This window comes from Ralstonia sp. 22111 (assembly GCF_052045895.1).
Classification (GTDB): domain Bacteria; phylum Pseudomonadota; class Gammaproteobacteria; order Burkholderiales; family Burkholderiaceae; genus Ralstonia; species Ralstonia wenshanensis.
Map to the genome: position 1 here is coordinate 416,682 of NZ_JBQEPR010000001.1, position 452,440 is coordinate 869,121.

At 64.7% G+C, this 452,440-nt stretch carries 424 protein-coding genes, 2 tRNA genes, 1 other RNA gene, 1 pseudogene and 2 riboswitches (2 of these 430 only partly in view); of the genes and pseudogenes, 205 read left to right on the forward strand and 223 right to left on the reverse strand.

From position 1 onward, the window contains the following. The 4 genes from gcvP to ACTJK4_RS01970 form a co-directional block, all read right to left on the reverse strand. Positions 1–2,405, reverse strand: the 5' portion of a protein-coding gene (gene gcvP, locus ACTJK4_RS01955) for an aminomethyl-transferring glycine dehydrogenase (protein WP_440815656.1). The gene continues 535 nt to the left of window position 1, outside the view; only the first 2,405 of its 2,940 coding nucleotides appear in the window; it begins with the start codon at positions 2,403–2,405; its stop codon lies off the left edge, out of view. A 67-nt stretch (positions 2,406–2,472) separates the two neighbouring features. After that, on the reverse strand, positions 2,473–2,853 hold the full coding sequence (gene gcvH / locus ACTJK4_RS01960; protein ID WP_045206806.1) for a glycine cleavage system protein GcvH: 381 nt from the start codon (positions 2,851–2,853) through the stop codon (positions 2,473–2,475). Positions 2,854–2,900: 47 nt separating this feature from the next. After that, complete coding sequence (gene gcvT, locus ACTJK4_RS01965; protein WP_260803952.1) at positions 2,901–4,028, reverse strand: glycine cleavage system aminomethyltransferase GcvT; 1,128 nt, start codon at positions 4,026–4,028, stop codon at positions 2,901–2,903. A gap of 129 nt (positions 4,029–4,157) precedes the next feature. Further along, positions 4,158–4,285: riboswitch (glycine riboswitch) on the reverse strand. A 12-nt stretch (positions 4,286–4,297) separates the two neighbouring features. Next, positions 4,298–4,395, reverse strand: a riboswitch (glycine riboswitch). A gap of 405 nt (positions 4,396–4,800) precedes the next feature. Next, positions 4,801–5,127, reverse strand: a complete 327-nt coding sequence (locus ACTJK4_RS01970; protein WP_232041362.1) for a hypothetical protein — start codon at positions 5,125–5,127, stop codon at positions 4,801–4,803. Between the two features lie 278 nt (positions 5,128–5,405). Here ACTJK4_RS01970 and ACTJK4_RS01975 point away from each other — a divergent pair, with 278 nt between their 5' ends. Beyond that, positions 5,406–7,526, forward strand: a complete 2,121-nt coding sequence (locus ACTJK4_RS01975) for a UvrD-helicase domain-containing protein (protein ID WP_440815660.1) — start codon at positions 5,406–5,408, stop codon at positions 7,524–7,526. A 620-nt stretch (positions 7,527–8,146) separates the two neighbouring features. Here the strand turns inward: ACTJK4_RS01975 and ACTJK4_RS01980 are convergent. The 5 genes from ACTJK4_RS01980 to ACTJK4_RS02000 all read right to left on the reverse strand — a co-directional run bounded on the left by ACTJK4_RS01980 (position 8,147) and on the right by ACTJK4_RS02000 (position 13,048). Beyond that, positions 8,147–9,127: a DMT family transporter gene (locus ACTJK4_RS01980; RefSeq protein ID WP_440815662.1), complete on the reverse strand. Its 981-nt coding sequence runs from the start codon at positions 9,125–9,127 to the stop codon at positions 8,147–8,149. Between the two features lie 106 nt (positions 9,128–9,233). Further along, on the reverse strand, positions 9,234–9,956 hold the full coding sequence (locus ACTJK4_RS01985; protein ID WP_440815665.1) for a helix-turn-helix domain-containing protein: 723 nt from the start codon (positions 9,954–9,956) through the stop codon (positions 9,234–9,236). A 163-nt stretch (positions 9,957–10,119) separates the two neighbouring features. Then, on the reverse strand, positions 10,120–10,476 hold the full coding sequence (locus ACTJK4_RS01990; protein ID WP_316868143.1) for a DUF427 domain-containing protein: 357 nt from the start codon (positions 10,474–10,476) through the stop codon (positions 10,120–10,122). Between the two features lie 87 nt (positions 10,477–10,563). After that, the gene (locus tag ACTJK4_RS01995) at positions 10,564–11,766 is read right to left on the reverse strand and encodes an ammonium transporter (RefSeq protein WP_232041699.1); all 1,203 of its coding nucleotides are present in this window, start codon (positions 11,764–11,766) and stop codon (positions 10,564–10,566) included. A gap of 256 nt (positions 11,767–12,022) precedes the next feature. After that, on the reverse strand, positions 12,023–13,048 hold the full coding sequence (locus ACTJK4_RS02000; RefSeq protein ID WP_260804082.1) for a hypothetical protein: 1,026 nt from the start codon (positions 13,046–13,048) through the stop codon (positions 12,023–12,025). 346 nt (positions 13,049–13,394) lie between these two features. On the opposite strand from ACTJK4_RS02000, the gene icmF reads away from it, so the two are divergent. Next, a complete protein-coding gene (icmF, locus tag ACTJK4_RS02005) occupies positions 13,395–16,682 on the forward strand; it encodes a fused isobutyryl-CoA mutase/GTPase IcmF (protein WP_440815670.1) in 3,288 nt (1,095 codons plus the stop codon). 588 nt (positions 16,683–17,270) lie between these two features. Here the strand turns inward: icmF and ACTJK4_RS02010 are convergent. From ACTJK4_RS02010 to ACTJK4_RS02040, 7 genes are all read right to left on the reverse strand, one after another. Beyond that, positions 17,271–17,978, reverse strand: coding sequence for a YoaK family protein (locus ACTJK4_RS02010; protein WP_440815673.1), 708 nt, complete (start codon positions 17,976–17,978; stop codon positions 17,271–17,273). Beyond that, the gene (locus tag ACTJK4_RS02015; protein ID WP_440815675.1) at positions 17,968–19,806 is read right to left on the reverse strand and encodes an amidohydrolase; all 1,839 of its coding nucleotides are present in this window, start codon (positions 19,804–19,806) and stop codon (positions 17,968–17,970) included. The genes ACTJK4_RS02010 and ACTJK4_RS02015 overlap by 11 nt, the downstream gene beginning before the upstream one ends. A gap of 4 nt (positions 19,807–19,810) precedes the next feature. Continuing rightward, positions 19,811–20,230, reverse strand: coding sequence for a DoxX family protein (locus ACTJK4_RS02020; protein WP_316868149.1), 420 nt, complete (start codon positions 20,228–20,230; stop codon positions 19,811–19,813). A 4-nt stretch (positions 20,231–20,234) separates the two neighbouring features. Further along, complete coding sequence (locus ACTJK4_RS02025) at positions 20,235–20,543, reverse strand: XapX domain-containing protein (protein WP_232041705.1); 309 nt, start codon at positions 20,541–20,543, stop codon at positions 20,235–20,237. Between the two features lie 56 nt (positions 20,544–20,599). Next, a complete protein-coding gene (locus ACTJK4_RS02030) occupies positions 20,600–21,421 on the reverse strand; it encodes an alpha/beta fold hydrolase (protein WP_440815679.1) in 822 nt (273 codons plus the stop codon). Positions 21,422–21,530: 109 nt separating this feature from the next. Next, complete coding sequence (locus ACTJK4_RS02035; RefSeq protein WP_102064330.1) at positions 21,531–22,214, reverse strand: hydrolase; 684 nt, start codon at positions 22,212–22,214, stop codon at positions 21,531–21,533. A 243-nt stretch (positions 22,215–22,457) separates the two neighbouring features. After that, the gene (locus ACTJK4_RS02040) at positions 22,458–23,390 is read right to left on the reverse strand and encodes a LysR family transcriptional regulator (protein WP_232041708.1); all 933 of its coding nucleotides are present in this window, start codon (positions 23,388–23,390) and stop codon (positions 22,458–22,460) included. Positions 23,391–23,566: 176 nt separating this feature from the next. Between ACTJK4_RS02040 and ACTJK4_RS02045 the strand changes: the two genes are divergently transcribed. Further along, positions 23,567–24,421 carry a 3-hydroxybutyryl-CoA dehydrogenase gene (locus tag ACTJK4_RS02045; RefSeq protein WP_232041709.1) on the forward strand — a complete coding sequence of 285 codons (855 nt, stop codon included), beginning with the start codon at positions 23,567–23,569 and terminating at the stop codon, positions 24,419–24,421. 145 nt (positions 24,422–24,566) lie between these two features. Beyond that, a complete protein-coding gene (locus tag ACTJK4_RS02050; RefSeq protein WP_260804076.1) occupies positions 24,567–25,424 on the forward strand; it encodes a PhzF family phenazine biosynthesis protein in 858 nt (285 codons plus the stop codon). Here ACTJK4_RS02050 and ACTJK4_RS02055 read toward each other — a convergent pair. From ACTJK4_RS02055 to ACTJK4_RS02075, 5 genes and pseudogenes are all read right to left on the reverse strand, one after another. Beyond that, on the reverse strand, positions 25,421–25,960 hold the full coding sequence (locus tag ACTJK4_RS02055; protein WP_440815684.1) for an N-acetyltransferase family protein: 540 nt from the start codon (positions 25,958–25,960) through the stop codon (positions 25,421–25,423). The genes ACTJK4_RS02050 and ACTJK4_RS02055 overlap by 4 nt on opposite strands. Further along, the gene (locus ACTJK4_RS02060; protein WP_440815687.1) at positions 25,960–26,544 is read right to left on the reverse strand and encodes a helix-turn-helix domain-containing protein; all 585 of its coding nucleotides are present in this window, start codon (positions 26,542–26,544) and stop codon (positions 25,960–25,962) included. Before ACTJK4_RS02060 ends, ACTJK4_RS02055 begins: the two co-directional genes overlap by 1 nt. A 223-nt stretch (positions 26,545–26,767) precedes the next feature. Then, positions 26,768–28,243: a DUF1254 domain-containing protein gene (locus ACTJK4_RS02065; protein ID WP_440815690.1), complete on the reverse strand. Its 1,476-nt coding sequence runs from the start codon at positions 28,241–28,243 to the stop codon at positions 26,768–26,770. Positions 28,244–28,454: 211 nt separating this feature from the next. Further along, the gene (locus ACTJK4_RS02070) at positions 28,455–29,438 is read right to left on the reverse strand and encodes an NAD(P)H-dependent flavin oxidoreductase (protein WP_316868157.1); all 984 of its coding nucleotides are present in this window, start codon (positions 29,436–29,438) and stop codon (positions 28,455–28,457) included. Positions 29,439–29,538: 100 nt separating this feature from the next. Further along, positions 29,539–30,088, reverse strand: a pseudogene (locus tag ACTJK4_RS02075) (type 1 glutamine amidotransferase domain-containing protein). Between the two features lie 137 nt (positions 30,089–30,225). Here ACTJK4_RS02075 and ACTJK4_RS02080 point away from each other — a divergent pair. Beyond that, complete coding sequence (locus ACTJK4_RS02080; RefSeq protein WP_232041715.1) at positions 30,226–31,152, forward strand: alpha/beta fold hydrolase; 927 nt, start codon at positions 30,226–30,228, stop codon at positions 31,150–31,152. Between the two features lie 9 nt (positions 31,153–31,161). On the opposite strand, the gene ACTJK4_RS02085 is transcribed toward ACTJK4_RS02080, so the two are convergent. Genes ACTJK4_RS02085 through ACTJK4_RS02095 form a run of 3 tightly spaced genes read right to left on the reverse strand, consistent with a single transcriptional unit; the run spans position 31,162 to position 34,870 of the window. Next, positions 31,162–31,845 (reverse strand): Fe2+-dependent dioxygenase, encoded by a 684-nt coding sequence (locus ACTJK4_RS02085; RefSeq protein ID WP_440815692.1) that lies wholly within the window; start codon positions 31,843–31,845, stop codon positions 31,162–31,164. Then, positions 31,836–32,591 (reverse strand): tetratricopeptide repeat protein, encoded by a 756-nt coding sequence (locus tag ACTJK4_RS02090; protein WP_440815695.1) that lies wholly within the window; start codon positions 32,589–32,591, stop codon positions 31,836–31,838. The genes ACTJK4_RS02085 and ACTJK4_RS02090 overlap by 10 nt, the downstream gene beginning before the upstream one ends. Continuing rightward, a complete protein-coding gene (locus ACTJK4_RS02095; RefSeq protein ID WP_440815697.1) occupies positions 32,591–34,870 on the reverse strand; it encodes a TonB-dependent receptor in 2,280 nt (759 codons plus the stop codon). The genes ACTJK4_RS02090 and ACTJK4_RS02095 overlap by 1 nt, the downstream gene beginning before the upstream one ends. Before the next feature lie 268 nt (positions 34,871–35,138). Between ACTJK4_RS02095 and ACTJK4_RS02100 the strand changes: the two genes are divergently transcribed. From ACTJK4_RS02100 to ACTJK4_RS02135, 8 genes are all read left to right on the forward strand, one after another. Continuing rightward, positions 35,139–35,912, forward strand: coding sequence for an enoyl-CoA hydratase/isomerase family protein (locus ACTJK4_RS02100; protein ID WP_440815700.1), 774 nt, complete (start codon positions 35,139–35,141; stop codon positions 35,910–35,912). Between the two features lies 1 nt (position 35,913). Next, complete coding sequence (locus tag ACTJK4_RS02105) at positions 35,914–37,686, forward strand: acyclic terpene utilization AtuA family protein (protein WP_440815703.1); 1,773 nt, start codon at positions 35,914–35,916, stop codon at positions 37,684–37,686. 14 nt (positions 37,687–37,700) lie between these two features. Beyond that, positions 37,701–38,855: an acyl-CoA dehydrogenase family protein gene (locus ACTJK4_RS02110; protein ID WP_232041721.1), complete on the forward strand. Its 1,155-nt coding sequence runs from the start codon at positions 37,701–37,703 to the stop codon at positions 38,853–38,855. Between the two features lie 38 nt (positions 38,856–38,893). Continuing rightward, entirely contained in the window at positions 38,894–39,781 is an 888-nt protein-coding gene (locus ACTJK4_RS02115; RefSeq protein ID WP_440815706.1) for an SDR family oxidoreductase, read from the forward strand. After that, positions 39,768–41,387 (forward strand): acyl-CoA carboxylase subunit beta, encoded by a 1,620-nt coding sequence (locus ACTJK4_RS02120; RefSeq protein ID WP_440815709.1) that lies wholly within the window; start codon positions 39,768–39,770, stop codon positions 41,385–41,387. The genes ACTJK4_RS02115 and ACTJK4_RS02120 overlap by 14 nt, the downstream gene beginning before the upstream one ends. Before the next feature lie 60 nt (positions 41,388–41,447). Continuing rightward, positions 41,448–42,605 (forward strand): acyl-CoA dehydrogenase family protein, encoded by a 1,158-nt coding sequence (locus ACTJK4_RS02125; protein ID WP_316874984.1) that lies wholly within the window; start codon positions 41,448–41,450, stop codon positions 42,603–42,605. A gap of 3 nt (positions 42,606–42,608) precedes the next feature. After that, positions 42,609–44,603, forward strand: coding sequence for an acetyl/propionyl/methylcrotonyl-CoA carboxylase subunit alpha (locus tag ACTJK4_RS02130; protein WP_440815711.1), 1,995 nt, complete (start codon positions 42,609–42,611; stop codon positions 44,601–44,603). 84 nt (positions 44,604–44,687) lie between these two features. Further along, positions 44,688–46,274, forward strand: coding sequence for an AMP-binding protein (locus ACTJK4_RS02135; RefSeq protein WP_440815714.1), 1,587 nt, complete (start codon positions 44,688–44,690; stop codon positions 46,272–46,274). A 7-nt stretch (positions 46,275–46,281) separates the two neighbouring features. On the opposite strand, the gene ACTJK4_RS02140 is transcribed toward ACTJK4_RS02135, so the two are convergent. From ACTJK4_RS02140 to ACTJK4_RS02240, 21 genes are all read right to left on the reverse strand, one after another. Further along, positions 46,282–46,962, reverse strand: a complete 681-nt coding sequence (locus tag ACTJK4_RS02140; protein WP_440815716.1) for a TetR/AcrR family transcriptional regulator — start codon at positions 46,960–46,962, stop codon at positions 46,282–46,284. A 61-nt stretch (positions 46,963–47,023) separates the two neighbouring features. Continuing rightward, on the reverse strand, positions 47,024–47,977 hold the full coding sequence (locus ACTJK4_RS02145) for an MBL fold metallo-hydrolase (RefSeq protein WP_440815719.1): 954 nt from the start codon (positions 47,975–47,977) through the stop codon (positions 47,024–47,026). A gap of 12 nt (positions 47,978–47,989) precedes the next feature. Beyond that, positions 47,990–48,256, reverse strand: a complete 267-nt coding sequence (locus tag ACTJK4_RS02150) for a DUF1289 domain-containing protein (RefSeq protein WP_440815722.1) — start codon at positions 48,254–48,256, stop codon at positions 47,990–47,992. 10 nt (positions 48,257–48,266) lie between these two features. Continuing rightward, positions 48,267–48,767 carry a YbaK/EbsC family protein gene (locus tag ACTJK4_RS02155; RefSeq protein ID WP_027678443.1) on the reverse strand — a complete coding sequence of 167 codons (501 nt, stop codon included), beginning with the start codon at positions 48,765–48,767 and terminating at the stop codon, positions 48,267–48,269. Positions 48,768–48,789: 22 nt separating this feature from the next. Then, positions 48,790–49,719, reverse strand: a complete 930-nt coding sequence (locus tag ACTJK4_RS02160) for a hydroxymethylglutaryl-CoA lyase (RefSeq protein WP_440815725.1) — start codon at positions 49,717–49,719, stop codon at positions 48,790–48,792. A gap of 1 nt (position 49,720) precedes the next feature. Then, a complete protein-coding gene (locus tag ACTJK4_RS02165) occupies positions 49,721–50,662 on the reverse strand; it encodes a 2-hydroxyacid dehydrogenase (RefSeq protein ID WP_440076583.1) in 942 nt (313 codons plus the stop codon). A 108-nt stretch (positions 50,663–50,770) separates the two neighbouring features. Then, on the reverse strand, positions 50,771–52,795 hold the full coding sequence (locus ACTJK4_RS02170) for an acetyl/propionyl/methylcrotonyl-CoA carboxylase subunit alpha (RefSeq protein WP_433866110.1): 2,025 nt from the start codon (positions 52,793–52,795) through the stop codon (positions 50,771–50,773). A gap of 624 nt (positions 52,796–53,419) precedes the next feature. After that, entirely contained in the window at positions 53,420–54,499 is a 1,080-nt protein-coding gene (bioB, locus tag ACTJK4_RS02175) for a biotin synthase BioB (RefSeq protein WP_260804049.1), read from the reverse strand. 43 nt (positions 54,500–54,542) lie between these two features. After that, entirely contained in the window at positions 54,543–55,337 is a 795-nt protein-coding gene (locus ACTJK4_RS02180; RefSeq protein ID WP_112186157.1) for an enoyl-CoA hydratase/isomerase family protein, read from the reverse strand. Beyond that, positions 55,334–56,272: a dienelactone hydrolase family protein gene (locus ACTJK4_RS02185; RefSeq protein ID WP_440076585.1), complete on the reverse strand. Its 939-nt coding sequence runs from the start codon at positions 56,270–56,272 to the stop codon at positions 55,334–55,336. Before ACTJK4_RS02185 ends, ACTJK4_RS02180 begins: the two co-directional genes overlap by 4 nt. 30 nt (positions 56,273–56,302) lie before the next feature. Further along, on the reverse strand, positions 56,303–57,910 hold the full coding sequence (locus ACTJK4_RS02190; RefSeq protein WP_260804047.1) for a carboxyl transferase domain-containing protein: 1,608 nt from the start codon (positions 57,908–57,910) through the stop codon (positions 56,303–56,305). A gap of 28 nt (positions 57,911–57,938) precedes the next feature. After that, the gene (locus ACTJK4_RS02195; protein WP_440076586.1) at positions 57,939–58,379 is read right to left on the reverse strand and encodes a YchJ family protein; all 441 of its coding nucleotides are present in this window, start codon (positions 58,377–58,379) and stop codon (positions 57,939–57,941) included. Beyond that, the gene (locus ACTJK4_RS02200; RefSeq protein ID WP_260804045.1) at positions 58,379–59,068 is read right to left on the reverse strand and encodes an HAD family hydrolase; all 690 of its coding nucleotides are present in this window, start codon (positions 59,066–59,068) and stop codon (positions 58,379–58,381) included. The genes ACTJK4_RS02195 and ACTJK4_RS02200 overlap by 1 nt, the downstream gene beginning before the upstream one ends. 62 nt (positions 59,069–59,130) lie before the next feature. Then, the gene (locus tag ACTJK4_RS02205) at positions 59,131–59,736 is read right to left on the reverse strand and encodes a 2-hydroxychromene-2-carboxylate isomerase (protein WP_045202366.1); all 606 of its coding nucleotides are present in this window, start codon (positions 59,734–59,736) and stop codon (positions 59,131–59,133) included. Between the two features lie 40 nt (positions 59,737–59,776). Then, entirely contained in the window at positions 59,777–60,907 is a 1,131-nt protein-coding gene (locus tag ACTJK4_RS02210) for an acyl-CoA dehydrogenase family protein (RefSeq protein WP_440815732.1), read from the reverse strand. Positions 60,908–60,917: 10 nt separating this feature from the next. After that, positions 60,918–61,631, reverse strand: coding sequence for an SDR family oxidoreductase (locus ACTJK4_RS02215; RefSeq protein ID WP_322017176.1), 714 nt, complete (start codon positions 61,629–61,631; stop codon positions 60,918–60,920). A gap of 9 nt (positions 61,632–61,640) precedes the next feature. Beyond that, on the reverse strand, positions 61,641–62,822 hold the full coding sequence (locus tag ACTJK4_RS02220; RefSeq protein WP_232043083.1) for an acetyl-CoA C-acetyltransferase: 1,182 nt from the start codon (positions 62,820–62,822) through the stop codon (positions 61,641–61,643). 673 nt (positions 62,823–63,495) lie between these two features. Beyond that, a complete protein-coding gene (can, locus tag ACTJK4_RS02225) occupies positions 63,496–64,176 on the reverse strand; it encodes a carbonate dehydratase (protein ID WP_232041741.1) in 681 nt (226 codons plus the stop codon). Positions 64,177–64,198: 22 nt separating this feature from the next. Beyond that, complete coding sequence (gene aceK / locus ACTJK4_RS02230) at positions 64,199–66,037, reverse strand: bifunctional isocitrate dehydrogenase kinase/phosphatase (protein WP_232041742.1); 1,839 nt, start codon at positions 66,035–66,037, stop codon at positions 64,199–64,201. Between the two features lie 159 nt (positions 66,038–66,196). Continuing rightward, entirely contained in the window at positions 66,197–67,378 is a 1,182-nt protein-coding gene (locus ACTJK4_RS02235; protein ID WP_004633702.1) for an isovaleryl-CoA dehydrogenase, read from the reverse strand. A gap of 176 nt (positions 67,379–67,554) precedes the next feature. Next, positions 67,555–68,052, reverse strand: a complete 498-nt coding sequence (locus tag ACTJK4_RS02240; protein ID WP_414560092.1) for a MerR family transcriptional regulator — start codon at positions 68,050–68,052, stop codon at positions 67,555–67,557. A gap of 185 nt (positions 68,053–68,237) precedes the next feature. On the opposite strand from ACTJK4_RS02240, the gene ACTJK4_RS02245 reads away from it, so the two are divergent. Continuing rightward, the gene (locus tag ACTJK4_RS02245) at positions 68,238–69,317 is read left to right on the forward strand and encodes an MBL fold metallo-hydrolase (RefSeq protein ID WP_440815737.1); all 1,080 of its coding nucleotides are present in this window, start codon (positions 68,238–68,240) and stop codon (positions 69,315–69,317) included. A 34-nt stretch (positions 69,318–69,351) separates the two neighbouring features. After that, a complete protein-coding gene (locus tag ACTJK4_RS02250) occupies positions 69,352–69,738 on the forward strand; it encodes an antibiotic biosynthesis monooxygenase family protein (RefSeq protein WP_322017180.1) in 387 nt (128 codons plus the stop codon). A 72-nt stretch (positions 69,739–69,810) separates the two neighbouring features. On the opposite strand, the gene ACTJK4_RS02255 is transcribed toward ACTJK4_RS02250, so the two are convergent. The 5 genes from ACTJK4_RS02255 to argS all read right to left on the reverse strand — a co-directional run bounded on the left by ACTJK4_RS02255 (position 69,811) and on the right by argS (position 74,952). Continuing rightward, the gene (locus tag ACTJK4_RS02255; protein ID WP_322017181.1) at positions 69,811–70,656 is read right to left on the reverse strand and encodes a helical backbone metal receptor; all 846 of its coding nucleotides are present in this window, start codon (positions 70,654–70,656) and stop codon (positions 69,811–69,813) included. Next, the gene (locus tag ACTJK4_RS02260) at positions 70,653–71,453 is read right to left on the reverse strand and encodes an SDR family oxidoreductase (RefSeq protein ID WP_232041747.1); all 801 of its coding nucleotides are present in this window, start codon (positions 71,451–71,453) and stop codon (positions 70,653–70,655) included. The genes ACTJK4_RS02255 and ACTJK4_RS02260 overlap by 4 nt, the downstream gene beginning before the upstream one ends. A gap of 119 nt (positions 71,454–71,572) precedes the next feature. Then, complete coding sequence (locus ACTJK4_RS02265; RefSeq protein WP_232041748.1) at positions 71,573–72,229, reverse strand: thiol:disulfide interchange protein DsbA/DsbL; 657 nt, start codon at positions 72,227–72,229, stop codon at positions 71,573–71,575. Between the two features lie 161 nt (positions 72,230–72,390). Beyond that, positions 72,391–73,101, reverse strand: coding sequence for an SPOR domain-containing protein (locus tag ACTJK4_RS02270; RefSeq protein ID WP_232041749.1), 711 nt, complete (start codon positions 73,099–73,101; stop codon positions 72,391–72,393). 60 nt (positions 73,102–73,161) lie between these two features. Then, positions 73,162–74,952, reverse strand: a complete 1,791-nt coding sequence (gene argS, locus ACTJK4_RS02275; protein WP_440815743.1) for an arginine--tRNA ligase — start codon at positions 74,950–74,952, stop codon at positions 73,162–73,164. Between the two features lie 177 nt (positions 74,953–75,129). On the opposite strand from argS, the gene ACTJK4_RS02280 reads away from it, so the two are divergent. Further along, positions 75,130–75,453, forward strand: a complete 324-nt coding sequence (locus ACTJK4_RS02280; RefSeq protein WP_232041751.1) for a DUF1840 domain-containing protein — start codon at positions 75,130–75,132, stop codon at positions 75,451–75,453. 126 nt (positions 75,454–75,579) lie between these two features. Here the strand turns inward: ACTJK4_RS02280 and ACTJK4_RS02285 are convergent, their stop codons facing one another. From ACTJK4_RS02285 to ACTJK4_RS02295, 3 genes are all read right to left on the reverse strand, one after another. After that, positions 75,580–76,137, reverse strand: coding sequence for a ferritin-like domain-containing protein (locus tag ACTJK4_RS02285; protein ID WP_260804037.1), 558 nt, complete (start codon positions 76,135–76,137; stop codon positions 75,580–75,582). A gap of 35 nt (positions 76,138–76,172) precedes the next feature. Then, positions 76,173–76,601, reverse strand: coding sequence for a DUF883 family protein (locus tag ACTJK4_RS02290; RefSeq protein WP_232041753.1), 429 nt, complete (start codon positions 76,599–76,601; stop codon positions 76,173–76,175). A gap of 141 nt (positions 76,602–76,742) precedes the next feature. Further along, positions 76,743–76,916 (reverse strand): DUF1328 family protein, encoded by a 174-nt coding sequence (locus ACTJK4_RS02295; protein WP_004633727.1) that lies wholly within the window; start codon positions 76,914–76,916, stop codon positions 76,743–76,745. Between the two features lie 222 nt (positions 76,917–77,138). On the opposite strand from ACTJK4_RS02295, the gene ACTJK4_RS02300 reads away from it, so the two are divergent. Continuing rightward, the gene (locus ACTJK4_RS02300) at positions 77,139–78,581 is read left to right on the forward strand and encodes a sensor histidine kinase (protein ID WP_232041754.1); all 1,443 of its coding nucleotides are present in this window, start codon (positions 77,139–77,141) and stop codon (positions 78,579–78,581) included. A gap of 82 nt (positions 78,582–78,663) precedes the next feature. Here ACTJK4_RS02300 and ACTJK4_RS02305 read toward each other — a convergent pair whose 3' ends face one another. From ACTJK4_RS02305 to ACTJK4_RS02335, 7 genes are all read right to left on the reverse strand, one after another. Further along, positions 78,664–78,804 carry an entericidin A/B family lipoprotein gene (locus ACTJK4_RS02305; protein WP_232041755.1) on the reverse strand — a complete coding sequence of 47 codons (141 nt, stop codon included), beginning with the start codon at positions 78,802–78,804 and terminating at the stop codon, positions 78,664–78,666. Between the two features lie 74 nt (positions 78,805–78,878). Further along, positions 78,879–79,319: a response regulator gene (locus tag ACTJK4_RS02310; protein WP_232041756.1), complete on the reverse strand. Its 441-nt coding sequence runs from the start codon at positions 79,317–79,319 to the stop codon at positions 78,879–78,881. 102 nt (positions 79,320–79,421) lie between these two features. Continuing rightward, a complete protein-coding gene (locus ACTJK4_RS02315; RefSeq protein ID WP_009277190.1) occupies positions 79,422–80,054 on the reverse strand; it encodes a response regulator in 633 nt (210 codons plus the stop codon). A 310-nt stretch (positions 80,055–80,364) separates the two neighbouring features. Next, positions 80,365–80,790 carry a hypothetical protein gene (locus ACTJK4_RS02320; RefSeq protein WP_322017184.1) on the reverse strand — a complete coding sequence of 142 codons (426 nt, stop codon included), beginning with the start codon at positions 80,788–80,790 and terminating at the stop codon, positions 80,365–80,367. Positions 80,791–81,031: 241 nt separating this feature from the next. After that, entirely contained in the window at positions 81,032–83,770 is a 2,739-nt protein-coding gene (gene metH / locus ACTJK4_RS02325; protein ID WP_440816825.1) for a methionine synthase, read from the reverse strand. Continuing rightward, complete coding sequence (locus ACTJK4_RS02330) at positions 83,767–84,120, reverse strand: bleomycin resistance protein (protein WP_440815752.1); 354 nt, start codon at positions 84,118–84,120, stop codon at positions 83,767–83,769. The genes metH and ACTJK4_RS02330 overlap by 4 nt, the downstream gene beginning before the upstream one ends. A 1-nt stretch (position 84,121) precedes the next feature. Further along, a complete protein-coding gene (locus ACTJK4_RS02335) occupies positions 84,122–85,162 on the reverse strand; it encodes a homocysteine S-methyltransferase family protein (protein ID WP_232041760.1) in 1,041 nt (346 codons plus the stop codon). Positions 85,163–85,314: 152 nt separating this feature from the next. On the opposite strand from ACTJK4_RS02335, the gene ACTJK4_RS02340 reads away from it, so the two are divergent. Next, positions 85,315–85,707: a rhodanese-like domain-containing protein gene (locus tag ACTJK4_RS02340; protein WP_322017186.1), complete on the forward strand. Its 393-nt coding sequence runs from the start codon at positions 85,315–85,317 to the stop codon at positions 85,705–85,707. 114 nt (positions 85,708–85,821) lie between these two features. On the opposite strand, the gene ACTJK4_RS02345 is transcribed toward ACTJK4_RS02340, so the two are convergent. The 4 genes from ACTJK4_RS02345 to ACTJK4_RS02360 all read right to left on the reverse strand — a co-directional run bounded on the left by ACTJK4_RS02345 (position 85,822) and on the right by ACTJK4_RS02360 (position 89,213). Further along, positions 85,822–86,079 carry a BTH_I0359 family protein gene (locus ACTJK4_RS02345; RefSeq protein WP_012760982.1) on the reverse strand — a complete coding sequence of 86 codons (258 nt, stop codon included), beginning with the start codon at positions 86,077–86,079 and terminating at the stop codon, positions 85,822–85,824. Between the two features lie 318 nt (positions 86,080–86,397). Next, positions 86,398–87,237 (reverse strand): 3-oxoadipate enol-lactonase, encoded by an 840-nt coding sequence (gene pcaD / locus ACTJK4_RS02350; protein ID WP_440815757.1) that lies wholly within the window; start codon positions 87,235–87,237, stop codon positions 86,398–86,400. Between the two features lies 1 nt (position 87,238). Beyond that, positions 87,239–88,375: a DUF3108 domain-containing protein gene (locus ACTJK4_RS02355; protein WP_440815760.1), complete on the reverse strand. Its 1,137-nt coding sequence runs from the start codon at positions 88,373–88,375 to the stop codon at positions 87,239–87,241. Beyond that, positions 88,341–89,213, reverse strand: coding sequence for an IclR family transcriptional regulator (locus ACTJK4_RS02360; protein WP_440815763.1), 873 nt, complete (start codon positions 89,211–89,213; stop codon positions 88,341–88,343). Before ACTJK4_RS02360 ends, ACTJK4_RS02355 begins: the two co-directional genes overlap by 35 nt. Before the next feature lie 82 nt (positions 89,214–89,295). On the opposite strand from ACTJK4_RS02360, the gene ACTJK4_RS02365 reads away from it, so the two are divergent. Further along, positions 89,296–90,288 (forward strand): fumarylacetoacetate hydrolase family protein, encoded by a 993-nt coding sequence (locus ACTJK4_RS02365; protein WP_232041764.1) that lies wholly within the window; start codon positions 89,296–89,298, stop codon positions 90,286–90,288. 3 nt (positions 90,289–90,291) lie between these two features. Here the strand turns inward: ACTJK4_RS02365 and ACTJK4_RS02370 are convergent, their stop codons facing one another. Continuing rightward, positions 90,292–91,200, reverse strand: a complete 909-nt coding sequence (locus ACTJK4_RS02370; RefSeq protein ID WP_232041765.1) for an IclR family transcriptional regulator — start codon at positions 91,198–91,200, stop codon at positions 90,292–90,294. Positions 91,201–91,305: 105 nt separating this feature from the next. On the opposite strand from ACTJK4_RS02370, the gene ACTJK4_RS02375 reads away from it, so the two are divergent. The 5 genes from ACTJK4_RS02375 to ACTJK4_RS02395 all read left to right on the forward strand — a co-directional run bounded on the left by ACTJK4_RS02375 (position 91,306) and on the right by ACTJK4_RS02395 (position 96,549). Next, the gene (locus tag ACTJK4_RS02375; RefSeq protein ID WP_440815768.1) at positions 91,306–92,310 is read left to right on the forward strand and encodes an LLM class flavin-dependent oxidoreductase; all 1,005 of its coding nucleotides are present in this window, start codon (positions 91,306–91,308) and stop codon (positions 92,308–92,310) included. Positions 92,311–92,394: 84 nt separating this feature from the next. Then, complete coding sequence (locus ACTJK4_RS02380; protein ID WP_440815770.1) at positions 92,395–93,546, forward strand: ABC transporter substrate-binding protein; 1,152 nt, start codon at positions 92,395–92,397, stop codon at positions 93,544–93,546. Positions 93,547–93,614: 68 nt separating this feature from the next. Next, positions 93,615–94,433 (forward strand): enoyl-CoA hydratase/isomerase family protein, encoded by an 819-nt coding sequence (locus ACTJK4_RS02385; RefSeq protein ID WP_252691906.1) that lies wholly within the window; start codon positions 93,615–93,617, stop codon positions 94,431–94,433. Positions 94,434–94,482: 49 nt separating this feature from the next. Further along, positions 94,483–95,361, forward strand: coding sequence for a PhaM family polyhydroxyalkanoate granule multifunctional regulatory protein (locus ACTJK4_RS02390; RefSeq protein ID WP_316868215.1), 879 nt, complete (start codon positions 94,483–94,485; stop codon positions 95,359–95,361). A 3-nt stretch (positions 95,362–95,364) separates the two neighbouring features. Continuing rightward, a complete protein-coding gene (locus ACTJK4_RS02395; RefSeq protein WP_232041770.1) occupies positions 95,365–96,549 on the forward strand; it encodes a patatin-like phospholipase family protein in 1,185 nt (394 codons plus the stop codon). Here ACTJK4_RS02395 and ACTJK4_RS02400 read toward each other — a convergent pair whose 3' ends face one another. Next, entirely contained in the window at positions 96,550–97,245 is a 696-nt protein-coding gene (locus ACTJK4_RS02400) for a glutathione peroxidase (RefSeq protein ID WP_440815775.1), read from the reverse strand. It lies immediately after the preceding gene. 404 nt (positions 97,246–97,649) lie between these two features. On the opposite strand from ACTJK4_RS02400, the gene ACTJK4_RS02405 reads away from it, so the two are divergent. Both ACTJK4_RS02405 and rfaE2 read left to right on the forward strand, forming a co-directional pair. Continuing rightward, positions 97,650–98,504 carry a ferritin-like domain-containing protein gene (locus ACTJK4_RS02405; protein ID WP_260772389.1) on the forward strand — a complete coding sequence of 285 codons (855 nt, stop codon included), beginning with the start codon at positions 97,650–97,652 and terminating at the stop codon, positions 98,502–98,504. Positions 98,505–98,578: 74 nt separating this feature from the next. Beyond that, on the forward strand, positions 98,579–99,076 hold the full coding sequence (gene rfaE2, locus ACTJK4_RS02410; RefSeq protein WP_260804022.1) for a D-glycero-beta-D-manno-heptose 1-phosphate adenylyltransferase: 498 nt from the start codon (positions 98,579–98,581) through the stop codon (positions 99,074–99,076). A gap of 4 nt (positions 99,077–99,080) precedes the next feature. Here rfaE2 and ACTJK4_RS02415 read toward each other — a convergent pair whose 3' ends face one another. From ACTJK4_RS02415 to ACTJK4_RS02425, 3 genes are all read right to left on the reverse strand, one after another. Further along, entirely contained in the window at positions 99,081–99,866 is a 786-nt protein-coding gene (locus ACTJK4_RS02415) for an SPOR domain-containing protein (RefSeq protein WP_260804021.1), read from the reverse strand. Between the two features lie 101 nt (positions 99,867–99,967). Beyond that, on the reverse strand, positions 99,968–100,849 hold the full coding sequence (locus tag ACTJK4_RS02420) for a type III pantothenate kinase (protein ID WP_232041774.1): 882 nt from the start codon (positions 100,847–100,849) through the stop codon (positions 99,968–99,970). Continuing rightward, entirely contained in the window at positions 100,846–101,727 is an 882-nt protein-coding gene (locus ACTJK4_RS02425) for a biotin--[acetyl-CoA-carboxylase] ligase (RefSeq protein WP_440815780.1), read from the reverse strand. Before ACTJK4_RS02425 ends, ACTJK4_RS02420 begins: the two co-directional genes overlap by 4 nt. A gap of 187 nt (positions 101,728–101,914) precedes the next feature. Here ACTJK4_RS02425 and ACTJK4_RS02430 point away from each other — a divergent pair, with 187 nt between their 5' ends. From ACTJK4_RS02430 to ACTJK4_RS02450, 5 genes are all read left to right on the forward strand, one after another. Next, on the forward strand, positions 101,915–103,039 hold the full coding sequence (locus ACTJK4_RS02430; RefSeq protein WP_024976804.1) for an MlaE family ABC transporter permease: 1,125 nt from the start codon (positions 101,915–101,917) through the stop codon (positions 103,037–103,039). Next, a complete protein-coding gene (locus ACTJK4_RS02435; RefSeq protein ID WP_260804018.1) occupies positions 103,036–103,914 on the forward strand; it encodes an ABC transporter ATP-binding protein in 879 nt (292 codons plus the stop codon). The genes ACTJK4_RS02430 and ACTJK4_RS02435 overlap by 4 nt, the downstream gene beginning before the upstream one ends. Then, positions 103,914–104,882, forward strand: a complete 969-nt coding sequence (locus ACTJK4_RS02440; RefSeq protein WP_440815784.1) for an MlaD family protein — start codon at positions 103,914–103,916, stop codon at positions 104,880–104,882. Before ACTJK4_RS02435 ends, ACTJK4_RS02440 begins: the two co-directional genes overlap by 1 nt. Before the next feature lie 9 nt (positions 104,883–104,891). Further along, entirely contained in the window at positions 104,892–105,557 is a 666-nt protein-coding gene (locus ACTJK4_RS02445; protein ID WP_440815787.1) for an ABC-type transport auxiliary lipoprotein family protein, read from the forward strand. A gap of 113 nt (positions 105,558–105,670) precedes the next feature. Next, positions 105,671–106,861, forward strand: coding sequence for a VanZ family protein (locus tag ACTJK4_RS02450; protein WP_440815790.1), 1,191 nt, complete (start codon positions 105,671–105,673; stop codon positions 106,859–106,861). On the opposite strand, the gene ACTJK4_RS02455 is transcribed toward ACTJK4_RS02450, so the two are convergent. Both ACTJK4_RS02455 and ACTJK4_RS02460 read right to left on the reverse strand, forming a co-directional pair. Continuing rightward, a complete protein-coding gene (locus ACTJK4_RS02455; protein ID WP_440815793.1) occupies positions 106,849–108,093 on the reverse strand; it encodes a rhizoferrin export MFS transporter in 1,245 nt (414 codons plus the stop codon). The genes ACTJK4_RS02450 and ACTJK4_RS02455 overlap by 13 nt on opposite strands. Continuing rightward, positions 108,090–110,057, reverse strand: coding sequence for an NRPS-independent rhizoferrin synthetase (locus ACTJK4_RS02460; protein WP_440815796.1), 1,968 nt, complete (start codon positions 110,055–110,057; stop codon positions 108,090–108,092). The genes ACTJK4_RS02455 and ACTJK4_RS02460 overlap by 4 nt, the downstream gene beginning before the upstream one ends. A gap of 471 nt (positions 110,058–110,528) precedes the next feature. On the opposite strand from ACTJK4_RS02460, the gene ACTJK4_RS02465 reads away from it, so the two are divergent. Next, a complete protein-coding gene (locus tag ACTJK4_RS02465) occupies positions 110,529–112,631 on the forward strand; it encodes a phosphocholine-specific phospholipase C (protein ID WP_440815798.1) in 2,103 nt (700 codons plus the stop codon). A gap of 176 nt (positions 112,632–112,807) precedes the next feature. Here ACTJK4_RS02465 and ACTJK4_RS02470 read toward each other — a convergent pair whose 3' ends face one another. The 3 genes from ACTJK4_RS02470 to ACTJK4_RS02480 all read right to left on the reverse strand — a co-directional run bounded on the left by ACTJK4_RS02470 (position 112,808) and on the right by ACTJK4_RS02480 (position 115,813). After that, a complete protein-coding gene (locus ACTJK4_RS02470) occupies positions 112,808–113,110 on the reverse strand; it encodes a hypothetical protein (protein WP_440815801.1) in 303 nt (100 codons plus the stop codon). Beyond that, on the reverse strand, positions 113,107–114,177 hold the full coding sequence (locus ACTJK4_RS02475; protein WP_440815804.1) for a DMT family transporter: 1,071 nt from the start codon (positions 114,175–114,177) through the stop codon (positions 113,107–113,109). Before ACTJK4_RS02475 ends, ACTJK4_RS02470 begins: the two co-directional genes overlap by 4 nt. A 190-nt stretch (positions 114,178–114,367) precedes the next feature. Next, a complete protein-coding gene (locus ACTJK4_RS02480) occupies positions 114,368–115,813 on the reverse strand; it encodes a PAS domain-containing protein (RefSeq protein WP_440815807.1) in 1,446 nt (481 codons plus the stop codon). A gap of 267 nt (positions 115,814–116,080) precedes the next feature. Between ACTJK4_RS02480 and ACTJK4_RS02485 the strand changes: the two genes are divergently transcribed. The 5 genes from ACTJK4_RS02485 to ACTJK4_RS02505 all read left to right on the forward strand — a co-directional run bounded on the left by ACTJK4_RS02485 (position 116,081) and on the right by ACTJK4_RS02505 (position 121,227). Continuing rightward, a complete protein-coding gene (locus tag ACTJK4_RS02485) occupies positions 116,081–117,604 on the forward strand; it encodes an aldehyde dehydrogenase family protein (RefSeq protein ID WP_440815810.1) in 1,524 nt (507 codons plus the stop codon). 17 nt (positions 117,605–117,621) lie between these two features. Next, positions 117,622–119,343, forward strand: coding sequence for a choline dehydrogenase (betA, locus tag ACTJK4_RS02490; RefSeq protein WP_440815813.1), 1,722 nt, complete (start codon positions 117,622–117,624; stop codon positions 119,341–119,343). Then, complete coding sequence (locus tag ACTJK4_RS02495) at positions 119,343–120,152, forward strand: TorF family putative porin (protein WP_316881320.1); 810 nt, start codon at positions 119,343–119,345, stop codon at positions 120,150–120,152. The genes betA and ACTJK4_RS02495 overlap by 1 nt, the downstream gene beginning before the upstream one ends. A 65-nt stretch (positions 120,153–120,217) precedes the next feature. Continuing rightward, positions 120,218–120,520 carry a CBU_0592 family membrane protein gene (locus ACTJK4_RS02500; protein WP_232041789.1) on the forward strand — a complete coding sequence of 101 codons (303 nt, stop codon included), beginning with the start codon at positions 120,218–120,220 and terminating at the stop codon, positions 120,518–120,520. Between the two features lie 245 nt (positions 120,521–120,765). Beyond that, positions 120,766–121,227 carry a hypothetical protein gene (locus tag ACTJK4_RS02505; RefSeq protein ID WP_232041790.1) on the forward strand — a complete coding sequence of 154 codons (462 nt, stop codon included), beginning with the start codon at positions 120,766–120,768 and terminating at the stop codon, positions 121,225–121,227. Positions 121,228–121,302: 75 nt separating this feature from the next. Here ACTJK4_RS02505 and lipA read toward each other — a convergent pair whose 3' ends face one another. The 3 genes from lipA to ACTJK4_RS02520 form a co-directional block, all read right to left on the reverse strand. Then, positions 121,303–122,304 carry a lipoyl synthase gene (gene lipA, locus ACTJK4_RS02510; RefSeq protein WP_004633801.1) on the reverse strand — a complete coding sequence of 334 codons (1,002 nt, stop codon included), beginning with the start codon at positions 122,302–122,304 and terminating at the stop codon, positions 121,303–121,305. A 42-nt stretch (positions 122,305–122,346) separates the two neighbouring features. Next, positions 122,347–123,036 carry a lipoyl(octanoyl) transferase LipB gene (gene lipB / locus ACTJK4_RS02515; RefSeq protein WP_440815819.1) on the reverse strand — a complete coding sequence of 230 codons (690 nt, stop codon included), beginning with the start codon at positions 123,034–123,036 and terminating at the stop codon, positions 122,347–122,349. A 162-nt stretch (positions 123,037–123,198) separates the two neighbouring features. Beyond that, positions 123,199–123,558 (reverse strand): DUF2917 domain-containing protein, encoded by a 360-nt coding sequence (locus tag ACTJK4_RS02520; protein ID WP_440815822.1) that lies wholly within the window; start codon positions 123,556–123,558, stop codon positions 123,199–123,201. A gap of 150 nt (positions 123,559–123,708) precedes the next feature. Here ACTJK4_RS02520 and ACTJK4_RS02525 point away from each other — a divergent pair, with 150 nt between their 5' ends. Then, the gene (locus ACTJK4_RS02525) at positions 123,709–124,671 is read left to right on the forward strand and encodes a transcriptional regulator GcvA (RefSeq protein WP_232041793.1); all 963 of its coding nucleotides are present in this window, start codon (positions 123,709–123,711) and stop codon (positions 124,669–124,671) included. Between the two features lie 90 nt (positions 124,672–124,761). Here the strand turns inward: ACTJK4_RS02525 and ACTJK4_RS02530 are convergent, their stop codons facing one another. The 4 genes from ACTJK4_RS02530 to ACTJK4_RS02545 form a co-directional block, all read right to left on the reverse strand. Next, positions 124,762–125,061: a DUF493 family protein gene (locus ACTJK4_RS02530; RefSeq protein ID WP_232041794.1), complete on the reverse strand. Its 300-nt coding sequence runs from the start codon at positions 125,059–125,061 to the stop codon at positions 124,762–124,764. A gap of 20 nt (positions 125,062–125,081) precedes the next feature. Further along, entirely contained in the window at positions 125,082–126,284 is a 1,203-nt protein-coding gene (locus tag ACTJK4_RS02535; protein WP_232041795.1) for a D-alanyl-D-alanine carboxypeptidase family protein, read from the reverse strand. 92 nt (positions 126,285–126,376) lie between these two features. Beyond that, entirely contained in the window at positions 126,377–127,024 is a 648-nt protein-coding gene (locus ACTJK4_RS02540; RefSeq protein ID WP_232041796.1) for an alpha/beta hydrolase, read from the reverse strand. A gap of 34 nt (positions 127,025–127,058) precedes the next feature. Continuing rightward, positions 127,059–127,388, reverse strand: coding sequence for a (2Fe-2S) ferredoxin domain-containing protein (locus tag ACTJK4_RS02545; RefSeq protein WP_045202559.1), 330 nt, complete (start codon positions 127,386–127,388; stop codon positions 127,059–127,061). Positions 127,389–127,839: 451 nt separating this feature from the next. Between ACTJK4_RS02545 and ACTJK4_RS02550 the strand changes: the two genes are divergently transcribed. The 3 genes from ACTJK4_RS02550 to ACTJK4_RS02560 all read left to right on the forward strand — a co-directional run bounded on the left by ACTJK4_RS02550 (position 127,840) and on the right by ACTJK4_RS02560 (position 132,591). Beyond that, on the forward strand, positions 127,840–129,129 hold the full coding sequence (locus ACTJK4_RS02550) for a dicarboxylate/amino acid:cation symporter (RefSeq protein ID WP_232041797.1): 1,290 nt from the start codon (positions 127,840–127,842) through the stop codon (positions 129,127–129,129). A 101-nt stretch (positions 129,130–129,230) separates the two neighbouring features. Next, positions 129,231–131,249, forward strand: a complete 2,019-nt coding sequence (locus tag ACTJK4_RS02555) for a sensor histidine kinase (protein WP_433866168.1) — start codon at positions 129,231–129,233, stop codon at positions 131,247–131,249. A 25-nt stretch (positions 131,250–131,274) separates the two neighbouring features. Beyond that, on the forward strand, positions 131,275–132,591 hold the full coding sequence (locus tag ACTJK4_RS02560) for a sigma-54-dependent transcriptional regulator (RefSeq protein ID WP_232041799.1): 1,317 nt from the start codon (positions 131,275–131,277) through the stop codon (positions 132,589–132,591). Positions 132,592–132,648: 57 nt separating this feature from the next. On the opposite strand, the gene ACTJK4_RS02565 is transcribed toward ACTJK4_RS02560, so the two are convergent. The 3 genes from ACTJK4_RS02565 to ACTJK4_RS02575 form a co-directional block, all read right to left on the reverse strand. Beyond that, positions 132,649–133,386 carry a DUF2278 family protein gene (locus ACTJK4_RS02565; protein ID WP_232041800.1) on the reverse strand — a complete coding sequence of 246 codons (738 nt, stop codon included), beginning with the start codon at positions 133,384–133,386 and terminating at the stop codon, positions 132,649–132,651. A 137-nt stretch (positions 133,387–133,523) separates the two neighbouring features. Next, positions 133,524–134,090, reverse strand: a complete 567-nt coding sequence (locus ACTJK4_RS02570; RefSeq protein WP_440815830.1) for a TlpA family protein disulfide reductase — start codon at positions 134,088–134,090, stop codon at positions 133,524–133,526. A 102-nt stretch (positions 134,091–134,192) separates the two neighbouring features. Next, a complete protein-coding gene (locus tag ACTJK4_RS02575; protein WP_232041802.1) occupies positions 134,193–134,708 on the reverse strand; it encodes an O-acetyl-ADP-ribose deacetylase in 516 nt (171 codons plus the stop codon). Positions 134,709–134,789: 81 nt separating this feature from the next. Here ACTJK4_RS02575 and ACTJK4_RS02580 point away from each other — a divergent pair, with 81 nt between their 5' ends. Both ACTJK4_RS02580 and ACTJK4_RS02585 read left to right on the forward strand, forming a co-directional pair. After that, the gene (locus ACTJK4_RS02580) at positions 134,790–135,359 is read left to right on the forward strand and encodes a hypothetical protein (RefSeq protein WP_232041803.1); all 570 of its coding nucleotides are present in this window, start codon (positions 134,790–134,792) and stop codon (positions 135,357–135,359) included. A gap of 96 nt (positions 135,360–135,455) precedes the next feature. After that, complete coding sequence (locus ACTJK4_RS02585) at positions 135,456–136,097, forward strand: LysE family transporter (RefSeq protein ID WP_232041804.1); 642 nt, start codon at positions 135,456–135,458, stop codon at positions 136,095–136,097. Positions 136,098–136,160: 63 nt separating this feature from the next. On the opposite strand, the gene ACTJK4_RS02590 is transcribed toward ACTJK4_RS02585, so the two are convergent. The 3 genes from ACTJK4_RS02590 to ACTJK4_RS02600 all read right to left on the reverse strand — a co-directional run bounded on the left by ACTJK4_RS02590 (position 136,161) and on the right by ACTJK4_RS02600 (position 138,843). After that, complete coding sequence (locus ACTJK4_RS02590) at positions 136,161–137,693, reverse strand: YifB family Mg chelatase-like AAA ATPase (protein WP_260803996.1); 1,533 nt, start codon at positions 137,691–137,693, stop codon at positions 136,161–136,163. A gap of 211 nt (positions 137,694–137,904) precedes the next feature. Beyond that, positions 137,905–138,417: a DUF1269 domain-containing protein gene (locus ACTJK4_RS02595; RefSeq protein ID WP_440815835.1), complete on the reverse strand. Its 513-nt coding sequence runs from the start codon at positions 138,415–138,417 to the stop codon at positions 137,905–137,907. Between the two features lie 168 nt (positions 138,418–138,585). Next, a complete protein-coding gene (locus tag ACTJK4_RS02600) occupies positions 138,586–138,843 on the reverse strand; it encodes an accessory factor UbiK family protein (RefSeq protein WP_004637064.1) in 258 nt (85 codons plus the stop codon). 534 nt (positions 138,844–139,377) lie between these two features. Here ACTJK4_RS02600 and ACTJK4_RS02605 point away from each other — a divergent pair. From ACTJK4_RS02605 to bfr, 10 genes are all read left to right on the forward strand, one after another. Next, on the forward strand, positions 139,378–140,193 hold the full coding sequence (locus ACTJK4_RS02605) for a TorF family putative porin (RefSeq protein ID WP_440815838.1): 816 nt from the start codon (positions 139,378–139,380) through the stop codon (positions 140,191–140,193). A gap of 46 nt (positions 140,194–140,239) precedes the next feature. Then, entirely contained in the window at positions 140,240–140,578 is a 339-nt protein-coding gene (locus tag ACTJK4_RS02610) for a P-II family nitrogen regulator (RefSeq protein WP_027678364.1), read from the forward strand. Between the two features lie 30 nt (positions 140,579–140,608). Then, a complete protein-coding gene (locus tag ACTJK4_RS02615; RefSeq protein ID WP_343618390.1) occupies positions 140,609–142,156 on the forward strand; it encodes an ammonium transporter in 1,548 nt (515 codons plus the stop codon). 368 nt (positions 142,157–142,524) lie between these two features. Next, positions 142,525–143,820 carry a glutamate--cysteine ligase gene (gshA, locus tag ACTJK4_RS02620; RefSeq protein ID WP_232041838.1) on the forward strand — a complete coding sequence of 432 codons (1,296 nt, stop codon included), beginning with the start codon at positions 142,525–142,527 and terminating at the stop codon, positions 143,818–143,820. Positions 143,821–143,851: 31 nt separating this feature from the next. Next, complete coding sequence (gene gshB / locus ACTJK4_RS02625) at positions 143,852–144,823, forward strand: glutathione synthase (protein ID WP_260803994.1); 972 nt, start codon at positions 143,852–143,854, stop codon at positions 144,821–144,823. Positions 144,824–144,942: 119 nt separating this feature from the next. Further along, entirely contained in the window at positions 144,943–145,398 is a 456-nt protein-coding gene (locus tag ACTJK4_RS02630; protein WP_232041839.1) for a PTS sugar transporter subunit IIA, read from the forward strand. After that, positions 145,367–145,636, forward strand: a complete 270-nt coding sequence (locus ACTJK4_RS02635; protein ID WP_004637085.1) for an HPr family phosphocarrier protein — start codon at positions 145,367–145,369, stop codon at positions 145,634–145,636. Before ACTJK4_RS02630 ends, ACTJK4_RS02635 begins: the two co-directional genes overlap by 32 nt. A gap of 44 nt (positions 145,637–145,680) precedes the next feature. Next, a complete protein-coding gene (ptsP, locus tag ACTJK4_RS02640; RefSeq protein ID WP_232041840.1) occupies positions 145,681–147,432 on the forward strand; it encodes a phosphoenolpyruvate--protein phosphotransferase in 1,752 nt (583 codons plus the stop codon). Between the two features lie 230 nt (positions 147,433–147,662). Further along, positions 147,663–147,938, forward strand: coding sequence for a (2Fe-2S)-binding protein (locus tag ACTJK4_RS02645; protein WP_024976763.1), 276 nt, complete (start codon positions 147,663–147,665; stop codon positions 147,936–147,938). Positions 147,939–148,085: 147 nt separating this feature from the next. After that, entirely contained in the window at positions 148,086–148,565 is a 480-nt protein-coding gene (gene bfr, locus ACTJK4_RS02650) for a bacterioferritin (protein ID WP_004637092.1), read from the forward strand. A 65-nt stretch (positions 148,566–148,630) separates the two neighbouring features. Here bfr and ACTJK4_RS02655 read toward each other — a convergent pair whose 3' ends face one another. The 3 genes from ACTJK4_RS02655 to gpmA form a co-directional block, all read right to left on the reverse strand. Then, a complete protein-coding gene (locus tag ACTJK4_RS02655; RefSeq protein ID WP_440815846.1) occupies positions 148,631–149,380 on the reverse strand; it encodes a HesA/MoeB/ThiF family protein in 750 nt (249 codons plus the stop codon). A gap of 69 nt (positions 149,381–149,449) precedes the next feature. Next, entirely contained in the window at positions 149,450–151,066 is a 1,617-nt protein-coding gene (locus tag ACTJK4_RS02660; protein WP_440815849.1) for a S41 family peptidase, read from the reverse strand. A 118-nt stretch (positions 151,067–151,184) separates the two neighbouring features. Continuing rightward, entirely contained in the window at positions 151,185–151,931 is a 747-nt protein-coding gene (gpmA, locus tag ACTJK4_RS02665) for a 2,3-diphosphoglycerate-dependent phosphoglycerate mutase (RefSeq protein ID WP_232041843.1), read from the reverse strand. A 179-nt stretch (positions 151,932–152,110) separates the two neighbouring features. Between gpmA and ACTJK4_RS02670 the strand changes: the two genes are divergently transcribed. The 4 genes from ACTJK4_RS02670 (at position 152,111) to ACTJK4_RS02685 (ending at position 154,627) form a co-directional block, all read left to right on the forward strand. Continuing rightward, complete coding sequence (locus ACTJK4_RS02670; RefSeq protein WP_232041844.1) at positions 152,111–152,533, forward strand: rhodanese-like domain-containing protein; 423 nt, start codon at positions 152,111–152,113, stop codon at positions 152,531–152,533. A gap of 18 nt (positions 152,534–152,551) precedes the next feature. Further along, complete coding sequence (grxC, locus tag ACTJK4_RS02675) at positions 152,552–152,809, forward strand: glutaredoxin 3 (RefSeq protein WP_004633497.1); 258 nt, start codon at positions 152,552–152,554, stop codon at positions 152,807–152,809. A 174-nt stretch (positions 152,810–152,983) separates the two neighbouring features. Beyond that, positions 152,984–153,502, forward strand: a complete 519-nt coding sequence (gene secB / locus ACTJK4_RS02680; protein WP_024973710.1) for a protein-export chaperone SecB — start codon at positions 152,984–152,986, stop codon at positions 153,500–153,502. A 108-nt stretch (positions 153,503–153,610) separates the two neighbouring features. After that, positions 153,611–154,627 (forward strand): NAD(P)H-dependent glycerol-3-phosphate dehydrogenase, encoded by a 1,017-nt coding sequence (locus ACTJK4_RS02685; protein ID WP_440815854.1) that lies wholly within the window; start codon positions 153,611–153,613, stop codon positions 154,625–154,627. 26 nt (positions 154,628–154,653) lie between these two features. Here the strand turns inward: ACTJK4_RS02685 and trmL are convergent, their stop codons facing one another. Beyond that, on the reverse strand, positions 154,654–155,124 hold the full coding sequence (gene trmL / locus ACTJK4_RS02690; protein WP_092973485.1) for a tRNA (uridine(34)/cytosine(34)/5-carboxymethylaminomethyluridine(34)-2'-O)-methyltransferase TrmL: 471 nt from the start codon (positions 155,122–155,124) through the stop codon (positions 154,654–154,656). Positions 155,125–155,235: 111 nt separating this feature from the next. Next, positions 155,236–155,958: a ComF family protein gene (locus ACTJK4_RS02695; protein WP_440815858.1), complete on the reverse strand. Its 723-nt coding sequence runs from the start codon at positions 155,956–155,958 to the stop codon at positions 155,236–155,238. A gap of 108 nt (positions 155,959–156,066) precedes the next feature. On the opposite strand from ACTJK4_RS02695, the gene ACTJK4_RS02700 reads away from it, so the two are divergent. The 8 genes from ACTJK4_RS02700 (at position 156,067) to ACTJK4_RS02735 (ending at position 162,550) form a co-directional block, all read left to right on the forward strand. Continuing rightward, positions 156,067–157,008: a methyltransferase domain-containing protein gene (locus ACTJK4_RS02700; RefSeq protein WP_260803989.1), complete on the forward strand. Its 942-nt coding sequence runs from the start codon at positions 156,067–156,069 to the stop codon at positions 157,006–157,008. A gap of 192 nt (positions 157,009–157,200) precedes the next feature. After that, positions 157,201–157,386, forward strand: a complete 186-nt coding sequence (locus ACTJK4_RS02705) for a hypothetical protein (RefSeq protein WP_260803988.1) — start codon at positions 157,201–157,203, stop codon at positions 157,384–157,386. A gap of 246 nt (positions 157,387–157,632) precedes the next feature. Continuing rightward, positions 157,633–158,889 (forward strand): cytochrome c oxidase subunit II, encoded by a 1,257-nt coding sequence (gene coxB, locus ACTJK4_RS02710; protein WP_260803987.1) that lies wholly within the window; start codon positions 157,633–157,635, stop codon positions 158,887–158,889. Between the two features lie 41 nt (positions 158,890–158,930). Beyond that, a complete protein-coding gene (gene ctaD / locus ACTJK4_RS02715; protein WP_232041849.1) occupies positions 158,931–160,535 on the forward strand; it encodes a cytochrome c oxidase subunit I in 1,605 nt (534 codons plus the stop codon). Positions 160,536–160,596: 61 nt separating this feature from the next. Next, positions 160,597–160,725, forward strand: coding sequence for a cytochrome oxidase small assembly protein (locus tag ACTJK4_RS02720; RefSeq protein ID WP_232041850.1), 129 nt, complete (start codon positions 160,597–160,599; stop codon positions 160,723–160,725). Positions 160,726–160,774: 49 nt separating this feature from the next. Further along, positions 160,775–161,383, forward strand: coding sequence for a cytochrome c oxidase assembly protein (locus ACTJK4_RS02725; RefSeq protein WP_232041851.1), 609 nt, complete (start codon positions 160,775–160,777; stop codon positions 161,381–161,383). Between the two features lie 4 nt (positions 161,384–161,387). After that, positions 161,388–161,600, forward strand: coding sequence for a DUF2970 domain-containing protein (locus ACTJK4_RS02730; RefSeq protein WP_232041852.1), 213 nt, complete (start codon positions 161,388–161,390; stop codon positions 161,598–161,600). 89 nt (positions 161,601–161,689) lie between these two features. Further along, entirely contained in the window at positions 161,690–162,550 is an 861-nt protein-coding gene (locus ACTJK4_RS02735) for a cytochrome c oxidase subunit 3 (RefSeq protein ID WP_024976748.1), read from the forward strand. 126 nt (positions 162,551–162,676) lie between these two features. On the opposite strand, the gene ACTJK4_RS02740 is transcribed toward ACTJK4_RS02735, so the two are convergent. Further along, positions 162,677–162,886, reverse strand: a complete 210-nt coding sequence (locus ACTJK4_RS02740; RefSeq protein ID WP_024976747.1) for a twin transmembrane helix small protein — start codon at positions 162,884–162,886, stop codon at positions 162,677–162,679. Between the two features lie 69 nt (positions 162,887–162,955). Between ACTJK4_RS02740 and ACTJK4_RS02745 the strand changes: the two genes are divergently transcribed. The 5 genes from ACTJK4_RS02745 (at position 162,956) to ACTJK4_RS02765 (ending at position 167,167) form a co-directional block, all read left to right on the forward strand. Continuing rightward, positions 162,956–163,726 (forward strand): SURF1 family protein, encoded by a 771-nt coding sequence (locus ACTJK4_RS02745; RefSeq protein ID WP_440815864.1) that lies wholly within the window; start codon positions 162,956–162,958, stop codon positions 163,724–163,726. A 52-nt stretch (positions 163,727–163,778) separates the two neighbouring features. After that, complete coding sequence (locus ACTJK4_RS02750) at positions 163,779–164,435, forward strand: SCO family protein (RefSeq protein WP_440815867.1); 657 nt, start codon at positions 163,779–163,781, stop codon at positions 164,433–164,435. Positions 164,436–164,438: 3 nt separating this feature from the next. Beyond that, positions 164,439–165,530 (forward strand): COX15/CtaA family protein, encoded by a 1,092-nt coding sequence (locus ACTJK4_RS02755; RefSeq protein WP_232041855.1) that lies wholly within the window; start codon positions 164,439–164,441, stop codon positions 165,528–165,530. Positions 165,531–165,550: 20 nt separating this feature from the next. Further along, positions 165,551–166,492 (forward strand): heme o synthase, encoded by a 942-nt coding sequence (gene cyoE, locus ACTJK4_RS02760; protein WP_027678338.1) that lies wholly within the window; start codon positions 165,551–165,553, stop codon positions 166,490–166,492. Between the two features lie 69 nt (positions 166,493–166,561). Next, entirely contained in the window at positions 166,562–167,167 is a 606-nt protein-coding gene (locus tag ACTJK4_RS02765; protein WP_232041856.1) for an SCO family protein, read from the forward strand. Positions 167,168–167,233: 66 nt separating this feature from the next. Here the strand turns inward: ACTJK4_RS02765 and rpoH are convergent, their stop codons facing one another. Continuing rightward, the gene (gene rpoH / locus ACTJK4_RS02770) at positions 167,234–168,127 is read right to left on the reverse strand and encodes an RNA polymerase sigma factor RpoH (RefSeq protein ID WP_373407674.1); all 894 of its coding nucleotides are present in this window, start codon (positions 168,125–168,127) and stop codon (positions 167,234–167,236) included. Between the two features lie 233 nt (positions 168,128–168,360). Next, positions 168,361–171,279, reverse strand: coding sequence for a diguanylate cyclase domain-containing protein (locus ACTJK4_RS02775; RefSeq protein WP_440815872.1), 2,919 nt, complete (start codon positions 171,277–171,279; stop codon positions 168,361–168,363). Positions 171,280–171,519: 240 nt separating this feature from the next. Here ACTJK4_RS02775 and ACTJK4_RS02780 point away from each other — a divergent pair, with 240 nt between their 5' ends. Together ACTJK4_RS02780 and ACTJK4_RS02785 are read left to right on the forward strand one after the other, a co-directional pair. After that, positions 171,520–171,924, forward strand: coding sequence for an OsmC family protein (locus ACTJK4_RS02780; RefSeq protein ID WP_232041859.1), 405 nt, complete (start codon positions 171,520–171,522; stop codon positions 171,922–171,924). A gap of 13 nt (positions 171,925–171,937) precedes the next feature. Then, positions 171,938–172,807, forward strand: coding sequence for a pirin family protein (locus tag ACTJK4_RS02785; protein ID WP_440815876.1), 870 nt, complete (start codon positions 171,938–171,940; stop codon positions 172,805–172,807). A gap of 14 nt (positions 172,808–172,821) precedes the next feature. Here ACTJK4_RS02785 and ybiB read toward each other — a convergent pair whose 3' ends face one another. From ybiB to ACTJK4_RS02810, 5 genes are all read right to left on the reverse strand, one after another. Beyond that, positions 172,822–173,832 carry a DNA-binding protein YbiB gene (ybiB, locus tag ACTJK4_RS02790; RefSeq protein ID WP_440815879.1) on the reverse strand — a complete coding sequence of 337 codons (1,011 nt, stop codon included), beginning with the start codon at positions 173,830–173,832 and terminating at the stop codon, positions 172,822–172,824. A gap of 751 nt (positions 173,833–174,583) precedes the next feature. Then, positions 174,584–175,387 carry an ABC transporter ATP-binding protein gene (locus ACTJK4_RS02795; RefSeq protein ID WP_102064436.1) on the reverse strand — a complete coding sequence of 268 codons (804 nt, stop codon included), beginning with the start codon at positions 175,385–175,387 and terminating at the stop codon, positions 174,584–174,586. Between the two features lie 18 nt (positions 175,388–175,405). Continuing rightward, positions 175,406–176,257 (reverse strand): nitrate ABC transporter permease, encoded by an 852-nt coding sequence (gene ntrB / locus ACTJK4_RS02800; protein ID WP_440815882.1) that lies wholly within the window; start codon positions 176,255–176,257, stop codon positions 175,406–175,408. Between the two features lie 63 nt (positions 176,258–176,320). Continuing rightward, entirely contained in the window at positions 176,321–177,601 is a 1,281-nt protein-coding gene (locus tag ACTJK4_RS02805; RefSeq protein WP_232041864.1) for a CmpA/NrtA family ABC transporter substrate-binding protein, read from the reverse strand. 531 nt (positions 177,602–178,132) lie between these two features. Then, the gene (locus ACTJK4_RS02810; RefSeq protein WP_232041865.1) at positions 178,133–178,771 is read right to left on the reverse strand and encodes an ANTAR domain-containing response regulator; all 639 of its coding nucleotides are present in this window, start codon (positions 178,769–178,771) and stop codon (positions 178,133–178,135) included. 148 nt (positions 178,772–178,919) lie between these two features. Here ACTJK4_RS02810 and ACTJK4_RS02815 point away from each other — a divergent pair, with 148 nt between their 5' ends. Continuing rightward, on the forward strand, positions 178,920–179,621 hold the full coding sequence (locus ACTJK4_RS02815) for a fumarylacetoacetate hydrolase family protein (protein WP_260803977.1): 702 nt from the start codon (positions 178,920–178,922) through the stop codon (positions 179,619–179,621). A gap of 26 nt (positions 179,622–179,647) precedes the next feature. Then, complete coding sequence (maiA, locus tag ACTJK4_RS02820) at positions 179,648–180,298, forward strand: maleylacetoacetate isomerase (protein WP_440476067.1); 651 nt, start codon at positions 179,648–179,650, stop codon at positions 180,296–180,298. 81 nt (positions 180,299–180,379) lie between these two features. On the opposite strand, the gene ftsY is transcribed toward maiA, so the two are convergent. Continuing rightward, positions 180,380–181,582, reverse strand: a complete 1,203-nt coding sequence (ftsY, locus tag ACTJK4_RS02825; protein WP_440815886.1) for a signal recognition particle-docking protein FtsY — start codon at positions 181,580–181,582, stop codon at positions 180,380–180,382. Positions 181,583–181,642: 60 nt separating this feature from the next. Here ftsY and ACTJK4_RS02830 point away from each other — a divergent pair, with 60 nt between their 5' ends. The 5 genes from ACTJK4_RS02830 (at position 181,643) to ACTJK4_RS02850 (ending at position 186,248) form a co-directional block, all read left to right on the forward strand. Next, positions 181,643–183,139: a M16 family metallopeptidase gene (locus ACTJK4_RS02830; protein WP_232041872.1), complete on the forward strand. Its 1,497-nt coding sequence runs from the start codon at positions 181,643–181,645 to the stop codon at positions 183,137–183,139. Further along, positions 183,139–184,491 (forward strand): M16 family metallopeptidase, encoded by a 1,353-nt coding sequence (locus tag ACTJK4_RS02835; RefSeq protein ID WP_440815890.1) that lies wholly within the window; start codon positions 183,139–183,141, stop codon positions 184,489–184,491. The genes ACTJK4_RS02830 and ACTJK4_RS02835 overlap by 1 nt, the downstream gene beginning before the upstream one ends. 94 nt (positions 184,492–184,585) lie before the next feature. After that, positions 184,586–185,242 carry a 16S rRNA (guanine(966)-N(2))-methyltransferase RsmD gene (rsmD, locus tag ACTJK4_RS02840; RefSeq protein ID WP_440815892.1) on the forward strand — a complete coding sequence of 219 codons (657 nt, stop codon included), beginning with the start codon at positions 184,586–184,588 and terminating at the stop codon, positions 185,240–185,242. Between the two features lie 197 nt (positions 185,243–185,439). After that, positions 185,440–185,943 (forward strand): pantetheine-phosphate adenylyltransferase, encoded by a 504-nt coding sequence (gene coaD / locus ACTJK4_RS02845; RefSeq protein ID WP_004633426.1) that lies wholly within the window; start codon positions 185,440–185,442, stop codon positions 185,941–185,943. 41 nt (positions 185,944–185,984) lie between these two features. Next, complete coding sequence (locus tag ACTJK4_RS02850; protein ID WP_440815896.1) at positions 185,985–186,248, forward strand: YfhL family 4Fe-4S dicluster ferredoxin; 264 nt, start codon at positions 185,985–185,987, stop codon at positions 186,246–186,248. 66 nt (positions 186,249–186,314) lie between these two features. Here ACTJK4_RS02850 and ACTJK4_RS02855 read toward each other — a convergent pair whose 3' ends face one another. From ACTJK4_RS02855 to ACTJK4_RS02890, 8 genes are all read right to left on the reverse strand, one after another. After that, positions 186,315–186,962, reverse strand: a complete 648-nt coding sequence (locus ACTJK4_RS02855) for a DUF4124 domain-containing protein (protein WP_440815898.1) — start codon at positions 186,960–186,962, stop codon at positions 186,315–186,317. 24 nt (positions 186,963–186,986) lie between these two features. Further along, positions 186,987–187,589 (reverse strand): aminoacyl-tRNA hydrolase, encoded by a 603-nt coding sequence (gene pth, locus ACTJK4_RS02860; RefSeq protein WP_232041876.1) that lies wholly within the window; start codon positions 187,587–187,589, stop codon positions 186,987–186,989. Positions 187,590–187,757: 168 nt separating this feature from the next. Continuing rightward, on the reverse strand, positions 187,758–188,384 hold the full coding sequence (locus tag ACTJK4_RS02865) for a 50S ribosomal protein L25/general stress protein Ctc (protein ID WP_232041877.1): 627 nt from the start codon (positions 188,382–188,384) through the stop codon (positions 187,758–187,760). A gap of 152 nt (positions 188,385–188,536) precedes the next feature. Beyond that, a complete protein-coding gene (locus ACTJK4_RS02870; RefSeq protein ID WP_004633415.1) occupies positions 188,537–189,487 on the reverse strand; it encodes a ribose-phosphate pyrophosphokinase in 951 nt (316 codons plus the stop codon). Positions 189,488–189,569: 82 nt separating this feature from the next. Beyond that, a tRNA-Gln gene (locus tag ACTJK4_RS02875) sits at positions 189,570–189,646 on the reverse strand. A 50-nt stretch (positions 189,647–189,696) separates the two neighbouring features. Continuing rightward, positions 189,697–190,566, reverse strand: coding sequence for a 4-(cytidine 5'-diphospho)-2-C-methyl-D-erythritol kinase (ispE, locus tag ACTJK4_RS02880; protein WP_440815902.1), 870 nt, complete (start codon positions 190,564–190,566; stop codon positions 189,697–189,699). A gap of 14 nt (positions 190,567–190,580) precedes the next feature. Then, positions 190,581–191,204, reverse strand: coding sequence for a lipoprotein insertase outer membrane protein LolB (gene lolB, locus ACTJK4_RS02885; RefSeq protein WP_440815905.1), 624 nt, complete (start codon positions 191,202–191,204; stop codon positions 190,581–190,583). Then, a complete protein-coding gene (locus ACTJK4_RS02890; RefSeq protein ID WP_440815907.1) occupies positions 191,204–193,141 on the reverse strand; it encodes a tetratricopeptide repeat protein in 1,938 nt (645 codons plus the stop codon). The genes lolB and ACTJK4_RS02890 overlap by 1 nt, the downstream gene beginning before the upstream one ends. 101 nt (positions 193,142–193,242) lie before the next feature. Here ACTJK4_RS02890 and mutM point away from each other — a divergent pair, with 101 nt between their 5' ends. The 3 genes from mutM (at position 193,243) to mutY (ending at position 197,603) form a co-directional block, all read left to right on the forward strand. Next, on the forward strand, positions 193,243–194,118 hold the full coding sequence (gene mutM / locus ACTJK4_RS02895; RefSeq protein WP_440815910.1) for a bifunctional DNA-formamidopyrimidine glycosylase/DNA-(apurinic or apyrimidinic site) lyase: 876 nt from the start codon (positions 193,243–193,245) through the stop codon (positions 194,116–194,118). A gap of 289 nt (positions 194,119–194,407) precedes the next feature. Next, a complete protein-coding gene (locus ACTJK4_RS02900) occupies positions 194,408–196,351 on the forward strand; it encodes a dynamin-like GTPase family protein (RefSeq protein WP_232041882.1) in 1,944 nt (647 codons plus the stop codon). A gap of 103 nt (positions 196,352–196,454) precedes the next feature. Beyond that, a complete protein-coding gene (mutY, locus tag ACTJK4_RS02905) occupies positions 196,455–197,603 on the forward strand; it encodes an A/G-specific adenine glycosylase (RefSeq protein WP_440815913.1) in 1,149 nt (382 codons plus the stop codon). Positions 197,604–197,633: 30 nt separating this feature from the next. Here mutY and ACTJK4_RS02910 read toward each other — a convergent pair whose 3' ends face one another. The 12 genes from ACTJK4_RS02910 to ACTJK4_RS02965 all read right to left on the reverse strand — a co-directional run bounded on the left by ACTJK4_RS02910 (position 197,634) and on the right by ACTJK4_RS02965 (position 207,470). Next, positions 197,634–198,287: an LON peptidase substrate-binding domain-containing protein gene (locus tag ACTJK4_RS02910; protein ID WP_232041884.1), complete on the reverse strand. Its 654-nt coding sequence runs from the start codon at positions 198,285–198,287 to the stop codon at positions 197,634–197,636. Positions 198,288–198,390: 103 nt separating this feature from the next. Then, a complete protein-coding gene (gene rapZ / locus ACTJK4_RS02915; protein WP_232041885.1) occupies positions 198,391–199,284 on the reverse strand; it encodes an RNase adapter RapZ in 894 nt (297 codons plus the stop codon). 94 nt (positions 199,285–199,378) lie between these two features. Then, entirely contained in the window at positions 199,379–199,720 is a 342-nt protein-coding gene (locus tag ACTJK4_RS02920) for a PsiF family protein (protein ID WP_260803113.1), read from the reverse strand. Positions 199,721–199,907: 187 nt separating this feature from the next. After that, entirely contained in the window at positions 199,908–200,882 is a 975-nt protein-coding gene (hprK, locus tag ACTJK4_RS02925; protein WP_004633393.1) for an HPr(Ser) kinase/phosphatase, read from the reverse strand. A gap of 73 nt (positions 200,883–200,955) precedes the next feature. Next, positions 200,956–201,411: a PTS IIA-like nitrogen regulatory protein PtsN gene (gene ptsN / locus ACTJK4_RS02930; RefSeq protein ID WP_012761097.1), complete on the reverse strand. Its 456-nt coding sequence runs from the start codon at positions 201,409–201,411 to the stop codon at positions 200,956–200,958. 347 nt (positions 201,412–201,758) lie between these two features. Further along, entirely contained in the window at positions 201,759–202,112 is a 354-nt protein-coding gene (hpf, locus tag ACTJK4_RS02935; protein WP_004633388.1) for a ribosome hibernation-promoting factor, HPF/YfiA family, read from the reverse strand. A 50-nt stretch (positions 202,113–202,162) separates the two neighbouring features. Further along, positions 202,163–203,671: an RNA polymerase factor sigma-54 gene (locus tag ACTJK4_RS02940; protein ID WP_232041887.1), complete on the reverse strand. Its 1,509-nt coding sequence runs from the start codon at positions 203,669–203,671 to the stop codon at positions 202,163–202,165. A 96-nt stretch (positions 203,672–203,767) separates the two neighbouring features. Next, positions 203,768–204,556, reverse strand: coding sequence for an LPS export ABC transporter ATP-binding protein (lptB, locus tag ACTJK4_RS02945; protein ID WP_440476092.1), 789 nt, complete (start codon positions 204,554–204,556; stop codon positions 203,768–203,770). A 30-nt stretch (positions 204,557–204,586) separates the two neighbouring features. Further along, positions 204,587–205,177 (reverse strand): lipopolysaccharide transport periplasmic protein LptA, encoded by a 591-nt coding sequence (gene lptA, locus ACTJK4_RS02950; protein ID WP_260803112.1) that lies wholly within the window; start codon positions 205,175–205,177, stop codon positions 204,587–204,589. 59 nt (positions 205,178–205,236) lie between these two features. After that, complete coding sequence (gene lptC, locus ACTJK4_RS02955) at positions 205,237–205,869, reverse strand: LPS export ABC transporter periplasmic protein LptC (protein ID WP_045202514.1); 633 nt, start codon at positions 205,867–205,869, stop codon at positions 205,237–205,239. A 4-nt stretch (positions 205,870–205,873) separates the two neighbouring features. Further along, a complete protein-coding gene (locus ACTJK4_RS02960) occupies positions 205,874–206,470 on the reverse strand; it encodes a KdsC family phosphatase (protein WP_440815920.1) in 597 nt (198 codons plus the stop codon). 16 nt (positions 206,471–206,486) lie between these two features. Next, the gene (locus ACTJK4_RS02965; protein ID WP_260803110.1) at positions 206,487–207,470 is read right to left on the reverse strand and encodes a KpsF/GutQ family sugar-phosphate isomerase; all 984 of its coding nucleotides are present in this window, start codon (positions 207,468–207,470) and stop codon (positions 206,487–206,489) included. Between the two features lie 311 nt (positions 207,471–207,781). Here ACTJK4_RS02965 and ACTJK4_RS02970 point away from each other — a divergent pair, with 311 nt between their 5' ends. Beyond that, positions 207,782–209,761 (forward strand): monovalent cation:proton antiporter family protein, encoded by a 1,980-nt coding sequence (locus tag ACTJK4_RS02970; RefSeq protein ID WP_232041891.1) that lies wholly within the window; start codon positions 207,782–207,784, stop codon positions 209,759–209,761. A 9-nt stretch (positions 209,762–209,770) separates the two neighbouring features. On the opposite strand, the gene ACTJK4_RS02975 is transcribed toward ACTJK4_RS02970, so the two are convergent. Continuing rightward, positions 209,771–210,175 carry a ribbon-helix-helix domain-containing protein gene (locus tag ACTJK4_RS02975; protein WP_232041892.1) on the reverse strand — a complete coding sequence of 135 codons (405 nt, stop codon included), beginning with the start codon at positions 210,173–210,175 and terminating at the stop codon, positions 209,771–209,773. 40 nt (positions 210,176–210,215) lie between these two features. After that, positions 210,216–210,794 carry a DJ-1/PfpI family protein gene (locus ACTJK4_RS02980; RefSeq protein ID WP_440815924.1) on the reverse strand — a complete coding sequence of 193 codons (579 nt, stop codon included), beginning with the start codon at positions 210,792–210,794 and terminating at the stop codon, positions 210,216–210,218. A 107-nt stretch (positions 210,795–210,901) separates the two neighbouring features. Between ACTJK4_RS02980 and ACTJK4_RS02985 the strand changes: the two genes are divergently transcribed. The 3 genes from ACTJK4_RS02985 (at position 210,902) to ACTJK4_RS02995 (ending at position 213,953) form a co-directional block, all read left to right on the forward strand. After that, positions 210,902–211,510 (forward strand): adenine phosphoribosyltransferase, encoded by a 609-nt coding sequence (locus tag ACTJK4_RS02985; protein ID WP_045202521.1) that lies wholly within the window; start codon positions 210,902–210,904, stop codon positions 211,508–211,510. Between the two features lie 126 nt (positions 211,511–211,636). Then, positions 211,637–212,257 carry a LysE family translocator gene (locus ACTJK4_RS02990; RefSeq protein ID WP_322017769.1) on the forward strand — a complete coding sequence of 207 codons (621 nt, stop codon included), beginning with the start codon at positions 211,637–211,639 and terminating at the stop codon, positions 212,255–212,257. A gap of 19 nt (positions 212,258–212,276) precedes the next feature. Further along, positions 212,277–213,953, forward strand: coding sequence for a Na/Pi cotransporter family protein (locus ACTJK4_RS02995; RefSeq protein ID WP_232041895.1), 1,677 nt, complete (start codon positions 212,277–212,279; stop codon positions 213,951–213,953). Positions 213,954–214,017: 64 nt separating this feature from the next. Here the strand turns inward: ACTJK4_RS02995 and uvrA are convergent, their stop codons facing one another. Continuing rightward, positions 214,018–216,882, reverse strand: coding sequence for an excinuclease ABC subunit UvrA (uvrA, locus tag ACTJK4_RS03000; protein WP_232041896.1), 2,865 nt, complete (start codon positions 216,880–216,882; stop codon positions 214,018–214,020). 198 nt (positions 216,883–217,080) lie between these two features. Between uvrA and ACTJK4_RS03005 the strand changes: the two genes are divergently transcribed. Next, positions 217,081–218,286 (forward strand): MFS transporter, encoded by a 1,206-nt coding sequence (locus ACTJK4_RS03005; RefSeq protein WP_232041897.1) that lies wholly within the window; start codon positions 217,081–217,083, stop codon positions 218,284–218,286. 173 nt (positions 218,287–218,459) lie between these two features. Then, the gene (locus ACTJK4_RS03010; protein ID WP_316878489.1) at positions 218,460–219,014 is read left to right on the forward strand and encodes a single-stranded DNA-binding protein; all 555 of its coding nucleotides are present in this window, start codon (positions 218,460–218,462) and stop codon (positions 219,012–219,014) included. An 88-nt stretch (positions 219,015–219,102) separates the two neighbouring features. Here ACTJK4_RS03010 and ACTJK4_RS03015 read toward each other — a convergent pair whose 3' ends face one another. The 10 genes from ACTJK4_RS03015 to ACTJK4_RS03060 all read right to left on the reverse strand — a co-directional run bounded on the left by ACTJK4_RS03015 (position 219,103) and on the right by ACTJK4_RS03060 (position 229,180). Continuing rightward, positions 219,103–219,363, reverse strand: a complete 261-nt coding sequence (locus ACTJK4_RS03015; RefSeq protein WP_232043086.1) for a hypothetical protein — start codon at positions 219,361–219,363, stop codon at positions 219,103–219,105. 23 nt (positions 219,364–219,386) lie between these two features. Next, complete coding sequence (locus ACTJK4_RS03020; RefSeq protein WP_322017767.1) at positions 219,387–219,848, reverse strand: hotdog family protein; 462 nt, start codon at positions 219,846–219,848, stop codon at positions 219,387–219,389. Next, positions 219,845–220,648 carry a beta-ketoacyl synthase chain length factor gene (locus tag ACTJK4_RS03025; RefSeq protein ID WP_343619014.1) on the reverse strand — a complete coding sequence of 268 codons (804 nt, stop codon included), beginning with the start codon at positions 220,646–220,648 and terminating at the stop codon, positions 219,845–219,847. Before ACTJK4_RS03025 ends, ACTJK4_RS03020 begins: the two co-directional genes overlap by 4 nt. Further along, on the reverse strand, positions 220,645–221,862 hold the full coding sequence (locus ACTJK4_RS03030; RefSeq protein WP_440815931.1) for a beta-ketoacyl-[acyl-carrier-protein] synthase family protein: 1,218 nt from the start codon (positions 221,860–221,862) through the stop codon (positions 220,645–220,647). Before ACTJK4_RS03030 ends, ACTJK4_RS03025 begins: the two co-directional genes overlap by 4 nt. Before the next feature lie 73 nt (positions 221,863–221,935). Continuing rightward, positions 221,936–222,799 carry a polysaccharide deacetylase family protein gene (locus ACTJK4_RS03035; RefSeq protein ID WP_440815934.1) on the reverse strand — a complete coding sequence of 288 codons (864 nt, stop codon included), beginning with the start codon at positions 222,797–222,799 and terminating at the stop codon, positions 221,936–221,938. Continuing rightward, positions 222,796–225,216: an MMPL family transporter gene (locus ACTJK4_RS03040; RefSeq protein ID WP_440815937.1), complete on the reverse strand. Its 2,421-nt coding sequence runs from the start codon at positions 225,214–225,216 to the stop codon at positions 222,796–222,798. Before ACTJK4_RS03040 ends, ACTJK4_RS03035 begins: the two co-directional genes overlap by 4 nt. A gap of 13 nt (positions 225,217–225,229) precedes the next feature. Next, on the reverse strand, positions 225,230–225,826 hold the full coding sequence (locus ACTJK4_RS03045; protein ID WP_316868282.1) for an outer membrane lipoprotein carrier protein LolA: 597 nt from the start codon (positions 225,824–225,826) through the stop codon (positions 225,230–225,232). Continuing rightward, entirely contained in the window at positions 225,823–226,785 is a 963-nt protein-coding gene (locus ACTJK4_RS03050; RefSeq protein ID WP_433866247.1) for an LpxL/LpxP family acyltransferase, read from the reverse strand. Before ACTJK4_RS03050 ends, ACTJK4_RS03045 begins: the two co-directional genes overlap by 4 nt. After that, complete coding sequence (locus ACTJK4_RS03055) at positions 226,782–228,479, reverse strand: AMP-binding protein (protein WP_440815941.1); 1,698 nt, start codon at positions 228,477–228,479, stop codon at positions 226,782–226,784. Before ACTJK4_RS03055 ends, ACTJK4_RS03050 begins: the two co-directional genes overlap by 4 nt. A 26-nt stretch (positions 228,480–228,505) precedes the next feature. Continuing rightward, positions 228,506–229,180 carry a hypothetical protein gene (locus tag ACTJK4_RS03060; RefSeq protein WP_440815944.1) on the reverse strand — a complete coding sequence of 225 codons (675 nt, stop codon included), beginning with the start codon at positions 229,178–229,180 and terminating at the stop codon, positions 228,506–228,508. A gap of 412 nt (positions 229,181–229,592) precedes the next feature. On the opposite strand from ACTJK4_RS03060, the gene ACTJK4_RS03065 reads away from it, so the two are divergent. After that, positions 229,593–229,853, forward strand: a complete 261-nt coding sequence (locus tag ACTJK4_RS03065) for a phosphopantetheine-binding protein (RefSeq protein WP_004633317.1) — start codon at positions 229,593–229,595, stop codon at positions 229,851–229,853. Between the two features lie 54 nt (positions 229,854–229,907). Continuing rightward, the gene (locus tag ACTJK4_RS03070; protein WP_045203803.1) at positions 229,908–230,678 is read left to right on the forward strand and encodes a glycosyltransferase family 2 protein; all 771 of its coding nucleotides are present in this window, start codon (positions 229,908–229,910) and stop codon (positions 230,676–230,678) included. 16 nt (positions 230,679–230,694) lie between these two features. On the opposite strand, the gene ACTJK4_RS03075 is transcribed toward ACTJK4_RS03070, so the two are convergent. Continuing rightward, positions 230,695–231,273 carry a TetR/AcrR family transcriptional regulator gene (locus ACTJK4_RS03075; protein ID WP_232041909.1) on the reverse strand — a complete coding sequence of 193 codons (579 nt, stop codon included), beginning with the start codon at positions 231,271–231,273 and terminating at the stop codon, positions 230,695–230,697. Between the two features lie 330 nt (positions 231,274–231,603). Between ACTJK4_RS03075 and ACTJK4_RS03080 the strand changes: the two genes are divergently transcribed. From ACTJK4_RS03080 to ACTJK4_RS03095, 4 genes are all read left to right on the forward strand, one after another. Then, positions 231,604–232,185, forward strand: coding sequence for a tetratricopeptide repeat protein (locus ACTJK4_RS03080; protein WP_232041910.1), 582 nt, complete (start codon positions 231,604–231,606; stop codon positions 232,183–232,185). Between the two features lie 152 nt (positions 232,186–232,337). Beyond that, positions 232,338–233,171, forward strand: a complete 834-nt coding sequence (locus tag ACTJK4_RS03085) for a hypothetical protein (RefSeq protein WP_045203800.1) — start codon at positions 232,338–232,340, stop codon at positions 233,169–233,171. 274 nt (positions 233,172–233,445) lie between these two features. After that, positions 233,446–234,417: an alpha/beta hydrolase gene (locus ACTJK4_RS03090; protein ID WP_232041911.1), complete on the forward strand. Its 972-nt coding sequence runs from the start codon at positions 233,446–233,448 to the stop codon at positions 234,415–234,417. Positions 234,418–234,474: 57 nt separating this feature from the next. After that, on the forward strand, positions 234,475–235,269 hold the full coding sequence (locus ACTJK4_RS03095) for a hypothetical protein (RefSeq protein WP_232041912.1): 795 nt from the start codon (positions 234,475–234,477) through the stop codon (positions 235,267–235,269). Between the two features lie 16 nt (positions 235,270–235,285). On the opposite strand, the gene ACTJK4_RS03100 is transcribed toward ACTJK4_RS03095, so the two are convergent. Further along, positions 235,286–235,795 carry a gluconokinase gene (locus ACTJK4_RS03100; protein ID WP_232043087.1) on the reverse strand — a complete coding sequence of 170 codons (510 nt, stop codon included), beginning with the start codon at positions 235,793–235,795 and terminating at the stop codon, positions 235,286–235,288. Positions 235,796–236,027: 232 nt separating this feature from the next. Here ACTJK4_RS03100 and ACTJK4_RS03105 point away from each other — a divergent pair, with 232 nt between their 5' ends. The 5 genes from ACTJK4_RS03105 to ACTJK4_RS03125 all read left to right on the forward strand — a co-directional run bounded on the left by ACTJK4_RS03105 (position 236,028) and on the right by ACTJK4_RS03125 (position 241,580). Continuing rightward, positions 236,028–237,743, forward strand: coding sequence for an AMP-binding protein (locus ACTJK4_RS03105; protein WP_440815950.1), 1,716 nt, complete (start codon positions 236,028–236,030; stop codon positions 237,741–237,743). A 705-nt stretch (positions 237,744–238,448) separates the two neighbouring features. Continuing rightward, complete coding sequence (locus ACTJK4_RS03110; RefSeq protein WP_440815952.1) at positions 238,449–239,741, forward strand: hypothetical protein; 1,293 nt, start codon at positions 238,449–238,451, stop codon at positions 239,739–239,741. Between the two features lie 124 nt (positions 239,742–239,865). Further along, a complete protein-coding gene (locus ACTJK4_RS03115) occupies positions 239,866–240,300 on the forward strand; it encodes a hypothetical protein (RefSeq protein WP_260803090.1) in 435 nt (144 codons plus the stop codon). A gap of 22 nt (positions 240,301–240,322) precedes the next feature. Next, complete coding sequence (locus ACTJK4_RS03120; protein WP_343618895.1) at positions 240,323–241,003, forward strand: C39 family peptidase; 681 nt, start codon at positions 240,323–240,325, stop codon at positions 241,001–241,003. A 43-nt stretch (positions 241,004–241,046) separates the two neighbouring features. After that, positions 241,047–241,580 (forward strand): hypothetical protein, encoded by a 534-nt coding sequence (locus ACTJK4_RS03125; RefSeq protein ID WP_316868292.1) that lies wholly within the window; start codon positions 241,047–241,049, stop codon positions 241,578–241,580. A gap of 1 nt (position 241,581) precedes the next feature. On the opposite strand, the gene ACTJK4_RS03130 is transcribed toward ACTJK4_RS03125, so the two are convergent. From ACTJK4_RS03130 to ilvA, 3 genes are all read right to left on the reverse strand, one after another. Further along, positions 241,582–242,892, reverse strand: coding sequence for a transporter (locus tag ACTJK4_RS03130; RefSeq protein WP_232041917.1), 1,311 nt, complete (start codon positions 242,890–242,892; stop codon positions 241,582–241,584). Between the two features lie 224 nt (positions 242,893–243,116). Then, positions 243,117–243,953, reverse strand: coding sequence for an NADPH-dependent 7-cyano-7-deazaguanine reductase QueF (gene queF, locus ACTJK4_RS03135; RefSeq protein ID WP_232041918.1), 837 nt, complete (start codon positions 243,951–243,953; stop codon positions 243,117–243,119). Then, positions 243,953–245,473 carry a threonine ammonia-lyase, biosynthetic gene (gene ilvA, locus ACTJK4_RS03140; RefSeq protein WP_232041919.1) on the reverse strand — a complete coding sequence of 507 codons (1,521 nt, stop codon included), beginning with the start codon at positions 245,471–245,473 and terminating at the stop codon, positions 243,953–243,955. The genes queF and ilvA overlap by 1 nt, the downstream gene beginning before the upstream one ends. A 142-nt stretch (positions 245,474–245,615) precedes the next feature. Here ilvA and ACTJK4_RS03145 point away from each other — a divergent pair, with 142 nt between their 5' ends. The 27 genes from ACTJK4_RS03145 to ACTJK4_RS03275 all read left to right on the forward strand — a co-directional run bounded on the left by ACTJK4_RS03145 (position 245,616) and on the right by ACTJK4_RS03275 (position 279,536). After that, positions 245,616–246,533 (forward strand): ion channel, encoded by a 918-nt coding sequence (locus ACTJK4_RS03145; protein WP_260803086.1) that lies wholly within the window; start codon positions 245,616–245,618, stop codon positions 246,531–246,533. 31 nt (positions 246,534–246,564) lie between these two features. After that, on the forward strand, positions 246,565–247,812 hold the full coding sequence (locus tag ACTJK4_RS03150; RefSeq protein WP_232041922.1) for a nucleoside recognition domain-containing protein: 1,248 nt from the start codon (positions 246,565–246,567) through the stop codon (positions 247,810–247,812). Between the two features lie 57 nt (positions 247,813–247,869). After that, a complete protein-coding gene (locus tag ACTJK4_RS03155) occupies positions 247,870–248,451 on the forward strand; it encodes a YqaA family protein (protein ID WP_232041923.1) in 582 nt (193 codons plus the stop codon). A 201-nt stretch (positions 248,452–248,652) separates the two neighbouring features. Then, the gene (locus ACTJK4_RS03160; RefSeq protein ID WP_440815958.1) at positions 248,653–252,687 is read left to right on the forward strand and encodes a DUF3683 domain-containing protein; all 4,035 of its coding nucleotides are present in this window, start codon (positions 248,653–248,655) and stop codon (positions 252,685–252,687) included. After that, positions 252,684–253,127, forward strand: coding sequence for an HIT family protein (locus ACTJK4_RS03165; RefSeq protein WP_440815961.1), 444 nt, complete (start codon positions 252,684–252,686; stop codon positions 253,125–253,127). The genes ACTJK4_RS03160 and ACTJK4_RS03165 overlap by 4 nt, the downstream gene beginning before the upstream one ends. 114 nt (positions 253,128–253,241) lie before the next feature. Beyond that, positions 253,242–255,086: an ABC transporter ATP-binding protein/permease gene (locus ACTJK4_RS03170; RefSeq protein WP_440815964.1), complete on the forward strand. Its 1,845-nt coding sequence runs from the start codon at positions 253,242–253,244 to the stop codon at positions 255,084–255,086. Between the two features lie 33 nt (positions 255,087–255,119). After that, positions 255,120–255,536, forward strand: a complete 417-nt coding sequence (locus ACTJK4_RS03175) for a gamma-butyrobetaine hydroxylase-like domain-containing protein (protein ID WP_232041927.1) — start codon at positions 255,120–255,122, stop codon at positions 255,534–255,536. Between the two features lie 52 nt (positions 255,537–255,588). Beyond that, the gene (gene ubiE / locus ACTJK4_RS03180; RefSeq protein ID WP_232041928.1) at positions 255,589–256,320 is read left to right on the forward strand and encodes a bifunctional demethylmenaquinone methyltransferase/2-methoxy-6-polyprenyl-1,4-benzoquinol methylase UbiE; all 732 of its coding nucleotides are present in this window, start codon (positions 255,589–255,591) and stop codon (positions 256,318–256,320) included. Positions 256,321–256,447: 127 nt separating this feature from the next. Further along, a complete protein-coding gene (locus ACTJK4_RS03185) occupies positions 256,448–257,497 on the forward strand; it encodes a Tim44 domain-containing protein (protein ID WP_440815968.1) in 1,050 nt (349 codons plus the stop codon). Between the two features lie 146 nt (positions 257,498–257,643). Next, entirely contained in the window at positions 257,644–258,300 is a 657-nt protein-coding gene (locus ACTJK4_RS03190; RefSeq protein WP_440815970.1) for a ubiquinone biosynthesis accessory factor UbiJ, read from the forward strand. Next, the gene (gene ubiB, locus ACTJK4_RS03195; RefSeq protein ID WP_440815973.1) at positions 258,297–259,874 is read left to right on the forward strand and encodes a ubiquinone biosynthesis regulatory protein kinase UbiB; all 1,578 of its coding nucleotides are present in this window, start codon (positions 258,297–258,299) and stop codon (positions 259,872–259,874) included. Before ACTJK4_RS03190 ends, ubiB begins: the two co-directional genes overlap by 4 nt. 23 nt (positions 259,875–259,897) lie before the next feature. After that, positions 259,898–260,527 carry an SAM-dependent methyltransferase gene (locus ACTJK4_RS03200; RefSeq protein ID WP_440815976.1) on the forward strand — a complete coding sequence of 210 codons (630 nt, stop codon included), beginning with the start codon at positions 259,898–259,900 and terminating at the stop codon, positions 260,525–260,527. 230 nt (positions 260,528–260,757) lie between these two features. Further along, on the forward strand, positions 260,758–262,197 hold the full coding sequence (locus ACTJK4_RS03205) for a sodium:solute symporter family protein (protein WP_232041933.1): 1,440 nt from the start codon (positions 260,758–260,760) through the stop codon (positions 262,195–262,197). Positions 262,198–262,442: 245 nt separating this feature from the next. After that, positions 262,443–262,787, forward strand: a complete 345-nt coding sequence (locus ACTJK4_RS03210) for an FmdB family zinc ribbon protein (protein WP_232041934.1) — start codon at positions 262,443–262,445, stop codon at positions 262,785–262,787. A 31-nt stretch (positions 262,788–262,818) separates the two neighbouring features. Continuing rightward, positions 262,819–263,556: a DUF502 domain-containing protein gene (locus ACTJK4_RS03215; RefSeq protein WP_232041935.1), complete on the forward strand. Its 738-nt coding sequence runs from the start codon at positions 262,819–262,821 to the stop codon at positions 263,554–263,556. Positions 263,557–263,652: 96 nt separating this feature from the next. Next, positions 263,653–265,479 carry an aspartate--tRNA ligase gene (gene aspS, locus ACTJK4_RS03220; RefSeq protein ID WP_232041936.1) on the forward strand — a complete coding sequence of 609 codons (1,827 nt, stop codon included), beginning with the start codon at positions 263,653–263,655 and terminating at the stop codon, positions 265,477–265,479. 163 nt (positions 265,480–265,642) lie between these two features. Further along, positions 265,643–266,503 carry a hypothetical protein gene (locus ACTJK4_RS03225; RefSeq protein ID WP_440815980.1) on the forward strand — a complete coding sequence of 287 codons (861 nt, stop codon included), beginning with the start codon at positions 265,643–265,645 and terminating at the stop codon, positions 266,501–266,503. Between the two features lie 116 nt (positions 266,504–266,619). Then, positions 266,620–267,105, forward strand: coding sequence for a dihydroneopterin triphosphate diphosphatase (gene nudB, locus ACTJK4_RS03230; RefSeq protein ID WP_433866271.1), 486 nt, complete (start codon positions 266,620–266,622; stop codon positions 267,103–267,105). A gap of 1 nt (position 267,106) precedes the next feature. After that, on the forward strand, positions 267,107–267,853 hold the full coding sequence (locus ACTJK4_RS03235; RefSeq protein WP_440815982.1) for an endonuclease/exonuclease/phosphatase family protein: 747 nt from the start codon (positions 267,107–267,109) through the stop codon (positions 267,851–267,853). Further along, entirely contained in the window at positions 267,850–269,118 is a 1,269-nt protein-coding gene (clsB, locus tag ACTJK4_RS03240; RefSeq protein WP_260803079.1) for a cardiolipin synthase ClsB, read from the forward strand. The genes ACTJK4_RS03235 and clsB overlap by 4 nt, the downstream gene beginning before the upstream one ends. Positions 269,119–269,159: 41 nt before the next feature. After that, the gene (locus tag ACTJK4_RS03245) at positions 269,160–270,824 is read left to right on the forward strand and encodes an acyl CoA:acetate/3-ketoacid CoA transferase (RefSeq protein ID WP_440815985.1); all 1,665 of its coding nucleotides are present in this window, start codon (positions 269,160–269,162) and stop codon (positions 270,822–270,824) included. A gap of 404 nt (positions 270,825–271,228) precedes the next feature. Continuing rightward, positions 271,229–271,819, forward strand: a complete 591-nt coding sequence (locus ACTJK4_RS03250; RefSeq protein WP_021196492.1) for a TetR/AcrR family transcriptional regulator — start codon at positions 271,229–271,231, stop codon at positions 271,817–271,819. Between the two features lie 51 nt (positions 271,820–271,870). Continuing rightward, positions 271,871–273,658: an acyl-CoA dehydrogenase C-terminal domain-containing protein gene (locus ACTJK4_RS03255; RefSeq protein WP_260803077.1), complete on the forward strand. Its 1,788-nt coding sequence runs from the start codon at positions 271,871–271,873 to the stop codon at positions 273,656–273,658. A gap of 190 nt (positions 273,659–273,848) precedes the next feature. Further along, positions 273,849–276,329 carry a 3-hydroxyacyl-CoA dehydrogenase/enoyl-CoA hydratase family protein gene (locus tag ACTJK4_RS03260; protein ID WP_440815988.1) on the forward strand — a complete coding sequence of 827 codons (2,481 nt, stop codon included), beginning with the start codon at positions 273,849–273,851 and terminating at the stop codon, positions 276,327–276,329. A gap of 33 nt (positions 276,330–276,362) precedes the next feature. Next, positions 276,363–277,562: an acetyl-CoA C-acyltransferase gene (locus ACTJK4_RS03265; protein WP_092973292.1), complete on the forward strand. Its 1,200-nt coding sequence runs from the start codon at positions 276,363–276,365 to the stop codon at positions 277,560–277,562. A 217-nt stretch (positions 277,563–277,779) separates the two neighbouring features. After that, positions 277,780–278,745: a DegV family protein gene (locus ACTJK4_RS03270; RefSeq protein ID WP_232041945.1), complete on the forward strand. Its 966-nt coding sequence runs from the start codon at positions 277,780–277,782 to the stop codon at positions 278,743–278,745. Between the two features lie 26 nt (positions 278,746–278,771). Next, positions 278,772–279,536, forward strand: a complete 765-nt coding sequence (locus ACTJK4_RS03275; RefSeq protein WP_440815992.1) for an enoyl-CoA hydratase — start codon at positions 278,772–278,774, stop codon at positions 279,534–279,536. A 66-nt stretch (positions 279,537–279,602) separates the two neighbouring features. On the opposite strand, the gene ACTJK4_RS03280 is transcribed toward ACTJK4_RS03275, so the two are convergent. Then, the gene (locus tag ACTJK4_RS03280) at positions 279,603–280,040 is read right to left on the reverse strand and encodes an acyl-CoA thioesterase (protein ID WP_092973286.1); all 438 of its coding nucleotides are present in this window, start codon (positions 280,038–280,040) and stop codon (positions 279,603–279,605) included. Positions 280,041–280,130: 90 nt separating this feature from the next. Here ACTJK4_RS03280 and ACTJK4_RS03285 point away from each other — a divergent pair, with 90 nt between their 5' ends. The 7 genes from ACTJK4_RS03285 (at position 280,131) to ACTJK4_RS03315 (ending at position 288,072) form a co-directional block, all read left to right on the forward strand. Further along, positions 280,131–281,969: an ABCB family ABC transporter ATP-binding protein/permease gene (locus ACTJK4_RS03285; protein WP_440815995.1), complete on the forward strand. Its 1,839-nt coding sequence runs from the start codon at positions 280,131–280,133 to the stop codon at positions 281,967–281,969. A 15-nt stretch (positions 281,970–281,984) separates the two neighbouring features. Further along, entirely contained in the window at positions 281,985–282,929 is a 945-nt protein-coding gene (locus ACTJK4_RS03290) for a LysR substrate-binding domain-containing protein (RefSeq protein WP_232041947.1), read from the forward strand. A 152-nt stretch (positions 282,930–283,081) separates the two neighbouring features. After that, the gene (locus ACTJK4_RS03295) at positions 283,082–284,383 is read left to right on the forward strand and encodes a Glu/Leu/Phe/Val family dehydrogenase (protein ID WP_092973282.1); all 1,302 of its coding nucleotides are present in this window, start codon (positions 283,082–283,084) and stop codon (positions 284,381–284,383) included. Positions 284,384–284,903: 520 nt separating this feature from the next. Beyond that, positions 284,904–285,812, forward strand: a complete 909-nt coding sequence (locus tag ACTJK4_RS03300) for a glutamate/aspartate ABC transporter substrate-binding protein (protein ID WP_232041949.1) — start codon at positions 284,904–284,906, stop codon at positions 285,810–285,812. A 99-nt stretch (positions 285,813–285,911) separates the two neighbouring features. Continuing rightward, positions 285,912–286,640 (forward strand): amino acid ABC transporter permease, encoded by a 729-nt coding sequence (locus ACTJK4_RS03305; RefSeq protein ID WP_232041950.1) that lies wholly within the window; start codon positions 285,912–285,914, stop codon positions 286,638–286,640. Positions 286,641–286,657: 17 nt separating this feature from the next. After that, the gene (gltK, locus tag ACTJK4_RS03310; RefSeq protein ID WP_232041951.1) at positions 286,658–287,341 is read left to right on the forward strand and encodes a glutamate/aspartate ABC transporter permease GltK; all 684 of its coding nucleotides are present in this window, start codon (positions 286,658–286,660) and stop codon (positions 287,339–287,341) included. Next, positions 287,338–288,072 carry an amino acid ABC transporter ATP-binding protein gene (locus ACTJK4_RS03315; RefSeq protein WP_004633206.1) on the forward strand — a complete coding sequence of 245 codons (735 nt, stop codon included), beginning with the start codon at positions 287,338–287,340 and terminating at the stop codon, positions 288,070–288,072. Before gltK ends, ACTJK4_RS03315 begins: the two co-directional genes overlap by 4 nt. A gap of 188 nt (positions 288,073–288,260) precedes the next feature. Here ACTJK4_RS03315 and ACTJK4_RS03320 read toward each other — a convergent pair whose 3' ends face one another. Then, on the reverse strand, positions 288,261–289,091 hold the full coding sequence (locus ACTJK4_RS03320; protein WP_024976643.1) for a class II glutamine amidotransferase: 831 nt from the start codon (positions 289,089–289,091) through the stop codon (positions 288,261–288,263). Positions 289,092–289,249: 158 nt separating this feature from the next. Here ACTJK4_RS03320 and ACTJK4_RS03325 point away from each other — a divergent pair, with 158 nt between their 5' ends. The 4 genes from ACTJK4_RS03325 to rnpB all read left to right on the forward strand — a co-directional run bounded on the left by ACTJK4_RS03325 (position 289,250) and on the right by rnpB (position 292,780). Next, entirely contained in the window at positions 289,250–290,548 is a 1,299-nt protein-coding gene (locus tag ACTJK4_RS03325) for a glycerate kinase type-2 family protein (protein ID WP_260803073.1), read from the forward strand. A gap of 33 nt (positions 290,549–290,581) precedes the next feature. Beyond that, complete coding sequence (gene pyrC / locus ACTJK4_RS03330) at positions 290,582–291,616, forward strand: dihydroorotase (protein ID WP_004633200.1); 1,035 nt, start codon at positions 290,582–290,584, stop codon at positions 291,614–291,616. Positions 291,617–291,621: 5 nt separating this feature from the next. Then, the gene (locus ACTJK4_RS03335; RefSeq protein ID WP_260803072.1) at positions 291,622–292,425 is read left to right on the forward strand and encodes a DUF3025 domain-containing protein; all 804 of its coding nucleotides are present in this window, start codon (positions 291,622–291,624) and stop codon (positions 292,423–292,425) included. 13 nt (positions 292,426–292,438) lie between these two features. Beyond that, positions 292,439–292,780: RNase P RNA component class A (gene rnpB, locus ACTJK4_RS03340), an RNA gene on the forward strand. A 1-nt stretch (position 292,781) separates the two neighbouring features. Here rnpB and ACTJK4_RS03345 read toward each other — a convergent pair. Continuing rightward, positions 292,782–293,228, reverse strand: coding sequence for an OsmC family protein (locus ACTJK4_RS03345; RefSeq protein ID WP_232041954.1), 447 nt, complete (start codon positions 293,226–293,228; stop codon positions 292,782–292,784). Positions 293,229–293,925: 697 nt separating this feature from the next. Here ACTJK4_RS03345 and rplM point away from each other — a divergent pair. The 5 genes from rplM to erpA all read left to right on the forward strand — a co-directional run bounded on the left by rplM (position 293,926) and on the right by erpA (position 296,695). Next, on the forward strand, positions 293,926–294,354 hold the full coding sequence (rplM, locus tag ACTJK4_RS03350; protein ID WP_009239122.1) for a 50S ribosomal protein L13: 429 nt from the start codon (positions 293,926–293,928) through the stop codon (positions 294,352–294,354). A gap of 12 nt (positions 294,355–294,366) precedes the next feature. After that, positions 294,367–294,759 carry a 30S ribosomal protein S9 gene (gene rpsI / locus ACTJK4_RS03355; protein WP_004633190.1) on the forward strand — a complete coding sequence of 131 codons (393 nt, stop codon included), beginning with the start codon at positions 294,367–294,369 and terminating at the stop codon, positions 294,757–294,759. 231 nt (positions 294,760–294,990) lie between these two features. Further along, the gene (locus ACTJK4_RS03360; RefSeq protein WP_232041955.1) at positions 294,991–295,746 is read left to right on the forward strand and encodes a DUF6776 family protein; all 756 of its coding nucleotides are present in this window, start codon (positions 294,991–294,993) and stop codon (positions 295,744–295,746) included. A gap of 43 nt (positions 295,747–295,789) precedes the next feature. Continuing rightward, positions 295,790–296,194 carry a bactofilin family protein gene (locus ACTJK4_RS03365; protein ID WP_012761179.1) on the forward strand — a complete coding sequence of 135 codons (405 nt, stop codon included), beginning with the start codon at positions 295,790–295,792 and terminating at the stop codon, positions 296,192–296,194. A gap of 126 nt (positions 296,195–296,320) precedes the next feature. Further along, positions 296,321–296,695 (forward strand): iron-sulfur cluster insertion protein ErpA, encoded by a 375-nt coding sequence (gene erpA, locus ACTJK4_RS03370; RefSeq protein WP_004633183.1) that lies wholly within the window; start codon positions 296,321–296,323, stop codon positions 296,693–296,695. Positions 296,696–296,761: 66 nt separating this feature from the next. On the opposite strand, the gene ACTJK4_RS03375 is transcribed toward erpA, so the two are convergent. Continuing rightward, the gene (locus ACTJK4_RS03375; protein ID WP_440816005.1) at positions 296,762–297,916 is read right to left on the reverse strand and encodes an anhydro-N-acetylmuramic acid kinase; all 1,155 of its coding nucleotides are present in this window, start codon (positions 297,914–297,916) and stop codon (positions 296,762–296,764) included. 173 nt (positions 297,917–298,089) lie between these two features. Here ACTJK4_RS03375 and tyrS point away from each other — a divergent pair, with 173 nt between their 5' ends. The 3 genes from tyrS to ACTJK4_RS03390 are packed head-to-tail and all read left to right on the forward strand — an operon-like array spanning position 298,090 to position 300,563. After that, the gene (gene tyrS, locus ACTJK4_RS03380; RefSeq protein ID WP_440816008.1) at positions 298,090–299,355 is read left to right on the forward strand and encodes a tyrosine--tRNA ligase; all 1,266 of its coding nucleotides are present in this window, start codon (positions 298,090–298,092) and stop codon (positions 299,353–299,355) included. Further along, positions 299,352–299,864 carry a D-aminoacyl-tRNA deacylase gene (gene dtd / locus ACTJK4_RS03385; RefSeq protein WP_322017740.1) on the forward strand — a complete coding sequence of 171 codons (513 nt, stop codon included), beginning with the start codon at positions 299,352–299,354 and terminating at the stop codon, positions 299,862–299,864. Before tyrS ends, dtd begins: the two co-directional genes overlap by 4 nt. An 18-nt stretch (positions 299,865–299,882) precedes the next feature. Then, positions 299,883–300,563, forward strand: a complete 681-nt coding sequence (locus tag ACTJK4_RS03390) for a histidine phosphatase family protein (RefSeq protein ID WP_322017739.1) — start codon at positions 299,883–299,885, stop codon at positions 300,561–300,563. On the opposite strand, the gene ACTJK4_RS03395 is transcribed toward ACTJK4_RS03390, so the two are convergent. The 11 genes from ACTJK4_RS03395 to ACTJK4_RS03445 all read right to left on the reverse strand — a co-directional run bounded on the left by ACTJK4_RS03395 (position 300,560) and on the right by ACTJK4_RS03445 (position 312,033). Further along, positions 300,560–301,276, reverse strand: a complete 717-nt coding sequence (locus ACTJK4_RS03395; RefSeq protein ID WP_232041960.1) for a queuosine precursor transporter — start codon at positions 301,274–301,276, stop codon at positions 300,560–300,562. The genes ACTJK4_RS03390 and ACTJK4_RS03395 overlap by 4 nt on opposite strands. Before the next feature lie 19 nt (positions 301,277–301,295). Beyond that, positions 301,296–302,369, reverse strand: a complete 1,074-nt coding sequence (ruvB, locus tag ACTJK4_RS03400) for a Holliday junction branch migration DNA helicase RuvB (RefSeq protein WP_232041961.1) — start codon at positions 302,367–302,369, stop codon at positions 301,296–301,298. Between the two features lie 64 nt (positions 302,370–302,433). After that, positions 302,434–303,015 carry a Holliday junction branch migration protein RuvA gene (gene ruvA / locus ACTJK4_RS03405; protein WP_004635578.1) on the reverse strand — a complete coding sequence of 194 codons (582 nt, stop codon included), beginning with the start codon at positions 303,013–303,015 and terminating at the stop codon, positions 302,434–302,436. A gap of 99 nt (positions 303,016–303,114) precedes the next feature. Beyond that, complete coding sequence (locus tag ACTJK4_RS03410) at positions 303,115–304,254, reverse strand: glycerophosphodiester phosphodiesterase (protein WP_440816013.1); 1,140 nt, start codon at positions 304,252–304,254, stop codon at positions 303,115–303,117. Between the two features lie 78 nt (positions 304,255–304,332). Continuing rightward, positions 304,333–304,878: a crossover junction endodeoxyribonuclease RuvC gene (gene ruvC / locus ACTJK4_RS03415; protein ID WP_316878437.1), complete on the reverse strand. Its 546-nt coding sequence runs from the start codon at positions 304,876–304,878 to the stop codon at positions 304,333–304,335. A gap of 83 nt (positions 304,879–304,961) precedes the next feature. Continuing rightward, positions 304,962–306,536, reverse strand: a complete 1,575-nt coding sequence (purH, locus tag ACTJK4_RS03420) for a bifunctional phosphoribosylaminoimidazolecarboxamide formyltransferase/IMP cyclohydrolase (protein WP_232041963.1) — start codon at positions 306,534–306,536, stop codon at positions 304,962–304,964. A gap of 96 nt (positions 306,537–306,632) precedes the next feature. Further along, a complete protein-coding gene (locus tag ACTJK4_RS03425) occupies positions 306,633–306,866 on the reverse strand; it encodes a Fis family transcriptional regulator (RefSeq protein WP_004635563.1) in 234 nt (77 codons plus the stop codon). Next, on the reverse strand, positions 306,863–307,930 hold the full coding sequence (dusB, locus tag ACTJK4_RS03430) for a tRNA dihydrouridine synthase DusB (protein WP_440816016.1): 1,068 nt from the start codon (positions 307,928–307,930) through the stop codon (positions 306,863–306,865). Before dusB ends, ACTJK4_RS03425 begins: the two co-directional genes overlap by 4 nt. 195 nt (positions 307,931–308,125) lie before the next feature. Next, the gene (locus ACTJK4_RS03435; RefSeq protein WP_440816018.1) at positions 308,126–309,409 is read right to left on the reverse strand and encodes an NAD(P)/FAD-dependent oxidoreductase; all 1,284 of its coding nucleotides are present in this window, start codon (positions 309,407–309,409) and stop codon (positions 308,126–308,128) included. Between the two features lie 3 nt (positions 309,410–309,412). Then, positions 309,413–310,648, reverse strand: coding sequence for a UbiH/UbiF/VisC/COQ6 family ubiquinone biosynthesis hydroxylase (locus ACTJK4_RS03440; protein ID WP_440816021.1), 1,236 nt, complete (start codon positions 310,646–310,648; stop codon positions 309,413–309,415). Then, a complete protein-coding gene (locus ACTJK4_RS03445) occupies positions 310,645–312,033 on the reverse strand; it encodes an aminopeptidase P N-terminal domain-containing protein (protein WP_440475979.1) in 1,389 nt (462 codons plus the stop codon). The genes ACTJK4_RS03440 and ACTJK4_RS03445 overlap by 4 nt, the downstream gene beginning before the upstream one ends. A 227-nt stretch (positions 312,034–312,260) precedes the next feature. Between ACTJK4_RS03445 and ACTJK4_RS03450 the strand changes: the two genes are divergently transcribed. After that, positions 312,261–314,318, forward strand: a complete 2,058-nt coding sequence (locus ACTJK4_RS03450) for a putative bifunctional diguanylate cyclase/phosphodiesterase (RefSeq protein ID WP_440816025.1) — start codon at positions 312,261–312,263, stop codon at positions 314,316–314,318. 4 nt (positions 314,319–314,322) lie between these two features. Here the strand turns inward: ACTJK4_RS03450 and murU are convergent, their stop codons facing one another. The 4 genes from murU to ACTJK4_RS03470 are packed head-to-tail and all read right to left on the reverse strand — an operon-like array spanning position 314,323 to position 317,157. Next, positions 314,323–315,015 (reverse strand): N-acetylmuramate alpha-1-phosphate uridylyltransferase MurU, encoded by a 693-nt coding sequence (murU, locus tag ACTJK4_RS03455; protein ID WP_232042968.1) that lies wholly within the window; start codon positions 315,013–315,015, stop codon positions 314,323–314,325. 17 nt (positions 315,016–315,032) lie between these two features. After that, the gene (locus ACTJK4_RS03460) at positions 315,033–315,359 is read right to left on the reverse strand and encodes an AzlD domain-containing protein (protein WP_440816030.1); all 327 of its coding nucleotides are present in this window, start codon (positions 315,357–315,359) and stop codon (positions 315,033–315,035) included. After that, positions 315,356–316,084, reverse strand: coding sequence for an AzlC family ABC transporter permease (locus tag ACTJK4_RS03465; RefSeq protein WP_260803059.1), 729 nt, complete (start codon positions 316,082–316,084; stop codon positions 315,356–315,358). The genes ACTJK4_RS03460 and ACTJK4_RS03465 overlap by 4 nt, the downstream gene beginning before the upstream one ends. Further along, complete coding sequence (locus ACTJK4_RS03470; protein ID WP_440816033.1) at positions 316,084–317,157, reverse strand: aminoglycoside phosphotransferase family protein; 1,074 nt, start codon at positions 317,155–317,157, stop codon at positions 316,084–316,086. The genes ACTJK4_RS03465 and ACTJK4_RS03470 overlap by 1 nt, the downstream gene beginning before the upstream one ends. A 176-nt stretch (positions 317,158–317,333) precedes the next feature. On the opposite strand from ACTJK4_RS03470, the gene ACTJK4_RS03475 reads away from it, so the two are divergent. From ACTJK4_RS03475 to rsmA, 4 genes are all read left to right on the forward strand, one after another. Then, complete coding sequence (locus ACTJK4_RS03475) at positions 317,334–319,763, forward strand: LPS-assembly protein LptD (protein ID WP_440816036.1); 2,430 nt, start codon at positions 317,334–317,336, stop codon at positions 319,761–319,763. After that, positions 319,756–321,258: a peptidylprolyl isomerase gene (locus ACTJK4_RS03480; protein WP_440816038.1), complete on the forward strand. Its 1,503-nt coding sequence runs from the start codon at positions 319,756–319,758 to the stop codon at positions 321,256–321,258. The genes ACTJK4_RS03475 and ACTJK4_RS03480 overlap by 8 nt, the downstream gene beginning before the upstream one ends. Positions 321,259–321,346: 88 nt before the next feature. After that, positions 321,347–322,363: a 4-hydroxythreonine-4-phosphate dehydrogenase PdxA gene (gene pdxA / locus ACTJK4_RS03485; RefSeq protein WP_440816041.1), complete on the forward strand. Its 1,017-nt coding sequence runs from the start codon at positions 321,347–321,349 to the stop codon at positions 322,361–322,363. Between the two features lie 31 nt (positions 322,364–322,394). Next, entirely contained in the window at positions 322,395–323,240 is an 846-nt protein-coding gene (gene rsmA, locus ACTJK4_RS03490; RefSeq protein WP_232041976.1) for a 16S rRNA (adenine(1518)-N(6)/adenine(1519)-N(6))-dimethyltransferase RsmA, read from the forward strand. Here rsmA and ACTJK4_RS03495 read toward each other — a convergent pair. The 26 genes from ACTJK4_RS03495 to ACTJK4_RS03620 all read right to left on the reverse strand — a co-directional run bounded on the left by ACTJK4_RS03495 (position 323,227) and on the right by ACTJK4_RS03620 (position 354,092). Further along, positions 323,227–324,132, reverse strand: coding sequence for a DMT family transporter (locus tag ACTJK4_RS03495; protein ID WP_232041977.1), 906 nt, complete (start codon positions 324,130–324,132; stop codon positions 323,227–323,229). The two genes, rsmA and ACTJK4_RS03495, sit on opposite strands and share 14 nt — an antisense overlap. Then, the gene (gene gloA, locus ACTJK4_RS03500) at positions 324,116–324,523 is read right to left on the reverse strand and encodes a lactoylglutathione lyase (RefSeq protein ID WP_024976612.1); all 408 of its coding nucleotides are present in this window, start codon (positions 324,521–324,523) and stop codon (positions 324,116–324,118) included. The genes ACTJK4_RS03495 and gloA overlap by 17 nt, the downstream gene beginning before the upstream one ends. Before the next feature lie 121 nt (positions 324,524–324,644). Further along, positions 324,645–325,523: a M48 family metallopeptidase gene (locus ACTJK4_RS03505; RefSeq protein ID WP_260803053.1), complete on the reverse strand. Its 879-nt coding sequence runs from the start codon at positions 325,521–325,523 to the stop codon at positions 324,645–324,647. Next, positions 325,520–326,272 (reverse strand): lysophospholipid acyltransferase family protein, encoded by a 753-nt coding sequence (locus ACTJK4_RS03510; RefSeq protein WP_232041979.1) that lies wholly within the window; start codon positions 326,270–326,272, stop codon positions 325,520–325,522. The genes ACTJK4_RS03505 and ACTJK4_RS03510 overlap by 4 nt, the downstream gene beginning before the upstream one ends. Positions 326,273–326,294: 22 nt before the next feature. After that, positions 326,295–326,873 (reverse strand): D-glycero-beta-D-manno-heptose 1,7-bisphosphate 7-phosphatase, encoded by a 579-nt coding sequence (gene gmhB / locus ACTJK4_RS03515; RefSeq protein ID WP_440816046.1) that lies wholly within the window; start codon positions 326,871–326,873, stop codon positions 326,295–326,297. 31 nt (positions 326,874–326,904) lie between these two features. After that, entirely contained in the window at positions 326,905–328,998 is a 2,094-nt protein-coding gene (gene glyS, locus ACTJK4_RS03520) for a glycine--tRNA ligase subunit beta (protein WP_440816049.1), read from the reverse strand. Between the two features lie 93 nt (positions 328,999–329,091). Then, the gene (locus ACTJK4_RS03525) at positions 329,092–329,751 is read right to left on the reverse strand and encodes a hypothetical protein (protein WP_232041981.1); all 660 of its coding nucleotides are present in this window, start codon (positions 329,749–329,751) and stop codon (positions 329,092–329,094) included. Continuing rightward, positions 329,748–330,734, reverse strand: coding sequence for a glycine--tRNA ligase subunit alpha (gene glyQ, locus ACTJK4_RS03530; protein WP_027678179.1), 987 nt, complete (start codon positions 330,732–330,734; stop codon positions 329,748–329,750). Before glyQ ends, ACTJK4_RS03525 begins: the two co-directional genes overlap by 4 nt. 175 nt (positions 330,735–330,909) lie before the next feature. Further along, on the reverse strand, positions 330,910–332,421 hold the full coding sequence (gene lnt, locus ACTJK4_RS03535; RefSeq protein WP_414561384.1) for an apolipoprotein N-acyltransferase: 1,512 nt from the start codon (positions 332,419–332,421) through the stop codon (positions 330,910–330,912). A 64-nt stretch (positions 332,422–332,485) separates the two neighbouring features. Next, complete coding sequence (locus ACTJK4_RS03540; protein ID WP_232041983.1) at positions 332,486–333,379, reverse strand: HlyC/CorC family transporter; 894 nt, start codon at positions 333,377–333,379, stop codon at positions 332,486–332,488. Between the two features lie 163 nt (positions 333,380–333,542). Continuing rightward, a complete protein-coding gene (locus ACTJK4_RS03545; RefSeq protein WP_440816052.1) occupies positions 333,543–334,919 on the reverse strand; it encodes a hypothetical protein in 1,377 nt (458 codons plus the stop codon). Between the two features lie 371 nt (positions 334,920–335,290). Next, entirely contained in the window at positions 335,291–336,076 is a 786-nt protein-coding gene (ybeY, locus tag ACTJK4_RS03550) for an rRNA maturation RNase YbeY (RefSeq protein WP_232041985.1), read from the reverse strand. A 2-nt stretch (positions 336,077–336,078) separates the two neighbouring features. Further along, a complete protein-coding gene (locus tag ACTJK4_RS03555) occupies positions 336,079–337,071 on the reverse strand; it encodes a PhoH family protein (protein WP_440816054.1) in 993 nt (330 codons plus the stop codon). Between the two features lie 21 nt (positions 337,072–337,092). Next, positions 337,093–338,463, reverse strand: a complete 1,371-nt coding sequence (miaB, locus tag ACTJK4_RS03560) for a tRNA (N6-isopentenyl adenosine(37)-C2)-methylthiotransferase MiaB (RefSeq protein WP_260803049.1) — start codon at positions 338,461–338,463, stop codon at positions 337,093–337,095. Between the two features lie 52 nt (positions 338,464–338,515). Further along, positions 338,516–338,929 carry a hypothetical protein gene (locus tag ACTJK4_RS03565; RefSeq protein ID WP_343619332.1) on the reverse strand — a complete coding sequence of 138 codons (414 nt, stop codon included), beginning with the start codon at positions 338,927–338,929 and terminating at the stop codon, positions 338,516–338,518. A 90-nt stretch (positions 338,930–339,019) separates the two neighbouring features. Further along, positions 339,020–340,018, reverse strand: a complete 999-nt coding sequence (locus ACTJK4_RS03570) for an NAD(P)/FAD-dependent oxidoreductase (RefSeq protein WP_260803048.1) — start codon at positions 340,016–340,018, stop codon at positions 339,020–339,022. 139 nt (positions 340,019–340,157) lie between these two features. Further along, positions 340,158–341,087 carry an OmpW/AlkL family protein gene (locus tag ACTJK4_RS03575; protein WP_232041990.1) on the reverse strand — a complete coding sequence of 310 codons (930 nt, stop codon included), beginning with the start codon at positions 341,085–341,087 and terminating at the stop codon, positions 340,158–340,160. A 211-nt stretch (positions 341,088–341,298) separates the two neighbouring features. Next, positions 341,299–342,204 (reverse strand): DUF1571 domain-containing protein, encoded by a 906-nt coding sequence (locus ACTJK4_RS03580; protein ID WP_343619335.1) that lies wholly within the window; start codon positions 342,202–342,204, stop codon positions 341,299–341,301. Positions 342,205–342,224: 20 nt separating this feature from the next. Next, on the reverse strand, positions 342,225–343,964 hold the full coding sequence (locus tag ACTJK4_RS03585; RefSeq protein ID WP_440816059.1) for an AMP-binding protein: 1,740 nt from the start codon (positions 343,962–343,964) through the stop codon (positions 342,225–342,227). Between the two features lie 103 nt (positions 343,965–344,067). Beyond that, positions 344,068–345,387, reverse strand: coding sequence for an acetyl-CoA C-acetyltransferase (locus tag ACTJK4_RS03590; protein WP_232041993.1), 1,320 nt, complete (start codon positions 345,385–345,387; stop codon positions 344,068–344,070). A 4-nt stretch (positions 345,388–345,391) separates the two neighbouring features. Further along, complete coding sequence (locus tag ACTJK4_RS03595; RefSeq protein WP_440816062.1) at positions 345,392–346,285, reverse strand: MaoC family dehydratase; 894 nt, start codon at positions 346,283–346,285, stop codon at positions 345,392–345,394. A 34-nt stretch (positions 346,286–346,319) separates the two neighbouring features. Continuing rightward, positions 346,320–347,732: a 3-oxoacyl-ACP reductase gene (locus tag ACTJK4_RS03600; protein ID WP_440816064.1), complete on the reverse strand. Its 1,413-nt coding sequence runs from the start codon at positions 347,730–347,732 to the stop codon at positions 346,320–346,322. 34 nt (positions 347,733–347,766) lie between these two features. Further along, positions 347,767–350,277: an acyl-CoA dehydrogenase gene (locus ACTJK4_RS03605; RefSeq protein ID WP_440816067.1), complete on the reverse strand. Its 2,511-nt coding sequence runs from the start codon at positions 350,275–350,277 to the stop codon at positions 347,767–347,769. Between the two features lie 116 nt (positions 350,278–350,393). Then, on the reverse strand, positions 350,394–351,458 hold the full coding sequence (locus ACTJK4_RS03610) for a TetR/AcrR family transcriptional regulator (RefSeq protein ID WP_260803040.1): 1,065 nt from the start codon (positions 351,456–351,458) through the stop codon (positions 350,394–350,396). Positions 351,459–351,724: 266 nt separating this feature from the next. Beyond that, positions 351,725–352,759, reverse strand: coding sequence for a histone deacetylase family protein (locus tag ACTJK4_RS03615; protein WP_440816069.1), 1,035 nt, complete (start codon positions 352,757–352,759; stop codon positions 351,725–351,727). Between the two features lie 25 nt (positions 352,760–352,784). Continuing rightward, positions 352,785–354,092 (reverse strand): MFS transporter, encoded by a 1,308-nt coding sequence (locus ACTJK4_RS03620; protein WP_440816072.1) that lies wholly within the window; start codon positions 354,090–354,092, stop codon positions 352,785–352,787. 129 nt (positions 354,093–354,221) lie between these two features. Between ACTJK4_RS03620 and ACTJK4_RS03625 the strand changes: the two genes are divergently transcribed. From ACTJK4_RS03625 to ACTJK4_RS03635, 3 genes are all read left to right on the forward strand, one after another. Further along, complete coding sequence (locus tag ACTJK4_RS03625; protein WP_232042000.1) at positions 354,222–355,226, forward strand: LysR family transcriptional regulator; 1,005 nt, start codon at positions 354,222–354,224, stop codon at positions 355,224–355,226. Between the two features lie 131 nt (positions 355,227–355,357). Further along, positions 355,358–357,028, forward strand: coding sequence for a DEAD/DEAH box helicase (locus tag ACTJK4_RS03630; protein WP_316868347.1), 1,671 nt, complete (start codon positions 355,358–355,360; stop codon positions 357,026–357,028). 5 nt (positions 357,029–357,033) lie between these two features. Further along, on the forward strand, positions 357,034–358,068 hold the full coding sequence (locus tag ACTJK4_RS03635) for a serine/threonine protein kinase (RefSeq protein ID WP_232042002.1): 1,035 nt from the start codon (positions 357,034–357,036) through the stop codon (positions 358,066–358,068). 33 nt (positions 358,069–358,101) lie between these two features. On the opposite strand, the gene ACTJK4_RS03640 is transcribed toward ACTJK4_RS03635, so the two are convergent. Beyond that, complete coding sequence (locus tag ACTJK4_RS03640) at positions 358,102–359,007, reverse strand: pirin family protein (protein ID WP_316868350.1); 906 nt, start codon at positions 359,005–359,007, stop codon at positions 358,102–358,104. Positions 359,008–359,157: 150 nt separating this feature from the next. On the opposite strand from ACTJK4_RS03640, the gene ACTJK4_RS03645 reads away from it, so the two are divergent. From ACTJK4_RS03645 to ACTJK4_RS03655, 3 genes are all read left to right on the forward strand, one after another. Then, positions 359,158–360,075, forward strand: a complete 918-nt coding sequence (locus tag ACTJK4_RS03645) for a LysR family transcriptional regulator (protein ID WP_260803034.1) — start codon at positions 359,158–359,160, stop codon at positions 360,073–360,075. A gap of 460 nt (positions 360,076–360,535) precedes the next feature. Beyond that, the gene (locus ACTJK4_RS03650) at positions 360,536–361,276 is read left to right on the forward strand and encodes a response regulator transcription factor (RefSeq protein ID WP_232042005.1); all 741 of its coding nucleotides are present in this window, start codon (positions 360,536–360,538) and stop codon (positions 361,274–361,276) included. A 79-nt stretch (positions 361,277–361,355) separates the two neighbouring features. Then, the gene (locus ACTJK4_RS03655) at positions 361,356–361,688 is read left to right on the forward strand and encodes a cupin domain-containing protein (RefSeq protein ID WP_316868352.1); all 333 of its coding nucleotides are present in this window, start codon (positions 361,356–361,358) and stop codon (positions 361,686–361,688) included. Here ACTJK4_RS03655 and ACTJK4_RS03660 read toward each other — a convergent pair. Then, the gene (locus ACTJK4_RS03660) at positions 361,672–362,247 is read right to left on the reverse strand and encodes a hypothetical protein (RefSeq protein WP_440816079.1); all 576 of its coding nucleotides are present in this window, start codon (positions 362,245–362,247) and stop codon (positions 361,672–361,674) included. The genes ACTJK4_RS03655 and ACTJK4_RS03660 overlap by 17 nt on opposite strands. Before the next feature lie 19 nt (positions 362,248–362,266). Beyond that, positions 362,267–363,475, reverse strand: a complete 1,209-nt coding sequence (locus ACTJK4_RS03665) for an FAD-dependent oxidoreductase (protein WP_440816081.1) — start codon at positions 363,473–363,475, stop codon at positions 362,267–362,269. Positions 363,476–363,594: 119 nt separating this feature from the next. On the opposite strand from ACTJK4_RS03665, the gene ACTJK4_RS03670 reads away from it, so the two are divergent. From ACTJK4_RS03670 to ACTJK4_RS03680, 3 genes are all read left to right on the forward strand, one after another. After that, positions 363,595–364,518 (forward strand): LysR family transcriptional regulator, encoded by a 924-nt coding sequence (locus tag ACTJK4_RS03670; RefSeq protein WP_440816084.1) that lies wholly within the window; start codon positions 363,595–363,597, stop codon positions 364,516–364,518. Positions 364,519–364,657: 139 nt separating this feature from the next. Then, a complete protein-coding gene (locus ACTJK4_RS03675) occupies positions 364,658–365,992 on the forward strand; it encodes an MFS transporter (protein WP_440816087.1) in 1,335 nt (444 codons plus the stop codon). Positions 365,993–366,023: 31 nt separating this feature from the next. Continuing rightward, complete coding sequence (locus ACTJK4_RS03680) at positions 366,024–367,010, forward strand: M14 family metallopeptidase (protein ID WP_440816090.1); 987 nt, start codon at positions 366,024–366,026, stop codon at positions 367,008–367,010. Here the strand turns inward: ACTJK4_RS03680 and ACTJK4_RS03685 are convergent. Next, on the reverse strand, positions 367,007–367,675 hold the full coding sequence (locus ACTJK4_RS03685; protein ID WP_440816093.1) for a TetR/AcrR family transcriptional regulator: 669 nt from the start codon (positions 367,673–367,675) through the stop codon (positions 367,007–367,009). The two genes, ACTJK4_RS03680 and ACTJK4_RS03685, sit on opposite strands and share 4 nt — an antisense overlap. A gap of 119 nt (positions 367,676–367,794) precedes the next feature. On the opposite strand from ACTJK4_RS03685, the gene ACTJK4_RS03690 reads away from it, so the two are divergent. Together ACTJK4_RS03690 and ACTJK4_RS03695 are read left to right on the forward strand one after the other, a co-directional pair. After that, positions 367,795–369,333: a flavin-containing monooxygenase gene (locus ACTJK4_RS03690; RefSeq protein ID WP_316868962.1), complete on the forward strand. Its 1,539-nt coding sequence runs from the start codon at positions 367,795–367,797 to the stop codon at positions 369,331–369,333. A gap of 23 nt (positions 369,334–369,356) precedes the next feature. Continuing rightward, entirely contained in the window at positions 369,357–370,313 is a 957-nt protein-coding gene (locus tag ACTJK4_RS03695; RefSeq protein WP_316868366.1) for an alpha/beta fold hydrolase, read from the forward strand. Between the two features lie 82 nt (positions 370,314–370,395). Here the strand turns inward: ACTJK4_RS03695 and ACTJK4_RS03700 are convergent. Both ACTJK4_RS03700 and ACTJK4_RS03705 read right to left on the reverse strand, forming a co-directional pair. Next, positions 370,396–370,472 (reverse strand) — tRNA-Met (locus ACTJK4_RS03700). Between the two features lie 48 nt (positions 370,473–370,520). Further along, complete coding sequence (locus ACTJK4_RS03705; RefSeq protein ID WP_232042038.1) at positions 370,521–372,224, reverse strand: MFS transporter; 1,704 nt, start codon at positions 372,222–372,224, stop codon at positions 370,521–370,523. Between the two features lie 502 nt (positions 372,225–372,726). Here ACTJK4_RS03705 and ACTJK4_RS03710 point away from each other — a divergent pair. The 4 genes from ACTJK4_RS03710 (at position 372,727) to ACTJK4_RS03725 (ending at position 377,321) form a co-directional block, all read left to right on the forward strand. Beyond that, on the forward strand, positions 372,727–373,035 hold the full coding sequence (locus ACTJK4_RS03710) for a DUF485 domain-containing protein (protein ID WP_232042039.1): 309 nt from the start codon (positions 372,727–372,729) through the stop codon (positions 373,033–373,035). Continuing rightward, on the forward strand, positions 373,032–374,762 hold the full coding sequence (locus ACTJK4_RS03715) for a cation acetate symporter (RefSeq protein ID WP_316868369.1): 1,731 nt from the start codon (positions 373,032–373,034) through the stop codon (positions 374,760–374,762). The genes ACTJK4_RS03710 and ACTJK4_RS03715 overlap by 4 nt, the downstream gene beginning before the upstream one ends. 65 nt (positions 374,763–374,827) lie before the next feature. Further along, on the forward strand, positions 374,828–376,654 hold the full coding sequence (locus ACTJK4_RS03720) for a DUF294 nucleotidyltransferase-like domain-containing protein (RefSeq protein ID WP_440816098.1): 1,827 nt from the start codon (positions 374,828–374,830) through the stop codon (positions 376,652–376,654). Positions 376,655–376,670: 16 nt separating this feature from the next. Next, positions 376,671–377,321 carry a 3'-5' exonuclease gene (locus ACTJK4_RS03725; RefSeq protein WP_440816100.1) on the forward strand — a complete coding sequence of 217 codons (651 nt, stop codon included), beginning with the start codon at positions 376,671–376,673 and terminating at the stop codon, positions 377,319–377,321. Positions 377,322–377,329: 8 nt separating this feature from the next. On the opposite strand, the gene ACTJK4_RS03730 is transcribed toward ACTJK4_RS03725, so the two are convergent. Genes ACTJK4_RS03730 through ACTJK4_RS03740 form a run of 3 tightly spaced genes read right to left on the reverse strand, consistent with a single transcriptional unit; the run spans position 377,330 to position 379,912 of the window. After that, complete coding sequence (locus tag ACTJK4_RS03730) at positions 377,330–377,641, reverse strand: sodium/substrate symporter small subunit (protein ID WP_232042043.1); 312 nt, start codon at positions 377,639–377,641, stop codon at positions 377,330–377,332. Further along, positions 377,638–379,206, reverse strand: a complete 1,569-nt coding sequence (locus tag ACTJK4_RS03735) for a sensor histidine kinase (RefSeq protein ID WP_232042044.1) — start codon at positions 379,204–379,206, stop codon at positions 377,638–377,640. The genes ACTJK4_RS03730 and ACTJK4_RS03735 overlap by 4 nt, the downstream gene beginning before the upstream one ends. Beyond that, positions 379,199–379,912 (reverse strand): response regulator, encoded by a 714-nt coding sequence (locus ACTJK4_RS03740; protein ID WP_232042045.1) that lies wholly within the window; start codon positions 379,910–379,912, stop codon positions 379,199–379,201. The genes ACTJK4_RS03735 and ACTJK4_RS03740 overlap by 8 nt, the downstream gene beginning before the upstream one ends. 265 nt (positions 379,913–380,177) lie before the next feature. Here ACTJK4_RS03740 and recA point away from each other — a divergent pair, with 265 nt between their 5' ends. The 10 genes from recA to ACTJK4_RS03790 all read left to right on the forward strand — a co-directional run bounded on the left by recA (position 380,178) and on the right by ACTJK4_RS03790 (position 389,971). Further along, complete coding sequence (gene recA / locus ACTJK4_RS03745) at positions 380,178–381,236, forward strand: recombinase RecA (protein WP_232042046.1); 1,059 nt, start codon at positions 380,178–380,180, stop codon at positions 381,234–381,236. Between the two features lie 96 nt (positions 381,237–381,332). Beyond that, on the forward strand, positions 381,333–381,812 hold the full coding sequence (gene recX / locus ACTJK4_RS03750; RefSeq protein WP_260803021.1) for a recombination regulator RecX: 480 nt from the start codon (positions 381,333–381,335) through the stop codon (positions 381,810–381,812). A gap of 286 nt (positions 381,813–382,098) precedes the next feature. Beyond that, positions 382,099–382,725, forward strand: a complete 627-nt coding sequence (locus ACTJK4_RS03755) for a DUF2889 domain-containing protein (protein WP_232042048.1) — start codon at positions 382,099–382,101, stop codon at positions 382,723–382,725. Between the two features lie 66 nt (positions 382,726–382,791). Continuing rightward, positions 382,792–383,958 carry an ADP-forming succinate--CoA ligase subunit beta gene (gene sucC / locus ACTJK4_RS03760; protein WP_092973140.1) on the forward strand — a complete coding sequence of 389 codons (1,167 nt, stop codon included), beginning with the start codon at positions 382,792–382,794 and terminating at the stop codon, positions 383,956–383,958. Positions 383,959–384,046: 88 nt separating this feature from the next. Beyond that, on the forward strand, positions 384,047–384,928 hold the full coding sequence (sucD, locus tag ACTJK4_RS03765; protein ID WP_116575903.1) for a succinate--CoA ligase subunit alpha: 882 nt from the start codon (positions 384,047–384,049) through the stop codon (positions 384,926–384,928). Positions 384,929–385,088: 160 nt separating this feature from the next. After that, a complete protein-coding gene (locus ACTJK4_RS03770) occupies positions 385,089–385,784 on the forward strand; it encodes a TerC family protein (protein WP_440816832.1) in 696 nt (231 codons plus the stop codon). Between the two features lie 180 nt (positions 385,785–385,964). After that, the gene (locus ACTJK4_RS03775) at positions 385,965–386,564 is read left to right on the forward strand and encodes a pilin (protein ID WP_440816107.1); all 600 of its coding nucleotides are present in this window, start codon (positions 385,965–385,967) and stop codon (positions 386,562–386,564) included. Between the two features lie 92 nt (positions 386,565–386,656). After that, complete coding sequence (locus ACTJK4_RS03780) at positions 386,657–387,466, forward strand: TfpX/TfpZ family type IV pilin accessory protein (RefSeq protein WP_440816109.1); 810 nt, start codon at positions 386,657–386,659, stop codon at positions 387,464–387,466. Positions 387,467–387,582: 116 nt separating this feature from the next. Next, positions 387,583–389,319, forward strand: a complete 1,737-nt coding sequence (locus ACTJK4_RS03785; RefSeq protein WP_440816112.1) for a Wzy polymerase domain-containing protein — start codon at positions 387,583–387,585, stop codon at positions 389,317–389,319. A 169-nt stretch (positions 389,320–389,488) separates the two neighbouring features. Beyond that, positions 389,489–389,971, forward strand: coding sequence for a pilin (locus tag ACTJK4_RS03790; RefSeq protein ID WP_440816114.1), 483 nt, complete (start codon positions 389,489–389,491; stop codon positions 389,969–389,971). A 42-nt stretch (positions 389,972–390,013) separates the two neighbouring features. Here the strand turns inward: ACTJK4_RS03790 and moaC are convergent, their stop codons facing one another. Next, on the reverse strand, positions 390,014–390,490 hold the full coding sequence (gene moaC / locus ACTJK4_RS03795) for a cyclic pyranopterin monophosphate synthase MoaC (protein WP_440816117.1): 477 nt from the start codon (positions 390,488–390,490) through the stop codon (positions 390,014–390,016). 105 nt (positions 390,491–390,595) lie between these two features. Between moaC and ACTJK4_RS03800 the strand changes: the two genes are divergently transcribed. Then, on the forward strand, positions 390,596–392,299 hold the full coding sequence (locus ACTJK4_RS03800; protein WP_440816120.1) for a beta-barrel assembly-enhancing protease: 1,704 nt from the start codon (positions 390,596–390,598) through the stop codon (positions 392,297–392,299). A 15-nt stretch (positions 392,300–392,314) separates the two neighbouring features. On the opposite strand, the gene ACTJK4_RS03805 is transcribed toward ACTJK4_RS03800, so the two are convergent. The 5 genes from ACTJK4_RS03805 to ACTJK4_RS03825 are packed head-to-tail and all read right to left on the reverse strand — an operon-like array spanning position 392,315 to position 395,738. After that, positions 392,315–392,896, reverse strand: coding sequence for a DUF2946 family protein (locus tag ACTJK4_RS03805; RefSeq protein ID WP_440816123.1), 582 nt, complete (start codon positions 392,894–392,896; stop codon positions 392,315–392,317). Continuing rightward, complete coding sequence (locus ACTJK4_RS03810; protein ID WP_440816126.1) at positions 392,889–393,965, reverse strand: YheT family hydrolase; 1,077 nt, start codon at positions 393,963–393,965, stop codon at positions 392,889–392,891. The genes ACTJK4_RS03805 and ACTJK4_RS03810 overlap by 8 nt, the downstream gene beginning before the upstream one ends. A gap of 34 nt (positions 393,966–393,999) precedes the next feature. Beyond that, positions 394,000–394,440: a YybH family protein gene (locus ACTJK4_RS03815; protein ID WP_009239042.1), complete on the reverse strand. Its 441-nt coding sequence runs from the start codon at positions 394,438–394,440 to the stop codon at positions 394,000–394,002. A gap of 25 nt (positions 394,441–394,465) precedes the next feature. Then, the gene (gene waaF / locus ACTJK4_RS03820; protein ID WP_027678124.1) at positions 394,466–395,491 is read right to left on the reverse strand and encodes a lipopolysaccharide heptosyltransferase II; all 1,026 of its coding nucleotides are present in this window, start codon (positions 395,489–395,491) and stop codon (positions 394,466–394,468) included. Positions 395,492–395,540: 49 nt separating this feature from the next. Then, positions 395,541–395,738, reverse strand: coding sequence for a zinc-finger domain-containing protein (locus ACTJK4_RS03825; RefSeq protein WP_232042057.1), 198 nt, complete (start codon positions 395,736–395,738; stop codon positions 395,541–395,543). A gap of 328 nt (positions 395,739–396,066) precedes the next feature. Between ACTJK4_RS03825 and ACTJK4_RS03830 the strand changes: the two genes are divergently transcribed. From ACTJK4_RS03830 to ACTJK4_RS03880, 11 genes are all read left to right on the forward strand, one after another. Then, positions 396,067–396,861, forward strand: coding sequence for an AzlC family ABC transporter permease (locus ACTJK4_RS03830; protein WP_232042058.1), 795 nt, complete (start codon positions 396,067–396,069; stop codon positions 396,859–396,861). After that, entirely contained in the window at positions 396,858–397,181 is a 324-nt protein-coding gene (locus ACTJK4_RS03835; RefSeq protein WP_232042059.1) for an AzlD domain-containing protein, read from the forward strand. Before ACTJK4_RS03830 ends, ACTJK4_RS03835 begins: the two co-directional genes overlap by 4 nt. Before the next feature lie 2 nt (positions 397,182–397,183). Further along, positions 397,184–398,080, forward strand: coding sequence for an EamA family transporter RarD (gene rarD, locus ACTJK4_RS03840; protein WP_232042060.1), 897 nt, complete (start codon positions 397,184–397,186; stop codon positions 398,078–398,080). Between the two features lie 118 nt (positions 398,081–398,198). Beyond that, a complete protein-coding gene (locus tag ACTJK4_RS03845) occupies positions 398,199–399,410 on the forward strand; it encodes a phosphoglycerate kinase (RefSeq protein WP_316868387.1) in 1,212 nt (403 codons plus the stop codon). A gap of 49 nt (positions 399,411–399,459) precedes the next feature. Further along, the gene (pyk, locus tag ACTJK4_RS03850; RefSeq protein ID WP_232042062.1) at positions 399,460–400,899 is read left to right on the forward strand and encodes a pyruvate kinase; all 1,440 of its coding nucleotides are present in this window, start codon (positions 399,460–399,462) and stop codon (positions 400,897–400,899) included. Between the two features lie 90 nt (positions 400,900–400,989). Next, complete coding sequence (gene fba, locus ACTJK4_RS03855; protein WP_004636117.1) at positions 400,990–402,054, forward strand: class II fructose-bisphosphate aldolase; 1,065 nt, start codon at positions 400,990–400,992, stop codon at positions 402,052–402,054. A 137-nt stretch (positions 402,055–402,191) separates the two neighbouring features. Continuing rightward, entirely contained in the window at positions 402,192–403,115 is a 924-nt protein-coding gene (locus ACTJK4_RS03860) for a phosphoribosylaminoimidazolesuccinocarboxamide synthase (RefSeq protein ID WP_232042063.1), read from the forward strand. Positions 403,116–403,130: 15 nt separating this feature from the next. Next, positions 403,131–403,640, forward strand: a complete 510-nt coding sequence (gene purE / locus ACTJK4_RS03865; RefSeq protein ID WP_232042064.1) for a 5-(carboxyamino)imidazole ribonucleotide mutase — start codon at positions 403,131–403,133, stop codon at positions 403,638–403,640. Positions 403,641–403,659: 19 nt separating this feature from the next. Beyond that, a complete protein-coding gene (locus ACTJK4_RS03870; protein ID WP_260803006.1) occupies positions 403,660–404,895 on the forward strand; it encodes a 5-(carboxyamino)imidazole ribonucleotide synthase in 1,236 nt (411 codons plus the stop codon). Positions 404,896–404,908: 13 nt separating this feature from the next. After that, positions 404,909–405,922, forward strand: a complete 1,014-nt coding sequence (locus ACTJK4_RS03875) for an L-threonylcarbamoyladenylate synthase (protein ID WP_232042066.1) — start codon at positions 404,909–404,911, stop codon at positions 405,920–405,922. 145 nt (positions 405,923–406,067) lie between these two features. Further along, entirely contained in the window at positions 406,068–407,114 is a 1,047-nt protein-coding gene (locus ACTJK4_RS03880) for an SGNH/GDSL hydrolase family protein (RefSeq protein ID WP_440816133.1), read from the forward strand. 67 nt (positions 407,115–407,181) lie between these two features. Here ACTJK4_RS03880 and ACTJK4_RS03885 read toward each other — a convergent pair whose 3' ends face one another. The 5 genes from ACTJK4_RS03885 to ku form a co-directional block, all read right to left on the reverse strand. Continuing rightward, a complete protein-coding gene (locus ACTJK4_RS03885) occupies positions 407,182–408,354 on the reverse strand; it encodes a tetratricopeptide repeat protein (RefSeq protein ID WP_440816134.1) in 1,173 nt (390 codons plus the stop codon). A gap of 77 nt (positions 408,355–408,431) precedes the next feature. After that, complete coding sequence (gene mobB / locus ACTJK4_RS03890; RefSeq protein ID WP_260803003.1) at positions 408,432–408,959, reverse strand: molybdopterin-guanine dinucleotide biosynthesis protein B; 528 nt, start codon at positions 408,957–408,959, stop codon at positions 408,432–408,434. Continuing rightward, positions 408,956–410,494: a D-alanyl-D-alanine carboxypeptidase/D-alanyl-D-alanine endopeptidase gene (dacB, locus tag ACTJK4_RS03895; protein ID WP_343618054.1), complete on the reverse strand. Its 1,539-nt coding sequence runs from the start codon at positions 410,492–410,494 to the stop codon at positions 408,956–408,958. Before dacB ends, mobB begins: the two co-directional genes overlap by 4 nt. A gap of 137 nt (positions 410,495–410,631) precedes the next feature. Beyond that, positions 410,632–413,235, reverse strand: a complete 2,604-nt coding sequence (ligD, locus tag ACTJK4_RS03900) for a DNA ligase D (protein WP_440816139.1) — start codon at positions 413,233–413,235, stop codon at positions 410,632–410,634. Between the two features lie 18 nt (positions 413,236–413,253). Further along, the gene (gene ku, locus ACTJK4_RS03905) at positions 413,254–414,168 is read right to left on the reverse strand and encodes a non-homologous end joining protein Ku (protein WP_414560225.1); all 915 of its coding nucleotides are present in this window, start codon (positions 414,166–414,168) and stop codon (positions 413,254–413,256) included. Between the two features lie 156 nt (positions 414,169–414,324). Between ku and ACTJK4_RS03910 the strand changes: the two genes are divergently transcribed. The 3 genes from ACTJK4_RS03910 (at position 414,325) to ACTJK4_RS03920 (ending at position 416,939) form a co-directional block, all read left to right on the forward strand. After that, entirely contained in the window at positions 414,325–415,509 is a 1,185-nt protein-coding gene (locus ACTJK4_RS03910; RefSeq protein WP_260802998.1) for an MFS transporter, read from the forward strand. 205 nt (positions 415,510–415,714) lie between these two features. Then, positions 415,715–416,104: a hypothetical protein gene (locus tag ACTJK4_RS03915; RefSeq protein WP_232042074.1), complete on the forward strand. Its 390-nt coding sequence runs from the start codon at positions 415,715–415,717 to the stop codon at positions 416,102–416,104. Positions 416,105–416,123: 19 nt separating this feature from the next. Further along, a complete protein-coding gene (locus ACTJK4_RS03920) occupies positions 416,124–416,939 on the forward strand; it encodes a hypothetical protein (protein WP_232042075.1) in 816 nt (271 codons plus the stop codon). Here the strand turns inward: ACTJK4_RS03920 and ACTJK4_RS03925 are convergent. Both ACTJK4_RS03925 and ACTJK4_RS03930 read right to left on the reverse strand, forming a co-directional pair. Further along, entirely contained in the window at positions 416,929–417,717 is a 789-nt protein-coding gene (locus ACTJK4_RS03925) for a DUF1045 domain-containing protein (RefSeq protein WP_440816143.1), read from the reverse strand. The genes ACTJK4_RS03920 and ACTJK4_RS03925 overlap by 11 nt on opposite strands. Before the next feature lie 8 nt (positions 417,718–417,725). Next, on the reverse strand, positions 417,726–418,901 hold the full coding sequence (locus ACTJK4_RS03930) for an alpha-D-ribose 1-methylphosphonate 5-triphosphate diphosphatase (protein ID WP_440816146.1): 1,176 nt from the start codon (positions 418,899–418,901) through the stop codon (positions 417,726–417,728). 169 nt (positions 418,902–419,070) lie between these two features. Here ACTJK4_RS03930 and ACTJK4_RS03935 point away from each other — a divergent pair, with 169 nt between their 5' ends. Together ACTJK4_RS03935 and ACTJK4_RS03940 are read left to right on the forward strand one after the other, a co-directional pair. Then, positions 419,071–421,794 (forward strand): sensor domain-containing protein, encoded by a 2,724-nt coding sequence (locus ACTJK4_RS03935; protein ID WP_316868394.1) that lies wholly within the window; start codon positions 419,071–419,073, stop codon positions 421,792–421,794. Positions 421,795–421,944: 150 nt separating this feature from the next. After that, a complete protein-coding gene (locus ACTJK4_RS03940; protein ID WP_440816150.1) occupies positions 421,945–423,357 on the forward strand; it encodes a methyl-accepting chemotaxis protein in 1,413 nt (470 codons plus the stop codon). 546 nt (positions 423,358–423,903) lie between these two features. On the opposite strand, the gene ACTJK4_RS03945 is transcribed toward ACTJK4_RS03940, so the two are convergent. The 4 genes from ACTJK4_RS03945 to ACTJK4_RS03960 all read right to left on the reverse strand — a co-directional run bounded on the left by ACTJK4_RS03945 (position 423,904) and on the right by ACTJK4_RS03960 (position 428,229). Continuing rightward, on the reverse strand, positions 423,904–425,226 hold the full coding sequence (locus tag ACTJK4_RS03945) for an MFS transporter (RefSeq protein ID WP_440816153.1): 1,323 nt from the start codon (positions 425,224–425,226) through the stop codon (positions 423,904–423,906). 169 nt (positions 425,227–425,395) lie between these two features. After that, the gene (locus ACTJK4_RS03950; protein WP_440816156.1) at positions 425,396–426,754 is read right to left on the reverse strand and encodes an amidase; all 1,359 of its coding nucleotides are present in this window, start codon (positions 426,752–426,754) and stop codon (positions 425,396–425,398) included. 29 nt (positions 426,755–426,783) lie between these two features. Then, entirely contained in the window at positions 426,784–427,461 is a 678-nt protein-coding gene (locus ACTJK4_RS03955; protein WP_440816158.1) for a DUF2848 domain-containing protein, read from the reverse strand. Between the two features lie 45 nt (positions 427,462–427,506). Then, the gene (locus ACTJK4_RS03960; RefSeq protein WP_147216420.1) at positions 427,507–428,229 is read right to left on the reverse strand and encodes a GntR family transcriptional regulator; all 723 of its coding nucleotides are present in this window, start codon (positions 428,227–428,229) and stop codon (positions 427,507–427,509) included. A gap of 176 nt (positions 428,230–428,405) precedes the next feature. Here ACTJK4_RS03960 and ACTJK4_RS03965 point away from each other — a divergent pair, with 176 nt between their 5' ends. From ACTJK4_RS03965 to ACTJK4_RS03975, 3 genes are all read left to right on the forward strand, one after another. Then, positions 428,406–429,671: a flavin-dependent oxidoreductase gene (locus ACTJK4_RS03965; RefSeq protein WP_440816161.1), complete on the forward strand. Its 1,266-nt coding sequence runs from the start codon at positions 428,406–428,408 to the stop codon at positions 429,669–429,671. A gap of 48 nt (positions 429,672–429,719) precedes the next feature. Then, positions 429,720–430,853 carry an ABC transporter substrate-binding protein gene (locus tag ACTJK4_RS03970; protein ID WP_440816164.1) on the forward strand — a complete coding sequence of 378 codons (1,134 nt, stop codon included), beginning with the start codon at positions 429,720–429,722 and terminating at the stop codon, positions 430,851–430,853. 73 nt (positions 430,854–430,926) lie between these two features. Beyond that, positions 430,927–431,442: a MarR family winged helix-turn-helix transcriptional regulator gene (locus tag ACTJK4_RS03975; protein ID WP_260802986.1), complete on the forward strand. Its 516-nt coding sequence runs from the start codon at positions 430,927–430,929 to the stop codon at positions 431,440–431,442. 73 nt (positions 431,443–431,515) lie between these two features. Here ACTJK4_RS03975 and ACTJK4_RS03980 read toward each other — a convergent pair whose 3' ends face one another. Next, entirely contained in the window at positions 431,516–431,857 is a 342-nt protein-coding gene (locus tag ACTJK4_RS03980) for a hypothetical protein (RefSeq protein WP_147216428.1), read from the reverse strand. 343 nt (positions 431,858–432,200) lie between these two features. On the opposite strand from ACTJK4_RS03980, the gene ACTJK4_RS03985 reads away from it, so the two are divergent. Further along, positions 432,201–433,415 (forward strand): HD-GYP domain-containing protein, encoded by a 1,215-nt coding sequence (locus ACTJK4_RS03985; protein WP_440816167.1) that lies wholly within the window; start codon positions 432,201–432,203, stop codon positions 433,413–433,415. A gap of 15 nt (positions 433,416–433,430) precedes the next feature. On the opposite strand, the gene ACTJK4_RS03990 is transcribed toward ACTJK4_RS03985, so the two are convergent. Further along, positions 433,431–433,592, reverse strand: coding sequence for a hypothetical protein (locus ACTJK4_RS03990; protein ID WP_260802985.1), 162 nt, complete (start codon positions 433,590–433,592; stop codon positions 433,431–433,433). A 229-nt stretch (positions 433,593–433,821) separates the two neighbouring features. Here ACTJK4_RS03990 and ACTJK4_RS03995 point away from each other — a divergent pair, with 229 nt between their 5' ends. The 3 genes from ACTJK4_RS03995 (at position 433,822) to ACTJK4_RS04005 (ending at position 437,621) form a co-directional block, all read left to right on the forward strand. Beyond that, the gene (locus ACTJK4_RS03995; RefSeq protein WP_232042087.1) at positions 433,822–434,808 is read left to right on the forward strand and encodes a DUF6685 family protein; all 987 of its coding nucleotides are present in this window, start codon (positions 433,822–433,824) and stop codon (positions 434,806–434,808) included. 105 nt (positions 434,809–434,913) lie between these two features. Then, complete coding sequence (locus ACTJK4_RS04000) at positions 434,914–435,330, forward strand: hypothetical protein (protein WP_440816170.1); 417 nt, start codon at positions 434,914–434,916, stop codon at positions 435,328–435,330. Positions 435,331–435,416: 86 nt separating this feature from the next. After that, positions 435,417–437,621, forward strand: coding sequence for a TonB-dependent receptor (locus tag ACTJK4_RS04005; RefSeq protein ID WP_260802984.1), 2,205 nt, complete (start codon positions 435,417–435,419; stop codon positions 437,619–437,621). Between the two features lie 54 nt (positions 437,622–437,675). Here the strand turns inward: ACTJK4_RS04005 and ACTJK4_RS04010 are convergent, their stop codons facing one another. Together ACTJK4_RS04010 and ACTJK4_RS04015 are read right to left on the reverse strand one after the other, a co-directional pair. Further along, complete coding sequence (locus ACTJK4_RS04010; protein ID WP_322017674.1) at positions 437,676–438,308, reverse strand: hypothetical protein; 633 nt, start codon at positions 438,306–438,308, stop codon at positions 437,676–437,678. Between the two features lie 134 nt (positions 438,309–438,442). Next, positions 438,443–439,030, reverse strand: a complete 588-nt coding sequence (locus tag ACTJK4_RS04015; protein WP_440476231.1) for a hypothetical protein — start codon at positions 439,028–439,030, stop codon at positions 438,443–438,445. A 173-nt stretch (positions 439,031–439,203) separates the two neighbouring features. Between ACTJK4_RS04015 and ACTJK4_RS04020 the strand changes: the two genes are divergently transcribed. After that, on the forward strand, positions 439,204–439,509 hold the full coding sequence (locus tag ACTJK4_RS04020; protein ID WP_343618083.1) for a hypothetical protein: 306 nt from the start codon (positions 439,204–439,206) through the stop codon (positions 439,507–439,509). Beyond that, a complete protein-coding gene (locus ACTJK4_RS04025) occupies positions 439,506–439,706 on the forward strand; it encodes a hypothetical protein (protein ID WP_232042093.1) in 201 nt (66 codons plus the stop codon). Before ACTJK4_RS04020 ends, ACTJK4_RS04025 begins: the two co-directional genes overlap by 4 nt. A 17-nt stretch (positions 439,707–439,723) precedes the next feature. On the opposite strand, the gene ACTJK4_RS04030 is transcribed toward ACTJK4_RS04025, so the two are convergent. Then, the gene (locus ACTJK4_RS04030) at positions 439,724–440,065 is read right to left on the reverse strand and encodes a hypothetical protein (protein ID WP_322017673.1); all 342 of its coding nucleotides are present in this window, start codon (positions 440,063–440,065) and stop codon (positions 439,724–439,726) included. Positions 440,066–440,284: 219 nt separating this feature from the next. On the opposite strand from ACTJK4_RS04030, the gene ACTJK4_RS04035 reads away from it, so the two are divergent. Continuing rightward, positions 440,285–441,748, forward strand: a complete 1,464-nt coding sequence (locus ACTJK4_RS04035) for an aminotransferase-like domain-containing protein (protein ID WP_232042973.1) — start codon at positions 440,285–440,287, stop codon at positions 441,746–441,748. 9 nt (positions 441,749–441,757) lie between these two features. Here the strand turns inward: ACTJK4_RS04035 and ACTJK4_RS04040 are convergent, their stop codons facing one another. The 4 genes from ACTJK4_RS04040 to ACTJK4_RS04055 are packed head-to-tail and all read right to left on the reverse strand — an operon-like array spanning position 441,758 to position 445,618. Continuing rightward, a complete protein-coding gene (locus ACTJK4_RS04040) occupies positions 441,758–442,426 on the reverse strand; it encodes a PqiC family protein (protein ID WP_316868406.1) in 669 nt (222 codons plus the stop codon). Further along, the gene (locus ACTJK4_RS04045; RefSeq protein ID WP_316868407.1) at positions 442,423–444,066 is read right to left on the reverse strand and encodes a PqiB family protein; all 1,644 of its coding nucleotides are present in this window, start codon (positions 444,064–444,066) and stop codon (positions 442,423–442,425) included. Before ACTJK4_RS04045 ends, ACTJK4_RS04040 begins: the two co-directional genes overlap by 4 nt. Continuing rightward, entirely contained in the window at positions 444,063–444,800 is a 738-nt protein-coding gene (locus ACTJK4_RS04050) for a paraquat-inducible protein A (RefSeq protein ID WP_316868409.1), read from the reverse strand. The genes ACTJK4_RS04045 and ACTJK4_RS04050 overlap by 4 nt, the downstream gene beginning before the upstream one ends. Further along, positions 444,797–445,618 (reverse strand): paraquat-inducible protein A, encoded by an 822-nt coding sequence (locus ACTJK4_RS04055; RefSeq protein WP_394372361.1) that lies wholly within the window; start codon positions 445,616–445,618, stop codon positions 444,797–444,799. Before ACTJK4_RS04055 ends, ACTJK4_RS04050 begins: the two co-directional genes overlap by 4 nt. A gap of 194 nt (positions 445,619–445,812) precedes the next feature. Between ACTJK4_RS04055 and ACTJK4_RS04060 the strand changes: the two genes are divergently transcribed. Further along, positions 445,813–446,307 (forward strand): hypothetical protein, encoded by a 495-nt coding sequence (locus ACTJK4_RS04060; protein ID WP_316868410.1) that lies wholly within the window; start codon positions 445,813–445,815, stop codon positions 446,305–446,307. Positions 446,308–446,330: 23 nt separating this feature from the next. Here ACTJK4_RS04060 and fghA read toward each other — a convergent pair whose 3' ends face one another. Together fghA and ACTJK4_RS04070 are read right to left on the reverse strand one after the other, a co-directional pair. Next, positions 446,331–447,194 carry an S-formylglutathione hydrolase gene (gene fghA, locus ACTJK4_RS04065; protein WP_316868411.1) on the reverse strand — a complete coding sequence of 288 codons (864 nt, stop codon included), beginning with the start codon at positions 447,192–447,194 and terminating at the stop codon, positions 446,331–446,333. Between the two features lie 22 nt (positions 447,195–447,216). After that, positions 447,217–448,323, reverse strand: a complete 1,107-nt coding sequence (locus ACTJK4_RS04070; protein WP_440816178.1) for an S-(hydroxymethyl)glutathione dehydrogenase/class III alcohol dehydrogenase — start codon at positions 448,321–448,323, stop codon at positions 447,217–447,219. Positions 448,324–448,555: 232 nt separating this feature from the next. On the opposite strand from ACTJK4_RS04070, the gene ACTJK4_RS04075 reads away from it, so the two are divergent. Next, on the forward strand, positions 448,556–450,358 hold the full coding sequence (locus tag ACTJK4_RS04075) for a methyl-accepting chemotaxis protein (protein ID WP_232042101.1): 1,803 nt from the start codon (positions 448,556–448,558) through the stop codon (positions 450,356–450,358). Positions 450,359–450,365: 7 nt separating this feature from the next. On the opposite strand, the gene ACTJK4_RS04080 is transcribed toward ACTJK4_RS04075, so the two are convergent. Next, positions 450,366–451,034: a glutathione S-transferase family protein gene (locus ACTJK4_RS04080; RefSeq protein WP_440816182.1), complete on the reverse strand. Its 669-nt coding sequence runs from the start codon at positions 451,032–451,034 to the stop codon at positions 450,366–450,368. A gap of 130 nt (positions 451,035–451,164) precedes the next feature. Between ACTJK4_RS04080 and ACTJK4_RS04085 the strand changes: the two genes are divergently transcribed. Further along, positions 451,165–451,977 (forward strand): AraC family transcriptional regulator, encoded by an 813-nt coding sequence (locus ACTJK4_RS04085; protein ID WP_440816185.1) that lies wholly within the window; start codon positions 451,165–451,167, stop codon positions 451,975–451,977. Positions 451,978–451,990: 13 nt separating this feature from the next. Here ACTJK4_RS04085 and ACTJK4_RS04090 read toward each other — a convergent pair whose 3' ends face one another. After that, positions 451,991–452,440, reverse strand: the 3' portion of a protein-coding gene (locus ACTJK4_RS04090; RefSeq protein WP_440816836.1) for a GGDEF domain-containing protein. It continues 1,308 nt past the right edge of the window; the window shows 450 of its 1,758 coding nt (coding positions 1,309–1,758); the start codon falls outside the window, past its right edge; it ends in the stop codon at positions 451,991–451,993.

Genomic DNA, 452,440 nt, shown 5'->3' on the forward strand with positions numbered 1-452,440 from the left:
GCCGTCTCGGTGGCGGCGGTCAGGCCCGCTGCGCCCATCATCGCGATGTACATCCACGAGATCGGCAGGATCGACGCCGAGCCGAATGCCGCAGCCGACACGTTGCCGATGTTCTGACTGGCGTCTTCACCCGAAGCCGCGCGCCCCGGGAGGAACGGTGCGAGGTGCGCGCCCACGGCCACCGGGCCCACGCCCGGACCGCCGCCGCCGTGCGGAATGCAGAACGTCTTGTGCAGGTTCAGGTGTGAGACGTCGCCGCCGAAGTGGCCCGGTGCGGCCGTGCCGACCATGGCGTTCATGTTGGCGCCGTCCACGTACACCTGACCGCCGTGGCTGTGCACGATTTCGCAGACACGCTTCACGCCTTCCTCGAACACGCCGTGCGTGGACGGGTAGGTGATCATGATCGCCGCCAGGTTCTTGCTGTGCTCGGCGGCCTTCTTCTCAAGATCGGCCAGGTCGACGTTGCCGCGCTCATCGCACGCCACGACGACGACCTGCATGCCGGCCATCTGCGCCGATGCCGGGTTCGTGCCGTGCGCCGACGACGGGATCAGGCAGACATTCCGGTGCGCCTCGCCACGGCTGGCGTGGTAGGCGTGGATGATCAGCAGGCCAGCGTATTCACCTTGCGAGCCGGCATTCGGCTGCAGGCTCACGGCGGCGTAGCCGGTGGCGGCGCACAGCATCTGTTCGAGCTGATCGATCATCTCGCGGTAGCCGACGGTCTGGTCGGCCGGTGCGAACGGGTGGATGTTCGAGAACTCGGGCCACGTCACCGGCAGCATTTCTGCGGTGGCGTTGAGCTTCATCGTGCAAGAGCCCAGCGGGATCATCGTGCGGTCGAGCGCAAGGTCCTTGTCGGCCAAGCTGCGCAGGTAGCGCAGCATTTCGTGCTCGGAGTGGTGTGCGTTGAACACCGGGTGCGTCAGGTACGCGCTCTGGCGCACCAGCGATGCCGGATACGCATCGGCCACGCCCGCTTCGGTCTGGTCGAAGTCCGGCGCGGCGGCGTGGGCGGCGTGCGCGAAGACTTCCCACAGCGCCACGACATCGGCGCGCGTGACCGTCTCGTCCAGCGAGATGCCCAGGCGGGTGTCGTCGATCTGGCGCAGGTTGATGCCGTGCGCCTGCGCAGCGATGTGCAGGTTGGCGGTGCGCGCGCCGGTGGCGACGGTCAGCGTGTCGAAGAAGGCGTCGGATTCCAGCGTGTAGCCGATCGCGCGCAGGCCGGCGGCCAGCGTGGCGGTCAGGCGGTGCACGCGCTGCGCGATGCGCTTCAGGCCTTGCGGGCCGTGGTAGACGGCGTACATCGATGCCATCACGCCCAGCAGCACCTGCGCGGTACAGATGTTCGAGGTGGCCTTCTCGCGGCGGATGTGCTGCTCGCGCGTCTGCAGCGCGAGACGGTAGGCCGGGTTGCCTTGCGCATCGATCGTCACGCCGACCAGGCGGCCCGGCATCGAGCGCTTGAACGCGTCGCGCACGGCCATGTAACCGGCGTGCGGGCCGCCGAAGCCAAACGGCACGCCAAAGCGCTGCGTGTTGCCGATCACCACGTCGGCGCCCCATTCGCCCGGCGCAGCCAGCAGCGTGAGCGCCAGCAGGTCGGCGGCGGCCACGACCAGACCGCCGGCGGCGTGCACGGCATCGGTCAGCGCCTGGTACGTCGCCAGATCGCCCAGGAGCGCACCGTTGGCGCCCGGGTATTGCAGCAGCACGCCGAACGCGTCGTGCTTGGCAGCGTCGGCCGCCGGGCCGGTCACCACCTGCACGCCGATCGGCTCGGCGCGCGTGCGAATGACTTCCAGCGTTTGCGGCAGCACGTCGTCGGCCACGAAGAACACGGTCGATTTCGACTTGCCGATGCGCTGCAGCAGCGTCATGGCTTCAGCAGCGGCGGTCGCTTCGTCCAGCATCGACGCATTGGCGATGTCCATGGCCGTCAGGTCGATCACCATCTGCTGGAAATTCAGCATCGCTTCCAGGCGGCCTTGCGAGATTTCCGGCTGATACGGCGTGTAGGCCGTGTACCAAGCCGGGTTCTCGAGGATGTTGCGCAGGATGACGCCCGGCGTATGCGTGCCGTAGTAGCCCTGGCCGATCAGGCTCTTGACCACGCGGTTCTGCCCGGCGATGCCGCGCAGCTTGGCGAGCGCCGCTTCTTCGGTCAGCGGCTGCGTGAATTCACCCAGCGGCACGCCGTCCTGGCGGCGGATGGCGGGCGGGATCACGGCGTCGATCAGCTTGGCGCGGCTATCAAAACCAAGTGCAGCAAGCATCTGCGCTTGCTCTTCCGGCGACGGGCCGATGTGGCGGTGCGCGAAGGCGTCGCACGCCTCCAGGGCGGCGAGGGTGGGGCGTTCGGCAGCAAGCGCCGAGGAAGCGGGGTGCGGAGCGTTCATGGCAAGGGCTCGAAATTCAGGCAAAGCGCCGATGTGCGGGTCAGGCACATCGGCTTCGGTGACCGGCTTAGCCGATCTTGGCGGCGTACTGCTCGGCCGACATCAGCGCGTTCACATCGTCGGCGTTGGTCGGCTTGATCTTGAACAGCCAGGCCTCGTAGGCGCCGGCGTTGACCGACTCGGGCGCACCCGCGGCGTCGGCGTTGTTGGCGATGATCTCGCCCGAGACCGGGGCGTAGATGTCGGAGGCGGCCTTGACCGATTCGACCACGGCAATCGCCTCGTCCTTGGCGACTGCGCGACCAGCGTCCGGCAGTTCCAGGAAGACGATGTCGCCCAGCGCGTCCTGCGCGAAGTCGGTGATGCCGATGGTCAGCGTGCCGTCGGCTTCAACGCGGATCCACTCGTCGTGTTCGGTGTACTTCAGATCGGCGGGGACGTTGCTCATGAAAGGTTTCTCCGGAAGATGGGTATTGGGGAATGCAGATTCGGTGTTCAGCTGACCAGCGCCTTGCCATTGCGCACGAACGGCAGTTTAACCACAGTCGCGGTCAACTTGCGGTCGCGAATTTCGACCTGCACGTCGGTGCCGATGGCCACGTCCTTGGGCAGGCGCGCCAGTGCGATGGAGAGCGACAGGCTCGGGCTGAACGTGCCGCTGGTGATCTCGCCGTCACCGGCAGCGGTGATGACCTTCTGGTGGGCGCGCAGCACGCCGCCCTTGTCGCGCAGGATCAGGCCGACGAACTGTTCGCGCTGGCCGCCGGCTTGCAGCGCGGCCTTGCCGGTGAAGTCGCGTTCGCTTTGCAGGTCGACCGTCCAGGCGAGGCCGGCGTCGAGCGGCGACACGTGCTCGTCCATGTCCTGGCCGTAGAGGTTCATGCCGGCTTCCAGGCGCAGCGTGTCGCGCGCGCCCAGGCCCGCCGGGCGCACGCCGGCCTGCAGCAGGCGCTCCCAGACGCCGGCGATCTGCGAGGCCGGGACGACGAGTTCAAAACCGTCTTCACCGGTGTAGCCGGTGCGGGCCACCATGATCTCGCCCACGTTTTCCACGGTGACGAAGCCCGCGTTGAACGGCTTGAGCGCATCGCCCACGGCCTGCGTGCCGGGCAGCGCGGCGTAGGTCTTGGCACGCGCGTTCGGGCCCTGCACGGCCAGGATGCCCAGCGGCTCGGCGCCAGCGTTGTTGTCGGAGCGGCGCGGCGTGATGGTCACGTCGGTGCCGGCGGCCGCGTTCTGCGCGACGATCCATTCCAGATCCGTCGGAGCAGTGCCGGCGTTGACCACCAGGCGGAACCAGTCTTCGCGGAAGAAGTAGACGATCAGGTCGTCGATCACGCCGCCCTTGGGGTTCAGCATGCAGCTGTAGAGCGCCTTGCCGGGCGTCTGCAGCTTGTCGACGTTGTTGGCGAGCAGCCCACGCAGGAAGTCGCGCACGCGCGCGCCGGTGAGGTCGACCACGCACATGTGCGAGACGTCGAAGATGCCGGCGTCTTGGCGCACGGCGTGGTGCTCTTCGATCTGGGAGCCGTAGTTGACGGGCATGTCCCAGCCGCCAAAGTCGACCATGCGGGCGCCCAGCGAGCGGTGGATGGCATTGAGCGGCGTGTGTTGGAGCGTCATGGAATCTCTCGGCTGAGCGCGCCGCCGTGGCTTGGGCGCGGCGCATGGATCGGGAACCAGAAAAGCAAAAAGGCCACCCGCGCAGCCTGATCCCTCATGGTGACGCCATGAAGATCAACAAGCTGCGCAGATGGCCCCTCTGTCCTTGGTACCTGAGAGATTGCGAAGCGGGGCGCATAGCGGTGCGCGCCGTTCGTGAGCCCCTTCGGTGGGCGCCCGCAGTGGTCGTGCGGCGCCAGCTCTCCAGAGTGCGGTCGGACGCATGTCCGCCGATCCGCCCGGTCCTGGATGCCTGAGAGTTTTCGGGTGCTACCCCTTCGGCGGCGCCTTGCCGTATACGGCGGGCACGCTCTCCCGGATGGATGGCGCGAATGTACGGAAGGGGGATGGGATTGTCAATTGGGGGGGGATTCGACGGTTTTTGAGAGGAGGGCCGGTTTTATGCTTTGGGTCCATCCCCCTTTCGTTCCCTGCCGGGACCGACTCACTTTTCTTTGTCTTGCCAAAGAAAAGTAAGCAAAAGAAAGGCGCGCCCGAGATGGCGAAAGCCTCCTCGAATTTTCGTAACCGGGCGGCGGCGGGGAAAACTCGCTGCGCTCAGACAGTTCCCCGCCTTTTTTCCGCCCGCTTACGAAAATTCAAGGCGCCATCAAGGGCAGGTACGTCAAAGGCCAAATGCCAAAGACAACGGCCACACCCTCGGGGCGCTGGCGGGATCGCCAAGCTCCAGGGGTGTGGCCGGAGTGCGGGTGTTGGCGGGTCGTGCTCTGGCTTACTTGCCGATCTGGCGGCTGACCTGGTTTTCCTGCTGGTTCAGCGTCCGCTGCTCCTGCTTGGTGATGCCGCCGCCATTCTGAGCCGCCATGTCGCGCTCTTCCTGGCGAATCTGGTGGTCTTCCCGGTGCAGCTGGCGCGCCTGGCCCTTGGTGATCTCGCCTTCCTTCACTTCGTTGTGGATGCGCCTGTTCTGGTTGGCAAGGCGGTGGTTGACCTCGGCGCGGCGCGGGTGGTCTTTTTGCCACTGCGTTTGGGCGAAGGCGCCGGTGGTGGCAGACAGGGCGACGGCGGTAACGGCCAGGGCTTTAACAATGCGGTGCATGGTGGTTTCTCCGGTGGGCGGCCGACCGATTCAGCCGCTGTCCCGTCCATAACGGCGTGCCGCGCCCGGCCGCTTACGGGGTTCGTGTAACGGCGCGTAAGCGGTGTAACGCCGGTGCGAAANGGGGGGGGGGGGCGCAAACGCATTCGGTGCAGTGTCGAGCACGTCCGTGGGGCCCCACGCGGGTGGCGCGGCACCGGCCCGATCGATGCAAAGACGCCGTGCTACCATCGCCCTCCGCTGTCGTTCCCGCCTGCTTTTTCTTCTGCCTGTTCCCCATGTCTTCCGGTCTCGCCCACGGGCTCAATGCTGCCCAATCCGAAGGTGTGCATTACCTCGACGGCCCCTGCCTGGTGCTTGCCGGGGCAGGCTCGGGCAAGACGCGCGTGATCACGCAGAAGATCGCGCACCTGATCCTGGACAAGGGCTTCGAGCCCAAGCACATCGCCGCCGTTACGTTTACCAACAAGGCGGCCAAGGAAATGCAGGAGCGTGTGGCCAAGCTGATGGACGGCAAGACACGCGAAGACGGCAAGCGCATTCCCATCAAGCAGTTGACGGTCTGTACCTTCCACTCGCTGGGCGTGCAGATCTTGCGGGCTGAGGCCGAGCATGTGGGCCTCAAGCCGCGCTTCTCGATCATGGATTCGGACGATTGCTTCGGGATGATCCAGGAGCAACTCGCGACCACCGACAAGCAGTTGATCCGCCGCGTGCAGAGCACGATCTCGCTGTGGAAGAACGGTCTCGTCGACCCGGACACCGCGATTGCCGAGGCGCTCGCCAACAACAACGTCGATGACCACCAGGCGGCGCTCGTCTACCGCAATTACGTTGCGACGCTGCACGCGTATCAGGCGGTGGACTTTGACGACCTGATCCGCATTCCTGCCGAGCTGTTCGCTCGCAATGAAGAGGTGCGGCTGAAGTGGCAGAACCGCCTGCGCTACTTCCTCGTCGATGAATATCAGGACACCAACGCCTGCCAGTACCAGCTGCTGAAGCTGCTGGCGGGCGGTTCGCACCTGCGGGCGCCGGCCTTCACGGCGGTGGGCGACGACGACCAGGCCATCTACGGCTGGCGCGGCGCCACGCTCGACAACCTCAAGCTGCTGCAGACGGATTTTCCGAACCTGAAGGTCATCAAGCTGGAGCAGAACTACCGCTCCACGGTGCGCATCCTGAACGCGGCCAACGCCGTGATCGCGCAGAACCCGAAGCTGTTCGAGAAGACGCTGTGGAGCGAGCACGGGATGGGCGACGCCATCAACGTGACGAGCGCCAATGACGAAGAGCACGAAGCCGAGAGCGTGGTCTTCAAACTCTCTGCCCACAAGTTCGAGCGTCGCGCGCAGTTTCGCGATTACGCGATCCTGTATCGCGGCAACTTCCAGGCGCGCCTGTTCGAGCAGATCCTGCGCCGCGAGCGCATTCCGTATGTGCTCTCGGGCGGGCAGAGCTTTTTCGACAAGGCCGAGATCAAGGACCTGTGCGCCTACCTGCGGCTGATTGCCAATGCGGATGACGATCCTGCGTTCATCCGCGCCATCACCACGCCCAAGCGCGGCGTGGGCAACGCGACGCTGGAAGTGCTGGGTTCGTTCGCGGGGCAGGCCAAGGTGTCGCTGTTCGAGGCGGCGATGATGGGCGGTATCGAAGCGCAACTCGCGCCGCGCCAGCTGGAGCCGCTGCGGGTGTTCTGCGAATTCATCGTGCGCTTGTCCGACCGCGCTGCGAAGGAGCCGGCCGCCACGCTGCTCGACGAGATGATGGAAGGCATCCACTACGAGGCCTACCTGTACGACACCTACGACGAGCGCCAGGCGCAGAACAAGTGGACCAACGTGCTGGAGTTCCTCGACTGGCTCAAGCGCAAGGGCACCAAGCCCGAGAAGGATGACGACGAAGAGGCCACCGGTTTCGACAAAGCCGATGGCCTGATGGACGCCGACAAAAACCTGCTGGAGCTCACGCAGACCATCGCGCTGATCAGCATGCTCGAAGGCAAGGAAGAAGACCCGGATGCGGTGCGCCTGTCCACGCTGCATGCGAGCAAGGGGTTGGAGTATCCGCACGTGTTCCTGGTGGGCGTGGAGGAAGGCATCCTCCCGCATTGCCGCGAAGACGACGACCTGACCGACGAGAAGATCGAAGAAGAGCGGCGGCTGATGTATGTGGGCATTACGCGGGCACAGCGCAGCCTGCATATCAGCTGGTGCAAGAAGCGCAAGCGTGCGCGCGAGACGGTGGTGTGCGAGCCGTCGCGCTATATCGCCGAGATGAAGCTTGGCGAAGACGCGGGGCCGACACCAGAGGACACCATGCCAGCGATGTCGCCGAAGGACCGGCTGGGGGCGTTGAAAGGGTTGCTGGCGGCTAAGAAGCCGGTGGTTTCGTGATTGGGTTTTTGGTTTTTGGTTTTTGGTTTTTGGTTTTTGGTTTTTGGTTTTTGGTTTTTGGTTTTTGGTTTTTGCGTTGGTGGTCCATCCCCCTTTCGTTCCCTGCCGGGACCGACTCACTTTTCTTTGTCTTGCCAAAGAAAAGTAAGCAAAAGAAAGGCGCGCCCGAGATGGCGAAAGACTCCTTGAATTTGCGTAACCGGGCGGAGGTGGGGAAAACTCGCTGCGCTCAGACAGTTCCCCACCTTTTTTCCGCCCGCTTACGAAAATTCAAGGCGCCATCTAGGGCTCAACGTCAAAAGAAAAAGGCCAACCCATCGTGCGGTTGGCCTTTGTCGTTTGAGCTTGCACCCAGATGGTGTGCCTTTTGCCTTTGACTTTCCCTGCCCTAGATGGCGCCTTGAATTTCTGTTGCAGGGAGGAAAAAGAGGGGAGGCTGTCTGAGCGCAGCGAGTTTGCCTCCCCTCCCTCCCTGCGACATAAATTCAAGGGGAAGTCGCCATCTCGGGCGCGCATTTCTTTGCTTACTTTCTTTGGGCAAGACCAAAGAAAGTGAGTCAGCCCCGGCAGGGGATGAAACAAGGGATGCACCACCAAGGCAAAAAACAACCAAAAAAAACCTACCCATGTCGCCGCGCCGCCAACCCCACCCCACTCACCAACAAAACCGCTGCAGCCACTTCAAGCCCATGAGGCAACCGAGCCTCATAGATAAACCCATACAAAAGCGCAAACACCGTCTCAAACACAATCAACTGCCCCGACAGTGTCAACGGCAACTTGCGGCTGGCCGCATTCCACAGGCTGTTGCCCAGCACAGACGCCCCCAGCGCCACGCCCATATTCACCAGCCAGAATATCCCCCACGCCGATGCGGGCTGCGCAGACGCCGTTGCCATGCCGGGCAGCAAAAACGCCGGCACGGCCAGTGCCAGTGACAGCACCCCGGTCGCGACGCCCGTCAACAGCGACCATTCGCGGCTCGTGAACTGCGGCCGCGCACGCAGGTACCGCGCATTGCACACCGCATACACCGTCCAGCACGCCAGCGCGCCCGCTGCCATCAAGAGCCCGATGAAATAGGTTCTGCCGCCGGCATCCGAATGCACATCGGGCGCATCCAGGTAAATGCACAGCACGCCCGCAACCGCCATCAGCAACGGCAAGGCCAGCTGACGCAACGGCAAGCTGCCGCGTTCGGCCGAGCCCGCGAGCGTGACCGTCACCGGCAACAGCCCGACGATGAGCGAGACCGGCGCCACGCCCGCGCGCTGCACGCCCCCCGCTACGCACAGGTAGTAAAGAATGTTGCCCGGCAGCGATAACAGCAGCAGCGCCACCCAGTCGCGCCGAGTCGTCTTGCGCCACAGCGTGCGCCACTCGGGCAGCGCCAGCACCAGCGAGAGCACGCCGTACAGCACATACCGCGCGGCCGACAGCGCCAGCGGTGAAAACTGCGGCAGCATCTTCGGCGCGACGAAGATGATGCCCCACAGCGCGCCGGCCGCAACGCCGTAACCGATGCCCGTGAGGTGGTCGCGCCGCGCGTCGTGCTGCCCGTGATGAAGCTGCGTTGCAGTGGAGGTGTCGCCAACAGCCATGGAGCGCCTGTCCGAAAAGATCAATTGAACCGGCACTCTGCGCGTGCGCGCGCCGCGCGTCTTGGTGAAGACGGCTGCGCTTTGGCAAAAACGGAAATGGGTCGGGCTAGCGGCGCACCGCTGCGGGCGTGATGCCGTGGGCCGCCTTGAGGTGGCGGGTGAGGGCGCTTTGGTCGTAGTAGCCGGTGCGCGCGGCAATCTCGGCGATGGGCAGGGCGGTGGTTTCCAGCAGCGTCAATGCATGCCGCAGCCGCACCTGCGCCAGATGCGCATGCAGCGTGGTGCCGTATGCAGCACGGAACAGCGTGGCGAGGCGACGCGCGCTCACGCCCGCTTCTGCGGCAAGCGCATCGACGGAGAGCGGCTCCGCGTAGCGGTGCTCGATGGCGTGCCATGCGCGCTCGGCACGCGCGTCGGGGCGTGCGCGGATCTGCGTGGATTGGTTGGCCGGATGCGCGGCCAGCGTCGCCAGCGCGAGCGATGACCACGCATTCGCCAGCGCCGTGTCGACGATGGGCGCGTCTTGCAGCCAGGTTGTCAGGGCGCGCAGGCCGGGCGTAAGCGGAAAGAACACGCGATCGGCCAAGCCGCCCAGGCTCGGGGCATCCACGGTTTGGCCGGGGATGTCGAAGACGATGAAACGGTTCGCGCCGGTGGCTTCAAACGCATGCGTGGCGCCCGCCGGGATGAGCGCGGCGTGGTGCGTGTCGACGCGGCCGCCGCGGCCGTCCACGTCCATCTCGAGGATGCCGCGTGCGGGCATCACGACCTGCATGAAGTCGTGCGAGTGCGGGGGCGCGGCCAGGCCGTAAGTGCGGAAGTCCAACATGGTGCCGCCGAGAATAGCACCGGCATCCGCCCAAAAAAATACCCGGCCACAGATCGTCTGCGCCGGGTCTCGGAACTTTCACGGAAAGAGGATCCGTGAGAAGAGGAACAGCCGCATCGTGCGCTGTCTGCATGACAGCGTCATGTCAGCTGCGCCTGCGCGCTCATTCCTCCTGGATCGTCACCTTGTTCGGATAGAACGCCAGATAGCCCGCCACTTCACGCGCGACGGGCTTGGGTTGTTCGTACGTCCAGACGGCGTTTTCAGCGCGCACGTCGCCAGCCACGATCGTGTAGTACGACGCATCGCCCTTGTACGGGCAATGGGTGTGATGCTGCGTGCGCTCGAGCAGGTTCATCTGCACATCGTCGCGCGGGATGTACTGCACGGGCGGGTACGACGCCTCGCGCAGCGTGCGGGCCAAATGCGTGCTGGCGATGGTGAAACCGTTGAGCGTCACCGTCACGCGGCGCGGGTTCGACTCGACGGTGATCGGGTGATTCGGATCGATATCGGGCATGCGGCACTCCTGCAGTTGGGCAAGGGAAGACGCTTCCACTGTAGCAAGCGCCGCGCGCGCCTTCCCGCCTCCCGCCACATCCCAGGCTTACCAGTGCGTTTCCGATTCCGGCGTGGACGAGACGCGATGGATCGCCAGGTCGGCACCCATGAATTCGGCCTCACGGTCCAATCGCAGCCCCACGACTTTGCGCAGGGTGCCGTACACCACCGTGCCGCCGATCAGCGCAATCACAATGCCGCCCGCCGTGCCCGCCACCTGCGCCCAGAACGACACGCCGCCCAGCCCGCCCAGCGCCTTCAGGCCGAAGATGCCGGCCGCGATGCCGCCCCATGCGCCACACAGGCCGTGCAGCGGCCACACGCCGAGCACGTCGTCGATGCGCCAGACGTTCTGCACGCGCGTGAACATCCAGACAAACAGCACGCCCGCAATGCCGCCAACAGCCAGCGCGCCCAGCGGGTGCATCACATCGGAGCCGGCGCACACGGCCACCAGGCCGGCCAGCGGCCCGTTGTACGAGAAGCCCGGATCGTTCTTGCCCATCCACCACGCGGTGAGCGTGCCGCCCACCATGGCCATCAGCGAGTTGATGGCAACGAGGCCGCTCATCTTGTCGAGCGTCTGCGCACTCATGACGTTGAAGCCGAACCAGCCGACCGCCAGCACCCACGCGCCAGCCGCCAGGAACGGGATGTTTGACGGCGGATGCGCGGCGATGCGGCCGTCGTCCTTGTAGCGGCCGTGGCGGGCGCCGAGCAGCAGCACCGCCGGCAGCGCGATCCAGCCGCCCACGGCATGCACGACCACCGAGCCGGCAAAATCGTGGAACTCCGCGCCCGTCACGCTCTGCAGCCAGTGCTGGATGCCGAAGCGCTCGTTCCAGGCGATGCCTTCAAAGAACGGGTAGACGAAGCCCACCAGCACGAAGGTTGCCGCCAGTTGGGGCTCAAAGCGCGAGCGCTCGGCAATCCCGCCCGAGATGATGGCCGGGATGGCCGCCGCGAAGGTCAGCAGGAAGAAGAACTTCACCAGCTCGTAGCCGTTCTGCTGGGCGAGCACGTCGGCGCCGGTAAAGAAGTTGACGCCGTACGCGACCGAATAGCCGATGAAGAAGTACGCGATGGTCGACACGGCAAAGTCGACCAGGATTTTGACCAGTGCATTGACCTGGTTCTTCTTACGGACAGTGCCCAGCTCAAGGAACGCGAAGCCGGCATGCATGGCCAGCACCATGATCGCGCCCAGCAGGATGAAGAGCGCGTCGCCCCCGGTTTTGATGGAGTTCATTGCAGTTGTCGTGCGGGTTGAGGGTCAGCGCCATCCGGGTGCAGTGCATGCCCACAAATGACGCAAAAGCCGCCGACTGATGCAATTCTTGTTCCAACGGTGTGCAAAAAGGTGACATGGCGCACCATGGCCGTGCGCGCGAGGCAGGGGTCGGGCTGCGCGTGGAGATTGGCCCGAAATCGGTGCGTGATTGCCTTGAATTGGTGCGGGCGGTGTGGCAAATGCGCCGTCGTGGTGCGTTCTGCCGTGGGGAGGGTTACGGCTTGGCGCTGGCGACGCTGAAGGATGCCGCTACGGCATTCCACAGAGGCTCGTACCGCAAGCGCACGGTGCTGGCCTGTTCGGGCGATGTGGCGGGAGACTGCATGTGCAGCATCAGCAGCGCGCCGTCGGTCGGCACCATGAAGACGCGGCCGACCAGCGTATTGCCCGTGGCGCGCGGGATATGCGGGCCGGGCGATTCGCCGATGTAGCTGGCCCACACGCCTGGGCGCCCGCCGAACGATTGCGTGCCCCACCCGAGCAGCTTGCACGGGCCGGCCACGGCTTGCTTGACGGCGTCGCGCATCCAGCGCGGTTCGCGGTTGTCCGGCACGGCTTCAAGATCGCCCTCTGTCGGGCGCACGATCATTTCAAGGCGCGACAGCCCCGAGCCGCCCTGATTGGCCCACGCGCCGATCGCCACCCGCGCGGGGTCGGGCTTGCGCGGCGCTGTCGGGGGCACGCGCTCCCAGGAAAACGGCAGCCTGAGGCTCAGGCTCGCGCCGCGCGCATTCGGCCAGTCAGACAACGTTACGGCCTGGGTAAAGCGGCTGCTCAACTCATCGGCGGGGCGGTCGTCGTAGACCACCGCCAACAGCGTCTGCAGCGTGGCGCGGTCTTGGCTGCCCTGTGCGCGCTCAACAACGCGTCCGGCCAGGGCGTGGGCGGTCTGGGCCGTCTGGGTGGCAACGCCCACGCTCGGTTGGTGAATGTCCAGCGCGCGCTCGATCAGCAGCTGGCGCTCGTCGTCGGATAGCGGAATGCCGGCGATCAGGCGGCGCGTGCGGGCCAGCGCCTGCGGGAACGCGTTGTCGAACTGCGTACGGGCGCGGATCAGCTCTTCACGCTGACCGGGAAAGCGCTGGATGGCGCGGTCCAGCGCCTGGGATTGCACGGTCAGGAAACCAAGCACGCTGATCAGCCCCGGGATGGCGCCGGGCGTGTAGTCCCACGCCAGGGCGTGACCGGACCACGCCAGCAAGGCGGTCAGACACCAGCGCATCGTTGCGCGGCTTGGCATTGGAAGTTCCCCCTGTGGCCGGACCCGTTTCCGACCAAAATCCGACTCTAACGATTTGTATCGATTGTGTGCAAGCTGGGTGTTGCACCAAGATTGGACCGCTCCAGCCGCCCGCAATTTGCGCAAAACGCTCCGGATGCCGGCGTGCTGATTTAAGGGAATGGCGCGCAGGCCATCATCAAGCCCCGGGGGCGCAGAAGAGCAGAAAGGTCCTCGCCCGTGCCGCCGGTTGACGTGTGCGTCAACCCCGAAAATACTGTCTGTTCGACCCGCCGACCGGCACGCTTCGCCTTGTGCGTCGTACGACACATCCAACGCCGGCGCCCCACTTATCGAAGGTGGAGACATGACCGATCTTTCCGCTGCCCGCGCGGCCGATCCCACGCCTGCCAGCGAAGCCGCGCCGGTGCGCAACAAGGTGCGCTTCGTGACGGCCGCGTCGTTGTTCGATGGGCATGACGCGTCGATCAACATCATGCGGCGCATCCTGCAGTCGATGGGCTGCGAGGTGATCCACCTCGGGCACAACCGCTCGGTGGATGAGGTGGTCAACGCTGCGCTGCAGGAAGACGTGCAGGGCATTGCCGTGTCCAGCTACCAGGGCGGCCACGTCGAATACTTCAAGTACATGATCGACGCGCTGCGCGCACGCGGCGGCCAGCACATCCAGGTGTTCGGCGGCGGCGGCGGGGTGATCGTGCCGGCGGAGATCCGCGAGCTGCAGGACTACGGCGTCGCGCGCATCTACAGCCCAGAAGACGGCCAGCGCATGGGTCTGGCCGGCATGATTGCCGACATGGTGCAGCGCTGCGATATCGATCTCTCCGTCTACGCGCCGGCTACGCTGGAGCCCGTTGCCAACGGCGATCGCCGCGCTCTGGCGCAACTGATCACCGCGCTGGAATCGGGCCGCGTCGATCCGGCGTTGCGCGAGGCCGTCCACGCGGCTGCGATGGCCGCGCCGACGCCTGTGCTTGGCATCACGGGCACGGGCGGTGCGGGCAAGTCGTCGCTCACCGACGAGCTGATCCGCCGCTTCCGGCTCGACCAGCAGGACGCGCTGCGCATTGCGGTCATCTCGATCGATCCGTCGCGGCGCAAGTCGGGCGGCGCGCTGCTGGGCGATCGCATTCGCATGAACGCGATCAACCATCCGAACATCTTCGTGCGCTCGCTGGCCACGCGCGAGGCGAGCCGCGAGATTTCCGACGCGCTGCCCGACGTGATTGCCGCCTGCCGCGCTGCCGGGTTCGATTTCATCATTGTCGAGACCTCCGGCATCGGGCAGGGCGATGCGGCCATCGTGCCGCATGTCGATCTGTCGCTGTATGTGATGACGCCCGAGTTTGGCGCCGCCAGCCAGTTGGAGAAGATCGACATGCTGGACTTTGCCGATCTGGTGGCGATCAACAAGTTCGACCGAAAGGGCGCGCAGGATGCATGGCGCGACGTCGCCAAGCAGGTGCAGCGCAACCGCGAGCAATGGCACGCCCGGCCCGAAGACATGCCGGTGTTCGGCACGCAGGCCTCGCATTTCAATGACGACGGCGTGACGGCGCTGTATCACGCGCTGGCCGATCGGCTGACCGAGCGCGGCATGGCGCTGGCCGAACGCACGTTGCCGCGCCCAGCCGGCAAATGCTCCACCAGCCACGATGCCATCGTGCCGCCCGCGCGCGTGCGCTACCTGGCGGAGCTGGCCGATACGGTGCGCGGCTACCACCGCCGAGTTGATGCGCAAAGCCGCCTCGCGCGGGAACGTCAGCAATTGCAGGCCAGCCACCGCATGCTGGAGCAGGCCGGTGCCACGGTGCAGACGCTGTCCGCGCTCGACAAGCAGGCGGCCGAGCGCGACGCACAACTCGGCGCTGCCGAGCGCAAGCTGCTCGCCATGTGGCCCGACCTGCGCCGTGCGTATTCCGGCGACGAATACGTCGTGAAGATTCGCGACAAGGAAATCCGCACGCAGCTCACGCACACCACGCTTTCGGGCACCACGATCCGCAAGGTCGTACTGCCGCCGTATGAAGATGACGGCGAAGTGCTGCGCTGGCTGATGCGCGAAAACGTGCCGGGCAGCTTCCCGTACACCGCCGGTGTGTTCGCCTTCAAGCGCGAGAACGAAGACCCGACGCGCATGTTCGCGGGCGAGGGCGATGCCTTCCGCACCAACCGGCGCTTCAAGCTCGTCTCCGAAGGCATGGACGCCAAGCGGCTTTCCACAGCGTTTGACTCCGTCACGCTGTACGGCGAAGACCCGGCCCTGCGCCCCGACATCTACGGCAAGGTCGGCAACTCCGGTGTGTCGATCGCCACGCTCGACGACATGGAAGTGCTGTACGACGGCTTTGACCTGACCAGCCCTGCCACGTCGGTTTCCATGACGATCAACGGGCCTGCGCCGACGATCCTGGCGATGTTCATGAACACCGCCATCGACCAGAACCTGGCCCGGTTCCGCGCCGACAACGGGCGAGAGCCGACGCAAGACGAAGAGGCGAAGATCCGCGCGTGGGTGCTGCAGAACGTGCGCGGCACGGTGCAGGCCGACATCCTCAAGGAAGACCAGGGGCAGAACACCTGCATCTTCTCGACCGAGTTTTCGCTCAAGGTGATGGGCGATATCCAGGAATATTTCGTGCACCACCAGGTGCGCAATTTCTATTCGGTGTCGATCTCGGGCTACCACATTGCCGAGGCGGGCGCGAACCCGATCTCGCAGCTCGCCTTCACGCTCGCCAACGGTTTCACGTATGTGGAGGCGTACCTCGCGCGCGGCATGCATATCGATGACTTTGCGCCGAACCTGTCGTTCTTCTTCTCCAATGGCATGGACCCGGAGTACAGCGTGCTCGGCCGCGTCGCGCGTCGCATCTGGGCGGTGACGCTGCGAGACAAGTACGGCGCAAACGAGCGCAGCCAGAAGCTCAAGTACCACGTGCAAACATCAGGCCGGTCATTGCACGCGCAGGAAATCGCCTTCAACGACATCCGCACGACGCTGCAGGCGCTGATCGCCATCTACGACAACTGCAACAGCCTGCACACGAATGCCTACGACGAGGCCATCACCACGCCGACGGCCGAGTCGGTCCGGCGCGCGCTGGCCATCCAGCTCATCATCAACCGCGAGTGGGGCCTGGCCAAGTGCGAGAACCCGAACCAGGGCAGCTTCATCATCGATGAGCTGACGGACCTCGTGGAAGAAGCGGTGCTGCAGGAGTTCGAACGCATTGCCGAGCGCGGCGGCGTGCTGGGTGCCATGGAAACCGGCTATCAGCGCGGCAAGATCCAGGAGGAGTCGATGCTGTATGAGCAGCGCAAGCACGATGGCTCGCTGCCGATCATCGGCGTGAATACGTTCCGCAATCCCGACGCCGAGAGCGTGGTGCCCCCGCATATTGAACTGGCGCGGTCCAGCGAGGAGGAGAAGCAGAGCCAACTCGCGCGGCTGCAGGATTTTCACGCGCGGCATGCGGGGGAAGCCCCGGCCAAGCTGCAGCGCCTGCAGCGAGCGGTGATTGAAGATCAGAACGTGTTTGCGGTGCTGATGGACGCGGTGCGGGTCTGCTCGCTCGGGCAGATTACGCATGCGTTGTTTGAGGTGGGGGGGGAGTATCGGCGGAATATGTAGGGGTTCTTTTTTGGTTGTTTTTGCCTTGGCGGTGCATCCCTTGTTTCATCCCCTGCCGGGGCTGACTCACTTTCTTTGGTCTTGCCAAAGAAAGTAAGCAAAGAAAGGCGCGCCCGAGATGGCGAAAGATTCCTTCAATTTTCGTAACCGGAGGCGGGGAAAACTCGCTGCGCTCAAACAGTTCCCCGCCTTTTTTCCGCCCGCTTACAAAAATTGAAGGCGCCATCAAGGGCAGGAAAGTCAAAGGACAAAACCCAAACCACCGGGGCGCCAGCCCCAACGACAAAGGCCCACTCGCGATGGGTTGGCCTTTTCTTTTGACGTTGAGCCCTTGATGGCGCCTTGAATTTTTGTGAGCGGGCGGATCAAGGAAGGAGGCTGTCTGAGCGCAGCGAGTTTGCCTCCTTCCCCGCACGGTCACACAAATTCAAGGGGATGTCGCCATCTCGGGCGCGCCTTTCTTTTGCTTACTTTTCTTTGGCAAGACAAAGAAAAGTGAGTCGTGCCCGGCAGGGTACGAAACAGGGATGGACCACCCGCCGTTCCGCCAGTAACAAGACATCATCCACCACTATCCAGAAACAAAACCTACCGCTGCATCACAGCCAGTGCCACCAAGATGCCCACCGGCGGCAACACGCACCAGAACGACAGCGTCGCAAACGCCGCCGCCCCCAGCACCGCCCCGATGGCAAAGCCGGCAAGCGGCGGCACCATCTTGCGCAACCGCGTGCGCGCAACATCCTTCTGCGTAGCGCCGGGCGACAGCAGCTCCACCACGTCGATCACGATCTGCGTGGTGTTGCCCGTCATGATCGTCGTGGGGGCGTGTTCCGACAGCACGATGCGCGCCTTGGCGTTCTGCACGCCCATCGCTGCGACACCAATCAGACCGACAACGATCGTGGCCGGCGCATCGGGGGACTGAATCGGCAGCGCCAGCAGCCCCGCCGCCATGAAGGCCAGCAGCAGAACGGCCTGCGCAAGCAGCAGCGGCCGCAGCGGCGCCACACCGCGCCGCGTGAGCGCCGTCACGGCGAGCTTGGTCGCCGCAACGGCCACCACGAACATCGGCAGCGCCAGCAGCTTGGCGAGCACGCCTTGGCCGGAGCCCGCCAGCTCCAGGCCGATCATCACGAAGTTGCCGGTCACATGCGCCGTGAACAGCCCAAACAACGCTGCAAAGCCGACCACATCCACATAGCCCGCGACGAACGCCAGCAGCGTTCCCTGGGCGATCAGGAAACGCGCTGACGCCGGTGTGGCCGTTGCAGACGACGCCGCTTCAGAAGGCAAAGCACGAACACCCGAAGGCGCCCCAGAAGCTGCGGAAGTCGGTGGTCGGCACATTGGCCGTGCGCGCTTTCTGATGCGCATGGCCGTGCACCGAACACGAGCCAACGCACTGATGCACCTGCTGCTGCATCGGCGCAGCCGGCCGCCAGTGTCCCGGCACGCGCGCCACGGGCGACCACTCCGGCAGCACCGGAATCGGCGGCGGGCCAAATTCGGCAAACTCCGCCGCGCCGTAGACGATGCGACCGCCCACCACCGTCAGCACCGATTCGATGGTCTTGATATCGGACTCGGGCACGCTGAAGAAATCCGCCGACAACGCTGCCAGATCGGCGAGTTGCCCGACCTTGATCTGCCCCTTGTTGCCCTGGTCTGCGGAGAACCACGCGCTGCCGTGCGTATACAGCTCGAGCGCCACTTCGCGCGGCAGTCCTTCCGGATACAGCGCCATGCCGCCCACGGTGCGCCCGCTCGCCAGCCAGTACAGCGACGTCCACGGGTTGTAGCTCGACACGCGCGTGGCATCGGTGCCAGCGCCCACCGCCACGCCTTCGGCCAGCATGCGCTTGATGGGCGGCGTTTGCTCGGCAGCGGCTGCGCCGTAACGGTCGACAAAGTATTCGCCCTGGAAGGCCATGCGGTCCTGGATGGCGATGCCGCCGCCCAGCGCGCGCACGCGTTCGATGTTCTTCGGCGAGATCGTCTCCGCGTGGTCGAAGAACCACGGCAGGCCGTTGAAGGGAATGTCGCGGTTCACGCGCTCGAACACGTCGAGCATGCGCGAGATCGATTCGTCGTAGGTGGCGTGCAGCCGGAACGGCCAGCGCTGCGCGACGAGGTGGCGCACCACGGTTTCCAGCTCCTGCTCCATCGTCTCGGGCAGGTCGGGGCGCGGTTGCAGGAAGTCTTCGAAGTCGGCCGCGGAGAAGACCAGCATTTCGCCCGCGCCGTTGTGGCGGAAGAAATCATCGCCTTGGCGGTATTGCACGCTGCCGGTCCAGTTCTTGAAGTCGGCCAGCTCCTCTTTCGGCTTCTGCGTGAAGAGGTTGTAGGCGATGCGGATGGTGAGCTGGTTCTGCGCCGACAGTTCGCGGATGACCTCGTAGTCTTCCGGGTAGTTCTGGAAGCCGCCGCCCGCGTCGATGGCGCTCGTCACGCCCAGGCGGTTCAGCTCGCGCATGAACTGGCGTGTGGAGTTGACCTGGTATTCCGGCGGCAGCTTCGGCCCCTTGGCGAGCGTCGCGTAGAGGATCATCGCGTTGGGTTTGGCGATCAACATGCCGGTGGGCTCGCCGGAGGCGTCGCGCTGGATCTCGCCGCCCGGCGGGTTCGGCGTGTCCTTGGTGTAGCCGACCTGGCGCAGCGCCGCGCGGTTGAGCAGCGCGCGGTCGTACAAATGCAGCACGAACACGGGCGTATCGGGCGCGGCCTGGTTCAGCTCTTCGAGGGTGGGCATGCGGCGCTCGGCAAACTGGAATTCCGTCCAGCCGCCGACCACGCGCACCCATTGCGGCGATGGCGTGCGCGCGGCCTGCTCCTTGAGCATGCGCATCGCGTCGGCCAGGGAGGGCACGCCTTCCCAGCGCAGCTCCAGGTTGTAGTTCAGCCCGCCCCGGATCAGGTGCAGGTGCGAATCGTTCAGGCCGGGAATGACGGTGCGCCCGCGCAGGTCGATGACCTGGGTGGAGGCGCCGCGCTGGGCCATCACGGTGGCATCGTCGCCCACGGCAACAAAGCGGCCGTCACGCACGGCAACGGCGCTGGCGGAGGGGCGTTCGCGGTCGACCGTGTGGATGCGGCCGTTGTGCAGGATGAGGTCGGCGGTCATTGCGTCAGTATTTGGGAAAGATCGAAAAGCGTCCGGGCCCGGCAATCAGGACGGTGGTGAAGATGATCAGCAGCATCCATCCGAACTGTCCATCGGCAAGCGACCAGTCAGGATGCACTACCAGCATGGCCACCAGCAACGTGGCGATGATGGGCAGGCACGCCAGGCGCGTGAGCACGCCAAGCGCAATCAGCAGCGGACACAGCGTTTCTGACAGGATGGCGAGCAGCAGCGTGGGCGCGGCGCCCATGTGGAACGGGTCTTCAATGCGCGTGAGTTCCTGGCTGTAGTGCAGCACCTTGGGCAGCCCATGCACGGTAATCAGCAGGGCGCTGCCGGTCAGGCGCAGGAACAGCAGGCCAACATGCAGGGCGGTATCGGCAGGGGCCGCAGCGTGCGAGGGGTCGAGCGACAGGCGTGTCATGGCGTCAGCTTGGATTGCGCGGCTTGGTGCTGCCGGGCTCACCGCTGGCAGCAAGGTTTGTCGGCGGTGCCTCGGGTGCCGCCTGGGCCGGCGCGCCCGTGATCTTCGGCACGCACTCGTGGCGGAACCACGCCATGGTGATCGGCTCGCCGGCCAGCAGGCGCTGCGCGGCCGGCACGATCTGTTCGCCGATCAGCATGCCCAACAGCCCGACCAGTGCGATCGCCGGTGGCGCCGGTGAGCGGACGTGCAACAACGCATAGATGACGCCGACCAGCATGCCGACGCCGATGGAGATGAGATAGGGCTTCACGAGGAGGGCTCCAGGATGCCAAGGGCGGCGCGCGCAAACGGCGCCGCCCGTGCCGATCAGGTGCTGAGGAAGGCCAGCAGGTCCGCGTTGACCTTGTCCGCCTCGGTCACGCACATGCCGTGCGGGCCGCCCGGATAGACCTTCAGCGTCCCGTTCTTCACCAGCTCCACGCCCAGCCTGGCCGAATTGTCGATCGGCACGATCTGGTCGTCGTCGCCATGCAGAAACAGCACCGGCACGTCGATCTTCTTCAGGTCTTCGGTGTAGTCGACCTCCGAGAATTCCTTGATGCACAGGTACTGGCCGTGAATGCCGCCGGTCATGCCCTGCGCCCAGAACGCATCGATGGTGCCCTGCGAAACCTTCGCACCCGGCCGGTTGAAGCCGAAGAACGGCGTGGCGAGATCGCGGTAGAACTGCGAGCGGTTCTCCGCCACACCCTTGCGGATGCCGTCGAACACGTCCATCGGCAAGCCCTTCGGGTTGGCGGCCGTCTTGAGCATGATGGGCGGCACCGCGCCGATCAGCACGGCGCGGGCGACGCGCTTGGTGCCATGGCGGCCGATGTAGTGCGCGACTTCGCCGCCGCCGGTGGAATGGCCGACCAGCGTGGCCCTCTGGATGTCGAGCGCATCGAGCAGCGCTGCGAGGTCGTCGGCATAGGTGTCCATGTCGTTGCCCTGCGACGGCTGGTCGGAACGGCCATGGCCGCGCCGGTCATGCGCGATGACACGAAAGCCCTTCTGCACGAGGAACAGCATCTGCGCGTCCCACGCGTCAGCATTGAGCGGCCAGCCGTGCGAGAAGACGACGGGCTTGCCGCTGCCCCAGTCCTTGTAAAAGATGCGCGTACCGTCTTGGGTGGTAATCGTTTGCATGGGAATGAGAGAGAGGGGGATGGCTGATGGAAGGGGCAGCCGGGCGACGCATGCGGTTGCNTGCGTCGCCCGGCCGGTGCAGCGTCTTCTTTTCTATGGGGCCGCGCGATCAGTTGGCGGCCACTGCAGCCAGCGCCTCGTGCGGGGTCGCGGTGCGTTGCGGGGCCTTGTGCACCATCGTGTAGGCGTAGTCGACGCCCATGCCGTAGGCGCCGGAGTGTTCCTTCACCAGCTTCATGACGGCGTCATACGTGTCGCGGTGGGCCCAGTCACGCTGCCATTCCAGCAGCACCTGTTGCCACGTCACGGGCACCACGCCGGCCTGGACCATGCGCTGCATGGCGTAGTCGTGCGCGTCCTTCGACGTGCCGCCCGAGGCGTCGGCGACCATGTAGATCTCGTAGTCGGCATCGTGCATGGCCGACAGCGCGAAGGTGCAGTTGCACACCTCCGTCCACAGGCCCGAGACGACCACTTTCTTGCGGCCGTTCTTTGCCAGGGCATCGCGCACCTTCTGGTCGTCCCAGGAGTTCATCGAGGTGCGTTCGAGCAGTGGCTGATCCGGAAACACGTCGAGCAGCTCCGGGTAGGTATAGCCGGAGAAGCTTTGCGACTCGACGGTCGTAATGGTGGTGGGGATGTTGAAGATCTTCGCGGCCTTGGCAAGGCCAACGGTGTTGTTCTTCAGGACCTGGCGATCGATCGACTGCACGCCGAAGGCCATTTGCGGCTGGTGGTCGATGAAGATCAGTTGACAGTTCTGGGGGGTGAGGACTTCCAGCTTGGGATTCATGGCCGTATCCAGTTTCCGATAGGAGATGCGAGGGGGGGATGCTGCAGACCTGGCGCCGCATCGGCGCGGCGCGATCAACGGCCCATCCATCATAGGAAGTTGCGTTCCGGGCGCAACGCCCCAATCGGCGAGTGCAGTTTTTGCGATTGCCGAACAATCGTCGCGACTTCCCGAAACATTCCGTCGGTACCCTGGACACGCGCGCCGGTCGTGGGATTCGACGCGCGTGGCGGTCAGCGGACGTCAGCGGACCCAGCCGCGCTCGAGCAAGGGCTTGTCCCAAGCCAGCTCGCCGGCGTGGTGGCTGGCAAGGCAATCGATCAGTGCGCACACCTTGACTGCCTGGCGCTGCGTTGCCGGATACACGGCCGAGAAGTGCAGCGGTGTGAGGTCGTAGTCGGCCAGCACCGGCACGAGGCGGCCCGCAACCAGATCGTCGCTGATGACGAGGGTCGGCAGGCACGCAATGCCGGCGCTGGTGAGAGCGTAGTCGCGCAGCAGATGCACGGAGTTGGAGCGCACCTGCTCGGGCAGGTCCATCGCAGGAAGGGTTTCGCCGTTGCGCGAGAACTCCCAGCGTTTGCGCGTCGGGTAACCGGAGTACAGCGCCAGCGAATGCTGCAGCAGATCGGCCGGTTGCTGCGGCATGCCGTATTCCTCCACGTACGCGGGTGTGGCGCAGAACATGCGCCGCAGCGGAAACAGGCGCCGCTCGATCAGCGAATCGTTGATGGGCGGGAAAATCTGGAACACCACGTCGAACCCTTCGGCAATCGGGTCGACCACGCTGTCGTCCACCACCACGTCGAGCTGGATATCGGGGTACTGCGCACCGAACCTCGCCAGCGGCTCGGCGAAATGGCTGAGCGCGTATCCGGGCAGCATGCGGATGCGCAATTTGCCGGCGGGCGTGGCGCGCAGGCCGCGCATCTGGTCGGTGAGGTCCGTCAGCATGCAGACGGCTTCGGCGCATTGCTTGTAGTAGGTCTCGCCCACTTCGGACAAGCGCACGTGCCGCGTGCTGCGGTGAAACAGCGGCGCTTCAATAAAGCGCTCCAGTTGCTGCACGCGGTTGGTGACCACCGAGTTCGTCACGCCCAACTGGCGGGCGGCCTCGGCAAAGCTGCGCGTTTCCGCCACGCGCACGAAGGCTTCAATACTGAGAAAACGGTCCATTTCCGGCGTCCTTGCGCCTGAGAGGAAAGAGCGGCGCGACGCCGGCCATCATACGGCGATCCGGTGGAATGTGACGCGAGCGTTGGCAAGGCTTTTCTGCGCATCGTCGCGTCGTTTATCCTTTGCAATCTGTTTCATTTCCATCTCTCATTCCAATACCAAGCGAGGAGCAGTTCATGGCAATTCAAGTCGTCGGCATCGTCGGTGCCGGAACAATGGGCAACGGCATTGCGCAAGCGTGCGCCGTCGTCGGGCTGGATGTGGTGATGGTGGACATCAGCGATGCCGCCGTGCAGAAAGGCATTGCTACCGTGGCCGGCAGCCTCGACCGCCTCATCAAGAAGGAAAAGCTGACCGAAGCTGACAAGGCCGCAGCGCTTGCACGCATTCAGGGCTCGACTTCGTACGACGACCTCAAGCGCGCCGACCTCGTCATCGAGGCCGCCACCGAGAACTTCGACCTGAAGGTGAAGATCCTCAAGCAGCTCGAGGCTGCCGCAGCGCCGCACGCAATCGTGGCGTCGAACACCTCGTCGATCTCGATCACCAAGCTGGCTGCCGTGCTGCAAGACGCGAGCCGCTTCATCGGCATGCACTTTTTCAACCCGGTGCCGATGATGGCGTTGGTGGAAGTCATCCGCGGCCTGCAGACAAGCGATGCCACGCATGCGGCGGTGGAAGCGCTGGCCAAGCAACTGGGCAAGACGCCGATCACGGTCAAGAACAGCCCGGGCTTTGTCGTCAACCGCATCCTGTGCCCGATGATCAACGAGGCGTTCTGCGTGCTGGGCGAGGGCCTGGCCTCGCCGGAGGAAATCGACGAAGGCATGAAGCTTGGCTGCAACCACCCGATCGGGCCGCTGGCGCTGGCCGACATGATCGGCCTGGACACCATGCTCGCCGTGATGGAAGTGCTGTACACCGAGTTTGCCGACCCGAAATACCGCCCGGCCATGCTGATGCGCGAAATGGTGGCCGCCGGCTACCTGGGCCGCAAGACCGGCCGCGGCGTGTACGACTATCGGAAGTAAGCCCCTGACGTTCGCGCTGTCCGCCAACTGTCAGGCCGGATTCGCGCAAAGTGTCTGCAAGTGTGCATGGAGGCGGTGTGGTGGTGCGTTGATGATGACGCATCGCCACACCGTTTTTTTCTTCGCCAACACTTCGGACGCCACCATGTCGCGCTACGCCTTCCGCCTGCTCAACGTCTTTGCCGAATCCACGTTCGGCGGCAACCAGCTCGCCGTCTTCGAAGACGGACGGGGCCTGGACGACGCCACCATGCAGGCCATCGGACGCCAGTTCAACCTGTCCGAGATCACGTTCATTTTTCCCGACGACACGGATGGCGCCACGGCGCGTTTCCGCATCTTCACGCCCGATTACGAGATGCCGTTTGCCGGCCACCCGTCGCTGGGCACCGCGCAAGTGGTGCGCGAGCTGTATGGCCCGGGCAATGAACTGACGCTGCGTTGCCAGTCGGGCATCGTGTCATTGACGGCGCAGGACGAGGGGTGGTCGCTAGTGCCGCCGCGCTCCGGCGCGCTGAATACGCGCGAAGCCGATCCGGCCATCGCCCAGATGCTCGGGTTGGACGCCGATGCGCTGGCTGGGCCGCCGCTGTGGGTTGATGCAGGGATCGAGCAACTGATGGTGCCGGTCAAGACGCGCGCCGATGTGGAGCGCGCCCGGCCTGACCCGTCTGCCTTCGATGCGTGGCCGCGCAGCCGCAACGACGGGCGCAACGCGTACGTCTTCACCATGCCGGCGCCTGGTAGCAACGATCCGGTGGTCTCGCGTTTCTTCTTCGAATACGGCACCGGCCTGTGGGAAGACCCGGGCACCGGCTCGGCGTGTGCCAACCTGGGCGGCTGGCTGCGGTCGACCGGCCATGCTTTGCCGGCAAGCTACCGCATCGAGCAGGGCGCTGCAGTGGGACGACCCTGCCACCTCACGCTGCGAGTGGATGCCGACGGCACGATCCACGTGGGTGGCCGCGTGATCGAAATCGGCCGCGGCACGTTGACGATTTAATCCGCGGCGCCCAACTGCTTGCAGAAGAACGTCGTCCCGCAGAGCGCGCCGTCGGGCATCAGCGCGTAGTTGGGTACCACACCCACGCGCTGCCAGCCGGCGCGTGAGTACAGCCGCTCGGCATCGCCGCCCGTCACCGTGTCGAGCACGAGCACCGTCTTGCCTTCGGCGCGCGCTTCGTCTTCGATGGCCGCCATCAACCGCTGCGCCAGGCCTTGCCGACGGGCGCGGCGGTGTACGAGCATCTTGGCGACGTCGGCGCGGTGCGGCTGGTTTTCCGGTTGCGCCAACACCAACTGCACGGTGCCGAGGATGGCGCCGGCCGCATCTTCGGCAATCAGCAGCGCGCGCTCGCCCCGGGCCACGCCTTCGGCCACCCCGCGCCAGAATGACCGCGCCTTGTCTTGCGACAGCGGCGCCATGAAGCTGACGGACGCGCCGCCCTCCACGCAATCGATGAGCACATCGGCCAAGGCATCGACGCACGCGCTTGCCTCGTTGGCGCCCACGCGCCGAATGGTCAGGGTGTCGATCATCAGGGCCTCCAGTGGGCAGCGGATACGGTTGTCAGCGCGACGAGGTAGCGGGCCGGCCGCCGCGTGGGGTTGTGATAGACGATCGGGCAGTCCAGCCGCATGGTCAGGCAATCGCCGGCATTGATGCGCCAGTGTGTGTCGCCCACGGTCATTTCCATCGTGCCTTCGACGATCCACACCTGCTGGTGGATTTCGGCGTCGCGCGCGCCGGTGTCGTAGGCCACGCGCTCGCCGGGCGGAAAGTGCACCTCGACGAGCTGCAAGGGCGAACGCGCCGCCGGCGACAGGTTGCGGCGCACGTAGCCGGAGGCGGGGTCGGTCCACTCAGGCTGATCTGCCGCGCGTGATACCGGCGAAGGCTCCACGGCCGGCGCTGCACTGTCTTCGAACAGCGAGGCAAGCGTCACGCCCAGCGCGGAGCTGAGCCGATCCAGCACCGCTGCGGTCGGGCTGCTCTGGCCGCGCTCGATGAGGGAGATGGCCGATCGGCTGACCTGGCTGCGTTCTGCCAGCGCGTCGAGCGAGAGCCCCTGGGCGTCGCGCAGTTCGCGCAAGCGCTGGGCGATACGTTGGTGGATGTCCATGGCATCCAGTTTAATGGAAATTTACCTCTAGTAAACTGGAAGTTGAGGCGTGGCCCGAAGAGCCTTGCTCTGGGCCGTGCCATGCCCAGACGACAGAGACCATCGCGTTGACGCGGGGCTGGAGAACGCCCCAGCCGCGTTCATCGGCCTGCTCGAAGGACGCAACTTCGGCAAGCTCGTGGTGCGTGTGGCCGAGGCCGGGTCGCGCGATCGGGCGCGGCGGTTATTGGGGTGGGGCGTCCCGCCGCTGCACGGCGGGCGGCAGCCACGATGCATCGAGCGCCGCTTCCTTCGGCCAGGTCAGTTGCAGGCGTAGCAGGAACGGGCCGGTGGGCGGCAGCAGCCAATTGTTGCGCATACCCTTGGGTGGCGCGCGCTGGATCAGGATGTCGAGCGAGCCATCGCGGTTCAGGCGCGGGCGATCCGCTTCGCTCAGCACGCTGCGCAGGCCCCGGCCTTCGGACGCATGGCGGGGCTGCCCGACAGTCGACAGGGCGGCGACAGCCCAGCCGGCATTTTCGGGCGGGAGCTGGTTGCGCTCGAAATGCAGTACGTAGCGGTGCGTGCTGTCCAGCGCCATGCCGTTGGCGTCGGTCGTGGCGGTGGCGATGAGCATGTCCTGCGGCAGATCGGTGCCGCCGCCGTTCCACGCCACGATGGCACGCTGGGCGTAATCCAGCCCGTAGGCGCCGACCATGCGCGGGATGAACCAGCCGTTCTGCGTGACGGGCGGCTGCTTGACGGCGAGCGCCAGCGTCTCGCGTGCGGCTGCCACGCCGGCGTCCATCACCTTCAGGTTGGCGGCGCTTACAGCTTTGGCGTCGAACGGCGCACCGGGCACGATGCCCAGATCACGCAACGATTGCAGCATCGCCGAATCGGCCGCGTGCGGCCGATTGTCCTTCAGCAGCTCGGCAAAGCGCGTGAAGTAGCTGTTGGCGTCCAGCGCGGTGACGCGGCGGCGCGCGGCATCCAGGCTGACGTCGAGGTCGGTGGCCTTGTCCGCGTTCACCTTTGCCCCGGCTTCGGCCTCGCGCGGGGTGGTCTTGCCGAAGGCCTCCAGCGGGGTGATGCGGTAGCGGTCCTGTATGCGGCGTGCGGCGCTCAGGTCGCGCGGTCCGGCCACTGGCGTCCGTGCCACCACCCAGACGAGGCTGGTCGGCGCGGCAATCTGCTTGACGCCCGTGGGCAGCGTGCCGTCCCAACCCGGCGGCGTGATGGCGTAGTGCGCGGCACGCGCCCCGGTGGTGCGGTTGCCGAGCGATTCGAACACGTCGTTCCACCCGTCGTGCAGTGCCACCCAGACGTGCCGGCGCCCGGCGTCGGGCAGGCTCAGGACGACCGGGCCGTTCCGCAAATCAATGAAGGCGCTGCTGGCGAGTACGTCCACGCGGGCGCGCACGCCGGTGGGCAGGGCTTCGTCTTCCAGCGTGCGCTGGTGCATGAACGTGCCGGCAGGCGCCAGCGCAGACGTCGTCTGCAGCAGCGCGTCGGTCATCATCAACGGAAACGCGTAGACATAGGCCGAGCGCACGAGCGCTTCGTTCGGTTGCGGCAGACGTTGTTCGATCGGTGCCGTGGTCGCGGCGTTTTGGGTGGAGCAGCCGGTCAGGCCCAGGGTAAGCGCCGAGGCCGCCACGCTCAGCGCCACAGCCGCCAGCTTGGTAAGCGGGCGCGCGGGCGCAGGGCAGTGCGTCATCTTGTTCTCCTTTTGTCGTCGGTGCGCGCAACAGGAAAGCAGACGCCTGTCGAACATCCCCCCAAGGATGCTTGCGCATACGGTTGCGCGGTGGCCGATCCCGCAGCCCCACGCATATCGTGTCTTGAATCTTTGGAATGTAGAAGCGCCGCCAGCGCAAGTCAATTCAAGTGCGGTGGGGCATGCACGCATGGCCGGGCGCAGGCAGTTTCTAGAGGCGAAGGTGCAGCGCGAGGCGCAACTTTGCCGCGTCGTATTCGGCCTTCAGGCGCGCCACGATTTCGGCGGCGGGCGGCAGATCGGCGATCTGCCCGACACCCTGACCTGCGCCCCAGATGTCTTTCCAAGCCTTGGCGCGCGAGCTGCCGTCGCCAAAGTTCATCTTCGATTTGTCGGCCTCCGGCAGGGCGGCGGGGTCCAGGCCCGCCAGTTCAATGCTCTCGCGGATGTAGTTGCCGTGCACGCCGGTAAAAAGGTTGGTGTAGACGATGTCCGATGCGGCGGCGCGCAGGATCGCTTGCTTGTAGCTTTCGGCCGCGTGGGCCTCCTGGCTGGCGATGAAGCGCGTGCCGATATAGGCGAGGTCGGCGCCCATGGCCTGCGCGGCCAGGATGGCATCGCCCGTGGCAATGGCGCCCGACAGCGCGATCGGTCCGTCGAAGATGCGCCGCACCTCGCCCACCAGCGCAAAGGGCGACAGCGTGCCGGCATGCCCGCCCGCACCCGCGGCCACCAGGATCAGCCCGTCGACGCCGGCTTCCAGTGCCTTTTCGGCATGGCGCAGGTTGATCACGTCGTGCAGGACGATGCCGCCATAGCTATGCACGGCATCCAGGATCTCCTTGACCGGCGCGCGCAACGAGGTGATGAAGATCGGCACCTTGTGCTTGACGCACGTGGCCACGTCCTGCTCCAGCCGCGCGTTTGAGTGGTGCACGATCTGATTGACGGCGATCGGTCCGACCACCTCGTGCGGATGCGCCGTGCGGTATGCCGCCAGTTCCTCGTTCATCTGCGTGAGCCAGTCGTCCAGCACTTCGGCCGGGCGCGCGTTGAGCGCAGGAAACGCCCCCACGATGCCGGCCTTGCATTGCGCCAGCACCAGTTCCGGATAGCTGACGATGAACATCGGCGAACCGATCACGGGCAGCGTCAGGTGCTGCAGCACGGGCGGCAGGTGCTTGGCGGCGGGCATGGCGTCTCCTGGTTTGGCAAACCGGCACAACAGGGCAGAGCATGTCGTTCGATTATAGGAACGATCCGGCACCCCGCCGTACGCGGTCTACCCGCCGGTCTCAGACGTGGGCGTGCTGCGTCAGCAGTTCAATGAAGGCGCGGTTGAAGGCGGGCAGGTCATCGGGTTTGCGGCTGCTGACCCAGTTGCGGTCGGCCACCACTTCGCGGTCCACCCACATGCCGCCGGCATTGCGAATGTCGTCCTGCAGCGTCGGCCAGCTCGTCAGCGTGCGCCCGCGCACCAAGCCCGCAGACACCAACAGCCACGGCCCGTGGCAGATCACGGCGATCGGCTTTTGCGCGCGCTCGAACGCTTTCACGAAGGCCTGTGCGGCCGGCACGACGCGCAACGCATCAGCGTTGAAGACGCCGCCCGGCAGCACTAGGCCATCGAAGTCGTCGGCCTTGGCCTGGTCCAGCGTCAGGTGCACCTTGAAGGTGTCGCCCTTGGTTGCATGGTGCAGACCCGTCACGCTTGGGCGCCTTCGGCGCGACGATGCTGACGTTGGCACCGGCGTCTTCCAGCGCCTGCTTGGGGCTGACCAGCTCGGCCTGCTCGAACAAATCGTCGACGAGGATGGCGATGCGCAAGTCTTGCAATGGGGTCATGGCGAACTCCTTATCAGGGGAAAGCGAAAGAAGGGAACGGCAGTGGACGGTGCCGCAACGCGCGTGCCCGCTCTGCGCTAGCATGCGGAGCATTCGCCACGCATTGCTTCCCCCACGACTGATCACCGGAGACTTGCATGACCACGCCGCTTTCCATCGATGCCGCCACCGCTGCTGCAGACGCCGCGCTGTTTCCCGGCTTTCGTCCGTTCCGCCAAATGGTCAACGGGGTGGAGATCGCGGGGGTGATCGGCGGCAGCGGTCCGCCGCTGCTGTTGCTGCATGGCCATCCGCAAAGCCATGTGATCTGGCACAAGGTCGCGCATGAGTTGGCGCACGATTACACCGTCGTTGCGACCGATCTGCGCGGCTATGGCGCCTCGTCCAAGCCGGCCGGCAGCGCCCGGCACGCGGAATACAGCAAGCGCACCATGGCGCAGGACCAGGTGGAGGTCATGCGCGCACTCGGCTTCGGCCGCTTCCGGCTGTGCGCGCATGACCGCGGGGCGCGCGTGGCGCATCGCCTGTGTGTCGATCACCCCTTGCACGTCGAGCGCGCCATGCTGCTCGACATCGCCCCCACGCTGGCGATGTACGAGCACACTGACATGGCGTTTGCAACTGCTTACTGGCATTGGTTCTTCCTGATCCAGCCCGCGCCGTTTCCCGAGACGCTCATCAACGCCACGCCCGATTTCTACATCGGCAAGCTGATGGGCCTGCGCCACGCGGGGCTCGAACCGTTCGCCCCGGAAGCAATGGCGACCTACGCCGCAGCCATGCGCGAACCCGCCTGCGTGCACGCCATGTGCGAGGACTACCGCGCCGCCGCCACCATCGACCTCGAACATGATCGCGCCGACCGCGACGCCGGCAAGCGCGTGAGCGTGCCGCTGCGCGTGCTATGGGGCGAGCACGGCGTGATCCAACGCTGCTTCAAGCCGTTGGAGCTGTGGAGTGCCGTGGCCGAGGACGTGAGCGGCGGCACGGTGCCATGCGGCCACTACGTGCCGGAAGAGGCACCGGAGGCGTTGCTCAAGGAGATGCGGGCGTACTTTGCCTGAGGCGGGCGTCTACGCTTCGGCCCACTCGCGCAGCAGGTTGTGATACGTCCCCGTCAACGCGATAACCGATGCGTCGTCCTGCCCCAGCAGCCCCATCAGCCGCTGCAGTTCCGTGTCCATCTGGAACAGCAGCGTGCGATGCGCGTCGCTGCGCACCATGCTCTGCAGCCAGAAGAACGAGCAGACGCGTGCGCCGCGTGTAACGGGCGTGACGCGGTGCAGGCTGCTGCTGGGGTAGAGCACCATGTCGCCCGCCGCAAGCCTGACGCGGTGCTCGCCGAAGGTGTCGTCGATGACGAGTTCGCCGCCGTCGTAGTCTTCAGGCTCGGTCAGGAACAGCGTGCAGGAGAGGTCGCTGCGGATGCGGAAATCGGTGCCACGCAGGTGGCGCACGGCGTTGTCGACGTGGTTGCCGAAGGTCTGCCCGCCCGCGTAGCGATTGAACAGCGGCGGAAACAACTTAAGCGGCAACGCGGCGGAGAAGAACAACGTATTGGCCGAAAGTGCATCCTGAATCAAGCTGCCGACCTCGCGCGCAGCGGGCGAGCCCTCGGGCAGCTGCATGTTCTGCTTCACCTGGCCCGACTGCGCGCCGGCCGTGACCTTGCCGTCCACCCACTCGGCAGCGTCTATGGTGGCGCGGCACTGCGCGACCTGTTCCTTGGTGAGGACGGCGGGAATCTTCAGCAACATGGCGATGGGATGGTCAGCGCGCGGGCCAGCGCACGCAAACGCGCATCGGGATGGCTTGCAAGAAAGTCATGCGCCTTCGCGAGGAAGGCGGGCGTAGCGGTGCGCGGCACGGCCTGCATCCAGGTGAGGGCGTCGTCTGCGCGGTCGGCGAGTGCGAGCAGGCGTGCAGCGTTGAACTGGCCGCGGAAGTCGCCGCCCTCTGCGGCACGCAGGTAGCAGCGCAGGGCCATTGCCGTGTCAGTCTCGACTTCCCAGCCGTCTTCATAGAAGCCGCCGAGCACGTTGATCGACTTGGCGTGTCCTTGTGCAGCCGCAGCCTGGAAGAGCGCGAAGGCGCGAGCGCGGTTCGCCGGGATGCCGCGTCCGAGCTGCAGGCTTGTCGCGTAGTTGTACTGGCCCCAATCGAGACCGGCATCGGCGGCGCGGGCGTACCAATGTGTGGCGGTTCTGTCGCAGGCGGGCGCGCCCCAACCGTGCTCATAGCAGCGGCCCAGCATGTTGGCAGCCATCGCGTGGCCCGACAGCGCGGCGGTCTTGAACCAGAACAGTGCTTCGCCCGGGTTGCGTTCGACGCCGCGCCCATCGAGCAGCCATTGGCCGAGGATCGCCTGCGCTTCCGTGTGCCCGCGCTGGGCGGCACCAGCCAGCCAGCGCGCGGCGCGATCAGCGGGGCCGGTTAGCACGGCGTGGATGGCATCGACCACCGCCGGGTCGGCAGCGGCGGCGGTTGCTGCGTGCGTCGGCATCAGTAGCGGATGCCCAGCGTCAGGATGGCCGTGCGGCCCGGCGCCAGCGATGCGTAGTGCGATGCATACGCCTGGTTGAAGTACACCTTGTCGAACACGTTCTGCACGTTCAGCTGCAGGGTGGTGTGTTTGTCGATGCGGTATGCGGCCATGGCATCAAAGCGCCAGTACGCCGGCACCCACTTCGGGTTGGCGGGGTTGGTGCTACCCCACACCTTCGAGACGTAATAAGCGCCGCCGCCGAGCGTGAGTTTCGGCATCGGCTGATACGTCGTCCACAGGCTGAAGCTGTTCTTCGGCGTGTTGGGGAAGGCCGTGCCATTGGTGCCACCGAAAGCTGCGCCCGCGCCGCCGTTGTTGCGCAGCTCGCTCTTCAGATACGTGTAACCGCCGAACACTTGCCAGCGGTTGGTCAGCGCGCCCGACCACCCCAGCTCGAAGCCATCGACGCGCTTGTTGCCGGCCATGGCGGCGGTGCCGTCCTGCTGCACGATGCGGGCGTTGGTCGTCTCGATGCGGAAGATCGCAGCCGTCAGCGCAAGCTTGCTGTCGAGCACGTTCCACTTGGTGCCGAGTTCGTAGGCGCGGTTCCTTTCCGGAGCGAGCACGTCGCCGCGATTGCCCGAGCGGTCCGGCGTGAGCGCGCTGGTATCGGCGCCCTGGCCCGCCACCGAGCCCGACGGTGTCGACGATGTGCCATACGCCACATAGATGCTGCCGTTCTGCACAGGCTTGAACACCAGGCCGAGCTGGTAGTTCAGCAGGTTGTCGTCACGCGAGAAGGTCGAACGCACGCCCTGCGCATTGGCCGACGTGGTGGCCGATGCCGAATAGCGATCAAAGCGCAGCCCGCCGTTGACCTGCCAGCGCGGCGACAGCTCGATCGTGTCAAATACGTAGGCCGACTGGGTGCGCACCGTCGTCTCTGCCGGATTGTTGTTGAGCTTGATGCTGCCCGCCCACGGGTCGTTCGGGTTTGGATTGAACAGATCCGTGCAGTTGTAGCCGCCCGCCGCGCCGACGCCGTTCGGGCAGCGGTTGCTGCCGGTGGCCACCGCGTATGTGTCATTGCGGCTGCGCTCGCGCGAGAACTCCAGGCCCGCCGCGTAGCTGTGCTTGAGGCCGCCGGTGTCGAACTTGCCGGTTGCTTCCGTCTGGTTGGCGACGGTATTGGCCACCGAGTATCGCGAATTGGTGCGGCGCCAGACCATGCCGTAGTAGATGTTGCCCTGGCTGTCGTCGGGCTGCGTCCAGATGGTGTCCTGGCTGGTGCGGGCGATGCGCGTGGTGTTGCGCAGCTTCAACGCGGTCGACACATCGTGCTCCAGCGTGAAGGTGCCCATGTCAGCGCGGTCGCGGCGGAAGTCGCGCGACAGGCCGTAGTAGACGTTGCGGTCGACATTCACGGGCGCGCCGTCGCCGGGGGCGAACAGCTGCGGGCGGCCGTCGGTGCGGCGGTTGAACGTGCCGTTGTTGTACGGAATGCCGGTGTCCGGCGTGTCGTTCGATTGCAGGTGGTAGTACGACAGCGTGGCGCGCGTGGGCGTACCCAGCCCAAAAGCGATGGACGGCGCGATGCCCCAGCGGCTGAAGCTCGTCACGTCGCGGCCGGCAACGGCGGCGTCGTGCGCCATCGCGTTCAGGCGGAACGCGGCGTGCTCGCCGATCTGGTAATTGCCGTCGGCCGTGGCACGTTTGTACGCCGCGTTGCCGACCGACAGCGTGCCCTCGGTAAAGTGCTCAAGCTTTGGCGTCTTTGTGACGATGTTGACCGCCCCGCCGGCCGAGCCCCGGCCTTCATACGCGCCCGACGGCCCCTTGATGACTTCCACCGATTCCACGTTGAACATCTCGCGCGATTGCGCCCCGATGTCACGTAGCCCGTCGAGGAAGGTGCTGGCCTGCGCGTCGTAGCCGCGGATGAACGGGCGATCGCCCACGGGGTTGCCGCCTTCGCCGGCGCCAAACGCGATGCCCGGCACCGTGCGCAGCGCCTCGGTGAGCGTGACGGAGCCGGTGCCCTGCAACACCTCTGCGGGGATCACCGTGACGGACTTGGGCGTATCAAGCAGCGGCGCAGTGAATTTGGCGCCTGACGCGGTATCCGTCTTGAAGCCGTTGGTGCCGGTCACGGTCTGCTCGGGCAGGGTGGCGGATACGGCGTCTTTCTTCGTGTCGGCCAGCGCCGGCGCTGAAGCCACGGCGAAGCTCATCGCGCCGGTCAGGTAGCCCACCACCGAATGTTCGGTGCGCTTGCGTTCGATCTGTGCTGCGGACATGACGTGGTGACATTCCCCTGAAAGTTGTTGTCACATGTTTGTTGTAAATGAGAATTGTTATCGTTTACATGTGAGCGAGTCAACGCGCCGGCTGGCGAATTGCTTACGGTCGCAGTGGGACCGCCATATAAATCAGGGAGTTAGGACGCTCCGGCTCCGCTGTAGAAAATTGTTGAGCGCTACGGCACCCGAACGCTTCCATTTTTTCAAGCAAATGATTTAGTATTGCCGGGCAGGCTGTCCAACCGAATCCCTTTTCAAGGCGAGCATGGACCCGGAACTCCTCATCGAGCGGCGCGGCCAAGCGCTGTGGTTGACCATTCAGCGCGAAGACCGCCGCAACGCGATCAACGCGTCCGTGCTCGAAGCGCTGACTGCCGCGCTGGCCAACGCCGGTCGTGACGCCGACGTGCGCGCCGTGGTGTTGACCGGCACCGGCACGCGTGCCTTCTGTGCCGGCGCCGATTTGCAAACCGGCCAATCCTTTCGCTTCGACTATTCCCAGCCGCATCAGGCCCTGGCGGATCTGTTTCGCCAGGCGCGTCGCTGCACTGTGCCGCTCATCGCCCGCGTGAACGGCGCCTGCATGGCGGGCGGTATGGGTTTGCTGGCGATGTGCGATCTGGCAGTGGCCAGCCGCAGCGCCACGTTCGGATTGCCGGAGGTCAAGGTCGGCCTGTTTCCGGCGCAGGTGCTGGCGGTGCTGCAGCACCAGTTGCCGCGTCGCGTGCTCAACGAGCTATGCCTGACAGGCGAACCGATCAGCGCAGACCGCGCGCTCGCCGCCGGCCTCGTCAACGAAGTCGCTGAGCCAGAAGCGCTTGATGCGGCGGTCGATGCATTGCTTGCGCGGCTGGTCGACAAATCGCCGTCGGCCATCCGGCGCGGCCTGTACACGCTCAAGCAAGTGGAATCGCTCAGCTTCGAGCAGGCCATGGCCTTTACCGAAAGCCAGATCGGCCTGTTTGCCTTGACCGAAGACGCACAGGAAGGCCAAGCCGCCTTTCGCGAAAAGCGCGCCCCCAACTGGACGGGGCGCTGACATGCGCAAGGACACCGTTTCCATCGGCGGAGCCAGCGGTTTCTGGGGCGACAGCATCACGGGCCCGATGCAACTGGTCGCCTCGGGCCGCCTCGACTTTCTCGTCTTCGATTACCTGGCCGAGCTGACCATGTCGCTGCTGGCCAGCGCGCGCATGAAAAACCCTGAGTTGGGTTACGCCACCGACTTTGTGAGCGTGGCGATGCGCGCGGTGCTCAAGGATGCGCTGGCGCAGAACATCCGCATCATCGCCAACGCGGGCGGCGTGAATCCGCGCGGATGCGCAACGGCGCTGCAGGCGCTGGCCGATGAACTGGGTGTGAGCGTGCGCATTGCGGTGGTGGAAGGCGACGACGTCATGCCGCTGTTGCCTGCTCTGCGCGATGAAGGTGTGCGCGAATTGCAGAGCGGCCGCCCCTTGCCCGACAAGGTGGTCAGCGCCAATGCGTACCTCGGCGCGTTGCCGATCAAGGCGGCACTCGATGCGGGCGCGCAGGTTGTCATTACGGGGCGATGCGTCGATAGCGCCGTCACGCTCGGCGCGTTGATGCACCACTTCGACTGGGCCACCGACGACTACGATCGGCTCGCCGCCGGCAGCCTCGCCGGGCACATCCTTGAATGCGGCTGCCAGGGGGCGGGCGGACTGCACACCGATTGGGAAGCCGTGCCCGACTGGGCACACAGCGGCTACCCGATTGCCGAATGCCGGGCCGACGGCAGCTTCATCGTCACCAAGCCCGACGGCACGGGCGGGCTGGTGATGCCTGCGACGGTGGGCGAACAACTGCTCTACGAAATCGGTGACCCGGCGCGCTACGTGCTGCCCGATGTGGTGTGCGACTTCACGCAGGTGACGATGACGCAGGCGGCCGAGCATCGCGTCGAAGTGCGCGGCGCACGCGGCCTCGCGCCCACGCCCGACTACAAGGTGAGCGCAACGTATGCCGACGGCTATCGCGCGACGGGTCAGCTCACCGTCGTCGGCATCGACGCCGATCGCAAGGCGCGCCGCACCGCCGAGGCGATTCTGGAGCGCACGCGCGGCCTGTTCCGCCAACTCGGTCTGCCGGATTACAGCGCAACGCATATCGAGACGCTCGGTTCGGCGTATCTGTTCGGGCCGCATCAGCCGAACGTGCCGCGATTTGAATCGGTGATGTGGCTGGCGGTGACGCATCCAAACAAGCAGGCGTTGGAACTGTTCGCGCGCGAAATCGCCCCGGCCGGCACGTCGTGGGCACCGGGCACGACAGGCGCAGGTGGGCGGCCAAGCGTGGTGCCTGCCATCAAGCAATACGCTTTTCTGATCGACAAGGCGCGCGTGCAGGCGCGCGTGACGCTGCTGGGTGGCGACAGCATCGACATCGCCGTGCCGACGGGTGGCGCCGCGCTTGAACCGTCCGCTGCGGCGCAGGCCTCCGTTGCATTGCCCCCTGGCCCAACGCGCGAAGTGCCCCTCATCGACCTCGCCTACGCGCGCAGCGGCGACAAGGGCGACACGTCCAATATCGGCGTCATCGCGCGTCGGCCTGAAGACCTGCCGCTGCTGCGCGCGCAATTGACGGAAGACGCCGTCGCCGCGTACCTTGCCCACGTCGTGAAGGGGCGTGTAACGCGCTACGACCTGCCCGGCATCCACGCCCTCAATTTTGTGTGCGAGCAGGCGCTGGGCGGTGGCGGCATGGCGTCGCTGCGCAACGACCCGCTCGGCAAGGGCATGGCGCAGGTGCTGCTGACGATGCCGGTGCGTGTGCCGGTCGACCATTCTTGATTGACGAGGCGATCATGCTCTCAGGTCTGCTGCCGTCTGCCCGCTTCGACGCCGATCACGAAACGTTTCGTGAGACCGTTCGTCGCTTTGTCGACAAGGCCGTGATGCCAAACATCGACGCGTGGGAAGAGGCCGAGACGTTTCCGCGTGCGCTGTACCGCGAAGCGGCCGACCTTGGCTTGCTCGGCATCGGTTTCCCCGAGGAGCACGGCGGCACGCCGGGCGATTTGTTTCTGGAACTGGCGATGATCGAAGAGCTGACGCGAGCGGCCAGCGGCGGTCTGCTCGCATCGCTGTTCAGCCACACGATCGGCGCGCCGCCCATCGTGGCTGGCGGATCGGCAGAATTGAAGGCGCGTGTGCTGCCCGAAATCCTGGCGGGCGAGAAGATCAGCGCGCTCGCCATCACCGAGCCCTCGGGCGGCTCGGACGTCGCCAACCTCACCACACGCGCGGTGCGCGACGGCGATCACTACATCGTCAACGGCAGCAAGACCTTCATCACCTCCGGCATGCGGGCGGATTACATCACCGTGGCGGTGCGCACAGGCGGTGCGGGCGCGGGCGGCATCTCCGTGCTGCTGGTGGAGGGCGATACGCCGGGCCTGTCCCGCACACCGCTCAAGAAGATGGGCTGGTGGTGCTCCGACACCGCGCAACTGCACTTCGACAACTGCCGCGTGCCGGCCCGCAACCTGCTCGGCGCGGAAAACCGCGGCTTCGAGCTGGTGATGCGCAATTTCAACCACGAGCGCCTTGCGCTGGCGATGCAGGCCTACGGCCTGGCGCGCACGTGCCTGACCGAAGCCGTGGAATGGGCCACCCAGCGAGAGACCTTCGGCAAGCGCCTGGTGCAGCATCAAGTCGTGCGGCAGAAACTGGTGGCGATGGCCACGCGTATCGAAGCGACGCGCGCCTTGCTTGAAGACCTGATGCGGCGCATGCAAGCCGGCGATGCACCCGTCGCGCAGCTGTGCATGCTGAAGAACTTCGCCACGCAGAGCCTGCAGTTCTGCGCCGACACGGCCGTGCAATTGCTTGGCGGCATGGGCTTCATGCGCGGCACGAAGTCGGAGCGCATCTATCGTGAAGTGAAGGTCTACATGATCGGCGGCGGCGCGGAGGAAGTCCTCAACGACCTTGCTGCGCGACAGCTCGGCTGGGCCTAAGGGCCTAACGCGCGCATTCAGCATTCAGGGAGAGAACCATGTATCGCTCAGTCTTTCGACCGGGGCTGTTCCAGGGGCAGGTGGCCGTGGTGACGGGCGGCGGCAGCGGCATCGGCCGGTGCACGGCGCATGAGCTGGCGTCGCTCGGCGCGGCCGTTGCGCTGGTGGGGCGCAATGCAGAGAAGCTCGCCGCGGTGCGCACGGAGATCGTCGAAGCCGGCGGCACCGCGCACGCCTACGTCTGCAACATCCGCGACGAGGCCGCCGTGCAAGCGACCGTTGCGCAAATCTACGGCGAGCACGGCCGCATCGACGCGCTGGTCAACAACGCGGGCGGCCAGTTTCCGGCGCCGCTCAAGGACATCTCCGCCAAGGGCTGGGAAGCGGTGGTGCAGACGAACCTGACGGGCGGCTTCCTCATGGCGCGCGAATGCCTGAACCAGGCGATGCAGCAGCGCGGCGGCGCCATCGTCAACATCGTGGCCGACATGTGGGGCGGCATGCCGAACATGGGCCACTCGGGCGCAGCACGCGCCGGCATGGTCAACTTGACGGAGACGGCCGCCTTCGAATGGGCGCAGTACGGCGTGCGCGTGAACGCGGTGGCGCCGGGCTACGTGGCGTCGTCGGGCATGGACGCGTATCCGCCGTGGATGGCCGACACCATTCGCAGCATGCCGTCGACGGTGCCGCTCGGGCGCTTTGCCACCGAGGCGGAAGTGTCGTCGGCGATCGTGTATCTGCTCTCGGAAGCGGCGGGCTTCATTACCGGCACGACGTTGCGCGTGGATGGCGGCCGGCCGAACGTGCGGCCCGGGGCGCCGATGCCGGCACCGCGCCATGGTGCCGCGCCGTTCAACGGCTTTCACCTGGCCGTGACGCCCAAGGTGCTGCAAGACAAGGAGGACCGCAATGCCGGCACTTGAGTCGCGCATCGTGCCGCAGAGCGACGCGTATCAGCAGAACCATGCCGCGCTCACGGAGCGCGTCGGGCAGTTGCGCACGCTGGAAAACCGCACGCGCGACAAGTCCGAAGCCTCGCGCGCGCGCTTTGAGCAACGCGGGCAACTGCTGCCGCGTGACCGGCTTGGCCGCCTGCTCGACGCCGGTGCGCCGTTTCTTGAGCTGTCGACGCTGGCGGGCTTTTGCCTCGATCACGCCGACCCGGCGCGGTCCATTCCTGGCGGCGGCTTCATCGCTGGGATCGGCTGGGTGAGAGGCGTGCGCGCCATGATCATCGTTGACGACGCGGGCATCGACGCAGGTGCCGTGCAGCCGATGGGCATCGAGAAGTTCCAGCGCGCGCAGGCCATTGCGCTGGAGCAGAAGCTGCCGTTCATCCATCTCGTCGAATCGGCTGGCGCCAACCTGCTGACGTATCGCGTGGAGACCTTCATCCACGGCGGCAGCGGCTTCTACTGGCTCGCGCGGCTCTCGGCGGCGGGCATTCCGGTGATCAGCGTGGTGCATGGGTCGAGCACGGCGGGCGGCGCCTACATGCCGGGCCTGTCGGACTACGTGGTGATGGTGCGCGACCGCGCGCGCGCGTTCCTCGCCGGCCCGCCGTTGCTGAAGGCAGCCACGGGCGAGATCGCCACCGAAGAGGAACTGGGCGGCGCGGAAATGCACGCCACCACTTCGGGCCTGGCCGAATACCTGGCCGAAGACGATGCGGATGCGCTGCGCATCGTGCGCGAACTTGTTGCCGCGCTCGACTGGAACCGCGATGTGCCTGCAGCGAATCGGCCCTATGCGCCGCCGCGCTTCGATGCCGAAGAACTGCTTGGCATTGCGCTGGCCGATCACCGCAAACCGCTCGACATGCGCGAGGTGATTGCCCGCATTGCCGATGGATCAGATTTCCTGGAGTTCAAGCCCGACTACGGCCCAGGCACCGTCACCGGGCACGCGGCGATCTGCGGCATGCGCGTTGGCGTCATCACGAACAACGGGCCGCTGGACCCGGCGGGCGCCACCAAGGTGGTGCACTTCATCCAGGCGTGCTGCCAGTCCGATACGCCGCTGCTGTACCTGCAAAACACCACCGGCTTCATCGTCGGCAAGGCGTCGGAGCAGGCCGGCATGATCAAGCACGGCTCGAAGATGATCCAGGCCATGGCTAACGCTACCGTGCCGCGCATCACGGTGCATTGCGGTGCGTCGTTCGGGGCGGGCAACTACGGCATGTCGGGGCGCGGTTTCTTTCCGGATTTCTGCTTCAGTTGGCCCAACGCCAAGACGGCCGTGATGGGCGCCGAGCAGGCCGCCGGCACCATGGCGACCGTCATGGCCGCCAGCATGCAACGCAAGACGCAGACCGTCGACCACGACGCCATCGAAGCGATGCGCGCCAAGGTGATCGACACGTTCGAGCGGCAGTCCGACGCGTTCACCATTTCGGGCCGGCTGCTGGACGACGGCGTGATCGACCCGCGCGACACGCGCAAGGTGCTCGCCTGCGTGCTGTCCGTCTGCGACGAGGCGCGCAGGCGAACGCTGCATCCCATCCAGTTTGGCGTTGCGCGCCCGTAACGCCATCCCGAAATCCATACACGAACTGCCGAGCACAACAGGACAACGGAGCGAGACACCATGCACTTCACCCACGAACACCAGGAACTGCAGCGCAACCTGAAACGCTTCATCGACAGCGACATCAACCCGTACGTGGATGAATGGGAAGCGGCGGAGATGTTTCCCGCCAAGCAGCTCTTCAAGAAGATGGGCGAGTTGGGCTTTCTCGGTATCGCCAAGCCGACTGAATTCGGCGGGCTGGGGCTCGACTATTCGTATGCGATGGCGATGGCCGAGACGCTTGGCCACATCCACTGCGGCGGCGTGCCGATGGCGATTGGCGTGCAGACCGACATGGCGACGCCCGCGCTCGCACGCTTCGGTTCGGATGAACTGCGCGCACAGTTTCTCGCCCCCGCCATCAGCGGCGATGCGGTGGCCTGCGTGGGCGTATCGGAGCCGAGCGCCGGCTCCGACGTGGCGAGCATCAAGACCACCGCGCGCAAGGACGGCGACGACTACATCATCAACGGCAGCAAGATGTGGATCACCAACAGCCTGCAGGCCGACTGGATGTGCCTGCTGGCCAACACGTCCGATGACCCGGCCCACCGCAACAAGTCGCTCATCATCGTGCCGATGAACACGAAGGGCGTGTCGGTCGGCAAGAAGATCCGCAAGATCGGCATGAACTCGTCGGACACGGGCCTCATCTACTTTGACGACGTGCGCGTGCCGCAGCGCTACCGCATCGGCGAGGAAGGCAAGGGCTTCACGTACCAGATGCTGCAGTTCCAGGAGGAGCGCCTGTGGGCCGCGGCCAGCAGCCTGGCGACGATGACGATGTGCATCGAGACCACCGCCGAGTACGCACGCGAGCGCAAGCTCTTCGGCGCCAGCCTGCTCGACAACCAGTGGGTGCACTTCAAGCTGGCCGAGCTGAAGACGGAAGTGGAAGCGCTGCGTGCGCTCACATATCGCGCGTGCGACTTGTACATCCACGGGCAGGACGTGACGGAGCTGGCATCGATGGCCAAGCTCAAGGCTGGGCGGCTCGCGCGCATCGTGCCCGATGCCTGCCTGCAGTTCTGGGGCGGCATGGGCTTCACGTGGGACAACCCGGTCTCGCGCTATTACCGCGATGGGCGCCTGGGCTCGATTGGAGGCGGCGCGGACGAGGTGATGCTCGGCATCATCTGCAAATACATGAACACGCTGCCCGGCAAGAAGGGCTGAACGATGGCCGCCCCGCATGCTGCCTTCCGCTCCGTGTTCATTGCCAACCGGGGCGAGATCGCCTTGCGCATCATGCGCACGGCGCGTCGCCTTGGCATGCGCACCGTTGCCGTGTATTCCGACGCTGACCGCGATGCGCCGCATTTCCGCGCGGCCGATCTGGCGTTGCCGATTGGCGCATCGCAACCGCAGGCGTCGTACCTGAACATTGCGGCGTTGCTGGAGGCGGCGCGCAAGTCGGGTGCGCAGGCGGTCCATCCGGGCTACGGCTTCCTCGCGGAGAGCGACGCCTTTGCCAACGCGTGTGCAGACGCGGGCCTCGTCTTCATCGGGCCGCCCGCAGGTGCCATCCACGCAATGGGCAACAAGGCCGGTGCCAAGCGCCTCATGGAAGCCGCCGGCGTGCCCTGCGTGCCGGGCTACCAGGGCGAAGATCAATCCGCCGAGCGCATGGCGGAGGAAGCCGCACGGATTGGCTATCCGGTGATGATTAAGGCGGCGGCCGGTGGCGGTGGGCGCGGCATGCGGCGCGTCGAGCGGGCGGACGAGTTTGCGGCGGCGCTGCAGTCTGCGCGTTCCGAAGCGGAGAACGCGTTTGGCTCGGGCGAGTTGATCCTCGAAAAAGCCATCGTCGAGCCGCGCCATATCGAGATTCAGGTGTTTGCCGATACGCATGGCAACGTGGTCCACCTCGGGGAGCGCGATTGCTCCGTGCAGCGTCGGCATCAGAAGCTGATCGAAGAATCGCCGTCACCCGCGGTGTCGCCCGAGGTGCGCGCGCGCATGGGTGCGGTGTCGGTGGCGGCGGCGCGTGCCATCGGCTACGTGGGCGCGGGCACGCTGGAATTCCTGCTCGCCCCGGACGGCGCGTTCTACTTCATGGAGATGAACACGCGGCTGCAGGTCGAGCATGCCGTGACCGAAGCGATCATCGGCGTCGATCTGGTCGAGTGGCAGTTGCGCGTGTCGCTGGGCGAGCCTTTGCCGCTGGCGCAAGGCGCCATCGATGCACGCCGTGCACAAGGCGGCCACGCCATCGAAGTGCGGTTGTGCGCAGAAGACCCGCAGCAGAATTTCCTGCCGCAGACCGGCACCGTCGCCCGCTGGCGTGCGCCGCAGGATGTCCGCACGGACCATGCATTGGCCGATGGGCTCGTCGTTTCGCCGTACTACGACTCGATGCTCGCCAAGATCGTCGCGCATGGCACCGACCGCGCTGACGCATGCCGGCGTCTTGCGCACGCCTTGGACGATTGCCTGCTGCTTGGCTTGCCAACCAACCGGGCGTTTCTGCGCGATTGCGTGGTGCATCCGGCGTTCCTTGCCGGCGATGTGTCCACCGTGTTCATCGAGCGGCATTTCCCGGCCCCGACGCGCCAGTCTGCCGTACCCGATGCAGCGGTCTGCCAGGCGGCCGCCGTGCTGCTCACGCACTTGCGCGAAGGCGCCGCACGCCGCTATCCCGCAGAACTACGCGGCTGGGCCAGCAGCCGCACATACCCGACGCTGTGCCGTTTCACGCTCGACGGTGAAGCCATCGACATGCGCCTGCGTGCGCTCGGTGCGCAGCAATGGGAACTGACCTGGGACGGCGGTGCCGCGCAGGCTGCGCTTGTGTCTGAGGGCGACGGTCACCTCACGCTCGCGCTGGGTGACACATGCCACGCGGTGGACTACGCCCTCACCCCGGCTGCGTGCCACTTCGTGCTGAATGGCATCGAACACACCGCCGTCGACACCACCTACGCCAAGGCGGAGCGCAGCGGCGCACAAGCGGGCAGCGGCCGCATCAGCGCACCGATGAACGGTCGCGTCGTTGCCGTGCATGTGGCCGAAGGGGAGGCCGTCTGCGCCGGTCAGGTGCTGCTGGTGGTGGAGGCGATGAAGATGGAGCACAGCATTGCCGCGCCGCTCGCAGGCGAGGTGAGGGGGCTGTTCACCCAGGTCGGGGCGCAGGTTGCGCCCGGTGGGTTGCTGATGGAGATTGCCGCGGCCTGACGGCTGCGTTGCCGTTCCTGTTCATCGTTTCGTCGTGCAATTCGTGCGGTCAATGCGGTCAATGCAGTCCACAGGAGACGTCCCATGTCCGAAGCCACGCCAGACACCACGCTTGAAGCCAACCTGCCGAACCGGGTGACGCTGGGCGATACGTTGCATCGCAGTGCACGCAAGTTCGGCGCGAAAGTCGCGCTGGTCGATGGCCCGCGTCGCATGACGCATGCCGAGCTCAACGCAGACAGCAATCGCTATGCGCACGCGCTGCTTGCAAGCGGCCTCATGCCTGGCGACAAGGTGGCGATGCTCTGCGGCAACTCGGCGCAGTTTCTGGTGGCCGCGTACGGCATTCTCAAGGCGGGGCTGGTGTGGGTGCCGATCAACGCGATGCTTGGACCGGATGACGTGCGCTACATCCTCGAACATGCCGAGGCGCGGCACGTGGTGATCGACGCGGCGCTGTACCCGGCGCTGCGCGACACGCTGAATGCGCTGGGGCTCCCGGCGCACCAATGCTTCGGTGAACCGGTTGCCGACGGCCCGCAAACCGTGGAGCAGGCGCTGCAAGGCCACGCCGATACGCTGCCCGACGTGGTGATCGACGATCGCGATCTCGCGCTCATCATGTACACCAGCGGCACGACCGGCCGGCCAAAGGGCGCAATGCACTCGCACCGCTCGGTGCATGCCGCGCTGATGTCCAACATCGCCGGCCTGAACCTGAACGAGACCGACGTGTTCTCGTGCCTGCTGCCGATGTTCCACTGCGCGCAGTTTGCGACGGCTGCATCCGCGATGATGGTGGGCGCCACGCTCGTCATCCAGCGCGGCTTTGATCCGGCGGCGCTGCTCGACGCGATTGCCGGCGAGCGCATCACGCAACTGTTCGGCCTGCCGCTCATGTACGCCGCGCTGCTGCACCATCCGCTGCGTGCGCAGCGGGATATCTCCAGCCTGCGCCTGTGCCTGTATGCGATGGCGCCGATGGCCAAGCCGCTGCTCGAACGCCTGATTGCCGAGGTGTGCCCGAACTTTGCCCTCGGCTCCGGGCAGACCGAGATCTTCCCGATGACGATGTACTTCGCGCCCGACCAGCAACTGCAGCGCACCGGCAACTATTGGGGCCAGCCGTGCATGGTGAACGAGGCCGCGGTGATGGACGATCAAGGCAATCTGCTCGGCCCCAACCAACTGGGCGAGATCGTGCACCGCGGCCCCAACGTCATGCTCGGCTACTTCAAGGACCCGCAGGCCACCGCCAACGCACGCCGCTTCGGCTGGCACCACACAGGCGACCTCGGCATGTGGGATGCCGACGGCCAGCTTCAGTTCAAGGACCGCATCAAGGACATGATCAAGACCGGCGGTGAGAACGTGCCTTCGGTCAAGGTGGAAGAAGTGTTGCTACGGCACGCGGCCGTGGCGAATGCCGCAGTGGTCGGCTTGCCGCACGCGCACTGGGTGGAAGCCGTGGCCGCGTTCGTCTGCCTCAAGCCCGATGCACACGCCGATGCGGCCGCGCTGCAGGCGCATTGTCGGGCGCATCTCGGCAGCTTTGAGGTGCCCAAGCACATCGCCGTGGTCGACAAGCTGCCCATGACGGCGACGGGCAAGATCCAGAAGCATGTGCTGCGCAGCGCCAATCAGACGCTGTTCGAGGGCGATGCGCGCTAAGGAAGCGCTAGGCGGCAGGCTGCTGCGGCGGCGTACGCAGGATGAACAGCACCGCCTGATCGGCGAGCGCGTCGATGCTGATGCCGGCACCAGCCTGGTACCACTGTGCCGTCCAGTTCAGCGCACCGAACATCAGCAGCCGATCGACGGGCGTCGGGTGGGCCCATTCGCCGGAGGCACGCAGGCGCTCGATCACGCGCGTCCAGATGTCTTCGTACCGGTCCTTGAGCGCGATGATGCGTTCCTGCGCCTGCGCATCGAGCGAGCGCCATTCGTACAGCATCACCGGAATGAAATCCTGGTGGGGCGCAAGGATCGTGTAGAGGTGCGCGCGCACCAGCTGGCGCATCGCCTCGCGCGGCGGCAGGTGGTCGATATCGATGGCCTCGATGTCGGCCAGCGCCACGGTCAGGCCGTGTTCGATCACGGCCTGCAGGATGTCCTGCTTGGTCTTGAAGTAATAGAACCAACTGCCCGCATGCACGCCCGTGGCAGCGGCAATGTCGCGCACCGTGGTGTTGCCGTAGCCCTTCTCGCGGAACAGCCTGGCCGACTGCTCGATCAGCGCGCGGCGCAAGCCCTCGTTGGCATCCTGCGCGGGGCGGCCGCGCTTGCGTCGCGGTGCTTCGGCTTCAGTGGCGGCTTGGGTGGCGGCTTCGGCCGGGTTGGATGTGGCAGGTTTCGGCATGCCCTGGGGAGAAGAAGAGGCGTCGCCGCATTGTAGCGGGGCATCGCCACCGCGCGGCACGTCAATCGCGGTTCAGGATGCGGCCGTGTTCGACGGTGGCGGCGCCAGCCTTAACCAGCGCCGCAATCGCGGCATCCAGCAATGTCTCCATCGATTGGCTCGCGAAGAAGCGCGCTTGCAAGCGTGGCATCAATGTGGTTTGCGTGAACCACGTGAAAAGCGCGTCGTGCGACAACGCCTGCTGCTCGAGCAGCTTGAACTTCACCAACACGCGAATGGCGTGCAGTGCGTTGCGCTCGGGGTCAGCACGCAGATACGCAAGCCGCCCCAGCGATGCGTCAATCGCAGCATTGACGGCGGTGAACGGCCGGCCGTGTCCGGGTATCACCACGCGCGCGTCGAGTTGCGCAATGCGCTCAAGAATGGCCTGCTGCTCGGCAAAACCGCTTTCGCCTTCCAGCTCGGGAAAGATCACGCCAAAGCCGCGTTCCCACAGCGCGTCGGCAGAGATCAGCACGCGTGTGTCGGGGTTGAAGAGGATGACCGCGTGCGGATCGTGCCCCGGCGCGCTAATGACCTGCCAGTCGAAGCCGCCCAGACGCAGCGTCATGCCGTCGGCGAGGCCCGCGTCGGCATCGCTTTTGGGCAACGTGAAGCGCGCGCACTCCTGGCCTGTGGGGCCGTAGCTGAGGGCGTCGATGTCCCAGCGGCGCACGTCGTCGATCTGAGCGGCGGGCACGCGTGTGTGACTGCCGTAGATGGCCTGCAGCGCCGCATTGCCGCCGCAGTGGTCGGAGTGCAGGTGCGTATTCAGCAGGCGGCGCAGCGGCCGGCCTTGCAGTGCGTGCCGCACCAGCGCCACCGTTTGTGGGGCGTGCGTGAGATAGCCCGTGTCTACCAGCGCGCAGCCACCGTGCGCTTCGTCATCAAAGAAAAGGATGTTGTTGGACGACAGCCAACCGCGCTCGAACACGCGCATCGAATCAGGCAGGGTGACGATGTCGTGTTCGGCCATGGTGATGGGCGCTCAGGCGCAGGGCGCGTCGTTGAGCCAGGCGCAGGCGCGCTCGGGCAAGGTTTTCCACACGGCCAGACGAGCCGCATCGCTCATGGTCGACCACGCGGCAATTTCGTCGATCGTGCGCATGCAGCCGATACACAGGCCGCGCGCATCGTCCATCTTGCAGACGCTGATGCACGGAGACGACACCGGCTGCGTACGCTCCGCCTGCTGGCGGCCGTTGCGCAACTTGCCCAGCGATAGCTTCAGTTGCGCGCGGGTGCAGGCGTCCATGCGTGTGCGATCAGTCGCGCTGGGCAATGTCGGCGACGGGCGCGCCGGTCATCGCTTCCAGTTCGGCAGGCGTCAGGTTGAACACCGCATGCGGGTGGCCGGCCGCAGCCCACACGCTGTCGTACTGGAACAGGTCTTGGTCGAGCAGCATCACGGGCTTGACCGCATGGCCGACTGGACATACGCCGCCGATGGCGTAACCGGTTTTCTCGCGCACGAACTTCGCATCGGCCTTGGCCAGCGCGCCCACGTGCGCGGAAACCTTTGCCTCGTCGACACGATTGGTGCCGCTGGCGATCACCAGCACCGGCACGTCGTCTTCAGCACGACGGAAGATGATCGACTTGGCAATCTCCGCCACCGAGCAGCCGAGGCCGGCAGCCGCTTCGGCAGAGGTCTTGCCGGTGGCCGGCAGCATCACGATGGCTTTTTCGTAGCCGAGCGTGCGGAGGTGGTCGGCCACGCGTTGAGCGGATTCAGGCAGCGGCGCGTTCGTATCGGTAGCGGTCATCGTCGTTGTTCTTGGTGGGGTTTCAGATGCAGGCCTGGGCGATCTGGTCCTGCAGCTTGAGCAGCAGCGCGCGGCCTGCACGTGACGCCGTGGGGCGGCCGATGGCTTGCGAGATGAAGTCGCCCGCCAGCACCACCTTGTCCAGGTCGATGCCGGTGCGGATGCCCAGGCCGTGCAGCAGGTACAGCACGTCTTCGGTGGCAACGTTGCCGGTCGCGCCCTTGGCATACGGGCAGCCGCCCAGCCCTGCCACCGATGCGTGGAAGATGGCGATACCGACTTCCAGGCTGGCGAGGATGTTGGCCAGTGCCTGGCCGTACGTGTCGTGGAAATGGCCCGAGAGGCGGTCGATCGGGAACGTCGCCGCGGCGGCTTCCATCACGGTTTTCACCTGCCCGGCGGTACCCACGCCGATCGTGTCGGCAATGTCGATCTCGTCGCAGCCCAGGTCGGCCATGCGCTTGATGACATCCACCACCGACGACACCGGCACCTCGCCCTGATACGGGCAGCCCAGCGAACACGAGATCGACCCGCGCACGCGAATGCCCGCATCCTTGGCCGCCTTGGCCACCGGCACAAAGCGTTCGATCGACTCCGCAATCGAGCAATTGATGTTCTTCTGCGCAAAGGCCTCGCTGGCGGCGCTGAAGATCACGATCTCATCCGCGCCCGCTGCTGCCGCGCCTTCGAAGCCCTTCATGTTGGGCGTGAGCACGGAGTACAGCGTGCCCGGCCGGCGCTGGATGCGGGCCATCACGTCGGCGCCATCGGCCATTGCCGGCACCCATTTGGGCGACACGAACGACGCGGCTTCCACATTCACGAAGCCCGCCTCGGACAGCCGGTTCACCAGTTCGACCTTGGTGTCGGTGGAAACCGGCGCCTTTTCGTTCTGAAGACCATCGCGCGGGCCGACCTCGACCACCTTCACGAAATGCGGGAATGACATGTCAGTAACCTCGTTGCAGATCGACGATGCCGGCAATCGGCTCGCCTGCTTCCAGCGCGCGGATCTTGCGCGCGATCTGGGCAATGCTGACCTCGCGCAGCGTCAACGCCGAAATGTGCGGCGTGATATGGATGCGCGGTTCGGTCCAGAAAGGGTGGTCGGCCGGCAGCGGCTCGGTCCGGAACACGTCGAGCGCAGCGCCGGCAACATGCCCGCTGCGCACGGCGGCCAGCAGGTCGTCTTCCACCAGATGCTTGCCGCGTGCCACGTTGACGACGAACGCGCCGGGTGCGAGTTGCGCGAGCAGCTTTGCGTCGATCACGTTTTCCGTGTCGGCGGTCAGCGGCAGCACGTTTACCAGCACGCGCGTGCCCGCCAGGAAGCCCGGCAGTGCGTCGCTACCGGCCCGGCAATCGACGCCATCGACGTGCTTGGCAGAACGGCTCCAGCCGCGCACCGGAAAGCCGAAGCCTGCCAGCGTCTTGGCGATGTGCGTGCCGAGCACGCCCATGCCGAGCACGCCGACGACGAATTCGTCGCGGTTGAACGGCTTGAGGAAGCGCCACATCTTCGCTTGCTGCTGGCGCTCGTATTCATCGAGCCGGCGGAAGAAGCGCAGCACGGCATGCGTGACGTATTCGCCCATCTGCGCGGCCATGCCGGCGTCGTCCAGCCGCACGATCGGCAGGCCTTCGGGAATCGCATCGGGCGATTGCGCGCGCAGGCCCAGGATGGCATCGACGCCCGCGCCGAGGTTGAACACCGCGCGCAAATCCGTGCGGCCGCGCAGCATATCGGCGGGCGGTTGCCACACCACGGCGTAGTCAGCATCCTGCGCCGCACCTTGCTCCCACACCGACAGCCGCGCCTCGGGCAGTGCCTGCGCAAAACCATCGAGCCAGGGTTGGGGCTTGCCGTCGGGCGTGTAGATCTGGATGTGCATGTGGGGCGACTTCAGTGCAGGTAATTGACGTATACGTCAAGCAGTGTAGCAGGGGCCGCCAAGGCGTGTGGCGGCCCCGTTGAGCGTCATTCGGGTGTCATTCCGATGTCACTCCGCCGGCTTGAACGCCAGCAACTGCACACCCTCCGTCACCTGATCGCCCACGCCATACAGCACCGATTCGACAACGCCGTCGGCGGGTGCGGTGAGCGTGTGCTCCATCTTCATGGCTTCCATGACGACCAGCGGCGCGCCCTTGGTGACGGTCTGCCCCGGCGCGGCCAGCACGGCGATGACCTTGCCGGGCATCGGCGCGGTCAGCTTGCCGCCTTCGTCGTCGGCTTCGCCAGCATGGGCGAGCGGGTCGTGACGCTCGAGCGTCCAGTGCGCGCCGCCGGTGAAGACGTGGAACGTGTCGCCGTCGAGATGCACCTGGCCGGTCGCCTTGTGCGAGCCCAGCGTGACGGTGAAGGTGTCGGCGTGGCGCTGCGAAGTGAAGGGCGCTTCATGGCCGTTTGCTTTCAGCCGCGAGCCGTCGCGGCCGTAGACGAGCGTGGCGTCGACGGCCTGGTCACCGTGCGAGAAGCGCAGCGTGCGCTCAGCCGCGCCGTTCAGGCGCCAGCCGCTGCCGCGCGCCCACGGCGAATGCGGATCGCGCGTGTCGGTGCGCAGGCTGCGCGCCTCGCGGGCGAGCAGCGCAGCCACGGCCAGGGCGATGGCGTCTTGCGGCACGTCCGGCGCTGCCGGGAACAGCGTGTTGTGATTGCGGGCGATCAGGCCGGTATCCAGATCGGCGGTCGCAAACGGCTTCGATGCGACAAGGCGGCGCAGGAAGGCCACGTTGGACGACAGCCCCACCAGGTGGAAGCTGCCCAGTGCCTGCAGCATGCGCGCGAGCGCTTCGTCACGGTCACGGCCCCAGACGATGAGCTTGGCGATCATCGGGTCGTAGTAAGGGCTGATGGCGTCGCCCTCGCGCACACCCGCGTCGATGCGCACAGCGGCGGGTTCGCCATTGGCTTGCGCGCCCACGGTGAATTCCACCGCAGCCGGCGTACGCAGCACCTTCAGCGTGCCGATGGAGGGCAGGAAATCGCGGTCGGGGTTTTCAGCGTAGATGCGTGCTTCGAGCGCGTGACCGTGAATGTGCAGTTCGTCCTGCGTGCGCGGCAGCGGCTCGCCGGAGGCGACGCGCAATTGCCATTCGACGAGGTCTTCGCCCGTGATCATTTCGGTGACCGGGTGCTCGACCTGCAGGCGCGTGTTCATCTCCATGAAGTAGAACGTGCCATCTTCGTCGACGATGAACTCGACCGTGCCGGCACCCACGTAGCCCACGGCGCGTGCGGCAGCGACGGCGGCTTCGCCCATCGCGCGGCGGCGGTCCAGCGTCATGCCGGGGGCGGGGGCTTCTTCCAGCACCTTCTGGTGGCGGCGCTGCACGGAGCAGTCGCGCTCGAACAGGTAGACGGCGCCGCCGAAGCTGTCTGCGAAGACCTGGATTTCGATGTGGCGCGGCCGCGTGAGGTACTTCTCGATCAGCACGCGGTCGTCGCCAAAGCTCGATGAGGCCTCACGCTTGACCGAGGCCAGCGAGGCTTCGAACGCATCGCCCGATTCCACCACGCGCATGCCCTTGCCACCGCCGCCGGCGCTCGCCTTGATGAGGACGGGGTAGCCGATGCGATCGGCCTGCGTACGCAGGAAGGCGGCGTCCTGGTTGTCACCGTGGTAGCCGGGCACGAGCGGCACACCCGCCGTTTCCATCAGCGCCTTGGCCGCGCTCTTGCTGCCCATCGCTTCGATGGCCGAGGCCGGCGGGCCGACGAAGATGATGCCTGCGTCTGCGCAGGCCTTGGCGAAGGCTTCGTTCTCCGAGAGGAAGCCGTAACCGGGATGGACGGCCTGGGCACCCGTGGCGCGCGCGGCTTCGAGGATGCGATCGGCGCGCAGGTAGCTGTCGCGGGCGGCGGGCTCACCGATGTGGATGGCTTCGTCGCAGGCCGCGACGTGGCGGGCGTTGGCGTCGGCATCGGAGTAGACCGCGACCGTGCGGATGCCGAGCTTGCGGCAGGTGGCGGCGACCCGGCAGGCGATTTCGCCTCGGTTGGCGATGAGGAGCTTGGTGATCATGGTGTTGTTACGTCTCCTGGTTTTGGTTTTGCACTTGTGGTGCATCCTTTGTTTCATCCCCTGCCGGGGCTGAGTCACTTTCTTTGTCTTGCCAAAGAAAGTAACCAAAGAAAGGCGCGCCCGAGATGGCGACACCCTCCTTGAATTTTCGTAACCGGGCGGAGACGGGAAAAACTCGCTGCGCTCAAACAGTTTCCCGTCTTGTTTCCGCCCGCTTACGAAAATTCAAGGCGCCATCTAGGGCAGGAACGTCAACGGCCAAACCGTTGGTGTGCATGCTCTGTCAGGCCCGTGTTTGTTGCTGTATTGCCGTTTGCTTCGCTCCGCGTCTTGCCGCGTATTCACTACTGCGTTTGTGCTCCGATGGTGTGGCGGTTGGAGCCCTAGATGGCGCCTTGAATTTCTGTTGCAGAGAGGAAAAAGAGGGGAGGCCTGTCTGAGCGAAGCGAGTTTGCCTCCCCTCCCTCTCTGCAACAGAAATTCAAGGGGAAGTCGCCATCTCGGGCGCGCCTTTCTTTGCTTACTTTCTTTGGCAAGACAAAGAAAGTGAGTCGGCCCCGGCAGGGGACGAAAGGGAGGCAGACCACCAACACAAAAAACAAAAACCACCTCCCATCAAAAGCATCAGTCCGCCGGCGTAATGTCGATATGACAATGCGAAGACTGCGCCCCCGCATGCGATTCATGGTGCATGTGATCCTGCACCTCCACCCGCATCCCCAACCGCGCCAGCAGCTTGCGGTCAGCATCCGCCTCCGGGTTATCCGTCGTCAGCAGTTTCTCGCCATAGAAGATCGAGTTGGCTCCCGCCATGAAGCACAGCGCCTGCAGCGCGTCGTCCATCGCCTCACGGCCAGCGGAGAGCCGCACCATCGCCTTGGGCATCGTGATGCGCGCCACGGCAATCGTGCGCACGAAATCAAACGGATCCAGTTCTTCGTTGCCCGCCAGCGGCGTACCTTCGACCTTCACGAGATTGTTGATGGGCACCGAGTCCGGATACGGCTCCATGTTCGCCAGCTCGGCAATCAGGCCCGCACGCTCGTGCACCGATTCCCCCAGGCCGACGATGCCGCCGCAGCACACGTTGATGCCGGCGTCACGCACATGCTCGAGCGTGTCGAGCCGGTCCTGGTACGTGCGCGTGGTGATGATCTCGCCGTAGAACTCGGGCGCGGTGTCGAGGTTGTGGTTGTAGTAATCCAGGCCCGCTTCCTTCAACTGCGCGGCCTGTTCCTGCTTGAGCATGCCGAGCGTCACGCAGGTCTCCAGTCCCATCGCCTTCACGCCGCGCACCATGTCGGCCACGGCGTCGAGCTGATGCGGCTTCGGGTTGCGCCACGCGGCGCCCATGCAGAAGCGGCTTGCGCCGTTTTGCTTGGCGCGCGATGCGGCTTCCAGCACTTCGTCGATCGGCATCAGTTTTTCAGCCTCGACACCGGTGTCGTAGCGCGCCGATTGCGGGCAATACGAGCAGTCCTCCGGGCAGCCGCCGGTCTTGATGGACAGCAGCGTCGAGAGCTGCACCGCATTCGCATCAAAGTTGGCGCGGTGCACCTGCTGCGCCTGGAACAGCAGGTCGTTGAACGGCAGCGCGAACAGCGCTTCGATGGCTTCGCGGCTCCAGCGCGCGTCGGGCGCCTGGCCCGGTGTGACGGGCGCCTTGGCGGCGTTCGGAACGAAGTTGAGCGGAGTGGATTGCATGAGGACTTCCTTCAAGTGATGCGTGGTGTCGTTGTTATGCGGATCAGGCCGGCAGCAGCCAGTTCGGCTTGCGCTTGCCCAGGAAACTCTGCACGCCTTCGCGGCCTTCTTCCGAGGCGCGGATGGCGGCGATGCGTTCAGCGGTGTCGGCCAGCAGTGCGTCATTGACCGCAGCGCCAGACACCTCGCGCACGAGCCGCTTGCTCTCGCGCACGGCGTTCGGGCTGTTGGCGACGAGCGCGGCCGTGATGTCGGCCACCTTGGCGTCGAGGGCGTCTGCGCTCACCAGCTCATGCACGAGGCCGAGGCGATGCGCCTCTGCGGCGGAGAAACGCTCGGCAGTGATGAAGTAGCGGCGCGATGCCTGCTCGCCCAGCGCGCGGATCACGTATGGGCTGATGGTGGCCGGAATCAGTCCGAGCTTCGCTTCCGACAGGCAGAAGTTGGCCGTGTCGACGGCGACGACGATGTCGCACGCGGCGACCAGGCCGACGCCGCCGGCATAGGTGTCGCCCTGCACGCGCGCGATCACGGGCTTGGGGCAGGTGTAGATGGCGCGCAGCATTTCGGCCAGGCGCAGGGCGTCGGCGCGGTTCTCGTCATCGGAGTAGCCGGCCATCTTCTTCATCCAGTTCAGGTCGGCGCCCGCGCAGAACGCAGGGCCGTTGCCCGACAGGACGATGGCGCGCACGCTCGGCTCATTGGCCAGCGCGCGGAACGCACCGGTCAGCTCGGCGATGACCGTTTCGTTGAAGGCGTTGCGCACGTCGGGCCGGTTCAGCGTGAGCGTGGCGACGGCGCCGTGCTGGGCGAAGGCGAGGGTCTCGAAAGCGTTCATTCGGGGTCCTTGTTGGTGTCGGACTTGGGGTCGTCTGCGCCGGAGGCTTCAGCGTTGCTGCCCGGCGCCGCCGCTTGCACCGGGCCTGCCGGCAGACCGAGTTCGCGCAGGAAGGCATCCACCTGCGGCAGCCAGATGGCAAGCCCCGCATGGCTTGCAAACATGCCGTGCGAGTCGCTCTTGAAGTTGCCGAAATCCACCAGCCGGCCTTTGCCGCCGGCACTGGTGTAGGCGGCGAACATCCTGTCGGGCATCGGCTTGGGCCAGTAGCTGTCGTTGTCGCCGTAGAACCAGAGCGAGGGGTAGCGTGACTGGCGGCCGTACGTCTCGAATGCGCGCACGAGGTTGCCTTCCCAGTCGGCACAGGTGTCGTTGCGCAGGCCGCCGGCAAAGTTCACCAGCCCGCGTACGCCGGGGTACGCGATGGTGCCAAAGGCCAGCGTCGTCAGGCCGCCATGCGACTGGCCCATGACGACGATGCGGTTGCGGTCGACGTACGGCTGCGCGGTCATGTAGTCGAGCGCGGCCACCACGTCTTCGGCCTGGATGATGCCGTTGGCTTCCACGTTGCAGCCGCTGCCGATATACGCGCCGCCGGATTTGGAAAACCCCTGCCGCATCGGGATGGCCACCACGTAGCCGCGCGCCACCAGCGCCGCTGCCTGCTCGCTGTAACGGGCACGCGCCTGGAATGCCGCCTTGCCGCGCGCCTTGCCGTGATTGAGCACGATGAGCGGGAAGGGGCCATCGCCGGCCGGTTTGTAAATGGTCGTCTCCAGCTTGAGCGTGAAGATGCCCGCAGACTTGGGCACCTCTACGATGGTCTCGCTGATGCCGGCCGGCGCGGTCTCGCTCGCATGCGCAGCCGCAAGCAGCAGCGCGCAGCCAACGGCTGCCCAGGCGCTGCGCCACGTTCGCGCGGTGTTGCTGTTCACTGCAAATGTCCTGTTCGGTTGGCGGGCCGCTTACATGCGGAACACGCCGAAGTTCATGTCGCCGATCGGCGCGTTCAGGCTGGCCGACAGCCCGAGGCCCAGCACGCTGCGCGTGTCGGCGGGGTCGATCACGCCATCGTCCCACAGGCGTGCGCTGGCGTAGTACGGATGGCCCTGGCGCTCATATTGGTCGCGGATCGGCGCCTTGAACGCGGCTTCTTCATCCGCGCTCCACTGGCCGCCCTTGGCTTCGATGCCGTCGCGGCGAACGGTGGCGAGCACGCTGGCAGCTTGCTCACCGCCCATCACCGAGATGCGCGCGTTTGGCCACATCCAAAGGAAGCGCGGCGAATACGCCCGCCCGCACATGCCGTAGTTGCCCGCGCCAAACGAGCCGCCGATGATGACCGTGAACTTCGGCACCTGCGCCGTCGCCACCGCCGTCACCATCTTCGCGCCGTTCTTGGCGATGCCTTCGTTCTCGTACTTGCGGCCGACCATGAAGCCCGTGATGTTCTGCAGGAATACCAGCGGGATCTTGCGCTGGCAGCACAGCTCGATGAAGTGCGCGCCCTTGAGCGCGGCCTCCGAAAACAGGATGCCGTTGTTGGCGATGATGCCGACGGGGTAACCCCAGATGCGCGCAAAGCCGCAGACCAGCGTCGTGCCGTAGCGCGCCTTGAATTCGTCAAAGGCGGAATCGTCGACGATGCGTGCGATGACTTCACGCACGTCGAACGGCTTGCGCGTATCGGTCGGGATCACGCCGTAGAGTTCTTCGGCGGCGTAACGCGGTTCGACCGGCGCATGAATCTGCACTTGATCCGGCTTGCGGCGGTTCAGGTGCGCGACGATGCTGCGCGCTTGCGCCAGCGCGTGCGAGTCGTTGTTGGCGAAGTAATCCGCCACGCCGGACAGCCGCGTGTGCACATCGGCGCCGCCGAGGTCTTCGGCGCTCACCACTTCACCGGTGGCCGCCTTCACCAGCGGCGGGCCCGCCAGGAAGATCGTGCCCTGTTCCTTGACGATGATCGATTCGTCGCTCATGGCCGGCACATACGCGCCGCCGGCTGTGCACGAACCCATCACCACCGCGATCTGCGGAATGCCCTTGGCTGACAGGTTGGCCTGGTTGTAGAAGATGCGGCCGAAGTGGTCCCGGTCGGGAAACACGTCGTCCTGGTTCGGCAGGTTGGCGCCGCCCGAATCGACGAGGTACACGCAGGGCAGGTGGTTCTGCTCGGCGATCTCCTGCGCGCGCAGGTGCTTCTTCACCGTCATCGGGTAATACGTGCCGCCCTTGACCGTGGCGTCGTTGCAGACGATCACGCATTCCTGCCCCGAGATGCGGCCGATGCCGGTGATGATGCCGGCGCCCGGCGCGGCGTCGTCGTACATGCCGTACGCCGCCATCTGAGAGAACTCCAGGAACGGCGTGCCGGGGTCGAGCAGTTGCTGCACGCGGTCGCGCGGCAGCAGCTTGCCGCGGGCGAGGTGCTTGGCGCGGGCGTCTTCACCGCCGCCCTGGGCGATGCGCGCCACCTTGTCGCGCAAGTCGGCGACGAGCGCGCGCATGGCATCGGCGTTGGCCTTGAAGTCTTCGGCGCGGGGGTTCAGCTTGGTCTCTAGCGTCGGCATGGCAGCAGTGCAAGAAGGTCGGTGCGGTTCAGTCAGGGAAGGTGCCGTCGACGTACAGCCAACGGCCTTCGGCGGATTCAGCGCCGCTGGCGTCCAGGCGGACGAAGCGGCTGGTTTCATGCAGGCGATGCGCGCGGCCGCCCACCTTGTAGCGCGCGACGAACTCCACCGTCGCGTGCGTGGCGTCTTGGGGCGTGTGGCGCTTGACGTCCAGGCCGAGCCAGCGTGTGGCGGCGGCCTCTGCTTCACTGGTTTCCAGGTCGACAGGGCAGGTGGACGGATGCCACGTGCGGCGCAGGTACGCCGTGTCGCCCAGCACATAAGCGCTGTAGCGCGAGCGCATGAGTTGCTCGGCCGTGGCCGGCGCGGCGTCGCCCGCGTGGAAGGGGCCGCAGCAGCGCGCATAGGCGCCGTTGCCGCAGGGGCAGGCGTCGGCCGGCCCGATGGGCTTGGGTTGTGCGGCAGGCATCAGGCCAGCAGCTCCGGCAGTTCGCGCATGTCGGTAAACGTGCGGGTGGCTCCCGCGGCGATCAGCGGGCCCGGCGCATTGCGGCCGGCGTATGCCAGCACCGTCATGCCGGCAGCGTGCCCGGCGGTGACGCCCGTGGGGCTGTCTTCGATCACCAGGCAACGCGACGGCGATACCCCCAGGCTGCTCGCGGCCAGCAGGTACACGTCGGGCGCGGGCTTGCTGCGCGCGACTTCGGTGGCCGAAAAGATGCGCACGTCCGTGGGCTGGAAGTGCTCGATCAATCCGGTGCGGTTGAGCTGCAATTCAACCTTCGTGCGATCGGCGCCCGAGGCCACGGCCATCGGCAGGCCCAGCCTGGAGAGCACATCGATGGCGTGCGCGATATGCGGTACGGCCTCCACCTCGGCTTCGAGCAGCGCGTTGCGGCGCGCGTGGAAGGTGGACAGCCAGTTCGGCGGCAGCGGCGCGCCGCGCATCTCGGCAATGGCATCCAGCTCTTCGCGGATGGCCTTGCCCAGGAAGCGCTTGATGGAATCTTCCGGGCTGATGCTGATACCAAGCTCGGTCAGCATCTCCCAGATCAGGCGGTTGACGAGGGGTTCGCTGTCGACCAGCACGCCGTCGCAATCGAAGAGGATTGCGTCAAAGCGGGGGTGGTTCGAAACGGGGGAGGTCACTGCAGTCATGCGTTCTTAGTAAGGGGTTCGTCGGCGGCGGCTGGTACATCCGCCGCTTTCGTGGAGGTCGTTTATATGCGTCCGTCGCGCAGCAGCGCTTCAATCTGGTCAAAGCGGTCGAAGCCCCAGAATGCTTCGCCGTCGACGATCACGTAGGGCGAGCCGAACACGCCGCGCGACATGGCCAGGTCGATCTCGGCCTTGAGCTGATCCTTGATCTGCTGGCTGCTTGCGCCGGCATTGAGCGCGGCACCGTCGATGCCCATTGCGTCGGCAATCTTCATCACCTCCGCTGGTTCGCCAATGTTGATGTCGTCGACAAACAGCGCGCGGTAAAGCGCACGCGCAAAGTCGATGGCGCGGTCGCCGCCGTGGTGGTCGTGTACCCACAGCGTGGCGCGCGCTGCGTATTGCGTGGGCAGTGGGAAGTGCGTCGGCTTGCGGTATTCAATGCCGTTGAAGCGTGCCGTGCGCTCGAAATCGCGCCATGCGTAATCGCCCTTGAGCGGCACCTGTGGCAGCGGGGAGCCGCCGGTCGTTTTGAACACGACCCCCAGCAGGATCGGATGCCATGCCGTCGCCCGGTTGTACCGCTGCGCGAGTTCTTCCACGCGCGTGCTGGCGAAGTAGCCGTACGGCGATGAGAAGTCGAAGTAGAAATCGATGGCCCCGTTCATGATGTGCTCCCCTGTTGTGCTGCGCCTTCCCCGAAAATGCCTACGCCAGTGCGCGGGCGATCAAGATCTTCTGGATATCGCTCGTGCCTTCGTAGATCTGACACACGCGCACGTCGCGGTAGATGCGCTCCACCGGGAAGTCGTTCACGTAGCCGTAGCCGCCGAAGACCTGGATGGCATCGGAGCAGACGCGCTCGGCCATCTCGCTGGCATTGAGCTTGGCCATGGCGGCCTCTTTCAGGCACGGCAGCCCGGCGTCTTTCAGGCTGGCGGCATGCCAGACCATCTGTCGTGCTACGTCCACGCGTGTGGCCATCTCGGCCAGGCGGAACTGCACCGCCTGGTGCGCGAACAGCGGCTGACCGAAGCTTTCGCGCTCCTTGGCATACGCCAGCGCGGCTTCAAAGGCCGCACGCGCCATGCCAACGCTCTGCGCGGCAATGCCGATGCGTCCGCCTTCCAGCCCGGACAGCGCCATCTTGTAGCCCGCGCCTTCTTCGCCCAGCAGGCAATCGGCGGGGATGCGGCAATCTTCAAACACGATCTGTGCCGTGTCTGACGAGTGCTGGCCGAGCTTGTCCTCCAGCCGCGCGACGATGTAGCCCGGTGTGTTGGTCGGCATCAGGAATGCGCTGATGCCGCGCTTGCCTGCGGCCTTGTCGGTCACGGCCATGACGATCGCCACGTCGGCATGCTTGCCGCTGGTGATGAACTGCTTGACGCCGTTCAGGACCCAGTGGTCGCCATCGCGCACGGCCGTGGTGCGCAGCGCCGATGCGTCGGAGCCGACATGCGGCTCGGTCAGGCAGAACGCGCCGAGCATCTCGCCGCGCGCCAGCGGCACGAGCCACTGCTGCTTCTGCGCGTCGTTCGCAAACGCCATCAGCATGCTGCACACGGGGCAGTTGTTCACGCTGATGACGGTGGAGGTGCCGCCGTCGCCGGCAGCAATTTCTTCCAGGATCAACGCCAGCGACAGGTAGTCGAGTCCCGCGCCCCCGAGTTCTTCCGGCACGGCCACGCCATAGGCGCCCAGTTCGCCCAGTTGGCGGTGCACGTCTTTCGGGAACGTCGCATCGCGGTCCCATGCGGCCGCGTGCGGGGTGATCGCCTCGCGCACGAAGGTGCGGATGGCGTCGCGAATCATCTCTTGCTCTTGGGTCAGCAGCATCGTTCCGGCCTCACCATTCAATGACGCTGCCGTCGTAGTTGCGGAACCCGCCGTTGTCGGCACGCGTGGCGCCGGCAATCACGCGGCGGATACCGGCCACGCTTTCCTGCGCCGTGATGGCCGCACCCGCGCCGCCCATGTCGGTCTGTACCCAGCCGGGGTGGAAGGTCAGGCACGTGGCGTTCTTGGCGTTGATCGACACCCCGCGCAGCACCGCGTTCACCGCCGCCTTGCTGGCGCGATACAGCCAGCCGCCGTTGCCTGTCATGTCGCCAATGCTGCCCATGCGGCTGGAGATGACGGCGAGCACGCCGCCAGGTTCGTCCGCACCATTGCGTCCGGCTTCCACCATCGGCAGCACCGCAGGCAGCACGCCCATCGGCGCCCACACGTTGGTGTGCATCACGGCATCGAAATCTGCCTGGCTGACGGGCGTGGCGCCCTGCGTGCGCGGGCCGTAGATGCCCGCCACGTAGATCGCCACGTCCAGCGCTTCGCCGTCGAGCTTCCACGCCAGGCCGGCGACGGCGTTGGCGTCGGTCAGGTCCAGCACGTGGGTCTCGGCGCCCAGAGCCTGCAGCGCCTGGGCGGCCTCTTGCGTGCGCACGGTGGCAATCACGCGCCAGCCATCCGCACGGTATTGCTTGACCGTTTCCAGGCCGATGCCGCGCGACGCGCCCAGGATGAGCGCGGTGCGCGTGCGGCGCGACGTTGCGTTCGTCATGCGCGTGCCTTAGTAGAGTTCGATGCCGACAGCCGTGGCTTCACCGCCGCCGATGCACAGGCTTGCCACGCCGCGCTTGCCGCCGCGGTGTCGCAGCGCGCCCAGCAGCGTCGCGATCAAGCGTGCGCCCGATGCGCCGATCGGATGGCCCAGCGCGCACGCGCCGCCGTTCACGTTCACTTTTTCGTGCGGGATGCGCAGGTCGTGCATGGCGGCCATCGGCACCACGGCAAACGCCTCGTTGATCTCGAACAGGTCAACGTTGCCTGAGTTCCAGGCGAGCTTCTTGAACAGCTTGTCGATGGCCGTGACCGGCGCCGTGGTGAACCAGCTCGGCTCTTGCGCGTGCGTGGTGTGGCCCAGCATCACCGCCAGCGGCGTGATGCCGAGTTGCTTGGCAGTCGACTCGCGCATCATCACCAGCGCAGCTGCGCCATCGTTGATCGACGAAGACGACGCGGCCGTCACCGTGCCGTCTTTCTTGAAGGCGGGCTTGAGCGAGGGGATCTTGTCGACCTTGATGCGGCGCGGGCCTTCATCGGTGTCGATGACGGTGTCGCCGGCTTTGCTCGACACCGTGACGGGCGTGATCTCCCAACGGAATGCGCCGGATTCGGTGGCCTCCTGCGCGCGGCGCACGGATGTCATCGCGAAGTGGTCCTGGGCCTCGCGCGTGAAGCCGTATTTCTCGGCGCAGTCCTCGCCGAAGGTGCCCATCGCGCGGCCCTTGTCATAAGCGTCTTCCAGGCCGTCGAGCATCATGTGGTCATAGATCATGCCATGGCCGATTCGGTAGCCACCGCGGCCTTTCGGGATCAGGTACGGCGCATTCGTCATGCTTTCCATGCCGCCCGCAACCACAACGTCCAGCGACCCTGCGAGCAGCGCGTCGTACGCATTCATGGCGGCGCGCATGCCCGAACCACACATCTTGTTGACGGTGGTGCAGCCGACTGACAGCGGCAGGCCCGCGCCCAGTGCGGCCTGACGTGCCGGCGCTTGCCCCTGCCCCGCAGGCAGGACGCAGCCCATGATGACTTCTTCAATCTGTTCCGGTTTCAAGCCCGCACGCTCGACTGCCGCGCGGATGGCAGCGGCGCCGAGTTGTGGGGCAGTGAGGCTGGCGAGTTCGCCCTGGAAGGCGCCCATCGGGGTACGGGCGGCGGAGGCGATGACGATGCGGTCGGACATTGCTGCAATCTCCTGGAACTGTGCTTTGGACATGGTTCTGCACTTGTGGTGCAGGGTTTATGTGTCTCTCGCTGGTGGGCGGGCCTTGTTGGTCCATCTCCGTTTCGTGCCCTGCCGGGCCCGACTCACTTTCTTTGTCTTGCCAAAGAAAGTAAGCAAAGAAAGGCGCGCCCAAGATGGCGACCCCCTCCTTGAATTTTCGTAACCGGGCGGAGACGGGAAAAACTCGCTTCGCTCAAACAGTTTCCCGTCTTGTTTCCGCCCGCTTACAAAAATTCAAGGCGCCATCTAGGGCGGGAACGTCAACGGCCGAACCGTTGGTGTGCGGGCCCTAGTGGCTCTTGTTTGTTGCCGTGTTGCTCGCTTTGCTTTGCGTTGTGCTGTTGGTTCCCGCCGCACTTGTGGTCGATGGTTTGGCCGTTGACTTTGTTGCCCTAGATGGCGCCTTGAATTTCTGTTGCAGGGAGGAAAGAGGAAGGGAAACTGTCTGAGCGAAGCGAGTTTTTCCCTTCCCCTCCCTGCGACATAAATTCAAGGAATCCTTCGCCATCTCGGGCGCGCCTTTCTTTGCTTACTTTCTTTGGCAAGACAAAGAAAGTGAGTCAGCCCCGGCAGGGGATGAAACAAGGGATGAACCACCAACATCAAATCCAGCCCTCAAAAAAGCAAAAACTTAAAACCCCACCGGACTAGGCGTACTCCCTTCCTTCCCATAATTCAGCCAAGCCTCACCAAGCTGAGCATGCAGTTCCTCATTGGAGCTCGCCGCCATCCCCAGGTTGCGCAACATCCCGTCCTTCACGCCGTAAATCCAACCGTGAACGGTCAGCGGCTGCCCGCGATCCCAAGCGTCCTGCACGATCGTCGTCAGGCACACGTTATTCACCTGGTGGATCACGTTCAGCTCACACAGCCGGTCATGCTGATCCTGCTCGCGGACCACCGTGCCGAGATACGTTTCATGCTGCTCGGCCACGTCACGCACGTGACGAATCCAGTTGTCGGCCAGTCCGAAACGTTGCTTTGTCAGGGCGGCCTTCACACCGGAGCAGCCGTAGTGGCCCACCACCGTGATGTGGCGGATCTTCAGCACTTCCACCGCAAACTGCAGCACCGACAGGCAGTTCAGGTCCGAGTGCACCACCACGTTGGCGATGTTGCGGTGGACGAACACCTCGCCCGGCGGCAGACCGATGATCTGGTTGGCAGGCACGCGCGAATCCGAGCAGCCGATCCAGAGGTATTCCGGGTTCTGCTGGTTGGCCAGATTGGAGAAGAAAGCCGGGTCTTCAGCGTGGACGCGCTCGACCCACTTCCGGTTGTTCTCGAACAGCTCTTTGATGCGATGTGGCATGGTTTCCCGTCGTGTTAAAGGGTTAAGCGGCGGCGCGCTGCGGCAGCGTCGTGTTGTCTTGGGCTGCGTTGTCGGGCGCGCTCGCGCCGTAGCGATTGACGAAGCGTTCGGCTGCGTCATACGCGTAGAAATCGTGCATCTGCCCGGAGAGCAGGCGCTCCTTGTACCCCTGCCACATGGAGGCTTCGAAAAAGTCTGCGTGGTGCTTGAGGAAGGCTTCGCGCACGCGCGGGTCGCCAAGCAGGAACGTGCGATACGTCTCCGGAAAAATATCGTGCGGGCCGACGCTGTACCAGACCTCGCCGGACATTTCTTCTTCTTCGGTCCGCGGCTGGGGAACGGTGCGGATGTTGCAGTCGGTGAGGTATTCGATCTCGTCGTAGTCGTAGAAGACCACGCGGCCGTGGCGTGTCACGCCAAAGTTCTTGTACAGCATGTCGCCGGGGAAGATGTTGGCGGCGATGAGTTCCTTGATGGCATTGCCGTATTCGATGATGCCGTGCTCGACCTGCGCATCGGTGCCTTCGTGCAGCCAGATGTTCAGCGGTGTCATGCGGCGCTCGATGTAGACATGGCGGATGACGATCTCCTCACCGCCGTCATCGCTGCGCTGGTATTCGACCATTGACGGCGCGTGCTTCTCCAGCTCCTTGATGAGGTCCTCATCAAAGCGCGAGAGCGGGAAGGCCACGTCGGAATACTCCAGCGTATCGGCCATGCGCCCCACGCGGTCGTGGCGCTTCACAAGCTGGTACTTGCTCTTGATCAGCTCGCGCGTGGTTTCCTTGGGCGGCGGGAAGTAATCTTTGATGACCTTGAATACGTACGGGTACGAGGGCAGCGTGAACACCAGCATCACCAGGCCCCGGATGCCGGGCGCGATGATGAACTTGTCCGATGAATGCTGCAGGTGGTGCAGGAAGTCGCGATAGAACAGGTTCTTGCCCTGCTTCTGCAAGCCGAGCGAGGTATAGATTTCGGCGCGCGGCTTGCGCGGCATCAGGTCACGCAGGAAGGTCACGTAGGCAGACGGAATCTCCATGTCCACCATGAAATACGAGTGCGTGAACGAGAACAGGATGAGCAACTGTTCTTGCCGCAGCAGCACTGTGTCGAGCGAGAGCTGGCCCGCGGCATTGCGCAGGATTGGCACGGCCAGCGGGAACGTCTTGTCGCCGTTGATCACGCGCCCGATGATGTACGCCGCCTTGTTGCGGAAGAACAGCGACGACAGCACATGGATCTGGAAATTCGGTGCGATGCGGAAGTCGCCGAAATGCTCGCCCACCGCGCGCACGATGTAGCCAATGTCGCGCTCCAGATCTTCAAACGGCGCGTTGAGCTGGAAGTTGTGCACGATACGCTCGAAGCAGGCGCCCAGGCCATCGCGCGTGCCGGGGTAATAGGCGCGGTACGTCGGCTTGGTGGGCGACTCTTCGTTCTCGATGTATTCCGTCGAGATGGCCGGGCGCACGAAGATGAAATCGTTGTTGAAGTACGAGCGATGCAGGATGCGCGTACACACCGAGTTGAAGAAAGTCTCGGCGCACTCGGGCTGGTGATGGTTGGTCAACAGGCCGATGAAATGCAGCTTGATCTGGCGCCAGATCTCGTCGTCGATGTTCTCGGCGTCGTATTCGTCTTCGAGGATGACCGACGCTTCGCGCACGCGTTCGTCGTAGTAGGCGATGCGGTCGCGCTGCAGTTGCTGCAGGCCCGCCCAGTCCCCGGTCTCGAACGCAGTCTTGGCCTGTACGCTCACCTCGCGGAACAAGCGATAGTGCTTGTCGAAGCCGTCGAGCATCGTACGGGCGACGTCAAAGGCGATCTGCGACGAGAGGAGCTTTGGGAAATGGGACATGGCGTGTGCGCGGGGAGGGGCAGGGAAGCGGCGAAACCAGCAAACCAGGCAGACCTAGATTGTAGGGTCTTCGGTGCCGTGTTCGCGTCCTGAAACCGTTGCGCCTCCTTATCCGTTTGGCTGATGGCCCCGTGCCGCCAGCCCGCCTGATCCCGCCCGTTACATCGTCTCTGCGTACAGCTCCCGGCCGATCAGCATGCGGCGGATTTCCGACGTGCCGGCGCCAATTTCGTACAGCTTGGCGTCGCGCCACAGGCGGCCGACCGGGAATTCGTTGATGTAGCCGTTGCCGCCCAGGATCTGGATGGCTTCGCCGGCCATCCACGTGGCCTTCTCGGCGGTGTAGAGGATCACGCCCGCGCAGTCCTTGCGCACCTGGCGCACGTGGTCGCGCCCCAAAGAGTCGAGGTTCTTGCCGACCGTGTACAGATAGGCGCGGCAGGCCTGCAGCGTGGTGTACATGTCGGCCATCTTGCCCTGGATGAGCTGGAACTCGCCAATGCTCTGGCCGAACTGCTTGCGATCGTGGATGTACGGCGTGACCACGTCCATGCAGGCCTGCATGATGCCGATCGGGCCACCGGAGAGCACCGCGCGCTCGTAATCCAGGCCGCTCATCAGCACCTTGGTACCGCCGTTTTCCTGGCCGAGGATGTTCTCCACCGGCACTTCCACGTTCTCGAACACCAGCTCGCCCGTGTGCGAGCCGCGCATGCCGAGCTTGTCCAGCTTCTGCGCAACAGAGAAACCCTTCATGCCCTTCTCGACGATGAACGCCGTCATGCCGCGCGCGCCCAGTTCGGGCTCGGTCTTGGCGTAGACGACCAGCACGTCGCAGTCGGGGCCATTGGTGATCCACATCTTGGTGCCGTTGAGCACGTAGCGGTCGCCTTTCAGTTCCGCACGCAGCTTCATGCTGACGACATCCGACCCGGCATTCGGCTCGCTCATCGCCAGGGCGCCCACCCACTCGCCGGAAACCAGCTTGGGCAGGTACTTGGCCTTCTGGGCCGCCGTGCCGTTGCGGTGGATCTGGTTTACGCACAGGTTCGAGTGTGCGCCGTACGACAGGCCGACCGACGCTGAGGCGCGGCTGATTTCTTCCATGGCGATCATGTGCGCCAGGTAGCCCATGTTGGCACCGCCGTACTCCTCTGCCACCGTGATGCCGAGCACGCCCAACTCGCCCATCTTGCGCCACGCGTCCATCGGGAACTGGTCGGTGCGGTCGATTTCGCCGGCACGCGGTGCCAGCTCGCCCTGCGCCCAATCGCGCACGGCCGAGCGCAGCATCTCGATGTCTTCGCCCAAGTCGAATTTCAGGCCGGGCAGATCAATCATGGTGGTCTCCTTGGGCGCGGTTCAAGCCGCGTTGTCTCGGGTAAGTGGTCTGGCGCAGTGCGGTGCACGCCGCTTGTGGCGGACGCACCGGTGCCGGGAGGGTATTGCCAAGTGTTGCGTATTGTATTGACGTTTACGTAAACGTCAATGATCGGCCGTTACGTAGATTTGCGGAATCAGGCGGCTTTGCGTCGCTTGGGCGGCTTGCCCGTGCCGCCCTGCGCATCTTCCAGCAAGCGGCGGCACTGGCGCTCGTGCTGGTCGATCTCGGCCAGTTGGGCGTTCAGATCTTCCAATTGCTGCGTGAGCACCGCGCGGTGCTGCGCCAGCGACGCCAGGAAGCGTTCCAGCTGCGGCACCGTATCGCGCGGCGACTCGTACAGATCCAGGATCTCCTTGATCTCGCCCAGCGACAGGCCGAGCCGCTTGCCGCGCAGGGTCAGCTTCAGGCGCGTGCGCTCGCCGGCCGAATACACCCGGCGACGCCCGCCCGGGCCTTGGCGATCCGGCGCCAGCAGTCCCTGGTCTTCATAGAAGCGAATGGCGCGCGGCGTGATGTCGAACTCGCGGGCAAGGTCGGTAATGGTGAAGCTTGCGTCGGCAAGCGCGCTGGCATCGCCCGATTCAAGATCGGCGGCGAGCGCAGCAGCGGCAGACGGAGTGGAGGCAGACATACGGCGAGGAACGGAGTAACGGCAGAGGTGTGATGGCGCATGCACGCCGGGCGGCGACATTAAGTTTTCGCTTAAGATGGATGACCGGCGGCGAATTGACGTTTACGTTAGCGTCAATGGCGCCAAACCGCAATCGCAAAGACCGCCCCGGAGCACCCAAGGGCGGCGACCGAGACCCCATCCACATGAACGCGCTCGAACACCAACTCGACTATCCCTTTGGCGACACGCTTCCCGAAGGCGGCACGCGGTTTGAAGTCGCCCCCGGCGTCTACTGGCTGCGCATGCCGCTGCCGTTTGCGCTCGATCACATCAATCTCTGGCTGCTGCGCGATCGGCAGGACGGGCAGGACGGCTGGACAATCATCGATTGCGGCATCAACCACGAAGCGATTCGCGGGTACTGGGAAACGATCTTCGCGAACCACCTCGACGGCCTGCCGGTGCTGCGCGTGCTGGTCACGCACTGCCACCCGGACCACGTCGGCCTGTCGAACTGGCTGTGCGAGGGCGGCGATCAAAAACGCTGGAATGTGCGTCTGTGGATGAGCCTGGGCGACTACGCCTTCGCGCGCATGCTGGTGGGTGGCACCGGCGCGTCGAACGCCGGCGGCGAATTTGCCGCGCGTCATTTCGAGCGCCACGGTTTGACGGACCCAACCTCCATCGAAGGCATCCGCAACCGCAAGGATTACTACAGCACGCTCGTGCCGGGCGTACCCAGCCAGTACCGCCGCCTGATGGACGGCAACGTCGTCGCCATCGGTACGCACACATGGCGTGTCATCACAGGCTTCGGCCATGCGCCCGAGCACGTCGCGCTCTACAGCGAAGACGCCAACGTGCTGATTTCCGGCGACATGGTCCTGCCGCGCATTTCCACCAACGTGAGCGTGTTCGATCTGGAACCCGAGGCGGATTCGCTCACGCTGTATCTGGATTCGCTGGGCAAATACGAGCCGCTGCCGCCGGATGTGCTGATCCTCCCGTCGCACGGGCGGCCGTTCCGCGGGTTGCATACGCGCATTCGGCAACTGCGCGATCACCATGCGGATCGCCTGGCCGAAACGTTGGCTGCGTGCAAGGCCGCACCGCAATCGGCACGCGACATCGTCAACGTCATCTTCAAGCGTCAGTTTGACGTGCACCAGATGACCTTTGCGATGGGCGAGGCGCTTGCCCACCTGCATGCGTTGTGGCATCAAGGCGAACTGGTGCGCGAAACCGGCGCTGACGGTATCGTTCGATTCCACGTAGCTGCATAAACTCAACAACCCGTGCCCTTCACCGGAGCCGACCATGGCTGACCAGCATGACGTTCTCGACGACAGCGCCGTCGTCCTGCCGTTTCCCGCGCAAACGCCGACTGCGCCCTATTACGCCGTGATCTTCGCTTCCACCCGCACCGACGGCGACAACGGCTACGGCGCGATGGCCGACCGCATGGTAGAACTGGCGCGCAGCATGCCGGGCTTTCTCGGCATTGAATCCGTGCGTGATGAACTGGCCGGCGACCAGGGGCGGCCGGGCATCACCGTGTCGTACTGGTCGTCGCTGGAGGCCATTCGCGAGTGGAAGAACCAGAGTGAGCACCTTGCCGCGCAGAAGCTGGGGCGTGACCAATGGTATGCGTCGTACCACCTGCGCATTGCCAAGGTGGAGTACGACTATGGGTTTGTGCGATAACGTGTCGCTCCGGCCAACGAAAAACCCGCCAACTGGCGGGTTCTTTTTTGGCTGCGGCCGGATGATTCAACCCTAACGCAGGGTCTTCGCAAATTGCCCCAGGTATCGCACACCCTCGATTGCGCGGCTGCCGTACCACGACACCATCTCGCCATCGACGAGATAAACCGGCTTGCCGATCTGCTTTTCCAGCGCGTCGACATGCTCTTCGGTAAAGCTGTAAGGCTCGGTGGAGAGCAGCACGCAGTCGATGTTGCGCACCACCTCATCGCTCCAGCGGAACGTCGGGTAGCGCGTGTCGGGCCGGTTGGGACGGGCGCAATCACCGCTTTTGTCGGTGCCACATTGCACGGGCGCCGGGTCGTCGGGCCATGTATGGCAGTTGACGAGCTTGAGCATGCGCGAGATGTACGTATCGCGCGACACCGTCATCCACGGGTCTTGCCAGATGGCATACAGCACGCGGTGCGGCAGGAAGTGGCGGCTGCGCACCGCCTCCAGCTCCTGCGTGAGCGCATCCGACAACGTCTGCGCCTGCGCTTCGCGGCGAAAGATACCGCCCAGCAGCTGGTATAGCGCGAGGTTGTCTTCCGGCGAACAAGGATGCGTGACGATGATGTGTGGGATGAACTCGCGCAGCTTGTCGACGGTCGGGCGCGTGTTCTCGTCAATGTTGACGATGACGTGCGTGGGGGCCAGCTCGCGCAGCTTGTCGAGTTTGACGGTCTTGGTGCCACCCACCTTCGGTACGTTGCGCACCGCTTCGCGTGGGTGGATGCAGAAGCCGGTGCGGGCGACGAGCTGATCGCCCAGGTCGAGCGAGAACAGCAGATCGGTAATCGAAGGGACCAGGCTGGCGATACGCGGTGTGGTGTCGACGGGCGCGTGTGCGATGCCAGCCGCATCGGTGTAAGTCATGACGAAATCTCGGGGTTGCGGGGTTTGCGCCCGGCGCGCGCAAACGCAAAGTCATAGAGCACGCGCGGCAGCACGTGCAGCAGCTTGGCGACGATGCCCATCTGCCATGGCAGCACCGTGAAGCGCACGCCGCGATGGATCGCATTCACGGCTTTCTGTGCAAAGCGGTCCACCGGCATCAGGAAGGGCATCGGATACGGATTGTGTTCGGTCATCGGCGTCTGGATGTAGCCGGGGGCGATCGTCACCACGCGCAGGCCAAGCGGGCGGAACTCCACGCGCAGGCTCTCCATCAGCTTGATCACCGCCGATTTGGACGCGCTGTACGCGGCAGCACCCGGCAGCCCGCGCACGCCTGCAACGCTGGCAATGCCGACCAGCGTCCCGCCAGGCTGCCCAGGCTTGGCGCGTGCCAGCATCGGCGTGACGAATGGCTGGAACGTGTTGAGCACGCCCATCCAGTTGGTGTCCATCACGGCGGCAAAGGCTTTCAGGTCGCCGGGTTCGCGCAAGTCCGTGCCGACCGAGATGCCGGCGTTGGCGATCACGACATCGGGCAGCCCCACTGTGGCGATAAAGGCGTTGGCCACGTCGCGCATTGAATCGGCGCTGCGCACGTCGGCCGCGTAGCAATGGCAGCGGCCCTGGAGACCGGCGGGCAGCGTCTGCACAAACGCATGGAGCGCGTCGACCCGCCGTGCGACCAGCCCGATCTTGGCGCCCTGCGCTGCGTACTGCCGTGCCAGTGCCTGCCCGATCCCGCTGGAAGCGCCCGTGATGAAGACGATCTCGCTCATGTCGATGTCCTGTTGGTGTGAAGATGTGAAGAAGGCCGACGCACAAAAAACGCCCGCACAGGGGCGGGCGTCGATGGCGGTGTCACGCCCGGGCAGAGGCCCGGAAACGCGGCAACCCGTCACATCTTGCGGTTGCGCACCTGGTCGACGAGATAGTCGAGCGTTTGGGCCGCGCCCACGTTGCTGCCTGCATCTGCCGGCGAGGTGGTGTACTTGCCCTGCACGACCACGGTCGGCACGCCTTCGATCTTGTACTGATCGGCCAGTTGCGCAGCGCGTTTGGTATTGGCGTTCACACTGAACGAGTTGTAGGTGTCGCGGAATTGCTTCTCATCGACGCCGTTGGCGGCCATGAACTTGGCGATGTCGTCCAGCTCGGACATCGAGCGGTAGTTCTTGTGCAGCTGGTCGAACACGCGGTCATGAAGCGTCTTGCCGCTGGCGTCCTTGGCGTCGAGCTTGCCCAGCGCTTCCAGCGTGTAATAGATGCGGGTATGCGGCTCCAGCTTGGCATTGAAAGCCACGGGCACGCGCTTGATCACCACGTCCTTGCCTTGCTTGGCGACCCACGCCGTCCAGGTGTTTTCAAAGTCGTAGCAGTGCGGGCAGCCGTACCAGAAGAACTCCGTCACTTCGATCTTGCCTGCGGGCACGGGCTGCGGCGTTTGCAGCACTTTGTATTCCTTGCCGGCGGTCGGCGCGGCGTTGGCCGGTGCGGTCATCAGGAGGCCGGCGCCGGTAGCGAGGGCGATCAGGAAAGCAGCGAGTTTTTTCATGGTGAATGGACGACGGATTAGACGACGAACTGGACAAAGCAACGGAAAAACCAGCGAATTCGCGTGCGGAACCGCTCGACGCGGCTGTCAGCGTAACTGAATCTCAGGTTTCTGACCGATCACAGCCCGCGGGGTTCAAAGCGGGCTGCACAGACTTCACGTTACTGGCGGGCGAAGCGGATGACCGACGATTCCACGCCCGTCGATTGCAGGCGGCTGCGCACGGCGGTCATCTCGTCGAGCGAGTTGAACGGCCCCAGGCGCACGCGATACATCGTGGCGCCGTTCACCTCGCGCTGCGTCACCTTGGCTTCAAAGCCTTGCATGGCCAGGTTGCCCTTCTGGCGCTCAGCGTCTTCGGCGGATTTGTAAGCGCCAACTTGCAGGAAATAGCCGGTCTTGGCGGCATCCTGGCGAGCAATCTCGGCAATCGGGTCCGTCACCGGCTTCTCGTTGGAGGCGGTGACCGGCGGCTTGGGCGGCTTGGCGCCCGGTGCGCTTGCCACCTGCGGGGTCGAGCCCGGCTGGGCCGGGTGAATGGTGATGCCCGGCGGCGGGTTGTTCTGCTCGGCGGTCTGATCGACCGGCTTGGCCGGCACGCGGCTCCACAGCGGCGCGTTCGGGTCCGCCGCCTGCGGGGCGCTGGCCTGAGGCGCGGGTTGCACCGGCGCCGGAAGCGTGTTGACCACGTTGCCCGCTTCGCTCGGCTTGGGCTGCGCGCCGCCACGCGACACGAACGGTACCGGGGCCTTGGTGATGTACACCGCCACCACCACGGCGATCGCCAAACCGACGATCAAGCCCAGCACCAGACCCAGAAACGTGCCGCCCCGTTGCGAGCGGGCACGGGAAGATTGCGTATTGCGTGCCATGTCGATCCTTCTAGAAGCGCCCGATTATAAGAGCGCCGTGTGATGCCAAATCGTGCGCGTTTACATCTTTTGCGGCGCGGAAACGCCGATCACCGCCAACCCGTTGCGCAGCACCTGACGCGTGGCGGCCAGGAGCGCCAGACGGGCACGCTTGACAGCCTCGTCGTCAACCAGCACGCGATCGGCGTTGTAGAACGCGTGGAAATCGCCTGCCAGGTCGCGCAGGTAGAAGGCTACGGCGTGCGGGGCCAGCTCACGTGCGGCGTCGGCCAACATGTCGGGGAATGCGGCCAGGCGTTGCACCAGGGCTGTCGCCTGCGGGCTGACGTCCGGGCCCGTCACCGCAGCCAGATCAGCGTTGGTGAGCGAGGCAGGATCAACGCCGGCGCGTTCGAACACCGAGCAGATGCGCGCGTGGGCGTATTGCACGTAGTACACCGGGTTCTCATCGCTCTGCTTGAGCGCGAGGTCAACGTCGAAGACGAATTCGGTATCGGCCTTGCGCGACAGCAGGAAGAAGCGCACGGCGTCGCGGCCACGCGTGAAGCGCGCGGGCCAGTTCGGCTCACCGGCGTCCACGCAGGCGCGGATGGTGTCGACGCCGGCTTCGCTCTCGGCGTCACCGTTGGACCATTCGATCAGGTCGCGCACGGTCACGTACGAGCCGGCGCGCTTGGAAATCTTGACCTCGGCGCCGTCCTTCATCACCGTGACCATCTTGTGCAGGACGTAGTCCGGATAGCCCTTCGGGATGCCGATGTTCAGGCCCTGCAGGCCGGCGCGCACGCGGGCGATGGTGCCGTGGTGGTCGCTGCCCTGGACGTTGATGACCTGCGTGAAGCCACGGCCCCACTTGGTCGTGTGGTACGCAACGTCGGGCACGAAGTACGTGTAGGCGCCGTCGGACTTGCGCATGACGCGGTCCTTGTCGTCGCCGTCGTCGGTCGTGCGCAGCCACAGCGCGCCTTCCTGCTCGTACGTCTTGCCGGCAGCGACGAGTGCGTCCACCGTCTGCTGAACCTTGCCTTCGGTGTAGAGCGACGACTCCAGGTAGTAACGGTCGAACTTCACGCCGAACGCTTGCAGGTCGATGTCCTGCTCGTTGCGCAGATACGTGACGGCAAAGCGGCGGATGGCTTCGATGTTCTCCACATCGCGCTCGCCCGTCACGGGTTCGCCATCGGAGGCGCGTACGGTCCTACCGGCGAGGTAATCCGCGGCGATGTCGGCAATGTAGTCGCCGTTGTAGGCGGCCTCGGGCCAGTTGGCGTCGCCCGGTTTGAAGCCGCGCGCGCGGGCCTGGACGGAGACGGCCAGGTTATGGATCTGGACGCCGGCGTCGTTGTAATAGAACTCGCGGTGGACCTTGTGGCCCTGCCAGTCGAGCAGGCTCGCCAGCGCATCGCCCAGCGCGGCCTGGCGGCCGTGGCCGACGTGCAGCGGGCCGGTCGGGTTGGCCGAGACGAACTCCACCAGCACGGGCGCGCCGTCATGCGTGTTGGCGGCGCCATAGCGGTCGCCTTCGGCAAACACGGCGGCAATCACGTCGGCACGCGCAGCGGCCGACAGGCGCAGGTTGATGAAGCCGGGGCCGGCGATTTCCACGGCCGAGACCAGGCGCTGGCCGCGGGCATCGGCGCGGATGGCGTCGGCGATCTTGCCGGCCAACTCGCGCGGGTTGGTGCCCAGCGGCTTGGCGAGCTGCAGCGCGACGTTGCAGGCGATGTCGCCATGCGCGGCTTGCTTGGGGCGCTCCAGGACGATCTCCGGTCGGGCTTGGCCTTCGGGCAGCAGGGAGCCGACGGCGTCGGACAACAATTGGGCGATCGTCTGTTTGTGGGAGGGCAGCATAAAGAAACCATGACGCCGGCAGTGCTGAAATGGATTGAAATCCAGTTCCGGCGCCGCCAGTTGCGTTGTTCGGGGAAAAGTACGAAATTTTATCAGGTGAGCCGCGGTCTCAGAGGTATCCGCCCCCAGTCATGGCAATCTGCGGCTCCCCCACCCAACCAAGGGAAACAAGAAATCATGATCACCTTTACTTCGCACGCTTCGCAAAAATTCTCGATGCAGAAGGATCTCGCCATGGTGCTGCTCGGCGTGATCGGCAAGACGCTGGGCGAGCGCGGTGTCATCACGCCCGAAGAAATGCCCCACGCCATCGATCGCCTCAAGCGCGCCATCAAGGATGACACGCACCAGGCACATATCAAGGTGGCCGAACTGTCGGCGACGGACCTGGACGAAAACGGCGAAGAAGAGCCGCCGCACCTCGGCCAGCGCGCCTATCCGTTGCTTCACATGCTGGAAGAATCGCTGGTCGAGAAGTCCAGCGTGCTCTGGGGCGTCTGAGCTTCGGCGCAGGCCAAAAAAATGCCCGGCCGCCAAACGGGGCGGTCCGGGCATCCGGCCACAGCGGGCCGGGAGCGGGGGAGGGGGCTGGCGCGTTGGCCGGTATCTCGTCTTACTGCATTCGCGTTATTGGTCGTGAAGCATGTCGGACAGTTCGTCCGCGTGTTCTTCCTCAACGGCCAGAATCTGTTCCAGCACGCGCCGCGTGGTGGGGTCTCGGTCCCCGATGTAACGGATCATCTCCAGGTAGCTGTCGATCGCGATCCGCTCGGCCACCAGGTTTTCCTTGATCATGTCGACTAGGCCATCGGCTTCCACGTATTCAGAATGGCTTCGCGTGGACAGGCCTTCCGGATTGAAGTTGGGCTCGCCGCCCAGTTGCACGATGCGCGTGGCAATGCTGTCGGCGTGCGCCTGTTCCTCGTTGGCGTGCACGAGAAATTCTGCGGCGATCGGTTCTGCATTGATGCCCTTGGCCATGAAGTGGTGGCGCCGGTAGCGCAGCACGCAGATCAGTTCCGTGGCCAGCGCCTCGTTCAGCAGCCGCAGCACGGTTTCCCGATCGGCTTTGTAGTCTTCGGTCACCGCGCCTTCCTCGATGTGCTTGCGGGCACGTTCGCGCAAGGTCTTGATGTCGGTGAGGAAGCCGCTTTCCGAGGGGGCGGCGACGTTGGTCCGGCTCATGGGTTTGCTCCTGCGGGGTGATTGGCGAGGTGGGTTTATTCGTTGGCGTCGCGCCGGCTGCTGCCGCCGGCCAGCGCCACGACCAGCCCGATCGCCGCGCCAATCGCCACGGCTACACCCACTGACTTGAACGGCGCCGCAGTAATGGTTTCTTCGGTGCGATCGAGTGCCCAGTCCATGCGTTCGCGGGCTTGATGGGCGCGGTCGTTGGCGGCTTGGCGCAGTTGGTCGGCGCGCGCATGCAGCGTCCGGCGGGCCCGGCTGGCCTCGGCACTGCCTTCGTCGGTCAGTGTATGGATGGCATTTTCAAGGGAGCGCAGCAGGCTTTGCACGTCTTCCACGGCGGGGCGAGCGGCGTACCGGGCGTGGTCCACGGCGTCGCTGGCGCTGTTCATGGCGCGGTGGGCCCGATCATTGACGTCATCGATTCGGCTGCGGACGCGTTGGCTGGCAAAGAGTGACATGGTGAAGCTCCTCATCGTGGCGCCGCGGGAGACACACCGGCGGCGCGGTTGGTTCGGGTGCAATTTCGGCGCTTGCGAAAGCGGGCCGCATGTCAATGGCTTAGCAAGACACGGGCCGCGCCTGCGCCTGGGCTGTCTGCGCTAATCGACGGCCTTGAAGACCGTGACGCCCAACACCAGAAACAGCACGAACAGCACCACGAAGATGAAGAACAGGACCTTGGCGATACTCGCCGCGCCTGCGGCAATGCCGGTAAAGCCCAGCACGCCGGCCACCAGGGAAATGATGGCGAAGATGAGTGCCCATTTCAGCATGTTGTCGTCTCCGATTCGGATGGATGGGATGCAGGGCAGCGGCGAAATTGCGTGAGGCCGGCGCCCTGTGGCGTACTCCCACGCACATCGCGTGCCTGACCGGGGTGCGCCCGAAGTGTCGCCCGGGGCGCCCACGCGGTATCATCCGAATTGCCAAAAAAACACAAACGCAACGCGCGCCGCGTCGGGCGGTTTGACGCGTTTCCTATGGGTCTGCATGCCATGCGGTCATCCTTGCGCTCCACTCTGCTGCTCGCCGGCGGCATTCTGCTGACGCTCGGGGTGCTGATTGCCTCAGAGACGGGCAACATCCGCCTGAGCCAGGGCTATCGGCAGGTGATTCAGTCGCAGCAGGCTGAAACCGCCATCAACGAACTGCTTGCCGAACTGGTGAACGCCGAGGCTGGGCAGCGCGGTTTCCTGCTCACGGGCAAGGACGAATACCTCGATCCGTACAACAAGGCCATTCCGCATATTCATGCGTTGATGGCAGAAATCCGTGATCACTACGCCAACGATCCGGATGCGCTCAAGCTGTTCTCGGAGACAGCGCTCCAGGTTAGCCGCAAGCTCACCGAGATGGAACTCACGCTGATCTACGGCAAGCGTGACCTTGAAGTGGCGCTCGATCTCGTGCGCACCGATTTCGGCAAGGCGTCGATGGAAGCGGTGCGGCAGGGTCTGGACCGGCTCCGCCAGCGCGAGATTGCCACCGTGGCCCGCAGCCTTGAGCACGCCGAGCGCGATCTGGCGCTGTCGCGTTACGGCATTGCGCTCATCACGGCGGTCAACATCATCCTGCTGGTAGTGCTGGGCTTGCAGCACGCCAAGCGCCTCGCCCTGACCGAGCGCGAGCGCGACATGGCTGAAGAGGAAAGCCAGAAACTCGACCGCATGGTGCGCGAGCGCACACGGCAACTGTCCGATCTGGCCGCGCACTTGCAGCGTGTGACCGAAGACGAGAAGACGCGGCTCGCCCGCGAGCTGCACGACGAACTGGGCGCCATCCTCACCGCCACCAAGATGGACCTGCACTGGCTGCGCTCACGCATTCACGCCAGCGAGCCCGCGGTGAGCGAAAAGATCACGCGTGTGATGGCCCATGTGGATCAGGGCATCCAGATCAAGCGCCGCCTGATCGAAGACCTGCGCCCGACGATTCTCCTGAACTTGGGTCTGGTAGAGGCGCTCTCGCAATTGACGGAGGACGTCGGCACGCGCAACGGCTGGCATACGGAGGTGAGCCTGCCCGACGACATGCCCAAGCTGACCGACGATGCGGCCATCGCGCTGTATCGCATCGTGCAGGAATCGCTCACCAACGCGTCGAAATACGCGCATGCGACCACGGTGTCGGTGGCGCTCGACGTGGACGACGAGGGCGTGCGCTTGCGCGTGCGCGACAACGGCCGTGGCTTTCCCGCCGACATCGAGCGGCGCCGCATGGTCGGCCATCACGGCTTGCTGGGGATGGAGCAGCGCGCCATTGCGCTGGGCGGCACGCTCGTCATCGATTCAATGCCAGGCGGTGGTGTGACGATCATCGTTGAACTGCCCCCCACCGATGCCGTGTTCGACCGAGGGGCAGCCAACGAACCGTCTGGCATGCAGGCGCTGACTGGCGGTATTGCGCCCGCGCCGGGCCACGGTGGCGCGACGGTGTAAGACGCCCAGCGCGATGCAAACGCCCAAACAAAAAGCCCCATCACGGGGCTTTTTGTTTTTGATGCCGGTGTAGCAGACGGCGTTACATCTTTTGCTTGGCGTTGTCGGCCGAGTTCTCCAGTTTCTGACCACCGGTCTGGATGTCCTTGCCGGCACCGGCCATGGTGTTGCAGCCGGCCAGGAACACACACGTCAGTGCAAGTGCGGCACACAAGGTCTTCATCGAACGCTCCTTGGGGGGTGAGAAATGGCGTTGAGCGCGCGCCACGACAGCCGACGCGGCGGGCACGAAGAATCTCAGGGATGAAAATGCTGCGCGGGCTGCTGGCGGGGGCGGCCGACACCGGCACGCTCTTCGATCACTTCGAACACCTTGTCGAGTTCGAGCGATTTGTCGAAGAAATAGTTGGCGCCGGCTTCAAAGCACCGCTGCCGATAGGTCGGCACTTGCGCGTGATTGGTGTAGACGATGCGCACGCTGGGCGACGCTTGATCGCGCAGCGTTTGGAGGACCTTGAAGCCATTGCCCTGCCGCAATTGCAGGTCAACGATCACGACGTCATAGTGGCCCTGCCCGAGAAGGCCCAGCGCCAAGTCTTCGGTGTCTGCCCACTCGACCGTTGCCACGAAGGCGGAGGCCTTGAGGTATTCCAGCACCATGCCGCGAAGCACCGGGGAGTCCTCGATCAGGAGGACGCGCAGGCCACGGGTGGAGAGGGTGACGGCTTGATCCAGCATGGGTTGATGTTAGCCAGCGGGTTGCCGAGGTGGTATCAGGCGTTGTCCTACATGCCAGTTGGGTTTGCGGCGCGCAGAGGGGTTTTGGCGCCCAACCGGGTGCTACTCGACCAAGCCGTTCTTGATGGCGTAATACGTCAGATCGGCATTGGATTTCATGCCCATCTTTTCCAGAATCCGCGTGCGGTACGTGCTGACCGTCTTGACGCTCAGGAATAGCTCTTCGGCGATGATCGACACCGATTGCCCGCGCGCCAGCTTGCAGAAGATCTGGAATTCGCGCTTGGAGAGCGTCTGGTGCAGCGGCTGGTCGGTCGGCTTTTCCAGGCCGCCAATCAGTAGCTCCGCCACGGTGGGGCTCACATAGCGACGACCTTGCGACACGGTGCGAATGGCCTTGACCAGCTCATCCGGTGCGCTTTCCTTGGTCAGATAGCCCGATGCGCCTGCGCGGATCAGGTTGATGGCGTACTGGTCTTCCGGGAACGTCGACAGGATCAGCACCGGTAGATCAGGGTGGCGCTGGCGCGCCAGCTTGAGGGTGTCGATGCCGTTGCGATCGGGCATGGAAATGTCGAGCACCACGACGTCGAAGGCGCCGGTGCGGAGTTGCTCCATCACCTCTTCCCCGCTGGCCGCTTCCCCCGCGACTTCGATGTCCCGCTCTTCGGACAGGAACTGCCGAAGGCCGGCACGGACGATCTCGTGGTCGTCCGCAATCAGGACGCGAATCATGCTGCTCCTTATGAGCGCGCTGGGCGGGCTCCCCGGCTCTGCGCGCTGCGCTTGTTGGTTCGATACGACAGCAATTGTATCGGACTGTTGCGCCGAAACGGGGCCCCTCTTATTGGCGCGGTCGGGGGGAGTTGTCAGCGTTTCCATAAAAACCCTCAGGAATGTGCATGAATCGCAACATATCAGTGCCTGCCATTGAGCAATCCGCGTGCCTGATCCCGTGCGCCCAAAGAAAACGGGGCGGAAGAGTTCCGCCCCGGCGTCGCCAGGATGCGTCGGGCGATGCCCGGCTTTCCTGTGTAGTGACGTGTTACTTGGTCTGGGTAGTGGCCGTAGCGTTCGCGCCAGCGTCGGCGCTCAGGCCGGCGGCGGTGTCAGCCTTTGCGGCCTTCCCCGACTTTTCTGCCGATTTTTCCGTCTTGCTGACCGACTTGCCGACCTTGTCTGCGGTCTTGTCGACGCCGGCTTGCGTCTTGGCCTTGTGCTCGTGCGCGGCCTTGGCGCCGTGCTCGGCCTTGGTGTTCAGTTGGCTCTTGGCGGACTCGGTGTCCAGCTTGGCGCCGCCGTCCGACTTCACATCGGCCTTCAGGCCTGCGCCCGTGTTGACTTGCGCCGGGGCCACGGCAGCCGTGCCGTTGGTTTGCAGCGATGCGCCGGCCGACGGGGTTTGCGCGTTGGCGTAAGCCGAAGCAGCAGCGATGGCGATGGCGGACAGGGAGATCAGCAGCTTGTTCATGGAAGAGACTCCTTTCGTTCTGAACGGCCACGCGAAGGATTCGTCGCGGCATCACTCTGTGTGTGTTGAGTGAATGGGTTCAGTCTATGGAGCCCTTCCGGTTACGACTGTTAGGGGGTGTAAGCCTTTGTAATGTAAGGCGCACCCCTCTTGAAGCGTCGACAAAGCCAATGCCGGCAAGGGTTTGCAGGCGTAAGACACAGTGCGGATCGCGCCATGTCTTAAACGTCTTGTCACAGAATCAGAGATTCGGCGCGAGGGCGCGCTCCACAAACGCGCGATCTTCGCCGCTGCGGGCGATCATGTCGTCCACCTGATCCTGGCCGATCTTGCCCAGCGTGAAGTACGTGCTGTCCGGGTGCGACAGATAGAAGCCTGATACCGATGCGGCGGGTGTCATCGCCAGCGCTTCGGTCAGGTTCATGCCGATCTCCTGCGCGTCGAGCACGCGGAACATGTCGCGCTTGACGGTGTGCTCCGGGCAGGCCGGGTAGCCAGGGGCGGGGCGGATGCCCTTGTACTCCTCACGGATCAGCGCGTCGTTGTCGAGCGTTTCGTCCGGCGCGTAGCCCCACAGGTCGCGCCGCACGCGGGCGTGCAGGCATTCTGCAAACGCCTCGGCAAAGCGATCGGCCAGGGCCTTGAGCATGATCGCGCTGTAGTCGTCGTTGTCGGCTTCGAACTGCTTCTCGCGCTTTTCCACCCCGATGCCGCCGGTGACGGCAAATAGGCCGATGTAGTCGGCAATGCCGGTGCTCTTGGGCGCGATAAAATCGGCCAGGCAGCGGTTCGGGCGCATCACGCCGTCGATGATCGGGCGCTCGCTCTGCTGGCGGATGTTGCGCCAGGTGAGCGCGACTTCCGAGCGCGATTCGTCGGTGTAGATCTCGATGTCGTCGTCGTTGACGGTGTTGGCGGGCAGCAGCGCGATCACGCCATTGGCCGTGAGCCAGCGCCCGGCGATCAGGCGCGCGAGCATGCTCTTGCCGTCGGAGAACACGCGGCGGGCCGATTCGCCGACGATCTCGTCATTGAGGATGTCCGGGAATTTGCCGGCCAGGTCCCACGTCTGGAAGAACGGGCCCCAGTCGATGTACTGCGCGAGTTCGTTCAGGTCGTAGTTGCGGAACACGCGGCGGCCGATGAACTTGGGCTTGGGCGGCGTGTAGTGGCTCCAGTCGATCTTGGTCTTGTTGGCGCGCGCGGCGGCCAGCGACACCATCGGCGTGGCCTTCTTGTTGGCGTGCTGGGTGCGGATGCGGTCGTAGTCGGCGTGCAGCTCTTCGACGTAGCGCGCGGCGCCTTCGTCGGACAGCAGGCTCGATGCCACGCTCACCGAGCGTGAAGCGTCCGGCACGTAGACCACCGGCCCTTCGTAATTCGGGGCGATCTTCACGGCGGTGTGCACGCGGCTCGTCGTCGCGCCGCCGATCAGCAGCGGGATCTTCTTCACGCGGAAATACTCGTCGCGCTGCATTTCCGAGGCCACGTAGGCCATCTCTTCCAGCGAAGGCGTAATCAGGCCCGACAGCCCGATGATGTCCGCGCCTTCCACCTTCGCCTTTGCCAGGATGTCGTTGCACGGGACCATCACGCCCATGTTCACGACCTCGAAGTTGTTGCACTGGAGCACGACGGTGACGATGTTCTTGCCGATATCGTGCACATCGCCCTTGACCGTGGCGATGACGATCTTGCCGCGCGAGCGCACGTCGCCGCCCGCCGCCGCAATCTGACGCTTTTCTTCTTCGATGAACGGAATCAGGTGCGCCACCGCCTGCTTCATCACGCGGGCGGATTTGACCACCTGCGGCAGGAACATCTTCCCCGCGCCGAAGAGGTCGCCCACGATGTTCATGCCGTCCATCAGCGGGCCTTCGATCACCTGGATCGGACGGCCGCCGGCGGCAAAGATCTTCTGACGGACTTCTTCGGTGTCTTCGACCACGTAGTCGGTGATGCCATGCACCAGCGCGTGGGCAAGGCGTTTTTCCACCGGCTCCTGGCGCCAGGCCAGATTCTCTTCGCGCTTGGTGCCGCCGCCCTTGTAGCGGTCTGCGATTTCCAGCAGGCGGTCGGTCGCATCCGGGCGGCGGTTCAGCACCACGTCTTCCACGCGGTCGCGCAGCTCGGGGTCGAGGTTCTCGTACACGCCCAACTGGCCCGCGTTGACGATGCCCATGTCCATGCCCGCCTGAATCGCGTAGTACAGGAACACGGTGTGGATCGCCTCGCGCACCACGTCGTTGCCGCGGAACGAGAACGACACGTTCGACACGCCGCCGCTCACCTTCGCGTACGGCAGGTTCTGCTTGATCCAGCGCGTGGCTTCGATGAAGTCCACGGCGTAGTTGTTGTGTTCTTCGATGCCGGTGGCCACCGCAAAGATGTTCGGGTCGAAGATGATGTCTTCCGGGTCAAAGCCGACCTGGTTCACCAGGAAGTCGTAGCTGCGCTTGCAGATCTCGGTCTTGCGCGCGTATGTGTCAGCCTGGCCTTGCTCGTCAAACGCCATCACCACGGCGGCCGCACCGTAGCGCTTGATGAGCTTGGCGTGGTGCGCGAACTGTTCTTCGCCTTCCTTGAGCGAGATCGAATTGACGATCGCCTTGCCCTGTACGCACTTCAGGCCCGCCTCGATCACCTCCCACTTGGACGAGTCGATCATGATCGGCACGCGCGCGATGTCGGGCTCCGAGGCGATCAGATTCAGGAAGCGCACCATCGCCGCCTTGGAATCGAGCATCGCCTCGTCCATGTTGATGTCGATGACCTGCGCGCCGTTTTCGACCTGCTGGCGCGCCACGGCCAGCGCCTCGTCGAACTGGCTGTTCAGGATCATGCGCGCGAACGCCTTGGACCCGGTGACATTGGTGCGCTCGCCGACGTTGACGAAGAGCGTGCTCTCGCCGATGTTGAACGGTTCGAGGCCGGAGAGGCGCATGGGATGGTCGGTCATGATGGTGCGGGGTTCGGTCAGGCGGGGGCGTGTTCGCCCAGCTTCAACAGGTTGCCATGCGGGTCGATCACGTAGAGCTCTTTCATGCGCCACGGACGCACCGCCGGCGGCACGAGCTCCAGCCCGCGCGCGGTGAATTCTTCAAACAGGGCCTGCGTGCTGGGCACACGCAGGTAGCACGAGGTGTGCTCGGCAAGGCGGCGGTCGTCGCACAGCCAGAAATGGATTTCGGCGCCATCGCGGCTGACGATCAGGTAGTCGTCTGCAATCAGCTCCTGCGTGAAGCCAAGCCGCTCCGTATAGAAGCGGGCTGACTCCGCCAGGTCCAGCGAGGCCAGCACGGGGATCGTGCTGTCGATGCGTGCGTTCATGTCAGGCGGCTTCAAGATACTGGCCCGGCCATGCGCGCGGCTTGCGGTTGGCCACGCGCTCGGCAATCGCCTTGATGTGCTCGGGCGTCGTGCCGCAGCAACCGCCCACCAAGTTCACAAGGCCGGCCGAGGCAAATTCGTCGACCAGGTTGGACGTGACGTCAGGCGTTTCATCGAAGCCTGTGTCGCTCATCGGGTTGGGCAGGCCGGCATTCGGGTAGCACGAGACGGCCGTGTCGCAAATCTTCGCCAGCTCGGCAATGTACGGGCGCATCAGCGCAGCACCCAGCGCGCAGTTCAGGCCGAAGGTGATCGGCTTGGCGTGGCGCAGGCTGTTCCAGAAGGCCTCGACGGTCTGGCCCGAGAGAATGCGGCCCGAGGCGTCGGTCACCGTGCCGGAGATCATCACGGGCACGCGCTCGCCGGTGTCTTCAAAGAGCTGATCGATGGCAAACAGCGCCGCCTTGGCGTTGAGCGTGTCGAAGATGGTTTCGACCAGGAACACGTCCGCGCCGCCTTCGAGCAGCGCCTTGCCCTGCTCGTAATACGCGTCGCGCAGTTGGTCGAAGCTGACGTTGCGGGCGCCCGGGTCGTTCACGTCGGGCGAGATGCTGGCGGTCTTGGGCGTCGGCCCAAAGGCGCCGGCCACAAAGCGCGGCTTGTCGGGCGTGCTGTATTTGTCGCAGGCTTCACGTGCCAGGCGGGCGGCCACGACGTTCATCTCGTAGGCCAGGTCCGCCATCTTGTAGTCTTCCTGCGCGATGGTCGTCGCACCGAAGGTGTTCGTTTCGATCAGGTCCGCGCCGGCCGCCAGGTATTGCTCGTGGATTTCGCGGATGACGTCGGGGCGCGTGAGCAGCAGCAGCTCGTTGTTGCCCTTCACGTCGATCGGGTGGTTGGCAAAGCGCTCGCCGCGGTATTGCGCCTCGGTCAGCTTGTAGCGCTGGATCATGGTGCCCATCGCGCCGTCCAGGATCAGGATGCGCTCGCGCAGCAGCGCGGGCAGGTTGGCGGCACGGGTGTAGGGCAGGGGCGCGGTCATGGGGAGGGACTCCGAGGTGCTGCGGCCGGTCAAATATTCAGAATTTGCGGCCAAAGGTGAATTTTACCAGTCGCATCAATGACTTGCCGCTGTTGTGGGCAATCGCGCTCCTATAATCCATATCACGCCATTTGCCCGCCCTGCCGCCCGCCATGCAATTGCTCGATCCCGCAGACGCCCACGTCTTCCTGGAGCGCACGCCCGCCGCGCTTTTTGTCGACTGCCGCAGTGAAATGGAACACCTGTTCGTGGGTCATCCAGCCGGCGCCCATCACGTTGCATGGAACGACGGCCCGCATTGGGAAGTGAACCCCGAGTTCGTGCCAACCGTGCGCAAACTGACCGGCCACGGCGTGGAGCGCCCCGTCGTGCTGATCTGCCGCAGCGGCAATCGCTCAGCCGCTGCGGCGCACGCACTGGAAGAAGCGGGTTTCCGTGATGTCTATGTCGTGCGCCACGGCTTCGAGGGGGATCTGGACAGCACGCGCCATCGCAACACGCTTAACGGCTGGCGTCATGCTGGCCTGCCGTGGGAGCAATGCTAGAAAGACGCTATCGATCCGATAGTCGAGCGACACACACGAAAAAACGCCCGGCAGCGCCATGCTCCGGGCGTTTTTTGTCGATCCGTCTGGCGGGCGGCTTGCCCGCGCGGTACCTCAGTGCATCGTCACCGGCTGCGTCATCACCGTGTCGAATTTGCCGAGAAAATCGTCGACTTCTTCAACGGTAGGCTCGCTGGCGATCAGCTTTTTCACATCCTCGCGGAAATGCTCGGCCAACTCACCGCCGAGGAAAATTTCACGTTTGAGGTTCTTGTCGACGATCTCGTAGCCACCCGCTGCCAGCATGGCGTGTTGGCCGTCTACACCGAACTCAACAACACAGTAGTTGTCGCTGTTGTAGATCATCTGCATGGTGCACCTCCGAGGCGTCAATCGTCTTGCTGTTGTGGGGACTGCTCTACTGCTGCACCGGGTAGATGGGGCCCACCATCATGACTTCAAGGGCCGATCAACTCCCGCCTCATGACCGTTTTTTCCATTTACCCCTTGGGCTTCATGATCGGTCACAAAGTTCGCGAATGCGAGGCGAAATGTGTGACGTGCGTTGTGTTCGCGTAACAAGACCTTTCCGTTCCTGCATCGAAAGAAGCAAGCCGTCTTCCGCCATTCGGCGGGTAGACGACGGGCCGTGTGCGGGGCGCCTGCAACTATCGGCAAGGCAAGCAAGCCTTATGGCGTGTCGCATTGGCTCCCGCATCCTGCGTGCCCGAAGAACTCATCCAGATCGGCGAGAAAGGCCTCCTCCTGTTCGATAGGGGCCAAGTGCGCAGCGTCGGAGATCACTTTCAAACGGGCGTCGGGAATGTGCGAGGCGATCTCGCGCGCCGCTTCCACTGGCGCACCGGTGTCCTGCTCGCCTGTTATGACCAATGTTGGGCAAGCGATGCGCGCCAGAGAGCTGCGTGTGTCCAGCGCCTTGATGGCCAGGCATGTACCGACATAGCCGTGGGGTGGCGTGGCGCGCAGCAAGCTGCGGATGCGCTCAACAACGTCGGGATGGGCCTCACGAAACGGCGTGGTCAGCCAGCGCTGTATCGTGGCTTCGACTATGCCGCTCATGCCGTGCGCTTCGACCTGGCCGATGCGCTCGTCCCACATGGCATGCGCCGACACCGGCGTGTAGGAAACGGTGTCACATAGCGTGAGCGACAGCAGCCGATGTGGGTGCCGCACGCCCAGGACCTGCCCAACCATGCCGCCCATCGACAGGCCAACGAAATGCGCCTGTTCAATCGACAGTGCATCGAGCAGGCCAGCTACATCGTCCGCCAGCTGGAACAGCGTGTAGGCGCCGTGCGGGGCGCTGGTCTTGCCGTGGCCGCGTGCGTCGTAGCGCAGCACGCGATGGCGGCTGGCCAAGCGTTGGGCGATGCTGTCCCACAACTGGTGGTCCACGCCCAGCGCATGGGCAAGCACGACCCACGGGCCATCTGTGCCGTCGGTGCGGTAGTGGATGTCGATGCCGTTGGCGTGCACCGTGCCGGCGTTGGAGAGGGCGTTGGCGTTCATATCAGCCTCCTTCCTGGGACTGGTAGACCAGATCGAATTGCATGCCGTTGGGCTCGGTCTGGCGCAGGCGGACCGGCAGCCAGCCGTGGTCGGCAGACAGCCAGATCTCTACACGCCGTTTGTCCTCTGCGCGGCGCGGCAGCCGTATGAAGTGCTGCGCACGAATCGTGCCGTTCGGGGTGTCGATGGTGTCCTCGCCGACGTGCTGGACGCGGGCCACCTCTACGCTGTCGGTATCGGCGATCGGGAATTCCAGCGTGAGGCCCGGGCTGGCGATGCGCTCAGGGCCACCGCGCGCCAGTCCGGTCAACTGAAGGAAGACGCTGAAGCGATCTTGCGTGCCCTCGGGCAGCGGCAGCACGGCGGGCGTGCGGGTGAAAGTGACCGTGGGTGCGCCCTGCGCGCCAGATGCCGGCGTGGGGTCGGCTGCGTAGTGGAACGTTGTGAGGTCGGGTTGTCGGCGCCCGCGCACTTCTTCGTAGCGCGCGGGGGTCAGGCCATACGGGCCGACGGTGCCCGCGCTGCGAAACGCGAGTTTGCCGAAGAAGAGTGGCAACGGAATTTCCACGGCAAGCGTGTAAGTTTTTCCATCGGTGGCCCAGCGGATCACACCATCTTCGTTGCGCACGCCGTTGACGTAAGTGGCGTACCGCAGCGTAGCCGAGGGCGGCAGCGAGAAAGCGTCCCCGGGCGGCGCGGGTGGCCCGCCCGGGCCTTCGCCGCTGAGATCGGTGACCACGCCGGTATCGCCCGAGGCTTGAGCGCCAGCGCTGGTGAACTCGGATGGGTCCATGCTTGCCAGATCGGGCGCGGACGGCGTGGGTGTCGGCGCCGGAGCGGGTGCTGCCTGGGGGTGCGGACGGCTCGGAGCGGGGCGGGGCTTGGGCGCAGCCGGGGGCTGTGGCGGCTGCACCGGCTCGGGATGCAGCAACAGCGCGGGGATGATCTGCTCTGGCGCGGGCGGCCACGTCACCTGACGACTTCGCGCGATCCACACGACGGCAATCACGTGCAGCACGAGCACGGCCAGCAGCACGAGCCCGAACCGGCCGAGCCGATGGAAGCGACGCCTGCGGGTTTGCACGCGGTCGGTATTCAGTTCGTCAGGATTGCGGGGCGTTGGGTGCAACGTATCCAAGATCGGCGGAAAGCTGTTGTGCGGCCAGCCGCAAGCGCCGCTCCAGCGGGCTGCTCCAGGTGGTGTCGAAGGTGCTTTGTGCGCCCAACGCGATCAGCACCAGACACAATTGGCCGTTGGCGTCGAACACCGGCAGCGACATCGCGTTGATGCCGGGCAGCACGCCGCCATGAATGCGGGAGGCGCCATGAACACGCACGTCGGCGCAGATGGCGTCGTAGGCTTCGAGCGTTTGCGGCAGCTCGGGGTTCTCGGTGCTCGGGGTATTCCCTGCTGCCGCAATGCGGTCGAGTTCGCGCTGGATGAACGCGCGCGTCTGCGCGCGGGGCAAGTAGGCGCCGAACACGCGTCCGGTGGCCGAGTTCAGCATCGGCATGACGTCGCCCAGGCGCAGGCTGACCGTCACCGGATGGCTGGCCTCTTCCCAGTGGACGATGGCCGGGCCCTGGTTGCCCCACACGGCCAGGCCGATGGTGTGATCGATCTCGTCGCGCAGGGCGGCGGCTGCGGGCCGGGCGCGGCGCATCGGGTTTTGCCGGTTCAGGCTCACCAACCCCATTTCCAGCGCGAACGGGCCCAGGTCGTAACGGCCTTCGGGCGTTTGCGTGACCAGCCCCAGGCGCGCAAAGCTCACCAGATAACGGTGTGCCTTGGCGGGGTTCATGGGGGCGGCACGCGCGAGATCGCGCAGCATCATCGGGCCATCGGTGTGCGTGAGCACTTCCAGCAGCCTGAAGCCGACTTCGATGGACTGGATGCCCGAGCGCGCGGGCGCATCCAGCTCGCCATCGGCATCAGGCTCCAGGTCGAGATCGGTGTCGGCGGGCAGCGGTGACATGGCGAGGGGTGATGGATCGGTTCGGGCCAGTTTAGCCGATGCTCGGTGTACCATCCGCGCAGCCTTTCTCCATACAACGCTCATGAAACTCGCCACCCTCAAGGATGGCTCGCGCGACGGCCAACTGGCCGTGGTCTCGCGGGACCTGAAGACCGCTCACTTCGCCACGCACATCGCCGGCACGCTGCAGCGCGCGCTGGACGACTGGGCCTTTCATGCACCGCAGTTGCAGGATCTGTACGACCAGCTCAACGCGGGCCGCGCACGCCACCCGTTTGCGTTCGACGCCGCCAATTGCATGGCGCCGCTGCCGCGTGCGTACCAATGGGCGGACGGCTCGGCCTATGTGAACCACGTTGAACTGGTGCGCAAGGCGCGCGGCGCCGAGATGCCCCCCGAGTTCTGGACCGACCCGCTGATGTACCAGGGCGGCTCAGACGATCTGGCCGGCGCGCATGATCCCATCGTCTGCCGCAGCGAAGCGTTCGGCATCGATTTCGAGGCGGAGGTCGCCGTCATCACCGGTGACGTGCCGATGGGCACTGAACCGGCTGCCGCTGCCGAGAGCATCCGCCTGATCATGCTGGCCAACGATGTGTCGCTGCGCAACCTGATTCCGGCGGAGCTGGGCAAGGGTTTCGGCTTCTTCCAGAGCAAGCCCGCGACGGCGTTCTCGCCCGTGGCCGTCACGCCCGATGAATTGGGCGAGGCCTGGCGCGAGCGCAAGGTGCATCTGCCGATGACGGTGCGCTGGAACAACAAGAAGGTTGGCCAGCCCGAGTGCGGCACCGACATGGTGTTCGACTTCGGCCAGCTGATCGCGCATATCTGCAAGACGCGCAACGTGCGGGCAGGCAGCATTGTCGGCTCCGGCACGATTTCGAACGTGGACCGCAGCAAGGGGTACGCGTGCATTGCGGAGAAACGCATGCTGGAAACCATCGAATCCGGCGCGCCCGTCACCGAATACATGCGCTACGGCGACACCGTGAAGATCGAGATGTTCGACGCCAATGGCGTGTCCATTTTCGGGGCGATCGACCAGGAAGTCATCGCGCCGGGCACGCAGGCGTAAGACTTAGGCGGATTCCGGTGCTGCCTTCGGACGGCGCCCCCGCTTGGGCGCCGCGGCACCGGCTGTCAGCGCCTGCCCGTGATACCCCAGACGAAGGGATAGCGTCCGCCCCGCCTCGCGCAACAGCCGCGCGGCGGGCCCCTCGAGGCTGGAATCGAACACGCTGGACAAGCCTAGCGCCGTGATCGCCCCGGCCAGCTTGCCCTGCGAATCGAGCACCGGCACGGCCACCGAATCGATGCCGTGCACCAATGTCCCGCCGATGCGGGCCACGCCTTCCTGCCGCACCGCCTGCCAGCGCGCGCGGCAGTTCAGCCAATCAGTCAGGCCGGCCTTGCCAGCGCCGGGGCCGCGAAGTTCTCGGTCGATGAGCGAGACGATCTGGATTTCCGGCATCCACGCGGCGCATGCCTGGCCCGTGGCGGAGTTTAGCAGCGGCATGACCGAGCCGACCCGCACATTGACCGCCACCGGGCGGCCGCTGTCTTCCCAGCGCACGATGACGGGGCCGCGCGCGGTCCAGATCGACAGAAACACGCTTTCGTTCAGCCGCTCAGCCAGCTTGGGCAGCAGGTTGCTGCCCTCACGCACGAAATCCACGTCGGACAGCGCCGACAGCCCCACCTGCAACGCCTGCGTGCCCAGCCGGTAGCGGGCGGAGGCGGGGTCCTGCTCCACAAAACCCATGCGCTCCAGCGACACCAGGTAGCGGTGAACCTTTGCGCGCGGCATGCCAAGCTGCCGGCCCAGTTCGGAGACGGCGTGGGCGCCCCCGGCATGCGCCATCGCCGAAAGCACGCTCAGCGCGATCTCGGCGGACTGGATGCCGGCGCTGGTGCGTTCCGGCGCGGCGTCTTCTGTGGGCAATTCGTCGCGCGAGGCATCTGGCGGCAGCGGGTCGTCGATGGGCATCTTGAAGTCTCGGGTGTCGCTTTATAAGATACGCGTTACGTAAAAAGATACAACCGGCGCGGCGGCCTGCGCGCTGGAAAAGACCTCGAGAACCCGGGAGACGCCATGAAGCTGTCGATCTTTTCCGTGCAGGACCATTACCCCGACCGGCCCCGCAGTCTGCCGCAACTCTACGCAGACGTCATCGCCCAGGCGCGCCACGCCGAAGCGCTCGGCTACGACACCTTCTGGGTGGCCGAGCATCACTTTCACGAGTACGGCGCCGTCCCCAACCCGGCGGTCTTTCTCTCGCATCTGGCCGCGCAGACCCAACGGCTGCGGCTGGGCACGGCCATCTCGATCCTGACCTTCCATCATCCGGCCACGGTGGCCGAGAACTACGCGATGGTCGATGCGCTCTCGGGCGGGCGGCTGTCGCTGGGCGTGGGCTCCGGCTACCTCAAGCACGAGTTCGAAGGCTACGACGTCGACCCCGCCATCAAGCGCGAGCGCTTTGACGAAGCGCTGATGCTCGTCGAGCGCTTGCTCGCCGGTGAGCGCGTGCACCACGCGGGCCAGTTCCACACGCTGCGCGACGTGCGCCTCAACGTTCTGCCCGTGCAGGCCCGCGTGCCGATCCACGTGGCGATCCTGCGGCGCGAGGCCGCGTATCACATTGGCCGGCAAGGGCGGCGCATGCTGTTCGTGCCGTATGCCTCGGTCGAGCGCTTCGACGACATCCGCACGTTGATGGACGATTACCAGCGCGGCCTGGCCGAAGCGGGCATTGCGGACACGCGCGGCATGGCGGCTGTCGCGCTGCACACGCACGTGGGCTCGACCGAAGCCGCCGTGCGCGCGACGGCCGCCGACGCGTTCGATCTGTACGTCGCCACGCGGCTCTACGCGCGCCGCCAGACGTACGACGATGTGCTGGCCAGCGGCCTGTCGCTGTTCGGCACGCCCGATGCGGTGGCCGAGAAGCTCGCGCGGCTGTCCGACATGGGCGTCGATCATGTGATGGCCCTGCACAACTTCGGGCTGATGCCGCAATCTGCGGTGCTCGAATCGATGCGTGCGTTGATGGAGGATGCGCTGCCGCGCGCCGGCATCACTGCGCTCGCTGCCTGAAGCTGTCTAGCCTGGGCGACTCCGCATCGCCAAACCGCCGCAAAACCGCTACGCTCTTTGCCAAACCACGGGAGGAGACCCGCAATGCAGCGACATGCTGGCGTACTGGTTGGTTTGGCTTTGCTGTCTTCCGCCGCGCTGGCGGACATCCGCATCGGCGTCACGGTGTCGGCCACGGGGCCGCAGGCCTCGCTGGGGCAGCCGGAGAAGAACGCCACCACGCTGTGGCCGCGCGAGATCGGCGGTGAGAAAGTCGACGTGATCGTGCTTGACGATGCGTCGGACACCACGCGCGCGGTCACCAACACGCGCAAGCTGATGAGCGAGTCGAACGTGGACGTGATCGTGGGCTCGTCCACGACACCAAATACGCTGGCGATGATCGACGCGGCGGCCGAGGGCAAGACGCCCGTGATCTCGCTGGCCTCGTCCGCCCGGTTGATCGAGCCGATGGATGCCAAGCGGCGCTGGATCTTCAAGACGCCGCATTCGGACTCGCACATGGCATCGCTCATTGCCGAGCACGCTGCAGCGCACGGCGTGAAGACCATCGCCTACATCGGTTTTGCCAACGCGCTGGGCGAGGCGTTTCTGGCCGAGGTGCAGCGCTTTGCCGATCTGAAGCACATGCGGATCACCGATACCGAGCGTTTTTCGCCTACCGACAACAGCGTGACCGCGCAGGTGCTGCATCTGCTGGCCAACAAGCCCGACGCGGTGGTGATCGGCGGCTCCGGAACGCCTGCCGCGCTGCCGGCCCGCGCGCTGGCCGAGCGCGGCTACACCGGCAAGATCTACTTCAATCACGGCGTTTCCAATAACGATTTCGTCAGGCTGTGCGGCAAGGACTGCGAAGGCGCCTACGTGCCGACTGGCCCCGTCATGGTCGCCGCCGAACTGCCCGACACCCACCCCGCCAAGAAGCAGGCGCTGGATTTTGCGCGCCGCTACGAGGCGGCCTTTGGCAAGGGTAGCGTGTCGATCTTTGCCGCCTACACGGGCGACATCGGCTTGCTGTTGCAGCATGCGGTGCCGGTGGCGCTCAAGCGGGCCAAGCCCGGCACGCCGGCCTTCCGGGAGGCGCTGCGCGACGCACTGGAGCAGGTGCGCAACCTGCCCACCAGCACTGGCGTGGTCAACATGAGCCCGCAAGACCACGTGGGCCTGGACCAGCGCGCCCGCGTGATGGCGCAGATCCGCCGCGGACAATGGCGCCTGGCCGACACCGCGAAGTGATGACGGCGCACATCCCGCGTTGCACGCGCAGTCTCATCCGCTATGCTTGATCCATTACCTCGGACACCATGACTTCGCTCGCTCCCCGCTTTGCCCGCTACCAGGCGCTGACGCTCGTCCAGCACGGCCCGATCCTCGAAATCGTGATGGGTGCGGCGCAGTCGGCCAACCGCAAGCTGTCCACTGCAGATGCCGGCCTGCACCGCGAGCTGGCGGAGATCTGGCGCGATGTATCCGCAGAGCCTTCGGTGCGCGTCGCACTCATCCGCGGCGAGGGCAAGGGCTTTTCTGCTGGCGGCGATCTGCACCTTGTCGAGCAGATGGCCGAAGACTTCGACGTGCGCACCCGCGTCTGGCACGAGGCACGCGACCTCGTCTACAACGTCATCAACTGCGACAAGCCCATTGTCAGCGCCATGCACGGCCCGGCTGTGGGGGCAGGGCTGGTCGCCGGATTGCTGGCCGATATTTCGATCGCCGCCAAAGACGCCCGCATCGTCGATGGCCACACGCGCCTGGGGGTGGCGGCGGGCGACCATGCAGCGATTGTCTGGCCGTTGTTGTGCGGCATGGCCAAGGCCAAGTACTACCTGTTGCTGTGCGAGTCCATGACAGGCGAAGAGGCCGAGCGCATTGGGCTGGTTTCGCTGGCCGTGCCCGAAGCAGACCTCGTCAACCGCGCATTCGAAATCGCCGAACGCTTGGCGGCGGGTTCGCAGACGGCCATCCGCTGGACCAAGTACGCGCTGAACAACTGGTTGCGCATGGCGGGCCCGAGTTTTGATACATCGCTGGCGCTTGAATTCATGGGTTTTGCGGGCCCCGACGTGCGCGAGGGTATTGCGAGCCTGCGTCAGAAGCGCCCGCCCACGTTTGATGGCGCCTGATGAGAAACACGCCCGCACGTCCGACCCCGACCGATTTGTAGGAGACACCATGTTCACCCAGATGCCCAATTTTGCCGAAGGCGGTTTTGAGTTCCTGCGCAAGTTGTGGGGCGGCGGCTTTGCCGGGATGGCAGGTGGCGGCATGCCCAACATGGCCAGCTTTGCCGCGCCGCCGATGGATCTCGAGGAAATCGACAAGCGCATCCATGACCTGCGCGCCGTTGAGAGCTGGCTGCAACTGAACGCCAGCCTGCTGCGCACGGCAATCCAGGGCCTGGAAGTGCAGCGCGCCACGCTGGTGGCCTTGCAGACCTTCGGCTCCGCGCTGTCGCCAGATGCCATGAAGTCTGCGTTCGACGGCCTGACGCCGGGTGCGTCCTCGACTGACGAAGAATCCAAGCCCGCGTGGCCGCACACGGCCGCCACAGCCAAGCCGGCCGAAGACGAACCGCCACCCGAAGACGACGCAGAGGCGGACGAAGACACCGACGACGACCAAGCCGAAGCCCGCGCCGAAAACGCCCAGGCTCAGGCCCACGCCGCCGCGCAGGCGCAAGCTGCCGCGCGCGCTGCCGCGGCCGCGCTGGACCCCTCGCCGTGGTGGAACATGCTGCAGCAGCAGTTCAACCAGATCGCCAGCTCCGCAGCGGCGGCCATGCCGATGCCGCAAAACCTGATGCCGGGTTTCCCGGGAGGCTTCCCCGGGTTTGCCGGTGCGCCGGGCGCGGAAGGGTTGGATGCGGCGCCGGAAGACATCGAAGAGAAGACGGCGCCGGCCAAGCCCAAGCGTGCTGCCGCCAAGCCGGCGCAGAAGCCGGCCGCCAAGGCGCCTGCGGGCAACCCGGCCAAGCCAGCCACCAAGAAGGCCACTGCCAAGAAAACGCCAGCGAAATCTGCGCCGCGCAAGTCCACCAACGACACGCCCTGATCGATGTCGCCAGACTGCACTGCGCTCTTGATGATGGGCGGCGGCGCGCGCGCCGCCTATCAGGTTGGTGTGCTGCGCGGCATCGCGGGGTTGGCGCAGGAGTATGCGCCGGGTGTGGCACGCACGCCGTTCGACGTCATTTGCGGCACGTCGGCGGGCGCGATCAACAGTCTGGGCCTCGCACGCGGCGCGCAGGATTTCACGCTCGCCACCGAGGCGCTCACCCAGCTCTGGGGCAGCCTGCATGCCGATCGTGTCTATCGTACGGATGTCGGCCGCGTGGGCTCCAGCGGTGCCCGGTGGCTGACCGCACTGGCATTCGGCTGGATGACCGGCCGCACGCCGCGCGCGCTGTTCGACAATACGCCGCTGCGTGAACTGCTTGAGTCGCAACACGACGGTCAGCAGGTGCAGGCCGCATTCGACGCCGGAGCGCTGCGCGCGCTGGCCATCACCGCGCTGTCATACACCACTGGGCGCCACGTCACGTTCTATCAATCGCCGCACGTGGTGTTGCCGTGGCGGCGTTCGCAGCGGATTGCGGTGGCAGACCAGATCGGCGTGGCGCACATGCTCGCCTCGTCGAGCATCCCCTTCATCTTCCCCGCCGAGCCGGTGCCGCTCGAAGGCAACGACGAATGGTTCGGCGACGGCACGATGCGCCAGATGTCGCCGTTGAGCCCGGCCATTCATCTGGGCGCGAATCGCATTCTGGTGGTGGGCGCCGCGTCTCGCTCGCAGCCGGGCTGGTACGACACGGTGCCGGCGTCCGGCTATCCGTCGCTCGCGCAGATTGCGGGGCAGGCGCTGGCGAGCATCTTTCTCGACGGGCTTTCCGCCGATATCGAGCGGCTCCAGCACGTCAATGCCATGGTGGCGCGCAACCCCGAGATTGCCGACGCGCGCGACGGCTGGCGCAAGATCGAAGTGCTGGTGATGGCGCCGTCCGAGCGCATCGAACTGATTGCCTCGCGCCACGTGCAGCGCCTGCCAGGTACGGTGCGCGCGCTGCTCAAGCCGTTGGGCGGCACCGAAGCGCGCGGCGCGGCATTTGCGAGCTATCTGCTCTTCGAGCCGGAATTCACTCAGGAACTGATCGACCTGGGCGAACGCGATGTGCAGGCACGCCGCGACGAACTGGCCGCGTTTCTGTATGGCGCCATTCCGGACACGATGCGCGCAGCGTGATCAGCGCGACGAGCGTGTCGACGGTTCAGCCAGCAGCGCATCGATGCGCTTCATGAGCGCGGGGTCGCTCGGCTCGACGCTGCTCGAGAACACCGCCGCGACGCGGCCGGTGCGGTCCAGCAGGTATTTGTGGAAGTTCCACTTGGGCGGCTGGCCTGTCTGCGTCGCGAGCCACGCATACAGCGGCGACGCACCCGGGCCAACCACCGCCGTCTTCGAGAACATCGGGAATTTCACGCCGTACGTGTTGTAGCAAAAGTCGGCGATCTGCTTGCTGTTGCCGGGTTCCTGCTGAAAGTCGTTCGATGGGAAACCCAGCACCGTCAGGCCCTTGTCGCGATACTTCGCGTACAGCGCTTCGAGCCCTTCGTACTGGTGCGTGTAGCCGCAATAGCTGGCGGTGTTGACCACCAGCACGACACGACCTGCGTACTGGCAAAGATCTTGCGGCGCATCGTCCTGCAAGCGTTTGACGCGAAAGTTCAGGCTGGTAGGGCATGCGCCTGCGGCAACCGGCGCTTGCACGGTCGGTGCGACGCCAGCCGTGGCGGCATGCCCTGTGCGTGGCAGCAGCAATGCAATGATGGCAATGGCAATCGCAATGACGATCATCAGCACATGGTGCCGACGCAGCACCCCCGACGCATGCAGTTGCAGGCGCGGGCGTCGCCCGGAAACGGTGGCGGAAAACAACATGGCGAATCTCCAAAAGCGGACGCTCAGCCGACGGGCCGAAGTTTGTCTTTAGTCTAGGGTATAACGCCCTGGGATCGCACCGGTGAAATGTGCGTTATGCGCCGCGCGCCATTCGCCCCACGGATTGCAGCGCTTTCTATACTGAAGGCCTTGCCGGGCGGCGGCCCGGTCCGACACAAAAGACGACGGCCAGCGTGCTGTCGATCACATCGCGGTGTACCGCGAGACAACGTGCGGCCGCATCGCGCGCCAGGGGGTCGCCAAGCCACGTTGCGGTTGTGGCGTCGGCGGGCCTGTTGTCACGAGGAAACGGGCAGACACAGAACTTTGCTCCGGCAACCCCGAAAATCGGGGGTTGGTCAAGCATGTCTGCTAGAATCCGCCTGCAAATTCAAAGGCTTACCATGCTCTATCCCGAATTGTTCAAGTCGTTGGAAGCGGTCCGCTGGAATATGGAAAAGGATATTCCGTGGGACACGTTCGATGTGTCGCTGTTGACGGACGCGCAAGCGCAGACCATCAAGATGAATGCCATCACCGAGTGGTCAGCCCTGCCTGCCACCGAGATGTTCCTGCGTGACAATCGCCACGATTCCGATTTTTCGGCGTTCATGAGCGTGTGGTTCTTTGAAGAGCAGAAGCACTCGCTGGTGCTGATGGAATATCTGCGCCGCTTCCGTCCGGACCTCGTGCCGACCGAAGAAGAGCTGCACAACGTGCGCTTCGAGTTCGATCCGGCCCCGCCGCTGGAAACGCTGATGCTGCATTTCTGCGGCGAGATTCGCCTGAATCACTGGTACCGCCGGGCCTCCGAATGGCACACCGAGCCGGTCATCAAGGCGATCTACAAGCATCTGTCGCAGGATGAAGCTCGCCACGGCGGCGCTTACCTGCGCTACATGAAGAAATACCTCGGCCAGTTCGGCGACAGCGCGCGCAGCGCATTCGCCAAGATCGGTGTGCTGATGGCCTCGGCCCGCCGTACCGAAAAGCCGCTCCACCCCACCAACCTGCACGTGAACAAGGCGTTGTTCCCGCAAGACACGGTGCAATCGCGCCTGCCGAACCCGGACTGGCTGGAGCACTGGCTCGACGAGCAGATCAAGTTCGATGCCGGCTGGGAAAAGAAGGTCATCGAGCGCATCCTGCACAACATGGGTCTGCTGTTCGAGCGCACCTTCGAAACCGTGCAAGACCTGAATCGCTACCGCAAGGAACTCAACGCACGTCTGCTCGGCTCGGCCGAACAAGCTGCCTGATCCTTGCCAGTGGCAGTGAGCGGCCCATCGATTCGATGGGCCGTTTTGTTTTTCACCCCGATTTCGTTTTCGCCATGACCGCTCGCCAGCCCGCGCCCGCCTTTGAACAGAAGATCTGCGACTCCGCCGACGTGGAGGCCCGCGTGCGCGCCTTGCCGCGCCCAGTGGTCTTCACCAACGGCGTGTTCGACATCCTGCATCGCGGGCACGCTACGTATCTGGCGCAGGCACGTGCGTTGGGCGCGTCGCTGGTGGTGGGCGTGAATACCGATGCCTCGGTGCGGATGCTGGGTAAGGGCGATGACCGCCCGCTCAACACCCAGGACGATCGCCTGGCCGTGCTGGCTGCGCTGGAAGCGGTGAGTCTGGTGGTGTTGTTTGCCGAGCGCACCCCGGTCGAACTCATCCAGCGCGTGCGTCCCGACATCTACGTCAAGGGGGGTGATTACGACATCGATGCGCTGGAAGAAACGCGCGTGGTGCGTAGCTGGGGCGGTACGGCCCTGGCGATTCCGTTCGAGCATGACCGCTCGACGACGGCCCTGCTCAAGCGCGTGCGCGCGACGTCCTGAGCGTTTAGCGCGATGCCGTGACCGCCGCGCACGCGTGCAGGTCTTCGGCGCCAAGGTTTTTCTTGAGGGCGGCCAGTTGGGCCGCGACGCCCGACGCCGCATCGGCGGTGGTCGTCACACGCAGCGAGGTCTGTGAGCCGAGCCGACGCGTTTGCGTGACCACGGCGGTTCGCACGTCCTTGGCGCGCAGCTCGTCCAGACGCTGCTGAGCGCGCTCCTTGTCGCGGAACAGGCCCAGCGACACCACAAACGTATTGCCTTCCTGCACGATGGCTGAATCCGCCACGTTGCGACGCTTGAGTTCGGCCACCTTGCGATCGGCATCGTCGCGCGTGTCGCGGGCCGGCATGTGGACCCACCAGCGGTTGTCTTCCTGGCGCGTGACGCGCTCAACCTGCACACCCGCCAGTTGCTTGAGCTGATCGATGCCGCGCGTGGCCTGTGCTTCGGTCAGGCCGCCGAGCTCGGTGCAACTGCCGCTGCTGTCAGCGGCGGTAGCGGTGGTCAGAGCCGTACGCTCGATGCTGGCTTGCGGGCCCGATGCGGCAGGCGTGGAAGCCGCCGGCTGAGAGCCTGGCGCCGATTTGGGTACGGCGGCGGCCGGTGCCGAAGCGGGTGCCGGTTCGAGAATACGGATCTCTTCGGTGCGGATCTGGCGGCGCATGCGATCGGGCTCGCGCTCGCTTTCGAACCACGCCTTGGACACTTCTGGCCCGAACACGCCGGTATTGGCCGCGAGCAGAACGCCGTTGACGAGCAGCAGGAGCAGCAGGGCGAGGCGAAGCGTCATGGTGCGAACGGACGTGGATTCGGACGGTGGCTCGGAATGCAGGAACACAGCAGCAACAACGATAAGACGTCAGACGAAAACAGCAGCCCGGCCGACCGAGGCTAGGCCAGCGTCGCGGCGCCTTCCCGGCGCGCGCGCGCCAGTACCTGCAGGCCGAGCAACACGAGATTATCGTGCATCTGGAACGGCATGCGCAGATGCGGCCCCAGCGCGGCGCGTGCTCCGCCGCTCAGCACGCAGCGTGCCGGGCCGGGGTATTGCTTCTGCAGTGCCATCCACGTCTGCGCAATTGCACCCGCCTGGGCGATGACGCAGCCCAGCGCGATGGCGTCCTGCGTATTGTCGGCCCAGGGCGGCGCAACCACGTCGCCCGCACTCAGGTAGCTGACATCCACTTCGGGCAACTGCGCTGTGTTGCGTGACAGCGCGCGCATCATCAACGTGAGGCCGGGCAGTATCAGGCCGCCCGCAAACAGCCCGTCGGGCGTGACGATATCGAGGGTGGTGGCTGTACCTGCCGTCACCAGCAGCAGGGCCGTGTCGGGCCACAAGTGGCGTGCGCCGACGGCGCCGATCCACCGGTCAGTGCCAAGCTGCGTTGGGTCGCGATACCCGTTGCGCAGGCCGGCGGTGGCGTCTTCCGACGCGGCAATGCGCACGCGCGCCCCGTCGAATACGCGGGCGATGCGCGCGGTGAGTGCATCGCGCAGTGCCGGGCCGGCCACCGCGCTGATCCATACCTCGGGTGGGGCAACGCCCGCGGCGTGGCAATCGCGCCAGTCTTCCACCAGTTCAGCCAATCGATCGTGTGCGCGGGCGCCGGCATGCTGCCACGGCGTGCCACCCGGTTCTTCGGGCAGGGCGAGTTCGGCGTCGGCGCCGCCGGCAATCCACGCCCACTTGATGCGCGTGTTCCCTGCGTCGATCAGCAACAGCGGACGGGCGGGAGCGGCGTGCGTGGCAGAGACCTTCAGGCGCGTCATGGCTGCTCCGCGTCTGCGCTGCGCAAGGAGACCTCGCCGCTGTGGACCCACTGCACCCGTCCGCCCGATTCGATCGCCAGGCGGCCTTGCGCGTCGATGCCATGCGCCACGCCCTCGAGTACCACGGTGCCGTCCTGCCACAGGCGCACCCGCTCGCCGGCAAAGGCATCGCGGGCGGCAAACGGCGCAACGAACGGCGCCAGGCCCTGTGCGCCGAAGCGCTGCAGATGTTCACCCAGCGACGTGAGCAGCGCCGAAAACACGGCATTCGGCTCCGGCGCATCCACCAGTTCTTCCACGCCCGACAGGCCGCGGCCCAGCGTGGCTTCCAGCACGCGCGGCCGTTCCAGGTTCAGGCCGATGCCGATGACGGCCCAGGTCCGGCCCGGCTCGGTTCGCACGGTCTCGACCAGGATGCCGGCCAGCTTGCGCCCCGCAATTTGCACATCATTGGGCCATTTCAGGGCGAGCGCCTGTCCGCTGCCGCCCCGGGCGTCCGCGTACCCAGCCACGGCGTCGGCGACGGCCACGCCCACGGCCAGGCTCAGGCCGCCGAGCTGTGCGGGCTCGCCCGCAAAGGCGCACGCGATGGAAAACGTCAGACCGTGGTCACCACCCCACGGGCGGCCCTGGCGGCCGCGTCCGGCGGTCTGGCGCTGCGCGGCCAGCACGCGTGCGCCCAGCAGCGGGGCGGCGCCGGCATGGGCCGGAATCGGCGTGCCGGCAGGCCACGCGGCATCACGCACTGCGGCCATCAGATCGGCGCTGGTGGAGCCGGTGGCTTCAACCACATCGATGGGCCAGCCGGCGGCCGGGCCACTGGGCTGGATGCGCTCGCGCGCAAGGCGCCACCGCACGGAGGGTTGGGCAAGAGACATAAAAAAACGGGCGATCAAGTTCGCGCTAAGAATGCGCGCATTGTACGAGCGGCCATCCAAACAGGGGCGTGGCGCTTGCTTCAAGCGACGAAAAGGCCTCACAGTGTGGCAGCCAGTGTGACAGCCTTTGGCGGCGCCTTGGCTACAATTCGACCGATATCCGGCATCACTGCTTACGGAGAACCGTTTGATCACCTGCCGTACACCGCAGCTTGAGGTGCGCGTTGTCGATGGGCGCTCCGTCGCCTTTCTCTCCGGCGACTGGACCACGCTCGCGCTGGCCGAGCGCGCCGGCGTGCGCAGCGCGCGTCAGCAGATCCGCGCCGGGCTGGACAACGCCAACGCGTGGTGCCTGACCGAGGTGGGCCGTATCGACCACTTTGGCGCGCAACTGCTGTGGCGCGCATGGGGCAACCAGTGGCCCGAACACCTGGATGCCCGGCCCGACCAGCGCCGCATGCTCGATCGGGTTGCCAAGCTCGACCCGGGCGGCTGGAAGCAGCGCCTGGCGCCGCGCATGAACCCGGTGGCGATCCTCGGTGAGGGCATGCTCGACTTTTTCGATCACGCCCGTAACGGCATCGCCATGGTCGGTCAGTTGATGTTCGACTTCGGCAGGTTCGTGCGCGCGCCGCATCGCGGCCCGTGGCGCGAGATCTCCGCCAACATCTACAGCACTGGCTACAAGGCGCTGGGCATTACGGCGCTGGTGGGCTTTCTCATCGGCATCGTGCTGAGTTATTTGTCGGCCAACCAGCTGCGCGTGTTCGGGGCCAGCATTTTCATCGTCAACATTTTGGGGATGGCCATCATTCGCGAGCTCGGGCCGGTGCTGGCGGCGATTCTGGTGGCAGGGCGATCCGGCTCGGCCATCACGGCGCAGATCGGCGTGATGCGGGTGACCGAAGAGCTCGATGCGATGCGCGTGATGGGCATCTCCCACGGCTTCCGGCTGATTCTGCCCAAGGTGATTGCGCTGGCAATTGCCATGCCGCTGCTGGTGGCGTGGACGGATCTGCTGGCGCTGGCGGGCGGCATTCTTGCGGCCAAGTTCCAGCTCGATATCAGCCCGACATATTTCATCACCTCGCTGCCCGATGCGGTGCCGGTGGCCAACCTGTGGCTCGGCATCGGCAAGGGCGTGGTGTTCGGCATGCTGATTGCGCTGGTGGCGTGCCACTTTGGTTTGCGCATCCAGCCCAACACGCAGAGCCTGGGCGAGGGCACGACCACGTCGGTGGTGGTGTCGATCACCATCGTCATCCTCGCCGATGCCGTGTTCGCCATCCTCTTCAAGGACGTCGGGATATGACGCGGCCCCGCCATCCGCATATCGAGCATGCCGGAGCGCCGCCGGCGATCACGCCCGCGCGCGAACGCGTGATCGAGGTGCGCAGCGTCACCAAGCGCTACGGCAAGGTGACCGTGCTCGACAACATCGATCTGGACGTGTTTCGCGGCGAGGTGCTTTCCATCGTCGGCGGCTCGGGTAGCGGCAAGACGACGCTGCTGCGCCAGGTGGTGGGGCTGGAAAAACCCACCTCGGGCACGATCCACATTTTTGGCGAAGAACTGACCTGCCAGGTGGGCAACGAACTGCAGTCGATGCGCAACCGCTGGGGCATGCAGTTCCAGCACGGCGCATTGTTCTCGGCGCTGTCCGTGATCGACAACGTGGCGTTGCCGATGCGGGAATTGCGCACACTGCCCGACGCGTTCGTCCAGCGCGTGGCGATGCTCAAGCTGCAGATGGTGGGGCTCAAATCCACCGATGCCGACAAGATGCCGTCGGACCTGTCGGGCGGCATGATCAAGCGCGTGGCGCTGGCGCGCGCGTTGTCGCTGGAGCCGGAACTGGTATTTCTGGATGAGCCGACCGCGGGGCTGGACCCGCGCGCGTCGGACGATTACGTCGCGCTCATCCGCGAGTTGCGCCAGGAACTGGGCCTGACCGTGGTGATGGTGACGCACGATCTCGACACCCTGGTGGCGCTGTCCGACCGCATTGCCGTGCTGGCGGATCGCAAAGTGGTGGCGGCCAAGCCGCTGGAGCAGATCATTCAGATTGATCATCCGTTCATCAAGGAATACTTCCTGGGTGAGCGGGGCAAACGGGCCCTGATGGCGCTGGGCCCGCAGATGACGGAGGCGGTGGCTGCAGCCTCGCTTTCGACGCAGGAGGATTGATGGAAAACAAGGCCCACGCATTCCTGGCCGGGCTGTTCACGATCGGGCTGGTCATCTTCATCGGGCTGGCTGTCATGTGGTTCAACCGCGACCAGACCGTACGCGTGCCGTACGACGTGGTCACGCGCTCAACCGTCAACGGGCTGAACCCACAGGCTTCCGTGAAATATCGCGGCCTGGACGTCGGCAAGGTCGACAGCATCCGCTTTGACGACAAGGTGCCGGGGCAGATCGTCGTGCGCGTGCTGGTCGACAAGGATGCGCCCATCACCACCACGACATATGGCCGCTTGGCGTACCAGGGCGTGACGGGTCTGGCCTACGTGCAGCTCGACGACCGCGGCTTCGACAACAGCCAGCACGCGCCCAGCCCGGTGCGCCTGGCCACATCTCAGAAGGACCCCGCTCGCATTCGCATGGAAGCCGGCTTCCTCGACGAACTGGACAAGCGCGGCGACCAGATGCTCTCCAAGCTCGATCAGACGCTGAACTCGCTGTCGATCATGTTTGACGACGAGCACCGCCAGCAGGTCACGGCGTCGCTGCAATCGTTCCAGAAAACGATGGACGCCTACAGCACGCTCGCGCAGCAGGCGGAACCGACCATGCGCCGCTTGCCCAAGATTGCTGACAACCTCGATTCCACGCTGGTGGCCACGCGCAAGCTCACGCAGTCGCTGTCCGACCCGAAGGGGCCCTTGATGACGACGCTTTCCGGCGCCGGGACCGATCTGACGGCGGCTACGCAATCGATGCAATCTGCCGCCAACGTGCTGACCTATGAAACGCTGCCGCAGCTCAACGGGTTTGCGCGTGAGGCCCGCCAGGCCGTGCGCGGCTTCGACCACGCCGTGACGGACTTCAACGCACGGCCGCAGAGCGTGCTGTTTGGCCCCGCGCCCGGCGTGCCCGGCCCCGGTGAGACCGGCTTCACCGCGCCCGCCGCCCGCGCTCCGGCCCAGCCCTGAGGAGATTCCATGCCGATGTTGTCTGCTGTGTTCCGCCGCGCGCACGCGCTGCCTGCTTTGATGGCGCTGTCGCTTCTGGCGGGCTGCTCCAGCACGCCCGTGGCGCCCGCCGCCCTGTATGACTTTGGACTCGCGCCAGCCACCAGCGCAGGCGCACGCCTGCCCACCGCCTTGCGCGTGGCCGATGTGGCCGGCCCCGGCTGGATGGATGGCAACGCCATCTACTACCGCCTCGCCTATGCACAAAGCCAGCGCACCGACGCCTACGCCAACAGCCGCTGGGTGGAGTCGCCCGTGAACCTGTTCGACGCGCGTTTGCGCAACGCGGCGGCCGCGCGCGGCCATGTGGTCGGCTATCCCACGACCGATGTGCCGAGCTTGCGCGTCGAGCTGGTCGACTTCTCACAGGTGTTCGACAGGCCCGAAGCCAGCCGCGGCGTGGTGCGCCTGCGGGCAACGGTGTCGCTGGCGCGCGGCGTGATCGACCAGCGCGTGGTGCAGGCTGATGCGCCCGCGCCCAGCCCTGACGCAGCGGGTGGGGTGACGGCGCTCACGCAGGCGTCAGACAAGGCCATCGGCGAGGTGCTCGACTGGGTGGCGAGTTTGCCGCTGGCGGCGTCAACTACGGCCGCCCCTGCAACACCCGGGGCCGCATTTGGTACGCGCCGGCGCTGATACCTCAACCTCTCAACCGGATGGAGGAACCATCCGTGAAGAGCGGCATCGGACGCTATCATGGGCGGTTTCTTCCGGGCACGTCCGCTCCTCTTCCTAGATAGCTTCTTCCGGTGACGGACTTCCACTCTCAACCCGCCGCACCCACTCCGCATCGCCACTCGCCGCTTGCACGCGCCGGGCTGGGGTGGTTCGTGCTGCTGGTTGTCTACGCCAGCCTGTATCCGTTTGCCGGCTGGACAGACACCGGCGTCTCGCCGTTTGCCTTTCTGAGCGCGCCGCTGCCGCGCTACAACACCGGCTTCGACCTGCTCACCAACGTGTGGGGCTACATGCCGCTGGGCATGCTGACGGTGCTGGCGCTGCATCCACGCTTCACCGGCTGGCGCGCGGTGCTGCTGTCGCTGCTGGCCGGGCTGTTGCTCTCGGGCGCCATGGAGGCGATCCAGACCTATCTGCCCACGCGCGTGTCGTCCAACGTCGATCTGGCGACGAATACGCTGGGCGCCTTGCTGGGCGGCATCGTGATGCTGCCGTTTGCAGCGCGGCTCATCGATCGGGGTGGGCTGCGCCGGCTGCGCCGCCGTTGGTTCGAGCCGCATGCGACCTTTGCGATCCTGCTGATGCTGGTGTGGCCGTTCGCACAGATTTTTCCCCAGGAATTCCTCTTCAGCATGGGCGGGGTGATCCGCAGCATCCTGCTCGATCCATCGCCGGATGCGTTTGTCGTCAATTTCCTCAACGGGTGGTTTCCGGAGCTGTTCGACTGGCAGGACAAGCTGACGGCGCACCCGGAAGCACTGCAGCGTCAGGAGCTGCTGGAAGCGCTCATCACCGCTTGCAGCTGGATCGGCTCGGGGCTGCTGGCCAGCGTGGCCATGCGCCGTGGGGCGCCCATGCTGCGCCTGCTGGCTGCGTTGCTGGCCGGCGCGCTGCTGGTGAAGGCGGGGGCGACGGTGTTGCAGTTTCCGCTGGGCGGCGCGTGGGATTGGCTCTCATCCGGCGCGCGTTTCGGGCTGGTCGTCGGCTCGCTGGTGCTGGTGCTGCTGGTGCGCCTGCCGCGTTGGCTGCGCGGTGCGCTGGCCATGGCCTTGCTGATCGCGCTGATCATCCTGTCCAACGTGTTGCCGCCGAGCCCGTATTCGTGGGTGTCGGCACAAAGCTGGCGGCTGGGGCGTTTCGTCCACTTCAACAGCCTGTCGCAATGGATCGGCTGGCTGTGGCCGTTTCTCGGCCTCGGTTACCTCGCCTGGCGCGCCGAGCAGACGCAGCTGCAGCGGCGCGCCGGACGTCAGGCGCGTTGAGCGCGCGCCGCAGCCGATGCTGCATGTGGTGAGGCTGCGCGGCGTATTACCAGCAGGACAAGCAGTGCCCCCAGGTACATGGCGGTCATGGCGACAAAGCCCGCACGCCACCCAAACAGACCCGTCAACAACGCCGCCACGCCCAAGCCGATGAGCGCACCGCCCTTGGCTGCGCTGCTGCACAACCCCAGGGCAAAGCCTTGACGATCTTCCGGGCTGCCTTCTGCCACCAGGCTATTGAGGACCGGTAGCAGCCCGCCCAGACAGAGGCCCCACGCCAGGCGCGCAGCGAGGAACGCGGCTTCCCCTTGCGCGACGCCCTGCCAGAGCGCAGTAAGGCCGCAGGCGGCGGTCAAGACACAGACGCGCCCCAGCGTGACATGTGTGGGCAGACCCGCAAAGCGCTTTGCCCACCAGCGCGCAGACAGCGCCAGTGTCGCGGCCGTGGCGCTGTACGCCAGACCTGCCAGCATCACCGACCCATGCAGCGTCTCGGTGATATACGGCGCGAGGAAGCTTTGCGGCATGACGCGCGCGGCCTGCACTGCCACCATGCCGAGCAGCAGGCCGATCACCAAACCGCCCAGCGGCGCGCGACGTGCCTGGCGAGCATCGGTGTCCCGCTCGGTTTCGGATCTCGGAGCGGGCTTGATCGCGGGCAGGCAGAACATCGCCAGCGGAATGCACGCCAGGATCACGACCGCCCCCGCCGTGTTGGCCATCCGGAAGCCCATCAACCCCACGAGCCACGCGCCGACCGGCGGCGCCATGAAGCTGCCACACGCCGTGACGGTCTGCAGATCGGCGAACACGCGTCGGCGCATGTCAGGCGGCGCCACGCGCATCGCGTAGATCTGTGCGGCCGCCAGGAAGCCGGCGAGGCCACCTTGCACCGTGCGCGCCAACAGCACGCTCGCCGCCGAGTCTGCATAGACCGACCACAGCTGTGACGCCGCCAGCGCGACCAGCGCCCGCAGGATCATCGGCTTGGGCCCGACACGGTCGGCCAGGCGCCCCCACCATGGCGCGGTGACGAGCGTGGCGGCCATCGGTGCAAAGTACGCTGCGCTCGCCACCCACGCGAACGGCACGTGCGGCACCGGTGACAGCTCGCGCAGGAACAGCGGCCAGAACGGCCCCGTCATTTCCATTGCGCCCATTGAAAGGGCCTGGATGACGAGGAGCCACCGGATGGCCCCCCGCCACGCGTCCACAGTCGTTGCCGGATTCATGCGCGAGCTGCTGCAGCCAACGGATTGGGCAACGCGGCATGCATGTCGTCGGACTGGTCGCGCAGGCGCATGCGGACGAACGTCTTGAACGTCCATGGCGCTTCGAGCAGCGCGTGGCGCTCGTGCGCCCAGGTGTCGGCATCCAGCGCCGGGCGGTTCGCATCGAACACGGCCTGCATGGCCTCATGCCATTGGCGCAGCCCGACCGTGCTGCCGTGGTCCGGGAACAGCGCCAGCGCCAGTTCACCGATGTGGCAAAGCAGGAAGGCGTGGATGAGCTTCTTGCGGGGGATGTCCCGATCGGGATACGTCGTGTGGCCGGCGCGGAACGGTTCGATCGAGAAGCCCTGTGCCTGCAGCGTCGGCAGCGCAATCTTCACGTCGCCAAAGTCACGCACCACCAGCCGCTCCGGCATGCCGGCCTCGCTGATGACGACGAAGGTGTTCTGCTGATGCGCTTCCAACGCAATGCCGTAACGTAGATAGAGGCCGACGATGGCCGGAATGGCGACGCGCAGATAGGCGTTGAAGAAACGTGCGGCCCGCTCGGTGCGGGTGCCATCGGCCTGGCGCGCCAGCACGGTGTCGAGCAGCAGGGGCGCCGCAGCCTGCGTCATGTCTGCGGTGAAATCCGGCGTGAAGAGGGCGCCGACCGGCAGCAACCGCGCGTTGCTGGCAATGCGCGTGGTGGGGTTGTCGCGCACGATCATCGACAGATGCCGGGCGCGATCATCGTCTGTGCCGGCCACGTGGATGCCGTGACGTTCGGGCACGATCGACAGGACGCTCGCCAATCCTGCGTCGGTCGCGAGGATGCGTTCCAGCAGGGCGCTCACGCGTGGGCCCATCACGGCCGACTTGGGGGATACGGTGCGCTCAACGCTGGTCAGCCGCATGCTGACCGGCAGCTTGAGCATCGGGCCGCCCGGCGCGTCGGTCGCGGCCACGGTGCGGAATGACATTGTCGGGCGGGCGGCAATGCTGATGCCCGGCAGGTTGATCAATTCGCCTGCGGCAAATTCAGCGGCGAAGGTCTCGCCGAGCGTCGTGTCGCGCTGCCATGGGTGGACGGGCAGCGGCAGCCACGCTTCGGGCGCGAGCTGGCGTGCCAGCAAGGCTTTGCGAAACGCCGCCATGGCCTCGGGGAAGGTCGCCGCGAACCAGTGGGCGTACGGCTGCACACCCTCCATCGTGGTGACCTGCAGGCGATGGGCCGCCACGGCCACCACGCCGATGGACACCTGCGCCTCGAACTCCGGCGAGAGTGCGATCACCTGCTCGGGCGCGAGCCCCAGCCGCGTCTTGTAGGCCGGATGCCACGGATGCCCGCCGGTGCCCCACTGCTCGGTACGCGCCAGGGCGTGCGGCGTGCCGTCGCCGCAGAGCAGGGCGAGCGCGTCTTGCGACGCCGCAACGCGATGCTCGGCGGCGAGACGCTCACCCCAGACCAGTCGATAGGCCTGGCACAGCGTGTCGTTGTCCTGGCTGTTGTCCAGTTCCGTCGCGAGCCGGGCGATGGCGGCCAGGCGGTGGGCGTCGGTGGCATCGCCAATATCCAGCATGGGCGTGATCCAGTTGAGCAGGGCGGATGGACGCTCAATGGGCGTCGGCGGGCGGTCGTGCGCCAGCACAGCGACGTCGCCCGTCAATGTCCAGCTCCCGAGCGCGCCTGGCCGCAAACCGGTGAAGCGCAACAGCACGCGCTGCTGCCAGATCGGCAACAGCGTCACATCGGCGCGTGTATCGGCGATGAGCTGGTCTGCGTTGAGCAGCGCTTCACGAAACAGCGCCTGGAGCAGGCGCGACAGCACCCGCCGCCGTGCCAGTTGTTGTGCCGCTGACCAATGTTCGGCCTGCACGCCCACTTCGAGCAGCGCGGGAATGGATTCAGGGCGGAAGTTGCCGGCCGCGGCGGCAGCGGATGCGGTTTGAGTCTTGGCGGCGGTATCAGATCGACGTTGCACGAGGGCTCCTACGGGACATGAGCGTGTGCAGGCGAGCGGGGGCTCGGCCCTGCAGCACAGGGGGTCCAGATGTAGGGGCCGCTTCTGAGGCAGGCGGGGCATGCAGCGACCCGGTGGGCGCTGCAAGGGGTTATCCGTCTAGGTATGTGCGCCAAGGCGCCATTTGGTGCGCTGCAGTGTAGGTGAGAATGATTCGCAGTTGCAACAAAATTTGATGACTTTGAGGGGGGCGGGTGACGAAGCCGGCGCGTGAGTCATCTTCACGCAACCGACATGAATCCTTTCTACCTTAGCGCCTGGTGAGTAGACGGCCGCGCCGCACGGTTCGGCCCGCTGAAGTCATCAGGAGGTCATCTGCGGGTGCCTCCCGTGATCCACACCGTCGACTGATCTCGTTGTGTGCGCTCAGTCAGTCGCTGCCCCGTGTTGTCCCCCCACCCCCCCAAAAAACACAGACATCAGGACGAGAACATGACCTCCAACAGTCGCCGTGGTTTTCTCCGTTCCGCCGCCCAGTTGGCTGCTGCATCCGCAGCCATGGGCGCGGTGCCCGAAGGCATTCGCCAGGCGCTGGCGATTCCCGCCCATAACGCGCACCGCAATATCGAAGACGTGCAGCACATCGTGATCCTCATGCAGGAGAACCGATCATTCGACCATTACTTCGGCACGCTCAAGGGCGTGCGCGGGTACGGTGATACGCGCACCGTCACGCTGCCCAACGGCAAGAGCGTGTGGCACCAGCCGATGGCCGGGGGCATGGGCGAAGTGCTGCCGTTCCGCCCGAGCGCGCCCGATCTGGGCCTGCAGTTCCTGCAAGACCTGCCGCACGGCTGGAACGATACGCACCTTGCCGTCAACGGCGGGCGTTACGACGGCTGGGTTCCGCACAAGGGCACCACGACGATGGCCTATCTGACGCGCCAGGACATTCCGTTCCACTACGCGCTGGCCGATGCGTTCACCATCTGCGACGCCTACCACTGCGCGACGCCCACGTCGACCGACCCGAACCGCTACTACATGTGGACGGGCTATGTCGGCAACGACAACGTCGGCGGCGGCCCTGTCATTGACAACGCGGAAGCGGGCTACGGCTGGTCGACATATCCGGAAGTGCTCGAAGCCGCCGGCATCTCGTGGAAGATCTATCAGGACATCGGCACCGGGCTGGACGCCGCAGGCTCCTGGGGCTGGACGAGCGACGCCTACATCGGCAACTACGGCGACAACGCGCTGCTGTACTTCAAGCAATACCAAAATGCACAGCCCGGCAGCCCGCTGTACGACAAGGCACGCACCGGCACCAACGCCGCGGCCGGCGACGGTTACTTCGACATCCTCAAGCGCGACGTGCAGAACGGCACGCTGCCGCAGGTGTCGTGGATTGCCGCGCCGGAAGCGTTCTCCGAGCACCCGAACTGGCCGGCCAACTATGGCGCCTGGTACATCGACCAGGTCCTGCAGATCCTGACCTCCAACCCCGAGGTGTGGAGCAAGACGGCGGTGTTCGTCACCTACGACGAGAACGACGGCTTCTTCGACCACCTCGTCCCGCCGTTTGCATCGTCGGGCAGCAACGGCCTGTCGACGGTCGACACCACGGGCGAATACTTTCCGGGCAACAGCACGTACGGCGCCGGCAGCTACGGCCTGGGCCAGCGCGTGCCGATGCTCGTGGTGTCGCCATGGTCCAAGGGCGGCTACGTGTGCTCGGAAACGTTCGACCACACGTCGATCATCCGTTTCATCGAACAGCGCTTCAAGCGCACGCACAACGTGCGCTCGCCCAACATCTCGAAGTGGCGTCGCGCTGTGTGCGGCGATCTGACGTCGGCGTTCAACTTCGCCACGCCCAACGAGGTGGTGCCCACGCTGCCGAGCACCGCCGCCTATGTGCCGAAAGACAAGTTGCGCCACGCCAGCTACATGCCGCTGCCCCCGCTGGTGCAGGCCTTGCCGAAGCAGGAAGCCGGCCTGCGCCCATCGCGTGCGCTGCCGTACGAGCTGTTCGTGCGCGGCCGCCAGGATGAAGCCGCCGGCAAGTTCCAACTGGAATTCGTGAACACCGGCGACGTGGGCGCCGCCTTCCTCGTCTACACAGTCGGCAGCCCGGACGCGCCGCGCACCTACACGGTGGAAGCAGGCAAGCGCCTGTCGGACAAGCTGGCCGTGAACGCGGGCGGCGCCTACGACTTCACGGTGCACGGCCCGAACGGCTTCCTGCGCCGCTTCGTCGGCAAGCTCACGCTGTCGGGCCTGCTGCGCCCGCATGGCCGCGCGTTGGAGGTGAAGGAAGGCTACGATGTGGCCAACGGCAACCTGCAACTTCGCCTCATCAATCATGGCCGCGCGCCTACCGTCTTCACCATCAAGAGCGCGTACACGGGCGAGAGCGTGCAGCGGGAAGTGCGCGGCGGTGACGATGCGTCGGTGTACCTAGACCTGCGCAGCCAGCACGCCTGGTACGACCTGACCGTCACGGCCAGCACCGATGCCGGTTTCGCGCGTCGCCTTGCCGGTCACGTTGAAACCGGCCGCGTCAGCGCGTCTGATCCGGCGCTGAGCGCATAAGCGGTATCCAAGCAAAAACGGCCCGCCGGCGTGGTCTGCCGGCGGGCCGCTTTTTTCGTCGCTTCTGCGTCAGAGCTGCTTCGTGTATGTGCGTGCCTGATACAGCGCCAGCGCGCTCAGCCCGACGATCAACGAGATCGCCAGCACATCGGCAAACGGATAGCCCCAATACTGCGTCATTGCGTGGTCTCCTTCGGTTCGATGTCCAGCAGGCCGGTATCGGTCATGCGTTGACGGCCAAACTCGGTGATGGCGTAGCGGAAGTGCACCTTGCCGGTGGCTTCGTCCAACGTGTCTTCAGCCGCTTGCACCAGGCCGCCGGAGTAGAGATCCGCGAGGATGGCGCGAATGCTGCCCGTCCAGTATTCGTCTTCGGGCTTGCCGTATTCGATGCAAGTGCGATGGGCGATTTCGCTGTCCCACAGCGTGTCGCTACTCGCGAGCAGTTGCAGGATGTAGCCCTTCATGTGCAATTTCATGCGTGCGTCTCCGTGGTTGCAGGTGCTACACCGCCGCGGATCACTTCCAGGTTTTCCGAGCTTTCCGACACCATCACGAAGCCGCCAAAGATCACCAGCGCCAGCCCGATCAGGAAATACCACTCCGGAAACTGCAGCGTGAAGATGGCCGTGAAGAGGGTGGCGAACATTGCGTAGAACGCGCCCAGCGCCTGCCCGCGCCCCACGCCGATCAGCGGAAACGACTTGTACCAGGCCACCGCGCAGAACGAGAAGGTGACGCCGCCCACGACCAGCCACAGCAGCGCCTTGCTGTGGACAATGCCCGAGGCAATCTCCGTAACGGGCACAGGCACATGCGCAAACAGCGCGATGGCCGGCAGGATGAGGACGACCCAGTAGATGGCCTCGGCGGTATAGCGGATGGAGACGCCGCAGTCGGGGTCGGTCACGTCCATCGCGCGGCCGACGATCGCGCCTTCCAAGCCCCAACCGATCGCCGCCATGGCGCCGCCCAGGTAGCCGATCCACTGATGGCTGCCGCTGTGCGATTCGGCCATCAGTGCCGGGCCGTAAATCGCCACGCCGCCCAGGATGATGATGGCGATGCCCACCGCTGCCCGCGCGCTGATGCGCTCGTTGTACCAAAGCTTGGCTACCGTCGCGCCCACCACCGGATACAGCAGCCCGGCCACGGCCGCGAACACGGCACCGACATAGCCCATCGCCAGATACGAACCGAAGTTGGCCATCAGCCCGCCGACGACTGCCGCAATGAAGTACCAGCGCGAGATCTTGCGAAACTGGCCGAGGGTGCGGAAGTAGTCGCTCAGCTTGCCGAGGGAGCCGAGCCACACCCACTGGAAGATCATCACCATGACGCTATGGAACGCCGTGATAACAGCCGCGCAGACCAGGAAGACGCGCGGGTCCGAAAGGTCCATCCCGGCAAACGGGGATTCATGCCAGACAGCCGTGCCGGGCACATACCAGGCACCCCATAAGACCGCGGCCCAGAGCGCCCAGCGGTAGCCCCACTGCAGCGTGCGTCGATGATGTGCCGCGCGGGCGGCGGAGGAAGAAGCCAAAGCCGATCTCCTTGTTCTGTAAGCGCCAACTCCGAAAAAGCGGGGATGACGCTTGAGTTACTGGAGGTTCATAAATGAACTGATAGTTTTCTAGAGTCTATGCCGGCCCTCCAGGCATGCCGGAAAAAGTCGCACTGAGCGACCGGGGTTGTGGGTAGGCGACGTCTGTGACGTCAGGGCGGGGCCGGGGCTACGACGCGCCCGTCTCGGGCACCGTGTCGACCACGGTGATCAGATGCAGGGGCGTGTCTGTAGCCGGATCGCGCGCCAAGGACGTGGTGATGCGCACCGGCACGGCGGAGCCATCCCCACGTACCAATTGCAGCGATAGCGCATACGTGCGTACCGTACCGGCGAGCAATTCGCCGTATTGGCGCAAATGGCGGGCGAGGTCGTTGCGGTGCGTGAGGTCGAGCAGCGTGCGCTGCTGCAATGCCGTTTCGGGCTGGCCCAGCAGCGTGCACAGCCACGGGTTGGCGCGCAGGCAGCGGCCTTCCAGGCTGACCTGCGCGATGCCGACCGGCGCCTGCTCGAACAACGTCCGCAGCTTGGCCTCGCTGTCGCGGAAGGCGGCTTGCGCTTCCACCTCGGCGGTAATGTCCTGTGCCGCACCGATCATCGTGGGCGTGGCTGCCGACGGGTCCTGCGCTTCGCCTTCTTCACGAAGATGGCGAAGCGAGCCGCCGGGCAGGGTGATGGTGTATTCGACGCGATACGGTTGGCGCGAGGCCACGGCGCGGTCCAGCACGGCCTGCACGCGGGCACGGTCTGCGGGAACGATGGCGTCCAGGTAGCGCGCCATCGTCACCGGCGTGGCTTGCGGGACCCAGCCGAAGATCCGGTAGGCCTCATCTGTCCAACGGCACGCGTCGCTGCCGGGTTCCCAGATCCAGCTGCCGAGATGGGCGATTTGCTGTGCCTTGGCCAGCAGCGCCTCCGAATCGCGCAAGGCCGCTTCGGCGGTGTGGCGCTCGGTGGTGTCCAGGCTCAGGCCGATCATCTTGATTGGCCGGTCCTGCGCGTCGCGCACCAGCGTCGCTCGCGAAACGATCCAGCGGACCACGTCCGGCGCCGGCGCAATGCGAAATTCATGCTCGTAGACGCCGCCCGCACTCAGGTTCTGCGAGACCGCAGCCTGCACTCCGGGCACGTCTTCAGGGAGCACGCATTGCCAAAAATCTTCCAGCGTGCGGATCGGCCGACCAAACAGGCGTGCGACATTGGGTGAATACGCCACCGCATCCGTCAGCAGGTTCCACTCCCACGTGACCACGCCGGAGATCTCCTGCGCGAAGGTCATGCGTGCCTCGCTTTCCATGATCGCGGCGATGTGCTTTTGGCGGCCCTCGCGGGCGCGGGCGTCGGTGGCCAGGCTGGCCTCCAGATCGGCGAGCGCGCGATCGCCGTAGCGCAGCCAAAGCCAGTTCACGTTCAGGAAGCGGGCCAACGCGAGCAGGTTGGCGTATTCGATCTCGCCGCCGCGCGTCCATTTGTGGACAGCGGAGGGCGACACCCCCAACGCTGCCGCCACTTGCTTGAGCTGGATGCGGCCGCGCGTCAGCACGCCTTTGAGGCGGCCGGCAAAGCTGTCGTCATCGAGCGGGCCGTCTGGAGGCGGAAGTGCTGCGGCGGTCATGAGGCGGATTTACTGGAAGTGATTCGCGAAAGTATAGCGCGCTGCCTATAGGAAAAATTTATAGCTATGTGATGTTGTTAGGCCATAACGATTGGCCTGAAGCAACTAATTTTTCCTAGACTAGTCCAAAATTCTCCAAAGGTAAATAAAAACACCAATAGTGAATTTCAGGGTCGCCGCATCGGATCGCCGTCTGACAGGACGCCCGGTGCCGGCATTTCAGGCGCCGACTTCTTTGCGCGCCAACCATCCTCATGGGTACTGGATATGACGCAAGCTTCCCTTTCCACCGATTTCCGTTCCGCCGCGCTGGCGCCCCGTCTTGATCTCTATATCGACGGCCAGTGGGTCCAGCCCGAAGGCGGCGTGTACCGCGATATCGTTGATCCCGCCACCGAAGGCGTTCTGACGCAGGCGGCGGATGCCTCAGTGGCCGATGTGCAGCGTGCCATTGCCGCTGCCCGCCGCGCGTTTGACGAAGGCCCGTGGCGCCAGACCGGCACGCGTGAGCGCGCCCGCCTGCTCAACCGCATTGCCGACGCCATCGACGCCGACGCAGAGAACCTCGCCACGCTCGAATCGCTCAACACCGGCAAGACCATCACCGAAAGCCGCTGGGACATGGACGGCATTGCGGCGACCTTCCGCTATTTCGCGGGCCTGGTCGCCACAGAGTCCGGTCTCATCAACGAGGCACCGGGCACCGTCATCAGCCGCACGCTGCGCGAGCCGGTGGGCGTGTGCGGCCTCATCACGCCGTGGAACTACCCGCTGCTGCAGGCCGCCTGGAAGATCGCACCGGCGCTGGGCGCGGGCAACACCGTCGTCGTCAAGCCGAGCAACCTGACGCCGCTCACCACGCACCGCTTTACCGAGCTGCTGATTGAAGTCGGCGTGCCGGCGGGCGTGTTCAATCTTGTCACCGGTGCGGGCGAGGCCGGGGCCGAGCTGTCGCGCAACCTGGACGTGGATCTCGTTTCGTTCACGGGCGGAGCGGTTGCCGGTGCGGCGGTCATGAACGCGGCCGTCGGCAACTTCAAGAAGATTGCCTTGGAGCTGGGCGGCAAGAACCCGAACATCATCTTCGACGACGCGGATTTCGATACCGCTGTCGACTACGCGGTCAACGCGGCGTTCTTCCACGCGGGCCAGGTGTGCTCGGCCGGATCGCGCCTGATGCTGCAAGACGGTATCCACGACCGCTTTGTCGATGCGCTGGTCGAGCGCGTTAAACGCATCCGCGTGGGCAATGGCTTCGCTAATGGCACGGAGATGGGCCCGGTGCAATCCGCATTCCAGCGCCAGAAGATCATCAACATGATCCAGGCCGGCGTGCAGGAAGGTGCCGTGCTGCGCTGTGGCGGCAAGGCGCCGGAAGGCGAAGCATTCGAGCGCGGCTTCTGGCTGGAGCCGACCGTGCTCGCCAACGTGCGCGACGACATGAAGATCGCCACCGAAGAAATCTTCGGCCCGGCGCTGACCGTCGAACGTTTTTCCACCGAAGAAGAAGCCGTGCGCCGTGCCAACGCCACGCCGTTCGGTCTGGCCGGCGCGGTGTGGACGGCCGACCTGAACCGCGCCAACCGCGTGACCCGCGCACTACGTTTCGGCACCGTTTGGGCCAACGACTATCACCCGTACTTTCCTGAAGCGCCGTGGGGCGGTTACAAGGCCAGCGGCATTGGCCGCGAACTGGGTCGCGGCGGCCTGGACGAGTACACCGAACTCAAGCACAGCTACATCAACCTCGCTCCGCAGCCGATGGGCTGGTTCGGCGCGGACGCTGCGTAAGAACGGGAGGGCATCTTTTGACCACAACCACCGTACAGGAATACGACTACATCATCGTGGGGGCCGGCTCTGCCGGCTGTGTGCTGGCTGCGCGCCTGACCGAAGACCCCGACGTGACCGTTCTGCTGCTCGAGGCCGGCGGCCCAGACCACCGCTGGGATTTCCGCACGCAGATGCCGGCGGCGCTGGCGTATCCGCTGCAAGGCACCACGTACAACTGGGCCTACGAAACCGAGCCCGAGCCGCACATGAACAACCGCCGCATGGCGCAGGGCCGCGGCAAGGGGTTGGGCGGGTCGTCGCTCATCAATGGCATGTGTTTCATTCGCGGCAACGCGATGGATTACGAGCGCTGGGCAAGCGATTTCAACTTGCCCGACTGGACGTATGCCGACTGCCTGCCGTATTTCCGCAAGTCGGAAACGTATGACAAGGGCGCCAACGACTGGCACGGCGATTCCGGCCCGCTGCAGGTCACCACGCCCAAGCAGGACAACAGCCTGCTGTTCCACGCCTTTATCGAAGCCGGTGAGCAAGCCGGCATTCCCGCCACGGACGACCTGAACGGCTATCGCCAGGAAGGCCTGGGCCCGATGGACCGCACCGTGACCGCCAAGGGCCGCCGTGCCAGCACATCGCTCTGCTACCTCGACGATGCACGCAAGCGATCCACGCTGACGGTGCTGCCGCGCGTGCTGGCCGATCGCGTGATCTTCGATGGCACGCGTGCCGTGGGCGTCGAGGCGCTGATGGACGGCAACCGCGAAACATGGCGTGCGCGCCGCGAGGTAATCGTCACCAGCGGCGCCATCGCTTCGCCGCAGTTGCTGCAGCGCTCAGGCGTGGGCAATGCGGACGAGCTGCGTGCGCTGGGTATCCACTCGGTCGCACATCTGCCCGGTGTGGGCGAGAACCTGCAGGACCACCTGGAGATGTACATCCAGTACGAGTGTTTGCGCCCGGTGTCCATCTACGAAAACACGCTTTGGTACAACAAGCCGAAGGTCGGGCTGGAGTGGTACATGCACGGCACTGGTCCCGGCGCCAGCAACCACTTCGAAGCGGGCGGGTTCATCCGCAGCGACGACAGCTTCGAATGGCCAAACATCCAGTACCACTTCCTGCCGCTGGCCGTGAACTACGACGGCAGCAACCCGGTGAAGATGCATGGGTTCCAGTGCCACGTGGGCTCGATGCGCTCGCCATCGAGAGGCTACGTGAAGCTCGCTTCGCGCGACCCGCGTGACAAGCCGCGCATCCTCTTCAACTACATGGCGCATGACGTGGATTGGCGTGAGTTCCGCGCTGGTGTGCGGATCACGCGCGACATCATCGCGCAGCGCGCGTTCGACCAATACCGCGGTCGCGAAATCAGCCCAGGCCCGAGCGTACAGACCGACGCCGAGATCGACGCCTTCGTGCGGCAACACGCCGAGACCGCGCTGCATCCGTCCTGCACCTGCAAGATGGGTTCGGCGGACGATCCGATGGCCGTGGTCGACAACGAAGGCCGCGTGCATGGCTTGCAGGGACTGCGCGTGGTCGATGCGTCGATCATGCCGCGCATCGTCACCGGCAACCTGAATGCGCCGACGATCATGATCGCCGAGAAGATCGCCGACCGGATTCGCGGTGTGGCGCCGCTCGCGCGATCGGATGCGGCGTTCTATGTGCATGGCAAATCGCCGCTGCAGGCGCCGGCCAAACCGCTGGTCGCCAGTGAACTGGTGGTGGCCTGATGCGCTGGCGGAAAGTCGTGACGATGCTGGGTGGTGCGGCGGCGTGTGCTGCCCCGCTGCCCGCACTGGCGGATGATGTTCCGGCTGGCGAGGACAAGCGCTGGTCGGCCAATGCATCCGTTGTCTCGCAATATGTGTCGCGCGGCCTGCGCCAGACATGGGGAAAGCCTGCCCTGCAAGCCGGCATCGATTACACCGCGCCGAGCGGCTTCTACGCCGGCGTGTGGGGTTCCCAAGTTAGCGATCACGTCATCGCAGGCGCGCATGCCGAGATCGATACCTACCTCGGCTATGCCACGACCGTTGCGCATGGCGTGGAGTTGACCACCGGGCTCTACCGCTACTGGTATCCCGGTGCCCGCTACGACAAGGCCGCTGGCGGCGGCCCCGCCACCGGCTACGACTACACGGAATGGATGGTCGGCGCGGGCTGGCGCGGCGTGTCGGTCAAGTTATGGACGACGCTGTCGAACTACTTCGGCTTCGATGGCAATTCGCTGGCGGACGGCATCGATCGCGGCAGCCGCGGTTCCACCTACGCCGAAGCCAACTGGGCCGTGCCCTTGCCGAACAACTTCACGCTCGGACTGCACGTCGGCCACGAACACGTGCGTAACCACAGCGCATTCAGTTTTACCGACTACCGTATTGAACTCTCGCGGCCCATCAACAAGTTCTTGACGCTGTCTGCTGCTTTGACCGGCGCGGACGCACCTGCCTATGCCCATCAATTCTCAGCCCGCAACGGCACGGATCGCATGACGCTCGGCCGACGCACGGTCGCACTCAAGCTGACGGCGACGTACTGAGCGGCGGGCGACGGCGCTTTACCTGCAACCCTTTCTCTTCAACCTCTGCTTTCAAAGCACACACCATGGCCTCCCTGGGTTTTACCGACGTTGTCGGTCTGGTCGGCGTCGCCGCTTATGTTTCTGCGCACTTTGGCGTACAGGTCCTGCATAAGCCGCCGACCGGCGCATTTGCCGTTCGCCTCAACCTGCTTGGACCGATTTGCATCCTGATTTCGCTGATGGGGTCGTTCAATCTTGCGTCGTTTCTCACCCAGTTTTTCTGGCTGGCATTGACGCTGATGGGTTGGTGGCGCAATAAGCAGGCGGGGCGCCCGGTAGTGGAACCCGCTGGCGCGCCGCGCCCGGGGCATCCAGCGCAGCAGTAGGTTCGCCGCTCACAGTCAAAACCGCGTCGACGTACGCGGTTTTCCTTGCATGGCAGCTAGAAGAATGTGGTGTGAATGTGACTCAGGAGTCTCTAGATTAATAGCGGGCTCTGATCAATTGTTGATTTATGAAGAACAGTCTTTTCTTCGATCCACCATTTATCCATAGAGGGCAACGATCTATTCTGACCACAAGCGCAACGAACTGAGCGCAACCGAATATCCAGACAGATCAGGAGCCCATCATGAACACCCGTCTCGCAACCGCCTTCTCCCGTAACGCTTTGCTGGCCCTGGTGGCCACGGTCTCGGCTTCCGCCGCTCTTCTGACAGCGCAGCCGGCCGCCGCTGCTGTCCAAAGCAATGCTGATCCGTACACGCAAGGTGCTGTCGCCAAGGCTGATCCGTACACACAGGGCGCTGCCGGCAAGTACGACGTCTATACCCAAGGTGCCGACCGCCAAGCTGATACCTACGGCTACCTGTCGTGGAAGAACGATCGCTTCGACCCGTACACCCAAGGTGCCGTCGGCAAGGCTGACCCGTACACCGATGGTGCAATCGCCAAGGCCGATCCGTACACCGACGGCGCTGCCGCCAAGTACGACGTCTACACGCAGGGCGCCGATCGTCAGGCCGACACCTACGGCTATCTGTCGTGGAACGGCGATGCCTCGTATCCGAAGGACGCCGCTTCGCAAGCCTGATCGAGCCGCACCAAAGCAAAAGGGCCTTGGGTTTTACCCCAAGGCCCTTTTTGTTTCTGCAGCGTTCCGGCTTGATCAGACCACGCCGGCTTCGTGTGCCTGCTGATCCGCGTGGTATGAACTGCGCACCATTGCACCAACCGCAGCGTGCGTGAAGCCCATCTCGTACGCCTTCTCTTCGAACATCTTGAAGGTGTCCGGGTGCACGTAGCGCAGCACCGGCAAATGGTGGCCCGACGGCGCCAGATACTGGCCGATGGTCAGCATATCGATGTCGTGCTCGCGCATGTCGCGCATGACTTCGAGGATTTCTTCATCGGTCTCGCCCAGGCCGACCATCAGGCCGGACTTGGTCGGCACGTTCGGGTTGCGGGCCTTGAAGTCCTTCAGCAGCTTGAGCGAGTGCGCGTAGTCCGCCCCCGGGCGCGCCTGCTTGTACAGGCGGGGCACCGTTTCGAGGTTGTGGTTCATCACGTCGGGCGGGCATTCCTGGAGGATGTCCAGCGCCTTCTCCAGGCGGCCGCGGAAGTCCGGCACCAGCACTTCGATGCGCGTGGCCGGCGACAGGGCGCGCGTGCGCGAGATGCAGTCGACGTAATGCTGGGCACCGCCGTCACGCAGGTCGTCGCGGTCGACGCTGGTGATGACGACGTAGTTGAGCTTGAGCTCGGCGATCGTCTTGGCCAGGTTTTCCGGCTCGTTCACGTCGAGCGGGTCCGGGCGGCCGTGTCCGACGTCGCAGAACGGGCAGCGGCGCGTGCACTTGTCGCCCATGATCATGAACGTGGCCGTGCCCTTGCCGAAGCACTCGCCGATGTTCGGGCAACTCGCCTCTTCGCACACCGTCACGAGGTTGTTGGCGCGCAGGATGTCCTTGATTTCGTAGAAGCGCGAGTTGCCGGTGGCGGCGCGCACGCGAATCCAATCCGGCTTCTTGAGCTTCTCAGCTGGCACGATCTTGATGGGAATGCGTGCGGTCTTGTCGAGCGACTTCTGCTTGGCCGTCGCGTCGTACGGCTTGTTCGACGGGGTGGCAGGGGTGGCGACTTCAGTGGCGCCGGCGGCGGAATCGGTCATCGTGTTCTCCGCACGGGCTTGCGGCTCGTGCATTTCCGGGCGCTAAGCGGTAGCGGCCTCGGCGGGGTGCGCTTGCGCGCGTTGCTGCAATTGGGCGACCAGCGCATTGGCCAGGTCGCGGGAAACGGTTTGCCAGTCGTTCGCATCGACGGCGCGTCCGGACGCATCGCGGGCGCCGGCGGTCACCATATCGACGGTTTCCAGGCCGGCATAGCCGCACGGGTTGATCTGCGTGAAGGGCGACAGGTCCATCGCCAGGTTCAGGCTCACGCCGTGGTAGCTGCAGCCGTTGCGGATCTTCAGGCCCAGCGCGGCGATCTTGGCGCCAGCATGCGGCCCGCCCGACAGGTAGATGCCGGGGGCGCCAGCCTTGCGTTCGGAGGCGACATTATACGTGGCGAGCGTCTCGATAACGGCCGCCTCAATGGCATCAACCAGCGCCTTCACGAACAGCCCGCGGCGGCGCAGATCCAGCAAAAGGTAAGCGACGACTTGGCCCGGGCCGTGGTAAGTGATCTGGCCGCCACGATCAACTTTCACCAGCGGGATGTTGCCGGGAGCCAACAGATGCGCCGGATCGCCGGCCAGGCCGAGCGTGAACACCGGCGGGTGTTCAACCAGCCAGATCGTGTCGGGCGTATCGGGGCCCCGCTGCGCGGTGAATGTCTGCATTTCGTCGAAGCAGGCGGCGTAGTCCTGCAAGCCGCGCTTGACGATGTCAATCGGAATCATGCCCGCGAGTGTAGCGCAGGGCAGGTTCGGGCGCCCTGCGCCTTTGTCCGCTTCGCCTGCAGGGTTGAGCCAAAAAAGATGCCGACGCGATGGGAGGCATCGGCGCCGGCACCGGCTTTTGCGGTATCTGCCGCAAAAGGAGACTCAAAACAGATTGCCGGCTCAGGCGGCCACGACGGGCGCCTCGGCGTGCTCGTTCCAGCCCAGCGCGGCGAGCGTGTGGCGCCACCCATTCGTGACGTGCCATGGCTGGCGCGGCATGTGGCCATCAGTCGCTTCGACTGCCAGTGCCACGGGGCCGAGGGCTTTCGGGTCTACCGAGACGACGATTTCTTCACCGCGCTTCACGGCAACGCTGCCGCCTGCGTGCAGCCATTCGTCGCCGGCTTTGTTCTCATGTGTGACCCATACGTCGCGCCCGTAGGCTTCTTCGACGCGCAGATTCTGGTTGGCCGGCATGCGCAATGCCACCACTTCGCCGGGCTGCAGAGTGAATACAATTTTTGTTAGTACAGCTTTCATGATCGGCTCCTTCACGGCAGTGCGATGGGGCCTTGCCGTTGAAGGAAGTCTAGGCGCTTGGTTGCCTTGTACCAAACGATATATATTGCGTTTCTTGATAGTGCAGCTCACATAAAAACCCTGCAGCGCTACGAAAATCCGGAGGGAAAGATGACCGAAATCCGCGAACCGATGCGCTTGCCGTCACTTGGCGCGCTCCGGGTGTTCGAGGCGGCGGCCCGCTATGAGAGTTTTTCGCGTGCGGCAACGGAGTTGTTCGTTACGCACGGTGCCGTCAGCCATCAGATGCGCACCCTGGAAGACGAGTTGGGCGTGCCGCTGTTCGAGCGGCGCGGCAAGCGCGTCATGCTCACGCATGCGGGCCGCGCCTATGCCGACCGGGTGCGCGAGGCGCTCGACCAGATCGCCCAGGCCACGCACCAATTGCGCGCCGGCAACCGCGACAACCGCCTGGCCATCAGCACGATGCCGTCGTTTGCAGCGCGCTGGCTGACGCCGCATATCGGCACCTTCATTGAGCGCCATCCCGAGTTGGAGGTGGAGCTGTTCTCCAGCCCCGCGCTGGTCGACTTCGCGCGCGAAGAGGTGGACGTGGCGTTGCGCATGGGTTCGGGCAACTATCCGGGCCTGTACGTGGAAAAGCTGCTCGACGATGTGTTCTTCCCGATCTGCAGCCCTGCGTTCAACGGTGGTCGTCTGCCACGCACGCTGGCCGAGATGGCGAGCATGACCCTGCTGCGCAGCGAAGGCGAGGCATGGAAACCGTGGTTCGATGCGGCCGGCGTGGAGGGCTTTGTGGAGCCGCGTGGCGGGTTGATGTTCCAGGATTCGTCATTACTGCTGCAGGCCGCGGCAGCGGGGCAGGGGATTGCGCTGATCCGCCCGACGCTGGCCTTCAATGACCTGCTGACCGGCCGTGTGGTGCGCCTGTTCGAGACGACGATCCCGTGTCCGTGGAACTACTACTTCGTGTGCCCGCACAGCGCGCTGCAGACGCCCAAGATGCAGGCGTTCCGCACGTGGCTGCTGCCGGAGATTGCTGCGTTCAAGCTCAAGCTGGCGGGGCTGATGAACGACAACGCGGTCTGCCTGGGGCACGTGCCCAAGGGCTGAGGCCCGGGCGTCCAAAAAACGCGCTGACACAGCAAAACGCCCCGGCATGACCGGGGCGTTTTGCATTCTGCCGGGTGGCGCAGAGGTGCGTTACAGCACGATTTTCACCATCGGATGGCTTGTCAGCGCCTGGTACAGCGCGTCGAGCTGTTCGCGGCTCGTCGCACGCACGATCACCGTCAGCCCCAGGTAGTTGCCGCTCGAAGACGGGCGTTTTTCCAGGCGCCCTTCGTGAAACTCCGGATCGTGCAGGCGGACGACCTCGACGATGGTCGCGGCAAAGTCCTCATGCATCGGCCCCATCACCTTGATGGGGAAATCGCTCGGGTACTCGATGAGCGACTGTTCGGGCGGAATGTGGCCCGGCGGGGGAGTGTGAGAGGAGGTCATGTCGAAGTAAGTGGGGACGATTACTTCTTTTTAAACCACAGCTTGACCGCGTCGATCGTACGGCCGACGAAGCCTGCTTCCGGCACCGCTTCCAGTGCCACGACCGGGAACTCCGACACCACGGTCGAGCCGTCCATCACCTTGACCGTGCCCAGTTGCTGGCCCTGGGCGATCGGGGCGATCAGAGGGTCCTTGCGCTCGAGCACCGGCTTCAGGCGCGCGCCTGCGCCCTTGGGCACGGTGATCCACTTGTCCTCCGACACACCCAGCTTCACGCTCTTGGCCTGGCCCTTGTACACGTCCGGCGTCTGCAGCGCTTCCTTGGCCTTGTACAGGCGCACGGTGTCGAAGAACTGATAGCCGTAGTTCAGGACCTTCAGGCTCTCCTGTGTGCGGATCGCGTCGCTCTTGGTGCCGACGATGACGGACAGCAGACGACGGTTCGCGCCCGGCACGTCCGGCAGCGGACGGTTGGCCGAGGTGACGAGGCAGTAGCCGGCCGATTTGGTGTGGCCCGTCTTGCCGCCGTCGACGGTCGGATCAAGCCACAGCAGGCGGTTGCGGTTGGACTGCTTGATGTTGTTATAGGTGAAATCCTTCTGCGAGTAGAACTTGTAGTCCTGCGGGAAATCCTTGATCAGCGCCGATGTCAGGATCGAAAGATCACGTGCGGTGGAGTAGTGATTCGGATCGGGCAGGCCCGCGGCGTTCGCGAAATGCGTGTTCTTCATGCCGAGGCGCTCGGCTTCGCGATTCATCAGCATCACGAAGTTGGTCTCGGTGCCGCCCACGGCCTCGGCCAGCACCAGGGCCGCATCGTTGCCCGACTGGATGATCAGACCTTGCGTCAGCTCACGCACAGAGACGGGTTTGCCGGCCTGCAGGAACATGCGTGATTCGTCGGTCTTGACGGTGCGCACGGTCTCGGTGGGCGTGATCATCTGGTCGTATTTCAGCTTGCCGTCGCGCACGGCTTCGAAGACCAGGTAGGCCGTCATCAGCTTGGTGAGCGAGGCGGGCTCGATGCGTTCGTCCATGTTCGCGCCGCCGAGCACCTGGCCGCTGGTCACGTCGGTCAGCATCCACGAGCGGGCCGCCACTTGCGGGGCCGGCACCGGCTGCGCCATGGCGGGCAGGGCGGTGACCAGCACGGCGGCCGCCACAGCGGTTGCGGCGGCGGAATGGAGGGCGAGGGGCGTGAAATGGGCGAAGCGGGTCTGCATGTCGGGTCCTGCGGTCTGCTTGGAGTTCAAGGGCGCCGCCTGCCAGAAAAAACGGGGGGAGGCGCGGCGTCCGGAAAGTCAACGGGTGAGTGTTACGGTTTTGGCGCCCAGGCGCCGGTAATGAGCTGCCGGATCAAATGCAGCTTGCGGTGGAAGAAATGATCGGCGCCCGGGATGACGATCACGGGCAGTTCCTGAGGTCGCGCCCAGTTGAGCACGTCGATCAGCGGCACGGTGTCGTCCTGTTCGCCGTGGATGACGATGGTGTCTGCCGGCACTGGCGCGACATCCCAGCGCGAGGTGGCGGTGCCGACCAGCGCCAGGCGCTCGGCGGGCGTGCCGGCTTCGGCCAGGCGGCGAGCGACCTGCGACACGACAAAGCTGCCAAACGAGAAGCCGCCCAGCGCCAGCGGCAGCGTGGCCACGTCGGCGGACCATTCGGTTTGCGTACGCATCCAGTCGAGCACGGCGAGCATGTCGTCCTGCTCCCCGATACCGTTGTCGTGCGTGCCCTCGGTCTTGCCCACGCCGCGAAAGTTCAGGCGCACCGTCACATAGCCCAAGCCGACGAAGGTGCGAGCCAGGGTCTGCGCGACCTTGTTGTCCTTGGTGCCGCCGAACAGCGGATGCGGGTGGCCGATCAGCGCCAGGCCGCGCGGTGCGGTGTCCGGCTGGTCGATCGACAGGTCGATCTGCCCGACGGGGCCGGGAATCAGGCGTTCTTCGGTATGAACGTTCATGGAGAAGGGAAAAACAGGTGCAGTAAAGCCGGGCTCACGCGTTGGCGGGGCGGTCGACCATCAGCCGTTCGACCGGTTTGCCTTCAACCAGATGGCTCTGGATGATCTCGTCGATGTCTTCCTTGTCGACGAAGGTGTACCAGACGGCCTCGGGGTAGACCACCATGACGGGGCCGAGTTCGCAGCGGTCCAGGCAGCCGGCCTTGTTGATGCGCACGCGGCCTTCGCCGTTGATGCCGAGTTCCTTGCAGCGCTTCTTGGCGTATTCCTGCATGGCCTTGGCGCCAAAGTCGGCGCAGCAGCGCGAGCCGTCCTCGCGTTCGTTCAGGCAGAAGAAAACGTGGTGCTTGTAATGGCTGCTCATGGGCGGACCGAGAAGACTGGGAGGGCTGTGTGACGGTGCGCGCGGCAGGATGCAAATGGCTTCCTGGCGTGGCGCACCCATGTGGATTTGCGTAACGAGCCGGCATTATACGGCCCCGATGTCACCGTTCCGCCAGGATCCGCGTGCGACGCGACGCTGCGATGCTGCGTTGCAATATGTTTTCCGGATGTCTGGACGCCCTCCGTGCGCGGATTCCGGGATTGACGACGGCTGAGGCGGGTGCCATCGTAGTCACACCAAGCTGGTACAAGGGCTGGCGGGCAGCCGGCCCTTGAAATTGACGTTGGCATAGCCCTTGCAATAAAGAGCGACCTGCTGCGGGAGGCGCCGGAAACATCGGCGTATCGAGGCAGGAGAGAGACCACACCAGGGCGGGTCGGACCGGGCGAGCAACTGAGCGCACGGCCGGTCTGTGACACTCGAGGAAGACATGAAAAAACCGTTCTATAAAATCCTGTACGTACAGGTGCTGGCGGCTATCGTCATCGGCGTTCTGCTAGGCCATTTTTCGCCCGCACTTGCCGTCAAGATGAAGCCGCTGGGCGATGGCTTCATCCAACTGATCAAGATGGTGATCGGGCCGATCATCTTCTGTACGGTCGTCTCCGGCATTGCCGGCATGCGTGACATGAAGAAGGTGGGCCGCGTTGGCGGCAAGGCGCTGATCTACTTTGAGGTCGTCTCGACCTTCGCGCTGGTGATTGGCCTCGCTGCTGGCCACATCTTCAACCCGGGCGCGGGCTTCAACGTTGATGTGAACACCATCGACGCCAAGGCCGTTGCCCAGTACGCCGCCAAGGCGCATTCGGCCAGCACGGTCGACTTCCTGCTCAACATCATCCCGAGCACGGTGGTCGATGCCTTTGCCAAGGGCGACATCCTGCAGATCCTGCTGATCGCGCTGCTGTTTGGCGGGGCGCTGTCGGCCATCGGCGACCGCGCCCAGGTGGTGACGGACTTCATCGATCAGATCTCGCACGTGTTCTTCCGCATCGTGCACATCATCACGCGCGTGGCCCCGCTCGGTGCCTTTGGCGCCATGGCCTTCACCATCGGCAAGTACGGCGTGATCTCGCTGGTGCCGCTGCTGAAGCTGGTCGGTACGTTCTACCTGACGGCCATCATCTTCGTGGTGGTGGTGCTGGGCATCATTGCGCGGCTGGTCGGCTTCAACATCTTCCGCTTTGTGTCGTACATCAAGGAAGAACTGCTGATCGTGCTGGGTACCAGCTCGTCGGAATCGGCGCTGCCGCACCTGATGGAGAAGATGGAGAAGCTGGGCTGCTCGAAGTCGGTGGTGGGCCTCGTGGTTCCGACCGGTTACTCGTTCAACCTGGACGGCACCAACATCTACATGACGATGGCGGTGATCTTCATCTCGCAGGCGCTGAACATCGAGCTGACCTGGACGCAGCAACTGACCATCCTGGCCGTTGCCATGCTGACCTCGAAGGGCGCTTCGGGCATCACCGGCGCCGGCTTCATCACGCTGGCCGCAACGCTGGCCGTGGTGCCGGATATTCCGGTGGCGGGCATGGTGCTGATTCTCGGTATCGACCGCTTCATGAGCGAATGCCGTGCCCTGACCAACATCACCGGCAACGGCGTGGCCTGCGTGGTGATCTCGGCCTGGGAACGTGAACTGGATCGCGCCAAGCTGGCTCGCGTGCTGTCGGGCGACCGTAGCGATGAGCGCGTGCCGGCCACCCCGGCAGTTTGAGCGATCCAATCCGGCTGGCGCCTGCGGGCGCCGGCTACTGAAAGCGCAAAGCGTATGATTGCGGGGCCTGTCCTTCCAGACGGCCCCGCTTCTTTTTTGGAATGCACCTCGTGAAGCACCTCGGCGACATGCCGACTTCGGGCATGGCTTTGGAAGGCACGGCAACACTCTCTGCCGCCGACCTCCAGCCGATGTCCGATCCCGATTTCTCCTTCACCAGCGCCTCCGGCTCGCGACGCGGCTTCTGGTGGCTGGTGGCGCTCGGGCTCGTGGTGGTGATGGCCGTGGTGTGCGCGACCACGTTTGTGGTGGCGTGGAACCGGGGCCTCGCGCAGGCCCAGCAGGCCGCCGGTGGGCGGGTCGATCGCTATGCGGCCAACCTCAAGAGCACGCTCGACCGCTACGAATACCTGCCGGCGCTGGTGGCGCTGCATCCGTTCATCCACGATCTGCTCGCCAATCCGACGCCTGCCAATGTCGACCGCGCGAACCGCTATCTGCGCGAAGTCAACGATCGGGCGCACGCCACTGCGACCTACGTGATCTCCCCCAGCGGCAAGGCGCTGGCCGCATCCAACTACAACCAGCCTGACAGCTTCGTCGGCGCTGAATATCTGTTTCGGCCGTATTTCCAGCAGGCGGCGGAAGGCCACGTCGGGCGCTTTTACGGCATTGGCATCACGCGAGAAGAGCCGGGCTATTACATCTCGCAGCCCGTCATGCAGGACGGCCGCGTGATCGGCGTGACGGTCGTCAAGCTCAACCTCGAATGGTTCGGCCGCGCCAGCCACGACGCGTCGGAACCCGTGATGGTGGCGGACGAGAACGGCGTGATCTTCCTGTCCTCCGTGCCGGCGTGGCAGTACCGCACGGTCGAACCCCTCACGTCGAAACTGCAGGCGCAGTTGGAAGCGACGCGCCAGTATTACCGCAAGCAGATCACGCCACTGCCGCTGCAACCCGAGGCGCCGGCCTTCCTGCGATTGACCGGACGCTTGCCGGAAGGCGCAGAACTGATTCGCGTTGGCGGGCGTACGAACGCCACGCGCTATCTGCAGGTTTCGCGCGACCTGGTCGAGCCCGACTGGACGCTGATGTACCTCACACCGGTGGACCCGGTGATGAGCGCCGCGCGTAGCGCGACCGTGGCGGCGGCGTTTGCCTTTGCGTTTGCGTGTTTGCTGCTGTTCTATTGGCGCCAGCGCCGCCTGCGCATGATGGAGATGCTGCGTAGCCGCCGCCTCCTCGAAGCCGCATATGACCAGCTCGAACGCCGTGTGGAAGACCGCACGGCCGACCTGATGGCCACCAACGAACAACTGCAACACGAGATCGTCGATCGCACCCGCGCCGAGGCCGAACTCCGCGCCACGCAGGACGAACTCGTGCAGGCCAGCAAGCTCGCCGCCTTGGGCCAGATGGCCGCCGGCATCACGCACGAACTCAACCAGCCGCTGGCCGCGCTGCGCACGTTCTCCGACAACACGCGCATCCTGCTTGAGCGCGGCCAGCACGGCGCCGCCACGGACAACCTGCAGGCGATCGCCGACCTGACCGAGCGCATGGGCAAGATCACCGCGCAGCTCAAGCTGTTTGCGGGGCGCTCGCGGCGCAAGGTGGTGGATGTGCAGGTGCGCGTGGCGCTCGATCACACGCTCGCGCTGCTGCGTCCGCGCCTGGGCGACGTGGCACTCGAACTGCACTGGCATATCCCCGAAGCAGATGCCGTCGTTCGCGCGGATGAACTGAAGCTGGAGCAAGTGCTGATCAACCTGATTGGCAACGCGCTCGATGCGATCAACGCCAATGAACCCGCGCGCGCCGGACGCATCGACATCAACATCGGCCTCGCCGAGGGCGCGGCGTCGCAGTCGAACCAACTGACCATCGCCGTGCGCGACAACGGCCCTGGCATTCCGCCCGACGCCATGCCGCACCTGTTCGAGCCGTTCTTCACCACCAAGGAGATCGGCCAGGGGCTCGGCCTTGGGCTGGCGATCTCCACCAGCATCGCGCGCGATTTTGGCGGCTCCCTATCGGCCGCGAACATGCCCGGCGGCGGCGCGCAGTTTACGCTGACGCTGGTACGCGCCGACGTCTCCTCCGCGGCGTCCACCTGATCCGTTTTCCATACAGATACGAACCATGTCCGAAGGCTTGAACGTTCTCTTCATCGAAGACGACCCGCCTGTGCGCCAGGCCACCGCGCAGAGCCTGGAACTGGCCGGCTTCAACGTGCAGGCGTTTGGCAGCGCCGAAGAGGCCGTCGGCAAGATCGACGCGAATTTCCCGGGTGTGGTCGTGAGCGACCTGCGCTTGCCCGGCGCAAGCGGCCTGGACGTGCTCGCGCACTGCCAGTCGTTCGGCACGGGGATTCCCGTGGTGCTCGTCACCGGCCACGGCGACATCACGATGGCCGTGCAGGCGATGCGCGAAGGCGCGTTCGACTTTATCGAGAAGCCGTTTCCCGCCGAACGTCTGACCGAGACCGTGCGCCGCGCGGTCGAACGCCGCGCGCTGGAGCTGGAAAACCGCGCACTGCGCCGTGAACTGGCGGGCCCGGCGGCCGGCACGCGCATCATCGGGCGCTCGCCTGCGATGGGCGCTGTGCGCGCGCTGATCGAGAACGTTGCGACCACCGATGCGCCGGTGCTCATCAACGGCGAGACGGGCACGGGCAAGGAGCTGGTCGCGCGCAGTCTGCACATGCTCTCGCCGCGTCACGACAAGCCGTTCATTGCGCTGAACTGCGGCGCCGTGCCCGAACAGATTTTCGAGAGCGAGATGTTCGGCCACGAAGCCGGTGCCTTCACCGGTGCGGGCAAGCGGCGCATCGGCAAGCTCGAGCATGCCTCGGGCGGCACGCTGTTCCTCGACGAGATCGAGAGCATGCCGATCGCGCTGCAGGTCAAGCTGCTGCGCGTGCTGCAGGAGGGCGCGCTGGAGCGGCTGGGCTCGAATGCCTCGGTGCGCATCGACGTGCGGATTGTTGCGGCCGCCAAGGGCGATATGGAAGCGCTGATTGAAGCGGGTGGTTTCCGGCGCGATCTGTACTATCGCCTGAACGTTGTCGTCATCGATTTGCCCCCGCTGCGTGAACGCCGCGAAGATATCATCCCGCTATTCGAACATTTCCTGCTCGAAGCCGCCGTACGCTATCAGCGACCGCTGCCGATGCTGGCTGAACGCCAGCGCCACGAGCTGATGCAATCGAACTGGCCCGGCAACGTGCGCGAACTGCGCAACGCGGCCGATCGTCTTGTGCTGGGCGTCGGCCGCACGCCGGTCGTGCCGGATGCATCGGAAGACGGCATGCCGCTCAAGGAGCGCGTCGAACGCTACGAGCGCACAGTCATTGCCGAAACGCTGGCGCGCACGGGCGGTTCGGTGCACCAGGCGGCGGATATTCTGCAGGTTGGCCGTGCGACGCTGTATGACAAGATCAAGCGATACGGCCTTTAACTTTGCACGTCCGCAAACAACAACGCCCGGCACAGACCGGGCGTTTTCTTTTCGCGCTCAGCCAAGAATCGGATGCGCATCCGCCACCGGATATCCACGGTCGTCCGTCGGAATCCGCTGCGTCTGAAAGGCGATCAGCAGTGCCTGAAACTTGCCGTCGATTTCCACGATGACAGCACCGTCTTGCTGTGTACCGTTCTCACGCGAATGGTCCTTCACACCCGGCGTATGCACGACCGGGTTGCCCTGGTTCATGTGGGTTTCGTGCAGGCCGTTGTGCTGCGGCTCGAACAGGAAGCCAAAGCCGTAAACCATCACGTCGGTGCGCGGTGGCCAGCCTTTGCGGTCGTCGTCGCCCGAGCTCCCGTGGTAGATGTAATCGATCGGCGTGGCGGTGCGGTCCAGCATCAGCATGTCGTCAACGAGCGCGTTGATGTCGTTGCGCTCGGTCTCGGTATCCAGCGCGATTGGCCGCATGTTCGGAAAGTCGACCAGCCCGGCGTCGCGCACGTAGTCCAGGCGCGGGAAGCCGTTCTCGTGCAGCCCGGGGGCCAGCGCAGCCAGGTCGGCGATGATGGGCAACTGCAGATCGGCCGTCCACTGATACAGCACGTGATAACCGGCGGCCCCGGCGCCCGGCATGCTCGAGTCGGACTTCACGTTGGCAAGCACCACGAACTCCGAGCCATCCGGTGCTTCTACCACGATCGCGTAATGCGGATTACCGTTGTAGCCCTCCAGATACGGCACGCCGAATTTCAGCTTGCCCTTGAACATGCAGTAGTGATTGGCCATGCGCACTCCATCGAACCAGACATTGACGGACCGCCATTGCAGCAGGCACGCGTGAACCTAGTGTGGAACCTGTGTCGCCCGAAAACAAAAACGCCCGGCATCAACCGGGCGTTTCGTTTGGATCGGGGATGGCGTGCTCAGGCCTGCTTGCCCAGCGTCTGCTTGAGCAGCGCGTCGAACGACGACCATTCCGGTTCGCCCACGTAGCGCTTGAGGATGCGGCCATCGCGGTCGACCAGGAACGTGGTCGGCGTGAGTTGCACGTCGCCGAAGGCCTTGGCGGCGGAGCCGTCGGCGTCCATTGCGACCTTGAAGGGCAACTGGCGCGTCTGACTGAAGTTCATCACATACATCGGCGCGTCGTAGTTCATCGCCACGGCCACGTATTCCAGACCTTCGCCCTTGTACTTGTTGTACGTCTGGATCATGTTGGGCATTTCCTTGATGCACGTAGCGCAGCTCGTAGCCCAGAAGTTGACGAGATAGACCTTGCCCTTCAGGTCTTGCGTCGAAAGCTTTTTCCCATCCAGCAGCGTGAAGGTGGCGGCGGGCACCTGCTGCGACGGCGAGAACGCACGCCAGCCGAACCAGCCGGCCACTGCCAGCACCAGCACCAGCACGATCACGGGGAGCAACCAACGGCGACCGCCTGACGTGGCGGGAGCTGGCGCTGGGGTTGCGGAGGAAGTCAGGGTCGAGGCCATGGCGGCAACGGGTCCGGAAGGAAAATCAAGCATCTATTGTAGGCCCGCCGTGCCAGCGCCGCATGTCGGCCGCGACAATCCGTCCGCGATGGGATTTTTGCATCACTTTTCCTCGGTGAGGGCCGCTTCGTATAAGGCAAGGTCCGTTGAAGAAAAGCAGCAAAAGGTGATCACGTCCAGACCGGTGCCGTGTTCTCGCGCGGCGCGTACGGCAATCGATGCCGCCAATTGCGGCGGGAAGCCGTACACGCCGGTGCTGATGCACGGGAATGCGATGCTGCGTACGTCGTGCCTGCGCGCCAGTTCCAGGCTGTTGCGGTAGCACGCGGCCAGCAATCCCGCCTCGTCTTGCTGGCCGCCGCGCCAGATGGGCCCGACGGTGTGGATAACGTAGCGGGCGCGCAGCCGAAAACCAGGCGTGAGCTTCGCTTCACCGGTGCGGCAACCGTGGAGCGCGCGGCATGCCTCCAGCAGTTCCGGTCCGGCCGCGCGATGGATAGCGCCGTCCACGCCGCCTCCGCCGAGCAGCGAGCTATTCGCCGCATTGACGACGGCATCGCAGTCAAGCGAGGTGATGTCGGCGCGCAGGGCGCGCAGGGCGACGAGCGGGGCTGGCATGGCGGTCCTTCGCGGAGGAGGCTGGTCACTCTGTCCGATAATAGGCGGCTTGGAGTTGGACAAAAACCTACAGGAGGCGACGTGGCAGTCACAGCAGGGGCAGGCTGGCGGATCGGGTTGGGCGCGGTGGCCTGTGCGCTGCTGATGGCCTGTTCGCCCAAGTACGACTGGCGCACGGTTCATTCCAACGAAGGGGCCTACGCCGTGGATTACCCCGCCAAGCCCACCGCAGAAGCCAGGCCTATCGCCATCAACGGCCAACGCATGCCGATGACGATGCAGGCCGCCAGCGTTGACGGCACGCTGTACGCCGTCGGCGTGGTGGAACTGCCCGCGGATGACCCGGTCTGGCGCCAGCGCGCGGTGGAAGCGCTGCGCAATGGCTTGTCCGCCAATCTGAAGGGCCGTGTGACCGAGCGCGACATCGCCGTGCAGACCGCCGCACAGCCGCCGTTGTCATTGCCGGCGGTGGAATTGATCGCCCAGGGGGCGGGCGGGGACGATCCCGCGCCGCGCCGGCTGACCGCGCGCGTAGTCGCGACGGGCAAGCGCGCATACCAAGCTGTCGTGCTGGAATCGGGTGATGCCGCACGCGATGCCCGCCAGCAGGAACAGGTCGACCAGTTTCTCTCCAGCTTCCATCCGTACTAGATCCTGGGCGCGCCCGAGCGAACTCGCCGCAGCCGGTGCACAATCGGCGTCTTATGCTTTACCGCAACACAATTCACGACATCACGGGGAACCATCATGACGTTGCAAGTCTGGCTGGCTTTTTTTCTGGCCGCCTGGGTGATCGCCATCTCGCCGGGGTCGGGCGCCATCCTGTGCATGAGCCACGGCCTGACGCATGGAGTGCGCCGGACGTCGGTCACGATTGCGGGACTGGAACTGGGCATTGTGGTGATTCTGTTCATTGCGGGGGCCGGGCTGGGCGCGCTGCTGATTGCGTCGGAGCACGCCTTTACGGCCATCAAGATCATCGGCGCGATGTACCTGATCTATCTCGGCATCGTGCAATGGCGCACGCCCATTCAGATCGCCAAGCCGGCTGACGGCGAGCCCGTGAAGGTTTCGGGCAGTGGCGCGCGCCGCCGCTTCCTGGTGGGACTGCTGACCAATCTGACGAACCCGAAGGGCATTCTGTTCATGGTGGCCGTGCTGCCGCAGTTCATCGATCCGGCCAAGCCGCTGCTTTGGCAGCTCGGCATCCTGGCGGCGACGATGGTGTTCGTCGACCTGATTGTCATGCACGGTTATGCGCTGCTTGCCTCGCGGGCGCAGCGACTGTTCCGCAATCCGCGCGCGCTGCGTTGGCAGAGCCGCTTCTTCGGCGGCATGCTGATGAGCATTGGCGCAGCGCTGTTTTTCGTGAAGCGGCAGACTGCCTGAGTTTCAAACGCCGCCCCCGGGCGACCCGCCAAGTGGGTTCAAGGCGCAGTGCGTGGATGAAGGCTAGTCTGCCTTCACCCCGCGCCGATACTGAATTGCCTCGCCCACATGCGCTGCATCGATCTGCTCGTCGCCTGCCAGGTCGGCAATCGTGCGCGCAAGCTTGAGCACGCGGGCATACGCGCGGGCCGACCACGAAAAGCGCGTCATCGCGTGACGCAGCAAGCCATCGGCCGCATCGGTGCGGCTGCAATGCAGATCGATTTCGTGACCACCCAGCAAGGCGTTGCGTTTGCCTTGCCGTGCAAGCTGTCGCGCGTACGCGGCAGAAACCCGCTCGGCCACGTTGAGCGTCGGTTCGCCAGGCGGGCCATCGAGCAACTCTTCTTGCGAGGGCGTGGGCACCTCGATCTGCACATCGATACGATCAAGCAGCGGCCCCGAGATGCGCGCCTGGTATCGCTCCACCTGATCCGGCGTGCAGCGGCACGCCCGCAGCGGATGCCCGCGATAGCCGCACGGACACGGGTTCATTGCGGCAATCAGCTGGAAGCTGGCAGGGAAGTCCGTCTGATGCGCGGCGCGTGAGATGGTGATGTGGCCGGTCTCCAGCGGCTCGCGCAGGACTTCGAGCACGCGGCGCTCGAACTCTGGAAGTTCGTCGAGGAAGAGCACGCCCTGATGCGCCAGCGAGATTTCGCCAGGCCGTGGCGTATTGCCCCCGCCCACCATCGCCACCGCAGATGCCGTGTGGTGCGGCGAACGGAACGGCCGCACCTTCCAACGCCGCGCGTCGAAGCCGCGCGTGGTCAGGCTCATCACGGCGGCGGCAGAGAGCGCCTCGTCATCGCTCATGTCCGGCAGCAAGCCGGGAAACCGTTGCGCGAGCATCGACTTGCCGGTGCCGGGCGGCCCGATCATCAGCATGGAATGTCCACCGGCGGCGGCCACTTCCAGCGCGCGCCGCGCTTGCGGTTGGCCCCGTACGTCGGCCAAGTCGGGATAGTGAATGTCCGCGTCGACCGGGGCCGGCAACGCAGGTGCGAGCTTGCGGTCTGGCGCGCTCAGGTGGTCGCACACCTCGATCAGCGTGCGTGCAGGCAGGACTTTGGTGCCGCTTACGAGCGCGGCTTCGGCGGCGTTCTCGGCGGGCAGCACGAAGGCGCGGGCAAGCGGTGCATCGCCATCGGCAGGGACGGGGTTGCGCGATAGCGCGTACGCCATCGCCAGTGCACCGCGAATCGGCCGCAAATCGCCGGAGAGCGACAATTCACCCGCAAACTCATGTGCGTCCAGATGCGTGTGCGGAATCTGGCGGCTCGCGGCGAGAATCCCCAGTGCAATTGCCAGATCGAACCGTCCCGATTCTTTCGGGAGATCCGCCGGTGCCAGGTTGACGGTGATGCGCCGTGCCGGAAATTCAAAGCGGCTGTTCTGGATCGCCGCGCGTACGCGATCCTTGCTCTCCTTCACCTCGGTGTCGGGCAGACCGACGATGGTGAACGATGGCAGGCCATTCGCCAGATGGACCTCAACGGAGACGGCTGGCGCATCGATGCCCGAGAGCGCGCGCGAACGCAGTACGGCGAGGCTCATTGCGCGGCCCTCCGAGGGATCTCACTGGCGAGGCGGAGGGCGTGGCATCGGTGCATGGCGTGGCGGAGCGTGACGGTTGCGGAACCCTCCACTGTGCCAGCCGCGTTGCGCCGCCATGTTCGCCGGCATCCAAATTTGACGATCGCCGTCGATATGAAAAGCGGAAAAAAACCGGAGCACTCGGCTCCGGCTTCGTTGTCGGCAGATCAACTCAGGGGAAGGCCGGCATGGCCGTGTCTTCGCCGCTGAAGTGGCCTTCGGGATGCGTCTTCTGCAGCAGCGCGCGTACCTCTTTCACGCGCGAGCGCGGCACATCGACCATCAGCAGGATCTGCCCTTCCTCCACTGCCTGCTTGAACGGTTTCAGGCGGCTGTTCGGCACCGAGCTGCCGATCATGCTCGAAGCCCACGCGCCAAACAGCGCGCCAACCACCGTGGTAATGCCGACCATGCCCCACTGCGGCCCATCGCCGACGATCGGAAAGATGGCCGCCACGATGCCCGCCAGCACGCCCGCACCCCCGCCGATCACCAAGCCGTTCTGGGTGGCGTGGACGATGTCGGAAGTCTGGAGGATGTTGGCTTCGTGCAGGCCGGTGAGATCGACGCCGGGCTTTGAAACAAAGTGGATGTGGCGCTCGGTGATGCGCGCCAGCAGGAGGTCGTTCATCACGCGCCGGGCGCTGACGACGTCCGGCATCAGGAAGTAGAGGCGATGTTGCATGATCTTCTCCTCAAGCGCGGTACGCGCGCGTCTTAAGGACGTTCTAGATCAGTTCGCCAGCTGCAACAAGGCGGCGCATCGATCTTTTCGCTGTGCGTCGCATCATGGGTGCCGCGGCCGGCACAGCGATCATGCAGATGCGCACCCGGGGCTACACCGGGCGTCGGATTATTGATCTGCGGGCGCGGCGGACTTGAGTTGCGCTTCCAGCGCGGCCACGCGCGTTTCGAGTTCTTCCAGTCGCGCACGCGTACGCGCCAGCACTTGCGATTGCACGTCGAATTCCTCCCGCGTGACCAGATCGAGCTTGGAGAAGCCCTGCGTCATCATCGCGCGGACGTTCTTCTCGATGTCGGCCGCCGGCGAGTTGCGCAGCGCTTCGCTTACGCGATTTTGGAAGTCGGAAAAGAGATCGGTCGGTTTCATGTTGTTTGCTCCGTGGGTCATGCTGTCTGCGCCAAGCCGGTGCATGCACCGCAACTGTGCGAGGAAATTGCTGTGCCGTGGTGCGAAGGCCTGCGTTTGGCGCGTGGTTTCGGTGCTGCCGGCCGCGATGGTACCGGCTGAGCGCTTCGAACGGCACACCTTGCGTCAAATCTCGCTGCGATGCGACATTGGCGGCGCCACAAAAACGGGGACAGAACGACGGGTCGCAGTTTCCGGTCCCGGCCGTGCAGGCCACTGCATAAGGCTGAAATCACTCTATCACATGGTTTTTATCGCGCCATGGCGGTGTAGGCCACCATGGCGGAAAGCCGCCTCTAGCAACCTTTGGCGGGCCACTGTTGCCACCCGGCGCGACCCGTCCCCAATTCCTTACGCTTTCCGCTGCCGGGGCAGCGTGTCGCTGTAACCGAAGACGCCCTCCAATCCGACGACATCAACATGGCATGACAGTTGCAGAACTGGTGCGATTTTTTTTCCATTGCCGTTGCGACTTTCTAAAGGGGGAGAGCCGTTATGAAGAAGTTCGCGTATGCAGCCAGCCTTGTACTGTTGACCGGTGCCGTTGCCGGTGTGAGCCAATCCGCCATCGCGCAGTCCGCACCTGCGGCTGATGCGCCGGCCGCCGCGCCCGCGCCAGCACCTGCCGCGCTCACGGCCAACGTCACGCTGGCCAGCCAATACCGCTATCGCGGCATCATGCAGACCAACAACAAGCCGGCCATCCAGGGCGGCTTTGACTACGCCATTCCGGGCGGTGTGTTGCCCGAAGGCTTCTACATCGGTAACTGGAACTCGTCGATCAGCTGGTTGAGCGATTCGAACTCGAACGTCTCCGCGCCGATCGAGATGGACTTTTACGGCGGCTACAAGACCGAGATCGTCAAGGACGTGCCGATCGACGTGGGCGTGCTGCAGTACTACTACCCGGGCAGCTATCCCGATGGCTTCACGCGTCCGCACACGACCGAAGGCTATGCGCAGATCGGCTACGGCCCGGTCACGTTCAAGTACTCGCACGCGTTTTCGAACCTGTTCGGCACGCCCGATTCGCATCACAGCCAGTACTTCGACCTGTCGGGCAACTTCGACACCGGCTTCTGGGGCCTGACGCTGAACCTGCATGCCGGCTACCAGCAAGTGCCGCACCAGGCCGTGCGCGCCTCGTATGCCGACTGGAAGGTCGGTGTGACGAAAGACTTCGGCAACGGCTGGGCGGCGTCGCTGGCCTATATCGATACGAACGCTTCGCGCGCCTTCTACACGAACACGCGCGGCAACTACATGGGCAAGGCCACGGCCCTGCTGTCGATCACCAAGACTTTCCAATAACGATGCGCGGCGGTGCTCCGGTGCCGCCGACCGAGGAGGAACCAGCATGAAACTCATCATGGCCATCATCAAGCCGTTCAAGCTCGACGAGGTCCGCGAGGCATTGTCCGAAGTGGGTGTGTCGGGCATTACCGTCACGGAAGTCAAGGGCTTCGGACGCCAGAAGGGTCATACCGAGCTTTACCGCGGCGCGGAGTACATCGTCGACTTCCTGCCTAAAGTAAAGATCGAGGTGGCCGTGCCCGACGACGTGGTCGAGCGCGCCGTCGAGGCCATCGAAAAATCTGCGCGCACCGGCAAGATCGGCGACGGCAAGATCTTCGTGGCCGAGGTCGAACAAGTCATCCGCATCCGCACCGGTGAGACCGGCGGCGACGCCCTATAAGCCCCAATCCGCCAAGGAAGAGGTCAAAACATGAAAACCTGGTTCACACGATTCCTGACGGCTGGGGCCGTCGTTGCCGTGCTCGCAGGCGCCGTGATGTCGGCGCCGGCCGTGGCACAGGACAAGCCGGCGGCTGACGCTTCGGCGCCGGCCGCCGCGGCCGCAGCCTCCGAGCCGGCCGCTGCTGCACCGGCTGCAGCGCCCGCCGCCGCGGCTGCTCCGGCCGCCGCAGCTGCTGCGCCTGCTGCACCCGCCGCCGCTACGCCTGTTCCCAACAAGGGCGACACGGCGTGGTTGCTGATCTCCACCGCCTTCGTCATCCTGATGACGCTGCCGGGTCTGGCGCTGTTCTACGGCGGCCTGGTGCGCAAGAAGAACATGCTGTCCGTGCTGATGCAGTGCATGGGCATCTTCTCGCTCATCATCATCCTATGGGCCGTCTACGGCTACAGCTTCGCGTTCACCGAGGGCAACGCGTTCTTCGGCGGGCTGGATCGTCTGTTCCTGAAGGGCCTGACGCCGGATTCGGTGGCAGCCACCTTCAGCAAGGGCGTGGTGGTGCCGGAATACGCGTACTTCGCCTTCCAGGGCGCGTTTGCGGCGATTACCTGCGCGCTGATCATCGGCGCCTTCGCCGAGCGTGCGAAGTTCTCGGCTGTCCTGCTGTTCGTGGTGCTGTGGTTCACCTTCAGCTACCTGCCGATCGCACACATGGTCTGGTTCTGGCCGGGTCCGGACGGCTTTACCGACGCCAAGGCGGCCGAGGTGATGACGGCCAAGTCGGGCTGGCTGTTCCAGAAGGGCGCGCTGGACTTTGCCGGCGGCACCGTGGTGCACATCAACGCCGCAGTGGCGGGTCTGGTGGGCGCCTTCCTGTTCGGCAAGCGCATCGGCTTCGGCCGTGAGGCGCTCAAGCCGCACAGCCTGACGCTGACGATGGTCGGTGCCTCGCTGCTGTGGTTCGGCTGGTTCGGCTTCAACGCCGGCTCGGCCCTGGAAGCCAACGGCAGCGCCGCACTGGCCTTCGTCAACACGCTGCTCGCAACCGCCGCAGCCGTGCTCTCGTGGAGCTTCGGCGAGTGGTTCGGCAAGAGCAAGCCGTCGATGCTGGGTGCTGCATCGGGCGCTGTGGCCGGCTTGGTTGCCATCACGCCGGCTGCCGGCTTTGTCGGCCCGATGGGTTCGATCGCGCTCGGCATCATCGCCGGCCTGCTGTGCCTGTGGGGTGTGAATGGCCTCAAGCGCATGCTGGGCATGGACGACACGCTCGACGTGTTCGGTGTGCACGGCGTGGGCGGTATCCTCGGTGCGCTGCTGACCGGCGTGTTCGCGGCACCGAGCCTCGGCGGCACCGGCATCTACGACTATGTCGCCAACAAGGTTGCCGACGATTACTCGATCGCGGGCCAGCTGTGGATCCAGTTCCAGGGCGTGGCGACCACGGTCATCTGGTCCGCAGTGGTGGCGTTCATCTCGTACAAGATCGTCGACGCCATCGTCGGCCTGCGCGTGCCGGAAGAAGAGGAGCGCGAGGGTCTGGACATCACGTCCCACGGCGAAACTGCCTACGAAGACTGATCCGCTTACTCATCCTGCAAAAGACCCGGCTGCGCGCCGGGTTTTTTGTTGTGCCAGCCCTGAGCCGGACGTCCTTAAGTCCGATGTAAAAAACCTTCAATTGCCTCTCGTTATGCGGGCGCTTACATTGCAGACGTGGTTTCCTCCACCTGCAGAACGCTCCCCGTATCTGTCAGGCTATTCCCCAAGCGCGGCAGCCCCGCGCTTTTTTTTGTCCGCTTTTTTTGTGTGGCCTGCTGCACTGCCGCACTGCGCCTCTTGCGAATCCTCGCTCCTGACCGCATATCGATAGCCCGCTGTCGTCTGCAAGCTATTGCCTGTTCCTCTACAATCGGAGTGGGCGATAAATAACATCAATAGGAAAGGGTATGGTTCCGCACTTGATCACCGCGCTGAACGGGCCGCTGCTTGAGCTCGAGCAGAAGATTCTTGACGCCACGCCCGCCATCGAACGCTGGTTCCGCCTGGAATGGCAGGAACACACGCCGCCGTTCTACTGTTCCGTCGATTTGCGCAACGCCGGCTTCAAGCTGGCCCCGGTCGACACGAACCTGTTCCCGGGCGGCTTCAACAACCTTGCGCCCGAGATGCTGCCGCTGGCCGTGCAGGCCGCCATGGCCGCCATCGAGAAGATCTGCCCGGACGCCAAGAACCTGCTGCTGATTCCCGAGCGCCACACGCGCAATATGTTCTACCTGCAGAACGTCGCGCGTCTGTCGCAAATCATGCGACAAGCGGGGCTCAATGTGCGCCTCGGCTCGCTTTCCGAGGACATCACCGAGCCGACCCCGATCGACTTGCCCGATGGGCAGCGCCTGGTGGTCGAACCGATCAAGCGTATCGGTACCAAGGGCCGTCGCGTGGGCATGGAGGACTTCGATCCGTGCTCGATCCTGCTGAACAACGATCTGTCGGCTGGCGTGCCGCCCATCCTCGAGAACATCCACGAGCAATATCTGCTGCCGCCGCTCCATGCCGGCTGGTCGCAGCGTCGCAAGACCAACCACTTTGCCGCCTACGACGAAGTGGCCAAGAAGTTCGCCAAGCTGATCGACATCGACCCGTGGATGGTCAACCCGTACTTCACCAAATGCAGCGGGCTGGACTTCCATGAGCGTGCCGGCGAGGAAGAGCTGGCTCACGCCGTGGAGACGGTGCTCAAGAAGACGGCCAAGAAGTACAAGGAATACGGCGTGACCGAGACCCCCTACGTGGTGGTCAAGGCCGACGCCGGCACCTATGGCATGGGTGTGATGACCGTGCGTGATCCTTCCGAGGTCAAGGGCCTCAACCGGAAGGAGCGCAACAAGATGAGCGTGGTCAAGGAAGGCCTTGAGGTCTCCGAGGTGATCGTGCAGGAAGGCGTGCACACCTTCGAGAAGATCAACGAAGCGGTGGCCGAGCCCGTCGTCTACATGATCGACCGCTATGTGGTGGGCGGTTTCTACCGGGTTCACACGGGCCGCGGCGTGGACGAGAATCTCAACGCGCCGGGCATGCATTTCGTGCCACTGCCGTTTGCGTCGAATTCGCTGCCGGACAGCCATGCAAAGCCTGGCGCCGGCGAGCCGAACCGCTTCTATATGTACGGTGTGGTGGCGCGCCTGGCGCTGCTGGCTGCCTCGCTCGAGCTTGAGAAGACCGACCCCAACCCGCTGATCTGATCGGCCGTACCCCGCTGCAGAAGGAACTGCCATGCGCATCCTGTTCATCGTCGATCCACTGTCGACGTTCAAGACCTACAAGGATTCCACCTTCGCGATGATGCGCGAGGCGGCGGCGCGCGGCTACGCCATCTACACGTGCCTGCAGTCGCAGCTCACGCTCGCGAACAACGTGGTCGAAACCGTGGCCACGCCCATCGCCCTGACCGGCGACGAGCACGACTGGTATCGCGCCGGTGATGCGCGCCTGCTGCCGCTGACGGGCTTTGACGCGGTGCTGATGCGCAAAGACCCGCCGTTCGACATGGAGTACGTCACCAGCACGTGGCTGTTGGAGATTGCCGAACGTCAGGGCGCGCGCGTGTTCAACAAGCCGCAGGCGATTCGTGATCATTCGGAGAAGCTCGCCATCGCGCAGTTCCGAGAGTTCACCGTGCCGACCGTCGTGTCGCGCGATGCCAAGCGCTTGCGCGAATTCCACGCCGAGCAGGGCGACGTCATTTTCAAGCCGCTCGACGGCATGGGCGGTGCGGGCATCTTCCGCGTGGGGCCCGATGGCCTGAACCTTGGGGCGGTCATCGAATCGCTCACCGACAACGGCGCGCGCACGATCATGGCTCAGCAGTACATTCCTGCGATCCGTGAGGGCGACAAGCGCATTCTCTTGATCGGCGGTTCGCCGGTGCCGCATTCGTTGGCGCGCGTGCCGATGGCCGGTGAAGTCCGCGGCAATCTGGCTGCGGGTGGTACCGGCAAGGCGCAGCCGCTGTCCGAGCGTGATCAAGTGATTGCGCATGCACTTGCGCCCGTGCTCTGGCAGCGTGGACTGCTGCTCGTCGGCCTGGACGTCATTGGGGATTACCTCACCGAGGTCAACGTCACCAGCCCAACCTGCTTCCAGGAAATCACTCAGCAGACGGGCTTCAATGTGGCCGGAATGTTCATCGATGCACTGGAGCGCGCCGCGGGCAAGAGCAGCGGATTGGCGCGCAAGCCTGCCTGAAATGGCGGCATGGCCCCTCCGCCGAGGGTCCTCCACAAGGGGGAGGTCCGGTACAAGGCCGCTCAATTGCGCCAAATGGCCCTGATACAATCGGCGTTATACCGATTCGCTTTTCGATCATGGCAGGGATTCTGATCATCGCTCATGCGCCGCTGGCAAGCGCACTGCGCGATTGCGCTGCACACGTCTATTGCGGTCAGCCCGAGCGGCTGGGCGCAATCGATGTCCTGCCCGATGCCGAGCCGGCTGCTGTGCTGGCTCAGGCGCGCGACAAGCTCGCCGAACTCGTTGAGGCCAACGGCGCGCTGGTGCTGACCGACATCTTTGGGGCCACGCCCGCCAATATCGCTTCGCGCCTTGCCGATCCGGGCCGCGTGCGCGTGCTGGCTGGCGTGAATCTGCCGATGCTCGTGCGCGCTATCTGCTATCGCTCCGAAAAACTCGAACAACTTGCCGCCAAGGCCCTGGCCGGTGGCGCGCAAGGCGTACTGCAGGTCGGCTCGACAGCCGTTCAGAACCAGGTTGCCAACCATCCGGACAAATATGCTGCAGAGGGATATCACCATCATCAATAAGCTCGGGCTGCATGCCCGCGCCTCCGCCAAACTCACGCAGCTCGCCAGCAAGTTCGACAGCCAGATCAAGATGTCGCGCAACGGCCGTCAGGTCGACGCCAAGAGCATCATGGGCGTGATGATGTTGGCGGCCGGCATCGGCTCCACCGTCACCCTGGAGATCGACGGCCCCGACGAGCACGACGCCATGGATGGTCTCGTCGCGCTCATCAACGATCGCTTCGGCGAAGGCGAATAACTCGCCCGCCGCATTCCACTTCAACGTCGCTCTGGCCAGCGTCTATGCCTTTTACCCTGCACGGTATTCCGGTCTCGCGTGGCATCTCCATCGGCCGCGCCCACATGCTGGCGCGTGCGGCGCTTGATGTGTCGCACTATCTGGTCGACGAAGACAAGGTCGACGCCGAGGTCGAGCGCTTGCGCAGTGCCCGCGCCACCGTGCGCACCGAATTGGCAGCGCTCAAGCGCGATCTGCCCACCGATGTGCCCGAAGAGATGGGCGCCTTCCTCGATGTGCACGCGATGATTCTGGATGACGCGTTGCTCTCGCAGGTGCCCGAGACCTTGATTCGCCAGCGACGCTACAACGCAGAGTGGGCGCTTACAACGCAACTTGAAGAACTGATCCGCCAGTTCGGTGAAATCGAGGACGAATACCTGCGCGAACGCAAAGCCGACATCGAGCAGGTGGTCGAACGGATTCTGAAGGTGCTGGCCGGCGCACCCGCGCTGGCACCCGCGCCAGTGGCGGTTGGCTGCGATCCGGATGCCGGCATGATCGTCGTCGCGCACGATATTGCGCCGGCCGACATGCTGCAGTTCCGCGGCCAGACCTTCGCCGGTTTCGTGACCGATCTCGGCGGCCGCACCTCGCACACCGCCATCGTGGCGCGCAGCCTCGATATTCCGGCGGCCGTGGGTGTGCATAACGCGAGCACGCTGATTCGCCAGGACGACATCGTCGTCATCGACGGTGACAACGGCATCGTCATCGTCGATCCGAACACGTCCATCCTCGAGGAATACCGCCATCGCCGCAGCGAAGGCGAATTGCAGAAGAAGCGTCTCGAACGCTTGCGCCATACACCCACCGTCACGCTCGACGGTACGCAAATCGATCTGCAGGCGAACATCGAAATGCCGGAGGATGCGGCCGCTGCCGTCAAAGCGGGCGCCGTGGGCGTGGGCCTGTTCCGCTCCGAGTTCCTCTTTATGAACCGTCGTGGCGCGCTGCCCGACGAGGAAGAGCAGTTCCGCGCCTACCGCACCGCCGTTGAATCGATGATGGGCCTGCCTGTCACGATCCGCACCATCGACATCGGTGCCGACAAGCCTCTGGACATCCGCGACGACGTGTTCGAGACCGCGCCCAATCCGGCGCTCGGTTTGCGTGCGATCCGCTGGTCGCTGTCGGAGCCGGCGATGTTCCTGACGCAGTTGCGCGCGCTGTTGCGGGCGTCTGCGTTCGGGCCCATCAAGATTCTTGTGCCGATGTTGGCGCACGCTCGCGAGATCGACCAGACGCTGGAATTGCTGGCACGCGCCAAGGCTTCGCTCGACGCCGACGGCCTGGCCTATGATCCGGGCATCAAAGTCGGCGCCATGATCGAGATTCCGGCCGCCGTGCTCATCCTGCCGGTGTTTTTGCGCCGCATGGACTTCCTCTCGATCGGCACGAACGACCTGATCCAGTACACGCTCGCCATTGACCGTGCCGACAACGCGGTTGCGCATCTGTATGACCCGCTGCATCCGGCGGTGCTGCAATTGATCGCGCGCACCATTCGCGAGGCCCATCAGGCGGGCAAGCCGGTTTCGGTGTGTGGCGAGATGGCCGGCGACGCCACCATGACGCGCCTGCTGCTGGGCATGGGCCTGACCGAATTTTCGATGCATCCGTCGCAACTGCTGAGCGTCAAGCAGCAGATCCTGCGCGCGGACCGCCCCCGCCTGATGCGCGAGGCGGACCGCCTGCTGCACGCCTGCGAACCCGCCGAAATCGAAGAGGCGCTGGGCGCGCTGGCGCGGGCCTGACACGCGGTTCTCTCAAGCGCCGGCTGCACCTAGTGTCGCGCCGGCGCATCGCGCTCACGGGGCGCCGTCCTCTGCAAGTGATTGAAATTGCACGTCTTTCTCTCAAAAGACGGCTTGCCTGCACCTGCATGACCCTCCGCGCAGAATGGGGTCGAACAAGAATTGTTCTCATTTCGATTCTCTGTTATTCTGGTTTTACAGCGCGTTCTGAGCGCTGCGGAGGAACCCCCGTGTACGTCTGTATCTGCAACCAAGTGACCGACCGCGAAATCCATGGCGCCGCCCGTCTCGGCGTGTCGACGATGGACGAACTCGCTGAAACGCTCGGCGTGGGTACGTGCTGCGGACAATGCCGGGACTGCGCCAAGCAGGTGCTTGCCGAAGCGGTGAGCTGTGTCCCTGTCGATCAGATTTTGGGCCGTGCAAGCACGCATGCCATAATCGAACGTCGCGACGAGCCCGTTGCCAATGATCAGGCCCTCGTGCCCGGTGCATTGGCTGCCTGATTTCCTGTCTTTTTTCTGTCGCCGCGAATTGCCGCCCAGGCGTTGAGCCTCGGTGGCATTTGTTGCTTGCTGGTCAGGCACAGGGCTCGCCTTGAACGGACGCGTGCGCGTTCATCACCGCAGTTGCACTTTGCTGGAGCCCCAAGAATGAAAGGCGATAAGAAGGTCATCCAATATCTGAACGCCCAGCTCAAGAACGAGCTGACCGCCATCAACCAGTATTTCCTCCACGCGCGCATGTACGGCCACTGGGGGCTCAAGCGCATTGGGGACCACGAGTACAAGGAATCGATTGGCGAGATGAAGCATGCTGATCGCCTGATCGAGCGCATCCTGATGCTCGACGGCCTGCCCAACCTGCAGGACCTCGGCAAGATCTTCATTGGCCAAGACACGAAAGAGATCATCGAGTGCGACCTGAAGCTGGAGCGTGCCGCACACGGCACCGTGGTCGAGGGCATCGCTTACTGCGAGTCGGTGAAGGACTACGTCAGCCGCGAAATTCTGGTCGACATCCTGGACGACACTGAAGAGCACATCGACTGGCTGGAAACGCAGCTCGAACTGATCGACAAGGTCGGCATCCAGAACTACCTGCAATCGCAGATGGAGCCCGAGGGCGAGTAAGCCTCGTCGGCGGCAAAAAAAGAAGGAGGCCTCGGCCTCCTTTTTTGTTGTGCGGGTTCGCCGCCTCAGTGTGTGCCACCGCAGACGGGGCATGACGGCTGGCGCGCGATCCGCATCGTCGTCCACTCCATCGATAGACCGTCGAGCATCAGCAGACGACCGGCAAGCGGACGGCCGATACCGGCGATCAGCTTGAGTGCCTCCGCGGCCTGTACCGTACCGACCATGCCCACCAGCGGCGAGAACACGCCCATCGTTGCACACGCTACTTCGGGTGCAGGCTCGTCGGGCGGGAACAGGCAGGCGTAGCAGGGGCCGCCGGCACGGCTGTCGAATACGCTGATCTGACCGTCAAAGCGGATGGCGGCGCCCGATACCAGCGGCACGCCAGCCTGCACGCAGGCCAGGTTGGCGGCCTGGCGAGTGCCGAAGTTATCGGAGCAATCCAGTACCACGTTCACGCCATCTAGGCGTGCAACGATTGCATCCGCATCGAGCCGGCGCTGCACGGCATTCACGCGAACGTCCGGGTTCAGCCGGGCGATGGCCGCCTGCGCGGATGCCACCTTCGGTTGCCCGACCGATTCGGTTGTGTGGATGATTTGCCGCTGCAGATTGGTCAAGTCCACCGTATCGTCGTCGACGATGGTGAGCGTGCCCACGCCTGCCGCCGCCAGATAGGGCAGGGCCGCAGCACCCAGCCCGCCCGCACCGATGACGAGCGCGTGGCTCTCAAGCAGGCGCGTCTGTCCCTCGATGCCGATTTCGTCGAGCAGGATATGGCGCGAGTAGCGCAGCAGTTGATCGTCGTTCATGGTGGTGCAATGAAAAAGGCCGTGCAGTGCACGGCCTCGTAAGTTTGCCAGTGTTTGCCGGCCGGTGTCTTAACGGGCGCCGGTGGGCTCCGGTGCGGGCTGCACGCCGCTAGCGGGAACATTCGGCTTCGGTGCGGCCGGCTCGGAAGCCGGCGCCGCCTTGCCCTTGGGCAGCTTGGCCGGCGCGCTCGATTCCTTGGCCGCCGGCGATTTCACCGCCTTGTCCGGCACCGCAGCCGCCGCCGCTTCCAGCACCGACTTCGAGCGCTTGACCGGCTGACCCTTCAGGTCGGCAACCGCTTGTTGCAGCATGAAGTCTTCTGCTGAACCGAACTCGATCGGCTTCTTGTTACGCTCCTTCTCGCGCTGCTCGGGCGTCTTCTTGGCGTTTTCCTCTTCCAGTCGACGCAGTTCTTCGATGCGGCGCTTTTCGCGCTCGGTCATCTCGGCTTCTTCCGATTCCTGCTTGTTGTGCAGGTGGCGTTCGGTGTCGATTTCGCGCGTGATCAGCGCATCGTCCGGGTCACCGTCCGGGTTCTGGTCAACCGGAATATCCGGGCGGATGCCCTTGGCCTGGATCGACTTGCCCGACGGCGTGTAGTAGTACGCGATGGTCAGCTTGATGCCGGTGTCGTTCGACAACGGACGCACCGTCTGCACCGAGCCCTTGCCGAATGTCGTCTTGCCCATCGTCTTGGCACGGTGATGATCCTGCAGCGCGCCGGCCACGATTTCGGAGGCCGAGGCCGTGTACGCGTTGGTCAGCACGATGATTGGCACCGTCTTGAACTCGGGGTCCAAACCGACCAGCGGATCGGAATCAAAGTTGCTCAGGCGGTAGTTGGCGAAGGTCGCCTTGTACGTACGCTTGGCATCCGGCACCTGGCCGTTGGTCGACACCACCGTCACGTCCGGCGGCAGGAAGGCAGCCGACACGCCAACTGCAGCCTGCAGCACGCCGCCGCCGTTGTTGCGCAGATCCAGGATCAGGCCCTTGAGGTGGGCGTCTTGTTTGGCCAAGTCGTTGAGCTTCTTGGCCAGGTCCGGCACGGTGCGTTCCTGGAAGCTGGTGATGCGCACCCAAGCGATGCCGTTGTCCAGCATCTTGGCCTTGACCGACTGCACCTGGATCTCGGCGCGGGTGATGGTCAGCGGGAACGTGCGCTCTTCCTTCTTGCGGTAAATCGTGAGCGTGACCTTGGTGCCCGGCGCGCCGCGCATGCGCTTGACGGCTTGCTCCAGCGGCATGCCGCGCACGGGCTTGTCGTCGATGCGGGTAATCAGGTCACCCGGCTGCACGCCAGCGCGGAAGGCGGGGGTGTCTTCAATCGGGTTGATGACCTTGACCAGGCCTTCTTCCTGCGAGATCTCGATACCCAGCCCGGCGAAGCGGCCCTGAGTCCCTTCCTGCAGCTCCTGGAAGTCCTTCTTGTCCAGATAGGCCGAATGCGGGTCGAGGCTGGCGACCATGCCCTTGATCGCTTCGGTCAGCAGCTTGTCGTCGTCCACGGGCTCGACATACTCGCGCTTGATCTGGCCGAAGATGTCCGCCATGAGCCTGAGTTTCTCCAGCGGAAGCGGCCCGACCGTCGCGTTTTGCGCAGTGGCGGAGAGCTGGAGCGTCGCCAGCACCCCTGTGACGAGGCCGATGGCGATCAAGCTGATGTTCTTGAGCGAAGTTCGCATGTGTCGAGCGTGGACGTGGGAACAGTAGATAAACATGGCCCGGGACGGCTCGCGCACATCCCGGGCTACAGGCTTCGACAGTATAAAGGCGTTGGAGTGCCGTAGCGTCCGTTACGGATTATTTCGACTTGCCCTGGCTGGCCACTGCGGCAAGCGATGCGGCAATCGCTTCCTGGTCGCCCAGGTAGTAATGGCGGATCGGCTTGAGGTTGGCGTCCAGCTCATACACAAGCGGCGTGCCGTTGGGGATATTGAGGCCGACGATGTCTGCGTCGGAAATGCCGTCCAGGTACTTCACCAGCGCGCGGATGCTGTTGCCGTGCGCGGCGATCACCACGCGCTTGCCGCTCTTGATGGCCGGTGCAATCGATTCATCCCACAGCGGCAGCACGCGGGCGACGGTGTCCTTGAGGCATTCGGTCAGGGGCACCTGTTCGCGCGTCAGGCCCGCGTAGCGCGGATTGCCGAAGACGTCGTTCGTTGCGCCGGGCTCGAGGGCGGGCGGCGGCGTATCGTAGCTGCGGCGCCAGATCAGGACCTGCTCGTCGCCATATTGCGCGGCAGTTTCGGCCTTGTTCAGGCCCGACAGCGCGCCGTAGTGGCGCTCGTTCAGGCGCCATTCATTACGGGTCGGGATCCACATCAGATCCATTTCATCCTGCACGTGCCACAGCGTGCGGATCGCGCGCTTGAGCACCGAGGTGTAGGCCAGGTCGAACGTGAAGCCGGCTTCACGCAGCAGTTTGCCGCCTTGGCGGGCCTGGGCGATGCCTGTGTCGGTCAGGTCGACGTCGACCCAGCCGGTGAAGCGGTTCTCCAGATTCCACGTCGATTCGCCGTGGCGGATGAGGACGAGCTTGTGCATGACTGCCATGATGAGAAGTGAGAAAACCTGCGTGTGGCTAGCTGCGGCGACGTATCGTACGTCATCGTGCAGCCGCCGAAACCGACTATTTTATAATGCCGCGGGCATTGGGCTCCCGAATCGTTCGGCTGATGTTTGCCCACTAGACTTGCCCCGACCCATCCCAGGAAACCGATACCGTGAAGTTCTTCGCCGATTACAACAACCTCGCACTGCTTGCCGTCGCCATCGTTTCCGGTCTGCTGCTGCTCTGGGCGCCCATCCAGCGCCGTATCGCGGGCGGTGGCGGCGCCAAGGTGAGTGCTCCGGTGGCCACCCAGCTCATCAACCGCCGCAATGCAGTGGTGGTGGATGTGCGCGAAAGCGGTGAGTACGCAGCCGGCCATCTGCCGCAAGCCAAGCACGCGCCGCTCGGGGAGCTTGAGGGCAAGGCTTCCGGGCTTGCAAAGAACAAAGAGACCCCCATCATCCTCGTATGCCAGACCGGCCAGCGTGCTGGCCGGGCGCAAGCAGTCCTGAAGCAAGCCGGTTACAGTGAGGTGTATTCGCTCGAGGGCGGATTGGCCGCTTGGCAGCAAGCGGGCCTTCCGGTTGTGAAATAAAGATACGAGGTTGAAGTTATGGCGCACGTGGTCATGTACAGCACCACCGTCTGCCCCTATTGCGTGGCAGCGGAACGACTCCTGAAACAGCGTGGTGTCGAGCAGATTGAAAAGATTCTCATCGATCGCGAGCCCGGCAAGCGCGAGGAGATGATGACGCGCACGAACCGCCGCACGGTTCCGCAGATTTATATCGACGAGCGCCACATCGGCGGCTTCGATGATCTGTCTGCGCTGGACCGCGAAGGTGGCTTGGTTCCGTTGCTGGCTGCCTGATTCGGCGCCGCCGATCCGGCGAGCTGCACACCACACAAAAACGCCCGGCTTTGACCGGGCGTTGTAGTTTTAGGCCGGCTCTCATAGCGGGCTCCATTTGGTCATGTACCATACGCGTCTTGCGCGGCGGACGCTTCCGCCAAGCACTGACCACATTCCATTTGAAGGCGAGTCATGAGCGACCAGCAACAGCAGCAACCGGGCCAGGATGGCCAGCCGTTCTTCAACATCCAGCGCGTCTATCTGAAGGACCTGTCGCTGGAACAACCGAACTCGCCGCACATCTTCCTCGAGCAGGAACAGCCGTCTGTGGAAGTGCAGGTCGACGTCGCCGCTTCGCAGCTGGCTGAAGGCGTGTTCGAAGTGACCGTCATCGGTACGGTGACGACCAAGGTGCAAGAGAAGGTTGCGTTCCTGGTGGAAGCCAAGCAAGCGGGCATCTTCGATATCCGCAACGTGCCGGCCGAACAGATGGACCCGCTGCTGGGCATCGCCTGCCCGACCATCGTGTACCCGTACCTGCGCTCGAACATTGCCGACACCATCGGCCGCGCCGGCTTCCAGCCGATCCACCTGGCCGAGATCAACTTCCAGGCGCTGTACGAACAGCGCCTCGCCGCTGCCATGGAGCAGCAAGGCCAAGCCGGCGGCGCTGGTCTGGTGATGCCGGACGGCTCGAAGGCCACCCACTAAGTACGAGGCGCACTGCGCCAGAGGCCCGCGCCAGCCGCACGCTTGCGCGGGCTTTTTTTTTGCCCGACCTGTTGCTCGACCTTTGCCTGACCGATGTTGAACACGCGCATGCGAATTTCCGTTTTGGGTGCCGGTGCCTGGGGCACTGCCCTGGCCAGCCACGCCGCGCAATCGCACGATGTCGTGCTGTGGGGGCGTGACGCGAACCTCGTCGCGCAAATGGCCGCCACGCACATCAACGCGACGTATTTGCCGGGCATGACACTGCAGGCGTCGTTGCATTTTTCTGCTGACTTGCAAGCCGCGCTCGATCATGCGGCAGGCCACGACGGACTCGCCGTTATCGCTTCACCTGTTGCCGGGCTGGCTGACCTGGCGCGCACGATCGCCGCGCACGGCGGTGTGCACAACGTGATCTGGCTATGCAAGGGTTTCGACCCCGAGACCAGCGCACTGCCGCACGCCATCGTCGCCGACGTGCTGAAGGCGTCGGGCCGTACCGACCTTGCTGTCGGTGTGCTGTCGGGGCCGAGTTTCGCCAAGGAAGTCGCGCAGGGTTTGCCGTGCGCCATGACCGTCGCCTCGACCAGCCAGGCACTGTGCAAGCTCACGCAGCGCGGCTTTCATCATCACGCGATGCGCGTGTACGCAAGCGACGACCTCGTCGGCGTGGAAGTGGGCGGTGCCGTCAAGAACGTGCTGGCCATTGCGACAGGCGCCGCAGACGGCCTGGGCCTGGGGCTGAACGCACGCGCCGCACTGGTCACGCGCGGGCTGGCCGAGATGACGCGCCTGGGCTTGGCGCTGGGCGGCCGGCCAGAAACATTTATGGGGCTGACCGGCATGGGCGATCTGCTGCTGACCGCCACCGGCGATCTGTCACGCAACCGCACGGTCGGGATGCAGCTCGCGCAGGGCCGCTCCTTAGACGACATCCTCCACAGCCTCGGTCACGTTGCGGAAGGCGTGCGCTGTGCACGGGCCGTGGCCGCCCTGGCACGCGCCAAGGGCGTGGACATGCCGATCACCTTCACCGTCTGTGAAGTCCTGTTCGAGGGGCTGTCCGCCGCGAAAGCTGTCGAGCGCCTGCTCCAGCGTGACGCCAAATCCGAATCGGAACGCTAATCACACTTCAATAAGGGGGCGCTCGCTCAGGCGCCGCCCGCGAACCCGTTTTGCCGCCACGCCTCGAACACCACCACCGCCACGGTGTTCGACAGGTTCAGGCTGCGGTTGTCTGGCCGCATTGGCAGGCGAATCCGCTGGGAAGCGGGAAACCACTCGCGCCGCTCCTCCGACAATCCGCGCGTTTCCGACCCGAAGACAAACCAGTCGCCCGGCTGGAACGCCATGCTGGCAAACGGCGTTGAGCCGCGCGTGGTGAGCGCGAACATGCGCGTGGGATCGGGCTGCGCATCGCGCAGAAAGGCGTCCCAATCAGCGTGCACGCGCATCGTCGCGTACTCGTGATAGTCCAGCCCCGCGCGGCGCATGCGGGCATCTTCGAGCGGAAAACCCAGCGGTTCAATCAGATGCAGCTGCGCGCCCGTGTTGGCGCACAGGCGGATCACATTGCCCGTATTGGGCGGGATTTCGGGCTCGACAAGGACGACGTTGAACATGATGGGGCGGCAGGAGGCATTTCGGCGGCGAGCTTATCCACATTGGGAAGGGTTGTCACCTCGCCACAGCTTGGCACAGCTGGCGCGACACAATGTCGCATAAGCACGTAATCAGGGCGTGCGCAAGGCGACAACGTTGGTGACGCGGCTGGCGCCGGCACGTTTGAGTTGCGTGGCGATCTCGCCCAGGGTCGTGCCGGTGGTCATCACATCATCAACGACGCCGATGTGGTGCCCCACGATGCGCGCTGGTTCGGCGACAACGAATGCACCGAGCAGGTTTGTCAGCCGCTCGGCACGGTCCAGCGTGGCCTGTGCGGGGTTGTCGCGCACACGGTGCAGGGCGTTGGCGTGGGCAGGAATGTTCAATTGGTGCGCCAGCCTGCGGGCAATCTCCCACGCCTGGTTGTAGCCGCGCGAGTGCAGGCGTGCAGGCGAGAGCGGCACCGGCAGCAGTACGTCCGGCAAGTCGCCCGGCGCAGCGGCGAGTGCGTTGCCCAATTGGCCGGCCAGCCAAGCCGCCAGCGGCAACTGCGCGCGAAACTTCAAACCGGTGACGAGGTGGTCAAGCGGCCAGTCGTAGTCTGCAATGACGACAGTTGCGTCAAAGTCGGGCGCGCCGGCCAAACAGGCGTGGCAATGTCGAGCGGCGTGCCGCGACTCCAGCGCAATGGCACATTGGATGCAGCGCCGCCTGTGCAACTGCGGTGCCAGATCGCCTATGCAGCCGCTGCACACCAGGCCACCCTGAACCGCGCCGCAAAGCGCGCAGGCGCACGGCAACAGATGACGCAGGCCGGTGCGAAACCATGCCGATAACGCGTGTTTATGCATACAAAAAGCCGCTATCCAAGCCGATTTGCGGCCACAGCGCTATCGGACGGCGCCTCAAACTGCGGGCCGGTATACTTGGTGACCGCAGTATCCCGCCCCGTCTTGCTGATGTCTGATCCCGCTCTGTCCCGTCCAGCCGCTTTGCGGCGCGCCTTCGATCGCCGCGCCGCGCGTTTTGCCGACGTGGATTTCCTGCTGCGCGAAGTGGGCAGTCGCATGCAGGACCGGCTGTCCTATATCAAGGCCACGCCCGCGCGTGCGCTGGATTTGGGCTGCGGCCTGGGGCAAGGCTTGGCGGTACTGCGTGCGCAATATCCAGACGCACAGATCTGCGGGGTCGACTGGTCTTCCGCGATGCTGGCGCAGGCGCAGAAACTCGACCCACAGCGCAACGATGCCGGGTGGCTCGGCCGGCTGCTGAAGAAGCGGCCAGTCTTTGACTTTGCCCAGGCGGACTTCCGCGCGCTGCCGTTTGCCGGGGCGTCGTTTGACCTGCTGTGGTCAAACCTGGCGCTGCACTGGGATCCGGCGCCGCACGCGATCTTTCCGGAATGGCACCGCGTCACCACGGAAGGCGGCCTGCTGATGTTCAGCCTGTTCGGTCCCGATACCTTACGCGAGCTGCGCAGCGCCCTGGCTGGCATCGACGCGGGCGTCCACACGCTGCGCTTTGTCGATATGCACGACATTGGCGACATGCTGGTGCATAGCCGCTGGTCCACGCCCGTCATGGACATGGAGCAGCTGACGATTACCTACGAAACGCCGCAGGCGCTGCTGGCCGACGTGCACTTGCTTGGCGGCATGGCCGGCTTGACCGACGAAGCGGGCCGCGGCCTTGCTGGCGCCGGTCTGCACACGCCGCGCTGGCGCCAGCGGCTATTCGACGCGCTCGATGCGCAACGCAATCCCGATGGGCTGATTCCGCTCACCTTCGAAATCGTTTACGGCCACGCTTGGAAGCTTGCGCCGACCCAGCGGCAGGCGTTGGACGAGCAGGGCAGGGCGATGATTCCAATCGATCAGATCGGTCGCAAACCGCGCGCCTGAAACGGTTTTAATGCGGAAACGGCATTGACCGCACGTTGTCAAGCCGGGACTTGCATAAAGGCGCTTTACCTTGTTTGGGGTCAATCGCGGCCATATAATGCGCCAGTTTGTCGCAGCAGTCCCCCAAAGGCCTATCCCGTTTTTTGCCACGGGCGAACCGTTCGGGTATGCATCCGAGGCAGGAGTGGTTCAATGCACGACATTGAAACCGCGCTCCACCCAGCATGCGGCGCCTCCACCATCTCGGAATCGCCGCGCAAGAACTGGCTCATGAAGCGAAACTGCTCGCTTTCGACCTGCCAGATCGGCTGGTTCACCCCCTTGGTCGTCATTCCCCTGTTCGTAATCGCTTGGTTTTTTGTCTGGCAACGCGCGTGACTGGTGTCGCCTGATGCGGGGCTGGAGGTCGCGATTCTCGGATGGGCATTGCTGTACTATGCCCGCCACGCCTCCGATTATGGGCAAGTCAAGCTGGAGATGGCCGGCCCGTGATCTAGCAGGTGAGCGTCAGGCGGCGCAAGCTTGCGGACGAGCTTTCCCGGTGTTGGGACACGGGCAACCAACCCAGGTCTCATGAGCCGCGCACCGGGGCAGAGTGGAATCTGTCAATTGGGTAGATAAAAAATGAAAATGTTGAATAAGACATTGGCAAGTTTGCTGGCGGCAGGCTCCCTCCTCGCCCTCAGTCAAACGGCCCTGGCACTGGAAGACATGCCGGGCGGCCCCGCAGTGCGGCAACTCAATCTCGCGCCTCCGGTCACCAAGATCGCTGCCGAGATCCATTGGCTGCACTGGATGATGCTGATCATCTGTATCGTGATCTTCATCGGTGTATTCGGGGTGATGTTCTACTCCATTTTCAAGCACCGTAAGTCGGTGGGCCACAAGCCGGCGACGTTCCACGAAAGCACCACGGTTGAAATCATCTGGACCATCGTGCCGTTCCTGATCGTGATCGGGATGGCGCTGCCGGCCACCAAGGCCGTGGTCGCAATGAAGGACACCACCAATTCCGACCTCACCATCAAGGCTACGGGCTACCAGTGGAAGTGGGGTTACGACTACCTGAAGGGCGAAGGCGAGGGCATTTCGTTCCTCTCCACGCTCACCACCCCGCGTGACCAGATCAACAACCAGGCGCCCAAGTCGAACACATACCTGATCGAGGTCGACAACGAACTAGTCGTGCCGGTCAATCGCAAGGTGCGCATCGTCACCACCGCCAACGACGTGATCCACTCGTGGATGATCCCGGCGTTTGGCGTCAAGCAGGACGCGATCCCGGGCTTCGTGCGCGACACATGGTTCAAGGCTGAGAAGGTCGGCGTGTATCGCGGCCAGTGCGCTGAACTGTGCGGCAAGGAACATGCGTTCATGCCGATCGTGGTGCGCGTGCTTTCGCAGGACGACTACACCAAGTGGGTCGACGGCAAGAAGAAGGAAATGGCCGCCAAGGCCGATGACCCGACCAAGACCTACACGCTGGAAGAGCTGAAGTCGCGCGGCGAGAAGGTCTACACCGCCAACTGCGCGGTCTGTCATCAGCCCAACGGCAAGGGCGGCGGTCCGTTCCCGGCGCTCGATGGTTCGAAGATCGCGAATGGTCCGCTGGCTGACCACGTGAATATCGTCCTGCATGGCAAGAATGCGATGCCGCCCTGGGCTTCGGCACTCAACGATGTGGAAATTGCCTCCGTCATCACCTACGAGCGCAACAACTGGGGCAACCACACGGGTGACCTGCTGCAGCCGACGCAAGTGAAGGACGCGCGCGGCGGCAAGATGCCCGAAGGCGGTGGCGCCAAGACCGCCGCAACTGAATCCGCCGGCAAGGTGGCGTCCCAACAAGCGAACGCGGCTGAAGACCGCAACGCTGGCTGATTGATCGTCTGCGTGACGAACCGAACCCTAGGAGTTCCTCGATGAGCACCGCTGTTACGCACCCGCAAGATCACGCGCACGGTCATGGAGACGACCACGCGCACGACCATCCGCATGGCTGGCGCCGTTGGCTGTTTGCGACCAACCACAAGGACATCGGTACGCTGTACCTGCTGTTCTCCTTCATGATGCTGCTCTCGGGCGGCACGCTGGCCTTGCTGATCCGCCTTGAGCTGTTCCAGCCCGGCCTGCAGTTCTTCCACCCGGAGCTGTTCAACCAGTTCACCACGCTGCACGGCTTGATCATGGTGTTCGGCGCGATCATGCCGGCCTTCGTGGGCTTTGCGAACTGGATGATCCCGTTGCAGGTTGGCGCGTCCGACATGGCGTTTGCGCGGATGAACAACTTCAGCTTCTGGCTGCTGCCGCCTGCGGCAATGCTGCTGGTGGGCTCGTTCTTCGCACCGGGTGGCGCCACCGCTGCCGGCTGGACCCTCTATGCACCGCTGTCGGTGCAAATGGGCCCGGGTATGGACATGGCGATTTTCGCGATCCACATCATGGGCGCATCGTCGATCATGGGCGCGATCAACATCATCGTGACCATCCTGAACATGCGTGCTCCCGGCATGACGCTGATGAAGATGCCGATGTTCTGCTGGACGTGGCTGATCACGGCGTACCTGCTGATTGCTGTGATGCCGGTGCTGGCGGGGGCAATCACCATGGTGCTGACCGACCGCCACTTCGGCACGAGCTTCTTCTCGGCTGCCGGCGGCGGTGACCCGGTGATGTACCAGCACATCTTCTGGTTCTTCGGGCACCCCGAGGTGTACATCATGATCTTGCCGGCGTTCGGCATCATCAGCCAGATCGTGCCGGCCTTCGCGCGCAAGCCGCTGTTCGGCTACAGCTCGATGGTGTATGCCACGGCGTCGATCGCCATCCTGTCGTTCATCGTGTGGGCCCACCACATGTTTACGACCGGCATGCCCGTGACCGGCCAGCTGTTCTTCATGTACGCGACGATGCTGATTGCGGTGCCGACCGGCGTGAAGATCTTCAACTGGGTGGCGACGATGTGGCGCGGCTCGATGACGTTCGAGACGCCCATGCTGTTCGCAATCGGCTTCATCTTCGTGTTTACGGTGGGCGGCTTCACGGGGCTGATCCTGGCCGTGGCCCCGATCGACATCCAGCTGCAGGACACGTATTACGTGGTGGCGCACTTCCACTACGTGCTGGTGGCCGGTTCGCTGTTCGCACTGTTCGCAGGCTTCTACTACTGGGGTCCGAAGTGGTCGGGCTACATGTACAGCGAGACGCGCGGCAAGATCCACTTCTGGGGTTCGATGATCACCTTCAACCTCACGTTCTTCCCGATGCACTTCCTGGGCCTGGCTGGCATGCCGCGCCGCTATGCTGACTACCCGCAGCAGTTCGCCGACTTCAACGCCGTGGCGTCGATCGGAGCCCTGGGCTTCGGCCTGATGCAGGTGTATTTCTTCTTCTTCGTGGTGCTGCCGTCGTACCGCGGTGGCGAGAAGGCTGCCGACAAGCCGTGGGATGGCGCGGAAGGCCTGGAGTGGACCGTGCCGTCGCCGGCGCCGTTCCACACCTTTGAAGAACCGCCCCACGTCAAGTAATGCAGGTGTCGCGGGGTGGCTTGCCAATACTGGTGCCGGCCCCGCGATCCTCCGGACAACGATGTCGAATCCAGAAAAAAGCCCAACACCCGAGCAACGCGCAGCCAATCGTCGCCTGGGGCTCATCCTCGGCACGATCGCGTTGGTTTTCTTTCTGGGTGTGATTTTCAAGCGCGTGGTGTTCGGCTAGCCCGACAGGCGACGCGCCGATCGCTGGACCGAGATTTCGCGAGACCCCTATGAGCCAGACACCGGCGCAGCCGGACCCGACCCAAAACGACAAAGCCCTCGAGCGCGGCCTGAACAGGTCCATGCTCGGCAAGCTGGCCGTTGTGGTCGTGATCATGTTCGGCTTCGGTTACGCGATGGTGCCGCTGTACAAGAAGATCTGCGAGCTTACGAACATCAACGTGTTGAACACACGTGATGAAGATGGCGGCGCGCTGCGCAACTCGCAGATCGACAAGACGCGCACGATCACGGTGGAATTCGATTCGAACAGCCAAGGGCCGTTCCGCTTCCGCCCCGTCAAGAACAGCATGGATGTGCACCCCGGCGAGATCAACCAGATCGTCTACGAGGTGGTGAACAAGGAGGGGCGCACGGTCGAGGCGCAGGCCATCCCGAGTTACGCGCCCAAGCAGGCAACCGAGTTCTTCAAGAAGATCGAGTGTTTTTGTTTCAAGCAGCAGACGCTGAAGGCCAACGAGTCACGCGAGATGCCGGTGGTGTTTGTGATTGATCCGGATCTTCCCAAGGACGTGAAGACGATCACCTTGTCCTACACTTTCTTTGAAATCCACGCGCCGTCGGCCATTGCGCCGGCGATGCCGAACAAGGGAACGTGAGGACATGGACGAACTGAAGGAAGCGACCAAGCGACGCGCGTCATTCGCACAGACGATGAAGGCGGTGTTCTGGTCCTTCTTCGGTGTGCGCAAGGGCCGCGATCATGACCGCGACATGGCGCAGTTGAATCCCGTGCACGTGATCATCGCGGGCATTCTGGCGGCGGTCATGTTTGTCGTTGTGCTGCTGTTGATCGTGCGGGCAGTTGTCGGTTGAGGATTGAGAAGGTTGAGGAGACGGCCCTCGCAGCATGGGCTGGGCAACATCAAGTGGATTCCTAAAAAAATAGAGCTGGAGAAAAAGAGATGAGTGCGAATCGAGCAAACGCTCCGTACTACTTCGTGCCCGGGCCGTCGCGGCATCCGATTACGGCAAGCCTCGGCCTGCTGATCGTGCTGTTGAGCTCCGCTGCGTGGGTGAATGCTCAGCCCTGGGCCCCGTGGACGTTCCTGATCGGCCTGCTGTGGTTCCTCTTTGTGCTGCGTGCGTGGTTTGCCGACGCCATCTCCGAATCCGAGACCGGCAAGTACGGCGACCGCGTGGATGCCTCGTTCCGCTGGTCGATGAGCTGGTTCATCTTCTCGGAAGTGATGTTCTTCGCGGCATTCTTCGGCGCGCTGTTCTATGCCCGCACGATTGCCATGCCGTGGCTCGGCGATCTGAACAACAAGCTGCTGTGGCCTGACTTCAACGCGCTGTGGCCGAACGCTGGCCCGGCCGGCACGGTTACGCCGTTCACGACGATGGGTCCGTGGCCGATTCCGACCATCAACACGGCGCTGCTGCTGACTTCCGGCGTGACGCTCACGTGGGCGCACCATGCGTTGCGTGAAGGCAAGCGCGCCCAGGTCATCCAGGGCCTGCTGCTGACGATCCTCCTGGGCTTCACGTTCATGGGCTTCCAGGCGTTCGAGTACATCCACGCCTATCACGAACTGAACCTGAAGCTGACCTCGGGCATCTATGGTTCGACGTTCTTCTTGCTGACGGGCTTTCACGGCTTCCACGTGACGATGGGTGCGATCATGCTGTCGGTGGTGCTGGGCCGTGTAATCAAGGGGCACTTCACGCCAGAGCATCACTTCGCGTTCGAAGGTGCCGCGTGGTACTGGCACTTTGTGGACGTGGTGTGGCTGGGTCTGTACGTGGTGGTGTACTGGCTGTAAGGCAGTATGGGATTGGGGTGGCGCTGCGCCGCCTCGTAACCCTGCCCACGACAGGCGAAGACAATGCCGCAGACGGGACACCGCTGCGGCGTTTTCGTTTTTCTGGCGTGAGCGATTTGCTCGCGGCTATTGGCCGAAGCGGATGCCGGTGCTGTGAATCCACCCCAGCCGGTTCGCGACCAGGATGAAGATGAATAGCGCGATCGAGAAACCGACGCGGAACATCAAGGAGCGAACGGTGCGGTTGCTGTGGCCCTTATCGCGCATCAGGAAGAACAGTGCGGAGGCAAGGCTGCCGAGGATCAGCAGAAACGCAATGGCAACGACGATGCGCATGGAGGGTTACGGGTTGGGCGATGAGGGGGTGGAAATGGCTGCCAAGCATTATCTCACCGAGGCTACGCAATGACCGTGCGCGTGCCGATGCGGCGTTGGTTTGCGCCCGTGCCGATGCTGGCGGGTGTGGCGCTGATCGCGCTCACGTGCTCGCTCGGCCGTTGGCAGCTTTCGCGTGCGCACGAGCGCATTGAGCGGCAGGCCCGTATCGTGGCGCTGGAAAATGCGCCCGCGCAGCGCATCACCGCTCAGCCTGTGACGGCGGATTCAGTGATGTACCGACCGGTGCTGCTGCGCGGAACGTTCGACGTGGCGCACACGGTGCTGCTGGAAAATCGCCCCCACGTCACCAACGACGTATCGCGCCCCGGCTTCGAAGTGCTCATCCCGCTCAGGCTGGAAGGGGCGGGCGGGCGGGCGGTGTTGGTCAACCGGGGCTGGTTGCCGCGCGATCCGGCCGACCGCACGCGCATCGCGCCGTACACCACGCCAGCGGGCGAAGTGCAGGTCGAAGGGATGGCGGTGCCACATGCCAGCCGGGTCTTCAGTCTGGGCCGTAAAGACGGCTCGGATGAAGTTGGCCAGCGACTTAGGCAAAATATCGACCTCGACGCTTTCTCGCGCGAAATCGGTGTGCCGCTCCAGCCGTTTGTGGTGCAGCAGCAATCCGACGCGCAGGACGGCCTGTTGCGCGATTGGCCGCGCGCAGACCTGGGCGCCGACCGCAATTACGGCTACGCATTCCAGTGGTTCGCAATGGCAGCGGCGGTACTTGGGTTAATGGTCTTCTACAGCGTGCGGCGTTATCGCCGCTTGGCGGGCACATCTGAGCCCGCTTGAACACGAACTCGCGTTGCGGCTTAGTGCCGCAGCTGAATGTATTGGGAATCACATGGTGAATCAGGAATCCGCACCCGGCGCGCCCGGCACACTTGGCGCGTCCGAAGACCCGCGCATCGACGCGCGCACGCGTCGCGGCCGCTTGATGATGCTGTTCCTGCTGCTGGTGTGTGCCTCTCCAGTGATCGCCTCGTACCTTGCGTATTACGTCTTCACTCCGGCCGGCGGCAAGGCCGCGTACGGCGCGCTGGTCGATCCGCAGCGCCCCATTCCGAGCGGCCTCATGGTGCAGGACGAGCATGGCGCTGAAGTGCCGCTCGCGAGCCTCAAGGGCAAATGGCTGATGGTGTCGGTGGATCGCAGCGCCTGCGATGACAACTGCGCGCGCAAGCTTTTCACCATGCGCCAACTGCGCATCGGCCAAGGCCCGGACCGCGACCGCATCGTCCCCGTCTGGCTGGTGACCGACCGCGGCGACATCGACCCCCGCCTGATCAAGGCCTACAACGACGATTACGGCGCCGTGCGCTTCCTGCGTGCGCCCGAACTGCCGAAGAACTGGCTGGGCGATGGCAAGACGTCGCCCACGGACCACCTCTTCCTGGTCGATCCGCTTGGCAACCTGATGATGCAGTTTCCGAAAGATCCGGACCCGAAGAAGGTGCGCGGCGACATGACGCGGCTCTTGAAATACTCGCGCATCGGATAAGCCATGCTGTTGCAACTTGCTTCCATCGGCATTCTGATCGCGCTGATCCCGCTGTGCTACGTGCTGGTCAAAGGGGATCGCAACAAGTACCGCAAGCTGGTGTGGATCACCGCTTTCCTGACGCTGGACCTCATCATGTTCGGCAGCTTCACGCGTCTGACCGATTCGGGGCTGGGCTGTCCGGATTGGCCGGGCTGCTACGGCACGTCCAACCCGTTCCATGCACGTGACGACATCCATGCCGCGCAGGCCGCCATGCCGAGCGGCCCGGTCACGTGGATGAAGGCGTGGATCGAGATGACGCATCGCTACTTCGCGCTTGCGTTGGGCGTTCTGATCATCACGCTGGTGGTGCTCGCGTGGGTCAAGCGCAAGGAGCTGAAGCAATCTCCGTGGTATGCGACGGCCGTGCTGGCGTTGGTATGCGTGCAGGGCGCCTTTGGCGCCTGGACGGTCACGCTCAAGCTGCAGCCTGCCATCGTGGTGACGCACTTGCTGCTGGGCATGTCGCTGCTGGCCGCGCTGATCTGGCTCGGCTGCAAGAACGATGCACCCCGGGTGGTGGATGAGCGTGGCGCTTCGTTGCGCACGGCAGCGGCCATCGGGCTGGTGCTGCTCGTTGTGCAGATTGCGCTGGGCGGCTGGGTCAGCACGAACTACGCTGTGCTGGCCTGTACCGATTTTCCGCTGTGCAACGGCCAGTGGGTTCCGCCGATGGACTTTGCGCACGGCTTCACGTTCTGGCGCCAGCTCGGCAAGACTGCCGGCGGCGATTTCATCTCGCACGATGCGCTGGTCGCCATCCATTGGACGCACCGCGTGTTTGCAGTCGTCGTGCTGAGCTATCTGGCGTGGCTTGGCCTCCGCGCACGTCGCATTGGCGGCATTGGCCGTGTGGCAACGGTGCTGCTGGTCGTGCTGGCCGTGCAATTGGCGACCGGTCTCTCAAACATCGTGCTGGGGTGGCCGCTGCTGGCCGCCGTGGCGCACAACGGCGGCGCGGCCGTGCTGCTGTTGCTGATGGTGCGTCTGCATTACCTGATCGGGCTCGCGCAAGCGCGGGCGCCGGTGCCTGTGGCGGCTGCCGTCGTCTGAACGCTGTCTGACCGTTTTTTATGAATACCGTGGCAACCCCAACAACTTCCACTCAACTTCCTGGCTGGCGAACGACCGCATCGCAGTATGCGGCGCTCACCAAGCCGCGCGTCACGCAGCTTGCTGTGTTCTGCGCCGTGATCGGCATGTTCCTGGCCACGCCGGGCATGGTGCCGTGGCCGGTGCTGATCGGCGGCGCGGTCGGCATCTGGCTGTTTGCCGGCGCTGCCTTCGCCATCAACTGCCTGGTCGAACGCAAGATCGACGCGATGATGCGTCGCACGGCTTGGCGCCCGTCGGCCAGCGGTGAGTTGGGCACGCGGCAGATCCTGGTGTTCTCGGTGGTGCTCGGCGGTGCGGGCATGTGGACGCTGCACGTGTTCGCCAACGACCTGACGATGTGGCTGACTTTTGCCACCTTCATCGGCTACGCGATCATCTACACGCTGCTGCTCAAGCCGGCCACACCGCAGAACATCGTGATCGGCGGCCTCTCGGGGGCGATGCCGCCGGCGCTGGGCTGGGCGGCCGTCGCCAACAGCGTGCCGGCCGAGGCGTGGATCCTGGTACTGATCATCTTTACCTGGACGCCGCCGCACTTCTGGGCGCTCGCGCTGTACCGCCGCGCTGACTATGCCAAGTCGGGCCTGCCGATGCTGCCGATCACGCACGGCGAGAAATACACGCTGCTGCACATCCTGCTGTACACGCTCATCATGATCGCGGCGACCATCCTGCCGTTCGTCTACGGCATGAGCGGCTACATCTACCTGGCGACAGCCCTGGTGCTGGGCTTCGGCTTCCTCTCGTATGCGTGGCGCATGTACCGCAAGTATTCCGACGCGCTGGCGCAGAAGACTTTCCGCTACTCGATCATCTATCTATCGATCCTGTTTGCCGCGCTGCTGGTCGACCACTACTTCAAGTTCGGCCCGGCGCTCACGCAAAGCGCGGCGCTGTGACGCACAGGGACGCCAGCAGGCATGTGCCGTTGGCGCTACGCTAGCCGGTCCGCTTCCAACACGATGACCATGCTCTCTTTCCGACACCTCCGCGCCGCGCTGTTCGCCATGCTGGCGGTTGCCGTGCTGGCGCTCACGGCGTGCAGCGACAAGCCCGCCTTCAAGAATCTCGACATCACCGGATCCAAGAGCTTCGGCACCGATTTCTCGCTGACCGACCACACCGGCAAGCGCCGCACGCTCGAAGATTTCCGCGGCAAGGTCGTCGTCATGTTCTTCGGCTACACGCATTGCCCCGATGTCTGCCCGACCACGTTGGCTGAGTTGCGCGCCGTGATGGACACCCTCGGCAAAGACGCGGACCGCGTCCAGGTGCTGTTCGTCACCGTCGACCCCGAGCGCGATACGCAAGACCTGCTGGCCAAGTACGTGCCCGCGTTCGACCCGCGCTTCATCGGCCTGCGTCCGGCCAACGAGACCGAGCTGAAGAAGGTCGCGTCCGACTTCAAGGTCTTCTACAGCAAGGTGCCGGGCAGTTCGCCTGACAACTACACCATGGATCACACGGCCGGCAGCTACATGTTTGATCCGAAAGGCAACCTGCGCCTGTTCATCAAGCACGGTCAGGGCCCCGAGCCGATCGCGCATGACATCAAGCAACTGCTGGCCGACTGATCTGCTGCCAGCGCCCAAAGAAAAAGCCCGCCAATTGGCGGGCTTTTTTATGGCGCGGCGGGCAGCTTAGGCGAAGGCCTGCAGGGCACCCTTCATCTTCTTCATCGCGGCCGATTCGATCTGGCGAATGCGTTCTGCCGACACACCAAACTCGTCAGCCAGGTCGTGCAGCGTCGAGCCGCCCGATCCGTCGTCGTTCACGTTCAGCCAACGGGCTTCGATGATGCGGCGGCTGCGGTCGTCCAGCTTGGCGAGGGCGGCTTCGATGCCTTCGCTTTGCATGCGGTCGTTGCTCCGCGCTTCGATCACGCGGGTCGGCTCGTTGTGCGTGTCGGCCAGGTAGGCGATCGGGGCGAAGGACTCTTCGCCGTCGTCCATCTGGCCTTCAAGCGCGATGTCGCCGCCCGAGAGGCGCGTTTCCATCTCGCGCACTTCGGCGCCCTTGACGTTCAGTTCGGCGGCCACGGCGTCGATCTCATCCGACGTGAAGGTCGCTTGCGCATCCTGCTTGTGGCTGCGCAGGTTGAAGAACAGCTTGCGCTGGGCCTTGGTGGTAGCCACCTTCACCATGCGCCAGTTCTTCAGGATGTACTCGTGCATCTCGGCTTTGATCCAGTGCATCGCGTACGAGACGAGGCGCACACCCTGATCCGGATCGAAGCGCTTGACGGCCTTCATCAGGCCGATATTGCCTTCCTGGATCAAGTCGGCATGCGGCAGGCCGTAGCCGAGATAGCCGCGGGCGATCGACACCACCAGGCGCAGGTGCGAGAGCACCAGGCGGCGGGCGGCATCGAGATTGTCGTTGTCGCGGTATTCGCGGGCCAGACGCTGTTCTTCTTCAGCCGACAGCATCGGCACACGGTTGACGCTCTGGATGTAGGCGTCGATGTTGCCCAGGTTGCCGGGGAACGCCAGCGCCCATCCATTGCCGGCGTTGCCGGACGGCTGGGTGGCGATTGCGGAAACGGTATTCACGGGGATGACTGCGTTCACTCAGGACTCCTGTCGAAATCCAGTGGAGGTTTGGAGAGGCATCTTAGCACTCCAACCGGATGAGTGCTAATAAGACATTCTTGTCCGGTTAATAGTTCCCGTAAATCAGGGTGTCTTCATCAATAGTATGATGTTTGCGCCGCAACAAAAGCGCGTCATACCACTCATAGACCGAGGCGGGCGGCATCGGTTCTCGACTATGCCGCCGTGTTGCGGCCGCGTGACTTCGCCCAATAAAGTGCTCGATCGGCTTCGCGCAGGGCGGCGTCTGGGTCGCGTATTTCCGGGCCCGGGCAGGCGACGCCGATGCTCGTGGTGACGTGCAGCACCGTGCCATCAGGCAGGTGGATGGGCGGACGGATCGCTCCGACGATCTTCTGCGCCGTGTGCAGCGCATCATCCGGAGCGTCAATCGGGTCGAGCAGGATGATGAATTCGTCACCTGCGAGCCGGGCGACGGTGTCGGTGCGGCGCACGGCACGTTGCAGGCGGTGCGCGACCTCCACCAGCACAGCATCGCCGGCGGCGTGGCCGTAGGTGTCGTTGATGTGCTTGAAGTGATCCACGTCCAGATACAGCACGCCCAGCGGCGCGGGCAGACGCTGACGACGTTCCAGCGCAGCGCGCAGGCGCTCGTAGAGTTCGTAGCGGTTTGGCAGGCCCGTGAGCGCATCAAAGCGCGCCATGCGCGACAGCTCCATCTCGCTGCGCTTGGCTTCGGTCACGTCCTGCACGAAGGCGTAGAGACCGCAGCGGCCGTCGCGGGCTTCACCGGCATCGGGCACGAGCTGGCCGCGAAAATGCCGGGTGCGGCTGCGCGGGCCGTTGGCGCGGGGCTTTTCGTACCATGGCGCGGTGATCTCGAATTGGACGGATTCTCCGCGCTGGGCGCGCACCAGATACGGTGCCAGCAAGGCGTACGTGCCCGGCGTGAACACCCGTTCCGGTGTCTGGCCGCAGACCTCCTCGGGCGTGCGCTGCAGCCAGCGCGCATGCGTGACGTTGCAGAAGGTGAAGACACCGTCGGGGTCGATGTGCGACACCAGCAGCGGCGCGTTGTCGAGCACGAGCTTGAGCGCGCGTTCGCTGCGCCCCAGGGCCAGCTCGGCACTCGTGCGGGCCGTCAGATCCTGCAGTACCGAGAAATAGCCGCGCAGCGTGCCGCGATCATCGTAGTCGGGAAAGTAGTGGCCGCTCAGGTAGCGGGGCACGCCGGTGCGCATGGACTGGATCTCGAATTGCACCGGGTAACCGGCCAGCACCTCAGTCATGTAGGGCAGCAGCGTGCGGTAATCCTCGGGGGTGTAGATGTCGCGCACGTGGCGGTCGAGCATCTCGTCTTCACTGCGGCCGAAGGCTTCGAGCAGCGTGCGGCTGGCAAAGCGCACGATGCCGTCCGAGTCGACGTAGCTGAGCTGCGCGGGCACGTTGTCGGCCACCAGGCGCAGTTGTTCGCGGCTGGCGCGCAGGGCGGCTCGGCGGCGTTCCAGGCTTTCGTTGGCGGTGCGCAGTGCGCGCTCGGACGCGGCCAGCCGGTTGGCAAACGGCCGCACCGTCAAACGGATGGCCAGCACGCTGCCGATCATCAGGCACAGCATGAAGGCCGCAAGCCGCTCGAACTGCACGCGCATCGGGGCGTAAAGCTCCGCACTGGCGATCTTGCTGATCAGTGCCAGACCCGTGTGGCCGATGGGCGTGTAGCTGAACGACGTCGGCATGCCATGGATGTCCTGCCACTGGCCGTAGCCGGCCTCGCCCGCCAGCGCCAGGCGTGATGGCAGCGGGCGGTGGTCGACCGTAAGCGGCGGCAGCTCGAACACATAGGCGTCGAAGCGCTGCGGAAACGACATGGCGCGGCCGCGCGCATCAAAGCCCGACATCGCCAGCGTTTCCGTCATCCCCGTACCGCGTTGGCTGTTGTAGCGGCCTGTCATGTGGGCGAGCGGTTGCTCGGCGACCAGCCAGCCGATTTGCGTGCCGTCTGCCATGACCGGCGTTTCGGTACGCATGGCAAAACCGTGTACCCATTGCAGCGTGACACGCTCGGGCGCGAGGCCGGCGTGCAGCCGAATCGACAGCTCGGGTTCAAGCGTCTGCGTCCCCAGGCTGACGATGCCCTCGCCCGCGAGCGTGCGCAGTTGCAGGTACGAGTAGCCTTGCTCGCGATACGCCTGCAACGCACTCTCGCTGCGCAGACGCGCTGCGTTGTCTGCCGGATGGCGCAGCACTTCCTGGATGTGCGTGGCGGCGGCCACCAGGCGGGGGCTTTCCGCACGCATGGCCAGCAGTCGGTCGAACTCTTCGGCGTAGCTGGACAGGGCTTGCGCCCGTGTGGTGCCGAAAGTCAGCGTGGCGCTGTCCACCTGGATGATGAACGCCGTGATTGTGGCCGCCAGCCCTGCCAGCACCACGCAGCCGCCGCTGATCCACACGATGGTGTCTTCCGGCGACAAGCGCAGGCGCAACAGGCCGGGGTACCGGGCTACTGCGGCGCACAGTGTGCCCGTGAGCACCAGCAGCGAGCAGACAGCAGCCGCGTCCGGGGCACGCCACCGCAGCCACGCCGGGTACAGATACTCAAGTGCCATGGCGCGGCCGAGGAGGTCGCCAGCGCAAAGCAGCATCGCGAAGCCCAGAAGGCCCCAGAACCATTGCGCGCGATGCGGTTTGCGCAAGGTGGGCACGAGGCTCAGTGCGGTTGCCGAGGCGGCCATCGCCAGCGCGTGGCTGGGGTGCATGCCGCCAATCCACCCGGTCACCCATTGGCGATCGAACCAGGCGTGCAGGCCAGGAAAATCCAGTCCGATCGGTCGGCCCGTGATCATCTCGGCCAGCCGCAGCGTGGACAGCAACGCCACCGCGCCGCTCAGCCCGCGTGCTGTCGGATCTGCCCAGCGGGCGTTTGGTCGCACCACCCCAACGAGCAGCGCCCCCAGACCAGCGCCCAGCAGCGTCAGGTTGATCCCCGTGGCAAACACGATCAGCAGGCGGTCCGTGCCGAGCTTCACCGCCCATGGCCAATGCTGCAGCCAGCCGACCATCACGATCAGCCCAATCAGGACGAGGAGAAAGCCGATGCCGCCGGCAATGGCGACAAGCGGCCGGCGAGGAACCATGCAGGTGACGCGTGAGCGGGGCGGTTTCAGGGCGGATGTCTTCTAACCGGAAGATCGGCGGAAAACCGCGCCGCTTGAGCGTTTCCACCCAAAAGGGTGGGCTGAATTGCCATGTCTGCAATGTTGAGTGATCGATGCGCAAATGAATGCGATGCACTCGGCACATCGCGTCACCTCGCGTGCCGTCACGCAAGTTAGCTACACTGCCCGGACATCGCAGACACCGTTACAGGAGCCGTCATGACCATCGTCGTCAGCAAGGACACCGAAGGCCTTTTCCGCCACAAAGTCACCTTCCCTGAAGGCGTGACTTACACCGACGTGCCCAAGCCGGCGGGCGAAGGCAGTGCGCCCGATCCGCACGCCTACTTCGATGCGGCCTTGGCCAGTTGCAAGGCGCTGACCGTCTCGCTGTATGCGCGCCAGCGCAAGTACCCGCTCGACTCGATCGACGTGGCTGTCGAGCACGACGGCAGCCAGGAGCGCCAGGGCCGTTACAAGCTGCGTACCGTGCTGACCCTGCACGGCGATCTGAGCGACGAGCAACGCGCCGACCTGCTGCGCGTGGCCGGCAAATGCCCCGTTCACAAGCTGATGACCGAGGTGGAGATCAGCGTCGACACCGAACTCGCCGAGCGCGCTTGAGGAGCCTCCCGCCATGACTTCCATTCAGCACATCATCGGCCCGCACGTGCGCGACCTGGGCGGTTTCTCGGTCAAGCGGGTGCTGCCATCGGCGGCGCGCCAGACGGTGGGGCCGTTCATCTTCTTCGATCACATGGGCCCCGTCGATTTCGCCCCCGGCGAAGGCATCGACGTGCGTCCGCACCCGCACATCGGGCTGGCCACCGTTACGTATCTGTTCGACGGCAGCATGGTCCACCGCGACAGCCTCGGCAGCGTGCAGACCATCACGCCTGGCGACGTGAACTGGATGACGGCCGGCAACGGCATCGTCCACTCCGAGCGTTCCTCGCCCGAGGGGCGCGAAAAAGGCGCGCGCGTGCATGGCATCCAAACCTGGGTGGCGCTGCCGAAGGATCAGGAAAAGGTGGGCGCCAGCTTCGCCCATCACGCCGCCGACACGCTGCCCAAGCTCGAATGCCCGGGCGTGCAGGGCGTGGTCATCGCGGGGGATGCATTCGGGCTGACGTCGCCGGTGAAGGTGAGTTCGCGCACGCTGTATGTGGCTCTGGAGCTGGCGGCCGGTGCATCGCTGGTGATTCCGCCCGAGCATGCAGACCGTGGGCTGTATCTCGTCGACGGCGCCGTCACCATCGACGGCGAGACGCTCGACCCGCACCACCTTGCCGTGCTGGAACCCGGCGGCGACGTGACGCTTACCGCGCAGGCATCGTCACGCGTGATGCTGCTGGGCGGTGACCCGACCGACGGCCACCGCCACATCTACTGGAACTTCGTCGCCAGCGACAGGGCCGACATTGAAGACGCCAAGCAGCGGTGGGAGGCCGACGCCTTCGCCCACGTGCCGGGCGAGACGGAGCGGATTCCGCTGCCGTCCAAATAAGACCAATCGATCAATCAGGCAGCCTGCGCCGGTCGTGCACAGCGCACGATCGCGCGGACCTGCTTGGCGATCGGCTCCGGCACCGGTTGCGTGCCGTCGAGCACCGCTTCAATCCACCGCGCTGTAGCTGCCACGTCCGTCCCTACAGGCAATTCAGGCGGCGTATCGCTCGATCCTTCCACCGCTTCGATCACCGTTTCGTGCGCCCCATCGTGCAGCCACTCCACCGCGCTGCCACGCCGCGCATCGGCCACCGCCTCGCCTTCGGTGCCGCGCGCGAGCAGCACATTGGCCGGATGGCGCAGGAAGTAATCGGTGAGCGTGTCGCGGTATTCCGGGTGCGTGTAGCTGACCAGCCGTAGCGCTTCGCGCGGCGCGTGCCCGCCGATGGGCTGCAGCATCTTCACCACCGTATGGGCCGAATTGCGTAGGCCGACGATCTCGCGCTTGTCCAGCAGCGACGCCAGCTCGGGCGAGAGCACGTCGATCGGCACGAACGCCAGGCGGTCGCTCTCCAACCGCTCGCGGGCGTCGTCCATGTGTTCGCAGACGGGCCAGCCGAGCGCTTCGAACAGCGCGGCCGTGGTGATGCGGCCGTCGAAGCGGCGAATGCCATGCACCAGCACCGGCACACCTTCGCGCGCCAGCAGCTTGGCCAGCAGCGGCACGAGGTTCGGCTGCCGGCGGGCGCCGTTGTAGCTCGGGATAACGACCGGCAGCGCGTGCTCGGGCGTGTCCGGTGCCGGAAGCGGCCGGCAGTGCGCGTGCGTGGCTTCCAGCATTCCGTCGAGTTCTTCCGGGGTCTCGCCTTTGATGCGGTAGGCCATGAGGATGGCGCCGAGCTGCACGTCGGCGATGCGGCCTTCCAGCATGGCAGTGAAGAGCGCGCGGGCATCGTGCTTGACCAGCGCGCGGGCGCCGTCTGCGCCGCGGCCGATCTCCTTGATGAAGCGGGCGGCGGGGAAGGGGCCGTTTGCGAGGGCGTCTTCAGTGACGGTGTCGGGGAGGATGGGGGGAGCGGGCATTGTTCATGGCGCGGGTGATTGGCTTGGGGTTGATCATAGCGCTGTGGGTTGTGTGCTGGCGCCATGGGTCGGTGCTTTTTTGGGACTGGTGGTGCATCCCTTGTTTCATCCCCTGCCGGGGCGGGCGGTTGTGGTCCATCCCTTTTTCGTACCCTGCCGGGCACGACCTACTTTTCTTTGTCTTGCCAAAGAAAAGTAGGCAAAAGAAAGGCGCGCCCAAGATGGCGACCCCTTCCTTGAATTTGTGTAACCGGGCGGAGGCGGGGAAAACTCGCTGCGCTCAGACAGTTCCCCGCCTTTTTTCCGCCCGCTTACAAAAATTCAAGGCGCCATCAAGGGCAGGAACGTCAACGGCCAAACCGTTTGTCTGCGTGTCCTGTCGGGGTCCCGTTTGTTGCTCTGTGCTGCTTCGCTTCGCTCGCACTCCACCGCTGTTTTTTGCTGGCTTCGCTTCGAGTCTTGCCGTGCAAGCGCGACTGCGGTTGTACTTCGATGGTGTGGCCGTACCTTGCCCTAGATGGCGCCTTGAATTTCTGTTGCAGGGAGGAAAAAGGAAGGGGAACTGTCTGAGCGCAGCGAGTTTTCCCCTTCCCCTCCCTGCGACATAAATTCAAGGGGAAGTCGCCATCTCGGGCGCGCCTTTCTTTGCTTACTTTCTTTGGCAAGACAAAGAAAGTGAGTCAGCCCCGGCAGGGGATGAAACAGGGGATGGACCACCAAGTTAAAACAACAAAGCCATCCCCAAAGCAAATCAAGCAGCCTCCGCCACCGGATGCCTCTGCTTCCGATACAGAAAATCCAACACCGCCGTCCGACAAGCGTGATAAGTCGCATCCTCCGCCAACGCCATCCGATCCCGCGGCCGCGGCAAATCCACCGTCAACACCTCACCAATCGTCGCAGCCGGCCCATTCGTCATCATGACGATGCGATCCGCCAGCAGCACCGCCTCATCCACATCGTGGGTCACCATCACCACCGTGCTGCCGGTCGCCGCCACGATCTTCAGCAGCTCATCCTGCAGATGCGCCCGCGTGAGCGCATCCAGCGCCCCAAACGGCTCATCCATCAGCAAGACCTTCGGCTCCATGGACAACGCCCGCGCAATCCCCACCCGTTGCTTCATCCCGCCAGAAATTTCATGCGGATGCTTCTGCTCGGCATGCGACAAGCCCACTAACGCCAGCGCCGCATGTGTGCGCTCACGCAGTTGCGCCTTGGTCTCGGTCTTGCCGAAGACGCGTTCGACGGCCAGATACACGTTGTCAAAGCACGTGAGCCACGGCAGCAGCGAGTGGTTCTGAAACACCACCGCGCGATCCGGCCCCGGCCCGGCAATCTCGCGCTCGGCCAGGATCAACCCACCCGTGGTCGGCCGCGTGAGCCCGGCAATCAGGTTAAGCAACGTCGACTTACCGCACCCCGAGTGCCCGATGAGCGCGATGCACTCACCGCGCGCCACCGTCAGGTCGATGTCGCGCAGGGCGACGAACGGGCCGCGCTTGGTCTTGAACGTCTGCCCGACGTTTTCAATGCGCAGGAATTTGTCTGTCATGGCGCTCCCCCTGTTTCCTCAAACCGTGTCGTACGAGAAGCGCCGCGCAATCGCCAGCAGCGCGTGCTCCAGCAGCAGCCCCACCACACCAATCACGAAGATCGCGATGACGATGTGCTCGACCTTCAGGTTGTTCCATTCGTCCCACAGCCAGAAGCCGATGCCGACACCGCCGGTGAGCATCTCCGCCGCCACGATGACCAGCCATGCGGTGCCGATGGACAACCGCACGCCCGTCAGCATGTACGGCAGCACCGCCGGAAACAGCACGCGCGTGAACACCTTCCACTCCGACAGGTTCAGCACGCGCGCCACGTTCAGGTAGTCCTGCGGCACGCGCGTCACACCCACGGCGGTGTTGATGACCATCGGCCAGATCGAGCAGATGAAGATCGCCCAGATGGCCGCCGGGTTGGCCGACTTGAACAGCAGCAGCCCGATTGGCAGCCACGCCAGCGGCGACACCGGCCGCAGCAGGCTGATGATGGGCGAGGCCATCGCATTCAAAAACGCAAAGCGCCCGATGAGGAAGCCCGCCGGAATGCCGATGACCGCCGCCATGCCAAAGCCCGCGCCCACGCGCGCCAGCGAGGCCAGTACGTTCCAGCCCACGCCCTGGTCATTGGGGCCATTGCGATAGAACGGATCGGCAAACAGCGCGACCGCCGCTTTCCACGTCACCGCCGGTGTCGGCAGTGCGGGGATGGCCGTGGCGATGCCCTGCCATGCCAGCACAAACAGCACAAAGCCCAGCACGGGCGGAAAGCCGCGCACCACGGCGGCGACAAACCAGTCGCGCGCAACAAACCGGCGACGTTCAGGGGCGGCATCGGACTGCACGCCGGACAACGTTTTGACGAGCGTGTTCATGTCGGACTCCATCGACGTGAGGAACCGCAATCAGAAATTCGGAAGTTCAGGAGGGCAGCAACGTCAGGCTTTCAGCTTGAAGCCGTCGGCATAAGCGGCGGGGTTCTTCGCATCCCACACCACGCCGTCGATCAGCTTGGCCGTGCGCATGTCGCTCTTAGGCAGTGGCGTGCCGGTGGCGGCTGCCGCCTGCTTGTAGATGTCGATGCGGTTGATCTGCTTGGCCACGGCCAGGTAATCCGGATGCGCCTTCAGCAGGCCCCAGCGCTTGTGCTGCGTGAGGAACCACATGCCGTCCGACAGGTACGGGAAGTTGACCGCGCCATCGTGATAGAAACGCATCGGGTCCGGGTCGTCCCAGGTCTTGCCCAGGCCATTCGAGTAACGGCCCAGCATGCGGTCGAGAATGATGTCCATGTCGGTGTTGACGTAGGACTTGGCGGCGATGGTCTCGGCGGTCTTGCGGCGGTTCGATGCTGACGCATCGATGAACTTGCTCGCCTCCAGCACCGCAGCGGTGAGCGCACGCGCCGTGTTCGGATACTTCTGCACAAACTCCGCCGTGGTGCCGAGCACCTTCTCGGGGTGGTCTTTCCAGATGGCCTGTGTGGTCTCGGCGGTAAAGCCGATGTTGTCTGCAATCGCGCGCGCGCCCCACGGCTCGCCCACGCAGAAGCCATCCATGTTGCCCACGCGCATGTTGGCCACCATCTGCGGCGGCGGCACGGTGATCGCCTTCGCATCCTGCAGCGGGTGGATGCCGTGCGCGGCCAGCCAGTAGTACAGCCACATCGCGTGCGTGCCGGTCGGGAAGGTCTGCGCGAAGACGTATTCGCGCTTCTCCTTGGTCATGACCGCACGCAGCGATGCGCCGTCCTTGACGCCTGCTGCCTTGAGCTTGTTCGATAGCGTGATCGCCTGGCCGTTGTTGTTGAGCGTCATCAGCACGGCCATGTCTTTCTTCGGGCCGCCAATGCCGAGTTGCACGCCGTAGATCAGGCCGTAGAGCACGTGCGCCGCATCCAGGTCGCCCGACGCCAGCTTGTCGCGCACGCCCGCCCATGAGGCTTCTTTCGACGGCGTGATCTTGATGCCGTACTTCTTGTCGATGCCGAGCGTGGACGCCATGACCACCGAGGCACAGTCCGTGAGCGGGATGAAGCCGACCTTCAGCTCCGTCTTCTCGGGCGCATCAGAGCCCGCGGCCCAGGCGCCGGCGCGCACCAGCGGATCGATCAATGCCACGGCACTGCCTCCTGCAATCGTCGCCGCGGCTTTCATGATGCTGCGGCGCTTCGGGTTGATCGGGTTGACGAGAGCGTCGGTCTTGTCTGGCGCGGCCATCCATGGCTCCAAAGAAAAGGCGTCCCGACGCGCGCCATCGCCCCATCGCCAAGGAAGGGTCGCAGAGCCGTGCGTCGGGACGCCGTTGTCCCTTGCCGATACCCACGTTGGCACCGGCTTCGCAGCGACACTTGCAAGGGGTATGCCAACGTTGAGCAATGGGTTTCGGCGATCCGGGTTCAGAACGCCACGCGCCGAGCATTTTTCTCGGTGTTCCGAGCTCGGAGCTCGGCGTGCGAGGCTTTTTGCTCGGCGGATGGAGCTCGGAGCTCGGCACGCGAGGCTTTTAGCTCGGCGGTTGAGGCTCAGAGCTCGGCGCGTGAGGCTTTTAGCTCGGCGGTTGAGGTTCGGAACTCGGCGTCTGAGGCTTTTGGCTCGGCGATTGAGGTTCGGAACTCGGCGTGCGAAGCTTTTTGCTCGGCGGTTGAGGTTCGGAACGTCGCGTGTGAGGTCCGGAACACCGCGCGCGACTGGTGCGTTTCCGGCGCCGGAGTTGTGCGGCGCACCAAAAATGGGCGGTGGCCCGGCCGCTCAACTGGCCATCACATCGATCACGCGTTGCGCGGCTTCCACCAGCTTGATGTTGCGGTCCATCGCCATCTTGCGCAGGCGTTTGAAGGCATCGTCTTCCGACAGGTTCATCTGCTTCATCAGCAGGCCCTTGGCGCGCTCCAGCACCTTGCGTTCGGCCAGTTGCGTCTTGGCGGTGTCCAGCTCTGCGCGCAACGCACTTTCGTGCTCGAAGCGAGCGTAGGCGACATCCAGTACCGCCTTGACGCGCGTGGGCTTGATGCCGTCGACGATGTAGGCCGTGATGCCGGCGGCAAACGCCGTCTTGATGCGCGTGGCGTCGTCGTTGTCGGTGAACAGCACGATCGGGCGCGGCGCATGCTGTGTGGCCACGCAGACGTGCTCGATGGTGTCCCGCGCCGCCGATTCGGACGCGACGATGACCATGTCGGGCTGTGTCTCGGCGATGCGCTCCGGTAGCGTCAGGTCGGCATCGGCCAGGCCCACGTCAACGAAGCCGGCCTCGGCCAGCCCTGCGCGGATCAGCTCCAGGTTGATCTGTTCGGCATCGAGCGGATCGCGCACCAGCAGCACGCGCATCGGCGCGGCCGGGTGCGGGGCGGCGGGCGGGGCAGATGGGGCGGGCGGTTTCGTTTGCATGGTGCAAAGTGGGGCAGTGTGCACGCCACTCATGCAAGAACCGCGCCGGGCCGGTGCGGGTGTATTCTCGCAAACTCGTCGGTCGCCGGGGGGCGGTGGCCGCAGTGTCCCCACCTGTTCCAATCCAGCTTAGCTTCAGGAGACCCGCATGACCGAGTTCGTCGTCACCCCGCCCGCCGTCAACGGAATTCCCGTCCGTGGTGGGCAGGGCCAGTTTCCGGTGCGCCGTGTGTACTGCGTCGGCCGCAACTACGCCGCCCACGCCCGCGAGATGGGCTCCGACCCCGACCGCGAGCCGCCGTTCTTCTTCTGCAAGCCGGCCGACGCCGTGCGCTACATCCCCGACGGCGAGACCGGCCAGTTCGTCTACCCGACTGAAACCAAGGATTGCCACTACGAGATCGAACTCGTGGTCGCCATCGGCACGGGCGGCCGCGATATCTCCGTGGAAACCGCTGCCAACCATATCTACGGTTACGCCGTCGGCCTGGACATGACGCGCCGCGATTTGCAGAACGCCGCCAAGAAGGGCGGCCGCCCGTGGGAAACCGGCAAGGCGTTCGACGGCTCCGCACCCATTGGCCCGATCGTGCCGGCAAAGGATGTCGCCCACGCAGATAAGGGCGCCGTCACGCTGTCGGTCAACGGGCGGGAACACCAGCGCGGTGATTTGTCTGACCTGATCTGGTCGGTGCCGGAAACCATTGCGTATCTGTCGCGCCTGTTCGAACTGCGCCCCGGCGACCTGATCTACACCGGCACGCCCGAAGGCGTCGGCCCGGTGGTCGTCGGCGACCTGATGGTCGGCAAGATCGACGGCGTGGGTGAGCTGCACGTGAAGGTCATTTGATAGACCCGACAGAAGAGTCAGAAGCCATGTCGATCAAGCTGTACAACTATTTCCGCAGTTCGGCGTCGTTCCGCGTGCGCATCGCACTGGAGGTCAAGGGCCTGTCGTACGACTATGCGCCGGTGCACCTGCTCAAGGGCGAGCAGATGGCGCCCGACTTCGTCAAGCTGAACCCCGATGCGCTGGTGCCCGTCCTGTGCGACGGCAACGACGTGCTGAACCAGTCCTTGGCGATCGTCGAATACCTGGAAGAGACGCACCCCGAGCCCACGCTGCTTCCGGGCTCGCCGAGCAACCGCGCGCACATTCGCGCGATTGCATTGGCGATTGCGTGCGAGATCCACCCGCTCAACAATCCGCGCGTGCTCAAGTATCTGAAGAACACGTTCAACGTGGAAGAAGAGGCGCGCAACGACTGGTATCGCTACTGGGTGAAGCTGGGGTTTGCGGCACTGGAGACGCGGCTGTCACAGTCGCCACTGACGGGCGCTTACTGTGTTGGCGACACGCCGACGCTGGCCGACGTGTGCCTGGTCCCGCAGGTGTTCAACGGCAAGCGATTTGATGTGGCGGTGGAGGATTACCCGACGCTTGCGCGCATCTTTGAGCACTGTATGGCGCAGGAGGCGTTTCAGAGGGCTGCGCCTGGGGCGCAGCCGGATGCGGCTTCCGCGTAATCTGCAGCGTTACTGCGCAAAACAAAAACGCCCTGATCAAATCAGGGCGTTTCTACATTGAAGCGTTGCGCGCGAGGGGGGTCAACCCAACAGCGCATCCGCAAATTCGCGCGCAGAAAACGGCTGCAGGTCTTCCACCTGTTCACCCACGCCGATGAAGTACACCGGCACCGGCCGCTGCCGTGCGATGGCGGCCAGGATGCCGCCCTTGGCAGTGCCATCCAGCTTGGTGACGATCAGGCCCGTGAGGCCCAGCGCTTCGTCAAAGGCTTTGACTTGCGCGAGGGCGTTCTGCCCCGTGTTGCCGTCGATCACCAGCAGCGTTTCATGCGGCGCTGTGGCCATGGCCTTGGCGGTCACGCGGCGCACTTTCTTGAGCTCTTCCATCAGGTGCAGCTGCGTCGGCAGGCGGCCGGCGGTATCGGCCATGACGATGTCGATGCCGCGTGCGCGTGCGGCGTTCACTGCATCGAAGATCACCGCAGCCGGGTCGCCCGATTCCTGAGCCACGACCGTGACGTTGTTGCGCTGTCCCCAGACCACGAGTTGCTCTCGCGCGGCGGCGCGGAACGTGTCGCCCGCGGCCAGCAGCACCGACTGGCCGTAGGTCTGGAAGTGCTTGCACAGCTTGCCGATGCTGGTCGTCTTGCCGGCGCCGTTGACGCCCGCGATCATGATGACCATCGGCTGTTCGCGGCCAAGCACCATGGTTTTTTCCAGGGGGTGCAGCAGCTCGACCAGCAGGTCGCGCAGGGCGGTTTTCACGCCTTCGGCGGTTTCAATGCGCTGGGCCTTGATGCGGCGGCGGAGTTCCCCCAGCAGGTATTCGGTGGCGTCGACACCGGCATCGGCCATCAGCAGCGCGGTCTCCAGCTCTTCGAAGAGCGCTTCGTCGACCTTCACGCCGACGAACAGCGTGGTCAGGCCCTTGCTCGTCTTCGACAGGCCGGAGCGCAGGCGCGACATCCAGCCCTTGCGGGCTTGTTCGATGACGGCGGGCGTGGGCACGGTCTCGACGTCGTCGGCTTGCACGTCGAGCGCAGGCTGCTCGGCAGGTGCGTCAGGCATGGCCACGTGGGCCGGCGCGGCGACAGGTGCGGCTATTGGTGCAGGTGCAGGTGCAGGTGCAGCGACGGGCTGGGGTGCTGCAACCGGTGCGGGTGCGGGAGCGACGGCAGGGATGGCAGCCGGGGCAGGCGCCTGCGCGGCTTCGGGCGCCGCGGCGGGCGTGGGTTCGGCGGCCGGTTGGGGCTCTGCCTTGCGCTTCTTCCAGAAACTAAACATCGTAAAAGGCAGTCTATTTCGCCGTTAGAATCAAGCGTCGAATTTTATCAGACAGCCCATATGCGCTCTTCCATGCGAATCGTTTCAAACCGGGCCCGGTTGCGAGCCTGGCAATTGGCCGCGACGGCCCTGGCGGCGGGCCTGCTGGCCGGCCATGTTGGCGCGCAGGAGTTGGCAGCCGCACCGGGGCGCCCAGTTGCCACCGCCAGCGTTGCCAAGGTGGGCGCCAGCCAGTCCGACACGCACGAATACAAGCTGCCGAACGGCCTGCAACTGATCGTCAAGGAAGACCACCGCGCCCCCACCGTGGCGCACATGGTCTGGTATCACGCCGGCAGCATCGACGAGCACAACGGCACCACAGGCGTCGCCCACATGCTCGAGCACATGATGTTCAAGGGCACCAAGGCTGTTGGCCCCGGCGAGTTCTCCCGCCGCGTGGCGGCCATGGGCGGCCGCGAAAACGCCATGACCACGCGCGATTTCACGATGTACTTCCAGCAGATCGAGAAGTCGCATCTTGGCGACGTGATGGCCCTTGAGGCGGACCGCATGGCCAATCTCCAGCTGACCGACAAGGAGTTCAAGCCGGAGATGAACGTGGTGAAGGAGGAGCGCCGCATGCGCATCGACGACTCCGCCCGTTCCACCGTCTACGAACAGATGCTCGCCACGCTGTTCAACGCCGCGCCGTACCGCAACCCGACCATCGGCTGGCCGGGCGATCTCGACACGATGACGGTGCAGGACGCGCAGAACTGGTACCACGCCTGGTACACGCCCAACAACGTCACCGTGATCGTCGCGGGCGATGTGAAGCCCGACGAAGTCTTCCGCCTGGCGCAGCGCACCTACGGCAAGCTTAAGCCGCATGCATTGCCGCGCCGCTATGCGCAGGAGGAGCCCAAGCAGATCGGCGTGAAGCGTATCTGGGTGAAGGCGCCGGCCGAGAACCCGTACGTTGTGCTGGCGTACAAGGTGCCGCGCCTGAGCGATGTGGAGAAGGACGTTGACCCGTACGCGCTGGAAGTCCTGTCGGCCGTGCTCGATGGCTATGACAATGCGCGCCTGTCGAGCCAGCTTGTCAAGGGCGAAAAGCGCATTGCCGACGATGTCAACGCCGGCTACGACGGCCTGAACCGCGGCCCGTCGATCTTCCTGATGGACGGCACGCCCGCCGACGGCCACACCACCGCCGAGATCGAACAGGCCCTGCGCGCGCAGATCGAGCGCATCGCCAAGGAAGGCGTGACGGATGCCGAACTGAAGCGCGTGAAGGCGCAAGTCGTGGCCGCGCAGATCTACAAGCGCGACTCGGTGTTCGGCCAGGGCATGGAGATCGGCATGAACGAGATGAGCGGTCTGTCGTGGCGGTCCATCGATCGCCAGCTTGAAAAGATCAAGGCCGTGACATCGGCGCAGATTCAGCACGTTGCGCAGACGTACTTCAGCGAAGACAACCTCGTCGTCGCCACGCTGCTGCCGCAACCGATCGATCCCAACAAACCGGCGCGCAAGCCTGTTCCGGGCATGCGCGAAGAAGGAGGGCTGCGTTGATGCGCGCCATGTCCCTGACCCTCAAGACGGCGCTGGTCGCCATTGTTGCAGCGGCGGCGCAGAGTGCCCTGGCCGCGCTGCCCATTGAACACTGGACGGCGCCGACCGGCGCGCGCGTGTTCTTCGTGCCGAGCCCGTCGATCCCGATGCTCGACATCAATCTCGACGTGGACGCGGGTTCGCGCTATGAGCCAGCTGCGAAGGTGGGCCTCGCCTCGCTCACGGCCGGCATGCTCGACAAGGGCGTGGCCGCGCAGGGCAATGCACCCGCGCGCGATGAAGCGGCGATTGCCGATGCGTTTGCCGACGTGGGTGCGAGCTTTGGCGGCGGCGCTGGTGGCGATCGCACGAGCCTGCGCCTGCGCACGCTGTCCGACCCCGTCGAGCGCGGCCCGGCCATCGCGCTGATGACACAGATTGTCTCGGCGCCGACTTTCCCCGACTCGGTGCTCGCGCGGGACAAGCAGCGCTTGGTGGCCGCCATCCGCGAATCGCTGACCAAGCCGTCGGTGCTGGCCGAGCGCGCGTTCGGCAAGGCCATCTACGGCACGCATCCGTACGGGCAGACCGCTTCGCCGGAAACGGTGGAGAGCATCACGCGCGACGACATCGTGCGCTACTACCATGCCAACTACACGGCCAAGCGCGCGGTCGTGACGCTGATCGGAGCGATCAGCCGCCAGGAAGCCGAGGCCATCGCCGAGCAGATCACGCGCGGCTTGCCCGCTGACGGCGCCACGCCGCCGGCGCTGCCCGACGTGAAGATGCCGCTGGCGAAGGCGGAGACGATCCGCATTCCGCATCCGGCGCAGCAGGCGACCATCATCCTCGGGCAACCGGGCATCGCGCGCGGCGACAAGGATTACTTCCCGCTGCTGGTTGGCAATTACGTGCTGGGTGGGGGTGGATTCAGCGCGCGCCTGACCAACGAGGTGCGCGAGAAGCGTGGCCTGACGTACAGCATCGGCAGCTACTTCGCGCCCGCTGCGCAGCCCGGTCCGTTCGAGCTGGCGCTGCAGACGCGCAAGGACCAGACCGAAGAAGCGTTGGGCGTGGTGCGTGACACCGTTGCCAAGTTCGTCGCCGACGGCCCAACCGACGCGGAACTGAAGGCCGCCAAGGACAACCTCGTCAACGGTTTCCCGCTGCGCCTGGACAGCAACCGCAAGCTGCTGGACAACGTGGCCAACATCGGCTGGTACAACCTGCCGCTCGACTACCTCGACACGTGGACGCAGCGCATCGCGGCGGTCACGCGTGACCAGGTGCGCACGGCATTCCAGCGCGCGCTGCAGCCGCAGACCATGGCGACGATCGTGGTGGGCGGTCCGGATAAGGCCGCCACTAACTGACGCACGGCGGCTGTATCCGAAAAAACCGGCGGCATCCCCCGCCGGTTTTTGTTTGCGCTCGTTTTATGAGGCAACAGCCCCTAAAATCGCGCCCATGGCACCTCGTACCCCCAGCTCCAAAGGCCCCAAGGCCAAGACCGCCACGTCGCATGCGCGCGCACCGCAGCAGGTTCGCATCATCGGCGGGCAATACAAGCGCACGCCGCTCCCCGTCGTCAACGCCGAGGGTCTGCGCCCGACCAGCGACCGCGTCCGCGAGACCGTCTTCAACTGGCTCGGCCAGGACCTGACCGGCTGGCGTTGCGCCGACATCTTTGCCGGTACCGGTGCCCTTGGCTTTGAGGCGGCTTCGCGCGGCGCCGCGCACGTGACACTCGTCGAAAACCACGCCCCGGCCGTGCGCGCGTTGCAGGCCATCCGTGACAAGCTTGGCGCGAGCATGGTCGACATCGTTTCGGGCGACGCCTTTGCCTGGCTCGCTCGCCAGCCCGATGCTGGGCTCGATGCGGTGTTCATCGATCCGCCGTTTGCACAGGATTGGGCACTGCGTGCGTTGGAGGCTGCGGCGCGGGTGGTCAAGCCAGGAGGCGTGATCTACGTTGAAGCCGCGCAGCCGTTGGTGGATGTGAGTACTGATTCACATGGCGACCAGCCGGCCGCTAGTGTCGCGCTGCCGGCCGATCTGGTGCTCCATAAACACCTGCGCGCCGGTGCGGTGCATGCACATTTGCTGCTCCGCAAAAACGGTTAAACTACGCCGCTCGCAACCGATGCATGAGCATCGGGCGGCACCTGCAAGGCGGGTGCCCTCGGTGGGTATCGGTGGCACAGGTGGCAGGCTCGGGATCTGCCGCGCTCGATAACGCAACGGTGTCCGAACGCAGTACCGGCGCGGCCATGTCCCACGCCGACGCTTGCGGATGCTCTTTTCCCCTTGGTGGAGGAACCATGGTGATCGCGGTTTATCCCGGCACTTTCGATCCGTTCACGCGCGGCCACGAAGACCTCGTGCGGCGTGCGTCCAACATCTTCGACGAGCTGATTGTCGGGGTGGCGCAGAGTCCGAACAAGCGGCCGTTCTTCGCGCTGGAAGAGCGCATCGAGATCGCCCGTGAAGTGCTCGGCCATTACCCGAACGTGCGGGTGGAAGGGTTTTCCGGCCTTTTGAAGGACTTCGTGCGCAAGAACGGCGCGCGCGTCATCGTGCGGGGCCTGCGTGCCGTGTCGGACTTCGAGTACGAATTCCAGATGGCCGGCATGAACCGTTACTTGCTGCCGGACGTGGAAACCATGTTCCTCACGCCGTCGGATCAATACCAGTTCATTTCGGGCACGTTCGTGCGAGAAATCGCCGTGCTTGGCGGCGATGTGAGCAAGTTCGTGTTCCCGTCGGTCGAAAAGTGGCTCAAGGAAAAGACCGGCAAGACGGAAGGGTCGGGCAAATCGGAATAAAATGACGCTTTGGCGNCGCCGGCCATTTCAAGGAAGGCATCATGGCGCTCATAATCACCGATGAGTGCATCAATTGCGACGTATGCGAGCCTGAGTGCCCCAACGGCGCGATTTCGATGGGCCCGGAGATCTACGTGATCGACTCGGGCAAATGTACCGAATGCGTCGGCCACTTTGACGAGCCTCAGTGCCAGCAGGTCTGTCCGGTGGATTGCATCCCCAAAGACCCGGCCCATGAGGAAACGCACGAGCAGTTGATGCAGAAGTACACCCAGCTCACCTCGGCACCACCACGCGCGGCGTGAGCACAAAAAAGAGACGGCTTTGGCCGTCTCTTTTCATTGGTGCCTGCCGTTTTGTTGGCAGCACGTCTATTGGATCGGCAGCAGATCTTCCGGTCCTTCGTACGCATAGCCCGGTTCGCAGACGATGCGGTAGTGCGGGTAATGCGGATGCGGTGGGCGCGGCACGATCGGTGTGGGCGCCACCGGCGCTTGTGCAAACGGCTTCGGGCCATTGCCAGGTTGGCGCAGCGCACCCGCAATCGGCGCGGGAGGTTGGCGAATTACCGGCATCGGCGTCGGATAGGGTTGCGGATATGGCACCGGGTACGGCAACGGCCCCACGTAGACGCGATGGCAGTATCGAACGCCTTCCTGAGCAACCACCACTTTCTGCCGTTGCTGGCTGCGTGCCTGTTCTGCCGCCTGCGCGGCCATCTGGGCTTGGCGAGCGTCTTCCGCAGCCTGCGCTTTGCGGCGCGCGGTTTCCATCTGCTGCACTTCGGCGGCTTCGGCGCTGGCGCGTTCGCGGGCAGCCTTTTGATCGGCGGCGCTGGGTGTGTTGTCGATCATCGGCACGGGCTGTGCACGTGTACCGCAGGGATGGTCGGAATAGGTCGTCTGGCCGTTCTCGCTACAGCGATACACCTGCGATTGCGCCGGCAGGCTAGCCGCCAGGGCGAGCGCCAGACCCGCCAGCACGGCGGCGCGTGAGATCAGTTTGGCAAACGGTGTCATGGCGGTGTCCTCGGTGTAGGCGGATCAGCGCGCGGTGTGCAGGCGCATCATGGCCTTCTCAGCGTTGCCGGCAATCAGTTCGGGCAGCGCGTCCAGGCTCTGATCGATGGCGCGGTCGATGAGGTCCTGCTCTTCCTTGCGAGGTGCTTTGAGCACGAAGTTGGCGACATCATGCTGACCGGACGGCGCCGTGCCGGGCGGCAACAAGTTGCGCGGGTGGCCGATGCCCAGCCGCAGCCGCCAGAACTGTTGCGTGGTCAGGTGTGCGGCAATGTCCTTCAGGCCGTTATGCCCGCCGGAACCGCCACCGAGCTTGAGTTTGACAGCGCCAGGCGGCAGATCCAGTTCGTCATGCACGACCAGGATTTCATCGGGCATGACCTTGTAGAAGCGGGCCAATGCCACGGTGGCCAGGCCCGAACGGTTCATGAAGGTTTGCGGCTGCAGCAGCCACACTTCATTGCCCCAAAGGTTGGCGCGCGCGGCATAGCCGTGAAAGCGCGTCTCGTTGCGCAGCGTCACGTTGCCCATGCGCGCGAGTTGGTCGACCAGCCAGAAGCCAGCGTTGTGTCGCGTCGCCGCATATTCGGCGCCCGGATTGCCGAGCCCGACGATGAGTTTGATCATGCGATTCGTATCAGGTTGGGGTGCAGGAAGCGCCCCTTGATCGTACAAGCATAGCTGCTTTCCGCAGCCTGAAAGCGGTGTGGCTCGCCCCGCTCAGGCAGAAAAAAAGCCCGGCGAGACGGGCTCGGCGGGCTTTTTCGCTCGCACCGAAGTGCGAGGTGCGGCAACTTAGGCTGCCGGCTTGTCTTCGCCTGCAGCAGCAGCGCCTTCTTCGGCGGCGGCGGACTTCTCGCCAGCCGGCACGCTGATGTTGGCAACAGCCGGGTTCTCATCGCCACCGTGGGTGAGGATGGTCACGCCCTTCGGCAGCTTCAGGTCAGCGATGTGCAGGGTCTGGCCGATTTCCAGCGTACCCAGATCCACTTCGATGAACTCCGGCAGGTCGGCCGGCAGGCACGACACTTCAACGTCGTTCAGGATGTGGTTCACGATGCCGTGGCCCAGCTTCACGCCCGGTGCGGTTTCCTGGTTCAGGAAGTGCAGCGGCACCTTGACGTGGATCTTTTCCTTGGCCGACACGCGTTGGAAGTCGACGTGCAGAACCAGTTGCTTGAACGGGTGCAGTTGGAAGTCGCGCAGCAGCGCCTTTTCCACCTTGCCAGCCACTTCGATGTCGAGGATCGACGAGTGGAAGGCTTCCTTCTTCAGTGCGTGGTACAGCGCGTTGTGATCGAGTTCGATCAGCTTCGGCTCGGTGCCAGCACCGTAAATGATGGCCGGGGTCTTGCCGGAATTGCGCAGGCGGCGGCTCGCACCAGTGCCCTGAACGCTACGCTCGAAAGCGACAACTTTCATGATTGCTCCAAACGAAAAAGACGACTCGCGACCAAGCCGTCTGGTGAACGGGGCGCCATATTGCGCCCCGCAGACACCGCAGAAGTGCCGTCTAATCGACGTTTTCTGCAGTAAAGCCTTGAATTATAACAGTAAGCCGCCTGGCTGCCGAATTATTCAGCAAACAGCGACATGATCGAGTCACCGCGCACGATGCGGGTGAACGTCTCGGCCAGCAGCGGCGCCGTCGAGAGCTGGCGGATCTTGCCGCACTTGATGGCGTCTTCGCGCAGCGGGATGGTGTCGGTCACGACCACTTCGTCGAGCGCCGAGTCTGCAATGCGGGCAGCCGCGCCGCCCGACAGCACCGGATGCGTGCAATACGAAAACACTTGTTTGGCACCGCGCTCCTTGAGCACCTGCGCGGCTTTGCACAGCGTGCCGCCGGTGTCGATCATGTCATCCATGATCACGCAGTTGCGGCCGTCGACTTCACCGATGATGTTCATCACCTCGGCTACGTTGGCCTTCGGGCGACGCTTGTCGATGATCGCCAGATCCACGCCGAGTTGCTTGGCGAGGGCACGTGCGCGCACCACGCCGCCGACGTCAGGCGACACCACCAGCAGATCTTCGTAGTTCTTCTTGCGCAGGTCTTCGAGCAGGATCGGCGACGCGTAGATGTTGTCGACCGGGATATCGAAGAAGCCTTGGATTTGGTCAGCGTGGAGGTCCATCGTCAGCACGCGCTCGACGCCTGCGACTTCCAGCATGTTGGCCACGACCTTGGCGGTGATTGCCACACGCGCCGAACGCGGGCGACGGTCTTGGCGGGCGTAGCCGAAGTAGGGGATGGCGGCCGTGATGCGGCGGGCAGACGCGCGCTTGAGCGCATCGACCATCACCATCAGTTCCATCAGGTTGTCATTGGTCGGGGCGCAGGTGGATTGCAGGATGAACACGTGCTTGCCGCGCACGTTCTCCTGGATCTCAACCTGGACTTCACCATCGGAGAATCGGCCGACGAGGGCCTTGCCTAGGGGAATGCCTAGGTGCTTGACGACAGCTTCGGCGAGTTTCGGGTTGGCGTTGCCGGTAAAAACCATCAAGCCTTCGCTGCTCATCGGGGCACCTGTTTTTCGACTTCAGACGCGCCGGTCAGTTAAAGCACCAACCGGGCTATTGCTGGGAACATGAGGAAGAAAATGGCAGGGGCGGAAGGATTCGAACCTACGCATGCCGGAATCAAAATCCGGTGCCTTAACCAGCTTGGCGACGCCCCTACACAACCTATCGGTTACCGCCTCCATTGCAGAAGCGATAACTGCAAACCTTACACAGCAAATCTTGCGAGCGGGTGATGCGTCAGACCTGCCGCACACCGACCTTCCCATTCGGAAGGCACCTGATCCGCTACCGCTTGCGCATGCTCGATGCTGTCGAACGGAGCAAACACGCAGGCACCGGATCCGGTCATTCTTGCCAGAGGGCTGAATTGACGCAGCCAGGCAAGTGCTCGGGCGATTTCGCCGTATTTCCTTTCCGCCACTGCTTGCAGATCGTTGCGACCGTAAGCGAAAACAATTTGTTGGTCAGGAAAGTCCGTAATTATGGTGAGTGGTGTATCGCGTGTCAACCCTTCATCGGAAAAAATTGCGGGGGTGGGTACATGCACGCGTGGGTGAATCACCACGAAGGCGGCCGGCGGCAGCGTGACAGGTGTGAGTTTTTCACCGATTCCCTCGGCGAAGGCGTTCTGGCCGAACACGAAGAAGGGCACGTCGGCGCCGAGCTTGAGGCCGATCTTCATCAGTTGTGTGCGCGGCAGGTCGAGGCCCCAGAGACGATTGAGCGCAAGCAGCGTGGTGGCGGCATCAGACGAGCCACCGCCAATGCCACCGCCCATCGGCAGGCGTTTCTCGATGGCGATGTCGACGCCGTAGGTGCAGCCGGTTTCCACTTGCAGCAGGCGCGCGGCCCGGATCACGAGGTCGTCATCGGCGGGCACGCCCGGGATATCGGTGATGCGCACGAGACGGCCGTCGGTGCGGCGCGCGAAATGCAGCGTGTCGCTCCAGTCAATCAGCTGGAAGACGGTTTGCAGCAGATGGTAGCCATCGGGCCGGCGGCCGACCACGTGCAGGAAGAGGTTGAGCTTGGCGGGCGCTGGGCAATCACGCAGCTCGACGGGTGCGGAAGACATGATGAAGCGAGGCGTTACCGGTCGAGCACGAGCCGCACCGAGAGCGGGCCATTGGTGCCCTGCGGGCGGTCAAGATCGAGCCGGCGGATGCTGGCCTTGGCGCCGTCGGCATTATTGCCGTCGTCAGTCCAGGCGACGTAGTGGACGGTCCAGCCGTTCTGCTCGATGGTTTCGGGGCGCGATTGCGCGTCACGCGCCACGCGTGCCGGTGTACCGGGAGCGGGGCGGGCGCGCAACCAGTCCCGCAGGCCGGAGACCGGCAGCGAAAAGCCGAGCGCATCCTGCATCAGCGTGTCGACTTCGGGGGCGCGGCGCGGCGGCTGGTTCGGCAGTTCGAGCGTGGCGCCCTGGTTGCTCTGGCTGACGATGGCCAGCGTCTGGCCCAGTGGCGACATCAGCTCAAGCTGCACATCGGGTCCGCGCTCACGCCAGAGGAAGCTGCCGACGGCGCTTTGCTCGGCATTGTTCTGCGTGTAATGGGCTGAGAAGCGACCCTGATAGCGCGTGATGGTGGCATCGGCGTCTTGCGCGCCGGCGAAGGGATCGTTGGCCGGCCGCAAGGTTGTGCAGCCGTTGAACAGCGCGCAGCCAGCGCCAAGCATCAGCGCGCCAAGCGCGCGCGTGAACCGCATCGCCATCAATTTGCACTCACGGGAACATTGGGCACCGGCTGGCCGAAGCGGCGCAGCGTGTCGCGCAGCGTGGAATCGTTCACGTCCAGCTTGGACGCTTCGGTCCAGATCTGGCGCGCGTCGTCCTGCTTGCCCGATTGCCACAGCACTTCGCCCAGGTGTGCGCCGATTTCGGCTTGCGGGGCGGCAGCCCACGCCTTGCGCAGGATGTCGGTGGCGGCGGGCAGATCGCCGCGACGGTATTTGACCCAGCCGAGGCTGTCGGCGATGTAGGGATCGTCCGGCGCCAGCGACACCGCTTTCTCCAGCAGCTCCTGCGCTTCCTGCAGGCGCACGTTTCGATCGGCCAGCGAGTAGCCGAGCGCGTTGTAGCCGATGGCCTGGCCGGGGCGCAGGTCAATCACCTTGCGCAACAGCGTTTCCATGTTGTCGTAGTGGCCGTCGTGCTCTTCGAGCATCGCCAGTTGGTACGTGTATTCGACGTTGTCCGGATCGGTCTTGAGCAGCTCGTTGACGCGGGCGCGGGCGCGGCCGTAGGCCTTGGCGTCCATCAGCATGCCGATTTCTGCCTGGCGGATGCCGTCCATCAGTGCCTGGCGGCGCGGGCCGTCGGGCACGTCCTCGGAATCGGCGACGAGCTCGTCGAAGGTCTGCTGTGCCTCGTCGATACGGCGCAGCTTGCCGAGGAGCTGGCCGCGCTTGATGCCCGCTGCCAGTGCGGTCTGGCCATCGGCGTCGCCGTTGGCGGAACCGGTGATCTTGTCGACCCAGCCCAGCGCGGCGGCGTAGTCGCGCTTTTCTTCAGCCAGTTGGGCGAGGCCCTGGTAGCCAGGTTCGGGGCTCAGCGTGGGCGACTTGGCGGTGGCGACGACGTATTCCTTTAGGTAACGCTCGGCGTCGTCGTACTGGCGCTGTTGCAGGTTCAGCAGGCCCAGGGCAAGCGTGATGCGCGCATCGTTGGGCGCGATCTTCTTGAGTGCTTCGAATTCAGCGCGCGCCTTGTCTTGCTGATTGCGCATGAGGTACAGGCGGGCGAGCGTCAGATGGCCGTCGATGGAGGCTGGTGCTGCTTTCAGGAAGCTGCGCAGGCCAGCGATGGCGGCATCGGGATCGCCATCGGCACGCAGTTCGGCGGCGAGGATGGCGGCGTCTTCATAACCGGGGCGCAGCTTGAGCGCGGCGTCCAATTCCGTCAGCGCGCCGGGGACATCCTTGGCGGCAACCTTCGCTCGTGCCAGGGCCAGATGCGTTTCGGGGCGCTGCATGTCATGCGAGGCGATACGCTGCAGCGCGCCTACGGCACCCGCCGGATCGCTGCTCTTGGACATCTGCTGCTGCAATTGCAGCAGGGCATCGGCACGCTGGCCGGGCGAGACCTTGTTCAACTGCGCCTGCAGCATCGGTTCGACTTCCGACCACTGGCCCGTGGCCACCAGCAGGAGCTGCTGCACCTGGCGTGCCGGCATGGACGTCGGTGATAGCTCCACCCACAGGCGCGCGGCGGTCAGGGCTTGCGCGGGGGAGCGTGTCAGAAATGCGATTTCCGTGGCGCGCTGGGCAAAGCGGGGGTCGCGCGTCTCCTGTGCGAGTGCGAGGTAGGTGCGGTACGCCGGTTCGACCAGCCCGCGCTGCAGTGACACCTCCGATGCCAGCACGCGGTACATGATGTCTTCAGTGAGCGCGACACGCGGCAGATCTGTGCGCTCCGAACTCAGCAGACCAGTACGCGGGCGCGAGCGCTCAATTTGGATGGCTGCGCGGCCGCCTGCGCCGCTTTCCTGCGCCGCTTGGGCAACGAGTGGTGCGCCGGCAGCCGACTGCGACGACCAGGCCGGCAGGCTCATCAGCCCTCCCGCCACCAGCGCGGCCAGGAGGGCCGTTCGGCTGCGCGGAAATCGCTGCGGGCGTTGCATCGCAGGCGAACGTGAGAGGGCGTGAGGCATGGTCTCGAAGCTCCGGATAAGGGTTCAGGGCATTGTAGCCTGACCGCTACAATCGCCCGCATCGTAAAAAAGGTTGGAGCAGCACATGGGATGGAGGTTCGATGCCTGAGTTGCCGGAGGTCGAGGTCACTCGCCTGGGTTTGCTACCCCATATTACGGGGCGACGTATCGTGCGCGCCGTGGTGCGCCATCACGGCTTGCGCTGGCCGATCGATCCTGCGCTGCCGGAATTGCTCGCGGGCCTGACTGTTACGCGCTTGCTGCGCCGGGGTAAATACCTGCTCATCGAATGCATGCCCGCGGTAAGCCAATCCGCAAGCCATGCTGATGCCGCAGGTGGCTGGCTGCTGATTCACCTGGGCATGACCGGCACGTTGCGCGTGCTGGAGGCGCCCGTGCCGCCCGGCACACACGATCACGTCGACATCGACCTGGCCGACGCAACTGGCGTACTCATCACACTGCGCTATCGAGACCCGCGCCGCTTTGGTGCCGTGCTCTGGCACGCCGGGGACGAAGCCGGCTTGGCTGAACATCCGCTGCTGCGCAATCTGGGCATTGAGCCGTTCGATGCGCGATTCGACGGCGACTGGATGTTTGCCCGCACGCGCGGGCGCCGGGTTGCCATCAAGTCGGCGCTGTTGGCAGGCGACATCGTGGTCGGCGTGGGCAATATCTATTGTTCGGAGAGCTTGTTCCGCGCCGGTATCCGGCCGACCACGGCGGCGGGCCGCATCAGCCGGCCGCGCTATGCGGCGCTGGCCGAGGCCATTCGCGTCACGCTGGCCGATGCCATCGCACGGGGCGGCAGCACGCTGCGCGATTTTGTCGGGTCAGACGGACAGAGCGGCTACTTCCAACTCGAAGCCTTCGTCTACGACCGCGCCGGTCTGCCGTGCCGCGTGTGCGGCACGCCGATCCGCCAGATTGTCCAGGGGCAGCGCTCCACGTTCTATTGCCCGACCTGCCAGCGCTGATCGGTCTGCCAAGGGCATCGAAAGCCGCCTGAAAACGTGGTGCTGGAGCGATCCGACTGCCTTTTCGCAAGGTTTTTGAAGTGGGGTGTCCGGCCGCCGATGGCATCCCGCAACACTTGTCTGCCCGGGCTGGAGAACCTTGCGGAAAGTTCGCCCGGAAGCTGGCGGTTCGCTGTATCGTTCCACCTAAATTTGTGCATTTCTGTGCCGTAATTGGGCGGAACAGCGATGTCGAGGGGCGCGTGCATTTTTCTTTGCGGTCGGGTCGCGCACACAATAAGACAGAACGATGAACAACACACTGAGCACACAGTTCGAGCAGTACAGCGCCTGGCGCGCTTCGGTACTGCAGTCGGTGGGGGAATTCCAGGACTGGCTGCAAGCCCAGGAGCTGTACGACGCCCAGGCTGACATGCGCGCGCAGCGCATTCGCGGTGTCCTGCGCAGCGACAAACTGAAGGTTGCCTTTATTGCCGAGTTCTCGCGCGGCAAGAGCGAGCTGATCAACGCCATCTTCTTTGCGGATTTTGGCCGCCGCATTTTGCCGTCGTCGGCGGGCCGGACCACGATGTGTCCGACCGAGCTGATGTACGACGAAAGCTATCCGCCGTCGATCCGCCTGCTGCCGATCGAGACGCGTCTGCATGATGCATCGACCGCCGATTTTCGCGATGCGGGCAGCCACTGGCTGTCCGTGCCGCTCGATCCGTCGTCGCCCGAGGGCATGCTCGAAGCGTTCCGCCACGTGGTGGAAACCGTGCGCGTGCCCAAGGAAGAAGCCGAGCAGCTGGGCCTCTATAACGACGCGGATCCGGATGCCGCGTTCTCGGTGGATGCCGCTGGTACGGTCGAAGTGTCGAAGTGGCGTCACGCGATCATCAATTTCCCGCACCCGATGCTCAAGCAGGGCTTGGTGATTCTGGATACGCCGGGCCTGAACGCCATTGGTACCGAGCCGGAGCTGACGCTGCGCCTGATTCCGGATGCGCACGTCGTTGTGTTCGTGCTGGCGGCGGATGCCGGCGTGACCAAGAGTGACCTGGAACTCTGGCGCTCGCATGTGGGCGGTGGTCAGCGCAAAGGCTGCATCGCGGTGCTCAACAAGGTCGATGGCCTGTGGGATCCGCTCAAGTCCGAAGAGGAAGTCGAGAGCGAAGTCAGCCGCCAGATCATGACGACGGCGCAGGTGCTCGATATCGATGTCGAGCGCGTGTATCCGGTGTCGGCACAGAAGGGCCTGGTCGCCAAGGTCAGCCATGACCATGAACTGCTGGCCAAGAGCCGGCTGCCGGAGCTGGAGTCGGTGCTGTCGGATCAGTTGATTCCGCAGCGTCGCGAGATCGTCACCGAGCAGGTTCAACTGGCGGTGAAGGACATGGCCACCGGCGCGCAGCAACTGCTGCAGATGCGCCGCCGCGACATCGTCGAGCAGTTGTTCGAACTGCGCGGCCTGCGCGGCAAGAACCATACGATGGTCAAGCACATGCTGATGCGCGTGCAGGGCGAGAAGGAAGAGTTCGAGCAGAGCATCGCCAAGTTCCAGGCGCTGCGTACGGTGTTCGGCCGCCACAGCGCAGAGATCATCAAGAGTGTGCAGCTCAAGCAGATCCGCTCGACCATGCGCGAGGCGCGCGAGAAGATGAAGGAGCGCGTGTTCTCCCGCGGCCTGCGTGACGACATGGACAAGCTGTTCGGCCACCTGACCGGTCTCGTGCGCGATGCAGCCAATCGCATCGACCAACTGCACCAGATGGTCGATGGCATGTACAAGAAGTTCAATGCCGAGCACGGCTTCACGCTGTCGCCGCCGCTGCGCTTTTTGGGTACGCGCTACGATGCCGATCTGAAAGAAACGCTGATGCTTGCGCACAACCACTTCGGCGCATTCAGCTTCTTGACGCGCCCGAAGCCGCAGCTTGTGCACGGCGCGTTCTCGACGGTGGCCAGCCGCGTGCTGGATACCTTCCAGGACATGAACCGCGATATCGAGATCTGGCTGAAGTCGGTCATGACGCCGCTCGAAGCGCAGGTGCGCGATCACCAGAAGCAACTGCGCAAGCGCGTGGATTCGATCGAGCGCATTCACGAGGCCACCGATACGCTGGAAGCGCGCATCACCGAACTCGAAGCGCTGCTCAATACGCTGGATGAGCGTAGCGGCACGATCGCCCAGTACACCGATCGCATTCTTGCGGCCGGAACGATTCTGGAGCGGCAGTCGGTCGCGGCCTGACGCGCACCGTCGGTTACGGAGAAGGCGCCTGCGGGCGCCTTTTTTGTTCTGGTAGGATCGCCGCCAGCGCGCATCTTCTGCTCGCCGCTTCCCCATCACACGCATGACCGCCACCCCTCGCCGCACGCGCCGCGCCGCACAACCTGCTGCCGTTTTGCCTTCGCTTCCCGATGATTTCGCCGTGCGCGTGATCGCGTGGCAGCAGCGTCATGGTCGCCACCACTTGCCATGGCAGAACACCGGCGACGCGTATCGCACGTGGCTGTCAGAGATCATGCTGCAGCAGACGCAGGTGAGCGCGGTGCTGGGCTACTATGCACGCTTCATCGAGCGCTTCCCGACCGTGCAGGCTCTGGCCGCTGCGCCGGCAGACGACGTCATGGCTGCTTGGGCCGGCCTGGGCTATTACACACGCGCGCGCAACCTGCATCGCTGCGCGCAGATCGTGGTGGCGGAGCACGGCGGCATCTTCCCGCGCGATCCCGGCGTGCTGGCGACGTTGCCGGGCATCGGCCGCTCGACCGCCGCGGCCATTGCCGCGTTTTCGTATGGCGTGCGTGCGGCCATTCTCGATGGCAACGTCAAGCGCGTCTTCGCGCGCGTGTTCGGCATCGACGGCTTTCCTGGCGACAAGCGCGTCGAAGACACCATGTGGCGTATCGCCGAAGCCGTGCTGCCGCCGGCAGACGGCATTCAACCGTACACGCAGGGTTTGATGGATCTTGGGGCCACGGTGTGCACGCGCGGCAAGCCGGCATGCTTGACCGGCGAACGCGCCTGTCCGCTCGAATCGCTATGCGAAGCGCGCAGTACCGATCGCGTGACGGAGTTGCCCGTGCCGCGCCCGCGCAAGGCGATACCCGAGCGTGCCGCGACACTCGTCATCGCGCTGCACGAGGATGCGGTGCTGTTGCAGCGTCGTCCGCAACGCGGCATCTGGGGTGGATTGTGGTCCTTGCCGCTGGTGGGCGAGATGGACGACGCGCTCGATGCGCATCCGTTGGACGCGGGCGCCGTACGTCGTGCTGCGCAGGCATACGGCGCTGTCTCGACCGTGGAGACGGCCGGCGCGCTCACGCACACCTTCACGCACTTCCGTCTGCATATGCATCTGCTGCGCGCGGACGTCACCATGCCCGCTCCGCTCGCCGAGGACTGGCGCTGGGTACCGCTCGCGCAACTCAATTCGGTGGGATTGCCGGCGCCGGTGAAGTTGGCGCTGGAGACGCTGGTGCAGCCAAGCCTGATCTAGCCAGTTCGGCCGGGCTTGGCTGATAAGGCATCACAGAATGTGATGCTGCTTCATGTAGCGATGGACGATCTCGATGCGCATCCCGGCGTCCATCAGTTCCATCAGCTTCTGCTTGGCCTTGAGCGGCACCGGCAGCAGTTCGCACAGCCGATTCGCGACCCAGCTCGGACTGGTCCACTCGTAGGGCTCCGCCATCGGGACGTTGCCGTCTTCGCGTGAGCCGAGTGTGGTAATGATGCGGCGCAGGGCGCCCACACAGTCGTCGAACAGTTCGCCCTTGCAGTCTTCCACGTCGGTGCCGATGGGCTCCACGGTGCCGCGCATGAGGCCGTTTGGCGTGGTCTCGAACGTCAGCACCTTGAAGCGCTGCGTCCCGCGTACCTTGATCATTAGCAGGCCGAGCTGCTCCATGTCGCATTCGACGATATGGGCGATGCAGCCAACGTCGACCGGTACGGTCGGGCCGTCTATGGTGGCGACTTCATTGCCGCGCTCGATCAGGCAGACGCCGAACGGCGTCTTGTCGCGCAGGCACGTGCGCACCATGTCCATGTAGCGGGCTTCGAAAATGCGCAGCGGGAGAAGGCCGCCCGGAAACAGCACCGTGTGCAACGGAAAGAGCGGCAGCTCGGTGGGCAGCGGCGGCAGCGGCGAGAACGGCGAGAGAGCGATGTCTTCTTGCATGGACGGGCTTTCAGCAGGCGGCGGCAAGACCTTCGCGGGCGCCGCGCAACAAGCCGCATCCAAATGAAGCTGACCGACGCGCGGAGTGTGTCCGGCGCGCAGTTCAGCCGTCTACGGCCAATTCGCGGTGGCGGACCAACACATTACCATGCGCGCGGAAGTACGTGGCAAGCCGTTCCGCGATGTACACGGAACGATGCTGGCCGCCGGTGCAGCCGATCGCCACGGTCAGGTAGCTGCGGTTGTCGGCGATGAAACTCGGCAGCCACTTTTCCACGTAGGCGCGGATGTCCTCTGCCATCGCAAGCACCATCGGCTGGCTTTGCAGGAAATCGACGACGGGCTGGTCGCGCCCCGTGAGTGGGCGCAGTTGCGTGTCGTAGTATGGGTTGGGCAGCGAACGCACGTCGAAGACGAGATCGGCGTCGGTCGGTACGCCATGCTTGAAGCCAAACGATTCGAACATCAACGTGATGTCGTGCGGCTCGTCGCTGATGAATTCCTTGATGTACGCGCGCAGGGCGTTTGTGCGCAGCGTGCTCGTGTCGATGCGATGGGCCGGATCAGCAAGCGGGCTCAGCAGCTCGCGCTCCATTTCGATCGCTTCGATAAGCGAGGTGTCCAGGCCCTTGGTGGCCGCTTGCACGTTGGCGGCGGTATCGGGGCGGCCGTTACGGATCGACAGCGGATGCCGGCGGCGCGTCTCGGAATAGCGCTGCACCAGCGCGTTCGTGCTCGCAGTCAGGAACAGCATGCGCACGTCGTGTTCCTTGCGCAGCACGGTGACCGTCTCGGGCACCTTGCGTAGCGATTCACGGCTGCGGATGTCAGTGGCCACGCCCAGATGCGTATAACCCTGGTCCGCCAGATAGCGCGCCAGTTCGGGGATGAACTGCGCGGGCAGGTTGTCGACACAGTAATAACCTGCGTCTTCGAGCACGTTCAGGGCGACCGATTTCCCTGAACCCGACATACCGGTGATGAGAATGATCCGCATGCCGCGAGGATAGCATCCCTGTGTTGCAAAGCAGCGACCAGTAAAAAAGGCGACCGATCTGGCCGCCTTTTTTGAAGCGAAGCTAACGCAATACTCAGCCCTTCGAGAGGCACTCTTTTTGGGCTTTCTTGTACTCGTCGCCCTTCTTGCCCTTGTTGGCCTTGGAGCAGGCTGCCATCTTTTCCTGCTGCGTCATCGGCTTGGCGGCCGCAGCCGGCTTGTCAGACAGGCAGCCTTTCATGAACGCCTTGCGCTCGTCGCCCTTCTTGCCGGCGGCGTCCATGTTGCATTGCTTCATCTTGTCTTGCTGCGAATTCTTGGCTGCCGGAGCGGCAGCAGGTGCGGCCGGCGCGGCTGCCGGTGCGCTACCTTGGGCGAATGCCTGGCCAGCCAGGAACGGGAGCGCCAGGGCGCAAGCGGCAATCAGTTGTTTCATCGTCGTGTTCTCCTTGGGTACCGTCAGAAGAGCGGGCAGAGACAGGCCGCCGCGCTCGCGATGAACGCCGCCGCGTGCGTGCTCGGCGCATTCCCTCCCACAACGGAGAGGCCGCATGACGGGTTGACGTTTCCCACCAAAAACTAGGGTAAAACCGGCCCGATCGCGAAACTTTGTGGCGACTTTGTTAAAGCAGGCGACCCTGAGGCGAGTGCGAGGCAGCTTCGGCCTGCATGGCGGCGCGCTGGCGGTCCATGAAGTCGCGCAACGTATCGATGCCGCGCAGGCGCAGGATCGTGTTGCGCACGGCGGCTTCGACCAGCACGGCCAAGTTGCGGCCGGCTGCCACCTGGATCTTCACCATGTGGATCGGCAAGCCGAGCACATCGAGGTACTGCGAATCGAGCGGCAGGCGCTCGAACTCTCCATCGTTGCGGCGCACGAGCTGCACGATGAGCTTGATCTTCATCTTCCGGCGCACCGCCGTCTCACCGAAGATCGTCTTGATGTCGAGCAGACCCAGACCGCGCACTTCCAGCAGATTCTGCAGCAGCGGCGGGCAGCGGCCTTCGATAAAGTCCGGCCCGAGGCGAACGAAATCGACTGCGTCATCGGCTACCAGACCATGACCGCGTGAGATCAGCTCCAGGCCCAATTCGCTTTTGCCCAGGCCGGAGTCGCCCATGATCAGCACGCCCATGCCGAGGATGTCGAGAAACACCCCGTGCATCGTCACGCGCGGTGCCGAGATGCGCGACAGATACAGACGCAGATGATCAATGACCGCGGCAGACGAAATCGGCGACGTGAACAGCGGCGTGGAAGAGCGCGTGCAGCGCAGTTCCAGATCGGGCGGCGGATCCACGCCATCGGCCACGACCAGGAAGGGCGGTTCCAGCAGGATCAGCTCGCCCATCTGCCGCTTGCGGTTTTCTTCCGATAAGCGCTGGTAATAGGTGATCTCGGGCTTGCCGAGCACCTGGATGCGATTCGGGTGGATGAGGTTCAAGTGCCCGACCAGATCCGCCGCAGACGTCGCTTCCTTGGCGAAATCCACGTCGAACGCGCGGTCCGCGCCCTCCAGGCCGGCGACCCACGACAGCTTCAAATCAGCTGCGTTGTCGTCAAAGATCGATTGGGCGATGACGCCGGTCAGTTCCATAGCAGGGCACAGTGGTGCCGACGGGGCATAGCGCGTTCGCAATCGGTTGCGCTTGCCACCGATTGCGCTGCGATCAGGGCCGCCAGTCGGTCAGTAGCTGGTGAATCGCCTCGGGCGACGGCAGGGTGGCGAGGCCTTCGCGCATGTCTCGGTCGGACAGCAGTTGGGCGATTTCAGAGAGGATTTCCAGATGTTGCTGGGTCGCCTGTTCGGGCACCAGCAAAAAGATCAGCAACGAGACGGGTTTGCCGTCCGGTGACTCAAAAGGCACCGGCTCGGACAGGCGCATGAATGCAGCCAGCGGTTGCTTGAGCCCTTTGATACGGCCATGCGGAATGGCCACGCCGGCTCCCAGGCCCGTGGATCCAAGTGACTCGCGCGCAAACAGGTTGTCTGTGACGACTGCGCGCGTCACGCCGTGGTTGTTCTCGAACAGCAGGCCGGCCTGTTCAAATACCCGCTTTTTGCTGGTTACGCTGACGTCGAGGGCAATGTTCCCGGGCGGCAGCAGTTTGGCCAAGCGATTCATGTGCAATGCGTGAAATGAGCGGCGTCCTTCTGCACCAAGATGGCGCGCGGACAATGGGGTCATTATAGACCACGTGCCGCGCGGCTTTGTGCGGCGCACCAGTGGTGCACCGCGCAGGGCAGAGAAGCGAATCCCCCAGGGGCTGCGATCAGTCGGTGCCGGCAATCTGCGCGCGGCATCGACCCTGTTTTTGCCAGCATCGCGCCAAAAACCGCGCCACGCCAGCATTCATACTTTCGTCAGATTTTAGCCCGACTTAAATCCGTTGCAATCGGATTCGTCACGAATGCACCACGGCATAAAAAAACCGCGCCAACTCGGGGCGCGGTTTTTGCGGTGCCGTCCTGCTATTGCTGCATCTGCACGGCCTGGAAGGCTTGGTGCTTCATGCTGTCACGATCGTGCCCCTGCACGCGGTCCTTGTACTTGATCACTTGCCTGTCCAGTTTATCGACGAGTAGGTCGATGGCCGCATAAAGATCTTCATGGTGTGATTCGACGAAGACGTCCTTACCCTTGAGGTGCAAGTTGATTTCCGCGTACTGACGCCGATCCTTCTCCTTGTGGTTATCGACCGATAGCAACACGCTGACGCCAATCACCTGATCGAAGTGCCTGATCACACGCTCCAGTTTCGTTTCCACGTACTCACGCAAAGCGGGCGTGATGTCCAGGTGGTGTCCACTGAGTTTGAAGTTCATAGCGGTTCTCCTTCTCAAGATGAGCCGCACCGGAACTGCCCGCGATGCGGCTATAAAGACTTGCGCAAATTCACTGCAGGGATCTTGAGGGCTTCGCGGTATTTGGCCACCGTCCGACGGGCCACCACGAATCCTTGTTCGCCTAACAGCTCGGCAATTCTGCTATCGGACAGAGGATTCTTCGGGTCTTCGGCTCCTACAAGTTGCTTGATGAGCGCGCGTATCGCAGTGGATGACGCAGCCCCGCCGGTTTCCGTCGATACATGGCTGCCGAAGAAATACTTCAACTCGAACGTCCCCATCGGGGTCGCCATGTATTTGTTGGTTGTCACACGGGAGATTGTGGACTCGTGTAGACCCAGTGTATCGGCTATTTCCCGCAAAACCAAGGGGCGCATGGCGATTTCACCGTGCGTGAAGAAGCTCTTTTGACGCTCGACAATGGCTTGCGAGACACGCAGGATCGTATCGAAGCGCTGCTGGATGTTCTTGATCAGCCAGCGTGCTTCCTGCAGCTTCTGCTGTAGATTGGCGGCGCCCGATTCACCGCGGCTGCTGCGCAGGATCTGCGCGTACATGTCGTTGATGCGCAGGCGCGGCATCACATCGGGATTCAGTTGCGCCATCCAGCCTGCGCTCGTCTTGCGCACGATCACGTCAGGCACCACGAAATCCGCCTCGGCGCGACCGAACGCATGACCGGGGAACGGTGCCAGTGAACGGATCAGCTCATGCGCTGCTTTCAGTGCGGGTTCGTCGACGGACAGTGCCTTCTTCAGGCGCGTGTAGTCACGCGCAGCCAGCAGTTCGAGATGCTGATTGACGATGATGAGCGCCAGCGCCTTCGCGGGCGAATCGAGCCGGTGCAATTGCAGTGACAGGCACTCGGCGGCTGAGCGTGCGCCAATGCCAGGCGGATCAAAACTCTGCAGCATGCGTAGCGCGGCTTGCAGTTCGTCGAGTTCGACTTCGAGTTCGGCAGGCAGATCCGCGAGGATTTCGTCGAGTGTGCCTGCCAGATAGCCTTCGTCGTCGAGCGACTCGATCAGGAAAATGACGAGGCCCTTGTCGCGCATCGACAGCTTGAGCGGTGCGAGCTGTTCCATGAGGAATTCGCGCAGGCTTTGTTCGGCCTCCCGCAATTGCAGCGGGGCGCGGTCGTCTTCGTCGGATTGCGGTTTGCGGGCGAAGTCGTCAAGGCTCCAGTCGGAGCGGTCGGAGCCGTAATCGCTGTCGAAATCGGCGCCGTTGTCGTGACTGTTTTCGTAGCTGTCGGGGGTGTCGCTGCTGTCGCCACCGTTGGGTGCGGGCGGAGGCGATTCGGTGGGCAGGGGCGTGGCACTGTTGCTTTGCAACGCGTTCACGGAGCCGTCCGCGCCGATGCGTGCGGAGGTGTCGAGCCACTCGTTTTCCCGCTCCAGCAGCGGGTTTTCAGTCAGGGCCTGCTCAACTTCCTGCTGCAGTTCGATGGTCGACAACTGCAGCAATCGGATCGATTGCTGCAACTGCGGCGTGAGCGCGAGATGCTGGGAGAGACGGAGCTGGAGCGACTGTTTCATGCGGGCTATTCTATGCCCAACACTCGGTCGATGGAACGGATTTTGCTTTAAGGTGCGGCTTTGCCACGTCCTTAAGGCGTAAGCGTGCAGCGTGGCTTACATCCGGAAGTTATCGCCCAGATAGACCTTGCGTACATCCTCGTTTTCGATGATCTGTTCCGGCACGCCTGCAGCCAGCACGGTCCCTTCGCTGATGATGTACGCGTGATCGCAGATGCCCAGCGTTTCGCGCACGTTGTGATCGGTGATCAGCACGCCGATGTTGCGGTCTTTCAGGAAGCTGACGATGCGTTGAATCTCGCCCACCGCGATCGGGTCGACGCCGGCAAACGGTTCATCGAGCAGGATGAAACGCGGCGACGAGGCCAGAGCGCGCGCAATTTCCACGCGGCGGCGCTCACCGCCCGAAAGCGACAGCGCGGGGTTGTCGCGCAGGTGAGCGATCTGCAAGTCGTCGAGCAGGCCGTCGAGGCGGCGGTTGACTTCGTCTTGCGAGAGCTTCTTGCCGTTCTGCTCCTGCAGCTCGAGCACCGCGCGGATGTTTTCCTGCACGTTGAGCTTGCGAAACACCGACGCTTCCTGCGGCAAATACGACAGGCCCATGCGCGCACGCTGGTGGATCGGCAGGCGGCTGATGTGTTCGCCGTCGAGCACGATGTCGCCGGCGTCGAGCGCCACCAGGCCGACGATCATGTAGAACGAGGTCGTCTTACCTGCACCGTTGGGGCCCAGCAGGCCGACCACCTCGCCACTTTTCACGTCAAGCGACACGTCCTTGACCACGGTGCGCGTGCCGTAGCGCTTCTTCAGATGGCGGACGACCAGCGTGCTGGAAGTCGTGGCCTGCGGCGCTGCAGTTTTGGGGGCGAGGGTGGTGGCAGACATAAGCGGAACAAAAAAGACTGGCGGTGCGGATCAGGGCTTGGCAGCCGGGCTGGATGCCGCCGGCGTGCCAGGCGTGCTCGTGCGCGGTGCTAGAACGGCGCGCACGCGGCCCGACGGATTGGCGGAGGTGGCGTTTTCCGCGCCGCCCGAGGCCGTGTAGAACTCCTTCTGGCCGTCGTATGTGATCACGGCGCCGCGGATCTCGTCGAGCTGCGTAGCGCCTTGCAGGCGCTCCATGCGCGCCCGGGTGATCAGCTTGGAAATCTCTTGCTTGCCGTCGTATTCGATGCGCTCGCCCCAACCCTGGATGTATTCGTCGACGTTGTCCCGCTTCTGGCGAATGAAGGCCAGGTTGCCGGGCTTGGACGTGGCGACGGCGTAGTTGTAGCCCTCCGGATCGGTTCGCAGATCGGCCTCGTCGGAGCGAAGCACCATGGTGCCCTTGGTCAGCACTACGTTGCCGGTCAAGTGATAGACCTGCTTCAGATCGTCGTAGCTGGCGTTGTCGGCTTCGAGCACGAGCGGCTTGTCGCGGTCGGCACGCTCGGCGTGTGCGGGCAGGGCCGGTAGCAGCAGCGCAGCGACGATGGCGAGGCCGGCAGCACGGAGGGAATCAGTCATGGGGATCACGTCGGAGAAGGGCGCGGTCGGTGGGCGTTGTCAGGTGTCGGGGGCAGAGTTTACTGCTTCGGCGCCCCCAGCCCTTCGATTCGGCCGCGCACGTTGCCCAGCAATTGTACTTGGCGCGTCACGTTGTTGAAGGTGAGGCCGTTGGCGTTCATGATCGACGGCCCCCGGTGCAACTCGACCGGCTTGTCGGTGCGCACGATGTCGTCGTTGAGCAGTACCTGGAAGTACGTCGAATCGGCCGTCATCAGCGGGTCCTGGCGGGCGTCGGGGCCCTGCGCGCGGATGACCTTGGCATTGTTGTACAGATCGATGATGGTGCCGTCGCCGTTCATCTTGCCGAGGTCTGCGCGGGCGGTGACCTGCGGGCGGTCGGGCGCATACACGCGCAGTGCGGGATACGTGACGTCGTAGGTCAGGTCGTCCTCATAGTGGTTCATGTGGACGCCGGTGAAGCGGTATTTGGTCGTGCCGGTCTCGTCCAGCGCGGTGGCCGAGATGCCGTCCATGGTGTAGTCGGCGATGTGGCGCTTGGGCTGGGTGGCCGCTTCATCCGTTTGCGGGGTGTTGACCTGCACAAGCAGGAACGTGACGCCGCAGACGATTGCCATCAGCAGGATCGGCAGCCCGCGCAGCATGACCTGCAGCACGGTGGAGACGAGGCGTTGGGAGCGTTCGCTGGCCATGGAGTCAGAAGGATTGCGGGGCCTGCAGCAGTTGCGCAAGCAGGTCGTCGTAGGCACCTTGGGCCTTGAGGATCAGGTCGGCGACTTCGCGCACTGCGCCGCGTCCGCCCCTGGCCTGGGCCACATAGTGGGCGCGGCTGCGCAGTTCGGCATGGGCCTGGGCGGGGCAGGCGGTAAAGCCCACCATCGTCATCACCGGCAGGTCGGGCCAGTCGTCGCCCATGTAGCCGGCGTCGGTGGCCTGAAGTTGCGTGGCGGCCAACAGGTGGGCAAATGCCTCGCGCTTGTCGGCTACGCCTTGGTACAGATGTTCGATGCCGAGTTCCCCGGCGCGCCAGGCCACGATTTCGGATTGCCGTCCGCTGATGATGGCCGGCATGACGCCGGCCTGTGCCAGCAGCTTGATGCCGTGGCCGTCCAGCGTGTCGAACGCCTTGCTGATTTCACCCTCAGGACCGACCAGCAGGCGGCCGTCGGTCAGCACGCCATCCACATCGAACACCATCAGACGCACGCGCGCGGCGCGTTCCATTGCCTGCGGAAAGCGTGCGTCGATGTTGCTGTGGACGCTGTCGGTGGGAAACGGGGCCGGGGTGGTCATCAGCGGCGTGGGCGGGTCAGATGACCTTGGCCCGCGTCAGGTCGTGGATGTGCAGCGCGCCGACCAGCAGGCCGGCGGCATCGACCACCAGCAACTGGTTGATACGGTGCGTTTCCATGACTTCGACGGCTTCAACGGCGAGCTGGTCGGGGCCGACCGAGCGCGGGTTGCTGTGCATGACCTCGTGGATAGGCACGGTGCGCCAGTCGCGCGGAGTTTCGAGCAGGCGGCGCAGGTCGCCGTCGGTGAACACGCCCACGGCGCGGCCTTGCGCATCGACCACGGCGGTCATCGCCATGCCCTTGCGGGTGATTTCCATCAGCGCCTGCGACAGCGGCGTGTCTTCGTTCACGCGCGGGATGGCGTCGCCGGCGCGCATGACGTCACGCACGTGCGTCAGCAGCTTGCGGCCGAGCGATCCGCCCGGATGCGAGCGTGCGAAGTCTTCGGCACCGAAGCCGCGCGCGTCGAGCACGGCCACGGCCAACGCATCGCCCAGCGCAATCTGCGCGGTGGTGCTGGCGGTAGGGGCAAGATTCAGCGGGCAGGCTTCGACATCGACGTGGGAGTTGAGCACCACGTCGGCGTGCTTGCCGAGCGAGGACTCCGGGTTCCCCGTGACGGCAATCAGCTTGGCGCCCAGCCGCTTGACCAGCGGCAGGATGACGTTCAGCTCCGACACTTCGCCGGAATTGGAAAAGCCGATGAAAACGTCGTCGCGGGTGACCATGCCGAGGTCGCCATGGCTGGCTTCGGCCGGGTGCACAAAGAAGGCTGGCGTGCCGGTGGAGGCCAGCGTGGCGGCAATCTTGCGCGCCACGTGGCCCGATTTGCCCATGCCGGACACGACGACGCGGCCTGTGCAGCCGAGCACCATTTCGACCGCGCGCGCAAAGTCGGCGGACACCTGGGTTTTGAGACCGAGGACGGCTTGCGCTTCGATGTCGAAGGTTTGCTGCGCCAGCGCAAGCGCTCGATCCGGATTGAAATTCGCTATCATGGCGGCGAAGTATAACAACGATTGACATTGTCCTCGGCCGCTGGCGGCGCGTTGGGACTTGGCTTGCGGGGAGGTTGGCGGAGCGTGCGGGCGCTTCGTTTTGCTGCGCCGCGGCATTCAGCTTGCAAATCACTTTTCTGCCCGTCGCCACGCCGTCATTTTTTGCTCTGCGGCGTCTCGCGTAGCACGTTCTTCGTTTATATCCTGGCATCGGTCTTGCAACGCCTACGTGCTCGCTTGCGCACGCACCGTCCTGATGCGCGGGCGCTGGCCCTCCTGTCCAACTCCTTTCGATTGGTTTTTCGCGTCGCATGCATTCGCCGCTGGAACTCACCCTCGTGTTGCTGGCCGCCGCCGTGATCGGCGTGGTGTTGTTCCGGATGCTGCAATTGCCGCCGATGCTGGCGTACCTCGTGGTGGGCGTCCTCATCGGGCCGAAGGCGACCGGGCTGGAATCCGATACGGCGCAGACGCGCTACCTGGCGGAATTCGGGGTGGTCTTCCTGATGTTCTCGATCGGGCTGGAGTTCAACCTCTCCAAGCTGCGTTCGATGCGGCGGCTGGTGCTGGGGCTCGGGGCGTCGCAGGTGGGGCTGACCATCCTGCTCACGATTCCGGTTTCGATGGTGCTGTCCCACTGGTATCCGCTGTCGTGGCAGGCAGGACTGGCGCTGGGCGGCGCGTTGGCCATGTCGTCCACGGCCATCGTCTCAAAAATGCTGGCCGAGCGTCTGCAGCTCGAGACCGAGCACGGCCGCAACATCATCAGCGTATTGCTGTTCCAGGATCTGGCGGTCGTGCTGCTGCTGATCGTGGTGCCGTCATTGGGCAAGAACCCGACCGACCTCGTGCTCGCGCTGTCCATTGCCGCGCTCAAGATTACCGTCGCGCTGGTGCTGATCCTGTTCCTGGGGCAGAAGCTGCTCTCGCGCTGGTTCCACCTGGTGGCGGCTCGGCGCTCGCAGGAGCTGTTCATGCTGAACCTGCTGCTGGTCACGCTGGGCATGGCCGCGCTGACCGAGCGGCTGGGCTTGTCGATGGCGCTGGGCGCGTTCCTGGCCGGCATGCTGGTGTCGGAAACGCCGTACAAGCTGCAGGTGGAAGAAGACATCAAGCCGTTCCGGGATGTGCTGCTGGGGCTCTTCTTCGTGACGGTCGGCATGCTGCTGGACCCGCGCGTGGTCTTCGAGCACTGGGCGCTGGTGCTGGGCCTGGTGATGGCGCCGGTGCTGTTCAAGTTTGTGCTGATTGCGCTGCTGGCACGTGCCTTCGGTTCGGGAGGGGGCGCGGCGATCCGTACGGCGCTGGGGCTGGCGCAGGCCGGTGAGTTCGGCTTCGTGCTGCTCAACCAGATCGACGGCATGAGACTGATCGACCCACTGCTCGGCCAGGCGATCCTGGCGGCGATGCTGCTGTCGATGCTGCTGGCGCCGTTCCTGATCCAGTACAGCGACGTGATCGCCATGCGGCTGTCGCGCACGGACTGGCTGATGCAATCGCTGGCGATGACCAAGATTGCCGCGCAGAGCATCGCCACGGAGCGGCACGTCATCATCTGCGGCTACGGACGCAGCGGCCAGAACCTGGCGCACATGGTGGAGCAGGAGGGCATCGGCTATGTCGCGCTCGATCTGGACCCCGACCGGGTGCGCGAAGCCGCAGCCGCGGGCGAGCATGTCGTCTACGGCGATGCCGCCCGGCGCGAGTCACTGGTGGCCGCCGGTATCCACCGCGCAGCGGCGGTCGCCGTTACGTATGCCGATACGGCGTCCGCATTGAAGGTGCTGCACCACGTGCAGGCGCTGGAGCCGACCCTGCCCGTGATCGTACGCACCATCGACGATGCCGACCTGGATCGGCTGCAGCAGGCTGGCGCCACCGAGGTCGTGCCCGAAATCATCGAAGGGAGCCTGATGCTGGCCTCACACGCGCTGGTGCTGCTGGGCGTGCCGCTGCGCCGCGTGGTGCGGCGTGCTCAGGAGATGCGTGATGCACGTTACAGCTTGCTGCGCGGCTACTTCCATGGCCAGGATGACGAGGAAGACATGCTCGAGCGCGACGCCGTGCGCCTGCATTCTGTGCCGCTGGCAAAGGGCTCGCCGGCCATCGGCCATAAGCTTGGCACGATGGGGCTGGAGACGTTCAAGACGTCGGTCACGGCGATCCGGCGCCAGGGCATTCGCGCACTCGATCCCGATCCAGACACGGTGCTGGAGCTGGGCGATATCGTTGTGCTGCGCGGCACACCCGAGGGGCTGCAGATGGCCGAGGAGCGGCTCTCGCCGCGTTGATGCCAGCGCTTACTTGATGAACGCTTCCAGCAGCGGCCCGCGCGAGCGGCGCGGTGGCGGGGCATCCGCCATGTTGGCCGGCAGGCCGTCCAGCACCGCCGCGGCATCGAGCGAACTGATCGACACCCGCGTATCGGCCGGAATGCGCCCCTCCTGCTTCAGCATCAGATAGCGCAGGCAGCAGACGCGCAGGAATGACGCGAAGTTCGCCACCTCGCCGCGACGCTCGAACAACTCGTCATAGAGCTTGCTGATGAGCTGGTTGACCGTCAGGCCGTCGCGCTGGCCGATCTCTTCGAGCACCTCCCAGAACAGGCACTCCAGCCGCACGCTGGTCGCCACGCCGTGCAGGCGTAGCGAACGCGCGAGGCTGTCGTACGAATGGGGATTGGCGCGGATGAAGATTTCGCACATGGCCGGGGCTCCTGGGGCGCCCGGCGTGCGGGCAACCGGATCAGTGTAGAACCCGCGTGCCCAGGACTTCAAGAAACTGTGCCAACCATGCCGGATGTGCCGGCCACGCGGGCGCCGTGACCAGCTTGCCGTCGGTGTGGGCCTGGTCGACGGGGATGTCCTGGAACGTGCCGCCTGCCGCCGTGACTTCCGGGCCACATGCCGGATATGCCGAGCACGCCTTGCCTTCCAGCACACCCGCCGCCGAGAGCAACTGCGCACCGTGGCAGATGGCCGCGATGGGCTTGTCCGCATGGGCGAAGTGCCGAACGATATCCAGCACGCGGGCGTTCAGCCGCAGGTATTCGGGCGCGCGGCCGCCGGGCACGACAAGTGCGTCATACGTTGCCGGGTCGACGTCGGCGAAGGTGGCGTTGACCGTGAACCGATGGCCGGGTTTTTCGGAGTACGTCTGCGCGCCTTCGAAATCGTGAACGGCGGTCGCGACGGAATCGCCAGCGCGCTTGTCCGGGCAGACGGCGTGCACCGTGTGGCCGACCATCTGCAGCGCTTGGAAGGGGACCATGACCTCGTAGTCCTCCACATAGTCGCCGACCAGCATCAGAATTTTCTTTGCCATTGCCGTGTCTCCTGTATGGTTGGGGTTTGCCCATTGTGGTTCGGCGCCATTCGGCCCGGGTGGTAACCCATTACCGCAGACCACGTTTCCTGCTTTCCGTTTTTGCCATGAACCAGGTTCCCCCTCACCAGGCGGCGCTGCTCACGCCGTCATCCATTCCCGCTTCCACCGAATTGGGCGATGTATCGCGCTACCTGCGCGACCGCATCCGCACGGTGCCGGACTGGCCGCAGGCCGGGGTGATGTTTCGCGATATCACGCCGCTGCTGCAGGACCCGAAGAGCCTGCGCGTGCTGGTGGACGTATTCGTCCATCGCTACATGGGGCAGGGGCTGAACCTGGTGGCAGGCATCGATGCGCGCGGATTCATCCTCGGTTCGATCGTGGCATATGAGCTGAACCTGGGCTTCGTGCCGATCCGCAAGAAAGGCAAGCTGCCGTTCAACACGGTGGCCGAGGAATACATGCTCGAATACGGCAGCGCGACGGTGGAAATCCACGCCGATGCCTGCAAGCCTGGCGATCGCGTTCTCTTGATCGATGACCTGATCGCCACCGGCGGCACCATGATGGCCGGCAAGCGCTTGCTTGAGCGGCTGGGCGCCACAGTGGTGGAGGGCGCGGCGATTGTCGACCTGCCCGAATTGGGCGGCTCGCAACTGCTGATCGACGGCGGGCTTCCGCTCTTCACGGTCTGCCGGTTTGATGGGCACTGAGCGGCCACCCGCTGCCTTTGCGTGATGCGCCAGCCCCATACGCTCATGTGACAAAAATATGACGTTCTGCTGCAGCGCGCAGTAGCATGATCGTTTCCATTTTCCCTGCGCCCCCGGGAGACGTCGATGCCCCACGTATTGCTGTTCCTGCTGACCTCGATCGCCATCACGGTGATGCCGGGGCCGGACAACCTGCAAGTGATCGCGCGCGGCGCGAGCCAGGGCCGGAGGGCGGGTCTGTCGGCGGCGGCGGGGTTCGCGTCGGGCTGCCTCTTTCATACGACGCTGGCGGCGCTCGGGCTGGCAGCCGTGCTGCAATCGTCCCCTGTGGCCTTCCAGGCGATTCGTTGGCTGGGCGCGGCGTATCTGATCTGGCTGGGCATCCAGGCCCTGCGCAGCAAGGGCAGCATCGGCCCGAATCATGCTGGAGCGCAGGCGGCGCCAGACCTCTGGCAGGTGTATCGCCAGAGCGTCTTTGCCAATTTGCTCAACCCGAAGGTGACGTTGTTCTTCGTGGTATTCCTGCCGCAGTTCGTCGATGCGCAGGCCGGCCATGCTGCGTTGCAGATGTTGCTGCTGGGCGGGGTGTTCATGGCGCAGACCATCGTTGTGTTCGGCGTCTACGGTTGGTGCGCGGCCGCGCTGGGCGGTTGGATGCGCCGTACACCGCGCGCCTCGCTATGGCTCGACCGGGCGAGCGGTTGTATTTTCATCGGGCTGGGGCTGCGGGTTGCCCTGACCAAATAAGCACGACTGCACGGCATCAATGATCACCCTGCTTAAGCTGCTTTCCGGCGTCGCCCTGTTGGTATGGGGCACGCAGACCGTCAAGGTCGGCATGTTGCGCCTGTACGGCGCGGACTTGCGCCGCCTGTTGTCGCGCAGCGTATCGAACCGGTTCTCTGCACTGCTGGCCGGCATTGGCGTGACATGCCTGGTGCAGAGCAGTAACGCCACGGCCACCATCGTCGGGGCGTTCGTCGCGCAAGGGCTGATGGGCGTGTCGTCGGCACTGGCGATTCTGCTGGGTGCCAACGTGGGCACGGCCATCATGGCGCAGGTATTTGCGCTGGACTTGTCGTGGCTGTCACCGCTGCTGATCTTCTTTGGCGTGATCCTGCATCTGTCGCGCAAGGGCAGTGCCGTGGGGCACTTCGGCCGAGTCCTGATCGGCCTGGGGCTCATCATGATGGCGCTGGAGCTGATCTCGGTCGCGTCGAGCCCGATGGTGGAAGCCAATGCGCTGCGCGTGCTGCTGAGCTCCTTCTCGTCGGACACCGGCCTGAACATGCTGATTGGCGCGGTGCTCACGCTGCTGTGCTATTCGAGCCTCGCTGTGGTGCTGTTCTGCGCGACGCTGGCGACGTCGGCCGCGGTGTCGGTCAAGGTGGCCTTCGCGATTGTGCTGGGCGCAAATATTGGGAGCGCCGTGGCTGCGTTGGCGACCACGCCGTCGTCGAGCCAAGCCGCACGCCGCGCAACGCTGGGCAACCTGCTCTCGCGCATGCTGGGCGCCGCGCTGGCACTGCCTTTCCTTGGCAAGCTGGCCGAGTGGGCGCCGCACGCGGGCGTCGCGCCACAGCACGTGGTCGTGGCGTTTCATGTGGTGTTCAACGTGGCGCTGGCTGTGCTGCTGATCGGCTTCACCGATACGATGGCGCGGCTGTGCGCACGCATCCTGCCGGGCGGCGCGCATATCGACGATCTCGTTGCGCCGCGCTATCTCGATCCTTCTGCGCTGGCCACGCCAACGTTGGCGCTGGGCAACGCGGCGCGCGAGGTGTTGCGCATCGGCGATCGCGTTGAGCACATGCTCGACAACACCCTGCGCGTGCTCAAGACCAACGACGTGCGCCTGCTGCAAACCACTCGCGCCATCGACGACGAGGTGGATGCGCTCTACACCGCCATCAAGCTCTACCTCACGCAACTGAGCCACGAAGCGCTGGACGCGCGCGAGGGCAAGCGCTGGGCCGACATCATCTCGCTCACCATCAACCTGGAGCACGCTGGCGACATTCTCGACCGCCTGCTCCAGGACGTGCGCGAGAAGAAGATTGCGCACAAGCTGGCCTTTTCCGAGGCCGGCATGGAAGAGCTGGAAGACATGCACGCGCGCCTCGTCACGAACTTGAAGCTGGCACTGTCGGTGTTCCTGACGGGCGACCTGCGCAGCGCGCAGAAGCTGATGCTGGAAAAGGCCCACTTCCGCGATCTGGAGAAACGCTACTCGCGCAGCCACCTCACGCGAGTGTCGGCCCAGACAGCCGAGAGCATCGAGACCAGCTCATTGCATCTGGACATCATCAGCGATTTCAAGCGGTTGAATTCGTTGTTCTGCGCGGCCGCGTATTCCGTGCTGGATGAAGCCGGGGCGCTGAACCGCAGCCGCATGAAAGACGCGGACGAGGTAGAGACCGAGACGGCGCCAGCCAGCCACTGACGCCTGCATGCTCAAAAAAAAAACGCAGCCGAAGCTGCGCTTTTTTGTTGCCGGATGACCGCGCTCACTTCCGCTTGAGCAGCGGCGCGAGGTACTTGCCGGTAAAGCTCGCCTTGCTCTTGGCCACATCCTCGGGCGTGCCCTTGGCGATGATCTGCCCACCCCCCGCCCCACCTTCGGGGCCCAGATCGAGCAGCCAGTCCGCCGTTTTGATCACGTCGAGGTTGTGCTCGATGATCACGATCGTATTGCCGTGATCGCGCAGCTTGTAAATGACCTTGAGCAGCAACTCGATATCGTGGAAGTGCAGGCCGGTGGTCGGCTCATCCAGGATGTAGAGCGTGCGGCCCGTGTCGCGCTTCGATAGCTCCAGCGACAGCTTCACGCGCTGCGCCTCGCCGCCCGATAGCGTCGTCGCCGATTGACCCAGGCGGATGTAGCCCAGCCCCACATCCAGCAGCGTTTGCAGCTTGCGGCGCACCACGGGAACGGGCGCAAAGAATTCGTGCGCCTGCTCCACCGTCATCTCCAGCACTTCGGTGATGTTCTTGCCCTTGTAGAGCACTTCGAGCGTTTCGCGGTTGTAGCGCTTCCCGTGGCACACGTCGCAGGGCACGTACACGTCAGGCAGGAAGTGCATCTCGACCTTGAGCACCCCGTCGCCCTGGCACGCCTCGCAGCGCCCACCCTTGACGTTGAACGAGAAGCGGCCCGGGTCATACCCGCGCTCCTTGGCCGACGGCACGCCCGCAAACAGCTCGCGGATCGGCGTGAACAGGCCCGTGTAAGTGGCCGGATTCGAGCGCGGCGTGCGGCCAATCGGCGATTGGTCGACGTTGATGACCTTGTCGAAATGCTCCAGCCCGTCGATGCGGTCGTGGGCTGCCGGCTCCGGTGTCGAGCCATACAGATGGCGCGCCACCGCGTGGTACAGCGTGTCGTTAATCAGCGTCGACTTGCCGGAGCCCGACACGCCCGTGATGCACGTTAGCAGCCCGACCGGAATATCGGCCGACACGTTCTTCAGGTTGTTGCCGCTGGCGTTGATGATGCGCAGCCAGCGCTCTTCATCGGGCGCCGTGCGCTGCTTGGGCACCTCGATGCGACGCTTGCCCGACAAGTAGTCGCCCGTCAGCGACGCCGGCGATTGCTCGACTTGCTCGGGCGTGCCCTCGGCGATGATCTGACCGCCGTGCACGCCGGCACCGGGGCCGATGTCGACTACGTAGTCCGACGCGCGAATCATGTCTTCATCGTGCTCGACCACCAGCACCGAGTTGCCGAGATCGCGCAGGTGCTTGAGCGTCCCGATCAGTCGATCGTTGTCGCGCTGGTGCAGGCCGATGGACGGCTCGTCCAGCACGTACATCACGCCGGTCAGCCCCGAGCCGATCTGCGACGCGAGGCGGATGCGCTGTGCTTCGCCGCCCGACAGCGTATCGGCACTGCGCTCCAGCGACAGGTAATCGAGCCCGACGTTGTTCAGGAAGTTCAGCCGCGCGGTGATCTCCTTGACGATCTTGTCGGCAATCTCGCGCTTGGCGCCGTGCATGTTCAGCGTCAGGAAATACGTGAGCGCATCGCGCAGCGGCCAGCCGTTGATCTCGTAGATGCCGCGTGCCTGGTCGGCCTCGCCGATCTTGACGAAGCGGGCCTCGCGCCGCAGGCGGGTGCCGTGGCATTCCGGGCACGGCTGGTTGTTCTGGTACTTGGCCAGCTCCTCGCGCACGGCGATGGAATCGGTCTCTTTGTAGCGCCGCTCCAGGTTGGGGATGATCCCCTCGAACGCGTGCTCGCGCACCGTAGTCTTGCCGCGCTCGTTGATATACGTAAACGGTATCTGCTGCTTGCCCGAGCCGTGCAGCACGATCTGCTGGGTCTCGGCCGGCAGGTCTTCAAACGCAACATCGATGTCGACGTCGTAGAACGCCGCCAGGCTCTGCAGCATCTGGAAGTAAAACTGGTTGCGCCGGTCCCAACCCTTGATGGCACCAGACGCCAGCGACAGATTCGGAAAGGCCACCACGCGTTTCGGATCGAAGAAGGTGATCTGGCCCAGGCCGTCGCAGTGCGGGCAGGCGCCCATCGGGTTGTTGAACGAGAACAGCCGCGGCTCCAGCTCCTGCAGCGAATACGAGCAGATCGGGCAGGCGAACTTGGAGCTGAAGCCGTGCTCCTTGCCTGTGTCCATTTCCAGCGCGATGGCGCGGCCGTCTGCCAGGCGCAGCGCAGTTTCGAACGATTCGGCCAGGCGCTGCTTGAGTTCCGGGTTGACCTTCACGCGGTCGACGACGACCTCGATCGAATGTTTGTCGTTTTTCTTGAGCTTGGGCAGGTTGTCGACTTCGTAGACCTTGGCTTCGGCTTCGTGCGCGGTACCGCCGCCCGAGCGGATGCGAAAACGCACGAAACCCTGTGCCTGCATCGCTTCAAACAGGTCGACGTGCTCGCCCTTGCGGTTGGCCACCACCGGCGCCAGGATCATCAGCTTGGTGTCCGCCGGCAGCGCCAGCACCGCATCGACCATTTGCGACACGCTTTGCGCTTCCAGCGGCTGGCCGTGGTCGGGGCAGTAGGGCGTGCCGGCGCGCGCATACAGCAGACGCAGGTAGTCGTGGATCTCGGTAACGGTGCCGACTGTGGAGCGTGGGTTGTGGCTGGTGGCCTTCTGTTCGATGGAAATGGCCGGCGACAGACCTTCGATCAGGTCAACGTCGGGTTTTTCCATCAGCTGCAGAAATTGCCGGGCGTACGCCGACAGCGATTCCACGTAGCGCCGCTGCCCCTCCGCATACAGCGTGTCGAACGCGAGCGACGACTTGCCCGACCCCGAAAGCCCGGTGATCACGATCAACTGGTTGCGCGGTAGATCGAGGTTGATGTTCTTCAGGTTGTGGGTGCGGGCCCCACGAATCTTGATTTCGTCCATGTGCGGCTGAATGCTGCTGAATGCGGCGTCGGAGTGCAGACCGCCTGCGGCAATCGGCGGGAGGCGTGGAAAAGGGTAAGCCTGCTAATATACCGAACTTCGGTTTTGCTGGTATCTGCTCCCAGATGGGGCAAGCCGTGAAACCGTTCAAGTGTCCTTGTCGCCGCTTTTTCTGGTTTTCGCGGCGGTTTTCGCACCATGTCCTCCGCCTCCCCATCCATGACTTCCGCTTCCGGCCGCATGAACGGCCTTGAGCTGCGCGCGGCCGCTTCGCTGGCCGGCATCTTCGCGCTGCGCATGTTGGGTTTGTTCATGATCATGCCGGTCTTCGCGGTGTTCGCGAAAACGCTGCCCGACGGCAACAACACCCAACTCGTCGCCTTCGCCATCGGCGTGTATGGCCTCACGCAGGCGGTGCTCTATATCCCCTACGGCTGGCTATCGGATCGCTTCGGACGCAAGCCCGTCATCGTCACAGGGTTGGTCATCTTTGCGGTGGGCAGCTTGGTGGCCGCGTTTTCGCACAGCGTCGCCGGCATCGCCGTGGGGCGCGCCATCCAGGGCGCGGGCGCGATCTCGTCGGCGGTGATCGCCTTCGTGGCCGACCTCACGCGCGAGGAGCACCGCACCAAGGCCATGGCCATGATTGGCGGCAGCATCGGCCTATCGTTTGCCGTGGCCATCGTGAGTGCGCCGATCATCTTCCGCTGGGTCGGCATGCCAGGCATGTTCACGGCGATTGGCGTGCTGGCCATCGTCGCCATCGGCGTGGTGGTGTGGGTGGTGCCCAACCCGCCGCGTCCGCCCGAGCATGTGAAAGCGCCCTTCCGCGAAGTTTTGCGCAACCCTGAACTGCTGCGCCTGAACTTTGGCGTGTTCGCCCTGCATGCCACGCAGACGGCGTTGTTCGTCGTGCTGCCGCACATGCTGGAAGCCGCCGGCCTGCCGGTTGATTCGCACTGGAAGATCTACCTGCCGGTGATGGGCGTGTCGTTCGTGCTCATGGTGCCGGCCATCATTGCCGCCGAGAAGCGCGGCAAGATGAAGATCGTGCTGCTGTCGGCCGTGGCGCTGGTGATGGTGGCGCAAGTGGCTCTGGGCGAGGTCAATCCGACGCTCGCCGCACTGGCGATTGCGCTTCTGGTCTACTTCCTCGGTTTCAACGTGCTGGAGGCGTCGCAGCCGTCGCTGGTGTCGAAGTACGCGCCGGGCGTGCGCAAGGGCGCGGCCATGGGCGTGTACAACACGACGCAGGCGCTGGGCTTGTTTGCGGGCGGGGCTGGCGGTGGTTGGATTCTGCTGCACGCGGGGCAGCATGCGGTATTCCTAAGCTGCGCCGCACTGGTTTTTGCCTGGCTTATAATTGCGAGCCCCATGCAAATGCCGGCGCTGCGCCGACACTGAAAACCAGTTCACGATCCTGCTGCGCAGTCCGATCTTGGCTCTGCGATGCTCACCGTACTCATGTATGGCTGCGCTTCTCAAACCAACCTCGGACCGCTCGCTACGGATCGTGAACCGGTTTTAACCACCGGGCCCAACGGCGGCATCACTTCAATTACCTTCGGAAACTCATCATGGCGTCCGTCAACAAAGTCATCATCGTCGGCAATCTCGGCGCCGATCCTGAAACGCGTTACATGCCCAGCGGCGACGCTGTCACCAACATTCGGGTGGCAACTACCGACCGCTACAAGGACAAGGCCAGCGGCGAAATGAAGGAAGCCACCGAATGGCACCGCATTGCCTTCTTCGGTCGCCTGGCTGAAATCGCCGGCGAATACCTGAAGAAGGGCTCGTCGGTCTACATCGAAGGCCGACTCAAGACCCGCCAGTGGGAAAAGGACGGCCAGAAGCAATACAGCACCGAGATCGTCGCAGACCAAATGCAGATGCTCGGCGGCCGCGGTGGTGAGGGCGGCGGTGGCGGTGGCGGCGGTGCCGGCTACTCGCGCGGCGGTGAAGGTGGCGGTGGCGGTTACGGCGGTGGCCGCAGCCAAGGTGGTCAGGGCCAAAGCCAAGGCGGTGGCTACTCCCGCGGCGGTGAAGGTGGCGGTCAGGGTGGCGGTGCACGTCGTCAACCGGCACCGTCGAACGGCTTTGAGGATATGGACGACGACATTCCTTTTTAAGTCCGTCTCGCCAGAAAACAAAAAACCCGGCAGTCCGCCAAGGATGCCGGGTTTTTTGTTGCCTTAGGCGCACAGGCCCGCAGCCGTTCTAGTCGCTCTCACAAGGCTTCTTGAAGAGATGTTTCACGCCGCATTTCGTGGCATGCGCCGCATTCTTAACGCCGTGGCCGACCGCGCGTGCGGCGTTGGCCGTCGCATGCCCGGCTTCCTTCGCCGCATGGCCGGTCTTGCGGGCCGCTTCCTTCGTGTCCTGCTTGATGTTCTCCTTGGTCTCGGACAAATCGGCATGGGCAAGGGGGCTGAGCAGCGCCAGCAGCAGCGCAGGGATCAAAAGCAGACGACCTTTCACGGCGGAAATCCTCACAAACAGGTTCATGCAACGGACGCGTCGAGCACCACAGCGGCGCGGCCGGTCAACAGGATGCGTGCGCCGCTGCGCACGGTGAATCGGTACAACACGTTGTTGCCGTCGCCACCGACGCGTTCGGCTTCGATGTCGAGCGGCGAATCGATGGTGTCGAGGCGCGGCACGTGCGCTTCAACGCTGCGCACGCTGGCGAGAAAGCCGGCGCGCGGGCGTGCTTGCGCAGCATCGCACAGGGCGCCATGCACGGCCATCGCCTGAGCGGCGTACTCGATGCCGCAGACGGCAGCCAACTGGCCGTGCGAGCGCAACGGGTTGGCGGCGTCACGATGGCTGGTGGCGTTGCAATGGATGTGTGCGTCGTCCCAGGCGACGACGGTGTCGAGCAGGCACATCGCGCCACTGTGCGGAATGCGCGCGGCGATCCAGTGGCGGTCGAGCGGCGGAGATGGCTGCGCGCTTGACGTCATGGCGTGCCGAAGGTGATGTCGACCCGCACGCGGGTATCGGGCAGATAGTCGAGCACGACGTTGGCTGCGCGCCGTGCCGCCAACGCTTCCAGCAGTGGCAGCGCGCGGGCCGCGGCGTTGCCGTGCCACAGCGCTTCCAGCTCGGGTTGCGCCAGCGCTGTTGATGCCGCGTCGGTTAGCGCGACATCAATGCGCGCGAGCGTGCGCGGGCCTGCTTCGGGCGCGAGCACCAGCGCCACCGCAAACGTATCGGGCACGGGCCGCACCGCGTTCAACGGTTCGGGGTAGTCGCCGTCATACGCGATCAGCAGGGTGGGTGTGGCGTCAATCGCGACTTGGCAGAGGCTGTCCAGCAGGCCGGCGGCAAAGCTGCCGTCGTATGCGCACAGCACATTGGACGGCGCCATCGCGTGCGTGGCGATGCTCCAGTAGCCGGCCGGCGCGTTGTGCACGGAGTTGTGGAAGCGCGTGGGCGAGAGCTTGCGATCGTCGCCCGCCAGGGTTTCGCAGATGGCGTGGCAGTTATGGCCGTCGCCGCCGGACGAGCTGAAGACGGTGGCCAGCGAGGCGGCATCGCGTCCGCTGGCTGCGACGGCCTCGTGGCCGACCGCGAGCGCGAGCTTGACCACGGGCCCTGTGCGGCGGCGTTCGACCGATGGCAGGCCGGCGGGGGGCGGCAACTCGGTCGGTGCGTGTGCGTAGGGCGCACGCCCTGCGAGCACGTCGGCCGTGTGCGGCCAATCCCGCAGGCCGGGGCCCAGCACGCCGATGCTTTCGATAAAGGCGCTCAGTCGGGTCATGATGACAGGCCCACGTGGTCTGCACGACCGAAGACCAGGCTGCAATTTGTGCCGCCAAATCCAAAGGCGTTGCTGAGCGCCGCGCGAACACCTGCGTGACGGCTCGTCGTCAGGTAGTTCACGGCCAAGGCCGGATCGCACTGCGCGGTGTTGATGCCGGCCGGCAGCAATTGATGGCGCAGCGCCAGCGCTGTGATCACCGCTTCCAACGCACCTGCCGCGCCCAGCGTGTGGCCGGTCGCGCCCTTGGTCGAGCTGCACGCCGTGCCGTCGAACATCGCTTGGATGGCGCGCGCCTCCGCTGCGTCATTGCTGGGCGTGCCGGTGCCGTGCAGGTTGATGTAATCGATGTCTGTTGCGGCCAGGCCGCTTGTGGCCAGCGCTTGCGCCATGGCAGCGCGGGCGCCCAATCCTTCGGGATGCGGCGACGACATGTGATGCGCATCGCTCGATTCGCCAATGCCGAGCAGCAAGATCGTATCGTCGTCCAGCGCGCCCTTCGTTTCAGGGGCGCGCTCCAGCAGCGCAAAGGCTGCCGCCTCTCCGATGGAGATGCCATCGCGCGCCGCATCGTACGGCCGGCACGGTTGGCGCGACAGCAGCTCCAGCGAGTTGAACCCGTACAGCGCGGTCAGGCATAGCGAATCGACACCGCCCACGACCGCCGCATCGATCAGGCCCGCAGCCAGCATGCGCCGCGCCGAGGCAAACACCTTGGCCCCCGACGAACATGCCGACGAGACCACCATGGCCGGCCCGCTCAATCCAAAGTAGGCCCGCACAAACGCTGCGGGCGAATAGATGTTGTGCGTCTGCGCGTAGTGAAAGCTCGCCGGCAGCGCGCCCGTTTGCGGATCGCGCTGCTGGTAGGCGCGTTCGGTTTCGAGAATGCCCGACGTGCTGGTGCCGATGAACACGCCGACGCGCGCGGCGCCATGGCGAGCCTTGGCGGCTTCAACGGCGTCGGCAAAACCGTCCTGCGTGAGGCCGATCTGGGCGAGCCGGTTGTTACGGCAGTCGAAATCAGCCAGACCCGCGCGCACGGGCGTCGCGTCGGCGCCAGGCACTTCGCCGATCCACGTGTCGAGATCGGCGCGTGGGAAATTGCACGGCGTGAGCCCGCCACGTTGCCCGCGCAACGCGTCGAGCGTGGCGTCAAGGCCACGTCCGAGGCAGCTCGTGGCGGTGAAATGCGTGAGCAGGACGGGCTTCACTGGGGATGATGTCGCGGCAATTGTGGGGTGGGACGGTTCGGCAGACTGGTGTGCCGATCGTCAACAAATTTTATCAAATGGTCATTTGCGGGCGGGTGGTCTGCGCGGGCTGAGCCGGGAGGGCAGCGCGCAACGTCGTCCACTGCAATTGCGCGTGCGCGGCGGCTTCAAGCACCCTCGGCAACACGGCCAGCAAAACGGGCGAGCCGTGTGCGTCGCGCGCCGCGTGGCCATCGTGAAGCAGCAGGATGTCTTGCGGCGCCAGACCGTGCAGCAGGCGGTGGGCAATGGCTTCGGCGTTGCCGGAGCGGGTGTCGAAGCCGCGGCGCGTCCAGCTCGCCAGCTGCAGACCAAGCTGACACAGCACGGGCTCCAGAAACGGATTGCGCAGTCCGGCCGGCGCGCGGAAGAACAGCGGGCGCGTGCCGGTGATCTGCGTGAGCGTGTCTTGCGCGGCAGCAATCTCGCGCCGCAACGCGCCCGGCCCCTGCAGCGAAAACGTATGCCGGTGGCGCTGACTGTGGTTTTCCACCGCGTGCCCGCGCGCCACGATGGCCTCGACGCAGTGGGGGTGCCGCTGCGCCAATTCGCCGATGCAGAAGAAGGTGGCCTTGGCGCCGTACTGGTCGAGCATGTCCAGCACGCGCGGCGTGACATCGGGGTCGGGCCCGTCGTCGATGGTCAACGCAATCTGCTGGCCGGCCGTGGCGGGCAGATGCGTCCAGTTCGGGCCGAGCCAGTTGCTGCGTGGCCACAGACCGCCGGCCATCAGCACGAGATGCGAAGCGATGACGCTGCCGCCGGCCCACGGCCATGTCGATGGGGCGGTCGCAACGGCAACCGCCGCGCCCGCGTGCAGCGCCAGCGCGCCGTTGATCAGCGGGGTCGGCTTCCAGCGGCGGGCCGCGCCAAGCGATGTGGTGATCGGTGAGTTCATGCGGCGGCGTGCTGATCGTGATGGGCGCGCGGCGCGAGGATGGCGGCAAACACCAGCGCGAGCATGGCGCCCGGGCCGACGGTCAGCCCGAATGTTTCCAGCATCGGCACCCGGGAAAACGCCAGCAGGCCGAAGCCGGCCACGGTTGCCAGGTTGGCTACCAGCAGTGACACCAGCGTCTGGGGCGCAATGGCCTGCGTGCGTTGATTGAAGAACAGCGCGTAGTTCGATCCCACGGCCACGATCAACAGCATGCCAACCAGATGCAGGATGGTCAGCGGCACGCGCGCCACCGCAAAGCCGGCCGTCACCACCAGCACCGCCGCCACCAGGGGCGCCAACGCGCGCAGTGTCCGCTGCGGTGAGCGCAGCGCCACGAGCAGCAGCAACGCGATCGCCGCAAAACCGGCGAGCGACAGGCGAAGGTCTTCCCGCACGTAGTTCACGTACAGCCGATCGGCCTCGGCCTTCATGTCGACGAAGAGCGCGCCCGGCACATCCGCATGCTCCACGGCGGTGCGAATCGGCGCGGCATCCAGGCTGGATGCGTTGAATGCGCTCTTCAAAGTGGCCGGCGCGGCTGATGGTGCGCGCAACGGCAGCATGGCGCTCCATTGGCCGGCGCGTTCTGTCAGCAGTGCGTCCACCGCCAATGCCATCGATGTGCCCTTCAGGTCCGCGCGCCGTAAAAGTGGTTGCGCGCGCGCTGCATCTACATCGGCGACAAACGGGGCGAAGAGACCAGGCTTCACGCGGATCGGCTGATCTTCAACGGCACCGCGCATGCGTGCCGTCAGCGTGTCAGCGGGGGGCAGGCTTGCGAGGCGCGCGCGCTGCGTGGCATCGCTCGGCAGATAGCGCGCGGGGTTCTCGAAGCCGGCGAGCACGCCGTTGTCCACCAGCGGTTGCAGTTGTGCGGCCACTTTTTCGGCACCTTCAAGCGCGGCCTGCTCGGTCGTGGCGGGAATCACCACCAGATAGCGCACGTCGGGCGCCCCCACATCTGCGCGCAGGCTGGCGTCGAGCGCCTGGCCCTTCGCAGGTACGGGGCTCAGCGCAGCGAGTTCGCGGCTCCACAGGCCATCGCGATGCAGCACCAGCGCCGCACATGCAACCCCGAGCACCACCGCCAACACCCAGCGCAGGCGGGGCGCGGCAGACGTCGCCCGTGCCAGACAGGCGCCCACGCGCGATACATCCCGCGTCGCCACGTCTGCACCACGCAGATGCGGCAGCACGTAGCGCGTGACAAGCGCAGCCGTCACCAACCCGACAATCGAATACAGCCCCAACTGCACGAGCCCCGGAAAGCCCGAGAACAGCATCGACGCAAAGCCGCACACCGAGGTCAGCACACCCAGGCGGATGGTCGGCCAGTACGTGGCAATCCATGCACGCAAGCTGTCGTTGGGGGCGGCGCCACGCAGGCGGGCCGATTGCACGAAGAGGTAGATCGAATAGTCGACCGCCTCGCCGATGAGCGTCGTGCCGAACCCGAGCGTGAGCCCGTGCACCGCGCCAAACGTAAGACTGACCGCCGCTACGCCTGCCGCCACGCCAGACAGCACCGGCAGCAAGCCCAACGCTACCGTGCGAGGCGATCGGTACACCATAAGCAGCAGCGCCACCACCAGCACGAGGCTGACGGTGGAAAGCCGCTCGACGTCGTGCTTGATGGTGTCGCGCGATTCAACGGAGAACACGCCCGGGCCGGTCATCAAAATGCGCGCTGAGGCAGCGTTCGGCACCCTGCGTGCAACCGCATCGAAGGCGCGGCGTACGGTATCGATGGCAAGCGCCTGGGCATCGGTGTCGGAGCCGGCGGCCGTTGTCTGCACGACCAGCACGGCACGCTGGCCATCGCGCGACGCCCACACGCCGTGCATTGACGACGGCAGCGCGGTGTTGTCGAGTTGGCTGACAAGCGCCGCCACCTCGCCGGTCGGGTCGCGCGGCAGCATGTTCTTGGCAAACAGTCCGGCTGACGAACTGAGCAGGTCTAGACTCTCGCCCAGCGCCGCATGCAGCCCTTCAGCGGAAAAGCGTTGCGGCGTGACAGCTGGGCTGAGCACGTAGCGGTGGTCGAAGATGAACTGGCGGTCGCGCGCCTCGCTCACGGGCTCACCATTGTTGACGGCGCTGAACTGAGGGTCGGCGCGCAGCGATGCGGCGAGCTGCTTCGACAGCGTTGCGCGGGTGGCCGCGTCACTGCCCTCGATGCCGACGAGGATGAGTCGTGACACCAGCCCCTCGCGCAACTGCTCGACCAGGACGCGCTGCTCCGCACTCGGCGAGCGCGGCAGAAACGCCGACAGGTCCGCCGTAAAGCTCGTCCGCCCGATCACGACCGCGCACAGCAGCAGGCCGGTCAACCAGACCAGCACGGCGGGCCGCTGCAGGGTGTGCATGCGATTCATCTGCGCGGCGTCCTTAATTGCCCGGCACGCGTTGCAGGCGCATCAGCGAATGATCGCCGTCGGCCTGGCGGATGGCGACGCTGCGCAGCACATCGCGCGTGCCCTCCAGCGTGATGGTGCTGACCACCTGCCGCATGCGTGCGTCGAGCGGCGAGAGGGTGAGCGTCCAGTCGTCGCCGTGGCCGGCGATGGCGACCTTGTAGATCGCTTCGAGCGCATAGCGGTTACCGGCCAGCGTGGCGCGGATGCTCTCTATAAAAGCGCCCAGCTCGGGGTACTGCGACAGCGGCATCGTGAACTTGCGCTGGTTGCGCTCCACGGTCAGCTTGTCGCCGTCAATCACGAGGTGTTCGGGCTTGGGGGCCAGCGTGTGCTTTTCCAGATGATCGGGCGCCACGAACACCAGCTCGCCGGAGGATTCAATGGGTTGTTGCGCAATCGACAGCGTCTTTGTTTCTGTAAACGTGGCGCGCCCCGACTTGTTGCGTGCAAGCGTGGACATGAGGCGGTCGAGCGTCCAGGCGGTATCCGCTGCGTGGGCGGCCGTTGCCAACATGCTGGCCGCGAGCATGGCCAGAAGGGCGCGGAGGAATGGGCGCGTTGCAGTCATGGCGTTTGGGTGGTCTGGCGCTCGGCCGGGGTGGCATTCTGCGCGTCGGCTGCGTCGGCATCCTGCCAGAAGTCGAAGTAATTGAACCAGTTGTACGGCGCTGCGCGGCAGTAATGTTCAACGCGCTCAACGTAGCGGCCGAGCGCGGCCTGCACGGCGGCTGCGCGATCTTCGCGGCGCACGTCGGTGAAGTCCGCCAACGGATCGAAATGCACGGCGTAGCGATTGCCGCCCAAGTGCAGCCCTGTCATGAACAGCACGGGGCGCTTGAGCATGGCGGCCATGTGCAGTGGCCCCAGCGGAAACGCTGCCGCGCTACCGAGAAAATCCAGCCGCTGGACGGATGGCCCAGCATCGCGCAGCAGCGTGCGATCGGCCAGCATGCCGACGAGCCGGTTGTCGTCCAGCGCCTCGCGCACGTGCAGCATGGCGTCTACGCGCCCCAGCGGAATGACCTCCGGCGCCGCCGCCGGGTTGATGGCGGCAACCGCGGCGTTGATGTTGCGTGCGTTCTCTTCATACATGGCGACGGCCACGCGCAGATCGGGCACGGTGCGGCCGAGCGCGCGCACCACCTCGAAGCTGCCCAGGTGCGCGCCCAGCAGGAATGCACCGCGCCCCTGCGCCAGCACGTCGTGTATGTGCTGCTGGCCCTGCAACCGGATGTCGAACAGGTCGAAGCGCCCGCTGATCAGGTAGATGCGGTCATGGATGGTCGTGCCGAAGGTGAACATGTGGCAGAACACGTCGCGCAGCGTGGCTGGCCGGCCGAGGGCGCGGCGCAGATAGTCACGCGAAGCACGTCGCGCCTCCGGAGAGGCCGCCACGAAGTACACCGCAATCAGCCACAGCAGGACCCGGCCGAGCGGCCGCCCAAGCCGCAGCGAGAGCCACGTCATCGCGCGCAGCAGCGCGAGGTTGCTGCGCTCCGGACGCTCGGCCCAGTCGGTGCGCTTCATGCCGCAACGCCCTCCGGCGCCGATGCGGACAGCACGCCGCTGGCCACGTCGCGCTCGCCCGCGCGGATGGTGAAGCGGACGGCGTTGCTCGCCGTCGTCTCGAACGCGAGGTCGAGCAACTCCCCGGGTGTCGCAGGACTGAGAAACTTGGCCGAGCTGATCTTGCACGCATCGAGCGAGCGGCCCAGCGCCGCACCAATCGTGTGGAGCGCATGGTCGAGCAGCACCACACCCGGCACGATCGGGTGGCCTGGAAAATGCCCGGGCAACGCCGGGTGATCTGCGGGAATGGTGAAGCGCATGGCGGGCTTGTCTGCGTTGCGGTGCGAATGCTGTGCGACCAGCGCGGCCAGCACATCGCGCGCCAGTTTGCCGGTTTCGTTGCGGGGCAGCGCGTCAACCAGCAGCAGCGGGCGCGGCAGGAATGCTGCATCGATGCGGTCATGCAGGGCGCGCAGCACGTCCGCCGCGCTCAGGCCCGGCGCCACGACCAGTGCCACCAGGCGCGTAACTGCGGCGCTGCCGTGCGTGTGCGGGGCGGTGGACGCATCGTCCGGCATGTAGAACACGCCGTCTTGCACGCCGGCAATCGCGTTGAGCTGATGATTCAGATACGCCAGCGACGAGCGCTTGCCGGCGATGTTGATCAGATCGGTCTTGCGGCCGTGCAGGAGAAAGTGCGTGTCGTCGATCAGCTCAATCACATCGCCCATCGGCACAGGGGTTTCGACGTGGCCGCCATCGGCCCACACCATTGGGCCATCGTCTTCCGGCGTGCCGGCGCGGGATTCCATGCGGACGCCGGGGTACAGATGCCACGCGGTGTCTTGCGCGGTACGGCGCGTTGCGACCTGACCGGTTTCGGTGCTGCCGTAGATTTCCAGGAGCGGCGCAGACAGGCGCGTCTCGGCCTCCCGCGCCAGCGCCTGCGACAGCGGCGCAGTGGCCGAGAGTACGAGCGATGCGCTCGGCAACGCGGCGTCCGATGCCAGCAGCGCCCGCAGATGCACCGGCGAGGTCACCAGCACGCGTGGTTGCGGTACGGCCTCAAGCGCCTCGCGAATGTCCGCCGGATAGAACGGCTGCCGGTTGCTGAACGCCAGGCCGCCCTGCAGCGCCAGCAGCACCGTCACCTCAAACCCGTACATATGCTGCGCTGGCACGGTGCCGACCAGCGTGAAGGCGCGCCCGTCGTCCAGGCCAAGGTGCGCGACTGCCGTGCGCATGCAACGCACCAGCGCGCCCCATGTCTTGCGATGCGGCACCGGCGTGCCGGTGGATCCCGACGTGAACAACACCGCCATGACTTGCGACGCGTCGATCTGCGGCACGTCAACGAGCGTTGCTTCGGCCGTCAACGCATCGGGATAACGAAAGCCCGGGAGGTCGACCGGGCAGGCGGGCGCATCGTGCAGGCAAAACACGTCGGGCGCGAACGCCGAAAGCTGACGCACCATCTGGGGCGTCTGCATGGGGGGCAACAGGCTGACTTTTCCGGTCACCAGGGTCGCACACAGCCCGACGGCAAAGCGGTAACGGTCTGCGCAGGCGTTGAACACGTGGCCGCCCCGCGGCAGCGTCGCGGCCAGCGCCATCACATCGGCCACGAACGCACGTGCGGAGACGGGCGCGCCGTCACGCCAGGCCAGCGTGTGTTCGAGTGTTGGATGGGAGACCAGCGGGTAAGTCGGCATGAAGCGAATCTTGAGGGCGTGTGGGTTCAGCGGGAGCGCTCTGTGGCGACGGGTGTGGCGTGCCCGGATTGCTGCGATTGTCGATAGGCGCGTACCGCATCGAACAGACTGGAGTGTGGCTCGCCGCGCAGCACGATGCGGCGGCACAGGTATTCCGCCACGAACATCGCGCCCACCAGCGGCAACGACAGGTAGTTCGCAAACGTGGACCACGTTACGGTCGAGGCCGCGGCAAATAGCAGCGTGGACACGGCGGCGGTTGCCAGGAAGAACAGCGTCCATGCGAGCGTGACCCGCCGCGAGTAGCGCGCGATGCGAGGCGTGAGCGTGCCGTGCACCATGTGGGCAAAGCGCGTGCACAGCGGCTCGCTTCCTGCCACCAGCGTGCGGCCGAAAACGTAGGCCATCATCAGGTTGAAGCTTGCATGTTCTGCGTACAGGCCCCAGTCAAAATGCGCTGCCAGCGGCGCGCGGGCCGCCCACAGCATTCCGCAGACGAGCAGCCACAGCGGCAACACCCATGCCCGATGCGTGGAACGTGTGGCTGCGACCAAGGCAATTGCCAACGGCGGCACGAGCGCCATCGCCAGGCCGATGCCATGCGCGCCAGGCGTAGCCGCTGCGTAATGCGCACCGGCCTGATACGCCACGACCGCGCCCACGCCTGCTGCGCCCCGCGCAAAGCGGGTCAGTCGCGGCATGGCAGGGCAAGGTGGGAGGAGCGGCGCTGCATGGTGATCGTCGGTGGGTGCGGCAGTTTCATCGTAGGGCGGAGCACATTCTAGGGCCCCGGGCCGGTCTCGCCCGAACCGGCGGCGGCGTGTTTGTAACCGGATGTACGGCGGCCGGCCGGCCCTGCCGTCGCGTCCCTTGCCGCTTTGCGGCGCCCCGCAAGCCGTTGAATCGTTTGCGTCACTTCGGGCAGGCGCCGCCATCTGCGGTCTTTGTCACGGTTTCGCGCTATACGGGGTGTGACCCTTCGTCTAGAATCCGCGTAGCTTAAACGACCCCCTTTCACAGGCTGGGCTGGACAAGGCAGGGGCTTCGGGCAAGGAGATCGTCGCGGGCTCTGGCCGTAATCCCCGCTGCACGCCGCCTGTGGTTGCAAGACCGATGAACGACCTGGAAAAAGAGCTCGCCGCGCTCATGATCGGCGAACTGAATCTCGAAGACATTCAACTCGATGCCCTGACCGCCGACACACCGTTGTATGGCGAAGGGTTCGGGCTCGATTCCATCGATATCCTCGAAGTGGCGCTGCTGATCTCGAAGAAATACGGCTTTGAGCTGCGCTCGGGCGATCCCGATAACCAGAAAATCTTCGCCTCGCTGGGCTCGCTCGCGGCCTACGTGGCAGAACACCGCACGCGATAGGCTCGCGCCAGCGCCCGACGCATTCCGTTTTCAACGTTTGGCCGGACCGACGCCATGCCGATGACCGGCGCTTCCACTTCGCACCTCGTTCTGATTCCAAGCTACAACCCAGGCCCCAAGGTTGACGACACCGTGCGCAGTGCGCGCGCGCAGTGGAACCCGGTCTGGGTGGTGGACGACGGCAGCACCGACGGCAGCACCGAACGTCTGCAGGCGATGGCCGCGCAAGACCCGGGGCTGCGCGTGATTGTGCTGCCGCGCAATCGCGGCAAGGGCGTGGCCGTACTGGCCGGGCTGGAAGCCGCCGCCGCGGCGGGCTTTACCTACGTGCTGACCATGGACGCCGACGGGCAGCATCCCGCCAACCTGATCCCCGAATTCATGGCTGCCTCGCAGGCGGCGCCCGACGCGATGATCCTCGGCCAGCCGGTGTTCGACGCAACGGCGCCGCAGATACGTGTGCACGGCCGGCGCCTCTCCAATGGCTGCGCAGACATCGAGACCCTGTGGGCCGGTATTGGCGATACGTTGTTCGGCTTTCGCGTCTATCCGATTGCACCGCTGGCCGAGATCATGCGCCGGCATATATGGATGCGCGGTTTCGATTTCGACCCGGAAGCGGCGGTGCGCCTGTGCTGGGCGGGCGTGCGTCCTGTCCGGCTGGCGGCACCGGTGCGCTACTTTCGCGCACACGAGGGCGGTGTGTCGCATTTCCGGTACCTGCGCGACAACATCCTGCTGGTCGGGATGCATCTACGCCTGGCGGCTGAGGGCATGCTGCGCTTGCCCTCGATGATTGCGCGACGGGTGCAGCGCGGCTGGTAGCCTGCGGCGGCCGGGTTTAGACCGCTTCGGTGGTCGCCCTGGCCTGGTTCAGAAGGGTTTCTGCGGCCTGCCAGGCCTGTGAAGCGGCGGACGGATCGCCAATCGCGCGGGCGTCGGCCGTGGCGCCTGACAGCAGCATCACATACACGCCCGCGAGCTGTCGCGCCGCATTGGCGGGCACCACATCTTTGAGCAGCGTTTCCATCATTGCCAGCAGATCGTCGCGGTAGCGCACTGCCACGTCGGTCACCTTGGGGCAGGTGGCGCCAAACTCCGCCAGTGCGCGCTCGAACAGGCACCCTGCAAACTCGGGGGTGCGGAACCATGTGCCGTACCAATCGAAGATGCCCTTGAGGCGGGCAGTGGCGTCGGGCATGGGGCTGAGCGTCTCGGCAATGCTGCCCATGACGAAGGTATAGCGCTGCTCCAGCACTTCCTTGATCAGATCTTCCTTGCCGGCAAAGTGCCGGTACAGCGTCATCCGAGCGACGCCGGACTCGTCGATGATCCAATCGACGCCCACGGGGTGAAAGCCGTGCTTGGAAAACAGCTCGCCGGCCTTGTCCACCACCTGTTGGCGCTTACTTGCGCGCATTGCTACCTCTCTTGATTGCCGAGCCGCATCTTAGCATCGGCCCCTTGTTGCGACCTTGGCGGCTTGCCCCGAAAACGGTCGGCTGCAGCGTGTTGTTGCTTCGTCAGCTTTACGCTTTGATAACACAACGGCACACGCTTCACGCTAAAGTAGACCGATCTATATCATGTGCCCGCAAATCCTGCGGGGGCGCGGAAGAGAAAGCGTTGCGCAGCCGATCTGGCGGCTGCCGGTTTTGCGAACGGGATCGCAAAAACGACCGGCACTCGCCAGGCTCTCAACGGAGTTTCTCTCCAATCAACAGCAACAATAAAAATGAGGGTCAGGCGAATGCGGAATCGTTTGCTGATGTTGGGGGTCGTGTCACTGCTGGCAGCGTGTGCCCAGCCGCAGCCGCCCAGCGATGTGGTGCGGGTGTGCGATGACCGCGGCTGTGCCGATCGGCCGAAAGCCCAGGTGGCGTTTGATCAGGCAAATATCCCCGACGAAGATCCGCGCATTGCCGCACTCAAGGAAGTTGCCAAGCGGGAGCCCAAGGCCGCGTACGACCTGGGCCTGCGCTATTTCCGCGGCGACGGCGTCCGCCAGGACAGCTACCAGGCGCTGAACTGGATGCGCGAGGCTGCCGAGCACGGCAACCTGCAGGCGCAAAAGGCGCTCGGCGCGTTCTACCTGTTCGGGCTGGAAGAGATGGGCTCCGACCCGCGCGAAGCTGAAAAATGGCTGTCGATTGCCGTGAGCCGCGGCGACAAGGAATCGAAGAAGCTGCTTGAGCAGGCACGCGCGGCCAAGAAATCCGACGAAGACGACTACAAGTGGCGCACGCAATGGCGCAGCACTTACTACGGCTATTGGTATTCGGGTTATCCGTACCTCGGCGTCTGGCGCCAGACGAGCTGGTACTGGTACTGAGCAGACGCCGCAGTCATCCGTTTCAAAGCGTTTCAAGGCCGTTCGGGGAGGGGGAAAGCCTGTTGCACACCCCGTACGCCTGATCAAGGGGGGCTTATTGAGTCGCAGGACGCATAAGCCGAACATCGACTCAATGTGAGCCACACAACAATATGAAAACCAATCTTCTCAGCCGCACTGCCAAGGCCGCAGGCGTAGCACTGATCATCTCTTCCCTGGCTGCGTGCGCAGGCGGCGGCATGGTGACGCCGGGCGGTCAGAACGCCGGCGTGAGCGGCGCCGCGGCCGGCGGCTCCAGCGTGGGTGCAGACCCGACGCTCGAGCGCTGCGCCTCGCCGCTGGGCACCATTGCCATGGATGATGGTCGCAATGCCGACTGGTACGGCCAGTTCGGCAGCGCCACCAAGGTGACGACCATCGACCCGCTGCTGCGCATGGCCGTGCAGCAATCGAACTGCTTCGTGATCACGTCGATCGGCAACCAGAAGACCGACGCACGCCTGTCGCGCATCACCGATCTGCAGCGCAACTCCGGTGAATACCGTGCCGGCTCCAAGCAGCAGAAGGGCCAGCGCGTGGCGGCTGACTACTACATGGAGCCGCAGATCATCATCAACGACTCGCCGATCGGCGGTGTGGCGGGCGCCGTGGGCGGCCTGCTGGGCAACAGCGCCATCGCCGCGCTGGCCGGCAGCGTGAGGTCGAAGGCTTCGGTCGTGACGCTGACGCTGTTTGACGTGCGCTCGGCCGTGCAGATCGCAGCTGCGGAAGGCAGCTCGACGGCGACGAACTATGGCGCCGTGCTGGCCGGCTTCGGCGGCGGCGTGGGCGGCGGTCTGGCCGGCTTCTCCAGCACGCCGGAAGGCAAGGCCACGGTGGTCGCCTTTATCGACGCGTGGAACAAGATGGTCGTCGCGTTGCGCAGTTACAAGGCGCAGGACGTCAAGGGTGGCCTGGGCCGCGGCGGTCAGCTCAAGGTCAACTGATCGGGCTCAACGGGGCCGGCACTGAAAGGGGACTTCAGCGCCCCAAGGTGCGAAAGCAAAAAGCCTGCGGCGGTTGCGTCGCAGGCTTTTTGCTTTTGAGGCGGGGATGCGCTCAGCGCGCGTCTTTCGGCTTGTCGCCCTTGGGCAGGCTTGCTGCTACGGCTTGAGAGACGGCGTTGCCCCGTGGGGACACTCGCGTCCAAGCAGGGTGGGAACCGATTGTCTGGGCAGCGCTTCCTCGCTAGCCTGAAACTTTGCAGCGGAGGGTTGCGCGATGAGCTGGCAGAACTGGGTCGTCTCAAGGATGGTGCGCAACCAGGTCAAGAAGCCGACCGAGCGGGAACCCTTCGACCCCATTGCGACCCGCCTGCACGCTGAAAAGCGCAAGATGCCCGTACCGGTCGAGCTGCCGCCGGACTGGCGCATCGTGCCGGCCCATGGCGCCGGCGGCGACGGCCTCACCGGCGAATGGATCGAGCCCGCTGATCCCGACCTGCATGCCGATGCGCCCGTCGTCCTTTATCTGCATGGCGGCGGCTATTTTTTCTGCAGCCCGCGCACACATCGCCCGATCACCATTGGCCTCGCCACGCATGCGCGGGCCCGCGTGTGCGTCCCGGACTATCGACTGGCACCCGAACATCCGTTTCCAGCACCGGTGGAAGATGCGCTCTTCACGTATCGCACGCTGCTTGCGCAGGGCGTGGCGCCATCGCGCATTGTGGTGGCCGGCGATTCCGCGGGCGGCGGGCTGGCGTTGGCGCTGCTGGTGGCCTTGCGCGATGCGGCTGACCCGCTGCCCGCCGGCGCGGTGCTGTATTCGCCGTGGACGGACCTGGCAGCCACCGGCCAGAGCCTGATCGACAACGATGAATCCGACGTGATGTTTCGCGGTGCCTGGATGGCGCACGGTGCGGCGCTGTACCTGGGCGATTCGGGCGCGCCGACGGACCATCCGCTCGCCTCGCCGCTGTATGCCGATTTCACGGGCCTGCCCACGCTGCACTGCTATGTCAGCACCAGCGAAGTGCTGCGCGATGACACCCTCCGAATGGCCGAGCGCGCGAGGGCTGCCGGGGTATCCGTTTCGGTAGAAATGGGGCGGCGGCTTCCGCACGTGTGGCCGATCTTCTATCCTTTCCTTCCAGAGGCGCGCGCAGCGCTCAAACGATCGGGCGAGCAGATCAGGCGATTGGTCGCCGCCCAGCATGAGAACCGAGAACCGGTGGAACTGACACCGGCATGACCCAACCGATGGCGCCCCTGCGTAGCCCGGTCGGGATGCGCAAACGGGGAGCCCAGCATGCGTCGGGTGGTGGTATTGGGATTAGTGCTGGCCGCGGCGGCCGGCGCCTGGCAATGGAGTCGGCTGCATCGGCTGAGGCTGGCGGATGTGCGTTTTGCGCCGATCGAAAACGTCGCCGCCGCGACAGGCACTGCGGGCGGCCCCGCCTTCAATGCCAACAAATCGCACTGGCTCAAGGCGTGCGACCAGGCGCTCGGCCCGATGCGCGTGGAGGTGCGCGCCACTGAAACGCCGCTGTCTTTCTCCAACGACCGCTCGGTCGATCAACTCACCGCCGAAGCGCCGCCGTACGACCGCTCAGCGCGCGTGCTGGGTAAGACGTACGCGACGCTGGTCGCACGCTTCGACGTCAACAGCCGCTACATGGCCATCGCCACACAGCCGGCTACGACCTGCCTGCGGCCGTCCATCTCGGTGGAGCTTGTACTGAACAACTTCCGGGTGACGGTGGCGCGCGAATTTGCGCCGGGCACTTGCGCGTACAACGCCATCCGCGAGCATGAGTTGCGGCATGTGGCCGTCAACCGAGCGGTGCTGCCGCACGCCGCCGAGGTGATCCGCAAGGAGATCGAGAGCGAATACGGCGGCCGGCTCTATTTTGGAGACCCAGACCGCATTGCCGCAGATCTGCAGGCAGCGCTCACGCGCCATTGGCTGCCGCGCGTGCAATCGCTGATCGAACTGGGGCTGCAGGCGCACGAGCAGATCGATACGCCGCGTGAGCAGGAGCGCATGAGCCGCGTGTGCAACGGCGAGGTGCAAGCCGTGTTGCAACAACTCAGGCGCGGCTAGCGCTGATCGGGCAGGTTCAGGCGGCCGGGCGGTGCGCGGCGCGAGCCTGCAGTTGCGTGACAGCCTGGTCGACGATGGCTTCGGGCGGCAGCGCGATGTCGACGATGACCGCGTCGGTGGGCTCTTCCAGTGCCTCGAACTGGCTGCGCAGCAGGTTCGGGTTGAAGAAGTGGTCTTTCCGTGCAGCCAGGCGGCTTTGCAGCAGATCGAAGTCGCCCTTCAGATAGACGAACTCGGCATTGCCGGCGGGGCCGCGCAGCACGTCGCGGTAGCGTTGCTTGAGCGCGGAGCAGGCAACCACCAGCGATTGTCCGGAGCTGGTCTTCTCATCCATGTAGGCGCGGATGGATTCGAGCCAGGGTTTGCGGTCGTCATCGTTCAGAGGGATGCCGGCGTGCATCTTGGCGCGGTTGGCCTCGGAGTGGAATTCGTCGCCATCACGGAAAGCACAGCCGAGCCGCTCGGCAATCTTCTGGCCCACCGTGGATTTGCCGCAACCCGAAACACCCATCACTACTACGATCATCGTCATTCCCTACGTGCAAGAAAGCGCAAAACGTCAGGCCGGCATGTTAGCGCGTTGATGGCGGCATCCACCGATTTTTGCTGCTGCAGCGCAGCAATTGTTCCGGGTCATTGTTCGTCCGGCAACGGATTGCCAAATACGTCAAGCTGCGTCAAATTGCGGTGGAAGCATTGGTTACAAATCATTCAGAACAAGGCCCCAAAAAGGCCAACGTTGATTGGAGGAGACATCCATGGCTGGTGAGGTTTTCGACGCGCGACCGCGCAACGGTGTGTCGTATGTCGTGGGCGATACGGCGGTGCCGCTGGCGCACGTGACGGTCTCGGCGTTGCTGGCGGAAACAGTACGCCGCTGCCCCGATGACGAGGCGGTTGTGTTCCGCGAACAGAACGTGCGCTGGACGTGGCGTGCCTTTGCCGAACAGGTCGATGCGTTGGCCGCCGGCCTGCACGCGCTGGGGCTCGAACGGGGAGACCGCATCGGCATCTGGTCGCCCAACCGCGTCGAATGGGTGCTCACGCAGTTCGCGACAGCGCGCCTGGGGCTCATCCTCGTCAACATCAACCCGGCATATCGGCTATCGGAGCTGGAGTACGCGCTCAACAAGGTCGGCTGCAAGGCCATCGTGGCGGCCGAGGCGTTCAAGACCTCCCGCTATCTCGAAATGCTGCAGACGCTCGCGCCCGAACTGGCGACCGCGCAGCCCGGCGCGTTGAATGCCGCCAAGCTGCCGGCGTTACGCTGGGTCATCCGGATGGGCGAGGCGGAAACCCCCGGCATGCTGAACTTTGCCGACGTCGTTGCGCGCGGAAAAAGCGTACCCGTTGATGCGCTGGATGCCATCACGACCAGGCTGTCGCCTGACGACGCCATCAATATCCAGTTCACCAGCGGCACGACCGGCGCGCCCAAGGGCGCCACGCTCACGCATGTCAACGTGGTGAACAACGCGCGCTTTGTTGCCATGGCGATGAACCTGCAAGAGGGCGATCGGCTGTGCATTCCCGTGCCGCTGTATCACTGCTTCGGCATGGTCATGTCGGTGCTCACCTGCACGGCCACGGGCGCGTGCATGGTGTTTCCGGGCGAGGCGTTCGATCCGCTGGCCACACTGCGCACGGTGGCGGAAGAACGCTGCACGCAACTGCACGGCGTGCCGACGATGTTCATCGCGCAGCTCGATCATCCGGATTTCAAGAGCTTTGACGTATCGACGCTGCGCGGCGGCATCATGGCCGGATCGCCTTGCCCTATCGAGGTGATGAAACGCGTGGTGTCGGAGCTGAACCTGCGTGAAGTCACCATCGCGTACGGCATGACGGAGACGAGCCCGGTGTCATTCCAGAGCGCCGTAACGGACCCGCTCGACAAGCGCGTGACCACTGTCGGCCGTATCCAGCCGCATCTGCAGGTCAAGCTGGTGGATGGCGCGGGCGAGGTCGTGCCCGTGGGCGAAAAGGGCGAGCTGTGCACGAAGGGCTATTCGGTCATGCTCGGCTACTGGGACGACGAGGCCAAGACCGCCGAATCCATCCACGACGGCTGGATGCGCACGGGCGATCTGGCAACGTTCGATGCCGAGGGCTACTGCAACATCGTCGGCCGCGTGAAGGACATGCTCATCCGCGGCGGCGAGAATGTGTATCCGCGCGAGATCGAAGAATTCCTCTTCCGGCATCCGAAGGTGCAGGCCGTCAACGTGTTTGGCGTGCCCGACCCGAAGTACGGCGAAGAGGTCTGCGCGTGGATCGTGCTCAAGCCCGGCCAGCAGGCCACGGAAGAAGAGATTCGCACGTTCTGTCAGGGCCAGATCGCGCACTACAAAATCCCGCGTTATATCCGCTTCGTCACCGAGATGCCGATGACGGTGACGGGCAAGGTGCAGAAGTTCGTCATGCGCGACCGCATGATCGAAGAACTCAAGCTGACGGTGGCCGCCACGGCCTAAAACCGGAGCTTGCGGTTTCGCCGCTGAAATGCCAACCGGTTGCGCGCGGCTTTTCGTTGCCTTGACGATGCTTGTCGCGCGCAGCTTTGTTCGCCTGCCTGGGCAACGCCCGGGGTAAAAACCGAGACACGTTTCCCGCGTGCGTCTTGCTGATAGGGGGCACTCGCAGTCAAACGGCCACATAAGGCCGCGTGTTCGCGATGTGCATGCCATCGAGGCGCGCAACACGACGCGACGTGCGCCACGGCATGCTCACCCGCCGGCGACCCACCGCTCACGCAATGTGAACGACGAGGCGGCGGTGTATCACGCCTGAAACACCCACCCAATCGTCCGTCTCAAACATCTTCGCTGCGCGCATGCGTGCGTGTGGTTTGCGTCTTCGCGCGAAGGTCATGCAGGCCATGGCTGCCATGCGTGACACGACGGTGTATCGGTGCCGCAACCGAAAAGGCGCCAACAGCCCCCCAAAAGTTGCATGTGTCGACACGATTGCGTGGCACGGCGCGCGCCCATGTATGCGCGTGCCGGTGAAACTTTTGCGTTTTCAAACGCTTAGAACAGCCGTGTGGGGTGGGCCGGGAAGTTGGCACCGATTATGCAAACGAGCCGCCCCGGGGTGGGTCATGTTTTTCCCACAGGCAGAGCGCGCCGGCCTCACTGGCTGCGTTTCCAGCCGTCCCTCTCACCTTTATGGAGTGCGTTATGAAGAAGACCTTACTGGCCACCGCGATCGCCATGGGATTGGGGGTCTCTGGCGTTGCATTGGCCGACATCGGGAACACGGCGTCCGGCGCGGGTGACAAGACCCAAACCAATACGTCAACCATCAACAGAACCAACACCAGCACAGACACGACGACGAACACCGCAACCACCACAACCACCACGGCAACCGATAACTCGAATCAGCACAACAACCAAAGCCAGGGCAGCAACCGCGACAACAGCGGCTGGGCCAATGCAGACGGCTATGGCACCGCCGCCGCCAACAACGGCGGCGTGGCAACGGCAACATTCACCAACGCCTTTAACACAAGCAAGGCGATTGCCGTCTCCAAGCTGGATGGCACCGTCACCAACATCAGCGTTTCGGGCATCGGCAACGTCGCCACCAACAATGGCGGCTCGGCCAATGGCGGTGCGGGCGGGCGTGGCGGATACGGCTACGGCGGCACAGGCGCTGGCGGCAATGGTGGCGCTGGCGGTGCAGGCGGCAGCGGTGGCGCGGGCGGCAGCTCGGGCAGTGTCACGCACGGCAGTGCGACCAACGGCGGCGCAGTGGCCGGCAACGGTGGCAATGGCGGTGGCGCTGCAGGCAACGCAGGCGGCGGTGGTAGCGGCGGCAGTTCCGGCACGCTGTCGGCGAGCTTGGGCGCGGGCCTGGGTGGCTTGGCAGGCAGCGCTAGTGCGGCGGGCGGTGGCGCTGGAGGCAGCGGCGGCGGTGCCGGTGGCTCCAATGGCGGTGACGCCAATCACCATCATGGCTCAGGCTCAGCAACGGGCGGCGCTGCAGCCGCGGCCGGCGGAAACGGCGCGGCGGGCGGTAACGGCACCAGTGGCAGCTCTACAGCGTCTGGTGGCGCAGGCACTGGCACGAGCGCGGCCACCGGCACCAGCACGGGCGGCGCAGCAGGTGCGGGCGGTGCAGCTACCAACGTGGCCGGCAATGGCGGCGCAGGCGGCAGCGCGACCAACGGCAGCGCAACCAACGGCGCGGCATCGTCCACTGCGGGCAATGGCGCTGTGGGTGCAGTCGGTGCGGCCGGCGGTGCAGGCGGCGTGGGCAATGGCGGTGTCGGCAACGGTGCGGTGGGTGGCACCGGCGGTGCAGGCGGCACGGTCATGGTGGACGCAGGCACGTTCAACATGTCCAACGCCATGACCAGTGTCGGCCAGTCCGCTGCCGGGGTGATGATTGCGAACCAGAACAGCGGCTTTGCATCTCTCGTCCAGCAAAGCGTCAACGTGCAGGCCAACCTGAATGTCGGCCATTGAGTCGACATCGGGTGTGAGCGGGGAAGTGCCGCTGCGCGTGCGTTGATGTTGCGCGCATGGCGGTGGACAGGGCCGGACCGCATCCGTGGTCCGGCCCGCAGTTGGAGCGTATAGGAGACATTCGATGCGATCCGACAGAAGAACCACAGCAGGATGGGCAGCATGGTGGTTGGCATGCGGCCTGGCAGGGTGGCCAGCGGCAGCGGCGATGGCGGCGGACGATGCGTCCATCGCAGACGGTGCTCAGACAGCCAATACGGAAGCGGTGCGTCCCCCGGTCGCCGCGGCCGTGTCGGTGCCTGGGTTCGGTCATGCGGTGGGTGCAGATCGGCTCGACAGCTATCGCGGCGGCACGCAGGATCTCTACCAGACCGTCAATGACGCGCGCCTGTCGGGCACCGTGAGCGACAACGCCGCCGTGAACGTGGCGACGGGGTCGAACATCGTGCGCGACGGCTCGTTTGCCAACGCCAGCGGGATCCCCACGGTCATCCAGAACAGCGGAGCGAACGTGCTGATCCAGAACGCCACCATCGTCAACGTGCAGTTCCGGCCTTGAGTTCGTTGTGAAGGACGGAACGATGCGCAAGGCGTGCGGTGCAGTGCTGATGGCACTAATGTGCGGGCCCGCGTTGGCGGGCGCGATCGACATGCTCGGCACGGGAGGCGGCACGTATGCCGTGCCCGTGACGAGCATGAAGGCCGCGCGCTATCTGCGCACCGTGCATCAGCGCTTCGACTTCAGTTGCGGGTCGGCCGCAGTGGCGACGCTGCTCACGTATCAGTACGGCTATCCGGTGAGCGAGCAGGCTGTGTTCCAGGCCATGTACGAGCATGGCAACCAGGAGAAGATCCGGCGAGAAGGCTTTTCGCTGCTCGACATCAAACGCTATCTGCAGTCTGTGGGCTTTGAGGCCGATGGTTTCGAGCAGCCGCTGGATGCATTGAAGGACGCCCACTTGCCGGCCATCGTGCTGTTGACCGAAAACGGCTATCACCACTTCGTGGTGGTCAAGGGCGTGCAGGAAGGGCGCGTGCTGGTGGGCGATCCGGCCATGGGCACACGCGCGATCCCGCGTGCGAGTTTCGAGAGCATGTGGGACAACCATTTGCTGTTCGTCGTCCACAACCGCGAGGCGGGGGCGACGTTCAATGCCGCATCGGATTGGCGCGTGGCACCCCGTGCGCCGCTGGAGGAGGGCATGGACCGCAGTGGCCTGGGAAACATCGTCGTTCCCAAGCACGGTCCTTCCGACTTCTGAGCATCGTCTGCATGGCAGTCCGGTCGTCCGGCAGGAGGGCATCATGAAGCGGTTTGGCAAGATGGCGTGGGCCGGCTGGTTTGCGCTGGCTGCGGCCGGGCATGCGTTTGCTGCCGGCATGGATGGCATGGATGACAATCCCGTCCATGCCTGGCACGCCGTGTCCGAAGACAAGCTCGACGACATGCGCGGTGGGTTTGATGTGCCCTCGCTCGCAGGGCTGCGCATCTCGTTCGGCATCGACCGGGCGGTCTACGTCAACGGCGATCTGGTGGCGAGCGCATCGGTCAACATCCCCGATGTGGCACGCATGACGGCCACCCAGGCGCAGCAATTGGCCTCGGTGGTCAACACGGTCAACCTCGTGCAGAACGGGCCAAACAATGTCGCGCCGCCAGACGTGAACGCAGGTGCGGCAGCGGCGGCCACGGTCATCCAGAACAGCCTGAACAACCAGACACTGCAGGCGGTGACGACCATCAATGCGGCGGTCAACAGCCTGCCGCAATTCCGTCAGATGAATCTCGCCAACGTGCTGCAAGGCGCGTTGGCCAACGTCGCCACCACTCTGCACTGAGTTAGAACTGGATCGGCAGGCGAAGCGTGACGGTCAGGTCCGGCGTGTCGCGCGTCAGGCCTGCCCCCACCGACAGATTCAGCGACATCTTGGGCGAGAGGCGGTACGAATATCCGACCAGCAACGTTCCCAGAATTGTCCGCACCGAGCCCGGCACACGCTGGCCGTTCTGCTTGGTCGGCGCGATGATGCTCTGGTCGTAGCCAATCGAGAACGATGCCTTTTCGTTCAGCGCCAGCCCCATGCCGAAGTTCAGGCCGATGATGTCGCCGGCTTTCACGTTGCCCAGGAACTGCTGTGAGCCGTCCACCAGGTTCAGGCTCACGTCCTTGCGCTCGAAGTTGTGCAGGTAGCTGATGCTGCCGAAGAAAACCGCCGGGTCTGTCGGGAACAGCCACGTCAGCCCCGGCTGAACGGCGAAGAAGCCCGAGCCCGTGGGCTGCTGCAGAGGCAGGCCGGTGCCCGTGGTGTTGCTCACGCAGCGCGTCACGCAATCGGTGGTGACTTCAAACGGATCCTTGCCGGTGCGTGTCTTGAAGCGCAGCCAGCCGATGTAGAACGGCTTGTCGACGCCGCCCGCATTGATCTGGTAGCGCGCGGTCAGTTCCACATCGCCAATGCCGCGCCCATGCGAGCTGAAGGCGTTGTCTGTCGCGGTGCCGGTGAACAGTTCGCGGCTGACGGTGTCGCTGGCGCTGTACACATAGGGCACGCGCGCTTCCAGTTCCCAGCGCCGTGCCAGGCCGTAACGCAACGCAACCGTGCCCGTGAGCGTGGTGGTCTTCACCTGCCGTACGTCGATCAGCCCAATCAGCAGCGCGGGGATGATGGTGTAGCCCACCAGCGCCACGCGGTCGGACGACGAATACGCCATCTGCAATGACGGCTCGACGACGACCTTGCCCGGCGGTGTAAGCGCACTGGGCTCATCGAAGATCTGCGCGATGCGTGGCGGCCGGTCAGGCGGCTCCGGCGGTTTGCCGACAGGCGTGGTGCCGGGCTGGTCGTTCTGCGCAATTTGCGATGCGTCGCCTGCCGCGCCAGGGGCACCGGCACCGCGCACGGTGTCGAGGCGGCCATCGCTCATGCCGAGCGCGCGCCGCATGCGCCGCAAGTGCGTTTCCTGTTGCTGGATCGAGCGCTTGAGTTCCTGCAGGCGCGCCTGCGTATCGGCAAGCTCGCGCTGCAGCGCTTCCAGGCTAGGTGGCTTGTCGTCCACCGGCTCGTTGGTCTGTGCAAGTGCCGACCTGCCGCACAGCAGCAGGCATGCGCACGCAACCGCGCGAAGCGGCCCCCATGGTGCGTTCTTCATGGCAATGTCCCCGTCGAGAGCGCCCTGTCCACGAAATGCGGATGGGCCCTTCACGATTTCCCCCGGGTGGCGTACTGCGGATACCACTATAGGCGAGCGGTCGTGAAACGACAGGGCGGAGCCGTCCACAAAATGGACGAGGCCGAACTGCCCGTTTGGCGGATCGCTCAGGCGAGAAAAAAGGCGCCCGAAGGCGCCTCGCGTGTCTTGCGTAGCGTCAGCGCTTACTGACGTGCATTGCGCAGGTTATCCGGCCACGGCGTGTTGTAGTTTGTGCGGAACGGGTTGATGTCCAGCCCGCCGCGCCGCGTGTAGCGCGCATACACGGCCAGCTTGACGGGCCGGCACTGGCGCAGGATGTCGGTAAAGATCCGCTCCACGCATTGCTCGTGAAACTCGTTGTGCTCGCGGAACGAAATCAGGTACTTGAGCAGCCCTTCCTGGTTGATCGGCGCACCCACATAGCGGATTTGCACGCTGCCCCAGTCCGGCTGGCCCGTTACAAGGCAATTGGACTTCAGCAGGTGCGACACCAGCGTTTCTTCGACCGGGCTTTCTTCCTCATCGGCATGCAGCAGCTCGGGCGTGGGCTGGTAGACATCCGTTTCGATGTCCAGGCGGTCGAGCAGCAGGCCATCGAGCTCGCCCATCTTCTGCCGGGCAAATTCCTCCTGCGGCACGATGCGCACTTGCACCGGCGCGCCGCACGCCTCCGACAGATCATGGTGGATCAACTGCTGCAGCGCTTCGTGCGACGCCACCTTCGTCTGGTTGAACGAATTCAGATACAGCTTGAACGACTTCGATTCAACGATGTTGGGCGAGTCCGCCGGCACGATCACTGTACCGACAGCCACCTGCGGCTTGCCGCGCAGGTTCAGCCACGACAGCTCGTACAGGTTCCAGAGATCCACGCCGAAGAAGGGCAGGGGCGTGCCGGCGGCGAGGCCGATCTCGTCGCGCTTGCCCTGGCGCGGAATCGGAAACAGCAGGCTCGGGTCGTACTCCGTCTTGTAGGCGGAGGTCTTGCCCAGCGGCGAATGTTCGGGTTGGTTGCTCATCACAAAAACAGGCTGTAGACGGGGTTCTCGCTTTCGTCCCAATAGGTATAGCCCAGCGTGGCGAGGAACGCCTTGAACTCGCGCTTCTCGTTCTTCGGTACCTGGATGCCGACGAGGATGTTGCTCGAATCCGCGCCCTGATTGCGGTAGTGAAACAGGCTGATGTTCCAGTTCGGGCTCATGCTCGAGAGGAACTTCATCAGCGCGCCGGGCCGCTCGGGAAACTCGAACCGGTAGAGATGCTCGTTTTCCGCCAGCGGCGAACGCCCGCCCACCATGTAGCGGATGTGCTGCTTGGCCAGTTCGTCGTTGGACAGGTCCAGCGTCGGGAAACCGTGCTTGCGGAAGTTCTCGGCAATCTTGTCGCCCTCTGCGCGCGACGCAATTTGCACGCCCACGAAGATATGCGCGGCGTCCTTGCTGGCGATGCGGTAGTTGAACTCCGTCACGTTGCGCGACCAGCCGACCAGCTCGCAGAAGCGCTTGAAGCTGCCGCGCTCTTCGGGAATCGTCACGGCAAACACGGCTTCGCGCGCCTCGCCCACTTCTGCGCGCTCGGCCACGAAGCGCAGGCGGTCGAAGTTCATGTTGGCGCCGCTGGCCACGGCCACGAGTGATTCGTTCTTCAGCTTGTGCGTCTCGGCATACTGCTTGAGGCCCGCCAGCGCCAGCGCGCCGGAAGGTTCCAGCAGGCTGCGCGTGTCCTGGAACACGTCCTTGAGCGCCGCGCAGATGGCATCCGTATCCACGGTGATGATCTCGTCGACCAGCTCCCGCGTGATGCGGAAGGTTTCCTTGCCCACCAGCTTGACCGCGGTGCCGTCGGCAAACAGGCCGACGTCTTTCAATTCGACGCGCTTGCCGGCTGCCACCGAACGCGCCATCGCGTCGGAATCCACGCTCTGCACGCCGATCACCTTGACGTCCGGCCGTACGGCCTTCACGTAGGCCGCTACGCCCGAGATCAGACCGCCACCGCCGATCGAGCAGAAGATGGCGTGAAGGGGCTGCGGATGCTGGCGCAGGATTTCCATGGCGATCGTGCCTTGGCCGGCAATCACGTCGGGATCGTCGAACGGGTGCACGAAGGTATAGCCGTGTTTTTCCTGCAGCTTGGCGGCGTGGTTGTAGGCGTCGGAATAGCTTTCACCGTGGAGCACGACCTCGACCCACTCGCCGCCGCGCGAGCGCACGCCGTCGATCTTCAACTGCGGCGTCGTCACCGGCATGCAGATCACGGCCTTGCATTCCATCCGGGCCGCGCTGAAGGCTACGCCCTGCGCGTGGTTGCCCGCCGACGCCGTAATCACCCCGCGCTTGCGCTCGGCCGGCGTGAGCGAGGCCATCTTGTTGTAGGCGCCGCGCAGCTTGAACGAGAACACCGGCTGGTCATCCTCGCGCTTGAGGTAGACACGGTTGCCAGTGCGCGCCGACAGGTTGGGCGCGAACTTCAGCTCGGTTTCCACCGCGACGTCATAGACCTTCGCAGTCAGGATTTTCTTCAGGTAATCGATGGCCATGGTGCGGACCGGGTTGGACGTGAACAGAGCCCGTAAGCCTATCACGCGGCGTCTTGTGCGCCTTGTCGGACCGGCGTGCCGGTCGGTACACTGCCTCGGCCGCGTCCGGGCGGGCGCGGCGCATCATCGGCGAGAGGCCTCCATGAACACCCCGTCGTCTTCCTCGGAGCGTGCCGGGCGCGCACGCCGCGGTCGCAAAGTCTGGTCTGGCACGCAGCACGTCATTGCCTACGGCATGCCTCCGCTGGGCTGGCGTGACCTTTATCACCACGCGCTTGAAGTCAACTGGCCGACCTTTTTCGCGCTGCTGGCGACGATGTTCCTGGCGCTGAATGCGGTATTCGCGGGGCTGTATTCGCTGGGTGACGGCGCGATCGCGAACCAGTCGCCGCCCGGCTTCGTCGGGGCCTTCTTCTTCAGCGTCGAGACGCTGGCCACGGTGGGCTATGGCGACATGCACCCGCAAACGCTCTATGCCCACGTCATCGCCACGCTGGAGATCTTCATCGGCATGTCGGGCATCGCCATGGCGACGGGGCTGGTATTTGCGCGGTTCTCGCGCCCGCGCGCCAAGATCATGTTTGCCCGCAACGTTGTCGTGCGGCCGCTCAACGGCAGGTCAACGCTGATGCTGCGGGCAGCCAATGCGCGCCAGAACGTCATCGCGGAGGCCACCGCCCGGCTGCGCCTGATGCAGGACGAGGTCTCGCCCGAGGGCTACTCGATCTACAAGATCCACGACCTGAAGCTGGAGCGCAGCGAGCATCCGATCTTCCTGCTGGGCTGGGTGATGATGCATGTCATCGACGAAACCAGCCCGCTGCATGGCGCCACCGCAGAATCGCTCGCCGCCGGTGACGCCTTGCTGCTGCTCACCATCGAGGGCGCCGACGAGACCGCCGCGCAAAACGTGCAGGCGCGCTATTCCTGGCGGCATGACGAGATCCGCTGGAACTATCGATATGCCGACCTCATCCGCGACGAGGGTGGCGTCACGTCGGTCGACTACGACAACTTCCACCTGATCCATCCGATCGAGACGCCCCCGCAGGCACAATGAGCGGCTTGTCCGATTCCAACGCGCAAACCCCGTGGCCCTGAACCTCGTCTGGCTCGCCTTCTTCCTCGTTGCCTTCGTAACCGCATGCGTTCAGGTGGTGCAGGGCGACATGGAAGTCTTCTCCCGCATGCTGACCGGCATGTTCGATGCCGCGCGCACCGGTTTCGAAATTGCGATCGGCCTGACCGGCATGATGGCGCTGTGGCTGGGCATCATGCGCGTGGGCGAGCGCGCTGGCGTAGTCGATCTGTTCGCGCGGCTCGTGAACCCGCTGATGCGGCACCTGTTTCCCTCCGTGCCAGCCGGCCATCCCGCCAACGGCGCGATGATGATGAATGTCTCGGCCAACGTGCTCGGGCTGGATAACGCCGCCACGCCGCTTGGTCTGCAGGCCATGCGCGAGTTGCAGCAGATCAACCCGCAGCCGCAGCGTGCCAGCGATGCGCAGTTGATGTTCGTGGTGCTCAACACGGCTGGCGTGACGCTGGTGCCGACGTCCGTGATCGCCATCCGCCAGGCCATGGCGGTCAAGCAGGGGCTGGTCGGCTTTAACGCGGCAGACATCTTCCTGCCGACCTTGCTGTCCACGTTCATCGGCTTCTGCGCGGGCATTGCGGCGGTGGCGTGGTACCAGCGCATCAACCTGTTCAAGCCTGCGCTGCTGGCGTATTTCGGCGGCTTTGTCGCGGCGATGGGGCTGCTGTTTGCATGGCTGCGCCAGTTTCCGCCGCAGCAGATGGCGGCGTGGATCGGACTGATCGGCGCGGGCGCCATCCTCACCATCGTCGTGGCGTTCCTGGTCTGTGGGGCAATTCGTCGCATCAACGTGTACGAAACGTTCGTCGATGGCGCCAAGGATGGCTTTCAGGTGGCGATCGGCATCGTCCCTTATCTGGTGGCGGTGCTGGTGGGCATTGCCGTGTTTCGCGCGGCGGGGTGCATGGATTTCCTGATGCAAGGGCTTTCCGCGCTATTCGCGCACCTGGGCATCGACACGCGTTTTGTGCCCGCGCTGCCCGTGGGGCTGATGAAGACGTTGTCCGGCGCCGGTGCGCGCGGCCTGATGGTCGACGTGATGACCACGTACGGCGTCGATTCCTTCCAGGGCAAGCTGGCCGCCATCATCCAGGGCTCGACCGAGACCACGTTCTACGTGCTGGCGGTGTACTTCGGCAGCGTCGGCATCAAGGACACGCGTTATGCATTGGCGTGTGGCCTGTGGGCCGACCTGATCGGGTTGATCGGCGCCGTGCTGGTCGCCTATCTGTTCTTCGCCTGAGCGGCTAGGGCGGCCCCCAAGCGACGCCGCGACCGCCCGCCCTCTACAATCGACCGCATGGAACAGTGGATCGACACGCTTTTTGCCACACTCGCCCTGCCCAAGGTCGGGCTGCCTGCCATCTTCGTCGTCAGTTTCATCTCGGCGACCCTCCTGCCGCTGGGCTCAGAGCCGGCGGTTTTTGCTTACATCAAGCTCAATCCGGACATGTTCTGGCCGGCCATCGTCGTGGCCACGCTCGGCAACACGCTGGGCGGTGTGGTCGATTGGTGGATGGGCTACGCGGCCAAGCTGGCGTTGGTGCGCTACCACCTTGCGCGCCGCCGCCGTCAGCACAACACCGAGCACGCCCAGCACGTGCCGCACCCCAAGCGCCACCGCGAGCCTCCGCTCGATAAAAAATACTTCCGCTGGATGCGCCGCATTGGGCCGGCGTCCCTGTTGGTGTCTTGGCTGCCCGGCATTGGCGACCCGCTCTGCACGCTGGCCGGCTGGCTGCGCCTGAAGTTCTGGCCCAGCGTCATGTACATGGCCATCGGCAAATTCCTGCGCTATCTGGCCATGACTGCGGCCTTGATGACCCTCCCCGACGGCTTCTGGCACGGCATCCTCGGTTGGATCAAGAGCGTGATGATGTGACGTTTGCGTGGTGCATGCGGCACTTTGGCGACCTTCCGCTTTTCGCAAGCCATTGAAAACGCGGCGGTTTTGCCGCCCATGTCACCGGCAGGGATACCGTTGCTGCGACGCATCAACGGCGCACGTTGCAGTACAATCGCCCTTTAAAGACCGCGCGGCTTGGGCCCTCTTTGCCGCGCCCTCCCTCCCCAGCGGCACGCCATGAATGCCCCACTTCTGATCGACGCCAAACTCACGGCGCAGGACGCTGCGCCCCGGCTGCGCGAGATTCCCTACAACTACACCTCGTTCTCGGATCGGGAAATCGTCATCCGTCTTCTGGGCGAGTCTGCGTGGCAAATCCTGGACGAACTGCGCGCCGAGCGCCGCACCGGCCGATCGGCACGCATGCTGTACGAAGTGTTGGGCGACGTTTGGGTGGTGCGCCGCAACCCCTATCTGCAGGACGACCTGCTCGACAACCCGAAGCGCCGGCAGATGCTGATCGACGCACTCAATCACCGCTTGGCGGAGATCGAGAAGCGCCGCGTGGCCGACCACGATTCGCACCACGACCCCGTGGGCGACGAGCGTGCCAGCAAGGTCGAGCAACTGGTCGTGCATGCACGCCGCGCCGTCAAGGCATTCCAGGAAGAATTCGCCCAGGTGTACGACCTGCGCCGTCGCGCACAGAAGGTGCTCGGCCGCGTCACCGCGAAGGACAACATCAAGTTCGACGGCCTGTCGCGCGTGTCGCATGTGACCGACGCTACCGACTGGCGGGTCGAATATCCGTTCGTGGTGCTCACGCCCGATACGGAAGAAGAGATTGCCGGGATCGTCAAGGGCTGCTTCGAGCTGGGTCTGACCATCATCCCGCGCGGAGGCGGTACCGGCTACACCGGCGGCGCCGTGCCGCTCACACCGTTCTCGGCTGTCATCAATACGGAAAAGCTGGAGCGGCTGGATGCGGTCGAGATGACGGACCTGCCGGGCGTCGACCATCCCGTGGCGACCATCTACTCGGGCGCCGGCGTGGTCACGCGTCGCGTGGCAGATGCGGCTGACAAGGCTGGCCTCGTCTTCGCCGTGGACCCGACTTCGATCGACGCGTCGTGCATTGGCGGCAACGTCGCCATGAACGCGGGCGGCAAGAAGGCCGTGCTGTGGGGCACCGCGCTGGACAACCTCGCCTGGTGGCGCATGGTTGACCCGGATGGCAACTGGCTCGAAGTCCAGCGCCTCAATCACAACCTCGGCAAGATTCACGACGCGCCGGTCGTCACGTTCGAGCTGAAGTGGTTCGACGGCAACGCGCCGGTCGGCGCCAAGCTGCTGCGCACCGAAACGCTCACCATCGAAGGCCGCAAGTTCCGCAAGGAAGGGCTCGGCAAGGACGTCACCGACAAGTTCCTGGCCGGCCTGCCCGGCGTGCAGAAGGAAGGCTGCGACGGCATCATCACGAGCGCGCGCTGGATCCTGCATCGCATGCCCAAGTCGATCCGCACCGTGTGCCTGGAGTTCTTCGGCCAGGCGCGCGACGCGATCCCGAGCATCGTCGAGATCAAGGACTACCTCGACGCCGAGACCAAGAAGCCCGGCGGCGCGATCCTCGCCGGTCTGGAGCACCTGGACGAGCGCTACCTGCGCGCGGTCGGCTACGCCACCAAGAGCAAGCGCAACGCGTTTCCGAAGATGGTGCTGATCGGCGACATTGTTGGCGACGACGATGATGCCGTGGCGCGCGCCACCTCGGAAGTGATTCGCCTGGCCAACGGCAAGAGCGGCGAGGGCTTCGTGGCCGTGAGCCCCGAAGCACGCAAGAAGTTCTGGCTCGACCGCTCGCGCACGGCCGCGATTGCGAAGCACACCAACGCCTTCAAGATCAACGAAGACGTGGTGATCCCGCTCAATCGCATGGGCGAGTACACCGACGGCATCGAGCGCATCAACATCGAACTGTCGATCAAGAGCAAGCTCAAGCTGACCGACGCGCTGCTCGACTTTTTTGCCGGCAGCAACCTGCCGCTGGGCCGTACCGACGACGCCAACGAGATCCCCAGCGCAGAACTGCTGGAAGACCGCGTGCAACAGGCGCAGCAACTGCTGCGTGCCACGCGTGCACGCTGGCAATACCTGCTCGATCATCTCGACACGCCGGTCACCACGGCGCGCGCAAGCCTCATCGGCCTTGGCCTGGGCTACCTTGCGCAGACCATCGACGACCGTCTGGTGAATCAGCCCGACGCGAACCTGTTCCATCTGCTGCAGGATCGGACGATCCGCGTGTCGTGGAAGGCGGAGATTCGCGCAGAGCTGCGCAAGATCTTCAACGGCGGCGAGTTCAAGCCGATCCTCGACGAGGCCCAGGCGATCCACAAGAAGGTGCTGCGCGGCCGCGTGTTCGTGGCGCTGCACATGCATGCCGGCGACGGCAACGTGCACACCAACATCCCCGTCAACTCGGATGACTACGACATGCTGCAGGACGCCCACAAGGCGGTGGCCCGCATCATGACGCTCGCGCGTTCGCTGGACGGCGTGATCTCGGGCGAGCACGGCATCGGCATCACCAAGCTGGAATTCCTCACCGACGACGAGATCGCCGACTTCGCTGCCTACAAGCGCCGCGTCGATCCGAACGGCCGCTTCAACAAGGGCAAGCTGCTGCGCGACATCAACGACCCGCAAGGTCTGGCTGCTGATCTGCGCAACGCCTATACGCCGTCGTTCGGCCTGATGGGGCACGAGTCGATCATCATGCAGCAGAGCGACATCGGCGCCATCTCGGAGTCGATCAAGGACTGCTTGCGCTGCGGCAAGTGCAAGCCGGTGTGCGCCACGCACGTGCCGCGCGCCAACCTGCTGTACAGCCCGCGCAACAAGATTCTTGCCACGTCGCTGCTCATCGAGGCCTTCCTGTACGAAGAGCAGACGCGCCGCGGCGTGTCGGTCAAGCACTGGGAAGAGTTTGCCGACGTGGGCGACCACTGCACGGTGTGCCACAAGTGCGTGACGCCGTGCCCGGTCAAGATCGACTTCGGCGATGTGTCGATGAACATGCGCAACCTGCTGCGCAAGATGGGGCAGAAGAAGTTCAACCCCGGCACCGCAGCAGCGATGTTCTACCTGAACGCGACCAATCCCGAGACGATCAACTTCACGCGCAAGGTGATGTTCGACTGGGGCTACAAGGCGCAGCGTCTGGGCAACGACATCCTGAAGAAGTTCGCCAAGAAGCAGACCGCTCGTCCGCCCGCCACGGTGGGCAAGCCGCCGGTGCGCGAGCAGGTGATTCACTTCATCAACAAGAAGATGCCGGGCAACCTGCCCAAGAAGACCGCGCGCGCCTTGCTGGACATCGAGGACAACGAGATCGTCCCGATCATCCGCAACCCGAAGGCGACCACGCCGGACAGCGAGGCGGTCTTCTACTTCCCGGGCTGCGGCTCGGAGCGCCTCTTCTCGCAGGTGGGTCTGGCCACGCAGGCAATGCTGTGGCACGCCGGCGTGCAAACGGTGCTGCCGCCGGGCTACCTGTGCTGCGGTTATCCGCAGCGGGGCACCGGCCAGTTCGACAAGGCCGAGAAGATCGTCACCGATAACCGCGTGCTGTTCCACCGCGTGGCCAACACGCTCAATTACCTCGACATCAAGACGGTAGTGGTGAGCTGTGGCACCTGCTACGACCAGCTGGCCGGGTATGAATTCGACAAGATCTTCCCGGGCTGCCGGATCATCGACATTCACGAATACCTGCTGGAGAAGGGCGTGAAGATCGACGGTGTGCAGGGCACGCGGTACATGTATCACGACCCTTGTCACACCCCGATCAAGACCATGGACCCGACCAAGCTGGTCAACCAACTGATGGGCGGCAACATCGGCGCCGACGGCCAGACCCGCGCGATCGAGAAGAATGACCGCTGCTGCGGGGAGTCGGGCACGCTGGCGATTTCGCGCCCCGACATTTCCACGCAGGTCCGCTTCCGCAAGGAAGAGGAGATGCAGAAGGGCGCCGACAAGCTGCGCAGCCTTGGCCAGACCAACGGCCAGGGCGAGGCGTTCAACGGCGACGTGAAGATCCTCACGAGCTGCCCGGCATGTCTGCAGGGTCTGTCGCGCTACACCGAAGATGTCTCGGTGCAGGCCGACTACATCGTGGTCGAGATGGCGCGTCATGTGCTCGGCGAGACCTGGCTGCAGGACTACGTTGCGCAGGCCAACGCCGGCGGCATCGAGCGCGTGCTGGTGTGACGACGATCGAGCGGACGCCAGGCTGCGCGCTGTGCGAGGCGGATGGCGGCGAGCCCGTCTGGCGTAATGCCAAGGCGCGCGTGGTGCTGGTCGAGCACGCGCGCTTTCCGGGCTTCTGCCGTGTCATCTGGAACGACCATGCGGCCGAGCAGACCGATTTGTCCGATGCCGATCGCCACTGGCTGATGGAAGTCGTCGCCCGGGTCGAGCGCGTGCTGCGCGCCGAACTGGCGCCGGACAAGATCAACCTCGCCAGCTTCGGAAACTTCGTGCCGCATCTGCATTGGCATGTCATTCCGCGCTATCGGTGGGATACGCATTTTCCGGAAGCCGTGTGGGGCCCCGAGCAGCGCGCGCCCGATACCGCGCGCATGGCCGAGATCACGGCCATGCTGCCGGCGCTGTCGTACGCGCTGCAAGCGGCGCTGGCCGACGCTTGAGCCCCTCGGCGATAGCGTCGGGTAGCGCCTGGTAACGCATCGCCACGTCGTGCGCGGAACCCCTGTGGCGCGCACAACGTCTGACTCTCTTTCTGTTGCGCCAACGCCCTCGCCATGACGACTCCGCGCACCGCCGCCACGCCCGATTCCCACAAGGATTCCATCTCCGAACTGACCGTCCATCATGGGCGGCTCAATCTCTCGGAGACCTGGCAACTGATTCGTCCGTACTGGTTTTCGGATGATCGCCACAAGGCGTGGGGTCTGCTTGCCCTGGTGATCGGTCTGAACCTGTTCCTGGTCTACATGAACGTGCTGTTCACCGATTGGAACCGGCTTTTCTACAATGCGCTCGAGCAGAAGAACTACGGCGAGTTCTGGGCGCAGCTGCTGCGTTTCTCATGGATTGCCGCGCTGCTGATCATTGGCTCGATCATGCGGCTGTACTACTCGATGATGTTGCAGATGCGCTGGCGGACGTGGATTACCGGCAGCTTCCTCGACGACTGGCTCGGCAAGCAGGCGTTCTACCGCCTCGAGCAGACGCGCAGCGCCGACAACCCCGACCAGCGGATTGCCGACGACCTGCGCACCTTCACCGATGCAACGCTCACCTTGGCGCTGGGGTTCCTGAATTCGGCTGTGACGCTGGTGTCGTTCTTCGGCATCCTGTGGGCAGTGTCGGGGCCGCTGGCGTTCAGCCTGGGTGGCCACGACTTCGTGATTCCCGGCTACATGGTGTGGTTTGCGCTGCTGTACTCGATCGTGGGCTCGGTCATCATCCATTTCGTGGGGCGGCCGCTGATCGGGCTGTCGTTCCAGCAGGAACGTTACGAGGCGTACTTCCGTTTCCTGCTCGTGCGCGTGCGCGAGAACAGCGAGAGCATTGCCCTGTACCGCGGTGAGCCTACCGAGAAAGCCATCCTGAGCGGCCGTTTCGAACGCATCCGCACCAACTGGAATCAGTTGATGGACTACACGCGGCGCCTGACTTTCGCCAGTTCCGGCTATGCGCAGTTCGCTATCATCTTTCCATTTCTGGTGTCGGCGCCACGCTACTTTGGCGGCACGCTCACGCTGGGCGGGATGATGCAGGTCGCCACCGCGTTCGGGCAGGTACAGGACGCGATGTCGTGGTTTGTCACGAACTACCGCACGCTGGTCACCTGGAAAGCTTCCACCAACCGGCTGATCGAATTCCAGCGCGCCATCCGCGCCGCCGAGCGTGAGGAAGAGCACCGCGCCGGCGTGCGCGACGTCGAGGTCGAGATCGCAGCCGTACCCGCCATCGAAGCCCGCGCCCTTGCGCTGAACCTCCCCAACCGCAAGCCCGAAGATTTGCTGGTCGAGCCCTTCGACATGACGCTCGCACGCGGTGAGCGTGTACTCGTCAATGGCCCGTCGGGCTGCGGCAAAAGCACGCTGGTGCGCGCCGTGGCAGGCATCTGGCCGTATGGCAGCGGCCACATCGAGGTGCCGGACGATGCCCGCGTCCTGTTCCTGCCGCAGCGCAGCTATCTACCCTCCGGCACGCTCGCCGACGCGCTTTCGTATCCGGATTTGGCCACCCAATACACCGCTGAGCGTCTGACCCAGGTGCTGAACGCGTGCCGGTTGCCGGCACTGACCGGCCTCTTGGACGAGGTGAGCAACTGGAGCCTGCGCCTGTCGCCCGGCGAGCAGCAGCGCCTGGCTTTTGCCCGGGCTTTGCTGCAGCGCCCCGATTACCTCTTCCTCGACGAGGCTACCAGCGCACTCGACGAAGACACCGAGGCGTTCATGTACAGCCTGATGCTCGAATCGATGCCTGATGTGACCATCGTCAGCGTGGCGCACCGCAGCACCGTGGCACGATTCCACCATCGCCGCCTGCGGTACATCCCCGAGGGCGATCCGTTGACTGCGGTAAGCTATCGGGTGGTAGAAGAGCCTGCGCACATGGCGCTGGCGGCTTCCTGAAACGCAGTTTTTTGACTCGACGAGACGTTTTCCATGGCCGGACTTTCCGCCGACACTCCGCATCCGACCGGCATCACCGTGCATACGCAATCACGTGTGCTGGAGATCGCCTTTGCCGATGGCAAGCAGTTCAGCCTGCCGTTCGAATACTTGCGCGTGCTGTCGCCGTCGGCCGAAGTGCAGGGGCATGGGCCCGGTCAGGAGGTTCTGCAGACCGGCAAGCGCGAGGTGGGCATTGTCGGCGTCGAGCCGGTGGGCAACTACGCGATCCGGCCGCTGTTCTCCGACGGCCACGATTCCGGCATCTTCGATTGGGCTTACCTGTACCGCCTCGGCATCGAGCACGACATGCTGTGGCAGGCCTATCTCGATCGCCTGGCCGCTGCCGGCGTCGACCGTGACGCCCCGATGGCCGAGAACGCCGGTCACGCCTGCGGCCACAGCCACTGATTTCCGATTCACTTCGCAGCGCCTGCGCGCTGCATCCGTATCCCTTTCTGTCATGAGCCAAACCCACTTCGGATTCCAGCAGGTCGAAGAGCAGGAGAAGGCCGGCAAGGTTGCCGGCGTGTTCCATTCCGTCGCGAGCAAGTACGACGTGATGAACGACCTGATGTCCGGCGGCCTGCACCGCGTGTGGAAGATGTTCACCATCGCCCAGGCAGCGGTGCGCCCCGGCTACAAGGTGCTCGACATCGCTGGCGGCACGGGTGACCTGGCGAAGGCCTTCGCCCGCCAGGCCGGCCCCACCGGCGAGGTGTGGCTGACAGACATCAACGAGTCCATGCTGCGCGTCGGCCGGGACCGCTTGCTCGATGCCGGCGTGCTGACCCCCACCGCACTGTGCGACGCCGAGCACATTCCCTTTCCGAATGCTTACTTCGATGTGGTGACAGTGGCATTCGGCTTGCGCAACATGACGCACAAGGATCGCGCGCTCGCAGAAATGCGTCGCGTGGTGAAGCCAGGCGGCAAGGTCATGGTGCTGGAGTTCTCCAAGGTGTGGCAGCCGCTGGAGAAGGCCTACGACCTGTACTCGTTCAAGGTGCTGCCGTGGTTGGGCAGCAAAGTGGCGGGCGACCCCGAGAGCTACCGCTACCTGGCCGAGTCCATCCGCATGCACCCGGATCAGGAAACGCTCAAGCAGATGATGGAACAGGCCGGATTGGACTCGGTCGAATACTTCAATCTGACAGCGGGGGTCGTGGCGCTGCACGTCGGCCGTCGCCTCTAAGTGTTTCCGTCGTTCCACCAGATGGGCGATGTAGCGCGCTGCGGCGATATGCCACGATCCTTCACATTGAATTTCGGCATTGACGTCTTCATCTAACGGCGTCACTGCCATTGGAGAGAAGACAGCGATGAGTTTGCACTGGGGTGGAAAATTGATGGCGGGCGCGCTGGTCGCGACGCTCGCACTGGGCACGGCAATCGACGCCAACGCCAAGCGCATGGGCGGCAGCCGCAGCATCGGCAAGCAGTCGTCCACCGTGACGCAACGCCAACAGACGCCGCCGGCCACAACGCCGTCGCCGACACAGCAGGCCGCACCCGCCGCGCAACCCTCGCCGGCTGCACCGGCTCCGACGGCGCCGGCCGCAAAGCCCGGACGTAACTGGGGCGGCATGCTGGGTGGCTTGGCAGCCGGTCTGGGTATCGGTTATCTGCTGTCGAAGTTCGGTCTGGGCGCGGGCCTTGCCTCGTTGTTGTCGAACCTGATCCTGATCGCGCTCGTCGCGTTCGTGGTGATGTGGATCATCCGCAAGGTGCGCGGCAGCCGTCCGCAAGGTCCGGCCTACGCCACGGGTGGCCCGTCGCTTGGCGGTGACCGTGAGCCGTACGTGCCGCAACCTGCCGCTCCGGCCCCGCAGGCTTCTGCACCGGCAGCCGCATCGCTGAACACCGGCAATACGTCGGGCCTGGGCGCTGGCGCGGCAACCGCTGCGCAGTCGTGGAACCTGGGCGGTCCGGCGGCTTCCAGCGCGCAGGCCATCAACGCGCAGCCTGCTGCGGCCGCACCGCAGCAGCCGTGGGGCGTGCCGGCAGATTTCGACACGCAAGCCTTCCTGCGCAACGCCAAGGTCTACTTCATCCGCCTGCAGGCGGCTTGGGATGCCGGCAATCTCAATGACATCCGCGAGTTCACCACGCCGGAGATGTTTGCCGAGATCAAGATGGACCTGGCTGACCGCGGCACGTCGCCCAACAAGACCGACGTGGTCTCGGTCGAAGCCGAAATGCTGGGCATCGAAACGCAAGCCGCCGAGTACCTCGCGAGCGTGCGCTTCTCGGGCATGATCCGCGAAGAAGCCAATGCGCCGGCGCAGCCGTTTGCCGAGGTATGGAACCTGACCAAGCCGACGCAGGGTGCGGGTGGCTGGGTGTTGGCGGGTATCCAGCAGCTGCAGTGATGCTGTAACAACTTGAAGCGCCGCAAAACGGCCGTTTCAACATTCCCCGTAAAATAGGGCCCGACCATCTGGTTCGGGCCTTTTTTTGTTGCCCCCGCCAGCCCGCTTCTTGCTGCTTTCTTGCTGTTTTTGCGCACCATCACCGCATGTCTTCGACAGCCACTTCGTCTCCGTTTCCGCTTGTGCTGATGCAGCCGCTGCTGCTCGCGCTCAACCATCTGCTGCGCCAGGAGCCCTGGGCCCAGGAGACACTGCGGCCGTTCGCGGGTCGCGTCGCGCGCTTTAACCTGGCGCCCATGTCGATGACCTTGCAGGTGGATGCCACCGGCTTGGTGGCCGCTCCCGACCCTGACGTTGAACCGGCCGTGACGGTTGTCGTACCGCTCGCGGCCGCTGCGGGCGATTACGCCACGGGCGGGCAGGCCGCCGTGCTCAAGCACGTGCGTATCGACGGCGAGGCCGAATTTGCCAACGTGCTGTCCACGCTGCTGCGCAATCTGCGCTGGGATGCGGCGGAAGATCTCTCGCGCGTGTTTGGCGACGTGATCGCGCAGCGTATGGTGAGCGGCGCGCAGGCCGCCCGCACCGAGGCCACGCGCGTCAGCCGTTCGCTGGCGGAATCGGTGGCGTCGTACCTGACCGATGAGCAACCGACGCTCGTGCGCCATGCGCGCCTCGCGCAGTTCGCCGCCGACGTGGCGGCACTGCGTGATGCCGAAGCGCGTCTGGTCAAGCGGCTGGAGCGGCTCGAAAAGCTCCCGCGACCTGCTGCCCGGACCGCTCGTCAGGGTGAATCGGCATGACGCGCTTCTTCCGGCTGGGCAAGATTGTTTTCGTCATCCTGTATTACGGGCTGGATCAGCTCGCGTTGTCGGGCTTCAAGAGCCGCCGCATTCGCGCGCTCGTCTGGCTGCTGACGCTGGGTCGCAAGCCCAAGCTGCCCCGCGGGGTGCGCCTGCGCCTCGCGCTGGAGCAGCTTGGACCCATCTTCGTGAAGTTCGGACAGGTGCTGTCGACGCGCCGCGATCTGCTGCCGCCCGATGTGGCCGACGAACTCGCCAAGCTGCAGGACCGCGTGCCGCCGTTCGATCCGAAGGTGGCGGCGGCCATCGTGGAGAAGTCGCTCGGTAAGCCGCTTTCGGCGCTGTTCCATCGTTTCGATCATCACCCCGTGGCGAGCGCGTCGATCGCGCAGGTGCATTTCGCCACGCTGCGCGGCGGCCCGGACGACGGCCGCGAGGTGGCGGTCAAGGTGCTGCGCCCGGGCATGCTGCCCGTGATCGACAGCGACCTCGCGCTCATGCGGGACCTCGCTACCTGGATGGAAAAACTGTGGGCCGATGCCAAGCGCCTGAAGCCGCGCGAGGTGGTCGCCGAGTTTGACAAATACCTGCACGACGAGCTTGACCTGATGCGCGAGGCGGCCAACGCCAGCCAGTTGCGCCGCAATTTTGCCAAGTCCGACCTGTTGCTGGTGCCGGAGGTCTTTTGGGATTGGTGCACGTCTGAAGTGTTCGTGATGGAGCGCATGCACGGTATGCGAATCTCGCACACCGAAGAGCTGCGCGCCGCCGGCGTCGACATGCACAAGCTCGCGCGCGACGGCGTGGAGATTTTCTTCACACAGGTCTTCCGTGACGGCTTTTTCCATGCCGACATGCACCCCGGCAACATCCTGGTGAGCGTGGCGCCCGAGACGCTGGGCCGCTATATCGCGCTGGATTTCGGTATCGTCGGGGCGCTGTCGGAGTTCGACAAGAACTACCTCGCGCAGAACTTCCTGGCGTTTTTCCAGCGCGATTACCACCGCGTGGCCGTGCTGCACATCGAGTCCGGCTGGGCGCCGGAAGAGACGCGCGTGGAAGAACTCGAAGGGGCCATCCGCGCATGCTGCGAGCCGTATTTCGATCGGCCGCTGGGTGAAATTTCGCTGGGTCTGGTGCTGATGCGGCTGTTCCAGACCTCGCGCCGCTTCAACGTGGAAGTGCAGCCGCAGCTCGTGCTGCTGCAGAAGACCCTGCTCAACGTCGAGGGCCTTGGCCGCCAGCTCGATCCGGATCTGGACCTGTGGAAGACGGCCAAGCCATTCCTCGAACGCTGGATGCACGAGCAGATCGGCTGGCGCGGCTTTGTCGAGCGCCTGAAGGTCGAGGCGCCGCAGTGGGCCAACAAGCTGCCCGACTTCCCGCGGCTGGTGTACCAGATTCTGGATCGCCGCTCCCGCGAGGATGGCAACGCGCAGACCGCGGCGCTCACAGCGCTGCTTGCCGAGCACAAGCGCACGAACCGGCTGTTGTCCGCGGCCTTGCTGTTCGTCGGCGGCTTCGCGGTCGGCATCATTGCGACGCACGTGCTGGCCTGGATGGGCCGTTACTGAACCGCTGTCAACTTTCGAGCGCCATGGCCCAACCGCCCGTCTTCCAGTCTCGTGACGCCGCCGATCCCGCTTTCTGGGACGAACGCTTCAGCCGCGAGCACACGCCCTGGGACGCCGCCGGTGTGCCCGCCGCGTTCCGGCAATTCTGCGAAGCGCAGCCCGCGCCGCTTTCCACGCTGATTCCCGGTTGCGGCAACGCCTACGAAGCCGGCTGGCTGGCGGACCGCGGTTGGCCGGTCACGGCCATCGACTTTGCGCCGAGTGCCGTGGCATCGGCCAAGGCCGTGCTGGGTCCGCACGCCGACGTGGTCGAGTTGGCGGACTTCTTCCGCTTTTCGCCGCCTCGTCCGGTGCAATGGATCTACGAACGCGCTTTCCTGTGCGCCATGCCGCGTCGTCTGTGGCCAGATTACGCCGCGCAGGTGGCAAAACTGCTCCCGCCTGGCGGGTTGCTGGCCGGCTTCTTTGCCGTGGTGGAAGGCCGAGAGGCGGCGCCCAAGGGGCCGCCGTTCGAGACCACGCAACCCGAGCTGGATGCGCTGTTGTCGCCGGCGTTCGAGCGCATCAGCGATATGCCCATCGCCGAGGCCGATTCCATTCCGGTGTTTGCCGGGCGTGAGCGCTGGCAAGTCTGGCGCCGCCGCGCCGATTGATGCGTTTTCCCGGTCAGTGTTGGTGCAAAGCAACATGGGCCGTGGTCAACAAAAAGCCTGCCGACGCCCGTTGCGGGCGGGTGCCTGGAAATCGGGCAAACGGGGCGGCGTTCGTGGTCGCGCCGATGCCCCGGCACCCGGTCCCATCGCTATAATCCGGCCACTTTGCCCGCGCCCAGGGGCCCAAAACCTGGCCGCCATGGGGTTTTCCAGCTTCTTTCCGCGCTGCCATGCTGATCTGGTTTGTCATTATTTACTGGGTAATTTCGGTCGGTATCGGCCTATGGGCTGCACTGCGGGTGCGCAATACCGCCGACTTCGCCGTGGCTGGCCGCAGCCTGCCGTTCTACGTCGTGACGGCAACGGTGTTCGCCACGTGGTTTGGCTCCGAGGCGGTGCTCGGGATTCCCGCAGAATTTCTCAAGGATGGCCTGCACGGTGTGGTGGCCGATCCGTTTGGCTCGTCGCTGTGCCTGATCTTGGTGGGTTTGTTCTTCGCCAAGCCGCTGTACCGGATGAACCTGCTCACCATTGGTGACTTCTATCGCAACCGCTTTGGCCGCGTGGCCGAAACGCTGACCACCTTGTGCATCGTCGTGTCGTACCTGGGCTGGGTGGCGGCGCAGATCAAGGCGCTGGGCCTGGTGTTCTACACCGTGTCTGACGGCGCGGTCTCGCAAGACCTCGGGATGATGATTGGCGCGGGCAGCGTGCTCGTCTACACGCTGTTCGGCGGCATGTGGTCGGTGGCGGTGACGGATTTCATCCAGATGATCATCATCGTGATCGGCATGCTGTACATCGGCTGGGAGGTGTCGGGGCAGGCTGGTGGCGTGGGCACGGTGGTGGCGCACGCGGCGGCTTCGGGCAAGTTCTCGTTTTGGCCGGCGTTCAACCCGATCGAGGTCATCGGCTTCGTGACGGCGTGGATCACCATGATGCTCGGCTCGATCCCGCAGCAGGACGTGTTCCAGCGGGTGACATCGTCGCGCACCGAGCGCATCGCCGGCACGGCGTCGGTGCTGGGCGGCGTGCTGTACTTCATGTTTGCGTTCGTGCCGATGTTCCTGGCGTATTCCGCCACGCTCATTGACCCGGAGATGGTCGCAAAGTACATCGACACCGATTCGCAGATGATTTTGCCGAACCTGGTGCTGCAGCATGCGCCGATCTTCGCGCAGGTGATGTTCTTCGGCGCGCTGCTCTCAGCCATCAAGAGCTGCGCGAGTGCGACGCTGCTGGCGCCGTCCGTGACGTTTGCCGAAAACGTGCTGCGCCCGCTGTTGCCCAACATGGACGACAAGCGCTTTTTGCGCGTGATGCAGGCGGTGGTGCTGACCTTCACGGTGCTGGTGACGTTGTTCGCGCTGAACTCGCATCTGTCAATCTTCCACATGGTCGAAAGTGCTTACAAGGTAACGCTCGTGGCTGCTTTCGTACCGCTGGCCTTCGGTCTGTTCTGGAAGCGTGCGACCAAGCAGGGCGGTCTGCTGGCCATCATCCTGGGCCTCGCGGCATGGATCTGGTGCGAAGTGTTCCTGCCCGATGCGATGCTTCCGCCACAATTGGTTGGCCTCCTGGCCAGCTTTGGGGCGATGGTCCTGGGCTCGCTCGGACCGCAGTGGATCGCGAACCGCGCGCCGACCACCAAGGCGGCCACGCAGGCCTGAGCGCCTTGCTGCAGGCGTGCGCGGTGTGCCACTTTGTCGCGCATCGCCATCGCCCGATCCGAATCTACGGTCGGGAATTCCCGCAAAAGGGTTTATAATTCAAGGCTTTGCGCGCCAGCACTTGTATGGCGCGCAGTTGCCCCAATCTTTCGCAAGCCCGTGCGTATTTCCCGCACTGCGTTCGCGGTCTGGGCGGGCAATCCAATCGCTTACTTGTCATTTGTTTGTTCCAGGGTGAGGACACCATGCCGATCTATGCTTATCGATGCGACGCCTGCGGCCACGCCAAAGATGTGCTGCAGAAGATGAGCGACGCGCCGCTGACGGATTGCCCCGCATGCGGCGCGCCGGCGTTCAAGAAGCAGCTCACTGCTGCCGGCTTCCAGCTCAAGGGCTCGGGCTGGTATGTGACGGACTTCCGCGGCGGTTCGGGCGGTGCATCGGCTGCGGCGCCCGCGACCGGTACGGCGGCCAAGGCGGATGCCGCTGCGCCCGCCGCCGCACCGGCCGCGTCGTCGGACAGCGCGTCGTCCAGTGCGAGCACGCCGGCTGCGTCCGGTGGTTGCGGCACGTCGTGCGCCTGCCACTGATCGCATCGCTCACCTTTCGGTCCATCGCTCCATGAAACAGAAAACCAGCGCACTCAAGACATGGTTCCTGACCGGTCTTCTGGTGCTTGTCCCGCTTGCGATCACGCTGTGGGTGCTGTCGCTCATCATCGGCACGATGGACCAGAGCCTGGCGCTGCTGCCGTCGGCATGGCAGCCCGATCAGCTATTTGGCCGGCGCATTCCTGGCGTGGGCGCGATTCTCACGCTGGCGTTCATCCTGATCGTGGGCGTGCTGGCGCACAACTTCATCGGCCAGAAGCTGGTGCTGTGGTGGGAAGCGCTCGTGGGCCGCATTCCCGTGGTCGGCCCGATCTATTCGAGCGTGAAGCAGGTGTCGGACACGCTGCTTTCGTCCAACGGCAATGCGTTCCGCAAGGCCCTGTTGGTGCAATACCCGCGCGAAGGCTCATGGACGATCGCGTTCCTGACTGGCCGCCCCGGCGGTGATGTCGAGAACCACCTGCAGGGCGAGTACGTCAGCGTGTACGTGCCGACTACGCCCAACCCGACATCGGGCTTCTTCCTGATGATGCCCAAGGCTGACACCATCGAGCTGGACATGACGGTGGATGCGGCGCTCAAGTACATCGTGTCGATGGGGGTCGTGGCGCCCGAAGCGCTGCCGCGCCGCATGGACCCGCCCGATGCCTCGCCACAGACGGAGGACCGGTCGCCGGCTCAAGAGCCGCGCGACCCTTCGAATCCGACCGCGCTGCCCGCAGAGGGCGGCGCCATCGCGGCACCCTGAGCCGGCGATACGAACGAAGTCGAATCGACCCCGGCCCCCCGATCAACTTTCACGCGCGACGCTTTCTTGGCGGCGCGCTTCGCGGAAAAACACAACATGCAAATGCGTACTCAATACTGCGGTCAGGTCACCGAACAACTGCTCGGCCAGAGCGTCACGCTGTCGGGCTGGGCCCATCGTCGTCGTGACCACGGCGGCGTGATCTTCATCGACCTGCGCGACCGTGAAGGCCTGGTGCAGGTCGTGTGCGACCCGGACCGCCCGGAGATGTTCAAGGTCGCCGAAGGTGTGCGCAATGAGTTCTGCCTGCAGGTGAAGGGCGTCGTGCGCGCCCGCCCGGAAGGCACTACCAACGCCAACCTGACCAGCGGCAAGGTCGAAGTGCTGTGCCACGAGCTGACGGTGCTCAACGCTTCCGTCACGCCCCCGTTCCAACTGGACGACGACAACCTGTCCGAAACCACGCGCCTGACGCACCGCGTGCTGGACCTGCGCCGCCCGCAGATGCAGTACAACCTGCGCCTGCGCTACAAGGTCGCGATGGAAGTGCGCAAGTACCTGGACGACAAGGGCTTCATCGACATCGAAACGCCGATGCTGACCAAGAGCACGCCGGAAGGCGCACGCGACTACCTCGTGCCCTCGCGCGTGAACGCCGGCCAGTTCTTTGCGCTGCCGCAATCGCCGCAGCTCTTCAAGCAGATGCTGATGGTGTCGGGCTTCGACCGCTACTACCAGATCACCAAGTGCTTCCGCGACGAAGACCTGCGCGCTGACCGCCAGCCCGAATTCACCCAGATCGACTGCGAAACGTCGTTCCTGACCGAGCAGGAAATCCGCGACCTGTTTGAAGAGATGATCCGCACGGTGTTCAAGAACACCATGTCGGTCGAGCTGGACGCCAAGTTCCCGGTGATGGAGTTCCGCGAGGCGATGGCCCGCTTCGGTTCGGACAAGCCGGACCTGCGCGTCAAGCTGGAATTCACCGAACTGACCGACGCCATGAAGGACGTCGACTTCAAGGTGTTCTCGGGCCCGGCCAACGCCGAAGGCGGCCGTGTCGTGGCACTGCGCGTACCGGGCGGTGCTTCCCTGTCGCGTGGCGATATCGACGCCTACACCAAGTTCGTCGAAATCTACGGCGCCAAGGGCCTGGCCTGGATCAAGGTCAACGAAGTGGCCAAGGGCCGTGACGGCCTGCAATCGCCGATCGTGAAGAACCTGCACGACGCGGCGATCGCCGAGATCCTCAAGCGCAGCGGCGCACAGGATGGCGACATCCTGTTCTTCGGTGCTGACCGCGCGAAGGTCGTCAACGACGCGATGGGTGCGCTGCGCCTGAAGGTAGGCCATTCGGACTTCGCCAAGAGCAACGGGCTGTTCGAAGACGCCTGGAAGCCGCTGTGGGTGATCGACTTCCCGATGTTCGAGTACGACGAGGATGACGCGCGCTGGGTTGCCATGCACCACCCGTTCACGAGCCCGAAGGACGAGCACCTGGAATACCTGGAAACCGATCCGGGCAAGTGCATCGCCAAGGCTTACGACATGGTGCTCAACGGCTGGGAAATCGGCGGCGGCTCGGTGCGGATCTATCGCGAAGAAGTGCAGAGCAAGGTGTTCCGCGCGCTGAAGATCAACGATGAAGAAGCACGTGCCAAGTTCGGCTTCCTGCTGGACGCACTGCAATACGGTGCGCCCCCGCACGGCGGTATCGCGTTCGGCCTTGACCGCGTCGTCACGATGATGGCCGGCGCGGACTCGATCCGCGACGTGATCGCCTTCCCGAAGACGCAGCGTGCGCAGGATCTGCTCACGCAGGCCCCGAGCCCGGTCGACGAAAAGCAATTGCGCGAATTGCACATCCGCCTGCGCGCCGCCGAGGCCAAGGTGGCTGCACCGACGGCCGCAACGACTGCCTAAGCGCCCGCGCTGACGCTCCACAACGAACCGCGCCGCCTGACAAGGGCGGCGCGGTTTGTTTTTGGGCGCCTGCCAGGCAACGCGCAGCAATCGGGAACATTGCGTGCTAAACCGAATCTTTCGTTTCTGTCACGTTGGGTGACAACGAAGGAGGAGTGTTTAGATGGACTACATCGACTTTGCGCGCACATGGGTCGTCGCCCACGCGGAGTTCCTGCTCACCTGGCTAATCGCCGCGCTGGTGGTGATGCTGCTGGCCTGGATCGAAATCCGCCGCGCCACCCGGCGCGCCGCCGTGGCGATGGCCGAGGCTGTGGCCACCACGGTGGCGGCCTGCGTGCCAGAAATCGCGGCAGCGGCGCAGAGCGCACATCCCGGCGTACCTGTATCGGCGACGTCTCCGGGTCTGACGGAGGCGATGCGCGCGCTGGGTCACCTTGCGGCAGAGCGGATGCGGTGGCTGCACGCGGTCGCCAACCTGCGTTTGCCCGAAACGGCGTTGCCTCCCGCCGCACCAAGCATGCCGGTGCATCCGCTTGTCTACGACACGCCGCGCCCCCTGGCCGAAGCTCACTTGGCGGCAGAACTCCGCTTTGCCGACCACGCGCGTGTTCTGCAGGCCGAACGCCGCGCCCTGCAAGCGCTGGAGACCGCTGAACGTGAGGGCACCAGCGAATTGCATCGCATCGAGCGCGAGACCTCGGCCATCGTTGAACGCTTCGATCAGGCCAACGCTCAATCGGAGCAGACGGATGTGCAGCGCTTCCTCATTCAGAAATTCAACACGCTGGGCAATCGCGAACGCGAGTTGACCGCACAGCTCGCTGCGCTGCGCCAACAAATCGGCGAACGTACAGAAGCGTTGTGGGCGCAATCACAGCGCGCGGCCGAGGACTATGCTGCGATGCTCGATCCGCTGCTGGCCGCGGCCCGCCGCGAGTTGGGTCACGAAACGGCGGCGGATGAGACGGCGCTGTGGCTTGCCCGCACGCGCACGGGCCAAGGGCCGCTGCGGGCTGCCTGATTGTTGCCACGGCATGGCGGCACGCTGAACGTCACGGTGGCACGCTTCTGGCTGCGGTAAGCTATTGCCTTGCAGCGCGATCGCGCCGCCCATCGAAGCACGCAGCAACCGCACCCATGTCGCACAAGATTCCCGTTTCCGTTCTCGTCGTCATTCACACGCCCGATCTGCATGTGTTGGTGATGGAGCGGGCAGATCGTCCGGGCTTCTGGCAATCCGTGACGGGCAGTTGCGATGCGCTCGACGAACCCCTGTCTGATACCGCCCGCCGCGAGGTGTTCGAAGAAACCGGTATCGACTCGGCCCAGCATCATCTGATCGATTGGGGCCACCACATCGAATACGAGATCTACCCGCATTGGCGGCACCGTTACGCACCGGGCATCACGCGCAACACCGAGCATTGGTTCGGTTTGCTGGTGAGCGGCAAGGTGCCGGTGCGGATGTCCCCACGCGAGCATGTGCAGGCCGAATGGCTGCCCTACCAGGATGCCGCCGCGCGGTGCTTCTCCCGCAGCAACGCCGAGGCCATTTTGCAGTTGCCCGAACGCCTTGCTGCCTATCACGCGCGTCAGGCCGCACTGACAAAGGACCGAGCCTGACATGCTCCGTTTGCGCGTTGCCACCTACAACATCCACAAAGGCGTGACAGGCATCGCGCGGCGCGTGCGCGTGCATGACGTGCGGCAGGGCCTGCATACGATGGACGCCGACATCGTCTTCCTGCAGGAAGTACAGGACCGCAACGACCGCCTGGTTGCCGCCGAGCTGTTCGATCCGAACTACACGCAGCTGCGCTATCTTGCGACCGACGTCTATCCGCACTCGGTCTATGGCCGCAACGCCGTCTACGAGCATGGCCACCACGGCAACGCCATCCTCTCGCGGTTCCCGATCCTGCTGTCGGAAAACCTCGATATCTCCGACCACCGTTTCGAGCAGCGCGGCCTGCTGCACGCCGTGACCGATCTCGGCTTCGGCGAGGTGCATCTGCTGTGCGCGCACTTCGGCCTGTTTGCCCGCAGCCGGCAGCGGCAGGCAGAGGCACTCGTCGATCGAGTGCGTTCCGTCGTGCCACCGAATGCGCCGCTCGTAGTGGCGGGCGATTTCAACGATTGGAATAACCGGCTGGATCGCATGATCTGCCAGGCGCTGGGTGCGACCGAAGTCGCCGACAAGGCCGCCGATGCGCGCCCGGTGCGCACTTTCCCGAGCCACATGCCCTGGTTGCGGCTGGACCGCATTTACGTGCGCGGGTTTGAGATCGAACGTGCGCATGCGTTGACGGGCCGCGAATGGGCGCAGCGCTCTGATCACGTGCCCCTGCTGGCGGAACTGGCACATTCATGAGGGTCGTTCGCGATGCAGGGCCCCTGCGCTCGGAGTGGCGGCGGGGTAAGCCCCTGCCGGGCAACGACGTCGACCTGCTGTGCGGCGGTGCCGAGTTCTTCCCAGCCTTGATCGAGGCAATCGACGCCGCGCAACGCCGCGTTGCGCTCGAAACCTACATCTACAGCGACGACGCCACCGCCCACAGCGTGACAGAAGCGCTCGCCCGCGCGGCGCGCCGCGGCGTGGATGTCAACCTGACCATCGACGGCTTCGGCACCGGGCTGCTGCCCGACAGCATCGGCGCAATGCTCGAAGCGGCGGGCGTGAGCTTGCGCATCTATCGTCCGGTGCGCGGCTTTCGCCTGCAGCGCCGCTACTTGCGACGGCTGCATCGGAAGATCGTCGTCATCGATGACGACGTGGCGTTCGTGGGCGGCATCAACATCATCGACGACCTGAATCACGCGCCATTTCACGACGCTGCGCTGGGGCCGCGTTACGACTTTGCAGTGCGGGTACGCGGGCCGCTGGTCGCGCAGATTGCGCTGACCGTCGACCGGCTCTGGTGGCAGATGGGCGTACGCGCTGGCATGCGGGAGGTCGGTGTAACGGGCGTCGCCGCCGAGTTTCCGGTGATGACGGATACGCCGCGACCACGGCATCGCGGAGCATCCGGACGGGAAAGTGAGCGCGCACCGGGCACCGTGTTGGCTTCGCTGGTGCTGCGTGACAACGTCCGTAACCGGCGTGCGATCGAACGCGAGTATCTGCGCGCGCTGGGTGTGGCGCGGCACGAGGTGATCATTGCCAACGCGTACTTCCTGCCGGGCGTGCGTTTCATGCGCGCGCTGGCTGCATGCCGACGGCGCGGTGTGCGCGTGCGGCTGTTGCTGCAGGGGCAGGTCGAATATCGGTTGCAGCACTACGCGACGCGCTCGCTGTATCACATGCTGTTGCGCGACAACGTTGAGATCCACGAATACACGTCCAGCTTCCTGCATGCCAAGGTAGCCGTGGTGGACGATCGATGGGCCACGATCGGCTCCAGCAACATTGACCCGTTCAGCCTGCTGCTGGCACGCGAAGCCAACGTCGTCGCGTGGGATGCGACCGTGGCCAACGAATTGCGCGGCGCGCTTGAAGACGCGATCACCCATCACGCACGCCGCGTCCTGGCTGATGAGCACGCAGCGCGCCGCTGGTGGTGGCGCCTGGCAGATTGGTGCGCCTACCGGCTCGTGCGCCTTGGCGTCGTCATCAGCGGGCGCGCAGCACAGTATTAGCGGTGCAGGCATCTGCAAATACATAACAAGACGGAGGAGACATGCAAGTCATCACAGCCGATGAGGCGGCGCGGTTGGTACAGCCGGAGTGGACGGTCGCATGCGCCGGATTTGTCGGCGCGGGCCATGCAGAGGCCGTCACGCACGCGCTGGAGCGGCGCTTTCTGGCCACCGGCGAGCCGCGCGATCTCACACTGGTCTACTCCGCCGGACAAGGCGATCGTGCCACGCGCGGCGTCAACCACTTCGGCAATCCCGGGATGACGCGCTGTGTGGTCGGCGGGCATTGGCGCTCCGCCACACGACTGGCGGACTTGGCGCTTGCCGAGCAATGCGATGCGTTCAACCTGCCCCAGGGCGTGCTCACGCATCTGTACCGCGCCATCGCGGGTGGCAAGCCCGGCGTGCTGACCAAGATGGGTCTGCACACCTTCGTCGACCCACGCACGGAGCTTGACGCGCGTTACCACGGCGGCGCCATCAACGCCCGCGCCAAGGCAGCACGCGCTGCTGGCACAGCCTCGTGGGTTGAGTACGAGCGCTTTCGCGGCGAAGACTATCTCTTCTACCCCAGCTTTCCGCTGCACTGTGTCTTTCTGCGGGGCACGGCCGCCGACCCGCGCGGCAATATCAGCACGCACGAAGAAGCCTTTCACCACGAACTGCTGGCCATGGCGCAGGCCGCACGCAACTCGGGTGGCATCGTCATCGCGCAAGTGCGTCGGCTCGTCGATCGGCACGACAACCTGCAGGCGATCCACGTGCCGGGCATCCTCGTCGATTACGTGGTCGTCGCCGACGATGAAACAGAACACCAGATGACCTTCGGAGAGGCGTTCAACCCGACCTATATCCGCCCCTGGCAAGGTGTGGCGATCCAACTCAAGGAAGACGCCATCGAAGCGAGCGAGGCGCTGGAGACAAGCCAGCACGGCGCGCTCGATGCCCGCACGCTGGTGCAACGCCGTGCCGTGCTGGAACTGATGGCGCAGCAACCGCGCGTCGTGAACCTGGGCGTCGGCATGCCCGCAGCTGTCGGCGCACTGGCTGAACAGGAGGGCGCGCGTGGCTTTACGCTCACCGTGGAGGCCGGCCCAATCGGCGGCACGCCGGCAGATGGCCTCAGCTTCGGCGCCTCGGCCTATCCTGAAGCCGTGGTGGACCAGCCTGCGCAGTTCGACTTCTACGAAGGTGGCGGCATCGATCTCGCCATCCTCGGGCTGGCAGAGTTGGACGGTGCCGGCAACGTCAACGTCAGCCTGTTTGGTGAGGGCGGTGACACCGTCGTCGCAGGTGTCGGCGGCTTCATCAACATCACGCAGAGCGCGCGCTCGGTCGTGTTCATGGGCACGCTCACCGCTGGCGGCCTTCAAGTCGAAGCCGAGGACGGCAAACTGCGCATCGTGCGGGAAGGACGGCTCAAGAAGATCGTGCCTGCCGTCTCGCATCTGACCTTCAACGGTGAATATGCGGCGCAATCAGGCATTCCCGTGCGCTACGTGACCGAACGCGCCGTCTTCGAGATGCGCGACGATGGCCACGGCACACGGCGCCTTACACTGACCGAAATCGCTCCCGGCATCGATCTGCAGCGCGACGTGTTAGACCAGTGCGCTGCGGAGGTTGCCGTGGCAACTGATCTGCGTGAAATGGACGCCCGCATCTTCCGCCGTGGCGCCATGTGCGCAGGCATCACGCCGGGCTGAATTTCCGCCAGTTTATTTACTGATGAGTAGCACTAGAAAATTCATCAATTATGCTGCGCCGCTCGCGTTTTCTGCGTGCGGCGCACATCCTGTAAAGCCTTTCAAATAAAGGGTTTACACGATCTGCGCTGCACTGCGAAAGATGGCGATTCCGTATTGCCATTTAGATGCCGCTTTCTAATAAAACACTTGCCGCTCCAAGGGCCCCTGTAAATAATTGAACGACCGTTCGATTTTGGGCTAGAGTGTTTGCGCAGGCTGGTTTACAGTCCTGCCCGGCATGCGAAAGGCGCCCCGCAAGAAGCCATTTATTTCGCGTGTCACGCCCCAGAAAAGAACGGAGAGAAATCATCATGCGTCACCCGACCGCTCGTCTCGAATCGAATCACGCAGCAGCCACGCCGATGCGCAAGGGCGAGCTGACGCGTGCAGCGATTCTCGATGCCGCGCTGGAATTGGCCTCGCGCGACGGACTGGAAGGATTGACGATCGGTGTGCTCGCGGAGCGCATGCAGATGAGCAAGAGCGGGGTGTTCGCGCACTTCGGCTCGCGTGAGGATCTGCAGGTGGAAGTGGTTCGCGAGTATCACAAACGGTTCGAGCAGGAAGTCTTCTACCCGAGCTTGACGGAACCGCGCGGTCTGCCGCGCCTGTGGAGCATGGTGCGACGCTGGATGGAGCGCCGCATTCAGGAAGTGACCACGGGCTGCATCTACATCAGCGGCGCGGTGGAGTACGACGATCGTGCCGAAAGTCCGGTGCGCGACGAACTCGTCAAGAGCGTGACGATCTGGCGTGCAGCATTGGCCCGCGCGATCGCACAGGCAAAGGAAGAGGGCCACCTGCGTGCAGAAGCGGACCCGCAATTGATGCTCTTCGAGATGTACAGCCTGGAGTTGGGTCTGCATCACGATGCGCGTTTCCTGCGGTTGCCGAACAGCGCCGAGCTGGCCATGGTGGCGCTCAACAAACTCATTCAGTCTTACCGAACCTGACGCGGCATCGCACACCTAGCGGTCGCGCAGTACACACCAAGGAGTTGCAAGATGGGTCAATACACCGCACCGCTGCGTGACATGCAGTTTGTTCTCCACGAGCTTCTCGGCGTGGAGGACCACCTGAAGCAAATGCCGCAGCACGCGGAGATCGATGCCGACACCATCAATCAGGTGATCGAGGAAGCCGGCAAGTTCTGCTCCGAAGTCATCTTCCCGCTCAATCAGTCCGGCGATCGCGAAGGCTGCACATACCACGGCGACGGCGTGGTGACTGCTCCGAAGGGCTTCAAGGAAGCGTATCAACAGTACGTCGAGGCCGGCTGGCCCTCGCTGGGCTGCGATCCGGAATACGGCGGTCAGGGCTTGCCCATTCTGATCAACAACGCGCTGTACGAGATGCTGAATTCGGCCAACCAGGCCTGGACGATGTATCCCGGCCTCTCGCATGGCGCGTACGAAGCGCTGCACGCGCACGGTACCGACGAACTCAAACAGCGCTACCTGCCGAAGCTGGTGTCGGGCGTGTGGACCGGCACGATGTGTCTGACCGAGCCGCATTGCGGCACCGACCTCGGCATTCTGCGCACCAAGGCCGAGCCGATGGCCGATGGCTCGTATGCCATTACCGGCACGAAGATCTTCATCTCGGCGGGCGAGCACGACCTGGCCGAAAACATCATCCACCTGGTGCTGGCACGCCTGCCGGATGCGCCGGGCGGCACGAAGGGCATCTCGTTGTTCGTAGTGCCGAAGTTCATCCCCGATGCCAACGGCAACCCGGGCGAGCGCAACGGCGTGAAGTGCGGCTCCATCGAACACAAGATGGGCATCCACGGCAACGCCACCTGCGTGATCAACCTGGATGGTGCCAAGGGCTGGATGGTCGGCGAACCGAACAAGGGCCTGAACGCCATGTTTGTGATGATGAACGCCGCCCGCCTGGGCGTCGGCATGCAGAGCCTGGGCCTGACCGAAGTGGCTTACCAGAACTCGGCTGCCTACGCCAAAGAACGCCTGCAGATGCGCAGCCTGTCGGGCCCGAAGGCACCGGACAAGCCGGCCGACCCGATCATCGTGCACCCGGACGTGCGCCGCATGCTGCTGACCCAGCGTGCGTTTGCCGAAGGTGGCCGCGCATTCAGCTACTGGATCGCCCTGCAGATCGACCGCGAGCTGTCGCACGAAGACGAATCCGTGCGCAAGGACGCGGCTGACCTGGTCGCGCTGCTGACCCCGATCGCCAAGGCCTTCCTGAGTGACAACGCATTCATCTCCACCAACGAAGGCATGCAGGTCTTCGGTGGCCACGGCTACATCGCCGAGTGGGGCATGGAGCAGTACGTGCGCGACGCCCGCATCAACATGATCTACGAAGGCACGAACACCGTGCAGTCGCTGGACCTGCTGGGCCGCAAGATCCTCGGCGACATGGGCGCCAAGATGAAGAAGTTCGGCAAGCTGGTGCAGGACTTTGTGGAAGCCGAAGGCACCAACGAAGCGATGCAGGAATTCATCAACCCGCTGGCCGACATCGGCGACAAGGTCCAGAAGCTGACCATGGAAATCGGCATGAAGGCCATGGCCAATCCGGACGAAGTGGGCGCAGCTGCTGTGCCGTACCTGCGCGTGGTCGGCCATCTGGTGTTCTCGTACTTCTGGGCCCGTATGGCCAAGATCGCTCTGGAAAAGCAAGACAGCGGCGACACCTTCTACAAGGTCAAGCTGGCAACGGCGCGCTTCTACTTCGCCAAGCTGCTGCCCGAAACGGCTTCGCAGATTCGTATGGCACGTGCCGGCGGCGCCACGCTGATGGCACTCGAAGCCGACCTGTTCTAAGGAAACCAGCCCACGATCCGACTGCGCGGCGCGATCTTGGCCTTGTGATGCTCGCCGTACCCATGTACGGCTGCGCTTCTCAGGCCAACCTCGAGCCGCTCGCTATGGATCGTGAACAGGTTTCAACGCCTCTTTGTGTCGCTCCCGCTTGTGCGGGGGTGATAACTCCTCTTCTTTCCGCGAGGACACCATGACCCGCACTGAACTCTCCACCAGCGCGCAGCCGCAGGCCGGCCAGCGCTCCAACTTCCTCGTCCGGCGCGTTGCTGTGCTGGGCGCCGGCGTGATGGGCGCGCAGATTGCTGCGCACCTGGTCAACGCCAAGGTTCCCGTCACGCTGTTCGATCTTCCGGCCAAGGAAGGCCCGAAGAGCGGCATCGCGCTCAAGGCCATTGAAAACCTGAAGAAGCTGTCGCCGGCGCCGCTGGGCATCAAGGACGACGCCAACCTCATCCAGGCTGCCAACTACGAAGACGACATCGAGAAGCTGCGCGACTGCGACCTCGTCATCGAGGCCATTGCCGAACGCATGGACTGGAAGCACGACCTGTACAAGAAGGTCGCGCCGCACATCGCCCCGCACGCGATCTTCGCGTCGAACACGTCGGGCCTGTCGATTACCGAACTGTCGGATGGTTTCGATGCCGAGCTGAAGTCGCGCTTCTGCGGCGTGCACTTCTTCAACCCGCCGCGCTACATGCACCTGGTCGAGCTGATCCCGACTGCCCACACGCGCGGCGACATTCTCGACAAGCTGGAAACGTTCCTCACCTCCGCGCTCGGCAAGGGCGTGGTGCGCGCGAAGGACACGCCCAACTTCATCGCCAACCGCGTCGGCATCTTCTCGATCCTGGCGGTGTTTGCAGAATCGGCCAAGTACGGCATTCCGTTTGACGTGGTGGACGACCTCACGGGCTCGAAGCTGGGCCGCGCCAAGTCGGCGACGTTCCGCACGGCGGACGTGGTGGGTCTGGACACGATGGCCCACGTCATCAAGACAATGCAGGACAACCTGAAGGACGATCCGTTCGCCCCGGTCTACGCCACGCCGCCCGTGCTGGCCAAGCTGGTCGAGGCGGGCGCCCTGGGCCAGAAGGCCGGCGCCGGTTTCTACAAGAAGGAAGGCAAGGAAATCAAGGTGCTGGACCCGCAAAGCGGCCAGTACGGCCCGAGCGGCAAGAAGGCAGATGACATCGTTGTGCGCATCCTGAAAAAGGAGCCCGCCGAACGCCTGAAGCTGCTGCGCGAATCGACCAACCCGCAGGCGCAGTTCCTGTGGGCAGTCTTCCGCGACGTGTTCCATTACATCGCTGTGTATCTGGAGCAGATTGCGGATTCGGCTGCGGAAGTCGATCTGGCGATCCGCTGGGGCTTCGGCTGGAACAGCGGCCCGTTTGAAGACTGGCAAGAGGCGGGCTGGAAGCAAGTGGCCGAGTGGGTGAAGGAAGACATCGAAGCCGGCAAGGCGCTGTCGAACGCAGCGCTGCCGCAATGGGTGTTCTCCGGCCCCGTGGCGGACAACGGCGGTGTGCATTCGTCACAGGGTTCGTGGTCTGCGAATCAGAGCGCGTTCCTGTCGCGCAGCACGCTGCCGGTGTATGGCCGTCAGGTGTTCCGTGCACCGATCAAGGGTGCGACGACGGTCAACCCGCTCACGTATGGCAAGACCATCGAAGAGACCGATGCCGTGCGCATCTGGGTGGACGACGCGGCAGGCCAGGACGACGTGCTGATCGTCTCGTTCAAGAGCAAGATGAACACGATCGGACCGAGCGTCATCGACGGTCTGACGCGTGCCGTTGATCTGGCTGAAGCCGGCTACAAGGGTCTGGTGGTGTGGCAGCCGACGTCGCTCAAGCTGGGTGCGCCGGGCGGTCCGTTCTCTGCCGGTGCCAACCTCGAAGAGGCCATGCCGGCCTTCATGATGGGCGGCGCCAAGGGCATCGAGCCGTTCGTCAAGAAGTTCCAGGACGGCATGATGCGCGTGAAGTACGCCGGTGTGCCGGTCGTGTCGGCCGCATCGGGCATCGCACTGGGCGGTGGCTGCGAACTGCTGCTGCACTCGGCCAAGCGTGTGGCTGCACTGGAAACGTACATCGGTCTGGTGGAAGTGGGCGTGGGCCTCGTGCCGGCAGGTGGTGGCCTGAAGGAAGCTGCGCTGGCCGCTGCCAAGGCGGCACAGGCAGCAGGCAGCACGAACATCCTGCAGTTCCTGACCAACCGCTTCCAGGCCGCGGCCATGGCCAAGGTGTCGTCTTCCGCGCTGGACGCGCAGAAGATCGGCTACCTGCAGCCGACCGACACCATCGTCTTCAACGTGCACGAACTGCTGCATGTTGCGCGCAACGAAGTGCGTGCGCTGTCCGATTCGGGCTACCGCGCGCCGCTGCGTCCGGTCGGCATTCCGGTGGCAGGCCGGTCGGGCATCGCCACGATCAAGGCGTCGCTGGTGAACATGCGTGATGGCGGCTTCATCTCGCAGCACGACTTCACGATCGCCTCGCGCATTGCTGAAGCCGTGTGCGGCGGCGACGTTGAAGCCGGCGCGCTGGTGGATGAAGACTGGCTGCTGGCGCTGGAGCGCAAGGCCTTCGTGGATCTGCTCGGCAGCTCCAAGACCCAGGAACGCATCATGGGCATGCTGCAGACCGGCAAGCCGGTGCGCAACTAATTGCCGCGACGACAGAGAAACAGGAGTTTCATCATGACCAAGCAACTGCAAGACGCCTACATCGTCGCCGCGACGCGTTCCCCGATCGGCAAGGCGCCGAAGGGCACGCTCAAGAACCTGCGCCCGGACGATCTGCTGGCGACCATCCTCAAGAGCGCCGTCGCCCAGGTGCCGAACCTGGACCCGGCGCTGATCGAAGACGCCATCGTCGGCTGCGCGATTCCGGAAGCGCAGCAGGGCCTGAACGTTGCGCGTATCGGCGCGCTGCTGGCCGGCCTGCCGAACACGGTGGGCGGCGTGACCGTCAACCGTTTCTGTGCCTCGGGCCTGACCGCCGTGGCGATGGCGGCCGACCGCATCCGCGTGGGTGAATCCGACGTGATGATTGCCGCGGGTGTGGAATCGATGAGCATGGTGCCGATGATGGGCAACTCGCCGTCGATGTCGCCCGAGATCTTCACGCGCGACGAGAACGTGGGCATTGCCTACGGCATGGGCCTGACAGCCGAGAAGGTCGCCCAGCAATGGAAGATCTCACGCGAGGCGCAGGACGCGTTCTCGCTGGCGTCGCATCAGAAGGCGCTGGCCGCGCAGCAAGCCGGCGAGTTCAAGGACGAGATCACCCCGATCGAGATCATCGAGAAGTTCCCGAACCTGGGCACGGGCGCCATCGACATCAAGACGCGCACGATGTCGCTGGATGAAGGCCCGCGTGCCGATACGTCGGTTGAAGGCCTCGGCAAGCTTCGCGCCGTGTTCGCCAACAAGGGCAGCGTGACCGCCGGCAACAGCTCGCAGACCTCGGATGGTTCGGGCGCGCTGATCCTGGTGTCGGAAAAGATCCTGAAGCAGTTCAATCTGGTGCCGCTCGCGCGCTTCGTATCGTTTGCGGTGCGCGGTGTGCCGCCGGAAATCATGGGGATCGGCCCGAAGGAAGCGATTCCTGCCGCGCTGAAGGCGGGCGGCCTGACGCAAGATCAGATCGACTGGATCGAGCTGAATGAAGCATTTGCCGCGCAGTCGTTGGCCGTGATCCAGGACCTGGGCCTGGACACCAGCAAGATCAACCCGCTGGGCGGCGCGATCGCGCTGGGCCACCCGCTGGGCGCGACCGGCGCCATTCGTGCGGCCACGGTGGTGCACGGCCTGCGCCGCCGCAACCAGAAGTACGGCATGGTGACGATGTGCGTCGGCACCGGCATGGGTGCCGCAGGCATTTTCGAACGCATGTGACCCCACGCAAGGGGGAAGGATTAAGGCCTTCCCCCTGCTTGCTAATCGCCCGTCTCACCACGCATGATTGCGCAGGCGCGCGCAGCATTACATAACAAGCGCGCCGAAGAATGCGGCCGGCTCCAAGCCGGTATCGCAATAGAAGCGGAGCCACGACTCCGCAACAGAGGAGACACACCACCGGGTCACCGGCGGTGCATCAAGAGGAGGGCGCGCGATGGGCAACACTGTCGGCGACACAATCGTATTGACCGATGCGGCATGCGATATGCCGCGCTCGATGATCGATCAGCTGGGGTTGGGCGTGGTGCCGTTCCGCATTCGTGCGGGCGAATTGTTCGTAGAAGACCGCCGCGACGAGGCGGCGCTGCCGCAGCTCTATCGCAAGTACCTCGTCGACAAGCAAGATCACTATGCCGAATCGATTCCGCTGCTCGAACGCGAGATCGAAGACTACCTGCTCAAGCACGTGGTCACGCAGCACGACCGTGCCTTGCTGCTGACGATTGCCAGCTCGCGCAGCCATTTCTACAGCCACGCAACCGGCGCGGTGGTGGGCACCACGGCCAAGAGCTTCAAGCCACGCAAGGATGCCGGCCGCTCGGGCCTGTTCGAGTTGACGGTGGTGGACACGGGCGCCATAGGCCCCGGCCAGGCTCTGATGGTGCACGAAGCCGCGCGCATGCTGCGCGAAGGCGCGGAGGTGCGTGACGTGGTGCACGTGATCGAAAATCGCCTGCGCGATGCCTCGCACGTCTACCTCGTGCCCGATGAGTTGCTGTACATGTACACCCGCGCCAAGCAGAAGGGCGAGAAGAGCATCACCTGGGGCCGCTACATGATGGGCACGGCGTTCAACGTGCGCCCGCTCATTCATATGCACCGGGGCGAGACGGAGGCCATCGCCAAGGTGCGCGGTTCCGATGAAGGCATCCGCCGTCTGATGGCGCATACCGAAACCATGATCGCCGAGGAGCGTCTGGCCACGCCGGTGGTGGCGATCACGTATTCCGGTTCGCTCGACACCGTGCGCCGCATGGAGCCGGTGCAAGCGTTGATGCGAACCGCACAGGACCACGGCGTGGAAGTGCTGCTCGCGCCGATGAGCCTGACCGTGGCGTTGAACGTGGGGGCGAACGCGTTCTCCGTCGGTTATCTGTCTGATTCTCCTGTGCCGATTTAGCGGCGCAGGTTTCACCTGGAGTTTTCATGTCGATTCGTACCGAGACCGCAGACGGCGTCCTGACGCTCACCTTTGACCGCCTGGACCGCAAGAACGCCATCACGGCCGCGATGTATCAAACGCTGGCCGATGCCCTGGTGGCCGCCGAGACCGATCCCGCCATCCGCGTGATCGTGCTGGCGGGCCATGAGAGCGTGTTCACGGCGGGCAACGATCTCGAAGACTTCATGAAGAACCCGCCCAAGGACGAGAGCGCCCCCGTGCACCAGTTCCTGAAGGCGATCAGCAGGGCGACCAAGCCGCTGATCGCCTCTGTGAGCGGCGCGGCTGTCGGCGTGGGCACGACGATGCTGCTGCATTGCGATCTCGTCTACGCATCCGAGACGGCCAAGTTGTCGATGCCGTTCGCGCAGCTGGGCCTCTGCCCGGAAGCCGCATCAAGCCTGCTGCTGCCGCAACTGGCTGGCTATCACCGCGCGGCGGACAAGCTGCTTTTCGGTGAGCCTTTTGACGCGAACGAAGCGCGCGAGCTGGGCTTGGTCAATCGCGTGCTACCGGCAGGCGAGCTGGATGCCTTCGTGCGCACGCAGGCGCGCAAGCTGACGCTGCTGCCGCCCGCATCGCTGCGCGCCACCAAGCGCCTGATGAAGGAAGGCGCCACGCCGCAGATTGCCGAGCGTATGTCGGTGGAAGGCAAGCAGTTTGGCGAGATGCTGCGCGCGCCGGAAGCGCGCGAGGCGTTCACGGCGTTCTTCGAAAAGCGCCGCCCGGATTTCTCCAAGTTCAGTTGAGCGAATCGCTCACCCGCAAAAAGAAAACCCGGCGCGAAGCCGGGTTTTCTTGTTGGGCGTTGCCGTTCAGAGCGGCGGCAGCACGCGCGGCTTGCGCGTCTCGTCGGTGGCCACGTAAGTGAGGGTGGCTTCCGTGACCTTGACGGTGGCGTGGCTGCCGTTGGCGTGCATGCGCTGCGCATAGACCTCCACGTCCACGGTGATTGATGTGCGCCCCGTCTTGACCACGTTGGCGTAGAAACTCACCAGATCGCCCACGTACACGGGCTGCTTGAAGACGAACGAGTTGACGGCGATCGTGGCGACACGGCCGTTGGCGCGCACCACGGCGGGGATCGACCCGGCAATGTCCACCTGCGACATGATCCAGCCGCCAAATACATCGCCGTGGACGTTGGCGTCGGACGGCATGGGCATCACCCGCACGGCGGGCTGCTTGTCGGCGGGCAGCGTGACGGTTTCAGTGGTGGCTTGGGTATCGGACATGATGATGCAGGGCAGCATTGAAGCGGAGGGAGGGCCCACCAGCGGGCCCAGGGCGCGCGCAGGTGATCGGTGGGAGAATACACAATCCGCCATTTTATTGCACCGCACATGCGCCGCTTTCCCGCTTCTTCCGAACCGCCTCCGCCGGGGGCTGCCCGCGGCGACTGGCGCACCATCAAGAGCCTGTTGCCGTATCTGATGGCCTACAAATGGCGTGTGGCGCTGGCGCTGTCGTTCCTGATCGCGGCCAAGGTGGCAAACCTGGGTGTACCGATGGTCATGAAGCGGCTGATCGATTCGATGAACGTCCCGCCGTCCGACCCGCGCGCGCTGCTGGTGGTGCCGGTGGGCGTCATCATCGGATACGGCCTGCTGCGGCTGTCGACGTCGCTGTTCTCTGAGCTGCGCGAAATCCTGTTCGCGAAGGTGACGGAGAGTTCGGTGCGCACGCTCGCACTTCAGGTGTTCCGCCATCTGCATGCGCTGTCACTGCGCTTTCATCTGGAGCGCCAGACCGGCGGCATGAGCCGCGACATCGAGCGCGGCACACGCGGCATCCAGTCGCTCATCTCGTATTCGCTGTACAGCATCCTGCCGACGCTGGTGGAAGTCGGCCTCGTCATCACGTATTTCTTCGTGAAGTACGACGTGTGGTTCGCCCTCATCACGTTCTGCGCGCTGGTCAGCTACATCGTCTTTACGGTGACGGTGACGAACTGGCGCACGCACTTCCGCCGCAAGATGAACGAGCTGGATTCGCGCGCCAACCAGAAGGCGATCGATTCGCTGCTCAACTTCGAGACGGTCAAATACTTCGGCAACGAAGACTACGAAGCGCGTCGCTACGACGAGAACCTGAAGCACTACCGTGCCGCGGCCATCCGCTCGCAGAACTCGTTGTCGGTGCTCAACTTCGGCCAGCAGTTCATTGTGGCCACCGCGCTCATCCTGATTCTGTATCGCGCCACGCAAGGGGTGGCTGCGGGGCACATGACGCTGGGCGACCTCGTGCTCGTCAACACGCTGATGCTGCAGATCTACATTCCGCTCAACTTCCTGGGCGTGATCTACCGCGAGCTGAAGCAGGCCGTGACCGACATGGACCGGATGTTCAACCTGCTGCAGACCAACCGCGAGGTTGCGGACAAGCCTGACGCCCCACCGCTGGCGGTGCATGCGGGCGAAGTCCGCTTCGCGCATGTCGACTTCAGCTACGAGGCCAAGCGCCAGATCCTGTTCGATGTGGATTTCACAATTCCTGCCGGCACGACCACGGCGGTGGTTGGGCAGAGCGGTTCGGGCAAGTCGACGCTCGCGCGCTTGCTGTTCCGCTTCTATGACGTGAAGTCCGGCGCCATCCAGATCGATGGCCAAGACCTGCGCGACGTCACGCAATCCAGCGTGCGTGCGGCCATCGGCATCGTTCCGCAAGACACGGTGCTCTTTAACGACAGCATCTACTACAACATCGCCTACGGCCGCCCCGATGCGAGCCGCGAAGAGGTAATTGAAGCCGCCCGCGCGGCGCAGATCCACCACTTTGTCGAATCGCTGCCTGATGGCTACGAGACGCAAGTCGGCGAGCGCGGCCTCAAACTCTCCGGCGGTGAGAAGCAGCGCGTAGCGATTGCGCGCACGCTGCTCAAGCGTCCGCCGATTCTCGTCTTCGATGAAGCGACGTCTGCGCTCGACTCGCGTACCGAGCACGCCATCCAGGAAGAGCTGATGCGCCTGGCGCAGAACCACACCACGCTGGTCATCGCACACCGCTTGTCGACCATCGTCCGTGCGCACCAAATCCTGGTGATGGAGCATGGCCGCATCATTGAGCGCGGCACGCACGAATCGTTGTTGCGTGCGGAAGGTCGCTACGCGCAGATGTGGCGCATGCAGGCACGCGAGCCCGAACGCGTGGCCGAAGAAACAGAAGACACCCGAGTTGGCTGAGGGAGAGACAACGCGATGGAACTCAAATGGCTGGAAGACTTCATCAGCCTGGCGGAGACGCGCAGCTTTTCGCGCTCGGCCGAATTGCGGCACGTGACGCAGCCGGCGTTTTCGCGGCGCATTCAATCCCTTGAGGCGTGGCTCGGCAATGAGCTGATCGATCGGTCAAGCTACCCCACACGCCTGACGCCCGCCGGAGAGGTCTTCTACGAACAGGCGTTGGCGATGCTCGCCCAGGTGAGTGAGACGCGGGCCCTGATGCGCGGCCAGCGTCCGGCCAGCGCGTCGACGATCGACTTTGCCGTGCCGCATACGCTGTCGCTCACGTTTTTCCCCGGCTGGCTTGCCCAGGTGGAAGAGAAGATCGGCAAGCTGCAATGCCGGCTGCGCGCGCTCAATGTGCACGATGCAGTAATGACGCTGGTGGAGGGCGGCTGCGATCTCGTGATGGTCTATCACCACGCGCGGCAAATGATCCAACTCGACCCCACGCGCTACGACATGCTGGTGCTGGGCACCGAGCGGCTCTCGCCGTTCTCCAAGCCCGATGCAAGCGGACGGCCGATCTATCGGCTCGTTCCCACCGCGCGCAAGCCGATCGCCTACCTGAGCTATACGCCCAATGCCTTTCTGGGGCGCATGGTGGATGTGCTGCTGGAAAACTCGCCGGTGGCGCCGCTGCTCGACAAGTGTTACGAAACCGACATGGCCGAGGCGCTCAAGGTGATGGCGCTGGCGGGACACGGCGTGGCGTTCCTGCCCGAGAGCGCAGTACGGGACGAAGTGGCAGCCGGGCGGTTGGTACGCGCCGAAGGCAAGGGGGGCGGCACCTTGTCGATCGAGATGGAGATCCGGCTGTACCGCGAGCACCCGCAGAACGGCACGCACGATCGTCGGCACCCCCAATCCAAGCGCAAGCGCGAGCTGATCGACCAGCTTTGGAGCGTATTGTCGGCGTGATCGCGCTACTTGATATACCTGCGATGGTTATGCGTTGGATGCATAACCCGATGTAAAAACGGCATTGGATTTCGTTCTGGGCGATCCCTAAGCTGGCGGGCATTTTGTGGGACTTGAAGGGCCTTACCGAGGCCCAAAAAAGGAAGACAGCCATGTCCAATGTCGCATCTCCGTCGACACTCCAGCACGCCATCCCGTCCTATCTGCCGGCCGACAATCTCGGCCCGTGGGGCATCTACCTGCAGCAGGTCGATCGGGTCACCCCCTATCTTGGCTCGCTCGCTCGTTGGGTTGAAACGCTCAAGCGCCCCAAGCGCGCGCTGATCGTCGACGTGCCCATCCAGATGGACGACGGCCGCATTGCCCACTTCGAGGGCTATCGCGTGCAGCACAACACCTCGCGCGGCCCGGGCAAGGGCGGCGTGCGTTTCCACCAGGACGTGACGCTGTCGGAAGTGATGGCGTTGTCTGCGTGGATGTCGGTGAAGAACGCGGCCGTGAACGTGCCGTACGGCGGTGCCAAGGGCGGTATCCGCGTCGACCCGCGCAAGCTGTCTTCCGGTGAACTCGAGCGCCTGACCCGCCGCTACACCAGCGAGATCGGCATCATCATCGGCCCGAACAAGGACATTCCGGCGCCGGACGTGAACACCAACGCGCAGATCATGGCGTGGATGATGGACACGTATTCCATGAACGAAGGCTCCACCGCCACCGGCGTGGTGACCGGCAAGCCGATCGCACTGGGCGGCAGCCTGGGCCGTCGTGAAGCCACTGGCCGCGGCGTGTTCGTGGTGGGCAGCGAAGCCGCACGCAACCTTGGCATCGACGTCAAGGGCGCGCGCGTGGTGGTGCAAGGCTTCGGTAACGTGGGCAGCGTGGCCGCCAAGCTGTTCCACGACGCCGGCGCCAAGGTCATTGCTGTGCAAGACCACAAGGGCATCGTGTTCAACGGCAACGGCCTCGATGTCGACGCGCTCATCAAGCACGTTGACCACAACGGCAGCGTGGCCGGCTTTGCCGCAGAGACCGTCTCGCAAGACGACTTCTGGGCACTGGACTGCGAATTCCTGATCCCGGCCGCGCTGGAAGGCCAGATCACCGCGAAGAACGCGCCCCATATCAAGGCAAAGATTGTCGTGGAAGGTGCAAACGGCCCCACGACGCCCGAGGCCGACGACATCCTGCGCGACCGGGGCATCCTGGTCTGCCCGGACGTGATTGCCAACGCCGGCGGTGTGACGGTCAGCTATTTCGAATGGGTGCAGGATTTCTCGAGCTTCTTCTGGACCGAAGACGAGATCAACCAGCGCCTGGTACGGATCATGCAAGATGCCTTCCGTGGCGTCTGGCAAGTGGCGCAGGACAACAAGGTTACTCTGCGTACGGCGGCGTTCATCATCGCCTGTACGCGGATTCTGCAGGCCCGCCAAGAGCGCGGTCTGTACCCCTGATCGGCAACGCGCTGGTCAATACCGGCGCGGTGCCCCAACAGGGCGCTGCACTGGTCTATCGCGTTGCTGCCGATCAGGCGGCCATGCGCGACGGTTGAAGAAAGCCGGTGCTCATGGGACGAACCATAACGTTCCAAAGCACCGCACCATGAGAAGGGCGATGGCACCATCGTCGTCCTTCCCATCCTCAAGTCGGGTTCGTTAAGCGACAGAGAGCGCACATCGGGCGGGCTTTATTTCCCCTTGTTTTCCTTAGCAATTGGCGGTGATCCGCTCAAGCATCGGGCCTGCGTGCCGATGTTGCAGAGCGTTGCCGTGTTTGGCGCTGCGCGTCTTTTCCGGATTTTCGGAAAAGCACAACGTAAGGTATCCGGTTGCCTGGAAAACGCGGTTGCGGCAGGGTCCGCGCCAGAGGAAAAACTCCGTTGGATTCAACGATTTAGTGGCAACACCAATACTGTCGCCAAACGTTTTTTGGTACAGTCCCGTCTTTCTCTTTCATGGTCAAAAGGAGACTTTCATGAACCTCGCCAAGCTGGCAACCGTGGTTGCAGCCGTTGGTGTTGCCGTTGGTACATTCGGCAGCGCTGCCCACGCAGAAGAGCTGACTGGTACGCTCAAGAAGATCAAAGACACCGGCACCATCACGCTGGGCGTGCGCGATTCGTCGATTCCGTTCAGCTACAACGTCGGCGGTGTCCGCACGATCGGTTATTCGTACGACGTCGCCACCAAGATTGCCGAGGACGTGAAGAAGCAACTCGGCATGAAGGATCTGAAGATCAACGAGATCCCGGTCACTTCGCAAAACCGCATCACGCTGCTGCAGAACGGCACCATCGATCTGGAGTGCGGCTCGACCACGAACAACCTCGAGCGCCAGAAGCAGGCATCGTTCACGAACACCATCTTCATCATCGGCACGCGCATCATGGTGAAGAAGGATTCGGGCATCACCGACTGGGCACAGCTCAAGGGCAAGAACGTCGTGACCACCGCCGGCACGACGTCGGAACGCCTGCTGCGCAAGATGAACGATGAAAAGCAGATGGGCATGAACATCATCAGCACGAAGGACCACGGCCAGTCGTTCCTGACGCTGGAATCGGGCCGCGCTGTTGCGTTCATGATGGACGACGCCCTCCTGTATGGCGAGCGCGCCAAGGCCAAGAACCCGGCTGACTGGGTGGTCGTGGCCAAGCCGCAATCGCGCGAAGCCTACGGCTGCATGGTTCGCAAGGACGACAAGCCGTTCAAGACTTTGGCTGACAAGACCATCGCCGGCATGATGAAGGACGGCTCGATCGCCGCCGAGTACAAGAAATGGTTCGAGCAGCCGGTTCCGCCCAAGGGCGTGAACATGGAGTTCCCGCTGTCGGACGACATGAAGGCGCTGATCAAGAACCCGAACGACAAGGCTCTTGACTGATCGGCTCCCTCAACGGGCCTGATACAAGCGTCACCGAAACGGAAGGCAAAGGCCGGTTAACAGGTCTTCACCCTTCCGTTTCTTTTTGAGGGAACCATCATGAATTACCACTGGAACTGGGGTGTCTTCTTTACGGAAGCCGCCCAGAATCAGACCTATCTCGACTGGCTGCTGGCGGGGTTGAAGACGACCGTCGTACTCGGCCTGTCTTCCTGGATCATCGCGCTCGTCATCGGCTCCGTGCTGGGCGTGCTGCGTACGGTGCCGAACAAGTGGCTGTCGGGCCTTGCCGCCGCGTACGTTGAGCTGTTCCGCAACATTCCGCTGATCGTGCAGCTCTTCATCTGGTACTTCGTCATGCCCGAACTCGTGCCGGGTGGCGACTACATCAAGCAGATGAACCCCAATACGGCGATGTTCCTGTGCGCGATGCTGTGTCTCGGTACCTTTACCGCGGCGCGTGTCTGCGAGCAGGTGCGCTCCGGTATCAATTCGCTTCCGCGCGGTCAACGCAACGCCGGCTTGGCCATGGGGTTCACGCTGGCGCAGACGTATCGCTACGTGATGCTGCCGATGTCGTTCCGGATCATCGTGCCGCCGCTCACGTCGGAGTTCCTGAACATCTTCAAGAACTCGGCCGTGGCATCGACCATCGGTTTGCTTGAGCTTGCCGCACAAGGCCGCCAACTGGTTGACTACACCGCGCAGCCGTACGAATCGTTCATCGCCGTGACGCTGATGTACATGCTGATCAACCTGACCGTAATGGGCCTGATGCGCTGGGTGGAAGCACGTTCCCGGCTGCCTGGCTTCATCGGTGGCAAGTAATCGGGCGAGGACTCTTCATGGCTTATCAATTCGATTTCTCGTCCATCAACGCCGACAACATGCGCGTGCTCGGCGAGGGGATGGTCCTCTCGCTCCAGATTACGGGCACGGCCATCCTGGTCGGCATCGTCTGGGGCACGCTGCTGGCGATGATGCGCCTCTCCGGCATCAAGCCGCTGCAGTGGTTCGGGCAGGCGTACGTGAACCTTTTCCGGTCCATCCCGCTGGTGATGGTGCTGTTGTGGTTTTTCCTGATCGTGCCGCAGTTGCTGCAGAAGATCTTTGATCTGTCGCCGGCAACCGACATGCGCATGACCTCCGCGCTGGTCGCTTTCGCGCTATTTGAAGCAGCGTATTACTCGGAGATCATCCGCGCCGGTATCCAGAGCGTGTCACGCGGGCAGATGTTCGCGGCCTATGCGATGGGCATGACGTACGGCCAGGCCATGCGTCTGGTGATCCTGCCGCAGGCATTCCGCAACATGATTCCGCTGCTGCTCACGCAGGCCATCGTCCTGTTCCAGGATACGTCGCTGGTGTATGTGAGCGCGCTGTCGGACTTCTTTACGCAGGCATACAACATCGGTGAGCGCGACGGCCGTATCGTCGAACTGCTGCTGTTTGCCGGCTTGTGCTATTTCGTGATCTGCTTCGGCGCCTCCGTGCTGGTGAAGCGACTTCAGAAGAAGGTGACCCAATGATCGAGATCAAGAACGTTTCCAAGTGGTACGGCAGCTTCCAGGTGCTGACCGACTGCACCACCAGTGTGAAGAAGAGCGAGGTGGTGGTGGTGTGCGGCCCGTCGGGTTCGGGCAAATCCACGCTCATCAAGACCGTCAATGCGCTGGAGCCGTTCCAGAAGGGCGAGATCTTCGTTGACGGCACTTCGGTGGGCGCCAAGGGTACGAACCTGCCGAAGCTGCGCTCGCGCGTGGGCATGGTGTTCCAGAACTTCGAGCTGTTTCCGCATCTGTCGATTACCGAGAATCTGACGATCGCGCAGCAAAAGGTGCTGGGCCGCTCGAAAGAGGAAGCCATGGCCAAGGGGCTGAAGTATCTGGATCGGGTGGGCCTGAAGGCGCACGCAGCCAAGTACCCCGGGCAACTGTCGGGCGGTCAGCAGCAGCGCGTGGCCATCGCGCGTGCGCTGTCGATGGACCCGATCTGCATGCTGTTCGACGAGCCGACCTCGGCACTGGACCCGGAAATGGTCAACGAAGTGCTCGACGTGATGGTAGAACTGGCCAAGGAAGGCATGACCATGATGTGCGTGACCCACGAAATGGGCTTCGCTCGCAAGGTCGCCAACCGCGTGATCTTCATGGACCAGGGCCGCATCGTTGAAGACTGCGAGAAGGAAGAGTTCTTCGGCAACATCGACGCTCGTTCCGACCGTGCCAAGCAGTTCTTGTCGAAGATCCTGTCGCATTGAAAATCGCTTCACGATCCTACTGCGCGCCCCGATCTTGGCCCTGCGATGCTCGCCGTACCCATGTACGGCTGCGCTTCTCGGACCAACCTTGGGCCGCTCGCTACGGATCGTGAACCGATTTAAGCGCCGGGTTGGAGGCAACAAAAAGCCGCTCTCTCAAGAGCGGCTTTTTTACGGGCACTGCGATGTCAGGTGCAGGCGGTGTTGGCTGCGTTGGCGATCTGCACGGCTTCTGGAATCGGCACCTTGGTCGCCATCGTGGCCTGGCCCGATTCGAACATCAGCAGCTCGCCCGGCACGAATTGCGTCCAGACTTCGTTGTCGGTGAGCGGCGCGGTCGCGATGACGGCCACGCGGTCGGCAGGTGTCGTGTATTTGGCGAAGTCGATCGTCATGTCGGCGTCGATCAAGTGCGCCGTCGAGAACGGCCACTGCCGCACGATGTAATACAGCCGCGTCGAGCAATGCGCAAACTGCGCCTGCCCGTTGCACAGCAGGAAATTGAACACGCCGTAGCGGGTGATTTCCTTGGTGATGTCAGACAGCGCGTAGAACAGTTCGTTGAGCGGCGGCTGTGAACCCGGAAAGCGCTTGCGCAGCGCCTGCATGATGAAGCAGAAGGCCAGTTCGCTGTCGGTATCCCCCACGGGCTGGTAGACGCCCGAGAGGAACGGCGAGAAGTTCTTCAGGTCGCCGTTGTGGGCAAAGATCCAGTGCCGGCCCCACAGCTCGCGCATGAAGGGGTGGCAGTTTTCCAGCCGCACCGTGCCCTGCGTCGCCTTGCGGATGTGCGAGATGACGTTCTTGGACTTGATCGGATAGCGCTTGACCAGCTCCGCCACCGGCGAGGTGCCGGCCGACTGGTTGTCGATGAACAGGCGGCAGGCCTTGTCTTCGAAGAAGGCGACGCCGAAGCCGTCGGCATGGTGGTCGGTCACGCCACCGCGCGCGGCGAACCCGGTGAACGAGAACGTCACATCGGTTGGTTCGGCGCAGTTCATGCCCAGCAGCTGGCACATGGTGGGGGAAAAGTCGGATGCAATAAAATAGCCATTATCCTGCCGGCCGCCGGGGGTGCCAAGCGCCTTCGTCTTCACGGCGCCGCGCCTGGCTGCCGGGCGTTGCGCACATGCCGCAACCCACCCGCACCCGACTGCCTTAACCGGAAGCCATTCCCATGAAGCTCGACCGCACCGCCGCCCGCGCCCTCCTGCTGGAGAGCTACGCCGCCGCCGTGGGCGCGGCCGATCCGCTCAAGATCGTCGCAAACTTCCTCCCGCCACCGCATGTCGGCGGCAAGACGCTGGTGGTTGGCGCCGGCAAGGCGGCTGCCTCGATGGCGCTGGCTGTCGAGCAGGCCTATGCCGGCCGCGCACAGATCGAAGGCGTGGTCGTCACGCGCTATGCGCATGGGCTGCCGACCGAGCACATCCGCGTCATCGAAGCCGGGCACCCGGTGCCGGACGAAGCCGGCGAGCAGGCGGCGCAGGAAATCCTGGATCGCGTCTGCGCGCTTACCGAGAACGACCGCCTGATCGTGCTGGTCTCCGGCGGCGGCTCCAGCCTGCTGTCCCTGCCAGCCGAGGGCATCCCGATGGGCGATCTGAGGGCCGTGACACGCGAACTTCTGCGCTGCGGCGCGCCAATCACCGACATGAACATCGTGCGCAAGCACCTGTCGCGTATTCAGGGCGGGCGGCTAGCCGCTGCATCCCGGGCGCCGGTCACGACGCTGATCGTCTCCGACGTGGCGGGCGACGATCCGAGCGCCATTGCCAGCGGCCCGACTGTGCCGGATGCAAGCACCTACGCCGATGCGCTTGCCATCATCAAGCGTTGGGGCGCACAGATGCCCGATACCGTGCGCGCGCACCTTCAACGTGGAGCACGCGGCGAGATTGCCGAAACGCCCAAGCCCGGCGACGCCTGCTTTGCACGCGTGACCAATCACGTCATCGCCACCGCGCAACAGAGCCTCCAAGCCGGCGCGCAGGTGTTTGCGGCGCGCGGTATCCACACGGCCATCCTTGGCGACACGGTGACCGGCGAGGCTCGCGAGGTCGCCCAGGTATACGGGGCGCTGGCGCGCCAGGTGCGCCAGCACGGCACGCCGTTTGCGGCGCCGGTAGCACTGATCTCCGGCGGCGAATGCACGGTGACGATTCCGCCGGGCTTGACGGGCGGTCGCGGCGGGCGCTGCGCGGAGTTCCTGCTCTCGCTCGGCGTCACGCTCGAAGACATGGGCGACGTCTATGCCCTCGCCGCCGATACAGACGGCATCGACGGATCGGAGGACAATGCGGGGGCGCTGCTCGACCCCGACTCCATCGCCCGCGCGGCCGCCAAGGGCGTCGCCGCCCGCGCCGCGCTCGACGCACATGACGCCTACGGTTTCTTTGCCGCCGCCGATGACCTGATTGTCACCGGCCCGACGCGCACCAACGTCAACGACTACCGCGTCATCCTCATTCTCTGATTCACGTTTTTGCTGACCGCTTCCGCACGCACCATGACCGACACTCTTACGATCGTCCGCCCCGATGACTGGCACCTGCACCTGCGCGATGGCGATGCCCTCGCCGATGTGGTGGGCGACACTGCGCGCCAGTTCGGCCGGGCGATCATCATGCCGAACCTCAAGCCGCCCGTGACCACCACCGCGCAGGCGCGCGCCTACCGCGAGCGCATTCTCGCCGCGTTGCCCGCAGGCACGCAGTTCGAGCCGCTGATGACGCTGTACCTGACCGACAACACCTCGCCTGAGGTGATCCGGGAAGCCCGCGCCAGCGGTTTCATCCACGGCGTGAAGCTGTATCCGGCCGGCGCCACCACCAACAGCGACGCTGGCGTGACGGATTTGCGCCGCTGCGCCAAGACGCTCGAAGCCATGCAGGAAGTCGGTATGCCGTTGCTCGTGCACGGCGAGGTGACCGACCCGACCGTCGACATCTTCGATCGCGAGGCGGTCTTCATCGACACGGTGATGCTGCCGTTGCGCCGCGATTTCCCCGCGCTGAAAGTCGTGTTCGAGCACATCACCACCAAGCACGCTGCCGAATACGTGCGCGATGCGGAGGGCCCGGTTGGCGCGACCATCACTGCGCATCACCTGCTGTACAACCGCAATGCACTGTTTGTCGGCGGCATCCGCCCGCATTACTACTGCCTGCCGGTGCTCAAGCGCGAAACACACCGTCTGGCACTGGTGGCCGCGGCCACCTCGGGCCACCCCCGCTTCTTCCTCGGTACCGACAGCGCGCCGCATGCCAAGGGTGTAAAGGAACACGCCTGCGGTTGCGCCGGCTGCTACACCGCGCTGCACGCCATGGAGCTGTACGCCGAGGCCTTTGAAGACGCCAACGCACTCGACAAGCTCGAAGGCTTCGCAAGCCTCCATGGGCCGGACTTCTATGGCCTGCCACGCAACGCCGGTACGCTCACGCTCACCCGCTCGCAGTGGCAGCTTCCCGCCGAAGTCCCGTTCGGCGAGCAGACGCTGGTTCCGTTGCGCGGCGGCGAGATGCTACGCTGGAAGTCTGTCTGACTGACTTGGCGATTGACTGCCTACGTGCGATCGACTGGAGCCATCCGGCGTTCGCACCGCTCGCGGCGGTCGGCGTCCCAATTGCACGCGCGATTGAGGAAGGCGCCGATCTTCGAGACGCACTGAACGCACATTCGGCCGCGCAGGTAATCCGCACCGCTGGAGGCCATGCCCTGCGCTTCGTCCCGCAAGATGCCTTGCCGGCCGACACCGCTTACGAAGCACACATCGCCGCCACCGGCGGGGTGCCGACGCGGGACAACCTCCACGATTTCTTCAACGCGCTCATCTGGCTGCATTGGCCGCGTGCCAAGGCGGCACTCAACGCACGCCAGGCGCGGGCGATTGCGCAGGATGGGATTGGCGCGGCACGCGGCGCCGTCCGCGATGCCGCCACGTTGCTCGACGAAAACGCCCTGATCTTCCTGCACACCGAAGACGCACCGGAGCGAAGCCTGACCGGCTTCGATTGGCGCGGCTTGTTCGTGGAGGGCAGGGCAGCATGGGGCGCCACCTGCGCCGTTCTGCCGTTCGGGCATGCGCTTCTGGAAAAGCTGGTCGCGCCGTACAAGTCGATCACCGCACATGCGTGGCCGCTCCACGTGGCTGCGTTGCCGGCAGATTGCCCGTCACTCGACGCAGCGCTGGCCGAGACGCTGCTGCACGCCGATCTCGCGCCCCGCCATTTCCGCCCGTTGCCCGTCATGGGGATTCCGGGCTGGTGCGATGCCAATGTCGACGCCGGCTTCTATCTGGATACGACGGTCTTTCGGCCAGGCCGTCGGCGCTTCGTACCTGAACAGTGCTAGACTCGCGCCTCGCGAAGCGGACCAGACAACCGCTGCTTTCGCCGCCTCGTGCGACGGAAGGGGAGGAAAGTCCGGACTCCATAGAGCAGGGTGATGGCTAACGACCATCCACGGTGACGTGCGGAATAGGGCCACAGAGACGAGTCTTCGCCCCAGGCTTCGGCCAGGGCGAAGGGTGAAACGCGGTAACCTCCACCCGGAGCAATCCCAAGTAAGCAGGCGATGAAGCGGCTCGCTGAGTCTGCGGGTAGGGAGCTTGAGCCGGCTGGCAACAGCCGGCCTAGAGGAATGGTTGTCACGCCGCTGGTTTCGGCCACGCGGCGCACAGAATCCGGCTTATCGGTCCGCTTCGCTTCTTATTCCGATGCCGTCGGCTGGCTGGCCAAGTCCACCAGTTCCAATGAGTGCGTGATCTCGGCCGTCTTGGCCAGCATGATCGACGCTGAGCAGTACTTCTCGTGCGAAAGCTGCACGGCGCGTTCCACCGTTTCCCGCTTCAGGTTTCGCCCCGTCACCGTGAAGGTGAAGTGGATGCGCGTGAAGACCTTCGGGTCGGTCTCGGCGCGATCGGCATGCAGCTTGACGCTGCAGCCTTGCACGTCCTGCCGGCCTCGCTTGAGGATCAGCACGACGTCATAGGCGGTGCAGCCGCCGGTGCCCAGCAGGACCATTTCCATCGGGCGCGGTGCGAGGTTGCGGCCGCCCCCGTCGGGCGCACCATCCATCGTGACGAGATGGCCACTGCCGGTTTCCGCCAAAAAGGCCATGCCATCCGGGCCGGTCCAGCTCACAGTGCAATCCATGTCCAATCCTTGTGCAGAGGGTCGGCCAGCGCCGACGAAAAGCCACATTGTAGCCATCGGCCCGCCATGCGTTGCCAGCCTAGGGTGAACGCGGCTTGACAGTGATACCTGCGCAAAAAGGTGCAACCCGTCTTCTGTGCACCCAAATCGCGCCAGAATTCGAGGGATATCTCTAGTGCGCACCAGATCGGAAGATCTGAAAGTTTCGCAAGATATTGATTTTGAAAGGAAATTTTGACATGTTGCCGATGAAATTTGCATTCCGTATTACGAAATGCAATTTCGTAGTGCAAATTCCCTTGCGCGTGCCCCAGAAATGGGTATAATTTGCACCATTGGATCGGCTGATGCGGTGCAACCCACCAAGTCAACGATCAGCAGGTGTCTCCTCCACCCTCCTCCTTTGGTGGATTCAAACCCAAGCTCAATGGCTTGGGTTTTTTTTGCCTTCAGGATTTGCGCGCACCTTTTCCTTGTGTCAAGGAGACCGTGCACGGTACAATCGAAATCTTTTCCGGATTGCCCGCGGAAAAGAAATTCAGAGAGCCCGCACCAACAAGCGGGAAGGCGGGCCGGCGATGACCTCGCATGAGGTTGCGCAGGCGTCCGCAAGACGATCCGTTCGTGAGCAGTCTGAACGTAAGTTCTCAGCGCGATACGGGTCCACTCGGGCACTGACTCAATATTTGGAAAAATCATGAAGACCTTTTCCGCAAAGCCCCATGAGGTGAAGCGCGATTGGTACGTGATTGACGCGACGGACAAGGTCCTCGGGCGTGTCGCCAGCGAAGTGGCACACCGACTGCGCGGCAAGCACAAGCCCGAATTCACTCCGCACGTCGATACCGGCGATTTCATCATCGTCATCAACGCAGCCAAGCTGCGTGTGACGGGCGCCAAGACGACCGACAAGAAGTACTATCGCCACTCGGGTTACCCGGGCGGTATCTACGAAACGACGTTTGGCAAGATGCAGCAGCGTTTCCCGGGCCGCGCCCTGGAGAAGGCTGTGAAGGGCATGCTGCCGAAGGGTCCGCTGGGCTACGCGATGATCAAGAAGCTGAAGGTTTACGCCGAAGGCTCGCATCCGCACGAAGCTCAGCAGCCGAAAGCGCTGGAAATCTAAGGGGCCTAATCCATGATCGGAAACTGGAACTATGGCACCGGCCGCCGCAAGAGCGCTGTGGCACGTGTCTTCATCAAGTCCGGCAAGGGCGACATCATTGTCAACGGCAAGGCCATCAACGAGTACTTCGCTCGTGAAACCTCGCTGATGATCGTGCGTCAGCCGCTGGAACTGACCAACCACGCAGCTACGTTCGACATCAAGGTGAACGTGGTCGGCGGCGGGGAAACCGGCCAAGCCGGTGCGGTGCGCCACGGCATCACCCGCGCCCTGATCGACTACGATGCAACGCTCAAGCCCGCCCTGTCGAAGGCCGGTCTGGTGACGCGCGATGCGCGCGAAGTCGAGCGTAAGAAGGTTGGTCTGCGCAAGGCCCGCCGCGCCAAGCAGTTCTCGAAGCGTTAATCCGCTTCCTGCTGCTTCAGCAAAAAACCACACCCTCGGGTGTGGTTTTTTGTTTTTGAGGATTCGAACCAAACGGTGTGATCTTTGCAGCGCCTTGCTTACCCTTTGCAACAGCTCCGACATGTCCACGGGACTACAATCCACATTTCGTTAGCGTTCGGCCCGTATGATGCAATCCGCTGTTTCTCCTAATCCGATTCTGATCTGCAAGGCGGGTCAGGAGACGTGCGCATGAAGGCGCGTCGCTTGCTGCGTCGCGCTTCCGTGCTCGCGCCGAACGTCACGGTACGTTCGCGCTTGCCTTGGCCTGTAACGGTGTTGTTGATTGCGGTGGTACTTGGGCTTGCGGCCGCGGCAGCGCTGTGGGCGTTCGAAGAAGGGCGCCGCCTGACCGGTCCGCACGATGCTGATTTGCGTGCAATGAACCGCGAGCTGACCGCCAAGCTGGCTGCCGTGCAGGCCGAACGAGACAAGCTTTCTGCATCCGCCGGCACCGTGGACGCACGTCTGGGGATCGCCGAAGGTGCACAGGCGCAAATGGCGGAGCAACTCAAGGCGCTGGAAACCGAAAACGCGCAGTTGAAGGAGGATCTGGCTTTCTTTGACAGCTTATTGCCGGCGCCCACCAATTCCGCCGGTATCTACGTGCGCAGCTTCCGCATCGCGCCGGACGAGGCACAGCCGACGCGCATGCGCTTCCGGGTTCTGCTGATGCAGGGAGGCGGAAAGGCGTTCGCGCCGGTCTCCGAATTCGAGGGGCAATTGGCGCTCACGCTGAACGTCGTGCAGGGCGGCAAAGCTGCTACGATCGATTTCCCAGGCACGGTGGCCAGCGGATCGCCCGCCACCAGCGCCCGCGTCAAGCTCACGCACTACCAGCGCCTCGAGGGCTGGGTGGATGTGCCCCCTGGCACCACGGTGCAATCGGTGATGGTGAAAGTGCTGCAGAACGGCAAGATCAAAGCGAGCCAGAGTTTTTCCATCTGACAGGCATTGTCCTGTCGAGGATCCGTACACAGAGGAGTCGACGATGCTGTTTGGCAAAAAGAAAGGGCTGGCGATCGAAACGCTACTGGGGGCCCGTACCAAGCTGGAGGGGGATCTGCGCTTCTCGGGCGGTCTGCGAATCGACGGCGAAATCAAGGGCAACATCTATGGCGATCCTGACAAGCCCAGTATGTTGGTCATTACTGACAGCGCACGCGTTGAGGGCGAAGTGCACGTCGGCCATCTGATCCTGAACGGCACAGTGGTCGGCCCCGTGCATGTGGCAGAGCTGCTGGAGCTGCAGCCGAAGGCACGCATCGAAGGCAACGTGCAATATGCGGCGCTGGAGATGCACCAAGGCGCCGTCGTCATGGGCACGTTGACGCACGCGGCACCCGGCGATGTGAAGTTGCTGCCCAATCTGAAGCTGGCGTCCAATCAGGATTGATCACATCTCGCGCTAGCCGTTGCTGGCGCACCGCACAATGCCCACTTGAAACGCAAGGCTTCGGCACGATTTGCAGCTTGCGCTTAAAATACAAGCAAGTTTCAGACGTTCCCACAGGAGATTTTCATGAACGCAGTCGCGCAGGCAGCCACGCCCGATGTGAACGAGGTTCCGGCTCCGCTGGTCTTTACGGACAGCGCTGCGGACAAGGTCAAGCAACTGATTGAAGAAGAAGGCAACCCGGAGTTGAAGCTGCGCGTGTTCGTGCAAGGCGGCGGGTGCTCGGGCTTCCAGTACGGCTTCACCTTTGACGAAGAGACCAACGAGGACGATACGACCATGACCAAGAATGGCGTGTCGCTCTTGATCGACTCGATGAGCTACCAATACCTGGTGGGCGCCGAGATCGACTACAAGGAAGACATCAACGGCGCGCAGTTCGTCATCAAGAACCCGAATGCTTCGACCACATGTGGTTGCGGCTCGTCGTTCTCGGTCTGACGCCACATCGCTGTAAAGGAAAAAGCGCACTTCGGTGCGCTTTTTTGTTGCCTGCAGACAGGGCGCTCAGGCCGGGTAGATTGCGCCGAGGATGCGACCGCCCGATGCGCCGGTCGCCGTGTGCAGGTTGCCGTGGGCGCGGAGCACGCACTGTCGCGCGAGCCACGCAAAGGCCAATGCCTCCACCTGATGCGCGGGCACACCGAACGCATCGGTCGGCGCGACTCGCACGCCCGGCAATCGCTGCGCGATCCGTGCCATGAGCGCGCCATTGCGGGCGCCACCACCGCAGACCAGCAGTGACGCAGCCCGCGGAGCATGGGCACACACGGCATCGGTGATGGTGTCGGCCGTGAGGGCGAGTAGCGTCGCTTGAACATCTTCAGGGCGAACAATGTTCAGCGCATCGCCGAGGGTTTGCTGCAGCCACGCCGGGTTGAACAGGTCGCGGCCGGTGCTCTTGGGCGGCGGGGCTGAGAAGAACGGCTCGGCTTTCAGACGCGCGAGGAGCGTTTCGTCGATGCGTCCGGTGCGGGCCCAGGCGCCGTCGGCGTCGTAGCGGCTGTCGCGGTGCGTATGGACCCAGTAGTCCATCAGCGCGTTGCCGGGGCCGCAGTCGAAGCCGAGTACGGCGTCGCGCGCGTCCGAACCCTGCGGCGGCAAGACGGTGAGGTTGGCGATGCCCCCGATGTTGCATACCAGGCGCCAAGCATCGGGCAGGCCGAACAGCGCGCGATGCAGCGCTGGTACGAGCGGGGCGCCTTGACCGCCGGCAGCGATATCGCGGCTGCGAAAATCGGCAACAACGTCGATGCCGGTGCGTTCAGCCAGCACCGCAGGGTGCTGGCTCTGGCGCGTATAGCCGGTGCCATCATGCGCGCCGGGCTGATGACGAATCGTCTGCCCATGGGCGCCGATGGCCTGTACGTCGTGCGCGGCCAGACCCGTACCGGCAAGCAGCCGGGCGACGCATTCGGCGTAGACCATGGCCAGTGCGTTGGCGGCCAATGCTTCGCGATGGATCTCGTCGTGGCCTGCATGTTGCAGGTCCAGAAAGCGCTGGCGCAGCTCGGGCGAGAAAGGCACGTAGGCGTCGGCGAGGACGGCTGGGTGTTCGCCGGAAAAGTCCGCCAGCACGCCATCGACGCCGTCCAGGCTGGTGCCCGACATCAAGCCGATGTAGCGGTTGCTGGGAAGTGCGATGTGGTTGGGATGGCTCATGCGCGACAGCTTACCAGCGCAATGGCGGGCCAAACGGACACATCACGGTAAAATCCAGGGATTGCGCGGCCGGCACTTCAATTGATGTCGGCCATCGTTCACGCCCCGTTTCCCTAATTGTTGATCCGTTCGCGCCGTTTTCCATGTGCGGCGCGGTGACCTCTCTTTTTGCCATGACTGCATCTGACACTTCCGCCGTTTCCGACAACACCACGCCGGCCAAACCCAAGTACCCGGTGACCCCGGAGGTGGCGCACGCGATGGAAGTGTCGCTGCGCGGCTGCGACGAATTGCTGATCGCTGCCGAGTGGGAGCAGAAGCTGGCCAAGAGCGCCGCCACCGGCGTGCCGCTGCGCATCAAGCTGGGCCTGGACCCGACGGCGCCCGATATCCACATCGGCCACACCGTGGTGCTCAACAAGATGCGCCAGCTGCAGGATTTGGGGCATCAGGTGATCTTCCTGATTGGCGATTTCACGTCGACGATCGGTGATCCGTCCGGCCGCAACGCCACGCGCCCGCCGCTCACGCGCGAGCAGATCGAGGCCAACGCGCAGACGTACTACCGTCAGGCCAGCATGGTGCTGGATCCGAGCAAGACGGAAATTCGCTACAACAGCGAATGGTGCGACCCGCTGGGTGCGCGCGGCATCATCCAGCTTGCCGCCAAGTACACCGTCGCCCGCATGATGGAACGCGACGATTTCACCAAGCGCTACAAGGCGGGTGTGCCGATTTCGGTGCACGAATTCCTTTACCCGCTGATGCAGGGCTACGACTCGGTCGCGCTCAAGTCCGACTTGGAGTTGGGCGGCACCGACCAGAAGTTCAACTTGCTGGTCGGTCGAGAATTGCAGAAGGAATACGGCCAGGAGCCGCAGTGCATCTTGACGATGCCGTTGCTGGTAGGCCTGGACGGCGTCGAGAAGATGTCCAAGTCCAAGGGCAACTACGTCGGTATCAGCGAGGCGCCGAACGAGATGTTTGGCAAGCTGATGAGCATTTCCGACGACCTGATGTGGACGTACTACACGCTGCTGTCGTTCCGCCCGCTGGCCGAGATCGACATGATGAAGGCGGAGATCGCGCTGGGCCGCAACCCGCGCGATTGCAAGGTGCTGCTGGCCCAGGAGATCGTTGCCCGCTTCCATAGCCAGGCCGATGCCGAGCGCGCGCTGGAAGACTTCAACCACCGCGCACGCGGCGGCGTGCCGGACGATATTCCGCAGATCGAGCTGGCAGGCGCGCCGCTGGGCATTGCGCAACTGCTCAAGCAGGCTGGCCTCTGCCCGTCCACGTCGGACGCCAACCGCAATATCGAGCAGGGCGGCGTGAAGATCGACGGCGCCCTCGTCAGCGACAAGGGCCTGAAGGTGGAAGCCGGCACCTTCGTGATGCAGGTCGGCAAGCGTCGCTTTGCGCGCGTGGTGCTGAAGTGATTGGGCTGATTCAGCGGGTGTCTGAAGCGGCGGTCCGTGTGGATGGCCGCGTTGTCGGCGAGATCGGCCCGGGACTGCTGGCGCTAGTCTGTGCCGAACGCGGGGACACCGCCGCCGAGGCCGATCGCCTGCTGGAGAAGCTGCTGAACTATCGCGTGTTCGCCGACGCGCAGGGCAAGATGAACCTGCCCGTGCGCAACATCGACGGCAACGGGCAGGCAGGCGGCCTGCTGGTGGTTTCGCAGTTCACGCTGGCAGCCGATACCAAGTCCGGCACGCGGCCGAGCTTTACGCCCGCTGCCGCGCCGGAAGATGGCCGCCGCCTGTACGAACACTTCGTGGCGCGCGCCCGTGCGCAGCATCCCATCGTGGCCACCGGCGAGTTTGGCGCAGACATGAAGGTGTCGCTCGTCAACGATGGCCCGGTCACGTTCTGGCTGCAGGTGGCGCCGCAAGTCGCTCCGTCCGCCGCAAAAGCGGCCGCGCCGGAAGCGGCCAAATCTGTCTGATTCGTTCGGGAACCTGTGATGCCACGCGCCGCCGCCATTCCTCTGCCGATGCCGCAGATCACCCACATCGTGCTCATCCGCCACGGCGAGACCGACTGGAACCGCGAACGCCGCCTGCAAGGCCAGCTCGACGTGCCGCTGAACACGCAAGGGTTGGAGCAGGCTGCGCAGCTCGGCAAGGCGTTGGCGCGCGAGCGGTTCGATGCGGTCTACGCGAGCGATCTGTCGCGGGCCAAGCAGACGGCGCAGGCCCTGGCAGATGAAGTGGGTGTGACCGTGCGCGACGACGCCGGTTTGCGCGAGCGCTGCTACGGCCAGTTCGAAGGTCTGACCTACGCTGAAGTCGCCGCGCAGCATCCAGCCGACTTTGATGCCTGGCAAAATCGCGTGCCCGAGTTCGCCCCGCCTGGCGGCGAGACGCTGACTGAATTCCACGAACGTGCGGTCGAGACAGCGCTTCGCTTGATCCGTCGTCACCCCGGCGAGCGCATCGCGCTGGTTAGCCACGGCGGCGTGCTCGATTGCCTGTACCGCCACGCCAACGCCATGACGCTCACCGAGCCGCGCCAGCATGAGCTGCGCAACGCGAGCATCAACCGGCTTTCATCCGATGGTCATCAACTGACCGTGCTGCAATGGGGGGATGTCGCGCACCTGGATTTGCTGGTGCTCGACGAGGTGGACCGCCGCGTTCCTTAAACCTTCAGCCGGAACGGCGTGAAGTCGGTGTCGCGGTCGTAGTAGTCTTCGTGCTCGACGCGTTTGAGGAAGGCGACGACCCGGTACGTGAGGGGCGTCGCCACGACCTCCCAGCCGGTCTTGAGGATGTATTGCGCGATGGCCACGCGAAGCACCTGCTGGTGGGGCCAGATCCCGTAGAAGGCGATGACGTAGAACAGCGAAGAATCCACTGCCTCGCCCACCACCGTAGACCCAATGAGCCGGGTCCACAGCCATTTTCCCTCGGTAGCGATCTTCATCTTCGCCAGCGTATAGCTGTTGGCAAAGCTGCCGCACCAGAACGCGATGAGCGACCCGGCGACGATGCGGGGCGTGTTGCCGAACACGTCGTTCAGGCTCTTCTGGTAGTCCGCCATGAAGGGCGCTACCGGTAGCGCCAGCACGACCAGCGACATGAACGACGCGAAGATCAGTGCGCCAAAGCCCGCCCACACCACGCGCCGGTCGCGCCCGTAGCCGTACACCTCGGTAAGGATGTCGCCAAAGATGTACGAGATCGGGAAGAACAGCACGCCGGCGCCAAACGTCACCGGCCCGACGATCGGCAGTGTGACCTGCGCCGCCTTGGCCGCGCCGATCAAGTTTGAGCACAGCAGCACCGTGACAAAGGCTGCCATGACGAAGTCGTAGTAGCGGAACGTGCGGTTTGGGTGGTGCGGGGCGGCGGACATGTCGGGGGCGGGCGGAGGTTTATTCGTTGTCGTCCCAGAGTTCACGAACTGGGCCGCTCTTGGGGGCGCCCAGCCCGAAATGCTGGTACGCCGATGCGGTGGCGACGCGCCCGCGCGGCGTGCGTTGCAGGTAGCCCTGCTGGATCAGGTAGGGCTCAAGCACGTCCTCGATCGTGTCGCGCTCCTCGCCGATGGCGGCCGCCAGGTTGTCGATGCCGACCGGGCCACCGTTGAACTTGTGCAGGATCGCTTCGAGCAGCTTGCGATCCATCAGGTCGAAGCCGACCGCATCCACATCAAGCATCGCCAGCGCGGCATCGGCCACTTCGCGGGTGATGATGCCATCGGCCTTGACCTCCGCATAGTCGCGCACGCGGCGCAGCAGGCGGTTGGCGATACGCGGCGTGCCGCGCGAGCGCTTGGCAATCTCCAGCGCGCCTTCGTCCACGATGTGGGCGTTCAGCAGGCCCGATGAACGCGTGACGATCTTCGCCAGTTCGGCAGGCGTATAAAACTCAAGCCGCGCGACGATGCCGAAGCGGTCGCGCAGCGGGTTGGTCAGCATGCCGGCGCGCGTGGTGGCGCCCACGAGCGTGAACGGCTGCAGATCCAGCTTGACCGAGCGGGCCGCCGGGCCCTCGCCGATCATGATGTCGATCTGGTAGTCCTCGAGCGCCGGGTACAGGATTTCCTCTACCACGGGCGAGAGCCGATGTATTTCGTCGATGAAGAGGACGTCGTTGGCTTCGAGGTTCGTGAGCAGTGCGGCCAGGTCGCCCGGGCGCTCTAGCACGGGGCCGGAGGTCTGGCGCAGGTTGACACCCATCTCGCGCGCAATGATGTGCGCCAGCGTCGTCTTGCCCAAGCCCGGCGGCCCGAACAACAGCACGTGGTCCAGCGCCTCGCTGCGGTTCTTGGCTGCGGTCATGAAGATGTCGAGCTGGCCGCGCACCTTTTCCTGGCCGACGTATTCGTCGAGCAGCTTGGGGCGCAGCGCGCGCTCGAACGCCTCCTCGTTGGGGGAGGCGGGGGAGGCTGAGATGATGCGCTCAGCAGAAACAGCCTTGGCGGCGAGCTTATCGGTTTCGATCATGACGGGCAGACGGCGCCGGGACGGCGCGAGCAGGCCATTCTACCGTTTCGCCGCGCCTCGGGCGTCAGCCCTTGGAGAGCGCCTTGAGCGCCAGCTTGATGCCTTCGGAGACGCCCGTACCGGCCGGCACTTGCTTGATGGCGAGCGCCGCTTCCTTGTCGGAATACCCCAGCGCCAGCAAGGCGTTGAGCACGTCGACCGCGTCGTCCGAGACGGCCGGGCCGCCGGGTACTGTACCCAAGTCGGCGCCCAGCTTGCCTTTAAGCTCCAGCAGCAGGCGCTCGGCCGTCTTCTTGCCGATCCCCGGGATGCGCGTCAGCCGCCCGGCTTCCTGAAGCGTGACGGCCTGCGCGAGTTCGGCCACCGACATGCCCGACAGCACCGCCAGCGCAATGCGCGCGCCGATGCCGGAAATCTTGATGAGCTGGCGAAAGGTTTCGCGCTCGGCGGCGGTGCCGAAACCGTAGAGCAGGTGCGCGTCCTCTCGCACGATCTGCTGCGTCAGCAGCACGACCTTCTCGCCGGTGGCGGGGAGGTTGTAGAACGTGCTCATCGGCACGTCGATCTCGTAGCCGACGCCGTGGCAATCGACCAGCAGGTGCGGCGGGTTCTTTTCGATCAGCGTCCCGGCGATGCGTCCGATCATGGGTGGGGTTCCTCGTCCAAAACGGGACGCAGTGTAGCCCAAACCTTCTGCGAGACCCGATCCGGGGTCGGCCGCTCGCTACAGTTTGATGCGCGAAAACTAACGCTGGAAGGTCGACACGGCTTGCCGCCCGACAGCCGGGTCATCGGTGAAGAAGCCGTCGACGCCCGCGCGCAGGAAGGCTTGGATCTCCGTAATCGAGCCGTTGACGTTGCGCGTGTTGTCCGCGCCGCTGCGCAGCGACGGCGGCAAGAAGGTGTTCTCGGGGCGGAATGTGTACGGGTGGACGATCAGCCCGGCGTTGTGCGCGTTGCGGATCAGGTCGGTCGGGTCAGTGAGTCGGCCGTTGGCATCCAGGCCCATGATGCTGCTCTTGTCAGGGCCGACACCATTGGCATACGCGGCGATGTCGCGCATGCCTTGGCTGGTCATCATGTCGCCGAAGGTGCGGCTGTCTTTGGCGACCACAAAATCGTAGGGCTGCCGGCTGGATGTGCCCATCAGTTGCACGAGCTTCCAGTTGGGTTGGCTGCTGCCGATCTTGTTGCGAATCGCCTTGAGGTTGGCGACTTCGAACGACTGGATGTAGACCGTGGTGCGGCTGGCCGTAAAGGCGTCGCGGCGCAGGCCGTCGATCAACCTGTCTTCCAGCAGCAGGCCGATCGACTGGAAATACGTCGGGTGTTTCGTTTCCGGATAGATGCCGATGTTGCGGCCGAGCCTGGCGGATTGGTCCCGCGCCAGCGCGATGATCTCGTCGAGCGTGGGGATGTCGAACTGGTCGTTGTAGGCGACGTTGTCGGGGCGGATGCTCGGGATGCGCTCGCGTGCGCGCAGCGTTTTCAGTTCACCCAGCGTGAAGTCTTCGGTGAACCAGCCGGTGACACTCTGGCCGTCGATCGTCTTGGTGGTCTTGCGGCCGGCAAACGCTGCCACGTCGGCCACGTTGGTCGTGCCGGAGATTTCGTTCTCGTGGCGCGCAACGAGCACGCCGTCCTTGGTGGAGACGAGATCGGGCTCGATGATGTCGGCGCCATCGTCGATGGCCTTCTGGTACGAGGCCAGCGTGTGCTCGGGCCGCAACGCAGGCGCACCGCGATGGCCGATCACCTGGACGGTGGCGATGGGCGTGGTGTTGCCCCCGCCGCCGCCGCCGTGGTTGTATTCCAGCCGGCAGGCCGACAAGGCCAGGGAGGCGCTCAAGACGAACGGGCTCAGCAGGATGAGACGGCGCAGCATCGGAGGCTCCTGAAGACGGATACCCGCATGGTAGTCGCCGTGTGTGCGTGCAGCTACCTGCCGTCTTTAAGAATCCTGTCAGCCGACGAGGCGCCCGCGCCGCACGCGCAGGCCTTTTTGCGCAAGCTGCGGCGCCAGCCCGGCCATGGCGGCCAGTGTCTCGCCGCCGTGCGCATGACAAATGGCCACGCCCAGCGCGTCAGATGCATCCGCGCCGGGTTTGCCTTCGAGGTTGAGCAAGCGTACGACCATCGCCTGCACCTGATCCTTATTGGCGCGGCCGTAGCCAACCACGGCCTGCTTCAGTTGCAGCGCGGTGTATTCGAACACCGGCAGGTTGCCGCTCATCAGGCCACAGATCACCGCGCCGCGCGCCTGACCCAGCAGCAGCGTCGATTGCGGGTTGACGTTGACGAACACCTTTTCGATGGAAGCGCAGTCCGGCCGGTAGGTGCTCACCAGTTCAGAGACCCCGTCGTACAGCGTCTTCAGGCGGCTGGGCAGGTCGGCATTGCCGTTGCTCTTGATCGTGCCCGAGGCCACGTAGACGAGCTTGTGGCCGTGCCGTTCAAGCACGCCGAAACCCGTGGTGCGAAGGCCGGGGTCGATGCCGAGGATGCGCATGAAATGGAGCGGAGCAGAAAAGAAAAACGGGGCAGGCGCCAGTCTACGCCTTGCCCCGCTGATCGGTCGAACGACCGTGCCGTTTAGTGGCGGAAGTGGCGCGTGCCCGTGAAGATCATTGCCACGTTGCGCTCATCGGCGGCGGCGATCACTTCATCGTCGCGCACCGAGCCGCCCGGCTGGATCACGCACGAGGCGCCTGCATCGACCACCACATCCAGACCGTCGCGGAACGGGAAGAACGCATCCGACGCCACGGCCGAACCGGCCAGCGTCAGGCCCGCGTTCTGCGCCTTGATGCTCGCGATGCGGGCGGAGTCGACACGGCTCATCTGGCCGGCGCCCACGCCCAGCGTCATGCCGCCGCCGCAGAACACGATGGCGTTCGACTTGACGAACTTGGCGACGCGCCAGGCGAACATCAGGTCGTCCATTTCCTTCGGCGTCGGGTGGCGCTTGGTCACCACGCGCAGCTCGCTCGGTTGCACGTTCTTGGCATCCGGGCTCTGCACCAGCAGACCGCCACCGACGCGCTTGAAGTCGTACGCGTTCACGCCCTTGCCAAGGGGGATCTCCAACACGCGCACGTTCTGCTTGGCCGCGAACACCGCACGCGCGCCTTCCGAGAAGCCCGGAGCGATCAGCACTTCCACGAATTGCTTGGCCACCACCTGTGCGGCTGCTTCATCCAGCGGCACGTTGAAGGCGATGATGCCACCGAAGGCCGAGGTCGAATCGGTCTTGAAGGCCTTCTCATACGCTTCCTGTGCGGTGCCGCCGATGGCCACGCCGCACGGGTTGGCGTGCTTGATGATGACGCACGCGGCGCCCTTGGCCGGGTCGAACGACTTCACGCATTCCCACGCAGCATCGGCGTCGGCGATGTTGTTGTACGACAGCTCCTTGCCCTGCAGTTGCGTGTAGTTGGCGAGCGCGCCGTCCACGACCTTCAGGTCACGGTAGAAGGCGGCGGACTGGTGCGGGTTCTCGCCGTAGCGCATTTCCTGCACCTTGTCGAAGGCCAGGTTCAGCGTTTGCGGATAGGCGCTGCGCGTGCTGTGCGACTTGTCGGCGCCAAGGCTCGTCAGGTAATTCGTGATCGCACCGTCGTACTGCGCGGTGTGCGCGAACACCTTCTTGGCCAGCATGAAGTTGGTCTCGTAGCCAACCGTATTGTTGTTGGCCTGCATCTCGGCCAGCACGGTGGCGTAGTCGGCTGGGTCAACGATGACCGTCACATCACGGTGGTTCTTGGCCGCCGAGCGCAGCATGGTCGGGCCGCCGATGTCGATGTTCTCGATCGCGTCGGCCAGCGAGCATTCGTCCTTGGCCACCGTCTGCTGGAACGGGTACAGGTTCACCACCAGCAGGTCGATGGTCGGGATGCTGTGCTCGGACAGCGCGGCCATGTGCTCGGGCAGGTCGCGGCGGGCCAGGATGCCGCCGTGCACCTTCGGGTGCAGCGTCTTCACGCGGCCGTCGAGCATTTCCGGAAAGCCGGTGTAGTCCGCCACTTCCGTCACGGGCAGGCCGGACTCGGCGAGCAGCTTGGCGGTGCCGCCGGTGGAGAGGAGCTTGACGCCGCGCTCGTGCAGGGCACGGGCAAAGTCGACGATGCCGGTCTTGTCGGAAACGGAAAGCAGGGCTTGCTGGATCATGGTGGAAACGCCGGTGGGCGGGTGTGGCGCTGGGTTTGCCGAACTGGCAGGAGGCGCCGTCAGAAAGGAAATCGGTTCAAAGGCCGGCCCGCAACCTCAGATGAGGCCGTGCTGCTGCAACTTCTTGCGCAGCGTGTTGCGGTTGATGCCGAGGTAGTCGGCCGCCTGCGACTGGTTGTTGGAAGCCCATTCCATCACGGTTTCCAGCAGCGGCCGTTCAATGGCCTGCAGCACCATGTCGTAGACGTTGGACGGGTTCTCGCCGTCCAGGTCACGGTAATACGCATCCAGGCTGTCGCGGATGCAACGTTCGATCGGGTTGCGGCTCATGCGGCAAGCAGTTCCTTGTTGTTGTCGTTGTTGCCCGTCGTGGGGTGGCCGCCACCGGTGGTCTGGTCTTCGTAGACCAGACGGTCGGACAGCGCACGCTGCTCGTCGAAGAACGCGTTGACGGCCGCCAGCTGGGCCGCGGTGTCTTCGATGGTGTTCATGCGGTGGCGGAACAGGTTGGCCCCCGCCAACCCGCGCGTGTACCAGGCGATGTGCTTGCGTGCGGTGCGCACGCCGGTGTATTCGCCATAGAACGCGTAGTGCTCTTCCAGATGCGCATTCATGATGCCGCGAATCTCTTCCACTTCCGGCGCGGGCAGCAGCGTGCCGGTCTGCAGGAAGTGGGAAATCTCGCGGAATAGCCACGGGCGCCCCTGCGCCGCGCGGCCGATCATGATGGCGTCGGCGCCGGTCACGGCAAGCACGTGCTTGGCCTTGGCCGGCGTGGTGATATCGCCGTTGGCGACCACCGGAATGCCCACCGACGCCTTGACCGCGGCGATGGTGTCGTATTCAGCATCACCGTGATACAGATCGGCGCGCGTGCGACCGTGCACGGTCAGCATGCTGATGCCGGCGTCCTGTGCAATGCGCGCCACGCTCAATGCGTTGCGGTGTTCGCGGTCCCAACCGGTGCGGATTTTAAGCGTCACCGGCACACGATCGCCCACCGCACCCACCACCGCCTCGACAATGCGCTGGACCAGCGGCTCGTTCTGCAGCAGCGCAGAACCGGCGGCTACGTTGCACACCTTCTTGGCCGGGCAGCCCATGTTGATGTCGATGATCTGCGCGCCGCGATCGACGTTGTAGCGCGCGGCTTCGGCCATCATCATCGGCTCGGCGCCGGCGATCTGCACGGCGATCGGCTCGACCTCGCCCGTGTGGTTGGCGCGCCGCATCGTCTTCTCGCTTTTCCACAATTGCGCGTTGGACGCGACCATTTCCGACACCGCATAGCCCGCGCCCAGCCGTTTGCACAGCTGGCGGAACGGGCGGTCCGTCACACCCGCCATGGGCGCGACGAACAGGTTGTTGCGGAGGGTATGCGGTCCGATCTGCAAGGCTGACGAGAAAGACGCGGCTGAAAGAAACGAAAAATCACCCCTTCCGCCCAGAGTCGAACGACGATCGGGCGGAGCGACGGGAGTGAAAAATGCGAGGACGGGATTTTACCGCCAAACCGCCGGATTGCCTAAATGTTGTGCACAAACTATGCGGCAGTGCGGTCGGCGGCCGGGTTCTTGCCTTGGCTGGTGCTAGCGGAACCGTTGCAGGCCGTAGGCGTGGGCGTCGATGAAGGATTTGCGCTCGCTGACCAGATCGGCGATGAGTCGGGCGGTGCCCGGCGCGCCCGTCATACCCAGGTGGCCATGCCCGAACGCGAAGAACACGTTGCGGTAGCGCTCCGAACGGTCGATCACGGGCAGGCTGTCGGGCAGGGAGGGTCGATGGCCCATCCATTGGCTGTCATCCGAGAATCTGAGGCCCGGAAAGAGCTGCTGGCCCTGCTGCATGAGGATGCGGGCGCGGCGGTAATCGGGCGCCGCGTCCAACCCGCCGATCTCCACGGTGCCGGCAATGCGCAAGCCGCCTTCCATGGGCGTGGCGATGAACTTGCGCTCGCAATCCATGATCGGCCGCGAAGGCTGCACGGTGGGGGCGGCCAGCGTGGCGTGATAGCCGCGTTCGGTGTCGAGCGGAATGCGGATGCTGGTGAGCTTAGCCCCCAGCCGCATCGACCATGCGCCTGCGCACAACACAAGCTTCGACACAGGCAGCGTGCCGCAATCGGTGTGCAGCCGCGTCGGGCCGCCGTAGTCGCTTCGGCCGAATTCCACGTCCAGCACCTTGCGGCGCAGGAAGGTGCCGCCAGCCGCCATGAAATTGGCTGCCAGCGTCTTGACGAGCCGTTCCGGGTTGATCGTGAAGCCGTTGTCCGGCAGCAGCAGACCAGATTGGATGTCGGCGGCCAGTGCGGGCTCGAGTTCGCGCGCTTCACCGGCGCTCAGGGCTTGCGAGCGCACGCCCGTGGCATCGCGAATGGACTGCGCCAGCACATCGCCCGACGAACGCGCCAGCGTGCGCCACACATACAGGTGGCCACTCTGGCGGATCAGGCCGTCGTATTGCGCGGCGTCGAGCAGGTTTCGATAACCGGGGAACGTCGCGCTGAAAAGACTCGCCAGCGGCTGCGCAGTCGCGCGGGCTTGCGCCTCGTTGCCTGCGAGCACCCATTGCAGCAGCCAGGGCAACGCGCGCGGCAGATAGGGCCAACGCACCGTCAGCGGACCCATCGGATCGGCCAGCCATTTGGGCACCTGCTTGAGCATGCCCGGCAGCGCCATCGGCACGACCGACGCCACGCTCAAGCAGCCGGCGTTGCCGAACGAGCAGCCTTCACCAATGCCAGCCTGATCGAGCAGCGTGACCTGGTGGCCCTCCCCCTGCAGCTGCAGCGCGCATGCCGTGCCGACAATGCCGGCGCCCACCACGGTGATCTGCTGGCGATCGGCCGCAGTGCTGACCTCGGGAGTCGCCACGCGCTAGCCCCGCTGCCCGAACATCATCTGCCGTGCCAGCCCGTGCTTGAGCGGCGGCAGGCATTCCAGCAGCGTAAGCGCGGCGCCGCGCAGGTGGCCAAACGGCCGGCCCGGCACGGCAAACGCGCGCGGCAGCAAATCGGTCAGGCCGATAGTGACAGCGCGGTCGAACGCGCGTTCGCGCGCGAAACGGGCGAGCGTGGCTGCCGTTGCCCCATCCCGAAGCGCACGCGCCATTTCGAACGCATCGCGCAGGCCAAGGTTGAAGCCTTGGCCCGCCACGGGGTGGATCGTCTGCGCAGCATTGCCAATTGCCGCCACGCGGCGGTCGACCGGAATGCGCTGCGCGTGCAGCCCGAGCGCGAATGTGTGGCGCGGGCTGGCGTGCGTGAAGCGGCCCATGCGCTCGCCAAAGGCAGCGCCCAGTTCAACGAGAAAGGCGTCGTCGGGCAACGCTGCGCGTCGGCGTGCTTCGTCGGGCGCGCAGCACCAGACGAGCGCGTAGCCAGGGCCTTGCGCGTCATCCTGCGGCAGCAATGCGAGTGGGCCTTCGGGTGTGAAGCGCTCCCACGCCCAGCCTTCCAGCGGCGCGCTGCAGCGCACGTGCGCAACGATGGCGGTCTGGCCGTAATCGCGGCGCCGTGCGTGGCCGATACCGCCTTGCTGCTTGCGTGCGTCGTCGAACAAGCCGCCTTCGGCCTGGATGACGACTTCGGGTTCGATGGCCAGCGGATGACGCCCTTCGCGTAGCGCCCGCACGCGTGCCGGGGCGACGGTGCCGTCTGCACGCGGCAGTTGTTCGACGCGCTCCACGGGCGTGTGGTCGTAGCGGGTGAGGCGGTTTGGGTGGCGCTCGATCTGCGTGCCAAGTGCGGCGTTGAGCGCGGCGCTCAGGTCGCCGTATTGCACGACGTGGCCGAGCGCCGGGACGTCGTAGTCTTCATGGCGGATATGCGCTTGCCCGAAGTGGCCGCGTTGCGAGACGTGGATGTGCGTAATGGGCGTGGCGCGCTTGGGCCACCCGCCAATCTCCTGCAGCAGCACGCGCGAGCCATGCGAGAGCGCCAACGAGCGCGGGTCTCGCGCGGCGGCTTCAGCATCGCGCGCATCGAACAGGGCGATGCGCCAGTCGGTGTCGCGCAGCAACCAGTTGGCCAGCGCCAGCCCGACGGGCCCGGCGCCGACGATGGCGACGTCGAAATCCGGCACCGCGCTGCTTGCTGTGATGCTGTCGGTCATGCCTGGCTCCGCATCACCAGTTCGATTTCGTCCGGGGCCACGGGCACGTCGCGCGTGATGATTTCGCAGCCTTCGGGCGTGACGATGGCGTCGTCTTCAATGCGGATGCCGATGTGCCAGTACTGTTCCGGCACGCCGGGCGCGGGGCGCACGTAGATGCCGGGTTCGACGGTCAGCACCATGCCGGCTTCCAGCGGGCGCCACGGGCGTTCGCCTTCTGCAGGCGCGGCGGTGCCGGGTGTGCGGTATTCGCCCACGTCGTGCACGTCCATACCGAGCCAGTGGCCAGTGCGGTGCATGTAGAACTGGCGGTATTGGCCACCGGCGATCACGTCGTCAAGCGTGCCGACCGTGTTGCGGTCAAGCAGGCCGGTGTCGAGCATGCCTTGCGCCAGCACGCGCGTGGCGGCATCGTGCGGCACGTTATACGGCACGCCCGGGCGCGTTTCGGCCAGGGCGGCTTCCTGCGCGGCAACCACAAGCGCATACAGCTCGCGTTGCGGGCCCGTGAAGCGGCCGTTCACCGGGAACGTGCGCGTGATGTCCGATGCGTAGCCGTCCAGCTCGCAGCCGGCGTCGATCAGGCAGAGATCGCCGTCGCGCAGTTCGGCGTCGCCGGCGCGGTAGTGCAGCACGCAAGCGTTGGGGCCAGTGGCAACGATGGAGTTGTAGGCGACGCTTTGCGCACCGTGGCGGCGGAATTCGTAGAGCAACTCGGCTTCGAGATGATATTCACGCAGGCCGGCACGTGAAGCCTGCATGGCGCGCACATGCGCTCCCGCGGAGATGCGGCCGGCACGACGCATGATGTCGAGCTCGCTCGGGTCTTTGAACAGGCGCAGCTCGTCGAGGATGGCGCGCACGTCCAGCGCCTGGTGTGGCGACGACACACCTGCGCGGCCTTGCATGCGCACCGCGTCGAGCCAGCGGCGCATGCGGCGGTCGAACATGCCGCTTTCAGCCAGCGGATAAGCGACGGCCGCAGCGTTGGCGAGCAGCTTGGGCAGCGTTGCGTCGATCTCTTCCACCGAGTGCGCCTCATCCAGGCCGAAGGCTTCCTTGGCGGCTTCGGGGCCGAAGCGGAAGCCGTCCCAGATTTCGCGCTCTTCATGCTTGGGGCGGCAGAACAGCACGCTGCGCGCGGGGGCGCTGCCAGCGGGGACCACGATGGCAAGCACCGCTTCGGGCTCGGTAAAGCCGGTCAGGTAATAGAAGTAGCTGTCGTGCCGGTAGGGGTAGTCGCTGTCGCGGTTGCGCATCGCTTCGGGTGCGGTCGGCACGATGGCGACGCCGCCATTGCCACCCGATGCCGCGCGCAGCCACTGCACGACGCGCTCCCGGCGCTGGCGATAGGTCTGGAGGAAAGCGAGTTCGGTGGCGGACATAGCGTGTTTTCCGGCAGCAGAAAGGATGCGTCGATTGTAACGCCGCGCCCGGCGGGCATTCGGAGGAGGGGCATTGCCACACCCGAAAGGAGACTTGTGCGCTGCGGACGGCCTCTCCTAAAGTCTCGGGCGGCCGCCGCCGTTAATACTGACCTGTTTTGCATCCCGGTTGCGACCTCCGCCTGCAGTGGACTGGCCGCATTGGATCGGCCTGCCCAGGAGAACCGATGCTCGCCAGCAGTTACAACCCTCTTCTTGTCCTGCTTTCCCTCTTCGTGGCCATCCTGGCGTCATATACGGCGCTGGATATGGCAGGACGTGTCGTCACGGCGCAAGGCCGCGCAGCGTCGTGGTGGCTCATCGGCGGTGCATCGGCAATGGGGCTGGGTATCTGGTCGATGCACTTTGTCGGCATGCTGGCGCTGAACCTGCCGATCCCCGTTGGATATGACGTTGGCATCACGCTGACCTCGCTCGCTATCGGCATTGGGGCGTCGATGTTTGCGTTGTGGCTGGTGAGCCGGCGTGAATTGCCTTGGCCGCGCCTAGCGGGCGGTGCGCTGCTCATGGGCGCGGGTGTCGCGGGCATGCACTACACCGGCATGGCCGCGCTGCGCATGAACCCCGGCATTCAATACAACCCCGCGAGGTTTGCGCTGTCGATCGTGATTGCGGTGCTGGCCTCGGGCGTGGCGCTGTGGATCGCGTTCCGCCTGCGGCGGCAGGCGCGGCGCGTTCGTGCACTGCGTGCCGGTTCGGCGGTGGTGATGGGCGTGGCCATCGTCGGCATGCACTACATGGGCATGTCGGCGGCCGCGTTTCCATTCGGCAGTGTGTGCGGCGCTGCGCACACCGGGGCGAGTGCCGAATGGCTGGCGCTGGTCATCATCATCGTGACGCTGGCGGTGCTGGCCATCGCGCTCATCATCTCGGTGCTCGACTTGCGCATGGAAGCGCGCACCGCCTTGCTGGCGAACTCGCTGGCCGCGGCCAACAAGGAGCTGGCCTACCTTGCGCTGCACGACAACCTGACCAAGCTTTCCAACCGCGTGCTGCTGGAAGACCGCCTGACCCAGGCGATCCGCACGGCTGAACGCGAGAAGCGCCGCTTCGCGCTCATGTTCATGGACCTGGATGGCTTCAAGTCCGTCAACGATGTCTATGGCCACCACGTGGGCGATCTGTTGCTGATCGATGTGGCGCAGCGCATCGGCGCGCGGGTGCGGCAGCAGGACACCGTCGCGCGCGTGGGCGGCGACGAATTCGTCGTGCTCGCCTATGTGGACGATCCGGAAGACGCTGGCACCCTGGCCGGAGCGCTGCTGGAAGTGGTGCGCGAGCCCTTCATGGCGGGCGGTCACGAGTTGCGTGTTTCCACCAGCATCGGCATTGCGATCTATCCGGGCGACGGCGGCAACCAGCACGATCTCCTGACCAATGCCGATGCGGCGATGTACCACGCGAAGGGCCTGGGCCGGAACGCCTACAGTTTCTTCGAGCCGTCGATGAACGCCGACGTGCATCAGCAGTTGCAGCTCGTGCAGGACCTGCGCCGCGCGGTCGAGCGGCACGAACTCGTGCTGCATTACCAGCCCAAGTTCAACGCGCCCAACGGGCCGATCATGGGCGTGGAGGCGCTGGTGCGCTGGCAGCATCCGCAGCGCGGCCTGGTGCCCGCCGACGAGTTCATCCCGCTGGCCGAGAAGACCGGGCTGATCGTGCCGCTGGGCGCATGGGTGCTGGACGAAGCCTGCCGCCAGATGGCGCAATGGCACCGCGAGGGGCGCACCGGCTGGACCGTCGCCGTGAATCTCTCTGCGTTGCAGTTTGGCCATGTCGCGCTCATCGACACCGTGCGCGACACGCTCGCGCGCCATGCGCTGGACCCGCGCAGCCTGACGCTGGAGATTACGGAATCGACCGCCATGCGCGACGTCGATGCGAGTCTGCAGATCCTGCAGCAGCTCGATGCGATGGGTGTGCGGATTTCGATCGACGATTTCGGCACCGGCTATTCGAGTCTGCTGTATCTCAAGCGCTTGCCTGCCAGCGAGCTGAAAATTGATCGTGGCTTTGTGCGCGACCTGGCGCACGACACGGAAGACGCGGCCATCGTCTCGGCGATCGTGGCGCTGGGCCAGACGCTGAACCTGCGCATCGTCGCAGAAGGTGTGGAGACGGCCGAGCAGCAGGCGTTTCTGACGCGGCTCGGTTGTCACTCGCTGCAGGGCTACTTGTTGGGCCGCCCGATGACGGCGGAATCGCTGAGCGCCGCGATGGCGTAAGTGCTTAGCGCGACGCGACTTCCGCGTCGAGCGCGGCCAGTTGCGCTGGCGTCCCGACGTTTTCCCAGCGCCCGTCGAAGCGCTCGCCGGTGGCGCGGCCTTCGGCGATGGCCTGGTGGTACAGCGGCGTCATCGCCAGCCGCGTACCGGGCGCGATGCCGGCAAACAGGCGCGTGTCGTACAAGCCGATGTTGCCGAACGTGAGACGCTCGGGGCCTTCGGCGTGGAGTGTGCCTTGGTCATCCAGGGCGAAATCGCCGCGCAGGTGATAGGGCGGATTGGGCACCATCACCAAATGCATGCTGGGTGCCGCTTGCGCCGCCATTGCGGGCGCACGGTCGCATAGCACGGTGTAGTCGTAATCGCAGAACACATCGCCGCTGACAGCAATGAATACGCTGTGCCCATCGCCGGCATGCAGCAGCGGCATCGCCTGGGCGACGCCGCCTGCCGTTTCCAGCGCTTGCCCTTCCGGTGAATACGCGAGGCGCACGCCCCACGCGCTGCCATCTCCGAGCGCGGCTTCGATCTGCACGCCGAGCCACGCGTGGTTGATGACAATGTCGCGCACGCCGGCTGCAGCCAGGCGCTCGATCTGCCAGACGATCAGTGGTTTGCCGCCCACGTTGAGCAGGGGCTTGGGCGTGTGGTCGGTCAGCGGACGCATGCGGTCGCCACGGCCCGCTGCAAAAATCATGGCGCGCGTCGTCGAATTCAAGCCATCACCTTCATGAGAATCAGCAGCACAGCCATGCCGCCGACGATGGTCCACATCGCGCTCTTCGTCACCCGTGCGATGACGATGGCGACGAGGCCGGCAAGCAGGCGCGGGTTGTCGACCGACACCGCGAGCGCGCCGTCGCGCATCAGCAGATCGGGCGCGATCAGCGCGGTCAACATCGCGGCCGGCACGTAGGGCAGGGCGCTGCGGAACCACATCGGCAGGGTCATGCGCCCTTCCAGCGCGATGAACGATAGGCGGATCAGGTAGGTGGCCGCGCCGGAAATCAGTAACACGCCTAAGAGGATGAGGGCTTTCATGCGGTGGCCCCCTTGTCGGACGGTCGGGCGAGCAAGCGCTCAACCAGCGCGCCGACGGCGATGCCCACACATGCCGCGCTCATCAGCCCCAGCTTGTGCGGCCAGCCCGTCCAGGCCACGGCCAGCGCGGCGCCGGTCACGGCAGCGGCCAGCTGGGCACGCGTGCGCAGCGCCGGCACCACGATGGCGATGAACGTGAGCGGCAGGAAGAAATCAAGCGGCCACGAGGTCGGCACCTGCGCGCCCAGCACCACGCCGACGATCGTCGACGCCTGCCAGCTCGACCACAGCGCCACGCCAGCGCCAAGGAAGTACCAGTGGCGGTAAGCGGCTTCCTCGCTGCCAGGCTGCGCGGTGACAACGCGGCGGTTCATGGCGGCGAACGCCTCGTCGGTCAGCAGATAGGCGATCAGCCATTTCCAGCGGCGTGGCAGATGCGCGAGCGCCGGCGCGATGCTGGCCGAATACAGCGCATGCCGCAGATTCACCATCGAGACTGTCGCCGCAATCACCAGCGCGGGCGCGCCACCGGCCCACAACTGCACGAGGATCATCTGCGAGGCGCCACCGAAAACGATGGCGCTCATCACCACGGCAAGCCACGCGGGCATGCCGGCGGACGTGGCCAGCACGCCGTAGATCAGGCCGAACGGCACCACACCCAGCAACATGGGCGCGAGTGCCAGCATGCCGGCGCGAAACTCGACGGCGCGGGAGGAGGCCATCAGAACGTATAGCCGATCTGCTGCGCGCGATCTTCGAGTTGATCGAGCAGGCGGGCCAGCGGCGCCAGCGCGTTGTAGCGGCTGCATACACGGCGCAGGTAGGCGATGAAGCGCGGAGTGTCTTCTACGTAGCCGGTCTTGCCGTCGCGGTAGCGCAGGCGCGCGAAGATGCCGGCTACCTTCAGATGGCGTTGCGCGCCCATCCATTCGAGCGCGCGGTAGAACTCGCCGAAGTCGTCGTCCACGGGCAGCTTGGCGGCGCGGGCCGCTTCCCAGTAGCGCACGGCCCAATCGAGCTCCTGCTCTTCGTCCCACGACAGGAAGGCGTCGCGCAGCAGCGAGGCGGCGTCGTAGGTGATCGGGCCGTAGACGGCATCCTGGAAGTCCAGCACGCCCGGCTGCGACGGGTCGGCCGCGTTGATCATCAGGTTGCGCGGCATGTAGTCACGGTGGACGTACACGCGCGGCTGGGCCAAGGCGCTGGCGACCAGCAGCTTGAACACCTTGTCGAGCGATTCGCGCTGCGCGGCGTCCAGCGGGCGTTGCAGGTGGCGCTCGACATACCAGTCGGGAAACAGCGACAGCTCGCGGCGCAGCAGCACTTCGTCATACGGGGGAAGCTCCCCCTCGCGTGAGGCCAATTGCCAGCGCACCAGGGTATGGATGGCCGGGCGGAACAGCGTGTTGGCGTAGGCGAGGTCGAAATTGCGCTCGCGCAGCGATTGCAGATACGTTTGCGGGCCCAGATCGGTTAGCAGCAGGAAGCCCTGCGCGAGATCCTGCTCCAGCACCTGAGGTGCATGCACGCCGGCCTCATTCAGCAGGCCCGCCACGTGGACAAACGGGCGGCAATCTTCCTGCGGCGGCGGGGCGTCCATGACGACCAGCGTGCCGGGTTTGCCACTGACTGCGCTGTCCAGGCGGAAATAGCGGCGGAAGCTGGCATCGGCCGAAGCGGGTTGCAGCGTGTCGATGCGCAAGCCGTGGGCGGCGGGCAATGTGCCGAGCCAGTCGCGCAGTTGGTCAAGGCGTGCGTCGGTTGCGCCTGCTGCGGCGCCAGGGGTCGAAGCCATGCTGAGAGAATGCTGGAATGAGGCTGGAAGGAAGCCCCGTATAATACCCGACCGAGTTTCGCCGCGAGCGAGCGCCGGCCCTGTCCAGGCCGCGTCCGGCGGCGGGATTGATCGCAGTACTGACTGATTTTGTGCCTGTGCGTGCCGTTGCGCGCGCGGCCCTGTTCCCGATCTGCATGACCGAACCGAACCGAGCCAGGAAAAACCGGCAGCGCGCTGCTGTTGCCGCGCCCGATCAGCGGCCCGCCAACCGGCGTGGCACGCTGGCATTGCGCCCGCTGGTATTTGCGGTGGCCGGTGTCTGGACAGCGACGTCCGCGGCGCAGAGCGCGGACACCACGCAAGCGACGGCGCCTGCTGTCACCCCGGCCTCGTCGGTTACAGCCTTGGCCACGTCCGGCCCGACCACGCCCGGCGGCAGCCCGCTGGTGCCCAAGATGGCCGAGCCTGTCCAGCGCCCGGACAACACCGTCCCCACATTTACCGCGGCCGACAAGATGGACGGCCGCACCAACGAAGACATCCACCTGCGCGGCCATGGCGAACTGCGCCGCAACGGTTCGGTGCTCAAGGGCGACACGCTCGACTACAACCAGGACACCGACGTTGCCACCGCCACCGGCAACGTGCGCCTGTTCAAGGGCGGCACGCTCGTCACCGGCCCGGACGCCAAGCTCAAGGTCACGGCCAACGAAGGCACCATCAGCACGCCCACGTACGAGTTCCACACGACCGGCGGGCACGGCACCGCAGACCGCATCGATTTCATCGACAAGGACAACAGCCGCATCACGCGCGGTACGTACACTACGTGCTCGCCTGACAACGTCGACTGGTACTTCAGCGCAAGCCGCATCGACATCGACAGCGACCGCCAGGTCGGCACTGGCCGCAACGGCGTGCTGCACTTCTTCGGCGTGCCGGTGTTTGCCGCGCCGATCATGGACTTCCCGCTCAATGACGACCGGCGCAGCGGCTTCCTCGCCCCGGTGTTCGGCTACAACAGCCGCAGCGGGACAGACATCACGCTGCCGTACTACTTCAACATCGCGCCGAACCGTGATCTGACGTTGTACCCGCGTCTGCTGAGCCAGCGTGGCCTGCAGCTTGGCGCCGAGTACCGTTATCTCGGTACGTCGTACAACGGCGTCCTGCGCGGCGAATTCCTGCCCGATGATCGTGAGGCGGGTCGCAATCGTTGGTCGATTTCGGCATTGCACACCCAGCGCCTGGCGCCTGGCCTGACCGGCTACATCAACTACAACAAGGTCTCCGATAACACCTACCCGGATGACCTGGGCCGCAGCATCGTCACGGCGACGCAGCGTCAGTACACCCAGGAAGGCGGGGTGATTTACTCGTTCGGCGACTGGGTTGCGACGGCGCGTGTGCAGAAGTTCCAGACGCTGTCGACCGCCACAACGCCACTGGCAGCACCGTATGAGCGACTGCCGCAGCTGAGCCTGACCTATAACAAGTACGACCTTGGCGGCTTTGACGTTAATTTCCTGACCGATTACACCCGGTTCTCGATCCCAACGGCCAATACTGTCCAGGGCGAGCGGCTGTTCATGCAGCCGACGATCAGCTACCCGATCATCCGTCCGGGCTGGTACGTCACGCCGAAGTTCATTCTGAACACCACCGCATACCGCCTGGATCGTCCCGCAGGCGATACGCAGGACACGCAGATCAATCGCACGCTGCCCACGTTCTCGCTCGATTCGGGCATGACCTTTGAGCGCGATGCGCCGCTGGTCACCAAGCTGTTTGGCGTCAACTACATCCAGACGCTGGAGCCGCGCGTGTTCTATGTGTACACGCCGTATCGCGATCAGTCGCAGATTCCGTTGTTCGATACCGGTCAGTCGGACTACAACCTCGGCCAGATCTTTACGGAGAACCCGTACACCGGCTATGACCGCATTGCCGACAACAACAAACTGACGGCGGGCGTGACCACGCGCTTCATTGAGGCGGAGTCAGGCATTGAGCGCTTGCGGGCCACGATCGCGCAACGCATCGATTTTGAAGGACAGCGCGTGACGCTGGCGGGGGCGGCGCCGACGTCGGTGCGCCGCTATTCGGACCTTCTGGGCGCGACCACGATCCAGATGTTCCGCGGCATCTTTTTCGATACGAACCTTCAGTACAATCAGGACATCGACCGCATCATGCGCTCGACGGTCGCGTTCAGCTGGAAGCCGGAAGCCAACAAGGTGATCAACCTGGGCTACCGCTATTACCGGCAAGATGCCAATACCGGCCAACTGCCTCTGGAACAGGCCGATATCTCAACGCAGTGGCCGATCACACGGCGCCTGTACGGTCTGGGCCGCATCGGTTACGACCTGGATGCGCGCAAGCCGTCGGATATGCTGCTTGGCCTCGAGTATGTGGCGGACTGCTGGGTCGGCCGACTGGCGGTACAGCGCTACAGCAATGCGGTTTCGGGCTATACGACGCATATCTTTGCCCAGATCGAATTCAAGGGTTTGTCGAAGGTGGGGAACAATCCGATCGACGTGATTCGTCTGAACGTGCCCGGCTACCAGCCGGTGACCGCGCAGCCGATCACGCCGTCCGTGCTGGATCAATATGAATAACGACATCATGGCTTTCCAATCGACCGCTTTCGCCACGCGTGTGGCTCCTCTGGGCCGCTTGCGGGTTGCTACCGGCGTGCTGGTCGCGCTGATGGCGGGGACCACGCTGTCGCCAGCCGTCCACGCGCAGCAGGCGCAATCGGCAAAGAAGAGTGCACCGGTGCGCGGCATCTTCGCCAACCCGGGCTCGTCGCCAAGCCAGCCGCTGCTGCAGGGCACGCTGCCCGAGCCGACGGTTCCGGGTGCGCCGCGCAGCCAACTGGTCGACGAAGTGGTGGCCGTGGTCAACACCGACGTCATCACGCGTCGCGAACTGCTGAACCGCGCGGATCTGGTGGAGCGCACGTTCCGCGCACAGAACCGTCCGCTGCCGCCGCGCGCCGATATGCTCGGTGAAGTGCTTGAGCAACTGATCCTGGAGCGCGTGCAGGCGCAGAGCGCCAAGGAAAGCGGCATCCGCGTGTCCGACGCCGATGTGGATCGTGCCGTGGAAAGCGTGGCCCAGCGCAACAACCTGTCCGTGCCGCAGCTCAAGAGCAAGCTGAAGGATGCCGGCATGACGTACGACAAGTACCGCGACGACCTGCGTCAGGAAATCCTGTTGGCGCGCCTGCGCGAGCGCGAGGTCGACTCCAAGGTGCAGGTCTACGACGGCGAGATCGACAACTATCTGGCGCAGCAGGGCGGCGGAACGGCCCTGGCTGGCGAGCAGCAATACAACGTCGCGCAGATTCTCGTGCCGGTCGCGGAAGGCGCCACGGATGCGGAGAAGGCTGCAGCGCGCACCAAGGCCGAAAGCCTGCTCAAGCAGGCGCAGGGCGGCGCGGATTTCGCCAAGCTCGCGCGTGACAATTCGGGTGCGCAGGATGCATCGCAAGGCGGCGAGCTTGGGCTGCGTCCGATCGGTCGCCTGCCGGCTGTGTTTGCCAACGCCGTGGTCGACATGAAGGCGGGCCAAGTGGCGAGCCAAGTGGTCGAAAGCCCGGCCGGCTATCACGTGATCAAGCTGTTGGAGAAGCGCGCACCGAGCACCGCAATTGCCGCCAAGGTGCAGCAGACGCAAGTGCGCCACATCCTGATCAAGACCGGTCCGACGATGTCTGCGGACGACGCGCGCCGCCAGTTGGCAGGCCTGCGTGACCGCATCGTCCACGGCTATGACTTTGGCGATGCGGCGCGCCGGTATTCGCAGGACGGTTCGGCCGGTGCAGGTGGCGAGCTGGGCTGGGTGTCGCCGGGCCAGCTGGTGCCGGAGTTCGAGCAGGCGATGAACCAGCTCAAGCCGGGTGAGGTGTCGCAGCCGGTGCAGAGCCAGTTCGGTGTGCACCTGATCCAGGTGGAAGGCCGCCGCGAGGCAGAAGTGTCGGGAGACCGCGAGCGCGACTACGCACGCTCGGTGATCCGCGAGAAGAAGGTGCAGGCCGCCTATGAGGATTGGCTGCGTGAGCTGCGCGACTCAGCGCACGTGGAATACCGCGTGAACCGCCAGCAGTAAGCTACGGATATCCGCATCGCTCACGGCCGCCTGCGGGCGGCCGTGGCGTTTCTAGATCGACCGGAAAACCATCGCAGGAAAGCGCTGCATGTTGAACATTGCCATCACCACCGGCGAGCCCGCCGGTATCGGTCCCGACATCACCGTGGCTGCGTTGCTGCACCTGGCGCGGCAGGCCTCGCCGCGTTACGCCGATGTGCAGTGGCATGTGATTGGCGATGCGGCATTGCTGCAGACGCGCGCTGACGCGATCGGGCAGGGCGATTTCTGGCGCGTTGCGTCCACGGCGCTGACCATTGTGGAGCGCCCGCTGGGTGCGCCGGTGCGCGCTGGCGTGCTCGATGCCGCCAACGGCCGCTATGTGCTGAACCTGCTCGATGCCGCCATCGACGGCTCCCAGATTGGCACGGTGGACGGCGTCCGCTACGACGCGATTGTCACGGCGCCGGTGCAGAAGAGCACGATCAACGACGCAGGGGTGCCGTTTACCGGCCATACCGAATACCTGGCGGAGCGCAGCCACACGCCGCGCGTGGTGATGATGCTCGCTGGCCCGCAGCCGGCGCACGATAACGCAATGCTGCGTGTGGCACTGGCGACGACACACTTGCCGCTGCGCGAGGTGCCGGACGCCATCACGCCCACGGTGCTTGATGAAACGCTGGACATCGTGCAGCGTGATCTGCATACGCGCTTCGGCTTGGCCGCACCGCGCATCCTCGTCACGGGGTTGAATCCGCATGCGGGTGAATCAGGCCACCTCGGCCGCGAAGAGATCGAGGTGATCGAGCCGGCCATCGCGCGTGCGCGTGCGCGCGGAATCGACGCGCGCGGTCCGTATCCTGCCGATACGCTGTTCCAGCCGCGCCTTCTGGCTGACGCCGATTGCGTGCTGGCGATGTACCACGACCAAGGCTTGGCGCCGCTCAAGTACGGCACCTTTGGGCACGGCGTGAACATCACGCTGGGCCTGCCGTTCGTGCGCACGTCGGTAGACCACGGCACGGCGCTGGACTTGGCAGGCACGGGCCGCGCCGAGTTCGGCAGCATGATTGAGGCGATCGATACCGCCATCGCCATGGCGCGGCACACGGCGCGTTCCTGAGTTTCTTCACCTTTTCGATTTCGAGTTCGCAATGGCACGATCCACGACCGGCGTTCACCAGGGGCACCAGGCCCGCAAGCGCTTCGGCCAGAACTTCCTGGTCGATGACGGCGTGATCCACGCCATCGTTGCCGCCATCGATCCCAAGCCCGACGATGTGCTCGTCGAAATCGGCCCGGGCCTGGGCGCACTCACCGTGCCGCTCATGGAGCGTGTGCGCACGCTGCAGGTGGTCGAGCTGGACCGCGATCTGGTTGCGCGCTTGCAGAAGCGTTTCGGCGATCGGCTGATCGTGCATGCAGGTGATGCACTCGCGTTTGATTTCGGATCGCTGGTGGAGGCGGGCCGGCCGCTGCGCATCGTCGGCAACCTGCCGTACAACATCTCGAGCCCGCTGCTGTTCCATCTGGCCACGTTTGCCGACCGCGTGCGCGATCAGCATTTCATGCTGCAGAAAGAGGTGGTCGACCGCATGGTGGCCGCGCCGGGTAGCAAGGCGTTCAGCCGGCTTTCGGTGATGCTGCAGGTGCGGTACTACATGGAGCTGGTGCTGGATGTGCCGCCGGGTTCGTTCAACCCGCCGCCCAAGGTGGATTCGGCGGTGGTGCGGATGATTCCCTGGCCGGCCGATAAATCGCCGTATGCGCCGGTCGATATGCGCGCGCTAGGCACGGTGGTGACGATGGCGTTTTCGCAGCGGCGCAAGGTGTTGCGCAACACGCTGGGCGCGCTGCGCGACGTGATCGATTTCGAAGCGCTTGGCTTTGACCTGGGCCGTCGCGCGGAAGAAGTGCCGGTGGAAGACTTCGTGGCGGTGGCGAACGCGCTGCCGGCCAACCGAATCGCCGGCAGCGTTTCCGAGCTTAGCGAAGATTGACGAGCAGGATGCCCGACAGCACGAGCGCCGCGGCCAGCGCAAACCGCAGGCCCACCGGTTCGTGCAACAGCAGCACACCAAACGCCACGCCAAACAGCGGCGTCAGGAACGAGAACACTGATAGCCGCGACGCCAGGTAGCGGCGCAGTAGCCAGAACCACGTCAGGTAACTGGCGAATGCGATCAGCACAGACTGGTAAGCGAGGCTCGCCAGCGCCGTGGGCGTGAGGTTCGCGGTAAAGACCTGCCCGGTGCCGGCGGCCATCAACAGCAGCAACACGGCGGAAACAGCCAATTGGTACAGCAGCGTCTTCGCCGCCGGGGCTTCGGAGAGCTTGCTTGCGCGCACGACGATGGTCGTCGCGCCCCATAACGCGCCTGCTGCCACGCCCAGCGCGTCACCCAATGAGGTTGATGGCCCGGCTGCCGGGTGCAGGACGCCGTCGGCAAACGCCAGCACGATCCCCCCAAACGCAATGCCGATGCCGGTCCACTGGCGCGGGCGCAGGTGCTCGCCCGGGACAAAGAAGTGCAGGCCGAGCGCGGTGAAGATTGGTGCGGTGTAGAGGAACACCGCCATGCGCGAGGCAGTCGTGTAGCCCAGACCGATGAAGATGCACAGGAACTCGACGCCGAAGAGCACACCGGCCATCAGGCCGCCGGCCAGCGTGCCGTCACGCAACGAGAGGCACGTGCCGCGCCACAGCGCAAATGCGAATACCAGGACCGACGCGATGGCCGAGCGCACGCCGGCTTGCATGACGGGGCCCACGTCATGCGCAGCCACCTTGATGGCGACCTGCTGAAAGCCCCAGCACATGCACAACACCACCATCAGGCCGATGGCGGTGCCGTCCAGCGGCCGGCGGATGGCGTCAGTGGCGGTTGCCATCGGGCATCGAGCGCGCCTGGATCAGCTCGATCTTGTAGCCGTCCGGATCTTCCACAAACGCGATGATGGTGCTGCCGCCCTTGACCGGGCCGGCTTCGCGCGTGACCTTGCCGCCCGCGTTGCGGATCTGGTCGCAGGCTTGCGCGGCATTGTCGACCTCGATTGCCAGGTGGCCGAACGCCGAGCCCAGATCGTATTCGCTGACGCCGTAGTTGTAGGTCAGCTCGATGACCGTGTTACCGGCCTCCGGGCCGTAGCCGACGAACGCGAGGGAGTATTTGTATTCCGGGTTATCACTGGTGCGCAGCAGCTGCATGCCGAGCACCTTGGTGTAGAAGTCGATCGATCGCTGCATGTCGCCGACGCGCAGCATGGTGTGGAGCATTCGCATGAGATTTCCTTCCTGGGGGACTGCGGAAGGCCATATTGTAGGAGGGTGTGGCGGAGCCTGCAGGCGAGGATTTTTATGCAGCCGCATCCCTCACACGCCGTTGCGGCGTGGGCGAGGCGAATCAGAACGCCGGCAAGTATTCCGGCGGATGCGAGCGCAGTTGCTCCCGGGCCTCACGAAACTCAGGAAAGATCGACTCCACCGTATCCCAGAAGCGCGGGCTGTGGTTCATTTCCTTGAGGTGCGCGAGCTCATGCGCAACCACGTAGTCGATCAAGCTCAGCGGGAAATGCACCAGGCGCCAGTTCAGACGGATCTTGCCGTCGGCGGTGCAGCTTCCCCACCGCGTCGCAGCTGAAGACAACGCATACGCGCTGTGCCGCACACCCAGGCGCTCGGCATACACCTCAAGTCGTTCGCCGAAGAGGCGTCGCGCCTGCGTCTGCAGCCAGCCTTGTACGCGGTCCTTGATCTGCTGCTCGGTGGTGCTGGGCGGCAGGCCCAGGTGCAGCATGCTGGTGTCGGCATCGAACATCAACGCGCCGATCGGCGACTCCAGCTTGAGCGTGATCGTTTTGCCGAGGAAGGGCAGCCCAGCGCCGTCCTGCCACTCCATGGGCGGCAGCATGCGGCGTGCGGCGTTCGCGCGCCATTCGGCCAGCTTGGCGAAGATCCACTTCTGCTTTTCGGCGATGGCGTGTTCGATCTCGGCGAGTGTGACCCAGCGCGGTGCCGTGATCGACAAGCCGCGATCATCGATGACAAAGCCGATGGTGCGCCGCGACGAACGCTTGAGGTTATAGATCAGCGCACGCTCGCCCAGCGTCAGGCGGCGCTGATTGGGGCCGAGCGGTGCGGTGGAAAAGTCGAGTGCGGGCGGTGCGAGGAGGGATGCGTCTGGCGACTGCGATGGCGACGGGGCTTCGGGCGCGAGCAGCGGCAGCTCGAGCTGGACGCTGTCGGCGGTGGTGGGCGAAGTCGGTGGGCGCAGCAGTTTCATGCGTGCTCGCGGTAGCTATCGGCGTCGATTCTACGCATTTCTGCTTCGATCCACGCTTCGACTTCGCGGTTGAGTTCATCGCTGGTCTTGCCGGCGCTCGATATGGCTGGCCCGACCGACAGCGTGATCAAGCCCGGGTGCTTCAAGAACGAATTGCGCGGCCACACGCGGCCGGAGTTGTGCGCGATGGGGATGACCCATGCGCCGGTATCCACGGCAAAGCGCGCACCGCCGCTCTTGTAGCGCGGCTTCGGGTCGCCGGAGCGTGTGCGCGTGCCTTCGGGAAACATGATCACCCATGCGCCATCGGCAAGGCGCTCCTTACCCTGGCGCGCGACGGAAGCGAACGCATTGGCGCCGTCCTTGCGGTTGATGTGCACCATCTTGAGCATGCCGAGTGCCCATCCGAAGAACGGCACATACAGCAGCTCGCGCTTGAACACGTAGCACAGCGGGCGCGGCATGGTCGCAACATAGGCCATGGTTTCCCACGCCGACTGATGCTTGGAAAGCAGCACCACCTGCTTGTTGGTGGCGACGGCTTCCTCGATGTTCTCCCAGCCCTGGTATTGCCAGCGGATGCCGAGCAGCCCGCGCGCCATCCAGATGGCGGACTTCGTCCAGCCGGACACCATCCAGAAACGGCGGTGCGGGTTCATGAACGGAAAGACGATGAAGCAGGCCACCGCGTAAATCGGTGTCCAGACGATCAAGAAGACCAGGTACAGCAGCGAACGGATAAAAGTCATCGGGGGCGCATTGGGGGCGAATTCAAGGGGCGCGTGTGGGCGTGCCCTGGGGCGCAGGGGACAGCAGCGCACGCGCAAACGCACGCAGGTCCTCATGAATCTGGGTGCCCGGGGGCAGGTCTCCGGCATCGCGGGTCTTGGCGCCCTTGCCGGTCAGTACGAGGTGAGGAGCGGCGCCGACTTCGACGCCGGCTTGCAGGTCACGCAGCGAGTCACCGACCACCGGCACGCCCGTGAGGTCCATGTCGAACCGGCGAGCGATCTCGCGAAGCATGCCGGACTTGGGCTTGCGGCACTCGCACGCATCGGCGGCGGTGTGCGGGCAGAAGAAGACGGCATCGACGCGCCCGCCGTAGGTGGCGAGCGCCTTGTACATCTTCTCGTGCATGGCGTTGAGCGCGGCGGCCTCGAACAGGCCGCGCCCGATGCCCGACTGGTTGGTTGCCACCACCACCTGGTAGCCGGCCTGGTTGAGCTCGGCAATGGCTTCCAGGCTACCGTCGAGGGCAATCCATTCGTCTGGCGACTTGATGAACTGGTCGCTGTCGCGGTTGATGACGCCATCGCGGTCGAGGATCACCAGTTTGGGAACATGGGGCATGGTGGGCTCCGAACGGTGCTTGGGGTGCCGATCAGGCGGCCAGCTTGGAGATGTCCGCGACGCGGTTCATCAAGCCGTGCAGTTCACCCAGCAGCGCGAGGCGGTTGTCGCGCAGCGCGGTGTCCTCGGCCATCACCATCACGCCGTCAAAGAAGGTGTCGACTGCTTCGCGCAGGCCAGCCAGCGTCTTGAGCGCGGTGGTGAAGTCGCCGCGTGCGAAGGCATCGTGTACCTGCGGCTCCGACGAGGCCACGGCCTGATGCAGCGCGCGCTCGGCGTCTTCCTTGAGCAGTTGCGGCTGCACTGCGCCAATGGCCACGTCCGTCTTCTTCAGGATGTTGGTGATGCGCTTGTTGGCGGCGGCCAGCGCTTCGGCCTGCGGCAGGGCAGCAAAGGCGCGCACGGCTTCGAGGCGCGCGACGATGTCGTCCAGGCGCTGCGGGCGCTGGCTGACGACGGCTTCCACCTCGTTGGTGCTGTAGCCCTTGTCCTTCAGGTAGCCACGCAGACGGTCGTAGAGGAAGTCCGTGATGGCGGCCAGGTCCGGCTTGACGGCGGCGATGCCGTCGAAGCTGGCAGCGGCAATCTGCAGCGCATCGTCAATCGTGAGCGTGAGCGGCTTTTCGATCAGCATGCGCAGGATACCGAGGGCGTGGCGGCGTAGTGCGAACGGGTCTTTCTCGCCCGTGGGCTGCAGGCCGATGCCCCAGATGCCGACCAGCGTTTCCAGCTTGTCGGCCAGCGCCACCACGGTCCCGGTGGCGGTGCTGGGCAGCGCGTCGCCGGCAAAGCGCGGTTGGTAGTGTTCTGAGCAGGCCAGCGCCACGTCGTCGGGTTCGCCATCGTGGCGGGCGTAGTACGTGCCCATCGTGCCCTGCAGCTCGGGGAACTCGCCCACCATGTCGGTCAGCAGATCGGCCTTGGCCAGCAATGCGCCGCGCGAGGCGTGTGCGACATCCGCGCCAAGCTTCTCGGCCAGTTGGCCCGCGATGGCCTGCAGGCGCGATACACGCTCAAGCTGCGTGCCGATCTTGTTGTGATAGACCACGCGCGAGAGCAGCGGTACGCGGTCGGCCAGCGGCTTCTTCTTGTCCTGCTCGAAGAAGAAGCGGGCGTCGGCCAGGCGCGGACGCACCACGCGCTCGTTGCCTTGAATGATGGCCTCGGGCGTGCCCGTGGCGATGTTCGAGACGATCAGGAAGCGGTTGCGCAGATGGCCCTGTGCATCGGTCAGCGCAAAGTACTTCTGGTTAGTCTGCATGGTCAGGATCAGGCACTCCTGCGGCACGGCGAGGAAGGCCTCCTCGAAGTGGCAGGGGTAGACCACGGGCCATTCGACCAGCGCGTTCACTTCATCCAGCAGCGCTTCGGGCATGACCACCGTGTCGGCGCCGGCGGTCTTGAGCAGTTCGGCGCGGATGGCTTCCTTGCGCTTGCCGTAGCCGGCGATGACTTTGCCCTGCGATTCCAGCGTGCTCGCATATGCCGTAGCGTCTTGGATGACGATCTCGCCGGCCGACAGGAAACGGTGGCCCAGCGTCACGTTGCCCGATTGCAGGCCGAATGCGCTGACGGGGATGATTTCGCTGTCGAGCAGTGCGATCAGCTTGTGGGCCGGGCGCACGAACTGAACGTTCTCGCCGTTCGGGCGCTGATACGTCATCACCTTCGGGATCGGCAGGTTGGCGATGGTCTGCGACAGTGCCGTCTGCAGGCCGTCGGCCAGCACGGCGCCGCGCGCGGTATAGCGATAGAACAGCGCTTCGGCCTTGCCGTCAGGCGCGCGTTCGAGCGATTCGGGCGCGATGGCGTCCACGCCCACGGTCTTGGCCAGCGCAGCCAGCTTCTTGACGAGCGGCGCGGCGGGCTTGCCCTCGGCATCGAAGGCGATGGTCACAGGCAGCACCTTCTCGCGCAATTCGCGATCAGGCGCGGTGCGGCGCACGCCGGTGATCGATGCGGCCAGGCGGCGCGGCGTGGCAAAACCTTCCACGGCGGCGCCCTCTTCGAGCAGGCCTTGCGCCGACAGACCGTCAAACAGGCCGCGCGCAAACGCCTCGCCCAGGCGGGCCAGCGCCTTGGGCGGCAGTTCTTCGGTCAGCAGTTCGATCAGGAGGGTGGACATAGCGTTTGAATCGGTGACGTCGTTGTTCTGCGCCGCTTGGTGTTCAGATCAGTTGCGGCGGTACGTTGTGTTGTTCAGCTCAGTATTCAGTGATCAGCAGGGCGAGCCGGGCACGGGTTCCACGCCCGAGAGCAGCCACACGCCGTTCTGCTGCTGGAACTGCAATTGCGTGCCGGCGCACTGGCCCGGCGGCGGTGGCGGTGCAATCGGCGCGGGCGTGGTGCCGGGCGCGGCAGCATCGCGGCGCAGGAAGCGGGCTGACAGCAAGCCGCGTCGCGCGTCGTAACGCACCTCTTGCAGCGTGCCGGACACGTTGAATTCCAGACGACTCGGCAATTGCCCCGCCGAGCGGAACACGCGCGCACGGCGCTGTGCCTTCACGCCCGAGCCTTGCCACTCCACCCACGTGAGCGGGAAGCGCAGGGCCGTTGCATACGTGCGCAGCGGCACGCGATGCCAGCCGAGGTCACGCGCGCCGGACAGGTCGCAGGCCATCGTGCGCACCAGGCTCGTCCACTGATCGAGCGACGGCGGAGGCGGTGTCCAGGCCGTGCTCAGCGCTTGCTGCAGCGGCTTGGAATCGGCCACGCAAAGCTGCGTCAAAGTGTTGGGCACGACGAAAACCTTCTCCGTCGATGCCGCCTTGGACGTGCGATGCCGTGCCGCTTGTGCAACGCTCGCCGGTAGCGCCAGCGCGGCTATGGACACTGCGGTCAGCAGCGCCAAGCCACGCCGTGCTCGGTTGGCCGTCATGCGGCCTCCGTGGTCTTGGCGGCGGCAGCGGCCGTGCCGCACATCGGGAAACCCAGGCGTTCGCGTGAGTCGTAGTAAGCCTGCGCGACCAGACGCGACAGGTTGCGGATGCGGCCGATGTAGGCTGCGCGCTCCGTCACCGAAATCGCGCCGCGCGCGTCCAGCAGGTTGAAGGTGTGGCCGGCCTTGAGCACTTGCTCGTAGGCGGGCAGGGCCAGCTGCACGACAGGTGCGTCGCCCTCGGCAGCAGCTTCGCCTTCTGCGCGCACGCCCATCAGGCGCTTGGCTTCGGCTTCGTGCTCGGCAAAGCGGCGGAACAGCACGGTCGTGTCGGCCTGTTCGAAGTTGTAGGTCGATTGCTCGACCTCGTTCTGGTGATAGACGTCGCCGTAGGTCAGGCGGCGCTTCACGGGGCCGTTCGGGCCCGGCTCTTCCCACTCCGTCCAGACCAGGTCGTAGATGTTCTCGACCTGCTGCAGGTACATCGCCAGACGCTCGATGCCGTAGGTGATCTCACCGGTCACGGGCTTGCAGTCAAGGCCGCCGACTTGCTGGAAGTACGTGAACTGCGTGACTTCCATGCCGTTGAGCCACACCTCCCAGCCCAGGCCCCAGGCGCCGAGCGTGGGGTTTTCCCAGTCATCTTCGACAAAGCGGACGTCGTTCTGCTTCAGGTCCAGCCCCAGCGCTTCCAGCGAACCGAGGTACAGGTCGAGGATGTTTTCCGGCGCCGGCTTGAGCACTACCTGGTACTGGTAGTAATGCTGCAGGCGGTTTGGGTTCTCGCCGTAGCGGCCGTCCTTGGGGCGGCGTGACGGTTGCACGTAGGCGGCACGCCAAGGCTCCGGGCCGATCGCGCGCAGGAAGGTGTGCACGTGCGACGTACCGGCGCCGACTTCGAGGTCGATCGGCTGCAGCAGGGCGCAGCCCTGGGCGTCCCAGTACGACTGCAGCTTGAGGATGAGTTGCTGGAAGGTGAGCATGGTGGAACCCGTTGGTCCGCGGCGGCACGGAACGTGCGTTGCACCGCGCGACGGTGGAATGCAGCGGCGGGCACGAGAAGCGCCTGGCTCCGTGCCCGCCGTAAAACGTTGAATTTTAGCGTTTTTTGTCAGCGACTCCGGAAAGTGGCTCGAAAGCCCTCCGGACGCTGAACGATCAATCTGCCGATGCCCGGCGGCGGCGCACAAATGCCACCAGCAGAACCAGCGCACCCAGGCACAGCGCAGGCGCGTTGCCGGCCCGCACGAATGGCGTCAAGCCCTGCATGCCTTGCACGTCGGTCTGCAGTGTGCCAAGCGTGAAGACGGGCAGGCGCGCCTGCACGCTGCCGTCCGGTCGCACCACGGCGGTCGCGCCCGTGTTGGTGGCGCGCAGCATCGGACGGCCCGTTTCCAGCGCGCGCATGCGCGAGATCTGCAGGTGCTGGTCCAGCGCGATCGTGTCGCCAAACCACGCAAGGTTCGTCACGTTCGCGAGCATCGTGGCGGGCTGGTCCGCATGCCGCAGCGAAGCGGCAATCTCCTCGCCAAACAAATCCTCGTAGCAGATGTTGGGCGCGACGCGCTGATCGGCCACCGCCATTGGCGGCTGCACGGGCAGGCCGCGCCGGAAGTCGCCCAGCGGCATGTTCATCATGTTGACGAACCAGTGGAAACCGAAGGGGATGAACTCGCCGAAGGGCACGAGGTGGTGCTTGTTGTAGCGGTACACGCCCTGGAATTGCGGGCCGATGCCGAACACGCTGTTGGTGTAATCGACGCGCGAGTCCTCGCTGGCGGCACCAAAGAGCACGCTGGAGCCGGTGGTATCCACATAGGTGCGAATGGCCAAGGCGATGTCCTGCGGCATCTCCTGGATCATGATCGGGAAGGCCGTCTCGGGCGTGACCACGAGTTGCGCGGGCTTCTCGGTGACCATCTTGGTGTACAGCTCCAGCGAGCGCTCGATGCCGGTCTGCTGGAACTTCACGTCTTGCGGCACGTTGCCCTGCAAAAGACGTACGGAAATGGGCTTGCCCACCGGCTGCGTCCACGCAACGCTGTGCAGCGGCCAGCCGGCCACCAGCACGAGCGCGCCCGCAATGCCCGCCAGCCAATGCAGGCGGCGTTCGGCCGCGACACACAGCAGGCCGGCCAGCACGGCGGCGATCAGCACGATGCCGTAGACGCCTACCAGCGGCGCATAGCCGGCCAACGGGCCATCGGTGTGCGCGTAGCCGCCGTTGATCCAGGGGAAGCCGGTCCAGACCGTGCCGCGCAGCCACTCCGTGACGGCCCATGCCGCGCCAAACACCAGCGCGGATGCGGCGCCGGACCACCGCCCGCGTCGCGTCATCCACTGCCACGCCCACACCGCCAGCGCCGGATGCAGCGCCAGATAGCCAGCAAACAGGAGCACTGCCAGCGCGGCCATCCATGCCGGCATGTCGCCGTAGACGTGCATGCTGATATAGAGCCACCACACGCCCGACAGGAACCAGCCGAGCCCGAAGGCATAGCCAACCGATGCCGCGTCACGCAAGCGCGGCGCGCGCTGCACCAGCGCGGCAAGCCCCGTCAGCGAGAGGATCTGCAGCCACCACCAGTGGTTCGGCGCGAACGACAGCGTATGCATGACGCCAAGCAGCGCTGCCATTGGCATCGCAAAACGTAGCCGCGCGAGCGGCACAGCTGGGGCGTCCTGCCGACGGGACGGTGCGGCAGGGGAAGAGAACTGAGCGGGCACGGAGGGATCAGGCGGGGTGGGAACCAGAGGTGTCGGCCGTGGCATTGCCGCCGGCCGGCGCGGTGAGGCGGCGCACGAGCAGCACCTGCACTTGGCGCGCATCGGCGCGCAGCACGTCGAACTGCAGCGTGCCCATGACGATCTTCTCGCCGCGGTGTGGCACGCGGCCCAGGTGATTGGACAGCAGCCCGCCCACGGTATCGACGTCTTCGTCGGAGAAATGCGTGCCGAAGGCTTCGTTGAACTGGCTGATTTCGGTCAGCCCGCGCACCCGCATGTGGCCATCGGCGGTCGGCAGGATGTTGTCTTCTTCCTGGTCGAAGTCGTATTCGTCTTCGATGTCGCCGACGATCTGCTCGAGCACATCTTCGATGGTGATGAGGCCGGCCACGCCGCCGTATTCATCGACGACGATGGCGATGTGGTTACGGTTGACGCGGAAGTCGCGCAACAGCACGTTCAGTCGCTTGGATTCGGGGATGAACACGGCCGGGCGCAGCATGTCGCGCACATCGAAGCCTTCGTCCGTATAGAAGCGCAGCAGGTCTTTGGCGAGCAGGATACCGATGATGTTGTCGCGGCTGCCCTCGTAGACGGGGAAGCGCGAATGGGCGGCTTCCTGCACGAACGGGATGAATTCGGACGGCGCGTCGGCAATGTTCAGCGCGTCCATCTGTGCGCGCGGAATCATGATGTCGCGCGCACACAGGTCTGAGACCTGGAAGACGCCTTCGATCATCGACAGGGAGTCGGCGTCGATCAGGCTGCGCGCATGGGCGTCTTGGAGGATTTCGAGCAGCTCGGCCCGCGATTCGGGCTCGGGCGAGATGAGGTCGGTCAGGCGTTCCAGCAGCGTACGGGGTTTGTCGGCTGGCTTCGGACTGGGATACGGATCATTCATGGCGCGGTCGCGCGTCGTTAAACATCGGCCCAGCATACACCAAAAGCCCTGCCGTCCCGATGACGCGGGGTGGCCGCCCGACCTCCGGAAGTGCCTTTTATTTCACATCCGGAGGCCGGGTTCGGGCGCGTTAAGGACGGACCTTCTGCCGAAGGGGGAGCGGTCAGTCGCGTCCGCCGTCGCCGCCGCGTTGCTGGCCGTTGCCGTGCGTGTTGCTGCCATCGTTGCCTTGATGATTGTCGTTCTGGCCCGGGCCGCCGTCGCCCTGACCATGATGCTGGCTGTGCCCGCCGGAGTCGTCGCGTTCGCCGCCGCGATCGTGGTCACCGCTGCGGTTGCCGTCGCCGCCATGATCGTGGTCACCGCTGTGGTTGCCATCGCTGCCATGGCCGTGATCGCCACCGTGGTTGCCGTCGCCGCCATGATCGTGGTCACCGCCGTGGTTGCCGTTGCCGCCATGATCGTGGTCACCGCCGTGGTTGCCGTTGCCGCCATGGTCGTGGTCACCGCCGTGGTTGCCGTTGCCGCCATGGTCGTGATCGCCACCGTGGTGTCCGTCGCCGCCATGGTCGTGGCTGCCACCGTGATTGCCATCGCCGCCATGGTCGTGATCGCCGCCGTGATGACCGCCGTGGTCATGATCGTGGTCGTGATCATGGTGGTGCCCGGGATGGTGATCGCCTCCGTGGCAGCTTCCGCACGGCGATGGGACTGGCGATGGGCTCGGCGTTGGCGTTGGGACTGGCGTCGGCGTCGGCGTTGGTGCAGGTGTGGGCGTCGGCGTCGGCGTCGGCGTTGGTGCAGGTGTGGGCGTCGGTGTCGGTGTCGGTGTCGGTGTCGGTGTGGGTGTGGGACTCGGTGTCGGCGACGGTGTCGGTGTGGGACTCGGTGTCGGCGACGGACTCGGCCCGGGGCTGGGTGTTGGGGCCGGAGTGGGGCTGGGGCTGGGCGATGCGCCAGGTGCCGGTGCCGGTGCCGGTGCCGGTGTGGGACTGGGCTTGGACGGCGGCGTGTTGTTGCCGTTGGGTGGTGGCGCGTCGTTGTTGCTCGTCGGCGCGGTTGCGGCAGGTGCCGGGTCCGCAGGATGCGAATTGCTGTGATACCGGCCCAGGGTGCTCGCGCCGCCGTAGGCCGTCCAGCGTCCGGCGATTTCCATGTCGACGCCCGCGAGCCAATGGTCGCCTGTGGCACCGACGCCCACCAGTGCCTTGCTGCTCGCAAAGTCGTAGCCGCCGCCAATGAGCGCCTGCACGCTCGTGCTGCCCACCACCGCCTGCACGCGCGGCCGGATGGTGCCTTGCGCGACCATCAGGTTCACCTCTGCGCCGACCACGTTGTTGCTGTCCGAAATGTTGACCGTACGGCAGCCGACCACCGCGCCCGGATGCCACGCGCCGTCAAAGACGACGACGATGCCCGCATAGCACGATTGCTTGTGATCAGCGTGTGCGATGCGCGGCGTGACCGCGAGCGCCGTGCCGACACCCACGCCAACCAGCAGCGTGGCCCACGGAATGCTGTCCATGAAGCGTTGACGCATGATGACCTCCCCGCGTGGCCTTGCCCGTCTGTGCGCGGGCTGGCCGATGGCGCTCGTTTGCGCCGAATTCGTGAAGCGCGCTCGAGCGGCGGCTTATGCGTGGAGGATAGAAATCGCTACGGCAAAACCCATGCGCCATACGGAGAGCGGCGAGGGTCCCGGATGGCCGACGGCCTGTGCGATGTGTATGCGCGATTCGAACGGCGCAAGCCTGCGCCGAATGGCGGAGGAAAACCCGTAAACCGTTGTCAGGACTGGTTTTTTCTTAATGCGGGTTGATTCAGTGTTGAAACGGCATGCTGCAAGAAAGGAACATCCAAAAGCAAAACGCCGGCGCGAGGCCGGCGTCTGAACATCAAGCGTGTGGCGCTTTAACGATCTGCGTACGGATCGGCAAAACCCAGGTCGCGGAGAATCTGCGTTTCGATGCCTTCCATTTCCTTTGCATCGGCGGCGTCTTCGTGGTCGTAGCCCTGGGCGTGCAGCGCACCGTGCACGATCAGATGCGCGTAATGCGCGAGCAGCGGCTTCTTCTGTTCCTTCGCTTCCTTTTCCACCACCGTGCAGCACAGCACGATGTCGGCGGAGACCGGGTCTTCGGCGCTCTCTGCGTAAGAGAAGGTCAGTACGTTGGTGGCGTAGTCCTTGCCACGGTAGGTGCGGTTGAGCGTGCGGCCTTCTTCTTCGCCGACAAAGCGCACGTTGAGCTGCGCATCGGCAAACAGTGCGGGGGCGATCCACGCCTCGATGTCCTGCTCTTTGGGCAGCGCCTTGCGTGCGGCGGCCTTGAGTTCGTCGCCGTACTGCACGGTCAGGTCGAGCGTGAGCATTTGAGCGCCGTCGAACGTGTCGTCGAGGTCTTCGGTTCGCTCGGTTTGTACCGGTTCTGCTTCAACGCGAAGCGTGATGCTGTCATGGTGCTCGGGACGCAGCGACAGCATGGCATTCGTGTTGGTGTCCGAATGCTCCGCGACGAGCGTGATGGCCCCATCGGCAGTGTCGGGCACGCTGATGATCAGGCTGCGGCCGTCGGCGAAGGCGATGCGCAGGGCGCTGGCATCCAACGTCTTGGGTTTGCCCTTGGCGTCGAACACGTCGACACGCGGGCCGGTGGCTTCGGGTTGGATCTTCTTGGTTTTGGTTTTAGCTTTGGCCACGGTCAGGCGTCCTTGTGCTGTGCATGGAATTCGTCATAGGCCTCGACGATGCGGGCCACCAGCGGGTGCCGCACCACGTCGACGCTGGTAAAGCGCGTCATCGCTACGCCGCGCACGTCACGCAGCACGTGCTGCGCTTCGATCAGGCCGCTCTTCTGGCCGCGCGGCAGATCGATCTGCGTGGTGTCGCCGGTGATCACCGCCTTGGAGCCGAAGCCGATCCGCGTGAGGAACATCTTCATCTGTTCCGGCGTGGTGTTCTGGGCTTCGTCCAGGATGATGAAGGCATGATTGAGCGTGCGCCCGCGCATGTAGGCCAGCGGTGCGATCTCGATCATCTGGCGCTCGAACATCTTCTGCGTCTTGTCGAAGCCGAGCAGGTCATACAGCGCGTCGTATAGCGGGCGCAGGTACGGGTCAACCTTTTGCGCGAGATCGCCCGGCAGGAAGCCCAGGCGTTCGCCGGCTTCCACCGCCGGGCGCGTCAGCACGATGCGCTTGATGGCGTCGCGCTCCAGCGCATCCACCGCGCAGGCCACGGCCAGATACGTCTTGCCCGTACCTGCCGGGCCGATGCCGAACGACAGGTCGTGCGAGAGGATGCTGCGCAGGTACGCACGCTGCATCGGGGTACGGCCATGCAGATCGGTGCGCCGCGTGTGCAGCACCGGCGACAAATCATTGCCGTCCGGCTCGTCGGCGCTCGATTCCGGCAGGTAAGCACCATGTGCGGCGACCTGGCGGGTTTCCACCAGGCCAAGCTGGATGTCGTCCACCGACAGCGGTTCGCGCGTGGCGTTGTAGAACGTCTCCAGCGCGTTGGCCGCGCCTTGTGCGTTGGCGCCGCGCACGGTGAACTTGCTGCCGCGCCGGTTGATGGTCACGTCCAGCGCCTGCTCGATCTGACGCAGGTTTTCGTCCAGCGGCCCGCACAGGTTCTGCAGGCGCGTGTTGTCGTTCTTGGGCGCTGTGAATTCTGCGATGGTGGGTTTCATCAAGTCGGGTCGTGTTGATGATCAGTGAGTTGCGCTGGCCATACGCTGTTCCGCCACTTCGCCACGCAGCGAATGCGGGAAGGCGTGCACGATGCGTACGTCGAGCATCTGGCCGATCAGCTGCTCGCGGCGCGCCTGCGGTAGGTCGGGCAGCGCAAAGTTGACGACGCGGTTGTTCTCGGTGCGGCCGTGCAGTTCGGTCGGATCCTTGCGCGACGGGCCTTCCACCAGAATGCGCTGCACGCTGCCGACCATGCCTTGGCTGATGCGCGCTACGTTTGCTTCGATGGTCGCCTGCAGATGTTTCAGGCGTTCGAGCTTGACGGCCTGCGGCGTATCGTCGTGCAGGTTGGCGGCCGGTGTGCCTGGGCGCGGGCTGTAGATGAAACTGAACGAGGTGTCGTAGCCGATCTCGTGAATCAGGTCCATCGTCTTGGCGAAATCCGCATCCGTCTCGCCCGGAAAGCCGACGATGAAGTCGGTGGCGATCGAGATGTTCGGCCGGATCGCGCGCAGCTTGCGGATGCTGCTCTTGTATTCGAGCACCGTGTAGCCGCGCTTCATCGCCATCAGGATGCGGTCTGAACCGTGCTGCACGGGCAGGTGCAGGTGGTCGACAAGCTTCGGGTTAGTGGCATAGGCCTCGATCAGGCGCGAGGAGAATTCCTTCGGGTGGCTGGTCGTGTAGCGGATGCGCTCGATGCCCGGAATCTCGGCTACGTATTCGAGCAGCAGCGCAAAATCCGCCCGCTCGCTCGTGTCCCCCATCTTGCCGATGTACGCGTTCACGTTCTGGCCGAGCAGCGTGACTTCGCGCACGCCCTGCTCGGCCAGGCCGGCCACTTCGGCCAGCACATCATCGAACGGGCGCGAGACTTCTTCGCCGCGCGTGTACGGCACCACGCAGTAGCTGCAGTATTTCGAGCAGCCTTCCATGATCGACACGAAGGCGCTGGCGCCATCCACGCGCGCGGGCGGCAGGTGGTCGAACTTTTCGATTTCGGGGAACGACACATCGATCTGCGACCGGCCCGTGCGGCGGCGCGCTGCGATCAGGTCGGGCAGGCGGTGCAGCGTCTGCGGACCGAACACCACGTCTACGTAAGGAGCGCGCGCCACGATGGACGCGCCTTCCTGGCTGGCCACGCAGCCGCCCACGCCGACCACGAGGTCCGGCTTGAGCGCCTTGAGCGCCTTGACGCGGCCGAGTTCGGAGAACACCTTCTCCTGCGCCTTTTCGCGCACGGAGCAGGTATTGAAGAGGATTACGTCCGCATCTTCGGGCGTGTCGGTGGGGACGAGACCTTCAGCCGCGTTGAGCACGTCGGACATCTTGTCCGAGTCGTACTCGTTCATCTGGCAGCCGTAGGTTTTGATGAAGACTTTTTTCATGTGCCGTTCACAGTGGTTGACCTGGGGGCACGTGCTTCGTGGGGTGTTCTGACTACTGGGACTGCGTTTGCGCCTGACTTTGCGCAGCCACCGCAGCCTTGTAATCGTCATCGCTGACAACCCAGGCGGTCAGCAACTGCTGATACAGGTCGAGCTGATAGCGCACCTTGAACGTCTGGCCGACCACCGAACCCGGCGGCAGCAGGCGCCCATCCAACGACAGAATCCGCACGCCCGGGGCGAAGCGGACGTCGGCGCTGCTACTCCCAAAGCCCAACAGCAGGATGCGGACGATGCCGGTGCTGCCGGTACTCAGCGTGCCGGCGTTGGCCGAATTGACGGTCAACTGGGCCGCCGGAGCCGTCGCCGGAATGTTGCGCAGCACCTGCGCATGAGACAGCAACGGCGCCGATGCCGCAGCAAGGGCAGCAAAGGCGAGGGCGAGGACTTGGCGTCGGGTGCGCATGGCGTCATCAGGAGAAAGCCACCGCCGGGTGAGCGACCCGGCACACGAAACACGAGACAACCAGATATTGTAGCGTTCCGGGCCGAACTCTTATAGCGCTTCGGCAATCTTGGCGGCCAGCGCGACACCGCTCAGGAACGCGGCCTCCACGCGTGGGCCTTCGCACCAGTCACCGCAGGCACCGAGGCGCGCGGCGGCGTCCCAGTGGCAGGGCATGCCGGCAGACTGCTCGACCAGCGCGTGCGGCCACAGGTGCGCGGCCATCAAATCGGGTTCCGGCGTACCCGGGAAGGCTTCGGCAAAGCGGGCGTGCATGGCGTGCAGCACCTGCTCCGGTGTGTCCAGGGCATGCGCAGCCGACCAGCCCGGCGACGCATGCACCACCCAGGATTCATCGACCATGACGCGCCCCGGCTTGGTGTTGTCGCGGGCGGCCCAGGCCAGCATGTCGTCGTCGATGCGGATGCCGTCATATGGCAAATCCAGCGGTTGCGCAAAGCCCATCATCAGCGCCCAGCATGGGGCGTAGTGCACCGGGGCGATGGCTTCCTGCAGCGACGCCGGCGTGGCGCCATGAAACAGCGCCGGTAGTTCGGGCGCGGGCAGGGCCAGCGCGATGATGTCGGCGTGGGTGGCGTCCGTGCCGTTGCGCTCGATCGTCCAGCGCCGGCCATCGTGCGCCACACGCGTGACGGCGTGGCCGAAGCGCACATCCAGCGGCGCGGCTAGGCTGCGCACCAGCGCGCCCATGCCGGGCAAGCCGACGTAGCGGGCTTCGTCGCGTGAATCGGCTTGCAGGGCGTCGGCCGTGCGATGGCCCCAGCGCGCGGGCCAAGGCAGCACCGAGCCCTGACGGCCAGCGGCATCCACCGCGCGGCGGAAGGCCTCGCTGCGCACGTTGAACGACTGCGCTCCGTGATCGAACGCATACGCGGGGGCGGACTCGGGCAGCACCGTGGTGGCCAGCCGGCCCCCGACCCCGCCCGAGCGCTCATAAACCGTGGTGGCAATGCCTTCCGCGGCAAGCGCGTTGGCACAGGCAACACCGGCAATGCCGGCTCCGACGATGGCGATGGAAGGCTGGCTCATGGATGTGACGTAGGTGCGGGGCGGGGAATCCGGGAATCGGCGCGCAAATCGGCGCGTAACAGTCCGCCATGATATCGGGTGTCGCCCCAATGAAAAACGCCACCCGGAGGTGGCGTTTGCGATGTAGCAATTCTGCGGCTTAGAACTTGTAACCCACCGCCAGCCCGAACACGATCGGGTCGACCTTGATGTCGGTCTTGTTGACCGCCAGCACCTGGCCTTGCTGGCTGCGGATCGTGATGGTGGAGGTCGTCTTCAGCGGCAGGTACGACACCGTGCCGATGGCGGTCCAGTTCTTGGCGAACTCATACGACACGCCCACGTTGGCGACCGGCGTCCAGGAGCTGGACGTTTCTGCCGTCACCTTGGCCGGGCCCGTCGGAACCTGGCCCATGCCAAGCTGCAGCACCTGCCCCAGGTTCTGCAGGCCGTTGACGAAGTTCTGGTTCAGCCTCAGGTTGGTGAAGAAGTTGTAGCTGACACCCGCGCCGACGAAGGGGCGCAGCTTGCTTTCCTTGGTGCCGAAGTAGTACTGCGCGACGATCGCCGGGCTCCATTCGCGCACGGTGGCGACCGGGTTGTTCTGCGGCAGGCCCAGGTTGATCAGCGTCAGCGGCCCCACCACCGGCACCGGCGCGATCACATTGCCGCTGCCATACAGGTTGAACTTGGGCGGCACGCCACCCACGAAGGTACCGGCGATGTTGTCGGTAAAGAAGTGCGTGAACGTGAGCGACAGCGTATTCGCGTTACTGACTTTCACGTCAGTTCCTGGCGACTGGTAGGTACCGAGGCCAAGCGCGCTGGTGGTGGTGGTCAGGGGCGTGGCCGAATCCATCGGACGGATGTAGAACCAGCCCAGTGCCATGACGTTGCGGCCCCAGACGTAGTTGTCCATGAAACCGCTGAAGCCGCCACCACTGCTGCTGATGGCACTGCCGCTACCGCTGCTGGCGCTTGCAGCCACGTTGGCCTCTGCGGTGGATTGGGCGTGAGCCAGGGGGGCGGCAAGGGTGCTGGCGGCAGCGCAGGCAAGGGCTGCAGCAAGGCGACGGGCGGTGCGGTTCATGTGGTTGTCTCTCTGGATTGGATTGTTATCACGCCTTGGTGTGGCGATTTGTGTTTCCGCAGCATAACGCAGCGCTTTTGTTCGGTTGCGCTGCGATGATCGAAGTTTTCCTCTAGCGTGTACGCACGCAACAAGGGGTTTCCCCTAGTCTCGTTTCATACTCTCCACCGGTCGGCGGAGCCTTGGCCCACAACGGTCTCCGGGCTGCTGTCTAAAATTTGTATTCCGGATTTTTAGGGTTGAAAGTCTGGTCGTTCCAGGTCTTGCGCGTCACGCTCTCAATGACGATTTTCTCGAGCTGATTGCCCGATTCATCCCACGCTTCTTCAATGCGCACCCACGGGTTTTTGAGGTCAAAGTACAGGCGCACGCGCTTGGCGTAGAACGTGGGCGGTCCGCTTGGCGCATCCCAGGTCAGCCGCAGCATGCGCTCACCGTCTTCGGTCACCATTTTGGCTTCACTGAACTTGCCGCTGCCGCCGGCTGCCACGTGGGCACGTCCGTCGCGTTCGAGCGTATCGACGATGAACTGCAGCCCAAGCTCCCGCGCCGTGTGGTTCGACTGTGATCTGGCCAGCGAGCCATCCAGCGCACTCCAGATCGACACGAAACCGACGAGCCCGCCCAGGTGGCCGTACATCTCGTCCTTGCGCACGGTTTCGTCGTAGATGATCTCCTGACCGGCGTGCGCCCCGCCCTTGAGCCAGCGCGCGTAGACCTGGCGCGGTGCGTTGCGGTAACGGATGAGCATGAGTGCCGGCTGGCTCTGCCACTGGTCTTTTACGCGTTCCTGGCGGCGCATGCGGTATTCATATTCGGGCAGCTTGGCCACTTCGCCCTTGAGCCAGCGCACCAGCGTTTCGGGCTTCATGGCTTGCGCCATCGCGAGGACGTCTTCGTCAGACCAGCCCGCGAACGCGTTGGCGTGGACCTGGCTGCCGAGCCAAGCCGTCTGCCTGGCGATGTCCATGGCGGCAAAGCTGCCAATGGCCGCCGATTGCGATGTAGCCGTTGGTGCGGCTGCCGCAGGTGGGGAAGCATCCGACGTGGCAGGCTGGGCCCAGGCGTGTGCGGAGCCTGCCAGCACCGCAGCCAGGGCGAGGGTACGCAAGCGCATATGAGTCTCCGGTGTTGTTGCTATTGCTGCGCTTGCGCGCGGGCGCGCTTGATGTCCGGATCGGCATCGCGCAGCTCGCGGCGCAGGATCTTGCCTACCGTCGACTTGGGCAACTCTTCGTGGCGGAACTCGACGATGCGCGGCATCTTGTAGCCGGTCAGATGGGCGCGGCAGTGTTCGAGCAGCGCGGGCTCGGTCAGTGCGCCGGTGCGCGGCACCACGATGATCTTCACGCGTTCGCCGGCCACCGGGTCGGGCACGCCAATCGCCGCCACCTCCAGTACTTCGGGGTGCAGCGCCACCACGTCTTCGATCTCGTTCGGGTACACGTTGAAACCCGAGACCAGGATCATGTCCTTCTTGCGGTCGATCAGGCGGATGTAGCCGTTGGCGTCCATCACGCCGATGTCGCCGGTCGAGAACCAGCCTTCAGCGTCGATGTACTTGGCGGTTTCTTCCGGGCGTTGCCAGTAGCCGCGCATGACTTGGGGCCCACGCACCTGCAGTTCGCCGGGCTCACCCAGCGGCGCGATCGTGCCGTCGTCGCGCTTGAAGCGCACTTCGGTGGATGGCGCGGGCAGCCCGATCGTGCCGCTGAATTCGGTCACGTGCGGTGGGTTCATCGACACGACCGGCGAGCACTCCGTCAGCCCGTAGCCTTCAACGATGGTATGGCCTGTCACCTCTTTCCAGCGCTGCGCAATCGCGCGCTGCACTGCCATGCCACCACCGATGGTGATCTTCATGGCCGAGAAATCGCGCTTGGCAAAGTCGGGGTCTTCCAGCAGCGCATTGAACAGCGTATTCACACCGGCAATGCCCGAGAAGCGCTCGTTGCGCAGGATGAAGATCACGCGCTTGGTGTCACGCGGATTGGCGATCAGGATATTGCGCCCGCCCAGCGTCATGAACATCAGCAGGTTCACCGTGAGCGAGAAGATGTGATACAGCGGCAGCAGCGTGACGTTGGTTTCCACGCCGCCGTTGAGCATGCTCTTGGACCACTCTTCCGCCTGCAGCAGGTTGGCGATGATGTTGCGGTGCGTGAGCATCGCGCCCTTGGCCACGCCCGTGGTGCCGCCGGTGTATTGCAGGAAGGCGATGTCTTCCGGCGCCAGTTGCACCGGTTGCATCGCGCGTGAGGCGCCTCCGGCCAGCGCATCGCGCAGCCAGACCGGCGAGGGCAGCTTGTACGGCGGAACCTGCTTCTGCACGTGGCGCATCACGAAGTTCAGCGCGCGGCCCTTGAGGTTGAGCGCACCACCCATCAGGTCGCCAATGCCGGTGATGACGATGTTGCGGATCTGGCTGCCGGGCAGCGCCTGTTCCAGCGTGCGCGCGAAGTTCTCCAGCACGACGATTGTCTGCGCGCCGGAATCGCGCAACTGGTGCGCCAGCTCCGGCACCGTGTACAGCGGGTTGACGTTGACGACGATGGCGCCGGCCAGCAGCGTGCCGAACAGGCACACGGGGTACTGCAGGCTGTTGGGTAGCATGATCGCCACGCGGTCGCCCTTCTTCACGCCGCGCGATTGCAGCCATGCCGCAAACTGCTTGGCCTGGCGTTCGCATTCGTCGTAGGTCATCTCGGTGCCGACACTCACGTAGGCGACGCGCGTGCGGTACTTCTCCACCGATTCACGAAACACCTCGGCCAGCGAGTGATAGCGATCAGGGTTGATTTCGGCGGGCACGCCCTCGGGGTAAGACTTCAGCCAGATGCGGTCGGTAAGGCTGTTGCGGTCGGCAACGGTGTTCATGGTGTCTCCGTCCATGGAAGACGCGGCGTGGTTTTGTTATGTGCCGCGCGGGTTTTGGAATCTTGCTAGACCCAGGCCGTTCCCGTTATTCGGCCCGAGCGGTTTAGTGCGACATCGTTTCGGGGCGCTCCAGAATGGCAACGACGCCTTGTCCGCCCGCAGCACAGATCGACACCAGCCCGCGTCCGCTGCCGCGCTGCGCCAGCATTTTGGCCAGCGTCGCGACAATGCGCCCGCCCGTGGCGGCAAAGGGATGGCCCGTGCCGAGCGAGCTGCCATTCACGTTCAGCTTGCTGCGGTCGATGCTGCCCATCGGGGCGCTGCGGCCCAGTTTTTCGCGGCAGTATTCGGGCGATTCCCAGGCCGCAAGCGTGCACAGGACTTGCGCGGCAAAGGCTTCGTGGATCTCGTAGTAATCGAAATCCTGCAGCGTGAGACCCGCGCGTTGCAGCATGCGCGAGACGGCATAGGCAGGCGCCATCAAGAGCCCTTCGTTCTGCTCCGGCGTGCCGCTGAAGAAATCGACGGCAGCCGTATCCGCGCAGGTCATGTAGGCGAGCACGGGCAGGTTGTGCGCGCGTGCCCAGTCTTCGCTGGCAAGCAGCACGCACGATGCGCCATCGGTGAGCGGCGTGGAATTGCCGGCGGTCATGGTGCCGGCCGCGCTGCGGTCGAACACCGGCTGCAGCTTCGCCAGTTGCTCGAGGGTCAGGTTGCTGCGCAGGTTGTTATCGCGATCGAGCCCCAGGTGCGCGGTCATCAGGTCGGTGAAGAAACCGCGCTCGTAGGCGGCCGTGAGGTTGTGGTGGCTGCGCAGGGCCAGCGCATCCTGGTCTTCGCGGCGGATGCCCCAGCGCTTGGCCATCAGTTCGCAATGTTCGCCCATCGACAGGCCGGTGCGCGGCTCGCTGTTGCGCGGCAACAGGGGGCGCACGAACATTGATGGCCGCAGGCCGGCCAGCGCTTTGACGCGCGCGCCGGTGGACTTGGCGCGATTGGCCTCCAGCAGGATCTTGCGCATTTTCTCGTTGAGGCCGACGGGCGCATCGGAAGTGGTGTCCGTGCCGCCCGCAATGCCCACATCGATCTGCCCCAGCGCGATCTTGTTGGCGACGAGGATGGCGGCTTCCAGCCCCGTGCCGCATGCCTGCTGGATGTCGTAGGCGGGCGTCTGCTTGGCGAGCGTGGTGGAGAGCACCGTTTCGCGCGTCAGGTTGAAATCGCGCGCATGCTTGATGACCGCGCCGGCCACGACTTCGTCCAGGCGCTGGCCGTGGAGGTTGAAGCGGTCGATCAGGCCCTGCAGCGCGGCGGTCAGCATCTGCTGGTTCGACGCCGTGGCGTACGCCGTATTCGAACGGGCGAACGGAATGCGGTTACCCCCGAGGATGGCGACGCGGCGCACCTGCGCGTTGACGAGCATGGATTCAGTCTCCCGTGTGTTCTTGTTGTGCTTGCGGCAGCGTCAGCATGCCGCGCAGATAGGGTTTGTCGCCTGCGGCGTTGCGCACTTCAAATGCGCGGCCCGGTGTGGCTGAGGGGGCTTGCCACAACGTCGCCTCTCCCGGCAGCGACAGCGGTGCCTTGAATTCGGCCACCACTTCGCCTTGCGTGAGCGGCGCGGCCGGCAGCAGCGTGGCCAGCGCTCGGGCCTTCGTCCACATGCCGTGGGCAATGGGGTGCGCGAAGCCGAACAGCTTTGCGCCGATGTTGGATACGTGGATGGGGTTCCAGTCGCCCGACACGCCGGCATAGCGTCGGCCGGAGTCGGCAGGCACATCCCAGCGGCCAATGGGCGACAGGTCCTGTGCCGTGGGCAGCGCAATCAACGGCGCGCCCTGCGGAGAAGACACGCCCACGCGCAGATAGGTGGAAAGCGATTCCCACACCACCGCACTGCCTCTGATGATGGCCGTTTCAATGGCGAACGCCTGCCCGCGCGCATGGTGGAACAACCGGCGCGGACGCACTTCCACGCGCACGCGTTCCCCAGCTCGTAGTCGCTCGTGCTGGCGGATCGTGTTGCACAGGTGAACCAGGCCGATCACCGGGTACGGAAACGCCGATTCCGTCATCAGCATGAGCTGCAACGGAAAGCCCAGCAGATGCGGATACGTCATTGGCACGCCATGCGCCGAGGCGAAGCCGCACACCGCTGCGTACTGCGCGATGTGTTCGGCGTCGAGCGGCACTTCCTGGCGCACCAGCGTGTGGCGCGGCAGCGGCCCGCCGCGCTTGCCCTTGCGTTGCGATAGCAGCGCGCGCCAGGCCAATGCCCCTGCCGACGGCGGCTCGGTCACCAGCGTCTGGGTCGCGATCATTGGGGAGGGCAGGGCCAGCGAGCGCATGGTCGCGTCAGGCCCCGAGCAGGCTTTGCCCGCACACGCGCACGATGTTGCCTGTTACGCCATTCGACGCAGGGTTGGCGAACCAGGCAATTGTCTCGGCCACGTCGACGGGCTGACCACCCTGGCTCATCGCATTCATCCGCCGGCCGGCTTCACGGATGGCGAATGGCACGGCCGCTGTCATCTGCGTTTCGATAAAGCCCGGCGCAACGGCGTTGATGGTGATGCCCCGCTCTGCCAGCAGCGGCGCGCCAGCCTGCACGAGGCCAATCACACCGGCCTTGGACGTCGCGTAGTTGGTCTGCCCCAGGTTGCCCGCAATACCGCTGATGGACGACACGCACACGATGGCCCCGCCTGCATGCAGCGCATTGGCCGCAAGCAGCGCGTCGTTGATGCGCAATTGCGCAGTCAGGTTGATGTCGAGCACGCTGCGCCACGCGGGTTCGGTCATGCGGGCGATGGTCTTGTCGCGCGTGATGCCCGCGTTGTGCACCAGGATGTCGATGCCGCCCAATGCGGCAAGTTGCTGGGCGAGCAGGGCGGGTGTTTCCGGTGCGGCGATGTCGTAGGTCAGTGCTTCACCGCCGATTTCCTGGGCAACGGCGTTCAGCGCTTCCTGTGCGGCGGGCACATCCAGGCACAGCACGCGTGCGCCATCACGCGCCAACACATGCGCAATGGCCGCACCGATGCCGCGCGAGGCGCCTGTCACCAGCGCGGTGCGCCCGGCCAACGGTTTCTGCCAATCCACCGGCACCGCTACGGCGCGATGCACGCGCACCACTTGCCCCGATACATACGCCGAGCGCGCCGACAGCAGAAAACGCAGCGTCGATGCGGCTACGTTTTCCGCACCCTCTGCCACGTAGACGAGCTGCGCCGTGCAGCCGCGCCTGACTTCCTTGCCCAGCGAGCGCGTGAGCCCTTCCAGTGCGCGCTGCGCGATCGCTGCCTCCGGCGTCTTGCAGTCTTCCGGCGGACGGCCAATCACGACGACGCGCCCACAACGGCCGATGGCCCGGACGCCATCGTGGAACACGTGATACAGCGCATCGAGCCCGTCGACCGTCGCAATGCCCGTGGAATCGAAGACGATGCCGCCAATGCGGTCAAACGCGTCGCCTTCTTTGCCTGTGGGCGCGACAAAGCGGCCCGTGATCTGCCCGTGCCGGTTGGCGGCGCCGAGCCATTCCGGATCGCTTTCATGAAAACGCGTGGGTACGCCGGTCTCGGCAAACAGCGCGGCGAGCGTCTCGCGCATGGAGCCGCCCGGCGCCGCGCCCATCAGGAACGGCCCGACAAATTCCGGTTCCCCCGGCACATAACGGCGCAACGGCACCGGCTGCGGCAGGCCAAGGTTGGCCGACAGCCACTTGCCGAAACCGGAACCGACGAAATCGAGGTACTTGTCTTGCATCGTTGTTGTTGTCGTTTGTCAGGCCCCTGGGCCATCAGGCTGCGCGGCGCTCGGCGGCCTGCAGCGCATCGAGCGCATCCTTGCGGCGCTGCAGGTCGGCCATCAGGTTGAAGTCGGGCGGGAAGTCGTCCACGGCGACCGCGTGTTCGCCATAGCGCGCGTAGTCGCACAGTTGCTTGCGTTCGCCTTCGTCGATGAGGTTCTGTGCGACGGCTTGCGCGGTCCAGGCTTCGAAGTCGGGCAGGCTTTGTGGCACCGGCGGCAGCTTGCCAGCGCGGATGGCCGGTTTCAAGCGCTGCTCGATCGCGTCCACCGCGGGTTGCAGGCGGAACGCCGCTTCGCCATAGGCGATCGGGTCGACTTCGGGCGTTGGGCAGTATGAGTCGGCCAACAGGCGATCGCGCACGGCGCCCGGCGTTTGCATCAACTCGGCGACCTGCGCGGCCAGCGCATCCGACGGCTTGCGATACGGCGTCCCGAACGGGAAGATCAGCGCACGCAGCAGCGGTGCGATGCCCGCGTTCGGAAAGTTGGCCAGCACGCCATCTAGCGCATCGTGCGCCTTCACCAGCGCGTCCTGCACCGACCAATGCACGAGCGGCGCGTCCTCGGCGGGGCGGCCTTCATCCTCAAAGCGCTTGAGCGTGGAAGAGATCAGGTACATCTGCGAGAGGATGTCGCCCAACCGCCCCGTGATGCTCTCGCGGCGCTTGAGCGTGCCGCCCAGCGTGAACATCGACACATCGGAGAGCAGCGCCAACGCAGTCGAGAAGCGGTTGACGGCGCGGTAATAGCGCTGCATTTCCGGCGCCGCATTGTCCGGCGCGCTTGCCACGCGGCCGCCCGTGAGCGCATGCAGAAGCGAGCGCACCAGGTTGCCCGCGATGAACGCACCATGGCCGAACAGCGCCGTGTCGAACGCACGCAGGGTCTCGGGGGAATCGCTGCCTTGCGCGGCCGTCATCTCGCGCAGCACATACGGGTGGCAACGAATCACGCCCTGCCCGAAGATGATCAGGCAGCGCGTCATGATGTTCGCGCCTTCCACCGTGATGGCGATCGGCACCTGCTGATACGCACGCGCCAGGAAGTTGTTCGGCCCCATGCAGATGCCTTTGCCGCCGACGATGTCCATCGCGTCGGTCACCACATCGCGCGCACGTTCGGTGACGTGGTACTTGGCAATGGCGGAGATGACCGATGGCTTCTCGCCCAGGTCAACGGCGAGCGCGGACAGGCGCCGAGCCGCATCCATCATGTACAGGTTGCCGCCCATGCGGCCGAGCGCTTCCTGGATGCCTTCGAACTTGCCGATGGGCGTACGGAACTGGCGGCGCACGGCGGCATACGCGCCGGTGCTGCGCACAGCCAGCTTGGCCATACCCACGTTGGACGACGGCAGCGAGATCGCACGGCCCGCTGCCAGGCATTCCATCAGCATGCGCCAGCCGCGGCCGACCTGCGCCTGCCCGCCGATGACCCAGTCGATGGGAATGAACACATCCTTGCCCCAGTTGGGGCCGTTCTGGAACACCGCGTTGAGCGGCCAATGGCGACGCCCGATGTTCACGCCCGGATGCTTCGTCGGGATGAGCGCGCAGGTAATGCCGGGCTCCTTGTCGCCGCCGAGCAAGCCATCCGGATCGACCGCGCGGAAGGCCAGCCCCAACACCGTGGCGATGGGGCCGAGCGTGATGTAGCGCTTACTCCACGTCACGCGAAAGCCCAGCGTCTCGCGGCCTTCGTGCATGCCGCGGCAGACCACGCCCACATCGGGAATGGCCGCGGCATCGGAGCCGGCATACGCGTTGGTCAGCGCAAAGCAGGGAATTTCTTCGCCGCGTGCGAGGCGCGGCAGGTAGTGGTTTTTCTGCGCTTCGGTGCCGTAGTGCAGCAGCAGCTCGGCCGGGCCGAGCGAGTTGGGCACCATGACCGACACGGCTGCGGCAGAGCAGCGCGTCGACAGCTTCATGATGACCTGTGAATGCGCGTATGCCGAGAAGCCTTTGCCGCCGTATTCCTTCGGGATGATCATGCCGAGGAAGCCGGCACGCTTCGCGTAGGCCCACGCCTCGGGCGACAGGTCCTGCCAGATCTGCGTGCTTTCCCAATCGTTGGCCAAGTCGCAGAGCTTTTCGGTCTCGACGTCGAGGAAAGATTGCTCTTCCGCCGACAGGCCCGGCGGCGGCGAATACAGCAATCGCGACCAGTTGGGCCGGCCGGAAAACAGTTCGGCATCCCACCAGACGGTGCCCGCTTCAATGGCGTCGCGCTCCGTTTGCGACATCTCCGGCATGATCTTGCGGAACATCGCCAGCACGGGACGTGTGATGAGCGCGCGGCGAAGCGGCTTGAGCGCGAGCACCAGCGCCGGCAGCACAAAGACGATGGCGAGTACCGTGGTCATCACGGGGCCGACCAGGCCCAGCCAGGCTCCCGCCACCAGCCACACAGCGGTTGCGACCAGCCAGGCGAATGCCGAGGCTTCGATGCTGGCCAGCCCGAGCACGCCGATGCAAAGCAGGACGATCCAGATCGTCGTCATGAGGGTCTCCATTCGATGCGTCTATGTGCCGGATGTCTTGAACATGGGCGGCACCTGCCGAATGCCCGAGCGACTCCCGTGCCCGCACACGGGAGATCGGGGCCGGGCCTGGGTTGTCAGGCGTTAGGGCTGCGCCACGGGCGCATCGGATTGGCCGGGAAGATTGCGCGAGCCGCATTGCTGCGGCGAACGGCCAATGCCCGGGTGCGCGCGGAGGGCGCGGGGCCATCGCCATCGCTGTCATCGCCGTGATGATCGTCGTGTGCATCGGCGCCGAGATCGTCGTGGTCGTCTGTGGCGTCGTCGGCGCTTGCGCGAGCGGCGGGTGTGCGGCCGAACAGGTCACCGGCAAAGGGTGAGGCAGTGGTGTGCGTCGGGCTGCGTTCTGCGCTGCGGCCGTTGCCGTGCCCGGCGTGGCGCCCTGAACCGCCGTTGCCGCTGTCGTTGCCATTGGCGGCATCGTCCGCTTGCGCGACGGGCGTGGGCACCTGGGCTTCGGCCAGTTCGACCACCTGATCGAGCGCACCGGCCTCGCCGGGCAGGGGAGCGTTGAGCGTGGCCACCACCAGCGCCGTCAGGCGTGCCAGCAGCGAGGCATCGTTCATCGTTTTGCCCTGCGTGAACAGCGGCAGCAGGTTGTTGAGGTCGTCGCCGGCCAGCACCCCGGCAAGCGCCTTGAGCGCAAAGTGCAGGCGCCAGCCCAGTTCTGCGCGCGGCAGGTGCGGCAGCGCACGCGAGAAGGCTTCGAAGAAGCGATCGAACACCAGCGCGTAGTGACCGAGCAGGTAGTTCTGCACGAACGGTGAGGTGTCGGAATACACGCGCCCCATCAGGCGCAGGAACGCAGGGCCGCCGGTGTCGGGGTTGCGCGCCATCTGCAGCGCCGGCACAAACAGCGCGCCGAGCACGTGGTCGCAGGTCAGTTGTTCCTTGGTCCAGCGTTCTTCGCACGCGGTCAGCAGCGCTAGCCGACGCGTGTTGAGCGGGTCAAGCCGGCGCCCCAGCACCGACTGCATCAACGCTTCCTTGCTGCCGAAGTGATAGTTGACTGCGGCCAGATTGACCTTGGCGCGCGCCGTGATCTGCCGCAACGACATCGCCTCGTAGCCGAACTCGATGAACAGCAGTTCGGTGGCTTCCAGAATGCGGCCCTTGGTGTCTCCTGCTCCAGGACGTCCCATGTCTCCTACCTCGTTTTTTAGGCCTGATATCGGGCTCGATTGCTGCAGTGCAGCGCTCGAACGTACGATTCAAACATGTGTATGGGGTTGCCCGGGCATGTTAGGAACAGACGTTTGAAAACGCCAAGCGCCCAATTCGAGCGGGCACTCTAGAGCGGAGACGGTGGCCAAGCCAACGTATGAAACACGTGGCTTTAAAAGTGAGTGGGCGCAAACATCGAAAAACTGGAGCGAGGTTTGCGCCCCCCTGTGGTGACCTGGGCGGGTCAGCCGGCTGGCCGATGGAGCGATGTCAGGCCGCCGAAGAATGCGGCGGCGTTCTGTGCAAGGGTAGGCAGGTGATAGCCGCCTTCCTGGACGACCAGCGTCGGCAGCCCGATCGCGCCGACGGCCTGGCCAAGCCGGCCGAACCCCTGCGTCGAAACATCCACCTGCGATTGCGGGTCTTCGCGATAGATGTCGAAGCCGAGCGAGAGCACCAGCGCATCGGGCTGGAAGCGCTCGAGTGCGGCAATCGCATCCCCTAGCTTGTCGAAGAACACCGATTCCGGCGAGCGATGCGGCATCGGCAGGTTCACGTTCAGGCCCAGGCCTTCGCCTGTGCCGCGCTCGTCATCAAAGCCGGCGACGACCGGGTAGAAATTGGTCGGATCGCCATGAATGGAGACGTACAGCACGTCGGCACGGTCGTAGAAAATCTCCTGGATGCCCTGGCCGTGATGCATGTCGGTGTCGAGGATGGCGACGCGCTTGAATTTGCCGCGTAGCGCCTGTGCGGCAATTGCGGCGTTGTTCAGGTAGCAGAAGCCGCCGGCTGCTTCGCGGCGCGCGTGGTGGCCGGGCGGGCGGCACAGCGCGTAGGCCGTGCGCTCGCCATGGAGGATGGCTTGCGCGCCGGCTGCTGCGCTCTGTGCCGACCAATACGCCGATCGCCATGTGCTCTTGCCGACTGGGCAACTGCCGTCTGCCAGATAGCGCGCGGCCTGGGCCAGCACGCCGCGCAGCGCATTGGGTTCGCGCACGAAGATGTTGGACATGACCTCGTCGCCCCAGTCTTCGGGCAGGCGCAGCCAGTCGGCATGGGCGTCCTGCAGGAAGCGCAGATAAGGCTCGCCATGCACGGCGGTGAGCGGCGCGATGCCGTGGTCTTCGGGGCGCGCAATGGTAAAGCCGAGGTCGCGCGCCGCCTGCAGCAGATTCAGCGCGCGCTCCGGCACTTCCTGCGGCGTGCGCATCTTGCCGCGCGAGTAGTAGCTCTGCGGATGGTGCAGAAGCTGTTCAGGGTGAAAGAACGTCAGCATGGGTGAAACAAGGGTGGGGAGACTGTTATGCGCCGACTGCCTCGCCGGCAGTTGCACGACCGCGCTGGCGCACATCGATGGCGGCAATGCACACCAGTGAGATGCCAGCGAGCAGCGTGTAGAACACCGCCAGCGGCCACCATTCGCCATGGAAGCGCTGCGCGAGGACGGTGCCTACCAGCGGCGTGAGCCCGCCCGCCACCGCGCCGCACACCTGGTATGACAGCGAGATCGCCGAATACCGCACGCGCGTTTCGAACACGCCCGACACGAAGCTTGCAATGACCGAGTAGAAGCTCGCCATGCACACCACGGCCAGCGCAATGCCCAGCACCATCAGCGGCGCCTGGCGCGTCTGCACCAGCAGGAACATTGGATACGGCGATGCCATTGCCAGCAGCGCCATCAGCTTGAGAAAGCGTGCGCTGCCAAGCTTCTCCGCCAGCCATGCCGCCAGCGGCTGCGCGAGAAACTGGATGAACGCCACCACGAAGAGGCAATCGAGAATCAGCGTTTTCGACAGCGACAGATACTGCGTCGTGTACGCGATCATGAACGTGTTGGTGAAGTACACACCCGCAATGCCGATGGTGTTGGCGCCAATGCAAAGCAGCACCGGCACTCGAGCCGTGCGCCAGACTTCGGCGATTGGCAGCTTGGCCGTCTTGCGCTGCGCCTGCACCTGCGCAAACTCGGGCGACTCGTTCACGCCCAGGCGGATCGCCACGCCCACGAGCAGCAGCACCGCGCTGGCGAGGAATGGCAGACGCCAGCCCCAGTCCATGAACGCTTCCTTGTCCATCGACGTGACAAGGCGGAAAGCCAGCAGCGAGAGAATCAGTCCGGCCGGGCTGCCGAGCTGTGCAAACGATGCGAAGAATGTGCGGCGGCCCTTGGGCGCGTGTTCGCCCGCCATCAGCACCGCGCCGCCCCATTCGCCACCGACCGCAATGCCCTGCACCACGCGCAGCAGCACCAGCAGCACCGGCGCAAGCGCGCCAGCGGTGGCATGTGTCGGCAGCAGCCCGATACCGATGGTCGCCAGGCCCATCATCGTGAGCGTGATCATCAGCGCTTTCTTGCGGCCGATGCGGTCGCCCCAGTGGCCGAACACGATGCCGCCCAGGGGCCGTGCGAAAAAGCCCACGGCAAACGTGCCGAACGAAGCGAGCGTGCTCAGGAACGGGTCGCCACCCGGAAAGAACAGCGGCCCAAACACGAGCGCAGCAGCGGTGGCGTAGATGTAGAAGTCGTACCACTCGATCATGGTGCCGACAAAGGCGGCGGTGGCCGCGCGCGCAGGCTGGCGCCCGCCGGGTTGAGACGGTTGCATGGTGTAGCTCCTCACAGATTTTTTAGCCCGCCGCTTCAAGGCGACGATGCGTGTTTATTGCCGCTTGACGGGTATTAGTCAAATTCTGAATACTTATTGTTTGTATAAATTCAACTCATATTCGCCGCCATGGATCCGTCCGCCCTTGATCCCGCCCTGGTCAGCGACCGGCTTGACTGGAACCTGCTGCGCACTTTTCTCACCATCGTCCACGAGCGGAGCATCAGTCGCGCGGCGGTGCGGCTGCACATCACGCAGCCGGCGGTCAGCCTCGCGCTGCGGCGTCTCGAAGACCAGCTCGGCCACACGTTGATTGAGCGGCGCGGCTCGCACTTTCGCCTCACGCGCGTTGGCGAAGACGTGTTGCGCATCGCCACCGATGTCTACGGCAATGTGTCGCGGCTCGGCTCAGAGCTGGGTGAACCGCAAGACGATGTGAGTGGCGTGCTGCATCTGCTGACGGTCAGCCGCATCCAGTCGGGCGTGTACGACGAATGCCTAGCGGCATTCCATCGCCATCACCCGCGCGTGGATCTGCAGGTGGAAGTGATGCGCAGTACGGACATCCTCGATGCGCTTGCGCAGAAGCGCGCGGGCATTGGGCTGAGCCTGTGCCGCACGCCCGTCGAAAAGCTTGAGCGGCAACTGTTCCTGCGCCAGCGCTATGCCGTGTTCTGCGGGCGGCATCACCGGTTGTTCGGGCGGACGGGCTTGTCGATCAGCGATCTGCTCGGCGAAAACTTTGTCTCGTTCATGAGCGACCAATTGGGCGATGCGCTATCGCCGCTGGCGGTGTTTCGGGATCAGCAGGGATTCACCGGCCGCATCGTCGCCACGTCACCGAGCCTGGACGAGATCAAGCGGCTGGTGTTTGCGGGGTATGGGATCGGCTGCCTGCCCGAGCACATCGTGGCGGACGATGTGGCGCAGCAGCGTTTGTGGCGGCTGCCGCCTGAAGAGGGCGTTGCCGACATCGATCTGTACCTGATGTGGCACAAGGAGCGGCGTCTGGCGCCAGCCGAAGACGCGTTCCTAGCGCATTTCCGGCGGTATATGGCGCGGTATTCGTTGGCCGAGCGGCTCGGGGATGTGGTGAATGCGCCGTTGGCGGCATTGCGGGCGCCGGTGGGGTAAACACCATCACCTGTTAAACTAGCGCCCTTCATGCAGTCCCCGGGGTCCAGTCGCCCCGTCACCTACCCAGGCTTTGTCCACGATTGGCGCACGAACGAATGCGCGGGACACGCCGGTCCAATCGCTTTTCCATGTCGTTTTCCGAACTCGGCTTGTCAGACAAGCTGGTACGCGCCGTGGCCGAACTCGGCTACGCAGAACCCACTCCGATTCAACGCCAGGCCATCCCCGCTATTCTCAAGGGCGGTGACCTGCTCGCCGGTGCACAGACCGGCACCGGCAAGACCGCCGGTTTCACGCTGCCGCTGCTGCACCGCCTGTCTGCCTCGCAGCCCAACAAGGTGCAGACGCCGCAGGGCATGCGCTTTCCGATCCGCGCGCTGGTGCTGACGCCCACGCGTGAGCTTGCCGCGCAGGTCGAAGAAAGCGTGCGCGCCTATGGCAAATACCTGCCGCTGAAGTCGATGGTGATGTTCGGCGGCGTCGGCATCAACCCGCAGATCGATGCGCTCAAGCGCGGTGTCGATATCGTCGTGGCCACGCCGGGCCGCCTGCTGGACCACGTCGGCCAGCGCACCATCGATCTGTCGCACATTGAACTGCTGGTGCTGGACGAAGCCGATCGCATGCTCGACATGGGCTTCATCCACGACATCCGCAAGATCCTCAACATCCTGCCGCCCAAGCGCCAGAACCTGCTGTTCTCGGCCACGTTCTCCGACGACATCCGCGAATTGGCCGATCGCCTGCTCGACAAGCCGGCGCTGATCGAAGTCGCGCGCCGCAACACGACAGCCGAAACAGTCGAACAACGCATCTACCCGGTCGACCGCGAGCGCAAGCGCGAATTGCTGGCCAAGCTTGTGCGCGACAACGACTGGCACCAGGTGCTCGTCTTCACGCGCACCAAGCACGGCGCCAACCGCCTGGCCGAGCAGCTCACGCGCGACGGCATTCCGGCGCTGGCGATCCACGGCAACAAGAGCCAGGCGGCACGCACGCGTGCGCTGTCGGAGTTCAAGGCTGGGACGCTGCGCGTGCTGGTTGCCACCGATATCGCCGCGCGCGGTATCGACATCGACCAACTGCCGCACGTGGTGAACTTCGACTTGCCGAACGTGCCCGAGGACTACGTACACCGTATCGGCCGCACCGGACGCGCGGGTGCACAAGGCGAGGCGATCTCGTTGGTCTGCGTGGACGAGCACGGCTTGCTGCGCGACATTGAGCGCCTCATCAAGCGCGAACTGCCGCGTACCGTGCTGGAAGGTTTCGAGCCGGACCCGACCATCGCGGCCGAGCCGATTCCGAACGGGCGCAACTCGGCAGGCCGTGGCGGCAACGCGCGCGGTGGTCGTTCGGGCGGTGGGCGCAGCCAGCAGCCTCGCCAGGCCAGCGGCAACGCTACGCCGCGCGAGCCGCGGGCTCCGCATGAGCCTCGCGAACCGCGTCGCGAGTCGAGCGGTAACAGCCAGGGCCAGGGCCAGGGCCAGAATCAAGGCCAAGGCCAGGGTCGCAATGGTGCCGGCAGCCGCCAACGCCAGGCGCAAGGTCAGCCCAGTCAACGTGACGGCCAAGCTGCGCCGAAGCCGCGCAATGGTCAATCGCAAGCACGCGGCCAACGTCAGGGTAATGGCCAAGGCCAAGGCCAGGGCGGTGGGCAAGGCGGGCAGGGTGGACAACAACGCCGGGCATCGAACACGCAAGCCGCGCAGCCAGCCCACAAGGGACAGCCGGCCAAGCAGCCGTTCAACGGTTTGTTTGCCAAGGCGGCTGCGTTGCTCGGCGGCCGTAAAGCCTGACGTTCATGCACGACGACGGCCAACCGGCATCCGCTGAAGCGCCCTACGATGGCCTGACGCCCGACAGCATCCTCGATGCGTTGGCGCAGGTCGGGCTGATGCCGGACGGCCGCATGTTCGCGCTCAACAGTTACGAAAACCGCGTCTACCAGGCCGGCGTGGAAGACAGCGCGCCAGTGGTGGTCAAGTTCTACCGCCCGGGCCGCTGGACTGAAGCGCAGATCGTCGAAGAGCATGCCTTCACGGCAGAACTCGCGGCGGCGGAAATCCCCGTGATCGCGCCGCTGGAAATCGACGGCCGCACGCTGCACACGTTCGAGCGCTGGCACTTCGCCGTCTTCCCGCGCTGTGCCGGACGCGTGCCGGCCATCGACCGCGACGACACGCTGGAATGGATGGGCCGTTTCCTCGGTCGCATTCACGCCATCGGCGCGCAGCGGCCGTTCCTGGCCCGGCCCGCACTCGACATCGACACCTTCGGCGTGCAATCGCGCGACTGGCTGCTCAAACACGATTTCATCCCGCCCGATTTGTTGCCGGCCTGGCGCAGTGTGGCCGACGCCGCACTCGACGGCGTGCGCCGCTGCTACGACCGCGCGGGCGACGTTTCGCTGCTGCGCCTGCACGGCGATTGCCACGCTTCAAACGTCCTCTGGATCGAAGAAGCCGACGCCAAGCAGGGTGATCCGCTGCGCAGCGCGGGCCCGCATTTCGTCGATTTTGACGACAGCCGCACCGGCCCCGCCGTGCAGGACTTGTGGATGCTGCTCTCGGGCGATCGCGCGTCGATGCAATCGCAGCTCGCCAGCCTGCTTGCCGGCTATGAAGACTTCTGCGAATTCGACACGCGCGAGCTGTATCTGGTGGAAGCGCTGCGCACGCTGCGCTTGCTGCATTACAGCGCATGGTTGGCGCGTCGCTGGAATGATCCGGCGTTTCCTGCCGCGTTTCCGTGGTTCAACACGCAACGCTACTGGCAGGACCGGGTGTTGGAATTGCGCGAGCAGATCGCGCTGTTGGACGAACCGCCGCTCTGGTGAAACCGAGCGGCGGTTTTTCTTTGGGGCTTGGGCTTAGGCGAACTTGCCGGCCTGGAAGTCTCGAACAGCCTGGAAGATCTCTTCCTGCGTGTTCATCACAAACGGGCCGTATTGGGCAATCGACTCGTTCAGCGGCTTGCCAGCCACCAGCAGTACGCGCGCCTCAGCATCTCCCGCACGGATGACCACGCCATCGGCGCCTTCCGTATTAGCGAGGATGGCCATCTGCTTGTCTTCCACGCGCTGCAGCCCAGCGTTGCCAGATGCTTCGGCATCGCCCACCAGCGCGCTGCCACGGAACACGTAGACGAACGCGTTGTGCCCGGCCGGCAGCGGCTGCGCAAACGACGCACCCGCTGGCAGCGTGATGTCCAGATACAGCGGCTGTGTCGCTTCACGCGTCATCGCACCTTGCACGCCTTGCGATTCGCCAGCGATGACACGCACGGCCACGCCGTCTTCCGTCGTGAACTCGGGAATCTCGTTCGACGGAATGTCCCGGTACCACGGCGTCGTCATCTTGTCGCGGGCAGGCAGGTTCAGCCACAGCTGGAAGCCTTCCATCACGCCATCTTCCTGTTCCGGCATTTCAGAGTGCACGACACCGCTGCCGGCGGTCATCCATTGCACGCCGCCGTGTTGCAGCAGGCCTTCGTGGCCGGCGCTGTCGCGGTGGCGCATGCGGCCCGCGATCATGTACGTCACCGTTTCAAAGCCACGGTGCGGGTGGTCGGGAAAGCCGGCCAGATAGTCGTTCGGGTCGTCACTGCGAAACGCGTCCAGCATCAGGAACGGGTCCAGCCGGCGTTGCAGGTTGTTCGTCAGCACGCGTGTGAGCTTGACGCCCGCGCCGTCGGAGGTGGGGCGGCCCGTGATGATGCGCTCTACGCGGCGGCCACGTTGCATTTGCTGCACTTGCGGTTGCACGAGGGTTTCCATGTTGTTCTCCTGAAATCGGGCATTTGTCATATGCCAAATGTAGGGTGGTTGCCCGGTTTGCACTAGTCGGTTATTGTGGGAAAAAATGTTGCTCCCGGCGAGACAATCATAATCCCAGGCCGGCGCGCATCACGATAAGAGGAGGAAACCATGGATCTGAACCAATTGGCGCTATTCGTGCGCGTGGTTGAAGCGGGGAGCTTCACGGCAGCGGCAACGCGGCTCGATTTGCCCAAATCGTCCGTCAGCCGGGGCATCGCGGCGCTTGAACAGGATTTGAACGTACGACTGTTACAGCGCACCACGCGCACGCTGCATTTGACCGACGCCGGCCAGAGTTTGTATCAGGTTGCGTCGCATGCACTGGAAGACATCGAACGCGCCACGACCTGCGCCGGCGAACTGCAAGACCTGCCGCGCGGCAAGGTGCGGATCACGTCTTCGGAAGACGTCGGCCGCCTGCTGGTGGCGCCCGTGGCGGCGCGCTTCATGCAGCAGTACCCGGACATCGATCTGGACGTCGTACTGACGCCGCGCAATGTCGATCTCGTGCAGGAAGGGTTTGACCTTGCCGTCCGCGTCGGGCGCTTGGCCGACAGTTCGCTCGTGGCGCGGTCGCTTGGCGTATTGCGCATCGGCTTGTTCGCCTCGCCCGATTACCTGCAGCGTCGCGGGGCTCCGGACACCGTGCAAGGGCTGGCCGACCATTGCTGCCTGGATTTTCGCGGCACGGGCCGCGGCGAAACGCAATGGCGCCTCGTCGGCCCCGATGGCCTGAAAACCGTGGCCGTGCGCGCGCGTCTGAATTCAGACAGCCTCATCTATCTGGAAACGTTGATTGCGTCGGGCGCCGGCATTGGCCCTCTGCCGCTGTACGCAAGTGCCGTGGCGCGCGCCAACGCGCCGCTGCCGCGCCTCGTGCGCGTGCTGCCCGACTACGCAACCAGCGGCGAGCCGATCAACCTCGTCACGCCATCCGCGCGGTTCGTTCCCAAACGCGTTCGGTTGCTGATCGACATGCTGACCGAGTCGATTCGGCAAGAGCTGGAAAACGCTGATCCCACCTGAGGTGTCGCGGCCCGGAAGCCGGGCGCGTCAAATGTTGTCACGAGTGCTCCGCATACGCATATCGCACGGCATCATGCGCTTCGCATGTGCGGACCAGTACGTCGGACCCTCCTTGACGTCACCCCCCGTAAGCGTCCCAGTGTTTCCCCCCGGTGCACTGCGATGTGTCCGGCACATGCGACCCTTGGGTGTTTCCGATCCCGTCACGTCGTGGGAAGCACCGCCGCCCGGACCTCGTCGTCCGGGCATTTTTTTGTCCACATTCCGCGGAGTGGATACGGCATTGCGTGGCTCCAGGGGTCTTCACAAATTAGGACTCTTCTCATGGTTCGTAGCAAACCTCGCCATGAAAATTGCAGACACGTAACACATGCAACGGATCGTGCTGAACGCGACTGTTCGGGCGCAATCACGCCCGCACCCTCCAGCGCGCATGTGCGTCATTTCCACGGAGCAGAACATGCGTATCGCCTTGCTTGAAGACGATCCCTTCCAAAGCGAAGTCATCGTCCAGATCCTGTCCCAGTCGGGCCACGACGTGGTGACCTACAGCGATGGCGCGACGTTGCTGCGCATGCTGGGACGCTCGTCGTACGACATGCTGATTCTCGACTGGCACACGCCGGGCATGCTCGGTATCGACGTGCTGAGCGTGGTGCGCAGCCGCCACAGAGAGGTCCTGCCGATCCTGTTCGTCACGGCCGAAGAAGGTGAAAAGAGCCTCGTGCGCGCACTCACGCACGGCGCCGACGACTACATCGCCAAGCCGTTCCGTATTGCCGAGCTGCGTGCGCGTGTCGATGCGCTACTGCGCCGTGCGTATCCGATTCCGTATGGCCGCCTGCCGTTCGCGGTGGGGCCATACCACTTCAATCCACAGCGCCAGCAGGTCACGCTGCACGGCGAGCGCGTTGCGCTGACGGCGATTGAGTTTCAGTTGGCATTGCTGCTGTTCTCGAACGTGGGCCGCACGCTGTCGCGCGACCACATCTTCGGGCAGGTGTGGGGCCGCAACTCGTCGGAGTACACGCGCACGATCGATAGCCACGTGTCGCGCATCCGTATGAAGCTGAATATCGAACCGGAAAACGAGGTGCGCTTGGTGGCGGTGTACAAGCACGGTTATCGGGTGGATCACCTGAAGCCGGCGGACGACATGAATGGGCTGTCGGACATGGAGGTCGCGTCGTACGGCGTCTAAGGGCAGGCCGATCGCGCAACCCAGGCTGGGCGCTACCGCTGAAACGCGGCGGCGCCCAATTTGTTTTCTATCGGCTGGTATGCTCGATGCCTCTCATTATTTGAGCGAGGCCAGTGTGCCGCTTGTGAATCTCAATGCAGAGGCCGACGCGCTGCCGCACGCATGGTCCTCTTGCGTGCTGGAGCGCTTTGGCGGTGGCAATTTCAAGGTGCTGCGCATGGACGGCACGCCGTATCCCGACGAAGTGCACAACTATGCAGAAGGTCTGCTTGTGATCGATGGCGAGCTGCGCCTGCGCATCGACGGCGATGCGGTGACGGTCTCGCGCGGCGAGCTGTACGTCGTGCCCGCCGGCGTGCCGCACAGCGTGGATCCTGGCAGCGCGGGTACGTTGGTCATTCTGGACGTATAAGCGGGGCGTCGCGTGCCTCCGCGAGTTGCTTGATCCGCTGCAGCATCATCCGGCGGATCAGTCCGCTCGGGATGCGGATCAGCACCCAGTAAGGCGTGAAGCGGCGGCGTGCCGGTGTGTCCGAGCAATGCACGCACGTGCGCGTGGTCAGCAGCGTGTCGGCGCCGTCGGGTTCGGCGACGAACGTCATGACCAGCTTGGCGATGTTTGGCTCCGAGAACGTGCGAAATGCGCTGGCTTCAATGCGGACGAGCCCTCCGGCAGCTTCCCAGAAGCGACCGACCAGGCCCAGCGCGAATTCGCGATCTCCATCGCGGCCAAGTACCGTGAAATCGTGCAGGCCGAATCCGGCATCGATACGTCGCGCATTGGGCCTGCCCATCGCGGCGGCGATGCGCGCCGGGATGGCGCGCAAGTGCAGGAACATTCGGGCCAGCGGGAAATCGGTAACGTCAAGTTGCGAAACCATGTCGAGCACGCGCGCTGGTGCTGCATTGACGCGTATGCGGTGTTGCTCGCTGAACTGATGCTCTGGAAGGAAGGTGTGCAGCAGGCTCATGGTGATCGACGGCGTGGTGTCATGCCTGTGATTTTTCGCTGGCAGTCGTGGAAGCGGCGGCCGGGGCGAATGCGGCGTCGCGAGCGGGCGGTTCGGCCAGGCTGCGTTTCATCAGCCATGCAACACCCGGGATGCGCAAACCGGTTGCGAACACCACGTCTCGCATCCAGCCTCCATATTGAGACTGGAAGCATGGCGTAAGCGCACGGCTCAGCGTCTGATAGGCCTGCACGGTACGCAGACGACGGGCGTGATAGGCGAGGGCGCCATCGGTGGCGCCATGCGCGTGCACGCACGCTGCGATTGCCAGGGCATCTTGCGCGGCTAGCGTGGTTCCCAGACCGAGCTGCGGGCTCATGGCATGCGCGGCATCGCCGATCACGCAGTAGGGCGGTTTGGCCAGCGCGCGCGGCCATGTGTGGCGATAGACGGCAAAAGGCATGTCGTCGTGTGAGCCAATCTGCTCGACCATGGGCGCGGCTTGCGGCCACAGGCTCAGCACATGCGCCTTCCACTGCGTGATGTCGGTCTGGCGCCAGGCGTTGACGGCATCGCCGGGCAGGCTCCAGAACATCGACAGGCGCGTGCGGCTGCCATCCACGTCAGTGGGCAGCAGGCCCATCATCTCGCGCGTGCCGCGAAAGCGCTGCTGCAGCACGCGCGGGTTCCAGCCGTCCACCCATCCTTGGAACCACAGCGTGCCCCATCGGTAGGTGCTCGACGGGCCGGCCAGGCCTGCAGGTTCACGCAGCGCAGACGCCGCGCCATCGGCAATCACAAACAGGTCGAAGACCGATTCGCCCTGGTCGTGCATGACCCGCGCCCGTGGGCCATCAAAAAGCAACTGCTGGATCGCGCAACCAAAGTGGAATGATGCGCCTGCGTGCAAGGCGGCGTCATAGAGCATGGATGACAGCGCGTGCCGCGTGACGGCGCGGCCGGGTGCATCGGCGTAGTCAATGTCGAGCAGCCGCCAGCCGCGATGGCTCAGACCGATCAGTCGGTCGATCGGCGCGCCGATACCCTCAAGCTCGCGGCCCACGCCGAGTGCCTCCAGCGCGCGGATGCCCTGCGGCTGGATCAGCAGGCCCGCGCCCATGGCGGTCAACTGCGGATGCTTTTCGAAGACGTGCACGTCGTGCCCGTGACGGGCAAACGCGATGGCGGCGGCGAGGCCGGCGTTACCGGCGCCGGCAATGCCGATGGTCAGCGGGCGGGGTGCGGTCATGAAGCGTGGCAGATCGTTTGCTCAGGATGATAACGATACGGCACGCACGTTAAGGCTGTTCGTGCACGCTGCGGAGATAATGCGCAGACCTCACGCCCACCACACAAACCGGACGCGCCATGCAGATCAAATGGCTGGAAGACTTCAAGGAACTGGCCAAGACCCGCAGCTTCAGCCGCGCGGCCGAGAACCGCAACGTCACGCACCCCGCATTCGGCCGACGGATCAAGGCGCTGGAAGAATGGGTGGGCACCGCGCTGGTCGAGCGCAGCGAGCATCCGGTCACGCTCACGGCGGCGGGGCGCTTGTTTCTGGATGCGGCGGCCAATGCCGTCGACGGCCTGAACGATGCGCGCTTGCTGCTGCGCGAGGCGCAATTGCCCGTGGCGCTCAAGATCGGCACGGGGCGTACGCTGGCGCGCACCTTCGTCCCGGGCTGGTATGAAGCGCTGGCACGCCAACGCGGCGTGTTTCCGCTCAGCGTGACGACGGGCGGCACACAGGAAGGCGTCCTGGCTCTTGCCGATGGCACCGTCGATCTGCTCATCGCCTACGCCAGCCCGCAGGCCGATGCGCTGCTCGATCCGCGCAAGTACGACCATTGCACGCTGGGCAGCGAGACGCTCGTGCCGGTGAGCGCGCCTGACAAGCGCGGCCGCCCGCGCTTCACGCTGCCCGGTTCGGCCGCCGCGCCGCTGCCGTGGCTGGCCTTTGCGCGGGGGCTGACGTTGCGGCAGATGCTCGACAGCCATCTGGCTGCCGCCGATCGCAAGGCGCATCTGCAGCCCGTGTTTCAGGCCGATTTTTACGAGGCCGTGGAAGAGATGGCCCTGCGTGGATTCGGCATGGCTTGGCTGCCGTATCGCCTGGCCAAGCCGCACCTGAATGCGGGTGAACTCCGCCCCGCCGGCGATGATGCCTGGCACATCCACGTCAACATCCGCATGATGCGCGTGCGCAGCAACCAGAGCGCGCTGCTTGACGAGGTATGGCAACTGGCCGTTGACAACGCCAACAACAACGCCCGCACCGACCTCCCCTGAGGCGCATCGCAAAAAGCCCAACCTTGTGCCGAAACGGCACAAGCCGCATCGGCGCGGCACCTAGACTCCTCCGCAACCTTCGCCCGCCAGCGCAATCCAGCAAAACAGGCGGACCGGCACAGACCACGGGGAGACAACCATGCCAGCGCACACCCTCAATGCGAGCGGCGCATCCACACGCGCCACCGACACCCATCGACATCCCGCGCCCTGGCGTGCCGTACTGGCAGCCAGCGTTGGCAACGCGCTCGAATACTACGATCTGCTGATCTATGGCTATTTCGCCATCACCATCGGCAAGCTGTTTTTCCCGACGGGCGATGCGTGGAGCTCGCTGATGCTCTCGGTCGGCACGTTTGGCGTGTCGTTCATCATGCGGCCGCTCGGTTCGATGGTGCTTGGCAGCTATGCAGACCGCGTGGGCCGCAAGGCCGCGCTGACGTGGTCGATCCTCCTAATGATGCTGGGCACGGCGATGATCGCGTTTGCACCGACGTATGCGTCGATCGGGCTGTGGTCGCCGGCCATCGTGATCGTGGCGCGCCTGCTGCAGGGTTTTTCGGCCGGCGGAGAATTCGGTTCGGCCACGGCGTTCATGATCGAGCACGCCAACGGCAAGCGCATGGGCTACAACGCGAGCTGGCAGGCCGCCACGCAGGGCCTTGCCACATTGCTGGCGGCAGGCTTGAGCGCATGGCTGACTTATGCGCTGACCACCGCCCAGGTGGAGTCATGGGGCTGGCGCGTGGCGTTTCTGTTCGGCTTGCTGATCGGCCCCATTGGCGTCTACATCCGCCGTCATACGCCGGAAACGCCGGAGTTCATGGCCATGCAGGCGGAAGCGTCGGCAGCGCTGCAGGAGCGCTCGCCGCTGCGCGACACGCTCACGCAGGGTCTGCCCGGACTGCTGCTGGGCGCGGGCGTGGTGGTGGCCGTCACCGCATTCAATTACGTGCAGAAGGTCTACATGCCGACCTATGCCATCAATCAACTCCACATTGCGACCAGTGCCTCGCTGGTCTGCACGATGATCACCGGCGCGATGCTGATGGTGATGGCGCCGGCGTTCGGGTTGCTGGCGGATCGTTTCGGCAGCATCCGCGTGGTGTCGATTGCGATGGTGGTGATTGCGCTGTCGACGTATCCCATGTTTGCCACGCTGGTCGCGCAACCGACGTTCTGGACGCTGCTGATCATGCAGGCGATTGTGGGCGTGCTGTTGGCCGCCATCCTGGCGCCGCTGCCTGCGCTCCTTGCCGACATCTTCCCGACGCGTACGCGCGGCACGGGGCTGGCGCTGAGCTACAACCTCTCGGTAACGATCTTCGGCGGGTTCTCACCGCTGATCGTTACGTGGCTGATTGGTGTTACGCACATCAAGACGTCGCCAAGTTTTTATGTGTTTGCGACCACGCTGATCAGCCTGACCTCGCTGTGGATGCTGCGCGGGAGCGCTCCTGCGCACCGAACCTGAACAGACTTCTCGTCACACCGAAGGATTTCGCATGATGACCCTGGAGGCGCTGCGCGCCACGCTGCCGGTCTACCCGATCGAGTTGCACAAGCCTGATATCCGCCGTTGGAAAGCCGGCACGCACGGCATTGATTACGTACATACGTTCGACAGCGGGATGTCTGGCCCGCACGTGATGATCAACGCGCTCACGCATGGCAATGAGCTGTGCGGGGCGATTGCGGTAGATGCGCTGCTGACGGCCGGCGTGCGGCCGGCGCGTGGCCGCCTCACGCTGTCTTTCGCCAATGTGGAGGCGTACGAGCGTTTCGATATCAACGATCCGGATGCCACGCGATTTATCGACGAAGACCTGAACCGCGTGTGGTCTGCCGACAAGCTCGACGGCCCCGGCAACACGCTGGAACTGCGTCGCGCGCGTGAGTTGCGCCCGGTGATCGACACGGTCGACTATCTGCTCGATATTCACTCGATGCACGAAAAGGCGGAACCGCTGATGCTGACTGGTCCGCATGCGAAAAGCGTCGCGTTGGGCCGGCAGGTCGGTGCGCCTTCGCACCTTATGATCGATGCCGGCCATGCTGCGGGCCGACGCCTGCGCGATTACGGCGGCTTTGGGGATGCCGCCAGCCCGAAGAACGCGCTGCTGATCGAATGCGGCCAGCACTTTGAATGCGCGAGCCGCGATGTGGCACTGGACGCGTGCGCGCGTTTCCTGGTAGCGCTCGGCACCGTCGACCCATCGACGGTATCGGATTGGCTGGGGATTGCGCCCGCGCTGGATGTGCGTTGCATTCGTGTGACGGATCCGGTGGTCGCCAAATCCACGGCCTTCCGCTTTGCCGACGACTATCGCGGTATGGAAACCGTTGAGCGCGCGGGCACCGTCATCGCCACCGATGGAGAACTGCAGATCATTACGCCGTACGATAACTGCGTGCTGCTGCAGCCGTCGCTGCGGCATCTGGCGCCCGGCGTCACCGTGGTCCGGCTGGGCAAGCCGGAAGGCACGGCTTAAGCGCCCAGCATGGCGCGCAACGTGCCGAGCACAACCTGCCGGCAGTTGCGCACCATCTTGTCTTCGGGATCGCGATAGCCTGTCAGAAGCCATGCTGCACCGACGTTGGTCAGGGCACCCACGAGCGCCAGGCCGATGATGCGTTGATCGGCGCGCAGCCCGGCATCGTCGTCATTGTGGGTGCCGGGCAGTTGGGCATTCGCCATGATTTGCTTGCCGAACTCCAGCAGGTTGCGCTGGTAGGTCGCGTCCGTTTCCGGGCTCACGCCCATTACTTCCAACAGCAGCACGCGCGCCGCGCAAGGGTCACGCAAGAAGGCGAAAAACGCGTGCAGGCCGGCGTCGATACGAGCTTCCAGCGTGCCTTGCGCAGCGGCGGTGGCTTCTGACACCTGCGCGCGCAGGTCTTCGGCATGTTGTTGGTAGGTCGCGCGCAGCAGCGCTTCGGTGCTGTCGAATGCGGCGTAAAAGTACCGGTCATTGAGCCTCGCTTCCTGGCAGATCGCCCGCACGGTGGCCTTCCGAAAACCCACCGTGCCGAAGACGCGCGTGCCGGCGCGGATTAACGCATCCCGGCGTTCTGCAGCACGTGCTTCTGGCGCCACACCGCCATACGGGCGGCCTTTCTTGGCGGGTGCGTCGGCCGTTTCAAGTGTTTTCTCCATTTCGCTATTTGACGTCAGGACGGCCAAAAATTAAAGTGGTGACGAATCACACCACATTTAGTACGAAATTTGCCACGCCTGCCCCACGGCTGCAAACAGGAGACCGCATGGATACGACGATGGAGCGAAGCGCCAGCCCGGGCGCGCCCCGCAATCGGGCAACCGCACCCGATACAGACCTCGACGTGCTCATCGTCGGCGCGGGCCTCTCGGGCATCGGCGCGGCGTATCACCTGCGCGAGCGCTGCCCGTCGGCACGCTTCGCCATCCTTGAAGGGCGCGAAACCATCGGTGGCACGTGGGATCTGTTCCGCTATCCCGGCATCCGATCCGACTCAGACATGTTCACGCTCGGCTACAGCTTCCGGCCGTGGCATAGCAGCAAAGCCATTTCCGACGGCCAGACGATCCTCGATTACATCCGCGACACCGCACGCGTGTTCGGCATCGACAAATCGATCCGCTTCCGCCACAAGGTGACGGGTGCGAGTTGGGATTCCACCGCCGCGCGCTGGACCGTGCAAGCCAAGCGCAGCGATGGCGCCCGCGAGGAACCGGTGCAGTTCACCTGCAAGTTCCTCTACATGTGCAGCGGCTACTACGACTACGAAGAGGGTTACGCCCCGACGTGGCCCGAGATGGACGCGTTCCAGGGCCGAATCGTCCATCCGCAGCATTGGCCGAACGATCTGTCGTATGCCGGCAAGCGTGTGGTGGTGATCGGCAGCGGCGCCACGGCCGTCACGCTTGTGCCCGCGATGGCCGGCAGCGCGCAGCACGTGACGATGCTGCAGCGCTCGCCTACGTACATCGTCTCGCGGCCCGAGCAGGATGCCGTGGCCAACACGTTGCGTCGCTGGCTGCCGTCGGGCCTTGCTCACCGGCTGGTGCGCACGAAGAACGTGCTGCTGACGATGTACTTCTACAGCCTCGCCCGCCGCAAGCCCAAGGCATTCAAAGACTTCATCATCCGCATGGCCGGTAAGCAGATCGGCCCCGGCTTCGACGTGCGCAAACACCTCACCCCGCGCTACAACCCGTGGGACCAGCGTCTGTGCCTCGTGCCCGACGGCGATCTGTTCAAGACGATCCGCGCGGGCAAGGCGTCGATTGCGACCGACGAAATCGCGCGCTTCACGCCGACCGGCTTGCAGCTCAAGGGCGGCGAGCATCTGGATGCGGACGTAATCGTGACCGCCACAGGGCTCAAGCTGAAGGTGCTGGGCGGTGCGGCCATCACCGTCGACGGGCGTGCTGTGAATTTGGCCGAGACGGTGTCGTACAAGGGCATGATGTACAGCGGCGTGCCGAACCTGGCGTCGTCGTTCGGCTATACGAATGCGTCGTGGACGTTGAAGGCAGAGTTGATCGCGCAGTACGTTTGCAGGCTGCTCAACCACATGCAGTCCAACGGGTTTGATACCTGCGTGCCGCGTCTGGACGACGAAGCCATGAGCCGCGAGCCCGCCGTCGATCTGACGTCCGGCTACATCCAGCGCGCCGCGGCCATCCTGCCCAAACAGGGTGACAAGCAGCCGTGGAAGTCGTATCAGAACTACGCGCGCGATCTGATGATGCTGAAGTTCGGCACACTGGCCGACAGCGCCATGCAGTTTGAACGCCGCGCCCATCCGATCGGCGCGGCACAGCCCGCTTAACCGCCTGCCGCATCGGGGACACAATGACCAGCACCATTCTTGGCGTCATCGCATTTGCACTCCTGGCGCCTATTACGTTCACTTTCTTTATCGCGCGCCGCGTCACAAAAGGGTTTCCGCCTGAAGGCAAGTTCATTGATGTCGGGGCAGACCGCGTGCATTACACCGATCGTGGCCAAGGCCCCGCCATCGTGTTCGTGCATGGCTTGTGCGGCAACCTGCGCAACTTTGCGTATCTGGATATGGATCGGCTGGCGCGTTCGCATCGCGTGATCGTGATCGATCGGCCGGGGGCAGGGCGGTCCGTGCGCGGGGCGGAATCGCCGGCCAACATCTACGCGCAGGCGCGCATGGTCGCGCAGTGCATCGAGAAGCTTGGACTCGACAAGCCCGTGCTGGCGGGGCATTCGCTTGGTGGGGCAATTTCACTGGCGGTGGGGTTGAACCATCCGCACGTCGTTCGCCGGCTCGCGTTGATCGCGCCTCTCACGCACGCTGAGAGCGCGCCGCCCGGTGCGTTCGGGGGCTTGGTGTTGCCGTCGCCGCTGGTGCGCAGGCTGGTGTCATGGACGCTTGCGATTCCCCTGTCGATCATCAGTTCTCGCAAGGCGATCGCCGCGGTGTTCGCGCCTGAAACCATGCCGAGGGATTTCCCGTTCAAGGGCGGCGGCTTGCTGGGGCTGCGTCCGCACGTGTTCTATGCGGCATCGTCGGATCTCGTTTCTGCGCCGGAAGATCTGCCCGACATGGAACGCCGCTATGCCTCGATGACCGTGCCGGTTGACGTGCTGTACGGTCGCGGTGATCGCATCCTCAACGTCAAACGCCAGGGCGAAGCGCTCAAGCAGAAGCTCGATCGCGTGAACCTGCGCATCATTGACGGCGGCCATATGCTGCCCGTGACGCAGCCGGCGTTGACGACGGATTGGGTGTTGGCGGTTGCCGCTGCGGCGCCTGCGTACGCCGAGGCGCTTGCGTAGCCTGGCCCCCTATGCGGGGCTAGGGACGCACGGAAGCAGCAGAAAAGCAAAAAGCCCTGCCGAAGCAGGGCTTTTTGGTGTTTGGTGGCGAATCAGGGACTCGAACCCCGGACCTGCGGATTATGATTCCGTCGCTCTAACCGACTGAGCTAATTCGCCGAAGAAGCGGGATTCTACCGTCTTCGGCGAATATGTCAACCCCCTGCGTCAGTCGTTGCGATAAATATCCACATCCTTGGTTTCACGCACGAACAGCACACCGATCACGAAGGTGATGGCCGCGATCCAGATCGGGTACCACAAACCGTGATAGATATTGCCGTTCTGGGCCACCAGGGCGAACGAGATGGTCGGCAGCAGGCCCCCGAACCAGCCGTTGCCGATGTGATACGGCAGCGACATCGACGAGTACCGGATGCGTGTGGGGAACATCTCCACCAGCATCGCCGCGATCGGGCCATAGACCATGGTCACATAGATCACCAGGATCACCAGGATCACCAGCACCATGATCGTGTTCATCTGGGCGGGATCGGCCTTGGCCGGATAGTTGGCTGCCTTGAGCGATTCGCTCACCTGCTTCTTGAAGTCGGCGATCTTGGCCTTGCTGTCGGCGTCGAAGTTCTGGCCGTCTGCCGTGCGCGTGGCGTTGAGCGAGGTGATCTGCTTACCCGCGATCGAGACCGAAGCGACCGTGCCGGCTGGGCCTTCGACCGTCTCGTAGCTGGCCGACGACTGGGCCAGCGTGCGCTTGGCGATGTCGCACGACGAGCGGAAGTCCACCTCGCGGGCGATCGGGCTGCCCTGGAATGAGCACTCCTTCGGGTCGACCGTGATGGTGATCTGCGCAGTCTGCTGGGCGCGCTCCAGCGCCGGGTTGGCGTAGTGCGTGAGCGCCTTGAACAGCGGGAAGTAGGTCAGCACCGCCAGCAGGCAGCCGGCCATGATGATCTTCTTGCGGCCGATGCGGTCAGACAGCGACCCGAAGAACACGAAGAACGGCGTGCCGATGGCAAGCGCCACGGCAATCAGCACGTTGGCCGTGAAGGCGTCGACCTTCAACACCTGCGTGAGGAAGAACAGCGCGTAGAACTGGCCCGTGTACCACACCACCGCCTGGCCGGCGGTCAGGCCGAGCAGCGCCAGGATCACGATCTTCAGGTTGCGCCATTGGCCGAAAGCTTCCGTCAGCGGGGCTTTGGAGGTCTTGCCCTCGGCCTTCATCTTCTGGAACGCGGGCGACTCGCTCATCGACAGACGGATGTACACCGACGTTGCCAGCAGCAGGATCGAAACCAGGAACGGGATGCGCCAGCCCCAGTCGTCGAACGCCTTGCCGGTCAGTTCACGCACGGCCAGGATGACGACCAGCGAGAGGAACAGGCCCAGCGTAGCCGTCGTCTGGATCCACGACGTGTAGGCACCGCGACGCCCGTGCGGCGCATGCTCGGCGACATACGTGGCAGCGCCACCGTACTCACCGCCCAGCGCCAGACCTTGCAGCATGCGCAGCGCGATCAGAATGACCGGTGCGGCAACGCCAATCGTGCCGTACGACGGAAGCAGACCGACGACGAATGTCGACGTACCCATGATGACGATGGTCACCAGGAACGTGTACTTGCGCCCGATCATGTCGCCCAGGCGGCCGAACACCAGCGCGCCGAACGGGCGCACCAGGAAGCCGGCGGCAAACGCCAGCAGTGCAAAGATGAAGCCCGCCGTGGGGTCCAGGCCCGAGAAGAACTGCTTGGCGATGATGGCCGCCAACGAGCCGTAGAGATAAAAGTCGTACCACTCGAACACCGTCCCCAGCGACGAAGCGAAGATGACCTTCTTCTCCTCCTTTGTCATGGGCGCGGGCTGTACACGCCCAGCGGGCGCGTTCGGTGCACTTTGCACGGTTGCCATGTTGTCTCCTGTTTTTTTCGTAGGTCGTCCCGCTGGGCACGGACATGACAACGCAAACGCTTTTCGCCCGCGGAAGTGTCAACGATTGTGGGAGCCGAAACTTACGGCGTTCTGACAGGCATGTGCTTTTCAATGCACGCGATCGGTGGCCGAGATTTCAAGAAAATCAAGCACTTGGACTCGCCTCGATCCTTCAGTGGGATGCGTGCGCTGCATCATCCGGGAGCCGCCTTGTGCCCGCAGTGCCAGCCGGTATGTGCGCCTCCTGCGAATGTGCATACGCACAAGATGCACGCGCGTTGCCACCGTCGTTTGGGGCGAAGGGACCCGGCCCGCGGCCCATTTGCTGCTGGACGTTGCGCACTGTTTCTTACGTTGTTTTGCGGCGCTAGGGAAAACCACTATCGCAGGAAACCGCCACCGGCGGCGTGAGTAAGAGTTCAGTCAGTTTCGCTATCCAGAATCGCCGCACACATTCCAAAAGCAAACCAGGAGACAGGCGATGCAGGATGGATTGGTAGGAAAAATCGAGGCGCATCCGAAATACGCGCAGCTCAAACAGCGGCGCAACAAGCTCGGAATCGTTCTGACAGTGCTGATGCTGGCTGTGTACTACGGCTACATCGCGCTGATCGCGTTCGATAAGGCGTTTCTCGCCAAGCCCGTGGGCACGGGCGTGATGAGCGTGGGCGTGCCCGTCGGTATGGCGGTCATCGTCTTCACCATCGTCATTACCGGCATCTACGTGCGCCGGGCCAACAGCGAATACGACCAACTGACGCAGGACATCTTGAAGGACGTCGCCAAATGAAGAAGATGCTTTCGATTCTGCTGGTGGCGCTGCTGGCCGCTGGCGCCTGCGGAGCAGCTCTGGCTGCCGGCGGCGATGTCGGACAGACCGCCAAGCAGGAAACCAACACCACGGCCATCGTGCTGTTCGCAGTGTTCGTGGCCGGCACGCTATGGATCACGAAGTGGGCAGCCAAGCGTACGCGCTCCGCGGCAGATTTCTATACGGCGGGCGGTGGTATCACCGGTTTCCAGAATGGCCTGGCCATCTCGGGCGACTACATGTCGGCAGCGTCCTTCCTGGGCATTTCGGCGGCCGTGATGACCTCCGGCTACGATGGCCTGATCTATTCCATCGGTTTTCTGGTCGGCTGGCCGATCATCACGTTCCTGATGGCCGAGCGGCTGCGCAACCTCGGCAAGTTCACCTTTGCGGACGTGGCGGGCTACCGGTTTGAGCAAGGCCCCATCCGCAGCTTTGCCGCAGTTGGCACGCTGGTGGTGGTGGCGTTCTATCTGATCGCTCAGATGGTCGGTGCAGGCCAGCTCATCAAGCTGCTGTTCGGGCTGGATTACTGGATCGCGGTGGTCATCGTGGGCGCGTTGATGATGGTCTACGTGCTTTTTGGCGGTATGACCGCAACCACCTGGGTGCAGATCATCAAGGCGTGCATGCTGCTTGCCGGCGTGACCTTTATGGCGATCATGGTGATGGCGCAGTACGGCTTCAGCCTGGAAGCGCTGTTCGCCAAGGCCGTGCAGGTCAAGACGGCCATTGCAGCCAATGCCGGCAAATCGCCCGATGAGGCAGCCAAGATCGGTCTGTCTGTGATGGCGCCGGGGGGCTTCATCAAGGATCCGATCTCGGCCATCTCGTTCGGCATGGCGCTGATGTTTGGCACCGCTGGTCTGCCGCACATCCTGATGCGTTTCTTCACGGTGCCCGATGCCAAGGAAGCACGCAAATCGGTCTTCTGGGCAACCACCTGGATCGGCTACTTCTACATCCTGATCTTCATCATCGGCTTTGGTGCGATCACGCTGGTCTTGACGAACCCGGAACTGTCGGACGTGGCCAAGGGCGTCATCAAGGGCGGCGCGGGCACGGCCAACATGGCAGCCGTGCTGGTGGCCAAGACGGTCGGCGGCGATGTGTTCTACGGCTTCATTTCGGCCGTGGCATTTGCAACGATCCTTGCGGTGGTGGCGGGTCTCACGCTGTCGGGCGCTTCGGCGGTGTCGCATGATCTCTACGCCACGGTCTTCAAGCACGGCAAGGCCAACAGCGCAGATGAACTGAGGGTGTCGCGCATCACCACCCTGGTGCTCGGCGTGATTGCCGTGTTGCTCGGGATCGCTTTCGAGAAGCAGAACATCGCGTTCATGGTGTCGCTGGCGTTTGCGGTGGCGGCGTCGGCCAACTTCCCGGTGTTGTTCCTCTCGATGCTGTGGAAGGGCTGCACCACGCGCGGTGCGGTCATTGGCGGGTTCCTGGGGCTGATCTCGTCGGTGGGTTTGACGATCGTTTCGCCGTCGGTGTGGGAAGCCACGCTCGGTTATCCGAAGGGCTCGGCGTGGTTCCCGTACACGTCGCCCGCGCTGTTCTCGATGACGATCGGCTTCGTGGGCGTGTGGCTGTTCTCGGTGCTCGATAGCAGCGTTCGCGCCAAGAACGAGAAGGCGTCGTTCGCCGCGCAGCAGGTTCGCTCTGAAACGGGCCTCGGTGCGGCTGGCGCATCGGGCCACTGATCGGCAATTCGCCACGCTGATGGGAGGCGGGTGACGCGATTGCATCGCCCGCCTTCAAGGCGACCATGCCCAGCGCTTTCAACTTCAACGTCTGGCCGTTCGACTGCCTCAACCAGGACGAGCAGCGCCTGGTGCGCGATGCCGTCGACATCGGCTACTACCCGCAAGGGCAGATCATCCTCGATACGGGTGCCGCACCGCTGCACCTGTTCTTGATCATCAAAGGCCACGTCGCCCAGTACGACGGCGACGAGCTGATCGCCACCTATGGCCCCGACGATTGCTTTGACGGCCGGGCGCTGGTGGCCGGCAAGGCGAGCAGCCGCTTCGTCGCGGCTGAAGAAGTCGTCGTCTATCAGGTTGCGCGCCAGGCGATGCGTGACCTCATTGCGGCCAACGCCACCTTTGGCGCGCTGCTGTTCTCGGACCTTGGCAGTAAGCTCAGTGCCATTGCCCAGCGGCAAAGCATGGAGACGATGCAGTCGCTGGCCGTCTCGCGCGTGAGCGATGCCTTCATCCGGCCTGCCCATTTCGTTGATGCCGCCACCGACGTGGTCTCCGTGGTCAAGCTGTTCCAGGCACACAACACTTCCAACGTGCTCGTGCGTGATGGCACCAGCAGCCCGCCGCGCATGGGCATCTTCACACGCAGTTCTTTGCAGCGCGCCGTCCTGCAAGGCACACCGCTGGATCGTCTGCCGGTAGGCCAGATGAGCCAGTTCTCGCTCATTACCGTGCCGGCCTCCGCGCAGATCGGCGACGCCCTGACGCTGATGCTGCGCCATCGCGTTCACCGGCTCGTCGTCACGCAGGGGGACGACATTCTCGGTTTGCTCGAATCACTGGATGTGTTCAGCTTCCTGGCCAATCACTCGTATCTGCTGACGGTGCAGATCAACCTCGCCCAGGACTTGGACGCACTCGCGCAGGTGGCCGCGCAGATCACGCGGATGGTCGCGCTGCTCACCCGTGGCGGCTCGCGCATTGACCACGTTGCCAGCCTCGTGCGCGAAATCAACGCGCGGCTGTTTGAGCGGGCCTGGCAGATGATCGCCCCCCGGGAACTGGTGGAAAACAGTTGCCTGTTCGTCATGGGCAGCGAGGGGCGCGGCGAGCAACTGCTCAAGACCGATCAGGACAACGCGCTGGTGCTGCGCGATGGCTACGTGCCTCCCGCTGATCTGCAGCGCATCGTCACGCGCTTCTCCGATGCGCTGGCCGCGTTCGGCTATCCGCCTTGCCCGGGCGGCATCATGCTCAGCCGGCCCGAGTGGTGCATGAGCGCGAGCGACTTTGCGCGACGCATTCGCGAATGGCTGATCCTTCCGAGCCCCGAGGGATTGATGCATCTGGCCATCTTTTTCGATGCGCATGCGGTGTGCGGCGATGCCGCCTTGCTCAAACAACTGCGGCGGACGCTGCTGGAACTGACGATCGACAATGACGCGGTACTTGGCCGCTTTGCCGCTGCCGTTGAAGCCTTCAGTGCCGCGCCAGGCTGGCGGGATCGCCTGCTCGGGTTTGGCGATTCCGACCCAGTGCTCGACGTGAAGAAGGAGGGCATCTTCCCGATTGTCCACGGGGTGCGCAGCCTTGCGCTGGCCCACCGCATACTCGACGAGACCGGCACTGTGCCGCGCCTGGATGCATTGGTGCGCGCCGAGGCCCTCGACGCGCACATGGCTGCCGAGTTGAGCGAGAGCCTGCATTTCCTGATGACGCTGCGGCTCAAGGCCGGGCTGGCGGAAATCGATGCGCATCAACCCGTGTCGTGCGACGTGCACCTGTCGCGCCTGTCGTCGTTGGAGCGCGATCTGCTCAAGGATGCGCTGAGCACCGTAAAACGCTTCAAGGCGCTGCTGCGGCAGCGCTGGCGGACCGAGTGGATGTGAAGATGGACGGGCAGTCATGAACGGACGGCTCTCCGACTGGCTGCAGGCACTGCAAAGGCGGCGCCAGTTGCGCAGGTTGCGCGATCCGGCGTTTCGCTTCCTGTTCGAGGCCCCGCCACCAGACGAGTGGGTCGCGCTCGATTGCGAGACCACAGGCTTGAACGTGCGCACCGACGAGATCATCTCCATCGGCGCCGTCCGTATCGTCGGCAATCGCATTCTGACCAGCCAGCGCCTGGAAATGCTCATCAGGCCGTGCGGGGAGATGCGCGCAGATAGCATCTGCGTGCATCGTCTGCGCAACCGCGACCTGGACAGCGGTGTATCGATCGAGCAGGCCGTTCATGCACTGCTGCACTTCATCGGCAGCCGGCCATTGGTGGGTTACTACCTTGAGTTCGACGTGGCAATGCTCAATCGGGTGGTGGCGCCCATGCTTGGCATCGGCTTGCCGCAGCCCAAGATTGAAGTCTCCGTCCTGTATTACGACTATCAGTTCCGGCAGCTGCCGCCGTATCGGCAACAGGGCGACCCCGATCTGGATCTGCGCTTCGCCACTGTCATGGAGGGATTGGACTTGCCGACCTGGGACGCGCACGACGCGCTTAACGACGCGGTGATGGCGGCGTTGGCCTTTGTGAAGCTCCGCCATCTGGGTGCCGCGTAACGTCCGGGTCAGATGGACGGCGGGTGGGATGACTTAGATGCCTCGCCTTGCGCCGTTTCGTCGTCTTGTGTGGCCGCATCCGCGGCGCGGTTGGTGCGCCACGCATAGAGGACTGTAATCAGCACATACACGATGGGCGCACCCTGCGCGCCGACCCAGTAGGCGAACGTCCAGTCCGAGTTGAAGAAGTGCGTCGACAGGTCGCGCGCAAAGAACGCGACCACGAACGTCACCACAAACCACACCGCGAGCAGCGCCGCGATCCAGCGCATGTTGGTAATCCACCGGCGGCGTGCCGGGGTTCCGGGCGTAATGCTCATGCGTTGGTTTCCTCGCCCCGCGAGCAGAGGTGCAACGTGATGCGAAAGCGCGCCCCCGCCAGCCGCGGCGACGCCTGGTACACGTTGTCGAGCACCTCGATGTCGCCGCCATGCTGCTGCACGATCTCGCGCACGATGGCCAGGCCGAGCCCGCTGCCCTCGGCTTGTGTGCCGAGAATGCGGTAGAAGCGCTGCATCACGCGTTCGCGCTCGGCCACCGGGATGCCGGGGCCGGTGTCGTCCACGTCGATGAAGACAAACGGCTCGAATGGCGCCGTAGTCACGCGCACGGTGACATGTCCGCCGTCGGGCGTGTAGCGGATCGCGTTGTCGAGGAGGTTGTTGAGCATCTCGGCGAGCATCGTCGCATTGCCCGAAATCATGACCGGCGGCCCCGGCTCCTCAAAACCGAGATCGATCTGCTTGGCCCACGCCTTGGGCAGCCAGTCGGCCACCACCTGGCGCGACAGCGCGCAGATATCCAGCGGCACCAGACCGTCGGTCGCGCCCATGTTCTCCATGCGTGCCAGCGAGAGCAACTGCTTGACGAGGTGCGCCGTGCGATCCGAACTGTCGGCGATATGCGCGAGCGTGCGGCGCAGTTCATCGGGCGATTGTTCGCGCTGGGCCAGCTCGGCCTGCATGCGCAGCCCGGCCAGCGGCGTCTTCATCTGATGCGCGGCATCCGCAATGAAGCGCTTCTGCGTATGCACCGATTGCTCCAGCCGCCCCAGCAGATCATTGAACGACGCTACCAGCGGCGTCAGCTCCTGGGGCGCGGCGCCTTCATCGATGGGGCTGGTGTCGCCCGGGTTGCGCGCGCGAATGCGTTCCTGAATCGCATTGAGCGGCGCCAGCCCGCGCGTGAGGCCGAACCACACCAGTATCACCGCCAACGGCAGGATCACGAACTGCGGCAGGATCACGCCCTTGATGATTTCGTTGGCGAGTTGCGCGCGCTTGTCGAGCGTCTCCGCCACCTGCACCAGCGCGGGCTTGCCGTCGGAGCCCGGCCGCTGCACGAAGGTATATGCAACACGAATCTCTGCGCCGTGGATGTGGTCGTCGCGCAGTTGCACGAGGCCACCGGCGTTGGCGTCTTCTTCGGGCGGCAGCGGGAGGTCGCGATCACCCGAGACAAACTCACCGTTGGTGCCGAGCACCTGGTAGTAGATGTTGTCGGTTTCGTCGGCACGCAAAATTTCGCGCGCCGAGATCGGCAGTTGCAGCGTCACGCGTCCATTCACCTCGCGCAGTTGCTGGCTGAGCACGATCGCGCTCGATTCCAGCGCGCGGTCATATGGCGCATTCGCAATCGACTTGGCCACCAGGTACGTCACCGCAATGCTCATCGGCCACAGCAACAGCAGCGGCGCGAGCATCCAGTCGAGAATTTCGCCGAAGAGGGATCGGGCGACGGGCCGCGTGGCGTCGTCTTCGAGGTGGGGGAGGGTGTCGGCGAGGTCGCTGTCCTCGTCACGGCCATTGGGCCCGGGCGCCGCATCGCCGCGCTCGCGCAGCGACGCGCGATGCCGACGCCACGGCCAGGCCAGCCGATCACCCATGGGCAGCTGTCGCGGTGGTGGTCGTTGGGGTGGCCATGCGTTCCAGGCAATAGCCCAGCCCGCGCACGGTCGCGATGCGGATGCCTTCCACCTCGATCTTCTTGCGCAGCCGGTGGATGTAGACCTCAATGGCGTTGTTGCTGACTTCCTCGCCCCAGCCGCACAGGTGGTCGACCAGTTGCTCTTTCGACACCAGGCGGCCGACGCGCGCCAGCAGAATCTCCAGCAGCCCGATCTCGCGCGCCGACAGTTCCACCACCTGATCGTGGATATAGGCGATGCGCCCGACCTGGTCGAACGCCAGCGGCCCATGGCGCACGAGCGTGGCGCCGCCGCCGGTGCCGCGCCGCACCAGCGCACGCACGCGCGCTTCCAGCTCGGATAGCGCGAACGGCTTGGCCATGTAATCGTCGGCGCCCAGGTCCAGGCCCTTGACGCGTTCTTCCACACTGTCGGCGGCGGTCAGGATCAGCACCGGCAGCATGGCCCCGCGCGAGCGCAGGCGTTTGAGGACCTCCAGCCCCGACATGCGCGGCAGGCCCACGTCGAGAATCAGCAGATCATAGGTCTGTGCCGTCTGCGCGGACAGAGCCGCGTCGGCAGTCGCCCCATCGGAGGCTTGGTCGACGGCGTAACCCGCCTGGCGTAGCGAGCGTGTGAGCCCGTCAGCCAGCGTGGCGTCGTCTTCGGCAATCAGGATGCGCATGCGTGTCTCCCCGCGATGCCGGGCAAGATGTCTTGCCCATCCCGCCCGCTACATTGTTTTCGCGCGACATATGTTCTGGAGACTTGTCAAAACCACTGGTTTTTTATACAGTACTCCGAATTCGCGGTGCTGTAGTCTTGGCGGCGCTAAAGTCATGGAATGGGTCGCGTCGGGGCAATCAGCCAGCGGCCCGTTGTTGCAGGCAACCGCTGGAATCGCAAGCCCTTGCGGCCCATTTATACACCAATTTGCACGAAGGACGACCATGGAAGACGGTAAGAAGGCAGCCGCGATGAGCGCGGAAAAGCAGAAGGCGCTGGCTGCCGCGCTCGCGCAGATCGAAAAGCAGTTCGGCAAGGGCTCCATCATGAAGATGGGCGACGCCGAGGTCGAGCCGGTCCAGGTCGTGTCGACGGGTTCGCTGGGGCTGGACGTGGCGCTGGGCGTTGGCGGCCTGCCGCGCGGCCGCGTCATTGAAATCTACGGTCCGGAATCGTCGGGCAAGACCACGCTGACACTGCAAGTGGTTGCCGAGATGCAGAAGCTGGGCGGTACTTGCGCCTTCATCGACGCAGAACATGCGCTTGACGTCACTTATGCTGACAAGATTGGCGTCAGCGTGCCGGACTTGCTGATCTCCCAGCCGGACACGGGTGAACAGGCCCTGGAAATCGCCGATGCGCTGGTGCGTTCGGGCTCGGTCGACCTGATCGTCATTGACTCGGTGGCCGCGCTGGTGCCGAAGGCTGAAATTGAAGGCGAAATGGGCGACGCGTTGCCTGGCCTGCAGGCCCGTCTGATGAGCCAGGCGCTGCGCAAGCTGACCGGCACCATCAAGAAGACCAATTGCATGGTCATCTTCATCAACCAGATCCGCATGAAGATCGGCGTGATGTTCGGCTCGCCGGAAACGACCACGGGTGGTAACGCGCTCAAGTTCTACGCTTCGGTGCGTCTGGACATCCGCCGCATCGGCTCGATCAAGAAGGGCGACGACGTGGTCGGCAACGAGACCAAGGTCAAGGTCGTCAAGAACAAGGTGGCGCCGCCGTTCCGCGAGGCCATCTTCGACATCCTGTATGGCCAGGGCGTGTCGCGCGAGGGCGAAATCATCGACCTCGGTGTGGAAGCCAAGATTGTTGAAAAGTCCGGCGCCTGGTACAGCTACGGCGGCGAGCGCATCGGCCAAGGCCGCGACAACTGCCGTGAATACCTGCGTGAGAACCCCGACCTTGCCCGCGACATCGAAAACAAGGTTCGCGAAGCACTGGGCGTGACGCCGATGGGCGCCATCGCAGTGGCCGAGGAAGTCGGAGAAGAGTAATTGGGTTGGCCGTCGACGCAGATCGACGGCTCTATCGAGCTTCATACGCCTGCCGTCCCCCAACGGTGGGCGTTTTCTTTTTGAGCCTGGAACCGTATGCCGTTGCCGCGCCCACCGTTATCGCTCAAGGCTCGTGCGCTGGGCTATCTGTCTCGGCGCGAGCACAGCCGCATCGAATTGCGCCGTAAGCTGGCTCCGCACGCCGCATCCGCCGAGGAGGTCGACGCGCTGCTGGATTGGCTGGAAGGCGAGAACTGGCTCTCCAACACACGGTTTGCCGAAAGCATGGTGCACCGCCGCGCAGGTCGCTACGGTACAGCGCGCTTGATGCAGGAGCTGAAAACGCATCAGCTGGGCGCAGAGACGCTCGGCGAGGTCAAGGCCCAACTGCAAAGCACGGAAGCGGCACGGGCGAAAGCCCTGTGGGAAAAGCGCTTCGGCCGCCCACCGGCCGACTTGGCCGAACGGGCCAAGCAGGTGCGATACATGATGGCGCGTGGATTCTCCAGGGCCGTAGTCTCGCGCATCATTGCAGGCGCCGATGAACTGCTCGAAGATGGGGACGGGGCGGACTGAATACTGTCGATCTTGCAACAATTCGTCCGGACAATTCATTTGTGTGCGGATCGCGTGAGTTGCACCTCTCGAGGTTGTTGCAACCACTTTCACACTGCATTGCAGCACGCGACCTGCCCGGTCGTGGCGACGTGTTAAAATCCAAGTCTTTGATATCGCCCTCAATTCTGGTTGCTGGGCGGTAGTGTTCGTGTGTGGCGGCTGATGCGCTTCTACATACGTCCTGCAGGCGATGCGCGAGATCCGCGTGCGCCGCCTCCATCGGTCCTATCGGTCTGTCTGGTCCATGCCTCTGTCTGCCCCCGTCCCGCGCGTCATGCGCCACCGCCGTGCCATCACGGTGGAGGCCTATTTGCGGGAAGACGGCTTGTGGGACATCGAAGCGCGCCTGACCGACACCAAACCACGCGACATCCCCCTGGCCAGCGGCGGCGTGCGCCCCGAGGGCCAGCCGCTGCATGACCTGTGGCTGCGCGTGACGATCGATACCCGCATGAACGTCGTGGATGCCGAAGCGTGTTCCGACTGGGTGCCGTACCCCACACATTGCGACACGATTGGCCCCGCCTACCGAAAGCTCATCGGCCTGAACCTGATGAAGGGATTTCGAAAGGCCTCGCGTGAGAGACTTGGCGGCGTGGCGGGTTGTACGCACCTGACTGAGCTGTGTGGCGTGCTGCCGACCGCCGCCATCCAGGCCTTCGCGGGCGACGTCTTCCCGGTGCGCGACAACTCGAACGACCTCCGGCCTGTGGAGCCCGGTGAAAAGCCGCCTTATCAACTCCACGGCTGCCATGCCCTGCACCTTGAGGGCGAGGTGGTCCGCAAGCATTACCCGCGCTGGTTTGCATATCAGCCCGAAGCCAAGATCCAACCGCCACCCACCGAACTGTCGCCTGAGCCCTCGTCCTGAAGGGCACCGCGCTGTTCGCGTTTTCAATACTCATCACACTCACTCTGCCTAGCAAAGGAAACACGCATGAATATCCATGAGTACCAAGGCAAGGAAATCCTGCGCAAATACAATGTGCCGGTTCCGCGCGGCATTCCGGCCTTCTCGGTCGACGAGGCTATCAAGGCCGCAGAAACCCTGGGCGGCCCGGTGTGGGTCGTGAAGGCGCAGATTCATGCGGGCGGCCGTGGCAAGGGCGGCGGCGTGAAGGTGGCCAAGAGCATGGAGCAGGTCAAGGAATACGCCAGCAGCATCCTGGGCATGACGCTGGTGACGCACCAGACCGGTCCGGAAGGCAAGCTGGTCAAGCGTCTGCTGATCGAAGAAGGCGCGGACATCAAGAAGGAACTGTACGTGTCGCTGGTGGTGGACCGTGTGTCGCAGCAGGTCGCGCTGATGGCCTCGAGCGAAGGCGGCATGGACATCGAAGAAGTCGCAGAATCGCACCCGGAAAAAATCCACACGCTTCTGATCGATCCGCAAGCCGGCCTGCAAGACGCCCAGGCTGACGACATCGCCCGCAAGATCGGCGTGCCCGACGCGAGCGTGCCGCAAGCCCGCCAAGCCCTGCAGGGCCTGTACAAGGCATTCTGGGAAACCGACGCTTCGCAAGCTGAAATCAACCCGCTGATCCTGACCGGCGACGGCAAGGTCATCGCGCTGGACGCCAAGTTCAACTTCGATTCGAACGCGCTGTTCCGTCACCCGGAAATCGTGGCCTACCGCGATCTGGATGAAGAAGATCCGGCTGAAATCGAAGCTTCGAAGTTCGACCTAGCCTACATCTCGCTCGACGGCAACATCGGCTGCCTGGTGAACGGCGCCGGCCTGGCCATGGCCACGATGGACACCATCAAGCTGTTCGGCGGCGAGCCGGCCAACTTCCTCGACGTGGGCGGCGGTGCCACCACCGAGAAGGTGACCGAAGCCTTCAAGCTGATGCTGAAGAACCCGGACGTGAAGGCCATCCTGGTCAACATCTTCGGCGGCATCATGCGTTGCGACGTGATCGCCGAAGGCGTGATCGCGGCGGCGAAGGCTGTGTCGCTGTCGGTGCCGCTGGTCGTGCGCATGAAGGGCACCAACGAAGACCTCGGCAAGAAGATGCTGGCTGACTCGGGTCTGCCCATCATTGCCGCAGACACGATGGCAGAGGCCGCCGAGAAGGTCGTGGCCGCAGCCGCCGGCAAGTAAGCCGCCCGCTGACCCAACCATACGCGAACGCGAGTTGCGCCCGCTGCTGAGTACGTCGGCGCGGCTCGCTGCATAAAAGGATTACAGCATGTCGATTCTGATCAACAAAGATACCAAGGTCATCACCCAGGGGATCACCGGCAAGACCGGCCAGTTCCACACCCGCGGCTGCCGCGATTACGCCAACGGCAAGAACTGCTTCGTCGCAGGCGTGAACCCGAAGAAGGCCGGCGAAGACTTCGAAGGCATTCCCATCTACGCAACCGTCAAGGACGCCAAGGCCCAGACCGGCGCGACCGTGTCGGTGATCTACGTGCCGCCCGCAGGCGCCGCTGACGCCATCTGGGAAGCTGTCGAAGCCGAACTGGACCTGGTGGTTTGCATCACCGAAGGCATCCCCGTGCGCGACATGATGATGGTCAAGGACAAGATGCGTAAGGCCGGCAGCAAGACGCTGCTGCTGGGCCCGAACTGCCCGGGCCTGATCACGCCGGACGAAATCAAGATCGGCATCATGCCGGGCCACATCCACCGCAAGGGCCGCATCGGCGTGGTGTCGCGCTCGGGCACGCTGACGTACGAAGCCGTGGGTCAGCTCACTGCGCTGGGCCTGGGCCAATCGTCGGCAGTCGGCATCGGCGGCGACCCGATCAACGGTCTGAAGCACATCGACGTGATGAAGATGTTCAACGACGATCCGGAAACGGACGCCGTGGTCATGATCGGTGAGATCGGCGGTCCGGACGAAGCCAACGCGGCTTACTGGATCAAGGACAACATGAAGAAGCCGGTGGTTGGCTTCATCGCTGGCGTGACCGCGCCTCCGGGCAAGCGCATGGGCCACGCCGGCGCGCTGATCTCGGGCGGTGCCGACACCGCGCAAGCGAAGCTCGACATCATGGAAGCCTGCGGCATCAAGACCACCAAGAACCCGTCGGAAATGGCACGTCTGCTCAAGGCGATGCTGTAATCGGCAAGGTTTGAGGTTATGCGAGAACGGGAGGCCTGGCCTCCCGTTTTTGTTTGGTCGCGACGCAGCATGCGATCCAGGCACGACATGTGTATAAGCAAACAAGATGCTGCAAGCGGGCCCACCGCAAGCCCACCCCAAGGACATCTACGAGAACACTATGGCGCTCACCTCAAGCGCATTCTGGTTCGCACTCGGCTCCATCATCCTGACCAACATCGTGCTGTCGGGCGACAACGCGGTCGTCATCGCGCTGGCCGCGCGCAACCTGCCCAAGCGCCAGCAGAAGCAGGCCATCTTCTGGGGCAGTGCCGGCGCCATTGTGCTGCGCGTGGTGTTGACCGTGCTGGCCGTCAAGCTGCTTGCGCTGCCATATCTGAAAACGATTGGCGCGCTGCTGCTCGCCTACATCGGCGTGAAGCTGCTCACGGAAGCCGAAGATGAAGCTGCCGATCGCCATCAGCGTGCCGGCCTATGGCCCGCCATCCAGACAATCCTTATCGCCGACTTTGTGATGTCGCTCGATAACGTCGTCGCCGTGGCCGCCGCAGCCGAGAAAGGGCCGCCGGGAACGACGTTTCTGCTGCTGGTGCTGGGGCTTGGATTGTCGGTACCGCTGATCGTGTTCGGCAGCACGCTGCTGGTGGGGATCATGGCGCGCTTTCCGGTCATCATCACGCTCGGGGCGGCGCTGCTTGGTTATCTGGCTGGCGACATGCTGGTCACCGATCCGATTGATGCGGCGTGGTTTGAGCGCGCGGTGCCACATCCGGATGTGGTGGTGGGGCTGCTTGGCGCTCTGCTTGTAGTGGCGCTAGGCCGATGGCTGAGCCAGCGAACGTTGCATCGTGCGTAAGTGATCCATGGTTCTCAAATTGACGAACTTCGTCAACTAGTGTCAAAAGATGTCACACTCTGTCACGTCGCTCATACGAACCGCGTCAGCTTTTCGCTGACAGGCACGGCTTTTCGGCTGGCACGGTCCATGCTGTATCTCCCCCCGCATCATCTTTAACCAAACAATCCGGGGGATTTCATGAAGTCGATGCGACTCAACAAGCGTGTCCAGAAGGGTTTCACGCTGATCGAACTGATGATCGTGGTGGCGATTGTCGGTATTCTGGCTGCCATCGCGCTGCCGGCTTATCAGGATTACACGGTGCGTACGCGCATCACCGAAGGCCTGAGCTTGGCTGAGCCAGCAAAGACGACGCTGGCTTCTGAGGGGGTGTCTTCGCTGATCGATATGGGGAATGTTGAGTACAACTGGAATCAACAGGCAAACAAAACCGGCGCAACTTCCAAGTTTGTTACATCGGTTCTGTTTGACCCCGCAACGGCTCCTGCCGCTGCAGGTACGGCTGCAACAGCTAACCCCGTTATTGTGATCACCTATGACGCAAACTCGGTTGGTGTGACGGCTGCGGCTAACACGGTGACCTTGACTCCTTGGATGCGCGACGGTTCGAATGGTGGTAAGGGTCAAAGCGCTTTTGCTGCCGTAACCGCTGGTACCTCGGGCGCTCTGGATTGGGGCTGCGCGTCGGCGGTGAACAGCACCGCAACGGCAAACGGTATCACGCCAGGCATCGCGGGAACTCTGCTGGCTAAGTACGCTCCGGCGCAATGCCGATAATTGGCTTTGCCGCTGAATAGAACACGTCCTTAAAAAAGGATTCCAGGAAAACTGGAATCCTTTTTTTATGCGCATTCCGAGTCTTTACTAGAATGAGGCGATTTAAAAAATCGGCAAATGCGGTCCTGATTGATCATGCGAGAGTGCGAGCAGCTGTCAAGGCTGCGTTCATCCATCTTGGTTTGAGTCTTGTTGTGGCGGCACTAACTGCCGCCGTCATGTTCGGTCTATGGTTTCCGTACCCCTACCGTGAGCTTGCAGGTGGTCAGCATCTCTTCTGGATTGTGATTGGGGTGGATGTCGTCTGTGGTCCGCTACTCACAAGCGTGCTGTTTAATCCAGCCAAGTCTCGCCGTGAACTAACACTGGACCTATCGCTGGTTGCATTGGTGCAGCTCGCGGCGTTGCTTTATGGCCTACATAGCGTGACTTTGGCGCGCCCAGTGATTTTGGCCTTCGAAACAGATCGACTGGTCACTGTTTCGGCGGCGGAGATCAATACCGCTGATTTGCCGCTTGCACCGGCCGGCTTCCAAGCACTTTCATGGACAGGCCCTGTACTGATCGGGACGCGCACCCCGAAGGACGGGAGCGAAACGTTGAAGAGCATCGAACTGTCGACGCTAGGAATCGAGCCGAGCGCCCGCCCCGGCTGGTGGCAACCCTACGAAAAGAGCCGACCCGTCGTACGACAACGCATGAAAAGGCTTGATGCGCGGCGCGCCAAATTGCCATCGGAGAAACAAGCCATCATCGACGAGGCTGCCAAGAAGACCGGCCTGCCAGTCGATCAGCTCTACTACCTGCCGCTTGTCAGCAAAAAGCAACTCGATACATGGATTGCGTTGCTCGATGCGCAAGGCACGATCAAAGGCTACGCACCAATCGACGGGTTCGAGTAAGCGGTTTTCGCCCGCAAACACTGGTGTGGCGAACGGCCCCTAAGCTAAACTAGCCCGCCTAGCAAGAGCGCCTTCGGGCGCTCTTTTCGTTAGCATCTCCGTAGTCCTACTCATCGATGCGCCGATTCTCCGTTTTGCTCTTGCCAGTCTGGCTAGCCCTGGGGGCGTGCTGGGCGATCCCGTTCCTGGTCGCGCCACATACCTATCCAATCCCTACGTTCTATTCCGAGTGGGTGGCAGCCGCGTGCTGGATCGCGCTGGGGGTGGCGGTATTGGGCGCAACGTGGGGGCAAGCCGTTGGTCTGCCGAGAGTCGCGCTCGCGCCACTGGCATTGATTGCAGTGCTGATCCTGCAATTGGCGATTGCGCCACCGCTCAATCCGTTTTTCTCTGCCGGAGCCATAGCGGCATTGTTAGCGGCGGCAGTCATCTGCGGCTTAGGCGCACGGTGCCGCGACCTGCCTGGCGTGCTGGACGCCATCGCAGTTGCCGTCACCATTGGTGGTTTGCTTACGGTGGCGATTGAGTTGGTGCAAGTGTTCCGTGTGCCGAATCTGCCGGAGACATTATTCTCGATGACCCCCACAGGTGGTGCGCGGCGCATGTGGGGCAATCTGAATCAACCCAATCACGTCGGCTCGTATCTGGCGTTCGGGTTGGCGGCATCTCTCTTCTTGGGCAATCGGCACAAGAAGTGGCTCGGATTGCTAATGGTCGCGATGCTCACCTTACTGTTGGGCATGGCATTGACCTTCTCGCGAGTGACTTGGCTCCATATTGCGGTGGTTGGGCTGCTGGCCGGCATACCGCTTGCTGCAGAAACGCGTGGCCGTGCATGGCCGATCCGATTGCTTGCACTCAGCGCCCCTGTACTGCTGCTAGCACTGGCGTATCAGACCTGCGGCTGGCTGGTCGCACTCGCCAATGGCGCTTGGAATCTGGATCTGCCAGGATCCATGGGGCAACGCATGCACGAGGGCGTCGGCCTACGCCCGCTACTTTGGAAGCATGCTTGGCACATCTTCCTCACGCATCCTTGGCTCGGCGGCGGGTGGGGCGATTACGCATGGAATCAATACGTCCAAACGGACACGGTCGGCCCAGTCGAGATGTCGATGAATGCACACAACATCGTGCTGGACTTATTGGCAAAGGTGGGCGTGGCCGGGTTGCTGGCGGTGGTGGTTCCGCTTGCTTGGTGGGCGCTTGGTTTGCCCAAGCGACTGCGGTCTCCGGAGGTGGCATTCCTGTCTGCCGTGATTGCCGTGATGGTTGTGCACTCGCTGGTGGAATACCCCCTTCACTACGTGTTTTTTCTATTTCCGTTTGCCTTTGCTTTGGGATTGCTCGACAGCAAGGCCTTGCGATTTCCTTCCCCGCCCGTAGCGTGGGTTTGCTCGGGTGTGATCGTTGTATTGGGTGCGGTGCTTCTTGCCCGTCTGTGGGCGGACTACCGCTCGGTGGAGCGGCTCTATTTCGTACCAGGTGCGCGCGGCGCATCGGCGGGATACCCGGGCGGCGGCCCCCTGTTGCTAACCCCTTATGCAACGTTGGTCGTCGCTATGAACGCCTCCGTCAACGAGCAGACTGCGCCGATGCTGGTGAAGCTGGAGCGACAAGCGGTGCAGTTCTACCCCGCATCGTCGACGATCCAGCGGTACGCCTTGGCGTTGGCATTTGAAGGTAGGACCGAGGAGGCAGTCATTCAGGTTCGACGCCTCTATAGTCACTACTGGACGGATTTTGCTGCGCAGAGCTTCTTGCTGAGCCAGACCTGTCAACGCAACTTTGGCAGCTTAAAGACGTTTTGTTCGCGCCTGAAATCAGAAAAGCTACTCGCTAACGCAGATTGATGGAAAATTCAATCTTGGTTTTCTGAATTTAATGCAGCGACTTTTCTTTAAGATTTGGATTATGCGCTGGTAAAAATTCGTTGCCGGACGTCGAACTTGCAAAGTTGTCCACTACTCTCGCTTCACTCTCGATTTCGAGTGAAGTGAAATCATAAATTGTGGAGAATCTATGCGAGTTCAGTATCGAAGCAAATCTCGTCGGCAACGAGGCTTCACCCTCATTGAGCTGATGATCGTGGTTGCGATTATTGGCATCTTGGCTGCTATTGCTGTCCCGCAGTATCAAGACTACGTGACGCGTTCAAAGTGGGCGGAAGTGTATACACAGATACAACCTTTGAAACTGGCAATTGCGGAGTGTGCCCAAAAGAATAGCGGCACGATTGCCGGAACGTGCGATACCCCCGACCTCTTAAAAGCGGAAATAGGCTACGAGAATCTTCCAGATCCTCTAAATGCGAAGGTGACTCTCGACAGCGGGGGTGTCATTAACATGGCGGGAAAACCGGCTGTCGGTAGCTGCACGGTCACCGCCACTCCCGACAATAAGACCAACGCGAACGTGCTCGCGTGGGTTATGGCTGGCGTAGGCGCTCAGCCGTGCAGCAAATCGAAGACTGGAGTGTCTGTGGCGGAAAAGGCTGAAACTTAATACAGCAAGAAAGAGCGCTCGATGAGCGCTCTTTCTTGTGCATCAATCGGCCACCCACTCCCCCGACTTCCCCCCTCGCTTCTCCACCAACCGCACATCCCCAATCACCATTCCCCGATCCACAGCCTTGCACATGTCGTAGATGGTGAGCAGCCCCACCTGCACCGCAGTCAGTGCTTCCATTTCAACACCCGTCTGCCCACGCGTCTCCGCTCGGACCGTACAGCGGACCGCGCTTGCGGCCTCATCCAAGGCAAACTCCACCCCCACCTTCGTCAACGCCAATGGATGGCACAACGGAATCAAATCCGACGTTCGCTTGGAGCCTTGAATTGCGGCAACACGCGCAATCGCCAGCACATCGCCTTTCTTGGCGTTGCCATCGCGCACCAGCGCAAACGTCTCGGGCAACATGCGGATCGTGCCGGTGGCGACGGCCACGCGGTGCGTGACGGCCTTGTCGCCGACGTCGACCATATGGGCTTGTCCGGCGGAATCGAAGTGGGTGAGTTGCGACATGAGTGACAGCGCGTTTTGCGGGGCAGGGTGCGAAGCGTTTTATGATAGCAAGCACCCGGCTTGCGGCGATGTGGCCGCGCTGATTCCGCTCTCCGTGCTTTCCGTATGACGCTTTCACTTTTTCGGCCGCGCGTCCGCAAGCTGACGGCTGCTGTGTTGTTGTCGACGTGGCTGGCGCCCCTGCCGCTGCCCGTGCTGGCGCAGGCGGCGGCGTCCACGCCGGCGGCCTCGGTCAACCCGGGGTTGGGCTCTGCTGCGGCGGCGGATCAGGTGCAGAGCAACCTGAATCGCAGCGTGCAGATCGGCCGGCAGTCGCCGTATTTGCCGAAGGAGCCGGCTGTTATTGACGCGCCGACGTACGAGTTGCCCGATATGGGCGATCCGTCGACGGCGTCGCTGTCGCCGGAGATGGAGCGCCGTCTGGGCGACCGTGTGATGCGCCAGATACGCCGCGATCCGGATTTCGTGCCTGACCCGCTGATCACCGATTACCTGAATACAATCGGCTACAAGCTGATCGAAGCGGCACGCCGTCAGCACGTGGCGGGCAGCACGTCGGCGTCGAGTTTTGAGCTGTTCGCCGTGCGGGATCCGGGCATCAACGCGTTTGCGCTGCCGGGCGGCTACATCGGCGTGAACACGGGTACGTTGGTTGCGACCGAGAGTGAATCAGAGCTGGCCTCGGTGCTCGGCCACGAAATCGGCCACGTGCTGCAGCGGCACATTGCACGCGGCATCGATAAATCCGGTGAGTCGATGTGGATTGCGCTGGCGTCGATCCTGCTGGCGGGTCTTGCGGCCACCAAGAGCGGTGACGCCGCCCAGGCGCTGGCGATGGGTGGGCAGGCGGCGGCAGTGTCGAACCAGCTCGCTTTCTCGCGTGGCGCAGAGCGCGAGGCCGACCGCGTCGGTTTCACGCTGCTCACCGGCGCTGGCTACAACCCCGACGGCATGCCGGAATTCTTCCGTCGTCTGCAGCGCGTCACGAACATTGCCGATACTGGCGTGATTCCCGGTTATGCGCGCACTCACCCGCTGACCGGCGAGCGCATCGCCGACATGGAAGACCGCGCGCGTGGCCTGCCACATCCGCGCCAACCGCGCCGGCCGGAATTTGGCTTCGCGAAGGCGCGTGCACGCGTGCTGCAGGAAACGTCAACAAGCGCCTATATCGACGTGCGAAATGCGATGCGCTCGCAGTTGTCGTCGGCACCGGATGCGCCGGTCGAGAAGCGCGCGGCGCTCTGGTACGGCGTGGCCGTCGCCAACCAGATGGCCGGCCGGCTGGATGACGCTGAGCAGGCGCTGCAGGAGGCGCGACGCCTGTACGGCAACATTCCCGGCATCACATCGGGCAGCGTCGAGCTGGACGTAACGGCCATCGAACTGGCACGCGCTCGTAACCGCGCATCCGAGGCGTTGACGTTGGCGCGCGCAGCACTCACTGCGTATCCGCTGTCACGCGCGGTCGGCATCACCTATGCGCAAACGCTGCTGACGGCCGGCCGGGCCGATGACGCGATTCCGTATCTGAAAGACAAGACCCGCGAAGACACCGCCCAGCCAATCTGGTGGGACATGCTTGCCCGGGCGTACGCCGACAAGGGCAAGCGCGTTGAGCAGCATCGCGCGCTGGCGGAGAAATACGCACGGGATGGGGCGTGGGGGTCGGCGGTGGAGCAACTTAAGCTCGCACGCGATGCGGGAGATGCCGATTTCTACACGCTATCCGAAGTGGATGCGCGCTTGCATCAGATGGAGCGGCAATACCGTGAAGAGAAGGCGGAAGACAAGGCGTTGCCCAAATAGGGCGCGCAGTTGAGGCTATTCCGCTGGCCGGGTTACGAAACCATAGCGCTTTGCGACTTCGGCGCTCGCAATTGGCTCAATGTCGAACGTCCGATCCCCCAGGTTCAGCGTACCCAGCGCGGCTCCGCATGCGTCTGCGTGCCATTGGGCCAACGAGGAGAACGGCTCGAGATCGTGGTCGTGCAGCAGGGCAATGGTCTCTTCTGCTTCGCATCCGCCGACGCGGCCCGAGAGCAGCACGCTGCCGTGTTCGTCGACAAAACAGCCGCTCGGCGAGAACGCAGCGCCGGTGGTTGTCGTGAACGCTGGCGGCGCGCAGTCGGCTGACAGCCGCGCCACCCACGGCGTGTAATCGAGTTCAACAAACACCCGCTGCGGCCCGTTCTGGAAGAACCAGCGCCCGGCATCGTCATGCGCGTAGTTGCGCACGATGAAGTCGATGAGCGCCGCATGGCGAATTGGCTCGCCGGACAATTTGTTGGCCTGCGCGTATTCGTTGCGCATGCGCCATTGGCCGCGCCGATCCAGCGCCAGCCAGCCAAAGCAATTCGGCACGTTCGGCCACTTGGCCATCGCCTGGCGGACGATGTCATCCATGAGCATCCTCCGCGTTGGCTTGGCGGCCCAGTACGTCATCGAAAAAGCGCAGGACGCGCGCAGGCATCCAATCCACGCGGCCCGTCTTGCCATGGCGCAGCAGGAAGCCGACGTGGCCGCCGTGCAGCGGCTGGTCCAGCGTGATGTCGGGTGACACGTCGGCCGGGCCGGGCAGGTGTTGTCCGGGCAGGAACGGATCGTTGCGTGCGTTCAGCACCAGCGCCGGCACACGCACCTCGCGCAGCACGGGTTTGGACGAAGCGCGCGTCCAGTAGTCGAGCACGTCGCGAAAACCGTGCAGCGGTGCGGTGACGAGATTGTCGAATTGGCCCAGCGTGCGCGTGGCCATCATGGCGGCGCGGTCGTACAGACCGGGGTGCTGGTCGAGCTTGGCGTTGGCCTTGTCCTTGAGCGTGCGCAGAAACATCCGCGTGTAGACCATGTTGAAGCCCTTGGACAACGCTGCGCCGCCGGCCCGCATGTCCAGCGGCGCAGACACCGTCGCTGCGGCGCTCACGTAGCGGGCATCGGTACCGTGCTCGCCGAGGTAGCGCAGCAGCGCATTGCCGCCCAGCGAGATGCCGACGACCAGCAACTTGCGGCCCTGCGGCTGGCAAACCGTCCGATACAGGCGTTCGAGGATCCACGCAACCTCCGCGCCATCGCCGCAGTGGTACATGCGCGGCGCGAGGTTCATCTCGCCCGAGCAGCCGCGGAAGTGTGGAATGACACCTTGCCAGCGGCGTGCGCGCAGCGCGTCCATCAGCAGCCGCGCGTAATGGCTGCGCGAATCGCCTTCCAGGCCATGAAACATGACGACGAGCGGCGCGTTCGCGTCGGTCTCATGCGTGGTCCAGTCGAGGTCGATGAAGTCGTGGTCGGGCGTGTCCCAGCGCTCACGCCGATACGCAATGCGCGGAAAGCGCCACAGGCGCGCGGGCACGATCGTTTGCGCATTGCCGCCGATCAGCCACCACGGCGAACGAAATGCGTGCGGCTCGAACGGCCCTGCAAGCAGGGCGCTCAGATTCAGTTCAAGAGGAGTGGCGTGGCGAGACGGGTGGGTCATCGAAAAAGACGGCGGCCACGCCAAGCGCGGCAGCTTAGTGCAGGGAATGCGTGACGCTGGCGATGGAAGCGGCCACGCGTTCTTCGGCGGCCTGGCTGGAATGCACGTGGGCGATGCGCCAGCCTTCGTGGTTCTGCATCAGCACGTAGGTCGTGTGCACGTACAGATCGGCTTCGGTGGCGGTGGCCGAGAAGCGCAGCGCTTCCGTGGCTTCGAAGATGGATACGCCCAGCGACGAATGCACCTGCTGCGAGAGGCATTCGATCCAGACCGGGTTCTTTTCGACCAGCGCATCGAGGCAGCCGCGCAGCTGCTCGTGGCCGTGCAGGCGCTGGCCGTCGGGCAGGATAAAGCTCACCGAATCTTCATCGAGCCACAGCTTGAGCGCGCCGTCGGCATCGCGGCGCTTGAGCGCATCGCGATAGGCTTCGAGGATGTCCTCGGCGGCTTCGAACAGGCGGGCAAATCGTGGCATGGCGGTGAACGTTAAGGAGAGCGTATTACTGCGGCTGCAGCAGCCGGCGCAATTCATGAAACACCATCTCGGGGCCGATGTCGCGCAGGCAGCGCAAGTGGCCCAGCGGGCATTCGCGTGCAAAGCACGGGCTGCACTCCAGATGGAGCCACATGATACTCGCAGCGGGCGACAGCGGCGGCGTGTGGCGGGGGTCGCTGGAGCCGAACACGGCCACCTGCGGGCGTCCCAGGGCAGCCGTCACGTGCATCAGGCCGGAGTCGTTGCAGATGGCGGCTTCGGCGCGGGCGAGCAGCTCGATGGCCTCGTCCAGCGAGGTCTCGCCGCACAGGTTGCGCACGAACGGCGCACGCTCGACGATGGCATTGGCCATGTCGCGGTCCTTGCCCGAACCGAGCGCGACGATCTGCGCATAGGGGAACGAGCGGCGCAGCATCTGGGCCAGCTCTGCGAAGTGCTCGGCCGGCCAGCGCTTGGCCGGGCCGTATTCCGCGCCGGGGCAGAAGGCGATCAGCCGCGCGTTGCCCGGAATGCCGAACTTGGCGGACGTGGCGGCCACGCGCTGCACGTCAACGTCCAGCTTCGGATCGGGCAGCGTGTCGGGCAGCTTGGCGTGCGGCTTGAACGCCAGCGCCGCGTAGTGCTGCACCATCGGCGGACGCGCGTTCTTGGGCGGATTCGGGTAGCGCACGTTCAGCACGCCCAGGCGCGACTCGCCCTTGTAGCCGATGCGCAGCGGAATGCCGGCCAGCCACGGGATCAGCGCGCTCTTGAACGAGTTCGGCAGCACGTACGCTGCGTCAAAGGTTTCGCCCTTGAGCTGCTGGGCGAACATCGTGCGGCTGCCGAGCTGCAGCTTGCCATGGGCGAGCTCGGTGGGCAGCACGCGCGCGATCTCCGGCATGCGCGCGAGCACGGGCGCCACCCATTTCGGGGCAATCGCGTGGATCTGCGCGCGCGGGTGCCGCGCCTTGAGTTGCGCGAACAGCGGCTGCGCCATCAGCGCATCACCGATCCAGTTGGGGGCGACGACGAGAATCTTGCGCATCATCGAATCGCCTGGCGAGCGCGGCGACCGGTGTACAGCAGGTGAGTCGGGCTCAATGGTGGCCCTTCAGTTCAACGCCGGGGGCCAGCTTGTAGACGGTGCCGCAGTACGGGCACTTGGCCTCGCCGGTGTCGGCGATGTCGAGAAACACGCGCGGGTGGTAGTTCCAGGCCGGCGTCTTGGCGGTCGGGCAATGCAGCGGCAGGTCGTCTGCGCCGACTTCGATCGTGGGTGCGGTTTGCGTGGTCATGGTGAGTGAGGAGTGCCGGCGCGGTCTGAGCAGGTCAGCCACACCGTGATATGGGCCGCAGGTTCAAAAACCGACAAAGGCGAAATTGTAAGGGGTGGGCGCAGGCGCGCCAACGCCGATTGTTGCAGTGCGTGGCGCCCGGCACGAATCCCGGCATAGGGCGGGGCACGGGCGCATTGTCGTTAAGCGGATGCTTAACATCAAAAGTATAATCGTGTGTTTCCTACGAGCCACCCATGTCGCCCCCGACGTTCCTGCGCGCCCGCGCTGCCGGCCGCCCCTGTCCGGTTGATCAAAAAGAGCCTGATTCGCCACTTCTGGGGGCGCCATGGCGCTAGTTCGCTGGGCGGCTGCGTTGCAGCGCCGCTGGGAGGCCATCGATCCGGCCGAGCGTGCGGGCTTCTTTGCAGGCGTGCGCGCCTATATGCCGTCGATGCCGCCGGTGCTGGCCTGGGGGCTGGTAACGGGCGTGGCGATGAGCAAGTCGGTGCTGACCATCCCGCAGGCCATCGGCATGACGATCTTCGTGTATGCGGGGTCGTCGCAGTTGGCGGTGCTGCCGCTACTGGCGGCGGGGTTGCCGATCTGGACGGCACTGCTGACGGCGTTCATCGTGAACGTGCGCTTCATTATCTTCAGTGCCGGGCTGATGCAGCATTTCGGGCATCTGCCGTTCATGCGGCGTGTGGTTCTGGGTGTGTTCAACGGCGATCTGCCGTTCGTGCTGTTCACCCAGCAGTACCCCTCGGCCGCGCCGCAGGCGGGCAAGGAGGGCTATTACTGGGGCATGGTCCTGCTGAGCTTCGTGGGCTGGCAGGTGTCGTCCATCCTGGGCATCGTCGCGGCGAGCCTGTTTCCTGACGCGTGGGGCCTGGCGCTGGCCGGGACGCTCGCGCTGATTCCTGTCATGGTGTCGACCATTCGTAGCCGTGCCACCCTCATGGCGGTGGCCGTGGCGGCGGTGCTGGCGCTGGTTGCCTTCAAGTTGCCGTATCGATTGAGCCTCGTGATTGCCGTGACCGGTGCCATGGCCGCCGGCCTTGCCGCCGACGAGGCTGCAGCGCGCCTGCAGTGGCAGCGCCGACGGGCCGCACAGGCGGCAACTGACGAGGGCGAAGCATGAGCGCACTCGAAATCTGGCTGGTGATTGCCGGGATGACCGTGGTGACGATCGTCACACGTTCGCTGTTCCTGATCGTGGGCAACCGCATGACCCTGCCCGTGCGCATCCAGCACGCGCTGCGCTTTGCGCCGGCCGCGGCGCTCGTCGCCATCGTCCTGCCCGACCTGCTCTTGAATCACGGGCACTTTGACGCGAGCTGGACCAACCCGCGCCTGATGGCCGGCGTTGCCGCCACCGCGTTCTATGTGGCCACGCGGCGCATGCTCGGCATGATCTTCGTCGGCATGGGCGTCTTTACCGTGCTGCGTCTCTGGGGATGAACATGTCGGGCTCCAATCGCAACGGCGCAATCTTCGCGTTTCTGGCCTACACCATGTGGGGCCTGTTTCCGCTGTACTTCAAGCTGCTCAAGGCGGTGTCGCCGGTGGAGATTCTCTCGCACCGGGTGATCTGGTCATTGGCGGTGATGGTGATGATCCTGCTCGTGAAGCGGCACTGGGCATGGCTGTGGGCGCTGCGCACGCAACCGCGTGTCGTGGGGCGCTATGCGGCCAGCACGAGCCTGTTGGCCGCCAACTGGCTGACCTACATCTGGGCCGTCAACCACGACCACGTGATTGATGCCAGCCTGGGCTACTTCATCAACCCGCTGGTGGTGGTGATGCTGGCGCTGCTGGTGCTCGGCGAGCGGCTGCGGCCCGTGCAGTGGGTGTCGGTAGCCCTGGCGGCGGCAGGCGTGGCGTGGCTGACCTGGCAGGCCGGCACGCTGCCGTGGATTGCTCTGGCGCTGGCGTTTTCGTTTGGGTTCTACGGCTTGCTGCGCAAGACTTCGCCGCTGGGTGCGCTAGAGGGGCTGACGCTCGAGACGCTGCTGCTGTTTCCGCTGGCGCTGGCCTACCTCGGCTGGCTGGCTTCGCAGCATCAGAATGCCTTCCTGGCCGCATCGCCGGGCACGCAGTTGCTGCTGGCGCTGGCCGGCCCGCTGACGGCACTGCCTCTGCTGCTGTTTGGCGCGGGCGCGCGGCGTATTCCGCTGTCGCTGTTGGGTTTGCTGCAATACGTGAGCCCGACGCTGCAGCTGCTGCTGGGCGTTTGGCTCTACAACGAGCCGTTTGCGGGCCCCAAGGTGGCCGGCTATGTGCTGATCTGGGCAGGTCTTGCTGTGTATTCAGCCGAAGGCTGGATGCGGCTGCGCCGCCGCACGCCGCTGCCGGCGTAGCCCCACCGATCGGCCTCGGCAAGACGGTCGAGCCCAGCAGGTTCGGCCGAGAAACGCACGTTTTGACCAGTCGCATCGGGTAAAATCGTTGTTTTCCGCGATTTCTTCCGAAGCTGCCATGCCTCACGTCCTGCGTCTGTCCGATCTCATCTCCGAAGGAAAGCTTGCCGGTAAGCGCGTGTTCATCCGCGCCGACCTCAACGTGCCGCAAGACGATGCCGGCAACATCACCGAAGACACGCGCATCCGCGCTTCCGTGCCGGCCGTCAAAGCCGCGTTGGACGCCGGTGCCGCTGTCATGGTCACCTCGCACCTGGGCCGTCCGACCGAGGGCGAATTCAAGCCCGAAGATTCGCTGGCACCGGTTGCCAAGCGCCTGTCCGAGCTGCTGGGCCGTGACGTGAAACTCGTCCAGAACTGGGTGGATGGCGTGGATGTCGCGCCCGGCCAGGTCGTGCTCCTGGAAAACTGCCGCGTGAACAAGGGCGAGAAGAAGAACAGCGACGAACTGGCCCAGAAGATGGCCAAGCTGTGCGACGTCTACGTCAACGACGCCTTCGGCACTGCCCACCGCGCGGAAGCCACCACCCACGGTATCGCCAAGTTCGCGCCCGTCGCCTGCGCCGGTCCGCTGCTGGCTGCCGAACTGGATGCGCTGGGCAAGGCGCTGGGCCAGCCGGCTCGCCCGCTGGTGGCCATCGTGGCCGGGTCGAAGGTGTCGACCAAGCTGACCATCCTGAAGTCGCTGGCCGACAAGGTGGACAACCTGATCGTCGGCGGCGGCATTGCCAACACGTTCATGCTGGCTGCCGGCCTGAAGATCGGCAAATCGCTGGCGGAAGCAGACTTGGTGGGCGATGCAAAGGCCATCATTGAGATGCTGGCGGCACGCGGCGCGTCGGTGCCCATCCCCGTCGATGTGGTGTGCGCCAAGGAATTCAGCGCCACCGCGGCCGCCACCGTCAAGGATGTGGCCGATGTGGCCGACGACGACATGATCCTCGACATCGGCCCGAAGACGGCCGCACAACTGGCCGAACAACTGAAGACCGCCGGCACCATCGTCTGGAACGGCCCGGTCGGCGTGTTCGAATTCGACCAGTTCGGCAACGGCACCAAGGTGCTGGCCGAGGCGATTGCTGCCTCGTCGGGTTTCTCGATTGCGGGCGGCGGCGACACGCTGGCTGCCATCGCCAAGTACAACATCGCCGACAAGGTGGGCTACATCTCCACCGGCGGCGGTGCGTTCCTCGAATTCCTGGAAGGCAAGACCCTGCCGGCCGTCGAAATCCTGGAACAACGCGCGCAGAACCAGGCCGCTGTCGCCTGAGCGCAAGCGCCGCCATCATCCCCACCACAACAACGAGACACCGCCGCCCATGACCCGCGCTACCAAGATCGTCGCAACGCTCGGCCCCGCGTCCAGCACGCAGGAAGTCCTGACCCGCATGATCGCCGCGGGGGTGGACGTGGTGCGGCTGAACTTCTCGCACGGCGCGGCGCAAGATCACATCGATCGTGCGCAACTCGTGCGTGAAGTGGCGCGCTCGGTGGGCCGCGAGGTGGCCATCATGGCTGACCTGCAGGGTCCGAAGATCCGCGTCGGCAAGTTCGAGAACGGCAAGATCACCCTCGAACCGGGCGATCGCTTCACGCTTGATGCCCGCTGCGAGCTGGGCAACCAGGAGCGCGTCGGCCTCGACTACAAGGAACTGCCGCGCGACGTGGGCCCGGGCGATCTGCTGCTGCTCAACGACGGCCTGATCGTGCTGCAAGTCGAGCGCGTGGTGGGTGAAGAGATCGAGACCATCGTCAAGATCGGCGGCGATCTGTCCAACAACAAGGGCATCAACCGCCAGGGCGGCGGGCTGTCGGCGCCGGCGCTGACCGCCAAGGACATGGACGACATCAAGACCGCGATGGCGCTGGGCGCCGATTACGTCGCGGTCAGCTTCCCGAAGAACGCGACCGACATGGAAATGGCGCGCCAGCTGGCCGCGGTGGCCGGCGCGCCGCATAACCACAAGACCCGCATGATCGCCAAGATCGAGCGCGCCGAGGCCATCCGCCCGGGCGTGCTCGAAGAGATCCTGGCAGCGTCCGACGGGATCATGGTCGCGCGTGGCGACTTGGCGGTGGAAGTCGGCAACGCTGCCGTGCCGGCGCTGCAGAAGCGCATGATCAAGCTGGCCCGCGAAAACAACAAGCTGGCCATCACCGCCACACAGATGATGGAATCGATGATCGTCAACCCGGTGCCAACGCGCGCCGAGGTGTCGGACGTCGCCAACGCCGTGCTGGATGGCACCGATGCGGTGATGTTGTCCGCGGAAACCGCTGCTGGCCGCTACCCGGTCGAGACCATCGAGGCCATGGCTGCCATTTGCGTGGAAGCCGAGAAGTCGCAATCCGTGCATCTGGACGCCGACTTCCTCGACCAGACCTTCAGCCGCATCGACCAGTCGATCGCCATGGGGGCGCTGTTCACGGCGCACCACCTGCAGGTCAAGGCGATTGCCGCGCTGACCGATTCCGGCGCCACGGCGCTCTGGATGAGCCGACACGGCATCAACATTCCCATTTATGCGATGACGCCCAACGTGGCCTCGCAGCGCAAGATGGCCCTGTACCGCAACGTGCAATCGCTGCCGCTGGCCAACAGCGCCGACCGCGACGAAGCGCTGCATCAGGCCGAAGAACTGCTGGTCGCGCGCGGTGTCGTGCAGCGCGGCGACTTCATCGTCCTGACCGTCGGCGAGCCGATGGGCCAGGCCGGCGGCACCAACACGCTCAAGATTGTTCGCGTCGGCATGCACTGACGCCCACGACGGAACGCCGTTTGCTACGTCGTTTAGATCGACCGGACGCGTTCCTGAGACCGAATACAGATCGATCCATAGGAGAAAACCATGCCACTCGTCTCGATGCGCCAACTGCTGGACCACGCCGCTGAAAACGGCTACGGCCTGCCGGCATTCAACGTGAACAACCTGGAGCAAGTCCAGGCTGTGATGGAAGCTGCCAAGGAAGCCGGCGCACCGGTCATCCTGCAGGCCAGCGCAGGCGCCCGCAAGTACGCCGGCGAATCGTTCATCAAGCACCTGATCCAGGCCGCTGTCGAGGCTTATCCGGAGATCCCGCTGGTTATGCACCAGGATCACGGCCAAAGCCCGGCCATCTGCCAGGGCGCCATCGACCTGGGCTTCGGCTCGGTCATGATGGATGGCTCGCTGCGCGAAGACGGCAAGACCCCGGCCGATTTTGACTACAACGTCGACGTCACCCGCCGCGTGGTCGAGATGGCCCACAAGGTTGGTGTGACCGTGGAAGGCGAACTCGGCTGCCTGGGCTCGCTCGAAACCGGTATGGCCGGGGAGGAAGATGGCCACGGCGCGGAAGGCAAGCTCGACCACTCGTCCCTGCTGACCGACCCGGAAGAGGCTGCCCAGTTCGTCAAGGCGACCCAACTGGACGCGCTGGCCATCGCCATCGGCACCAGCCACGGCGCCTACAAGTTCACTCGCAAGCCCACCGGCGACATCCTCGCCATCAGCCGCGTGAAGGAAATCCACGCGCGCATCCCCAACACCCACCTGGTGATGCACGGCTCGTCGAGCGTGCCGCAAGAACTGCTGGCCATCATCAACCAGTACGGCGGCAAGATGAAGGAAACCTACGGCGTGCCCGTCGAGGAAATCCAGGAAGCCATCAAGTACGGTGTGCGCAAGATCAACATCGACACCGACATCCGCCTGGCCATGACCGGCGCGGTGCGCAAGTTCCTGGCTGAAAACCCGGACAAGTTCGACGCCCGCGAATGGCTGAAGCCGGCGCGCGAAGCCGCCAAGCAAATCTGCAAGGCACGCTATATCCAGTTCGGCTGCGAAGGCCAGGCCGGCAAGATCAAGCCGATCGGCCTGTCGGTGATGGCGCAGAAGTACCAAAGCGGCGATCTCGCCCAAGTGGTGCAATAAGCATTTCGCGTCACATTTAGCAAACGGCTGGCACTGCGCCAGCCGTTTTGCATTGCATGGGCCAGCTTATGGGTCACCCCATGGGCCACGTATAATGCTGGCCTTCCACGTTTTCTTATCTCCTCCCGGGTTCCGCCGTGTCCGCCACCCCTTCATCCTCCGCCCTTTACGAATCGTCGATCACCAGCCTGCCGTTGCTCGGCCGTGGCAAGGTGCGCGAGAACTACGCTGTCGGCGACGACAAGCTGCTGATGGTCACCACCGATCGCCTCTCGGCGTTTGACGTGATTCTCGGCCAGCCGATTCCGGACAAGGGCCGTGTGCTTGCGCAGATGTCGGACTTCTGGTTCAACAAGCTGCGCCACATCGTGCCGACGCACGAGACGGGCATCGCCCCGGAAACCGTGGTGGCCCCGAATGAAGTCGACCAGGTGCGCGGCCGCGCGATCGTGGTCAAGCGCCTGAAGCCGATCCTGGTGGAAGCCGTGGTGCGCGGCTACCTGGCCGGCAGCGGCTGGAAGGATTACCAAGCGACCGGCGCCGTCTGCGGCGTGCATCTGGCCCCAGGCCTGCAGAACGCGCAAAAGCTGCCCGAGCCGATCTTCACCCCCGCCGCCAAGGCGGAGATGGGCGAGCACGACGAGAACATCTCCTTCGATGAAGTCGAGCGCCGCATCGGCCCGGACCTCGCCGCGCAGATCCGCGACGTGAGCATCCGCCTGTACAAGGAAGCCTCCGACTTTGCCGCCACGCGCGGCATCATCATTGCCGACACCAAGTTCGAGTTTGGTCTGGACGAAAACGGCACGCTCACGCTGATGGACGAGGCGCTCACCGCAGACTCGTCGCGCTTCTGGCCGGCCGATTCGTACCAGGTCGGCACGAACCCGCCGTCGTTCGACAAGCAGTTCGTGCGCGATTGGCTCGAAGCCGTGCGCATTGATGGCAAGCCGTGGCCGAAGACTGCGCCGGCACCGCAATTGCCCGCCGACGTGATCGAAAAAACCGCCGACAAGTACCGCGAAGCGCTGACCCGCCTGACCGGCGAATCCCTGCGTTAAACCGGAGCGATGACGATGACCGCACAGCAATCCGCTCCGCTCGTTGGCGTGGTGATGGGCTCCAGTTCCGACTGGGAAGTGATGCGCCACGCCGTCGACATGCTCACGCAGTTCGGCATTCCGTTCGAGGCGCAGGTCGTCTCGGCGCACCGCATGCCGGACGACATGTTCCGCTACGCCGAAGGCGCACGTGGTCGGGGTTTGCGCGCCATCATCGCCGGTGCTGGTGGGGCGGCGCATCTGCCGGGCATGATCGCCGCCAAGACGATCGTGCCGGTGTTCGGCGTGCCGGTGCCGTCCAAGTACCTGCGCGGCGAAGACTCGCTGCTCTCCATCGTGCAGATGCCCAAGGGCATTCCGGTGTCGACGTTCGCGATTGGCGAGGCCGGTGCGGCCAACGCAGCGCTGGCTGCCATCGCGACCATCGCCACCACCGACTCGGCCCTTGCCGACAAGCTCGAAGCCTTCCGCGCCCAGCAGACCGAAGTCGCGCGCGGCATGACGCTCCCCGTGCATGGCGCTTAAGTAACCTACGACCCGATTCATGGCCGACGACCTGAACCCGCGCCTGGCGCAAGCCCACACCGCGGAATCCCGCGCGCTGAACGTTCCCAACGCGATCCTGCCCGATGCCTGGCTTGGCATGCTCGGCGGTGGCCAGCTCGGCCGCATGTTCACGCACGCCGCACAGGCGATGGGCTATAAGGTTTGCGTGCTCGACCCGGACCCGAACAGCCCCGCTGGCACCATCGCCGAGCGCCATCTCTGCGCCGGCTACACCGACGAAGCCGCATTGGCCGAGATGGCCGCGCTGTGCCCGGCCGTCACTACCGAGTTCGAGAACGTGCCCGCGCAAGCGCTCGACAAGCTTGAGCAGCTCGGCGCGTTCGTTGCGCCGCGTGCCAACTGCGTATCGATCGCGCAGAACCGCATCGCCGAGAAGAAATTCTTCGCGCTGTGTGCCGCACGCACCGGCATCCACCCCGCACCGAGCTGGGTGATCGAGCACGAAGCCGATATCGAACAACTGCCTGCCGACCTGCTGCCCGGCATCCTGAAGATTGCCCGCATGGGCTACGACGGCAAGGGCCAGGCGCGTGTCTCAACGGTTGAAGAACTGCGCGCCGCCTGGGGCGCCATGCAGCACGTGCCGTGCGTGCTGGAGAAGATGCTGCCGTTGGCGTACGAGGTGTCGGTGCTGGCCGCCCGCGGCGCCGATGGCACGACCGCCACCTGGCCGCTCGCCGAGAACGAGCACCGTGACGGCATCCTGTTTTCAACGATCATGCCCTCGCGCAGCGTGTCGGACGACATTGCCACGCGCACCCGCGCCGCCGCGGCGATGGTCGCCGAAGAGATGGGCTACGTCGGCGTGCTTTGCATTGAATTCTTCGTGCTACAGGACGGCTCGCTGGTCGCCAACGAAATGGCGCCGCGTCCGCACAATTCCGGCCACATCACCATGGACGTGTGCGAGACCAGCCAGTTTGAGCAGCAGGTGCGGGCCATGGCCCGGCTGCCGCTGGGCAGCACGCGCCAGCACTCGCCGGGCCGCATGCTCAACGTGCTTGGCGACGTGTGGTTCGAATACGGCCTGGAACGCACGCCTGCATGGCAGGAGGTCATGCGCCACAGCGGTACCAAGGTCCACCTGTACGGCAAGGCCGATGCGCGCCCGGGCCGCAAGATGGGCCACGTGAATTGCGTCGGCACCTCGCCGGAAGTGGTGGACGAAGCGTTCCGCCATGCCGCGCACGTGCTCGGTCTGCAGCCCGCCTAAAGACGAGTCGCCCATGCCGCATCGGACCAAAACGCCCTACACCATGCCTTCCGCTGAACGCCTTGATGAGGCCGCGCGCAGGCTGGAGGCCGGCGAGCTGGTCGCCTTCCCGACCGAGACCGTGTACGGACTCGGTGCCGATGCCGAAAATCCGCAAGCGATCGCCAAGATCTACGCAGCCAAGGGCCGGCCGTCCAGTCACCCCGTCATCGTGCACGTGGTGGATGGGGCCGACATTTCCTACTGGGCCGACGATGTGCCCGGCATCGCGCTGCAGCTCATCGAAGCCTTCTGGCCGGGGCCACTGACGCTGATCCTGAAACGTGCACCGCACATCCCGGCCGCCGTGGCAGGCGGGCAGGACAGCATCGGGCTGCGTTGCCCGTCGCACCCGGTGGCGCAGGCGTTGCTCTCGCGCTTCAAGCGTGGGCGCGGCGGTATTGCGGCGCCGTCGGCCAACAAGTTCGGTCAGGTCAGCCCGACCACCGCGCAGCACGTGCGGGATGAATTCGGTGATGCCGTGTTCGTGCTCGAAGGCGACGGCGTGGACGTGGGCATCGAGTCGACCATCATTGATCTTTCACGGCTGGACCAGGGCATTGGCCCCGTGCTGCTGCGCCCGGGCGCCATCACGCCTGAAGACATCGAGCGCGTGACTGGCGAAGTGCCTGCGCTACCGGACGCCGCTGCGCCGCGTGCTTCCGGCACGTTGAAGGCGCACTACGCGCCGCGCACGCCGTTGTATTTGGTGCCGGCGGCCGATGTGCCTGCGCGCTTGGCTGCACTGCCCGCTGACAAGCGCATCGTGTGGCTTGGTGCCCCCGTGGCACTGCGTGATGGTTGCGACCAGCGCGTCGCTCCCGCCACACCCGCCGCCTACGCCAACGCGCTCTATGCGCTGTTGCGCGAACTCGATCGCGGCGCTTACGACGCCATCTGGGTGGAAACCCTAGCCGATACGCCCGCCTGGGCCGCCGTCAACGACCGCCTGCGTCGCGCGGCCGCCGCGTTCGAGACGGACCTCTAATTCTTACGGGGCGCGCGTTCGCCGTGCGCCCGGCAACCTCGCTACACTTGGGCGTTGTGTCGTTCCGCGTGCTTCAAACGCGCACGGCGAGGTTACGCACCGCGGCACCACAGACCAAAAAAATTCCACACGGGAGACAGACATCATGAAGTTGCGTCAATGGATGGGCGTCGTCGCATCGGCGGCCCTGGCCTTGAGCCTGGCGGCTTGCGGCGGCGGTGAAAGCGATCAGAGCGGCAACCCCAACGTCGCCAAGGTGCAGCGCATGGTGGTATTCGGCGACAGCCTGAGCGACGCCGGCACCTACACGCCGGCAGCGGCTGCCGTAGGCGGCGGCAAGTTCACCACCAACCCCGGTCCGATCTGGGCGGAAACCGTGGCCGGACAACTTGGTGTGGCGCTCACGCCGGCCGTGATGGGTTACGCCACCTCGGTGCAGACCTGCCCGAAACCCGGTTGCTTCGACTACGCGCAAGGCGGCTCGCGCGTGACCGACCCGAATGGCATCGGTCACAACGGTGGCGCCGGGGCGCTCACCTATCCGGTCAAACAGCAACTCGCCAACTTCTACGCGGCCAGCAACAACACGTTCAACGGCAACAACGACGTGGTGTTCGTGTTCGGCGGCAACAACGACATCTTCTACTGGGCTGCCGCTGTCGCGACCCCCAACTCGGGTGTGACGCCCGCCATCGCGACCGCACAGGTGCAGCAGGCGGCGACCGATCTGGTCGGTTACGTCAAGGACATGATCAGCAAGAACGCGACGCAGCTCTACGTGTTCAACCTGCCCGACAGCAGCCTGACGCCGCAGGGCGTGGCGGGCGGCGCGACAGGCCAGGCACTGCTGCATGCACTGGTGGGCGCGTTCAACACCACGCTGCAAACCGGTCTGGCCGGCACCAGCGCTCGCCTGATCGACTTCAACTCGCAGCTGACGGCCGTGATCCAGAACGGCGCGACGTTCGGGTTCAGCAACACGAGCGTGCCTGCGTGCGATGCGACCAAGATCAACGCGCTCGTGCCGGGCGCGGGCGGCAGCTCGCTGTTCTGCTCGGCCAACACGTTGGTGGCCACGGGGGCCGATACGTCCTACCTGTTCGCAGACGGCGTGCATCCCACCACGGGCGGCCATCGCCTGATTGCAAGCAATGTGCTGCAGCGCCTGCTTGCAGATAATCTGGTGCATTGACTCAACGCATTACGCTTAGCAAAACGCCCGCTTCACGCGGGCGTTTTTGTTTGCAGCGATGCCTGCGTTACTTTGCGTCGGCCGTCGGCAATGTCACCGCCAGGCGGGCTAGCGTGGCCTTGAGCACATCGTTTTGCGGCGAGATGGCGAGCCCCTGCTTGAAGCAATCCTGCGCTTCGTCCGCGCGACCGAGCTTCCACAGCACTTCGCCCTTGTGGGTGAGGCCTTCCGCGCGTGCTTCGCGTACCGCGTCATCGCTCGCTTCATAGTCGCCGTCGGGTTGCGTGAACACGGCGATGGAGCGGTCAAACCAGGTCAGCGCTTCGTCGTTCCGGCCGAGCCGGTACAGCGCCCAGCCCTTGCTGTCGAGGGCGAATGGGTCGTTCGGGTGCTGGGCCAGATATGCGTTGATCATTGACATGCCGCGCTCCACGCGCAGGCCCGCGTCAACGAGTTCATAGCCGTAGCTGTTGAGGCGGTCTTCCGGCACCGGCTGCAAGTCGAGCGCGAGGTCGATGCGCGCGGCATCGCGTTCGGCAATCGCCAGCGACATCAGTTTGCGCGCGATGCGGCTTTGCAAGTCTTCGCTGAGTGTCGCCGCGTTGGCGGTGAGCGTGCCGAGGTACTGCGTGTAGAGATCGGGTGCGCCGGGGGTGTTGCCGCTGTCGGCAATCGCGCGGCCTTCACCGGCACACCACGCGTCGTCGGCCCGGCTGAAGGCCAACGTGTTTTCAAGCTGCACGGTGCGCGACTCGCGCGATTGCACATAGGCGGTATACCCGCCGGCGCTGGAGCGGCCGCAGAACAGGTATTCGCCGACGACATCGACCAAATATGGGTGCCCCTCGATTGGCGCGCCGCCGAGCGAATCGACCAGGCGGAACGATTCGCCAAGCTCGCCATGGCCGACCACCGGATTGAGCACCCAGCGTGCCGCCGCATAACGCTTTGGCAACCGAACCTTGGCCGTGCGCCCGGCGCTGTCGGTCGTGCCGAAGATCACGCTGTCGGTTTCACCCACCTGCGGCGGCTTGCCGGCGATGGTGTGGTCGGGCAGGAACAGGCGGTAGCGTGCGTTGGGCATTGCGCGCCCGGTCGCCGGGTCGACGAGCACGAACTGGTGGACCTGCGCGCCGCGTCCGAGCGTGGCATTCGGGGCGACCCAGTCACGCGCAGCGACTGGCAGGGCCGAGCAAAAAAATGCCGCGCCAAGCAGCGCGGCCGATAGACGGGAAAGCATCTTGTTGGGAGGGGGCTGGCGAAAAACTGAACCGCCCCATCATAGCCAAGCTGCCGTGCCCAGATGTTAAGAGTGCTTCATATGGGTGCATTGGCCAATTGCTGTACGGCAAACCGGTACACCGCATCGACATTGTTCAGATCCAGCACGACTACGCCTTCAGGCGGTTGCACGGCGTCAGGCGAATCGGTGGCCACCGCCACCACGCCGCCAATCTCTGGCCACAGTGGCGCGCGGCCCAGCGAAGGGCGAAACACCTCGATTTTCGGGAAGGTGCTGCGCTTATAGCCTTCTACGATGACGAGGTCGGTGGCAGGCGAGAGCAGCGCCAGCACGTCGTCAAGTTCGGGTTCCACGGCGTTGGCGTATTCGCGCATCAGCACGAGGCGTTCACCGCCCACGAGCACGACTTCGGCGCTGCCGGCTTCGCGCATACGGTACGAATCCTTGCCCGGCGAATCGAGATCGAAGCCGTGATGCGTGTGCTTGATGGCCGCCACGCGCCGCCCGTCGCGCACGAAACGGACGATGAGCTGCTCGACGAGCGTGGTCTTGCCGCTGCCCGACGTGCCGGTGATGCCCAGTAGTGCCTTGCGTGAACTCATCGCGGCGCGCCCTGGTAAATCCATTGCAGCAGTGCGTCGTGGGCGGCCTGGCCGCCGCTGGCGTTCGGGTGGTTGATCATGCTGACCACCACGAAGCGCTCGCCGTTTTCACCTTCCACGTAGCCCGCGATGGCGCGCACGTCGTTGAGCGTGCCAGTCTTGATCTCGGCGTTGCCGGCCACCCCGGCACGTGTCAGGCGGTTGCGCATGGTGCCGTCCACGCCGACGACGGGCAGCGCATCGCGCAGCACGCCGCCGTTCGGGTTGGCATCAGCCTGCTGCAGCAGGCGCCCCATGTTGCGTGCGCTGATGCGCTCGATGCGCGACAGGCCCGAGCCGTTCTCCAGCACCAGTTCCGGCATCGTCAGGTTCTGTTTTGCAAGCCACTGGTTGATGACCTCAGTCGACTGCCGAACCGATGCGGGCTTGCGGCCGATTTCCGCGCCGATCGTCAGGAACAGCTGGCGCGCCATCACGTTGTTCGAATACTTGTCGATGTCGTGCACGACTTCCGACAACGGTGGGCCGTAGTGCGTGGCCAGCAGAACAGCCTGACGTGGCACCTTGCCTTCGCGCAGGCCCGGCGTGAAGCGCGTCGTGCCGCCGGCTTGCTGCCACAGCGCCAGGAAGCCGCCCCAGATGAAGTCGGCATGCGTGAGGGCGGCGATATTGAAGACGCGTTCGCCGCACGCGGCGGCATAGTGGCCGTCGAAGCTGGCAAGCACATGGCCGTCGGTTTGCGTGGAGATGTTCGCGCCGGAGGTCGTCTTCCAGTCGCCGCAGCCGCCGCGCGTGGTGCGCAACTGGTTGTCGATCTGCAACTGCGCCAGCGGCGGCGAGACATCGATGTTGACCGCGCCGTTACCGGCATCCGGCGACAGCGTGAACGTCAGCGTCTTGAACGAATACAGCAGCGCGTCGGGCGCGACGTTGTAGGCGCGCGCGCTGTCACCGTCCAGCGGCGGCGCATCCGACAGGCCGCCCTCGAAGTAGGTGCGATCGAGCACGATGTTGCCGGCCAGTTCGTCCACCCCGGCGCGGCGCACGTCGGTCACCAGCTTGACGAGTTCTTCGGGAATCAGCTTCGGATCGCCCTGGCCGCGCAGGTACAGGTTGCCGTTGAGCGTGCCGTTGACCGGCGGGTTGTCGGCATAGGCCCTGGTCTTCCAGCGAAAATCCGGGCCGAGCAGGTCCAGCCCTGCGAAGGTGGTCAGCAGCTTCATGGTCGACGCCGGGTTCATTCCGGTGTCGGCATTCCACTGCAGGATGGGCGTGGCGCTGCCGGTGCGGATCACGAACACGCTCACCGCATCCAGCGGGATGTGTGCGCGTGCAAAGGCCAGCGCCACGTTGGCGGGCAATCCGGCGGGGTTGTGCGCGGCTTGGCGAGCTTGCGCTGCGGTGGCGCGCGGCGCCGCGTGGGCCTTGGCCTTCTTGGCGTGGGCCAGCGGCGAGGCCGCAATGGTCAAGAGCAACGCGCAGGCAAGCGCACTGCGCGACAGATTCAGCAAACGGGTCGGACGAATTCGGGCCATCGGCGGGGGGCAGAGTGGGGCGCACAGGTGCGCCAAGTGCAGACGCAGGCATGTTAACGCAGCAACCCCGCACCTCGGCCGACAAGCAACGGGCCGTTCACCGCCTAATTCTTTCAGGAACGCCGATGTGTGGCGAGTCAGTCATTGGCGCCGATGCGCTTGCGCATATCGGCCGTGACCGATTGGCGCGTGCCGGCGTAGTCGGCCCACGGATCACCCTTGAGCTTGGCCAGCCGCTCCGGCAGCGTGCGCAGCGTCCACTGGGCAGACGCCTGCAGCCCCTCCAGTTCGTCATGGCGGATCGGCACCGACACCGGCAGCCCAGTCCGCGCGCGCACCGAATACGCCGCCACCGTGCTCGCGCCGCGGTTGTTGCGCAGATAGTCGATGAAGATTTTTCCCACGCGGTTCTGCGGGCCCATCTTGGCGACAAAGCGGTCAGGGAAAGTTGCGGCCATGTGCTGCACCACGGCTTGTGCGAAGGCTTTGAGCGTGTCCCAGCCGGCCGCCTCGCGGCGCGTGAGCGGCACCACCACGTGCATGCCGCTCCCGCCGCTGGTTTTCAGGAACGCCTTCAGGCCGAGTTCATCGAGCAGCGCGAGCGTAAGCTGCGTGGCCTCGATCACCCGTGCGAAGGGCAACGCCGGGTCCGGGTCGATATCGAAGACGATGCGGTCGGGCTGTTCGATGCGGTCGGCCAGCGCATTCCACGTGTGGAATTCCACCGTGCCCATCTGCACTGCACCGACCAGGGCTTCCACCGAGTTGATCGCCAGCAGCGACGGATGCCCCGGATCAAGCGACGGGTCCAGCTGCGTGATGCCCTGCAGCTTGAGCGCGGCGGAATGCTTCTGGAAGAAGCGCTCGCCGTCGATGCCATCGGGCGCCCGCACGAGCGACGTCGGCCGGTTGTGCAGATGCGGCAGCATCCATTCGGCCACGCTGGCGTAGTAGCGCGCCAGGTCGGCCTTGGTGGTGCCGCTGGCTTTCTCGATCACGCGATCGGGGTGCGTGACATCCACACCGGCGATGCGTTCGGCACCGGGGCGCACCTTGCGTTCGGGGGCATGCACGGCGCGGGTCTCCTTGCGGGCGGTGGCGCTGGGCGGCTTGGCTTGTTCACGCACGATGTTGCGCGCGGGTTTGTCGTCGCGCAAACCTTGAAACACCGCCTGCCGCACGATGCCTTCGCGCGTCCATTCGGCAAAGGCGATTTCGGCCACACGCTCCGGCTTGACCCATTGCACGTCGCGCGCGTCGCTGCCGGTAGGCGGGTTGGCAAAGGGCGGCGTGTCGATGGTCAGCCCCGTCAATTCGCGATGTAGGGTGTGCAGGCTCGTCTCGTTGAAGCCGGTGCCGACGCGCCCCGCATAGCGCAGCTTGCCCGCGTCATCATAGACGCCGAGCAGCAGCGCGCCGAAGCCGCTGCGGCTGCCCTTGGGCGCGCTGTAGCCGCCGATCACGAACTCCTGCCGCTGCCCGCATTTGAGTTTGATCCATGCCGGGCTGCGGCCGGCGCGGTACGGCGCATCCGCGCGCTTGCCGATCACACCCTCGAGCGACATGCTGCATGCGGAAGACAGCAAATCTTCGGGTGCCGCGTTGAACGTGCCTGAGAACAGCACCGCATCGCGGTCCAAGTCACCCGGCGCGGCATCGAGAATGCGTTGGAGCAGCGCCCGCCGCTCGCGCAACGGCACACCGCGCAAGTCCATGCCGTTGCAGAACGGGATGTCGAACAGGTAGTAGGCAATGTGTTCGGCATGCGCGGTTTCAAAGGCGTTCTGCAGCGCCTGGAAGTCGGGCACGCCGCGTTCGCCCATCACCACGACTTCGCCGTCGAGCCACGCCTCACGCAGGCCCAGCGCACGCAGCGTGCGCGCCTGGCGCGGCAGCTTGGCCGTCCAGTCGCGGCCGTTGCGGCTGAACAGGCGCACGGTGTTGCCGTCGATGCGCGCAAGGATGCGGTAGCCGTCGAATTTCACTTCGTAGTCCCACTCGCCGTGGGTGGGCGGCCCATCGACCAGCGTGGCGAGTTGGGGCTCCAGCGTTCTGGGCAACGTGGCGGGCACGGCACCGGCGGGTGGTCGCACTTGCGCCGGTTCGGAACGCTCCGTCCTGCCGTCACCGGCCTTGGCCTTTCCTTTGGCCCGGGGCTTTGTGCCGACGGTTTCCCCGGTGATCACGCTGGCGGGCAGTGCCTGCGTCACGTCGTAGTCGGTCGATGCGCGAACCTGATCATCGCGCTCCTTGATCAACAGCCACTGTTCTTTCGGATGCTTCCCCGTGCCGTGCAAATGCGTGCGCACCAGCGCCCATGCGCCGTGCAGCTTCTCGCCGTCGAGATCGAATTTGAGCTTGCCGTCGCGGTACGCCTTGCGCGGATCGCCATGCGGGCGCCACGTACCGCGGTCCCATACGATGACGTCGCCACCGCCGTATTGGCCTTCGGGGATGTGGCCTTCGAAATCCGCGTAGTCCAACGGGTGGTCTTCAACATGCACGGCGAGACGCTTGTCGGCGGGGTCCAGGCTCGGGCCCTTGGGGACGGCCCAACTCTTGAGCGTACCGTCGAGTTCGAGCCGGAAGTCGTAATGCAGCCGAGTGGCGTCGTGCTTCTGGATCACGAAGTGCAGGGCGCCGTTTTCACGCTGCTCGTCGGCTTTGCGGCGTGCACCCGCGGGTTCTTGTGTCTGCGTGAAATCGCGCTTGCGGCGGTAGTCGGCGAGATGGCGTGGCATGGCGTCGGCTCCGTCTTGTTATGCGCGCTTGCGCGTGGCTGTCTTGCGTGCCGTCTTGGCGGCCGCCTTGCGTGGTGCCCGCTTGCGCGGGGCGGGTTCGTCTTCCGCGTCGTCGTTTGACGCTCCTTTGCCCTTGCCGCGCTTGGCAAGGCTCTGCCGCAGCAGGTCGGTCAGGTCGATCACGTTGCCGGTGCGCGGTGCAGCTTGCTCGGCTTCCATGGGCTCGACGGATTCCGTGCGGCCTTCACGCACCTTGCGATCGACCAGCGCAAGGATGTCGTCGCGGAAGGTGTCGTGGTATTCGGCAGGGTCCCAGGTGCCGCTCATGTCGTCGATCAGCTTTTCAGCCATATCGATTTCCTTGGCCGTGAGCTTGGCGGCCTTCGCGCCTTCTTCCGGCACGTCGAGTTCGGACCAGTCGCGCACCTCGTTGGACCAGCGCAGCGTATGCAGCACGAGCACCGGCCCCATTGGGATCAGCGCAGCCAGATGCTGCTTCGTGTGCAGCACCACGTTGGCGACACCGATCTTCTGCGAGCGTGTGAGCGCCTCGCGCAGCAGTGCGTAGACCTTTTCGCCGCGCCGGTCGGGCGCCAGAAAGTAGGGCGTATCGAGATAGAGAAACGGAATCTCCGCCGCATCCACGAAGGTCAGCAAATCGACTGTTTGCGTCGAGACCGGGTTGGCGGCGCGGATGTCCTCGTCGGTGAGGATCACGTAGCGGTCTTTCTCGTAGGCGTAGCCACGCACGATCTGCTCGCGCGGCACCTCTTTGCCGGTGGTCTTGTTGATGCGCTTGTAGCCGACGCGGTCCATCGTGCGGCGGTCGAGCCAGTCGAAGTCGAGGTCGTCGCTGCGGGTGGCCGGATACAGCGCAACGGGAATGTGGACGAGGCCGAAGCTGACGGCGCCCTTCCAGATCACGCGAGGCATGGCGGGTCTCCCGATGCGGTGGATTCGACCGTGGTGACGCAAACGGCATACCTGCCTGCCGCGGGGCCGCGCCATACGCTCATCAGCCGGGCGCGGTAGCATGGCGCCTTTGCGGCGCGACACATTTGCGCCGTGCGTTTTTCTCAGCGGTCCTTCATGCCTTCCGAATACGTCCAATCTGCCGGCGCGTTGCGGCCTCGCCGGCTTCCCCTGTCGGCTCGCGCGGCGACGATGGCCCTCTTTTTCGCCAACGGTGCAACGTTTGCGACGTGGGGCGTTCACATTCCGACGGTGAAGGCGCGCTTCGGTCTGTCCGAGGCATCGCTGTCGCTGGCGATGTTCATGGTGGCCGCCGGTGCCATCGTCGCGATGAAGTTTGCGGGCAAGTGGGCGGCGCGCGTGGGCACGCGGCGCGCGAGTGTGCAGGGCGGCGTGGCATTTGGTGTCATGACCGGGCTGCTCATGCTGATGCCGAGCTACCCCGCGCTGCTGGCCGTGCTGCTGCTGTTCGGCATCACCAACGCCGGTTTCGACGTGGCCATCAACGCGCAGGCCGCCACGGTAGAGGCCAATCATCACAAGCCGATCATCTCGTCGCTGCACGGTATGTTCAGCCTCGGCGGCATGGTGGGTGCGGCGGTGGGCGGCGTGCTGCTGGAACTGGGCGTGCCGCCGGCCGTGCACTGCGGGGGCATGGCGCTCGTCACCATGGCGGCTGCCTTGTGTGCCGGACCGTTCATGCTGCCCGACCACGTGCATGCCGAAGGCGAACCCGCGCATCCGACCACGGGCCGCACGCTGTTCCTGCTCGGCGTGCTGGCCTTCCTGGGGCTGGTGGGCGAAGGCGCGATGTACGACTGGACGACCGTGTACATGCGCGAGATCGCTCAATCTCCGGAAGCTGTTGCCAGCGCGGGGTACGCTGCATTTTCGGGCGGGATGGCGCTCGCGCGTTTCGGTGGCGATTTCGCACGCGGGCGCTGGGGCAATATGCGCGTGCTTGGCGGCAGTGGCGTGCTGGCAACGGGCGGAATCCTGCTTGCTCTGCTGTGGCCCGCGCCGATTGCTGTCCTGACAGGTTTTGCGCTGATGGGCGTGGGCGCCGCCAACATGGTGCCGATCTTCTTCATCACCGCGTCGCGCCTGCCGGGTGTGCCGGCAGCCGAAGGCATTGCTACCGTGGCGCGCTTTGCCTACGTGGGCTTGCTGATCGGCCCGGTCATCATCGGGTTGATTGCGCATCGCTCCGACCTGCGCTGGGGGCTGTCGGTGGTGGCGCTCACCATGGCGTTGATTGCGGTGATGGGCCCGCGTGCGATCCGCCAGCCGGAACGTCACTGATTCACCTGCGGTTCAGCACGCAATTGCCCAAAAAATATGCAGTTTCTGTGCGTTGACTTTCCTGTGCGCTTGCCATAGCTTACGACGAGGAGAGGGGGTTTCCCGGCGCCGTCGCCAACATGCCAGTGCGCGTGTCACCGGGATGCGTTCAAAACGAGGCTGCGCTTTCAGCCAGCCCAAACGACCCATAGGAAAGGAGCTTCAGATGCCGTACAAACGTCTTACCCTCGTGGCAGCGGTCGCTGCCGTAGCAGCCATCGGCACCGTAGCCCACGCGCAGACTGACCAGAAGAAGTTCGACCCGTATACCCAAGGCGCAAAGGTCGGCGACAAGTTCGATCCGTACCAGCAGGGTGCGAAGGCCGGCGACAAGTTCGACCCGTATTCGCAAGGCGCCAACAAGAACGACAGCACGGCCAGCGCTCTGAACCCTGGCGCCCAGCCGGCCAATGTCGAGAAGGGCAAGTACGACACGTACACTCAGGGCGCCAAGGCCGGTGAGAAGTTCGATCCGTATAGCCAGGGTGCGAAGGCCGGCGGCAAGTTTGACCCGTACAGCGAGGGCGCCAACAAGAAGGACGCGCCCAAGCAGTAAGCCCGTGCCGATCGGGTTCATGAAGACGCTGATGCATCGCCCGATGCATCGGCGTTTTTCTTTATGGAGCGCCGCCGTAGCCGTGGCCGCGATTGCACTGGCGTTGCCTGCGCAGGCAGCAGGGCTATGCTCCGCGCCTTGGGTGCACGACGGCAGCCGCGTGCGCCTGGACGGCAACGGCAAGACGCCGATGATCGTGGAGTTCACCCTGCACGACGTCAATCGCGACATGCAGGACGGCTGCGAAATCGGCCTGCACATCTACGCCAAATCGGGCTTGGTGGCGCTCGGTGGTCGGCCCATCGAGACGGTGCAGGAGCACCAGCTGTTGGTGGACGAGGCTGGCGTGGTCACGCGCATCGTCAGCATCAACGGCCGGGTGTTTGCGCAAAGCGAACATGCCGATCTGGTTGGCACCGTGAGCACGGCCATTTCCGGCATGTTCCTGTACGGTGCCGGCCTGGCGCCCGAAGCGCAGATGCTGCCGGGCGATACGTACGAATCCAGCTTCGATTTCGATGTGGTGTCGCCTCGGCTGGGGATCTCCGTCGGGCGCATGCAAGCCGAGCATGCCAAGGTGGAGGTGTCGGAGCGAGAGGTGGGGCCGCCGCAGCCGATGGACACTGTGGTCGGCCAGTTGCAGTGCCGGCCGATCCGCTACACGCGCACGGCGCGCCTCGGTGTGCTGCGGTTGGGCAATGAAACGCTCGAGCCCGACCCCACCGTTGCCCACATCACCGATTGGTACTGCCCTGAAGCGGCCGTGGTGATGCGCCAGGAGGTTGAGCAGCACGGCCAGACGCAGGTGATCGACGTGGTCGAACTCAAGCGCTGAGCGCGCTCTGCGCAGCGTCGAAGTCTTCGACGCTCCCATCAAAGCGGTACACACGTGCCACGTTGAACGGCGCGTCGGGCGCCGCCTGCGAAAACAACGCGATGTGGTCGATGGGCATGGCGGCCGGCAGCACCACGCGCGATGCTTCCAATGCGCGGTAGCACGCGAGCTGCTCGGCATGGTCGAGCCGCCCGGTCAGCGTGATGTGGAACGTGAACGTCCCAAACACATACGGATAGCCCCAGCGCGCTAGATGGCGCTCCTGCGCATCCGACAGGCCTGCACGACGGCGCCGCGCGAGTTCAGCAGGCGGGGGCGGTGCGCGGAAGGCATCGAACTCGGCGACGCACGCATCGGCGAACGCGTGGAGCGTGTCGCGCGCAGGGTCGCCATGACGCAGCCGCCAAGCGAGAAAGCCGCGCAGCGTCTGCAAGGCCGGCTCGATTGTGAAGGCGTGCTGCTGCTGCGCGAAGCGGCGCAGCGCAGCGTCCAGTTCGACGACCGTGCGATTGCCTGCCAGGCGGAAAGGCGGTTTGAACGTGGCGTGCAGGCCGTACTGGCGCGGCGCTTCGGTCCAGCGGTCGAGCGTGGCGAGATCGATACCGGCCTCGCTGACAAACGCCTCGCGCTGATCTGCGGGGATGGCGGTGTTGGAGCGCACACAGCGGCCCAGCCAGCGCGTGCCCAGGCCGTACCAAGGCTCGGGCGGCAGCAGGTAGAGCGCGTACCGCCAGGCTTCCAGTATCACTGACGGTAAAGGTGCCAGCGCTTGCTCCATGGCGCTGCTCAGCCGATCAGCGGCAACTGCCCGGCGGCATGGCGCAGTCGTCCGCCCACCACGGCCGCCACCACGCGCGGCAGCCCCGGGCGGCGGTCATCGACCACGATGGCATCGGCTCGCAGCCCTGTTGCGAGCGTGCCGCGATCCCTCAGTCCTGCGGCTTCGGCCGGGTTGGCCGCCACCAGCGCCCAGGCCTCTGCCAGCGGCACCACGCCGCGCTCGGCCAGCTTGAACGGGGCGGCCAGCAGTGCGGGGTAGTAATAGTCGGAGGCCAGCACGGTGCCCAGGCCCGCGGCCACCATGGCGGTCGCATCGGGTGCGCCGTGATGGCTGCCCCCGCGCACGACGTTGGGCGCCCCGAAGACGATATGTCCACCATGCGCGCGCGCCGCCTGCGCAACATCGGCGGTCAACGGAAATTCGGTGACGGTGCAGCCGTGCGCGTGAAACGTGTTGCGCGTGGCAATGTCGGGTTCGTCGTGCGATGCCATGCAGATGCCGCGTTGCTGCGCTGCCCGCGCGAGCGTGCCGGTCACCTCGGCGAGCCGTGGGGCGTTGACTGCGGCGGCATTCAGACGGGCGAGGAACGTGTTGATGTCGCACTCGGCCCGATCGGCGTATTGTGCGAGCTTGCGCGCGTCGCCCAGCTTGTCGCGCATCCCGGGCAGGTGATCGTTGAACGACAGGAAGTGCACGCGGCCGGCGTCCATCCAGGCGAGCGCATCGGCAACCCCGTCTGCGTGGTGCAATTCGAAGCGCAGGTGCATCAGGTGCTGGGCCCCCAGATGCGGGCGCATGGCGTCTAGGGTGTCCAGCATGCGCAGCGCGTAGGGGCGGCCGCGCAAGCCGCCTTCCCAGGAATAGGTCACGCCGTGGAATTCGGTGGTGATGCCGCAGGCCAGCAATTGGCCGTCAACGTCGGCCAGGGCGGTTTCGTAGGGAAAGGCCACGCCGGGGCGCGGCATGACCGCGCGTTCGAAGGCATCGCCGTGCAGGTCGACGATGCCGGGCAGGACGAGCAGGTCGCCGCAGTCGATCATGCCGCGCGTCGGGTTGGCGTCACAGGCGGCAATCTGCCCATCGCGAAATTGCACGGCAGCTTCCGCCAGCCCTGCGGGTAGCAAGGTACGTCGCGAAATCAAGCCGGCCACGTGGCCGACGGAAGACGAAAACGATTGCATAAGGCCGAGGTGCGAAAAGTGCGCAGAGACGTCGTGCGGGCATTGTGCCGCAACTGGCGTGCCGCTTATCCGCACATCCGCCATTTGCCCCACCCTGAAGAGGGGAGGGCCAGCCAAACGCCTTAACTTTCCCGACACATTGGTCGATATCTTGAAAAACAACCCAGATATGGACGCCACCTCTGCTGAGCGGCCTGACCGTCCCGAACCGGATGTGATCGATCAGGACAGCCCCAGGCCCTTACCGCTCGCTGATGACCGTTACGAGGCGCTCGTCCGGCAAATGCCGGATGCGCTGTACATCGTGGCGGACGACATTATCGTTTTCGTCAACGAGGCGGGCGTTCGGCTGTTTGGCGCGCAAACGGCGCGCGACATCGTCGGCCACGAGCTGGACGAGTTCGTCCACGACAATTCGACGCACCTCGCACGCCAGCGCCGGGAGTGGATGGTCACACACGGCGCAGGTTTGCCGCCCGTCGAGCAGACCTTGCTGCGCTGCGATGGCACGCCCGTGGAAGTCGAGGTGCTTTCGGCGCCGGTGCAGCTCGGCTGGCGCACCGCCATCCAGGTGGTGGCGCGCGACATCACGCAGCGCAAGCAGGCCGAACAGGCTCTGCGCGAATCCGAAGCCAATTACCGGGCACTGGCCGCCGAAACCGCACGCGCGAAGGAGTTGCTGCGCTGCGAAAAGACCGTGCTGGAACTCAGCTCGCGCAACGTGCCGCTCCCTGACCTGCTGGCCGAAGTCTGCCGGCTGGTGGAGGTACTGCTTGATGACGGCGCGATGTGTTCCGTCCTGCTCAGCGGTGACGGCGAGCACATCACGCAGGCCGTGGCCCCATCGCTGCCTTTCATCCTCTCGCAGTTGCTGGTTGGGATCGCGCTCGGCCCTTCAGTTGGTTCGTGCGGGACGGCCATGTTCCTGAACAAGACCGTGGTGGTGGAAGACATCGACGCCGACCCGCTCTGGGATGGCTACCGCGACATCGTTGCGCCGCTGGGCCTGCGCGCATGCTGGTCGACGCCCATTCGCGGCGACAACGCGCAGATGATCGGCGCGATGGGCATCTACTACGACACCCCGCGTGCGCCCACGCGCGACGCCATGGGGCTGCTCGACGGCATTACCGACATCATCGGCGTGGCCGTGCAGAAGGCGCATATCGCCCGCGATCTGCAAGAGAGCGAAGAACGCTACCGGCTGGCCGTCGACAACCTCACCGAAGGCATCGTCGTGCAGGCAGCCGACGGCACCATCCTCGCGTGCAACCCAAGCGCACGCCGGATTCTTCGGGCGGGCAACGTGTCGCCCGTCGGCACCAGCCATCTGACGCTGATGCGCCGTTCGTTGCGCGAAGACGGCAGCGAGATCCCGCTCAATGAACGCCCAACGCGCGTGGTGTTGGCCACCGGCAGGCCGCTGCTCGGCTTGACCGTCGGCCTGGAGCTGGTGGATGGCGACATTGTGTGGGTGCACGAAAACGTGCTGCCCATCGTGCGTCCCGGCGACGACGCCCCGTCGGCCGTGCTCATCTCGTTCAACGATATTGGCCCCGCGCGTGCGGCCCAGCAGCAGCTCACGTTCCTCGCGCAGCGTGATGCGCTCACCGGCTTGTACAACCGCGCTTATTTCTCGCAGCGCATGCAGGCCGTGATGGAGCAGGCGGCCAGTCAGCCCAACGAGGCACGCCAGGTCGCTGTGCTGTTCCTGGATCTGGATGGCTTCAAGAAGGTGAATGACACGGCTGGCCACGAAGCCGGTGACCACCTGCTGCGCATCGTCGCGCAACGCCTGTCGGCCTGCGTGCGCCAGAGCGATACGCTGGCGCGCCTGGGCGGCGATGAATTCGTCGTGCTGCTGGATAACGTGCGCTCGTTGGGCGAGGCGGAGCGTCTGGCCAAGCGCATCGTCCATTCCATCGCGCAGCCGTTTTCGACGAGCGGCACGGAGTATTACCTGGGCGCATCCATCGGCATTGCGGTGTACCCGGAACACGGCAACGATGCCGCCACGCTGCTGCGCTGTGCGGATGCCGCCATGTACAACGCCAAGCAGAACGGCCGTAACCAGCATCGCGTGTACACCGCGCGCTTGTCGCAGCGTGCGCAGCGCCGCTTCCAGCTGGAATACCACCTGCGCCGCGCGCTGACAGCGGGCGAGCTGTCGCTGCGCTTCCAGCCCATCGTCGATGCCACGTCGATGGACATCGTCGGCGCTGAAGTGCTGCTGCGCTGGCACAGCACGGAACTGGGCGAGGTGTCGCCCGCCGAGTTCATCCCCGTGGCGGAAGACGCCGGCCTCATCGGCGACATCGGCGAATGGGTGCTGGCGCAGGCGTGCCGCCAAGCCGCGCATTGGCGCGCCACCTGCATGCCCGAATTCTTTGTCGCCGTGAATTTGTCGCCGCGCCAGTTTGGCGAGGGGCTGGTGCCGACCATCTCGCGCTGCCTGACCGAGGCCGGCTTGCCCGCCAGCGCGCTGGAAATGGAGATCACCGAAGGCTTGCTCATGCGCGACACCGCCGCCGTGATGCCGATGCTCGACGCGCTCACGGCGCTGGGCATTCGCATCTCGATCGATGATTTCGGCACGGGGTATTCGTCGCTGTCGTATCTGCAGCGCTTCCCGATCGACAACCTGAAAGTGGATCGCTCGTTCGTCTCGGGCATTCCGCGCCACCGCGATTCGGTGGTGATCTCGCGCGCCGTGGTCGCGATGGCTGCGTCGCTGGACATGACCGTCACGGCGGAAGGTGTCGAGACGCTGGAGCAGGCCGAGTTCCTGCAAGCCGCCGGGTGCGACAAGTTGCAAGGCTTCCTGTTCGGCCCCCCCATGACGGCCGCCGCCTACGAGGCCCGGCTGCGCCGCGATCGCTCGGCACAGGCTTAGTGCTGCGCAAGGCGCATGTAATGCCCGCGTAAGCCGGTGCGGGTAGCGTCGCTCAAGCGCGCACCGCTCGCGCCGATACTCCCCGTAGAGGGTTTGCTTCGCCATCAGCGCGAGCGCACAAACAACAACGACATCTGGAGACAACCGCACGTGAAGCCATTCGTCTGGGGCCGCGGCCCGAAAGCCTCTCCCGACCTTGTAGCCCGCATTGCCGAAGAGGCCGGCCGCGTCGGCATGGGCATCTGCGAGGTCTCCGGCAACGTGGAAGACGTGGCCGTGCGGCTGCGCCGGCAGGCCGACGTGTTCGACCAGTTGCGCAACGCAGCCGATGTCACCATGCGCGGCAACCACGACATCGCCGTGGCCGCGCGGCATGCGCGCGAAGTCGCATCGCATGCCAGCGAAGAGGTGAGCGGCTCACGCGCAACGGTCGATGCATCGCTGCGCGACATTCGCGAGCTGGCCGTTGGCGTGGCGAGCATGGAGCAGCAGATTGCTGCACTGCGCGAAGCGCTGGTCCAGGTGGCGCAGGCGGCCGAGCAGATTTCGCAGATTGCCAAGCAGACCAATCTGCTGGCGATCAACGCGGCCATTGAAGCTGCACGCGCCGGCGAATCGGGCCGCAGCTTTGCCGTGGTGGCGGGCGCGGTGAAGCAGCTCGCGGGCCAGACCGCCGAAGCGACGCAGCGTATCGAAACCACCTTGGCGGATTTGTCCGGCCAGACCGACAAGCTGATCGGCGACAGCAGCGCCAACGTGGCGCGCGCCCAGCGCGTGGATGCCGGCACGCAGGCGATTGGCGCGGTGATCGGCGTGGCGGGCGAAGCCATCGCGCGCTTCGACGTCGAGGCGACGAGCATTGCCGAATCCACCGCCGCCATTGAAGGCGAATGCGCGTCGCTCGCGCGTGAGGTGGATGCCATGGCCGAGGGCGTGAAGCAATCGAGCCACAACATCGACAACGCGCAGCGGCAGCTGTCTGGGTTGCTAGGCGCGTCGGAAACGTTGATCCGGCTGACGGCTTCAACCGGGGTGCAGAGTGCCGATACGCCGTTCATCGAAGCGGTGCAAGCGGCGGCCGGCAAGATCAGCGCGCTGTTTGAATCGGCGCTTGCGCGGGGTGATATCACCGAGGGCGATCTGTTCGACCGCACCTATGCGCCGGTCCCGAATACCGACCCGCCGCAGCACATGACGCGGTTTACGGCGTTCACCGATCGTGTGCTGCCGGCGGTGCAGGAGCCTTTGCTCCAGCTGGATCCGCGCGTGGTGTTTTGTGCGGCGGTCGATACCAATGGCTATCTGCCGACGCACAACCTGAAGTTCTCGCAGCCGCAGGGTAGCGACCCGGCCTGGAACGCTGCCAACAGCCGTAACCGCCGGCTGTTTACCGATCGCACGGGGCTGGGGGCGGCGCGCAATACCGAGGCATTCTTGTTGCAGACGTATCGTCGCGATATGGGGAACGGGACGTTTGCGATGATGAAGGATGTGTCGGCGCCGATTTACGTCAAGGGCCGGCACTGGGGTGGCGTGCGGATGGGTTACAAGGTGGCCGGTTAAGGTCCGTAACGCCGTCGGTGGGGTTCCGAACTTCTCTGATGGGGTTCGGAACCGCATTCGTGAGGTTCAGAACTGCATGTGTTGGGTTCGGATCTTGGGGCCTTGGCGTTTGGAACGCCATGAATGGGGTTGGGGACCGCTTTGGGCGAGTTCGGAACCTCATCGGTGAGGTTCGGGACTGCGTTGATGGGGTTCGGAACGTCGAGGGGTGGGGTTTGGGACCTCGCTGGTGGGGTTTGGAACCTTGCTGGCGGGGTTTTTGGTGTTGATGGTGCATCCCTTGTTTCGTCCCCTGCCGGGGCCGACTTACTTTCTTTGTCTTGCCAAAGAAAGGTAAGCAAAGAAAGGCGCGCCCGAGATGGCGACTTCCCCTTGAATTTATGTCGCAGGGAGGGGCAGGAGGCAAACTCGCTGCGCTCAGACAGGGCTCCTTCCTTTTTCCTCCCTGCAACAGAAATTCAAGGCGCCATCTAGGGCAGGAACGTCAACGGCCAAACCATCGTAGTGCGTGCGGTTGCGCCACGATGGTTTGTTTGCTGTTGGTGCTTAGTGTTTGCGGGTGCCCAGGATGACCAGGACGGCGGCGCCCAGCTCCAGTGCGGCTACGAAGTAGAGGCCGGCGGAGAGGTGGCCGGTGCTGGTCTTCAACCAGCCGATCATGTACGGCGCGACGAAGCCTGCAAGGTTGCCGATGGAGTTGATGAGGGCGATGCCGCCTGCGGCTGCGGTGCCTGCCAGGAACACGGCCGGGATGGACCAGAACACCGGGAACGCGGCGAGGATGCCGATGGCGGCGACGGTGAGCGAGATCAGCGCAAGCGCCGGCGAGCCGAGCATTGCGCCTGTTGCGACCAGGCCGGCGGCTGCGATGACGGCTGCAATGGCGCAGTGCATGCGGCGCTCGCCGGTGCGGTCGGAATGCGCGCCGTTCCAGACCATCGCAATCGTGCCGGCGATGAACGGAATGGCCGAGATCAGGCCGATGTGGAAATTGCCCTGCACGCCAAGCTCTTTGATGATCGACGGCGTCCAGAAGGCGATGGTGGCGTTGCCACTGACCACGCAGAAGTAGATGGCCGCGCAGATCCACACGCGGGCGTTGGCCAGTGCGGCGCCAAACGAGGCGTGCTTGGCTGGGTCGCGGTTTTCCACTTCAACGGCGCGCACGACGGCGTCTTGCTCGGCGGCGGAAAGCCACTTCGCCCGACGCGGCGTTTCGGGCAGCCACGCCAGCACGGCAAAGCCGGCCAGCACGGACGGAATGCCCTCCAGCAGGAACAGCCATTGCCAGTTGGCGAGGTGGCCCACGCCTTCCATGCGGCTCATGATGAAGCCGGCAACAGGGCCGCCCACCACGCCCGCAATCGCAAACGAGGTCATGAACAGGCCGTTGATGCGCGCACGGTGTGCGGAGGGAAACCAGTACGTCAGGTACAGCACCACGCCCGGGAAGAAGCCCGCTTCAAAGATGCCCAGCAGAAAGCGCATCACGTAGAACGAGGTCGGCGTCTTCACGTAGATCATCGCCATCGAGGCCAGGCCCCACAGGATGGTGATGCGCGCGAGCGTCTTGCGTGCGCCGATCTTTTCGAGCAGCAGGTTGCTCGGCACTTCAAACAGGAAGTAGCCGATGAAGAAGATGCCGGCGCCCAGGCCGTATACCGCTTCGCTGAACTGCAGATCCTGCAGCATCGACAGCTTGGCGAAGCCGACATTGACGCGGTCGATCCACGCGAGGATGAACAGCACCACCAGGAACGGCACCAGCCGGTACGCAATGCGGCGGTAAGTCACATCCAGCTCGGTGCTGGGGAGTGGGCGGCTGGCCGGGTCCGTCGGGGTGGCCGGCATGGCTTGGGTTTGCGACATGGTTTCCTCCAATAGCGTGTGAGGGCGCCGGCGTTCCGTGTGCTGCTGTGCTTTACGAAACGCAGGCATGAGTTGGGCCCGGCGCGTCTGCTGCGCGCCTTTTTTTGGCTTGGCTTGGGGAACCGCCCGCGTGGCCCGGACGCAGGCGGCGAATGTTCTGGCTAGTCGATCAACGCAGGGCAGCCTCCACCGCCCGGCCGACGCGCAGGATGCGCGCGTCGTCGTTGGCGAGACCGCAGAGCGACAGGCCGACCGGCAGTTCACCGGCAGCGTGTACCGGCAGCGTCAGCGCGCAGCCGTCGAGGAAATTGATCACGCTCGGATTGCGCAGCGCGAGGGCGTTGACGCGGAAGAACGCTGCGTCGTCAGCCTCAAGCGGTGCGACCTCGGGTGGCACGATGGCAACCGTCGGCATCAGCCATGCATCGAAGTTGCCCAGGCGCTTGCGTGCGGCGGCAATCATGCGCACGCGTGCGTTGATCACGTCGATGTATGCGGCTGCGCTCATCTGTTCGCCACGGCGGATGCGCGTGGCGACGCGCGGGTCGTACTGCGCTTCGGCACGCGCGAGCAGCGAGCGATGCCATGCCCAGGACTCCGCCGCCGAGAAGCCGCCGCCGCTGTTGATGTCCGGCAGTTGCAGCAGCTCGGGAAACTCGAAACGCACGATGTGTGCACCGGCACGTTCGAGCCGTTCAACGGCGCGGTTGAACGCGACGGCGACCGTGTTGTCGAGGTCTGCGCCTACAAAGTCCTGCGTGATGCCAAAACGCAATCCGGCCAGCGGCACTGCGGTGGTATCGCATGCGTCGTTGCCGGACTCGCCGCTCAACACGGCATCGACAATGGCACAGCAATCGACCGAGTTGGCGAGCGGGCCGCCGGAATCGAGCGACGTGGACAGTGGCACCGCGCCCGTCATCGGCACACGGCGCGCGGTGGGCTTGAAGCCCGTCAGATTGCAGAACGCAGACGGAATGCGGATCGAGCCGCCGGTGTCGGTGCCCAGTGCCGCCACGGCCATGCCGCCCGCAACGGTGACGGCACCGCCCGAGGTGGAACCGCCCGCCGCGCGCGCGCCGTCTGCCGGTGTGCGCGGCGTGCCGTAGTGCGGGTTCAGGCCCAGACCCGAGAACGCAAATTCGCTCATGTTGGTGCGGCCGAGCAGCACGGCTCCGGCTGCACGCAGGCGTGCCACGGCAGCCGCATCGGCAGTGGCGCGCGGCTGGTCGGCCAGGGCGCGCGAGCCGGCTGCAGTCACCTGGCCGGCCACGTCAAACAGATCCTTGATCGACACCGGCAACCCCGCCAGCAGCGAAGGCACGTTGCCTGCTGCACGCGCGGCATCGGCGGCGCGCGCCATGGCCAGCGCGGCTTGCACGTCGATGCTCACGTAGGCGGCACCGCCGGCGGCGCGATGCGATTCGGCGCGCTGCAGCGCGGCTTCGGTCAGCGCGACGCTGGTGGTGCGGCCGGCAGCCAGGTCAGCGGCCAGCGAGCGGATCATGTTCGGGCGGGGCGTCATCATGCGGTGTGGTCTCCGTGGGGTGGGGCGCGTCAGCCTTCAACAGGCAGCGTGTCGACAGCATAGCGATGGCGCAGCTCGGCCCCCGACACGGGGTCGATCAGGGCCATGTCGAAGGCCTCGCCAAAACCGAGTTCGCCGATGATGGGTTGCGTGCCGCAGAACATGGCGGTGCCCACCGGCAGCGTGTCGTTGCCGGTGTAGCGGCGGATAAGGTCGCGCGGGTCGAGCATGCGCGTGACGCCGCCTTCCTGGTACAGCGCGGTCTGGCCGTCGCGGGTGCGCCAGGTCTTCATCTGCAGGCTGTCCCAATGGTCGGCCAGCGCTTCGAAGCGCCACACGTCGCGGCTGACGGGCTTGGCGCACATCTGCTTGGAGACCGTCACACCATAGGCTTCGACCTTGCGGTCGGTGTGGTCCGAGCCAATGCCGACCAGCAGGCCCATCGGCGTGGAATACAGCACGAACTCGGCTTCGCCGGACGAATCGGCGCCGGGAATTTCCACGGTGGCATCGGTGGTCAGCAGCGAGGCCGACACGCGGTAGAAGCACGGCACGCGCGCCGGACGCGCCACGCCGATCGCTTCAAGCTCAGCAATGTGGTGTTCAACGGCCTGCGCATCGCGGCCGGTCCAGCCGGCAATGACAAGGTGGTCCACGGTCACGTCGATGGGGCCGTGGCCAATCAGGTTCAGGTGCAGCGTGGTCATGCGGAATCCGGAAGAGACGGGGAAAGCGAACGGGGGAAGTCGGGATCAGAGCGTGCGGATGATCGTGCGGCGGAACTCGTCGATGTGCTCGCGAATGGCTTCGCGCGCCGCGGGCACGTCGCGGCGCTCCAGCGCGTCGAGCACGGCGAGGTGCTCGTCGTAGACGTTCTGCAGGTGTTGCGGCTCTGACAGCGAGAGGAACCAGAAGCGCGCCTGCTTCTCGTGCAGGCCACGCAGCAGTTCGGCCAGCACGCGGTTGCGCGAGGCAGCGGAAATGGCGAGGTGGAACTTGAGGTCCAGCGCGGCCAGCGCGGCAATGTCGCGGTGCTCGATCAGTGCGGGCGATGCATCGACGATGGCGCGCATGGCTTCGAAATCGGCCGGATGGGCGCGCTCGGCGGCCAGCGTCACGCACAGGATCTCGTTGGTGGCGCGCACCTCGATCATGTCGAGCACGTCGTTGAGCGACAGCGGCGTCACCAGCACGCCCTTGCGCGGCAGGATCTGCACCAGCCCCTCCACCTCCAGCCGATGCAGCGCCTGGTGGATGGGCGTGCGGCCCAATCCCAGAATCGTGCCGAGCTGCGCTTCGTTGAGCGGCTCGCCGGGGCGGAATTCGCACGCCATGATGCGGCGCTTGATCTCGTTGTAGGCGAGTTCACGCATGGCGGCGCCCTTGGGCGCGTGCGCCGCAGGTTCAACGGCAAACGGTGCAGACGCGGGCGACGGTGTGGAAGCACCCGAAACCAGCTTGATGGGACGCGACATTGGGGCGGCCTCGAATCTCGTAAAAGTCGAGTGATGGTATTGTGATATCTCACAGAGCGTCAAGCGGTCAACGCGCCGCATTCAGCCGCCTTCGTCTAGGTATTTGCCCTGATATGTCGCCCGCAGGATGCCGTTGCGATTCGTTATAGACTGCAACAAATTTCAGGGAGACAGCCATGAAGATCGCCATCATCGGGGCGGGCATCGGCGGCCTGACGCTCGCGTTGATGGCCGAGCGCCAAGGTTTCGAAGTCGAAGTGTGGGAGGCCGTGCAGACGCTGCGGCCGCTGGGTGTGGGCATCAACCTGCTGCCGCACGCCGCGCGCCAGTTGTGCGAACTGGGGCTGGAAGACACGCTGAGCGCGCTGGCGATTCGTACCTCCGCGCTGGCCTATTACAACCGGTTCGGCCAGCCGATCTGGCACGAGCCGCGCGGGCTGGCCGCCGGGTACGACTGGCCGCAGTTCTCCATTCACCGTGGCGAATTCCAGATGGCCCTGGCCGACGCTGTGGTTGAGCGGCTCGGTGCGGATTGCATCCGCCTGGGTCACAGCTTCGAGGCAGTCCAATCGACGGGCGAGAAGGGCGGCCCCGTGCGATTTACGCTGCGTGATCGCACCAACGACACCGTTGTCGAATCCTCGGCCGATGTGCTGGTCGGCGCCGATGGCATCCACTCGGCTGTGCGCCGGCACTTCTACCCGACGGGCGATGCGCCGCGCTTTGCGGGCCGCATGCTGTGGCGCGCCGTCACCGAGGCCGAGCCGTATCTCGATGGCCGGACCATGTTCATGGCGGGCCACCAGGACCAGAAGTTCGTCGCCTATCCGATTTCAGAACCGCTACGCCAGCAGGGTCGCTCGCGCATCAACTGGATTGCCGAGCTGCGCGTGCCCGACGAGGCGCCGCCGCGCAGCGACTGGAACCGCGAGGTCGACCGCGCGATCTTCCGCAGCGCCTTCGCCGATTGGAAATGGAGCTGGATCGACATTCCGGCTTTGATCGACGGCGCACAGGCTGTGTACGAATTCCCGCTCGTCGACAAAGACCCGCTGCCGCGCTGGACCTTCGGCCGCGTCACGCTGCTGGGCGATGCGGCGCATCCGATGTATCCGATCGGCTCGAACGGCAGCGCGCAGGCCATTCTCGATGCGCGCGCGCTGGTCGATTGCCTGCTCGCCTCGCGCGACACCGGCGTTGCCCTGCGCGAGTACGAGGCAGATCGCCTGCCGCGCACGGCCGGCATCGTGCTGCGCAATCGCCTCAACGGGCCGGAGCAGGTCATGCAGCTCGCACATGAACGCGCGCCCCGAGGCTTTGCGCGCATCGATGACGTGATCCCGCGCCCGGAACTGGAAGGGATTGCGATGCGCTACAAAAAGCTGGCCGGATTCGATCCGCAGTCGCTGCGCGATCAACCCCCCATGCCCGGCCGCGCCTGAAACAGCCGTACGTTCACACGCCAAAAACCAAAAGAGGAGAGGGGCCCCATGACCATCCGCCGCACCATCTGCGCCGCTGCTGCGCTGTTGCTCGCCACCGCTGCCCATGCCGACATCGTCGTTGGTGTGAGCCTGTCGACGACAGGTCCGTCGGCGTCGCTCGGCATCACGCAGAAGAATTCGCTGGCGTTCTATCCGGACACCATCGCCGGGGAAAAGCTCCGCCTCGTGGTTGTGGATGACGCCTCCGACCCGAGCACCGGCACGCGCCTGGCGCGCAAGCTCGTGACGGAAGACCACGTCGACATCATCGTTGGCTCGTCGGCGGTGGCGCCGTCGATTGCGATTGCCGAAGTCGCCACCGAATCGCACACGCCGCAATTGGCGTTGGCGCCGGTCGAGCTGAAAGCGGGCAAGGGCGATTGGACCTATCGTCTTGCGCAGCCGATCTCGCTGATGGCCGAGGCGATTGCCGCGCGCATGGCGGCGTCTGGTATCAAGAACGTCGGCTTCATCGGCTTTGCCGATGCGTACGGCGAGAGCTGGCTCAAGGACTTCACCGCCGCTGCCACGCCGCGCGGCATCAAGATCGTCGACGTGGAGCGCTATGCCCGCGCAGATACCAGCGTGACGGGGCAGGTCGCCAAGCTGGTCAGCATCAAGCCCGACGGGATCCTCGTGGCCGGTGCGGGCACGGGCGCCGCGTTGCCGCACACCGCGTTGCGCGAGCGCGGCTATGCAGGCCCGATCTACCAGACGCACGGCGCGGCCACGAAAGACTTGATCCGCATCGGCGGCAAGGCGGTTGATGGGGCCATCCTGCCGGCGGGCCCAGTGATCGTGGCTGAGCAGTTGCCCGACAGCCACCCCAGCAAGAAGACCGCGCTCGAATATGTGACGCGCTATGAGAAGGCCAACGGCCCCGACACGCGCACGCAGTTCGGTGCCCATACGTGGGATGCACTGCAGGTGCTCCAGCGCATCGTGCCGGTGGCGCTCAAGAAGGCCAAGCCGGGCACGCCCGAATTCCGCCAGGCGCTGAAGAGCGCGCTGGAATCGGAGCATGACATCATCGTTTCGCACGGCGTGCTCAACTACACGGCCACGGATCACTTCGGCTTTGACGCACGCGGCCGCGTGCTGCTGACCGTCGACCACGGCAAGTGGAAGTTGTTGAACTGAAACGCACACGCGTGCATGGCCGGCGGGCGCATCGCCGACGATAATCGAGAGGTCTTTCACCGTCGACACCGCCATGCCGCGCACGCCCAAAGCAGACGACCTGTATCCCGCCGTGGCCCCTTCGGGGCACTTCAATCCGCATCTGGCGGACGTGGAGTATGGCGCGCTCGATGGGTTGGTCGGCTATGCCGTGCGGCGGGCGCAGCTACACATCTACGAAGATTTCGTGCGCTCGCTGCACGCGTGGAACATCACGCCGCCGCGCTTCTCGGCGATGACGGTGATCGCGCATAACCCAAATCTCAAGCTGACCGAACTGGCCAATATCCTGGGCGTGGCGCGCTCCGGGGCGGTGTTGCTGGTCGATACGCTGGAAGACATGGGCATGGTCGAGCGCCAGCCCGCGCCCAAGGACAAGCGCGCCTTTCGGCTCGTGCTGACCGCCAAGGGCGCGACCACCCTCGACGACATCACCCGGGCCGTCACAGCGCACGATGCCCGCGTAACGGCGCATCTTTCCAAGGATGAACGGCACACGCTGCTGGCGCTGCTCAACAAGCTGGCCTCGGGGCCGGATTCCGCTTCCTGATCTGCAGCCGGTGCGTGCAATGACAAGCGGCCCGAAAGTGGGCCGCTTTGCTTTGGTGCGAGGTGCGAGCGCTTCAGCGCTTGTTGGCGTCGATGGCCTTCTGCCAGAGGTCTTTGTCCGGCGGATACAGCGAGTCGAAATACTCGCGCAGCGCGCAGATTTCCTGGACGATCTCGAACGGAAATCCCTGGCGGCCGCCTCGATCGTCAATCTGCAGGCTGTTCAGGTAGCGCCGGCAGCCGATGAAATCGGCCCACTTGGCGGCGATTGTGTTGATGATGCGCGGAAACTTTCGGCCGAGTTCGATCGGCCGCACCTCGTCGGGCAGGGACGCGAGCCACCGGATGGCGTCGCGGTTGAGCGCGAAGTCATCGGCGTTCTGCTGCTTGCGTTGGGAGGTGGGATCTTGAGTCATGTCGGATGCGCATCCTTGAAGTCTAGTGTACCCCTCCCGCGCCGGGCTGCCAGCCCGACAGGCGAGGGTCTTGACGCATCACCTGTTTGATTCGACCGCCGCCACAGCCAGTGTCCCGCCGTTTGCTTGCCAAGGCTGCGGTATGCCGCGCGCCGCCGAATCCACATTTGCCTCAAGTTTTGCTCAGGCTTGCCGATAAGCCAAGCGCGGTTTGGCGCGCTGATGGACCAGAGCATCCACCAGCGTAAAGCGCCTAGACTGCGAAACACGAGCCAGTGTCGGCTGGCACGCCGCTCCCCTAATTCAATCAAAAAACCGGACTTCGAGCCGAGGTAGGCAGGGTATGAAGCGAATCGATGCGAGCCAATTGCGGGTCGGCATGTTTGTAATGAAGCTGGGTGGGTCCTGGCTCAAGCATCCGTTCTGGCGTGCGCAATTCCAGTTGTCGCACCAGGGCCAGATTGACGACATCCGCCGCGCGGGTATCACCGAGATCTGGATCGACCCCGAGCGCGGCGAAGACGTCATGGTAGAGACGCTGATGCCCGCGCCGGCCCCGGCACCCGCGCCCGAGCCGCTCACGCGCGAGACCGTGGCTGCGCGGCCGCCGATCACGCCCACGTCGCTCAAGGAAGAGTGGAAGCACGCCCAGCAGCTGATGCAAAACGGCAAGGCGACGCTGGGGCACATGTTTTCCGAAGCCCGGATGGGGCGCGCGCTGGAAACCGAAAAGGCGCTGCTGCTGGTGGACGACGTGTCGAACTCCCTGGCACGCAACTCGTACGCGCTGATTGCCCTCGCGCGCCTGAAGAACAAGGACGACTACACCTACCTGCATTCGTTTGCCGTTTGCGCACTGATGGTGGCGCTGGCCAAGACGCTGGGCTTGCCTGAAGACGAGATCCGCGAATGCGGACTGGGCGGGCTGGTGCACGACATCGGCAAATCGGCCATGCCGCGCACGCTGCTCGACAAGAGCACGGCGCTGACCAAGGACGAACTGGCGCTGCTGCAGACCCACGCCGTGGGCGGCCATCACCTGCTGCAGGGCACCGGCCAGTTCAGCGAGATTGCGCGCGAGATCTGCCTGCACCATCACGAGCGCATCGACGGCAGCGGCTATCCTGACGCCCAGAAGGCCGAGGGCATCAGCCTGTGGGCCAAGATGGGCGCCATCTGCGATGTGTACGACACGCTCACGTCAAGCAGCCCGTACCACCATGCATGGTCTCCGGCGCAGGCGTTGAAATACATGATGGCGCGCACCGACACGCAGTTCGATCGCACCGTGTTCCAGGCCTTCACGCGCAGCGTAGGCATCTACCCGGTGGGCACGCTGGTGAAGCTGCGCACCAACCGGTTGGGCGTGGTGGTCCACCAGAACGAGGCGTCTGCGCTCAAGCCGGATGTGGTGGTGTTCTATTCGGGTAACACCAAGACGCGCGTGCGCCCCGAGCGCATCAGCCTGGGCAAGTCCGACGACTCTATCGTCACCGTGGAAGATGCCACCACGTGGGGTTTGTCGGACGAGGAAGTCTCCGACATGTGCCTGGTCTGAGCCGCGGGCGGCCATTCAGACGTTCTCCACGGGTGGCTCATTCTGCTCGGCAGGATTCGGGCGGGTATCGCGTGGCACCAGCGGGTCGCCAGGCTTGCGCTTGGCGGGCTCGGGCTGGGCTTTCGGATTGGCGGGCTGCGTCGAATCGGTTTCTGAACGATCTGGCTGGGTGGGCATCGCGGTCTCCTGATTTGCGGATGCCTCTCTTCCAGCATGTCGCGCGCCTGGCAAGTCCCCACGTTTCATGTGTATTTTTCTTAACACGGACTTCAACAAACTTCATGGCACACCCCTCTAAAGTGGGGTACGTTTGAGTCGTTGGTTTTTACATTGCTGAACAATCGCCACACATTTAGAGCGACGTCGGCAATCCGCAAACAAACGATTCAGTCTTCCGGGGGGTGACATGAACGTTTCCAATCTGCTGCATGCGGCGTCGAACTGGGTCGTCCAGTCGCGCGCTTTCAATGTCACGCAATCGGTGGCGCACCACCGCACGCCCAGCGATGCGTTGGCGCACTGGAAACTCGATATCTGGCACAAGAGCGTGCCGTTCCTGTTCGAGGGCGGCCTTGCCGAGCCCGCGCACCAACTGTTTCCCAAGCATCTGGCGCATGCCGAATGGGTGGACGAGCTGCACCACCATCTGAGCCAGCTCGTGGGCGTGCGCCGGGAGCACTGCAAGATCGACATTCGGGCGGTGACGGGGCTTGCGCAGTCGCCGTGCTCGGTGCATTCGTTTCCGAGCATGCTGGTGTTTGCGCATCAGCATTGCCGCCGCATTCCGCACAGCACCGATGCCGACTTTGCCGCCAACCGGCGCCACGTATTCCGTTACGCAGATCAGGCCAACGTGTTTCGCGCCTACGACTTTGCCGGCGGCGAGCTGTTCTACATGAATGAGTGGGGCGCGCACCATTTCGCTGCGCTGGCACTGCAGGCTCGCACGCAGAACCGTGAGCTGCTGGTCGATGCCGAGGTGCGCCACGCGCGTTCTGCGCTGGGGTTGCGTCGGCTGCTTGACGGCTTCTACGTGATCGGCGCGCGGCGGCAAGGGCAGCAGCGCTACGGCACGCGTTTGTCGGAAGCGCTGGCCAGCCACCAGGTGCCGCATCGCTGGATGCATGGCCGCCGCGAGGCCGAAGGCTTTGAGCTGTGCTTCCTACCCAAGTCGGATCGCTTTGCCAATTGCGTCGGCGAACAGCTCGTGCGCGACGGCTGGTTCGACTACGGCGCCTGGCTGGCCAGCCTGCACGATGCCACCGAGGTAGGCGCCCCGGCGCAGCGTGCCGAGGCCGCTCGCAAGACGCGCCCGAACTGGAAGCGCGTGCAGGTGCCGAGCCTGGGCGTGCCGACGGGTCTCATGCCGGGCTTCGCGCACACGCGTTTGTAATACTGGGGCGCTACGCTTGCGGGCTGTTCTGCCCCTCCACCTGACGGATTGCTGAATCAGGCGGCTGGTGTCAGAATTCGCAACTTAGTTGCATTGAGGCGCGCAATGTCGAGTGACATCGTGCGTCTGCATCTGCGCCCAACCTTGCGTTCCTTCCGCTCCTCCTTCCTCCACCTGCGTTGGCTGGCTTGCCTGCTGGCGGTGTTCCTGCTGTTTGGTCAGCAGGGCGCGCTGCGGCATGCGCTCTCGCATTGGAGTGAACTGAGCGAAGGGACTGCTCTCCAGTTCAACGCTGCCGCCACGGCCAAGCCGGCCGGCGCTGAGCGCAGCCAGCCCGCGCAGGAGCACGCCGCGTGCTTGCAGTGCGCAGCCTATGCTGCGCTGGCGGCTGCCTTGCCGATGCTGGTGGCGCTGCACCTGGCGCATACGCGGCGCTGGCACTTTCCGCGCATCGGCTTTCATGCGGGCGCGCCGGTCTTTCCGGTGGCCGTCTGCTCGCGGGATCCTCCATTCCGCCTTTGATTCCTGCCTTGCCCCTCGGCCCGCGCGTTGTGTTGACGCATGCGCGGGCCGCTGCTTAACGCATCCGCTCGATTCAAAGGTCTTTCATGATTCCGTTCCAGCCCCGCAAGCTGGTGATGGCGCTTGCCGCCGTCCTGCCGTCCGTCGCCTCGGTTTCCGCACTGGCTCAGCAAGCGACGCCGCCGGCGTCCACGTCCGCTACGCCCGCCACGACGGCACCTGCTGCACAGCCGAAACCGGCCGCCACCAATGTGCGCGACCTCAGCGAAACCCGCGTCACCGCCAAGCGCCTGGACGCCGCACGCAATGCGCTGTCGCCGGATACCGGCAGCTCCGTCTACAAGTTCGACACCGATGACATTGCCCGCCTGCCGCTGGGCGATGCCACGCCGCTCAACCAGGTGCTGCTGCAGGCGCCGGGCGTGGTGCAGGATTCCTACGGGCAACTGCACGTGCGCGGAGACCACTCCAACCTGCAGTACCGCATCAATGGCGTGATCGTCCCCGAGCCGATCAGTGGTTTCGGGCAGATGCTCGACACGCGCTTCGCCAACCAGATCAATGTGCTGACCGGCGCGCTGCCTGCACAGTACGGCTACCGCACTGCCGGCATTGTCGACATCACCACCAAAGGTGCTTCTACCGACGAGGATGGAGAGCCGAAGGCCTTTGGCGGCGAGATCGGCACCGTGCTGGGCAGCAATGCCACGCACGAGGTCAATGCGCAGATCCAGGGCACGAAAGACCGCTTCAGCTACTACCTCTCGGGCGTGTTTGCCGAGAACAACCTCGGCATTGAAAACCCCACGGGCAACCGCAACGCCACGCACGATCACACCACGCAAAACAAGTCGTTCGGCATGCTGTCGTATCTGCTTGATAACGACAGCCGCGTGAGCTTCATGTTCGGCACGTCGAACGGCCGTTTCCAGATTCCGACGCGCCCGGGCCTGACGCCGCAATTCACGCTCGATGGCGCGGTGCCGCCGGCTTCGGAGGCGCTCAACGCCAATCAGCGTGAGAAGACCGACTTCCAGATCCTGACGTATCAGCAGAAAGTGTCGCCCAAGCTGGACTACCAGGTGTCGATGTTCCGCCGTGCAAGCCGCATCGATTACATGCCCGATCCGATCGGTGATCTCGTCTACAACGGCGTGGCCGCCGACATCACGCGCCGCAACGAGGCCTACGGCGTGCAGGGTGACGCGAGCTACAAGCTCACCGACAAGCACACGCTGCGTGCCGGCGTATTCGTGCAGCGCGAGCGCTACGTGGCCGACAACACCGCCAGCGTGTTTGCCGCCGACAGCACCGGTGCGCAGACCAGCACCACGCCATTCACCATCGTCGACAACCACAGCGGCAGCGGCACCACCATGGGCGTCTACCTGCAAGACGAGTGGAAGCCCACCGACAAGCTCACCGTCAACTACGGCGCACGCTACGACCGCGTCAACACCATCGTCAGCGAGCAGCAACTGAGCCCGCGCCTGGGTATGACGTACGACCTGACGCCGCGCACCCGCGTCCATGCCGGTTACGCGCGCTACTTCACGCCGCCGCCCACGGAGAAGTTCGATACCACGTCGGTGCAGGCCTTTGCCGGCACGACCAACGCGTTGCCGTCGGACGCCAACACGGCCGTCAAGTCGGAGCGTTCGAACTACTTTGATCTGGGAGTTTCGCACCAGCTCACGCCGCATCTGACGCTGGGTCTGGATGCGTATTACCGCGACGTGCGCCATCTGCAGGATGAAGGTCAGTTCGGCAACGCGCTGCTGTACTCGGCATTCAACTACGAGCGTGGCCGGATCTACGGGCTGGAAGGCAGCGCGAACTATCGCAACGGCAACTTCGGGGCGTATCTGAATCTGGCCGTGTCGCGCGCGCAGGGCAAGGGCATCGAAACCGGCCAGTTCAACTTCGGTGCCGACGAGCTGGCCTATATCAACAGCCATTGGGTCAACCTCGATCACGACCAGCGCCTGACCGCGTCGGCAGGCGTGTCGTATCGGTATTCCGGCACGACGTATACGAGCGACGTGCTGTTCGGTACGGGTTTGCGCAACGGCTTCGCCAACACCGAGCACCTGCCGGCCTACTGGCAGATGAACCTGGGCGCTGCCCGCGATTTCAACCTGCCGACGCTGGGCAAGTTCAAGACGCGCCTGATCGTGCTGAACATCTTCGACCGCAGCTATCAACTGCGCGACGGCACGGGCATCGGCGTGGGTGCGCCGCAGTTTGCGCCGCGCCGTACGTTCCTGCTGTCGGTCAGCAAGCCGTTCTAAGCAAATCGGGCCAGCACATGTGGCTGGCCCGATGCTGTATCGATTACTTCGTCATCACATCGGCGGGATCATCCCGTCCTTGCCGACCAGGACGCGCTGCGCGACCAGCGTGCCTTGCGCATCGGCGCGCACAAACATGACAACGTGCGCGCCGGCTTTCAGGTCATCGCGCCGACCCGGCTCGAAGGTGACGATCGGCACTTGCGGCGGCACCACGATACGCTGCTCCCCATCCTTGTATTTGACCGACAGCGTGCGGCCCTGCGCACCGGTGACGGCGCCTGCCTGTTCGACGGTGCCGTTGGTCATGCTGCTGTTCGGGCCCATGTCGTACGGGCGATGGCCGTCCCCGGTGCCACGCATGGCTTCCGGAAACACGTGGACTTCAAGCGCACGCAACGTGCCGTCGGGCTCTTTGACCGCCGCCGTACCGATATAGCTGCCGGCGCGAATGGCCGACGGCTCGATCGGCGCAACCTGCGTGACGTTGATGTCCACCGGCAGTGTCACGGTGGCCTTGTTGCCGGAGGCGTCGGTCACATCGACAGCAGTGCTGTGGACGGCGTTGATGGTAGCGCGTACGCGGGTGGGCGCAGCGGTACTTTGCGCGGAGGCGGCCAACGGGAAGAGTGCTGTCACGACGGTGACAACTGCAGCGGTACGGGCTGAGAGACGTAGTCGGTTCATTGGGCAGGGGCGTGAAGTTCGCTCAAGGGGAGCGGGGTGGGCCAGCGCAACTCGCATGTGCTGCGGGGCGGCCCGCCAGTCTAGACCGGACCGCGCCCACGTGCAGGCACGGTCCCCGTTCCGTCCGTTACGGCTCAGCCACGATGCTGGCCAGGCACGCGCTTGCCTTTGTACGTCGGGCGGCTTCGGCGCATGTTGTCTGACCAATCTGTGCCGCCCTCGGTGGGCGAGTGCACCGGCACATCCCGGCTGCCCGGCTGCGGGTCGATCGGTGCTTCGTCCAGGTCGACCGCGTCCGGCGCATCGGCATCGTCGTTTTCACCGGCCAAGCCCGTGGCGTGCTCCAAGTTCTCGTCGTCGATCGGTGTGTCGACGTCGGGGTGATGGATGTCGTGTATGGCGTCGGGCATCAGGTCGCCGCCTTCGCGTATGACGGGCTCATGCCCGGCGGCGCGGCGCTCGCCGGTGCCGGTGGAGTCTGTGTCGCTGTCGAGGTTGACGTCCCCCAGGTCCGCGCCGGCCGTGCGGTTGGCTGCATTGCCGTGCGGGTGCACGGCGGGATCCTCGTCAAAGCGATCTTCAACGTCGCTGCCCAGGCCCGGGCCGCCCACCACGTCGCTGCCCGAGTCCGAACTGTCGGAGGGGCCGAGTGCGTCGGTTCCGTGACCTTTGCCGGTCTGTGCAGGTGCTTCGCCGGTGCGATACAGGTTGCTGGTTGCCATGTGGTTTCTCCATGCGTGCTTGTGCGCCAATGCGCGACACAATGGGCGCAGCAAGGCGGATACCCGGGGCAGGGGCGCTGCACGCGTACATCTCGCACTGTTACGGCGGCACGCTGGTTGCGACGCGGTTGGGTACGGGCGAGCCGTCCGTGAACCGAACCAGGAGGCTGACGATGAAGCAACACGCACAGCAACCGCACAAGCCCGCTGCCCACGCGGCGGAAAATGCGGGGGAACGCAAGAGCGAGAGCAAGAAGGGCGAGCGCGGCGATCAGGCACAGCAAGGACGGGGTGCCGCCAAGGACCGCGCTGATTCCGACCGCGCCGAGCGCACTTCCATGCAGCACGGCACTGACCAATCGGCAAAACGTCCGATGCAGGCGCCCGCCGAGGATGGCCGTGCCGCCGCGCAAGAAGGGCAATTGCCGCAGAATCAGCAACGTCTGGGGCAGCACCAGAACAGTCGGAAGCAGCCATGAGCGCCACCAAGAAGCCTCATGGCGATGACAAAGCCAAGGCGCCTTCGGGTGACGCCGCCAGGCCCGTCGTGCCGGCCATCCCAAGTGAAAGCGGCGTAGGCGAAGAAGATCCGGGCGACTTCGAGAACGCGTCGATCCATTCGGACGACGGGAAACGCCCCGGCGCCTCGCCGGCCAAGCCAGACGGGCGGCGGTAACAGCTCACCTCGTCATTTCAGCCGCGCGACGTCCGGCGCGGCTGAACCACGTTGGCCAACCAACGCCACATTGCAGACCAGGCCGGGCGCTGTGTGCGGGCGGTAGCGGCGACGATGCGCACGTGCGCGCCGATGCGGCTGTCGGCATGCAGGTGCCACCACCCGGACGTTTCCACAACGTGCGCGTGGCCGGCGCCGAGCGTGTACCGCGCTGCTGCAATCGAGCGTGATGGTGGCTCCAGGTGCAAGCAGCCTTCCAATGCCACAAGCACGGTTCCAGCGGGTAGCCAGCGCAGGCCGGCTTCTCCGGGGCAAAGCGCCAGCCATTCGGGTTCGGAAGCGGGTGCCGTTGCAGTCATGTCGATCTCCTGAACATGGCTCAAGCGTAGGGACGCGACCCCAAGTTCAACAGACACAGAAACCGGCAATGTGCGGGGCAACAGGCGTGCCCCTGTGACAATCTGTTGCGGTACAGTTTGACGTTGTCTGTATCTGTTGCGGTGGCGGCCGTGCCGGCATGATGTGTCGGATCCCTCTCCTTGCCGCCTGTCGCCGTCCGCTCGCCGCCCCTCGCAGCCATGTCCGTCACCGAGTTGACTTCTCCGCCCGCGCAGCCGCTGTACCGGACACTTGCCGATCATTACCTTGGCGCGATCCGCAGCGGGGTGTTGGCGCCGGGCGAGCGCATGCCGTCGGTGCGCATGCTGATGCGCACGCACGCGGTCAGTCTGTCGACCGCGCTGCAGGTGTGCCGGCATCTGGAGACGGAAGGCTGGCTGGAAGCGCGCGAGCGCTCCGGCTACTTCGTGCGCCAGCCGCGCCGCGCCTTGCTGGCCCCCGTCAAGGAACCCGAAGTTTCGACGCCGGATCCCGCCGCCTACGTGGGTGTGCATGCGCGCGTGTCGGCCATCGTGGCGCGCGGGCAGCAGGCTGCTGTGCACGTCGACCTCTCCGGCGCAAGTGGAGCGGCTGCGCTGTACCCGGCGGCAGCGCTCAACCGGATTGCGTCCCAGGTGTTGCGGCGGTATCCGTTGCTGCTGACCCAGGCCGTCATCCCGAACGGTCATCCCGAATTACAGACCGCCGTGGCGCGCCGTGCGCTCGACATGGGCGTGCAGGTCGCGCCGGACGACGTGATCGTCACCCACGGCTGTATCGAGGCGGTGAACCTGGCATTGCGCGCGGTGGCCCAGCCGGGCGATACGGTGGCCGTGGAATCGCCGACTTACTACGGGCTGCTGCAGGTGCTGGAAAGCCTGGGCATGCGCGCGGTGGAAATTCCTACCAGCCCACGCACCGGCATGTCGCTTGAAGCGCTCGAGATGGCCGTGCAGGCCTACGGCAACATCCGCGCCGTGGTGGTGGTGCCCAACTTGCAGAACCCGCTCGGCAGCATCATGCCGGACGCGGCCAAGCGCCGGATGGCCGCCTTTTGCGACGCCAACCGCATCGCGCTCATTGAAGACGATACCTACAGCGCGCTAGGCGACAGCCCCACGCCGCTGAAGGCCCTCAAGGCGTGGGACCGCACGGGCAACGTCATCTATTGCGCGTCGTTGAGCAAGGTGCTGGCACCCGGGCTGCGCCTGGGCTGGATGGCGGCCGGCCGCTGGCAGGGGCGCGTGCAGATGCTGAAGTTTGCGCAGTCGCGGCCGAACGATTCGTGGTCGCAGGTGCTGGCGGGGCGCTTTATCGCCTCGGGTGCGTACGACCGTCACCTGCGCACGCTGCGCCAGACGTTGCGTGAGCAGCGCGAGCGCATGGCCGAGTCGATTGCGGGATGCTTTCCCGCCGGCACGCGGTTGTCGGTCCCGTCAGGCGGATTGGCGATGTGGGTGGAGTTGCCCGCGAACGTGTCGTCGATGGAACTGTTCGATGCGGCACTGGCGCAGGGCATTCGAATTGCGCCGGGGACGATGTTCTCGAACCTGAACCGCTTCGATCATTTTTTCCGCATCTGCTTCGGGCTGGCGCCTTCGGCCAACCTTGAAGCTGCGCTTGCCACGCTCGGCCGGCTCACGCAGGAACTGGCCGAGCGCTGACGTATCGCCTTACCGGCACCACGCCGGCACAGCGGAAGGTGTTTCCAGACTCTGCACACTCTGCGCAATCTGTTGCGACCACTGCTGCACGAGCCGTTGCGTGGATGACACCACCGCGTCTACGCCCGCATTCGCATCCGCACCTGCAGGTTGCCCATTCACGGGCAGCGCAAGCGTCGTCTGGCAGGTCAGGGCGGCGGTGCTCGCGCCTTGGGTGGCCGCATCGCGTGATACGCGCCACGTCACCAGCGCCGTCACGCCTTGTCCGGGCCGCGCGTCGTAGCTGCCCATTTCAGCGCCGATGCGGTAGAGGGGCACGCCCGCCGGTGCAGCAGCGCCTCCCACGTCCACCGCAGACAGCGTTGTCGCCAGGTCCGCAGACAGCGCGTCGCGCAGTTCCGATCCGAACGGCGCGGCCCAGCGCTGCTGCTCAAGCGCCACCACTTCGCTGTCGGACGTACGCAGCACGATCTGCGGCTTGTCCAGCCGATCGGGCACCCGCACGCCCGAGAGGCGGAAGGCGCGCTGGAAACGGCCGGTGCCCGAGGCTTCGGGGCGCACCGACAGCGTGTGCAACGTCGGCTCGGGGGAAGCGCACGCCCCAACCAGCAACGCCACGGCGGCGGCGCTGGCCAGGCGAAGGGAAGAAGACAGCATCGTCGTTTGCATCGGCATCATTGCGCGTCCTTTGCCTTGCCGCGGATCAGCGCTTCCGGGTGGCGGTCCAGATAGTCGGTCAGCACGCGCACGGACGCGGCGGCCTTGGCCACCTGTTCCAGCGTGTCGCGCGCATTGCGTTGCAGCGGGGCATCGTCGGAGAAGACCTGACGCGCAGAATCGAGCGTGCGGCGCGCCTCGGCCAGCGTTTCCTTCATCTGCGGGGCGAGATCGCTGTTGACGGTCTTGGCCAGTTGCTCGGTCTGCTTGAGCGTCGCGTCGAGCGTCGTCAGCGTGCGGTGGACGTCCTGGCCGATCTGCTCGAACGGTACTTTGTTGAGCTTTTTAGCGATGCCGGCAATCTGTTCTTCGATGTCGTCGGTCGGGTTGTCGGCGGTCGGGAACACATAGGCGCCGTCGCGCTCACGCATGCCGAAACGCGGCGGCGTCTTGTCGCGGTCGGCCGAGTCGATGAAGTCGAGGTTCACGAACTGCTGGCCCGTCAGCAGGCTCGCGCTCTTCAACTGCGCGCGCATGCCGTTCTTCACCAGCACGTCGAACTGCGTGCGGACGTCTTCGGCGGCGTGCTGCGGATTGTCGTCGCGGATGTCCATGCCGAAGCGCGTGGGATACAGCGTGGCCGTCACGGGCAGCACGAACTCGTGGCGCTTCTTGCTGTAGTGGATGCCGATCGACTTGATCTCGCCCACGTTGATGCCCTTGAATTCCACCGGCGCCCCCACGTTGAGCCCGCGCAGCGAGCGGTGGAAGTACATCACCACGGTCTGCGACAGGTGTTCGGGGTCCTTCAGCGCCATGGTCTCGTTGCGCACGAGCGGGAACTCGGCGTCGGAGGCAGCGGGCGCGTGATCGGCTTCTTCAGGCGTCTGGAAAGCGATGCCGCCCAGCGCCACGGTCAGCAGCGATTGCGTATCGACCTTCAGGCCGCTGGCGTCGAGCTTGAGGTCGATGCCGCTGGCGTTCCAGAAACGCGTGCCGCGTGCCACAAACTTGTCGAACGGCGCGTTGACGAAGATGTGCAACGTCACGCCCTTGCCGTCGGCGTCGATGTCATAGGCCGTGACCTGGCCTACGCGCACGCGGCGGAAATACACCGGCGCGCCGATATCGAGCGAGCCCAGGTCGGGCGCATGCAGCGTGAACTGTTTGCCGGGCGCATCGGCGGAAATGGCCGGCGGCGTGTCGAGGCCCTTGAAGGTGGATTTCTTCTCCTGCGAGCGGCCGCCGTCCACGCCGATGTACGCGCCGGAGAGCAGTGTGCCGAGGCCGGAAATGCTGCCGGCCGCCACGCGCGGGCGCACCACCCAGAAGCGTGTGTCCGATGCGGCAAACGCCTTGCCATCATGCGTCAGTTCGATCAGTACCACGGCGCCAGACCGGTCCTCCGTGAGGCCCACCGCCTTGACCACGCCGATATCGACGCTCTTGTATTTCACGCGGGTCTTGCCGGCTTCGATGCCCTCTGCCGAGCTGAAGGTGACGGTCACCTGCGCGCCGCGCGCCAGGATCACGCGCGCCATGAGCGTGGCGCCCACCAACAGCGCCACGATCGGCACCAGCCAGATCAGCGAGGGCAGCCAGCGCTTGCGCTTCGTGCGGCGCGGCCCGGGAATGTTTTCATTATCGACGGGGTCGGTCATACATCGGTCTCTTCAGGATCGGGCTCGTCGATGACGTCCCAGATCAGGCGGGGATCAAAACAGCGGGCGGCGAACATGGTCAGCACCACCACGGCGGCAAACGGGCCGACACCAGGGCCGGGCTTGATGATGGCCAGCGTCGACAGATGTACGAGTCCCGCCAGCAGTGTCACCACAAACACATCGAGCATCGACCACCGGCCGATGATCTCGACCAGCGCATACAGGCGCGTGCGCAGTCGCGGGTTCCAGCGCCAGCGCTGCTGCACCGACAGGCAAAGCACCGCCAGGATCCCGAGCTTGGCCAGCGGCACCAGGAAGCTTGCAATGAACACGATGATGGCCAGGTGCCACGAACCCGACGTCCATAGATAGACGATCCCGCTCATGATGGTGTCCTGCTGCGTGCCGAGCAGGGTGTCGGTAATCATCACGGGCAGCAGGTTGGCGGGCAGGTACATGGCGGCCGCCGCAATCAGCAGCGCCCAGCATCGCGCCAGGCTGTCGGGCTTGCGCACGTGCATGGGCGACATGCAGCGCGGGCAGACCGGCGCCGCGGCGGTCTCGTCAGGTGCGTCTTCGTGGGTAAGCACCGCTTGCGTGGCGGCCTCCGATTCGGGCATGCGCGCCAGCAGGCCGCAGTGCTCGCATGTCACCAGGCCATGTGCGGCGGCGCGCAGCGGGCGGCCTTGTTGCGCCGGCTGTGCGGAGGCAGACGTCGTGGCGCTGCTCATGGGCGGTCCTCGCCGGGGCGGGCCGCGGCATCCGCGCCGGTGGGCGCATCGACGTGCGAGCCCGGCGGCAGCGTGAGGCCGATCTCGCGCCAGAACGGTCGCAGGTCGATCGACAACGCCACCGTCAGGAACACGGTGAGCGCGGCAAACGCCCACAAGCCCGCATCGGCTTCCAGCGACACCATGCGCGCGACTTTGATGAGCGCCACCACCACGCCCAGCATGAAGATCTCGACCATCGCCCACGGGCGGATCAGCGCTGCCGCGCGCAGCACCAGCGCTGCGGCCGGATGCTGGCGCCCACGCCATCGTGCAATGAGCAGCGGGGCAAGCACCGACATGTACATCAGCGGGAAGAACACCGTGGTGAGCGCCACCAGCACGGCGGCGAACAGCATGTCGTAGTCGTACAGCGCCACGATGGCGCCCCACAGCGTGGTGGCGTGCCGGTTGCCGCCACCGTTCATCTCGGCAATCGGAAAGATGTTGGCGACGATGTAGACGATCAGGCCCGTCAACACCAGCGGCAGCAGTACCGAGAGCCGCTCGCTCTGGTTGCGGTACAGCTTGACGCCGCAGCGTGTGCAATGCGCCTCTTCATCCAGCGCAATGACCTCGTGGCGATGCAGGGTGTCGCAGTGCTCGCACGCGATCCAGGCATCGGGATCGCCGGGCAGCGGCTGTGCGACCGGGGCGGCCTTGGCGTTGGGGGCGTCGCCCGCTGCGCGCCAGGACTGCGGCAGCGGGAAGGGGAATTTCACGTTAACAGCTCCATCGTCGGGCTGAAGGCGCGGTGGCGGCGTTGCAGATGCAAGCACCGGAGCACGGACAGCCGGGCAGGCGATTATACATACACGATTGAATGTATAGCTGAGTGCGGACCTCCGCATTTTGACGCACGGTCACAAGCAAATATCCCGCCAATCCGCACGATCGACATGACATGGCGTGACGGCGGAACGGGCCTTGCTCCCGTGGAAGGGGCACGTTCTCAACCTCAAAGGAGCAATTCATGACGTATCTCCGTGCCTCTTCTTTAATCGTCGCACTGGCGCTGGCGGGCGGTACCGCCGCAGCGTATGCCCAGACGGGGGCAACCCAATCCAATAGCACGGCTGGCGGCAGCAGCATGTCTCCAGCGGGTGGCACCGGCACCGGCGCAACTGCGACGGGCACGGGGGGTGCCGCCGCCGACAGCAATTCCGCCAACAGCGGCCGGGACGCCACCCGCAACCGCAACGCCACCGGTAAGCAAGGGCACTCCGGCAATATGCGCTCGCGCTCGAGCGGCGGTTACGGCGGTAGTGCCAATGATGCGACCGGCAGCGCGACCGGTGGCGGCTCGGGTGGAATGGGCGTAGGAGCCCCAGGTAACGGCGGGTCGATGGGCGCGCCCGGCGGCGGTAGTGGCGGTGGGGCTGCTGGCCCGGGCGGCGGCAGTGGCGGTGCGGGTACCGGAGGCGCCGGCGGAGCGGCGGGCGGCAGTGCCGGTGGTGGCAGCCGCTAGCCCAGCCGCGCGCTTACCTGCGGCTAGCGCAGTTGTGCTGCGTGATGCAGCAGGTGGTCTTCGATGAAGCTCTCGATGAAGTAGTAGCCGTGGTCGTATCCCGGGTGGCGGCGCAGTCGCAGCGGTTGCCCGGCTGCAGCACACGCCGCGGCAAAGTCATCGGGGTACAACTGCTCGGCGAGAAATTTGTCGGCCTCGCCCTGATCGATCAGGATGCCGCCGGGGAACGGGCACGATGCCTGCCGCATCAACTGGGTGGCGTCGTGGGCTGCCCAGGCGGCGCGATCGTCCCCGAGATATCCGGTGAACGCCTTGATGCCCCACGGGCACACAGACGGATGCGCGATGGGCGCAAACGCAGAGACGGAAGCGAAGCGCTCCCGGTGGCGCAAGGCCAGCGTCAACGCGCCGTGGCCGCCCATCGAATGCCCGAAGATGCCGATGCGCCCCGGTGCTACCGGAAAGGCCACGCGCGCGATGTGGTGCAGCTCGTCGGCAATGTAGCTTTCCATGCGGTAGTGCTGGCGCCACGGTGCCTGCGTGGCGTCCAGGTAGAAGCCGGCGGCGATGCCAAAATCCCAGCTATCGGTTTCTCCGGGGATGTTTGCATCGCGGGGGCTGGTGTCAGGCGCGATGAGGATGAGGCCTTCACGTGTCGCCGCGCGCTGCGCGCCGGCCTTGATGGCGAACGTCTCTTCCGTTGCCGTCAGGCCGGCCAGATAAAACACGGTGGGGCACCGCGTGCCTGCCAACGCCTGTGGCGGCAGGAAGACGGAGAAGCGCATCGGCAGCCCGATTGCCGTCGAGGCATGCCGATAGAAGCGCTGCACGCCGCCAAAGCAGGCGTGCTCCGAAAGGAGTTCAAGTTCCGGTACCGGGATCGTCATCGCGTGGCTCCATCCTCAAGGTTCAATACAGCACGACCGAACGGATCGACTCGCCGCGCTTCATCAGCTCGAAGCCTTCGTTGATGCGCTCCAGCGGCAGCCTGTGCGTGATGAGGTCGTCGATGTTGAGCTTGCCTTCCATGTACCAGTCGACGATCTTCGGCACGTCGGTGCGGCCACGTGCGCCGCCGAAGGCCGAGCCTTTCCATTCGCGGCCGGTGACGAGCTGGAACGGGCGCGTGCTGATCTCCGCGCCGGCCTCGGCCACGCCGATGATGATCGACTGGCCCCAGCCCTTGTGGCAGCACTCCAGCGCCTGACGCATGACCTTCGTGTTGCCGATGCACTCGAACGAGTAATCCGCGCCGCCATCAGTCAGCTGGATGATGTGGTCGACTACGTTCTCCACCTCGTTCGGGTTGATGAAGTGCGTCATCCCGAATTTGCGTGCCATCGCCTCGCGCGCGGGGTTCAGGTCCACGCCGATGATCTTGTCTGCACCGACCATCTTCGCGCCCTGGATCACGTTCAGCCCGATGCCGCCCAGGCCGAACACCACCACGTTGGCGCCGGGTTCCACCTTGGCTGTGTACACCACCGCGCCCACGCCCGTGGTCACGCCGCAGCCGATATAGCAGACCTTGTCGAACGGGGCGTCGGGGCGGATTTTTGCGAGCGCAATTTCCGGCACGACGATGTGATTCGCAAACGTTGACGTACCCATATAGTGGAACAGCGGCTTGCCATCGAGCGAGAAGCGCGACGTGCCGTCCGGCATCAGGCCCTTGCCCTGCGTGGCGCGAATCGCCTGGCACAGGTTGGTCTTGCGCGAGAGGCAGAACTTGCACTGGCGGCATTCCGGCGTGTAAAGCGGAATCACGTGATCGCCCGCTTTCAATGACGTCACGCCGGCGCCCACCTCCAGCACGACACCCGCGCCTTCATGGCCGAGGATCGCCGGGAAGATGCCTTCCGGGTCAGCGCCCGAGAGCGTGTAGTAATCGGTATGGCAGATGCCCGTCGCCTTGATCTCGACCAGCACCTCGCCGGCACGCGGTCCTTGCAAGTCCACTTCTTCGACAGTGAGCGGAGCACCGGCTTTCCAGGCGATAGCGGCTTTGGTTTTCATGCGCATTCCTTTTTTTGAAGTGGGGCCTGCCCGACGTGGGCAGCGTAGGGAGGGCGATTGTAGAACGTTGCCTGCTCCGGCAACGTGATAGCAGAGTCATGTCACGCAGATCAGACTTCAGATTTCCTTATGACGGCCGTTTCTTGTGCGACGGCATGGCCGACAGGGTCGTGTGCCGCATGCCTTACATGGTGGAATCCCTGCCATGGGCCTCGTAGTAGGAAACCATACCGTGCTTGCATCCATCCGTACCCGCATTTTGCTGACTTGTGTTGCCATCGTGGTCGGCGCATTGACCTTCGCTGGCGGCCTCAACTATCTCGTCACGCGTTCGTACAACGACGAGTCCATCCGCCAGAACCTGCAGTCCGTCGCACGTGGCCACATTGCCGGCATCGACGACTGGGTAGCGTCCAAGACGCAGATGATGGTGTCGCTGCAGGACGTGGCAGTGTCTGCCGATCCGATTCCGGTTTTCAAGGCCGTGCATAAGGCCGGCGGCTTCATCAACGTCTATGTCGGCTACCCCGACAAGTCGTACAAGTTCTCGAACCCTGAAGGCATTCCGCCCACGTATGACCCGACCGCGCGCCCCTGGTACAAGCAGGCGGTGGAGGCCGGCAAGCCCGTGGTGACGCCGCCGTACGTGAGCGCCAGCACTGGCCAACTCGTCGTGACTTTCGCGGTGCCTATCCTGGAAGGCAGCACGCTCAAGGGCGTGATTGGCGGTGACGTGGCGATGGACAGCGTGATCGCCAACGTCAAGGCCATTCACCCGACACCGGCCAGCTTCGGCTTCCTGGTCAATGCGGCCGGCAAGATCGTCGCGCACCCGAATGACAAGCTCACGCTCAAGCCGGCAACCGATCTGTCGGCAGGCCTGAACGAAGCCACGCTGGCATCGCTGGCGCAGGCGGAGAAGCCCGTGGAAGTCACGGTGGATGGCGCGTCCAAGCTGCTCTACCGCCAGGGCGTGAAGGGCACCGACTGGGGCCTGGTGGTGGCGCTGGACAAATCGGATGCCACTGCCGGCATGCGCTCGCTGGTGATGACGTCGATCGGCGCGCTGGTGGGTGTGGCCATCGTTGCCGCCCTCATCGTCGGTGCGATGACGGCACGTGCGTTCCGCCGCCTGTCGATGATCCGCGATGCCATGGACGACATCGGCTCGGGCAGTGGTGACCTCACCAAGCGTCTGCCGTCGGACGGCGAAGACGAAGTCGCGCAGATCGCCCGCTCGTTCAATACGTTTGCCGACAAGCTGACGGCGGTGATGCAGCAGATCCGCCTGGGCAGCGATTCGGTGCGCTCGGCCGCGCAGGAAATTGCTGCCGGCAACGCAGATCTCTCGCAGCGCACGGAAGAGCAGGCCAGCTCGCTGGAAGAAACCGCATCGAGCATGGAAGAACTGACGAGCATCGTGAAGCAGAACGCCGACAACGCGCGTCAGGCCAGCCAGCTTGCCGTGACGGCGTCGGACGTTGCCACGCGCGGCGGCAACGTGGTCGGCCAGGTTGTTCAGACCATGGGCGGCATCAACGAGAGCAGCAAGAAGATCGCCGACATCATCGGCGTCATCGAAAGCATTGCGTTCCAGACCAACATCCTGGCACTGAATGCCGCGGTGGAAGCCGCACGTGCCGGCGAGCAGGGCCGCGGCTTTGCCGTGGTGGCCAGCGAAGTGCGCAGCCTGGCACAGCGCTCGGCCGGCGCGGCCAAGGAAATCAAGGCGCTGATTCACGATTCGGTGGATCGTGTGAGCAACGGCACGGCGCTGGTTGATCAGGCCGGGGTGACGATGGCGGAGATCGTCGACGCGGTGAAGCGCGTGACCGACATCATGGGCGAGATTTCGTCAGCGTCGGAAGAGCAGAGCAGCGGTATCGAGCAGGTCAATCAGGCCGTCAACCAGATGGACCAGGTGACGCAGCAGAACGCGGCTCTGGTCGAGCAGGCCGCGGCCGCTGCGGAATCGCTGGAAGAACAGGCCCACAACCTGAATGAGGCCGTGGGGCAGTTCCGCCTGTCGCACTGAACCGGGCTCAGGCCTGGGGAGCGGCTGCGCCGGCGGCCGCTTTGGCCTGGTCCTGTTCTTCCGCCAGAGCGAGGTCTGCTGCCCGGGCTCGCTTGACCCCAGGCCGTGCCAGGACGCGGTCGATATACGCGCGCACCACGGGCGTTTCGGGCATCAGTTTGAACATCGTGATCCAGTCCAGTGCGGCGCCCCAGAGCACGTCTGCCGCCGTGAAGCGCTCGCCGAGGAAGTAGGGCCCTTTGGCCAACTGGGCGTTGATCGCGGCAATGACCGTATCGAAGTCGCCATAGGGTGAGGTTGAATACGCGGCAGGCGGGCGGCCCATTGAATGGTCGACGACAGCGGGCTCGAAGCACGAACCGTAGAACGCCATCCAGCGCAGATATGCGCCGCGCAGCGGGTCGCCCACCGCGGGCGACAGCCGGGCTTCCGGATACAGCTCTGCCGCATAGAGATACACCGCCACCTGCTCGGTGACGATCACATCGCCGTGACGCAGCGTCGGCACCTTGCCTAGCGGGTTCATCGCGAGAAACTCCGGCGTCTTGTGCTGGCCCGTGGTCAGGTCGAAGGCGTGTACCTCGTAGTCGGCACAGAGTTCTTCGAGCAGCATGCGCATGCCCCGCGAGCGGCTGCGCGGCGAGTGGTAAAGGATCAGGTGGCGGTCTTGGGGCATCGTCGGCTCCGTATGCGATGGAAACGGCTGAGGAAAGACTGTCACTGTAGGCGCGGGGCATGCCTGCGTCTTGGAAAAATCCGCTGCGGCGGTGCATCATCGCGGCATTGTTTTCGCCCCCGCCGCTTCCATGACCGATCTACGTGACGTTGCCGCCAAGCCAAAAGGTGTGGTCGATCCGCTGGCATTTCGCCAGCGCTTCCGCCTGAACCGTTACGAGCCGAGTGCTGCGTTGGCCGGGGTGCTCGAGCACCACTGGATTGTCGAATGGGACTTGCGCGGCCAGCCGCCCTATACGCAGCGCACGCTGCCGTATCCGTGCGTCAACCTGGTGTTCGACCGTCGGCAGACCGCTGTCTTTGGCGTGGTGTCGGGCGCGTTCGAAACCACATTGGCTGAGACGGGCCGCGTGATCGGCCTGCGCTTTCGGCCAGGTGCGTTTCGCGCGTTCTTCGGCAAGCCGGTGCGTTTGCTGACCGACAAGACCGTGCCGGTTTCCGATGTGCTCGGCATGAGCGATGCGCAGGCAGAAGAGATCGTGCTTGGTGCGCGAGACGACGCCGGCATGGTGTCTGCCGCCGAAAGGCTGCTGCTACGCGTGCTGCCGCCGCCCGATCCGCAGGTTGAGCGCATCCACAGCATCTTGCAGTCGCTTCACCAGGACGTACGCCTGACCCAGGTGTGCGACCTGGCCGAGCGCGCAGGCATAAGCGAACGCACGCTCCAGCAATTGTTCTCGGAGTATGTTGGCGTGACGCCCAAGTGGGTGATCCGCCGATACCGCTTGCATGAAGCGGCCGACCAGCTTGCCAACGGCGCGGATGTGGATCTGGCTGAGCTTGCGCACGGGCTCGGTTACTTTGACCAGGCCCACTTCACGCGTGACTTCCGCCGCCTTGTCGGTAAGGCGCCCGCGGAGTATCGGCGCGCCAATCAGGCCTAGCGCGCCCGGCGCATCAATCCGCCGCGAGCGCCACGTCTGGCGACGCAGGCGGGCGATCCGCCATCACGCAGTTGCGCCCCGCCAGTTTGGCGGCATACAGCAATCGGTCTGCACGCCGCAGCAGTGGCTCCAGTTCGGGGCCATCGGCCGCAGGTGCTGCCGCTACGCCAAAGCTGGCCGTCATGCGGCAGGGCAGATCGGTGCCGGTGGGCACCGTCACCTCGGCAATGCGATGGCAGAGGTGATCGGCCACCGCGCGCGCCTGCGCGAGGTTATCTGCCCACACCATCACCGCGAATTCTTCGCCGCCGATGCGCGCCACCATGTCGGCGGACGGGCCCTCGGCGCGGCACAGGCTTGCAACCGTGCGCAGCGCTTCGTCGCCCACGGCATGGCCGTACGTATCGTTGATGCGCTTGAAGTGGTCGATGTCGAACATGATGAGCGCAATGAGCCGCGCTTC

Bases quoted from the DNA above. Each gene is read 5' to 3' on its own strand.
- ybiB (WP_440815879.1), bottom strand. From the start codon at position 173,832: ATGCCCGCTCCCCCCATCCTCCCCGACACCGTCACTGAAGACGCCCTC.
- ACTJK4_RS02060 (WP_440815687.1), bottom strand. From the start codon at position 26,544: ATGGACATCCACCAACGTATCGCCCAGCGCTTGCGCGAACTGCGCGAC.
- ACTJK4_RS02890 (WP_440815907.1), bottom strand. From the start codon at position 193,141: ATGCCTCACGCCCTCTCACGTTCGCCTGCGATGCAACGCCCGCAGCGA.
- ACTJK4_RS04000 (WP_440816170.1), top strand. From the start codon at position 434,914: ATGTCGAGTGACATCGTGCGTCTGCATCTGCGCCCAACCTTGCGTTCC.
- ACTJK4_RS02105 (WP_440815703.1), top strand. From the start codon at position 35,914: ATGCGCAAGGACACCGTTTCCATCGGCGGAGCCAGCGGTTTCTGGGGC.
- ACTJK4_RS03445 (WP_440475979.1), bottom strand. From the start codon at position 312,033: ATGTCCGCCACCGAACTCGCTTTCCTCCAGACCTATCGCCAGCGCCGG.
- ACTJK4_RS02705 (WP_260803988.1), top strand. From the start codon at position 157,201: ATGCACGACATTGAAACCGCGCTCCACCCAGCATGCGGCGCCTCCACC.
- ACTJK4_RS02525 (WP_232041793.1), top strand. From the start codon at position 123,709: ATGACCGAAATCCGCGAACCGATGCGCTTGCCGTCACTTGGCGCGCTC.
- waaF (WP_027678124.1), bottom strand. From the start codon at position 395,491: ATGATGCGCAAGATTCTCGTCGTCGCCCCCAACTGGATCGGTGATGCG.
- ACTJK4_RS02360 (WP_440815763.1), bottom strand. From the start codon at position 89,213: ATGTCACCGCTGCCCGCCGACACCGATCTCGACCTGGAGCCTGATGCC.
- ACTJK4_RS04060 (WP_316868410.1), top strand. From the start codon at position 445,813: ATGACGTATCTCCGTGCCTCTTCTTTAATCGTCGCACTGGCGCTGGCG.
- ACTJK4_RS03080 (WP_232041910.1), top strand. From the start codon at position 231,604: ATGCGGAATCGTTTGCTGATGTTGGGGGTCGTGTCACTGCTGGCAGCG.
- ACTJK4_RS02155 (WP_027678443.1), bottom strand. From the start codon at position 48,767: ATGACCGCTACCGATACGAACGCGCCGCTGCCTGAATCCGCTCAACGC.
- ACTJK4_RS02125 (WP_316874984.1), top strand. From the start codon at position 41,448: ATGCACTTCACCCACGAACACCAGGAACTGCAGCGCAACCTGAAACGC.
- ACTJK4_RS02530 (WP_232041794.1), bottom strand. From the start codon at position 125,061: ATGACCTCCTCTCACACTCCCCCGCCGGGCCACATTCCGCCCGAACAG.
- ACTJK4_RS03155 (WP_232041923.1), top strand. From the start codon at position 247,870: ATGGAACAGTGGATCGACACGCTTTTTGCCACACTCGCCCTGCCCAAG.
- ACTJK4_RS02570 (WP_440815830.1), bottom strand. From the start codon at position 134,090: ATGGCCTCGACCCTGACTTCCTCCGCAACCCCAGCGCCAGCTCCCGCC.
- ACTJK4_RS03715 (WP_316868369.1), top strand. From the start codon at position 373,032: ATGAAGAAGATGCTTTCGATTCTGCTGGTGGCGCTGCTGGCCGCTGGC.
- ACTJK4_RS03075 (WP_232041909.1), bottom strand. From the start codon at position 231,273: ATGCGCGCAAGTAAGCGCCAACAGGTGGTGGACAAGGCCGGCGAGCTG.
- ACTJK4_RS02865 (WP_232041877.1), bottom strand. From the start codon at position 188,384: ATGAAAGTTGTCGCTTTCGAGCGTAGCGTTCAGGGCACTGGTGCGAGC.
- gshB (WP_260803994.1), top strand. From the start codon at position 143,852: ATGCGCATCCTGTTCATCGTCGATCCACTGTCGACGTTCAAGACCTAC.
- ACTJK4_RS02540 (WP_232041796.1), bottom strand. From the start codon at position 127,024: ATGAACGTTCATACCGAAGAACGCCTGATTCCCGGCCCCGTCGGGCAG.
- pdxA (WP_440816041.1), top strand. From the start codon at position 321,347: ATGTTGAACATTGCCATCACCACCGGCGAGCCCGCCGGTATCGGTCCC.
- ACTJK4_RS03985 (WP_440816167.1), top strand. From the start codon at position 432,201: ATGAAGCGAATCGATGCGAGCCAATTGCGGGTCGGCATGTTTGTAATG.
- ACTJK4_RS03210 (WP_232041934.1), top strand. From the start codon at position 262,443: ATGCCGATCTATGCTTATCGATGCGACGCCTGCGGCCACGCCAAAGAT.
- ACTJK4_RS03930 (WP_440816146.1), bottom strand. From the start codon at position 418,901: ATGCAATCGTTTTCGTCTTCCGTCGGCCACGTGGCCGGCTTGATTTCG.
- ACTJK4_RS02775 (WP_440815872.1), bottom strand. From the start codon at position 171,279: ATGGTTCCTCGCCGGCCGCTTGTCGCCATTGCCGGCGGCATCGGCTTT.
- ACTJK4_RS03120 (WP_343618895.1), top strand. From the start codon at position 240,323: ATGCGCAAGGCGTGCGGTGCAGTGCTGATGGCACTAATGTGCGGGCCC.
- ACTJK4_RS03410 (WP_440816013.1), bottom strand. From the start codon at position 304,254: ATGCTGCGCCGTCTCATCCTGCTGAGCCCGTTCGTCTTGAGCGCCTCC.
- pyk (WP_232042062.1), top strand. From the start codon at position 399,460: ATGACCCGCGCTACCAAGATCGTCGCAACGCTCGGCCCCGCGTCCAGC.
- ACTJK4_RS02160 (WP_440815725.1), bottom strand. From the start codon at position 49,719: ATGTCATTCCCGCATTTCGTGAAGGTGGTCGAGGTCGGCCCGCGCGAT.
- murU (WP_232042968.1), bottom strand. From the start codon at position 315,015: ATGATTTTTGCAGCGGGCCGTGGCGACCGCATGCGTCCGCTGACCGAC.
- moaC (WP_440816117.1), bottom strand. From the start codon at position 390,490: ATGTCGCAACTCACCCACTTCGATTCCGCCGGACAAGCCCATATGGTC.
- mutM (WP_440815910.1), top strand. From the start codon at position 193,243: ATGCCTGAGTTGCCGGAGGTCGAGGTCACTCGCCTGGGTTTGCTACCC.
- ACTJK4_RS03360 (WP_232041955.1), top strand. From the start codon at position 294,991: ATGAAGGCGCGTCGCTTGCTGCGTCGCGCTTCCGTGCTCGCGCCGAAC.
- ACTJK4_RS02375 (WP_440815768.1), top strand. From the start codon at position 91,306: ATGAAGCTGTCGATCTTTTCCGTGCAGGACCATTACCCCGACCGGCCC.
- ACTJK4_RS04085 (WP_440816185.1), top strand. From the start codon at position 451,165: ATGACCGATCTACGTGACGTTGCCGCCAAGCCAAAAGGTGTGGTCGAT.
- ACTJK4_RS03755 (WP_232042048.1), top strand. From the start codon at position 382,099: ATGCCTCTGTCTGCCCCCGTCCCGCGCGTCATGCGCCACCGCCGTGCC.
- ACTJK4_RS03295 (WP_092973282.1), top strand. From the start codon at position 283,082: ATGTCCAATGTCGCATCTCCGTCGACACTCCAGCACGCCATCCCGTCC.
- argS (WP_440815743.1), bottom strand. From the start codon at position 74,952: ATGCTGCCCTCCCACAAACAGACGATCGCCCAATTGTTGTCCGACGCC.
- ACTJK4_RS02055 (WP_440815684.1), bottom strand. From the start codon at position 25,960: ATGATCGACACCCTGACCATTCGGCGCGTGGGCGCCAACGAGGCAAGC.
- ACTJK4_RS03805 (WP_440816123.1), bottom strand. From the start codon at position 392,896: ATGGATGACATCGTCCGCCAGGCGATGGCCAAGTGGCCGAACGTGCCG.
- ACTJK4_RS02815 (WP_260803977.1), top strand. From the start codon at position 178,920: ATGACCGAGTTCGTCGTCACCCCGCCCGCCGTCAACGGAATTCCCGTC.
- rplM (WP_009239122.1), top strand. From the start codon at position 293,926: ATGAAGACCTTTTCCGCAAAGCCCCATGAGGTGAAGCGCGATTGGTAC.
- ACTJK4_RS03575 (WP_232041990.1), bottom strand. From the start codon at position 341,087: ATGAACCGCACCGCCCGTCGCCTTGCTGCAGCCCTTGCCTGCGCTGCC.
- ACTJK4_RS02315 (WP_009277190.1), bottom strand. From the start codon at position 80,054: ATGATTCGCGTCCTGATTGCGGACGACCACGAGATCGTCCGTGCCGGC.
- ACTJK4_RS02920 (WP_260803113.1), bottom strand. From the start codon at position 199,720: ATGAAACAACTGATTGCCGCTTGCGCCCTGGCGCTCCCGTTCCTGGCT.
- ACTJK4_RS03115 (WP_260803090.1), top strand. From the start codon at position 239,866: ATGCGATCCGACAGAAGAACCACAGCAGGATGGGCAGCATGGTGGTTG.
- ACTJK4_RS02395 (WP_232041770.1), top strand. From the start codon at position 95,365: ATGTCGCCAGACTGCACTGCGCTCTTGATGATGGGCGGCGGCGCGCGC.
- ACTJK4_RS01980 (WP_440815662.1), bottom strand. From the start codon at position 9,127: ATGGCTGTTGGCGACACCTCCACTGCAACGCAGCTTCATCACGGGCAG.
- ACTJK4_RS03665 (WP_440816081.1), bottom strand. From the start codon at position 363,475: ATGACCGCACCCCGCCCGCTGACCATCGGCATTGCCGGCGCCGGTAAC.
- ACTJK4_RS02270 (WP_232041749.1), bottom strand. From the start codon at position 73,101: ATGGCACGCAATACGCAATCTTCCCGTGCCCGCTCGCAACGGGGCGGC.
- ligD (WP_440816139.1), bottom strand. From the start codon at position 413,235: ATGCCACGCCATCTCGCCGACTACCGCCGCAAGCGCGATTTCACGCAG.
- ACTJK4_RS02290 (WP_232041753.1), bottom strand. From the start codon at position 76,601: ATGTCACTCTTTGCCAGCCAACGCGTCCGCAGCCGAATCGATGACGTC.
- ACTJK4_RS04035 (WP_232042973.1), top strand. From the start codon at position 440,285: ATGTCCGTCACCGAGTTGACTTCTCCGCCCGCGCAGCCGCTGTACCGG.
- bioB (WP_260804049.1), bottom strand. From the start codon at position 54,499: ATGCAATCCACTCCGCTCAACTTCGTTCCGAACGCCGCCAAGGCGCCC.
- ACTJK4_RS02085 (WP_440815692.1), bottom strand. From the start codon at position 31,845: ATGTTGCTGAAGATTCCCGCCGTCCTCACCAAGGAACAGGTCGCGCAG.
- ACTJK4_RS03640 (WP_316868350.1), bottom strand. From the start codon at position 359,007: ATGGAAACCCTCGTGCAACCGCAAGTGCAGCAAATGCAACGTGGCCGC.
- ACTJK4_RS03915 (WP_232042074.1), top strand. From the start codon at position 415,715: ATGCCGTACAAACGTCTTACCCTCGTGGCAGCGGTCGCTGCCGTAGCA.
- ACTJK4_RS02520 (WP_440815822.1), bottom strand. From the start codon at position 123,558: ATGAAAGCTGTACTAACAAAAATTGTATTCACTCTGCAGCCCGGCGAA.
- ACTJK4_RS02045 (WP_232041709.1), top strand. From the start codon at position 23,567: ATGGCAATTCAAGTCGTCGGCATCGTCGGTGCCGGAACAATGGGCAAC.
- lipA (WP_004633801.1), bottom strand. From the start codon at position 122,304: ATGACCGATTCCGCCGCCGGCGCCACTGAAGTCGCCACCCCTGCCACC.
- ACTJK4_RS02660 (WP_440815849.1), bottom strand. From the start codon at position 151,066: ATGCGAACTTCGCTCAAGAACATCAGCTTGATCGCCATCGGCCTCGTC.
- ACTJK4_RS02210 (WP_440815732.1), bottom strand. From the start codon at position 60,907: ATGCTGCTGACCCAAGAGCAAGAGATGATTCGCGACGCCATCCGCACC.
- ACTJK4_RS02425 (WP_440815780.1), bottom strand. From the start codon at position 101,727: ATGTCTCTTGCCCAACCCTCCGTGCGGTGGCGCCTTGCGCGCGAGCGC.
- ACTJK4_RS02805 (WP_232041864.1), bottom strand. From the start codon at position 177,601: ATGGCCGCGCCAGACAAGACCGACGCTCTCGTCAACCCGATCAACCCG.
- ptsN (WP_012761097.1), bottom strand. From the start codon at position 201,411: ATGAATCGCTTGGCCAAACTGCTGCCGCCCGGGAACATTGCCCTCGAC.
- ACTJK4_RS02730 (WP_232041852.1), top strand. From the start codon at position 161,388: ATGGACGAACTGAAGGAAGCGACCAAGCGACGCGCGTCATTCGCACAG.
- sucD (WP_116575903.1), top strand. From the start codon at position 384,047: ATGTCGATTCTGATCAACAAAGATACCAAGGTCATCACCCAGGGGATC.
- ACTJK4_RS02855 (WP_440815898.1), bottom strand. From the start codon at position 186,962: ATGACACCGTTTGCCAAACTGATCTCACGCGCCGCCGTGCTGGCGGGT.
- ACTJK4_RS03670 (WP_440816084.1), top strand. From the start codon at position 363,595: ATGCAGATCAAATGGCTGGAAGACTTCAAGGAACTGGCCAAGACCCGC.
- gloA (WP_024976612.1), bottom strand. From the start codon at position 324,523: ATGCGAATGCTCCACACCATGCTGCGCGTCGGCGACATGCAGCGATCG.
- ACTJK4_RS03845 (WP_316868387.1), top strand. From the start codon at position 398,199: ATGCCTCACGTCCTGCGTCTGTCCGATCTCATCTCCGAAGGAAAGCTT.
- ACTJK4_RS02685 (WP_440815854.1), top strand. From the start codon at position 153,611: ATGCGAATTTCCGTTTTGGGTGCCGGTGCCTGGGGCACTGCCCTGGCC.
- ACTJK4_RS02910 (WP_232041884.1), bottom strand. From the start codon at position 198,287: ATGCAAGAAGACATCGCTCTCTCGCCGTTCTCGCCGCTGCCGCCGCTG.
- ACTJK4_RS02015 (WP_440815675.1), bottom strand. From the start codon at position 19,806: ATGACCGCCGACCTCATCCTGCACAACGGCCGCATCCACACGGTCGAC.
- ACTJK4_RS02245 (WP_440815737.1), top strand. From the start codon at position 68,238: ATGAACGCGCTCGAACACCAACTCGACTATCCCTTTGGCGACACGCTT.
- grxC (WP_004633497.1), top strand. From the start codon at position 152,552: ATGGCGCACGTGGTCATGTACAGCACCACCGTCTGCCCCTATTGCGTG.
- ACTJK4_RS02700 (WP_260803989.1), top strand. From the start codon at position 156,067: ATGTCTGATCCCGCTCTGTCCCGTCCAGCCGCTTTGCGGCGCGCCTTC.
- ACTJK4_RS03225 (WP_440815980.1), top strand. From the start codon at position 265,643: ATGGACTACATCGACTTTGCGCGCACATGGGTCGTCGCCCACGCGGAG.
- sucC (WP_092973140.1), top strand. From the start codon at position 382,792: ATGAATATCCATGAGTACCAAGGCAAGGAAATCCTGCGCAAATACAAT.
- ACTJK4_RS02200 (WP_260804045.1), bottom strand. From the start codon at position 59,068: ATGACTGCAGTGACCTCCCCCGTTTCGAACCACCCCCGCTTTGACGCA.
- ACTJK4_RS02560 (WP_232041799.1), top strand. From the start codon at position 131,275: ATGTCCGAAGGCTTGAACGTTCTCTTCATCGAAGACGACCCGCCTGTG.
- ACTJK4_RS02335 (WP_232041760.1), bottom strand. From the start codon at position 85,162: ATGACCGCGCCCCTGCCCTACACCCGTGCCGCCAACCTGCCCGCGCTG.
- ACTJK4_RS03110 (WP_440815952.1), top strand. From the start codon at position 238,449: ATGAAGAAGACCTTACTGGCCACCGCGATCGCCATGGGATTGGGGGTC.
- ACTJK4_RS02595 (WP_440815835.1), bottom strand. From the start codon at position 138,417: ATGCAACATCGCCTCTACTTCCTGATGCCGGACGTCGTCAGCGCCCGG.
- ACTJK4_RS02080 (WP_232041715.1), top strand. From the start codon at position 30,226: ATGACCACGCCGCTTTCCATCGATGCCGCCACCGCTGCTGCAGACGCC.
- ACTJK4_RS03060 (WP_440815944.1), bottom strand. From the start codon at position 229,180: ATGCCGCGACTGACCCGCTTTGCGCGGGGCGCAGCAGGCGTGGGCGCG.
- ACTJK4_RS03955 (WP_440816158.1), bottom strand. From the start codon at position 427,461: ATGACCACGCTGCACCTGAACCTGATTGGCCACGGCCCCATCGACGTG.
- ACTJK4_RS03800 (WP_440816120.1), top strand. From the start codon at position 390,596: ATGACGCTTTCACTTTTTCGGCCGCGCGTCCGCAAGCTGACGGCTGCT.
- ACTJK4_RS03465 (WP_260803059.1), bottom strand. From the start codon at position 316,084: ATGGCCTCCTCCCGCGCCGTCGAGTTTCGCGCCGGCATGCTGGCACTC.
- ACTJK4_RS02835 (WP_440815890.1), top strand. From the start codon at position 183,139: ATGCGCGCCATGTCCCTGACCCTCAAGACGGCGCTGGTCGCCATTGTT.
- ftsY (WP_440815886.1), bottom strand. From the start codon at position 181,582: ATGTTTAGTTTCTGGAAGAAGCGCAAGGCAGAGCCCCAACCGGCCGCC.
- ACTJK4_RS03650 (WP_232042005.1), top strand. From the start codon at position 360,536: ATGCGTATCGCCTTGCTTGAAGACGATCCCTTCCAAAGCGAAGTCATC.
- ACTJK4_RS02465 (WP_440815798.1), top strand. From the start codon at position 110,529: ATGACCTCCAACAGTCGCCGTGGTTTTCTCCGTTCCGCCGCCCAGTTG.
- ACTJK4_RS03635 (WP_232042002.1), top strand. From the start codon at position 357,034: ATGCACGACGACGGCCAACCGGCATCCGCTGAAGCGCCCTACGATGGC.
- ACTJK4_RS02280 (WP_232041751.1), top strand. From the start codon at position 75,130: ATGATCACCTTTACTTCGCACGCTTCGCAAAAATTCTCGATGCAGAAG.
- ACTJK4_RS03775 (WP_440816107.1), top strand. From the start codon at position 385,965: ATGAAGTCGATGCGACTCAACAAGCGTGTCCAGAAGGGTTTCACGCTG.
- ACTJK4_RS02165 (WP_440076583.1), bottom strand. From the start codon at position 50,662: ATGCACATCCAGATCTACACGCCCGACGGCAAGCCCCAACCCTGGCTC.
- ACTJK4_RS02050 (WP_260804076.1), top strand. From the start codon at position 24,567: ATGTCGCGCTACGCCTTCCGCCTGCTCAACGTCTTTGCCGAATCCACG.
- ACTJK4_RS02320 (WP_322017184.1), bottom strand. From the start codon at position 80,790: ATGAACAAGCTGCTGATCTCCCTGTCCGCCATCGCCATCGCTGCTGCT.
- ACTJK4_RS03285 (WP_440815995.1), top strand. From the start codon at position 280,131: ATGCGCCGCTTTCCCGCTTCTTCCGAACCGCCTCCGCCGGGGGCTGCC.
- gcvT (WP_260803952.1), bottom strand. From the start codon at position 4,028: ATGACGCTCCAACACACGCCGCTCAATGCCATCCACCGCTCGCTGGGC.
- pth (WP_232041876.1), bottom strand. From the start codon at position 187,589: ATGATCAAACTCATCGTCGGGCTCGGCAATCCGGGCGCCGAATATGCG.
- rsmD (WP_440815892.1), top strand. From the start codon at position 184,586: ATGGCACCTCGTACCCCCAGCTCCAAAGGCCCCAAGGCCAAGACCGCC.
- ACTJK4_RS02310 (WP_232041756.1), bottom strand. From the start codon at position 79,319: ATGCTGGATCAAGCCGTCACCCTCTCCACCCGTGGCCTGCGCGTCCTC.
- ACTJK4_RS04050 (WP_316868409.1), bottom strand. From the start codon at position 444,800: ATGAGCAGCGCCACGACGTCTGCCTCCGCACAGCCGGCGCAACAAGGC.
- ACTJK4_RS01995 (WP_232041699.1), bottom strand. From the start codon at position 11,766: ATGAACTCCATCAAAACCGGGGGCGACGCGCTCTTCATCCTGCTGGGC.
- ACTJK4_RS02735 (WP_024976748.1), top strand. From the start codon at position 161,690: ATGAGTGCGAATCGAGCAAACGCTCCGTACTACTTCGTGCCCGGGCCG.
- aceK (WP_232041742.1), bottom strand. From the start codon at position 66,037: ATGTCCCATTTCCCAAAGCTCCTCTCGTCGCAGATCGCCTTTGACGTC.
- recX (WP_260803021.1), top strand. From the start codon at position 381,333: ATGCCGTTGCCGCGCCCACCGTTATCGCTCAAGGCTCGTGCGCTGGGC.
- nudB (WP_433866271.1), top strand. From the start codon at position 266,620: ATGTCGCACAAGATTCCCGTTTCCGTTCTCGTCGTCATTCACACGCCC.
- ruvA (WP_004635578.1), bottom strand. From the start codon at position 303,015: ATGATCGGACGCATCGCCGGGACGCTGATCGAAAAGAACCCGCCGCAC.
- ACTJK4_RS01970 (WP_232041362.1), bottom strand. From the start codon at position 5,127: ATGCACCGCATTGTTAAAGCCCTGGCCGTTACCGCCGTCGCCCTGTCT.
- ACTJK4_RS03320 (WP_024976643.1), bottom strand. From the start codon at position 289,091: ATGTGCCAGCTGCTGGGCATGAACTGCGCCGAACCAACCGATGTGACG.
- ACTJK4_RS03785 (WP_440816112.1), top strand. From the start codon at position 387,583: ATGCGCCGATTCTCCGTTTTGCTCTTGCCAGTCTGGCTAGCCCTGGGG.
- ACTJK4_RS03145 (WP_260803086.1), top strand. From the start codon at position 245,616: ATGAACACCCCGTCGTCTTCCTCGGAGCGTGCCGGGCGCGCACGCCGC.
- ACTJK4_RS01975 (WP_440815660.1), top strand. From the start codon at position 5,406: ATGTCTTCCGGTCTCGCCCACGGGCTCAATGCTGCCCAATCCGAAGGT.
- ACTJK4_RS02205 (WP_045202366.1), bottom strand. From the start codon at position 59,736: ATGAACGGGGCCATCGATTTCTACTTCGACTTCTCATCGCCGTACGGC.
- glyS (WP_440816049.1), bottom strand. From the start codon at position 328,998: ATGTCCACCCTCCTGATCGAACTGCTGACCGAAGAACTGCCGCCCAAG.
- ispE (WP_440815902.1), bottom strand. From the start codon at position 190,566: ATGTCTTCCGCACCCGTCGAGCTGCGTGATTGCCCAGCGCCCGCCAAG.
- ACTJK4_RS03555 (WP_440816054.1), bottom strand. From the start codon at position 337,071: ATGAAACCCACCATCGCAGAATTCACAGCGCCCAAGAACGACAACACG.
- ACTJK4_RS03185 (WP_440815968.1), top strand. From the start codon at position 256,448: ATGAGTTTGCACTGGGGTGGAAAATTGATGGCGGGCGCGCTGGTCGCG.
- ACTJK4_RS03105 (WP_440815950.1), top strand. From the start codon at position 236,028: ATGGCTGGTGAGGTTTTCGACGCGCGACCGCGCAACGGTGTGTCGTAT.
- ACTJK4_RS03020 (WP_322017767.1), bottom strand. From the start codon at position 219,848: ATGACGTCAAGCGCGCAGCCATCTCCGCCGCTCGACCGCCACTGGATC.
- ACTJK4_RS03235 (WP_440815982.1), top strand. From the start codon at position 267,107: ATGCTCCGTTTGCGCGTTGCCACCTACAACATCCACAAAGGCGTGACA.
- ACTJK4_RS03190 (WP_440815970.1), top strand. From the start codon at position 257,644: ATGTCTTCGACAGCCACTTCGTCTCCGTTTCCGCTTGTGCTGATGCAG.
- ACTJK4_RS03610 (WP_260803040.1), bottom strand. From the start codon at position 351,458: ATGGGACGTCCTGGAGCAGGAGACACCAAGGGCCGCATTCTGGAAGCC.
- ACTJK4_RS03625 (WP_232042000.1), top strand. From the start codon at position 354,222: ATGGATCCGTCCGCCCTTGATCCCGCCCTGGTCAGCGACCGGCTTGAC.
- ACTJK4_RS03660 (WP_440816079.1), bottom strand. From the start codon at position 362,247: ATGAGCCTGCTGCACACCTTCCTTCCAGAGCATCAGTTCAGCGAGCAA.
- can (WP_232041741.1), bottom strand. From the start codon at position 64,176: ATGCCACATCGCATCAAAGAGCTGTTCGAGAACAACCGGAAGTGGGTC.
- ACTJK4_RS03250 (WP_021196492.1), top strand. From the start codon at position 271,229: ATGCGCAAGGGCGAGCTGACGCGTGCAGCGATTCTCGATGCCGCGCTG.
- ACTJK4_RS03970 (WP_440816164.1), top strand. From the start codon at position 429,720: ATGACCATCCGCCGCACCATCTGCGCCGCTGCTGCGCTGTTGCTCGCC.
- ACTJK4_RS02550 (WP_232041797.1), top strand. From the start codon at position 127,840: ATGAAAAAACCGTTCTATAAAATCCTGTACGTACAGGTGCTGGCGGCT.
- ACTJK4_RS03605 (WP_440816067.1), bottom strand. From the start codon at position 350,277: ATGACGACGATCTGGATCGTCCTGCTTTGCATCGGCGTGCTCGGGCTG.
- ACTJK4_RS03345 (WP_232041954.1), bottom strand. From the start codon at position 293,228: ATGGATTGCACTGTGAGCTGGACCGGCCCGGATGGCATGGCCTTTTTG.
- ACTJK4_RS02960 (WP_440815920.1), bottom strand. From the start codon at position 206,470: ATGACCACCCCGGCCCCGTTTCCCACCGACAGCGTCCACAGCAACATC.
- ACTJK4_RS04015 (WP_440476231.1), bottom strand. From the start codon at position 439,030: ATGGCAACCAGCAACCTGTATCGCACCGGCGAAGCACCTGCACAGACC.
- ACTJK4_RS02590 (WP_260803996.1), bottom strand. From the start codon at position 137,693: ATGAGCCTCGCCGTACTGCGTTCGCGCGCGCTCTCGGGCATCGATGCG.
- ACTJK4_RS02250 (WP_322017180.1), top strand. From the start codon at position 69,352: ATGGCTGACCAGCATGACGTTCTCGACGACAGCGCCGTCGTCCTGCCG.
- ACTJK4_RS02970 (WP_232041891.1), top strand. From the start codon at position 207,782: ATGCATTCGCCGCTGGAACTCACCCTCGTGTTGCTGGCCGCCGCCGTG.
- miaB (WP_260803049.1), bottom strand. From the start codon at position 338,463: ATGAAAAAAGTCTTCATCAAAACCTACGGCTGCCAGATGAACGAGTAC.
- ACTJK4_RS02535 (WP_232041795.1), bottom strand. From the start codon at position 126,284: ATGCAGACCCGCTTCGCCCATTTCACGCCCCTCGCCCTCCATTCCGCC.
- ACTJK4_RS02240 (WP_414560092.1), bottom strand. From the start codon at position 68,052: ATGTCTGCCTCCACTCCGTCTGCCGCTGCTGCGCTCGCCGCCGATCTT.
- ACTJK4_RS02655 (WP_440815846.1), bottom strand. From the start codon at position 149,380: ATGAACGACGATCAACTGCTGCGCTACTCGCGCCATATCCTGCTCGAC.
- rpsI (WP_004633190.1), top strand. From the start codon at position 294,367: ATGATCGGAAACTGGAACTATGGCACCGGCCGCCGCAAGAGCGCTGTG.
- ACTJK4_RS02810 (WP_232041865.1), bottom strand. From the start codon at position 178,771: ATGCAAACGAAACCGCCCGCCCCATCTGCCCCGCCCGCCGCCCCGCAC.
- ACTJK4_RS03615 (WP_440816069.1), bottom strand. From the start codon at position 352,759: ATGCTGACGTTCTTTCACCCTGAACAGCTTCTGCACCATCCGCAGAGC.
- ACTJK4_RS03160 (WP_440815958.1), top strand. From the start codon at position 248,653: ATGAATGCCCCACTTCTGATCGACGCCAAACTCACGGCGCAGGACGCT.
- ACTJK4_RS03215 (WP_232041935.1), top strand. From the start codon at position 262,819: ATGAAACAGAAAACCAGCGCACTCAAGACATGGTTCCTGACCGGTCTT.
- queF (WP_232041918.1), bottom strand. From the start codon at position 243,953: ATGAGCAACCAACCCGAACATTCGCCGCTGGGCAAGACCTCCGCCTAC.
- ctaD (WP_232041849.1), top strand. From the start codon at position 158,931: ATGAGCACCGCTGTTACGCACCCGCAAGATCACGCGCACGGTCATGGA.
- ACTJK4_RS03950 (WP_440816156.1), bottom strand. From the start codon at position 426,754: ATGATGACGCCCCGCCCGAACATGATCCGCTCGCTGGCCGCTGACCTG.
- ACTJK4_RS02545 (WP_045202559.1), bottom strand. From the start codon at position 127,388: ATGAGCAGCCATTACAAGCACCACGTTTTCTTCTGCCTGAACGAACGC.
- ACTJK4_RS02470 (WP_440815801.1), bottom strand. From the start codon at position 113,110: ATGAAATTGCACATGAAGGGCTACATCCTGCAACTGCTCGCGAGTAGC.
- ACTJK4_RS03460 (WP_440816030.1), bottom strand. From the start codon at position 315,359: ATGAAAGCCCTCATCCTCTTAGGCGTGTTACTGATTTCCGGCGCGGCC.
- ACTJK4_RS03475 (WP_440816036.1), top strand. From the start codon at position 317,334: ATGACCGAACCGAACCGAGCCAGGAAAAACCGGCAGCGCGCTGCTGTT.
- ACTJK4_RS02980 (WP_440815924.1), bottom strand. From the start codon at position 210,794: ATGGCAAAGAAAATTCTGATGCTGGTCGGCGACTATGTGGAGGACTAC.
- ACTJK4_RS02235 (WP_004633702.1), bottom strand. From the start codon at position 67,378: ATGATTGATCTGCCCGGCCTGAAATTCGACTTGGGCGAAGACATCGAG.
- erpA (WP_004633183.1), top strand. From the start codon at position 296,321: ATGAACGCAGTCGCGCAGGCAGCCACGCCCGATGTGAACGAGGTTCCG.
- ACTJK4_RS03740 (WP_232042045.1), bottom strand. From the start codon at position 379,912: ATGCGCATCCTGATTGCCGAAGACGACGCCACGCTGGCTGACGGGCTC.
- ACTJK4_RS02035 (WP_102064330.1), bottom strand. From the start codon at position 22,214: ATGAATCCCAAGCTGGAAGTCCTCACCCCCCAGAACTGTCAACTGATC.
- ACTJK4_RS03085 (WP_045203800.1), top strand. From the start codon at position 232,338: ATGAAAACCAATCTTCTCAGCCGCACTGCCAAGGCCGCAGGCGTAGCA.
- ACTJK4_RS03825 (WP_232042057.1), bottom strand. From the start codon at position 395,738: ATGACCACGCAAACCGCACCCACGATCGAAGTCGGCGCAGACGACCTG.
- ACTJK4_RS03980 (WP_147216428.1), bottom strand. From the start codon at position 431,857: ATGACTCAAGATCCCACCTCCCAACGCAAGCAGCAGAACGCCGATGAC.
- ACTJK4_RS02380 (WP_440815770.1), top strand. From the start codon at position 92,395: ATGCAGCGACATGCTGGCGTACTGGTTGGTTTGGCTTTGCTGTCTTCC.
- ACTJK4_RS03570 (WP_260803048.1), bottom strand. From the start codon at position 340,018: ATGAGCCAGCCTTCCATCGCCATCGTCGGAGCCGGCATTGCCGGTGTT.
- ACTJK4_RS02940 (WP_232041887.1), bottom strand. From the start codon at position 203,671: ATGAAACAGTCGCTCCAGCTCCGTCTCTCCCAGCATCTCGCGCTCACG.
- ACTJK4_RS03655 (WP_316868352.1), top strand. From the start codon at position 361,356: ATGCTCGATGCCTCTCATTATTTGAGCGAGGCCAGTGTGCCGCTTGTG.
- ACTJK4_RS02975 (WP_232041892.1), bottom strand. From the start codon at position 210,175: ATGTGCGAAATCTTCATCCGCGCCAATCCCCATTCGTACGACAGCCTC.
- ACTJK4_RS02370 (WP_232041765.1), bottom strand. From the start codon at position 91,200: ATGCCCATCGACGACCCGCTGCCGCCAGATGCCTCGCGCGACGAATTG.
- glyQ (WP_027678179.1), bottom strand. From the start codon at position 330,734: ATGCTCACCTTCCAGCAACTCATCCTCAAGCTGCAGTCGTACTGGGAC.
- ACTJK4_RS02070 (WP_316868157.1), bottom strand. From the start codon at position 29,438: ATGCCCGCCGCCAAGCACCTGCCGCCCGTGCTGCAGCACCTGACGCTG.
- ACTJK4_RS03705 (WP_232042038.1), bottom strand. From the start codon at position 372,224: ATGGCAACCGTGCAAAGTGCACCGAACGCGCCCGCTGGGCGTGTACAG.
- hpf (WP_004633388.1), bottom strand. From the start codon at position 202,112: ATGAACTTCAAACTCAGTGGACACCACCTGGACATCACGCCCGCTTTG.
- ACTJK4_RS02190 (WP_260804047.1), bottom strand. From the start codon at position 57,910: ATGCCGACGCTAGAGACCAAGCTGAACCCCCGCGCCGAAGACTTCAAG.
- gpmA (WP_232041843.1), bottom strand. From the start codon at position 151,931: ATGCACAAGCTCGTCCTCATCCGCCACGGCGAATCGACGTGGAATCTG.
- ACTJK4_RS01990 (WP_316868143.1), bottom strand. From the start codon at position 10,476: ATGCCCGATATCGATCCGAATCACCCGATCACCGTCGAGTCGAACCCG.
- clsB (WP_260803079.1), top strand. From the start codon at position 267,850: ATGAGGGTCGTTCGCGATGCAGGGCCCCTGCGCTCGGAGTGGCGGCGG.
- ACTJK4_RS02300 (WP_232041754.1), top strand. From the start codon at position 77,139: ATGCGGTCATCCTTGCGCTCCACTCTGCTGCTCGCCGGCGGCATTCTG.
- ACTJK4_RS02145 (WP_440815719.1), bottom strand. From the start codon at position 47,977: ATGGCCGAACACGACATCGTCACCCTGCCTGATTCGATGCGCGTGTTC.
- ptsP (WP_232041840.1), top strand. From the start codon at position 145,681: ATGCCTTTTACCCTGCACGGTATTCCGGTCTCGCGTGGCATCTCCATC.
- ACTJK4_RS03600 (WP_440816064.1), bottom strand. From the start codon at position 347,732: ATGCAAGACAAGTACCTCGATTTCGTCGGTTCCGGTTTCGGCAAGTGG.
- ACTJK4_RS02555 (WP_433866168.1), top strand. From the start codon at position 129,231: ATGCACCTCGTGAAGCACCTCGGCGACATGCCGACTTCGGGCATGGCT.
- ACTJK4_RS03680 (WP_440816090.1), top strand. From the start codon at position 366,024: ATGATGACCCTGGAGGCGCTGCGCGCCACGCTGCCGGTCTACCCGATC.
- ACTJK4_RS03070 (WP_045203803.1), top strand. From the start codon at position 229,908: ATGCCGATGACCGGCGCTTCCACTTCGCACCTCGTTCTGATTCCAAGC.
- fba (WP_004636117.1), top strand. From the start codon at position 400,990: ATGCCACTCGTCTCGATGCGCCAACTGCTGGACCACGCCGCTGAAAAC.
- lptA (WP_260803112.1), bottom strand. From the start codon at position 205,177: ATGACTGATTCCCTCCGTGCTGCCGGCCTCGCCATCGTCGCTGCGCTG.
- ACTJK4_RS02000 (WP_260804082.1), bottom strand. From the start codon at position 13,048: ATGCCAAGCCGCGCAACGATGCGCTGGTGTCTGACCGCCTTGCTGGCG.
- ACTJK4_RS03470 (WP_440816033.1), bottom strand. From the start codon at position 317,157: ATGGCTTCGACCCCTGGCGCCGCAGCAGGCGCAACCGACGCACGCCTT.
- ACTJK4_RS02305 (WP_232041755.1), bottom strand. From the start codon at position 78,804: ATGAAGACCTTGTGTGCCGCACTTGCACTGACGTGTGTGTTCCTGGCC.
- ACTJK4_RS02405 (WP_260772389.1), top strand. From the start codon at position 97,650: ATGCTCTATCCCGAATTGTTCAAGTCGTTGGAAGCGGTCCGCTGGAAT.
- ACTJK4_RS03095 (WP_232041912.1), top strand. From the start codon at position 234,475: ATGCGTCGGGTGGTGGTATTGGGATTAGTGCTGGCCGCGGCGGCCGGC.
- ACTJK4_RS02140 (WP_440815716.1), bottom strand. From the start codon at position 46,962: ATGCCGAAACCTGCCACATCCAACCCGGCCGAAGCCGCCACCCAAGCC.
- ACTJK4_RS02135 (WP_440815714.1), top strand. From the start codon at position 44,688: ATGTCCGAAGCCACGCCAGACACCACGCTTGAAGCCAACCTGCCGAAC.
- ACTJK4_RS02965 (WP_260803110.1), bottom strand. From the start codon at position 207,470: ATGATAGCGAATTTCAATCCGGATCGAGCGCTTGCGCTGGCGCAGCAA.
- ACTJK4_RS02265 (WP_232041748.1), bottom strand. From the start codon at position 72,229: ATGAAAAAACTCGCTGCTTTCCTGATCGCCCTCGCTACCGGCGCCGGC.
- ACTJK4_RS03710 (WP_232042039.1), top strand. From the start codon at position 372,727: ATGCAGGATGGATTGGTAGGAAAAATCGAGGCGCATCCGAAATACGCG.
- ACTJK4_RS03590 (WP_232041993.1), bottom strand. From the start codon at position 345,387: ATGCTCGTCAACGCGCAGGTGCGCCGCGTCGCCATCCTCGGGGGTAAC.
- ACTJK4_RS02745 (WP_440815864.1), top strand. From the start codon at position 162,956: ATGACCGTGCGCGTGCCGATGCGGCGTTGGTTTGCGCCCGTGCCGATG.
- ACTJK4_RS02030 (WP_440815679.1), bottom strand. From the start codon at position 21,421: ATGCAAACGATTACCACCCAAGACGGTACGCGCATCTTTTACAAGGAC.
- ACTJK4_RS03260 (WP_440815988.1), top strand. From the start codon at position 273,849: ATGACCCGCACTGAACTCTCCACCAGCGCGCAGCCGCAGGCCGGCCAG.
- ACTJK4_RS02295 (WP_004633727.1), bottom strand. From the start codon at position 76,916: ATGCTGAAATGGGCACTCATCTTCGCCATCATTTCCCTGGTGGCCGGC.
- ACTJK4_RS03810 (WP_440816126.1), bottom strand. From the start codon at position 393,965: ATGACCCACCCGTCTCGCCACGCCACTCCTCTTGAACTGAATCTGAGC.
- fghA (WP_316868411.1), bottom strand. From the start codon at position 447,194: ATGACGATCCCGGTACCGGAACTTGAACTCCTTTCGGAGCACGCCTGC.
- ACTJK4_RS03395 (WP_232041960.1), bottom strand. From the start codon at position 301,276: ATGTCCGCCGCCCCGCACCACCCAAACCGCACGTTCCGCTACTACGAC.
- ACTJK4_RS02365 (WP_232041764.1), top strand. From the start codon at position 89,296: ATGAAACTCGCCACCCTCAAGGATGGCTCGCGCGACGGCCAACTGGCC.
- ACTJK4_RS02755 (WP_232041855.1), top strand. From the start codon at position 164,439: ATGCTGTTGCAACTTGCTTCCATCGGCATTCTGATCGCGCTGATCCCG.
- ACTJK4_RS03870 (WP_260803006.1), top strand. From the start codon at position 403,660: ATGGCCGACGACCTGAACCCGCGCCTGGCGCAAGCCCACACCGCGGAA.
- ACTJK4_RS03780 (WP_440816109.1), top strand. From the start codon at position 386,657: ATGAGGCGATTTAAAAAATCGGCAAATGCGGTCCTGATTGATCATGCG.
- lipB (WP_440815819.1), bottom strand. From the start codon at position 123,036: ATGATTCCGATTGACATCGTCAAGCGCGGCTTGCAGGACTACGCCGCC.
- ACTJK4_RS03200 (WP_440815976.1), top strand. From the start codon at position 259,898: ATGGCCCAACCGCCCGTCTTCCAGTCTCGTGACGCCGCCGATCCCGCT.
- ACTJK4_RS03505 (WP_260803053.1), bottom strand. From the start codon at position 325,523: ATGAAACTGCTGCGCCCACCGACTTCGCCCACCACCGCCGACAGCGTC.
- ACTJK4_RS02500 (WP_232041789.1), top strand. From the start codon at position 120,218: ATGGCCTCCCTGGGTTTTACCGACGTTGTCGGTCTGGTCGGCGTCGCC.
- mobB (WP_260803003.1), bottom strand. From the start codon at position 408,959: ATGAGTTCACGCAAGGCACTACTGGGCATCACCGGCACGTCGGGCAGC.
- ACTJK4_RS02440 (WP_440815784.1), top strand. From the start codon at position 103,914: ATGGAAAACAAGGCCCACGCATTCCTGGCCGGGCTGTTCACGATCGGG.
- ACTJK4_RS04005 (WP_260802984.1), top strand. From the start codon at position 435,417: ATGATTCCGTTCCAGCCCCGCAAGCTGGTGATGGCGCTTGCCGCCGTC.
- ACTJK4_RS03525 (WP_232041981.1), bottom strand. From the start codon at position 329,751: ATGACGGCCAACCGAGCACGGCGTGGCTTGGCGCTGCTGACCGCAGTG.
- ACTJK4_RS03050 (WP_433866247.1), bottom strand. From the start codon at position 226,785: ATGAAGCGCACCGACTGGGCCGAGCGTCCGGAGCGCAGCAACCTCGCG.
- ACTJK4_RS03585 (WP_440816059.1), bottom strand. From the start codon at position 343,964: ATGAACACCGTTGCCGACCGCAACAGCCTTACCGACCGCATCTGGCTG.
- ACTJK4_RS03835 (WP_232042059.1), top strand. From the start codon at position 396,858: ATGAGCGCACTCGAAATCTGGCTGGTGATTGCCGGGATGACCGTGGTG.
- ACTJK4_RS02505 (WP_232041790.1), top strand. From the start codon at position 120,766: ATGAACACCCGTCTCGCAACCGCCTTCTCCCGTAACGCTTTGCTGGCC.
- ACTJK4_RS02795 (WP_102064436.1), bottom strand. From the start codon at position 175,387: ATGACAGACAAATTCCTGCGCATTGAAAACGTCGGGCAGACGTTCAAG.
- ACTJK4_RS03040 (WP_440815937.1), bottom strand. From the start codon at position 225,216: ATGAATCGCATGCACACCCTGCAGCGGCCCGCCGTGCTGGTCTGGTTG.
- ilvA (WP_232041919.1), bottom strand. From the start codon at position 245,473: ATGGCCATCGATTACCTGAAGAAAATCCTGACTGCGAAGGTCTATGAC.
- ACTJK4_RS03675 (WP_440816087.1), top strand. From the start codon at position 364,658: ATGCCAGCGCACACCCTCAATGCGAGCGGCGCATCCACACGCGCCACC.
- ACTJK4_RS03735 (WP_232042044.1), bottom strand. From the start codon at position 379,206: ATGGGTGATCGGCTGGCCTGGCCGTGGCGTCGGCATCGCGCGTCGCTG.
- ACTJK4_RS03815 (WP_009239042.1), bottom strand. From the start codon at position 394,440: ATGCCACGATTTGCCCGCCTGTTCGAAGCCGCCGAGGACATCCTCGAA.
- ACTJK4_RS02610 (WP_027678364.1), top strand. From the start codon at position 140,240: ATGAAACTCATCATGGCCATCATCAAGCCGTTCAAGCTCGACGAGGTC.
- ACTJK4_RS04020 (WP_343618083.1), top strand. From the start codon at position 439,204: ATGAAGCAACACGCACAGCAACCGCACAAGCCCGCTGCCCACGCGGCG.
- ACTJK4_RS03920 (WP_232042075.1), top strand. From the start codon at position 416,124: ATGAAGACGCTGATGCATCGCCCGATGCATCGGCGTTTTTCTTTATGG.
- ACTJK4_RS03685 (WP_440816093.1), bottom strand. From the start codon at position 367,675: ATGGAGAAAACACTTGAAACGGCCGACGCACCCGCCAAGAAAGGCCGC.
- ACTJK4_RS03690 (WP_316868962.1), top strand. From the start codon at position 367,795: ATGGAGCGAAGCGCCAGCCCGGGCGCGCCCCGCAATCGGGCAACCGCA.
- tyrS (WP_440816008.1), top strand. From the start codon at position 298,090: ATGACTGCATCTGACACTTCCGCCGTTTCCGACAACACCACGCCGGCC.
- ACTJK4_RS02385 (WP_252691906.1), top strand. From the start codon at position 93,615: ATGACTTCGCTCGCTCCCCGCTTTGCCCGCTACCAGGCGCTGACGCTC.
- ACTJK4_RS02695 (WP_440815858.1), bottom strand. From the start codon at position 155,958: ATGCATAAACACGCGTTATCGGCATGGTTTCGCACCGGCCTGCGTCAT.
- ACTJK4_RS03205 (WP_232041933.1), top strand. From the start codon at position 260,758: ATGCTGATCTGGTTTGTCATTATTTACTGGGTAATTTCGGTCGGTATC.
- ACTJK4_RS03565 (WP_343619332.1), bottom strand. From the start codon at position 338,929: ATGCGCACCCGACGCCAAGTCCTCGCCCTCGCCTTTGCTGCCCTTGCT.
- ACTJK4_RS04045 (WP_316868407.1), bottom strand. From the start codon at position 444,066: ATGACCGACCCCGTCGATAATGAAAACATTCCCGGGCCGCGCCGCACG.
- ACTJK4_RS02180 (WP_112186157.1), bottom strand. From the start codon at position 55,337: ATGAACGCTTTCGAGACCCTCGCCTTCGCCCAGCACGGCGCCGTCGCC.
- ACTJK4_RS02220 (WP_232043083.1), bottom strand. From the start codon at position 62,822: ATGTCCGACCGCATCGTCATCGCCTCCGCCGCCCGTACCCCGATGGGC.
- purE (WP_232042064.1), top strand. From the start codon at position 403,131: ATGACCGCACAGCAATCCGCTCCGCTCGTTGGCGTGGTGATGGGCTCC.
- ACTJK4_RS03300 (WP_232041949.1), top strand. From the start codon at position 284,904: ATGAACCTCGCCAAGCTGGCAACCGTGGTTGCAGCCGTTGGTGTTGCC.
- ACTJK4_RS03620 (WP_440816072.1), bottom strand. From the start codon at position 354,092: ATGCAACCGTCTCAACCCGGCGGGCGCCAGCCTGCGCGCGCGGCCACC.
- ACTJK4_RS02150 (WP_440815722.1), bottom strand. From the start codon at position 48,256: ATGGACGCCTGCACCCGCGCGCAACTGAAGCTATCGCTGGGCAAGTTG.
- ACTJK4_RS02415 (WP_260804021.1), bottom strand. From the start codon at position 99,866: ATGACGCTTCGCCTCGCCCTGCTGCTCCTGCTGCTCGTCAACGGCGTT.
- ACTJK4_RS03595 (WP_440816062.1), bottom strand. From the start codon at position 346,285: ATGATCGCGACCCAGACGCTGGTGACCGAGCCGCCGTCGGCAGGGGCA.
- ACTJK4_RS02585 (WP_232041804.1), top strand. From the start codon at position 135,456: ATGACGTTGCAAGTCTGGCTGGCTTTTTTTCTGGCCGCCTGGGTGATC.
- ACTJK4_RS03880 (WP_440816133.1), top strand. From the start codon at position 406,068: ATGAAGTTGCGTCAATGGATGGGCGTCGTCGCATCGGCGGCCCTGGCC.
- ACTJK4_RS04070 (WP_440816178.1), bottom strand. From the start codon at position 448,323: ATGAAAACCAAAGCCGCTATCGCCTGGAAAGCCGGTGCTCCGCTCACT.
- ACTJK4_RS02400 (WP_440815775.1), bottom strand. From the start codon at position 97,245: ATGTTGTTTTCCGCCACCGTTTCCGGGCGACGCCCGCGCCTGCAACTG.
- bfr (WP_004637092.1), top strand. From the start codon at position 148,086: ATGAAAGGCGATAAGAAGGTCATCCAATATCTGAACGCCCAGCTCAAG.
- ACTJK4_RS03450 (WP_440816025.1), top strand. From the start codon at position 312,261: ATGCTCGCCAGCAGTTACAACCCTCTTCTTGTCCTGCTTTCCCTCTTC.
- ACTJK4_RS02740 (WP_024976747.1), bottom strand. From the start codon at position 162,886: ATGCGCATCGTCGTTGCCATTGCGTTTCTGCTGATCCTCGGCAGCCTT.
- ACTJK4_RS02870 (WP_004633415.1), bottom strand. From the start codon at position 189,487: ATGAGCAGCGAAGGCTTGATGGTTTTTACCGGCAACGCCAACCCGAAA.
- ACTJK4_RS02900 (WP_232041882.1), top strand. From the start codon at position 194,408: ATGAACAACACACTGAGCACACAGTTCGAGCAGTACAGCGCCTGGCGC.
- ACTJK4_RS01985 (WP_440815665.1), bottom strand. From the start codon at position 9,956: ATGTTGGACTTCCGCACTTACGGCCTGGCCGCGCCCCCGCACTCGCAC.
- ACTJK4_RS02990 (WP_322017769.1), top strand. From the start codon at position 211,637: ATGCCCCACGTATTGCTGTTCCTGCTGACCTCGATCGCCATCACGGTG.
- gcvH (WP_045206806.1), bottom strand. From the start codon at position 2,853: ATGAGCAACGTCCCCGCCGATCTGAAGTACACCGAACACGACGAGTGG.
- ubiB (WP_440815973.1), top strand. From the start codon at position 258,297: ATGACGCGCTTCTTCCGGCTGGGCAAGATTGTTTTCGTCATCCTGTAT.
- lolB (WP_440815905.1), bottom strand. From the start codon at position 191,204: ATGGCGATGCGGTTCACGCGCGCGCTTGGCGCGCTGATGCTTGGCGCT.
- ACTJK4_RS03580 (WP_343619335.1), bottom strand. From the start codon at position 342,204: ATGCGCTTGCGTACCCTCGCCCTGGCTGCGGTGCTGGCAGGCTCCGCA.
- ACTJK4_RS02330 (WP_440815752.1), bottom strand. From the start codon at position 84,120: ATGAACGCACGCATCGACAGCACGATCCCCGTGCTGGCCTCGCTGGAC.
- ACTJK4_RS04080 (WP_440816182.1), bottom strand. From the start codon at position 451,034: ATGCCCCAAGACCGCCACCTGATCCTTTACCACTCGCCGCGCAGCCGC.
- ACTJK4_RS02455 (WP_440815793.1), bottom strand. From the start codon at position 108,093: ATGAATCCGGCAACGACTGTGGACGCGTGGCGGGGGGCCATCCGGTGG.
- ACTJK4_RS02765 (WP_232041856.1), top strand. From the start codon at position 166,562: ATGCTCTCTTTCCGACACCTCCGCGCCGCGCTGTTCGCCATGCTGGCG.
- ACTJK4_RS03695 (WP_316868366.1), top strand. From the start codon at position 369,357: ATGACCAGCACCATTCTTGGCGTCATCGCATTTGCACTCCTGGCGCCT.
- rarD (WP_232042060.1), top strand. From the start codon at position 397,184: ATGTCGGGCTCCAATCGCAACGGCGCAATCTTCGCGTTTCTGGCCTAC.
- ACTJK4_RS03035 (WP_440815934.1), bottom strand. From the start codon at position 222,799: ATGAACTCACCGATCACCACATCGCTTGGCGCGGCCCGCCGCTGGAAG.
- ACTJK4_RS02390 (WP_316868215.1), top strand. From the start codon at position 94,483: ATGTTCACCCAGATGCCCAATTTTGCCGAAGGCGGTTTTGAGTTCCTG.
- dacB (WP_343618054.1), bottom strand. From the start codon at position 410,494: ATGGCCCGAATTCGTCCGACCCGTTTGCTGAATCTGTCGCGCAGTGCG.
- hprK (WP_004633393.1), bottom strand. From the start codon at position 200,882: ATGGAACTGACCGGCGTCATCGCCCAATCGATCTTTGACGACAACGCA.
- ACTJK4_RS02130 (WP_440815711.1), top strand. From the start codon at position 42,609: ATGGCCGCCCCGCATGCTGCCTTCCGCTCCGTGTTCATTGCCAACCGG.
- ACTJK4_RS02110 (WP_232041721.1), top strand. From the start codon at position 37,701: ATGCTCTCAGGTCTGCTGCCGTCTGCCCGCTTCGACGCCGATCACGAA.
- ACTJK4_RS02170 (WP_433866110.1), bottom strand. From the start codon at position 52,795: ATGATCACCAAGCTCCTCATCGCCAACCGAGGCGAAATCGCCTGCCGG.
- ACTJK4_RS02345 (WP_012760982.1), bottom strand. From the start codon at position 86,079: ATGCAGATGATCTACAACAGCGACAACTACTGTGTTGTTGAGTTCGGT.
- ACTJK4_RS03875 (WP_232042066.1), top strand. From the start codon at position 404,909: ATGCCGCATCGGACCAAAACGCCCTACACCATGCCTTCCGCTGAACGC.
- ACTJK4_RS03315 (WP_004633206.1), top strand. From the start codon at position 287,338: ATGATCGAGATCAAGAACGTTTCCAAGTGGTACGGCAGCTTCCAGGTG.
- ACTJK4_RS03270 (WP_232041945.1), top strand. From the start codon at position 277,780: ATGGGCAACACTGTCGGCGACACAATCGTATTGACCGATGCGGCATGC.
- ACTJK4_RS02575 (WP_232041802.1), bottom strand. From the start codon at position 134,708: ATGCCAGCCCCGCTCGTCGCCCTGCGCGCCCTGCGCGCCGACATCACC.
- ACTJK4_RS02985 (WP_045202521.1), top strand. From the start codon at position 210,902: ATGAACCAGGTTCCCCCTCACCAGGCGGCGCTGCTCACGCCGTCATCC.
- ACTJK4_RS03910 (WP_260802998.1), top strand. From the start codon at position 414,325: ATGCCTTCCGAATACGTCCAATCTGCCGGCGCGTTGCGGCCTCGCCGG.
- ACTJK4_RS02120 (WP_440815709.1), top strand. From the start codon at position 39,768: ATGCCGGCACTTGAGTCGCGCATCGTGCCGCAGAGCGACGCGTATCAG.
- ACTJK4_RS03730 (WP_232042043.1), bottom strand. From the start codon at position 377,641: ATGAGCATTACGCCCGGAACCCCGGCACGCCGCCGGTGGATTACCAAC.
- ACTJK4_RS02630 (WP_232041839.1), top strand. From the start codon at position 144,943: ATGGCAGGGATTCTGATCATCGCTCATGCGCCGCTGGCAAGCGCACTG.
- purH (WP_232041963.1), bottom strand. From the start codon at position 306,536: ATGATCCAGCAAGCCCTGCTTTCCGTTTCCGACAAGACCGGCATCGTC.
- secB (WP_024973710.1), top strand. From the start codon at position 152,984: ATGAGCGACCAGCAACAGCAGCAACCGGGCCAGGATGGCCAGCCGTTC.
- pcaD (WP_440815757.1), bottom strand. From the start codon at position 87,237: ATGAACGCCAACGCCCTCTCCAACGCCGGCACGGTGCACGCCAACGGC.
- ACTJK4_RS03720 (WP_440816098.1), top strand. From the start codon at position 374,828: ATGCCCAGCGCTTTCAACTTCAACGTCTGGCCGTTCGACTGCCTCAAC.
- ACTJK4_RS04010 (WP_322017674.1), bottom strand. From the start codon at position 438,308: ATGAACCGACTACGTCTCTCAGCCCGTACCGCTGCAGTTGTCACCGTC.
- ACTJK4_RS02780 (WP_232041859.1), top strand. From the start codon at position 171,520: ATGACCATCGTCGTCAGCAAGGACACCGAAGGCCTTTTCCGCCACAAA.
- ACTJK4_RS03495 (WP_232041977.1), bottom strand. From the start codon at position 324,132: ATGGCAACCGCCACTGACGCCATCCGCCGGCCGCTGGACGGCACCGCC.
- ACTJK4_RS03275 (WP_440815992.1), top strand. From the start codon at position 278,772: ATGTCGATTCGTACCGAGACCGCAGACGGCGTCCTGACGCTCACCTTT.
- ACTJK4_RS03045 (WP_316868282.1), bottom strand. From the start codon at position 225,826: ATGACTGCAACGCGCCCATTCCTCCGCGCCCTTCTGGCCATGCTCGCG.
- ACTJK4_RS02285 (WP_260804037.1), bottom strand. From the start codon at position 76,137: ATGAGCCGGACCAACGTCGCCGCCCCCTCGGAAAGCGGCTTCCTCACC.
- lptB (WP_440476092.1), bottom strand. From the start codon at position 204,556: ATGTCTGCCACCACCCTCGCCCCCAAAACTGCAGCGCCGCAGGCCACG.
- ACTJK4_RS02255 (WP_322017181.1), bottom strand. From the start codon at position 70,656: ATGACTTACACCGATGCGGCTGGCATCGCACACGCGCCCGTCGACACC.
- ACTJK4_RS03630 (WP_316868347.1), top strand. From the start codon at position 355,358: ATGTCGTTTTCCGAACTCGGCTTGTCAGACAAGCTGGTACGCGCCGTG.
- ACTJK4_RS03545 (WP_440816052.1), bottom strand. From the start codon at position 334,919: ATGCGTCAACGCTTCATGGACAGCATTCCGTGGGCCACGCTGCTGGTT.
- ACTJK4_RS03995 (WP_232042087.1), top strand. From the start codon at position 433,822: ATGAACGTTTCCAATCTGCTGCATGCGGCGTCGAACTGGGTCGTCCAG.
- ruvC (WP_316878437.1), bottom strand. From the start codon at position 304,878: ATGCGCATCCTCGGCATCGACCCCGGCCTTCGCACCACGGGTTTCGGC.
- ACTJK4_RS03100 (WP_232043087.1), bottom strand. From the start codon at position 235,795: ATGATCGTAGTAGTGATGGGTGTTTCGGGTTGCGGCAAATCCACGGTG.
- ACTJK4_RS03960 (WP_147216420.1), bottom strand. From the start codon at position 428,229: ATGTCGCGTCCCATCAAGCTGGTTTCGGGTGCTTCCACACCGTCGCCC.
- ACTJK4_RS02095 (WP_440815697.1), bottom strand. From the start codon at position 34,870: ATGTCCGCAGCACAGATCGAACGCAAGCGCACCGAACATTCGGTGGTG.
- ACTJK4_RS03245 (WP_440815985.1), top strand. From the start codon at position 269,160: ATGCAAGTCATCACAGCCGATGAGGCGGCGCGGTTGGTACAGCCGGAG.
- ACTJK4_RS03975 (WP_260802986.1), top strand. From the start codon at position 430,927: ATGCCGCGCACGCCCAAAGCAGACGACCTGTATCCCGCCGTGGCCCCT.
- ACTJK4_RS04030 (WP_322017673.1), bottom strand. From the start codon at position 440,065: ATGACTGCAACGGCACCCGCTTCCGAACCCGAATGGCTGGCGCTTTGC.
- ACTJK4_RS02615 (WP_343618390.1), top strand. From the start codon at position 140,609: ATGAAAACCTGGTTCACACGATTCCTGACGGCTGGGGCCGTCGTTGCC.
- gltK (WP_232041951.1), top strand. From the start codon at position 286,658: ATGGCTTATCAATTCGATTTCTCGTCCATCAACGCCGACAACATGCGC.
- ACTJK4_RS03055 (WP_440815941.1), bottom strand. From the start codon at position 228,479: ATGCCGACTTACCCGCTGGTCTCCCATCCAACACTCGAACACACGCTG.
- ACTJK4_RS02995 (WP_232041895.1), top strand. From the start codon at position 212,277: ATGATCACCCTGCTTAAGCTGCTTTCCGGCGTCGCCCTGTTGGTATGG.
- ACTJK4_RS02215 (WP_322017176.1), bottom strand. From the start codon at position 61,631: ATGACGAACGCAACGTCGCGCCGCACGCGCACCGCGCTCATCCTGGGC.
- ACTJK4_RS02600 (WP_004637064.1), bottom strand. From the start codon at position 138,843: ATGAAACCGACCGATCTCTTTTCCGACTTCCAAAATCGCGTAAGCGAA.
- ACTJK4_RS04025 (WP_232042093.1), top strand. From the start codon at position 439,506: ATGAGCGCCACCAAGAAGCCTCATGGCGATGACAAAGCCAAGGCGCCT.
- ACTJK4_RS02785 (WP_440815876.1), top strand. From the start codon at position 171,938: ATGACTTCCATTCAGCACATCATCGGCCCGCACGTGCGCGACCTGGGC.
- ACTJK4_RS03990 (WP_260802985.1), bottom strand. From the start codon at position 433,592: ATGCCCACCCAGCCAGATCGTTCAGAAACCGATTCGACGCAGCCCGCC.
- ACTJK4_RS03925 (WP_440816143.1), bottom strand. From the start codon at position 417,717: ATGGAGCAAGCGCTGGCACCTTTACCGTCAGTGATACTGGAAGCCTGG.
- ACTJK4_RS03965 (WP_440816161.1), top strand. From the start codon at position 428,406: ATGAAGATCGCCATCATCGGGGCGGGCATCGGCGGCCTGACGCTCGCG.
- ACTJK4_RS02115 (WP_440815706.1), top strand. From the start codon at position 38,894: ATGTATCGCTCAGTCTTTCGACCGGGGCTGTTCCAGGGGCAGGTGGCC.
- ACTJK4_RS03265 (WP_092973292.1), top strand. From the start codon at position 276,363: ATGACCAAGCAACTGCAAGACGCCTACATCGTCGCCGCGACGCGTTCC.
- ACTJK4_RS02480 (WP_440815807.1), bottom strand. From the start codon at position 115,813: ATGACCGCCGCAGCACTTCCGCCTCCAGACGGCCCGCTCGATGACGAC.
- rapZ (WP_232041885.1), bottom strand. From the start codon at position 199,284: ATGCGGATCATTCTCATCACCGGTATGTCGGGTTCAGGGAAATCGGTC.
- ACTJK4_RS03005 (WP_232041897.1), top strand. From the start codon at position 217,081: ATGTCCTCCGCCTCCCCATCCATGACTTCCGCTTCCGGCCGCATGAAC.
- ACTJK4_RS02435 (WP_260804018.1), top strand. From the start codon at position 103,036: ATGACGCGGCCCCGCCATCCGCATATCGAGCATGCCGGAGCGCCGCCG.
- ku (WP_414560225.1), bottom strand. From the start codon at position 414,168: ATGCCTCGCGTGATCTGGAAGGGCGCCGTCAGCTTCGGCCTCGTCCAC.
- ACTJK4_RS02065 (WP_440815690.1), bottom strand. From the start codon at position 28,243: ATGACGCACTGCCCTGCGCCCGCGCGCCCGCTTACCAAGCTGGCGGCT.
- ACTJK4_RS02565 (WP_232041800.1), bottom strand. From the start codon at position 133,386: ATGGCCAATCACTACTGCATGTTCAAGGGCAAGCTGAAATTCGGCGTG.
- ACTJK4_RS03175 (WP_232041927.1), top strand. From the start codon at position 255,120: ATGGCCGGACTTTCCGCCGACACTCCGCATCCGACCGGCATCACCGTG.
- trmL (WP_092973485.1), bottom strand. From the start codon at position 155,124: ATGTTCAACGTCGTCCTTGTCGAGCCCGAAATCCCGCCCAATACGGGC.
- ACTJK4_RS02090 (WP_440815695.1), bottom strand. From the start codon at position 32,591: ATGCCGACGCACGCAGCAACCGCCGCCGCTGCCGACCCGGCGGTGGTC.
- gshA (WP_232041838.1), top strand. From the start codon at position 142,525: ATGGTTCCGCACTTGATCACCGCGCTGAACGGGCCGCTGCTTGAGCTC.
- ubiE (WP_232041928.1), top strand. From the start codon at position 255,589: ATGAGCCAAACCCACTTCGGATTCCAGCAGGTCGAAGAGCAGGAGAAG.
- ACTJK4_RS02750 (WP_440815867.1), top strand. From the start codon at position 163,779: ATGGTGAATCAGGAATCCGCACCCGGCGCGCCCGGCACACTTGGCGCG.
- ACTJK4_RS02720 (WP_232041850.1), top strand. From the start codon at position 160,597: ATGTCGAATCCAGAAAAAAGCCCAACACCCGAGCAACGCGCAGCCAAT.
- uvrA (WP_232041896.1), bottom strand. From the start codon at position 216,882: ATGGACGAAATCAAGATTCGTGGGGCCCGCACCCACAACCTGAAGAAC.
- ACTJK4_RS02605 (WP_440815838.1), top strand. From the start codon at position 139,378: ATGAAGAAGTTCGCGTATGCAGCCAGCCTTGTACTGTTGACCGGTGCC.
- ACTJK4_RS03025 (WP_343619014.1), bottom strand. From the start codon at position 220,648: ATGACCCGACTGAGCGCCTTTATCGAAAGCATCGGCGTGCTGGGCCCC.
- ACTJK4_RS03375 (WP_440816005.1), bottom strand. From the start codon at position 297,916: ATGAGCCATCCCAACCACATCGCACTTCCCAGCAACCGCTACATCGGC.
- ACTJK4_RS02100 (WP_440815700.1), top strand. From the start codon at position 35,139: ATGGACCCGGAACTCCTCATCGAGCGGCGCGGCCAAGCGCTGTGGTTG.
- ACTJK4_RS03770 (WP_440816832.1), top strand. From the start codon at position 385,089: ATGGCGCTCACCTCAAGCGCATTCTGGTTCGCACTCGGCTCCATCATC.
- mutY (WP_440815913.1), top strand. From the start codon at position 196,455: ATGACCGCCACCCCTCGCCGCACGCGCCGCGCCGCACAACCTGCTGCC.
- ACTJK4_RS03725 (WP_440816100.1), top strand. From the start codon at position 376,671: ATGAACGGACGGCTCTCCGACTGGCTGCAGGCACTGCAAAGGCGGCGC.
- ACTJK4_RS03365 (WP_012761179.1), top strand. From the start codon at position 295,790: ATGCTGTTTGGCAAAAAGAAAGGGCTGGCGATCGAAACGCTACTGGGG.
- ACTJK4_RS03010 (WP_316878489.1), top strand. From the start codon at position 218,460: ATGGCGTCCGTCAACAAAGTCATCATCGTCGGCAATCTCGGCGCCGAT.
- ACTJK4_RS03480 (WP_440816038.1), top strand. From the start codon at position 319,756: ATGAATAACGACATCATGGCTTTCCAATCGACCGCTTTCGCCACGCGT.
- ACTJK4_RS03325 (WP_260803073.1), top strand. From the start codon at position 289,250: ATGAAGCTCGACCGCACCGCCGCCCGCGCCCTCCTGCTGGAGAGCTAC.
- ACTJK4_RS03945 (WP_440816153.1), bottom strand. From the start codon at position 425,226: ATGTCGCAAACCCAAGCCATGCCGGCCACCCCGACGGACCCGGCCAGC.
- ACTJK4_RS02495 (WP_316881320.1), top strand. From the start codon at position 119,343: ATGCGCTGGCGGAAAGTCGTGACGATGCTGGGTGGTGCGGCGGCGTGT.
- cyoE (WP_027678338.1), top strand. From the start codon at position 165,551: ATGAATACCGTGGCAACCCCAACAACTTCCACTCAACTTCCTGGCTGG.
- ACTJK4_RS02020 (WP_316868149.1), bottom strand. From the start codon at position 20,230: ATGACACGCCTGTCGCTCGACCCCTCGCACGCTGCGGCCCCTGCCGAT.
- ACTJK4_RS02485 (WP_440815810.1), top strand. From the start codon at position 116,081: ATGACGCAAGCTTCCCTTTCCACCGATTTCCGTTCCGCCGCGCTGGCG.
- lptC (WP_045202514.1), bottom strand. From the start codon at position 205,869: ATGGCCAGCGAACGCTCCCAACGCCTCGTCTCCACCGTGCTGCAGGTC.
- ACTJK4_RS03065 (WP_004633317.1), top strand. From the start codon at position 229,593: ATGAACGACCTGGAAAAAGAGCTCGCCGCGCTCATGATCGGCGAACTG.
- ACTJK4_RS02260 (WP_232041747.1), bottom strand. From the start codon at position 71,453: ATGAGCGAGATCGTCTTCATCACGGGCGCTTCCAGCGGGATCGGGCAG.
- ACTJK4_RS03390 (WP_322017739.1), top strand. From the start codon at position 299,883: ATGCCACGCGCCGCCGCCATTCCTCTGCCGATGCCGCAGATCACCCAC.
- ACTJK4_RS03280 (WP_092973286.1), bottom strand. From the start codon at position 280,040: ATGCTGCCCTGCATCATCATGTCCGATACCCAAGCCACCACTGAAACC.
- ACTJK4_RS03090 (WP_232041911.1), top strand. From the start codon at position 233,446: ATGAGCTGGCAGAACTGGGTCGTCTCAAGGATGGTGCGCAACCAGGTC.
- icmF (WP_440815670.1), top strand. From the start codon at position 13,395: ATGACCGATCTTTCCGCTGCCCGCGCGGCCGATCCCACGCCTGCCAGC.
- ACTJK4_RS02850 (WP_440815896.1), top strand. From the start codon at position 185,985: ATGGCGCTCATAATCACCGATGAGTGCATCAATTGCGACGTATGCGAG.
- ACTJK4_RS03645 (WP_260803034.1), top strand. From the start codon at position 359,158: ATGGATCTGAACCAATTGGCGCTATTCGTGCGCGTGGTTGAAGCGGGG.
- ACTJK4_RS02635 (WP_004637085.1), top strand. From the start codon at position 145,367: ATGCTGCAGAGGGATATCACCATCATCAATAAGCTCGGGCTGCATGCC.
- ACTJK4_RS03170 (WP_440815964.1), top strand. From the start codon at position 253,242: ATGACGACTCCGCGCACCGCCGCCACGCCCGATTCCCACAAGGATTCC.
- ACTJK4_RS03255 (WP_260803077.1), top strand. From the start codon at position 271,871: ATGGGTCAATACACCGCACCGCTGCGTGACATGCAGTTTGTTCTCCAC.
- ACTJK4_RS03510 (WP_232041979.1), bottom strand. From the start codon at position 326,272: ATGACTTTTATCCGTTCGCTGCTGTACCTGGTCTTCTTGATCGTCTGG.
- rsmA (WP_232041976.1), top strand. From the start codon at position 322,395: ATGGCACGATCCACGACCGGCGTTCACCAGGGGCACCAGGCCCGCAAG.
- ACTJK4_RS02195 (WP_440076586.1), bottom strand. From the start codon at position 58,379: ATGCCTGCCGCACAACCCAAGCCCATCGGGCCGGCCGACGCCTGCCCC.
- ACTJK4_RS03130 (WP_232041917.1), bottom strand. From the start codon at position 242,892: ATGAAGAACGCACCATGGGGGCCGCTTCGCGCGGTTGCGTGCGCATGC.
- ACTJK4_RS02420 (WP_232041774.1), bottom strand. From the start codon at position 100,849: ATGACGCGCCTGAAGGTCTCTGCCACGCACGCCGCTCCCGCCCGTCCG.
- ACTJK4_RS03830 (WP_232042058.1), top strand. From the start codon at position 396,067: ATGGCGCTAGTTCGCTGGGCGGCTGCGTTGCAGCGCCGCTGGGAGGCC.
- aspS (WP_232041936.1), top strand. From the start codon at position 263,653: ATGCAAATGCGTACTCAATACTGCGGTCAGGTCACCGAACAACTGCTC.
- ntrB (WP_440815882.1), bottom strand. From the start codon at position 176,257: ATGAACACGCTCGTCAAAACGTTGTCCGGCGTGCAGTCCGATGCCGCC.
- ACTJK4_RS02725 (WP_232041851.1), top strand. From the start codon at position 160,775: ATGAGCCAGACACCGGCGCAGCCGGACCCGACCCAAAACGACAAAGCC.
- gmhB (WP_440816046.1), bottom strand. From the start codon at position 326,873: ATGCCCCATGTTCCCAAACTGGTGATCCTCGACCGCGATGGCGTCATC.
- pyrC (WP_004633200.1), top strand. From the start codon at position 290,582: ATGACCGACACTCTTACGATCGTCCGCCCCGATGACTGGCACCTGCAC.
- ACTJK4_RS02830 (WP_232041872.1), top strand. From the start codon at position 181,643: ATGCGCTCTTCCATGCGAATCGTTTCAAACCGGGCCCGGTTGCGAGCC.
- ACTJK4_RS03935 (WP_316868394.1), top strand. From the start codon at position 419,071: ATGGACGCCACCTCTGCTGAGCGGCCTGACCGTCCCGAACCGGATGTG.
- ACTJK4_RS03885 (WP_440816134.1), bottom strand. From the start codon at position 408,354: ATGCTTTCCCGTCTATCGGCCGCGCTGCTTGGCGCGGCATTTTTTTGC.
- ACTJK4_RS03425 (WP_004635563.1), bottom strand. From the start codon at position 306,866: ATGAGCCGCAACCCGATCGAACGTTGCATCCGCGACAGCCTGGATGCG.
- ACTJK4_RS03125 (WP_316868292.1), top strand. From the start codon at position 241,047: ATGAAGCGGTTTGGCAAGATGGCGTGGGCCGGCTGGTTTGCGCTGGCT.
- ruvB (WP_232041961.1), bottom strand. From the start codon at position 302,369: ATGATCGAAACCGATAAGCTCGCCGCCAAGGCTGTTTCTGCTGAGCGC.
- rfaE2 (WP_260804022.1), top strand. From the start codon at position 98,579: ATGACCGCTCGCCAGCCCGCGCCCGCCTTTGAACAGAAGATCTGCGAC.
- ACTJK4_RS03440 (WP_440816021.1), bottom strand. From the start codon at position 310,648: ATGACCGACAGCATCACAGCAAGCAGCGCGGTGCCGGATTTCGACGTC.
- ACTJK4_RS04040 (WP_316868406.1), bottom strand. From the start codon at position 442,426: ATGATGCCGATGCAAACGACGATGCTGTCTTCTTCCCTTCGCCTGGCC.
- maiA (WP_440476067.1), top strand. From the start codon at position 179,648: ATGTCGATCAAGCTGTACAACTATTTCCGCAGTTCGGCGTCGTTCCGC.
- recA (WP_232042046.1), top strand. From the start codon at position 380,178: ATGGAAGACGGTAAGAAGGCAGCCGCGATGAGCGCGGAAAAGCAGAAG.
- ACTJK4_RS03540 (WP_232041983.1), bottom strand. From the start codon at position 333,379: ATGAATGATCCGTATCCCAGTCCGAAGCCAGCCGACAAACCCCGTACG.
- ACTJK4_RS02445 (WP_440815787.1), top strand. From the start codon at position 104,892: ATGCCGATGTTGTCTGCTGTGTTCCGCCGCGCGCACGCGCTGCCTGCT.
- ACTJK4_RS03790 (WP_440816114.1), top strand. From the start codon at position 389,489: ATGCGAGTTCAGTATCGAAGCAAATCTCGTCGGCAACGAGGCTTCACC.
- ACTJK4_RS02340 (WP_322017186.1), top strand. From the start codon at position 85,315: ATGCAATTGCTCGATCCCGCAGACGCCCACGTCTTCCTGGAGCGCACG.
- ACTJK4_RS03290 (WP_232041947.1), top strand. From the start codon at position 281,985: ATGGAACTCAAATGGCTGGAAGACTTCATCAGCCTGGCGGAGACGCGC.
- coaD (WP_004633426.1), top strand. From the start codon at position 185,440: ATGGTGATCGCGGTTTATCCCGGCACTTTCGATCCGTTCACGCGCGGC.
- coxB (WP_260803987.1), top strand. From the start codon at position 157,633: ATGAAAATGTTGAATAAGACATTGGCAAGTTTGCTGGCGGCAGGCTCC.
- ACTJK4_RS02040 (WP_232041708.1), bottom strand. From the start codon at position 23,390: ATGGACCGTTTTCTCAGTATTGAAGCCTTCGTGCGCGTGGCGGAAACG.
- ACTJK4_RS03305 (WP_232041950.1), top strand. From the start codon at position 285,912: ATGAATTACCACTGGAACTGGGGTGTCTTCTTTACGGAAGCCGCCCAG.